We start from the raw sequence: 445,180 nt of genomic DNA on the forward strand, positions 1-445,180 counted from the left end.
ATATCGAAGGCGGCGACGACAGCGTCCGCTATGCCGAGCTGTCCGACAGCGTGATCACCCCCGAGATCAAAGACGACGCCGTCAAAACCAAGGGCTACTTCATCTACCCCAGCCAGCTCTTCGCCAGGGTGACCGCCGGCGCCGCGAGTCGTGAAAGCCTGAACACCGACCTGGCCGCCATCTTTGCCGCGATTGAAGCCTCAGCCCACGGCTACCCGTCTGAGCGCGACATCAAAGGCCTGTTTGCCGACTTCGATACCACCAGCAACCGCCTGGGTAACACGGTCAGAGATAAAAACGCCCGCCTGGCCGCTGTGCTCAGAGGCGTGGCCGATCTCAACTTTGGCGACTTTGAAGGCAACCAGATCGACCTGTTCGGCGACGCCTACGAGTTCCTCATCTCCAACTACGCCGCCAACGCGGGCAAGTCGGGTGGCGAGTTCTTCACGCCGCAGCATGTCTCCAAGCTGATTGCCCAGGTTGCCATGCACGGGCAGACCCGGGTCAACAAGATCTACGACCCGGCCTGCGGTTCCGGCTCGCTGCTGCTGCAAGCCAAGAAGCATTTCGACGCCCACATCATTGAAGAGGGATTCTTCGGCCAGGAACTCAACCACACCACCTACAACCTGGCGCGGATGAATATGTTCCTGCACAACGTCAACTACGACAAATTCAATATCCAACTGGGCGACACCCTCATCGAGCCGCACTTTGCCAACGACCGGCCTTTTGACGCCATCGTCTCCAACCCGCCCTATTCGGTGAAGTGGATCGGCAGCGACGACCCCACGCTGATCAACGATGATCGCTTTGCCCCGGCCGGCGTGCTCGCGCCCAAATCGAAGGCCGACTTTGCCTTTGTGTTGCACGCGCTGAGTTATCTCTCCGCACGAGGCCGCGCGGCGATCGTCTGCTTTCCCGGCATTTTCTACCGGGGCGGCGCCGAGCAGAAGATTCGCCAATACCTAGTGGACAACAACTATGTGGAAACGGTGATTTCGCTGGCGCCCAACCTGTTCTACGGCACCACCATCGCCGTGACGATTCTGGTGCTGTCCAAGCACAAGACCGACACCACGATTCAGTTCATCGATGCCAGCGGACTGTTCAAGAAAGAAACCAACAACAACGTTCTCACGGACAACGATGACGAGAACAATCCCGGCCACATCCAGCAAATCATGCAGGTGTTCGGCAGCAAGGCGAACATCGACCACTTCGCCCAGTCCGTCCCTTTTGAGACGGTGGCCGCCAATGATTACAACCTGTCGGTCAGCAGCTATATAGAGGCCAAGGACACCCGCGAAGTAGTGGATATTGCCCAGCTCAATGCCGAACTGAAAACTACCGCGTCGCGGATCGACCAGTTGCGTAAGGAGATTGACGCCATCGTGGCGAAGATTGAAGGCGAGGAGTTGGAGGCATGAGCAGTCTGGGCTTTATGGAGAAGCTGCTCGATGGGGTGGATGTCGAGTGGAAGCCCTTAGGGCAAGTGGCCGAAATTTACGGCGGACTTAGTGGAAAAACGAAATCTGATTTTGAGAGCGGAACCTCAAAATTTATCACGTATAAAAATATATTTGCCAACATAGATGTTGACTTTGATGCTCTCGAGTGCGTCAAAATTTCATCCAATGAAAAGCAAAATGAAGTCAAATACGGTGATGTGTTGTTCACCGGATCATCCGAGATTGCCGACGAGGCAGGCATGTCCTCCGCCGTCACTAAGAAGTTCGCAGAGCCAATCTATTTGAATAGCTTCTCATTCGGATTGAGGTTCAATGAAGGAACCCCCTTGACACCTGAATTTTCAAAATACCTATTTCGCTCAAAAATCCTGCGCGCCGATATCGCAAGGGCTGCGAGTGGGGTAACCAGGTTCAATATATCGAAAGAACGATTTAAGAAGATAAGAATCCCCATCCTTTGTCCAGGAAATCCGAAAAAATCGCTTGAAATTCAGACCGAAATCGTTCGTGTACTGGATACCTTTACCGAGCTTACAGCCGAGCTTACAGCCGAGCTTACAGCTCGCAAAGAACAATACAAGCACTATCGCGACCAGTTGTTGGGTTTTGAAGACGGGAATGTGGAGTGGTGCGCGCTGGGCGAGATCGGGGAATTTATCCGCGGCAAGCGCTTCACCAAGGCCGACTATGTTGAAGACGGAATCAGCGTCATTCATTACGGCGAGATATATACCCGGTATGGCGCATTTGCCTCTCACGCACATTCCCAGGTCAGAAAGGACTTGGCCGAATCGCTACGCTATGCAGAGCCAGGTGACGTCGTCATTGCGGGTGTTGGCGAGACGGTTGAGGATGTTGGCAAGGCCGTTGCCTGGATTGGAAGTGAACGGGTTGCCATCCATGACGACAGCTATGCTTTTCGGCATTCAATGAATCCAAAGTTTGTTTCCTACGTGATGCAAACGGCGGCATTCATTGATGAGAAGGCGAAACATGTATCGCGAGGGAAGGTCAATAGATTGCTGATCAATGGATTGGAGAAAGTCAGGATTCCTGTCCCGTTTCCGGATGATCCTGAAAAATCTCTCGCTGAGCAGGTGCGCATCGTCGCCATCCTTGACAAATTCGATGCCCTGACCAACTCCATCAGCGAAGGCTTGCCGCGTGAAATTGCGTTGCGTCAAAAGCAATACGAGCATTACCGCGATTTGCTGTTGAGCTTCCCGAAGACCTCGCAGCTAGAGGCCTGACATGGGCAAGACGCTAACGGAAATTGCGCAGCAACTCAGCACGCCCAAGACAGTCAGGAAAACTGTTGCTGAGAAAACCAAAGAGGTTGACGAAGCCAAACCAGTTCCAAAGGTGCAGTTGATCTACGCTTTCAATGGCACGGGCAAGACACGCCTGTCGCGGGAGTTCAAGGAACTGATCTCGCCCAAGGGCGAGGGCGAAGACGCATCGACGTCAGACCTGGCCAGCAAGAGAATCCTCTACTACAGCGCCTTCACCGAAGACCTGTTTTATTGGGATAACGATCTGGGTCAGGATGCCGAACCCAAGCTGAGAATCCAGCCCAACGCCTTCACAAGATGGGTGTTTGAAGAACAGGGCCAGGATCAGAGCATCACTGCCACTTTCCAGCGCTACACCAGCGACAAGCTGACGCCGCATTTCAGCGCGGACTATTCGGCCGTGAGCTTTTCCTTCGAGCGCGGCAACAATCAGCCAGAGCCGAACATCAAGATCTCCAAAGGTGAGGAAAGCAATTTCATCTGGAGTGTGTTCAACGCGCTGCTGGAGCAACTGATTGCCGAGCTGAACATCCCGGAGGTGGCAGATCGCTCCACCCCAGCGTTCAATAACTTGGGCTATGTGTTCATTGATGACCCGGTCAGTTCACTCGATGAAAACCACCTGATCGAGTTGGCGGTCAATTTGGCGAGTTTGATCAAATCCAGCCAATCCGACCTGAAGTTCATCATCACGACGCACAGCCCGCTGTTCTACAACGTGCTGTTCAATGAGCTCAAGAACAAGGTGTGCTACCTGCTGGAGCGTTTTGACGACGGCAGCTTTGCCCTCACTGAAAAGCAGGGCGACTCCAACAAGAGCTTTTCTTATCACCTGCATTTGAAGCAAACCATCGAGCAGGCGATTGCCGAGAACCGGGTTGAGCGCTACCACTTCACCTTGCTGCGCAATCTCTACGAGAAGACGGCCAGTTTTCTGGGCCACCGGGGCTGGTCGGAGCTCTTGCCGGATGACCAGCAGCTCTACCTGAGCCGGGTCCTCAATTTCACCAGCCACAGCACGTTGTCGAATGAAGCGGTGGCACAGCCGACGCCCGCCGAGCAGGCGATGGTCAAGTTGCTGCTGACGCATCTGACAAGCAAGCATGGCTTTTGGCAGGGGGAAGTAAACAATGCCCAGTAAGAGTCTGAGTCTGCGTGATCAAACCACGGAGTTTTTGCTTTACACCGCACCAAATGGCGCCATCAAGGTTGAGGTGCTGCTCAGTGCCGAGACGATTTGGCTGACGCAAAAACGCATGGCCGAGCTGTTTGGCGTGGGTGTGCCGGCCATTTCCAAGCATCTGAAGAATATTTTCGAGAGTGGCGAACTGGCGGAAGAAGTGGTTATTTCCATTTTGGAAACAACCACGGATCACGGGGCGGTGGCCGGCTTGACACAAACGCAACAGGTCAAGTACTACAACCTGGATGCGGTGATTTCGGTCGGTTACCGGGTGAACTCGGCGCAGGCCACGCAGTTCCGCATCTGGGCCACCCAGTTGATCAAGGAATACATCATCAAGGGCTTTGCCATCGATGACGAGCGCTTGAAAAACGGCCGCTACTTTGGCAAGGATTACTTCCGTGAATTGCTGGAGCGGGTGCGCTCCATTCGTGCGAGTGAGCGGCGAATCTATCAGCAGATCACGGATATCTTTGCCGAGTGCAGCATTGACTACGACCCAAAATCAGAAGCCACTCGCCTATTCTACGCGCATGTGCAGGACAAGTTTCATTATGCGATCACCGGCCATACTTCGGCGGAAATAATTGCGCTGAACGCCGATGCCAGCAAGCCCCTGATGGGCATGAGCACCTACAAGAATGCGCCGGAGGGCCGTGTCTTGAAGTCGGATGCGGTGATTGCGAAGAATTACCTGAGCGAGATCGATATCAAAAAGCTTGAGCGGGCCGTGTCCGCATTCTTCGATTACATCGAGGGGATTATCGAGCGGCGCAATACCTTCACGATGGAGAGCTTTGCTCAAAGCGTGGACAAGTTTCTCTCCTTCAATGAGTATCAGATTCTTGAAGGTTATGGCAGTACTACGCGCCAGCAAGCCGAGCGCAAAGCCTTCGCTGAATATGAAAAATTCAATAAGCAGCAGCGGATCGAATCGGACTTTGATCGCGAAGTCAAACGACTGATGCAGAACAAGGGTTCAGCCGAATGATTGACAACTACAAGACAATTGCCGAGTCCAATAACTTCATCGTTCTGGACAAGTACAGCAAGGAATGGCAGGTCACCGAGGGCTATCAAAGCGAAAGCGATCTGGAGCGGGAGTTCATTCAGGATCTGGTCCATCAAGGCTATGAGGCGCCGCTGGGCCTGAATACGCCCGAGGCCTTGATGGCCAATGTGCGTGTGGCTCTGCAAGAGCTCAACAATGTGCTGTTTTCAGACGCCGAGTGGCTGCGCTTTGTGGAGACCTGGCTGCACAAGCCCAGCGATGGCATCGTTGAAAAAACCCGCAAGATCCACGACAACCATGTGCACGACTTCGTGTTTGACGATGGGCGCATCCAGAACATCTACCTGCTGGACAAGAAGAACCTCGCCCGCAACAAGGTGCAGGTGATCAAGCAGTTTGAGCAAACGGGTGGCCACGCCAACCGCTACGACGTGAGCATCCTGGTCAACGGCCTGCCCCTGGTGCAGGTGGAGCTGAAAAGGCGTGGGGTGGCTATTCGCGAGGCCTTCAACCAGGTGCACCGCTACAGCAAGGAGAGCTTCAACGGCGCGCATTCCTTGTTCAAGTTTCTGCAGCTGTTTGTGATCAGCAATGGCACCGACAGCCGCTACTTTGCCAACACCACCCAGCGCAACAAGAACAGCTTCGACTTCACCATGCACTGGGCGAAGGCCGACAACAGCCTGATCAAAGACCTGAAGGACTTCACGGCCACGTTCTTCCAGAAAGACACGCTGCTGAAGGTGCTGCTGCGCTACTCGGTGTTCGACACCAGCAACACGCTGCTGGTGATGCGCCCCTACCAGATCGCGGCCACCGAGCGCATTCTGTGGAAGATCAACAGCGCCTACCAGGCCAAGAGCTGGAGCACGCCAGAGGGCGGCGGCTTCATCTGGCACACCACCGGCTCCGGCAAGACGCTGACCAGCTTCAAGGCGGCTCGCCTGGCCACCGAGCTGGAGTTCATCGACAAGGTGTTCTTTGTGGTGGACCGCAAGGATCTGGACTACCAGACCATGAAGGAGTACCAGCGCTTTTCACCGGACAGTGTGAATGGCTCGGACAGCACCGCTGGCCTGAAGCGCAATCTGGACAAGGATGACAACAAGATCATCGTCACCACCATTCAGAAGCTCAACAACCTGATGAAGAGCGAGGGCGATCTGCCCGTCTACGGCAAGCAGGTGGTCTTCATTTTTGACGAGTGCCATCGCAGCCAGTTCGGTGAAGCCCAGAAGAACCTGAAGAAGAAGTTCAAGAAGTTCTATCAGTTTGGCTTTACTGGCACGCCAATAATTGCCGGCCATAACGCTTTGGGTGCAGAAGACACTGCAAGTGTTTTTGGCCGCGAGCTGCATTCGTATGTGATCACCGATGCAATTCGTGATGAGAAGGTGCTGAAGTTCAAGGTTGACTACAACGATGTGCGCCCGCGGTTCAAAGCCATCGAAACTGAGCAAGACGAGAGAAAGCTTAGCGCGGCGGAGAACAGGCAAGCCTTGTTGCACCCCGACCGCATCCGCGAGATCACGCAGTACATCCTGAGCAACTTCCGACAGAAAACCCATCGCCTGCAAGCGGGCAACAAGGGCTTCAATGCCATGTTCGCGGTCAGCAGCGTGGACGCTGCCAAGCTGTATTACGAGTGCTTCAGGGAGCAGCAAAAGAGTAGCGGCAAGCCTTTAAAGGTGGCGACCATCTTCTCGTTTGCTGCCAACGAAGAGCAGGAAGCGGTGGGCGACATTCAGGACGAGAGCTTCGATGTGTCGGCCATGAACAGCAGCGCCAAGGAGTTCTTGAGCGCGGCCATCGCGGACTACAACGCGCTGTTCAAAGCTAACTTCAGCGTGGACAGCAACGGCTTTCAAAACTACTACCGCGATCTGGCCAAACGCGTAAAGGGCGCAGACGATAGCGGCAAGAGACTTCCCAGCGAAGAACAAGTGGATCTGCTGATCGTGGTGGGCATGTTCCTGACCGGCTTTGACGCCCCCACGCTGAACACCTTGTTCGTGGACAAAAACCTGCGCTTCCACGGCTTGATGCAAGCCTATTCGCGCACCAACCGCATCTTTGACGCCACCAAGACCTTTGGCAACATCGTCACCTTCCGCGATCTGGAGCAGGCGACCATAGCTGCCATCACTTTGTTCGGCGACAAGAACACCAAGAACGTGGTGCTGGAGAAGAGCTACAAGGAATACATGGAGGGCTTCACCGATGTCGTGACCGGCGAAGCGCGGCGTGGCTTTGTGGAGGTGGTGAAGGAGCTGGAACAGCGTTTTCCGGCCCCTGCCGCCATCGAAAAAGAGGCCGACAAGAAAGCCTTCGCCAAGCTGTTTGGCGAGTACTTGCGCGTTGAGAACGTACTGCAAAACTACGATGAATTTGCCAGCCTTAAGGCTTTGCAGAGCGTCGACATGCATGACCCGACTGCGGTGGAGGCGTTCAAGGCAAAGCACTATCTGAATGCCGAGGATCTGAGCGCGCTGCAAGCCATCACTATCCCCGCTGAGCGAAAGATTCAGGATTACCGTTCCACCTACAACGACGTGCGCGACTGGCTGCGCCGGCAAAAGGCCGGGGCTGAGAAGGACCAGTCCACCATTGATTGGGACGATGTGATCTTCGAGGTGGACCTGCTCAAGTCGCAAGAAATCAATCTGGACTACATCCTGGAGTTGATCTTTGAGCACAACAAAAAGATCAGGAGCAAATCGGAGTTGGTGGATGAGGTGCGCCGCGTGATTCGCGCGAGCCTGGGCAACCGTGCCAAAGAGAGTCTGGTGGTGGACTTCATCAACCAGACCGATCTGGACCGGATGGGAGACAAGGCCGGTGTGATTGACGCCTTCTTCACCTTTGCCCAAGCGGAGCAGCAGCGTGAGGTGCAAGAGCTGATCAGCGCCGAGAACCTGAATGAGGAGGCCGCAAGGCGCTATATAACCGCCTCACTCAAACGGGAGTTCGCCAGTGAGACGGGCACTGAACTCAATGCGGTTCTTCCCAAGATGAGCCCGCTGAATCCGCAGTACCTGTCCAAAAAGCAGGGCGTGTTTCAGAAAATCGCCGCGTTCGTGGATAAGTTCAAGGGCGTGGGTGGGCAGGTGTAGGGCCGTGGCGGAGCGGGGAACGGGCAGCCCCCCTACCGCGCCCCCCGCGTCATCGGCCACAACACCACCGCCCCTACCCCCAGCACCGCGACCCCCACCAGCGCCCCCGCCTTCACATACACCAGGCTCGCATAGAGCAGATAGGCGCAGCAGCCCACAAAGAGCAACGGCAGCAGCGGGTACAGCGGCACCTTGAACGGGCGCGGCGCATCCGGCTCGCGGCGGCGCAGCACGATGACGGCGGCGCCGCTGAGGCATAGAAAGAACCAGTAGACCGGCGACAGGTAGTCGACCATGGTCGAGAAGCCGCCCCGCGTGGCCGCGCCGAAGGCCACCAGGGCCAGCGCCACGCCGCTGGTGGCCAGCACGGCCGCCGTCGGCGTGCCGCGCTTGGCGTTCCATTTGCCGAGGTGGAGTTCGCGCGCCAGGTCCCGCGCCGCCGCATAGGTGGTGCGCGGCCCGGCGATCAGGATCGCGTTCATCACCGACAGCGCGGTCAAGGTGACGATGCCCACGATCAACAGCTCGCCGCCGCGCCCGAAGGCCGCGCGCATCAGGTCGGCGGCCGGGGCGGCGCTGGCGGCCAGGCCGGCCAGACCCAGACCCTGCAGATAGGCCCAGTTGGCCAGCAGGTAGAGGCCCATCACCAGGGCCAGGCCGAGTAGCAGCGCCTTGACGATGCCGTGCTTCGCGTCGCGCATCTCGGCCGACAGGGTGGCCGCGTCGCTCCAGCCACCATAGGCCAGGAAGACGAAGATCATCGCCGTGCCCCAGTCGGGCGTGGCGCCGGCCGTGCTGAGCGGTGTCTGCGGCGGCACGCCCAGCGACAGTCCGGCCCCGCCCAGCAGCGCCAGCCCGCCCAGCACCACGCTCATCAGGCCCAGCTGGGTGCCCAGGCCGACCCGCACGCCGGCCAGGTTCAGCGCGGTCAGCAGCGCGATCAGGCCGGCCGCCAGCACCGCATTGGCATAGGGCCCGAGCCAGGGGCTGAGATCGATCGCCTGGGCCAGATAGTCGCCGAACACAAAGGCCAGCAAGGCCATCGAGCCGGTGTGTATCACCGCGAAGCGCGACCAGGCGAACAGAAAGCCCAGGCGCTGGCCATAGGCGCGGCGCAGAAAGTGATAGTCGCCGCCGGCATCGGGAAAGGCCGCCGCCATCTCGGCAAAGCACAGCGCGCCGACCAGGGACAGCAGGCCGCCGAAGGCCCAGGCCAGATAGAGCTGCGCATCGCTGGCCAGCGCGCCGGCCACCATCGGCGAGGTCTTGAAGATGCCGGCGCCTATCACCATGCCGACGCAGACGGACACGGCATGGCGCACATCGAGGCGGCGCTCGGGCAGGGCGATGGAGGGTTCGGACATGGGGCGCGATGCTACGCCGACCGCCCTGCCCATCGACACGCCATCTGATGCGTCGGCGCGACTGCATGAGCATATTCCCAATGCGTTGTTGGCGCCGCGCCGTCGGCGCCTTAGCCTCGCCGGGGTCACTTCTTGCCTTATCCCCTTGCCGTCATGAAAAGAACGAAGAGCATCGCCCTGGCCAGTCTGCTGGCCCTGCTCCCCCAGAGCCCGGCCCTGGCCCAGCACAGCCTCGACGGCGTGCTGGTCACCGGCACGCGCGCCAAGGACCGCACGCTGCTGAACTCCAGCCTGCCCATCGATGTGCTGAGCCAGCAGGAGCTGCGCCGCGCGGTGGCCGGCGACGGCAATCTGGCCGCCGCGCTGCAGGCCCTGCTGCCCTCGTTCAACTTCCCGCGCCAGTCCAACTCGGGCGGCGGCGACCATGTGCGCGCGGCCCAGCTGCGCGGGCTCTCACCCGACCAGGTGCTGGTGCTGATCAACGGCAAGCGCCGCCACAACAGCGCCATCGTCAATCTGGAATCCAAGACCGGCAAGGGCACCAATCCGGTGGACTTCAACTCGATCCCGCTGTCGGCGATCCAGCGCATCGAGGTGCTGCGCGACGGGGCCGGCGCGCAGTACGGCTCGGACGCGATCGCCGGCGTCATCAACATCATCCTCGACGACGCCCGCAGCGGCGCTGGCGAGATCGAGGGCACGCTCGGCGCCCATCACACCGACTTCAAGCCCACCGGCCAACGCCTCACCGACGGCCAGAGCCGCGAGCTGCGCGCCACGCTGGGCCACCGGCTCGGCGACGCCGGCTTCCTGCGCTGGGGCGCCGAGGCGGCGCACCGCAACGCGACGAACCGCGCCGGCCCCGACCAGCTGCCGCCCTGGGAAGAGCCGACGCCGGCCAATCTGGCGACCGTGGGCCAGCGCAACTACGCGCCCGGCGAGCCCGAGACCGACAAGCTCAGCCTCTGGCTCAACAGCGGCCTGAGTCTGGCCGGCGGCGACGAGGCCTATGCCTTCGCCACCTGGGACCAGCGCGAGACGCTCGGCGCGGCCTACTTCCGCTATCCGGACAGTGGGGCCAATGTCAAAGCCCTCTACCCGAAGGGCTTTCGCCCGCAGACCACCGGCAAGAACCGCGATCTGCAGGCCGTGGCCGGGCTGCGCGGCGCGCTGGGCCCGGTCTGGAGCTATGACGCCAGCCTGAACCTGGGCCAGAACGATTTCGACTACGGCCTGCGCAACACCCTGAACACCTCGCTGGGCGCGGCCAGCCCGACACGCTTTCATCTCGGCCAGTTCGGCAGCCGCCAGCTCAGCGCCAGCGCCGACTTCACGCGCGAGCTGCTGGTGCCAGGTCTTGCCAGGCCGGCCACCTTGGCGCTGGGCGGCGAAGCGCGGCACGAGCGCTTCGAAACCCGGCCCGGCGACCCGGCCTCCTATGCGGTGGGCCCTTTCGACGGCCCGGCCGGCGCCCAGGCCGCGCCGGGACTGCAGCCGCGCGATGCGCTCAGGCTGTCGCGCCGCGTCACCGGGCTCTATGCCGACCTCAGCGCCGACCTGACGCGCGAACTCTTCGCCGACGCCGCGCTGCGCTGGGACCATTACTCCGACTTCGGCGCCGCCACCACCGCCAAGCTCTCGGCCCGCTATGCCTTCACGCCCGCGGTGGCGCTGCGCGGCGCGCTGTCGAGCAATTTCCGCGCGCCCTCGCTGGCCCAGACCGGCTTCAGCTTCACCGTCACCGACCGCGGCGACGGCGGCGCGCTGAGCCAGGTGCGCACCCTGCCTTCCAACGGCGCGATTGCCCGCGCGCTGGGGGCGCAGGACCTGCGGGCCGAGAAGGCCCGCAACGCCAGCCTGGGCCTGACCCTGAGGCCCAGCGCCAGCAGCAGCCTCTCGGCGGACGCCTACACGGTGCGGGTCAAGAACCGCATCACGCTGTCCGAGCGCCTGTCCAGCGAAGCCTTGACCGGCTTGATCCAAAGCCAGTTCGGCGAAAGCGGGGTCGACAGCGTCAACTTCTTCACCAATGCGGTCGACACCCACACCCGGGGCCTGGACCTGGTCGGCCAGTGGCGCCATGCGGCGCTGGGCGGCGAGCTGCGCTGGAGCCTGGCCTCGTCCTATAACAAGACGACGCTACGCAACATCCAGAACACGCCGGCCGCGCTGGTGGCGCTGGGTGTTGACCGGCCCCTGGTCGGCACCGAGGAGCGCAACACCTTGAGCGGTGCCGCGCCGCGGCTGCGCCATGTGATCGGCGCCAACTGGCAGGGCGGGGCCTGGAACTGGCAGGCCCGCGCGACCCGCCATGGCAGCAGCACGCGGGTGTTCGACTTCGGCGGCGGCTTCACGCCGACCCAGACCTATGCGGCCCGCTGGCAGCTCGATCTGGAGGCCGAAGTCAAGCTGAGCCCGGCCTTCAGTCTCAGCGTCGGCGGCGTCAATATCGGCGACCGCTACCCCAGCCGCTCGATCGCCGACATCGGCTATTTCGGCAACTTCCCCTACGACGTGCTGTCGCCGATCGGCTTCAACGGCGCCTACTACTACGCGAAGGCGCGCTACAGCTTCTGAAGAAGACCGGCGCTCAGTGCTTGTGCTCGCTATGGCCCTCGTGCTTGGCGGCCGCCGCGCCCAGCGCCCGCACCTGGGCCTTGACCTCGACGGTCTCGCGCTTGCCGGCCTTGTCCTCGAACACCAGGGTCAGCGGCAGCGTGTCGCCGACCTTCACCTGCTGCTTCAGGTCCATCAGCATCAGGTGATAGCCGCCGGGCTTGAGCTCGACGCTCTTGCCGGCCGGCAGCTCCAGCGCCGGGATCTGGCGCATCTTCATCACATGGTTGTCCATCGCCATCTCATGCAGCTCGACGATGGGTACGGCGCTGGAGCTGACCGAGACCAGGCGGCTGTCCTTGGCGGCGCTCAGCTGCATGAAGGCGCCGGTGGCTCTCTGCTGCGGCACGGTGGCGCGCACCCAGGCGTCCTTGACGGTGACCTGGGCCGAGGCCGTGGCCATCAGGGCGGCGCCCAGACCGAGGGCAATCAGCGAGGAGGTGATCAAACGCATGGCAGGAGATTCCGGGTTGGCGAGAAGGCAGGCGGGCGTGCCGGGGCATTCTAGTGTTCGTCCGGAGGCCGGGCCGGACGCGCAAAGCTGGCAGACTGCGCGGCAATGACATTGTTTTTGCGCTGCTCTTTCTACTTCTTGGCCGCGCTGTCGCTGACGGCCTTGCTGGCCCTGGCGCTGGCCCTGCAGACCGCGCCGGCCGTGCCCCAGCCGCCGGCGATCTCGGCCGCCGATGTGGCCAAGGCCCGCAACTTCCTGCGCCGCAACGACCCGCGCCTCGGGCCGCCGGGCGAGCTGCGCTCGGTCCAGGTGTCGGAGGCCGAGCTGGCCCTGCTGCTGAACTATCTGTCCAGCCGCCACCCGCAGCTGGCGGCCCGGCTGAGCCTGCAGGACGGCCATGCGCTGGCCCGCGCCAGCCTGGCGCTGGGCGGACCGTTCTGGCTCAATGCCAGCGCGCGCCTGGTGCAGAACGGCGGCCTGCCGCGCATCGTGGACCTGCGCCTGGGCCGGCTGCCGCTGCCCGACTGGCTGACCGCGCTGCTGCGCGAGCGGGCGCTGGCGCGCGTCGCGGCCTTCGAGGAAGCGCGGCTGCTGCGCCAGATGATCAAGCATGTGGCGCTGGAGCACGGTCGGGTGCAGCTGGCCTATGAATGGCATGCCGACAGCTACCGCCGCATGCTGGACTCGCTGCTGCCGGCCGCCGATCAGGCGCGGCTGCGCGCCTATTCGGACCGGCTGGTGCAGCTGGCCGCCAAGCAGCCGGGCCCGGTGTCGGTGGTCGCGCTGCTGACGCCGCTGTTCCAGCTGGCCGCCGAGCGCACGGCCGCCGGCCAGGACGCGGCGGCCGAGAACCGCGCCGCGCTGCTGAGCCTGGCCGCCTATGCCAGCGGCCAGGGCCTGGGCCGGCTGGTGCCGGCCGCGCGCGGCTGGCCCCAGCCCCGGCCGCTGGAGGTGCAGCTCTATGGCCGGCCTGATTTCCCGCTGCATCTGCTGATCTCGGCGGTGCTGGCGGCCGAGGGCGGCGGGCCGCTGGCCGACGCCGTGGGCCTCTACAAGGAGCAGGCCGATGTCCGCGGCGGCAGTGGCTTCAGCTTCAACGACATCGCCGCCGACCGCGCCGGCAGCCGGCTGGGGCTGCTGGCCGTGCAGCGCCCGCAGGCGCTGCAGCAGCGTCTGGCCGCCGGCCTCAGCGAGGCCGAGCTGCTGCCCGATGTCTCCGATCTGCCCGAGTTCCTCAGCGCCGCCGAGTTCCGGCAGCAGTACGGCGGCCCCGAGGCGCCGGCCTACCGCGCGATGATGGCCAGGATAGAGGCGCTTTTGGATGACAAGCCCTTGTTGCCCTAGGCAAGTCCCGTCCCCGATACTGCCCGGCAAACCAGCATAGAACCCAGGCCTAGCGAATGTCGTCTGCCGCGCGTCCCGACCCCGCCCCCGAGGCGCCCCATCCGCTGGGCGACGAGCGCGCCAGCTATGCCGCGCTGATCGACCACATTCCGCAAAGCGTCTTCATCAAGGATGCGCAAGGCATCTACCAGGCCGTCAACAAGCATTACGCGATGCGCTTCGGCCGCACGCCGGCCGAGATCATCGGCCGCGACGACTACGCGCTGCATCCACGCGAATGGGCCGACAAATACCGTGCCGACGATGCCCGGGTGATGGCGCGCGGCGAGGTCGAGGCCTTCGACGAGCAGGATGTGCACGAAGGCATGGACAGCACGGTCCACACGATCAAGACGCCCATCTTCGACGCCCAGGGCCGGGCGGTCGGGGTCTGCGGCATCTTCTGGGAGGTCGGCGAGCAGCGCGAGCTGGAGCGCCGGCTCAAGGACAGCGAGGCCACGCTGCGCGCCATCTACGACAAGGCGCAGGAGGGCATTCTGGTGGCCCGGGTGGCCGATGGCCGGCTGCTGATGGCCAACCCGGCCTGCTGCCGCATGCTGGGCTATACCGAGGCCGAGATGCTGGCGCTGACGCCGCCCGAGCTGCATCCGCCCAATGCGATACCGCGGATGCGCCAGGTGATGGCGCGCATCGAGCGGGGCGACTTCAGCCTGGCCCAGGAGCTGGCGTTCCGGCGCAAGAGCGGCGAGGTCTTCTACGCCGATGTCAGCCCGATGCTGGTGACCTTGCAGGACCAGCAATGCCTGCTGGCGGTGCTGCGCGATGTCACCGAGAAGCGGCTGGCGCGCGATCAGCTGGCGCGCAGCGAGGCCTTGCTGGCCGAGGCCCAGACCATGGCCCATCTGGGCAACTGGAACTACGACGTCATCAGCGGCCAGTCGACCTGGTCGGACGAGGAGTTCCGCCTGTTCGGCTTCACGCCCGGCCTGGTGCGGCCCAGCCTGGACCTGGCGCTGCAGGTCGTGCATCCGGACGACCGCGAGCGCCTGCGCAGCACCGTCGAGCGGCCGCTGCTGCCGGGCCAGACGCCGTCCTACCGCATCGAGTTTCGCGTGCTGCGCCCCGACGGCGAACGGGTGCTGGAGGAGATAGGCCGGGTTCAGCATGACGCGGCCGGCCAGGCGCTGCGCCTGTTCGGCACGACCATGGACGTGACCGAGCGGCGCCGCGCCGCCCAGGCCCTGGCCGACAGCGAGCAGCGCTTCCGCCTGCAGATCGAGCTGGCGCCCGAGGCCATCATGATGTTCGACGCCGATGCCGGCTGCTACTGCGAGGTCAACGAGAACGCGGTGCGCCTGTTCGGCCTGGCGCGCGATCAGCTGATGGGCTGCAGCCCGGGCCAGCTGAGCCCGCCGACCCAGCCCGACGGCCGGCCCAGCCTGGCGGCGTCCCAGGGCTGGATGCGCCAGGCCCTGGATGGCGGCAGCCCGGTGTTCGAATGGACGCACAGACACAGCAGCGGCCGCGACGTGGCCTGCGAGGTGCGGCTGGTGCGCATGCCGGCGGCCGGCCAGCGCCTGGTGCGCGGCAGCATCACCGACATCACCGCGCGCAAGCAGGCCGAGCGGGCGCTGCAGCAGCTCAATGAGGAGCTGGAGCAGCGCGTGCTGGACCGCACCGCCGAGCTGCTGCAGGCCAAGCAGGAGGCCGAGCGGGCCAATGCCGCGAAGAGCGATTTCCTCTCGCGCATGAGCCATGAGCTGCGCACGCCGCTGAACGCGATCCTGGGCTTCGGCCAGCTGCTGGAGCTGCAGCTGCGCGAGCCCGGGCAGACCGACTATCTGCGCGAGATCCTGAAGGCCGGCGAGCATCTGCTGGACCTGATCAACGAGGTGCTGGACCTGGCGCGCATCGAGTCCGGCAAGTTCGCGGTTGCGCCCGAGTCGGTGGCGCTGGCGCCGCTGCTGGCCGACTGCCTGTCGCTGCTGCGCCCGCAGGCCCATGCGCGCGCCATCCGCATGCAGGCCGAGCCCGGCGCCGAGGCGCTGCTGGTCTGGGCCGATCCGGTGCGACTCAAGCAGGTGCTGCTGAACCTGCTGTCCAACGCGATCAAATACAACCGGCGCGAGGGCTGGGTCACGATAGGCAGCCGGACGCTGGGCGGGCGCTTGCGGCTGACGGTGGCCGACAGCGGCGTCGGCCTCAGCGCGGAGCAGCGCGCGCGGCTGTTCGTGCCCTTCGAGCGGCTGGCGGCCGACCAGGCCGCGATCGAGGGCACGGGTATCGGCCTGGCCATTGCCAAGCGCCTGGTCGAGCTGATGGAGGGCCGCATCGGGGTCGAGAGCCGGCCCGGTGTGGGCAGCGAGTTCTGGATCGAGCTGCCGCTGGCGCAAGGCTCGCAGGCACTGCCCCTGCCCGCATCGGCACCGGCGCCGGCACTGCCGCCCGACAGCGCGCCGAGCTGGCGGCTCCTCTGCATCGAAGACAACGCGGCCAATCTGCATCTGGTCGAGAGCATCGTCGCGATGCGGCCCGGCATCGAGCTGCTGAAGGCGCTGGGCGCGCACGGCGGCCTGGCGCTGGCGGCCGAGCAGCGGCCGGCGCTGATATTGCTGGACATCAATCTGCCCGAGCTCGACGGCTATGCGGTGCTGCAGCGCCTGCGCGCCGACCCGGCCACCCGCGGCATCCCGGTGGTCGCGGTCAGCGCCAATGCCAAGCCCGAGGATCTGGCGCGCGGCCGGGCGGCGGGCTTCGACCACTATCTGACCAAGCCGCTGGATGTGGCGCGTTTCCTGAGCCTGCTCGACAGCCTCGGACCGGCCTGAGCGCCACGGCGACCATGACCCGCGCCCGCTGCACGCGCTGCCTGCGCCCGCAAAGCCATTGCATCTGCGCGCTGGCCGCGCCGGTGGACAACGCGCTGGAACTGCTGATCCTGCAGCACCCGCTGGAGGAGCGCCAGGCCAAGGGCACGGCCCGGCTGCTGCATCTGTGCCTGGCACGCAGCCGGCTGCTGGTCGGCGAGGTCTTCGAGCCTGACGAGCTGGCGCCGCTGCTGGACGGCGCGGTGCTGCTCTATCCGGAAGATCCGGCGCGGCCCGGGCCGCCGCTGCCGGCCGCGCCGAGCCGGCTGATCGTGCTGGACGGCACCTGGCGCAAGAGCCGCAAGATGCTGGCGCTGAACCCGCTGCTGCAGACCCTGCCGCGGCTGAGCTGGGAGCAGCCGCCGGCCTCGCGCTACGCGGTCCGCAAGGCCCAGCGCACGCATCAGCTCTCGACCCTGGAGGCGGCCGCCCTGGCCCTGGAGCAGCTCCAGGGGCGCGAGCAAGCGCCGCTGTGGCGGGCTTTCCAGGGCCTGGTGGACAGCTTGGGCCCGGCCATCAAGCAGGGGTAAGACCGACCCTTGAGATGAGGGGTGCGCGTGGTTTTCAGCGACGCAATCCATCAGAATCGGGTCACGTCCATCCCTAGTTTGTCAGGGCTTCATGAAACACTCGCGGCGCATCGGTGCCTTCGCCTCCGGGCTGGCCCTCTACAGCACGGCGGTGATGCTGGGCGGCACGCTGGCCGGTCTGCGCCTGCCCTCGGTGCTGAGTTCCTTGTGGGGGCATACGGAGAGCCTGCCGCAGCTGCTGGCCGAGGCCGCCGTCTATGCCCTGCCCATCTTTGTGCTGGCCCTGAGCTGGAGCTATGTGACGCTGCGCCCCTACCGGCGCGGCCGCTGGCCCGCCACCGCCTGGTGTCTGGGCGGCCTGGGTCTGGCCTGGCTGGCCTGGCTGATGTACGGCGTGGTGTGCGCGGCCGACACCACGTCTCTGGTCGCGGTGCCGCTGATCACCTTGCTGCTGTCGCCCCAGGTGCCGCCGCTGTGGGGCCTGCTCAATGGGCTGGCGGTGCTGGCCGGTGTGCTGGTCGCGGCCGCGCTGGCCCGGCGCCACGCCCTGCTGCAAGGCCTGACGCGCAGCCGCTGAGCGGGGCGCCGACGTACCGACCTGCGTCGCTGCTCGGCGAACGCCGCCTGCTGTCGCCGCCGCAGGCCTGAGCCGCGCACCGCTCGCTAGCGCAGCACCCAGGTGCAGCCGGCGATGCGCTCGGCCACATGGTCGAGAAAGCAGGCGATGCGGGCCGCCAGCTGGGTGTTGCGGTAGTAGACCGCGTTGATCGGCTGCAGCACCTCGACCGTGTCCTTGACCAGCACCTGGACCAGATCGCCGCGCTCGCGATCGGCCTGGGTCATGAAGTCGGCCAGGCAGACCAGGCCCTGGCCGGCCAGCGCCAGCTGGCGCAGGGTCTCGCCGCTGGAGGCCTGCAGGCTGGGCGTGATGCGCAGCGCATCGCCCTGCGGGTGGCGCAGCGGCCAGTCGTTCAGGCTCTCCGGTTGCGCAAAGCCCAGCAGGCTCAGGCCGGCCAGGTCGGCCACCGTCCGGGGCCGGCCCACCGCCTTCAGATAGGCCGGGCTGGCCAGCACGCGCAGCCGGCTGCTGCCCAGCGGCCGCGCGTGCAGCGTGGAGTCGCGCAGCGCGCCGATCCGAAAAGCCACGTCGGTGCGCTGCTCCAGTAGGTCGATGTTCAGCTCATCGCTGTTGAGCTCCAGCTCCAGCTCGGGATAGCGCGCGCGCAGCTCGCCCAGCAGCGGCACCAGCACATGCAGCATGAAGGGCGAGGCGGCATTGACACGCAGCCGCCCGGCCGGCTTCTGGCGGCGCTGGGCCAGCTGGTCTTCGGCCTCCTCGACCGAGTCGAGAATCTTGCGCGCCCGGCTCAGCAAGACCTGACCCTCCTCGGTCAGCGCGAGCCGGCGCGTCGTGCGGCTCAAGAGGCTGGTGTCCAGCTTCTCCTCCAGCCGCGCCAGCGAGCGGCTGACGGCCGAGACGGTCTGGCCCAGGCGCTCGGCGGCAGCCGTGATCGAGCCGCCGTCGACCACGGCGACCAGGGTCTGCAATTCATCGAGCGTGGTCTTCATTCTTGAAGTTTATTCAAGAATCTATCGCGGGATCTGGGGTTTATCTGCAAAGGCGGCGCGGCCACACTGCGGCCACTTTCTTTCAAGCATCCCGGAGTTCCTCATCATGCCTCTTGCCCTCTGGGCGCTGACCCTCAGCGCCTTTGCCATCGGGACGACCGAGTTCGTCATCGTCGGCCTGATCCCGACCCTGGCCGCCGACCTCGGCGTCAGCGTGCCCTCGGCGGGCCTCTTGGTCAGCCTCTACGCGATGGGCGTGGCCATCGGCGCTCCGGTGCTGACCGCGCTGACCGGCCGCGTGCCGCGCAAGGCCTTGCTGCTGGGTCTGATGGTCTTGTTCACCGCCGGCAATCTGCTGGCCTGGCAGGCGCCCGGCTATGAGAGCCTGATCACCGCCCGCATCGTCACCGGCCTGGCGCACGGCGTGTTCTTCTCTATCGGCTCGACCATCGCCACCGGCCTGGTGCCCAAGCACAAGGCCGCCAGCGCGATCGCGACCATGTTCACCGGCCTGACCGTGGCCCTGGTGACCGGCGTGCCGCTGGGCACCTTCATCGGCCAGCACTTCGGCTGGCGCGCGACCTTTCTGGCGGTCGCCGCGCTGGGCCTGATCGCCTTTGTCGGCAGCCTGGTCTTCGTGCCCAGGAACATCGCGCACAGCAAGCCGGCCTCGCTGCTGCAACAGGCGGCCGTGCTGCGCGAGCCACGCCTGCTGCTGGTCTATGCGATGACGGCGGTCGGCTATGGCGGCTCGTTTGTGGCCTTCACCTATCTGGCGCCCATTCTGCAGGACGTCGCCGGCTTCGATGCCAGTGCGGTCGGCCTGGTGATGCTGGCCTACGGGGTGTCGGTCGCTGTGGGCAATATCTGGGGCGGCAAGCTGGCCGACCAGCGCGGGCCTATCGGCGCGCTGAAGATCATCTTCGCGCTGCTGGCCGCGGTCTTGCTGCTGCTGGCCTTCACCGCCGGCTCCAAGCCGCTGGTGGTGCTGACCGTGCTGCTGTGGGGCGCGGTGGCCTTCGGCAATGTGGCCGGGCTGCAGGTCTATGTGGTGCAGCAGGCCGAGACCCACGCGCCGCGCGCCATCGATGTGGCCTCGGGCCTGAACATCGCGGCCTTCAATCTGGGCATCGCCGGCGGTGCGCTGCTGGGTGGCGAGATTGTCGCGCGCTGGGGCCTGCTGAACACGCCCTGGATCGGCGCCCTGGTGGTGCTGGGCGCGCTGGGCCTGACGGCCTGGAGCGGCGCCTTGGACAGGCGCAGCGGCTTCAGCCCGTCACGCGGCGGGGCGGCAGCGGTCGGCCATTGATTCACTGATTGCAAGGTCAAACCATGAACGACACCATCCCCGCCTTCGGCCTCGGCACCTTCCGCCTGAAGGACCAGATCGTCATCGACTCGGTCACCACCGCGCTGGAACTCGGCTACCGGGCCATCGACACGGCCCAGATCTATGGCAACGAGGCCGAGGTCGGCCAGGCGATGGCCGCGAGCGGCGTGCCGCGCGAGCAGCTGTTCCTGACGACCAAGGTCTGGACCGATCAGCTGGCCGGCGACCGGCTGATCCCAAGTCTCAAGGACAGCCTGGCCAAGCTGCGCACCGACTACCTCGACCTGAGCCTGATCCACTGGCCCTCGCCGGGCGGCGCGGTGCCGCTGGCCGAGACCCTGGCGGCGCTGATGGAGGCCAAGGCGCAGGGCCTGACACGCCAGATCGGCGTCTCGAACTTCACGGTCGATCTGCTGAAGCAGGCGATTGCCGCGGTCGGCGCCGAACACATCGCGACCAATCAGATCGAGCTGCATCCCTACTTGCAGAACCGCAAGATCGTCGAGTTCGCGCGCAGCCAGGGCGTGCCGATCACGTCCTATATGACCCTGGCCTATGGCGCGGTGCTGAAGGACGAGCGGATCACCGGCATCGCGGCGGCGCACCGCGCCACGCCGGCCCAGGTCGTGCTGGCCTGGGCCTTGCAGCTGGGCCATGCGGTGATCCCGTCTTCGACGAAGCGCGAGAACCTGGCCAGCAATCTGCTGGCGCAGCAGCTGGTGCTGAGCCCGGCCGAGATGGCGCAGATTGCGAGCCTGGAACGCGGCGGGCGCCTGGTCAATCCAGAGGGCCTGGCGCCGAGCTGGGACTGATCAGAACGATTCCCACTCGTCGGTGGTCGGCGCCGGGCTGGCCTTGGGCGCGGGAGCCGGCGCAGGACGGGCGACCGGCTTCGGCGGTGCCGGCTTCCTCGCCGCCACCGGCGCGGGACGCGGCGCGCTCTTGGTGATCGGCTTCGGCGACGGCGCCGTGATGGCGGCCCTGGCCTGGAACTGCTGGTCCACCTTAAACACCGACACCACCTCGGCCAGCCGTGCCGACTGCTCGCGCAGCGACTGCGCGGCGGCGGCCGATTCCTCCACCAGCGCGGCGTTCTGCTGGGTCATGTGATCGAGGTTGGTGACGGCCACATTGACCTGCGCGATGCCGTCACGCTGCTCGGTGGCGGCCGAGGCGATCTCGCCGATCAGGTCGGTGACGCGCTTGACGCTGCTGACGATGTCCTGCATCGCGGTGCCGGTCTGCTCGACCAGCTGCGCGCCCGACTCGACCCGCTCGACCGAGGCGCCGATCAGGGTCTTGATCTCCTTGGCGGCCTCGGCCGAGCGCTGGGCCAGCGAGCGCACCTCGGAGGCCACGACCGCGAAGCCCCGGCCCTGCTCGCCGGCGCGCGCCGCCTCGACGGCCGCGTTCAGCGCCAGGATATTGGTCTGAAAGGCGATGCCGTCGATGGTGCCGATGATGTCGCCGATCTTGCGCGAGCTCTCGGTGATCTGGGCCATATTGCTGACCACCTGCTCGACGACATGGCCGCCACGCACCGCAGCCTCCGCGGCCGAGCCGGCCAGCTGGTTGGCCTGGCGGGCGGTGTCGGCCGAGTGGCCGACCGTGGCCGTCAGCTCTTCCATCGAGCTGGCGGTTTCTTGCAGGCTGGAGGCGGTCTGCTCGGTGCGGGCACTCAGGTCATGGTTGCCGGTGGCGATCTCGCTGGAGGCGGTGGACACCGATTCGATGCCCTGGCGCACCTCGCCGACCACGCGGCGCAGCTGAGCCACCATGCGCTCCATCGAGCCCAGCAGCAGGCCGAACTCGTCGCGGCGGTCGACATGCACCGAGGTGGTCAGGTCACCGCCGGCGATCTGGTCGGCCGCCTTCATGGCCTGGGCCAGCGGCTGCTGGATCGAGCGCACCAGCCAGACCGCGCCGGCGATCAGGCCGATCACGACCAGCGTGATCAGCAGGCCGGCGATGCGCACCGTGCTCTTGCGCTGCTCGGCCAGCGCCGCCAGGATCTCGGTCTTGGCGCGGACCTGCTCCTCGGCAAATTCATTCAAGGCCTTCAGATAGACATCGACCGCCGGATTGAAGCGCGCGCTCAGCTCCTGGGCTGCGGCCGCCGGGTCGGTGGCCTTGATGCCGCGGATCTTGGCCAGCGAGTCCAGCACGGTCTTGCGCTCGGCCGCGACCTTGTCCATCAAGGCCTTGTCCTTGTCGCTCAGCTCCATGCCCTCGATGGCTTTCTGGACCTTGCTGATCTCGCCGATGGTGGAGCCGATCACTTCCTTGAACAAGGCATCGACGGCCGGGTCGGTGCTGGCGGCCGAGGCCTGCACCCGCACGACATTGGTGGTGGTCAGCCCGGCCCAGCGCCTGGCGGCATCGACCTTGGCGTCCATCGCGGCGGCCACGGCGGTGGTCTGCTCCTGCACCTTGGCGCTGCGCACGGCAGCGAAAGTGATCACCGCGATCAGCGCGACGATGACCGCGATCACCGAAGCCCAAAGGCGAAAAGCCACGCTGTGGCGACCCAGCGAACTCGCTGGCGATGGGGTCATGTCTTGCATGAAGGCTTCTCCGAAACGGGGTGGCGTGCTGACAAGCGAGCTAGCCTAGGGCATCGCCGCCCGCGGCAGCCGTCGAAAAAGCCGGCTTTCCGACGCCTTCAGCGCTCGGCCATGCTGGCCAGGTACTCGCACATGCGCTCACCGGCCGCCGACAAGCCGCCGGGCCTGAAGCACACGGCGAAGCGCCGCCGCGCCCAGGCGTCGCTGAGCGTGATCAGGCGCACGCCCCGCCCGAGATAGGCGCCGCCGACCTGGCGCGGCACGACCGCGATACCCAGATTGGCCGCGACAACACGAAAGGCCGCGTCGAAATTGGACACGATGACGCGGTAATGCAGGCTGCCGCCGGCCTGGGCGGCGGCGCGCCTGAGCATCATGTGCACCGCGGTGGCCGGCTGCAGGCCCACATGCTCGTGCGCCAGCGTGTCGGCGAAGGCGAGCTTTTTGTGGCGCGCCAGCGGGTGCTCCGCATGCACGGCCAGCGCCAGTTCGTCGCGTCGGTACGGCCGGGTGGCCAGGCCTTCGAAGGCGATGCTGTCCCAGCAGACACCCAGCGCCGCGCTGCCGTCGCGCACCACGCGCACCAGGTCGCGGGAGTAGCGTTCCTCGATATCGACCTTGATGAGCCGGTTTTCCGGCGCGCGCATGAAGGCCGCGACATCGTCCAGCAGGCGCTCGGCGATCGCCGAGGCGCTGGCGACCAGGCGCACATGGCCTTGCGTGCCGGCGCTGAAGGCGGCCATGTCCTGCTCGACCTGCTCCATCGTGAACAGCATGCTGCGCGCATGCTCCAGCAGGGCCTGGCCGGCCGGCGTCGGCAGCACGCCGCGCCGACCCCGCAGCAGCAGCGGCGTGCCCAGATCGGTCTCCAGCGCGGCAATGCGCTTGCTGATCGCCGAGGGCTCGATGTGCTCCTGCAGCGCGGCCTGCTTGATGTTCTGGTGTTCGCAGACGGCCACCAGCAGGCGCAGGGTCTTGAGGTCGAGGTCGCGCATGTCTGGAATTCCGATTCGGCACTTCAGGGCTGACAACATACCACTTGTGAAGCTGGTGGGAATCTCTAGAGTCCGGGCATCAAGGAGACAAGACCGATGACAGCCCAGACGGTTCAGATCCGCGAGGTCGGCCTGCGCGACGGCCTGCAAAGCATCCAGCGCGTGCTGCCCACCGCGCAGAAGCTCGAGTGGCTGCGCGCCGAATACGCGGCCGGCGTGCGCGAGATCGAGGTGGGTTCCTTCGTGCCGGCACGGCTGCTGCCGCAGCTGGCCGACACCGGCGAGCTGCTGAGCCACGCCAAGCGCGAGCTGCCCGGCCTGTTCGTCTCGGTGCTGGTGCCCAATCTGCGCGGCGCCGAGGCGGCCATCGCCGGCGCTGCCGACCTGATGATCCTGCCCTTGTCGGCCAGCGCGCTGCACAGCCAGGCCAATCTGCGCAAGAGCCCGGACGAAGTGGTCGCCGAGCTGGGCCGCATCCGCGCCGCCCGCGACGCGGCCGGCAGCCGGACCCTGATCGAGGGCGGCGTCGGCACGGCCTTCGGCTGCACCTTGCAGGGCCGGGTCGAGCCGGCCGAGGTGCTGCGCCTGATGCAGGCCCTGCTGGACGCCGGCGCCGACCGTGTCAGCCTGGCCGACACGGTGGGATTTGCCGACCCGCGCGCGGTGCGCGAGCTCTGCGAGGCCGCGCGCAAGATCGCCGGCGAGCGCTTTTGCTGCGGCCATTTCCACGACACCCGCGGCCTCGCGCTGGCCAATGTCTGTGCGGCGCTGCAGGCCGGCGTGACCCGCTTCGACGCCTCGCTGGCCGGCATCGGCGGCTGCCCCCATGCGCCCGGCGCCAGCGGCAATGCCGCGACCGAGGACCTGGCCTTCATGCTGGCCAGCATGGGCTGCCAGACCGGCGTCGACCTGAATGCCTTGCTGGCCCTGCGCCGGCGCGTCGCCGGCTGGCTGGAGGGCGAGCCGCTGCACGGCAGCCTCTGGCGCGCCGACCTGCCCAAGACCATGGATGTGAGAAGCGCATGACCGAAGATCAAGGACCACTGCCGCTGGCCGGTATCCGCGTGCTCGAGTTCACCCATATGGTGATGGGCCCGACCTGCGGCATGATCCTGGCCGATCTCGGCGCCGAGGTCATCAAGATCGAACCGCCCGGCGGCGACAAGACGCGGCGCCTGCCGGGTCTGGGCATCGGCTTCTTTCGCAGCTTCAACCGCAACAAGAAAAGTGTCGTGCTGGACATCCAGAGCGAGGCCGGCCGCGCCACCGCGAAGGAACTGATCGCCGCCAGCGATGTGGTGCTGGAGAACTTCCGCCCCGGGCTGATGAGCGGCCTGGGCCTGGACTACGAGAGCCTGTCCACCACCCAACCGGGCCTGATCTATGTCTCGCACAAGGGCTTTCTGCCCGGGCCCTACGAGCACCGCACCGCGCTCGACGAGGTGGTGCAGATGATGGGCGGGCTGTCCTATATGACCGGTCCGAAGGGAAGGCCGCTGCGGGCCGGCACCTCGGTCAACGACATCATGGGCGGCATGTTCGGCGCCATCGGCGTGCTGGCTGCGCTGCGCGAGCGCGAGGCCACCGGCCGTGGGCAGGAGGTGCAGAGCGCGCTGTTCGAGAACTGCGTGTTCCTGTCGGCCCAGCATATGCAGCAGTTCTCGATGACCGGCGAGCCGCCGCCGCCCATGCCCTCGCGGGTCTCGGCCTGGAGCGTCTACGACGTCTTCGGCCTGAAGGACGGCGAGCAGCTCTTCATCGGCGCGGTCAGCGACAAGCAATACCTGACCCTGTGCCGTCTGCTGGACCGCCCCGACCTGGCCGCCGATCCGGCGCTGCAGACCAATGCGCAGCGCGTCGCGCTGCGGCCGCAGCTGCTGGAACAACTCGGCGAGAGCCTGAAGACGCGCGAGATCGGCGAGCTCAGCGCCGCGCTGGAGGCCGTGGGCCTGCCCTACGCCCCCATCATGCGGCCCGAGCAGCTGCTGGACGATCCGCATCTGCGCGCCAGCGGCGGGCTGGCGCCGATGCAGACGGAAGATGGCGGCTCCACCGATGTCGTGCTGCTGCCGCTGCTGATGGGCGGGCGCCGGCCGGGGGTGCGCATGCCGCTGCCCGGCATCGGCCAGCACACCGACGAGATTCTTGCCCGCCTGAAAGCACCGATCACCTGACGCTCGCCCGACACAACAACAACCGGAGACAAAAAACCATGAGCTTGCTCAACCGCCGCGCCCTGGTGGCGCTCGCTGCCCTCCTCGCTGTCGGCGGTGCCCATGCCGACAGCGCCACCGACAAACCGCTGCGCCTGATCCTGCCGGTCGGTGCCGGCTCGGGCGTGGACACCATCATCCGCGCCGTCACGCCGGCGCTGTCCAAGGCGCTGGGCGGCCAGGCGGTGGTGATCGAGAACCTGCCGGGGGCCGGCGGCATCACCGGCACGGCGACCCTGGTCAAGGCCGCGCCCGATGGCCTGACCCTGGGCGTGGTCTCGAACAACCATGTGGTCAATCCCAGCGTCTACAAGAAGATGCCCTTCGATGCGCTGAACGACATCACGCCCATCATGGTGGTGGGCGCGACGCCCTTTGTGCTCGTCGTCAATCCATCCAAGCTGCCGGCCACCAACGTCAAGGAACTGGTGGCCTTGCTGAAGGCCAAGCCCGATGTCTACAACTACGCCTCCTCGGGCAACGGCACCATCCTGCATCTGGGCGCCGAGATGTTTGTCGACGAGGCCGGTGTCGTGATGCGCCATATTCCCTACAAGGGCGTCGGCCCCATGGTGGCCGACCTGATCGGCGGCCAGGTCGACCTGGGCGTGCTGTCCCTGCCCTCGATCCAGGGTCATCTGAAGAGCGGGGCCTTGCGCGCCATCGGCGTCGGCAGCGCTGCGCGGGTGCCGGCCGCGCCCGAGATTGCCACCGTGGCCGAGCAGGGCCTGCCGAACTATGCGATCGAGGGCTGGTTCGCGGTGGTCGGCCCGGCCAAGCTGCCAGCGGCCCAGCTCAGGCGCTTCCACGCGGCGTTCACGGCGGCCTTGGCCGCGCCCGAGGTCCGCGAGGCGATGGCCAGGCAGGGCAATGTGATCAACCCGACGACGCCGGAAGCGGCCGCCAGCTTCTTCCGCAGCGAGCAGGAGCGCTACGCCAAGCTGGTCAAGAAGGCCGGCATCAGCCTGGACTGAGTCGCCGGGCGCCGGCTCAGCTGCTGCTCGCCAGCGTGCAGCGCTGCGCGCTGTCGGTGGGGCAGGGGCCGACCCAGCGCAGCCGGGTGGTGCCGGCCGGCGGCAGCGGGGCGCGCAGGGTCTGCATCTGGGCACGTTCCGGCGTCAGGCCGGCCAGCGCGATCCAGGCGCCGGCGCTGTCCTGGTATTCCAGCGCGTAGGCGCTGCCCGGGCGCAGCGCGCGGGTGCTGATCAGGTACTGGCCGCCGTCTATCGTGAACGAGGGCGTGTCGGCAAAGGGCCGGGCCAGCGGCTCGCCGACGAACAGGCCCTGGCCCGGCCATTGCACCGACTTCCAGTAGGCCTCGATCAGGCTGGCGCCACGGTAGTAATGGTCGATCAGCACCGAGGCGCGCGAGAACTTCTGCGTGAAATTGCAGGGCTCCTCGACCGTGCCGTAGCTGGCCGTCGCACCGGCATCGAGCCAGGCGGTGACGGGCATCTGGCCCAGGCCGTCGGGCAGGTGGCCGCCGAAGGAGGTCAGATGGTCCGCCACCGCGCCGGGGCGGAAGCTGTTGCCCGCCAGACCCGGCACCCGGCTCAGGCCGGTGAAGTAGAACAGCACGTTGCTGCGGCCGCTGAGGCTGTCGCTGCCGCTGCCGGCCGCGTTGTCGAGATGCTCCAGCCGAAGGCGGCCGGCCCAGGCGGCGGGCAGTGCCAGATAGTCGGGGTAGCGCACGCTGCGCGCCGCATCGCTGCTGCGCAGCAGATAGCCGTCGCCGCCGGGCTGGCTGGCGTCGGCGGCCACGCCGCGGGCGATCAGGGCCTGGGCGGCCTCCAGCGTGCGGGCGCCCAGCATCATGGCCGGCCGGATGCGGTGGTCGCTCCAGGGCCGGCGCGACTCCGAGTCGTACAGCGGCGAGGCGGCGGTGGCGCTGCAGCGGTTCGAGCAGTAACGCTCGTCGAAACCCAGGGCCAGCGCGCTGGTGATGCTCATCGAGCAGCTGGGGCCGGCCACCCGCGACGGCGCGGTCCAGGTCAGCAGGCTCGCTTGCGCGGTGCCGGGCAGCCTGGCGTCGATCTCGGCCTTCAGCAGCGCGAAGTCGGCCGCCGAGATGACATCGGACCGGCTCGGCAGCCGCAGCCGTATCAGCTGGCTCGCCGCCAGGCCGCGTGCCGTCTGGTAGTGGCTGGCGATGGCCTCGGACAAGGTATCGCCCTCGGCGACCAGCACCGCCAGCTCGGCCGCGCTCAGCGCGGTGCCGGGCAGGCTCAGCGTTGGCGCAGGCGTCACAGGAGGAGGGGCGGCATCGCCGCCGGAGCTGCCACCGCCGCAGCCGGCCAGCAGCAGGATCAGGGCCGTTATGGATGAAAAGCGCATGCAGCGATCTTTCCATGCGCCGCAGCCGGCCAAGCCCGGAAAAAACCCATTCCGGCGACCGCGCTTGTCGGCATCCACACCACGCCGGGCGCCGCAAATTTGCGCGATCCCCGCCGGGATCGTCGCGATGGGTGCGTGTCAGAAAAATGACATCTTCATGCTTGAAGGCATTGATCGGAACAGTGAGCGCCTGCTCACGCACCAAAAAAGAGCTTTGTCACAAGTGAAAACCCCAAGTGCGTGCATGGCTTTGAATCCCTACATTCCATCTCACTCGATGCAGTCGTTGTGCGAACAGCGGTTGCTAGGCGGGGCTGAGGAGACAAACAAAGCAAGCAATTCAAAGCAATTCGAACGATTTCAGTGACACTGTCACCATTCGCGGGCACCTTGATGGTGCCCGTTTTATTGTTGCCGTCCGGAATCACGTCGCATGCTTGAGCTTGTCACCGTCGCCCTGGCCTCCCTGCTGGCCGGTTTTGTCGATGCCGTGGTCGGCGGTGGTGGGCTGGTGCTGGTGCCGGCGCTGTTCAGCGTCTTTCCGAGTGCCGCGCCGGCCACGCTGTTCGGCACCAACAAGGGCGGCGCGATCTGGGGCACGGCCTGGGCCACGGCGCAATTCGCGCGCCGCGTCACCCTGCCCTGGCATGCCCTGCTGCCGGCCGCCGGCGCCGCGCTGCTGGGCAGCTTCGCCGGCGCCTGGTCGGTCACGCTGGTCGACCCCAGCGGCTTGCGCAAGGCGTTGCCGCTGATCCTGCTGGCGGTGCTGATCTACACCCTGGCCAAGAAGGACCTGGGCCGCGAACATGCGCCGCGCCACAGCGGCGCCAGCGAGGCCTGGCTGGCCAGCGCCATCGGCCTGGTGATCGGTTTCTACGACGGCTTCTTCGGCCCCGGCACCGGCAGCTTCTTCGTCTTCCTGTTCGTGCGCTTCCTGGGCTTCGACTTCCTGCACGCCTCGGCCAGCGCCAAGCTGCTGAACACGGCCACCAATGCCGCGGCCCTGCTGCTGTTCGCGATGAAGGGCCATGTCTGGTGGCATATCGCGGCGGTGATGGCCGTCACCAATGTGCTGGGCAGCCTGCTGGGCACGCGCATGGCCTTGAAACATGGCGCGGGCTTTGTGCGCGGGATGTTTGTCGTCGTGGTCAGTGCGCTGATATTGAAGACGGGCTGGGATGCCTTCCTGCGCTGAGGGTTTGCATGGCGGCCCACCAGGCGTGTTCGGGCGCCGGCTTGTAGAGCAGGGCGTCCGGCGCCGGCCGTGCGCTGCAGCAGATCAGCCGCATGCCGGGATGGCGCCGGCGCAGCGCCGCCAGGCTTTGCAGATCGCCCTGGGGCAGGCTGGCCGGCTCGACGATCAAGAGCGCGGGTTCGACGCCAAAGGTATCGAGCGCCATGGCCTCGGCCAGTGACGCGGCCTGCAGGCAGTCGTAGCCGCTCAGGCTCAGGCGCTCGCTGAGGGCCTGCCGGGCGCTGTCGCAGGCGTCGAGCACCAGGGCCAGGCCCTGGTCCAGCAGCGGTGCGGCGCTCAGGCCCCGCAGTGCCGGCCAGTCGACCTGGGCCTCCTCGGCGCTCGGCGCGGGCATGCTGAGCTCGAAGCGGCAGCCCTCGCCGGGCCGGCTGTGCAGCTGGAGGCTGCCGCCCATCGCAAGCACCGTCTGGCGGGCAATGCTCAGGCCCAGACCCAGGCCGGGGATGCCGTTGCTGGAGGCCGGGCGCACAAAGGGCTCGAACAGCTGGGCCTGGTCGGCGGAGGCGATGCCGGGCCCGGTGTCGGCGACCGTCAGGCACAGCCGGCCCTCGCGATAGTCGGCGCCCAGCGTGATCTGGCCATCGCGGGTGAACTTGGCGGCATTGGAGAGCAGATTGAACAGGGCCTGGCGCAGCCGCTTGGCGTCGAGCTCGAGCACGCTGGGCAGCGCCGGCGCCAGCCGCAGGCGCAGCCGGTTGCCATTGCTGCGCGCCAGACCCTGGGCCTGCTGATGCAGCTCCAGCAGCAGGCCGTGCAGATAGCAGGGCGCCGTCAGCACCTCGGGGGCGGCGCTGGCCGTCGGGGCCCGGGCAAAGCGCTGCAGCTCGTCGATCATCTCCAGCAGCAGCTGGCTGCCATGCTCGATGGCGCGCCGGTCCTGCTCGAAGCCGGCATCGGGTTGCAGCCGCCGGGCCAGCTGCACCACCGAGGCCAGCGGCGCGCGCAGGTCATGGCCCAGATAGCCCAGCAGCCGGCCCTTGGCGGCATCGCTGGCCTGCGCGCGGGCGCTGGCGGCCAGCAGCTCGCGGGTGCGCAGCTGCACGGCGGTCTCCAGCGCCACCTCATGCTGCAGGCGCTGGCGCCGCACGCGCTGCAGCATGGCCAGCAGCACCACCAGGCAACCCAGCAGGCCGACAAAAGGCGGGGCGTAGTCGACCAGGCTGGAATGGGGCTGCCAGCCCAGCAGGCTGAACACCCGTGGCAGCAGCCCGATCAGATGCAGGGCCACCGCCGCCCCCCAGGCCCAGGCCAGCGGGCGGCGCTGCCGCACCGCACGCACGCAGGCCACCGCCATCAGCAGGCCCAGGCCGGCATTGAGCAGGCTGGCCATGGTGGTGCCCAGGCGGTAGTCGCCCCAGAAGCACAGGCCCAGGGCCAGCACGTCCAGCAGGGCCAGCGCCTGCATGCCGCGATGCCAGCGCGGCTGGAACCGGGCCGTGTCGAGCAGCCGGGTCAGCGCGGCCAGCTCGAACAGATGGGCCAGCACCCCGAAGCTGCCCAGCGCCCGCACGGCCCAGTCGGTGGCCTGCGGCCAGAACAGCATGAAGGCGGTGCCGCGCATGCCGCTCTCGTAGAACACGAAGGCGCCCAGATAGAGCGCCACATAGGCGTAAGCCCGCTCGCGCTGGGCCAGGCCCATCAGCAGGGTGGCCACCATCAGCAGCAGCGCGAAGCCGATCACCATGCCGTCCAGCCACAGCCGGGTCTGCTCGTGGCGCAGCAAGGTCTCGCGCGGCCACAGGCTCAGGTCCAGCGCGATCGCGCTGCGGCTGGCCACGCGCAGCCACAGGGTCTGGCGCTCGCCCGGGGCCAGCGTCAGCACGAAGGCGCTTTCGCGCAGCGGCAGCTCGCGCGCGGCAAAGGGCTGGTCGGTGCCGGCCCGGCGCAGGAGCAGGCCGTCCGATGCGGGACCGGCCTGGTACAGGCTGACGCTCTCCAGCCGCGCCGGGCGCAGCAGCAGCCAGCGCAGCTGGGGCTGGCTGCCGGGGTTGTGCAGCTGCAGCCGCAACCAGTAGGCTTCGGCGCTGTAGCCGGGGGTCAGGCGGCGCTCATCGACCGCCATCCAGGCCGATTCGGGCAGGGCCTGGATGGCCGCCGGCCCCTGGCTGGCGTCACGGTCGACATGCAGGCGCAGCGCCGAGTTCAGGGCCTGCGGCCCCGCGCCGGACTCGGCCAGCGCCAGCCAGGGCGCGGCGAAGGCCTGGCTGCACAGCAGCAGCCACAGCAAGGCCGCGCCGCAGCGCCAAGCCTGGAGCTTTCCGCGCATCAGGCGATCAGGCTGGGTTTGCGCAGCGATTCCCGGTAGTTCTGCGGGCTGCAGCCATGCCGTTCACGGAAGGCGGTGGCGAAATTGCCCGGGTTGCTGTAGCCGACGCTGAAGGCGATGTCCTGCACGCTCATCAAGGTGTCGGCCAGCAGGCGCTGGCCGACGCGCACCCGCTCGTCGCTGATGAAGCCCGAAACGGTCTGCCCGAGGTGGTTGCGGAACAGGGCCAGCAGCCGTTTCTCGCTCATGCCCACCTGCTGGGCCACCAGGCTGACGCTCTGCAGCTCGGCCAGATGGTCGCGGATATAGCGGATGGCGGTCTGCAGCAGCGGCTGTTCGGGATGGCGCGGTGCGCTGGTGTCGGCGGCATCGCCGCGACCCTGGCGGATCTGCGCGGCGAGCTGCAGATGGACGCAGACCCGCGCCAGCACCTCCTCCGGGTGGAAGGGCTTGCAGATGTAGTCGACGGCGCCCAGCCTCAGGCACTGGGTGCGGAAGTCCGGGGCGCTGTGTGCGCTCAGGAACAGCACCGGGATGGCGGCGGTCAGCGGGTCGGCCTTCAGCAGGCGGCACAGGGCCAGCCCGTCCATATCGGGCAGCGTGATGTCCAGCAGTATCAGATCGGGCCGCAGCGCCTGGGCGCGCTGCAGGCCGGCCTGGGCGCTGGGCGCGAGCGCCAGGCGGTAGTCCGCACGCAGCAGCTGGGTCAGCCAGCGCAGCTCCTCGGGCACGTCATCGATCAGCAGCAGCAGGGGCGGCTCGGCGCTGGCAGTTGCGGCGTCAGATACAAATTGAGACATAGTTCACGATTGTCGTTGAGCCGGCGTGACCGGCCTCAGCCCCCCGAGTGAGTGGCTGTGCCGCCTATCGCACGGCCGAAGCGCCGATAAACCCGCCGCCCGCCCCGCTTATCTGTTTCAGCAAAGAAGGCGGTGTTTTTGGCAAACCCCGCTCCGTTGCCGCCGCCCGATAAAGCCGCCATGTGTAACAGCGGAGGCTTTGATGGCGTCCAAGAAAAAGAAGTTCGGTCTGGCCGGCATGGCCCTGATCCCGATGGCCCTGGCGGCGGCGCCCGATGCCGGCCAGCTGCTCAATGAACAGCAGCGCCTGAACAGCGGCCCGGGCCGTCCGGCCCTGCAGCGCCCCGCGGAGGCGCCGGCCACGGCGCTGGACCGGAACGCCGGTTTCAAGGCCTTGATCAGCCGGGTGCGCTTCAGCGGCGCCGAGGGCCTGGCCGATGCGGCCGAGCTGCAGGCCTGGGTGGCCGGCGCGCTGGGCCAGCACCTCAGCCATGCCGAGCTGCAGGCGCTGGCCGGCCGGGTGACGAGCCGGCTGCAGGCCAAGGGCTTCATGTTGGCGCGGGCCTATCTGCCGCGCCAGGACCTCAGCGAGGGCGAGCTGGAGATCGCGGTGCTGGCCGGGCGTCTGGAGTCCGGGCCGCAGCGGGTGCAGCTGGGCAATCGCAGCCCTGTGGCCGATGCCCAGCTCAATGCCATCGCCCAGGCGGCCCTGCCGGCCGGCCCGGTGCGGGGCGAGGACCTGGAGCGCGCCCTGCTGCTGATCAACGACCTGGCCGGCGTCAGCGCCCGCTCCACCCTGGAGCGCGGCAGCGAGCCCGGCAGCAGCCGGCTGCTGCTCAAGGCCGAGCCGACCGCGGCGCTGCGCGGCAACGTCAGCCTCGACAACTTCAGCAACCGCTACACCGGCGCGGCCCGCGCCAGCGCGCTGCTGAGCCTGGCCAATCCGCTGCAGCGCGGTGACAGCCTGGGCCTGTCGCTGAGCGCCAGCACCGGCAACAAGGCGGCCAGCGCCAGCTATGTGCTGCCGCTGACGCCCCAGGGCCTGCGCCTGAGCCTGGGCGCCTCGCTGCTGGCCTACAAGATCGGCGCCGAGCTGAAGACGCTGGACCTGCATGGCCAGGCGCGCAGCGTCGGCGCCGGGCTGAGCTACCCGCTGCAGCGCAGCCGGGCCGGCAATGTCTGGGCCCAGCTCGACATCGAGGCCAAGCAGCTCAGCGACGACAGCGCCAGCGGCAATCTGCGCGAGCGGCGCCTGCAGCGCCTGCAGTTCGCGCTGTTCGGCAACCGCTGGGACGAGCTGGGCGCCGGCGGCTCGACCGAGTGGTCGCTGGGCGGCAGCGCCGGCAAGCTCAATCTGGCCGGCAATGCGCTGGACCAGACCGTCGACGGCCTGACGGCGCGCACCCAGGGCGGCTACAGCAAGGCCTCGCTGCGGCTGGCCCGCACGCAGGCGCTGGATGCGGCCGGCGACTGGGCGGTCTATGGCTCGCTGAGCGCGCAGCTGGCCGGCGGCAATCTGGACTCCTCGGAGAAGTTCGGCCTGGGCGGCCCCGGCGGTGTGCGGGCCTATGCGGTTGGCGAGGGCAGCGGCGACGCCGGCTGGCTGGGCAGCGTCGAGCTGCGGCGCGAGTTCCGTGCCGGCGAGCGGCTGCGCGGCCAGGCCCTGGCCTTTGTCGACGGCGGCCGCGTCAGCCTGCATGCCTCGCCCTGGGCTGGGGCCCTGGCGGCGGGCAAACCCAATGGCTATCAGCTCGGCGGTGTCGGTCTGGGCCTGAATCTCTATGCCGAGCGCTGGCAGATGCGCGCCGCCTGGGCCCGTGCCGTGGGCGGCAATGCCGGCCGCCAGGCCAATGGCCTGGACGCCGATGGCCGCAGCGCGCGCTCGCGCCTGTGGCTGCAGGCCAGCCTGAACTACTGAGCGCAACCCCAACAACACCAGGAATTCCCATGAACTCATCGCTGAATCACACCTATCGACTGATCTGGAACGAGCGGACCCAGGCCTATGTGGCCGTGGCCGAGACCACCACCGGCCGCGGCAAGCGCGCCTCGGGCGCGCTGCTGCTGGCCAGCCTGCTGGCCTGCGGCGGCGCGGCCGCCCAGAGCCCGGCGGCCGGGGCCCTGCCCAGCGGCGGCAGCGTGGTTGCCGGCCAGGCCCAGCTGAGCCAGACCGGAAAGCAGCTGCAGATCGATCAGTCCAGCCACAAGCTGGTGATGAACTGGAGCAGCTTCGACATCGGCAGCCAGGCCGAGGTGAAGTTTGTCCAGCCGGGCAGCGACAGCGTGGCGCTGAACCGCGTCACCGGCGGGGCCGCCAGCGCCATCTTCGGCAAGCTGCAGGCCAATGGCCAGGTCTGGCTGGTCAATCCCAACGGGGTGGTGTTCGGGCGCGGCGCCAGCGTCGATGTGGGTGGCCTGGTGGCCAGCTCGCTGGCGATCAGCGATGCAGACTTCCTGGCCGGCCGCAGCCGCTTCGAGGCCGGCGCGGTGGCGGGCGCGGTGCGCAACGAGGGCGGGCTGCGCGCGGCCGAGGGCGGCGTGGTGGCCCTGATCGCGCCCCAGGTGGAGAACAGCGGCAGCATCCAGGCCCCGGGCGGCAGCGCCCTGCTGGGCGCGGGCGCCGCGGTGAGCCTGGACTTCGCCGGCGACGGTCTGCTCAGCCTGACGGTGGAGCGGGCCGCGCTGGACGCCCATGTGGGCAATAGCGGCAGGCTCAGCGCCGGTCTGGTGCAGCTCAGCGCGGCGGCGGCCGGTGCGGTGCGAGCCAGCGTGGTGAACAACGAGGGGGTGATCGAGGCCCAGGGCCTGAGCCAGCAGGGCGGGCGCATCCTGCTCGACGGCGGCGCACAGGGCGAGGTCCATGTCGGCGGCCGGCTGGACGCCAGCGGTGGCGAGGGCGGCGGACGCATACGCGTGAGCGGCGAGCACATCCGGCTGGACGGCGGCGCAACGCTGGACGCCAGCGGCGCGGCCGGTGGAGGGCAGATCCATGTGGGCGGCGGCTGGCAGGGCAAGGATGCCAGCCAGCGCAATGCCACGACGGTGACGGCCGATGCCGGCGTGACGGCGCGTGCCAACGGAGGCCGGCAGGGCCAGGGCGGCGAGGTGGTGTTCTGGTCGGACGACGCGACCCGCTTCGCCGGCACGATAGAGGTGAAGGGCGGCAGCCAGGGCGGTGACGGCGGCCGCGCCGAGGTGTCGGGCAAGCAGACCCTGAACTACAGCGGCCGCACCGACGCCCGGGCCGCCAAGGGCCGCACCGGTGATTTGCTGCTGGATCCGGCCACCATCACGGTCAAGGGCGGTGGCAGCGGCTCGGGCGGCGTGGGCGGCAGCGAGGTGTTCGAGAAAGACCTGGAGGCGCAGTCGGCCAATGTGCTGCTGCAGGCCAGCGGCAACATCAATTTCGCTGACCTGAACCAGAACGGCGGCGACGGCAAGCTCAGCATGCAGAACAACGTCAGCCTGCGCGTCGAGACCGGCGGCGTGGGCGGCAACATTACATTCGCCAACAAGGACAACACGGTCGAGGTGTCCGGCAGCGGCAGCATCATGCTGGTGGCCGGCGGCAAGGACACCGGGCAGATCATCAACGCGCCCCAGATGATCGCCCATGGCAGCGGCAGCAATCCGGGCGGTCTGCCCGTCCACGATGTCACCCAGGTCGGCAGCGGCACGCCCGGCGCCGCCTCGATCACGCTGTTCGGCGCCGATGGCGTCACGGTGGGCGGTTCGCTGAGCACCAACGGCGGCTATGTGCGCATCTGGGCCGATTCCGATGCCATGACCGGTGGCAGTTTCACCCTCAATGCGCCCGTCAACACCCGGGGCGGCAATCTCTACATCGCCTCCGGCAACGAGGGCGTGGTGCTGAACTCCAGCATCACGCTGGGCGCCGGCCGGCTGTTCTTCGACAACGAGAACGCGGCCTATGGCGGCCATGGCCCGAACGGCCCCAAGACCCTGGCCGGCACCATCAGCGCCAGCGGCGACCTGGAGGTCAACACCGCCTTCACCTTCAAGGGCGGTGCCAACATCCACACCGATGGCCTGATCAGGTTCGGCAATGTGGGCGTGAACCTGGACACCGGCGCCGGCACGCTGACCCTGCGCGCCAGCGGCATCGACTGGGGCGGCGCCACGCTGAACAACCTCAGCACCGCCTCGCTGCGTCTGGAGCCCCATGACAAGGCCACCAATATGGTGCTGGGCGATGCCGGCGGCTTTGCCTCGGCGACGACGCTGGCCAAGCTGCCGGGCATCAAGAACCTGACCATAGGCCGTGAGGACGGCACCGGCACCATCAGCGTGGCCAGCGACTTCAGTTTCAATGCCAGCGGCCATTTCGAGATGGTCAACAAGACCGTGGACATCACGGCTGGCACCCTGACCAATACCGGCGGCGGTCTCACGCTGACCGGCGACACGGTCAATATCAGCAAGGCCGTGACGGCCAACGGCGGTGCCGGCAAGGTGACGATACGCCAGATGACGGCGGCCAACGAGCTGCACCTGGGCACCGGCCTGAACAATTCGGTGATCGGCCAGGTCAATGCCGCAACCTTGGCGATAGGCCGTGTCGACGGGGGCAATCTGGTGTTCGACAGCGACATCAGCACCACCGCCAGCTCGGTGCATCTGATGAGCGGCGCGCGGGTCGAGGGCATCAATGGCGGCGTGGCGGCCGCCAATCTGGCCATCACGGCCGGCGGCGGTGCCGAGATCAGCAACGCCAGCTTCGACTTCAACAAGCTGGCGCTCAAGGTCGGCGGCGACACCACGATTGCCCCGAACCGCATGGGCAGCTTCGGCCTGGGCACGGTGGACGGCCTGGCCGGCCTGGAGATCAAGGCCGGCAGCGCGCCGACCGTGAATCTGACGGCCCGGCAGACCATCGGCGTCAACGCACCGATCAAGTTCAACAACAGCGCCGCGACGCTGAACCTGCGCGGCGCTCAGCTGACCAGCGCCGACGCCAGCACCCAGCTGTCGGGCCATGGCGCGGCCACCATCACCTACGACACGCGTGATGGCAACGCGCTGATCTTCTTCGGCAACAGCTTCGGCGGCCTGGGCGAGACCTCGCTGGCCCGCTTCAATGGCGTCAAGAAGCTGGTGATCGGCAGTGACCGCAACACGCTGGAAGCGATGGGGGATCTGAACCTGGCCGTCGGTGAGCTGGAGATTCGCGGCCGCGAGCTGCGCACCGACCATGCCATCACCAACCAGGGCCATGTCCGTCTGCATGCCCAGAACAGCGCGCTGGCCTTGAACGGGGCCGTGACGGCCGCCGGCAGCACGCTGGCGTTGAGCACCGGCGGCGGCCAGGCCATCAGCGCGAGCGGCGTGCTGACGGCCGCCAAGCTGGCCCTGCGCACCAGCGGCGACGCCACGCTGAACACAAGCAGCCATCAGCTGGGCGAACTGGCCGCCGAGGCGGCCGATCTGAAGCTGACGAACGGCCGGGCGCTGACCGTCGGCACGGCGGACGGCCTGGCGGGCGTGACGGTGGCCAAGACCGTGGACATCCGCCTCAGCGGTGCCGGCGCCGATCTGGTGCTGGACCGGGCCGTCAGCGCCGGCAATGCCGGCAACGCGGCCAGGCCGCTGCTGCTGGCCGCCGGGGGTAATTTCCACAACCGTGTCGGCTCCGCCGCGCTGAGCGCCACCGGCGGTAGCTGGGAGGTCTACTCCAGCGACCCGACCCGCGACACCGTCGGTGGGCTGGCGCCGGCCTTCAAGCAGTACAAGGCCAGGGTCGGCGACACCGTGCTGGGCAGCGGCAATGGCCTGCTCTACAGCAGGACCGCCCAGGTGATCGTGGGTCTGTCCGGGGTCATCAGCAAGGTCTATGACGGCAACACCTCGCTGACGCTGCACGACAAGCAGATGACCGTCAGCGCCGGCATCGACGGCGACATCGTCAGCGTCAAGGACGGTACGGCCGCGTTCGCCGACAAGAACGTGGGCAACAAGGCGGTTCATGTGAAGACCGCCACGATCACTGCTCGCAATGGCGCGGTGCAGGTCTATGGCTACGAGATGGTCTCCGAGTCCTGGGCCGGCGACATCACCCGCAAGACCATCTCGGTCAGCGGTGGCGTGACGGCAGCGTCCAAGGTGTATGACGGCCAGCGCACGGCCAGCCTCAATGGCAGTGGCGTGCTGGCGGGCCTGGTCGATGGCGATGCTGTCGCCGCCAGCTTCAGTGGACAGTTCGCCGACAAGAACGTCGGCGTTGGCAAGACCGTGCTGGCCGATCTGGCGCTGACCGGGGCCGATGCCGGCAACTACCAGCTCGACACCCAGACGCTGAGCCTGAAGGCCGACATCACACCCCGGCAGATCATGGCCGGGGCCGTGACCGTGGCCGGCAAGGTCTATGACGGCAACCGCAGCGCGACGGTCAGCGGTGGAACCTTACAGGGCCTGCTGGCCGGCGACACCGTCAACGGCACGCTCAGCGGCGAGTTCGTCGACAAGAACGCCGGCTCGGCCAAGGATGTGGCCGTGACGCTGGCGCTGAGCGGCGCCGATGCCGGCAACTACCAGCTCGACAGCAGCAGCCAGATCGCCAAGGGCGACATCAGCCGCAAGAGCATCAGCGCCGGCGCGGTGACGGTGGCCGGCAAGGTCTATGACGGCAACACCGTCGCCAGCGTCGGCGGCGGCGCGCTCCAGGGCCTGATCGGGGGCGACGCGGTGGCGGCGGATCTGAGCGGCCAGTTCGCCGACAAGAACGTCGGGGTCGGCAAGGATGTGGCCGTGACCTTGGCGCTCAAGGGCGCCGATGCCGGCAACTACCAGCTCGACGCCGGCAGCCGCAGCGCCAAGGGCGACATCACGCAGCGCCTGCTCAGCGCCGAGCACATCGTCGTCGCCGGCAAGGTCTATGACGGCAATAGCGAGGCCGAGGTGCGCGAGATCCGCGTGGCCGGCGTTCTGCCCGGCGAGCAGGTGCTGGTGGCCGCACAGGGGCGCTTTGCCGACCCTTCCGCGGGCCGTGACAAGCCGGTTGCGATCAGCGCCGTGCAGCTCAGCGGTGCCGATGCCGCCAACTACCGCCTCGACAGCAAGGGACTCCACGCGCTGGCCAGCATCGATGCGCCGCCGGCCAGCGATGCCAGGACCTCGGTGCTGGTCAAGCCGCAGCATGGCAACGGTACCCAGGCCATATCAAGCGCCGGGATGGCTGTTACTGTTCTGAACGGCGCCGATATGGGCGTCGCGAGCGATCTCGTGAGCGGCGGCGCCAATGCCGGCTTCAACACCGAGCAGGCCCTGTACGGTGCGGGCCAGTACAGCATCGCCGTCGACGCTCCGGCGCTGGAGCAGCCGCTGCGTGCCGATGTGCCGGTGTTCTCGCAGCGCGCTGCGGCGCAGCCCGAGTCGCTGGGCCGCTATCTGCTGACCGACCTCGGCGACAGCCTGGCGGTGCTGCCGGGCTCGCAGGCGCCGACGCCGCTGCCGGAGCAGGCGGCCGGCCTGCGCTACAGCGGCGAGGCGATGCTGTTGCTGTCGGCCCGGCAGACCAGCGTGCTGCGCTTGAGCTTTGACGACGCCGGTGGTCTGCGGGTGGAGGTGCCGGCGGCGGTGGCGGCCCTGGGGCACGAGGTCCTGAGTGCCTACGCCCTCAGCGCGCTCAAGCGCGACGCCGGCATCGGGCTTGACCAGGTGCGCGCGGTGGTGCTGCACTACGGTTCGGTCTGAGGCCGCCCCGCCCCGTCCATCGCGAGCCGATGGACGGGGCCCACCCGATCAAGGCATGGTGTCCGTGGCGGCGCTGTGCCGCTAAGATGCGGACATACTTCTGGTGAAGCGAAAAAATGCCTGTCGATCCACAACTTCGTACCCTGGACATCGAGATCCCCACCCAGCCCGAGGTGTTGGTCAAGCTGTCGCTGCTGATGGCGGCGGAAGATGTGGACCTGCCGGCGATCTCGGGCCTGGTCGAGACCGATATGGCGCTGGCCGCCGCCGTGCTGAAGGCGGTCAATTCCTCGCTCTATGGCCTGCAGGGCCGGGTGCAGACCGTGCACCAGGCGCTGACCTATCTGGGCATGCGCGAGGTCGCGGCCATCACCTTCGAGATGGGGCTGCGCGCCGCGTTCCCGCCGGCCGCCGAGCTGGAGCCGGTCTGGACCCGTGCCTCGCAGCGCGGTCTGCTGATGGGCCGCATGGGCCAGATGCTGGGTGTGGACCCCTGGGCCTCGCATTCGGCGGGCCTGTTCGAGGAATGCGGCAAGGCGGTGCTCTACCGCCATGCCTCGGCCCATTACCCGGCCATGCTGCGCGCCGCGCAGACCGATGCCGAGCTGGTGCAGCTGGAGCACACGGCCTTCGGCGTCAGCCATGACGCGCTGGGCGCGGCCTTGTGCGAGAGCTGGGGTCTGGCGCCGGCGGCGGTCACCAGCGTGCGCCACCATGTGCAGATCCAGGACAACCTGCTGATCCCGGAGGCGGCCCAGCGCCGCAGCATCTGCGCGATCTCGGCGATCGCCTGGGTGCTGATGAACAAGCCGGCGGATCTGGAAGAGGTCGCCCACGCGATCGCGCCCCAGGCCCAGCTCGACGAGACCCTGGTGCTGCGCGCCGCACGCCGCGTCAGCGAGCAGCTCAACGAAGCGCAGTCCAGAGGACGGTAGACCCTCAAGCCGCGAGGCTGAGCCGGTCGCGGCCGGCGTGCTTGGCGATGTAGAGCGCCTCGTCGGCCGCCTGCAGCAGCGCCTGCGGGCTCAGATAGGGATGGCTGGTACTGTAGGCCGCCAGGCCGATGCTGACGGTCAGGATCTTGTCGGCCGCCGGGCTGGCCGGATGGGCCAGCGCCAGCGCACGCCAGTCCTCGCGCAGCTGCTCCATCAGGCCCTGGGCCATCTCCATATCGAAACCCGGCAGCAGCGCGACGAACTCCTCGCCGCCCAGGCGCGCGACCACATCGGTGTCGCGCTTGAAGCGCTCGCCCAGCAGCTTGGCAAAGGCCTGCAGCGCCGCGTCGCCGGCGGCCCGGCCCTGCTGCTCGTTGTAGGCCCGGAAGCTGTCGAGGTCCATCACCGCCAGCGCCAGCCGGCTGTGCTGGCGCTGGGCGCGCTTGAACTCGCGGCGCAAGGCGTCGTCGAACTCGCGGCGGTTGGCCAGGCCGGTCAAGGTGTCGGAGCGGCTCAGCGCCGCCAGCTCGCGCCGGGCGGCGTCCAGCGCCTGTTGCGTCTGCGCCAGCACGCGGCCGTGCTGCTCGACCTCGCTGCGCAGGCGCGCGGCCTCCGACTGTTCCTGCTGCAGCTGGGCCCCCAGGCTCTGATGCACCCGCTCGAAGGCCTTGTTGATCTGGTGCAGCTCGCGCGGCCCGCCCTGCGTGTCAGGCCATGACAGCGAGCTCGGCGGCAGGCTGGGATCGAAGCTGTGGGCGCGCTCGGCCAGGCGGCGCAACGGCCGCAGCAGCAGACGCTCCAGCATCAGCACGCTGGCCAGGCCCAGGGCCAGCACCAGCAACAGATCCTGCAGCGCCATGCCCAGCACATGCTCGGTGTCCAGCCTGGCCTCATGGCCGGCGCGCAGCCAGGCCGCCAGGGCCACGCCCAGCAGGCCGACCAGGGCCAGCACGGCCAGCGTGCGTGTCTTCACCGACCCGCTGCTGGCGGGGGCGAGGTGCTTGGCGGCGCTGAACGGGAGTTTCACGATGCCGGACTGCAAGGCAATGGCGGTGAGCCAAATTGTGCATGGGGGCGAGCCTCGTGCGGTGGCCGTAGCGCCCAGGGTATATCCCAGGCTTGATCGGGCTCAAGAGGTATAAATTAGTAATTGCTTATATATTGATGTGAAGCCATGAAACCCCAGACAGAGCCGCCGGCCGAGGCCGACCGGGTGTACGAGATCGCCGCCGAGCTCTTCGGCCTGATGGCCACGCCCTTGCGGCTGAAGATCATCAGCGCGCTGTGCAACGGCGAGAAAAGCGTGTCGGACCTGCTGCTCGAGATCGAGACCACGCAGCCGAATATGTCGCAGCACCTCGGCCATCTCTACCGCGCCGGCATCCTGGCGCGGCGTCGCGACGGGGTGCAGATGTTCTACCGCGTCAGCAACGAGCGCGCCGTCGCGCTGTGCCGCGCGGTCTGCACCCAGATCGCGATCGAGATGGACGACCCGCAGTCGGTCGAGCCCGCCGAGCGGCTGCTGATGGCCCGGGCCTGAAGGAGAGCAGACCATGAACGAGAAGACCGGCCGGCTGCGGCGGGCGCCCGAGGGATTCCTCAGCCGGCAAGACCTGGCCCTGATGCAGCAGCAGGCACCGGCCGAGCGGCGCAGTTTCCTGCGCGGCGCCTTCGCGGTGGCCAGTGCGGCGCTGGCCAGCGGCGCGGCGCGCGCGGTGCCGACCGAGGGCGGCGACCCCCAGATCCTGAACCTGCCGCCGCATGCGCTGAGCCTGGGCCAGCCGGTGGCGCTGGAGGGCTATGGCAAGCCGTCCAAGTACGAGAGCAATCTGCAGCGTCGCCAGAGCCCGGGCCTGACGCAGACCCGCCAGGCCTCGGTGTCCTTTGCGCCCTTGCAGGGCATGTTCGGCATCGTCACGCCCAGCGGCCTGCACTTCGAGCGCCATCACCAGGGCTGGTGGGACATCGACCCCAGCACGCACCGGCTGATGGTCAACGGCTCGGACGACAAGATGCTGAAGCGGGCGATGGTGTTCACGATGGACGAGCTGATGCGCCTGCCCAGCGTCTCGCGCTTTCATTTCATCGAATGCGGCGCCAATACCGGCATGGAGTGGGGCAATGTGGCCGTGCCCACCGTGCAGTACAGCCACGGCATGCTCAGCTGCAGCGAGTTCACCGGCGTGCGCCTGATCGATGTGCTGGAGATGTGCGGCGTCGACCTGAAGCGCGCCCGCTTCGTGCTGGCCGAGGGCGCCGACGGCTCGGCGATGACGCGCACCATCCCGATGGAGCTGGTCAGGAGCGGCCAGGTGCTGCTGGCCTATGGCCAGAACGGCGAGATGCTGCGGCCCGAGAACGGCTATCCGCTGCGCCTGGTGGTGCCCGGTGTGCAGGGCGTCAGCTGGGTCAAGTACCTGCGCCGCATCGAGGTCGGCGACCAGCCCTGGGCCAGCAAGGACGAGAACATCCACTACATCGACCTGATGCCCGACGGCCTGCACCGCCAGTACACCTCGATCCAGGAGGTCAAGAGCGTGATCACGACGCCCAGCGGAGGGCAGGTCTTGCTGGACAAGGGCTTCTACAACATCAGCGGCCTGGCCTGGTCGGGCCGCGGCAAGATCGCCAAGGTCGATGTCTCGGTCGACGGCGGCCGCAACTGGCGGCCGGCCCGGCTGGAGACCCCGGTGCTGGACCGCTGCCTGACGCGCTTCAACCTCGACTGGGTCTGGGCCGGCCAGGCGACCCTGGTGATGAGCCGGGCCACCGACGAGACCGGCCATGTGCAGCCCAACTACGCCCAGCTGCGTGCGGTGCGTGGCCGGCGCTCGATCTATCACAACAATGCGATCCAGACCTGGCTGGTGCAGGAGAGCGGGGAGGTCAAGAATGTCCAGCTCTCTTAAAGCGCTGAGCGTCGCGCTGGCGCTGGTGACAGGTCTTGCCTCGGTGCAGGCGTTCGAGGGCATAGGCCGCAGCGCCACCCAGCCCGAGATCAAGGCCTGGGACATCGATGTGCGGCCCGACTTCAAGGGTCTGCCGCCCGGGCGTGGCACGGTGGCCCAGGGCCAGGAGCTCTGGGAGGCCAAATGCGCCGGCTGCCACGGCGTGTTCGGCGAGTCCAACGAGGTGTTCAGCCCGCTGATCGGCGGCACCACCAAGGAGGACATCAAGAACGGCCGTGTCGCCAGCCTGCGCGACAACAGCTTCCCCGGCCGCACGACGATGATGAAGGTCTCCCAGCTCTCCAGCCTGTGGGACTACATCAACCGTGCGATGCCCTGGACCGCGCCCAAGTCCCTCAAGCCCGACGAGGTCTATGCGGTGACGGCCTATATGCTGTCGCTGGCCGATGTGCTGCCCGCAGACGGCGAGCTTTCGGACAAGAACATCGCCGAGGTACAGCAGCGCCTGCCCAACCGCAACGGCAAATCGACCCGCCATGCCTTGTGGCCCGGTGCCGAGTTCGCGGCCGGCGCCAAGCCCGATGTGCAGGGCTCGGCCTGTGTGAAGAACTGTGCGCCCGAGGCCAAGGTCGCGTCCTATCTGCCCGATTTCGCCCGCGACGCCCATGGCAATCTGGCCCAGCAGCAGCGCCTGGTCGGGCCGCAGCGCGGCGTCGACACCCAGCCCAAGGCGCCACCGGCACCGGCCGCCGCCGCCAAGCCGGTCAGCGCCTTGCTGCAGCAGCATGCCTGCATGGCCTGCCACCAGATCGACAGCAAGGTGGTCGGTCCCTCGTTCCGCGAGGTGGTGGCCAGGTACAAGGACCGCAGCGACGCGCGCGAGTACTACGCGGCCAAGCTCAAGAGCGGCAGCGCCGGCGTCTGGGGCGCGGTGCCGATGCCGCCGCAGGCCCTGCCGGAGGCCGATCTGGCGGCCATCGCCGCCTGGCTGGCGGCCGGCGCCAAGCCGTAGCTCGCACAAGCCTGCCCGGCAAACCCCCCGCCTACACCCGACAATACCGTCCACCCCCCGATAAGGAGACTCCATGCAAACCCGCCGAGACATGATGAAACACAGCGCCCTGGTGGCCGGCCTGCTGGCCGCCGCCCTGCCGCTGAGTGCGCAGGCGCAGGCCGCCGCCTTCAACCGCGCCGCCTTCGATGCCAAGTCCATGGACGAGATGCTCAAGGCTCTGGGCCTGGGCAAGCCGACCGAGAGCAAGGAGGTCACGCTGACCGGCCCCGATATCGCAGAGAACGGCGCCGTCGTGCCGCTGGGTGTGGCCAGCTCGGCCGCCGGCGTCAAGCGCCTGCTGCTGCTGGTCGAGAAGAATCCCAACATCCTGGCCGCCTCCTTCGACGTCAGCGATGCGGTCGAGGCCAGCATGAGCACGCGCGTCAAGATGGGCCAGACCTCCAATGTGTTCGCCGTGGCGATCACCGGCGACAACAAGGTGCTGTTCGCCCAGAAGGAAGTGAAAGTAACACTTGGCGGCTGCGGCGGCTGATCAGAATAGGAGACCAAGATGGCAGATCCGATGCGAATTCGCGCCCAGGCGCAAGGTGGCAACGCCGTGGTGCGTGTGCTGATGAGTCATGAGATGGAAACCGGCCAGCGCAAGGATGCCGCCGGCAAGACCATCCCGGCCTGGCACATCACCGAGGTGACGGCCGCGCTGAACGGCAAGACCGTGCTGACCGCGCAATGGGGCCCGGCGGTGTCGAAGAACCCGTTCCTGCAGTTCACCGTCAAGGGCGCCAAGGCCGGTGACAAGATCACCGTGAACTGGGTCGACAACAAGGGCGAGAAGCGCAGCGACGAAGCGACGGTGGCCTGATAGGCTGCGCCGGGTCCGAACAGCAAAAGGAGACAAGCATGATGACGATGCGCAAGTCGGCATGGGCCCTGGGCTGCGTGCTCGCGGCCAGCTGCGTCCAGGCCCAGACCTCGTCGGCCGACGCGATCGCGCAGTACCGCGCGATGCTGGCCGACGGCAACCCGGCCGAGTTGTTCGAGGCCAAGGGCGAGGAGCTCTGGAAACACAAGCGCGGCCCCAAGAATGCCTCGATGGAGCGCTGCGATCTGGGCAAGGGCCCGGGCGTCGTCAAGGGCGCTTTTGTCGAGCTGCCGCGCTATTTCGCCGACACCGGCCGGGTGCAGGATCTGGAGTCGCGGCTGCTCAGCTGTATGGAGTCGCTGCAGGGCCTGGATGCGAAGAAGATCGCCGCCACGCGTTTCGGCGCCGACGAGCAGAAGAATATCGAGGGCCTGGTGGCCTGGATCGCCGCCGAGTCGCGCGGCCTCAAGTTCAATCTGCCGGTGGCCCATGCGCAGGAGCAGAAGATGTACGAGGTCGGCAAGCGGCTGTTCTTCTTCCGCGGCGGCCCCTACGACTTTGCCTGCGCCTCCTGCCACAGCGAAACCGGCAAGCGCATCCGCCTGCAGGACCTGCCCGACCTGACCAAGAACCCCGGCGACGGCATCGGCTTCGCGGCCTGGCCGGCCTACCGCGTCTCCAGCGGCGAGCTGTGGGGCATGCAGCGGCGCCTGAACGACTGCTTCCGCCAGCAGCGCTTCCCCTTCCCCGGCTATGGCTCGGACGTGACGGTGGCGCTGGCCAGCTATATGGGCATCAACAGCAAGGGCGCGGTCTCGATCGCCCCGTCGATCAAGCGTTGAAGGAGCCGCTCATGATGAACAAGAAAAATGCAATTTTCTGGGGCGGCCTGGCCGCTGCGGGCCTGGTGCTGGTCGGCTGCGCCAGCCTGCCCAGCGCGGCCGAGCTGGACGCCGAGGCGCTGGCGATGGTGAAGAGCTCCTTCCGCGAGCAGGGCATCGCCAAGCTCGACCGCATCGAGCAAGACCTGGCACAGAAAGCCTGCTCCAGCGACAAGCAGCCCGACGAGGCGACGACCAAGCGCATCGAGGCCGAGGCGCTGGCCTCGATCAAGTGGCCGGCCAACGGCCAGTATCTGGGCGACTGGCGCGAGGGCGAGAAGCTGGCGCAGAACGGCCGCGGCATGACCTGGACCGATGCGGCCGGCGCGCCCAGCGGCGGCAACTGCTACAACTGCCACCAGATCAGCAAGGCCGAGATCTCGTTCGGCACCATAGGCCCCAGCCTCTACCAGTACGGCAAGCTGCGCGGCGTCAGCGACCCGGCGGCGCCGGAGACGGCCGCCATCGTGCAGTACACCTGGGGCAAGCTGTGGAACGCCAAGGCCTACAGCGCCTGCTCGGGCATGCCGCGCTTCGGCCATGCCGGCGTGCTGAACGAGGGCCAGATGCGCGACATCATGGCCCTGCTGCTTGATCCGAAGTCGCCGGTCAACACCCAGTAGGCCTTCTGAATCTACTCATCGGCCCTGCGGGGCCAGCGGAGCCGTGCCCATCATGAACCTCAGCAAACGCGATCTGCTCAATGTCCTGGGTGCGGCCTCGGTGGCCGGCTTCGGCTTCGCGCGCCAGGCCCAGGCGGCCACGCCCTACGATGCGCCGGCGCCCTTCAAAGGCCCCGGTGTGGTCTCGCTGCTGCACATGACCGACTGCCATGCCCAGCTGCTGCCCATCCATTTCCGCGAGCCCAGTGTCAACCTCGGCTTCGGGGCCTTGAAGGGGCGGCTGCCGCATCTGGTCGGCGAACACCTGCTGAAGGCCGCCGGCCTGCGGCCCGGCACGCGCGAGGCCCATGCCTTCAGCTATCTGGACTTCGAGCGCGCCGCGCGCCGCTATGGCAAGGTCGGCGGCTTCGCCCATCTGTCCACCCTGGTCAAGCGCCTGCGCGCCGGCCGGCCCGGCGCCCTGCTGCTGGACGGCGGCGACACCTGGCAGGGCTCGGCGACCTCGTTGTGGACCAATGCACAGGACATGGTCGACGCCTGCAAGCTCTTGGGCGTCGACGTGATGACCGGCCACTGGGAGTTCACCTATGGCCAGCAGCGCGTGCAGGAGATCGTCGAGAAGGACTTCAAGGGCAAGATCGACTTCGTCGCCCAGAACGTCAAGACCCAGGACTTCGGCGACGATGTGTTCGCACCCTACACCTTGAAGGAAATCAACGGCGTGCCGGTGGCCATCATCGGCCAGGCCTTTCCCTACACGCCGATCGCCAACCCGCGCTATATGGTGGCGGACTGGAGCTTCGGCATCCGCGACGAGGAGCTGCAGAAGCTCGTCGACACGGTGCGCGCCAAGGGCGCCCAGGTGGTCGTGCTCCTGAGCCACAACGGCATGGACGTGGACCTGAAGCTGGCCTCGCGCGTCAGCGGCCTGGACGCCATCCTCGGCGGCCACACCCACGACGGTGTGCCGGTACCGGTGGCGGTGAAGAACCGCGGCGGCCAGACCCTGGTGACCAATGCCGGCAGCAATGGCAAGTTCCTCGGCGTGCTGGACATCCGCGTCAAGGACGGCCGCGCCGCCGAGCTCAAGTACCAGCTGCTGCCGGTGTTTGCGAATCTGCTGCCGGCCGATGCCGAGATGGCGGCGCTGATCAAGAAGGTGCGCGCGCCCTTCGAGGCCCGCCTGGCCGAACCCTTGGCCATCACCGACGGCCTGCTGTACCGACGCGGCAATTTCAACGGCAGCTGGGACCAGCTGCTGTGCGATGCGCTGATGGAGGTGCAGGGGGCCGAGATCGCCTTCTCGCCGGGCTTCCGCTGGGGCACCAGCCTGCTGCCGGGCCAGACCATCACGCGCGAGTTCCTGATGGACCAGACCGCCATCACCTATCCGCACACCACGCTGACCGAGATGAGCGGCGCGATGATCAAGACGGTGCTGGAGGACGTGGCCGACAACCTCTTCAACCCCGACCCCTACTACCAGCAGGGCGGCGATATGGTGCGGGTCGGCGGCCTGAGCTACAGCTGCACGCCCGAGGCCGGCATGGGTGCACGCATCAGCGAGATGCGCCTGGGCGGCAAGGCGATAGAGGCCGACAAGACCTACAAGGTGGCCGGCTGGGCGCCGGTCGGCGAGGAGGCCGCCAAGGCCGGCAGCAAGCCGGTCTGGGATCTGGTCGAGCAGTGGTTCAGGAGCCAGGCCAAGGGCAGCGGTCCGGCCCATATCGCGGCGCGCAAGCTCAACAGCCCGACCCTGGTCGGCGCAGCCGGCAATCCCGGCATGGCCTGAGCGGGCGCCCGGTACGCAGGCGGCAGAATGCCGCATGGTCAAACCGAAGAATCCCGGCGCCGCGCCCGTCTTCACCACGCTGGGCGGCCGACCCGCGCTGAGCAAGGCCCAGATGCTGGACCAGGCGCGCGAGCTCAAGCGCAGCCTGACGCAGGGGCGCACGGCGCCGGCCGAGCCGCAGCCCCTGACGCCGGAGCAGCGCAGCCGCCTGGCCGAGGCCGAGCTGCAGGCGCTGGCGCTGGAGCGGGTGGACGAGCTGCTGGCCGGCGAAGCGATGCCGCCGCAGTTCGAGGCCGCCCGGCTGGCGCTGCGCGGCGCATGGCCGGCCGCCGCCGAGGCCTATGAACAGGCGCTGAAGACCCTGCGCCAGACCAGCGGGCTGCGCCGTGGCCTGCTCGATCCCGAGCAGGGCCGGCTTTATGTGCTGAGCCTGCTGGCCCAGGACCAGCCGCAGGCCTGGGAGACGGCGCGCAAGTTCTGCATCGCCGAGTCGGGCACGCGCAAGCCTAGCGCCCACGAGTGGTGGGGGCTGTGGGTCCATGTGATCGGTGCGCGCCTGGGCGATGACAGCCTGGACGAGAGCGCGCTGGCCTATCTGCCGGGGCTGGAGGCGCGCGAGCATGCGCTGGGGCTGGCGGCCAACCGCCTGCTGCTGGCCGCCTGGCTGGGCCGGCCGGCGCCGGGCTGGACGGCGGCCGCCGCCCAGGCCCTGTTGCAGCGGCTGCAGGCCTCGCGCCAGCTCTGGCTGGCGGCCCTGGTGGCCGACGCGCTGCGACGCCTGGAGCTGGGCGAACCCCAGCTCGATCTGACCGGCCTGCCGCAGCCGGCCAGCTTTCTGAGCGCGCCGCGCGAGCCCTGGCGCGATGCGCTGGCGGCCATCGTCGCACTGGACCGTAGCGCGGCGCTCCAGCCGGCGCCCGCACCGACCGAGCTGGCCTGGCAGCTGACGCTGGACGGCCTGGGCCGGGTGCAGAGCGTGCAGGCGCTGGAGCGCAGCCAGGGCGCGCGCGGCCAGCTCAAGCTCAAGGCCGTGGGCTGGGCCAAGCTGAAGAAGTCGGGCGGCCACGATGCCCGCGACAACGCGGTGCTGCGCCATCTGGAGCGGCCGGCTTACGGCAGCACGCACACCTACCAGATCGATGTCACGCAGGCGGCGATCGCGCTGGTCGGCCATCCGGCCGTGATGTTCGCCGACGCGCCGGGCCAATGGGTCGAGCTGGTCGAGGCCCAGCCCGAGCTGGAGGTGCTGCGCCGGCCCGCGCCCGGGGGCGGCGAGCAGTTCGAGTTCCGCATCCATCCGCCGCTGAGCGCCGCCGAGCCGCCACAGCTGATAGCCTGGCAGGGCACGACCCATGAGACCGAGATCGAGAAACGCAACAGCCTGCGCGTGCTGCGCGACGGCCCGCAGCGTGCGCGGCTGATACGCATAGGCGCGCCGCAGCGCCGTGTCGCCGAGCTGGTGGCCCAGGGCTGGAAGGTGCCGGCCAGCGCCGGCGCCGAGCTGGGCGCGGCCTTGCAGGTGCTCAGCGGGCATTTCCAGCTGCACAGCGATGCGGCGGCCGGCCAGCTGGTCGCCGGCGACAGCCGGCTGCGGGCCCAGCTGATGCCGCTGGGCGAGGGCTTGCAGCTGCAGCTGGTGGCCCAGCCTTTCGGCGCCTTCGGCCCGGCCGTGACGCCGGGCCTGGGCCGCTCGCGACTGATGTGCATGCATGAGGGCGTCAGCCTGGCCACCGAGCGCGATCTGGCGGCGGAAAGCGCGCACCGCGCTGCGGTGCTGGAGGCCCTGCCCTTTCTGGACGCCGAGCTGGGCCCCGAGTCGCCCTGGCTGCTCGATGATGCCGAGCTGGCGCTGCGCGCGGTCGAGCTGCTGCCGGGCCTGCCCGGCGTGGCCGCGCTGGACTGGCCCAAGGGCAAGCCGCTGCGCGTCAAACCGCTGGACAGCGCGGGCCTCGCCGTGCAGGTCAGCAGCGGGCGCGACTGGCTGGGCCTGGTCGGCGAGGCGCGGGTCGATGAGCAGCGCGTGCTGAGCCTGCAGCAGCTGATGGCGCTGACGCGGGCCTCGCGCAGCCGCTTCGTCAGCCTCGGCGAGGGGCAATACCTGGCCCTCAGCGAGCAACTGCGCCAGCAGCTGCGTGATCTCGATGCGCTGGCGCTCGTGAAGAAAGACCAGCTGCAGCTGCCCCGGGCCGGCGCCAGCTGGCTGGACGAAACGCTGGAGGGCATGGCGGTCGAGGGCGACAGGCCCTGGCGCGAGCGCATGGATGCGCTGGCCGAGGCCGCCGCGCTGCAGCCGGCCGCACCGCCGGGCCTGCGCGCCGAGCTGCGCGGCTATCAGCTGGAAGGCTATGCCTGGATGACGCGGCTGGCCCATGCGGGCCTGGGCGCCTGCCTGGCCGACGATATGGGCCTGGGCAAGACGGTGCAGACCCTGGCTCTGCTGATCGCCCGCGCCGAGCGAGGTCCGGCCCTGGTGCTGGCGCCGACCTCGGTCTGCGCCAACTGGCTGGCCGAGGCGGCCGTATTCGCGCCGGGTCTGCGCTCTAGGCTGTATGGCGAGGACGGCGAGCGCGCCGCCCAGATCGAGCAGGCCGGGCCGGGCGATATCGTGATCGCCTCCTACGCGCTGGCCCAGATCGATGCCGAGCGCTTTGCCGACAAGACCTGGGCCACGCTGGTGATGGACGAGGCCCAGGCGCTGAAGAATGCCGCGACCAAGCGGGCCAAATCGGTGGCCGAGTTCAAGGCCGGTTTCCGGTTGGCGCTGTCGGGCACGCCGGTCGAGAACCGGCTGGCCGATCTCTGGTCCATCATGAATCTGATCAACCCCGGACTCTTGGGGTCGGCGCCGCAGTTCCAGGATCGCTTTGCCGGGGCTATCGAGCGCCAGCAGGACGCCGCGGTGCGCGCCCGGTTGCGCCGCCTGGTCTCGCCCTTTCTGCTGCGCCGGACCAAGGCCCAGGTGCTGCAAGACCTGCCCCCGCGTACCGAGATCGTCCATCTGGTGCAGCCCGGCAGCGAGGAGCGCAGCTTTCTGGAGGCGCTGCGCCGCCAGGCTGAAGCGCAGGTCGAGCAGGGCGGCCAGCAGCCCATGCAGGTGCTCGCCGAGCTGATGCGGCTGCGCCGCGCCGCCTGCGACCCGCGCCTGGTGGCGCCCGAGACCGGCCTGGTCGGCGCCAAGATGGCCGAGTTCGAGCACATCGTGCAGGAGCTGGTGGCCGGCGGCCACAAGGCCCTGGTGTTCAGTCAGTTCACCGACTTCCTGAAGCTGCTGGCCGAGCGCCTGGACGGCATGGGCCTGGCCTACCAGTACCTGGACGGCAGCACGCCCGCCGCCGAGCGGGCCAGGCGCGTCGCGGCCTTCCAGAAGGGCGAGGGCGAGCTCTTTCTGATCAGCCTGAAGGCCGGCGGCTTCGGCCTGAACCTGACGATGGCCGACTATGTCTTGATCGTCGATCCCTGGTGGAATCCGGCCGCCGAGGATCAGGCCATGGGCCGCGCCCACCGCATGGGCCAGCAGCGCCCGGTGACGGTCTACCGCCTGGTGACGGCCGGCTCGGTGGAGGAGCGCATCATCGAGCTGCACCGCGACAAGCGCGGCCTGGCCGACGGCATCCTCGAAGGCCAGGACGAGGCGACGGTGCTGGACGCGAAGGCGCTGGCGGCGCTGCTCAGAGGCTGAGCGTGCGCGCGCTGCAAAAGGCGCGTGCCTGGCCGGTGATCGGGTCGACGAAAGCGATCTCGCGCGCCAGCAGCTGCAGCGGCTGCGTGTAGTCCGGCTCTGCCTGCTCGGGCAGCAGCCGCGGATAGATGCGATCACCGACGATGGGCAGGCCCAGTGCGCTCATCTGCGCGCGCAGCTGGTGCTTCTGACCGGTGCTGGGCCGCAGCTCGTAGCGCGCCAGCCCCTCGCCCAGGCGCTCCAGCAGCGCGATATGGGTCTCGGCATTGGGCTCACCGGCGACCTCCGCCATCTGCATGAAGGCATCGGCGCGTTCCTGCAGTCGGCTGCGGTAGCTCAGCGGCAGCGCCAAGTCTTGCCTGTAGCCAGCGATGGCCTCGTAGACCTTGTCGACCGCGCGCTCGCGGAACAGGCGCTGGTAGGCATCGCGGTCCTCGGGTCGCACGGCGAACAGGCACAGGCCGGCGGTCTCGCGGTCGATGCGGTGGATAGGCGTCAGGCTCGCGATGCCGCAGCGCTTCTTCAGCCGCGTCAGCAGGGTCTGCTGCACATAGCGGCCCTTGGGCGTGACCGGCAGGAAATGCGGCTTGTCGGCCACCAGCAGCTGCTCGTCCTGGAACAGCAGGGTCTCGGCAAAGGGAATGTCCGGCTCGGCCGCCAGCTGGCGGTAGTAGAAGACACGGCGCCCGGCGCGATAAGGCGTCGCGGGCGGCAAGGCCTGGCCCTGCTCGTCCAGCACCTGGCCGGCGGCCATGCGCGCGTGCCAGTCCTCACGCGATACCAGCGGCAGACGCTCGGCCAGGCAGTCCAGCAGCGAGGCCCAGGGGCCGGGCCCCAGGGCCAGCGCGCTGGCGCTGACGCCGTCGAGCAGAGGCAGCTCGGGCTTGGGCGGGCGACTCATTACTCGATCTGCGGGCCGGCGCCGGCACGCTCGTCCAGATAGCGCAGCAGGCGCCGGCGCTCGGCCTCGTCCAGCGCCGCGCCGCGCCACTCGCGCAGCCAGCGTTCGCGCTGCGGGTCCTCGGCCAGCGTGCGCACGGCCCGGTCTATCGCTTCGATCTGCTGCCGGCCCTCGGGCGTGCGGCTGCAGGCGGCGGTGGCCAGGGTGGTGCTGCGGCCCTCGGCCAGCGGCAGCTTGAGTAGCTCGGGCGGGCCGCCCAGGCCCTGCATGAACTCGTCGACCGCGGCCGGGTACTCCAGCGTGTAGTCCATGCGCTTGGCGCGCAGCATCGCCAGCAGCTGCATGCCGCGGCCGGTGGCGACGGTCTTGGGCGCGTTCGTGCCTTGGGCCTGCAGCAGCGCGTCGATGCGCGGGCCGTAGCTGCGGTCGCGCGGCAGCAGGCCGACCAGCTCGCGGCGCTGCAGCAGCTCGGCCAGCTGCAGGGTCTGGCCGCCCTGCTCGAAGCGGGCCTTGCTGTCGCGATGCACGATCACATGGATCTCGCGCGAGGCCAGGGCCGGATGCAGATGGGTGAAGTACAGCCAGTCCAGCCGCTCGGGCCGGCGCACATGCAGCACGCTGCACAGCGTTTCGCCCTGGCGCGCCAGGCTTTCAAAGCGCGCCGTGCCGGCCTCGACGAACTCATGGCGGTACTCGGGCAGGCGCGGAATCAGCAGGCGCAAGAAACCGTCGACCTCGCCGCGCCCCAGATCCTCGACGGTCTGCGGCACGCGGCCGCTGGCATAGCTGAAATGCGGCGGCATGTGCTGCACCACCCAGCGCAGCGTGGTCGGTGTCTGCGCCTGGACGCCGGCCGCCGCGCAGGCCAGTGCGGCAAGGCCGCGCGCGAGGAGGCGTCGCATGCGGTGCTGGTGGCCGGCCCGGCCTCAGTCGCCGTCCACCCATTCGATGCGGGCACCCAGGCGGCCGATGTTCTCGGCGAAATGCGGGTGGGCGCGGCGGATCGGCGTGGCGTTGCGGATGGTGGACTTGCCGGGGATGCTGGCCGCCACCATCAGCAGCGCGATCGCGACGCGGATGATGTAGGGGCTCTCGACCTCGGCGGCGGCCAGCGGCTTGCCGCCGAAGGTGACCATGCGGTGCGGGTCGGACAGGAAGGCGTGGGCGCCGAACTTGCTGAGCTCCGAGGTCCAGCCCATCGCGCCGTCATAGACCTTGTTCCAGAACATCACGCTGCCCTCGGCCTTGACACCCAGCGCGACGAAGATAGGCAGCAGGTCGACCGGCAGATAGGGCCAGGGCGCGGCCTCGACCTTCTGCAGGATGTTGCGGGTGAAGGGTTCCTTGACCTTGAGCTTGCCGTCCGGCGACAGCAACTGCGCGCGCGACCAGCCGCCCTCGTGGATGATCTGCACGCCGAACTTGGCAAACGTGCGGTCGATCAGCGGGAACTGCTCCGGCGTCGAGTTCTTGACCTGCACATCGCCGCCGGTGATCGCACCCAGGGCCAGGAAGGTGACGATCTCGTGGAAGTCCTCGGCGAAGGTGAACTCGCCGCCCTGCAGCGCGTCGACGCCGGTGATCGTCAGCTTGGAGGTGCCCAGGCCTTCGATCTTCGCGCCCAGCATCAGCATGAACTCGCAGAACTCCTGCACATGGGGCTCGGAGGCGGCGTTCATCAGGGTCGAACGGCCATCGGCCAGCGCGGCGCAGAGCACGAAGTTCTCGGTGGTGGTGACCGAGGCGTAGTCGGTCCAGTGATTGTTGGCGCGCAGCTTGCTCGTACCACTGTCGCCCGGATGCCCCACCTGCACCAGCAGGCCGTCGCTGTGGCGCTCGACCGCGGCGCCGAAGCGCTCGAACACCTCGACATGCGGGTCGATCTCGCGCGCGCCCAGCGTGCAGCCCTTGACATCGTCCTCGATGCGGGCGGCGCCGAAGCGCGCCATCAGGCCCGGCACCAGCATGATGGAGCTGCGCATCTCCTCGGGCAGGCGATCGACGGCCGGGTCGAAATGCGTGTCGCGGTGGTGCACATCGAGCACGCCGGTCGCGAAGTCCACCGCCACCGTGCTGCCCAGGCTGCGGAACACCTCGAGAATCTTCTTGACGTCGGTGATCTCGGGCACGCCCTTGAGCCGGATCGGCTGCTGGCTCAGCAGCGTGGCGCACAGAATCGGCAGCACCGCGTTCTTGTTGGCCGAGGGGGTGATGCGGCCCTTCAAGGGGGTGCCGCCGTGGACGATCAGATTGGACATGGGGCGCGGGGGCTTTCGACTGCGGGCAAGAGGGACGGAAACTGGTGTCGATTATCAACCGTCCGGGTCCAGGCGCTTGGCGCGCGCCAGCCGCCACGGCGGCTCCTCGGCATAGACCTGCTCGGCGCTGGTCGCGGTTTCCTGCAGCCGGGTGTCGAGCGCGATGCGCTTGTCGAACACAAAGCATTCGCCCTGCCAATCGGCTTCGGGCTCGGGCATCGATTGGAAGTAGTTCAGGATGCCGCCGTCGAGCTGATAGACCTGCAGGCCCTGGTCCTGCATCCAGGCGGCGGTCTTCTCGCAGCGGATGCCGCCGGTGCAATACATCGCGATGGTCTTGCCCTCGCGCTTCCAGTCGTCGGCATGCTCGTTCACATAGGCCGGGAAATCGCGGAAATGCGTGACCGCCGGATCGATGGCACCAGCGAAGCGGCCGAGCTTGAACTCAAAGCTGTTGCGGTTGTCGAGCACCAGCACATCGGGCCGAGCCAGCAGCTCGCGCCAGCGCGCCGGCGCCACATGGGTGTCGGGCCGCTCGGGCGCTGGCAGGCCGCTGACGCCCGGCACACCGAAGGCGACGATCTCCGGCTTCACATGCACCTTGATCAGCGTGAACGGCCGGGTCGCGCAGGCGCTGTGCTTGAACACCAGGCCGGCGAAGGCCCCCCCGAACAGTGGGTCGCTCTGCAGCGCCGCCTCGAAGGCTTGGAGCACGTCCGGCTCGCCGGCCACCGCGCCGCTGATGCCTTCGGCCGCGACCAGGATATTGCCGCCCAGCCCCACGGCCACCAGCTCACGCAGCCGCGCCGCCACGCCCTCCGGGTCGCTCAGCGCGACAAAGCGGTAGAAGGAACTGTGGATTTCGGTGCAGGGCATGGACGGGGTACAAGCAGGACGGAGGAAGCGCGTTGCCAATGGTAGCGGGACCGGCGCCATGCAGCGGCGCTGCCGGCGCGGCGCCTGAAGGCGCACGCCCCCCTACAATCCCGCACCTTCCGAACTGAGCTGGGGTATTTCCCGTGTCCGACCGTCTGGCCGTATTGCCGCAGTACCTGATGCCCAAGCAGGCGCTGACCCGTCTGGCGGGCCTGTTTGCCTCGGCGCGCCTGGGTGCGCTGACGACGGCCGTGATCCGGCGCTTTGTCGCACGCTACCGGGTCGATATGGCCGAGGCGGCCGATCCCGATATCGCCAGCTATGCCAGCTTCAACGACTTCTTCACTCGCGCGCTCAAGCCGGGTGCGCGGCCGCTGGCCGATGGCCCGCTGATCTGCCCGGTGGACGGCGGCATCAGCCAGTTCGGTGCGATCGCCGGCGACCAGGTCTTCCAGGCCAAGGGCCACAGCTTCTCGACCACCGCCCTGGTCGGCGGCGACGCGGCGCTGGCCGCGCAGTTCCGCGATGGCTTCTTCGCCAATCTCTACCTGAGCCCGCGCGACTACCACCGCATCCACATGCCTTGCGACGGCCGCCTGACGCGCATGATCCATGTGCCCGGCGCGCTGTTCTCGGTCAACCCGACCACGGCGCGTGGCGTGCCGGGCCTGTTTGCCCGCAACGAGCGGGTGGTCTGCGTCTTCGAGGGCGAGGCCGGACCTTTTGTGATGGTGCTGGTCGGCGCCACCATCGTCGGCTCGATGGCCACGGTCTGGCATGGCCAGGTCAATCCGCCGCGCCCCGGCCAGCTGCGCGAGTGGGCCTATCCCGAGGGTCAGGTCGTGCTCAAGCAAGGCGAGGAGATGGGCCGCTTCCTGCTTGGTTCCACCGTCGTGATGCTGTTCCCGCAGCGCCAGGGCCTGGACTTCAATCCCGGCTGGCAGCCGGGCGGCGCGATCCGGCTCGGCGAGCTGATGGCCCGCACTAGGAATTGAGCGGCGGATGGAGGTCGACAAAGCGCCGCAGCAGTTCGGTGGCGCGCTCGGCCGATAGCGGCCGGCTCAGGTAGTAGCCCTGCAGCTGGGTGCAGCCCAGCGCCTCGACGGCCATGGCCTGCTCCTCGGTCTCGACGCCCTCGGCGATGATCTCCAGCCCCAGCGAATGGCCCAGCGCGCAGGTCGCCTGCACCACCGCGCTGGCGTCCTGGCGCGGCAGCGGCTCGATCATGCTGCGGTCCAGCTTCATCGCATGGATGGGCAGCTGGCGCAGCATGGTCAGCGAGGACTGGCCGGTGCCGAAATCGTCCAGCGCGCACAGCACGCCGGCCGTGCGCAGCCGCTCCAGCTGCGGCAGCACCCGCTCGACATGGCCGATCGCCGCGCTCTCGGTGATCTCGATCTGCAGCGCCGCCGCCGGCAGGCGCTGGCGCTCCAGCGCGGCCAGCAGCTGCGGCACGAACTCCGGATCCTCGAACTGCAGCGGCGAGACATTGATGGCCACCGGCAGCAGCCGGCCGAAGCGGTCCAGCCACTGGCGCAGCTGGGCGGTTGCGATCGCGATGATCAACGTGCCCAGCGCGCGGATCTGGCCGGTGCGCTCGGCCGCTGGGATGAACTCGGCCGGGCTGACCGGGCCTATGCCCGGCCGCTGCCAGCGCACCAGCGCCTCGAAGCCGCAGAGCTCGCGCGAGACCGCCAGCATCTTGGGCTGGTAGTCGAGCCGGAACTGGCCCTCCTCCAGCGCCCGCGACAGCGCCTGCTCGGCCTCCATACGGGCCTGGGCGGCGCGGTTCATCGCCGCGTCGAAGAAGGCGTAGGTGGCGCCGGCGCGCGCTTTGGCACGGTGCATCGCCGAGTCGGCGGCGCGCAGCAGGCCGGGGCCGTCGGCCGCGTCCTGCGGAAACAGCGCCACACCCACCGACATATGGACGAACAGCTCGGCCCCGTCGACCGCGAAGGGCCGCTCCATCAGCGCCAGCAGCCGCTCGGCGAAGGCCAGCGCCTCGGCCCGCCCCGGCGCCCCCTCGACCAGCATCACGAACTGGTCCTCGCCCAGCCGCGCCACCGTCGCGTTGTGGGGCAGCTCGGCACACAGGCGCTGCGCGATGCCCTGCAGCAAGGCATCGCCGATCGCATGGCCCAACGACTCGTTGATCAGCTGGAAGCGGTCCATATCCGCCGACACCAGCGCGAACGGCGGCGCGCCCAGCCGCGTCAGCTGCTGCAGGCGCTCGACCGCGAAATTGCGGTTCGGCAGCGCGGTCAGCTCGTCGTGCAGGGCCTGGCGGCGCAAGGCTTCGAGAGCGGCCTGGCGCTCGCTGTCGTCGATCATCACCAGCAGCTCGGCCGGCTGGCCGTCCCAGTCCAGATGGCTGGACAGGCCGCGCACATGGAGCAGCCGGCCGTCGAAACCCAGCCGCGGCCCCTCCCATTCGATGCGAGCTTGCGGGTCGGCCAGCACTGCGCGATGGCGCTGCCGCGCGGCCTCACGCAGATCGGGCGAGACCAGCTCGGCCAGCACGGTCTCGCCGGGCCTGTCGCGCTCGGGGTCGTGGCCGAACATGCGGCGTGCCGCCGGGTTGGCGTAGACGACCCGGTAGTCCTGCAGCACCACCAGGCCCTGCAGCGAATGTTCGGCCAACCGGGTGAAGCGCTCGGCCTGGCGTCGCGCCTGGCCATGGGCACGGCTCACCGACAGCAGCATCAGGCCCAGGCCCAGCGCGGTCTGCACGATCAGGCCCAGGCTGTAGGTGATGACCGAGCGGCCCTGCGGGTCCAGCAGCGGGCCGGTCGCGTGCACCAGGGCCACCGCGACGAAGCCGGCGCTGACCCAGCGCTCCAGCCCCTGGCTGGCACGCCACAGAATCGCCGCGCTGGCCAGCGCGCCCAGGCCCAGCACCAGCGCGCCCATCAGCACCGCCTGGCTCATCTCGCGCGAGCCCAGCGCCGCCAGCACGCACATCAGCAGCACGAAGCCCGGCAGCCATTGCATCGGCCGCAGCCGCCGGCCGCGGTAATCCAGCGCGCCGGCCAGCTGCAGCAGCTGCGAGCCCATCACCGCCGCCGAGGCCGCGAAAGCCTGCAGATTGCGCGCCGCCCCCGGCGCGAACAGGTCCTGCAGCAGCGGGCCGCCGCCCAGGCCCAGGGCCAGCAGAATCCAGCTCCAGCCCCATTGCCGCACATAGCGCAGGCTGCGCTCCTGCCGCCACAGGAGCAGCAGCGCGCCGCCCAGCATGGCGAGCAGTGCGGCGCTGACCAGCAACAGAGGTGTCATCGAGGTGGATGGGTGTTTTGGCGAATCCTAAGCCGAGCGCGGCGCGCTTGCTGGGAGAATAGGCGGCAATCCGAGCGACTTTGTCTAATCCGGCCCACACCCGACCCCCGATCACCACCATGACCCTGCGCGTTCTGACCGGCATCACCACCACCGGTACCCTGCATCTCGGCAACTATGTCGGCGCGGTGCGCCGCGCCATCGCCGCCAGCCGCGAGGCCGGCGCCGAGAGCTTTTTCTTCATGGCGGACTACCACGCGCTGATCAAGTGCGACGAGCCCGGCCGCATCGAAGCCTCGCGCCTGCAGATCGCCGCCACCTGGCTGGCTGCGGGCCTGGACACCGAGCGCGTGACCTTCTACCGCCAGAGCGATATCCCCGAGATCCCCGAGCTGACCTGGCTGCTGACCTGCGTCACCTCCAAGGGCCAGATGAACCGTGCCCATGCCTACAAGGGCGCGGTGGATGCCAATCTGGCGGCCGGCGAGGACGCTGACGCCGGCATCACGATGGGCTTGTACAGCTACCCCATCCTGATGGCGGCCGACATCCTGATGTTCAACGCCCACCGCGTGCCGGTCGGCAAAGACCAGGCCCAGCACATCGAGATGGCCCGGGATGTGGCCCAGCGCTTCAACCATCTGTTCGGCGGCGGCCAGGACTTCTTTGTGCTGCCCGAGGCCAGCATCGACGAGGAGATGGAGCTGCTGCCGGGCCTGGACGGCCGCAAGATGAGCAAGAGCTACGACAACGTGATCCCGCTGTTCGAGGGCGGGGCCAAGGGTCTGCGCGAGGCCATCGCCCGCATCGTCACCGACTCGCGCCTGCCCGGCGAGCCCAAGGAGCCCGAGGGTTCGCACCTGGTGCAGATCTACGACGCTTTCGCGAGCCCCGCGCAGCGCCAGGCCTTCCGCGAGGCGCTGCGCGCCGGCCTGGCCTGGGGCGAGGCCAAGCAGCAGCTGTTCGAGCTGATCGACGCCGAGATCGGCCCGATGCGCACGCGCTACGAGGCCTTGATGGCCCACCCCGAGCAGATCGAGGCGGTGCTGATGGCCGGCGCCGCCAAGGCCCGTGCCCAGGCCGCGCCGCTGCTGCAGCGCCTGCGCGAGGCGGTGGGCCTGCGCCGCTTCCGGCCGCTGGCCGCGCCGGTGCAGGTGGCAGCCAAGGCGAAGTCGGCCCTGCCGGTGTTCAAGCAGTACCGCGAGGACGACGGCCAGTTCTACTTCAAGCTCAATGCCGCCGATGGCGAGCTGCTGCTGCAAAGCCGCGGCTTTGCCCAGGGGCGCGAGGCCGGCCAGTGGGTGGCGCGGCTCAAGCGCGAGGGCACGGCCGCGCTGGCCGAGGCGCCGGTGGAGCGCGCTGCCGGGCTCGCGGCCGGCGCGCTGGAACAGGCCCTGGATGCGCTGGCCGCTGCGGCCGCCGCCGAATAAGCAAGGCCTAGCCTGCGATGAGCCAGGGCGCGATCACCCAGCTGCTGGTGGATTGCTCGGGCGGTGATGCCCAGGCGCTGCAGCGGCTTTATGCAACGCTCTATCCCGAGATCAAGCGGGTGGCGCGGCAGCGGCTGGCGCAGTCGGGCCGGGTCGTCGGGCTCAACACCACGGCCCTGGTGCATGAGGGCTTTCTGCGCATTGCCGAGCAGGAGGGCCTGCAAGGCGCCTCGCGCGGCCAGTTCTTCGCCTATGTCGGCCGGGTGCTGCGCTCGGTGGTGATCGACCATGTGCGTGCCGAGGGGCGCGACAAGCGCGGCGGCGATGCGGTGATGCTGACCTTGTCGGCGGCCGAGCAGGTGGCGGCGGTCAGCAGCGAGATGGTGGACCTGATCGCGCTGGACCGCGCGCTGGCGCGCATGCAGGCGCTGGACCAGGGTCTGTATGAGCTGATCGAGATGCTCAGCTTTGCCGGCCTGACGATTGCCGAGGTGGCGCTGCTGCGCGGCACGTCCAGCCGCACCGTCAATCGCGAGCTGATCAAGGCGCGCGCCCTGCTGCAGGAGCTGCTGGGCGACGGCGCCCCCCCTGGCTGAGGCCGATGCTGGCGCGCGATCAATGGCGGCGCCTGTCGGCCGGCTTTGACGAGCTGGTCGAGCTGGGCGCGGCCGAGCGCGCTACCCGGCTCGCCGCGCTGCGGGCGCAGGAGCCGGAGCTGGCCGAGCGCCTGGCGCGCATGCTGGACTCGGCCGACCAGGCCGCTGAGAGCGCCGACCCATCCGAAGCAGCCGTACCGGCCCAGGGCTTTCAGCAGCGCCTGGCCAGGGCGCTGGCGGCCGAGCCCGGCAGCGGCGGCGCCGCGGCCGGCGAGCGGCTGGGTCCCTGGCGCCTGGTGTCCAAGCTGGGCGAGGGCGGCATGGGCGAGGTCTGGCTGGCCGAGCGCGCCGACGGGCTCTACCAGGCCCAGGTCGCGATCAAGCTGCTGCGCGACGATGTCTCGGCGCCGGGCCTGGCCGAGCGTTTCGCACGCGAGCGTGCGGTGCTGGCGCGGCTGACTCACCCGGGCATTGCGCGCTTGCTGGACGCCGGCGTCCAGGCCCAGCCCGGCGGCGGCCGCGCCTACCTGGTGCTGGAGCATGTGGCCGGCTTGACGCTCAGCGAGCATGTGCGCCAGGCGCGGCTGCCGGTGGCCGAGCGGGTGCGCCTGCTGCTGGGGGTGGCGCGGGCGGTCGAGCATGCCCATGCGCAGCTGATCGTGCACCGCGACCTCAAGCCCAGCAATGTGATGGTGACGGCCGAGGGCGCGCCGAAGCTGCTGGACTTCGGCATCGCCGGCCTGCTTGACGACGACGGCGCCAGCACCGACAGCCAGCTGACCCGCCAGGCCGGCCGCCGCCTGACGCCGGCCTATGCCGCGCCCGAGCAGATCACCGGCGCGGCCATCGGCGTCGCGGCCGATGTCTACTCGCTGGGCGTGATGCTGTACGAGCTGCTCAGCGGCGTGCTGCCCTTCGGCCAGGCGGGTGGTTCGCGCACCGCGCTCGAACATGCGGTGCTGCACACCGAGCCGGCGCGGCTGTCGAGCAGCATGCTGCCGCCCGAGGGCCAACGGCCGGGGCCGGGCCGACCGCCCGATTTCGAGCGCAGCCGGGGCGATCTGGAGGCGGTGGCGGCCAAGGCCATGCGCAAGCAGCCGAGCCAGCGCTATGGCAGCGTTGGCGCGCTGATCGATGATCTGCAGCGCTGGCTGGAGCACCGCCCGGTCAGCGCCCGCCGGGACGACTGGCGCCATCGCAGCCGGCTCTGGCTGCGCCGCCACGCCACGCTGGCCATCGCCGCGCTGCTGCTGGGTGCCAGCCTCAGCGCCGGCCTGGCGATCAGCCTGTGGCAGTGGCAGCGCGCCGAGGCCGCAGCGCGCCAGTCCGAGCAGGTGACCCGTTATCTGAGCGAGCTGCTGGCCTCGGCCAACCCCGACCGCCATGGCGGCCGCCCGCCGACGGTGCTGGAGCTGCTGGAGAAGAGCCGTGCCGAGCTGGGCGACAAGTTTGCCGACGACCCGGCGACGCGGGCGCGGCTGCTGGAGGTGCTGGTCGGCACCTACCGCGACCTGAACCGCTACGACATCGCGATCCCGCTGGCTCAGCAGCTGATCGAGCACGCGCAGCAGCACTTCGGTGTCGCCGACGAACGCACGCTGACCGCCCGCCTCGGGCTGGCACGCATCTATTCCTCGCAGGGATCGCCGACCAAGGTGCTGGCCTTGGTCGAGCCGCTGCGGCCCGATCTGGTGCGCCATCACGGCGAGGTCTCGCACCCGCACGCCACCTCGCTTTACCTGCTGGGCGTGGCCTATGCGCGCGTCGGCCGGCTCGATGAGGCCGAGCAGGTGCTGGCGCGGGCCCGGCCCATCGTCGACAAGCTCTACAAGCCCAGCGAGTTCGAGCACATGTTCTTCGACAACTATGTGCAGAATCTGCGCGTCGCCCAGGGCCGGCTGGCCGAGGCCGAGGCCCTGCTGCGCGCCACCGAGCCGCGCTGGGCCACGGCGCCGTCGCGCTATGCCCGCTTCGTGCTCGTGTTGCGGCGCAATCTGCTGGCCGTGCAGATCCGCCAGGCCAGGTATGCCGGCATCGAGGCGCGCGCGGGCGCGCTGCTGGCCGAGATGGAGGCGCTGCTGGGGCCGGGCAACGATATGGCCGCCGGCATGCGGGCCGAGCTGGCGCGCTACCACGCCGACCGTGGCGAGCATGGCCGTGCCTTGCAGCTGCAGGAGCAGGTCCAGGCCAGCCTGAGCGCCGCCGCCGTCGAGCACCCGACCCTGCGCCTGCCGCAGCAGGCCGCGCTGCTGCAGGCCCGGGCCATGGCCGGCCCGGTGGACGCGGCGCTGCGCACGCAGGCGGGCGCGCTGCTGGACGAGATCGGCGCGACCCCGGCCGTCAGCGGGCCGGCGCGGGTCGAGGCCGGCCTGGCCCTGCTGCGGGTCGGCCTGCTGGGGCAAGACCTGGCCCTGGCGACGCGCGCGCTGTCCCTGGTGCAGGCCGACCCGGTGCTGCAGACCAGCGCCGCGCTGCGCAGCCGTAGCGAGCAGCTGCGCGGCCAGCTGCTGCGCGCGCGCGGCGATCTGGCCGGCAGCCGGGTCGCGCTGGAGCGCCGCGTCGCCTATCTCGACGCCCTGCCCGAGCCCCAGCAGGTGCCGGCCTGGACCGCCCAGCTGGACCTGGCCGCCACCCTGGTGCTGCTGCGCGAGCCGGGCGCGGCGGCCGCGCTGGCGCGCGCCGACGCGCTGCGCCCCGCCGGCCTGCCCGAGGTCCATGAGCTGGATGCGCTGCGCCGCGCGCTGGGCGAGGGCCGGCTGGCGCCCGGCTTTCTAGAGCGGCGACTCTGAATCCAGCCCGAGCCCCGCGATAACCCGGTAGGCAGGGTGGCGCCCAGCCTATAGCCTCAGCGCCAAACCCCAAGAGGAGACATGCACATGCCTACCACCATTCCCGCCGACAGCCTGGCCCTGCAGCGCCTGTACCACTGGGAGCGCACCCGCCCGTCCAGCGTCACCTTGACCCAGCCGATGGGCAATGGCCAGGTGCAGGACTTCACCTGGGCCCAGGTCGCCGATGGCGCGCGCCGCATGGCCGCCCATCTGAAGAGCCAGGGCTGGGAGCCGGGGTCCAAGGTGGCCATCCTGTCGAAGAACTGCGCCTGGTGGCTGATGAGCGATCTGGCGATCTGGATGGCCGGCTATGTCTCGGTGCCGCTGTACCCGACCTTGGCGCCCGAGACCATCAAGCAGATCCTCAACCACAGCGAGGCCAAGGCCTGCTTCGTCGGCAAGCTCGACGGCTGGGCCGGCATGAAGCCGGGCCTGCCCGCAGGGCTGCCCTGCATCAGCTATCCGCTCTCGCCCGACGATGCGAAAGCCGCTTACGAGGGCTGGGACGCGATCTGCGCCCGCAACCAGCCGCTGCAGGGCGAGCCGCTGCGCCCGGCCGACGAGCTGGCCACCCTGATCTACACCTCGGGCACGACCGGCAACCCCAAGGGCGTGATGCACACTTTTGGCGCCTTCGCCTGGGCTTTGCAGGCCGGCCTGGGCCGCATCCCGCTGAATGCCGAGGACCGCATGCTGTCCTATCTGCCGCTGGCCCATGTGGTCGAGCGGGTGCTGGTCGAGCATGGCTGGCTGCGCACCGGCATGCGGCTGTTCTTCGCCGAGAGCCTGGACACCTTCACCGCCGATCTGCAGCGCGCCCGGCCGACCGTGTTCTTCTCGGTGCCGCGGTTGTGGGTCAAGTTCCAGCAGGGCATCCAGGCCAAGATGCCGCCGGCCAAGCTGGCCCGCCTGCTGTCGATTCCCCTGATCGGCGGCCTGGTGCGGCGCAAGATCCTGAAGGCCCTGGGCCTGGACCAGTGCCGCATCGCCGCCGGCGGCGCCGCGCCGATGCCGCTGGCCCTGCTGCAGTGGTACAGCAAGCTGGGTCTCAATATCAACGAGGGCTATGGCATGACGGAGAACCTGGCGGTCTCCCACATCACCGTGCCCGGCACCTTGCAGCAGGGCACGGTAGGCCCGGCCTATGACGGGGTCGACACCCGGCTCGACCCGAAGACCGGCGAGCTGCAGATGCGCAGCCCGGCGCTGATGCTGGGCTATTACAAGGAGCCCGAGCTGAGCCGCGAGGCCTTCACCGAGGACGGCTGGCTGCGCACCGGCGACAAGGCCCAACAGGACGCGAACGGCTGCCTGCGCATCACCGGCCGGGTCAAGGATTTGTTCAAGACCAGCAAGGGCAAGTATGTCGCGCCCTCGCCGATCGAGGACCGGCTCGGCGCCCATCCGGCGGTCGAGGCCTGTGTGGTCACCGGCGCCAATCTGGGCCAGCCGCTGGGCATCGTGATGCTGTCGCCCGACGCCGCCGAGCGCAGCGGCACCGAGGCCGATCGCCAGCAGCTGATGACCCAGCTCAACCAGCACCTGGACGATGTCAATGCCCGGCTCGACCCCCATGAGCAGCTCGACTGCCTGGTGGTCGTCAAGACGCCCTGGACCGTCGACAACGGCTTCATCACGCCGACCTTCAAGGTCAAGCGCAACCGCGTCGAGGAGGTCTACGGCCCGCACTTCGAGGAGTGGGTCGAGAAGCGCAAGAAGATCGTGTTCGGGGACTGATGGCAAGGCGCCGCGGGCTGCTCAAGCGCTGGGCCTGGGCGCTGAAGTCCCAGGTCCTGGCGGTGTATTTCGCGGCCCGCGATCCGGCCGCGCCTGCGGGCTTGCGCCTGCTGGCCCTGGTCGTTGCCGCCTATGCGCTGAGCCCGATCGATCTGATCCCGGACTTCATCCCGCTGCTCGGCTATCTCGACGACCTGCTGATCGTGCCGCTGGGGCTGTGGCTGGTGGTCCGCTACATGCCCGGGCCGGTGATGGCGCGGGCCCGGCTGCGGGCCGAGGCCTTGCTGAAGAAACCCCGGAGCTGGGCCGCCGCGGCCGTGGTCATCGCCCTCTGGCTGCTGCTGGCCGGGCTGCTGACGCTGTGGCTGGTGAGGACTTTTCCGCCCTGAATCTGGACCGGCTCACTGAGCGCGGCGCAGCCGCTCCAGCTCGGCCGCCATCATGCGCTCGCGCAGGCCGCCGCCGCTGATCAGCGCCAGCAGGGTCACCAGACCATGGACGGCCAGGCCCAGGCCCCAGCCCCACAGCGGGAACACATGCCAGCGCGGGCCGCCGGTCAGGCTGTTGAGCACAATGAGGCCCAGATTGACCGCGACGAAAACGGTCAGATGAACCAGAAAGCCCATCTTCATGTCGACGCGCTTCTTGGCTTGGTCCCGCAGTTCCTGCTCGGTGGGGGTGCTGATGGTCATGGTGCTGGCTTGGTTTGTGTTGATGGGTCTCATCTTCGGCACCGGCGCTTGGCCCCGCCAGCGGCGGGCGACGAATGGCGAGCCGGTGCCGTGAATCGACGTCGCGACGGCGCGAAGCGGAGCGCGAGCCCGGCTATGCTGGGCGCCGCTGCGAGACAGACCCCTGGGGAGGAAAACAATGCTGGCTTCGTTCCGAGTTCCTGCGTGCCGGCTCTTGCTGGCAACCCTGATAACCCTGCTGCCGGGCCTGGCCGGCGCCCAGTCCGAGGCGCCGGCTTTCACGCCCGCCGAGCTGCAGGCCGCCCAGGCCCTGCGCGCGGCGGCGGCCGATCATGGCCTGGCCTATGAGCTGGTCGATTCGCTGGTCACCGAGGTTGGCGCCCGACCGGCCGGCTCGCTGGCCGATGCCCGGGCGGTCGAGTGGGCGCTGGCGCGGCTGAAGGCGCTGGGCTTCTCGAATGTGCGGGCCGAGCCGGTGCCGCTGCGCGCCTGGAAGCGCGGCGAGGCCCACGCCCATATCACCGCGCCTTATCCACACCCGCTGGTGATGACGGCGCTGGGCAATAGCGTGGCCACGGCCAAGGAGGGCCTGCATGCCGAGATCGCCTACTACCCCGATCTGGAGGCGCTGAAGGCCGACGCCAGCGAGCGCGCCAAGGGCCGCATCGTCTTCATCGACCAGAAGACCGAACGAACGCGCGATGCGCGCGGCTACGGCCGGGCGGTGGCGGCGCGGGCCCAGGGCACGGTCGAGGCCGCCAAGCGCGGCGCGCTGGCCGTGGCGATACGCTCGATAGGCACCGATCGCGACCGCCTGGCCCATACCGGCGCGACCCGCTATGCCGAGGGCATCAGCAAGATCCCGGCGTTGGCCGTCTCGGTGCCCGATGCCGACCTGATCGCCCGGCTGCAGCGCTACGGCCAGCCGGTCAAGATGCATTTGGTGCTGCGGGCCGAGGCCGGCATCGCGGCGACCTCGCACAACGTCATCGCCGAGATTCCCGGCACCGAGCTGCCCGAGGAGGTGGTGCTGCTGGGCGCCCATCTGGACAGCTGGGACCTGGGCCCCGGCGCGCTCGACGACGGCGCCGGTGTCGGCATCGTCACTGCGGCGGCCAAGCTGATGCTGGAGCAGGGGCTGAAGCCGCGCCGCACCGTGCGCGTGGTGCTGTTCGCCAACGAGGAGAACGGTTTCGACGGCGCGCTGGCCTATGCCGAGCAGTACAAGGCCCAGGTGCACCAGTTCGTCGGCGAGAGCGATCTGGGGGCAGGTCTTGTCTACCGGCTGCAAAGCCGGGTGCGGCCCGAGGCCCTGGGCATCGTGGCCCAGATCGGCCAGCAGCTCGCGCCGCTGGGCATCGCCCTGGGCAGCAACGAGGCCACGCCCGGGCCCGATGCCGCGCTGCTGATGCGGCGCCTGAACTGGCCGGCGCTGGAGCTGAGCCAGGACGGCAGCGACTATTTCGACTGGCACCACACGCCCAACGACACGCTGGACAAGATCGACCCGGCCAAGCTGCGCCAGAACGTCGCCGCCTGGGCCGTGATGGCTTGGCTGGCGGCGCAGAGCCCCGTGCCCTTCGGGCCGATGCCGGCGGCGCCGGCGCCTGCCTCTAGGCCCTGAGGCGCGATGGCCAGTTTGCCCGAACTGCCGCTGGGTTTCAGCTGGCTGCTGCATGACAAGACTGGCGAGCTGCAGGTCCGCCGCGATGGCCGTGTCGTCACCCTGATGCGCGGCGACCAGGCGCGGCGCCTGCAGGTCGCGCTGGCGCGCTGCGGCACCGAAGCCGATGCCCAGCGGCTGCTGGCGCGGGCGACGGGGAATTACAAGCGGGGGAATGAGAGGCGATGACAAGCACCGATCCAATGACCGCCGCCACCGATCTGGCTCAGCGCGCCCAAGTGCGCGCCGAGCTGCTATCGATCCAGCCCTGGGACGCGCTGGAGCGGGAGCAGCTGGCGCAGATGCTGGACTGGGTGGACAGCGGCGCGCCGCTGTGCCGCATCGCCAAGCCGGCCACGCCGCCCCGCCATCTGGTGTCCTACTTCGCGCTGGTGGACGAGGGGCACATCCTGCTGGTCGACCACCGCAACGCCCGCCTGTGGCTGCCCAGCGGCGGCCATGTTGAACCGCTGGAGCCGCCGCGCCGCACGGTGGCGCGTGAGCTGGCCGAGGAGCTGGGCCTGGTGCTGGACGAGTCCGAGGTCGGTCCGCCGCGCTTCCTCACCTGCACCACCACGGTCGGCCTGACCGCCGGCCATGAGGACGTGTCGCTCTGGTACGTACTGCATGGCGACCGCCATGCGCCGCTGCCGCGTTTCGATGCGGGCGAGTTCGAGGCGGTGCGCTGGTTTGCGTTTGACGAGGTGCCGCTGCAGCGCAGTGATCCGCACATGGGGCGGTTTCTGGGCAAGCTGCGGAGCGGGAGGCAGCTCGCCCATTCCTGATGCGCCGCAGCTGGCTGTCACAGCGAGTTGAGGAAGGCCAGCAAGGCCTCGCGATCTGTCTTGGACAGGGCCTCGAAGCGCTGTCGGCTCGCCGTTGCCTCGCCGCCGTGCCAGAGGATGGCTTCGGTCAGCGTGCGGGCCCGGCCGTCATGCAGATAGCCTACCTTGCCGGCATTGCCGGCGACCCGCTCGGTGTAGCCGATACCCCAGAGCGCGGGCGTGCGCCACATGCTGCCGCTCGCCTGCCCTTCGACCAGGTTGTCGGCCAGATCTGCCCCCATATCGTGCAGCAGCAGGTCGGTGTAGGGCTTGATGATCTGGTTGCGCAGCTCGGAGAACTCGGAACCGTTGCCCGTCTTCATCTCGCTGACATGGCAGGCGGTGCAACGGTTGTTCTGGAAGATCTTGGCGCCTGCGGCCACCTGGGTCGGATTGACGTCCAGGTGGGGCAAAGGGGCCACGCCCTTCGGGAAGCCGCTGGCCACGCTGCGCTGTGCCGGCACGGCGAGCAGGCCCAGGTAGCGGGTGATCAAGGTCAACTCGTCTTCGGAGAGGCCTTTTTCCACTTTGGACGGCGTGCACTTGCCAGCCTGGCAATCGCGGTTCGGATACACCGGGCTGGTGACCGACATGTCGAGCAGGGCCGCGTTGGCGGCCTGATGACGCAGGCTGACCTTGGAGGCCTTCCAGCCAAAACGACCCAGCTTCACCACGCCGGTCTCCGGGTCGTAGGCGTAGTTGGCCTGGCCTTTGACGCCATCGGCGTCAGGCGTGCTGCGCACGCGCGAGAGGATCTCAGCGTCGGAGACGGCCTCCAGCAGGCCCATGCCGATCATCGGCTGGGCGCTGCGCAGCGAGAACACGCTTGGCGTCGGTCCGTCGAATGCGACCCTGGGCTTGCTCAGCGTCACCGCGGTGCCATCGGGCAGCGTCACGGTCTTCAGGTCGAAGCCCGCCACACGCACGCCGGTGCCCCAGTCCTGCGCGGCGCCGGTGGCCAGCGAGCGCGCATTCATCTGGACGGCCATGCCGTAGATCGGATGCGGCACCTGCTGCCCGCTGGCGTCGGTCGTCGCGGCGCGCACCGCCATCGTATCGAGCCGCTGGTTGATCGCGCTCGGCGCCAGGCTGCGGCCGTTGCCGATGTGGCAGGCGAAGCAGGTTGCCTGGTTGAAGCGTGGGCCTTGCAGACCCACGCCCGCCTGGTTCCGGTCGTTGCCGCTTTCGTTGTGATCGCCGGTCCACATATGGGTGTGGATCCAGCGGCGCCCTTCCATGAAGCGCTGCATGTTCTGCATACCGATCTGGTTGTTCGGCTGCTGGAAAATGAAGCTGGAGTTGTCGGCATAGTCGTAGGACACCGAGCCCAGGCCGCCCTGCAGGGTGTCCTCCGGCAGCGGCGCGTTCATCAGGCGCGGCTGCACGCCGTACCAGGGGCGCAGGCCGCTGCCCACCACATAGGTCACCTCGTTGGTGTAGTAGCGGAAGGCGCCGCTGTCGCCGATCGCGTCCATCGCCGCGCGGGTCGAGAAGAACGAGCCGGTGAACTCGATCGCGTCGCCCACCTTCAGCGCACGCGAGGCCACGCTGGCGCCGTTCGGCGCCATCACGCCGTTGGCGTTGGCGGCCAGCGCCCGGTGGCCGGGATAGTTGTCGAGCACGACGCTGCAGCCGTCGTTGGCGCCCTTGACGCCCTTGTAGCCGCCGTTCGGATTGAGCAGCGCGCCCTGCGGCGGCTTTGCGACGATGGCGCAGGCGGCCACATCGTTGAAGCCTGCCGTGTAGGTCGAGCGGTCCAGCAATTCTCCGGGTGACATCCAGCCATAGCCCGTCACACCGGGTTCGTCGAAGCGCCGGAAGAAAGAGTGGCCACCGCCCCGCTGTGCCTGCTGGTAATACTGGTTGACGACGATGGTCGGCTTGGTGACGCCGGCCACCCGGCTGTTGTCGATGAACTCCACGCCCCAGGTGCGGTTCTTGAAGTAGTTCGCGATGAAGTTCAGGTGGGCGCCCGGACCCTTGTCCTGCGGCTTGCCCGCTGCATCGACCGTCTCGTTGACGCCGTAGCCGATCTCGTTCCAGTCCTCGCCGCGCTCGCGCGCGTGGCGGGAACGACCCACCATGCCGAAGCGGGTGACCAGGGTGCCATCGGGCAGCGAGAACTGCACCGTCTCCAGCGGCGCCTGCACCGCTGGCGAGGGCGCGAGGGCCGCCCCATTGGCCGGGAACGGCAGGGCTGTGGTGGTGAGCACGGGCAGGGAGTTGTCGCTGCCCGGCGATTTGAAGGTCACCTCGAACAGCGAATAGCCATACTGTGTGGCCCGTGCGACGCCTTGCAGTCTCACGTAGCGCACATGGGCGTTGAGGTTGAAGAACTCCTCGGTACCGCCTTTGCTGCCCACCACGTAGCGGATCTGGTACCAGGTCTGCCCGTCGTCGGAGCCTTGCAGCGCATATTCCTTTCCGTGCGCGTTTTCCCAGGACAGCTGCAGATAGCCCAATTGGGTCTTGGCGCCAAAGTCGAACTGGATCCACGCGGCATCGTTCGCGGCGCTGGACCAGCGCGTGCTCATGCTGCCATCGACGGCCAGGGCTGCCATGTGGGCGCCCTCGATGGCCGACGAGGTCGCCGCAGCCACCTTCACCGCCACGCCCGGCTTGCTGAGGTCGATGCTGCCGACCGGCAATTGCTGCGCGGGCGGGAGTGTCGGCGTTGCCTCGGGCGTGGGCGTGGGCAAGACCACCGGCGTGGCCACCGGTGCAGGCTCCAGAACGGGCTCGGCCATGGGCGACGAGGCCGGTATGGCCGGGGGCACGGGCGCGGGCGACCCACCGACGGGCGGCGCGTCTGCGGGCGGCGAGGCCTCGCCGCCACCGCCACCGCCACATGCCGCAAGCGCGGTGGCAAGCGCGACGAGCAGGGCTGATGTGACCCACGGATGGCGAGGCGCGTGCCGTTGCGGGCCGGCGGCCACGGCGCTATTGGTCTTGCTGTTCATGTTCAATTCCCGCGGAGGTGCTGACAACGAGGGAAAGGCGACCGAAAGCCATCCCGCCGTTAGTTGTCGCTTTGTTTATTTCTTCTTTGTCGTCCGCCAGGCGACGACGGCCGGCCGACTGCGCGAGATGGTGTCAGTGCCCGTGTCTGGGCTGATGTCGACTTGTAAGTGGATATGAATGGCGAGGAACGCACAGTCTTCTGACTCGTGACATAGCACCGCATTCGGTGCTGTGCGGGTGTGCCGCCTGAGGCAAATGCCGGCTGCTCTGCCTGGCCCTTAAGTGTTGCCGGCAGTGGCGTTAGCGGGCTTTCCCCCTGCCCGATCAGCCCCCACCGGTCAGCCGCCATGTCCATCGGAGTTGTTGACGATCAGTTGCAGACGGTTGCAGTTCTGCCAAGCGTCGGGGCTTCTTGTCGCGGCGCTGCGACTTCCCGCATGCACAGGGTCGGGTGGTCATCAAGCCGACTTGGCAGCACTCGTTGCTCGGCGGCGGCCGCGCTGGCCGTCGGGGCAGCGAGGGAATAGGGTTGGTACAGATAGTTCGGGCAGGGCGTGCTCGGCTGCAGATTGCTCAAGGTGGCACATTGCTGCACCCGCTCGCAGGGATGGGGCTGGTTTTCGAGGGCGTGGATCGGCCGGAGACGGAAGTGCCCGGTGCAATCCGACGCCGAGGAATCACCCCTTGGGGCGAAGGCGCCCTCCGAGGCGGATGTCGTCCTACCCGTCCTGCCAGCAAGACGATCCTGGGCGGGGTCAGGTCTCGCCAACGGCAGCGCCGGGTACGGCTAGCTAGCGCAGATGGCGCGAGATATCCAGCGCATCGGCCTGAAACCAGCGCGCCGTCTTGCTGCGCCCGCACTGCAACACCAGGTGTTCGACGCGCTGGGCCGGCGCCAGCTGCGGCAGCACCTGTTGCCAGCGCAGGATGCGGGTGCGATAGCCGTCGGTGTCGCCCTCGATGTACTCATGCACCTGGGCGGGTGGGCCGTACAGGGTCTTGAGCCTGGCGCTGAGCCGGTCGCAACGCGGGTGGCGCGCCGGGCTCAGGACCTTGCCATCGGCGGACTGCACGGCCGGGCGCTCGAAACCCAGCCGCAGCCGCCCCTGGCCCGAGCCATCGGGACTGGCGATCTGGATGCTGTAGATGTGATCGTGCGAGCGCTCGGGCGGCAGCGTCATGTAGCTGCTGCCCGTCGCATCCTGCGGGTAGCGCTGGCGCAGCTGTGCCGCCGTGGTGTCCAGACTCAGCCCGGCAAAGCCATAGGGTGTTGGCGTCGGCTCGGCCCGCAGGCCGCTGCTTGCCAGCACCAAGACCGCTACGGTCCCGAGCCAGTCGCCCATGGTGCCGCGACTCATTGGGGGCCCAGCACCAGCGCCATCCTCCGCCGCACCCGCTCGGCCCCGGCCGCATCCCCCGCCGCCTCCGCCTGCCTGAGCTGCTGATGCAGCCAGGCCAGCAGCGGCCTGCGCCAGCCCTGCGCCGAGGCGGTGTCCACCGCCAGCGCCGCATCGACCGTTTCGCCGCGCCGCAGCCGCACGCCCATGGACACCAGCCGCGCCAGTGGGTCGGCGATGGCCGCCGGCTGGGCCTGGCGCTGCGCCTCGGGCAGCAGGGCCAGGTCTTGTTGTTCGTCGCTGCGGCCGGCCAGATAGGCGGCATAGGCGCGCTCGGCCGGGCCGGCATCGACGGCCAGCGGGGCGAAGCCGGGGCAGTCGTCGTCGAACTCCAGGCTGGCCACGCGCGCGGCGCATTCGGTCAGCAGGGCGCGGGCCAGCAAGTCGGCGCGGCCGGTGCGGGCCAGCTCGGCGCGGGCGCGCTCGAAGTCCAGCGCGGCGACCCGGCTGTTGCCGGCCAGATAGGCTGCGGTGGCGCGCTCCAGCGCGCTCTTGGCATTCATCTGCCAGTCGGGCGGCGGTGGGCCGCTGGCGCAGCCGGCCAGCGACGCGATCAGGCAAACCAGGCCGAGACGCTTCATGGCAGCTTGATCTCGGTGTCGCGCTTGAAGGGCCAGCGCCGGTTGACCTCGTTGAGCAGCTGCTCGACCTTGCGCAGGCTGGCCTCGACCTCGGCGCGCAGCTGGCCCAGGTCTTCGGTGGCGGCGCGGGTGTTGCCAGTGATGCCTTGCACGTCCTGCAGAATGACCTCGACCTTCCTCAGGCTGGCGCGGGCCTCGCCCAGCAGGCTATTGAGCTGGGCCACGGTGGCGCGGCTGTCGCGCAGCAGGCCCTGCTCGCCGAAGACCTGGCTGTCGGCCTTGGCGACCAGGCCGTCCAGGCGCGCCAGCAGCGTGTTGGTCCGGTCCAGGGTCTGGATGATCTTCTTCGCGTCCTGCTCACCGCCCATCAGCGCGCCGAGCGCGCCGCCCGGGCCGTTCAGGCGCGCGGTGGTGGTCTGGACATTGCGCAGCGTCTGGTTCAGCGGCGCATCGTCGGCGGTGATGGCGCTGAGATTGGCCAGCAGGTCGCGCACGCCGGCCATCAGGCGCGGGATCTCGGCGGCGGCGTCGCCGATCAGCACCTCGCGCTCGGCGCCGTCGGGCAGCGGCGGGTCGGCCAGGATGCCGCTGTAGGCGCGGATGCGCGGCGCGCCGACCAGGCCGCTCTCCATCGTGAACACGCTGCTGCTGCGCAGCCAGCGCGCGTCCTTGAGCGGCACGTCGATGACGATGCGGGCCTTGCCGGCGTCGGACAGCTCGATGCGCCGCACCCGGCCGATCGCGAAGCCGGCGAAGCTCAGGTCCATGCCGACGACCACGCCCTCGGCGTGGTCGGCCACCAGCACCAGGGTCTGGGCGCGCTCGAAGGCGCCGCGCGCATACAGCACATAGGCCACCGCCGCCGCCAGCAGCAAGGCCACGGCCAGCAGCAGCAGCCGGGCCTTCAGGTCCAGGTTGGCGACCGGTGGCGGGGCGTCGCTGGGGGGCAGGTCTTGCGAGTCCGTCATGGCTCAATAGTAGTTGCCCACCAGGGACAGCAGCTCGATCAGCAGCACCACGGCCAGCAGCCGCGCCAGCCGGGCGATGTCGGCGCGGCCGGCCAGGCTTTCCTCGCGGGCCAGCGGCACCATCGGGATGATGGCCACGGCCAGGCTCAGCAGCAGGGTCTTGAGGCCGAAGATCAGCACGATCACCGGACTGAACACCTGGCCGACGGTGCGGGTGAAGCCCTCGACACCCCAGCTGCTGAAGCCGTAGACGGCCAGATAGCTGAGCACCAGCGTGATGAAGCTGCTCAAGAGGGTCAGCGTGATCGCGGCGAACACGCCGGCCAGCGCGCGCGGCAGCACCTCGTCGCGCAGCGGGTCGAGGCCGCGCGCCAGCGCCGCCTTGTGCAGGCCCTGCAGGCGCTGGCGGCGCACCTGCTCGGCGGCCGGCAGCGTGTAGCGCACGGCGGTGAACAGCGCGGCCGACAGCGGGATCAGCTCCAGCACCAGGGTGCGCACCAGCACGTCCAGCGCATAGCGGCTCAGCCCATAGCTCAGCGCGGTGGCCAGCACGATGCGGATGACGATCTGCGCGGCGACCGCCGAGGCGATCGCAAAGCCCGGCAGCAGCGGCGCGGTGGCCAGGTACAGGCTGCGCAGTATCAGCCGGCGCTGCGAGCGGCGGTAGCTGGACGGCGCCAGCGCCAGCACCAGCAGGCGCGCGCCGAAATGCAGCAGCCGGCCCCAGCTGGCGAGCCAGGCCCAGAGGGTTTGCAGCGGCGCGATGCGTGCGGTGTCGAGCATGGTGTCCAGTCTATTGTGCGTGCTGGCCAGACCGGGCTGGGGTAAGCTGGCTCGCCATGAGCCGTATCACCTTGCGCCAGCTGGACAGTGCCATCGAGGGCCACCTCTTGCTGGGCCTGTTGCGGCAGCAGGGGCTGGAGGCCTGGCTGCTGGGCGAGCATCTGCTGGGCGGGGTCGGCGAGCTGCCGGCCTGCGGCCTGCTGCGCCTGGTGGTGGACGAGGCCGACCGGGCCGGCGCCGAGGCCGTGCTGCAGGACTGGGATGCAGCGACGCCGCTGCCCGACGAGTCGCAGCCCGATGTCAGCCATGGCCAGGGACTGCGGCCCGCATGAGCTTCGAGATACTGCCTCTGTACCAGCGCCCCGGGCTGATCGAGCCGGTGGCGCGGCTGATCTATGAGGAGTTCTGGCGCGAGGTCGAGGGGGGCTACAGCGTGGCCGATCTGGTTGCCCATCTGCGCGGCGCCACCAATCCCGACCGCATCCCGCTGAGCCTGATCGCCATCGAGGACGGCCAGTTGCTGGGCACCATCAATCTGATCGAGAACGACGACGCGAAGCGCGCCCATCTGCGGCCCTGGCTGGCGGCCATGGTGGTCAGCCAGGGCCGGCGCGGCGAGGGCATAGGCAGCGCGCTGGTGCGCGCCCTGCTTGCCGAGGCGCAGCGCCTGGGCCTGCCCCGGCTCTATTTCGGCACCGACGGGCCGGGCTTTTACGCCCGGCTGGGTGCGCAGCTGCACGAGCAGGTGCGGGACGACTTCTGCATCATGCGTTTCGAGCTGGGCGAGCGGCCATGACCATCGTCCGGCCTTGCCGCAGGGCTTACAGTCGCTCATCATGCTCGGCACCCAAGACCTGACCCTGTTCATCATTTCCGGCCTGCTGCTGAATATCGCACCCGGCCCGGACTCCATCCTGATCATGACGCGCAGCGCCACCCAGGGCTGGCGCGCCGGCTCGGCGGCGGCGCTGGGCATAGGCGCCGGCACCTGTGTCCATGTGCTGGCGGCGGCGCTGGGCCTGTCGGCGCTGCTGGCGGCGTCGAGCTGGGCCTTCACCGTGATCAAGTGGGTGGGTGCGGCCTATCTGGTCTGGATCGGGCTGCAGATGCTGCTGAGCCGCCAGCAGGCCGGCCCGGCCGCGCCAGCGCTCACCCCGCCTCTGCCCTATCGCAAGATCTTCGCCCAGGGATTCCTGACCAATGTGCTGAACCCCAAGGTGGCGCTGTTCTTCCTGGCCTTTGTGCCGCAGTTCATCGCACCGGAGGCGCCGCACAAGGCCCTGGCCTTCATCCTGCTGGGCGCGATCTTCAATCTCAACGGCATGCTGTGGTGCCACTTCCTGGCGGTCTCGACCGCGCTGGCCAGCCGGCGCCTGCGCCTCGGCGCCGGGCCGGCGCGCTGGCTGAACCGCGGCATTGGTGCGCTGTTCCTGTCTTTTGGCATCAAGCTGGCCCTGTCGGAAAGGTAGGTGGTTCGCGATGACGCTCGATGAAGAAATCGCCCGCAAGCTGCGCGAGGCCGCCGCCTCCGGCGAGCTGGCCGCGGCCGAGGGCTATGGCCGGCCGTTCGACGAGGATGAGGGCTGGCACGCGACGCCCGAGGCGCTGCGCATGCCCTTCAAGATCCTGAAGAACGCCGGTTATGCACCGCCCGAGGTCGAGCTCTTCCATGAGCGGGCGCGGCTGCGCGCCGCCGTCGAGCTGGCGACCGATGCGGACGAGCGTCAGCGTCTGCAGCAGGCACTCAGCGCGCTGGAGCAGTCGCTGGCGCTGCGGCTGGAATCGTTGCGCGTCAACGCCAGCCTGTGATGCGGCGCCGGCACCAGCTGAGCCTTGCGGCCGCCCTGCTGGCCGGCCTGTGCTTCTACGCCACGCCTTATCTGGCCCTGCACCAGATCCGCAGCGCGGCGGCGACGCAGGATGCCGCCAAGCTGGCCGGCTATGTCGATTTCCCGGCGCTGCGCCAGAGCCTGAAGACCGGCATGCAGGCACGCCTGATCGGCGCCGAGCGCAATGAGCGGGGTGAACCGACCCCGGCCAATGTGATGGGCGCGGCGGTGGCCGGCGCGCTGCTGGGCCCGATGGTGGACAGCCTGATCACGCCCGAAAGCCTGGCCCGTGTGCTGCAAGGCCAGCAGCCGGCGGCCGCCGTCACCGGCATCGGGTCCGAGCCGGCGCCGGCCGATGCGCTGCAGACCCGCATGGGCTACGAGAGCGCCGACCGCTTTGTCTTCAGCGTCAAGAAACAGGGCGAAAACGAGGATCCGGTCGACCTGGTGCTCCGGCGTGACGGCCTGCTGCGCTGGAAGCTGGCCGAGCTGCGCCTGCCTTGATGCCCGATTCACTGATGGAGAGACCGCGATGAACACCCGAAGAACCGCCCTGCTGGCCGGCCTGGCGCTGGCCATGTCCCTGCCTGTCATCGCCCAGACCGCCGCTGCGGGCGACAAGGTCGTCTATCACATCGACAACGCGGCCCTCCAGGCCACCAAGGGCCTGCGCAATATCCGCAACCATCTGGACGTGGCACCCGACACCCGCATCGTCGTCGTGACCCATGCCGAGGGCGTCGACTTCCTGCTGGAAGGCGCCAAGGACAAGAACAACCCGAATATCGACTACGCGCCCCTGGTCTCGGCCCTGGTGGCGCGCGGCGTCAAGTTCGAGGTCTGCGAGATCACCTTGAAGAACCGCAACCTCGACAAGAAGGCCTTCGTGATGGACGCCGAGTTCACGCCTTCCGGCGTGGTACGAGCGGCGCGGCTGCAGACGCGCGAGGGCTATGCCTATCTGAAGCCCTGAGAGATCGCCCGCCTGCGGGCCTTCAGACGAACAGGCTTTGCGGCGCCAGATAGCGCTGGCGATAGCTCTCGAAGTCCATCACGTCGGCGGCCTCGATGCGGCGCTGCTCGGCCACCGAGGCCTCGGCCATCGCGGCGAAGCGCTGCTGCAGCTCGGGGCCGAAGGGCAGGGCCAGCAGGGCCTGGCGGGTCTGCTCGGACTGGGCGCGGATGAAGGCCACATGGCTGTCGCCGAAGTCCTGCGCCATCGCGGCCAGCACCCGGGCCGAGGGGCTGCGCTCGGGCTGGGCCAGGGTCAGGCGGGCATCGGCCAGCGCGGCCTGGTAGGCCCCTCCGCCATGGGCTGCATCGAGGGCCGCCGCAAGCGGCGCGCAGCCGTCCAGCAGCTCGGCGCCCCAGTCGGCCAGCGTGATCTCGGCGCCGCCGCGGGCCAGGCGCAGGCCCGGCTCGCGGCCGCGGGCGGCGGTCAGGTGCTGGTTGTTGGCCAGCGCGGCGATCTCGTCGGGGCTGTCCGGCGGGCTGTCGGTCTGCAGGCAGTGCAGGAGGAAGATGTCGAGGAAACGCATGGTCTGGGCATTGATGCCCAGCGGCTCGAAGGGGTCGAGGTCCATGCAGCGCACCTCGACGTACTCGACGCCGCGCTCGCGCAGCGCGTGCAGCGGGCGTTCGCCGGAGCGGATCACGCGCTTGGGGCGTATCGTGCCGTAGAACTCGTTCTCGATCTGCAGCAGCGTGGGGCTGAGCTGGTTGTAGTCGCCGCCGACGCCGCGCACCCCCAGCTTTTCATAGGCTGGATAGGGGCGGGTCAGCGCCTCCTGCAGCGAAGCCGCATAGCTCTCCAGGCTGTTGTAGCTGACCGAGAGCGAGGCCTGAGCATCGCTCTGGTAGCCCAGCCGGCCCATGCGCAGCGAGGTGCCGTGGGGCATGTGATAGGTGTGCGTGCCGAGCGGATGCAGCTCGTGCGCGCGGCCTTCGACAAAGCTCGAACACAGGGCCGGCGAGGCGCCGAACAGATAGAGCAGCAGGAAGGAGTGGCGGCGGAAATTGCGGATCAGGCCGAAATACTGCTCGGTCGTGACGCCCGGCAGCGACCAGTTGTAGTGGATGCCCGAGATGGTCTGCATGCGCCGGCCGTAGCGCTGGCCCAGGCCCATGCGGTAGACGCTCTTGGCGCGGCCGACATTGGAATGGCCGTAGCGACCCAGCGGGATGGTCTCATCGGTCGGCAGGCCGCAGGGCATGGAGCCGACCCACAGCCGCTCCTGGCCCTCGGCCTGCAGCACCTGGTAGACCGACTGGTGGACCTCGCGCAGCTCGGTCAGCGCGGCCTCGACATCGGCATGCACGCCGGTGATGAGTTCCAGCTGCGATTCGCTGAAATCGGTGGTGATGTGGGGGTGGGTCAGGGCCGAACCCAGCGCCAGCGGGTGCGGGGTCAGGGCCAGGCGGCCATCGGGCAGCGCGCGCAGGCTTTCCTTTTCGATACCGCGTCGAATGCCTTGTAGTTGTGCGGCCGCAGGTGGCTGCGGCCTGTTTTTGGTCTCGCTCATGCGACGGTCCCCTTGTTCTAGCGAGCGCGGAAGTTAACAGAAGCGCGTGACCGGCGCTTTAGTCCTTCTCCTGCTCCATCAGCAGATAGGTGTTATAGGCGTTCATGCGGTTGGCCAGCTTGAACAGCGGCAAGGCCTCGTAGCGCGACCAGTCGGTGGCAGCATAGACCTCATCGAAAGGCGTCATCTCGCGCGCCGCCCGGCCCATGGTGGCGCGCAGATAGGCCAGGTAGTCGCGGGTCAGCAGCAGGTCCTGCAAGGCCTCGCCCGACTGGGTGGAGGCCGGGCCGTGGCCCGGCACGATGACGGCGGCCGGGCGGGTCAGCAGGCGATCCAGCGAGGCCACCCAGCGCCGGCTGTCGGCCTGGCCGACAAAGGGGATGCGGCCGCGGAACACCAGGTCACCGGCGAACAGCAGCTTGTCGGCCGGCAGCCAGACGCTCAGGTCTTCCGGCGTGTGGGCCGGTCCGACCGGGATCAGCTGGATCTCCAGCCCGCCCAGGCTCAGCCGGGTTTCGCGGTCCACCCACTGGTCGGCCGCCACCAGCGTGGTGCCGGGCTCGACCAGGCCCTCGGCGATGCTGGCCTGCAGGCGCTGGGCGGCGGTCTCGCTGTTCAGGTATTCGCGTGCTGCCTGGTGGGCGATGATGCGCGCCCCGGCCTTCTTGAACTCCTGCAGGCCGTAGATGTGGTCGGCGTGGTAGTGGGTCAGGATCACATGGCTCAGCGGCTTGGGGCTGAGCGTCTTGATGACCTGCAGCAGCTCGCGCGCCAGCGCCGGCGAGCCCAGCGCGTCGACCAGCACCAGGCTGTCGGCGGTCTCGATCAGGCCGGCGTTGGAGATGTTGTTGCGGTTCTCGCGGCTGCCGGCGGCCGACAGGCCCTCGAACATCCAGACATGGGGCGAGAGGCGCTGCGGCGGCGCGGCCTGGGCTGGCGCGGCGCCGATCAGCAGGGCCAGGGCCAGCAGCGGGGCAGCAAAAGAGTGCGGTGACATGGGCCTGGAGCGTAGCAGGCCCGGCCTCGCTACACTCGGACGCAGCACAATCGACGGCCCATGATGGAAGCGTTCTGGCGTCAGGCAAGACAAGCGGCGCTGCGCGTCTGGCGACAGGATGCGGCGGCGCTGCGCTGCGAGCCCAATGCGGCGGCGCTGCAATGGGCCCGGGGCCTGGACGCGTCCGACCCGGCCTGGCTGGCGCTGGCGCAGGCGGTGCTGCAAGCCCCCGACGACGCTGTGCGGCCCTGGCGGCTCGGCAGCGCGGACTTCGAGGGTCAGGCCTTGCTGGTCGAGGACGGCGCGCTGCTGTGGTGGCAGGCGGCGGCCCTCGATCCGGGACTGGCGCAGGCCGTGCAGCTGGCCGGGCTGTCGATCTGGCGGCTCGACCCGCAGACCCAGCGCATCAGCTACGACCCCTATGGCGCCGGCCCCACCGGCATGCCCTCGCCGCAGGAAGGTGTCGCGCTGGACCTGGTGCGCGAGCGCATCCATCCCGATGACCGGGAGGCGGTGCGGCGCGCGGCGGTGGCCGCGCTGGAGGGCCAGGCGCGCGTCGATACGCTGGCCCGCTACCGCCAGGATGATGGCCGCTGGTGCCCGGTGCTGACCCGCCGGGTCGCCCAGCGCGACGCCGCCGGCCGGGTGCTGGGCCTGCTGGGCGTCTCGCTCGATCTCAGCGTGCTGGTCGCGGAGCGCGAACGCATGGTCTCGGCGGCTGAGGCGGCGGGTCTGGGGCTGTGGAGCCTGCATGGCAATGACGGCCGGCCCGAGTGGAATCTGCCGATGTACCTCATCCACCACTGTGATCCGACGAAACCGCCGCCCAGCCAGGCCTTCTGGTGGGCCCACCATGTGCACCCGCTGGACCGCGAGCGCCTGAAGCGCGAGTATCGCGAGGCCGAGATCCAGGGCCAGATCAGCCATCAGAGCGAGTTCCGCGTGCTGACGCCCGAGGGCCGGGTGCGCTGGGTCCACAGCTGGACCCGGCACGAGCTGCGCGATGGCCGGCACACCGCCTATGGCCTGCATCTGGATGTGACCGACCGGCGCGGCGTCGAGTTCGAGCTGCAGCAGGAGCGCGAGCGCACGCTGTTCGCGCTCGGCGCGGCCGGCGTTGGCGTCTGGCACCGCGTCGACGCGCAGCACAGCTACTGGAGCGAGACCATGTACCGGCTGCGCGGCCTCGATCCCGCCGACCCGCGCCCTATCGATCAGCTGGCCGAGCTGTGCCTGCATCCGGAGGACCGCGCCGCCTGGGCCGAGATCTCGGGCCGCTACAAGCGCGGTGACAGCGAGGCGGTGCTGGAATGGGAGTTCCGCGTGGTCTGGCCCGATGGCTCGGTGCACTGGCTGGTCAGCCGTGGCCGTACCGTGCGCGATGAGCAGGGCCGGCCGAGCTACCGCACCGGCATCAATGTCGATGTGACCGGGCGGCACCAGGCCCAGGCCCTGCTGCTGGAGAGCCAGCGCCTGGAACAGCTCAAGCGCACCCAGTCCGAGTTCCTGGCCCGGGTCAGCCATGAGCTGCGCACGCCGCTGAACGCGGTGCTCGGCTTCGCCCAGCTGCTGGCCTATGACGCCAGCGAGCCGCTGAGCGAGCGTCAGAGCGAGCGCCTGGCCCGCATCGATGCGGCCGGCCGCCATCTGCTGGCCCTGATCGACGATGTGCTGGACCTGGCCCGCATCGATGTCGAGCAGCAGCCGCTGGCCGACGAGCCGGTGTCGCTGCAGGCGCTGGTCCAGCAGGCGCTGGAATGGGTGGCCGCGCCGGCCCAGGCCGCCGGCATCGCGCTGCGCCTGGCCGAGCCGCAGCTGCCCGGCCGGGTGCGGGCCGATCGCCGCCGGCTCGGCCAGGTGGCGATCAATCTGCTGACCAATGCGATCAAGTACAACCGCGCCCAGGGTTGGGTCGAGGTCGGCACGCTGGCGCGCGGCCGGTCCGAAGGCGGCGACGGGCCAGCGCAATGGGCGCTGGTGGTGCGCGACAGTGGGCGCGGCCTGGCACCGGACGTGCGCCAGCGCATCTTCGAGCCCTTCAACCGGCTGGGTGCCGAACTCGAGGGCATCGCCGGCACCGGCATCGGCCTGACCATCGTGCGCCAGCTGACCGAGCGCATGGGCGGCCAGATCGAGCTGCTCAGCGAGCCCGGGGTCGGCAGCGAGTTCCGCATCTGGCTGCCGGCCGACCAGGAGGGCACGCGCCCGGCGCCGCTGGACGAGCTGCCGCCGCTGATGGCGCCGCCGCCGACGCATGCCGTGGCGGGCGCACGCCTGAAGCTGCTGTGCATCGAGGACAACCCGACCAATCTGCAGCTGGTGCGCGAGCTGCTGGCGCTGCGTCCGGCGGTGGCGCTGAGCACGGCCGACACCGGCCGTGCCGGCATCGCGCTGGCCTTGCAGCTGCGCCCCGATGTGATCTTGCTGGACATGCAGCTGCCCGATCTGCACGGCAGCGAGGTCTTGCGCGCGCTGCGTCGCTCGCCGGCCCTGAGCGCCTGCCGGGTGATCGCGCTGTCGGCCAATGCGATGCCGGCCGATATCGAGGCCGCGCGCGCCCAGGGCTTCGACGACTACTGGACCAAGCCGATCGAGCTGGCGCGCTTTCTGCGCGGCATCGATGCCCTACTGGCCTGAGCCGAACAGCGCGTCATAGCGGCGCTGCATCTCCTGAGGCGTGACGTCCTCCAGATGATGGCCGATATTCCACAAATGGCCGAAGGGGTCGCGCACGGTGCCCGAGCGCTCGCCATAGAACTCGTCCTGGGCCGGCCTGATCAGCGTGGCGCCGGCCTCGATGGCGCGCGCGATCAGCGCATCGCAGTCGTCGACATGCAGATGGATCGAGAACGAGGTGCCACCTATCGTCTCGGGGCCGACACAGCCGATCTCCGGGTACTCGTCCGAGAACATGATCACATGGCCGCCGAAGTCCAGCTCCACATGGCCGACGCGGCCGCCGGGCTCGGTCAGGCGAAACAGCTCGGTGGCGCCGAAGGCGCGGCGGTAGAACGCGATGGCCTGCGCGGCATTGCGCACGCGCAGCTGGGCAAAGACTTCCTTGACGCTCATGAACTCGCTCCTCGGTTGATCTGAGGCGCCACCTTAACGCGCCGCTTCGTCGCCGGCTTGAAGGAATTTGACCTCAGGTCCGCAGGCTCGCCGGCGGCATCGGCACATGATTGATCTGCACCGGCGCGATGCGGCGGTAGGCGCTCGGCGTCAGTCCGGCAATGCCGCTGAATTCCCGGCTCATATGGGCCTGGTCGCTGTAGCCGGCGTCCAGCGCCAGCTCGGCCAGCGGCCGCGCGGGACCGGCCGCCATCGCCGTCAGCAGGGTCTGGAAGCGCTGCACCCGGCAGAAGGCCTTGGGCGTCAGCCCGACGGCGGCGCCGAACAGCGCATTGAAATGGCGGTGGCTGAAGCCGCTGGCCTGCACCACCGCGTCGACGCGCTGCCCTCGGGCAAAGGCCGCCAATGCAAAAGCGAGCGCAGCCGGCAGTGCCGGTCGCGGCGTCGCCAGCCGCGCCAGCAGCGCCGCCTCGAACAGATCCAACGCCCGCAGCGGCGCGGCCTCGGCCGCCAGCCGCTGGCGCAATGCCTCGGCCGTGCTGCCCCACAGCTGGTCCAGCGGCGTGTGGCGATGGGCCAGCGCCAGCGCCGGCACGCCCAAGAGCCACTGGCTGGCGCCCGGCCGCAGCTGGGCACCGACCGAGCGGCCGGGCGCGGCGCCGGCGCGCACATAAAGGCGCTCCCGGGCGCCACCGACGATGCACAAACCCAGCTCCTGGGCGGCGCTGTCGAACAGCCGCAGCGGCGGGCCGGACAGGCGCAGCACCAGGCTCATCGCGCCGGTGGGCAGGGTGTGCTCGCGCGCCACCGCCGGCGCGGCGCCGCCGTCGCTGACCCAGAGCTTCTCGACGACGGCGCGCAGCGGCGGCGTGATCGACAAGCCTTCACGAAGAATCATCGACATGGCGGATAGCCTCGGCTGTCCTTGCATTGAAGCCCCGATTCTCGGGGAGTTCGGCTATCGAGGCGAACCGACCGCATCCCCAGCCAACATCCCCTGATGATGGCTCAGGAACACCTGGCCGGCGAACCAGTCCTGCCAGCCGCTGCGGCGCAGCCGGTCGAGCACCGGGCCCTTGACCTCGCTGAGGTCGAGACGGATGCCCTGGCGGCGCAGGGCCTCGTGCAGCTCGCGCAGGGCTTCCAGGCCGCTGAAGTCGATGCCGTTGACCGGTGACATCTGCAGCACGACGCGGCCGGTCGGCTCGCCCTGCTGGGCCAGATAGCTCTGCACCACCTCGGTCAGGCTGCGCGCGTTGGTGAACAGCAGGCTTTCGTCGATGCGCAGGCCCAGCACACCGGGCAGGCATTCGACCGCATGGCGGTCGACATTGCGGTAGTGCTCGGTGCCGGGAACCCGGCCGATCAGGGCCACATGGGGGCGCGCGGTGCGCTGCAGTAGCAGCGCGATCGAGCCCAGCACGCCGATGCCCAGCGCCGCCGCGACGCTCCACAGCAGCACCAGCGCGCTGACGCTCAGCATCAGCAGCGCCTCGGGCCAGGCATAGCGCCAGGCCTCGCGGTAGGGCGAGAGCTTGAGCCCGGACAGCACCGCGACGATGATGGTCGCGGCCAGCACCGCCTTGGGCAGCTGGGCCAGCGGCTCGGCCAGCAGCAGCATGGCCAGCCCCATCACGCCGGCGATGAAGACCCCGGTCATGCGGCTGCGGCTGCCGGCGTCATACATCAGCACGCTGCGCGAGAAGCTGGCCGCCACCGGCATGCCGCCGCTCAGCGCGGCGGCGATGTTGGCGCCGGCCAGGCCGCGCAGCTCGCGCCGCGCATCGATGCGCTGGCCGGCGCGCCGGCCCAGCGACTCGGCCACCACCAGGCTGGACACATAGCCGACCAGGGCCACCAGCAAGGCGCCCGGCAGCATGGCCAGCCAGAGCGCGCCGTCCAGGCGCGGCAGGCTGAAGTGCAGGCGCAGCGGCGGCAGCTGGCCGACCAGCGGCACGCCGCGCGACAGCGCATCCGAGCCATGGGCCAGGGCCATCGCGGCCAGCAGTATCAGCAGCGGCGCGAGCCGGCCCGGCAGACCCTTGAGCCAGCGCCGCGCTGCCAGCAGCAGGGCCAGCGCGAGCAGGCCGTAGAGCGCGCTGAGGCCATGCCAGGCGAAGCCGCTGCGCCAGGCGCTCTGCAGCAGGGCCGGCAGTTCGAAACCCTTGGCCGGGCTGCCCAGCAGCACCGGCAGCTGGCTGGCCGCAATCGACAAGGTGGCGCCGGTCTCGAAGCCGTGCAACACCGGCACGCTCAGCAGCGCGGCCAGCGCATCGAGGCGCAGCGCGGCGGCCAGCGCCAGGATCAGCCCGACCTCGGCGGCCAGCACCAGGGCCGCCTCGCTGGGGCTGACGCCGGCCGGCGCCTGGCCCAGGGTCTGGGCAATCATCAGCGCCAGCACCGCCACCGGGCCGAGGCCCAGATGGGCGCTGGAGCCGAAGGCCGCATAGAGCAGCAGCGGCAGCAGGCTGGCATACAGCCCGACCTGGGGCGGCAGGCCGGCCAGCATCGCGTAGGCGATGCTTTGCGGGATCAGCAACACGCTGACGACCAGGGCCGCCAGCAGATCGTCGCGCAGGAGTTGCCGGCGGTAGTCCTGCCAGCGCTGCCACAGATGCATCAGTCGACCTTGGCGCCCGAGACCTTGACCACCTGGGCCCACTTCTTGGTCTCGCTCTGGATCAGCGCGGCGAACTCGCTGCTGGGCATGCCGCTGGCGATCGCGCCCTGGCTGGCCAGGCGCTCCTTGATGGCCGGGGAGGCCAGGGCCTTGGCGGTCTCGCGCTGCAGCAGCTGCACCTGGGCGGCGGGCATGCTGCTGGGCGCCAGCAGGCCGAACCAGGAGCTGGCCTCATAGCCCTTCAGCGCCGGGCCGCCGGCCTCCTCGATGGTGGGCAGCTCGGGCAGGGCCTCGCTGCGCTTGGCACTGGTGACGGCAATCGCCTTGAGCTTGCCGGCCTTGATCTGCGGCAGCGACGAGGGCAGGTTGTCGAACATCAGGTCGGTGTTGCCGCCCATCAGGTCCATCAGCGCCGGGCCCGAGCCGCGGTAGGGGAAGTGCAGCATGAAGCTGCCGGTCATGCTCTTGAACAGCTCGCCGGCCAGATGGATGGAGGTGCCGTTGCCGCTGGAGGCCATGTTCAGTTTGCCGGGATTGGCCTTGGCGACCTTGATCAGGTCCTGCACCGAGTTGATGCCCAGCGCCTGGGCCTTGGCCGGGTTCAGCACCAGCACATTGGGCACGGCCGCGACCAGGGTGATGGGCGCGAAGTCCTTCACCGGGTCATAAGGCAGCTTGGGATAGAGCGACTGGTTGATGCCGTGGGTGCCCACCGTGCCCATCAGGATGGTGTGGCCGTCGGTGGCGCGGGCCACTTCGGCCGCGCCGGTGTTGCCGCCGGCACCGGGCTTGTTTTCGATCAAGACCGGCTGACCCAGGGCCTTCTGCAGCTCGGGCGCCAGCGCGCGGGCCAGGATGTCGGTGGTGCCGCCAGCCGCGAAGGGCACGACGATGCGCAGCGGCTTGCTGGGCCAGGTGCCTTGGGTCGGGGCCTGGGCCTGGGACAGGGCGGGCAGCAGCAGGGCGACGGCCGCGACGAGCAGCGTGCGACGGGTCAGGTCTTGCGTCATGGGGTGTCTCCGTTGTTGTTCGAGGTCGGGGCCAAGTATGCGGCAAGCCCGCCGGGCCGCGAGCGATCAGCGCCCGGCCGGGCCGGTGGTGTGGCGCAGGCTGACCTTTTGCGCCGAGCAGGCGGCATCGAAGTCGGCCTCGATCTGCTGCAGCGCGCTCACGTCGGCGGCCTCGACGCCGGCGATGCCGACCGCGCGGTTGCGGCCCTGGGCCTTGGCGGTGTAGAGCGCCATATCGGCCCAGTTGACCGCCTGCTCCCAGTCCAGCGCCAGCCGGCCGGGCGGCAGCGGGAAGCGCGCATGGCCGATCGAGACCGTGACGCGCAGCGGCCCGGCCTCGGTGGCGACCGGCTCGGTGCCGACGCTGAACAGGATGCGCTCGGCCAGCAGCTGTAACTGGTCCTGCGCGACCTCGGGCGCATAGACCAGAAACTCCTCGCCGCCCCAGCGCACCACCAGGTCCTCGTGGCGCACCGCCTGCGAGATGCGCCGCGCGACCTCGCAGATCACGATGTCGCCGGCCGCATGGCCGTGGCGGTCATTGACATGCTTGAAGTGGTCGATATCGACCATCAGCAGCGCACCCTCGAACTGGTGCTGGGCGCGCTGCGCCATCACGGCCAGGAAATGGCGCCGGTTGGCCAGATCGGTCAGCGGGTCGCGCTCGCTTTGCGCGCGCAGCAGCAGCTGGTTGGCCTTGAGCCGCTTGTTGGCGGCCTGCACACGCTTGAGCATCACGCCGGCCAGCAGCAGCGACAGGGCCAGCAGCGTGCCAACCGCGAGGCCGACCCGCTGGGCCAGATCGCGGTTGGCGAGCTGCTGGTCCTTCAGGGTCTTGTCGCGCGTCAGCAGATCAAGATCGCGCTGGGCGCGGTCGCTGTCGTACTTGAGCCTGAGCTCCTGCAGCTGGGCCTCGCGGTTGCGGGCCTGGATCATCGCGCTGAGCGCACGCTCGGTGTGGAAGGCCGCGATGGCCTCGCGCGGCTGGCCGGCCGTTGCCCAGGCCTCGCCGATCTCGCGCAGCTGGGTGGCGCGGCGTGCCGGCTCGGTCTGGCCGTCGGTCAGGGCCTGGGCGCGCGCCAGCTCGCGCCGTGCCGCGTCGAACTGGCGCAGCAGAATCATCGACACCGCCATGTTGTGGCGCAAGGTGCGCTCGATGCGCAGGTCCTTGTGGCGCAGCAGCACCGGCAGGGCCTGGCGGGCCAGCGCCAGCGCCACCGCCGGCCGGCCGTTGTGCATGTGCAGATCGGTCAGATTGGTCTGGACCTGGGCCACCAGCCGCGGCGACTCGGCCTGCTGGGCGAAGGCCAGCGCCTCCTCGTAGGCGCGCAGCTGGCCGGGCTTGTCACCGCGCCGCACCGCGATGCGGGCCTCGGTGATCTTGGTGCGTGCCATCGCCAGCGCATCGTCGCCGGCGCGCTCCAGTGCCGCAGCCAGCCAGCGGCGGGCCTCGTCGCCCTGCTCCAGCTCCTGGCTCAGCAGCGCCAGCGCGCCCATGCTGATGGCGCTCAGATAGCTGTCGCCGCCGGCCTCGGCCAGCGCCAGCGCATAGCGCAAGGTGCCGGCGGCCTGGGCCAGCGCGCCTTGGGCCGCCTGGTCGCGTTCGATGATGCGCAGCGCCGCCCAGGCACTGCGGAAGTCGCAGCCGCGCGCGATGCTGGCGGCCTCGGCGCCGCGCTCGCAGCGCCGCTCCAGCCCGCGCAGAGCCTGCTGCGCCGTCTCGGTGGCCAGGCTGTTGAGGCCATCGCGCGCGGCCAGCTGGGCGCTCAGCACGGCGGCACGATCACGCGTCTTCTCCGCCGCGGCCAGGCGCTCGACGAGCTTGCGGGCGGCACCGGTGTCGCCGCCCTGCACCAGGATCTGGCCCTCGGCCATCGCCAGCTGGTCCTGGGCCAGCGCCTGATGCGGAGCCAGTTCGCGCAGCGAGCGCAGCGCGGCCTCGGGCCGGTCATAGGCCATCAGCACCAGACGGGCCAGCTGGGCATCGAGCGTGCGGTCGATCTCGGCCAGCGCCGGGGCCATGACCAGGCTCAGCAAGAAGGCAAGGGCGAGCCGTCTCATGAGACGCCCTGGCCCGACGGGCCCTGCAGCGCGACCAGGCCGACCCGGCCCTCCTGCCAGGCGGCTTCCATGCGGGTGGACAGCCGGCCCAGCTCGACCTCGTCCTGCGCGTCGATATGCAGCACGCCATAGGCCTTGTTGCGGCCATGGGCCTTGGCCAGATACATCACGGTGTCGACCAGATCGATGGCGCGTTCCCAGCTCAGCGCCAGGCCATGCGGCGCGACTGGGAAGCTGGCAAAGCCGATCGAGGCGCTGATGCCGATCTGCCGCTCGCCATGGGTCACCGGCGGCGCGCCGATCAGGTCCAGCAGGCGCTGGGCCAGCACCTGGGCGTCGACCGCGTCGCGCGGCGGCACGACGATCAGAAACTCCTCGCCGCCCCAGCGCACCACCAGATCATCTTCGCGCAGCGCAGCGCGCAGGCGCTGCGCGACCTCGATCAGCACGCTGTCGCCGGCGGCATGGCCCCATTGGTCGTTGATGCGCTTGAAGTGGTCGATGTCGATCAGATAGACGGTGCCGGCCAGCTTGCCGCTGTCGGCCAGGCGCTTGATGGCCGATTGGAAATGGCGCCGATTGGCCAGCCCGGTCAGCGGGTCGCGCTCGCTCTGGATCTTCAGATGCTCGTTGCTGCTGGCCAGCGCCAGATTGGTGCGGCGGATGCGCTGGTAGGCCAGGCCCAGCAGGGTGGCCGACAGCACCACGCAGCCGGCCAGCGCGGCCCACAGCTTGAGCTCCAGATCGCGGGCGCGGATCTGCTCGGCCTTCAGGCTGTTGTCACGGTTCAGCAGCTCGATGTCGCGGGCGCGCCGCTCGGCATCGAAGCGCTCTTGCTCCTCCAGCACGGTCTTGCGGGTGTCGTCGCGCAGCACCTGGTCGATGATGCGGCGGTACTGATGGTGGGCCTCGATGGCACCGGTCCAATCGGCCGCCTGTTCCAGATACTGGCCCAGCTCCTTCCAGCCGTCGGCGGCATAGGCCAGCGCGCCCTGCTGTTCGTCCAGCGTGATGGCCTGGCGCACATGGATCTGCCCCTCGGCGACCCGCTTCAGGCCGATCTTGGCGATGCCCAGATTGTGCAGCGCGACGATCTCGGCATTCAGGTTCTGCGCCCGCCGCGCCAGCGGCAGCGCCTGCTCGGCCAGCTCCAGCGCACGCGCGTAGTCGCCCAGGCGCAGATAGTGGTCGGCATAGTTGGCCAGACCCAGCGCCTGCATGCCCTCGGCCTTGGCCTCGCGTGCGTAGTTCAGCGCCTCGGTCCAGGCCTGGCGGGTCACGCTGCCATCGCGGTCTTCGGCATGCAGGATGCCCTTGACCGTCATCACGCTGCTCATCAGCACCGGGTCGGGGTCGAGCTGGGCCGCGCGCACGGCCTCGGCATGGATCTGCTTGGCGCGATCGACCTGCTGGGCGCGGTGGTAGGTGCGGGCCAGCTCGTTCAGGCCGGCCGCACGGCGCCAGTGAGCCCCCAGGCCTTCGGCCTGGCGCACCGCAGCCAGCGCAGCGGCCAGCGCCTCTTCCATCTGGCCGCGGTCGCTCTGCACCGTGGCCAGGGTCGCATAGGCGCGCAGCAGCACGCGCGGTGAGCGCGGTGCCTGGCCTTGCTGCTCCAGCGGGGCCAGGGCCTTCAGCGCCTCGCGCAGATCGCCCTTGTTCTGATGAAACTGGGCCAGCATCGCGGCCGCCGCCAGCTCGGCCGAGGGGCGGTCGGCCTCGACCGGCCAATGGCGCAGCTGGCTCAGCAGCTCATCGACGCGCGCGCGGTCGCGCATCTGGCCGGCCGTCAGCCCGCGCAGGCTGAGTACCTCCAGGCGCTCGGCGCTGCCCGGCGCGGTGCGGGCCTGCAGGGTCTGCAGGATTTGCTCCTGCTGCTGGGGCCGGCCCCGGCTGAGGCGTTCGCTCTGCTCGATCTCCTGCCACAGCGCCTCGTCACGCTGGCCGGTCGGCGCGCTGCGGCCCTCCTGCCCGCCCGGCTGGCAGCCAAGCAGCGGCGCGGCCAAGGCCAGGCACAGGGCCAGGACGCGGCCGCGCGGCATCCAGGACGCGGGGCAAACCATGCTCATTACCAGGCCTATCGGCGCATTCGCGGGCAGCTTGAGAACGGGCAGGACTCAGGCGGTCGCGCGGCCGCGTGCCTGGGGACGCGACCCGGCACGGCGGGTGCCACAAGGCCGGGCCTGAATCTGGTGCGGGCTCATCATGGTGGCGCGGAAGCTCTCTCTTGCTGCTTGTGGCGCCAGTGTAGGGATGCGGCCGGCCCGCCAGACCTGGGGCCGGCCCTAGGCCCGGGCGGAGTTGCGCAGTTTGCACGCTTAGCCCAGATGGGTACAGACCGCCGCCAGCGTCGCCGCGTCGGCCAGCAGGCGGCGGTGCCCCAGGCCGCTGCTGACCTGCAGCCGGGCCTGGGGCAGGGCCGCCGCCAGTGCCTGGGCTGCGGCCAGCGGTGCGGCGCGGTCCTCGCTGTCGTGCAGCAGCAAGGTCGGCTGTGTCAGCCGCGCGCCCAGCCAGGCCGGCTCGAAAATCTCCAGGCCCTGCCCGCCCGACAGCGCTTCCAGCCGTTGCCGCATCAGCGCCTGCACGGCGCGGCCCAGGCCGAAGCTGCCGCCGAACCAGCCCAGCACCTGGCGTGGTGGCGCCGAGGCCGCCAGCAGCACCAGGCGCTCGGCCGCCAGCCCGCCGGCCAGCGCCTGGCTGGCGGCCAGGGCACCCAGCGAATGGGCGACCACGCCGCGCAACGGGCCGAAGTGCTGGCCGGCCGCCCGCAGCGCACGCACAAACTCCGGCAGATGGCTTTGCCGACCGCTGCTGCGACCATGGGCCGGCAGGTCCAGCAGCAGCGGGTCCAGGCCGGCGCGCCATAGCGCCTCGCCCAGCGGCCGCATCTGCTGGGCATCGCCGGCCCAGCCGTGGACCAGCAGCACGCGCGGCCGCGCACTGCCCGGTGCCGCAGCGTCCCGGCGCTGCCAGGCGACCAGGCGCCGGTCCTCGAAAAGCCAGGGCAGCGGCTGCCATTCGGGCGGTACCGGCCGCCGCCGTGCCGCCTGCTTGGTGGGCATCGGCGTGATGAAGAACTGGTAGGCCAGGCCGGCCGCCAGGCGCGGGCTGAGCCGCTGCAGCAGCTCCAGTGCGCCGCGCAGCAGGCGCTGGCCGCCACCGGCGGCATAGAACAGCGCGGCCGGGTTGGGGGGCAGGGTCTTGTCGCTCATCGTGCTTACTCCGGAAAAATGAAGTCGCGGTTGTCGTTCGGTACGGCGCGCCAGAGCCGGCGCAGGCCCAGCCAGGCACGCCAGGCCAGCAGCGCCACCGGAATCAGCAAAAGCAGCTCAATCATCAAAGCCTCCTGGCGGGTGAATGCGCCGATGTTTTTCGCACGATCGTGCGAAATTGGCGCGTGGGGTGAAGCAGGACCATGGTCTGCAGGGCGGACTCAGGGCTTGTAGTGCTGGATCAGGCGCTGGTAGCTGGCCCAGCCGCGCTGGGCCGTCAGCGGCTCGCGCAGGAAGCGGGCCTCGCGCATCAGTGCGGTGAACAGGCCGTCGAGTTCGAACACCAGCTGCTCGGCGTCCAGGTCGGCGCGCAGATGGCCCATCTCGACGGCCTGCAGCACGCTGCGCTTGAGCGCGCCGCGCCAGCGCCGCACGCCGGCCAGCAGCAGCTCGCGCAGCGGGCCGTCGCGGTCGTCGAACTCGAAGCTGCCGGCCACATAGAGACAGCTGCCGCGCGGACCGGCCAGCGTGGTGCGCTGCAGCCAGGCCGCCATGATGGCGTCCAGCCGCGGCAGGCCGCGCGGCTCGCGCAGCGCCGGCACCAGGATGTCTTGCTGGAAGCGCCGGTCGAACTCCTCCAGCACCGCGCGCTGCAGGCCCTCGCGCGAGCCGATGCGGGAGAACACCCCGCTCTTGGACAGGTTCAGCCGCTTGGCCACCTCGCCGATGCTGAGGCTCTCCAGGCCGTCGAGCGCGGCCATTTCCAGCGCGACATCGACGATGGCACTCTGGGTCAGCTCGCTGCGCTCGGTCTTGGCTTCCATGAGTCTGAATTTAGCACGATCGTGCGAATATTTGTCAAGCTATCGACAAGACCCGCCGGCCGGTACTGACAAGCTTTGTCAGCAGGCCGGCCCGATCAGGCCGCGCGAATCCGGGTCCTCGGCCTATGATGGCGGGTTCTCCGTCAGCCACCTCGTCCCCCAGCTTCCATGTCCGACGACCATTCCAGCGCCCGCCGCCCTCCCGTCGCCGAAGCCGCGATGATCCGCGTGCGTGGCGCGCGCACCCACAATCTGAAGAACATCGATGTGGACCTGCCGCGCAACCAGCTGGTGGTGATCACGGGCCTGTCCGGCTCGGGCAAGTCCAGCCTGGCCTTCGACACGCTGTATGCCGAGGGCCAGCGCCGCTATGTCGAGAGCCTGTCGGCCTATGCCCGGCAGTTCCTGCAGCTGATGGACAAGCCCGATGTCGATGTGATCGAAGGCCTGTCGCCGGCGATCTCGATCGAGCAGAAGGCCACCAGCCACAACCCGCGCTCGACCGTCGGCACGGTCACCGAGATTCACGACTATCTGCGCCTGCTCTACGCCCGCGCCGGCACGCCCTTCTGCCCCGACCACCACCTGCCGCTGGAGGCGCAAAGCGTCAGCCAGATGGTCGACGCGGTGCTGTCCATGCCCGAGGAGAGCAAGCTGCTGCTGCTGGCGCCGGTGGCGCGCGACCGCAAGGGTGAGTTTCTCGATCTGTTCGAGGCCATGCAGGCCCAGGGCTATGTGCGCTTTCGCGTCGACGGCGCGACGGTCGAGGCCACCGAGCTGCCGGCGCTGAAAAAGGCCGAGAAACACGATATCGATGTGGTGGTCGACCGCGTCAAGCTGAAGGCCGACGGGGCCGACAGCCTGCGCCAGCGCCTGGCCGAGAGCTTCGAGGCCGCGCTGCGTCTGGCCGAGGGTCGGGCCCTGGTGCTGAATATGGACACCGGGGTCGAGACCATCTTCTCCAGCAAGTTCGCCTGCCCGATCTGCAGCTATTCGCTGCCCGAGCTGGAGCCGCGGCTGTTCTCGTTCAACTCGCCGGTCGGCGCCTGCCCCAGCTGCGAAGGCCTGGGCCAGGTCACCGCCTTTGACCCGGATCGCGTCGTCGCCTTCCCGACGCTGAGCCTGGCCAGCGGCGCGGTCAAGGGCTGGGACCGCCGCAATGCCTACACCTTCTCGATGCTGGAGAGCGTGGCCAAGCACTATGGCTTCGACATCGAGCTGCCCTTCGAGGAACTGCCCGAGACGGCGCGCCAGGTGCTGCTGCGTGGCTCCGGCACGGACGAGATCAGCTTCGTCTACGAGGCCGAGAGCGCCAATGGCAAGAAGCGTTCGGTCAAGCGCGCGCATGCCTTCGAGGGCATCCTGCCGAATCTGGAGCGGCGCTTCAAGGAGACCGACTCCAGCGCCGTGCGCGAGGACCTGGCCCGCTATATGGCGGCCAAGCCCTGCCCGCATTGCGAAGGCTCGCGCCTGCGGCGCGAGGCCCGGCATGTGGTGCTGCAGCCGGCCGATGCGCCCGAGGGCTTCAAGGGCAAGCCGATCTACGAGGTCGAGCATGCGACCTTGCGCGACTGCCTGCACTACTTCGAGGGCCTGAAGCTCAAGGGCGCCAAGGCCGATATCGGCGACAAGGTGGTGCGCGAGATCAGCTCGCGGCTGCGCTTTCTGAACGATGTGGGCCTGAACTATCTGAGCCTGGATCGCAGCGCCGATACCTTGTCCGGCGGCGAGGCCCAGCGCATCCGGCTGGCCTCGCAGATCGGCTCGGGTCTGACCGGCGTGATGTATGTGCTGGACGAGCCCAGCATCGGCCTGCACCAGCGCGACAACGATCGCCTGATCGCCACCTTGCGCCATCTGCGCGATCTCGGCAACTCGGTGCTGGTGGTCGAGCATGACGAGGACGCGATCCGCGCGGCCGACTATGTGCTGGACCTCGGCCCTGGCGCCGGCGTGCACGGCGGCCGCGTGATGGCTCAGGGCACGCCCGCCGAGGTGGCGGCGAACCCGGACTCGCTGACCGGCCGCTATCTGAGCGGGGCCGAGCGCATCGCGGTGCCGGCCAAGCGCCACACGCTGGCCGATCAGGCCGAGCCGCGTTCGCTGAAGATCGTCAACGCGCGCGGCAACAATCTGCAGGGCGTGACGGTGGAGATCCCGGTCGGTCTGCTGACCTGCGTGACCGGCGTCTCGGGCTCGGGCAAGTCAACCCTGGTCAATGACACGCTGTACGCGGCCGTGGCCAAGAAGCTCTACCAGAGCCATCAGGACCCGGCCCCGCACGACGAGATCGAGGGCCTGGATGCCTTCGACAAGGTCATCAATGTGGACCAATCACCGATCGGTCGCACGCCGCGCAGCAATCCGGCCACCTACACCGGCCTGTTCACGCCGATCCGCGAGCTGTTCGCCGAGATGAATACCGCTCGCGAGCGCGGCTACGGCCCCGGGCGTTTCAGCTTCAACGTGGCCGGCGGCCGCTGCGAGGCCTGCCAGGGCGACGGTGTGCTGAAGGTCGAGATGCACTTCCTGCCGGACGTTTACGTGCCCTGCGATGTCTGCCATGGCAAGCGCTACAATCGCGAGACGCTGGAGGTGCTCTACAAGGGCAAGAACATCACCCAGGTGCTGGGCATGACGATCGAGGACGCGCACCAGTTCTTCAGCGCGGTGCCGACGCTGGCGCGCAAGCTGCAGACCCTGCTGGATGTGGGCCTGGGCTATGTCAAGCTGGGCCAGAGCGCGACCACCTTGTCGGGCGGCGAGGCGCAGCGGGTCAAGCTGGCGCTGGAGCTCTCGAAGCGCGACACCGGGCGCACGCTTTACATCCTCGACGAGCCGACCACCGGCCTGCATTTCGCCGATATCGCGCTGCTGCTGAAGGTGCTGCACCAGTTGCGCGACGCCGGCAACACCATCGTCGTGATCGAGCACAACCTCGATGTGATCAAGACCGCCGACTGGCTGATCGATATGGGGCCCGAGGGCGGCTCGGGTGGGGGTCAGCTCTTGCTGGCCGGGACGCCGGAAGAGCTGGCCGCCCATCAGGGCAGCCATACCGGCCGCTATCTGAAGGCGCTGCTTCCCAAGAAGCGCTGAGCCGGAAGGCTCAGGCGCGGCGGCGGCGGGCCACCCAGCCGACCGTCGCCAGGCCGGCCAGCATCAGGGCCCAGGTCTCGGGCTCGGGCACTGGCGTGGTGACGCCGGGCGGCAGCGGCGGGATGCCGCCCAGACCGCCGCCGGGCGGCGGTGTCAGGCCGCCACCGGTGAAGCTCCCGGGCAGACTGGGGCCGGCGGCCACCGGCTGGCCGCTGGGCAAGGCGGCGACTTGAGAGAAGCTCGGTTCGCTGCCGGCCACGGTCGCAGGCGCGCCGCTGCCCGGCACACCGGCGCCGGTAGGTTCCATCTCCAGCAGGGCCTGCGGGTCTTCGCCTTCGCGGGTCGAGGACGCCACATTGGTGGCGGCGGCCGGCGCGGCTGCCTGCTTGGTGCGCTTGATGCGGCTGACATTGCGGCAGACCGTGGGCACCAGGATGCACTCGCCGTCCTCGCAATAGACCAGGCCGCGCTCCTGCATCTGGTCGGTCCAGCGGGCGCGTGTCACGCTGCCGCAGACGCTGCCCTGGCCGAAGTGCATCGCACTGATCTGCGGGCTGTACTCGGCCTGGCCGTTGATCGATTCGCGCGTGATCGTGACCATCTCGTCGTAGCTGCGCTTTTGCATGCGCGCCTTCAGCTTGGCGCGGGTGGCCGCCGGGATGTCCTGGTAGCGATCCACGGCCGCGACCACATCGCCCATGAAGGGGTTCACTCCCGGCCTATCCCAGGAGCATTGGGGCAAAGTTGCGCCCGACGCTGCAAGCGCCATGGTGACGAGTATGGACATGGACCTATTCCCTTATCAGCCCGTGGGGGCGGGCATCTTGTTGGCTTGGTCTGCCAGCGCGTCCGCTGGTCGCCAAGCGTTTGACGATGTAGGAATTTTAAGTGGGGGCTTGGGGTGCCCCTGCCGATGAGCCCCCCTCAGCCGGGGGAGCATGCCTGCGGCATAAGTCACGCTTCGCACAGCCCCATGCCCTGCACTAGACTGCGCGCAGCCCAGGAGATGCCATGCCCCGCACGATCGACTACTACTTCGCCCCGCAATCCCCGTGGACCTATCTGGGCCATGCGCGTTTCTGTGAGTTGCTGGCGCGCACCGGTGCCGAGGCGCGCGTGCTGCCGGTCGATCTGGGCGGGGTGTTTCCGGTCTCGGGCGGTCTGCCGCTGGCCAAGCGGGCGCCGCAGCGGCAGGCCTATCGCCTGGTCGAGCTGCAGCGCTTCAGCAACTGGCTGGGTCTGCCGCTGCATCTGCAGCCGCGCTTCTTTCCGGTTTCCGGCGATGCGGCCGCGCGCCTGATCATTGCGGTGGACCGGCATGATGGCAGCGCGGCGGCGCTGCGCCTGGCCGGTGCGGTGATGAGCGCCGTCTGGGCCCAGCAGCGCGATATCGCCGACACGGCCGTGCTGGCCGAACTGCTGGCCGAGCAAGGCCTGGCCGCCGAGCGTCTGGTGGAGGCCGGCGACGCTGCCGTGCAGGCCTGCTATGCCGCCCATACCCAGCAGGCCATAGCTGCCGGTGTGTTCGGCGCACCCAGCTATGTGCTCGATGGCGAGATTTTCTGGGGCCAGGACCGGCTCGATTTTCTGGAGCGCCGCCTCCAGACGCCGGCCTGACACGCCGATTCGCTGCTACCCTGCGCCGTCCCCGATCCGCCCGCGTCCCCATGCCAGAAACCGCGCTCACGCGCCATGTGCTCTACGTCGAAGACGACCGCATCAACATCGTGTTGATGGAAGAGGTGTTCCGGCGCCTGTCGGGCTGGAGCCTGGACTGTGTCGAGGACGGCGCCCAGGCCTTGCAGGCGTTGCGCGAGTGCAGGCCGGATCTGCTGCTCATCGACATGAATCTGCCCGATATGAACGGGCTGGAGCTGCTGGCGCGGCTGCGCGCCGAGACGCCGCATGCGGAGCTACCCTGCGTGGCGCTGTCGGCCGACGCCTTGCCGGAGCAGATCGCGGGCGCACTGGAGGCCGGCTTCATGGCCTACTGGCTCAAGCCCATCGATGTGATGCAGCTGGCCCAGGCCCTGCACGAGCTCGGCACGACCGGGCAGTAAAAAGGCCCGGGGATACCGGGCCTGATGCATGAGACGACGCCGCGAGGCGCCGAGGGCTCACTTCAGATGGCTGTTGATCAGCTTGGTCATCTCGAACATATCGGCCTTGGCCTTGCCGAAGATTTCCTTCAGCTTGGCATCGGCGACGATGATGCGTTTCTGCACAGCGTCCTGCAGATTGTTCTTCTTGATGTACTCCCAGACCTTCTTGGTCACATCGGTGCGCGGCAGCGGTGCTGCGCCGACGATGGCCGCCAGCGCAGCGCTGGGGGTCAGTGCCTTCATGAAGGCGGCGTTGGGAGTGCGCTTCTTTGCCGGCGCTGCAGCCTTCTTAACAGGAGCTGCTTTCTTTGCCGGGGCGGCGGCCTTCTTTGCTGGCGCCGCCGCCTTCTTGGCTGCCGGAGCAGCCTTCTTGGCCGGAGCCGCCTTTTTGGCGGGTGCCTTAGCGGGCGCGGCCTTCTTCGCAGTTGCCATTTCGATTCTCTCCATCAAGGGTTGGGTTGATGTGCCGGGTCAGGGTGAAGACCGCGTGAGCCTTCAATTCTCTCTAGCACCGAGCGAGGGCAATGGTACTGCGCCCCCAGAGCGTTGAGAAGGCTTTCATAGGGCAGGAATGCCCCAAGTCGCAAGGAATAGCGCGATGTTTGTCGCGGCCTCGCATCAGATGCCGCTCACGGACGTGTTTGCCAGAGCAAATGCGGCCCCGCCTCGCTGAGCTGCTTGCAGCCGCACAAGGCCATCGCGATCTCCAGCTCATCGCGCAGCAGGCGCAGCGCATGGGCCACGCCGAGCGCGCCGGCGGTGGCCAGCGCATGCACATACGGCCGGCCCAGCAGCACCGCGTCGGCCCCCAGCGCGATCGCCTTCAGCACGTCGGTGCCGCGGCGGATGCCGCCGTCGACCAGCAGCGGAAAGTCGTCGCCCATCGTGGCGCGCAGCATGGGCAGCAGCTCGGCCGTGGTCGGCAGCGCGTCCAAGGTGCGGCCGCCGTGGTTGGAGACGATCAGGCCGGCGACACCGCGACGCTGCGCCTCCAGCGCATCTTCTGGGTGGGCCACGCCCTTGAGCAGCAGCGGCAGACGGCTGTGCTGGCGCAGCCAGTCGATCTCGGCCCACTTCGCGGCGCGCGGCATCAGGCCATCGAACATCGCGCTCTGCCCCGGCGCCAGATCCAGCGGTTTCTTGAGCCCGCCGAGGTTGACCGCGCGGATATCGTCCGGCAGCTTGAAGCCGGCGCGTCGCTCGCGGTCGCGCGCGCCATGCACCGGCGCATCGACGGTCAGCACCAGGGCCTCGAAGCCGGCCGTCTCGATGCGCTGCAGCAAGTCCTGCATGAAGTCGCGGTCGTCGCGCCAGTAGAGCTGGAACCACAGCGGGCCGCGACCCGCCTCGCTCAGCATGGCTTGGGCCACACCCTGCATCGGCATGCTGGCCTGGGCGCTGAGTATCAAGCCGGCGCCCTGCGCGGCGGCGGCATAGGCGCTGGCCAGTTCGCCATCGGGGTGGGCAAGCCGCTGGTAGGCGATCGGCGCCAGCGCCACCGGCTGCGGCCATTCGCGGCCGAGCAGCGTGATGCGGGTGTGTCCGCCGCCGAGATCGCGCAGCACGCGCGGCCACAGCTTGATGGCGTCCCATGCCGTGCGATTGGCGCGCAGCACCTGCTCGTCGGCCGCAGCGCCATTCAGATAAGCGAAGGCCTGCTCGCTCATGCAGGCCCGCGCATGGGCCTCGAAGTCGGCCAGGTTGGCGACGTCGGCCGGGATCTGCTGCAGTGCACTGAGGCTCATGTGTCGGCCCACATGCGCAGCAGGTTGTGATACGTGCCGGTCAGTTGCACCGTGGCCTCGGACTCGCCATGCTCGCTGCGCAGCCGCATCAGGCTCATGTCCATCTCGTAGAGCAGGCGTCGCTGCTCGTCGCTGCGCACCATGCTCTCGATCCAGAAGAAGCTGGCCAGGCGCTGGCCACGCGTGACCGGCGCGACGTGGTGCACGCTGGTGCCGGGGTAGAGGATCATGTCGCCGGCGGCCAGCTTGACGTGCTGCTCGCCAAAGGTGTCCTGGATCACCAGCTCGCCGCCGTCGTAGTCCTCCGGGTCGGCGAGGAACAGCGTGCAGGAAATGTCGGTGCGCACGCGCTGCGAGCCACCGGGCAGATAGCGCACGGCCTGGTCGACGTGGGGGCCATAGCTATTGGCCGCACCACCATAGCGATTGAACAGCGGGGGCAGCACGCGCTTGGGCAGCGCGGCGGAGAAGAAGATCGGGTGCCGCTCCAGCGCCTGCAGCACCAATTGCTGCAAGGCCGCTGCTTCGCGGCTGGAGGCGCCCAGCTGCTCATTGTTCTTGACCTGTGCCGCCTGCGGTCCGGCGGTGCTGCGCCCATCCTCCCACCTGGCCTCGCGCAACAGCGCGCGCGCATGGGCCAGCACATCGGGGGTCAGAACCTGCTCGATCTTCAGCAACATGGCGAACGCGTTCCTATGAAAAAAGGCCCGGGGCAAGCCCGGGCCAACAAAGGCCTCTTTGAAGAGAAGTTTAGCGAGCCGGCCGGAGCCGGCTCTTGCGGAGCATCAGAACTTGTAGCTACCGGTCAGCGATGCAATACGGCCCGCGCCGGGCACGTAGTGACCCGGATACAGAGAGTCGGCATACAGCTTGTTGCTGATATTGCTGACGTTGAGCTTGAAGATCAGCTTGTCCTGGATCGCCTGGTACTCGGCCATCACGTCGCCGATGACGAACTTGGGCACGGCGAAGCCGGGGTTGCGCAGCGGTGTCTGCGAGCTGCGGGCGGTCAGGCCGCCACCGATGCGGATGCGCGGCGTCAGCTGATAGGTGGTCCACAAGGTGCCGGTATGTTTCGGGGTCAGCGAGGGGCGGCTGCCCTGGACCTCGCCGCCGGTGGCGCTGCTGATGTCGATGTTGGCGACCGGCATCCACATATAGCTGGCGAACACCTCCCACTGCGGGGTGATGCGGCCGTTGACATCCAGCTCGATGCCGGCCACATGACGCTTGCCGGACAGGGTCACGACATCGGTCAGCAGCGGATCGGTATTGCGCTCATGCAGCTTGGTCGAGCGGAACACCGCGACGCGGGTGCTCAGCCGGCCGTCGGCCGAGTCAATCTTGGCGCCGAGCTCGACGTTGATGGCCTGCTCGGGATCGATGTTGACATTGCTGGGGCTGAGCGAATAGGCATCGCCCGAGGTGTTGAACGAGGTCGCCGCCGAGGCATGGAAGGACATGCGCTCATTCGGCTGGAACAGCAGGCCCAGGCGCTTGCTCCACTCCGAGACCTTCATGCGGTAGCTGGACTTGGTGACCGGGCCGGGCGCAGCGTTGGGAATCGCGAAAGCGTCGTAGTCCCCGGTCAGTCGGTCGTAACGCAGGCCGGCCAGCAGCTTCCACTGCGGCGCCAATTCGATCGTGTCCTGCAGGTAGAGGCCCGTACCGCGCGCGGTGTATTCGTTGGCCGTGCGCATCACGCGGCTGTCTTCATTGACTGAGGCGCCGTCATCGGGGCGGCCGACCGTGGTGGTCGGCTTGGTGATGTTGACGCCGCCTTGGGCAGCGCTGCGGGCCGCGAAGACCTGCTTCTTTTCCTGTGCAAAGTCCACGCCCGCCAGCAGATCGTGCTTCATGCCAAGCGCTGCGAACTTGCCGCTGAAATCGCTCTGTCCGTACACGGTCTGCATGTCCTGGGTCTTGTTGTGGGTGCCGCGGGTGATCACGGTGTTCGGACCGAAGGTGGCCAGGCTCACCGCAACGCCACCGGGTTGCATCGCCGCACCAGCAAATCGCACGGTGCCGGAGCGCTGGTCGCGCGCATAGTCGGATACACGCAGACGGGTCACGAGTTCCATGTTCTGACCGAAACGATGCACATGGGTGCCGGTCAGGCTGCTGGCTTGACCTTCGTTCTTGTCGCTGGCCATGCCGTAATAGGCCTTGGGATCCAGCGGCAACAACGTCGTGCTTCCAACGGGGGCGGTCAAGGTCGGCCGGATGTACGGCATGCCGTAGTTGATGCCGTTGTTGTTGTCCAGGTGGTAGACACCCACCGAGAACTCGTCGCGTTCACCGATACCCCAGCGATAGACGCCGGCCAGGCCGATCTTGTCGGTGCGAGCACCGGTGCCGTCGTTGTCGGCGTTATCGAACATGGTACCGACGCGCAGTGCCGAGGACTCGCTCATCTTGGCATTGAAGTCGCCAACCACGCGCACGCCGTTGTGGCTGGACACCGTGGCATCGATCTGGTGCTCGTTGAGCAGGCGAGGTTGTTTGGTGACCTGGTTGACCGCGCCGCCGGTGGAGCCGCGACCGAAGGTCAGCGCGGCCGAGCCGCGCAGCACCTCGAGTCGGTCATAGAAGAAGGTGTCGCGCTCGTAGAAGGCCGGGTCACGCATGCCATCAATGAACACATCGCCAGAAGCTTGCAAGGGGAAGCCGCGCAGGCGGATGTCTTCCTCGCCACCCTCGGCTGCCAGGAAGGTAATGCCCGAGGTGTTCTTCAGCACTTCCCGCAGTGTGTCCAGATTGCGGTCATCGATCAGCTTCTCGGTCACCACCGTCACCGACTGCGGAATGTCGCGCAGCTCCTGCTTGCCCTTGCCGATGCGGGTCTCGGTGGCCTGGTAGTCGTCCTTGCCGGCGCGCTCGGCGCTGGCCTTGGCGCGCACCACGGGCAGGGCGCTCTCGGTCTTGACCGGATCGACCGGCGCAGTTTGTGCGATGGCGGCGGAGGCCAGGCCGAAGCCGGCGGCCAGTGCACCCAAGGGGAGCAAGGTGGCCTTGTGTTTGATGCGGGACATGAGGACTCTCCAGTTTGATGAGGGGTGGGCAAGGCGCTGCCCGTGGCGGCCTGGCGATGGCTTGGCCGCCTTGTTCTTGAAATCGGGACGGGGTGCTAGGGCCGCTCGGGCTCGCTGACGAAGCCGACCTTGCTCAGGCCGGCCTTGGACGCGTCGGCCAGGGTTTCGGCGACCAGGCGGTAGGCGACGTTCTGATCGGCGCGCAGATGCACTTCGGGCTGGACCGGCTTGGTGCCCTCGGCAGCGAAGCGCTGGGCCGCGTCCTCGCGCGAAACCGGTTCGCCGTTCCAGAAGCGCTGGCCGGCGGCGTCGATCGCGAACTCGATCTTGTCGGGCTGCAGCTCGTTGGCCGCCGAGCTGACCTTGGGCAGGTCGAGCTTGACCGCATGGGTCAGCAGCGGCGCGGTGACGATGAAGATCACCAGCAGCACCAGCATCACATCGATCAGCGGCACCATATTGATCTCGGCCATAGGCCCGCCGCCGCGCTTGTTGTCAAAGGAAGCGAATGCCATCGTGGGCTCCTCAGGACGCGGTGGCGGGCTTCAGCGGGCGCACATTGGCGGCCTGGCCTTGGGCGGCGGCGCCGGGCGCCTCACCCAGCGTCAGGAAGCTGTGCAGCTCGTAGGCGAAGGCATCCAGCCGGGCCGACAGCACGCGGTTGCTGCGGCTGAAGGCGTTGTAGGCCATCACCGCAGGGATCGCGACGGCCAGGCCGATGCCGGTCATGATCAGCGCCTCGCCGACCGGGCCGGCCACCTTGTCCAGCGTGCCCGAGCCGCTCATGCCGATCGCCAGCAGCGCGTGGTAGACGCCCCAGACCGTGCCGAACAGGCCGACGAAGGGGGCGGTCGCGCCGATCGTGGCCAGCGTGGTCAGGCCCGATTCCAGCCGCGTGGTCTCCTCGTCCAGCACCTTCTTGATGGTGCGGGTGATGAAGTCATTGGCCGTGCCGGCCTCGGCCAGCCGGGCCGAGCCGTGGCGGGCATGGTGGGCCTGGGCGTGCAGTGCATGGGCGCTGAGGTGCGAGAAGGGATCGCGTGCGCCGTGGGTGTTCAGCTCGGCCTGCACCGCGTCCAGCGAGCGGGCGTTCCAGAAGAAGTCCAGGAAGCCGGTGCTGCGCTTGTTGCGCAGATACTGGGTCAGGCCCTTGGCGATGATCAGCGCCCAGGAGGCGACCGACATCAGCACCAGCACCCCGAAGAGGAATTTGCCGACGAAATCGGCCTGGGTGATGAAGTGACCGAAGCCCATGGCCTGGGCGGAGTTGACGGTGGTGGCGGCGGTGGTGACGTCCATGATGGTCAGGGTTCTTGGTGTTCTGGTTCAGCGGTCCAGCTCGTAGGACAGCAGGGCGGTGGTTTCCCATTCGACCGGCTGGCCGTTGTCGAGATAGGGTGCGAAGCGGGCGGTGCGGATGTCTTGCAAGGCCTGCTGATCGATGCGGGCAAAGCCCGAGGACTTCTTCAGCGAGGCCTCCTTCAGCTGGCCGCGTGCGTCGACGACGATGCGCAGGTGCACCAGGCCCTGCTCGCCCAGGCGGCGCGACAGCAGCGGCACGGTCAGGCGCGGCTCGACCACATAGCGCACCGCGCTGGGCGGGATCTGCCGGGGCACGGCGGGCGCCACCTGGGCCGGCGGTGCCGGAGGGGCCGGTGGTGCCGGCGCGACCGCCACCACCGGGGCCGGTGCCGGCTCGGGGGCGGGCACGACGAAGGCGGGCGGTGCCGGGGCCGGGCTGGGCGCTGCCGCGATCACCGGCGCGGGAGCCGGTCGGGGTTTCTGGATCTGGGGCTTGGGCGGCGGCGGTGGCGCGGGCTTCGGCGGCTCGGGCGCATCGATCAGGCTGACCATGATGGGTGCGGCCTCGATTACCGCCTGCCGCACCGCATCGACCTGCAGCAAGGCCCAACCGCCCAGCACATGGGCGGCCAGCACGCCGCCGGTCAGCACACGGCGCGCGGTGGGGCCCAGCTCATCGACCGGTGCCGGCGCGGCGATCTGCGGCTTCGGCGGCGTCGGCAAAGCCGCCGCCGCGCGCGGTGCTTCCGGGACGCCGCCGGGTCGGGCGGCAAGAGTGGCTTGAGTCACAGCAAAGGCGCGAACGCAAGGATTGAGATCGGCCGGAATCGTAACATTAATGCGAACTATTCCTATTACTTATGGGCATTTCTACCAAGATCCTGGCCCGACCGTACCCAGAATGCGACAGCCCCCGGGGCGAACCGCCGGGGGCTGTGGGGTAGGGACGGCGCTCCTCGCCGTCGGGGGGGCGCCAGGCTCAGCGCTCGCCGGCCTGCTCAGTGCTCGTGATCTTCGGTGCGGTGCGCAGGCTCAGCACCATGGTCACGGCCAGGATCGCGATCACCACGCCCAGCGAGGCCAGCACCGGGATCTTGATCAGGTCGATCAGCATCATCTTCGTGCCGATGAAGGCCAGCACCACGGCCAGGCCATAGCTCAGCAGATGGAACTTGGCGGCCATCGCGGCGAGCAGGAAGTACATCGCCCGCAGACCCAGGATGGCGAAGATATTGGAGGTCAGCACGATGAAGGGATCGTTGGTGATCGCGAAGATCGCCGGGATCGAGTCGACCGCGAAGATCACATCGGTGATGCCCACCAGAGCGATCACCAGCAGCAGCGGCGTGGCCAGGCGCTTGCCGTTCTCCCTCGTGAAGAAACGCTCGCCGTCGAAGTGCTGGCTGACCGGCATCAGGCGGCGCAGCAGCTTGAGCGCCGGATTACTCTCCAGATCAGGCTCCTGGCCGGCTGCCCACCACATCTTGATGCCGGTGATCAGCAGGAAGGCGCCGAACAGATAGAGCACCCAGTGGAACTGCGCGATCAGCCAGCTGCCGACCAGAATCATCACGGTGCGCAGCACGATGGCGCCGATGATGCCGTACATCAGCACCCGCTTCTGGTAGGCCGGCGGCACCGAGAAGTAGGTGAAGATCATCAGGAAGACAAAGATGTTGTCCACCGCCAGCGACTTCTCGATCAGATAGCCGGTCAGGAATTCCAGCGATTTGGTCGTGGCCAGATCGGCGTCGCCGGTGCTGTCCTTGACGGCCCACCAGAACAGGCCGTTGAAGGCCAGGCTCAGGGCCACCCAGACCAGCGACCAGTTGATCGCCTCCTTAACGCTGACCTCGTGCGCGCCCTGCTTGCGCAGCACGACGAAGTCGACGAACAAGGCCACCAGCACCGAGCCGGCAAAGAAAATCCACAGCCACAGAGGCGCAATCGAGCTCATGCAGAGGCTCCCGCAAGATAGAGGTTGATGAAGGCAACAGGCCGAAAGGTCTTGCGGGGCAGGACGCGGATGTGGGGGACACATCCACCAGCTGCGGGGTCCGGATGCCAGCGGGCGCTGGCAACGTAATGACGGACGGCCGCCACGACAAGGCGTCGTGTAGCTACTCCCCTTTCGGTTGGCCGCGAGTATGCCAGGGTTTGCGCCAGATCAATCGGCAAGCCCCCAGGGGAAAGACCCGATTCGTGAAGTCCTGCCGCGTCATCGCCCGCTTGTATGCTAGATGGCATGAAAACCTTGACGCGATGGTTCTTGCTCGCGGGCGCCCTGCTGCTGGTGGCCGCCCTCTACCCCGGTGTGGTCGTCACCAGCTATGGCGCCGCGCTGATCGCGGCCCTGGTGCTGGGTCTGCTGAACACCTTGCTGCGGCCCATCCTGGTGCTGCTGACCCTGCCGGTCACGGTCATCACCTTGGGGCTGTTCCTCTTCATCATCAATGCGCTGATGTTCTGGGCCGCCGCCTCGGTGCTCGACGGCCTGAGAGTCACCGGCTTCTGGGCCGCGCTGATCGGCTCGCTGATCTACAGCCTGTGCGGCATGCTGATCGATGTGCTGATCGAGCGCCTGTTCCCGGGGCGCGACTGACCCCCCCAGAATCGATGGCGCCGGCCGCGGCGTAAAAACGTCTGATCCGAGGAGAAGGACGCAATGTCTGCGTTCGACCCGGAGATCGGCATGTTGCGCAAGTACCTGCTGGGCCTAGGCGCCCTCACCCTGAGCCTGGCGGCCGACGCCGCCGCCCTGGACTACCAGGGCCTATTCACCACCGACGACCAGCTCTTCGTCACCCAGTTCACGCTGGCTGCCGATGAGCCGGTGCAGGCCTTCAGCAGCTCCTGGCTGCAAGGCGGTTTCGCGCCGGTGCTGTCGCTGTTCGATCTGGCCAGCGGCGAGCTGCTGGCGCTGGCCAGCGGCAGCCAGAACAGCTGCGGCCCCGGCGAGGCCGGCGATCCGGTCAGCGGCTTTTGCTGGGACGCCCGCTTCGCGATCAGCCTGGCGGCCGGCAGCTACCGGCTGGTGCTGTCGCAGGACGGCAATACCCCGCTGGGCTCCAGCTGGGACGAGGGCTATCTGATGAGCGGCCAGCCCGACTACACCGGGCTGAGCTATCTGGGCAGCGAGCAACGCTTCATCAATGTCGACGGCAGCCCGCGCAGCGGCGCCTGGGCCTTCAGCTTGCACGCCAATGTCGTGCCCGAGCCCGGCACCTGGGCGCTGATGCTGGGCGGCCTGGGCTTGCTGGCCTGGCGCCGCCGCCTGGCCGGCGCCGCCTTGCTGGGTCTGGCCCTGCCGGCGGCCGCGCTGGACGCGCCGCTGGTGGCCGACACGCACATCAATGCCGGCCTGCCGGCGCAGAACTTCGGCGCCCTGCCGACGCTGAACGTCGGCGGCGGCGCCAGCGCCTTGCTGCGCTTCGATCTGGGCGGCCTGCCCGGTGGCATCACGGCGGCCAAGCTGGTCAAGGCCAATCTGCTGCTCTACGTCAACCGCGTCGGCACGCCCGGCACGCTGGAGCTGCTGAGTGTCTACGCGCCCTGGGACGAGGTCGGTGTCAGCCATGCGGCCGCCCCGGTCAATGGCGGTGCCGGCAGCGGCCAGAGCTTTGCGGTCGGCAAGGCCCAGCAGTTCATCAGCCTCGACATCAGCAAGATCGTCAAGGGCTGGATCAGCAACCCCGCCAGCAACCATGGCCTGCAGCTGCAGCCCGCGCTGAACAGCCCGGGCACCGTGGCCTTCTTCGACAGCAAGGAGAACACCGGCACCGCCCATGTGGCCCGGCTGGACCTGACCCTGGCCGATCAGGGGCCGCAAGGTCCGCAAGGGGCCCAGGGCATCCAGGGCCTGCAAGGGCCGCGCGGTTTCACCGGTCTGACCGGACCGGCCGGCCCGCAGGGGCCGCAAGGCAATCAGGGGCCGGCCGGACCGGTGCATCTGCACTACGTCAGCCACACCCACACGCTGGCCGGCAACACCTGGTCCGGCTACTCGGCGGTCTGCCCGGGCAATACCCGCCTGGTCGGCGGCGGCTGCGGCCACCGCGACAACAACAGCGCCCAGGACGAGATCAATGTGAACTATGCCGGCCCGCGGCCCGACTACTCGACCCAGGTCTACCAGTGCAATCTGCGCAACCATGGCGGCGACAACCGCGCGATCCGCATCTGGGCCATCTGCGCCGAAGCCAGCGGCGTGACCCAGCACTGAGTCCTCTGCGTCAGGGAGTTGCCAGCCGGGGCGTCAGCGGCCGTGCCTGCAGATTGGGCAGCTCGGCGCCCGGCGGCACATTGCCGCGGTACATCTCGCTGAGCAGCTGGCGGCGCTCGTAGAGCAGCTGGCGCAAGCGCGCATCGATGACGGCCGCCTCGATCTGGTCGGCGCTGCGGCTCCTCGACTGATTCAGGCCCGAGCGCAGCCGGTCGATCGCGCCATTGAGGTCGCCGGCCGCCGCGCGTGTCTCGCCCAGTGCGCGCACCGCACGCAGCGGCTGGTCGAGGCGCTGCCAGAGCTGGGCCAGCAGCGCCCAGGCCTGGGCATCATTGGGGTTCAGGCTGACATGGGTCTGCAAGGTGTCGGCCGCCTCGCGCGCTGATGCCAGGCGCGTGTCCACCAGGGCCAGCTGCGCGCGCTGGATCAGCAGCACGCGCGAACGGTCCTGCGCCAGCGGCGCCAGCGCGGCAAAGCCGGCCTCGCCCTGCTCGCGCGCCTGCGCCAGCTCGGCGCGCGCCAGGGTCAGCACACGGGCCGAGCGCGGGTCGCTGCCCATCATCTGCAGCAGCAGCTCGGCGCTGCGCAGCGCGCTGTCGGCGCGGCCGTAGTTGCGCATCTTGATCGAGGCCAGCGCGCTGGCATAGCGTGCCCCCAGCTGCTCGAAGCCATTGCCGGCCGTGCCCCCACGGCTGTCGCGCACGCCGGCGTCGAGCTCCTGCAGCTTGGCCCAGGTCTCGGCGCGCGGGTCCATCAGCACCCGCGAGCGTGCCGCCATCAGCGCATGCAGGGCCAGGCCATGCGGCCGCTCCATCGTGCCGGTGCCCAGGCGCGCGCGCGCCTCGCCGATACGTTCGCTGGTCAGCGGGTGGGAGCGCAGATAGGGGTAGTTGCCGGCGTCCATCAGATGGTAGGCCTGCTCCATGCGCTCGAACATGCTGGCCATGCCCGAGGGCGCATAGCCGGCCTGGGTCATGAAGTTGAAGCCGACGCGGTCGGCCTCGCGCTCCATATCGCGCGAGAAGCTCAGCGAGGCGGCGGCGGCGGCGGCCTGGCTGCCGACGATGGCGGCCTGGGCCGCATCGGGGCTGCCCGAGCGCGCGGCCACCAGCAGGCCGGCGATCAGGCCGGCAGTGGCCAGGAGGCTGTTGCGCGAGTCGCCGGCGATGCGGCGCGCGATATGGCGCTGGGTGATGTGGGCCAGCTCATGGCCCAGCACCGAGGCCAGCTCGTCGGGCGCGCTGGTGATCGCGATCAGGCCCAGATGGGTGCCGACGAAACCGCCCGGCAGCGCGAAGGCGTTGACGCTGCGGTCACGCACCAGAAAGATGTCCCAGGCGAAGCGCTGCTGCGTGTCGTCGCCGATCTGGCCCAGCTGCTTGGCCGAGTTCACCAAGGGGGTCCACAGCGACTGCACATATTCAAGCAGCAGCGGGTCGTCGAGATAGTCGGGGTCGATGCGGATCTGCCGCATGATCTGGTCGCCGATGCGGCGCTCGTCATTGACGTCCAGGTCCTGCGACACCGAGTCGCCCAGGGCCGGCAGATTGACCTGGGCCCTTGCGGGCAGGCCCGGCAGCAGCATCAGGGCGGCCGACAAGGCCACGGCCAGGCGGCGCGGGCGGGTCATCAAACTAGGCATTCGCGGCATTCTCCAGGCAGGTCAGGCGCCTATGATGGCAGATCGCAGGTTTCCAGATTGTTGCCGCTGCCATGACTTCCGCACTCACCCACTTCGACGCCCAGGGCCAGGCCCATATGGTCGATGTGTCGGCCAAGGCCGAAACCCATCGCATCGCCCGCGCCGCCGGCCGCATCCGCATGCTGCCGGCCACGCTGGCCCTGATCACCAGTGGCACGGCCAAGAAGGGCGACGTGCTGGGCATCGCCCGCATCGCCGCGATCCAGGCGGCCAAGCGCACCGCCGAGCTGATCCCGCTGTGCCATCCGCTGCCCATCACCCGCGTGGCGGTCGAGTTCGAGATCGATGAGGCTGGCGCCAGCGTGCAGTGCACGGCCCAGGTCGAGACGCTGGGCCGCACCGGTGTCGAGATGGAGGCCTTGACGGCGGTGCAGATCGGGCTGCTGACGATTTACGATATGTGCAAGGCCGCCGATCGCGGCATGGTGATGGGCGAGATCCGCGTGCTGGAGAAGCAGGGCGGCAAGAGCGGCGACTGGTCGGCCGCGCCGCTGCTCAGCGCATCTCCCTGAAATCGTAGTCGCGCGACGGCCCTTCGCACTGGAAGGGCGGCGGCTTCAGCGCCCTGACCTCGGGCTCCTCGCATTCGGCCAGCCAGTCCTCGGCCTGCTTGTTGCGGAACTCGCGCAGGCGTTGCACAACGTAGCGGGCGCGGTCGGTGTCGCCGCTGGCGTGCAGGGACTTGGCCCAGGCCATCATCAAGCGCGTGTCGATCAGCTGGTGGGCGGTGCGGCGGGTCGCCTCCAGCGCGGCCTCGCCGGCGGGCAGGCTGGTGGCGGCCGCGTAGTCGGCCTGCGCGCCGAAGAACAGGCTGTGCTGCCCGCGCGCGATGCGCTGCTCCAGCGGCGCGGCCTGCGCCGGCGGCATATAGATCTCGACCACGCGCAGATAGTCCCACAGCGCGAAGGCACTGCCGGCGATCATCAGCACACCGGCCGCGCGCAGCGCGCCGGCCGGCAGGGTCAGGCCTTGCCCGGCTTTGGTCGGCGCGGCGGCACCCAGGCACAGCCCCAGCGCGAACACCGCCGGCACCAGGAAGTAGACGTACCACAGCGGGTACTCCAGCAGGCTGTGCAGGCCGATCATCAGCACCATCATGAAGGCGCAGCGCAGCAGCGGCGCCTCGCCATCCGGCGCCCGCAGGCCCGAGAGGAAGGCGCGCCAGACCGAGTACAGCAGCAGCGCGATCACCAGCAGGCCCAGCGGCCAGCCCAGCTCCACCAGCAGCTGCATCGGCAGATTGTGGGTGTGGTCGAAGAAGGCCGTGGGCCGACCCGGGAAGGGCGTCATGGTCCAGGCCAGATTGAACTCGCCCCAGCCCACGCCGGTCAGCGGGTACTGCTGCAGCAGGCGCCAGGCATTGGCCAGGATGGCCAGGCGCGAGGGCGAACCCGCCCCCTCGGCCAGCCGCGACTCGGCGCCGAAGGCCTGGCCCGAGCTAGCGGCCCAGGCCGACATCAGCAGCCAGCTCAGGCCCAGCATCAGCGGCGTGGCCACCAGGGCCCAGCGCGAGAGCCGGGTCAGCTTGCGGTCCAGCAGACCCCACAGCGCCAGCAGGCCGATACCGACCATGCCGGTGCGCGAGGCGCTCAGCACCACGGCGAACACCAAGGCGAACAGCAGCGCCGGCAGCGCGGCCGCCCAAGCGCGGCCCCGGCGCGAGTTGGCCAGCCAGACCGCCGCGACACAGGCCCACATCAGCAGGCTGGCCAGATGATTGGGCTGGCGCATATTGCCGACCGCCCGGCCGACCACGCCGGAGCGCGCGATCACGCTGCCATCGGCCCAGCTCGGCGCGAACACCTGGACCAGGGCCACCGCCACGCTCAGCAGCCCGGCCACCAGCAGGGCCAGGCAGAACAGGTCCATCACCGGCTCGCGCGCCCGCGCGTCGCCACCGGCGCGCAGGCCGGCCAGCAGCACCAGCAGCGCTGCGGCCAGCGCGGCGGCGCTCGACAAGCCATTGGGTGCGACCAGCGCCGCCAGCAGCAGCAGGCCCAGCGCCAGCAGTGCGGCATTCGGGCGCAGACCCTGCCCTGTCCCTATCGGCGCCAGCAGGTACAGGCACAGGCCCCAGCCGGCCAGCGCGGCGAGCTGGTTGAACAGTGTCGCCATCGGCGTCAGGTTGTAGGCGATCAGCGGCGGCAGTGCACAGGCCGCCAGCAGGGCGGCCAGCAGCGCGGGTGAGGCATGAAGGGGGTGCGTCGGGCGATCCATGGGGCGGCATCATGGCACGGCGGCCGCCCCTTGGCCTCAGCGCAGTGCCATCGCCACGGTCAGGCGCAGGCCGCGCGGCTCGACCGGGTGGAAATGCCGGTCGGCCACCGGCGCCGCTTCGCCGGCCAGGCGCGACGCGTAGAAGTAGTCGATGTCGCTGGCGCGCCGGTCGAACAGATTGAAGACATCCAGGCTTACGGTGACGCGCGGTGTCGCGCGCCAGCTGGCCCGTGCATAGGCCAGGCTGGTGGCGCGCGAGCGCTGCGAACCGTCCTCGACCAGATCGCGCGGGCCGAAATGGCGCAGCTGCAGCTGGCCCGACCAGGGGGCGCCCGGCTCGGCCCAGCTCAGGCCCAGCGAGGCCACCTTGTCGACCGCGCCGGGCACGCGCCGGCCCTCGGGGGCCGGGTCGCGGTAGCGGGCGCGGGAGGCGGCCCAGTCCAGGTCCAGCTGCCAGTCGCGGCCGAGCCGCCAGTGGCTGTTCAGCTCCAGACCCTGGCGCCGGCTGGCCCGCGAGGCCTCGGTATCGCCAGCGTCGCCGACAAAGACCAGCTCCGAGTCCAGCGCCAGCCGCCACAGCGCCAGGCTGGTCTGCCAGCCCGGCAGCCACTCGCCGCGCAGGCCCAGCTCGGCGCCACGGCTGGCGGCAAGACCCGGCACGGCGTCGACCGTCGTGCCCTGCTTGGGCGAGAGCCGTGCCGTCGTGCCGCGCGCGTCATTGCTGTGGAAGCCGCGGCCGTAGTTGATGAAGAACTCGGTGCCGGCCCAGGGGCCGAGCACCAGGGCCAGCTTGGGGCTGAGCTGGCGGTCGCTGGCACGGCCGCTGTTGACCGCGATCGAGCTGTCGACGCGAAAGCGCGCCGTATCGGCACGCAGGCCGACGACGCTGCGCAGCCAGGGCGTCCAGCCGCTGGCCAGTTCGGCGTAGACGCCCAGGCTGCTCTCGCGCACCCGGCTTTCCTGCGTGGTGCTCAGGCGCCGGCGCTGCGCGCTGGCATACAGACCCACCGGGCTCAACCGGTCGTGGCGGGCCTGAGTGCCGAGGCTGATCTGCTGCTCGGCCCCGGCCCACTGGAACTGCCAGCGCCGGCTCAGCTCGCCACCGAGCACGCGGCGCGACTCGGCCTGCTCGAACTGGTCGCCGTTGACCGGGTCGTCCTGGAAAAAGCTGAAGTTGGAGAACAGGTTCAGACGCGAGTGGATCAGGTAGGCACTGGCCTGCCAGTCGCCGTCGACCATGTCGCGGCTGATCTGGCCGGAGAGCGAGTAGCGGGCGCTGCGTCCGCCGTCGCTGGCGTCCAGGCTGCCGAAGCGGCCGAGGTGGCCCTGATCGACCGCGCGCTGCGGGATCTGGTCGGTGGCGGTCCAGCGGTTGCGGTAGGCCATCAGGCTCAGCGAGGCCGAGCCCTCGGCCCTGCGTTCGCTGTAGCGCAGGAGGCCGTTGAACTTGCGCGCGCGCTGCGGTGTTTCCCATGGCCCGTCGTTGCCCTGCAGTTCCAGCGCACCCAGCCAGCGCCCGGCACCGGCGGCGCCACCGTCGGCCAGCAGCGCGCGGGCATGGCCGTGCCCGCCCAGCGTCAGGCTGGCAAGACCCGGCCCCATCTCGTCGCGCAGCCGCAGCCGCGCGCTGCCGGCCGAGGCGAAATCGCCGTCGCTGGCGAAGTAAGGGCCTTTGCGGTAGTCGATGCGCTGGACCAGCTCGGGGATCAGGAAGTTCAGATCGCTATAGCCCTGGCCATGGGCATGGCTGACCATATTCACCGGCATGCCGTCGACAAAGGTCGCGAAGTCGGTGCCGTGGTCGAGATTGAAGCCGCGCAGAAAATACTGGTTGGCCTTGCCGTCGCCGCTGTGCTGGGTGACGATCATGCCGGGCACGAACTCCAGCAGCTCCGCCGGCCGCAACACCGGCCGCGCCTCGATCAGGCTGGCCCGCACCGAGCCCTCGCTGGCGGCGCTGGCCTGGCCCAGACCCAGCTGGTAATGGCCCAGCAGTTCGACCTTGTCGAGTGTCTCGACCTGGGCCAGCGCGCCCCAGGGCGCCAGCAGGGCCAGCGCGGCAAACCGGTGTTTCATGACAACTCCAGCAGTTTGAGAGCTAGGGCCCGCTCCAGCAGCCAGACCAGGGCCAGCACCGCCGCCAGCAGCGAGCCGCCGCCCAGCAGCCAGCGGGCATAGAAGCGCTGTGTTCGCAGCAACCAGGCCAGTGGCACGAAGACCGCGACGATGAGCAGCTGCCCGGCCTCGACGCCGAGGTTGAACATCAGCAGCGGCCCGGCCAGCGCGCCCTGCCCCAGGCCCAGGTCCCTCAGCGCGCCGGCAAAGCCGAAGCCGTGGATCAGACCGAAGGCAAAGCTGAGCTTCCAGCGCGAGCGCTTGACCACCGGCCAGAGGTTGTTCAGCGCCGCCAGCAGCACGCTGGCCGCGATCAGCGACTCGACCCAGCGCGACGGCGGGTCCAGCACCCCGAGAACGGCCAGGCCCAGCGTGATCGAGTGAGCGACGGTGAAGGCGGTCACGACGCCGACCACCTCGACCAGGGCCGGTCGCAGCACCGGCGCCGGTGCCCAGCTGACCGACAGCCGCAGCAGCACCGCCGGCAACAGCAGCACCAGCAGGAACAACACGTGGTCGAGGCCGATCCAGATGTGGTGCACGCCTTCGAGGAAGAAGCCGCCGAGTCCCAGAGCGGCGGCGGCGTCGCCCAGCTGGAGCTGCTGTGGCCGGCCATCGGGTGCCAGCACTAGCAGCCGGGCCTCGTGCGTACCTTGCTCCAGCCGGGCGATGCCGCGGTGGGTCGGGTCGCTGGCGGCAAACAGCCGGTAGTTCAGGGTCAGGTCTTGCGGTGGGGCTTCGCAGTGCCAGCTGCGGCTCAGCACCGCATAGCGGCCATCGCTGTGCGCGGCGATCTGCAGCGCCCGGTAGACGCCGGGCCGGCAGGCCTGGCCTTTCGCATCGCGCAGATCGATGGCGAGGCCTTGCTCGGCCAGGGCCTGGATCGCCGGGGCGCGGCCGCGCAGCTCGCCCCAGATCAGCGCGCCATCGGCGTCGGCGTCCAGATCGAGCTCGCGGTCCAGATCGCGCAGCGCGATGTCGAGGCGCTGCTCCAGCGTCGCGCCCTGCAGGCTCAGGCGCAGATAGGCATCGCTGGGCTTGTGGGCCAGGGCTGGCAGCGCGAGCAGACACAGCAGGCCAGACAACAGGCATGTCAGCGCTCTCATCGTGCGGCCTGCCTCGCGCGGGCCAGCAGCAGCGCATCGGCCGGCTCGCGCTGCTGCGCCCAGTTGGCCTCGGCATGGGCCAGCGCGGCCTTGGCATCACCTTGCAGGTCCAGCGCGAAGCGGGCCAGCTCGCGCTCATGGCCGCCGTCGCCGCGCAGCCGCGCGGCCTCGAAGCGGGCCTGCAACTCGGCCATGGCCGGTTTGGCGCGGGCCGCATCGCCGCTGCGCTGCCAGGCAATCGCCAGGCGCAAGAGCAGCGCGTCGGCCGACTCTCCGCCCTGCAGCAGCCCGATGACCTCGGGCCAGCGCTGCCGCTCCAGCAGCCAGTCGGCATAGGCGGCGCGGGTGTAGACATCGTCGTTCAGCTCCAGTGCGCGGCGGTACAGCGTCTCGGCCGCCGGCTCGCCGCGTCGGTGTGCGAGCTCGGCGCGCAGCAGCGCGATCCAGCCGGCGGGTGCGCCGGGCTGGCGGGCCAGCCGCGCCAGCTCGCGCGATGCGGCATCGCCCCTGCCCTGCAAGCTGGCCAGCTCGGCCAGGCAGACCTGGCCATGCAGCGCGCCATGGCCATGTGAATCGGCCAGGCGCTGGCAGCCGGCCTGGGCCTCGGGCAGGCGGCCGCGCAGCTGCAGCAGGGCCGCGCGGCTCAGCTCGGCCTGGGCCTGGATGGCCGCTGGCGTGCCGGGCGCGGCCAGCAGCGTATCGAGATCGGCCAACGCGGCGTCGAAGCGGTGCTGGCTTTGCGCAATCGTCGCGCGCAGCAGCCGTACCGGGGCCGGCGGTGCCGGCTGGCTCCACCAGGGCGCCAGCGCGGCCTGGGCCAGGCCCAGCTCGCGAGGGTCGCCCTGCGCGCGCGCTCGGGCTATCGCCTCGCGTGCCAGCTGCAGCGCCAGCGGCAAGGTGGTGGGCGCCGCGACGAGCTGGGCCCGCAAACGGCGCTGCTCGGCACCGAGCCGGGTGGGCAGGCGCTCCACCAGCTCGGCCTCGCTGGCCGGGGTGTAGGGCTGGTCGGCAGCGGCCGGCAGGGCCAGGCAGCACAGCAAGAACAGTGTGATACGCATGACCCCGCTCCCGTACTCAGCCGAGCGAGACCGGCTCGTCGGTCTCGCTGCTGGGCGGTACCGACACCTTGTCGGCGCCCAGCGGCTCGGCGCTGTCGCTGCCGGTCTGGCTCTGCTCGATCGCGAACTGCGTGAAGCTGGCCGACGAGGCCAGCGCGCTGTCCGGCACCTCGGCCGGGCCGGCCGGCGGGCTCGCGACGACCGTGTCGTCATGATCGCTGCCACCGCAGGCGCTCAGCAGCGCGCCGGCGAGCAGGCCGAGCAGAAGCGTCTTGTTGAGGGTTCTCATGGCCTGCTCCTTACTTGGTGCCGCCGACCGGCGTGAACAGATAGGGGAAGCCGGCCAGCAGCGGCGCCGTGGCCTGGTCGACCGCGTCGTGCAGCTTCAGTGCGGTGGCGCCCAGCGGCACATTCGAGGGCTTGCAGTCGGTGCCGAAGCCCAGCGTGTTGCCATCGCCATTGGCCATGCACAGGCCGCCCATCACCGCGATCAGCGAGACATCGACGACATCGTCCTTGGGGCGGCGTCCGTTCGGGAAGCCGGCCATATCGTTGCCGCCGGCCAGGATGTTGCCGACCACGCCGAGCCGGTTCTGCTGCGCAAACGGCACCGGCGCAATCGCGGTGTTGAGCCGCAGCATCTCCGAGGCCACCGCATTGGCCGGCTGGTTGACGCCCTTGATGCCGGTCAGAAAAGTCGTGACCAGATCGGTGCGCGGCAGGTTCTTCGGCGCGGTGCCGGGCAGGGCCAGCGCGATCTCCAGCAGGGCCGGCAGGCTGGGGTGGGTCACATAACTGGCGAACTGGCCGTCGTCCTTGGGCTTGGCGCTGTTGAAGCGGTCCTTGTCCGGCAGGCCGATGACGACCTCGTTGACCAGGGGCATGCCCAGGCGCGATACCTGCACCCAGGCGCCACCGGCCTTCTCTGTGCTCTGGTGGCCGGGCTTGGGGCTCGGGTCGAGCACGCGGGCCTGGCGCAGGCTGGCCGTGGTCCAGCCTCCGATCACCGTCTCGGTGCCGGCGGTCAGGCAGCTCTTGTGCAGCTCCAGCGCCAGGGTCGTGACGTTCTTGTCGTCGATCGTGTTCTTGACCGCGCCGATCAGCGTCGGGTCGGTGATCACGCCGACCGGCGCATTGACCAGGTCGAAGATAGTCCCGAGATTGACCGCGAACGGGTCCTTGCGCTGGCCGACGAAGACCTTGCCCGGCATCGCGCAGCCGGGGATGTTGATGCTGTGCACATGCTTGCCGGCATAGGCAGCGTAGTCGGGGATGGTCTTGACGCCGATATTGTCGACCGGCTTGTCGAAGCTGGTGCCGCCGCTGGCATTGCTGACGGCCTGGCGGCCGCCGCTGCGGCGGTCGCCGCGCACGATGTCTATCGTGTAGCTCTCGTTCAGATTGAGCGTGGCGGCGCGCGGCTCGCTGACCGCACCTGCCTGTATCAGCGGGATCGCGATGCTCTTGTCGCCGATCGGCAGGCTCACGCTATTGAGCTTGTTCTTGAAGCGGAACTGGAAGCTGAGGTCTTCCCTGGCGTCGCCGTTGTTGTCGATATGGATCTCGTAGAGCGCGTTCGGATCGAGCGAGAAGTAGTTCGGTCCGCCATAGGCATCCTGCAAGGGCAGGTAGTTGGCGATCACGGTCACATAGTCGTTGCGGCCGGCCTCGTAGCTGGCGAACATATAGAAGTCGCTGGCATCGACCTTGGGCACGGTCGTGATGAAGGGCGCTTCGCGATGGCTGGAGGCGTGGGCGCCGCCGGCCAGCAGCAGGCCGGCGGCCAGCGCGATCAGGGTGGCGCGTGGGCGCACCTGGGAAGGGGTGTTGGATTGCATGAGGCGTCTCCGGATGGCGGTTGGCCCCGTGCCAACCTGCTGTCCTTACGCCCTGCATCCCGGATCGGATGCAGCCCCGCTCCGATTTGTTAGGGGTCAGCGTCGCTCGACCACCACCGGCTGCAGTGCCAGCGCCTGGCGCACGCGCTCGGCCGCCTGGCGCGCGTCCTCGCGCGTCGGGTAGGGGCCGGCCTGCAGGCGGTGCAGTGCGCGGTCCTTGAAGACGGCCAGCAGCGGCGCCATCCAGTCGGCTTCCTTCAGCAGCTGCTGCCGGAACGACTCGGCCCCGGCCAGCTGCGAGAACGCGCCGAGCTGCACCCAGAAGCCGGGCGCGGCCACCGTGCGTATCTGCGGCAGCGGAGCCTCGTTGGCCAACAGCAGGGCGGGGTCGGTGGCGGGCGCAGCGGACGTGGCTGCGGGCACGGCGGCCGTCGGCACTGCCGCGACGCTGGCCGTGGTGCTCAGCGCCGGCGCGCCGCTGGCCTCGCTGGCCACATAGACGGGCGGCGGCTCGACCGGGGCTGGCGCGGCCGGCTCGCTGCCGCGCATCCAGGCGCCGGTGCGGATGTCCTCATAGGTCAGCCGCTCCAGCTCGACCGCGCCGACCCCGCGCAGCAGATCCAGCTTCAGCGCGGCGGTGTAGCTGAGGTCGATGATGCGGCCGCGATGGAAGGGGCCGCGGTCATTGACCCTGACGATGATCTCGCGGCCGTTCTTAGGATTGCGCACCCGCGCATAGCTGGGGATGGGCATGGTCGGATGCGCGGCCGTCATCGCATACATGTTGTAGATCTCGCCGCTGGCGGTAGGCCGGCCGTGGAATTTCTTGCCATACCAGGAGGCCAGGCCGCGCTCGACCAGCGGCTCGTCGCCGGCCATCGGCTCGTAGCGCTGGCCCAGCACCTCGTAGGGCTTGTTGGGCCCGCCCTTGCGGATGTTCTCCAGCTTGGGCGCCGCATCGGGCACCTTGTGCAGATCCGGCGGGATCACCGCATCGGGGCCGTCCCGGGCCGGCCAGCCGCCGGGCGGCGGCGTTGGCCGCGAGGCCGGCACGCCCGGCGACGGCGCGCGAGTGGCGCAGCCGGCCAGCAGGGCCAGCAGCAGCAGGGCGGATAAGGGCTTCAACATCGGCATTGGGCGCGATGGTAGCCCGGATGCGCCACCGAGCGCCGGGGACGGCATGCCTGCGCATGCCGTCCCCGGTTCACAGCGCGATGGTCGAGATCGCCGGCACCGCCGCAATTACCGCGACGCCGACCAGCAGGGCCAGCAGATAGGGCCAGATGGCGCTCAGCACATCGTCGGGCTTGGCGCCGCCGATGCGGCAGGCGACGTAGAAGCCGAAACCGATCGGCGGCATCATCAGGCCCACATTCATTGCGCAGACGATGACCATCGCGTAATGCACCTCGTGGATGCCCAGCTTGCGCGCGATCGGGAACATGATGGGGGCCAGCAGCAGCACGGCCGGCAGGCCCTCCAGCAGGCAGCCCAGCACCAGGAAAACCAGCACGGTGACGGCCATGAAGGTGACCCAGCCGCCCGGCAGCGCGGTCATGAACTGCGACAGCTGCTGCACCACGCCGCTTTGCGTGATGGTCCAGGCCATCGCCGAGGCGGCGCCGAGGATCAGCAGGATGGCACCGCTCAGCGCGGCGGTCTCGACCAGCATCGCGTAGAGCTTGCCGCGCGTGATGCCGCCATACAGCACCTGGCCGATGACCAGGGCATAGAGCACGGCGATCGTCGAGACCTCGGTGGCCGTGGCGATACCGCCGCCGACCGCGCTGCGTATCAGGAAGGGCAGCAGCAGGGCCGGGCTGGCGATCAGCATGAAGCGGCCGATGACCTTCAGCGGTGGGCGGCGCACGTCCTCGACCACCTCGTGGCGCGCCTTCCAGCGCGCCAGGATCAGCAGCATGGCCAGCAGCACCATCGCCACGACGAAGCCGGCCTGGAACAGCCCGGCGATCGAGACGCCGGCCACCGAGCCCAGCACGATCAGCACGATGCTGGGCGGCACCGTGTCGGCCATCGCCGCGCCGGTGGCCAGCAGGGCCACCATGTCCTTGCGTTTGTTGCCGCGCCGTGACATCTCGGGAAACAGGGCCGGGGCCACGGTCGCCATGTCCGAGACCTTGGAGCCCGAGATGCCGGAGACGATGAAGAGCGAGCCCAGCAGCACATAGGACATGCCGGCCTTCACATGGCCCAGCAGCGAGGCCAGGAAGTCGACGATCGCCTTGCCCATGCCGGTAGCGTCGAGCACGCAGCCCAGCAGTACGAAGATCGGCACCGACACCAGGATCAGGCTGGACATGCCCTCGTCCATGCGGCCGACGACGATCAGCAGCGGCACCTGGGTCGTGAAGCTCAGATAGCTCAGCGCGCCCAGCCCGAAGCAGAAGGCGATCGGCACGCCGGCCGCCAGGCAGGCGCCCACCAGCATCACCAGAAAGATCAGGATGTTCAGATGGCCCAGATCGGCCAGCGCCGGCATCTGCCACCAAGCCAGTCCGCTGAGCCCGGCCACCAGCACGGCGGCCAGGCCCAGCACGCGCGGCCTGACCGTCTTGCAGGCGAAGGCCAGCACCACCACCAGCATGGCCAGCAGGCCGAAGGCGATCGCGGCGACGCGAAAGCTGTTCGGGATGTTCAGCGCCGGCGTCGTGATGGCCCATTCCTCCTGGGCGTAGATCGCGGCCGGCTGCAGCATCGCCAGCAGAAAGGCCATCACCGCCACCAGCGCCAGCGCGTTGACGAACTCGCGTGCGCCCGGGGCCAGGCGCTCCACCAGCAGGGTCAGGCGCAGATGCTCGTTGCGGTACATCGCGATCGCGCTGCCTATCATCGTCAGCCAGATGAAGGCGATCGACACCACCTCGTCCACCCAGATGATGGACTTGGTGAAGACATAGCGTGACAGCACGGCGCTCAGCAGCAGGCCGATGATCAGGGTCAGCAACGCGGCGGCCGTCACTTCGAGAGGCCGCATCACGCGTGCCATGACACCGCGGATGGCGACCGCGGCCGGCCCGTTGTCCACATGGTGGGGATCGCCAAAAGCGGGCGGCGTGGTGGTGGCGCTCATGGGGCTCCTCGTCGGATCGGGGCGGTCGGGGCTCAGCTCAGCTTGCCGCAGTAGCGCTCGAGAATCGCCCAGGCCTCGTCACCGAACTTGCCCTTCCATTCGCTGTAGAAGCCGGCCTGGCGCAGCTTGTTGCGAAAGCTCTCGGTCTTGGTGGTGTTGAAGACCATGCCCTTCTCGGTCAGGGTCTTCTGCAGGCTGCTGTTGAGGGCGGCCACATCGGCACGCTGCTTCATGCCGGCGGCATTGATATGGCGCGCGACGATGGCGCGCAGGTCCTCGGGCAGGCGCTCGAACGAGCGCTTGTTGGCCAGGAACCAGAAGCCGTCCCACATATGGTTGGTGACCGACACGTACTTCTGCACCTCGTAGAGCTTGGCGGTGTCGAGAATGGCCAGCGGGTTCTCCTGCCCGTCCACCACCTTGGTCTGCAGCGCCGAATAGACCTCGGCGAAGTTGATCGAGGCCGGCGCCGAATCGAAGGCCTTGAACATCGAGGTCCACATCGGCGAGACCGGCACGCGGATCTTGAAACCCTTGAGGTCCTCGGCCGAGTTGATCGGATGGGTAGAGGAGGTGATCTGGCGGAAGCCGTTGTCCCAGATGCGCTCCATCGCGATCAGATTGGCCTTGGCAATCTGCGCGCGCACATGGGCGCCGAGGTCGCCGTCCAGGGCCTTCCAGACGGTGTCGTAGTCGGCGAACGCGAAGCCCACGCCGGTGACGGCCGCACCCGGCACCAGGGTCGAGAGGATCAGGCCCGAGAGCGTGAAGAAGTCGATGCCGCCGGCGCGCAGCTGGCTCAGCATGTCGGTGTCCGAACCGAGCTGGCCCGAAGGGAAGACCTGCAGGTCGACGCGGCCCTTGGTCTCGGCCAGGATGGCCGCGGCCATCTCCTTGGCGCGCAAGTTCATCGGATGCGCGGCCGGCAGGTTGTTGGCGTACTTGAGCGTGAACTCGGCCTTCTGGGCCAGGGCCTGGCCCAGCGGCAGGCTCAGGGCCGAGGCGGCAGCGGCCGAGCGAAGCAGGGTGCGACGGGTGGTGTTCATCGTTGTCTCCGTTTTTTCTAGGGGTGGCGAAAGCGAGGGGCGAGCCGGACTAGTCTGCAGGAGCCATCTGCAGCTCGCCTCGATGGTAGAGCTGCTCGCGCACCTCTTTCTTCGTGATCTTCCCGTAGCCGGACTTGGGCAGGGCGTCCCAGAAGAAGAAGTGCCGGGGCCAGCGGTAGCGGGCGCAGCGGCCCTCGAGATGGGCCAGCAGGGTCTCGGCCGACAGCCCCGGGCGGCTGGCCACGATGACGGCCACGCCGACCTCGCCCCATTTGGGGTCGGGTACGCCCAGCACCGCCACCTCGGCCACGTCCGGATGCAGCAGCAGCACCTCCTCGACCTCGCGCGGGTAGACGTTGGAGCCGCCCGAGATATACATATCGGACTCGCGGCCGGTGATGTAGAGCAGGCCGCGCGCGTCCAGGCGGCCGAGATCGCCGGTGTGGAACCAGCCGCCGCGCAAGGCCTTGGCCGTGGCCTCGGGGTTGTCGAAATAGCCGGCGAACACCGCCGGGCCGCGGCAGCAGATCTCGCCGACCTCACCCACCGGCAGCGGCCGCAGCTGGGCATCGAGGATGGCCACTTCCATGCCGGTGCGCGGGCGGCCGCAGCTGCCGATGTTGGCGTTCGGATCGGCATCGTCGAGTCCATGCATGGACGCTGGCAGCACGGTGATGCAGCCCGTCACCTCGCCCAGGCCGAAATACTGCACCAGCACCGGGCCCAGCTTCTGCAGGGCCCGCCGCTGGTCGGCACGGTACATCGGCGCGCCGGCATAGATCAGATAGCGCAGGCTGCTGTGGTCGTAGCGGTCCACCGACGCGTCCTCCACCAGCATCTTGACGATGGTGGGCACGGTGAAGAGATTGCTGACCCGGTGCCGCTCGACCAGCCGCCAGACCTGCTCGGGCTCCAGCCGCTCCGAGGCCAGCAGCACGGTGGCGGCGCCGCGCGCGACATTGAGCAGCGCATGGATGCCCGCGCCGTGCGACAGCGGTGCCACGGCGATCGAGCAGTCGCTCTCGTCGGTGCCGGGGATCAGGTCGGCCAGATGGTTGGTCACGACGAAAGCCATCTGGCCATGGGTCAGCATCGCGGCCTTGGGCCGCCCGGTGGTGCCCGACGTATAGAAGTACCACAGCGGCGTGTCGGCCCGCACCTCGGCCATCTGGGTCGGCGCGCCCTGATGCGCGGCCAGCAGGGCTTCGTAGCCGATCTCGCCCGGGCGCGGCCGGCCTATCGTGATCAGGTGGCGCAGCCGCGGTGCTTCCGCCCTGACCGCATCGACATGGGCCGCGAAGTCCTCTTCCGCCAGCATGGCCACGGCCTGGCTGGAGCTGCCCAGATAGGCCAGCTCCGGCGGCGTCAGCCGGAAGTTGGTCGGCACCCAGACCAGGCCCATGCGGAAAGCCGCCCAGCAGCTCTCGAACAGGGCCACATTGTTGCGCGACTGCACCAGCAGCTTGTCGCCGGCCTGCAGGCCCAGCGCGCGCAAGCCCGCAACCAGGGCATCGACCCGCCCGTTCAGCTCGCGCCAGCTCCACTGCTGTTCGCCCTGGATCAGGCCGGTCCGGTCCGGGAACTGGGCGGCGGTCTGGGCCAGCAGCACGGAGAGATTGGCGGCCTGAGCCTCGTGGGTGACCGGCAGGCTCATGCGGCCTCCAGCACGCTCAGATAGTTGGCCACGGCGGCCCCGCCCATATTGAAGACGGCGCCCAGCCGCGGCTGGCCGACCTGCATCGCGCCGGCCGTGCCGCTGAGCTGCAGCGCGGCCATCACATGCTGGGACACGCCGGTGGCACCGATCGGGTGGCCGCGCGACTTCAGGCCGCCGGACAGATTGACCGGCAGCCGGCCGTCACGCCGGCTCGTGCCATCCAGGATCACGCGCGCGCCCTGGCCCTGCGGCGCCAGTCCCATGGCCTCGTACTCGAGCAGCTCGGCGATCGTGAAGCAGTCGTGGGTCTCGACAAAGCCCAGGTCGTCCAGCCCGGCCCCGGCGGCGGCCAGCCCGCGCTGCCAGGCCAGCGCCGCACCCTCGAAGCGGGTCGGGTCGCGGCGCGACAGCGGCAGGAAGTCATTGACCTGGGTGCGCGAGCGCCAGCGCACCGGGCTCACCGTCGCGTTGCCGCTGGGTGCGGCCGAGATGACGAGGGCGGCCGCGCCGTCCGACACCAGCGAGCAGTCCGAGCGCTTGAGCGGCCCGGCCACGATGGGGTTCTTGTCGGAGGGCTGGCGGCAGAAATCGAAACCCAGGTCGCGGCGCAGATGGGCATCGGGGTTGTGCAGGCCGTTGGCGTGGTTCTTGGCGGCGATATGGGCCAGCGCATCGCTCTGGTCGCCGAAGCGCTCGAAGTAGCGGCCGGCGATCTGGCCGAACACGCCGGCAAAGCCGCCCGGCGTGTCGCCCTCCTCCTTCACATAGGAGCAGCGCAGCAGGGTCTCGCCGACCTTGGCGGCGGGCACCGCATTCATGATCTCGAAGCCGACCACCAGGGCATGGCGCACGCGCCCAGCCTGCACCGCGTCCAGCGCGGCCCAGATCGCGGCCGAGCCGGTGGCGCAGGCGTTCTCGCAGCGCACCGCGGGTACATGGCGCAGCGCCGGCATGGCCACGCCCAGCAGCGCGGCGCTGAAGTCCTGCGGCATGAAGCCGCCGTTGAAGTGGCCGACGAAGATGCCGTCGATGGCCTCGGCCTCCAGCCCTGCGGTCTGCAGCGCCGGGGCCACCGCATCGCGCAGCAGCTGCTCGGGGTCGAGGGCGTCGAACTTGCCGAAGGGCGTGTGGCCCCAGCCGATGATGTAGGGGAGGGTCATGGGGGCTCCTGGTGAATGGGCTCAGGCCTGGGAGGCGGCGCTACCGTTCGCTTCGGCCGCGCGGCGGCGCAGTGTCGGCAGGCCGACGCCGGCGGCGTCGAAGCCGCCGTCGACCGCCAGCACCTGGCCGTTGATAAAGCTGGCCGCGTCGCTGCACAGAAAACCCACCGCCTCGGCCATCTCGCCGGTCGTGCCGTAGCGGCCCAGCGGGATGGTGTCGTAGTAGTCGCTGCGGATGGCCACGCTGTGCACCAGCTTGGCCATCTCGGTCTCGACCGGCCCGGGGCAGATCACATTGACCCGCACGCCGGCATTGCCCAGCTCGACCGCGTACTGCTTGGTCAGATGGATCAGCGCGGCCTTGCTGGTGCCATAGGCCACGCGCAGCGTGCTGGCACGCAGCCCGGAGATCGAGGCCACGTTGACAATGGCGCCGCGGCCCTGCGCTGCCATCAAGCCGCCAAAGGCCTGGCTGCACAGAAAGGCGCCGTCCAGATTGGTGGCCAGCACCTGGCGCCATTCGGCGAACGAGGTCTGCAGCACCGGCTTGAACACGGCCACGCCGGCGTTGTTGACCAGCGCGTCGACCCGGCCGAAGCGCGCCGTCACCTGGGCGGCCGCCCGCTCGACCTGGGCCGGGTCCGATACATCGCAGTGCAGGCCGAGCACGGCATCGGGCCGGGCCAGTGCGGTGACGGTGGCATCCAGCGTGCTGCCGTCGATGTCCAGCAGGGCGATGCGATGGCCGCGGGCCAGGAACCATTCGCCGATCACACGGCCGATGCCGCGCGCGCCTCCGGTGATGACGGCGACGGGGTGGGTGTTGTTGCTCATGATGTGGGGCAGTCCGTGGAGTTCAGGGTTCAGGATTCGACGGCGGCGGGCAGCCACTCCTCGAGCGTCAGTTCAAAGGTCACGCAGACCGGATTGGCGCCGGCCACGAAAGGGCCGCCATAGACCTGGCCCTCGGTGTCGACGACGACGCCGCTGAGCGCCGCCCGCAGCGAGCCGTCCGGCTGCGCGCGCACCTCGCCGGCCAGGCTGACGACTTCCACCGCCGGGCCGCGTATCAGCTGGCAACCGCCCTGCGGCCGGGCCAGGCAGGCGTCGACCAGGCTGCCCAGCGCGCCGCGTACAAAGGCATGGCGGAAGCCCTCGGCCAGGCAGAGTTTTTCGACGCTCTGCACCAGGTCTTCGTTGGGGGCGATGCGACCATAGGCGACGCGCCCCATGCGGCCGTGTTCAACCAGTCGGATCTCAGGCATCGGATACCTCGGTGTGGGGGCGCAGGAATGACATGCGGGTCTCGGTGTCGTAGCCGATGCGCAGCTCGATGCCGTCCAGTGACGTGGCCAGCGCGCTGATGCCGCCGGCACCGATGCGTGTCTGCTCGGTCAGCACATGGCCGCCGCGCACGCTGCCGTCGGCCAGGCGGAAGGCCGCATGGCAATGCAGCACCGGCAGGCCCGCCGCCGAGCGGCCCAGCGTGGCGTTGCCAAAGATCAGGCGGGCCGCCGTGGTCTCGCGCAGCTCGCCATAGGTGGCCACGACCCGGCCGCTGTGGTCGGGCTGGGCCAGGCAGTAGCTGAGCGTCTGCAGCTCGCCGCCCAGCAAGGTCATCGAGGCGTTGCGCACCGCGACGCCGGCCAGTGCGCCGACCAGGGCCTCATGCAGCGACAGCCCCGGCGGCAGGGCCAGGCGGAAGTGCCGGCCGATGGCCGCATGCCGGTGCTCGATGCGCAGATCGCTCACCGGCCCCGGGTGTCTGAGGGTTCGGGGCCTGGGCAGGCCCGGCAAATGTTCCGGCATGCGTGTTGTCTCCTGCAGCCCTGTTTTTTGTCTCGCCCTCCGGACCGGCCGGTCGCGGGCTGGGGTCGGGGGCATGAGAGGCAGTCTAGGATCGGGCTTCGATTTGTGGAAATTTGCAATACAGATCGATCTATTCAAGAAAGCTAACGATGGACATGCGTCATCTGCGTTGCCTGGTGGCCGTGGCCGAGGAACTGCACTTCGGCCGGGCGGCCAAACGCCTGCACCTGACCCAGCCGCCCGTGAGCCTGGCGATCAAGGAGCTGGAGGACGAGCTGGGCGTGACCCTGCTGGAGCGCACCTCGCGCCGCATCGCCATCACCCGCGCCGGCGAGGATGCGTTGCGCGATGCGCGCGCGGTGCTCGCCGCCGCCGATACCATGCGCCGCCGCGCGCAGGAGACCGCGCAGGGCCTGATGGGCACGCTGTCGATCGGCTTCATCAGCCTGCCCATCTACTCCTTCCTGCCGACCCTGGTGCGGCAGTTCAGCGCGGCGCACCAGCGCGTCAAGATCTCGCTGCACGAGGGCACGACCGACCACATCATCCACGACGTCGAGAGCGGCAGCCTGGACCTGGGCCTGGTGTTCCAGACCGCCGACCCGCCGGCGGCGCTGAGCGTCAAGCTGGTGCAGAAGGAGCCGCTGGTGCTGGCGCTGCCGGCCGGCCATGCCCTGGCCGGCAGCGCCCGGATCGCGCTGGGCCAGCTCGCGCAGGAGCGCTTTCTGGGCTTCGAGCGGCACCAGGGGCCGCTGATGTTCGACGCCATCGTCGCCACCTGCATGCGCCACGGCTTCAGCCCGAATCTCTTTGTGGCGCGCCAGATGCAGACCATCGTCAGCCTGGTCAGCGGCGGCATCGGCGTGGCCCTGGTGCCCGCCAGCGTGCAGGCGCTGGGGCGCGAGGGCGTGGTCTATCGCGAGCTCAAGGACAAGGCCACCGAGGTCGAGACCGTCGCCGTCTGGCGCGCGGCCGACCACTCGCCGCTGGTCCAGGCGGTGCTGGACTACCTGCCCAAGGTCTGCCACCGGATCGGCTAGCGCGGCGACCCTGCGGTCTGCCCTTATGCTTGGCGCCGCATCGCCCACTCCCGTTCAAGGTCTCGTCATGACTGACTCCTATGTCTTCCCGCCCGAGGTACAAGCCAGTGTCGCCGTGCGCGGCAGCCGCCAGCGCTATGCCGTCGCCCGCATCTTCTGCGTCGGCCGCAACTACGCCGCCCATGCCCGCGAGATGGGCAGCGATCCGGATCGCGAACCGCCCTTCTATTTCAGCAAGCCGGCCAATGCGCTGGTGCCCTCCGGCGCCAGCATCGCCTACCCGCCCGGCACCAGCAATTTCCACTATGAGATGGAGCTGGTGATCGCGCTCGGCGCGCCGGTCTTCAAGGTGGCGCCCGAGGCCGCCGAAGCGGCCATCTGGGGCTATGCCGCCGGCCTGGACATGACGCGCCGCGATCTGCAGAACGCGGCCAAGGCCAACGGCCGGCCCTGGGACATCGGCAAGGGCTTCGAGAACTCGGCCGTGATCACCGAGCTGGTGCCGGCCAGCGAGATCGGCCACCCGAAGGCCGGCGCGATCACCCTGGCGGTCAACGGTGTCGAGAAGCAGCGCGGCGATCTGGCCGACATGATCTGGAGCGTGCCCGAGATCGTTGCCAATCTGTCGCAGTACTACCACCTGGGCCCGGGCGATCTGATCTATACCGGCACGCCGGAAGGCGTCGGCGCGGTCAAGCCCGGCGATGTGATCACCGGGGTGATCGAGGGCCTGGATAATCTGAGCCTCACGATCAAAGACCCCGACTGAGCGATGTTCGATCACAACGAGAGCCTGGACCAAGCCCGCGAGCGCAATATCCGCGAGGCGCTGATGGAAGACATCGGGGTCTGCGACTGGACCGCCCGGCTGGTGCCGGCCGGTCGCCGCGTCAAGGCCCAGCTGCGGGTGCGCGAGGCCGCCGTGCTGTGCGGGCGCCCCTGGTTCGACGGGGTGTTTGCCGCGCTCGATGCGACGGCCCGCATCGAGTGGCTTTATGAGGAAGGTGCGCGTATGAGCGCCGACACCGTGGTCTGCGAGATCGAGGCCGACGGCCGGGCCCTGCTGTCGGCCGAGCGGCCGGCGATGAACTTCCTGCAGCTGCTGTCCGGCACGGCCACCCTGACCCGCGCCCATGTCGACGCGATCGCGGGCGCCAGCACCAATCCGCGCGGCTGCGCGGTGCTGGACACGCGCAAGACCCTGCCGGGCTTGCGTCTGGCGCAGAAGTACGCGGTGCGCATCGGCGGCGGCGCGAACCAGCGCCTGGCCCTCTATGCCGGCATCCTGATCAAGGAAAACCATATCGCGGCGGCCGGCGGCGTCGCAGCGGCGCTGCGTGCGGCCCAGGCGCTGAACGCGGGCGTGGACATCCAGGTCGAGGTCGAAAGCATCGCCGAGCTGCAGGAGGCGCTGGGCGCCGGTGCGGTCAGCGTGCTGCTGGACAATTTCAGCGAGGCGATGATGCGCGAGGCGGTGGCCGTGACGGCCGGCCGGGCCTTGCTGGAAGTCTCGGGCGGGGTCGAGCTCGCACAGCTGCGCTGGATCGCCGCCACCGGCGTCGACCGCATTTCCATCGGTCGGCTGACCAAGGATGTGAAGGCGGTCGACTACTCGATGCGGGTGCTGGGGCCGGTCTGAAACACGGCTGAAACACGGCTGAATCGGCGCTGAAACCCTTAGTGTTTTTTTAGCGCAGCGCTAGCAAAGCTTTAGCGGCGCCGGCGCGCACCGATTCCTAGACTGCCCTGCGTGTCCACTCGAAAGCGAGCGGGCCTCAACTCAGGAGCAGTTCGATCATGTCTTTGCAATCCCCGGCCGCCGGCATCACCGCTCAAGGCCCGCGTTTCGATATGTATGGCCCCATCCACAAGGCCTTGCGTCATTTCTTCTGTGACTGCCTGGTCCGCATGGGCCGGCTTGACTGGCAGGACCCGGCCGAGCTGGCCGAGGTGAGCTCGCAGCTCGACGGCCTGCTGACCCTGCTGCGCCAGCATCTGCAGCACGAGAACGACTTCATCCACACTTTTATGCAGTCGCGCCAGCCCGGCAGTGCCGCGCGGGCCGGCGGCGAGCACCACGACCATCTGGAAGCGCTGGCCGCGCTGGCCTTGGAAGTGAAGCTGCTGCGCAAGCTGCCCAGCGCCGCCCAGGCGGCCGGCGTCTATCGCCAACTGTCCTTGCTGATGGCCGAGAACCTGGTGCATATGGACATGGAAGAGAGCGAGCACCACCTGTGCCTGTGGCAGCAGGCGAGCGATGAGGAGCTGATGGGCCTGCATGACCGCCTGCTGGCCAGCATCCCGCCGGCCGAGATGTTCGAGATCCTGGCCTGGATGCTGCCGGCGCTGTCGCCGCAGCAGCGCGCAGGCATGTTGATGGGCATGCGCGAGGACGCGCCGCCGCCGGTGTTCCAGGCCGTACTGGCGCTGGCGCAAGAGAAGCTCGATGCGCGCGGCTGGGCCAAGCTGCAGGCCGCGCTGCACCAGCCGCTGGCCGCCTGACAGCTAGTCGAGCTGCTCCAGACGCAGCGGCCGCGCCAGGCTCAGACGCCAGCGTCCGCGGCCGCTTTTCTCGATGCGCAGCGGCGTCGCGCGCTCGGCCAGGCGGCGCTGCAGCAGCAGCAGCCTGGCCTCCAGGTTGTCCACCACATCGGGCAGCCTCAGGCGCGGGTCCAGGCGCAGCTCGCGGTTGCTGAACTCGGCCCGACCGTCCGCCAGCCAGTCCTGCACGAGCAGGGCCAGGATGGCACCGGCCACGCCCTTGATCAGATAGTCGCTGCCGAGGAAGACGCTGTCGTCGTGGGCGTAATGGCGCAGCAGCACAGGCTCGCCTTCGGGGGCAGCGGCCGGCGCCGCGCGTGGCGCGGCCGGCGCCTCCGCGGCGCTGCTCTGCAGCAGGCTCATGGCCAGGGCCAGCTGGTTGGCGATGACGCTCAGCGCGTCCTCGTCGTCATAGCTGAAGTGCTGGTCCTGCTCGCTCTCCAGCAGCAGCACGCCCAGCACCTGGCCCTGCAGCTTCAGCGGCACGGCCATCTGGCTGCGCGGCTCGGCCAGGCCAGGCATCGGAATCTCCTCGGCACCGCTGTCCAGACCCTGGTCCTCGGCACGCTGGCGGATCGCACGGGCATAGGTCTGCCACAGGGTCAGGTGGCCCACCCGCAGCGCCACGCCTTCGCGCGCCGCAATGCCGGCCACGCCCTGGCCCACGGCCATCTCCGCACCCAGACCCGAGTCGGCGTAGCCGTGGCTGGCCACCGCATACAGGCGCTGGCTGCGCTGGTCCAGCAGCAACAGCATCGCATGCTCGATCAGCAACTCCTGCTGCAGGCCGACCATGGCCTCGTCCAGCAACTGGTCCATCTCGCCACAGACGGCCAGGCGATCGCTCAGGCGGCGGGTGGCGGCGGGCAGATCGCAGCGCGGCTTGGGGGCAGCCAGCTCGCGCCGCCCGCCCAGGCGCTGCACGTCCAGCACGCGGTACACATCGGAGCCTCGAAGGTGGTAGACCTTGTCCATGCCGGAGTGCGAGGCGATGCCGGCGAGCTTGGCCTTCATGCGCTCGAACAGCGGGCCTTCGCTCTCGGTGCGCAGATACTCCAGTTGCAGGCGCACGCCGCCGGCGGTGTAGGGGTCGTCGACGGTGATGGCGGCGCGCCGCGTGGCCAGGATGTTCTGGCGGCTGCGGTTGAAGAACTGGAACGACAAGGCCACATGCTGCTCGTCCACATACTCGGCCTGCGACAGATAGCACAGATGCGGCACACCCTCGGCCGAGGCGCTGCACAGCACGGCCGGAATCACGCCCTCGAACATGCGGCGGATCTCGCCCAGGCGCACCTGGCTGTCGCTGGCGCGGCGACCGTGCGGGGCGTCGCTCATGCAAACAGTTCCATCGGCGCCCCGGCGCCGGGCCCGGGCGTCTGGTTCCAGGCCCCGGTGGGCAGGAAGCTGACGACCTGCAGGTCCTCGCCATGACCGTCGAACCAGGCGTCGGCAAACTCGGGGCCGAATCCGAACAGGCCGATCTCGCTCGTGAAGTCCTTGTGGTTGGCCGCCAGCTCCGGCCAGTCGGCCGTCCGCGCCGGCTCCACCCGCGCATCGCGTCCCTTGATCTGGATCGCCACATGGGTGCTGGGCTGGCAGAACACGCAAGCCACCTGGGCCGTCTGCGCCACCGCCGCGATCAAGGGCTGGCCGGGCAGGGCCGGGAGCAGCAGGGCCAGGCGCGCGTCCTGGCGCTGCTGCACGGCCAGCGCGCGGCTCAGCGTCGGCAGCCCGGCGGCGTCACAGGCGCCGACGTGGATGGACAGCCCCTGGCGCAGGAAATCGCGGAGTTGTGCATGCAGCTGGTACACGGGCCTTCTCACCTCCCGCGCAGATTCTAGAGGCCACCGGCTCGGCCTTGGCGTCGCTGGCTTTGATCAACGGGCCGGTGCCGTTGACCGCGGCGTCGGCGAATGAGCGGCTGGCCGAGTTGCCGAGATGTAAACGTCGGCAACAGTACGACAGCCTAGGGATTGCCCGGGTATTCTGCGAAGCCCGCCATTTCGGCATGGAGTTTGCAGCGAGGGCTTTGTGGACAGCAAAACGGCGCTTGACGGTGATACCGGCTTTACGCTGGACGCGAGCCTGCTCGCCCGGCGCAAGGCCGCGCGTGCGCGCCGGCTCTACACCCAGCAGGTGCCGGCGCTGCGCCTGCTGGGCTTCGCGATCCTGAGCGTGATCGCGCTGCTCAATGTGCCCGGCGGCTTGTCGTCCCGCCCCGAATTGATGCTGCTGCTGTTCTTCAACATGGCATATGCGCTGCTGGGCTGGCTGGCGCTGCGCCTGGGCTGGGGGCGCAGCGGGCGGGTCGATCTGAGCCTGGTCTTCTTCAATCTTGATGTGCTGGCCTGGCTGCCGACGCTCTATCTGCTGGAGCAGGGTCAGCTGTTCTTTGCCTACTTCATGCTGGTGCGGGTGGTCGACCAGATCGGCTTCGGCTTCAGGCGCGCCTTCTATTTCGTCCATGTGATCACGCTGGCCTATCTGGCCTACGGGCTGGGCATCGCCGCGCTGGATCCGGCCCGGGCCCTGTGGAACGAGCGCCTGGGCATTGCCGCCTCGATGTATCTGCTGGGCGTCTACCTGGCCGCCACCGGCCTGGTGATGGAGCGGCTGCGCCGGCGCGCCCGCGAGGCGGTGCGCACCGCTCATCAGCTGGTCGAACAGCTGGAACAGAAGGCCTATGCGCTGAAGCTGCAGACCGTCGAGCTGGACGCGGCGCGGCGCCAGGCCGAGCAGGCCAACCAGGCCAAGTCGCAGTTTCTGGCGGCCACCAGCCATGAGATCCGCACGCCGATGAACGGCATCCTCGGCGCGGCCGAGCTGCTGATGGGCACAACCCTGACCCCGATCCAGCAACGCTATGTGCAGACCGCCCACCACTCGGCCACCGCCTTGCTGGGCCTGATCGACGATGTGCTGGACCTGTCGCGCATCGAGGCCGGCAAGCTGGAGCTGCGGCCGGTGGTGCTGGACCTGCGGGCCCTGGTGGGTGAGGCACTGGAGATGGTGATGACGACGACGCGCGACAAGCCGGTCACGCTCAGCGCTCATGCCTCGGTCAAGCTGCCGCCCCGGGTGCTGGCCGACGCGACGCGCTTGCGCCAGCTGCTGGTGAATCTGCTGCACAACGCGGTCAAGTTCACCGACCGGGGCAGCGTGCGCCTGGAGGTGCTGGTGCTGGAGGCGCAGCCGCTGCGCGTGCGCTTCTCGGTGCGCGATACCGGCATCGGCATCCCGGCCTCGCAGCTGGAGACCATCTTCGACACCTTCACCCAGGTCGACAGCTCCAGCACCCGGCGCCACGGCGGCGGCGGCCTGGGGCTGGCCATCGTCAAGGAGCTGACCGAGCTGATGGGCGGCCAGGTCAATGTCGACAGCGATGTCGGCCAGGGCTCGCACTTCTGGATCGATCTGCCGCTGCAGATCGCCGGCGAGGAGGCCGTCACCGTGGCCGCGCCGCTGGCGGTGGCGGGCGATGCGGTGGCGGTCAATGTGCTGGTGGCCGAGGACGACCCGGTCAACCAGATGGTGGTCGAGGGCATGCTGAAGATGCTGGGTTGCCACGTCGATGTGGTCAACGACGGCCAGGCCGCGCAGGCGGTGGCCCGCAAGGGGCAGTACGACATCATCTTCATGGACTGCCATATGCCGCAGATGGACGGCTACGAGGCCACCCAGCGCATCCGCGCCACCGAGCAGGACGGCAGCCGGCGTACTCCCATCGTCGCGCTGACCGCCGACGCGCTGGCCAGCGACCGCGAGCGCTGCCTGCAGGCCGGCATGAACGACTTCATGACCAAGCCGGTCAACCGCGCCCAGCTGGCCGCGATGATCAAGCGCTGGACCGGGCTGGCCACCCTGCCGACCACGCAGTGGTGAGCCAGGGGCCGGCTTGAGGTCCAATATCGCCATGGACAAAGCCCAAGACACCGAGCAACGCCTGACCGATCTGGAGATCAAGGCCAGCTTCACCGAAGACCTGGTCGACCACCTGAACCAGACCGTGATCCGCCAGCAGCAGCAGATCGATGCGCTGCTGCACGAACTGGCCGCGCTGCGCGAGCGCGCCACGGCGCCGGCCGAGAGCGTGGGCTTTCGCAGCCTGCGCGACGAGCTGCCGCCGCACTACTGAATCACGGAATCATTGGGCCAGCGGCGTCAGCGTCACCTGCACCTGGGCCTGCATCGCCTCCCCGCCGCCGCCCAGGCGCATGCCGCGCACCGGGCAGGCGTCCAGATAGTCGGCGCCGATGGCCAGCTTCACATAGCGGCCGTCGGCCAGGCACTGGTTGCTGACGTCGAAGCCCAGCCAGCCCTCGGTCAGCCGCGCCTCGGCCCAGGCATGGCTGGCGACATGGTGCTCATCGGTGGCCAGATAGCCGGAGACATAGCGCACCGGCACGCCCAGCAGCCGTGCGCAGGTGGCAAACACCTGGGCATGGTCCTGGCAGACGCCCAGCCGGCGTTCGAAGGCCTCGGCCGCCGGCGTCGCGGCATCGGTGAAGCCGGGGGTGTAGGGCATCTGCACGCCCAGCGCCTGCATCAGCGCCAGCAGGCCGTCGCGGGTGTCGGCGGCGACGCCGCCCGCATGGGTCTGGGCAAAGCTGCGCAGCGCCGTGTCGGCGCGGGTCAGGGCCGAGTCGCGCAGGAACAGCTCGGGCGGGAAGGCGTCATGCGGGTCGGGTCGGGGCGGGCCATCGACGGTGTCGACCAGGCCCTCGGCGCGCAGCCGGATCTCGCTGTGCGGCCGGTCCATGCTCAGCACATGCATCACATTGCCATAGGCGTCCTTGCCGCGGCTGGCCCGGCCCGGCAGGCTCAGCACCCAGCGCAGCACACGCTGGCCGGCACCGTCGGTGGGGGTCAGGCGCAGATACTGGGTGCTGCGCTTGACCGGGTGGTCGTAGCGGTAGACCGTCTCATGGCTGATCGCGAGCCGCATCAGTTGGCTTCCAGATAGGCTTCGCGGATCGCGTTGGCGAGCTGGGCCGACTCTTCGAGGAACTGGGTCAGCCAGCGGTGCACGCCGGCGTCCAGGATCTCGTCGACCGCGCCGTACTCCAGCCGCAGCGCCAGCTGGCCGGCTAGGCGCTTGACCTCGCGGCCAGCATCCTGCGCGCCCGGTTTCGCCTCGATATGCGGCAGGATCGCGACGATCTCGTCGCAGCAGGCCCGCAGCGAGCGCGGGATGTCGGGCCGCAGTATCAGCAGCTCGGTGACGCGGCGGCCGTCCAGGCTTTCGCGGTAGACCGCGTGATAGGCCTCGAAGGCCGACAGCGAGCGCAGCAGCGCGCTCCAGGCATAGAAGTCGGGTGCACTCTCGACCGGCACGTCCACCGGCACCAGGCTCTCGACCGCCGGCTCGATCAGCTGCGACTTCACATCGAGCAGGCGGGCGGTGTTGTCGGCCCGCTCGATGAAGGTGCCCAGGCGGATGAAGTTGTAGGCATCGTTGCGCTGCAGGGTGCCGTAGGTGGCGCCGCGGAACAGGTGCGAGCGCTCCTTGACCCAGTCGAAGAAGCTCGAGACGCTGGGGATGCCGCGCTTGGGGAAGCTGCGCGCCTCCAGCCAGGTGCTGTTGATGGCCTCCCACATCTCGGCGGTGATCTGGCCGCGCACCGCATGGGCATTTTCGCGCGCGCCCTTCAGGCAGCTCAGCACCGAGGCCGGGTTGCTCAGGTCCAGGGCCATGAAGTTGAACAGATGCTCGGGGTCCAGCGAGGACTGGCTTTGCGTGAAGGACTCCAGCGTGCCGGTGACGGCCAGCGGCGCGGCCAGCTCGGTCATCGCGCCACGGCTTTGCGGCAGCAGCGACAGCGAGTGCGTCACATCGAGCATGCGCACCAGGTTCTCGGCGCGCTCCAGATAGCGGCTCATCCAGAAGAGTTGGGCGGCGGTACGGCTCAGCATCTCAGTTCTCCAGGATCCAGGTGTCTTTGGTGCCGCCACCTTGGGACGAATTCACCACCAGCGAGCCTTGCTTCAGGGCCACGCGCGTCAGCCCGCCGGCGACCATGCTGATCTCGCGGCCGCTCAGCACAAAAGGCCGCAGATCGATATGGCGCGGTGCGATGCCGGCCTCGACAAAGGTCGGGCAGCTCGACAGGCACAGCGTGGGCTGGGCGATGTAGTTGCTCGGGTTGGCCTTGACCCGCGCGCGGAAATCGTCGACCTCGGCGGCCGTCGAGGCCGGGCCCACCAGCATGCCGTAGCCGCCGGCACCATGCACTTCCTTGACCACCAGCTCGGCCATGTGCTTGAGCACATGGTCCAGATCGGCTGGCTTGCGGCATTGCCAGGTCGGCACGTTGTGCAGGATGGGCTCCTCCTTCAGATAGAAGCGGATCATGTCGGGCACATAGGGGTAGATGGACTTGTCGTCGGCCACGCCGGTGCCTATCGCATTGGCCAGGATCAGATGACCCTGCTTGTAGACCGAGAGCAGGCCCGGCACGCCCAGCATCGAGTCGGCGCGGAAGGCCAGCGGGTCGAGGAAGGCGTCGTCGATGCGGCGGTAGATCACGTCGACCCGCTTCGGGCCTACGGTGGTGCGCATATAGAGGTAGTCGTCCTTGACGAACAAGTCCTGACCCTCGACCAGTTCCACCCCCATCTGCTGGGCCAGGAAGGCGTGCTCGAAGTAGGCGCTGTTGAAGGGGCCGGGGGTCAGCACGACCACATTCGGGTTCTCGACCTCGGCCGCATGGCGCAGCGTGTCGAGCAGCAGGGTCGGGTAGTGCGCGACGGGGGCCACCGGGTAGCGGGAGAACAGCTCGGGGAACAGCCGCATCATCATCTTGCGGTTTTCCAGCATATAGCTGACGCCCGAGGGCACGCGCAGATTGTCTTCCAGCACGTAGTAGCCGCCGTCCGAGTGGCGTATCAGGTCGACCCCGGTGATGTGGGCGTAGATGCCGTGTGGCAGATCCAGCCCCTGCATTGCCGGCTGGTACTGGGCATTGGCGAAGACCTGCTCGGCCGGAATCAGGCCGGCCTTGATGATCTCGTGATCGTGGTAGATGTCCCACAGGAACTTGTTCAGCGCGGTGACGCGCTGGCGCAGCCCGGCCTCCAGCATCTGCCACTCGCTGGCCGGCACAATGCGCGGCACGGTGTCGAAAGGGATCAGGCGCTCGGCGCCGGCTTCGTCGCCATAGACGGCGAAGGTGATGCCCACCTTGTGGAACAGCAGGTCGGCCTCGGCCCGCTTCTTGGCCAGGGTCTCGGGCGTCTGGGCCTGCAGCCACTGGTCAAAGGCCTGGTAATGGGGGCGCGTGGCCCCGTCGGCGAGCAGCATCTCGTCATAGTGGCCCGGGGCGGGCAGGGTGAGCGCATGCATGGTGAGAAGGACTCCGTCGGCTTGAATCGCGATAGACGCAAGGGCTGTGCCCAGGCCTGCTTTGCTTGCCTGCAGTGCAGCTTGCCCGAGTTTGGTGCGTTCGGCCAGCGACCGATGAATCGGCCATGCGCTGACTTGGTGCGCGATGCCCGTCTCCCGACTTGCGGCGTGTCGACGACCGGGCTACAAAGCGGCCCATGACTGCCGCGACGCAAGACCTGACCCACCCCCGCAAGGACCGTCTGTCACTCGGCAGCTGGCTGACCGCTGCCGTGCTGACGGCGGTGCTGCTGGCCGTGCTGAGCTGTGCCTGGCTGATTGAGAATTTTGCGCGCGCCCATGCCGAGCGGCGCGCCACCGAGTCGCTGCGCCAGATCGCGCTGGACTTCCGTGACGCGCTGGACCGTGGCATGGCCCAGCAGTTCCAGGAGGTCAAGGTGCTGTCGCAGCTGGAGCTGTTTCAGCGCCACGACGATGTGCCGGCGATGCGCCGGGCGCTGGAGCAGATCCGGCTGGGCTTTGGTCATTTCGCCTGGCTGGGCGTGACCGATGCCGAGGGCCAGGTGCTGGCCGCCGGCGGCGGTCTGCTCGAAGGGGTCAATGTCGCTAAGCGGCCCTGGTGGCAGGGCGGCAAGGCCGGCCCCTTCGTCGGCGATGTGCATGCGGCGGTGCTGCTGGAGAAGCTGCTGCCCAAGCAGAGCGAGCCCTGGCGCTTTGTCGACTTTGCGCTGCCGCTGCGCGATGAGCGCGGCCGCTATCTGGGCGTGTTCGGCGTGCATCTGAGCTGGGCCTGGGCGCGCCAGATCAAGAACGAGCTGATCGACGCGGCGATGGAGTCGCATGCAGCCGAGGCCCTGGTGATAGGTCAGGACGGCACCGTGCTGCTGGGCCCCCCGGCTTTGGAAGGACGCAAGCTGGCGCTCGATACCGGAACGATAGGCACGGCTCGGCGCTACAGCGATGCCGGCGTCGACTATTTCGCGGTGACGGCCGCGACGCGCGGCCAGGGCAGCTACCCGGGCCTGGGCTGGACCATCCTGATGCGAACGCCGACCAGCGTGGCGCTGGCCGACTACCAGAAGCTGCGCGGCCAGATCGTGATGGTGGCGCTGGCGCTGGTGGCCCTGGCCGTGCCGCTGGCCTGGCTGCTGGCGCGCCGCCTGTCGGCGCCGCTGGAGCGGCTGGCCGCCGTGATCTCGGCCCGGCGCCATCTGGGCGAAGAGCCGCTGCCCCGGGTCGGGGGCTATCGCGAGGTGGCCCTGCTGTCAGGCGCGCTGGCCGATCTGTCGGCCCGCCAGGCCGGCCAGGACGCGACGCTGGCCGAGCTCAATGCCTCGCTGGAGCAGCGCGTCGAGCAGCGCACCGCCGAGCTGCAGCAGGCGCTGCGCCAGCTGCAGGCGGGCGAGCGGCGGCTGCGCACCATTGCCGACAACCTGCCGGTGCTGATCTCCTATATCGACCGCGAGCAGCGCCTGCAGTTCCTGAACGCGACCTTCAAGCCCTGGATGGATATCGACCCGACGCGGGCCCTGGGCCAGCGTCTGCCCGAGTTGATCGGCCCCGAGGCCTACGAGCCGCGCCGTCACGCGCTGCAGCAGGCCCTGGAAGGCGAGCGGGCCAGCTTCGAGACCGAGGCCGAGGCGGGCGGCGTGAAGCGCCTGCTGCGCGCCGACTACATCCCCGATCTGCTGGAGGACGGCTCGGTGGCTGGCGTCTACACGCTGGCCACCGACATCACGGCGGCCAAGCTGGTCGAGCAGCATCTGGATCGCCTGTCCCGCGTCGACGAACTGACCGGCCTGCCGAACCGACGCCAGTTCGACGAGCGACTGGACGAGGCGCTGGCCCGCAGCCGGCGCAACGCCCAGGGCCTGGCGCTGATCTTCCTGGACATCGACAAGTTCAAGCAGATCAACGACGGACTCGGCCACGCGGCCGGCGATCAGGTGCTGCAGGAGTTCGCCCGGCGCCTGAGCCGCTGCGTGCGCAGCACCGACATGGTCGCGCGGCTGGGCGGCGACGAGTTCGTGCTGATCCTGGAGGGCCTGCACCAGCCCGACGAGGCCGAACTGGTGGCCGGCAAGATCCAGCAGGCGATGCAGGCGCCGGTGCAACTGCCCACCGGCCCGCTACAGCTGGCGACCAGCATGGGGATTGCGGCGTATGGCGGCGGGCCAGACGACTTGCCGGCTGGGGCCGAGTTGCTGGCCCGTGCGGATGAGGCGCTGTATCGGGCCAAGGGAGCGGGGAGGGGGTGTTTCAGGTGGGCGGGGCGGAGCTAGCTATTGCGAAATAGCGCCGCTATTTGGACGCAATTCGGTTCCTCGCGGACGGCAACAAGGTTGATCGCGAAAACAGGCCCCTGTCTTATGGCGCGACGAGCGACAGAAGTCCATTGCGCATGGCTCCTGCTCGACTCACTCAGGAACAAGAAAACAAAGAAAGCGCCCGAAGGCGCTTTCTTTGGAGAGGGTTTCAGTTCAGACAGCAGTAAAAGCTGGCTGTATTTTGCCCTATGGTCACGTATGGAGTCGGCGACCCTTACACGTTGCCCTTGATCAAGTAATTCTTCACTGCATCAGTGGTGACGTTGGTAGCATTTACCGTCCAGACGATATTCGAATTGGTATCGTTGGCTGCAAAGTTCGGGCTGACGGTGAACGTCACGGCGCCGGTGGCACCGATACCGGCGGCCAACGTTGCGGTGATAACGCCATCCGCGACGGTTGCTTCAGTAATTTCCTTGCTGGGGGTATAGCCCGGAATGCCGGGTTGACCGGTGTCGCAATTGGTCAGTGCGCCTTGCTCTTGCGCACACAAACCGATCGCCGTCTTCAGGGAGTTCAAGCTGCCCAGCGCAGCGGCAGCCTTGGACTTGGCGGTGTAATCCTTGTACTGCGGAATCGCCACAGCAGCCAAGATACCAATAATCGCCACGACGATCATCAGTTCGATCAGGGTGAAACCTTGTTGGACGCGCTTCATGCTCATGATGGGGACTCCTGGGAAGAAAAGAAATGCATTGAGGGGTAGAGACACTCCCCCTGAATGCAGGGGCCGTGCCAGGCTTTTGATCGCCTTTGTTGTGACGGATCTCACGAAATTTCGGGGGATTGCGGGCTTGGAACGACCATTTTGGTCACCCGGGGCCGCGCGTTTTGTCCTGGCTTCGGGGATCTGACCATTTTTGTCAGTCGGCCCGGCGGCCGGCGGGGTTCAGAGGCTCAGGATGTCGCCGGCCCTCAGCGCGCTGATGCGATGCGGGCTGCTCAGAGCACCGATCTCGCTCATCACCGCGTCGATCTCGCCGGGCTTGATATGGGTGATATGAACCGCGACGCTGCCGCCCAGCTGGGCCAGCTCGCGGCCCAGTGCGGTGGGGCAGAGATGGCGGCTGATGCGGGCGAGTTGGCGCTCGTCGTCACCAAAAGCGGTTTCGATCACCAGATGGGCGACCTTGATCTCGGAGAGGCGCTGCCACAGCGCCGGGTTGGGGCCGGTGTCGCCGGTGTAGACCCAGTGGCCGGCGGCTGAGTCGACTGCGAAGCCGACCGCCGGCACCGTGTGCTCGGCATTCAGCACCTCGATTTCGCGGCCGCCCAGCTTCAGTCGCTGGCCGATCTCGAAGGCATGCAGGCTCAGCACCGGATGCTCGGCGCTGGGCAGGCGGGTGAAGTCGGGCCAGATCACACCGTTGAAGATGTGCTGGCGCAACGCGTCCAGCGTGGCCGCCAGCGCGTGGACCTGGATAGGCGGGCGCCCGGCCTGGGCACGCAGGCGCAGCACGGCGTCGGCCAGCAGGCCGATGGCCAGGATGTGGTCCAGATGCGAGTGGCTGACCAGGATGTGGTCGATGCGGGCCAGCGCGTCCAGGCCGAGGTCACCGACGCCGGTGCCGGCGTCGATCAGGATGTCGTCGTCGAGCAGGAAGGCGCTGGTCTTGTAGCCTGCAGCAATGGCGCCGGAGCAGCCCAGGACATGTATGTTCATGCGTCGGAGTCGGAGATGGCGCACGAGATTGTGGGCGCCGTCTCAATTTACGCGCCCCGGGCAGCCCTGCCTAGCTGCGTAGTTCGCGTTTCTCAGCCGATCAGGGGACGGCCGTGGCGATGTCGGGCGGTGGCGTGATTTGCTGCACGGCGGGCCCGGCCTGGGCTGCCGGTTTCAGCCGTCGGGTTCAGAGGCCGGCTTGGACGAACTGCATCTGGGTGCCGGCCAGCTCGATCACATCGCCGCTCTTCAGCGCGACCGATTCACCGACCAGGGGGATGCCGTTGACGCTGGGGCGGGCGCCGCCCTCGACATGGGCGAACACATAGCCGCTGGGGCGCTTGGTGATGGAGGCGACCTGCACGCCGGGCTTGCCGACCGTGGTGACCACCTTGGTCAGGCTGACCTCGCGGCCGGCGGCCGCGCCGGTCAGCACCTTGATGGTGGCCGGCAGCGCGGTGCTGGCGGGCGAACCCAGGGCGCCGAAGGACGAGGGCAGACCGAAACCGCTGGGCACGGCCGAGCCGGGCTTCAGGATCATGGTCTTCTCGTAGTCCACGCTGTCTTCCAGCAGGAACTTGATCTTGTACTTGCCGATCTCGACGACGTCGCTGTTGCTGAGCAACTGCTTCTTGATCGCCTTGCCGTTGATATAGGTGCCGTTGGTGGAGTTCAGGTCTTCGATGAAGACATCGGTGCCCACCATCTGCAGCACGGCATGCTCACCGCTGACCGCCAGGTTGTCGATCACGATGTCGTTGTAAGGCCGCCGCCCCAGGGTGGTCTTGTCCTTGGTGATCTGCACCTCCTTGATCACCACCCCATCGAGCGAAACCACCAGCTTGCCCATGCTTGACCTCAAGTCCTGTTGTCTGTTTTGCGTGCCGGCCGGCTGCTCCAAGCCGCCGATTCGGCCCCGACCTTATTTACGACCGAAGGGCCACCATGCCCGGCCAGCCGCCCGGGCGGGACCCTCGGCGCGGGCCAACACAATCGCAATATTATCCTTGCCGCCCATGTCATTGGCCGCATCAATCAAGGCTTGAGCCGCTTCCGACAGCGAAGGGTGGCTTAAGAGCAACTGAGCCAGGGCGTCGTCGTCCAGCATATCGGAGAGTCCGTCCGAGCACAGCAGGAACAGATCGCCTGGCTGAACCTCGTGCTGATGCAGCTCCAGCATCACCGTGTCCTCGACACCAACCGCGCGGGTCACCAGATTGCGGTTGCTGGAATAGGCGGCTTCTTCGGGGGTCAGCAGGCCGGCATCGAGCTGCTCCTGCAGCAGCGAATGGTCGCGGGTCAGCTGGCTCAGCTGGCCGGCGCGCAAACGGTAGGCGCGCGAATCGCCGACATGGCCCAGCAGCAGGCCCTCGTCGCGGAACACCGCCAGCACCAGGGTCGTGCCCATGCCGGCATAGCGCGGATTGGTGTTGGCCGCATTGAAGATGGCGCGGTTGGCGTTGTCGACACAGATGTCCATCGCCCGCTTCACGTCGGCGGCGGTGGCCTTGTTGCTGGTTTCCTTCAGCCAGCGGCCCAGCTCGGCCGTGATGAAGGAGGTCAGCATCTGGCTGGCGACCTCGCCGGCGTTATAGCCCCCCATGCCATCGGCCAGCACGGCCAGGCTCACGGCCGGGTCCAGCGCCACCGAGTCTTCGTTGTTGTCGCGGGCGCGGCCGACATCGGTAGCGCTGAAGATCTCCACGGTCATGGGCGGGCTGGGCTGTGTCGCTTGGGTCAAGGATTTTGCCCCGGTTCCTGGGGGTTCAGACGCAATGTTTGCGCGAACGGGTCGGCGGCCGTGAAATCCTCGCGGCCCGGCGGGCCTGCCAGATCGGCCGCCGGCAGCTGGGCCAGCACCGTCTCCAGGTCCTGAGCGAACAGCTCGCCGCTACGGTAGCGCAGCTCGGGGCGCTTCTCCAGCGCCAGCGCCAGCACCAGTGCCAGTGCTTCGGGCAGCTCGGGCCGGTGGTGGCGCACATCGGGCGGCGCCTGGTTGGCGATCTGGTACATCAGCTGGGCCATCGAGTCCGACTGATGCGGCAACTGGCCGGTCAGCAGCTGATAGAGCAGCGCGCCCAGCGAATAGAGGTCGCTGCGCCCGTCGACCTGCAGCCCCGCGAGCTGCTCGGGCGACATGAAGGAGGGGGTGCCCAGCACCAGGCCGGTGCGGGTGCGGCTGCCGTCAGCAATGCGGGCAATGCCGAAATCCATGATCTTCAGCGTGCCGCTGCTGCGGTCCAGCATCACATTGGAGGGCTTGATGTCGCGGTGCACCACGCCCTGGCTGTGTGCGAAGGCCAGCGCGCGGGCCAGCCGTATGGCCAGCGCCAGCACCTCGCGCACCGGCAGCAGCGCACCCGCACGGGTGAAATGGCTCAGATCCTGGCCCTGCACATACTCCATCGCAATCCAGGCGTCATGGCCGGTCGGGCCGGCGTCAAGCACCTGCAGGATGTCGGGGTGGGCCAGATGGCCGGCGGCGCGGGCTTCGCGCATGAAGCGCTGGCGCACATCGATCAGGTCCTCGGCCGCGAACTCCCGTTGCAACGCCAGCCGCTTGATGGCCACCTGACGGCCGCTGGCCCGCTCGGTGGCCAGATGCACGACGGCCATCGCACCGCGGCCCAGCTCGGGCCCGATCTCATAGCTGTCGAGGCTGGCGCCGCTGTCGGTCTGGAAATGCTGGGGTTGGGTGCTGGGCAGCGTGCTGGGCCCGCTGACGCTGTCACCCGGGCTGCCCGGCTCGGCCTTGCGGCCCAGCATGCGTTTCCAGAAGCCGGGTGCGGCCATCTCGTGCCCGTGCCTCAGGCGGCCTTGCTGCGCATGGCCATGGCCTTGCCGAACAGCAGGACCAGCAGCGCACCGGCTACGCCGCAGCCGTAGTACAGCGCCGGCAGCACCTCGGTCGAGCCGGGCTTGTCGCCGGCCTGGGTCGGCACCCAGCTGGCCAGCGCCGGATCGCCCACCATCATCGTGCCGGCAATCCAGCCCAGCAGCATCGCGCCCAAGGTGATGACCATCGGGAAGCGGTCCATCAGCTTGATCACCAGCTGGCTGCCCCAGACGATGATGGGGATCGAGACCAGCAGGCCGAAGATCACCAGCGGCATCTGATGGTCGCCACCCGCGCCTTCGGCAGCGCCGGCGATCGCGATCACATTGTCCAGGCTCATCACGAAGTCGGCCACGATGACGGTCTTGACCGCCGCCCACAGCTTGTCGCTCGCCTGGATATTGGCATGCTCATCATCATGCTCGGGCATCAGCAGCTTCATGCCGATCCACAGCAGCAGGATGCCGCCGACCAGCTTCAGGAAAGGCAGCTTCAACAGCGTCAGCGCGAAGAAGATCAGCACGACGCGCAGCACGATGGCGCCGGCCGTGCCCCACAGAATGCCTTTGCGACGCTGGGCGTCAGGCAGCTTGCGGCAGGCCAGCGCGATCACCACCGCGTTGTCGCCGCCAAGCAGGATGTCGATCATGATGATCTGGCCGACGGCGAGCCAGAACTCGGGACTGGAGAGCATGTCCATGGGTATTTGCTTTGTTGGGTGTTCTGCGGCCTGCACAGAAACAGTGAACGACTATAACGAGGCCGGCCGGATCGCAGCCGAAAAACGAAAAAGGGGCTGTCGCCCCTTTTTCTCAGTCCGGCCGCTCGGGCTGCTGACGAATTGTGCGATGCCACGCCCCCCTGGCTCGATGCGTGAAATTACGCATTTGCGAGGGCGGCCGTGGTGTCGACCTTACAGCAGGGCCTTCAGCAGCTTGGCCATTTCCGACGGGTTGCGCGTGATGGTGAAGCCCGACTCTTCCATGATGGCGAGCTTGGCATCGGCCGTGTCGGCGCCGCCGGAGATCAGCGCACCGGCGTGGCCCATGCGCTTGCCCGGAGGGGCGGTGACACCGGCGATGAAGCCGACGATGGGCTTCTTCATGTTCAGCTTGCACCAACGGGCGGCTTCCGCCTCGTCCGGGCCGCCGATCTCGCCGATCATGATGACGGCGTCAGTGTCCGGATCGTCGTTGAAGGCCTTCATCACGTCGATGTGCTTCAGGCCGTTGATCGGGTCGCCACCGATGCCGACGGCCGAGGATTGGCCCAGGCCGATCTCGGTCAGCTGTGCCACGGCTTCATAGGTCAGCGTGCCCGAGCGCGACACGACGCCGATGCGGCCCTTGCGGTGGATGTGACCGGGCATGATGCCGATCTTGATTTCTTCGGGCGTGATCAGGCCGGGGCAGTTGGGGCCCAGCAGCAGGGTGCGCTTGCCACCGGCGGCTTCCTTGGCCTTCATCTTGTTGCGCACTTCCAGCATGTCCTTGACGGGGATGCCTTCGGTGATGCAGATCGCCAGGTCCAGGTCGGCTTCGACGGCTTCCCAGATCGCGGCAGCGGCGCCGGCGGGCGGCACATAGATCACCGACACGGTGGCGCCGGTCTGGCCGGCGGCTTCCTTGACGGTGGCGTAGATTGGGATGTCCGAGAACTTCTCGCCGGCCTTCTTCGGGTTCACACCGGCGACGAAGGCGTTCTTGCCGTTGGCATAGGCTTGGCAGCCCAGGGTGTGGAACTGACCGGTCTTGCCCGTGATGCCCTGGGTGATGACCTTGGTGTCTTTGTTGATGTAGATCGACATGATTTCTTTCCTAAAGGGCTTTAAGCGACGGCGGCGACGATCTTCGTCGCGGCTTCGGCCATCGAATCGGCGGCGATGATGGGCAGGCCGGATTCGGCCAGCATCTTCTTGCCCAGCTCTTCATTGGTGCCCTTCATGCGCACGACCAGCGGCACGGACAGGTTCACGGCCTTGCAGGCGGTGATCACGCCTTCGGCGATGGTGTCGCACTTCATGATGCCGCCGAAGATGTTCACGAGGATGCCCTTCACCTCGGGGTTCTTCAGCATGATCTTGAAGGCTTCGGTGACCTTCTCGGCCGTGGCGCCACCGCCGACGTCGAGGAAGTTGGCCGGCTCGCCGCCGAACAGCTTGATGGTGTCCATCGTGGCCATGGCCAGGCCGGCGCCGTTCACCAGGCAGCCGATATTGCCGTCCAGCGAGATATAGGCCAGGTCGAACTTCGAGGCTTCGACTTCGGCCGGATCCTCTTCATCCAGATCGCGGTAGGCGACGATCTCGGGGTGGCGGAACAGCGCGTTGGCGTCGAAGTTGAACTTGGCGTCCAGCGCGATCAGATTGCCCTTGGAGTCGCAGTTCAGCGGGTTGATTTCAACCAGCGACGCGTCGGTGTCCATATAGCACTTGTAGAGCTTGGCGAAGATGTCGACGGCTTGGTCGATCGACGCACCGCTCAGGCCGATGGCGGCGGCGATCTTGCGCGACTGGGCTTCGGTCAGGCCGGTCAGCGGATCGATCATCTCGGTGATGATCTTCTCGGGCGTGGAGTGGGCCACTTCCTCGATGTCCATGCCGCCTTCGCTGGAGGCGATGAAGGCGACCTTCTGCGTGCCGCGGTCGGTGACCAGCGAGACATACAGCTCATTCTTGATGTCGGCGCCGTCTTCGATGTAGAGGCGGCGGACCTTCTGGCCTTCCGGGCCGGTCTGGTGCGTGATCAGCTGCATGCCGAGGATCTGCTCGGCCAGGCTCTTCACATCGTCCAGCGAGCGGCCCAGCTTGACGCCACCGCCCTTGCCACGGCCACCGGCGTGGATCTGCGCCTTCACGACCCAGACCGGGCCGCCCAGCTTCTGCGCGGCTTCCACCGCTTCTTGCACCGTGAAGGCCGGGATGCCACGCGGCACCGGCACACCGAACTGGCGCAGGATTTCCTTGCCCTGGTACTCGTGAATCTTCATAGGGGTCTCGCTTCTTGGAAAAGTCAGGATGAGGAAGCCGCAGGCAGCGTGGCGGCGCCGGCAGCAGAGGCTGCCTGGCCGTCGCGATACCAGCGAGGGTAATGGGTGCGCACGACCGCGCCGTCGCGGCGCAAGGCATGGCATTTGTCGAGCTGGAATGGCGGCTGACCCGAGCCATCGCCCTCGCGGGTGTCGATCACGAGGCCTGCAAAGGCCTGGATCACCGCGGTCGGCAGGATCTGGCACAGCTCGGTCAGATGGGTACAGCCCCGGGTGCCGGCCAGGCGTTCCTTGACGCCGAGCCGGAATCCTTTCAGCAGATTCAGGCCGACCAGCCGCGCATAGGCATCGTCATGCTGGTCGCAGGCGCCGGGATAGGGCATCCAGCGCGTCCGCGAGCCGGCCTCGTGGATCGTCAACTCGGTGTCGACGACCAGCTGCAGCAACATGTCGTGGATGGGTTCGCCGGCATGGCGGGTGCCGCCGGCCATGGGGATATCGCGTGTCTTGGTGTCGCTCAGCGTGGCCTCGACCTCGTAAAGCCCGTCGTCGCGCGCATAGACCTGCACATCGAGAGCTCGACGGTGCAGCAGACGGCGCGCAGTGGAGGGGTTGAGCAAGGACATGGGGCGCTGGACAAACACGGACGCACAAAAACGGGCCCGCAGGCCTCGATTGTGGCTGCGAGCAGGCTTTGCACAGTCCGGCAATGTAGCATGCTGCGCTGCCGCAAGCCTGTCGCGAAGCTGTCAGCCGGTCTGTGACGCACGCAAAACCCGCCGCACGACATCGGCCGAAAAGCCCCGCGCCAGCAGAAAACGGGTCTGCTTGGCACGGCCGTTGGCGTCCTCGGCCGGGCTGCCGAACTTGCGCTGCCAGATCGCCTGCGCGCGCTCGAACTCGCTGTCCTTGAGTCGTGCCTGGCTGTCGGCGCTCAGGCTCAGCCCATGCTGGGCCAGCTCCTGCTGGATGCGCAGATGGCCATAGCGCCGGGCGCGGGCATGGATGCGTGACTCGACGAAGCGTTCCTCGCTGAGATAGCCCTGGGCCTGCAGCCAGACCAGCAATTCATCGACCTCGGCCTCGATCTCTGCGGCCTCGACCGCCTCGGCGCCGGCTGCGTCGCGCTGCGCCCGCGCGATGCGCAGCAGCTTGCGGCGCAACTCGCTGCGGCTGTGCTCACGCTGCGCCAGCAGCGTGATGGCGCGCATCTTCAGGGACAAGGGCTTCATGGCAAGCCGGCGTCAGGCACCCGACCCGGCGCAGCCTGACAAGGCATCAGGCGGCCGGACCGTCCACCGTCAGCAGCGGCACGCCCAGCGACTCGCGCACCTTGTTCTCGATCTCGCGGCCGATATCGGGGTTCTCGCGCAGGAATTCGCGCGCATTGTCCTTGCCCTGGCCGATCTTCTCGCCGTTGTAGGCATACCAGGCGCCGGCCTTGTCGACCACCTTGGCGACCACGCCCATATCGATGATCTCGCCTTCGCGGCTGATACCCTCGCCATAGAGGATGTCGAACTCGGCGGTCTTGAACGGCGGTGCCACCTTGTTCTTGACGACCTTGACCTTGGTCTCGGAGCCGATCACTTCCTCACCCTTCTTGATCGAGCCGATGCGGCGGATGTCCAGGCGCACCGAGGCGTAGAACTTCAGCGCATTGCCGCCGGTGGTGGTCTCGGGGCTGCCGAACATCACGCCGATCTTCATGCGGATCTGGTTGATGAAGATGACCATGCAGTTGGTCTTCTTGATGGTCGCGGTCAGCTTGCGCAGCGCCTGACTCATCAGCCGGGCTTGCAGGCCGGGCAGCGAATCGCCCATCTCGCCCTCCAGCTCGGCCTTGGGCGTCAGCGCGGCGACCGAGTCGACCACGATCAGGTCCACCGAACCGGAGCGCACCAGCGCATCGACGATTTCCAGCGCCTGCTCGCCGGTGTCCGGCTGGCTGATCAGCAGTTCCTGCAGATTGACGCCCAGCTTCTGTGCGTACTGGATGTCCAGCGCGTGCTCGGCGTCGATGAAGGCGCAGACGCCGCTCAGCTTTTGCATCTCGGCGATGACCTGCAGGGTCAGCGTCGTCTTGCCCGAGGATTCCGGGCCGTAGATCTCGACCACCCGGCCGCGCGGCAGGCCGCCGACGCCCAGTGCGATGTCCAGGCCCAGCGAACCGGTCGACACCACCTGGATGTCCTCGATCACCTCGCCCTCGCCCAGGCGCATGATGGAGCCCTTGCCGAACTGCTTCTCGATCTGGGACAGGGCGGCTTGCAGGGCCTTGGCTTTTTCGGTGTTGATGGCTTTGACGGGGGCGTCCATGTTTTTCTCCTGTTGAGGCTGCGCGCATTATGGCGCAATCTGTATATTCGTACAGTAGTTTAGGGGCTACCTGCTGACATGCAATGTCAGCAGGCCGGGCGTCCCTAGAATGCTCGTAAAGACTGGGGACAAAGCATGCGCATCCTGATTGCGGAAGACGACCAAGTGCTGGCCGATGGTTTGCTGCGCTCCCTGCGCGCCTCGGGCTATGCGGTGGACCAGGTCGGTTCGGGCACCGAGGCCGATGCGGCGCTGGCTTCGCATGAGTTCGATCTGGTGATTCTGGATCTGGGCCTGCCCAAGCTGCACGGGCTGGAGGTGCTGCGCAAGCTGCGCGGACGCGGCGCGTCGATGCCGGTATTGATACTGACGGCGGCCGACAGCGTCGAGCAGCGCGTCAAGGGGCTGGACCTGGGCGCCGACGATTACATGGCCAAGCCCTTCTCCTTGCAGGAGCTGGAAGCCCGCGTGCGTGCGCTGACGCGGCGCGGCCTGGGCACCGCCTCCAGCGTGATCAAGCATGGCCCGCTGAGCTTCGATGCCACCGGCCGCGTGGCCTATATCAATGACCAGATGATCGAACTGTCGGCGCGCGAGCTGAGTCTGCTGGAGGTGCTGCTGCAGCGCGCCGGCCGTCTGGTCAGCAAGGATCAGCTGGTCGAGCGCCTGTGCGAATGGGGCGAAGAGGTCAGCAATAACGCGATCGAGGTCTATATCCACCGCCTGCGCAAGAAGATCGAGCAGGGGCCGATCCGCATCGCCACGGTGCGCGGCCTGGGCTACTGCCTGGAAAAAATCCCTGGCTGAAGCCAGGCACTTGAATGGCCGGAGATACCGAACAACGCTCGCTGTTCGGCGAGATCCTCGACTGGATGCTCGCCCCGCTGCTGGTGATCTGGCCCATCAGCGTGGCGCTGACCTGGTTGGTGGCGCAGGGCATTGCCAACCGGCCCTACGACCGCGAGCTCGGCGAGATGGCCCGCAATCTCGGCCTGCAGGTGGCCTCGGAGACGCCGCGCGCCGGCAGCAGCGCGCGCTCCCGCTATGCCTTGTCTCCCGAGGCTGCCGCGCTGCTGCGGGCCGACGAGGCCGACACGGTCTACTACCAGGTGCTGGGTCTGCGCGGCGAGTTCCTCAGCGGTGACCGCCAGCTGCCGGTGCCGCCGGCCGACGATCCCATCGTGCCCTGGGAGCTGCATTTCCGCGATGACGAGGTCGGCAGCGACTCGGTGCGGGTCGCCTATCTGTGGGTGGCGCCCGAGGGGCAGGCCGGCTCGACCCAGACCATGCTGGTCCAGGTGGCCGAGACCCCGGGCAAGCGTGCGCGCCTGACCAACGAGATCATCAAGGGCGTGATACTGCCGCAGTTCGTGATACTGCCGCTGGCGGTGCTGCTGGTGTGGCTGGCGCTGGCGCGTGGCATCGCGCCGCTGAACGATCTGCAGCGCCGCATCCGCTCGCGCGAGAGCTCGGACCTGAGCCCGATCGACGAGCGCCGCATCCCCGACGAGGTCGCACCGCTGGTGCGCGCGATCAATGATTTGCTGGGCCGGCTCGACCAGTCGATCGGCGCGCAGAAGCACTTCCTGGCCGATGCCGCCCATCAGCTGAAGACGCCGCTGGCCGGCCTGCGCACCCAGGCCGAGTTCGCGCAGCGCGAGATCGACGAGGGCCGCAGCGAGCCGGCCGAGCTGCGCCGCTCGCTGCAGCAGATTGCCCTGTCCAGCCAGCGCGCCGCCCATATGGTCAACCAGCTGCTCGCGATGGCCCGCGCCGAGGACAAGGAGCATGCGGCGCGACGCAGCGAGGTCAATCTGTCCGAGCTGGCGATGGAGACGGTGCGCGACTTCGTGCCGCGCGCGATGGACAAGCGCATCGACCTCGGCTTCGAGGGGCCGGACGACGAGCACAGCGCGCTGCGCATCAACGGCCATCCGTTGCTGATTCGCGAGCTGATCCGCAATCTGGTCGACAACGCCCTGCTCTACACGCCGCCGCATGGCACGGTGACGGTGCGCGTCGTCGAAGACCCGTTCGGCCAGGTCACGGTGCTGCAGGTCGAGGACTCGGGGCCGGGCATTCCGGCGTCGGAGCGCGAGCAGGTGTTCCAGCCCTTCTACCGGGCGCTGGGCACCAATGTCGACGGCTCGGGCCTGGGCCTGGCCATCGTGCGTGAGATCGTCCAGCAGCATGAGGCCGAGATCACGCTGGACGAGACCCGCGAGCTGCGGTCCGGCCAGGCGCAGGAGGATGGCCAGGGGCCTGGCGCACGCTTCACCGTGCGTTTCGCGGCCCATCCGGGCCGCGACGCGCTCAGCGCGACATGAAGCGCCGGCTCTTCGCGATCGACATCAGGATGCCCAGGCTCAGGCCCAGCATCACCATCGCCGTGCCGCCATAGCTGATGAAGGGCAGGGGCACGCCGACCACCGGCAGGATGCCGCTGACCATGCCCATATTGACGAACACATAGGTGAAGAAGCTCAGCGTGATGGCGCCGGCCAGCAGCCGGCCGAACGGGTTGGCCGCCTCGGCCGCGATCATCAGCCCGCGCACGATCAGCGCGGCAAATCCCAGCAGCAGGCCCAGGGCGCCGACCAGACCGAACTCCTCGCCGTAGGCGGCGAAGATGAAGTCGGTGGTGCGCTCCGGGATGAACTCCAGATGGGTTTGCGTGCCCTTCATGAAGCCTTTGCCGGTCAGCCCGCCCGAGCCGATCGCGATCTCACCCTGGATGATGTGGAAGCCCTTGCCGAGCGGGTCCTTGTGCGGATCGAGCAGGGTGCAGACGCGGTGCTTCTGATACTCGCGCAGCACCGGCCACTCGACATCGGGCTGGCAGATCTGGTCCTCGCTGAGCACCAGGGTCGTGATCGCGATCGCGCCGGCGGCGACGGCCGGCAGGATGATGCGCCAGCTGAAGCCGGCGAAGAACAGCACATAAAAACCCGCCGCGAACACCAGGATCGAGGTGCCCAGATCGGGCTGGCGCGCCACCAGGCCCACCGGCACGGCCAGCATCAGCAGCGCGATGACGAAGTCGGCCGTGCGCAGCTGGCCCTCGCGCCGCTGGAACCACCAGGCCAGCATCAGCGGCGTGGCGATCTTCAGCAGCTCCGAGGGCTGGATCACGATGCCGATATTGAGCCAGCGCGTCGCGCCCTTCTTGCTGATGCCGAACAGCGCCGTCGCCACCAGCAGCGCAATGCCCACCGTGTACAGCGGGATCGCCAGCGCCATCAGCCGCTGCGGCGGCACCTGGGCGACGACAAACATGATGGCCGCCGCCAGTGCCATATTGCGGGCGTGGTCGACGAAGCGCGTGCCATGGTCGAAGCCGGCCGAGTACATGCACATCAGGCCCAGGCCCGCCAGCCAGGCCAGGATCAGCAGCAGCGGTCCGTCAAAGCCGCTGACCCAGGGCCGCAGGCGGCTGAGCAGCGAGGGCTTGCTGAAGACATGACTCATCGGCGGACTCCCGAGGCGGCTGATGTGGCCGCTGATACGGCCGGCGCAGGTGCCGACGCGGCCGCCTGACCCGGCAGCGGCACGGCCGTGATGGGGCGCGGCGCACCGACCGGCGCCTTGGTCAGGCCTTGCTGTGTCAGTGCAATGTCTTCCTCGCTGGGGTAGACGCCTTGCAGCAGGAAGTCGAAGACGCGGCGCGCAATCGGCGCGGCGGCGGTCGAACCCCAGCCGGCGTTCTCGACAATCAGCGCCAGCGCGACGGTCGGGGCCTCGACCGGCGCGAAGGCGACATAGAGCGAATGGTCGCGCTTGCGCTCATCGGCCTTGATGCTGCTGTATTTTTCGCCGGCGCGCAGGCCCACGGCCTGGGCCGTGCCGGTCTTGCCGCCGCTGGTGTAGGGCGCTCCCATGAAGACGGCGCGCGAGGTGCCTTCCATCGTCACGCCATGCATCGCATTGCGTATCACCTCGGCATCGGCGGGCTTGAGCGGCAGCGGCTCCAGCGCGGCGCTGGCGACGCGGCGCTGCTCGTGCTTGACCACGTCCTCGATCTCGCGCACCAGGCGCGGCTTGTAGCGCTGGCCGCTGGTGGCCACGGTGGCATAGGCGGTGGCCAGCTGCAGTATCGTGAAGCTGTTGTAGCCCTGGCCGATGCCCAGCGAGATGGTTTCGCCGGGGAACCACTTCTGGTTGGCCGGGCTGCGGGCGAAATAGCGCTTCTTCCAGGCCTGCGAAGGCAGCACGCCCGTCACCTCGCCCTGCAGATCGATCTCGGTCTTGCGCCCCAGGCCGAAGGGTTCGAGCTCGTCGTGGATCAGGTCCACGCCCATCTCGTTGGCCAGGCTGTAGAAGTAGACATTGCTGGAGCCGACGATGGCCAGCCGCATGTCCTTGGGGCCGGGCCGGTCCGCCTCCGGGCTGCCGAAGGTGCGGCCGCCGAAGCTGTAGACCAGGTTGTCCATCACGATGGTGCCGGGCGCGCGCTTGCCGCTGGTCAGCGCCGCCATCGCCATCAGCGGCTTGAAGGTCGAGCCCGGCGGATAGGTGCCGCGCAGCGCACGGTTCAGCAGCGGCTTGTCGATGTTGTCGTTGAGCTCGCGCCAACTGTCGGCATCGATGCCGTCGACGAACAGATTCGGGTCGAAGGTCGGTTTGGACACGAAGGCCAGCACCTCGCCGTTGCGCGGGTCTATCGCCACCAGCGCGCCGCGCCTGTCCTTGTAGAGCTCCTCGACCAGGGCTTGCAGGCGGATGTCGATCGACAGCATCAGCGTGTTGCCCGGCGTCGGCGGCTTGTGGGCCAGGCGCCGCACCGCGCGGCCGCCGGCGCTGGTCTCGAGCTGCTCGAAGCCGGTGATGCCATGCAGCTCGCGTTCGTAGGCCTGCTCCAGGCCCAGCTTGCCGATGTACTCGGTGCCGCGGTAGTTGGCGATGTCTTCCTCGTCCCAGTCGTCCATGGCCTTTTTCTCGGCCTGGTTGATGCGGCCGATATAGCCGATCAGATGGCTGCCGACCTCGCCCATCGGATAGCTGCGGAACAGCCGGGCCTTGATCTCGACGCCCGGGAAACGGAAGCGCTGGGCGGTGAAGCGGGCGACCTCCTCATCGCTGAGCTTGGTGCGTATCGGCAGCGAGTCGAAGTGCTTGCTCTCCTCCAGCAAGCGCTTGAAGCGGCGGCGGTCGCGCGTCTGGATCTCGATCACCTCGGACAGGGCATCGATGGTCTTGTCCAGATCGCCGGCCTTGGACGGCATGATCTCCAGCGTGTAGGCCGAGTAGTTGCTGGCCAGCACGATGCCGTTGCGGTCCTTGATCAGGCCGCGGTTCGGCACGATGGGCACGATGGCGGTGCGGTTGCTCTCGGCCTGCTCGGCCAGCTCGTCATGCTGCAGCACCTGCAGCCAGACCAGGCGCGCCACCAGCAGGCCGAAGCAGAACAGCACGAAGGCCACCGCCGCCAGCACGCGCAGCCGGAACTGCGACTGCTCCTGCTCGGAATTCTTCAGCAGCATCATCACAGGGGCCGGTTGGCGTCTCGATCCGGGGCGCGGCGTTGCGGCGCCAGCAGCAGCACCGTGGCGATGGGCCACAGCAAGGCCTCGAACAGCGGCGCCAGCAGCAGCGGCCAGCCCGGCCACATGCCGCCGACCATCAGCCGCACCGCCAGCGACACCGCATGGGCTAGTACGAACAGCGGCAGGATGTGCAGCGCCTGCACGGGCAGGCTGAACCACAGCAGGCGCCGGTGCAGCGCGATCGCGCCAAAGCTCAGCACGCTATAGGACAGCGCATGCTGGCCCAGCAGCGCGCCGTGCTGGACATCGACCAGCAGACCGAACACAAAGGCCCAGCCGACGCCGACCCGGCGCGGCTGGTGCACATTCCAGAACACCAGCACCAGGGCCAGCACATCGGGCATCGCGCTCTGGCGCCCGACCGGCACCATGTCCACCACCAGGGCCAGCAGCAGGCTCAGCGCGATGAAGAGGGGGTTGGCCGGCAGCAGCAGCTGGCCGGAGCCGCGCGGCATGATCATGGGCGACCTCCGCTGGCCTTGCTGCCGGCGCGTGCCGGGGCCGACGCGGCGGCGGCCGAGGCCGCGACGGCCTCGCTGCGGGCATGCTCGAGTTCGGCCAGCGCGCCCAGCACCAGCACATGGCGGACATTGTCGAGCTGTGCCACCGGGCGCAGGCTGACGCGGGCAAAGCTGCTGTCGCCACGCCGCTCGATGGCGCTGATGCGGGCCACCGGCAGGCCGGGCGGATAGACGCCGTCCAGGCCCGAGGTGGTCAGCAGATCGTCCTGCTTGAGGTCGGCGTTGGTGGCCATGAAGCGCAGCTCCATGCCCAGGCCGTCGGTGCCGCCAAAGGCCGCGCCGCGCTGCTGGCTGCGGGTGTTGAGCACGGGGATGGCGGCGTCCTTGTCATTGAGCAGCGTGACCTCGGCCGACAGCAGATAGACCCGCGTCACCTGGCCCAGCACGCCGGCATCGTTGATGACCGGCGCGCCGGCGCGCACGCCCTGCTGGCTGCCGCGGTCGATCACCAGCTTGCGCGAATAGGGGTCGGCCGCCTCGTACAGGACCTCGGCGGCGATGGTCGGCACCTGCAGCGCCGGGCGCAGGGCCAGCAGCGCGCGCAGGCTCTGGTTCTCGGCCTGCAGCTGCTCGGCGCGTGACAGGCGCTCGGCCTGCTGCACCAACTGGCGCCGCGCCTGGTCCTCGGCGGCCATCGCGCGCTCGGTGCCGCGCAGATAGTCGCCCAGCTGTTCCCAGGCATCGACCGGCGCCAGCAGCGCCCGCTGCACCGGGTGCAGCACCAGGGCCAGTGCGGCGCGCGCCGGCGTCGCGAGCTTGAAGCGGGCATCGGCCACCATCAGGAAGATGGCCAGCGCCGCGCACAGCAGCAGCTTGGTCAGGGCCGAGGGGCCCTGGCGGAAAAACGGGGGTGGCGTGCGATCCAGGGTGCCCAGTGGCATGGCTCAGGCGGGGGGCGAGATGTGCAAAAGCCGGCCCCGCGTGAAGCGTGCCGGCTCGGAGCGCTTCATGGAGGCGCTTACTCCGAAGTGAAGATCGAGCCCAGGCGCTCCATGCGCTCCAGCGCCATGCCGCAACCGCGCACCACGCAGGTCAGCGGATCCTCGGCCACCAGCACAGGCAGGCCGGTCTCCTCGGCCAGCAATCGGTCCAGGTCGCGCAGCAGCGCGCCGCCGCCGGTCAGCATCATGCCGCGCTCGGCGATGTCGGCGCCCAGCTCGGGCGGGGTCTGCTCCAGCGCGTTCTTCACCGCGCTGACGATCTGATTCAACGGGTCGGTCAGCGCCTCCAGGATCTCGTTGGACGAGATCGTGAAGCTGCGCGGCACGCCCTCGCTGAGGTTGCGGCCCTTGACTTCCATCTCCTTGACCTCGGAGCCAGGGAAGGCCGAGCCGATGTTCTTCTTGATGGCCTCGGCAGTGGGCTCGCCGATCAGCATGCCGTAGTTGCGGCGGATGTAGTTGATGATGGCCTCGTCGAACTTGTCACCGCCGACGCGGACCGAGCCCTTGTAGACCATGCCGCCCAGCGAGATCACGCCGACCTCGGTGGTGCCGCCACCGATGTCGACCACCATCGAGCCAGAGGCTTCGGAGACCGGCAGGCCGGCACCGATAGCCGCGGCCATCGGCTCCTCGATCAAATAGACCTCGGAGGCGCCGGCGCCCAGCGCGGACTCACGGATGGCGCGGCGCTCGACCTGGGTCGAGCCGCAGGGCACGCAGATGATGATCCTCGGGCTCGGCTTGAGCATCTTCGAGTCGTGCACCATCTTGATGAACTGCTTGAGCATCTGCTCGGTGACGGTGAAGTCGGCGATCACGCCGTCCTTCATCGGGCGGATCGCCTCGATATTGCCGGGCACCTTGCCCAGCATGGCCTTGGCCTCGCGGCCGACGGCCTGGATGGTCTTCTTGCCGTTCGGGCCGCCTTCGTGGCGGATGGCCACCACCGAGGGCTCATCCAGCACGATGCCCTTGCCGCGCACGTAGATGAGGGTGTTGGCGGTGCCGAGGTCGATGGCGAGGTCGGTGGAGAAGTAGCGACGCAGGGAAGCGAACATGGTGTGTATGGAGCGCCAGTCAGGGCATCTGAGCCTGTGGGTGAGATCGACCTGGAGCTGGCTTGGGGCTGAGCGGTTCTGAAAACGGTGCAGCCGGATTGAGGGCTGCGCGGATTTGTTCGCACCATATGCAACGAGGCCGCTTGAACCTTGCGGCCATGCAGCCCCGTAACCATGGAGATAAGCGGAGATAATACCTGATCACCTCTGGGTTTCCTGCCCTGGCAGACCCGAGGAGACCTTAGTTTCTGACACTTACGGACCTGGTTTTTCCCGGCCCCAAACCGTTTACCCCATGGCCCTGACCCCACAAGACGTGAGCCGTATCGCCCATCTGGCGCGGCTGGAGCTGCAAGGCGGCGAAGCCGAGGCGCTGCTGAGCCAGCTCAATGGTTTCTTCTCCATCGTCGAGCAGATGAGCGCGGTCGACACCAGCGGCGTTGAGCCGCTGTACACGCCGCTGTCCGCCGTGCAGGAGGTCGCTTTGCGCCTGCGCGAGGACGCGGTCACCGAGAGCAATCAGCGCGAGCTCAATCAGCGCAGCGCACCAGCGGTCGAAGACGGTCTGTTCCTGGTTCCCAAGGTCATCGAATGAATATGCTGCACACCCTGGGCGTGGCCGAACTCGGCCGTGCCCTCGCCGACAAGACGGTTTCCAGCCTCGAAATCACGCAACACCTTCTTGCACGTGTTACCTCCGCCGAGGCGCTGGGCGCGTTTCTGCATGTCGATGCGGAAGTCGCGCTGAACAGCGCTCGCGCCGCCGATGCGCGCCGCGCCGCTGGCGAGGCCGGGTCTCTGCTGGGCGTGCCGCTGGCGCACAAGGACATCTTCGTCACCCGGGACATGCCCACGACCGCCGGCTCCAAGATGCTGGTCGGCTACCGCAGCCCTTTTGACGCCACCGTCGTCGCCAAGCTGAACGCGGCCGGCACGGTCTCGCTGGGCAAGCTCAACTGCGACGAGTTCGCGATGGGCTCGGCCAACGAGAACTCGGCCTTCAAGCCGGTGGCCAACCCCTGGGACGCGAGCCGGGTGCCGGGCGGCTCCTCGGGCGGCTCGGCCGCCGCGGTGGCGGCCCGCCTGGTGCCGGCCACCACCGGCACCGACACCGGCGGATCGATCCGCCAGCCTGCCAGCTTCACCGGCATCACCGGCATCAAGCCGACCTATGGCGTGTGCTCGCGCTACGGCATGATCGCCTTCGCCTCCAGTCTGGACCAGGCCGGCCCGATGGCGCGCTCGGCCGAAGACTGCGCCCTGCTGCTGTCGGCGATGAGCGGCTTCGACGCGCGCGATGCCACCAGCATCGAGCAGCCACCGCAGGACTTCCATGCGCAGATGCTGGCGGCCCGCGAGGGCGCCACGGCGGCCCAGCCGCTGAAGGGCCTGCGCATCGGCCTGCCGCGCGAGTTCTTCCCGGCCGCGCTGAGCGGCGATGTCGAGCGCGCGGTGCGCGCCGGCCTGGCCGAGCTGGAAAAGCTCGGCGCCACGCTGGTCGACGTCAGCCTGCCACGCACCGAGCTGGCGATCCCGGTCTACTACATCATCGCGCCGGCCGAGGCCAGCTCGAACCTCTCCCGCTTCGATGGCGTCAAGTTCGGCCACCGCGCCGCCAAGTACGACGATCTGCTGGACATGTACAAGAAGACCCGTGCCGAAGGCTTCGGCGCCGAGGTCAAGCGCCGCATCATGATCGGCTCCTATGTGCTGAGCCATGGCTATTACGACGCCTACTATCTGCAGGCGCAGAAGCTGCGTCGCATGATCGCCGACGACTTCCAGCGCTGCTTCACGCAGTGCGATCTGATCGCCGGCCCGGTGGCGCCGACCGTCGCCTGGAAGCATGGCGAAGGCTCGGACGATCCGGTCAAGGCCTATCTGGCCGACATCTTCACCCTGCCCGGCTCGCTGGCCGGTCTGCCCGGCATGAGCGTGCCGGTGGGCCTGGGCGAGGGCGGCATGCCGGTGGGCCTGCAGCTGCTGGGCAACTACTTCAAGGAGGGGCAGCTCTTGCATGCGGCCCATGCCTTGCAGCAGGCGACCGACTGGCACCAACAAGCCCCGGCAGGAATCTGACATGACGAGCAAACTCATCCGCGGCTACGAAGTCGTGATCGGGCTGGAGAACCACGTCCAGCTGTCCACCCAATCGAAGATCTTCAGCGGCTCCTCGACCGCCTTCGGCGCCGAGCCCAATACCCAGGCCTCGCCGGTGGACCTGGCCTTGCCCGGCACCCTGCCGGTCTTGAACCGCGGCGCGGTCGAGCGGGCGATCCGCCTGGGCCTGGCCGTGGGCGCGAAGATCGCGCCGCTGTCGATCTTTGCGCGCAAGAACTACTTCTACCCCGACCTGCCCAAGGGCTACCAGATCAGCCAGTACGAGATCCCGGTCGTGCAGGGCGGCAAGCTGGAATTCTTCGTCGGCGAGCAGAAGAAGGTCGTCAACCTGACCCGCGCCCACCTCGAAGAGGACGCGGGCAAGAGCCTGCACGAGGACTATCACGGCCAATCGGGCATAGACCTGAACCGCGCCGGCACGCCGCTGCTGGAGATCGTCTCCGAGCCCGATATGCGCTCCGGCGCCGAGGCCTGCGAGTACGCCAAGACCCTGCATGCGCTGGTGATGTGGCTGGGCATCTGCGACGGCAATATGCAGGAGGGCTCGTTCCGCTGCGACGTCAATGTCTCGGTGCGCAAGCCCGGCGAGCCCTATGGCACGCGCCGCGAGATCAAGAACCTGAACAGCTTCCGCAATCTGCTGCAGGCGGTCGACTATGAGGTCAACTGGCAGATCGACGAGATCGAGGACGGCCGCGAGATCCAGCAGGCGACCGTGCTGTTCAACCCCGACACCGGCGAGACCCGGGCGATGCGCAGCAAGGAAGACGCGGCCGACTACCGCTACTTCCCCGATCCCGACCTGCCGCCGCTGGTGATCGCGCCGGAATGGGTGGAGCGGGTGCGCGGCGAGCTGCCCGAGCTGCCGGCCGTGATGGCGGCGCGCTTTCAGGAGACCGATGGCCTGCCCCCTTATGACGCCAGCCTGATGACGGCCAGTCTCGCGACTGCGCGCTTCTACGAGGCCGCCCGCGACATCTGCAAGGCGCCCAAGCTGGTGGCCAACTGGCTGCAGGGCGAGATCGCGCGCCGCCTCAATGCCGAGGAGCGCGAGATCGACAGCAGCCCGGTGAGCGCCACGACCCTGGGTGCGCTGATCCTGCGCATCCAGGACGGCACGATCTCGAACAACTCGGCCAAGCAGGTGTTCGAGGAGCTGTGGTCCAGGGGTGGCGAGGTCGACGCCATCATCGCAGCCAAGGACCTCAAGCAGTCCAATGACACCGGCGAGCTGGAGCGCATCCTCGACGAGGTGCTGGCCGCCAATGCGAAGTCCGTGGAGGAGTTCCGCGCCGGCAAGGACAAGGCCTTCAACGCCCTGGTCGGCCAGGCCATGAAGGCCACCAAGGGCAAGGCCAATCCGACGGCGGTCAACGAGCTGCTGAAAAAGAAGCTGAGCTAGGACCGAGGCCGGTCCCTGCGGACCGGGCGACGCCTAGCGAAGGCCAAGGCATGTCCCGCATGCCTTGGCTCGGGGGCTGATCAGTCCAGGCTGCCGGGGGGCGCTCCGGCCCACAGCTTCTTCAGCCGTGCCAGCTCGGTGTCGAAGTTCTTGTTGATGCGCACCAGCTCGGCCTTCTGGTTCTCGATCAGCACGCGCTGCGCCTCGGCCGAGGCGTCGTTGGCATCGAGCTGCTGCTTGAGCTTGGCCGGCAGGGGCCGGCCCTTGTAGAACTCGGCCTCGTCCTGCAGCGGCTTGCGCTCGGTGGCCAGGTCCTTGATGCGGTTCTCGGACAGGCGCATGCCCTTGATGACATCGTCCAGCGCGGCCTCGCGCGCATGCTGGTGGGCCTCGGCGCTGCGGTAGCGCGTCATCAGGTTGCGGTCGCGCCGCACCGCGTCGGTCTGGGCCGCGCGTTCGGCCGCCAGCCGGCGTTCGCGCGCCTCATAGGCGGCCCGCTCCTCGGGCGACATCGCCGGCGGCACGATGGCGCGCAGCGAGCCGTCGGTGTTCAGGATGCGCTGCTCGCGATTGTTGCAGTCGGCGATCAGCCGGTCCGAGGTCAGGCGCCGGCCATCGGCCGTGGTGCAGCTGTAGATGGCCCCGATCGATGCCGGTTTAGTCTGCGCCCAGACCACACCGGCCTCGGCCAGCAGCAGAGACAGCAGCAGGGCGGCAGGGGCGGGGCTAGCAGCTCGCATCAGACTCCGTATCGGTCTCGGTAAGCCTGCACCGCCGCCGAGTGGCCGGCGGCCACCGCGTCGCTGGTGCTGCGCAGATACTGCAGCAAGTCCGCCAGCCCGGCAATCGAGATCACCGGCAGTTGCAATTGCTGCGACACATACTGGACGGCCGACCAGCTCATGTCGACGCCGTTCTCGGCGGCTTTCTCCTGGCGGTCCAGCGCGATCGTCACGCCGCAAGGCGTGGCGCCGGCGGCCTGTATCATCGAAATCGACTCGCGCACCGAGGTGCCGGCGGAGATCACGTCGTCGATGATCAAGACCCGACCCCGCACCGGCGCGCCCACCAGGGTGCCGCCCTCGCCATGGTCCTTGGCTTCCTTGCGGTTGTAGGCAAAAGGCTTGTTGTGGCCCAGCCGCGCCAGCTCCATCGACACGGCGGCCGCCAGGGTGATGCCCTTGTAGGCCGGGCCGAAGATCATGTCGAAGGCCAGGCCCGAGGCGACCAGGCGCTGGGCATAGAAGCCCGCCAGCCGGCCCAGCTTGGCGCCGTCGTCGAACAGGCCGGCGTTGAAGAAATAGGGGCTCAGTCGCCCGGCCTTGGTCTTGAACTCGCCGAAACGCAGCACGCCGGCCTCGACGGCAAAGGCAACGAAATCCTGGGCCAGGGCATCGGTGGGGGCGGCAGCGGTGGTCATGGTCGGGCTCTTGAAGAATTCGCCCGCATTGTAGGGGCGTAAAAAAGCCCGGCCGCCTTGCGGCGACCGGGCTCGATCAAGCAGCCCCTAGGCCTTAGAACAGGGCCTTGAACTGCACGCCGTAGGTGCGTGGGTCGTTGATGAAGCCGGTCAGGTTGTTGAAGTCGATGGCGCCGTTGACCACCACCTTGTCGGTGATGTTGCGCACAAAACCGGCCACCTCGTACTTGCCGTTGTCCCAGATGTAGCCGACACGCAGGCCGCCCTCGGTCAGCGGCTTGCCGGTGAACTCGACCGACTTGTAGAGGAAGAAGTTGACCTTGGAACGGTAGGCCCAGTCGGTGTAGACGTAGAACTCATTGCCGGCCGCGGTCGGCATGCTGTAGCGGGCAGTCAGGTTGGCGATCCACTTGGGTGCATTCGGCAGCGGGTTGTTATAGATGCTGTAGTTGCCGTTGGCATCCGGCGTGCCGATCATGGTCGCGCCGCTGCCGGCCTGGGGCATGGTCAGGCTGCGGTCCTTGATCTTGGTGTCGTTGTAGCTGGTGCTCAGCGTCAGCAACAGGTTGTCGGTGGGCAGCAACTCCAGGTTCAGCTCGAAGCCGCGACCTTCGCCCTTGCTGGCATTCAGCAGGGTGTTGGTGTTGTTGGTGCCGCCGACCGCGGTCAGCTGCTGGTCTTTGACCTCGTAGCTGAACAGCGTGGCCGACAGGCGGGCGTGGCGCTGCCAGAACTCGCTCTTGGCGCCCAGCTCGTACGAGGTCACGGTCTCCGGACGTGCCTTGCTCTGCGGGCCGAAACCGCTGGCCGGATAGATCGACGCGGCGCGGAAGCCGGTGGCGACGCGCGCATAGACATTGGTCTCGGGCGTCAGCGTGTAGGTGCCGGACAGATCCCAGTTGACCTTGCTGTCGTTGGTGCTGGCGCTGGTGCCGGCCGAGGCGTTGACCGTGCCGGTGGTGGCCAGGGTCTTCTTGTCCTTGGTGTAGCGCAGGCCGCCGCGCAGGTTCAGATCGGGGCTGACGCGGTAGTTGATCGAGCCGAACAAGGCCCAGGCCTTGTTGGTCTGGCGGGTGCTGACCAGCGCGTCGGCCGGCGCTGCCAGATAGTCGATGCTCTCCATCGTGTAGCGCTCGTCGAACAGATAGACACCGCCCTGCCAGCGCAGCGGGCCGCTGCCATTGGACTCGAGACGGAACTCCTGGCTCAGCTGGCGGTGGTCCTTCAGTGCGTCCGAGGTTTCCGAGCTCCAGAACACATTGCCCTCACCGTTGAACGGAGGCGGCTGGACGAAGTTGTTGATGTAGCCGGCGTCGACGTCGGCGCGGCTGAAGGGCTGGACCGCCTCGATACCTGTGATCGAGTGCAGCGTGAAACCATCCAGGGCCCACTTGATGCGGGCGCTGCCGCCGGTGGCGTGCAGGCGCTGCTCGTTCTTGCCGTCGAAATAGGCCTTGGCCGGATCGAAGCCGTCGGCCAGGTCGTTGGTGCCGGGCTTGATGACGCTGGAGCGGAACAGGCGCGGACTGCCGTCGAGCTCGCGGTTGTGCACATTGAACAAGGCGCTGAAACCCTGGTTGGGTTCGTACAGGGCCTGCAGGCGAACCGCGCGGTCGTCGTAGCCCTCGGTCTTCTTGGTGGCACCGGTGGCAACCTGGTTGCTCACCCAGTCGTCGCGGCGCTGCACCTGGGCCGACACCCGGGCCGACCAGTCGCCGCCCAGCTGCACATTGGCGGCGCCCTCGACGGTCGCGCTGCCATGGGTGCCGTAGGAGGCGCTGAAATAGCCGTCCTGTTTCTTGGACGGGCGCACCGAGTCGAACTTGACCACGCCGGCCGGCGTGTTGCGGCCGAACAGCGTGCCCTGCGGGCCGGCGATCACTTCGACCGCCTTCATGTCGAAGACCGGGAAGCCCTTCAGGATCGGGTTCTCCTGCACCACGTCGTCATAGATCAGCGAGACCGGCTGCGAGGCATTGAGACGGAAGTCGGTATTGCCATAGCCGCGCAGGTAAAAGCGCGGGAAGGCGCGGCCGAACGACGACTCGATGTTCAGGCTGGGCACGCGGCCCGACAGGAAGCGCACGTCCTGGCCGCCCGAGGCCAGCACATCGAGCTTCTCGCCGCTGACGCTGGAGACGGCGGTCGGCACGTCCTTGATGTTCTCGACCCGGCGCTCGGCCGTGATCGTGACGGTTTCGAGCTGGGTTTTTTCCTGGGCCAGGGCCTGGCTGGCGGGCCAGGCGGCCAGGGCCAGCGCGACCGCGAGGGCGGTCGGCGCGGGGCGGGCTTGTGCGGGATGGTGGGACATGGGGACAACTCCAAGGGGGAAAGGAATGCTGGCTGCAGGCGGCTGGCGCCCGGAGGGACCGAGCCGGGGAATCTAGCAAGTTGGATGCCAGGATTTACTGGAAAACCCTAGGCTGTGACGGTTTTGTTGCCAAAACACCGCAGAAAGCGCCTGCGCTACAGTGGCCGTCCCTTCCTCCTACCGACCACCATCCATGCGCCTGATCACCGCCAATCTCAACGGCATCCGCTCCGCCGCCACCAAGGGATTTTTCGACTGGTTGCCGCAGCAGAACGCCGATCTGCTGGGCGTGCAGGAGGTCAAGGCCCAGCACGAGCATGTGGATCAGGTCTTCTGCAGCTCGGGGGGGCTGAAGGGCCAGTTCCACTACGCGCAGAAGAAGGGCTATTCGGGCGTCGGCCTGTACAGCCGCATCGAGCCCAGCGACATCATCAAGGGCTTTGGCGTGCCGGAGTTCGATGACGAGGGCCGCTGGGTCGAGATGCGCTTCGACAAGCCCGGCCGCAAGCTCAGCATCATCAGCTGCTACTTCCCCAGCGGTTCCAGCGGCCCGGAGCGCCAGGAGGCGAAGTACCGCTTCCTCGCGGCGATGTACCCCTACCTGATGGCCTTGAAGGCCGAGCGCGAGTTCATCCTGGTGGCCGATGTGAACATCGCCCACAAGCCCGCCGATCTGAAGAACTGGAAGGGCAATCTGAAGAACAGCGGTTTCCTGCCCGAGGAGCGCGCCTGGCTGGACCAGCTCTTCGGCAGCGGGCCGGACCAGGGCGGCCTGATCGATGTCTATCGCCAGCTGCATCCCGACACTACCGACGAGTGCTACACATGGTGGAGCAACCGCGGCCAGGCCTATGCCAAGAATGTGGGCTGGCGCCTGGACTACCACTTCGCGACCCCGAAGCTGGCCGCGCTGGCAAGGCAGGCGGCCATCTACAAGGCCCAGAAGTTCAGCGACCATGCGCCGCTGACGATCGACTACGACTTCAGTCTCTGAATCAGTGGCCGCCGATCAGGCTGGCAATGCGCTCGTCGGACAAGCGCATCGGCATCGCCTGGGCTGACAGCAGGGCGACGACCGAATGCTCGTCGCGGGCGCTGTCGCGCGTGACCGGGCTCAGGCGCGGTTCGCCGGAGGCATTGGTCAGCGCGGCCACCATCGGGCGGTAGGCCTTGTCGCCGTTGCGCACGACGATGCCGATCTCGCCCGAGGCCAGCTTGACGACGCTGCCCGGCGGGAAGATGCCGAAGGCCTTGATCAGCGCGGCGGCAAGCGGGCTCTGGGCCGCCATCTGATGCAGCTCGCGGCCGGCCTGCTGGGCGCTCATCGCCGGCCGGTTGGCGCGGCTGGACAGGCGGGCCGTGTAGACATCGGCAAAGCGCAGCATCTCGGCCAGCTCGCTGATGTCGGTCGCGCCGTTCGGATAGCCGGAGCCGTCGGCCAGCTCATGGTGCTTGAGCACGGCCTCGATCCAGTCGGTGTCGGTGATGCCGGCCTCGCGGAGCATCTCGGCGCTGCGGGTCGGGTGCTCGTTGATGGCCTCGCGCTGCTTGGCCGTCAGCGGCGAGACCTGGGTCGACAGCCGGGCCTGCAGCTCGATCATCGCCACATTCATCGTCAGCGCGGCCTGGAAGGCGCGGCGCTGCTCGGCCACGGTCCAGCCCAGATAGCGTGCGGCCGCCTGGCAGGCGGTGGCGGCATGGATCGAGTGGCTGACGCCGTAGTGGCCGGCGCCGGCCTCGGGCTGGCGCACCACCTGGGACAGGGCCACATCGGGCGAGCATTCGATCAGCGACAGCAGCAGATCGGTGGTGCTGTGGATGGCGCCCGCCAGCTGTGCGATTGGCGCACCGAGCGCCTGCCGGACATCGCGGCTGCCGCGGTCCCAGTCGGTCGGCAGCCGCGCCAGCCGCTGCGCCGGGGTCTCGCGGCGCAGCGGCTGCACCGCCTCGGCCAGCTCCTGGACCTCGACCAGCGCGCCGCGCTCGAACAGCTCCTGCAGCTGCGCCTCGTTGCCTATCACCTGCCCGCGTGCCAGCAGCAGCATGCGGCTGGCATCGCGCACGCTGAACGGCAGCGGCTGGCCGAGCACGATGCGGTTCTTGACGGAAGAGAGCGAGCAGACGCGCATGGGGTGTGGACAAAGCAAGGCCCGCCGGGATGCGGGCCTGAATTGCTGGGTCACACTCTACATCGGCTCGGCCCCTCCAGAACTTGAGCACCGGGCGCTACAGCCTTACACCGCTCAATGCCAGCCAGTAGTCCGAAACCCAGTGGCTGTGCTCGGGCTTTGCAACGGGTGCACTCGCGGCCTGCTGACGCAGGGCTTGCAGCAGCCCTGCCTTGCTCAAACATCCTCTGTCGGCGAGCAGCCCGGCCAGCCGTCGCGCCACCACAGGCGCTGCCAGCGAGGTGCCACGGCGGGTCGGTGCGCCGGCCTCCGGGTCGGGCGCCATCGGGCGCGGTGAGAAGAAGCCGACCCGGCCCACACTCCGCTCGTTCGAGCCACGCTTGAACAAGGCGGGCCCGCAGAGATCGGGGCCGCGCCGCTGCCCGGCGCTGGCATCCGGTCGGCCAGCGGCGCTGTCTTCACATAGGCTGTAAATCCCGCTCTCCAAATCGTAGGCGTAGCCGCCCACCACCACCGCATGACGACTCCAGGCCAGGCTGCTCAAGGTCCGGTCCCGGCTGATCAGACCCGCCGATGTCTTTTCTGCGCGAAACGACAGGTGGCGACGCTGCTGGGTATTGCCGGTACCCACTCCATCATCGCGCGCGACCCAGGCGTCCACCGCGATCGGAACCGGTGCCTGGCTGATCACCGCGATGCGCCAGCGCCCGTAGGGATTGGCCGGCCAGCCATCGCCGGGGCCGGCCAGGCCCTGCGCCAGCCCGACCCAGGCCTGGATACCGCTGAGGCCATTGGGCCCGCCTCCGGGGGGCGAGACATAGAGCATCGCGATTGGCGCATTGGCGGGCTCGCGGCGCATCACGCGCACGGCGGTGCCGGCCAAGGATGCGGCCACGGACACAGAGTTTCCATTCACTGGACCAAGCTCGAAGCTCAGCAGCTCGGCATGGATGGAGTCGAACTGGGCCCAAAGCTCGACGAAGTTGGAGCTTTCGTCGGCCCGCTCCACATCGATGAACAACTCCTCCCGGCTCTGCCCGCCCGCAGGCGCCGCCGGCAGCACAAAGCTCGCGTGGGCGCCGACCTCTCGGCTATTGCCCGCTGCGACGACCACGGTCAGGCGTCCGGCCTCACGCTCGATCAGGTCGTCAATGGCCCGGTCCAGCATGGCACTGCTGTCGTGCGGACCGCTGTGGCCGCCAAGACTGACGGTGACAATGACCGGCGCTTGCGCAGGGGCCTCGTCGAGGATGTAGTGCAGCGCATCCAGCACATAGACGTTCAGCCAGTTGCCATGGGTGTTGTCGAAGGCGCTGCGCGGCACCTGGACAGCCACGATGGGGAACTCGCTGGCGGCATCCGGCGCCTGGGTCAGCGGGTCGAGACGGCCGGCCATCAGCGCCAGCACATGGGTGCCATGGGTCCAGTCCTCCCACGGCTGGTCCAGGGATTTGTAGACGCGCGCCTCGTTGCCATCGCGGGCCAGGTCCAGCAGGCAGCGGTCGATCGCGCTCTGGCTCAGGCGGCGCCCATAGCCCATGCGTGCGGGCCGTTCCCAATCGCCCACCGGCAATGTGTCAGATTGGTCCCAGAGGCTTTGGATGCGGCTGTAGCCCTGCGCATCACGAAACTGCTGATGCAGGAAACCGATACGGTCATCGATGATGGCCAGCACCGGCTGGCCGGTCTTGTCGCTGCTGTTCTTGCTCATTGCTAGAGCACCTCCAGCCCGCCGACCGTGCGTCCCGGCAGCCGCAGATTGCCCTGGGCCGCACCCGCAAGCCGTCGGGCCGTGAAGAAGACGGCTTCGCCCGCATAGACCTGCGGTACCTGCCAGGCCGCTGCCTCGGCCACAGCCGGCGTCAGCGTCGACCCCGCTTCACACAGCAGTTGCAAGGGGCTGGCAAGCGCCGGCTGCTGCAAGCGCCACAGCACCCAGGGATCCTCGCTCAGGCACTTCAGCGCCACCGGCATTTCCACCCATTCGTAGTTAGGCATCGCGCGCTCCCGGGCTCAATAGCCCCACTCGGCACGCGCGGCCTTCCACAGCCATTGCAACTGCAGGTTGACCGGAGGGCTCAGAGCTTCTCCCAAGGCGTGATAAAGCCCGGTCTGCGCACTGGCCGGCCCGGCGACTTCCATTACGGTGTTGTCGATGTCGCCCTGGCCATCAAAAGCACAGGGCTGCACACTCAGGGCTCCGGTACACAGCGCCACCATATGCGCGCCCAGCGTCTCGCCGAGAATCTGCCCGGCAATGCTGTCGATACGGTAGTGCACACCCGCGACCACTCGATTCGCCGCCACGCGCTGCGCCAGCATGCGCAGCGCGTGGCCGTAGTCGGTGGATTCATGGCCCGGCGTGTCCGACAGCAGATGGGCCAGCAGGGTCGACACCGTCGAACTCTCGGTCGCATGGCCGCTGGGCAGGCTGCCATGGGCGGGGGTCAGGATGGTCGGGTGGCAGAGGCTGTTCAACTCGTAGGGGCGCGGGCAGGCCAGCGCGTGCTTGACGCGCAGTACCACATTGCTGCCCAGTTCCAGCGCCAGCTGCACCAGTTCGAGGGTCTTGGGCGTGCGGTCCGGATGCAGCGGGATGATGGCGCTCCAGAACGAGAAGGCGGGGGTGATCTGGCTGAGCACCTCGTTGAGTCGCATCTTCACCGCATCGGTTTTGATCAGTTTTTCCCGCTCCTCAATCGTGCTTAGAGCCTGTTTTCGAAACTCGTCCAGCGAGGGCCGCACGATGCGCACCAGCGGCTGACCCTGCCAGCGCAGCTCGAAATATGGCCGACCGCTGGTCTCCCCGGCGGCAAAGCTCAGATCGCCGGTCACCTCCCAGCCCAGCACCTTATGGCGGATCTCCGGCTGCCAGCGTGCCAGTGAGGCAGGCTCATCCAGTGTGGCCGGCAGCAGCGGCCTGCCCGGGCCATAGGCGCCGATGGCCAACTCCTTCAGGCTGGTCTTGATGGCATCCCGGCTCAGATCCAGGCCGCAGCCCAGCACCGTATTCGCCAGCGTCCCGGCATAGCCCGGATAGCCGTTGACGACCGCCGGGATGGTGCCTGTTGTGCCCGTTGTCCCGGTGGTGCCGGTGGTTCCCGTCGTGCCCGTGGTTCCGGTCAGTGCGCTCATGTTTGCTCCCTTGAATTCAGAAAGGCTGCCTCGGTCAATGCGGAACACCCGCCATCGCCAGGGCCTCGGCCAGACGATCCACCTGCGCCTGCCGCTGGCCCGGATAACGGGCGCGGAAGGCGGTGATCGTCAGGCCCGGCTCGATGCGCAACAACTCCAGCGCATTGGCTCGCGCGGCCTCGACTTGTCCGTCCAGCGCCTGCGCCATCACCAGCGCGCGCAGGGTCGAGGCATGCTGGCGATTGCCGCGCAGCGAGCGCAAGCCATAGTCGATGGCCCCGGCATAGTCGCCGGCCAGCAGCTTGGTCAGCGAAATGAAGTGATCGAAGTAGTAGCGCATCGGATCGAGCGGCGACAGGCGCTGCGCATGCAGGGCCGACTCCACCGCCAGATCATGCTGTTCCCGGTAGCCCAGCATCGCCGAGCGATAAAGCCAGGCCAGGCTTTCATTCGGGTTGGCCTGCAGAGCCTGCTCGTAGCGCCGCTCGGCCGTCGCGAAGTCCTTGCGCACATAGCCGGTCACGAAGCCGTCGAGGGCCAGACTGGGGGCATGATCGGGCGCAAGGTCCAGCGCACTGGAGGTTTGCCAAAGCGCGCGCTGACCGTCCTCCTTGGGATCCGGTGACCAGCCCTGCCCGAGCCGCATCACATGCCATTTGCCCAACCAGGCTTTCGGCACCGGCGAGCGGGGGTGGCGCTCGCAGAGATGGTCGAGCATCTCGCGCGCACGATTGAAGTCATCCAGCGAGAGGCGATGCAGCAGACCGATCGCACCGAACAGCAGTGCGTAGCTTTCCAGCGTCGGGAGCACCGCAGTGCAGGCTCGCTCCGCCTCACGACCGACCAGCGCCCTGGAGATTTGCGCCGACAGCTTAGCAAAGACCGCCGCCTGCCCGCTGAGCACCGCCGCGATGTCGACGCTGGCGGACTCGGCCCAGACGATCCGCTGCGACGGCGCGTCCATTAGTTCGACATGCAGGCGGACCAGATCGCCACTGCGTGCGCAGCTGCCCTGCACCAAGAACCTGGCACCCAGCAGCTTGGCCAGCGACTGAATCGTCTGATTGCTGCGGCGACCCAGGCCCATGGTCGACAGCTTGGAAATCACGGACAGGTAGGGGACTTTCGAGAGGCAGGTCAGCAACTCTTCGGCCACCAATTCGCCGAGCAGCGCGTCGGTCCCGCCGGGGGCCAGGGATTTGAATGGCAGGACGGCGACACCCACCTCCAGGCCTTGAGTCGTTGTCGACGCCGGCGCGCTCGGTGTGATGGTGTTCGAGAGACGCCAGGTTCGGATCGGCTCGGGCAGGTTCTTTACCCAGCACTCGCCGATATCCTCCAGGTCGGCATCCAGTCCGTCACGCAGATGCTCTCTGACCGCCATGGATATGGCCGTGCCGCCGGGCTTGGCCAGCGAAGTCAGCCGGGCTGCAAGGTTGACTCCGCTGCCATAGATGTCGTCATGATCCCTGACCACCTCGCACAGATTCACCCCGATGCGCAGCTGCAGGCAGTCGGTCGCCACGCGGTCCAGGTTGAAGCCCTGCATCGAGCGATGCATGTCCTGGGCGGCGGCAACTCCGGCGAGCACCTCATCGAACTCCAGCAACATCCCGTCGCCAAGACTCTTCACCATGCGCCCCTGGTGGGCGGGCAAGACCTGACTCCGGACCTCATGCACGAACCGCCGCCAGCGGTCGATGACATCGGCCTCGTTGGCCTGCATCAAGCGCACTGATTCGACGACATCCACCACCACAATGGTTTTGGTGGCTCGAACCAGTTCGGGCCAACCCTCTCCCTGTGAGTCGGTGGTGCTCATCGTGACCGCACAATCTGTTACCTTCATCCCCATTCTGGGGGACGGGTGTTCGGGTCGGGCAGGGGTTTGCGAGAACCTAGTTCTAGGGAAGGGTCAGGTCTTCCCGGGGCCATGGCAGGCACAGGCCTCGCCATGGGCGGCCGCCACCAGCTCTTCCAGGATGCCGCAGCCATGGGCGTCGTGATCGGCGTCGCAGCGCGCCTTCAGCGCCACCAGCTGCTTCTCCAGCGCCTGCATGCTGGCCAGGCGCGCCCGCACCTTGGCCAGTTGCGCCTCGACCAGGCCGTCGACGCTGGCGAGCTGGGCCGGGTCCTGGCTGTGCACACTGGCCAGCAGCAGGGTCACATCGGCCAGCGACATGTCCAGCGCCCGGCAGTGGCGGATGAAGGCCAGGCGCTCCAGATGCGGCTGCGCATAGTCGCGATAGCCGTTGGCGCTGCGCGCCGGGCCGGGCAGCAGGCCGCTCTTCTCGTAGAAGCGGATGGTCTCGATATCGACCCCGGTGGCCTGGCTGAGTGCTCCGATGCGCATGGCGGCTGGTCCTTTCGCAGCCAGCATAGCGTGACTGTGGAGCCGCTACAGGCTTGCCGGCCAGTCCTTTTGGGGCCGGGTCGATAAAGACGGGGACAGGATTGGCGGAACAACGGGTGCCGGGTCGCGCCATCCGCCTCTAAACTCGGCCGCTGCATCGAGGGTCCGAGCATGAGTCTGTGCAACCGACATCGAACCGCGGCAACCGCCACACCACACACCCGGCCGGGCCGCAAGGCTCTGGGCTCATGAGCGGCCCTGCGGCCGGGCCGCCCCAGTCACTGCAGGCGCTGCAGGCGGCCATCGCGACGCTGGAGTCGCAGCGCGCCTTGCTGGGCGATGCCGTCGTTGATGTCGCGGTGGCCGGCCTGCAGGTTCAAGCACAGGCCTTGCAGGCTGCCGGCTCCGAGCCGACGCAGAGCCAGGCGCTGCGCCTGGTCAGCATCCTGTTCCTGGATGTGGTGGGCTCCACCGCGCTGGGCCAGCGACTCGACCCGGAAGAGATCCATGCGGTGATGGATGGTGCGATGGCACGCTTCACCGCCGTGGTGCAGGCCCATGGCGGCCGGGTCCTGCAGTACGCGGGCGACAACCTGCTGGCCGGCTTCGGCGCCGACGAGGTGCGGGAAGACGATGCCGAGCGTGCCCTGCGCTGCGGCCTGGCGCTGCTGACCGCCGGCCGCGGCGTGGCGCAGCAGGTGCTGGACGCGCACGGCCACCACGGCTTTGACGTGCGGGTCGGCATTCATTCCGGCCAGGTGCTGCTGGGCGGAGGCGTCGATGCCGAGGGCACGATACGCGGCAGCGCGGTCAATATTGCCGCGCGCATGGAGCAGTGCGCGCCGCCCGGGGGCCTGCTGATCAGTCTGGACACCTACCGGCTGGTGCAGGACCGCTTCGATGTGCAGCAGGGCCAGGCCTTGCACATCAAGGGTGTCGACGCGCCGATGCTCACCTTTCGGGTCGAGCGCGAGCGCCCGCGCAGCGCGCAGCAGCTGCGGCATGGCCTGGATGCCGTCAACGCCGGCCTGGTGGGGCGCGACGCCGATCTGGCAGAGATGCGGGCCGCGCTGGCCGCCGTGCAGACCGGGCGGACCCAGCGGCAAATCACCGTCATCGGCGATGCCGGTCTGGGCAAGACGCGCCTGCTGGCCGAGTTCGAGGCGGGCCTTTCGACCCAGGGCGGCCCCTTGCACGCCAGCGCCCATCCGCAGGGGCTGCATCAGCCCTACGGCGTGATCCGGGATCTGCTGTTCCGCTGTTTCGATGTGCAGGACAGCGACCCCTTGGCGCTGGCCCAGGCCAAGCTGGCTGACGGCCTGGCGCCGCTGTTCGGCGAGCGGGCCGATGAACAGACCGCGCTGCTGGGCCAGCTGATCGGGCTGGACTACCAGGCCAGCCCCTTCATCGCCGGCATCCTGCAGGACGGTCGGCAGCTGCGGGCGCGCGCCCTGCATGCCTGGATCGAGTTCCTGCGCCTGTCCTGCGCGCGGCTGCCGCCGCCTGCCGTGCTGGTGCTGATGCTGGACGATCTGCACTGGGCCGATGAGGGCTCGCTCGATGCCATCGAGCAGCTGTGCGCCGTCGGTGGCGAGCTGCCGCTGCTGCTGCTGTGCGCCGCACGGCCCGAGCTGCTGGAGCGGCGGCCCGACTGGGCTGAGACCTGGCCGGCGTGCACCCGCCTGGCGCTGGCACCGCTGGATCTGACGGACCGCCAGACGCTGGCGCGCTCCCTGCTGCGCCAACTGGGTGAGCCGGCGGGCGCCGCCGCACAGCAGCTGCAAACGCTGCTGATCGAGCGCACCGACGGCAACCCCTTCCATATGGAGGCGCTGCTGCAGATGCTGGTGGACCAGGGCGAGCTGGACATCTCCGCCACGCCTTGGCGGCTCGCCGCCGGAGGCCTGCAGCGCCTGCAGGTGCCCACCACGTTGGTGGGCGTGCTGCAGGCCCGGCTGGATGCGCTGCTGATGCCGCAGCGGCGCGCGTTGCAGCAGGCCAGCGTGATCGGCGCCGTGTTCTGGGACGAGGCCCTGGCCGCGCTCGACGGCCATGCACCGGCAGCGCTGGGCGCGCTGAGCCAGCGCGGGCTGGTGCTGCCTCAGGACGGTGGCGCCTTCGCCGATGCGATGGAGTTTGCCTTCCGGCACCATCTGCTGCATGACGTCACCTACGGCACCGTGCTCAAGCATGACCGGCGCGAGCAACACCGCTGCGCCGCGCTGTGGCTCGAGGCGCGCAGCGCGGGGCGCGGGGCGGAGTTCGCCGGCCTGATCGCCGAGCATTTCGAGCGCGCCGGCCTCCCTGACCGTGCCGCCGAACACTGGGCCCGGGCGGCCCAGCAAGCGGTGGCCCGCCATGCCGACAGCGCGGCGTTGGCTCATGCCTGCCGCGCGCTGGCGCTGGATGCCGGCGCTGACCCGCAGCGGCGCTTCGCGATGCTGCGCGTGTGCACCCATGCGTGGTCGCGCCGCGGCGATGAGGCCGAGTATGAGCAGGCCGTCGCGGCGCTGGAAGCCGAGGCGGACGCGCAGGATGACGCGGTGCTGCGCCTGATTGCCGCGCAGCATCGCATGCACCGCCTGTGCCAGAACGGCGACTACGAGCCGGCCCATGCCCTGGGCCTGAGCCGCCTGGCTGCGGCCGGTGAGCGGGCTCCGGCCGAGGCGGCCAAGGTGCACAGCACCTTGATCATGGCGCTGGGCCGCCAAGGTCGCCATCAGGAGGCGCGCCTGCATGCGCAGGCCGCGTTGACCCTCGCGCGTGCCTGCGAAGACAGCTATACCGAGGCGTCCGTGCTGAACAATCTGAGCGTCGGCTATGCGGCCGAACGCCTTTTTCAGCAGGCTTTCGCCAGTGGCGAGCAGGCGCTGGCCAAATACCGGAGCATCGGCAGCCGCTACGGCGAGGCCATCGCCTTGCTGAATCTGGCCTTCGCCGCTCAGCAGTGCGGCCTGGTGGAACAGTCCCGCGAGCAGCTTTGCCAGCTGCTGCAGCTCTGCGATGCCATTGATCACCGGCAGATCGGTGCGCAGGCGCGCTGCAATCTGGCCGGCGTGCTGGTCGAACTGGGGCAGGCGCCACAAGCGCTGGACCATGCGCTCGACGGCGTCCGCATGGCAGAGGGAATCGGCGACCGCTATATCCAATGCACCGGCCATGACGCCGCTTTTCAGGCTTGCTATCTGCTGGGTCGCTGGCGCGAGGCCGTCGAGCATGGCCGGCTGGCGCAGGCCGGCCTGGCGGCCAGTGGTGAGCCGGCGCAAGCGCTGGCCTGCGAAGCCGGCGTCGCCTGCGCCTTGCAGAAGGCCGGTGACGACAGCGGCGCACGGGCCGGCGTCGAGGCCGTGCTGGCCACTGTGGCCGGCCGCGGCGGCTGGCAGGACGACGAGGCGGACGCCGCCATCTGGTGCGCCCGCGTACTGGCGCTGCAGCAGGACCCGCGAGCCGCGGTGACCTTGGCTGCCGCCCGACGCGGGCTGATCGCGCAGGCGGCGATCTTCGAGGATCCGATCGAACGTGCGCAGTTCCTGCAAGCGACGGCCCTGCGCCGCGAGCTGCAGCTGACCTGACACGGCCGTTCACGCCACGATGCCGAGAGTAAGCCCGGCATAGGCCGGACTCTTTTCTGTGGCATCGTCCCGGCCTATGAGCGAGATCCGTGCCCTGCTGCTGACCGATGTGGTGGACAGCACCCACCTGTCCACCCTGCTGGGTGACCATGACATGGCCCAGCTGTGGGCCGCACACGACCGCGTGGCGCGCGATCTGCTGCCGCTGCATGGCGGCCGTGAGATCGACAAGACCGACGGCATGCTGCTGCTGTTCGAGCAGGCCGGCCAGGCGCTGGCCTATGCCCGCGCCTATCACGCGGCGCTGGCCGGCCTGCACATCCCGCTGAAGGCGCGTGCCGGCCTGCATGTGGGGCCGGTGATCCTGCGCGAGAACGCTCACGACGATGTGGCGCGCGGTGCCAAGCCGCTGGAGGTCGAGGGCCTGGCCAAGCCGACCGCAGCGCGCGTGATGGCGCTGGCCCAGGGCGGCCAGACCCTGCTGAGCGCCGAGGCGCGGCAGGCGCTGGGCGAGATCGTCGCCGGCCGCGTGCAGTCGCATGGCCACTGGCTGATGAAGGGCGTGGCCGAGCCGCTGGAGCTGTTCGAGGTCGCGGTGGCGGACGGGGCGCCGTTTGCCGCGCTGCCCGATGGCGACAAGAGCTACCGCGTTGCCCGGGTCGGTGAGCGCTGGCTGCCGATCCGGCAGATCCCGAACAACCTGCCGGAGCAGCTGAACTCCTTCATCGGCCGTGAGCGCGAGCTGGGCGAGATCAAGCAGCGCCTGCAGCAGACCCGCTTGCTGACCTTGCTGGGCATGGGCGGTCTGGGCAAGACGCGGCTGTCGCTGCAGGTCGCCGACGAGCTGCGCGCCGAGTTCCCCGATGGCGTCTGGTTCCTCGACTTGGCGCCGCTGCGCGATGGCGCCCTGGTGCTGGCCGAGGCGGCCCAGGTGCTGGGTGTGCGCGAGGAGCCGGGCCGGCCGCTGCTGCAGACGCTGAGCGCGCACCTGAAGACGCGCCGCGCGCTGATCGTGATGGACAACTGCGAGCACCTGCTGCCGGCCTGCGCCAGCCTGGCCCATGCGCTGCTGAAGACCGCGCCCGATGTGCGCCTGCTGGCCTCCAGCCGCGAGGCGCTGCATGTGCCGGGCGAGCAGGCTTATCCGGTCCAGCCCCTGCCGCTGCCGGGGCGTGCTGCCGGTATCGCGGAGCTGGCGGCCTCGACGGCGGTGCGCCTGTTCGTCGCGCGGGCCCAGGCCCACAAGTTCGGCTTCGAGCTGACGCCCGATCAGGCGCCGGCGATCGCCGAGCTGGTGACGCGGCTGGAGGGCATCCCGCTGGCGCTGGAGTTGGCGGCGGCGCGCGTGCGCCTGCTGAGCGTGGCCGACATCAACAAGCGCCTGGGCGACCGCTACAAGCTGCTGACCGGCGGCGACCGCGTGCTGCAGCAGCGCCAGCAGACGCTGCGCGCGCTGGTCGACTGGTCGCACGAGCTGCTGGGCGAGCCGGAGCAGCAGCTGTTCCGCCGCCTGGGCGTGTTTGCCGGCGGCTTCGACCTGGCCGCCGCCGAGCAGGTCTGCGCGCAGGCGCCGCTGGACAGCCTGGACGTGCTGGATCTGCTGGGTTCGCTGGTCGAGAAGTCGCTGGTGCTGATGGACACGGCGCCCGACGGCGCGCGCTATCGGCTGCTGGAGACTCTGCGCGAGTACGCGCGCGAGAAGCTGGTGCAGGCCGGCGAGGAGGCGCTGCTTGGCGCCGCGCATTGCCAGCACTTCTTCGGCGTGGCCAAGCAGATCCGCAACGGCATGCAGGGGCCGGAGCAGGGGCGCTGGGCTGGCTGCGGCGACAACGAACTGGACAACCTGCGTGCCGCTTTCCAGTTCGCACTGAACGCATCCGACGACACGGTATTTGTGGCGGTGAAGATCGCTGTCGCCTTGCAGAACTTCTGGATACTGCGCGGCCATGTCGGTGAGGCGAGGGCGCAACTGCATGTACTGCTGGCGGTGCCGGCGGTGCGAGACGCGGCCTTGTTCCATTCGCATGCGCTCTACGTTGCGGCCTGCCTGGCCGACGCGCAGAGCGACCATGATGAGGCGCTGCGGCTGCTCGCCATCAGTCTGGAACTGCGCCGTCAGCTCGGCAACCCGGTCGACATTGCCGCAACCTTGTCCACGATGGCGGTATCGCGGCTGCGATCCGGGGACGCGGTGAGCGCGCTGGATGCGGGCCTGGAAGCGCTGGCACTGTTTGCCACGAACGGCCACCGCATCGGCGAAGGCATCGCCTTGCTACAGCTGGGCCAGATCGAGGCTTTTCGCGGTGAGGAAGAGCAGGCGCGTCGGCATTTGCAGGCGGCCTTGGCCCTGGCTCGCGAGCTGGCGCACCCCGAGACCGAAGCCGATGTCGAGGCCTTGCTGGGCCAGCTGGCACTGGCTGCCAGTGGCACGGAGGTGGCGGGCCGGCATTTCGAGCGCGCGCTGCAGATCTGCCGGGCGGCCGCAGACTTGCGTGGCCAGGCCAATGCTCTGGGCTGGCAGGGCCGGCTGGATTTGCTGGGCGAACAGACCGGGTCGGCCGCTGCCAAGCTGGGTGAGGCCCTGGCCGCCTTTGCCGCCTTCGAGATGCGCGAGCATCTGCTGGCCTGCCTGGAGGACCATGTCGAGCTGGCCCGGCAGCTGGGATGCGGGGATGGGGCGTTGCGGCTGGCGGCGGCGGCTGAACAGCTGCGCGCCAATGCTCAGCTGAAACGCTCGGCCGTTGTCCAGCAGCGCTGGACGGCGTTGCTGCAGGATCTGCGCGGCAACGCAGGCCCGGCCTTCGACGCGCTGTGGCAGCAGGGTCAAACCTGGAGTACCGAGCAGGCCCTGCGCCAGGCGCAGGCGCTGACGGCCGCTCCCAACTGCCGATAGCCGAGGGCTCAGCGCCGGCTGCGGCGGCGCTGCCGCGAGGCCAACGCTGCGGCACCCAGGGCGAGGCCACTGAGCAGCAGCGTTGCCGGCTCGGGTACCTGGTTATTGGCATCGGTGCGCGTCAGGACGATCCCGCCGTTCTCGCGTGTGATGCGGTAGCCCACATCGCGGCCGCTGGCATCGACGCCGAGCTTGCTCTGGCCCAGGTCGTCGCTGTGGAAGACCGTGATCTCAATGCCCTCGGTGCCGGCAAAGCCCAGCAGATTGACACAGGGGGCACCGCAGCTCTCGCCCACGGCAATCGTGGGCATGTAGTAGTTGCCAATGCTCATCAGATCGAAATACTTGCCCGGCGCGACGGCGCCGCCGACGAAGTCGTTGAAATAGCCGGTACCGACGGTGTTCAGGCCGATGACGAAGCCATCCAGCACCCACAGGAAGTTGCTGCTCAAGGCCAGATTGACGGTCTCGAGATTGGCTGGGTTGGCGGTTTCGTAGATATTGAAGTCGAAGTTCACCGCCACCGGGCCGCCGCAACTCGCCACCGCGTTCACCAGCACCAGCCCCGCAGCATTGCCGGCACAGCTGTCGGCGACATTGAAGCTGAAGGCGCCGCTGTAGGACACGCCAGGCAGCACGGCGCCGAAGGCGGGATCGAGATTGCCGGTCACGTAGCCCGCTTGTGCGGCGCCGAGCGCGCCCAGCCCCAGGCCCAATGCCAAGGCTGCGCGTGCCAATCCCTTGCTGATCTTGTTTGTTCTCATGCTTCTTTCCCCTGGTGGCACGCGATGCAAGCGGCCGGATGCCGGTTGGCCCGGTGCCTGTGCCGAAATGGCAGCATGTCGGGCTGCTGTGCGTGGGGATACGTGCACGCAAGAGCAATGCCTGACCCCACGAGTACGCGCCGGAGGCCGGTGCGGCAGGGGTTTTGCTGCCAGAGGGTCAAGTCTTGCGTGACTGCGATGTCAACAAATCCGACATCGGGATTTCCCGCGGCCGACCGCGCTCAGAACAGCGCCGTCACCCTGACCGTGCCATCCATGTGCTCGGCCTTGACCTGGCTGGCGCCCTGCCTGGCCAGGCGGATCATGTGCTCGTTGCTCGGCAGGATTTCGGCGACGAAGCCCAGCACGCCGGCGGCCCGGGCATGGGCGGCCAGATGGTGCTGCAGCTGGGCGCCCAGGCCCGTGCCCTGCCAGTCGGGGTGGACGATGAAGGCGGTCTCGGCCAGATTGGTGCTTGGGTCCAGCACATAGAGCGCATGGGCGACGACCTGCGGGTCCTCGCGGGGGCCGGTGACGGCCACCAGGGCCACCTCGGTCTCCCAGTTCACATTGCACAGGCGCTGCACATCGGCGATCGACAGGCCGCGGATCCGGCGGAAGAAGCGGGTGTAGACATCGCGCTCGGGCATGCGGTGGAACAGCGCGCGCACCGCGTCGCCGTCGGCCGCACCGGCCGGGCGCAGCAAGACCTGGCGCCGGTCCTTCAGCGTGATCTGAGCCTCCTCCTCGACCGCATAGGCGCGCAGATTGCGCAGCTGCTGCTCGGCCGGCAGATAGCCCAGGGCCTTGGCCTGCTCCAGCAGCGCCGCGCGGTGCTCGGGATGGGCGATCTGTATCAGCGCCACGGCACGCTCGCGGATGCTCTTGCCGAACAGATAGGCGATGCCGTACTCGGTGATCACGTAGTGCACATCGCTGCGCGCGATCGCGACGCCCTCGCCGGCCTGCAGCATGCCGCGGATCCGGGACGTCTTGCCGTCCTCGTCGGTCGAGGCCAGGCAGATGATGGCCTTGCCGCCGACCGAGCGCGAGGCGCCCTGCAGGAACTCGGCCTGGGCCGCCAGGCCGCCGTAGAAATCACCGCCGAACTGGTCGGCGCAGACCTGGCCCGTCAGGTCCACCGCGAAGGCCTGGGTCACCGACACCATCTTGTGCTGCCTTGCGATGGTCCAGGCGTCGCAGACCGCATCGATCGGCTGGAAGCTGAACAGCGGGTTGCGGTCGATCAGCTCGTACAGGCGCTCAGAGCCCATCGCGAAGCTGCAGACGATCTTGCCGACCTGGTGGCTCTTCTTCTTGCCGGTCAGGATGCCGCGCTCCAGCAGCGGGATGATGGCGTCGGTGATGACGTCGGAGTGGATGCCCAGGTCCTGGCGATCGCTGAGGTACTTCAAGGCCTCGTTGCTGAAGCGGCCCAGGCCGATCTGCAGGGTCGAGCCGTCATCGATGATGCTGCCGATGTAGCGGGCGATGCTCTCGACCACGGCGCCCGGCTGGGCCGGATGCCGGTACTCGATCACCGGCGTGTCGACCGGCACCAGATGGTCGATCTCACCGATGTGCAGCATCGAGTCGCCCAGCGTGCGCGGCATCTGCGGATTGAGCTCGGCGATCACCAGGCGGGCGCGCGCCACGGCCGCCGGGATCACATCGACCGACAGGCCCAGGCTGACATAGCCGAACTCGTCGGGCAGCGAGACCTGGATCAGCGCCACATCGACCGGGATGCGGCCGATCGCCATCAGCTGGGGCACACGGGCCAGCGAGATCGGCACATAGTCGGCCAGGCCCTGGCGTACCGCGGCGCGCATGTCCTGGCCGACGAAGAAGCTGCGGTGCCGAAAGCGCGTCTGCGGCTGGCCGGCCGCATCGTGGGCGAGCGCATGGTCGGTCAGGAAGTGCAGCAGCTCGACATCGGCCGGCGTCGGCCGGTGCGCCTCCAGCGCCGCCACCAGGCTGCGCGGTGTCGCGCAGGCGGTGCCGACGAAGACGTGCTCGCCAGCGCGAATATGGGCCACCGCCTCGGCGGCGCTGCAGATCTTGTCGGCGCAGGCCTGCAGGCGTGGATCCAGCGCGGCGGGCGCGTCGGCGCCGGCCGGGCGGCGCTCGCTCCAGCGGGCGACCAGACGTTGCAGCAGGGTGCGTGCTTGGTTCATGGCGATCCTTGGGGTCAGGCCTTGCCGGCCGGCACGGGGGCGGTCCCATCGAGCACCTCGCAGGCATGGGCATAGCCCTGCGCGACGATGTGCTCGAAGCGTTTCCATTGCAGCATGCCGACCCGGTCCAGCGGCGGGTTCATATAGACATCGGTCAGCTTGCGGGCCTGGCGCTGGCGCGAGACGCTGTAGAGCACGGTGACGTTCATCAGAAAGGCCGCCAGCGAGGGCAGGCGGTAGCGGCGCTGGGCGCGCGGGCGCAGCCGGTCGCGCAGCAGCGCCCAGGTGCCCGGCACCTCCTCATGGGTGAGGCGGCGCGGCTTGCGGAAGCTCAGGTCCACGCCGATCACGCGGCCGACGCCGCGCATGCCGCGCATCACGTCGACGGGGAAGTTGTTGAAAGTGCCGCCGTCGCACATCAGATCGCCGTCGATGATCAGCGGCGGCAAGGCGCCGGGGATGGCGATGCTGGCAAGGATGGCGTTGCGCATCGGGCCGCGGCGCACGATGTGCTCGCTGGCCTTCGAGTAGTTGGTGGCGACGCAGAAGTACGTCTTCCAGACATCCTCGACCCTGACATGGTCCTGGCCCGTCAGCTCGCGCAGCGCGGTCTCGACCAGGCCGCTCAGGCGCCGGCCCTTGATCAGCGAGAGCAGGGGGATCAGGTTGAAGTCGCTGGTGGGCTTGGCCGAGAAGACCTTGCGTGCGTTGGCCAGCACCGTCTCGAAACCGCGGTCGGTGGCCACATAGCCGGCCATCACCGAGCCGATGCTGGTGCCGCCCACCACATCGATCTCGATGCCGCGCTCCTGCAGCGCCTGGTAGACGCCGAGGTGGGCGATGCCGCGCGCGCCGCCGCCGGCCAGCACCAGGCCCACCGCGGTGCGGCTGATCAGGCGCGCCAGCCGGGCCATATCGCGCGTCAGCGCGGGGCGGATGTGCAGATGATCGGTCAGCGGCCGGCGCTCCAGCCAGGCGGCGGTGCCGCTGGGCGAGCGCCGCTCGGCCGGGTGCAGCAGCACCAGGATCTCGGCCGCGTCGGTGCGTGGCGGGCGCCGCACCAGGCATTCCGCCTCGATCGGGTGGATCACCGGCGGCGCATCGGCGTCGGCCAGCAGATAGAGCTCGTCGCAATGGCGGCTGCAGCGATAGGTCCAGGAGGTCGGCGTGGCGTCGCCGAGCAGCAGCACGAAGTCGTGCTCGGCCTCGATCTCGTCGAGCCGCACCGCGATGCTGCGGTCGGCCTCGACATCGCCCTGCTCGCGGTGGGTGAGACCGGGCAGGCCCAGGTCGGCGTCCAGAAGATCGGCATCGACCACGGCCACCCGGCCGATGCTGCGCAACTGCTCGGCCAGCGCGCTCGCAAACGCGCCGAGATCGACCCCGGCGCTGACCGGCAGCAGGCCGATGGTCACCGGCCGGTCCATCGCGGAGCGCGCGCCCTCGGTCTGCAGCCGCTTGATGATCTGCCGGGTCAGCGCGATCGAGACCTGGCCGCTGAGCGCCAGCAACTGCCTGAACTCGGCCTTGCCCAGGCGCACCAGCACGGTGTCGCGGATCGCCACCAGGGTGGCCGAGCGGGGCTCGTCGGTGTAGAGGCTCATCTCGCCGACCATCTGGCCGCGGGTGATCTCGCGCACCATGCGCTGGCGGCCGTCTTCGTCGCTGATATAGGTGCGCAGCCGGCCGCTGACGGTCAGGTACATCGCGTCGCCGGGTTCGCCCTGGCTCATCAGGGTCTGGCCGCCGGCCAGTTCCACCCATTGCAGATGCTGCAGCAGCAAGGCCATTGCATCCGGCTCGATGTCGCCGAGAAAGCTGCGCAGATGGCGCATCAGCAGGTCGTCGAGGTACTGCGCGCGAACAAAAGCCTTGTTCATGGTGCCTAACGATTTTTCTATTGTTGATGCGGCTCAGCGTTGCAATGTAACCGAGGGTTGGCGGCCTCGCCGCCGCAGTTCTGCAGAATGGCGGCTTTGCACTTCGGTTCGAGCCCGCGCCTTCCATGAGCCTGCAATACCTGACCCTGCCCGTGACCGCCTTCCAGCAGAACTGCTCCCTCGTCTGGTGCGATGCCAGCCGTGAGGCGGCGGTGATCGATCCCGGCGGCGAGCTGCCGCGCCTGCTGGCGGCGGTGCGCGAGCATGACCTGACCCTGAAGGCGATCTGGTTGACCCATGCCCATATCGACCATGCCGGCGGCACCGGCGAGCTGGCGCGCAGCCAGGGCCTGCCCATCATCGGCCCGCACCCGGGCGACCAGTTCTGGATTGACGGCCTGCCGCAGCAGAGCCAGATGTTCGGCTTCCCGCCGGCCGAGTCCTTCACGCCGACGCGCTGGCTAGCCGATGGCGACACGGTCAGCATCGGCCAGGAGACCCTGCAGGTGCGGCATTGCCCGGGCCACACGCCGGGCCATGTGGTGTTTCACTCGGCGGCGGCCAAGCGCTGCTTTGTCGGCGATGTGCTGTTCGCCGGCAGCATCGGTCGCACCGATTTCCCCGGCGGCGACCACGCCACGCTGATTGCCTCGATCACGGGGCGGCTCTGGCCCATGGGCGATGACACCGTCTTCATCCCCGGCCACGGCCCGGAGAGCAGCTTCGGCCGCGAGCGCCGCAGCAACCCTTATGTTAGGGATGACAGGTGAATACTTCACAAACGCGGGCGCCAAGATTCACCGCCGCCGCACAAGACCTGGCCCTAAGCTTCTGATCACGCTGTCATCACTCGGTAGCGCTTCAGGGAGCTCAGCAATGAATGCAATCGACTTGGCCACCGTTTCCGCCGTTTCCGCCGTTTCCACCGTTTCCCGCGGCACGGCCGTCCCCGAGCGCCGCCGCGCCGCCTCGCTGAGCAGCCACTGGCTCGGCCTGGTGTTGGAGGAGCTGGACTACGGCGTACTGCTGCTGAACCAGCGCGGCGAGCTGCTGCACAGCAACCGCGCGGCCCGCCTGGCGATGGATGCGCAACATCCGCTGCAGCTGCTGGGCGGCCAGCTGCGGGCGCGCTGCGCCAAGGATGTCAAACCGCTGTTCGAGGCGCTGGCCCATGCCGAGCGCGAGGGCCGGCGCTGCCTGCTGCGCCTGGGCGAGGGGGCCGAGCAGGCCAATGTGGTGGTGGTGCCGCTGAACCGCGATGTCGAGCAGGCGGCGGTGTTGCTGGTGCTGGAGCGGCGCGAGCTCTGCGGTGCACTGGCGACGCAGTGGTTCGCGCTGCGTTACGGCCTGACCCCGGCCGAGACCGAGGTGCTGAAGGCGCTCAGCGATGGCGCCGAGCCCAGCAGCGTGGCCCAGGCGCAGGGCGTGGCGATCTCGACCGTGCGCACCCAGATCCAGAGCATCCGGGCCAAATCCGGTGCGCCCAGCATCCGCGAGCTCTTGCGCCAGCTGGCGGTGCTGCCGCCGCTGATGTCGGCGCTGTACAACTGACGCCCGGGCCTACATCCCGTAACATCTGGCGCAGGAGGCGTGGCTTGTTGCCACGTAAGCCGCGCCGCATGGATAGCAGCACCGTTCTCGCGCAGATCTTCGAGCCCGCGCTGGCCGATCTGCCGCCCGCGCTGGCGGCACTGGCCGCGCGCGGCGTGGTGCGCAGCTACCGTCGCGGCACCGTGCTGATCGAGGAAGGCACGCAGGGCGACAGCCTCTACCTGGTGCTGTCGGGCCGATTGCGGGCCTATGGCTGCGATGCCCGTGGCCGCGAGATCACCTACAGCGTCTACGGCGTCGGCGACTATGTCGGCGAGATGAGCCTGGACGGCGGGCCGCGCGCGGCCAGCGTCATCACCGAGGAGACCAGCCGCTGCGTGCTGCTGACGCGCGAGAGCATCCTGGCCCATATCGCCGCGCATCCCGAGTTCGCGCTGGAACTGCTGAGCAAGGTGATACGCCTGGCCCGCGCCGCGACGCTGTCGGCCAAGCAGATGGCGCTGCACGATGTCTATGGCCGGCTCAAGGCCCTGCTGGAGAGCGGGCCCCAGGAGCGGCTGACCCACCAGGCGATGGCGCAGCGCCTGGGCTGCTCGCGCGAGATGGTCTCCAAGCTGATGAAGGACCTGGAGCTGGGCGGCTACCTGGTGCGCAGCTCGGCCGGGCGCTACGAGCTGCGCAAGGCGCTGCCGGCGCGCTGGTGAGGCGCCGGCCGCGCGCTTCAGGAGCGCTTGCGCAGCGGCGGTGCCACCTCGAACTGCTTGGCCGGCTTCTCCGCCCGCGCATACAGGCCCTCGACCTTGGGAATATTGGCCTCGATATCGCGGATGCGGGTCGGCCCGGCCGGGTGGGTGGACAGCCATTGCGGCGGCGCGCCTTCGCTGGCCTTGCCCATCTTCTGCCACAGGCTGACGCCGGCCTCGGGCCGGTAGCCGGCGCGCGCGCCGAGCTCCAGGCCCACCAGATCGGCCTCGGTCTCGTCCTCGCGGCTGAATTTCAGGGTCAGCAGCTGGCCGCCCATATTCAGCAAGGTGTCGCCGACATTGCCCAGGCCCAGCAGGCTGGACAGCAGGCCGGCGCCGACCCGGGTGGCCGTGGTCTTGGCCATGCGCTCGCGCGCATGCTCGCGCAGCGCGTGGGCGATCTCATGGCCCATGATGGCCGCGACCTCGTCGTCATCGAGCTTGAGCTTTTCGAGGATGCCGTAATAGAAGGCGATCTTGCCGCCCGGCATGCAGAAGGCGTTGAGCTGCTCGCTGCCGAGCAGATTGACCTCCCAGCGCCACTGCCGCGCGCGCGGGTTCCAGCCATAGGACTGCGGCACGATGCGCTCGGCGATCGCGCGCAGGCGCAGCAGCTGCGGATGGTTGGCCGGCGCCAGCACGCCCTTTTGCTTGGCCTCGGCCATCATCTGCTGGTACTGCTGGGCGCCGGCGTTCTCGACCTGCTCGGCCGGCACCAGGCTGGTCAGCTTGCTCTGCTTGCCGACATTGACGCCCTCCTGGGCCCAGGCGGGCAGGCCGGCCAGCGTGGCGCCGCCGGCCAGCAGGCCGGTGAACAGCCGGCGCTTCGGCAGGGCCGGCGCCGCGTCCCCGCAGGCGCGGCAGTCGCAGCGGCCGAAGCCATAGCGCGGCGCGCTGGGCAGATGAGGATTCTCAAGAACCTGAAAGTGGGTGTGTTCAGCCATGGGGGCTATTTTGGGACAGATTCCGATTTGTCCAGCGCCGAGCCCGGTGATGCCTGCTGAAGGACAATCGCGCCATGTCCAGCACCCCCCCTTCCGTCGCCGGTTTCGACAGCCAGCAATTCCGCTCGGCCTTGGGCATGTTCGCCACCGGCGTCACCATCGTCACCGCGCGCGCCGATGACGGCAGCCTGGTGGGGCTGACCGCCAACTCCTTCAACTCGGTGTCGCTGGCGCCGCCGCTGGTGCTGTGGAGCCTGGCGATGAAGGCCGGCTCGATGCCGGTGTTCAGCCGCGGCTCGCATTACGCGATCAACATCCTGGCGGCCGACCAGAAGGCCCTGGCCCAGCGCTTCGCGACCCGCGACATCGACCGCTTTGCCGGCGTTCCCTGGCGCGAGGGCGCCGGTGGCGCCCCGGTGCTGGAGGGTGTCGCGGCGGTGTTCGAATGCGCCAACCGCAGCCAGTACCAGGAGGGCGACCATGTGATCTTCGTCGGCGAGGTCGAGAGCTGCCACTGGGCGCCGAATGCCCAGCCGCTGATCTTCCACGGCGGGCGCTACTACACCGAGCTGCCGATCTAGCAAGGCTTGGCGCCATCGATGAGATAATGCGAATCGTTCGCATTATCAAATCAGCCGATGAGCGCCCCGTCCACCCTCCTCGATCCCCTGGCCCAGCTCTACCGCCAGCACCATGGCTGGCTGCTGGGCTGGCTGCGCCGCCGGCTGGGCAGCCCGGAGACGGCGGCCGAGCTGGCGCAGGACACCTTCGAGCGCCTGCTGCGCCAGCCCGCGCTGCTGAGCCAGCTGCAGGCGCCGCGCGCCTTTCTCAGCACCGTGGCCCATGGCCTGCTGGTCAACCACTGCCAGCGCCGCGACCTGGAGCGGGCCTATCTCGAGGCCCTGGCCCTGCTGGCGCCGGACAGCCATCCCTCGCCCGAGCAGCAGGCCCAGACCCTGGAGCTGCTGTTGGCCGTGCAGCGCCTGCTGGCGGGCCTGGCCGAGCGGCCGCGCCGCGCCTTTCTGCTGGCCCGGCTGGAGGGCCTGGGCTATGCCGAGATCGCCGCCCGGCTGGGCGTGTCCGAGCGCATGGTCAAGAACTATATGGCCCAGGTGATGCTGCATTGCCTGCGGCTGCGCCAGCAGGGCGGTGGATTGTGAGCCCCCGCCCGGCCGCTCCGAAGGGGGCTTGCACCGCAGTGCGCAGCACGGAGGTTTCCCAATGAGCGGGCCCGACAGCCGGGTGCTGGCGCAGGCGGCCGACTGGTTCGCCCGCCTGCAGGACCCGGCCCTGAGCGAGCCGGAGCGCCGGCGCTGGCAGGCCTGGTGGCAGGCCTCGCCCCAGCACGCGGCGGCCTGGCGCGAGGTCGAAGCGGTCTGGGGAAGCCTGAGCCCCTTGCAGGGCCTGCCGCTGGCCCAGGAAACACTGGCGCGCGCCGGGCTGCAGCGCCGCCGTCTGCTCAAGCGCAGCGGCGCCGCGCTGCTGGGCCTGGGCGGTGTGGCCACGTTGGGCTGGCAGATCCAGGCCCAGCATCCGCTGGCCGATCTGCGCACGGCGGTCGGCCAGAGCGGCCACTGGACCCTGGCCGATGGCGCCGAGCTCTGGCTCAACAGCGCCAGCGCCGCCGATCTGCGCGAGGACGGCAGCCGACGCCGCGTGCAGCTGCGCCACGGCGAGCTGCTGCTGGACAGCCGCAGCGACCGCCCGGCCCTGCCCCGGGTGCTGCAGCTGGACACGCCGCTGGGCCAGCTGCGCCCGCTGGGCGTGCTGGGCGCGCGGATGGCGATGCTGCTGGAAGAGGGCGGCCGGCAGGGTCTCTTGAGCGTGTACAGCGGCGTGGTCGAGCTGCGGCACCGGCGCGGCCAGACCCGCCGCATCGAGGCCGGCCAGAGCCTGCGCCTGAGCGCTCAGTCGGCCGCCGCGCCGCTGCGGCCGGCGAGGGCGCTGCGCGAGGCCTGGACGCGCGGCCTGCTGGTGGCCGAGCAGCTGCGGCTGGACGAATTCCTGCGCGAGCTCGCGCGGCATCGCCACGGCCGGCTCGACTGCGCCGAGGCGCTGGCGGCGCGGCGCCTGGTCGGTGCCTACCCGCTGCGCGATACCGAGGCCAGCCTGGCCGCGGCGGTGGCCAGCCTGGGTCTGCGCACGCGCACCGTGCTGCCGGGCTGGACCCGCGTGGTCAGCGCCTGAAACTTTTTCCGGTGGCGACTTCCCTTTCGGAGCGCTCGTCTGGCATGGGATTCGAAAGCCTCCCAATTCCAGGCAGCCACGCACTCCTTTTGATGAGCTCCGATCCGATGACCCACTTTTCTTTCGTCCAAGCGCGGCTGCGCCCCAGCCTGCTGTCGCTGGCGCTGCAATCGGCCGCGCTGGCCACGCTGGGCCTGGGGGCTGCCGCCCAGGCCCAGCAGTCGACAACAGCCACCCAGCGCTACGAGCTGGCGGCCGGCCCGCTGGCCGAGCTGCTGCCGCGTTTTGCCAGCCAGTCCGGCCTGCTGATCTCGGCCGATGCGGGCCTGACCCAGGGGCGGCAGAGCCCCGGCCTGCGCGGCGACTACAGCCCGCGCGAAGGCCTGGCCGCGCTGCTGGCCGGCACCGGCCTGCTGGCCCAGCCCGGCGCCAAGGGCATCCTGACCCTGCAGCCGGCGCCCGCCGGCGCGCTGCAGCTGGGCAGCCTGCGCGTGCAGGGCGAGCAGGCGGCCCAGGCCGCCGGCCTGTCCCTGCACGCCTCCAGCGCCGAGGCCCAGGCCGCACCCTATCGCCAGGCCGGCTCCTCGGCCCACATCACGCGCGAAACGCTGGAACGTTTTCGCGGCACCTCGCCGGCCGAGATGCTGAAAGGCCAGGCCGGCGTGCAGATGGGCGACATCCGCAACGGCCACGCGCTGGACGTGAATATCCGCGGCATCCAGGGCCAGGGCCGGGTGCCGGTGGTGATCGACGGCAGCCAGCAGTCGCTGGAGGTCTATCGCGGCTATGCCGGCCAGCAGCAGCGCAGCTATCTGGACCCCGACCTGATCGGCAGCGTGACCATAGAGAAAGGCCCGAACCTGAGCCTGGACGGGGCCGGCGCGATCGGCGGCGTGGTCAGCATGCAGACCCTGGGTGCGCTCGACATCCTGGATGCCGAGCAGAGCCAGGGCTGGCGGCTGCGCGGCGGCGTGGCTGACAACAGCGTGAGCCCGCAGACCGGCTTCCAGGTGCTCAACCGCAGCGGGCGCGGCGAGCTGCTGTCGCCGAAAAGCCATGTCGCTTCGGCCGCCTGGGCCAGCCGCAGCGAGGGCCTGGACCTGGTGGCCGCCTATGTGCACCGCTCCCAGGGCAATTACTTCGCCGGCACCAAGGGCATCGAGCGCTACCGAGGCAACACCCGCAGTGGCGGTGGCACCGGCATGAACCCCGATCCGGTGTCCGAGTACTACCGGGCCGGCGAGGAGGTGCTGAACACCCACAGCGTCAACGACTCCCTGCTGCTCAAGAGCACCTGGCGCCCCAACCCCGACCAGGCGCTGGAGCTGGGCCTGCGCCATCTGAAGGCCGAGTACGGCGAGGTCATGCCCTCGGCCATCTCGCGCACGCCGGCCTCCAACGAATGGGTCAAGTACGCCGACCCCGAGAACACCATGCAGCAGTTCGAGCCCGGCCGCATGAAGCTGAGCGCGCTGACCGCCCAGCACCGCTGGCAGCCGGCCGGCCAGTCGCTGATCGACCTGAAGAGCCGGCTCTGGCTGACCCGCAGCGACAGCACGATGTTCAATGCGGTGATGGGTTCGGCCCCGGTCGGGCGCGACCTGCCCAGCAACCAGATGGGCGACCCGCAGGGCGCGAGCTATGCCCATGCGCTGCGCTCCAATGTGCGCGGCCAGCGCTGGGGCGGCCAGGTCGGCAACAGCTCGATCGTCTTCATCGGCGAGCAGCAGTCGCTGGAGGCGAAGTACGGCCTGTCCTACACCCATGAGAAGACCGGCCCCGGCAGCGCCACCCCGGTGGTCGAGGCCGATCTGCGCAACAACCGCTATGTGCGCTCGGCGGTGCGCAAGGAGGCCAGCCTCGTCGGCTCGCTGGAGTGGAAGCCCGTCGAGGCGCTGAGCCTGCTGGCCGGCGGCCGGCTGATCCAGTACGAGGTGCGCGACCTGAACCGCCGTGCCCACGTGACCGAGAAGATCAAGGTGCCGCGCCGCGCCGTCCATGTCTACAAGAACGGCAAGGCGCTGGAATACGTGACCTGGTACCCGGACGCCCAGGGCCGGTTCACCGAGGCCTCGCTGCGCGCCAGCCCGCACCGCCTGGGCACCCTGGCCGATCTGGGCTTCGACAGCTGGAAGGCCTTCGCGCCGAACAACGGCGCCTATATGGACCAGATCGCCAGCGCCTGGCGCTATGACGAGCCGCTGCGCCGCAAGGGCAGCAGGTTCGCGCCCAGCTTCAGCGCCAGCTACCGACCGGGCGAGGACAGCCTCATCTACGCCCGCTATGCCGAGGGCTTCAAGATGCCCAGCGTGTTCGAGGCCACGGTGGGCAACCACTTCATCACCCCCAACCCCGACCTGCGCCCCGAGCGCAACCGCAGCTGGGAGCTGGGCGCCAGCGCCAGCCTGCGCGGCGTCTGGGCCGCCCAGGACCGGCTGTCGCTGAAGCTGGCACGCTTTGACAACCGCATCCGCGACTACATCACCCGCAGCTACGACCCCAGCAGCTACAGCTTCACGATGAGCAATATGGCGCGCTTCGAGACCGCCGGCTGGGAGCTGCAGAGCGCCTACGACCGCGGCAGCTTCTTCGCCGATGTCTCGGCCAGCTATTACGACCGCGCCCGCACCTGCGACCCGGCCACCGGCGCCGCGCTGCGCAATGCCAGGTACGGCGTCAAGAACGCGCCCGACTGCGCCGACGGCGGCTTCGGCGGCAGCTATGCCAACACCCAGAACCCGCCCAAGTTCAGCCTCAACACCACGCTGGGTGCGCGCCTGCTGCAGCAAGACCTGACCCTCGGTACCCGCATCGTGCGCAATAGCGCGCCGCTGCACCGGCTCGATCAGCCCTGGAACACCAACGCCTACACCACCCTGCAGCAGTACTACCCCGCGACCCTGATCGTCGACCTGTTCGCCAGCTACCGGCTGCGCAAGAACACCCAGCTCAACGTCGCGGTCGACAACCTCGGCGACCGCTACTACCTGGACCCGCTGGCGCTGTCGCCGATGCCGGCGCCGGGCCGCAGCCTGCGCGTCGACCTGAGCCTGAAATTCTGAACGGAGGCCCCCGATGAGCGACACCCCGCCCACCCGCAGCCAGCGCCTGAAGGCCGCCAGCCATGACAGCCATGAACGCCTGGATGCGCGCATCATGCGCAGCCAGCCCTTTGCCAGCGTCGACCACTTCCGCCGTTTCGTGCAGGTGCAGCTGCGTTTTCACCACGATGTCGCGCCGCTGTACCGGCGCGCCGACCTGACCGCGCTGCTGCCCGATCTGGCCGAGCGCCAGCGCCTGGACCAGATCCGCCAGGACCTGATCGACCTGCAGGCCCCGGCCCGTGACGAAAGCGGTTTCGGCGCGCCGGCCCTGCCGATGGAGGCCGACCTGGCCACCGCGCTGGGCTGGTGCTATGTGGTCGAGGGCTCGAACCTGGGCGGGGCCGTGCTGTTCAAGCTGGCCGCCAAACTGGGCCTGGACGAGCACCATGGTGCCCGCCATCTGGCCGGCCATCCGGACGGCCGGCTGCGCCACTGGCGCGGCTTCACCGGCATGCTGGACGCGCTGAGCCTGGACGAGGCCGCCGAGCAGGGCCTGGTGGCCGGGGCCCGCGCCGCCTTCGAGCGCGTGCATGCCCATGTGGCGCGCGAGCTGGGCTGATCCGCCGATGCCGGCCCATCCGGCCTGTCGCCGGGCCTCTCGTCATGCCTATCTGCTGCTGGGCTGGCTGGCGCTGGCCTGCGCCCTCATCGGCGCACTGCTGCCGCTCTTGCCCACCACGGTCTTCCTGATCATCGCGGCGGCCTGTTTCGGCCGCGCCTCGCCGCGCCTGCAGGCTCGGCTGCTGGCCCATCCCCGCTTCGGCCCGCTGCTGCAGGACTGGCAGCGCGAGGCGGCGATCGGCGCGCGCGCCAAGCTGATGGCCGGCGCCGGCATGGCCCTGGGCCTGGGGCTGTTCTGCTGGCAGGCCCGGCCCGGGCCGTGGCTGGCCACCGGGGTCACGCTGGGGATGCTGACCTCGGCCGGCTATGTGCTGAGCCGGCCACGGCCGCTGGCCGAGCGGGGGCGGCCCACCGCCGGCGCGCAAACCTGGGGGCTGCTGGCGAGCCTGGTCCTGCATCTGCTGGCGCCGCTGGCGCTGTGGCTGGCCGGCTGGCTGCCCGAGGGCAGCGCGGCGCCGCTGCCCTCGGCGCCGGTGATCACGGCCAGCCTGCTGAGCCCGGCCGCGCCACCCCGGCCGCTGGAGCCGCGCCTCGCGCCCGAGGCCAGCCAGGCTCAGCCGCGCCGGCCGGCCGCACCGCCCCGCGCCACCCCGCTGCTCGCGGTGGCCGCGCCCGTCAGCGAGTCCGCCATGCCTGTGGTCGACAGCGCAGCGGCGGCCCAGCCAGCCCCGCCTGCCGAGGCCGCCGCGCCGCCGGCCCCGGCCCTGCCGCCGGCTGAGCGCATCAGCCTGGCCGGGCTGCAGAGCAACTGGCAGGGCCGGGTGCTGGAGCGGCTGGCCGAGTTCCGTCGCTACCCGGCCGGAGCCCGCTCGCGCCGCGAGCAGGGCGTCAGCCATGTGCGGCTGCGCGTCAACCGCGCCGGCCAGTTGCTGGCGCTGCGGCTGGAACGCGGCAGCGGCCATGCCGAGCTGGACCGCGAGGCGCTGGCCACGGTGCGGCGCGCGCTGCCGCTGCCGGCGATACCGCCCGAGCTGCCCGACGAGCTGGAGCTGCTGCTGCCAGTGGAGTTCTTCATCTCCTAGACATGCAGCAGCCGGCCACCGCCGAATGACCAGTTCTCCCAGCTGGTCTCGACAAAGCCGACCATCACCTGCTCGGTGTCGATGCCGGCCTCGGCCAGATCGGCCATCAGCTGCTGCAGCAGCTTTCTCTTGACCTTGACGCTGCGCCCGACCGACCAGAGGATTTCGATCAGCACGAAGTCGGCACCGCGATCGGCCTGCAGATCGGGGTAGCGCGGGTCGATGCGCAGGTTCTCGGCCGGCAGCTCCAGCACGCGCTGGAAGCGGTCGGTGGCCGGCACGCCGGAGGCGACCAGGGCCGCATGGACCGCGTCGAGCACGGTGTTCTTGAAGCTCGCCGGCTTGGGCTGGCGGACGGTGACGGTGACCAGAGGCATGGCGTGAACTTTCAGTAGTAGCGGGACAGGGCATGGCCGGATCGGACCCAGCGCGCCTCGGCCTTTTCGGCCCAGGCCAGGAACCAGCGGTCCAGCAGCGGACGGGCCGGGCCCGCTGGCAACGGGGGCCGGGTCGGGGGCGTGGTGCGTGGCCGCAGCGGCAAGATCATGCTCATCGGGTCCTCCTGGGACGGTCCCACACGGTTTGCGTGGAATGGTCTGGATGCTATGTTTGCGTTCGTGCACTAACAATGGCTGAATGTGCAGAGTGGACTTGCAAATTTGCACATGACAACCCCGTCGACCGAACATCCCGCCGAATCCCTGAACTGGGACGATCTGCGCTATGCGCTGGCGATTGCCGAGGCCGGCTCGCTGGCCGGCGCGGCCCGCGCCCTGGGCGTGCAACACACTACGGTGCTGCGCCGCCTCGATGCGCTGGAGCAGCGCCTCGGTGCCCGCCTGTTCGAGCGCCACCGCCAGGGCTACCGCCCCACCGAGGCCGGCGAGCTGATGGCGGCCCAGGCGCGCGAGATGGCGCCCGGCGTGGTCGAGCTGCAGCGCCGCATCCTCGGCCGCGACACCGCGCTGCAGGGCCAGCTGCGCCTGACGACCGCCTTCGTCGCGATGCTCTATCTGCTGCCGGGGCCGCTGGCGTCGTTCGCTCGTGCCCATCCGGGCATCGCGGTCGAGATCAGCGAGAGCTCGGCCCTGGTCGATCTGTCGCGCCGCGATGCCGATGTCGCGCTGCGCATCAGCGCCCAGGTGCCCGAGCACCTGGTCGGGCGCCGGCTTGGCGAGATGCGCATGCGCATCTATGCGGCGCGCGGCGCGACCGACCTGCCGCAGGTCGAGACGCCGGTGGCGCGGCTGTGCCAGGACTATCGGTGGATAGGCTACGAGCGCGACCGCAGCTCGCGTTTCTACGACCGCTGGCTGCGCCGCCATGTGGCGGACGAGCGCATCGTGATGCGGGCCGACCTGATGCAGTCGGCCGCCGCGATGGCACGCACCGGTCTGGGCCTGGCCCTGCTGCCGACGCTGGCCGAGGCTCATGAGCCCCAGCTGCTGCCGGTCTCCGAGGTGCTGCCCGATATGAGCATCCCGGTCTGGCTGCTGACCCATCCGGACCTGCGCGACACCGCCCGGGTGCGCGCCTTCATGCGGCAGCTGGGCGGGGATCTGGCCGAGCGGCTGGCGGCCGCGCCCTGAAGCCGGCGGCTCTCTTTACTGCAGCGCGGCCAGCTGCTGGCGCAGCGCGGCGTTCTCGGCCTCCAGCTCGGCAACCCGGGCCTGCAGACGTTCCAGCTCGCTGGCCGGTGCTGCCTCGACGGCCACGGTCTCTTCCGGCGCCGGTTTGGCTTTGCTGGGCTTGCTGGCCTCGCGCACCCGCTTGGCGGCCTGCTTCAGCTCGTCCTTGCCGCCGGCGGCGGCGGCCACCTGTTCCTCGACCGGCAGGCTGGCCACCGCGGCGGCCGCATTGATCGAGATCTCGCCGGCCTTGACCGCGGCGACCAGCTCCGGCGCGGCCTGCTTCTGGATCTTCTCGATCTGCACCACCTGGCTGCTGCTGATGCGGGCCGCCCGGGCGATCGCCTCGCGGCTGTTCAGCGCCTCGACCGGTGGCAGCGCCGTGCTGTCGGCGGGGGCCGGCACCGGCTCGCTGGCCAGGATCTGGGCGCGGCGCTGTGCCACCAGCTCTTTCTTGCGCAGCGCCAGCACGCCGCGCTGGAAGTCCGACACGCTGCGCCGACCCAGATGCTGGTCGATCATCCACAGATGCACGTCCTCGATGGACTTGAAGCGTGAATTCTGCACGGTCTGGAAGGGCAGGCCGTGCTTCTGGCAGATGCCGTAGCGGTTGTGGCCGTCCACCAGCACCTCGCCCCACAGCACCAGCGCGTCGCGGCAGCCCTCGGCCAGGATGCTGCGCTCCAGCGCCGCGTGCTCCTCGGGAGTCAGCGGGTCGATATAGGCGCGCAGGTCTTCGTTGACGGTGATGTTCATGGGCTGGTGTCGGTTCGCTGGGGGGCGGATTTTAGAGGCTGAGTGCGACGCAGGCTGTTACGCCTTGGGTCTTCTTGAAACCCCTGGCGCGGCCGCCGGCCTTCAAAATTCGGCCATGCCGCCGTTCGAGCGGGCGCTCCCCCAGTTTTCCGAGGTCCTCCACCATGCTGATCACCTGCTCCCATTGCCTGAGCAAGAACCGCGTTTACGAAGCGGGTGCCCGGTACAACCCGGCCTGTGACCACTGCACCCGGCCGCTGCTGGACGGTGGCTCGGTGGAGCTCGGCGAGGCGAACTTCGACGCCGTGGTCAGCGGCACCGAGCTGCCCATCGTGCTGGAGCTGACCGCCGCCTGGTGCGTGCCCAGCCGCATGATGGCGCCGCAGCTGGCGCTGGCGGCGCGCCAGCTGAAGGGCCAGCTGGTGTTTGCCCGGCTCGACACCGACAAGCACCCGCGCCTGGCCCAGCGCCTGGGCCTGCGCGGCCTGCCCGCGCTGCTGCTGCTGCGCGACGGCCAGGAGCGCCAGCGCATCAACGGCGCGCTGCAGGCGCCGCAGATCATCGAGTGGCTGGAGCGGGACTGGGTGGTGTAAGCCGCCCGCCTTGGGCGGCGCGTCGGCACGCGGGCTTGGTGCCCGCCACTCACCGTCAGCCGTAGTTGCTGACCCATTCAATGCCTTGGGCATGGGCCGCCGCTATCGCGATCTCGGCCGTCGGGTGGGCGCCGCGCGGGACCGCGATCGTGCGGGGGCGACTCGGCCATGCCTGCCTGGAGACGATCAGCACCGGCTCGAAGCGCCCGCTGTCATTGATACTGGCACTGCAGACCAGCGCATAGTCTTTGTGTTTGAAGGTTTGCGACGCCGCCATCATCATCTCCAAGGCAAGCCTGGAGTATGCGCGCCAACGGTGGTCCCTGCAGCGCGGCCATGCTGGGTGAGCCTCGGAAGAAGTGCCCATGCAGTTCGAAGACGGCAGCGATGGCCCGCACCGGATCTACGCCGGCACGCGAGCCCCGCCGCTACCGCACCAGCGCGACCGACTTGACCTGGGCCCAGACCGGCAGGCCGGGCCGTAGCTGCAGCTCGTCGGCGGCCTTGCGGGTGATGCGTGCCAGCAGCACCGCCGGCCCGCAGCGCAGCCGCAGCAGCAGCTGCGAGGGATGGGCGTGCTCGGCCATGTGCTCGATCAGGCAGGGCAGCTGATTCTGGATGCTGCTGTGGCGCGGCTGTTCGGTGGCGACGCTGACATCGCGCGCCAGCACGCGCAGCCGCGTCGGCTCGCCCAGGGCCAGGCCGCTGTCGCTGAGCCACAGGCTGCCGCCGTCGAAGGCGACCCGGCACAGATGCCAGCGCGGGTCGCGCTCGGCAATGCTGCCGTTCAGCAGCGCGCCCGCCTCATCGCCCAGGCGCAGCGGGTTGTCGATCGCGGCCAGCAGCTCGGCCACCGGGCCGGCGGCGCGGACCCGGCCCTGGTCCAGCAGCACCAGATGGTCGGCCAGCCGGGCCAGCTCGTCGACCGCGTGGGTGACGTAGAGCATCGGGATGTTGAGCTCGTCGCGCAGCCGCTCCAGCCAGGGCAGGATCTCCTGCTTGCGGGCCAGGTCGAGCGCGGCCAGCGGCTCGTCCAGCAGCAGCAGGCGCGGGCCGGTGGCCAGGGCGCGGGCGATCGCGACGCGCTGGCGCTCGCCGCCCGAGAGCTGCGTGGTCGAGCGCTTGAGCAGGCCGCCTATGCCCAGCAGCGCGATGGCCTGCTGCAGCGCCTGCGCGCCCTGCATCCCGCCTGCACGCTTCAGACCGTAGTGCAGATTGCCCTGCACATCGAGGTGCTCGAACAGGCTGACCTCCTGGAACACATAGCCCAGCGGACGCCGCCAGGTGGGCAGGCGCAGCCCGGCCGCATCGTCCTGCCAGCGCTCGCCGCCGATCTCCACCAGGCCGCGGGCGCCGCGCTCCAGTCCGGCCACGCTGCGCAGCAGGCTGGTCTTGCCGCAGCCGGAGGGGCCGAAGAGGGCGGTGATGCCGCGCGCCGGCAGCTCGATATCGACGGCCAGCTCGAAGGTCGCGCGCGGCAGGCGCAGGTGGATCTGGTGGGCCAGGTTCATAGCAGCGCGCGACGATTCTTCATCAGCGCCAGCACCAGCAGCACCGCAAAAGAGAACAGCAGCATGCCGCCGGCCAGCCAATGGGCCTGGGCATACTCCAGCGCCTCGACATGGCCGTAGATCAGGGTCGAGACCACACGCGTCTGGCCTGGGATATTGCCGCCCATCATCAGCACCACGCCGAACTCGCCGACCGTGTGGGCAAAGCTCAGGATGGCCGCCGTGATCAGGCCGGGCCGGGCCTGCGGCAGAGCCACCGTGAGGAAGGCATCGAGCGGCCGGGCGCGCAAGGTGGCGGCCACCTCCATCGCGCGCGGCCCCGTGGCCTCGAAAGCATGCTGGATAGGCTGTACCGCGAAGGGCAGCGAGAACAGGATGGAGCCGATCAGCAGGCCGCTGAAGGTGAAGGGCAGCGTGCCCCAGCCCAGTGCCAGCGTCAGCTGGCCCAGCGGGCCGCCCGGCCCCATCAGCACCAGCAGGTAGAAGCCCAGCACCGTCGGTGGCAGCACCAGGGGCAGGGTCACCAGCGCGGCGACCGGGGCGCGCCAGCGCGAGCGGGTCTGCGCCAGCCACCAGGCCAGCGGCGTGGCCAGCAATAGCAGCAGTACGGTGGTCAGGCCGGCCAGTTTCAGGGTCAGCACGATCGCCTGCCAGGCGGCGGGGTCCAGCGGCATCAGCAGGCTCCGGTCACAGCTCGTAGCCGTAGGCGCGGATGATGGCGCGGGCCTTGTCGCCGCGCAGGTACTGCAGCAGCGCCACAGCGGCCGGATTGCCGAGCCCGGCCTTGAGCAGCAGCGCGTCCTGGCGGATCGGCTCATGCAGCTCTGCCGGCACGAGCCAGGCCGAGCCCTGGGCGATGCGTCCGTCCACCTGCACCTGGCTCAGCGCGACAAAGCCCAGCACCGCGTTCTCGGTGGCGATGAACTGATAGGTCTGGGCGATGCTCTCGCCCTGCACGAATTTGGGCGTCAGCGCCTCCAGCAGGCCCAGCTTGCCCAGCGCCTGGACGGCGGCGGCACCATAGGGCGCCAGCTTGGGATCGGCCAGCGCGATGCGCTCGAAGCCGCCGGCGTTCCTCAGCACCGCGCCCTGGGCGTCCACCAGGCCGGGCTGCCTGCTCCACAGCACCAGCCGGCCGGTCGCGTAGCTGAAGCGGCTGTCGGCCAGCCCCAGGCCCTCGGCCACCAGCCGGGCCGGCGTCGTGTCGTCGGCGGCCAGCAGCAGCTGGAAGGGCGCGCCGTTCCGGATCTGGGCGTAGAACTTGCCGGTCGAGCCGAACGCCAGCCTGGCCTGGTGGCCGGTGTCCTGCTCGAAGGCTTGGGCGATCTTCTGCATCGGCGCGCTGAAGTTGGCGGCCACGGCCACCTGCACCTCGGCCGCATGAGTCCTGCCGAGCAGCACGATGAGCAGCAGCAAGACGGAGAAACGCAGCACGGCAACCTCGCTATTCCAAACAAGAATAGCGCCAGTATAGGCCGCTGGTTAGGATGCGCGCATGAAGAACGCCCACTCCGATCTGAGCGAGGTCCTGCGGCATCAGGCCGGCGACAAGCGCATCGCCATCCTGCGCCGCGTCGGCGCGGTCGGCTCGATCTCGCAGGCGGCCCGCGAGGCCGGCGTCAGCTACAAGGCGGCCTGGCAGGCCATCGAGACCCTGAGCAATCTGGCCGGCATGCCCCTGGTCGAGAAGCTGGTCGGCGGCGCCGGCGGCGGCGGCGCGCGGCTGACCGCCGAGGGTGAGCGGGTGCTGGCGGCCGAGGCAGCGCTGAGCCGTTCGCGCGCCGAGGTGCTGGCCCGGCTGGCCCCGGGCGGCACGGTGGCAACGACGGGCGTGCGCACCAGCATGCGCAACCAGTTCCCCTGCACGGTCGCGGCGCTGCGCGCGCAGCAAGGCTTGCAGAGGGTGGAGCTGGCCCTGCCCCAAGGCGGGCGGCTGTTCTCGCGCATCACGCGCGAAAGCGCCCAGTTGCTGGGCCTGGCGCGCGGCCTGCCGGTGCTGGCCTTGTGCAAGGCCACGGCGGTGCAGGTGGCGGCGCAGATCGAGGCCGGCCCGGCGCGCAATCTGCTGCCGGGCACGGTGCTGCGCCGCTCGCGCGCGGCCGGCGAGGTCGTGCTGCAGCTGGCCGGCGGCATCAGCCTGGTCGGCTTTGCGGCGGCCGGCCACGGGCTGGAGCCGGGCCGCGCCGCGCAGGCGGCGGTCGAGGAGTCCGGCGTCGTGATCGCGCTGCCCGGCTGAGGCCGGCGCTCAGGACCTGAGTCTTTCGAGAACTCGAGGAGAAGCCATGTTCGTGGTTTGCGGCGAAGCGCTTTTTGATGTGTTCGCGGCCGGCGAGACGCCCACCGGTCTGCTGCTGGATGCGCGTGTCGGCGGCTCGCCCTTCAATGTGGCGGTGGGGCTGGCACGGCTGGCCCAGCCGGTCTGCTTCTTGACCCAGGTCTCGCAGGGCTTTCTCGGCGAGCGCCTGATGCGCGCGCTGCAGGCCGAGGGTGTCGACACCCGCGCGGTGCAGCGCAGCAGCGCGCCGACCACGCTGAGCCTGGTCGGCGTCGACGCCCGGGGCGCGCCCTGCTACACCTTCTACGGCCAGGGCGGCGCCGACCGGCTGCTGAGCCCCGCCGCGCTGGACGCGCTGCCGGCCGCTGGCGTGCGCGCGATCCAGCTCGGCTCCTATGCCAGTGTCGTGGGCCCAGCCGCTGCGACGCTGCGCACCCTGGTCGAGCGTGCGCAGGGCCGCAGCCTGATCGCCTACGACCCGAATATCCGCCTGGCTGTCGAGCCGGACCTGGCGGTCTGGCGCGCGCAGATCGAGTGGATGCTGCCGCGTACCGACTTGCTCAAGCTCAGCGAGGAAGACCTGGCCCTGGTCTACCCGGGGCGGACGTCGGCCGACTTCGCGGCCGCTGCGCTGGCCTGCGGCGTGGGCTGCGTGGTGTTGACGCGGGGCGCGCTGGGTGCCGTGGCCTGGAGCGGGGCCGGCCAGGTCGAGGCCGCGCCGGTGGAGGCTGCGGTGATAGACACCGTGGGCGCCGGCGACACCTTCCAGGCCGCGCTGCTGACCTGGCTGGCCGAGCATCAGGCGCTGTCGGCCACCGCGCTGGCGGCGCTGCCACGGCCGGCGCTGGGCGAGGCCCTGGCCTTCGCTGCGCAGGCGGCCGCCATCACCTGCTCGCGCCGCGGCGCCGATCTGCCGCGCCGCGCCGAGCTGCCGGCCTAGCCGGCGCTCAGGCGCGCGCTCGCCGGAAGGTGTTGCGCCCGGCCGCCTTGGCCTCGTAGAGCGCGGCATCGGCGCGCGCCAGCAGCTCGGCCGGCGTGATGGCCTCGCCCTGGTGCTGGGCCAGGCCGATGCTGGTGGAGACCTGCAGGCGCTGGCCCTGCAGCTCGAAGGGCGGACCCATCGCCGCGACGATCTTGGCGGCGACGGTGGCCGGCTCGGCCTCGCTGCCCAGGCCCTCCAGGATGATGACGAACTCGTCGCCGGCCAGCCGCGCCACCGTGTCGGTGATGCGCACGCTGCGCTGCAGGCGCCGTGCAAACTCCTGCAGCACCGCGTCGCCCATCGCGTGGCCCAGGCCGTCGTTGATGGACTTGAACTTGTCGATGTCCAGAAACAGCAGCGCCAGCGCGCTGCCGCTGCGCTGGGCGCGGCGCAGCGCCTGGCCCAGCAGCTCGTCGAAGTGATGGCGATTCGGCAGGCCGGTCAGGCTGTCGTGCCGGGCCAGCAGCTGCAGCTCGCGCTGCACCGATTTGAGCGCCGAGACGTCCTGGCTCAGCGTGTAGAGGCCTTGCACGACGCCGGACGGAGCGATGTCCGGCAGGTACTCGTTCTTCAGCGAGCGGCTCACCCCCTGCGTGTCCGACTGCAGCTCGAAGCTGACCGCCTCGCCGGCCAGCGCGCGCTGCAGCCAGGGCGCGCGCTGCGCATACAGCGTCTCGCCGATCACCTCGCGCAGCGGCCGCCCCAGCGCCGCGCTGGGCGCTATGCCCAGCCAGTCCTTGAAGGTGGCGTTGACGAAGAGCAGGCGCTCCTGCGCGTCGAGATAGCCGATCAGTACCGGCAGGTGGTCGGTGATGTCGTGCAGGCGCTTCTCGGCCGCGCTCAAGGCCTCCTGCGTATCCAGCATGGCCTGCTCACGGCGGCGTTCGGCCGTCACGTCGCGGCTGGTGATGGCCACGCCGTCGCCGACCGGCACCACTTGGTGCTGCAGCACCAGGCCTGCGGCCGGCGGCGTCTCGATGACGAACTCGGCGCGCAGCGGCTGGCCGCTCTCCAGCACCTGGGCATACATCTCGAAAAAGCGCGGGTCGCGAGCGGTCTTGAAGACCTCGGCGCGGGTGCGCCAGAGGATTTGCTGCTTGGGCCGGCGCAGCAGCTCGGCGCCGCGGTCATTGCAGTGGGTGAAGCGGAAGTCGAGCAGGCGGCCGTCGGCCGCTCGCTCGGCGCGCAGGATCCAGAAGGCGTCCAGGCTGGCGTTCGAGGCCGCCTCGAACTGCGCCCGTGCCCGCTCGCGCGAGGCCTGGCTGCGCCGCAGCGTGACGGCCGCGAAGCTCAGGCCGCCGAAGGCCAGCAGCAGGGTCAGGCTGGCCATGCCGGTGGCGCGCAGCGCGGCGGCGCGGCGCGCCTGATAGGGCGCCAGCGCCTCGGGCAGGCTCAGGCCGGTGAAGACCACCATCTGGTAGTCCTCCAGCGTCTGGTAGGCCATGCGGCGGTGCACGCCGTCGAGCCGGCTGGTGGCCAGATAGGTGCCTTGCGGCCAGCGCGCCAGCTGATGGATCAGCGTGCGGGTGCCGGAAACCTCGCCGAACCAGACCCGCTCGCCCGAGCGCCGCGCCCGCAGCACCCAGTCCTGGCCCAGCAGGCCGACGACGCCCTGGTCGCCGAACTGGCTGGCACGGTAGAAGTCGGTGAAGTAGTAAGGGTCCATCACCACGCCGACGATGCCGGCGAAGCCGCCGTCCGCACGCTGCAGCCGCCGGGTCAGATGCAGGCGCCACGAGGGATCGCCGGCGATCTGCTCGGGCGTGCCGATATGCAGGCCGCGCCGCTGGCTCTCGCGGTGCACCAGGAAGTGCGGCTTGGCGGCGATCTCGCCCGGTTCGGCCGGCCGCGAGCTGCTCAGCGGCCGGCCCTGGGCATCGGCGATATAGAGCGATTTGACGCCCGGCAACGCATCCAGGCCCAGCCTCAGCAGCCGCGCCAGGCCGGCTTCGGCTGCGGCGCGCTCGCTGCTGCGGCCGCTCTCCAGATCGCTGGCGACAAAGGCGGTGATCTGGTCGATCTGCTGCAGGCTGCGCCGCGTGTGCTCCGAGAAGGCCTGGTTCAGCCCGCTGCCGCGCTGCTCGATCTCGCGTTCGACCAGCGCGCGCTCGCTGTCCAGCGTCTGCAGCACCATCCACCAGAGCGCTGCCATGATGGCCAGGCCCAGGGCCGGCAAGGCCCAGATCAGCAGGTCGAGCTTGCTGACGGACCGGGCCGGGGATGGCAAGCGCATGAGCGCTCCTGCTGCTGGCGTTGCATCCCTGGCGATGAAGGCTTGTCGAAAAGTACGAAAGCCTGGTTTTGTGCGCTCAGCATACGCCGGCGCCTGGGCGCCGGGAAGCTCGGGCCACAGCCTAGATGGGGGGGCGCCGCGCGGCGAAGTCGCAGAACCAGTCGACGCAGCCGGCATTGGCCATCGCATCGCGCTTGAAGACCGTCTCGGGCGCCGCGCCCAGCAGCAGCTTCTTGACCGGCAGCTCCATCTTCTTGCCCGACAGCGTGCGCGGGATCGCCGCCACCTGCAGGATCTCGCTGGGCAGATGGCGGGCCGACAGCGCAGTCCTGATGGCCTCGCGCAAGCGTCGCGTCAAAGCCTCGTCGAGGGTCAGGCCCTCGCGCAGCACCAGGAATAGCGGCATATAGCTGTCGCGCCCCAGGTATTCGAGGTCCACCACCAGGCTGTCCAGCACCTCGGGGAACTGCTCCACCGCGCGGTAGAGCTCGGCCGTGCCCATGCGGATGCCGTGGCGGTTGATGGTCGCGTCCGAGCGGCCGTAGATGATGGCGCCGCCCTCGGGCGTGATGCGCAGCCAGTCGCCATGGCGCCAGATGCCCTCGCCATGCGGGCCGCGGTACATCTCGAAATAGCTGTCCCGGTAGCGGCTGCCGTCGGCGTCGCCCCAGAAGCGCAGCGGCATCGACGGGATAGGACGGGTACAGACCAGCTCGCCGACCGCATCGCTCAAGGCCTGACCCCGGCCCATCGCATCGGGCTCGCCATAGGCATAGACCGCCGCGCCCAGGCAGCGGCACTGCATCTGGCCGCGCCGCAGCGGCAGTGTCGGCAGGCCGGCCAGGAAGGCACCGGCGAAGTCGGTGCCGCCGGAGATGCAGGCGATCCAGATCGGCCGCCCGCCGACCTCGGGCAGGCGCTGCCAGATCCAGTCATAGCTCTCGTCGGCCAGCGGGCTGCCGGTGGCGCCGACCGCGCGCAGCGCCGCCAGATCGCCGACCTGCTGCGGCCGCACATCGGCCTTCAGGCAGCTGGCGTAGAAGGCCGCGCCGGCGCCGAACCAGCTGACCCGGGCCAGCCCCGCGAAGCGCCACAGCGTGCCCCAGTCCGGCCGCTCCCGCGGGCCGCCGGGGCTGCCGTCGAACAGGCAGATGGTCGTGCCGCCCAGCAGCGCATTGACCTGGCAGTTCCACATGATCCAGCCGGTCGAGCTGTACCAGTGGAAGCGGTCCTCGGGCCGCAGATCGTTGTGCAGCACCCCGCCCTTCAGCGCCTCCAGCACGATGCCGCCATGGCCGTGCACGATGGGCTTGGGCAGGCCGGTGGTGCCGCTGGAGTAGACGATCCACAGCGGGTGGTCGAAGGGCAGCGGCTCGGGCGCCACCGGGGCCAGGTCCTCGCGCGCCAGCAGCGCGTTGAAGTCCAGCGCGCCCAGCGCCGCAGCGTCGGCCTGCGGGTCCAGCCAGGGCAGCAGCACCAGATGCTGCAGGCTGGGCAGCTGGTCGCGCAGCTCGCCCAGCAGCGGCCGGCGGTCCACCGCCTGGCCGCCGTAAACATAGCCGTCCACCGCGATCAGCACCCTCGGCTCGATCTGGCGGAAGCGGTCCAGCACCGCCATCGCGCCCATGTCCGGCGAGCAGACCGACCAGACCGCGCCGAGGCTGGCTGCGGCCAGGAAGGCGATGGCGGTCTGCGGGATATTGGGCATATAAGCGACCACCCGGTCGCCGCGTTGCACGCCCAGCGCGCGCAGCGCCGCCGCGAAGGCGCCGACCTGGCCGCGCAGCTCGGGCCAGCCGAGCTCGGCCAGTTCGCCGCGTGCCAGCATGGCCTCGGTGCTCCAGACGATGGCCGGCCGCGCGGTGCCGGTCTCGGCATGGCGCAGGGCCTGGGCCGCCAGGTTCAGCGTCGCCCCCTCGAACCAGCGCGCGCCGGGCATGCGGTCGTCGACCAGGGCGCGCTCGAACGGCGTCGCCGAGCGCAGCTCGAAGAACTCCCACAAGCTCAGCCAGAAGGCATCGAGCTCGGTGATCGACCATTGCCACAGGTCCTCGTAGCGCTCGAAGCTCAGGCCGCGCGTCTCGCGCAGAAAGCGCTCGTAGCGACGGATCTGGGGCTCGGGGCTGTCGGGCGTCTGCATAGTCCGATGATGCCTCGTGATTCGCGCTGCTGCTGTCATGCAGGTGCCAAGCCCTGCACGAAGCGCTGCGGCTGTCACGATGCCGTCACGCCGCCGCCACAAAGCCTCTCCAGCATGCAGCTCTCGCTGACCGCCCACCCATGTCCTCGTCCACCGCCGCAGTTCTCCGCAAGACCGATGCCGCCCGGCGCCTGCTGGCCGGGCCGCGCCAGGCCCTGCCGGCGGGCCTGCGCATGCTGCTGATCATGGTGGACGGGCGCCGCAGCCTGGCCGAGCTGCAGGCCCTGGCCCAGAGCCTGGGCCTGGCGCCGCAGCAGGCCGTCGAGCGGCTGCTGGCCGAGGGCCTGGTCAGCGGGCCGGTGTCGGAGCGGGCGCCGGCCGGCGACGAGGCCGCAGCCGCCCGGCTGATGCGCGCCAAGTTCTTCGCGCTGGACCTGGCCGCGCGCATGCTGGCCGGCCGCGACGCGGCGCTGCGCGAGGCGGCCCGCACGGTGGACTCCGAATCGCGCTTCGCCGCCTGGATGGACCACTGCGCCACCGAGATCGCCCGCGCCGCCGACGCCGAGCGCGCCGCGCTGTTCAGGGAGAGGGTGGGGGCGGTGGGGTGAGGGCTTTCCTCTTGTTGTCGTAGCCGTTCAAGGAGTAGGAGAGGCGGTACGCAGCTGTGGCATCCTTGTGTCTGGACAGCAAACTGGAGGCATGATGGCCACGCCCACCCACGATCTGGCAGCGGAAGTCCTTGAGCTCCCGGCCGAGGAGCGCGCACGAATTCTTGAGCTGCTGATCGCCAGCTTCGAGCCGAAGTCCCAGGCGCAGAAGGCTTGGATGAGCCTTGCCCAACGCCGGCGAGACGAAGTCCGAAGCGGCAAAGTCGCGATGGTTCCTGGTGATGAAGCGCTGACTCGCGTCAAGGCCAGGATTGCGTGAGCTACTTGATTCACCCCGCGGCTGAAGCTGAACTCGGCGACGCGGCTGTGTACTACGCAACGCACGCAAGTCCAATGATCGCTTTGGCGTTTCTCGCGGAGTACGAGCGTGTGCTGGATCTCCTCGTCGAGAACCAGAAGCGCGGGCCGTACGGTGACGAGGGTCTGCGCGTCTACCACTTTGATCGCTTCCCCTACTCTGTGGTGTACGAAGAGGATCAAGTCAACGGCCCGCAAATTTTCGCCATAGCGCACCAGAGTCGCGAGCCCGGATACTGGGGTGATCGAATCTGAATCGATCAATACAGCGCTAGGCGCATATGAACAATCTGGCTGCATTTGTCCGCCAAGTTCGCAGTCGATCGCGCGAGCATGCCCAAGCCATGGCACTGCTTAGCAATGCGGGCCTTGCGGGGCAGATGATTTCTGTCCTACGGCAGGAGATTGATTCCATGGTCAGGGTCGTCTATCTGCTCGCACAAAGCACTCATCGCCGTGATGAATTGATTGCAGCCGCAGTGTCCGGGACGAAGTGGTCGCAACCGGGTTCTCGCGCAGCAGTCACGGACCGGGAGATGGTTGAACTTGCGCAGAGTCTTCAGGGCTGGACTCAATCCGTCTACAAGTTCGGCTGCGCGTTCATTCATCTTTCCAATCTGCATGACTACAACGACAGGGATCCGCTAGAGCTGCTTCCTCACCAGGAGCGAATGGACATACTTGGCCATTGCCGTCATTACCACGGTGGCCCAGACTCAAGGGATGCAACTTTTGTCGACCTGATGCCGTACCTTCCTCGTGTGCTTGAGAAGATTGCTGCCAACCTTTCGTGCTACCTGGTAGATCTCGAAGGTCTGGTGGAACAAGATGGGAAACGTGTCTAGTGGACTGCTTTTCCACCCGGAGTGCCCGGGTTCAGCTCTACAGGTCCTGTGTCTGCAAGCGAGAGCATCGTTGGGTCTGCCTGCCCAGCGTCACGAAACCCTCCACCCAGACTACCCCCTATGAAACGGATCGCAATCCTCGCTGCTGTTTTCGCTGCCGGCGTTCTCGCCGGCGGGATCACGTTTTCGCGGAGCATTCCGCGATCGCTGCTTGCGGTCGCCTCATGCGATGGCAACTGCTTCAAACCATCCGACGCGGCCGGCCTGTTGATGTCGGTCGGGGTGAATCTTCCTGTCGGCCTGGTGCCTCATGCTGTGGCGGAATCGGAGAAGTGCATCGGCATTCAGCACTGGAAGCCTGAAGGGCGCTATCACGTCGCGTTCTTTCCGAAGCGGGACGTGCGAAACATCATGGAGCTTCAGCAAGAAGACATGCCCTACCTGCTCGATTGCCTGGCGCTTGCTCGCGAGCATGTCGGGGCTGCCGGGTTCAAGAACTATCGCTTCATCAGCAACGGGCCGGCATTGCAGCACCTCACATACTTCCACTTCCATGTGGTCGCCAAGTAGGGCCTGGCCATCCTTCGATTTCAAGCCTCGATGGCCGCCCGCGCTCAGCCCGCAAACCCCAGCCCCAGGTAGTGCCTGCCCAGCTCCGTCAGCTCCCCGCCCGCGCCCAGCAGGCTGGTGTGGTGCGGGTCGGGCTCCAGCGGCCGGTGAACCAGGCATAGCGGTGCACATCGGCGCGCTGCTCGCAGACGGTGACCATCTCGCTCATCTGCGCCTTCTGCTTGGCGACCGTATCGATCTGCGCGCCGTCGCTCTGCCCATGCCAGTTGGCGAACTCGGTGACCCAGAAGGGCTTGCCGTACTTGAGCAGGCGGTCGAGCTGGCCGGCCAGGCCGTAGTCGTACCAGTGGAAGGCCAGCGCATCGAGCTGCGGCTCGCGGCCGCTGTGGGCGGCGCGGTAGGCGGCCAGGAAGGCGTCCATCCAGGTGATCGGATCCTCGTAGCCGGCCAGCGTGCCCCAGGTGATTGCCGGGCCGACGAGCTGGACGCCGGTCTTGCGCGCGATGGCCTCGTAGCGCGGCCATAGCGCGGCGGCCTGGGCGGGCGTGAGATGGGCCTGGTCGCGCAGATTCGGCTCGTTCAGCACCAGCAGATGCCTGATGGCCGGGCTGGCCAGCAGGCGGGCCTCGACGGCCGCTGCGTCGAACTGCTCGTTCCACAGCATAGGCACGAAGTCCAGGCCGGGAGCAGCGGGCGCGGTCGCGGCCGGCCGATCGCTCCAGTTGTACCACCAGCTGACGCCCGGTCGCAGCGCGGCGAAGTCGCGCGCATCGGTGAGGTCGTAGGCGATGCCGCGCTTGGCGCTGCGCGTCGGGCCGGGTGCAGGCGTGGCGGGTGCAGGGCCGGGCGCCGGCGCGTCGCCATCGCTGCCTCCGCCGCCGCAAGCGGCCAGCAGCGGCGCCGTCACCAGGCTGGCCAGGCCCTGGCAGAGCAGCCGCCTTTTTCTACTCGTCATCATCACAGCGACCTCAGGAAATCGATCACCGCATCGCGCTCGGACTTGCTCAGCGCCTCGAAGCGGCCGCGGCTGTCGGTGGCCTCGCCGCCGTGCCTCAGGATGGCTTCCTGCAGCATGCGGGCGCGGCCGTCAGGCAGATCCCTGCCACCACCCACCCATGTCCAACTGCTACGCATGCTGCGCCCCTTGTATCGCCGATTCGGCTTGTCTTTGTAAGGGCGACAGGATTGCACCGGACTTGCATCCGGGATGTAACTTTTCGCGTCGCACGGCCGCGGTGCATGGCCGTGGGCACCGGGCCCCGGCCACCCGATGCCAGGTCTTGCCTCTCACCGATCGATACAGATGACGGCTATGTGACGGCGGCTCAGGCGATGTCCACGAAGCGCCACCAATCCCGCGCAAACGGATGCCGCCAGAACCCATGCACGCCGGGCTGGCTGACGTCGGTGCGCAGCGCATGCCAGTGCGGCAGATAGGGCACATAGGCCAGCAGCAGCCGGTTGGCCTCGCGCATCAGGGCCAGGCGCTCGGGGCCGTCGGGCAGCGCGCGCTGGGCCTCGTAGAGGCGGTCGTAGGCGGCCAGCTTGAAGCGCGCGTCATTGCTCTGGTCGGCATTGGGGCCGTAGGCCATGCCGAGAAAGAAGTCGGCGTCGGGGAAGGAAATGTTCCAGGAGAAGCCCCAGATCTGCAGCTGGCCGGCCAGCGACTTCTTGATCAGCTCGCCGAAGGTGCCGGTCTCGAACACCATGCGCAGGCCGACGGCGTCCATGCGCTTCTTCCACAGCTCGTCGAGCGCACGCTGGCGCGAGGTGTTGACGCCGGCCATGCGCAGCAGCAGCTTGGAGCCGTCGGGGTTCTCCAGATAGCCGTCGCCGTCGACATCCTTGTAGCCCCAGACATCGAGCAGCGCGCGGGCGCGCGGCAGATCGGGCGTGCTCATCTCGCTCTTCAGCTGCGGGTCGTGGCCATAGACGGCCGCCGGCAGCAGCGACTGGGCCGGCACGCCCTGGCCCTTGTAGACCTGCTGCAGCTCGACCTGGCTGTCATAGGCCAGCGCGATGGCGCGGCGCAGCGCCACCTTCTCCGGTGTGTAGCCACCGACCTGCGCATCGTTGAAGTTGAAGAAGGAAAAGCGCACATCGGCGCCCAGCGTGCTGCGCGCCGTCACGCCCTTGCGCTGCAGCGCCGGCGCCAGCCGGCCGCCCGGCAGGGCCAGCGGCGCGACGCCGGGCGGCATCTCGACGACGTCGAGCTCACCGCCCTCGAAGGCCAGCCAGCGCGGCTGCTCCTCCTCGATGATGCTGATCTGCACCTGGTCGACCAGCGGCAGGCGCTTGCCCTGCAGCCGGGCCGCCAGCGCCTGTGCGGCCGGGTCGTCGGCCGGCGCCTGGCTGTCGAAGAACTGCTCGCGGAACTGCGGGTTGCGCGCCAGCAGCACTTGCGAGCCGCGCCGCCAGTTCGCCAGCCGGAACGGGCCGGTGCCGACCGGGTGGGCCATGATGTCGGCGCCATAGGCCTCGACCACCTCGCGGGCGACGGCCGCGCTCAGCCCGGCATTGGCGAACACATAGATGAAGCGCGGATCGCTCTGCGCCAGCTTCACCTCTAAGCGGTAGCGGTCCAGCGCGCGCAGGCCCGCCACCGGCGTGTCGTAGTCCAGCCCGGTCTTGTTCTTGATGGCGCGCTGGCGCAGCTCGCTCAGGCCCAGGATCCTGGCGCCCTCGAACTGGTAGAGGTGCTCGGTCTTGATGCGGGGGTCGTAATAGCGCTTGATGCTGTAGACATAGTCCTCGGCCACCAGCTCGCGCGGCTTGCCCTTGAAGGCCGGGTCCTCGCTGAAGAAGAGGCCGGGCTTGAGCGTGAAGACGAAGCGGCGGTAGTCCTCGCTGATCTCGGGCAGCGCGACAGCCGTCTGCGGCCGCAGCTGCGCCGGCCGGGCCAGGCAGTCGAAGGTCAGCGGCGACTCGAAGATGTGCGCGTTGATGATGACCGAGGTCTGGTCCGAGACCTGCGGCGGGTCGAAGCCGACCTCGGCCGCGTTGAAGGCGGTGCGCAGGACTTTCTTCCTGCTCGCCGGCTGGGCCTGCAGCAGGGCCGGCGCGGCACCCAGCGCGGCGGCCGCGCCCAGCAGATCGCGGCGCTTCATGGTTTTGTGCGCGGCAACACGTCGATCAGATGCCAGAACTCGTTGCGGAACAAGGGCCGCCGGTAGCCGATCAGCCAGGGCTGGGCGATGTCGTTGACGATGCGGTGCACATGGGTCTTGGTGGGCATATAGGCGGTCTGCAGGCGTTTGGCCTGCAGAAACAAGGCCTCGCGCTCGGGGCCATCGGGCAGGGCCTGCATGCGCTCGTACAGCGCATCGAACTCGGCATTCTTGAAGCGCGACAGGTTCTGGTTGCCGGCCTGCGGGCCGTAGAAGCGCTGCAGGGCCTGCAGACCGTCGGGCGCGGTGGCGGTGGTGCCCATCATCCACAGCTGCAGCTTGCCGGCGCGCGCGGCCTTCAGCTGCTCGGGCCATTTGCCGGCGAAGAACTTGGTGCGGATGCCGACGCGCTTGAAGTTGATCGTCCACAGCTCGTCATACTGGCGCGACAGCGCATCGGGTTGGGTCGCGACCTCCAGCGCCAGCGGGCCGCCATCGGGGCGGTCGCGCCAGCCGTCGCCGTCCTGGTCGACATAGCCATACATATCGAGCAGGGCGTTGGCGCGGGCCGGGTCGAAGTCGCCGTTCTCGCTCTTGAACTCGGGGTCGTAGCCGCTGGTGTGGGGCAGCAGCGGCGACTGCGCGGGAATCGCCTGGCCGCGCCGCACCAGGCGGATCTCGCGCTCCACATCCAGCGCCAGCGACAGTGCGCGGCGCAGCGCCACCCGCTCGGGCGTGTAGCCGCCGATCAGCGGGTCTTCCATATTGAAGTAGGTGAAGGCGCTGTCGGCATTGACCAGGCGGCTCAGCTGCATGCCCTGCTTGGCGAGATTGGGCGCCAGCTTGCCGTGTGGCAGCGCCACCGCGACGAACTCGGGCGGCACGCGGTCGATCAGATCATGTTCGCCGCCCAGATAGGACAACCAGCGCGGCTGCGACTCCTCGATGATGCTGACCTCGACGCGGTCCACCATCGGGAGGCGCCGGCCCTTCAGCCGGGCCAGGATGGCCTGGCCCTCGGCGTCGTCGGCGCGTGGCTGGGCCTCGTAGACGCGCTCGCGGTAGCCGGGGTTGCGCTCCAGCACGATCAGCGAGCTGCGCCGCCAGTCCTTCAGCACAAAGGGGCCGGTGCCGACCGGGTGGGCGCTGATCTGCTCGCCATAGTGCTGCACCACCTCGCGGGCCACGGCGCCGAACAGGTCGTTGGTGGCCAATGCCTGCAGAAAGCGCGGACGCGGCGCCTTGAGCCGTATCTGCAGCGTGTGGCGATCCAACACGTGCAGGCCCTCGATGGGGTTGTCGTAGTCGAAGCCGCTCTTGTTCGTCAGCGTGGCCCGGCGCCGCTCGGCCAGGCCCAGGATGCCGTATTCCTCGACCGCGGCCCACATGGGGCTCTTGACCGCCGGGTCGGCAAAGCGCATCAGGCTGTAGACATAGTCCTGGGCCACCAGCTCGCGTCTCTTGCCTTTGAAGGCCGGATCGTCGGCGAAGAAGATGCCGGGCTTGAGCTTGATGGTCCAGCGGGTGAATTCGGCATTGACCTCGGGCAGGGCCGCCGCCGTCAGCGGCACGATCTTGACCGGCAGGGCCAGCGGGTCGTAGCCGTAGAGCGCCTCGAAGATATGGGGCGTGACGGTGCGCGAGTAGATATCGCTGACCTGGGCCGGATCGAAGCCGGTCTCGGCGATCGGGAAGGCGTAGCGGAAGGTCTTGGGTTCGGCGCCGGCCGCCACCTGGCACAGGGTGGCCAGCATGGCCAGGACGATGCGCTTGATCATGGGCGTTGGCTGGGGTCGATGTCCACCCACTGCCAGAACTGCTGGCTGAAGGGCGGCCGCTTGTAGCCGATCAGCCAGGGCTGGCTGAGGTCGCTGATGACGCGGTGCACCAGGAACTTGATCGGCATATAGGCCGTCGTCAGCTTCTGCGCCTCGCGCAGCAGGGCCAGGCGCTCGGGGCCGTCGGGCAGGGCCTGCAGCTGCTCGTAGATTGCATCGAAACGCGCCAGCTTGAAGCGGCTGAAGTTCTGGCCGCCGGCCGAGGGGCTGTAGAGCAGCTCCAGGCCGGGCTGCACATCGGGCGAGTTGGAACTGAAGCCCAGCTGCCACAGCATCAGCTGGCCGGCGCGTGCGGCCTTCAGCTGCTCGGGCCATTTGGCCACCTTGACCTCCAGGCGTATGCCCAGCGCGTCGAGGTCGCGCTTCCACATCTCCTCGAAGGAGCGTGAGCGTGCATCGGGCGAGCTGGCATAGCGGATCAGCAGCGGCTTGCCGTCCGGCAGATCGCGCCAGCCGTCGCCGTCGCGGTCGGTATAGCCGAACAGGTCCAGCAAGGCCTTGGCCCGGACGGGGTCGTGGTCGCTATTGGGGCTTTTGTAGTCGGCGTCGAAGCCGAAGGTGTAGGGCGCGACCACGCTCTGCGCCGGCACGGCCTGGCCGCGCCAGACATTGCTGACCTGGCGGCCCACATCGGTGCCCAGGCCGATGGCGCGGCGCAGCGCCACCTTGTCGGGCGTGTAGCCGCCGACCACCGGGTCCTTCATGTCCCAGTAGTACATGAAGCGGTCGGAGGCCAGCACCCGCTCCAGCTGCATGCCCCGGCGCGCCAGATTGGGCGCCAGCTTGCCGTGCGGGATGGCCTGGTTGGCGAAGGGTGCGGGCAGCACCCAGGAGAGCTCGAACTCGCCGTTCAGAAAGGACAGCCAGCGCGGCTGGTCTTCCTCGATGATGGCCACCTCGACCCGGTCCACCATGGGCAGGCGCCGGCCCTTGAAGCGGGCCAGCAGGGCCTGGCCGGCCGCATCGTCGGCGCTGGGTTCGGCATCGTAGAAGCGCTCGCGGTAGGCGGGGTTGCGCTCGAACACCATCAGCGAGCTGCGCCGCCACTGCTTCAGCAGGAAGGGGCCGGTGCCGACCGGATGGGCGCTGATCTTGTCGCCGTAGAACTCGACCACCTCGCGCGCCACCGCGCCGAACAGATCACCGCTGGCCAGCGTGAACAGCAGGCGCGGGCGCGGTGCGGCGAGCCTGAACTGCAGCGTGTAGCGGTCCAGCGCGCGCAGGCCCTCGACCGGGCGGTCGTAGTCAAAGGGTTTCTTGGTCTTCAGCACGTCCTGGCGCAGCTCGTCCACGCCCAGCATGCCGACGTCCTTGAGCGTCGAGTAGATCGGGCTCTTGCTCGCGGGGTCGAAGAAGCGCTTGAGGCTGTAGACGAAGTCCTCGGCCACCAGCTCGCGTCTGGCACCCTTGAAGGCCGGGTCGTCGGCAAAGAAGATGCCGGGGCGGATCTTGATGGTCCAGGTCCGGAAGTCGGCCGAATGCTCGGGCATGCCCTCGGCGACATTGGGGCGTATCTTGTAGGGCCGGGCCAGATAGTCGTACTCGTACAGCCCATCGAAGATGTGGCTGGTCATGATGCGCGAGTACAGGTCGTTGAGCTGGGCCGGGTCGAAGCCGGTCTCGGCCGCGTTCAACGCGTAGCGCAGCACCTTGGGCTCGGCGGCCTGCTGCGACTGCGCGGGCTGGGCCGCCATCAGCAGCAGGGCCAGGCCGGCCAGCAGCTGGCGGGCGATCATGGCTTGCTGGCCGGCTCGATGTCCACATAGCTCCACCAGTCCTGCTTGAACGGGTGGCGGCGATAGCCGATCAGCTGCGGTTGCGCCAGATCGGTGATGAAGCGGTGGGCCTTGTGCTTGTAAGGCATATAGGCCGTCATCAGGCGCTCGCTCTCGCGGAACAGGGCCGCGCGCTCGGGGCCGTCGGGCATGGGCGCGGTCCGCTCGAACAGGCGGTCGGCCGCCGGCAGGCGGATGCGTGCGAAGTTCTGGCTGCCGATATAGAGGGAGGAGAGACTGCTCAGGAAGTCTTGCGGATCGGGCATCGAGGCCGAGGTGGCCAGGCTCCAGATCTGGAACTTGCCGGCGCGCAGGGCCTTGTAGTTCTCGGGCCATTTGCCCGGCTTGAACGTGACCCGCAGGCCCACCTTGGCCAGCGATTTCTGCCACAGCTCATCGATCTGGCGCTGCGAGCCGTCCGGCGTGGTCAGGCTGTCGAGCAGCAACGGCTTGCCATCGGGCTGGTCGCGCCATCCATCCCCGTCGCGGTCGACATAGCCATACATATCGAGCAAGGCCTTGGCGCGGGCGGGGTCGTAGTCGCTCATCTCGCTCTTGAAAGCGGGGTCGTAGGCGCTGGTGCCGGGCGGATAGATAGACTGCGCGACGACGGCCTGGTTGCGCCGGGCCACGCGGATCTCCTGCTCCATATCGGAAGCCAGCGAGATCGCGCGGCGCAGCGCGATGCGCTCGGGCGTATAGCCGCCGATCACCGGGTCTTCCAGATTGAAGACCCAGAAACCCACATCCGGGCTCAGCACGCGGTAGCCGCGCATGGCTTTCTTGGCCAGATTCGGCGCCAGCTTGCCGTTGGGCATGGCCTGGCTGATGAATTCGTTGGGCACCCGCTCCAGCAGGTCGAACTCGCCGCCCAGGAAGGCCAGCCAGCGCGGTTGCCCCTCCTCGATGATGGAGACCTCGATCCGGTCGATCATCGGGATGCGCCGGCCCTTGAAGCGGGCCAGCAAGGCCTGACCCTCGGCATCGTCGGCGCCGGGCTCGGCCTCGTAGAAGCGCTCGCGGTAGCCGGGGTTCTTCTCCAGCACGATGCGTGAACTGCGGCGCCAGTCCTTCAGCACAAAGGGGCCGGTGCCGACCGGGTGTTCCATGGTCTTGCCCGGATAGGCCTCGACCACCTCGCGCGCCATCGCGCCATAGAGATCGGTCTGGGCCAGGGTCTGGGGCAGGCGCGGGCGCGGCTTGTCCAGGCGCAGCTGCAGGGTGTAGCGGTCCAGCGCGCGCAGGCCTGCGATGGGCCGGTCGTAGTCGAAGGACTTGCCGCCGGCACCACCCTGGCGGAGTTCGGCGCGGTACTCGGCCAGGCCGCTGATGCCCAGCGCCTCGACCTCGCTCCAGTGGCTGGAGGCCACCTCAGGGTCGGCCACCCGCTTGATCGCGTAGAGGTAATCCTCGGCCACCAGTTCACGCTTCTTGCCCTTGAAGGCGGGATCGTCGGCGAAGAAGATGCCGGGCTTGACTTTGAAGGTCCAGCTGCGGAAGTCCTCGCTGTGCTGCGGCATGCCGTCCGCCGTCAGCGGGATCAGCCGGGCCGGCCGCGCCAGATGGTCGTAGCTGTACAGGCCTTCGAAGATGTGGGCCGTGATGATGCGCGAATAGATATCACCGATCTTGGCCGGGTCGAAGCCGGTCTCGGCGACCTGGAAGGCGTAGCGCAGCACCTTGGGCTCGGCGGCGAGCGCCGGACCCGTCATCAACAAGGCGGCCAGGGCTGCCGTCCCCCATTGCTTCAGCTTCATGATGCGATCTTCTTCCTTGGGCTCATGTCGACGTCGACGTACTGCCAGAACACATTGCCGAAGATCGGCCGCTTGAAGCCGATCAGCCAGGGCTGGGTCAGGTCATTGATGATGCGGTGCACGACGTACTTCTGCGGCATATAGGCCAGGTTGATCTTCTGGGCTTCGCGCAGCAGGGCCAGGCGCTCGGGGCCGTTGGGCAGATCGCGCATCTGGCGGTAGATCTCGTCGAAGCGCTCATTCTTGAAGCGGCTGAGGTTCTGGCCGCCAGCCGAGGGACCATAGAGCAGGTCCAGGCCCGGCTGCACATCGGGCGCGGCATCGGAGAAGCCCAGCATCCAGATCGGCAGCTGGCCGGCCCGCGCGGCCTTCAGCTGCTCGGGCCACTGGGCCGCGCGAACCTCAATGCGCACGCCCAGCGCATCCATATTCTTCTTCCACATCTCGTCGAAGCTGCGCGACAGATCGTCGGGCTGGCTGGCATAGCCGATCAGCAGCGGCTTGCCGTCCGGGAAGTCGCGCCAGCCGTCGCCATCGGCGTCCTTGTAGCCGTAGATGTCCAGCAAGGCCTTGGCGCGCGGCAGGTCGAAGTCGCTGTTCTCGGTCTTCAGCTCGGGGTCATAGCCCCAGGTGCCGGGTGCCACAAAGGTCTGGGCCGGCACGGCCTGGCCGCGCCGCAAGGTGCGGATCTCGCGACCCACATCGGTGGCCAGCGAGATCGCGCGGCGCAGCGCCACCTTCTCCGGCGTGTAGCCGCCCACCACCGGATCTTCCATATTGAAATAGAACAGCGTGCGGTCGGTGTTGACGATGCGCTGCAGCTGGATGCCCTGCTTGGCCAGATTGGGCGCCAGCTCGCCCTGCGGCAAGGCGACCGCAGAGAACTCCAGCGGCACCGAGATCAGGTCGAACTCGCGGTTCAGAAAAGCCAGCCAGCGCGGCTGGCTGGTCTCGATGATGGAGATCTCGACGCGGTCGACCATGGGCAGGCGCCGACCCTTGAAGCGGGCCAGCAAGGCCTGACCTGCGGCATCCTCGGTATTGGGCTCGGCGTCGTAGAAGGCCTCGCGGTAGTTCGGGTTGCGCTCCAGCACCAGCTGCGAGCTGCGCCGCCAGCTTTTCAGCATGAAGGGGCCGGTGCCCACCGGGTGCTCCATGGTCTTGTCGCCGTAGTGCTCGATGACCTCGCGGGCCACGGCGCCGTACTGGTCGCCGCCGGTGATCCCTTCGATGAAGCGCGGGCGCGGCTCCTTGAGCTTGAACTGCAGCGTGTAGCGGTCCAGGGCCTTGAGCCCCTCGACCGGTGCGTTGTAGTCGAAGGGCTTCTTGTGCTTCAGCGCGTCCTGGCGCAGCTCGTTCAGGCCCAGGATGCCCTGGTCGTTGAAGCTGGAATAGGCCGGGCTCTTGGTGGCCGGGTCGAAGAAGCGCTTCAGCGAATAGACGTAGTCCTCGGCCACCAGCTCGCGCTTGCGGCCCTTGAACGCCGGGTCGTCGGAGAAGAACAGGCCCGGCTTGATGCGTATCGTGAAGCTACGAAAATTGTCCGCCACCTCCGGCAGCGCGGCCGCAGCATTGGGCTTGATCTTGTAGGGCCGGGCCAGGTAGTCGTATTTGTAGAGCCCGTCGAAGATATGACCGGTGACGATGCGCGAGTACAGATCGCTGATCTGTGCCGGGTCGAAGCCGGTCTCGCCGGCGACGAAGGCATAGCGCAGCACCTTCGGCTGGGGCGAGGGTGTCTGGGCCTGGGTCAGCCCAAGCTGCAGGACCATCAGGCCGGCCAGGCCGGCACGCGCGAGAGTGTTGATCATTGTTGCGGGCGTTTGCTGTTGTCGATGTCCACGAATTGCCACCAGTCCTGCCAGAACAGCGGGCGGCGGTAGCCGATCAGCCAGGGCTGGGCCAGGTCGGTCAGTAGGCGGTGGGCGTGGTTCTTGTAAGGCATATAGGCCACCGCGATGCGCTTGGCCTGCACGAACAAGGCCAGGCGTTCGGGGCCGTCTGGCATGGCCTGCATGCGCTCATAGAGGGCGTTGAACTCGGGGTCGTTGAAGCGTGACAGGTTCTGTCCGCCAGTGGCCGGGCCGTACAGGCGCTGCAACGCGTTCTGCCCGTCGGGCCGCGAGGCCGAGGAACCGACGCCCCAGATCATGAAGTTGCCGCCGCGCGCGCTCTTCAGGTTCTCCGGCCACTTGGCGGTCTTGAACTCGACCCTGAGACCGACGGCAGCCATATTCTTCTGCCACAGCTCATCGAGCTGGCGTGACTGGTTGTCGGGCTGGGTATTGCGCACCAGGGTCAGCGGCTGGCCGTCGGGCAACTCACGCCAGCCGTCACCATCGCGGTCCCGATAGCCATACATGTCCAGCAGCGCCATGGCGCGCGCCGGATCGTAGTCGCCCATCTCGGTCTTGAAATCGGCGCTGTAGCCGGTGGTGTGGGGCACGACGGGCGATTGGGCCGGGATCGCCTGACCGCGCCGTGCCAGCCGGATTTCGCGGTCTACATCGATAGCCAGCGAAATCGCGCGGCGCAGCGCCACCTTCTCGGGCGCCATGCCGCCGACGATGGGGTGGTCCATATTGAAGGTGGTCAGCGTCGCGTCGGAACCAACGACCCGCAGGCCTTGGATGCCGCGTTTGGCCAGGTTTGGTGCGACCCGGCCGTTGGGCAGGGCGCTGGCGATGAACTCGGGCGGCACGCGCTCCAGAAAGTCCTTCTCGGCATTGACGAAGCTCAGCCAGCGCGGCTGCACCTCCTCGATGATGGCAATCTCGACGCGATCGACCATCGGCAGGCGCCGGCCCTTGAGGCGCACCAGCAAGGCCTGACCCTCGGCGTCATCGGCGGCCGGCTCGGCCTCGTAGAAGCGCTCGCGGTAGTCCGGGTTCTTCTCCAGCACGATCTGCGAGCTGCGTCGCCAGCTCTTCAGCTGGAAGGGGCCGGTTCCGACCGGGTGGGCCATCAGCTTGTCGCCGTAGTGCTCGACCACCTCGCGCGCCAGGGCGCCGTAGAGGTCTGAGCCGGCCAGCACGGTCTCTAGCAGGCGCGGGCGGGGCTGCTCGGTGCGCAGCTGCAGCGTGTAGCGGTCCACCGCGCGCAGGCCTTCGAGCGGGGCGTCGTAGTCGAAGGGCTTCTTGCTTGCCAGTGCCCTGTCGCGCAGCGCCTTCAGGCCGATGAATCCGACGTCCTCGAAGGTGGCCCAGCCCGGGGCCTTCAGCGCCGGGTCGGCAAAGCGCTTGAAGCTGTAGACGAAGTCCTCGGCCACCAGCTCACGCCGGGCGCCCTTGAACGCGGCGTCGTCGGCGAAGTGGATGCCGGGCCGGATACGTATCGTGAAGGTCCGGAAGTCGGGCGAGACCTCGGGCAGGGCCACCGCGACCAGGGGCTTGAGCTTGACCGGGCGGGCCAGATGGTCATAGGCGTAGAGCGCCTCGAAGATGTGCGCGGTGACGGTGCGCGAGTAGATGTCGGAGAGCTGCGAGGGGTCGAAGCCGGTCTCGGCCACCAGGAAGGCGTACTTCAGGACCTTGGGCGGCAGGCCGGCGGCTGGCTGCGCCTGGGCCGCCACCGCCACAAGAGCCAGGCAGGCCCCAATCAAGTAGCGCCGCATCGGGGCCTCTTGCTTCAGGAACCCTGGCGCTGCTTGGCCAGGGCTTCGGTATCGATGTCCACGTAGCGCCAGAAATCACGCACGAAGACATTGCGGTCGAAGCCGATCACCCAGGGCTGGGCCAGATCGGTGAACAGGCGGTGCACATGCATCTTGTAGGGCATGTAGGCGATCATCAGCTTGGCGGCCTCCTGCATCACGGCCTGGCGCTCGGGGCCGTCGGGCAGCATCTTCTGCTTCTGGTACAGCGCGTTATAGGCCGGCAGGTCGAAGCGCGATTTGTTGGCCGAGCCTTTGGCGCGGCCATCGCCCAGCGCCAGGAAGGTGTCGCCGTCCGGCGCGGTGGCGACCCAGCTGACCGACCACATCTGCAGCTTGGCCGCATTGGCGCTCTTCAGGTTCTCGGGCCATTTGGCGGTCTTGAACTCGATGCGCAGCTTCAGCGCATCCATATTCTTCTGCCATTGCTCGATCAGCTGGCGGCTCTGGCTGTCGGGCTGGGTGGCGAGCTCCAGCAGCAGCGGCTTGCCGTCCGGCAGATCGCGCCAGCCATCGCCATCGCGGTCCACATAGCCATACAGATCCAGCAGTGCCTTGGCCTTGGGCAGGCTGAACTCGCTCATCTCGGACTTGAAGCCCGGCTGGTAGCCGAAGGTGCCGGGGCCGAAGGGGCTCTGGGCCGGCATGGCCTGGCCACGGCGCGCCAGCAGGATCTCCTTGTCCAGATCGACCGCCAGGCTGATCGCGCGGCGCAGCGCGACCTTCTCGGGCGTGTAGCCGCCCACCAGCGCGTCCTCCATATTGAAGTAGGTGAAGGCGATCTCGGGGTAGGGGAAACGCACCGCGCGCATGCCGCGCTTGGCCAGATTGGGGGCCAGCTTGCCATTGGGCGTGGCGATGCTGACGTACTCGGACGGCACCTCCTCCAGCACATCGGCCTCGCCGTTCATGAAGGACAGCCAGCGCGGCTGGTTCTCTTCGATGATGGCGATCTCGACCCGCTCGGTCAGCGGCAGGCGCCGGCCCTGCAGCTTGGCGGCCTGGGCCTTGAGCACCGGGTCGGCATCGGCAGGCGGCTGCTCGTCATAGAGCTCCTCGCGGTAGTTCGGATTCTTGCCGAGCACGATGCGCGAGCTGCGGCGCCATTCGGCCAGCCGGTAGGGGCCGGTGCCGACCGGGTGTTCCATGATCTTGTCGCCATAGAACTCGACCACCTCGCGCGCCACCGCGCCGAGGAAGGCCGAGTCGGCGAACTGGTTGATGAAGCGCGGATCGCCGACGCCCAGCTTGACGCGGAAGCTGTAGCGGTCCAGCAGCTGCAGGCCCTCGACCTCGCGGTCGTAGTCGAAGGGCTTCTTGGCCGCCATCAGCTCCTTGCGCAGCTCCGACAGCCCGAGGATCTGCACGTTCTCGAGCAGATAGAGATTGCGGCTGTTGAGCTTGGGGTCGTAGTGACGCTTGATCGAGTAGATGTAGTCGGCCGCCGTCAGCTCGCGCTTCTTGCCCTTGAAGGCCGGATCGTCGGAAAAGAAGATGCCCGGCTTGATCCGGAAAGTCAGGCTCTTGAAGTCGGGCGAGACCTCGGGCATGGCCGCTGCGGTCGAGGGCCGCAGCTGGTAGGGCCGGGCCAGAAAGGCAAAGTCCAGCGGGGCCTCGAAGATGCCGGCGGTGACGGCCTTGGAATAGCGATCGCTGATCTGGGCCGGGTCGAAGCCGGTCTCGGCCACGCGGAAGGAGTAGCGGATCACCTTGGCCTCGCCGGCCGCAGCGCCGGTCTGGGCCGGGCTGGCCAGGGAAACACAGGAGAACACGGCGGCGAGGGCCAGTCGTGCGAAGCCAGAACGCATCACGATCACAATCCTTGCAATGACAACGCGCCGCAGGCCTTGTGGGTGCGGCGCGTCAATGGCCCAGGCCGCCACCGGTTCCGGCGCGCTGGGCGAGGTGCGGAGTCTAGGGCCGTTGCCCCCGACAGGCCGCGCATTTTGGCCCAGAAAGGCCGCAAACCCCGTTGAATACGGGGGCTTCCTAGGGCAAACCCGAATCAGTCAAGGGCAAATGCCGGTGATTCCGGGCGCCGTCTCCATTAGACTCGCGCCTGCTTTCAATATGGAGACCCCCCTCACCACAAGTGGGCGGGGTTTCGCTTTTGTCTACTCAAGACGCTTGGCATGGAGATCCGACAGCGATGGCGGCATACCTGATAAGGCGCTTGTGGCAAATGATTCCCACCCTGTTGGGCGTCGTGCTGCTGGTGTTCTTCCTCTTCAAATACTTCGGCGGCGACCCTGCCGAAATCCTCGGCGGCCTGAACGCCAGCCCCGAACAGATCGACGCCATCCGCGAACAGCTGGGCCTGAACAAGCCGGTCTGGGAACAGCTGTGGATCTTCATCCAGCAGATCGTCACCTTCGACTGGGGCCGCAGCTGGGCCACCAACGAGTCGGTGGCCAGCCTGTTCACCACCCGCATGCCGGCGACGCTGACGGTGATGGTGCCCATCCTGGTGCTGGAAGTGCTGCTGGCGATTCCGTTCGCGATGGCGGTGGCCTATGTGCGCGGCAGCCTGACCGACCGCACGGTGATGATCGTGACGACGGTGGCGGTGTCGATCTCGCTGCTGGTCTATGTGATCGTGTTCCAGTATGTGTTCGCCTTCCGCCTGGGCTGGTTCCCGGTGCAGGGCTGGACCGACAGTTTCTGGACCAATCTGACCACCTATGCGCCGCTGCCCATCATCGTGGTGGTGGCGGTGGCGCTGGCGCCCTACACACGGCTGTACCGCACCTTCTTCCTGGACGAGATCGGCCATGACTATGTGCGCACCGCGCGCGCCAAGGGCATGACCGAGAAGACCATCCTGCTCAAGCATGTCTTGCGCAACGCGATGATCCCGATCCTGACGAATATCGCGGTGGCGCTGCCGGGCGTGTTCACCGGCGCCTTCCTGATCGAGGTGTTCTTCTCGATCCCGGGTCTGGGCCGCGAGATCCTGCTGGCGGTCAACCGCAGCGACTACCCGGTCATCCAGGCCTTCGCGATCTATATCGCGTTCCTGACCATGGTGATCAATCTTGTTACCGACCTGCTCTACAAGCTGGTCGACCCACGGGTGGTGCTGAAATGAGCGCGGTTCTGTCGAATACTCCGGCGGCCAAGGCCGGCGCCCAGCGCTCCGAAGGCGTCTGGGCCGCCTCCTGGCGCCGCATGCGTGCCGACAAGGTCGGCATGGTCTGCATGGCCATCGTGGCCGTGTTCCTGGTGCTGGTGGCCCTGTCGGGCGCCGGCGTGATCGCCTCGGGCTGGCAGAAGGAAGTGGGCGTGCCGAACGCGCCGCCGACCTTCCTGGGCCCGCGCGCGGCCGAGGCCACCGGCGCCATCGCGCAGCCCAAGGGTCCGAATGTCGACCTCAGCGACATCGATCCGCTGGCGCCGCGCTATGCCGAATGGGAAGAGCGCGCCAAGCAGTTCAAGACGGTGGACACGGTCAAGGCCGAGACCCTGACCTTCGGCGCCGACCGGCTGGGCCGCGACGTGCTGACCAAGGCCATCAAGGGCGCCGAGGTCTCCATCATGGTGGGCGTGCTGGCCGCCGTGCTGGCGACGCTGATCGGCACCGTGCTGGGCGCGCTGTCGGGCTTCTTCGGCGGCAAGATCGGCGACTTCCTGGAGTGGCTCTACAACGTCTTCACCGCCATCCCCGGCATCCTCCTGATCTTCGCGTTCGCGGTGATCTTCGGGCGCGGCGTGATGTCGGTGGCGCTGATCCTGGGCCTGGCCGGCTGGCCCGGCATCTACCGGCTTATACGCGCCGAGTTCATGAAGCATTCGGTGCGCGAGTATGTGCGCTCGGCCGAGGCCATCGGCGCCAGCAAGATGAGCCGCATGTTCAAGCACATCCTGCCCAATGTCTCGCACGTGGCGCTGGTGCAGCTGTCGCTGCATGTGGTGAGTTTCATCAAGAGCGAGGTCATCCTGTCCTATCTGGGCCTGGGTGTCGGCGTGGACCAGGTCTCCTGGGGCACCATGCTGGCCGAGAGCCAGAGCGAGCTGATCCTGGGCTACTGGTGGCAGCTGGTCGGCGTGACGGTGGTGATGGCCGTCTTCGTGACCGCGTTCGCGCTGTTCACCGACGCCTTGCGCGATGCGCTGGATCCGAAATTGAGAGGCCTGGAGTAAAGCCATGCTGTTGAGTATTCAAGACCTGAAGGTCGCCTTCCGCATGGGCAAGCAGGGCGGCCAGATGCAGCGCGCGCTGGCCGTCAAGGGCGTCAGCTTCGATGTGCCGGAGAACTCGACCGTGGCCCTGGTGGGCGAGTCGGGCTCGGGCAAGAGCGTCACCGCGATGTCCATCCTGAACCTGCTGCCGGACAACGCCGAGCGCGAGGGCAAGATCGAATTCCAGGGCCGCGACCTGCTGGGCTGCACCCTGCCCCAGCTGCAAGCCATCCGCGGCAAGGAAATCGCCTGCGTGTTCCAGGACCCGATGACTTCGCTGAACCCGGTGTTCACCGTGGCCGAGCAGATCATGGAGCCGCTGATCAAGCACATGGGCATGAGCCGCCGCCAGGCCCTGGTGCGCGCCGAGGAGCTGCTCAACGAGGTCGGCATCCCCGAGCCGAAGCGCCGCCTGAAGGCCTATCCGCACGAGATGTCGGGCGGCCAGCAGCAGCGCGTGATGATCGCGGTCGCGCTGGCTTGCAGCCCCAAGCTGCTGATCGCCGACGAGCCGACCACGGCGCTGGACGTGACCATCCAGCGCCAGGTGATGGAGCTGATGGCCAAGCTCAAGGACACGCACAAGATGAGCATGCTGTTCATCTCGCATGACCTGGGCGTGGTGGGGGAGATCTCCGACCATGTGGTGGTGATGCGCCATGGCCAGATCCGCGAGAAGGCCCCGGTGGCCGAGATCTTCAAGAATCCGCAGGACGGCTATACCAAGGCCTTGCTGGCCTGCCGCCCCAGCCTGACCGAGAACCCGGCGCGGCTGATGGTGATCGACGATCACATCGCCGGTCGCGAAGCGCAAGGCCTGGGCAAGGCCAAGGACCCGGACGCACCGGTGATCCTGGAGGCGCGCGGCCTGAAGAAGAGCTTCTTCTTCAAGGACGGGCTGTTCGGCAAGAAGGAGTTCAAGGCCGTCAAGGAAGTCAACTTCCAGCTGCGCAAGGGCTATACCCTGGGCGTGGTCGGCGAGTCCGGCTCCGGCAAGACGACCATGGGCCTGACTCTCCTGCGCCTGCACGAGCCCAGCGGCGGCGAGGTGCTGTTCGAGGGCAAGGACCTGCTGAAGATGAGCGGCAACGACTGGCAGAAGATGCGCCGCCGCATCCAGGTCGTGTTCCAGAACCCCTATGCCTCGCTGAACCCGCGCTTCACGATCGGCCAGACGCTCTTGGAGCCGATGGAGATCCACGGCATCGGCACCAGCACGGCCGACCGCCAGGCGCGCGCCAGCGCGCTGCTGCAGAAGGTCGGCCTGGATGATTCGGCGCTGAACAAGTACCCGCACGAGTTCTCCGGCGGCCAGCGCCAGCGCATCGCGATCGCGCGCTGCCTGACACTGAACCCCGAGGTGCTGGTGCTGGACGAAGCCGTCTCGGCGCTGGACGTGTCGGTGCAGGCCCAGGTGCTGAACCTGCTGAAGGATCTGCAGGACGAGTTCGGCCTCAGCTACATCTTCATCAGCCACGACCTCGCGGTCGTCAAGTTCATCTCCGACGAGGTGCTGGTGATGCAGAACGGCGATGTGGTCGAGCAAAGCGAGACCCAGGCCCTGCTGGCCGCCCCGAAGCAGGAGTACACCCGCCGCCTGCTCGGCGCGGTGCCGCGCGGCTATCAGGAAACGGCGGCTGTGGCTGCCTGAAGCGGCGGAGCGTCTGTCGACCAAGCGGTCTGCGGGCCGCTTTTTTGATGGGCGTCGCTGTGGCGGTCGCGTGCCGCCGCAGTCTGTGCCGGTCTTCCGTCGGTCCGTCACCGCAGCGCGGCGGGGGAGGGCTCTGCCGACTACAGTCCGCAGCATCCCCAACTGACTTGCAAAGGACGCTTCCGATGACCCGCCTCACTACCTTCGCCCTGGCCCTGGCCGCCGCACTCACGTCCACCGCCTGCGTGCTGGCGCCCGGTTCGTCGCGCAGCAGCGATCCTTCCGATGTGGCCCGCATGGGCGAGCAGGCCATCAAGACCTGCGGGGAGGGCCAGGTGAAGGAGGTCAACACGCGCAGCTTCAGCTGCAAGTGAGCGGGGAGCGTTAGCGCCGCAGCAGGGCCCAGATCGCCGGCAGCACCAGCCAGAAGCCGGATGCCGGCATCAGCAGCAGGCTCAGCAGGGTCAGGGCCAGCAGGCCCCAGCCGAGCCGGCGCAGCGCCTGGGTCTGGCCATCGCGCTCCAGCGCCGTGATGCTGATGGCCAGCAGGGCCAGCACCGCACCGAACAGCGTGAACCAGGTCACCGCGCCGCGCAGCGGATCGGCACCGACGCTGCCCAGCAATCCGCCCCGCGTCATCTGCAGCAGCACCGGCGCGAACGTCGCGCCCGCAAACACCGTGTGCAGGGCGGCCACGCCCGTCAGCCAATGGCCGATCCAGGGGCGCTGGCGGGGTGTCGGGGATGTCGTGGTGTTCATTGTCAGATCCAGTCTTGGTGGGTGGTGACCTGGGCCCGCAGCCGGCTCAGCAGATGGATGAGGCCCAGCAGGCTGCGGTCGAAGAAGGGCTGCTCGGCGGGCATGCTCTTGAGGTAGCGCATCGCGAGGCGATGCTGGGCGGCCGGCATGCGCGGCATGGCCGGGTGCTGGCCGAAGTCGTAGCGCGGTGTGCGCCAGGGCAGCAGCAGCCAGTCCAGCAAGGGCGCCAGCGCCGGCAGCAGCTGGCTGCGGAACTCGGCCAGGCCCAGCTCCGGCGCGACCAGGCCCAGGGCTATGTAAGCGTCGAGCAGGCCGGCATCGTCGCCGCGCAGCCGGGCGCGCCAGGTCCGGCGCAGGCTCTCGGCAAAGTCGGGGGCCAGCGTCCGCGTGCAGCCGAAATCCAGCAGCCCCAGGCGGCCGTCCGGCATGAACAGGTAGTTGCCCGGCTGCGGGTCGGCCTGCAGGCGCCGCAGCTCGAAGGCGCCGGCCATGAACAGGTTCAGCAAGACCTGACCCTGGCGGTCGCGCTCGGCCTGGCTCGGGCCGCCGGCCAGCCAGTCGGACAGATGCAGACCGTCGAGCCGCTCCATCGTCAGCACCCGCGCGCTGCTGAGCGCGGGCAGCGCTCGCGGCAGCACGAAGTCCTGCTCGGGCAGGCGAGCGGCAAACCAGGCCAGCTGCTCGGCCTCCAGCCGGTAGTCCAGTTCCTGGAGCAGGGCCTGCTCGATCTGGGCCAGCATGCGCGCCAGCAGCTCGGGATCGGGCAGTCCGCCCAGGCCGCCGAGCAGCGCCCGCAGCAGCACCATATCGCTGCGCACCGTCGCGGCCATGCCCGGGTACTGCAGCTTGACGGCCAGGCGGAGGCCGTCGGCGCCCAGTGCGCCATGCACCTGGCCCAGGCTGGCGGCGGCAAAGGCCTCGGGCTCGAAGGCGGCGAACAGCGTTTCCGGCCCCTGGCCGAACTCCTCGCGCAGCAGCTTGCGGACCAGGGCGCGGTTCAGCGGCGTGGCGCGGTACTGGGCCTGGGCCAGCTGCTCGCGCACGCCTTCCGGGAGCAGGCCGGCCTCCATGCTGAGCAGCTGCGCGGCCTTCAGGCCCACGCCCTTGAGCTGGTTCAGCGCGCCGAACAGGATGCGGCCCAGCCGGGCTTCCTGTTCGTTCTGGGCCTGCGGGCCGGCCAGACCCAGGCCTTGCGCGGCCTTGTGGCCCAGCTGGCTGAGCCCGGCCCGGGCCAGTGCGGCACCGGCCACCGCGCCGCGCGCGAGCCGCCCGGTCGGTGGGGCCGTGCTCACAGCCGGCTCCAGACCTGGGCCAGGCCCAGCGCATGGATGACACCGTAGCCGGCGCAGATCAGCGTGCTCCAGATCCAGAAGGGCTGGCGCAGCTCGGGCTGCACCAGCATGGCCAGCCAGGGCGCCAGGCCGCGCAGCAGATAGACCGCCGTGATGCCCAGCAGCACCCAGCGCAGCCCCGGCAGGCCGCGCAGCGCCGCGCTCCAGCCGCCGGCGCCCAGCGCATAGGCGGCGGCCACCAGCAGCACGGTGGCGATGCCCAAGGTCACGAGGGCCGGCCACCAATGGCCGGCCTGGGCCAGCCTGGCCATGCCCTCACCGGCACCGAAGCCGCGATACCAGGGGGCGCCGCCGACGATGATGGCCAGATGCAGCGCGGCGGCCAGCGCGCTCAAGAGCGCGCCGAGCAGCAGGGCGGGGTTGGCGGCGCCGCTCATCGTGCCCGCCCACCGAGGCCGCTCAAGCCACCCTTGGCTAGCTTGAGCAGATCCAGCAGGCCGCCGCCGTCCTGCAGCAAGCGCATCAGCTGGCTGCGCAGCACAAAGCCGCCCAGCTCCATCAGCTTGCCGATCACGCCGCTGGCCAGGCTCAGCACCAGCAGCGACAGACTCAGCTCCAGCAGCTGCGTGGTGTTGCCGAAGTCCTCGCTATCGTCCTTGAGCCAGTAGCTGATCACGCCATAGCTGTAGTCGGCCATCAGCGCGGACAGGCCGGTCCTGAGCAGGGGGCCGCAGGGAGCGATCTCGCCGCGGGCCTGGGCCTCGTCCAGCAGCTCCAGCAGGGCCTGTTGCAGCAGGTCGCGGCCGGGCAGCCCGCCGCCCAGCATCAGCAGCGGGGCCCGCTCGACCAGCTCGCGGGCCAGGGCCACGAACTCGCGGTCGGGCAGCAGGCGCTCCAGCAGGCAGTCCATCAGCAGCTGCAGCCGCTCCTGCAGGCTCCATTCGGCTTGGCCGGGCGCGGCGCGCCACTGGGCCAGCGCGTCCTCGAAGGCCTGCTCGAAGTAGGCCAGCACCAGCTTTTCCTTGCTGGGAAAGTATTTGTAGATGGTCGCGTCGCCAAGCCCGGCGGCCCGGGCGATCTGCTTCATCGTCGTCGCGTCGAAACCCTGCTGTGTCATCAGGTCCACCGCCGTCTGCAGGATCAGGCGCTTGTTGCTGGCCTGCTGGGTCTTGGAAATGCGCATATGTGTACTCACTTGCTTTTAATAATTGTTATTCTTAATTTATTGAATAGCAAGACTTCTTTTAACGAAGGATGAAGGCCGAGCCGATATCGCCCTTCTTGGGGCTTGCGCCCGGGCCGTGCTGACGGATACTTCCGGCCCATGAAACCCCGCCTTGTGATCCTGCTTCTCGGCCTGGCCTTGCTGGGCACGCTGTGGCTGGGTTCGGCCGGTTTTGACGCCGAGCCCATGGCTCAGACCGAGTCCCACGGCCCCAGCGGCCTGTCGGCCCTGGCCCGCATCATGCTGGGCAACGCCTCCTGAGCCGCGTCCGAACGTCCCCTCTTTGAGCTTTGCAGCCGGCCCGGCCCCGGGCAACAATGGCCCGACACAGGCGCCGGCCGGACCCGCTCCGGGGACCAGGCTCTCGCCACAGGGAGCGACGCAATGGACAGCTTGCGCAACAAGCGCCTGGAGCAGGCCCTGCATGCGGCCGAGGCTAATTTCCGTTACCTGGCCGAGAACCTGCCCGGTGTGATGTTTCAGTACGCGCTCTGGCCCGACGGGCAGGACGCAATCTATGAAATGAGCCCGCGCTGCCTGGAGCTGCTGGAGCTGGAGCCGCAGCTGTTGGAGCGCGATGTGGGCCTGCTGTGGCGTCTGGTCGAGCCGGCCGATCTGCCCAGCCTGCGCGAGTCGATCCGGCGCTCGGCCCGCGAGCTGTCGCCCTGGCATGCCGAGTTCCGCATCGCCACCCCCTCGGGCCGGCACCGCTGGCTGCAGGGCGCCGGCCGGCCGCAGCGCCGCCTGGACGGCACCGTGCTGTGGCATGCGCTGCTGCTCGACATCAGCGCGGCGCGCCAGGCCGAGCAGGCGCTGGCCGGCAGCGAGAGCCGTTTTCGCGCCTTGCTGGAGGGGGTCGAGAAGATCTCGGTGCAGGGCTATGACGCCGAGCGCCGGGTGATCTTCTGGAACGCCGCCAGCGAGCAGCTCTATGGCTACAGCCGCGAGGAAGCGCTGGGCCGGCCGCTGGAGGAGCTGATCATCCCGCCGCCGATGCGGCCGCTGGTGATCGAGGCCACGCGGCAGTGGCTGGCGGCCGGCGTGGTCTCGACGCCGGCCGAGGAGCTGGTGCTGCAGCACAAGAACGGCAGCCCGGTCCATGTGTTCTCCAGCCACACGATGCAGCGCAACAGCCGTGGCGAGGCCGAGCTCTACTGCGTCGACATCGACCTCAGCGAGCGGGTGCGGGCCGAAGCGCGCCGCAGCGAGCTGGAGGCCCAGCTGCGCGAGGCCCAGAAGCTCGAGGCCATGGGTACGCTGGCCGGCGGCATCGCGCACGACTTCAACAACATCCTCGGCGCCATCCTCGGCAATGTGGCGCTGGCGCTGGAACAGCTGCCCGCCGAGCATCCGGCCACCGCCCATCTGGGCCTGATACGCATCGGCGGCCAGCGGGCGCGCAGCCTGGTGCAGCAGATCCTGGCCTTCAGCCGGCGCCAGCCGCAGGAGCTGCGCGTCGTGCAGCTGCAGGCCCTGGTGCAGGAAAGCCTGGCCCTGCTGCGCACCGCGCTGCCGCCCGGCGTGCAGCTGGCGCTGAGCCTGGCGGAGCAGCCCCTGCATGTGCGCGCCGATGCCACGCAGATCCAGCAGGTGCTGATCAATCTGTGCACCAATGCCTGGCATGCGCTGGCCGGCGGCGTCGGGCGGGTCGAGGTGGGGCTGAGTGCCGAGCACCATGCCGGCAGCCCGGCGCGCGCCCATCTGTGGGTGCGCGACGAGGGCAGCGGCATCGACGCCGCCACGCGCAGCCGCCTGTTCGAGCCCTTCTTCACGACCAAGCCGCAGGGCCAGGGCACCGGCCTCGGCCTGGCGGTGGCCCATGGCATCGTGCTGGCCCATCAGGGCGAGATCCAGGTTGACAGCCAGCCGGGCGTCGGCAGCTGCTTCCACCTCTACCTGCCGCTGCTGCAGGGCGGCGAACTGCCGGCCGAGCCGGCGCCGGAGCCGGGCGTGAGGGCGGTCGGGCAGGGGCAGCACATCGTCTATGTGGACGACGACGATGTCATGCGCCTGACCGTGCAAAGCCTGCTGCAGCGCCAGGGCTGGCGCGTCAGCCTGTGCGCCGAGCCCGACCAGGCGCTGGGCCTGGCCCAGGCCGGCGGCGTCGACCTGCTGGTGAGCGACTACAACATGCCGGCCTGCACCGGCCTCGAGCTGGTCCGCCGCCTCGCCCTGATCGCGCCGGCGCTGCCGGTGCTGATCAGCTCGGGCCATGTCACCGAAGCCTTGCTGGCCGAGGCGCGCAGCCTCGGTGTGCGCGGCCTGATCCACAAGGAGCAGACCCTGGAGGAGCTGGCGCCGCTGGTGCGGCAGGTGCTGAGCGGCGGCACCATCTCCTGAGGCCTGCTGGCACATCCGTCGGCGCCTGCGACGCCCCATCCGGCGTGGCTTGCAGTTCATCACAAGGCGCTGGAGAGCGCCGGGATCGGCTCCGATACTGACTCCATCGACACAGCATGTCGACCAAACAGTCAAACCCAAGGAGCACATCATGCAAGTCCGTCTGATCCAAGTTGCCGCCGCCCTCGTTCTCGCTGCCATCGGCAGCGCCCAGGCCGCCCCGCAGAAGATTGAGCAGCTGCCGCGTGTCGTCATCACCGGCAAGTCGGTCCAGGCCAGCCAGCAGATCGTGCAGCTGCCGCGCGTGGTCATCGAAGGCCGCAGCCTGGCTTCCCAGCCCGCCGTGCAGCTGGCCGCCACCAAGCCGGCACGCCGCAGCTGATGCGAGCCCGCCATTGAACGGAGCAGAGCCACGGCCGCATCGCGCGTGCTGCGGTGACTCTGCTCCGACAAGCGCTCCGGCTCATCGCCGCTGCCGGCATTTCACGCAGCCCGCGCCGCCATTCGTCGCCAAGCGCTGGCGACGCCGGCCGGCCTTGCCGACACTGCAAGCCTCCACCCACGCCTCCATCGCCCCGCCGGAGCCCGTCATGCACAGCAGCGCCAAGACCCTTCTGACCGCCCTCATCGCCGTCGCCGGCGCGGCCACGATGGCGCTGGTGCTGGCCGAGCAAAGTGCGCCGCAGAACCTGCACACCGTGGCGCAGCCGGCCGCGCCGCAGGCCGCGGCTTCGGCCGTGCGCCTCAGCCAGCTCGATTGCGCCAGCCTGTCGAGCTGCTGATCGTTCCGCCCGGTCGCTCCTAGGGTCGGTTCAGACAGCGTTTTTGCCAGCCTGTCGCCTCGGCCTCGCCAGCCGGGCGGACGCCGCCGACACTGCATTCACCGGCCCACAGCAGGCGGGTGCATCAAGGAGTTCAGCATGATGTTCGAGCACAGCCTCACCGAGAAGTCCGTCGCCAGCCTGGTGGCCCTCGGCGTCACGAGCGCGCTGCTGGCGCTGATCGATGTCGGCACCACGGCCGAGCAGCCGCTGATGCGGCTGGAGCGGGTGCTGATCATCGGCCAGAGTTCGGAACAGACCCAGCTGCTGACGCAACGAGTCGAGCGCTTGCCGCGTGTGCTGGTGCTGGGTCAGCGTGCGGACGGCGGCGACCAGCGCCTGGCCCAGCTGTCCTGCGCGCCAGAGGCGCTGTGCTGAGAGCGTGGCCAGACCTCGGAGCAGGTGCCTGGCCTCAGTCCTCGCCGCCCAGCACCCGCAAGATCTCGCGCCCATAGGCTTCCAGCTTCTTCGCGCCGACGCCGCTGATGCCGGCCAGCTCGTCCTGGCTTTGCGGGTGCAGCCGGGCCATCTCGGCCAGCGTGACGTTCTGGAAGATCACATAGGCCGGCAGGCCGTGCTCCTTGGCCACCTCGGCACGCCAGGCCTTCAGGGCCTCGAAGCGCTGCTGGGCCTCGAAGTCCAGATCGATGGGCGCGGCCTTGCCGCCACTGCTCTTGCCCGGCGCGCCGCGCGTGGCCTTGCCGCGCTTGGGCGCGACGCTGGGCACGCGCAGCAGCAGCTGGACCTCGCCCTTGAGCACCGCGCGGGCGCTGTCGGCCAGCGCCAGCGTGTGGTATTCGCCTTCGCTGACGACATGGCCCAGCGCGATCAGCTGGCGCAGCACGGCGCGCCATTGCTGCTCGGGCAGGCTGGCGCCGACGCCCCAGGTCGACAGGCTCTGGTGCCCGTACTGTGTGACCTTGTCGGTGACCTTGCCGCGCAAGACATCGATCAGATGGCCGGCGCCGAAGCGCTGGCCGCCGTTCTGGTGGAAGCGGTAGATGCAGCTGAGCAGCTTGCGTGCGGCCTCGGTGCCGTCCCAGGTGGCCGGTGGGCTCAGGCAGTTGTCGCAGTTGCCGCAGGCGCTGCTGGCCTCGCCGAAATAGCCCAGCAGGCGCACGCGCCGGCAGTCGGTGGCCTCGGCCAGGGCCAGCAGCGCGTCCAGCTTGCCGCGCTGGCCCTGCTTGAATTCTTCCTCGGCCGGACTCTCGTCGATCATGCGGCGCTGGTTGACCACATCGGCCAGGCCGTAAGCCATCCAGGCATTGGCCGGCGCACCGTCGCGGCCGGCACGGCCGGTCTCCTGGTAGTAGCTCTCGATGTTCTTGGGCAGGTCCAGGTGGGCGACGAAGCGCACATCGGGTTTGTCTATGCCCATGCCGAAGGCGATGGTGGCCACCATCACGATGCCGTCCTCGCGTAGAAAGCGGTCCTGGTGCCTCTGGCGCACGGCGGCGTCCAGGCCGGCGTGATAGGGCAGGGCCTTCATGCCCTCGGCCTCCAGCCAGGCGGCGGTCTCCTCGACCTTTTTGCGGCTCTGGCAGTAGACGACCCCGGCCTCGTCCTCGTGCTCGTCGCGGATGAAGCGCAGCAACTGTTCGCGCGGCTTGTCCTTCTCGACGATGGCGTAGCGGATATTGGGCCGGTCGAAGCTGCTGATGAAGACACGCGAGTCCTCCAGCTTGAGGCGTTCGATGATGTCGGCCCGGGTCAGGTCGTCGGCGGTGGCGGTCAGCGCGATGCGCGGCACGTCCGGATAGCGCTCGTGCAGCAGACTCAGGCTCAGGTACTCGCTGCGGAAGTCATGGCCCCACTGGCTGACGCAGTGCGCCTCGTCGATCGCGAACAGGCTCAGCAGGCCGCGCTCGTTGAGCGAGTCGAGCTGGGCCAGAAAGCGCGGGTTGGTGATGCGCTCGGGGGCCGCATACAGCATCACCAGGCGCCCGCTCATCATTTCGCGCTCGACATGGGTGGCCTGCTCCGAGCTTAGCGTCGAGTTCAGGAAGGCGGCGTGCACGCCGGCTTCTTCGAGCGCGCCGACCTGGTCGTGCATCAGCGCGATCAGCGGGCTGACCACCACCGCCACGCCCCGGCCCTGGCGGTGCCGCGCGATCGCCGGCACCTGGTAGCACAGGCTTTTGCCGCCGCCGGTGGGCATCAGCACCAGCGCGTCGCCGCCGCTCACCATATGGTCGACGATATCGGCCTGCGCGCCTCGGAAGGCGCCGTAGCCGAAGACTTCTTGCAGGATCTGGAGGGGGGCGTGATGGGGCATGGAGCCCGCTATTGTCCAGGAGAAGCCCGGTGACAGCCGCAGCCCTGTGCCGCCGGCCGTGCTCGGGCAGTGTTGAGCGCGCTGGCTACGGGGCCGGCGAGCCCGGGGCCGAAGGCGGTTTCTCGCCCCGGTAGCTGACGGAAGCCATGCCCGAGCTGCGTTGCCGGGCCTCGGCCGGGCCCCAGTAGTCCACCGAGCCGATGCCGGAAACACTGATGCTGGCCGCCTCGGTGGCCCAGAAGCTGGCATGGCCGACGCCGCTGATCGCGACCGAGGCCGTGCCGGCGCGCAGGCGCTCCGCCTGCAGCGCGCCCTTGCCCGAGATCGCGGCCTGCAGCGATGTGACCTGGCCCGCCAGGTGCCCCTCGCCGGCACCGGAGATCACGAAGCGCAGGCTGTCGGCCGCCAGCGCGTCGAAGCGGGCCTGGCCGGCGCCGGCGATGGTGACGTCCAGCTGACTCGTCTTCAGCGGCCCGGGCGCATGCAGGTCGCTGGCGCCGGAGAGCACCAGCTGGCGCACATCGCGCATCAGCACCTCGATCTGCAGCCGCGAGCCATCCCAGAACTTCCAGCTGCCGGTCGGCCGTATCACCAGCCGGTCGCCGCGCAAGTCCAGCTGCACGTTTTTCTGTGTCTGCGCATTGCCGACGATGAAGACCTGGTCGCGCTCGCCCTGGGCCAGACGCACCTGGGCCGAGCCGCTGACCTCCAGGCGCTCGAAGGCGCCCGGTGTGTAGAGCTGGCCGGTCTGGGCCGAGGCCGGCTGCGCACCGGCCGCCAGCAGCAGCGCGAGCAGGGCTCTCATATCGACTGCTCCCGCAGCTTCTTCGAGACCTCGCGGCTGGCGGTGAAGCGCGTGCCGTCGCGCATCTGCACCACCAGCTGCGAGCTCTCGTCGGGCGTCATCGCCTCCACGCAATCGAGGTTGACGATGCAGCTGCGCTGCAGCTTCAGAAAGCGCTGCGGGTCCAGGCGCTGCTCGAAGCTGCTGATCGGCAGGCGCACCAGGAACTGGCGACCGCGGCTGGCGATGGCGGTGTACTTGGCGTCGGAGCGCAGGTATTCGATCGCGTCGACATGCAGCGGGAAGATCTTGCCCTGGTCGCGCACCAGGATGCGGGTCAGCGGCGCCTCGGGGGCTTGTTCCAGCGCCTCCAGTGCCGGGTTGAGTGTCGGGTTTGACGCCACGTCATCGACCCGCTCCAGCCCTTGCAGCGCATGCTCGACCGCCTCGACAAAGCGATCGTGCGAGAAGGGCTTGAGCAGGTAGTCCACCGCATGCAGCTCGAAGGCGGTCAGCGCATGCTCGTCATAGGCGGTCGTGAAGATCACCGCCGGGCCGCTGGTGTTGGGCTGCTGCGCCAGCGCACGCAGCACCTGCAGGCCGGTCATGCCCGGCATCTGGATGTCCATCAGCACCAGGGCCGGCTGCAGCGCGCGGATCTGGGCCAGCGCACTGGCGCCATCGTGGCAGACCGCCACCAGCTCCAGCTGCGGCAGCTGCCCCACCCACTCGGCCAGGCTCTCGGCGGCCAGCGGCTCGTCCTCGGCGATCAGGGTGCGTATGCGGGGGCTGTGGTCGTGGTTCATGGTCATCGTCATGCTTGCGGTATCCAGAGGTCGACGCGGAAGCCCGCGCCGGGGGCGGTGTGGATCTTGAAGCGGGCACGGCCCTCGAAGTCCAGCGCGAAGCGCCGGCGCAGCGCCGACAGGCCGATGCCGCGCCGTGCGCCGCCGTCAGCCTCGGCGCCGGCTTCGAGCCGCGCCGGGTCGCAGCCGGGGCCATCGTCCTGTACGGTCAGGGCCAGGCCGGCGTTGAGCGCATCGCGGCGTGCGCTGATGCTGATGCAGCCGCCCCCGGTGCGCGGCGCGATGCCGTGCAGGATGCTGTTCTCGACCAGGGGCTGCAAGGTCAGGGCCGGCAGCTCGTCGTCCAGCGTGGCCGGGTCCAGCTGCCAGGCAATGTGCAGGCGCGGGCCCAGGCGCAGCGACTCCAGTGCCAGATAGTCGCGCACGAAATCGACCTCGTCCTGCAGGCTGACGCGGTCGCTGGCGCTGCGTTTGCTGTCCAGCACATAGCGCAGCATGCCGGCAAAGCGCAGCAGCGCGTCCTCGGCGGCCTTGGGGTCCTTGCGGGTCAGCGCGATCAGGGTGTTGAGCGTGTTGAACAGGAAATGCGGATTCAGCTTGCCGCTGATCGCGGCCAGCTCGGCGCGCGCCAGCGCCGACTCGGCCTGGGCCGCCGCCACCGCGCTGGCGCGGGCGCGGCGCGCGTTCAGCACGGCCGCGAAGCCGGCCACCAGCGCGATATAGACGAACACGCCCCAGATCGCCCGCCACAGCACCAGCTGCTGCAAGGTGGCCTCGGCATGGTCGGCGCCGAACAGCCACCAGGCGGTCAGGAACTCCAGCCCCTGCCACAGCGCGGCGAACAGCAGGGCCGCCAGCGCATGCAGGCTCAGGCTGGCCGGCGTGCCCAGGCCGCTGCGCTGCAGCCAGCCCACCCAGGGCAGCACGGCCACACCCAGCAGCATCGGTGGCCACAGGCTCAGCGTGGCCTGGTAGACCGCGCCCCAGAGCTGCCAGATGCCGCGCTGCAGCTCGGTGCCGGCCATCGCATAAAGCATCCAGCTCAGCAGGCACAGGCCGGCATAGGCAAGCCAGAGCTTGTGATTGCTGTCGGCGGGGCGTGGGCTCGATCGGGGCATGGCGTCATCTTAGGATGCCCCCGCCCGATGGCGGCGGCGGCGGGGATCAAGTGCCGGATCGCGGGCACGAGGCGCCAGTTGGGGGGCGGCGGGCGACAGCGGCATAATCCAGCCCTTACTCACGAACAAACGCCAGCGGAGCGCATCATGGCCTCGGTCAACAAAGTCATTCTCATCGGCAACCTCGGTCGCGACCCCGAGCTGCGCTACAACCCCAGCGGCGTGGCCTTCTGCACCATCAGCCTGGCGACCACCCGCAACTGGAAGAACCGCGAGTCCGGCGAGAAGCAGGAAGAGACCGAATGGCACCGTGTCGTGTTCAACGACAAGCTGGCCGAGATCGTCGGCCAGTACTGCAAGAAGGGCCGCCCGCTCTATGTCGAAGGCCGCCTGCGCACCCGCAAATGGCAGGACAAGGAAGGCCGCGATACCTACACCACCGAAATCATCGCCGACCAGATGCAGCTGCTGGGCGGCCGTGACGGCGGTGACGAGGGCGGCGGTGGTGGCAGCAGCTACGGCGGCGGCCGCAGCGCGGGCGGCCGTGGCGCCGACCGTGGCGATGATTTCGATGCCCCGGCGCCGGCCCCCCGTGCCGCCGCACCGCGCCCTCCGGCCCCACGCCCGGCACCGGCCCCGAAGTCCTCGACCGGCTTCGATGATATGGATGACGATATTCCGTTCTGAGATCGACCGACTCAGACCCTGAACAGAAGGCCCGTGGCGCTTTGCGCGACGGGCCTTCTTGCTTATGGGGGGGTTGTTGCGCAGGGCACCTCAGTGCTCGGCCGCCTCCTCCCGCAGCCACCGGCAGAAGGCCTCGACGGCCGGCTTGCTGCGGCCTTGCAGCCCGGTGACGATCCAGAAGGCGTAGGCGTTGGGCAGCTCCGGGCCGAAGGGCTTGATCAGGCGACCACGCTGCAGGTCTTGCGCGACCAGCGGCGCCAGGCCCAGTGCGACGCCGTGGCCGGCGACCGCTGCCTCCTGGGCCAGGTAGATGCTGGAAAAGACCGGGCCCCGGCTCGCATCCACGTCGGGGACGCCAGCGGCTTGCAGCCAGGCCGACCAATCGGGCACGCCGGGACGGCCGGCTGCGCTGTCGTCATGCAGCAGGGTGTGCTGCGCCAGGTCCGCGGGCCCGAGCAGCGGCCGGCAGGCCTGGCCCAGCAGTGCGGGCGCGCAGACCGGGAACACCGGAGCCTCCATCAGCCGCTCGGCCCGCACGCCGGCGTAGCCGCCGGGGCCGTAGCGGATCGCGACATCGACCCCGCTGCGGGCGAAATCGGCCGGCTCGTCGCCAGTCACGAGGCGGACCTTGAGATCGGGGTGCTCGCGGTGGAAGTGATGCAGCCGAGGCGCCAGCCATTTCGCGGCGAAGGATTCCATCGTGCTGACGCAGAGCTGCGCTGCCGAGGGGGCGGTGGCGCGGTCCAGCGCCAGTTCAAGCTGACCGAACAGCTCGCTCAGCGAGGCGGCCAGCGCCTGGCCTTCGGCGCTCAGTGTGATCGAGCGATGGCCGCGATGAAACAGCGGCAGGCCCAGATAGGCCTCCAGATGCTTGACCTGGTGGCTGACCGCCGCCGGCGTGACGAAGAGCTGCGCCGCTGCGGCCTGGAAACTGAGGCAGCGCGCGACCGCCTCGAAGGCGCGCAAGGCATTCAGCGGGACGGGATGGCGGGGCTTCACGCGGGCCTCGGGCTGGCAGGGGTCGCGCATCCTATCAATTGCCTTAGTTTTTCTCAGGCGAAGGGGAAAACATCTCGTTTGTCGCCGGTACCGGTGTTTGCCAGGATGACGCGATCACAACGATTGGAGATGGTCTTGATACAGCTGAGTTGCCATGGCCAGCGGCGCCGGGGTTTTCTTTCGTCCGCCGCCGCCCTGCTGCTGGCGGGCCGACCCATGTTGGCGGCCGGCGGTGCGGACGGCCTGCGCATTCAGCGCCTGGCCTGGGCGGGCATACGTCTGCAGCTGCCGCAGGCCAGCCTGTTCATCGACCCGCTGGTCAGCCCGGCCGTCTGGGGGGCCGCGCTGAAGGACGCGCTGATCCCGGTCAGCGACGCCATCGGCGACAGCCAGGTGCTGATCACCCACACCCACGCCGACCACTTCGACGCGCGCGCCGTGGCCGAGGCGCTGGGGCGGGGCGGCGTGCTGATCCATCCGGCCGGCACCAACCCGCTGCCGGTGCCGCCGGGCGCACGGGCCCGGCCGGCCCCGCTGTGGGAGCCGCAACTGCTCGGCGACTTCACCGCCACCCCCGTGCCCGCCTCGGACGGCTTCGGCGACCCGCAGGTCTCCTGGGTGGTGTCGGCCGGCGGGCGGCGCATCTTTCATGGCGGCGACACGCTCTGGCATGGCCATTGGTGGCGGATCGGCCGCCAGCTCGGGCCCTTCGATGCCGCCTTCCTGCCTATCAATGGCGCACGCTTCGGCTGGCGCCAGCCGGTCAGTGGCCAACCCGGCGTGCTGACGCCCGAGCAGGCGGTGGCCGCCGCGACCGTCCTGGGCGCGCGCTGCCTGATTCCCATCCACTACGGCGTCTCGGGCATGGCCGAGTACGTCGAGATCGAGGACCCGCTGGCCCGCCTGCGTGCGGCGGCTCGCGAAAAGCCCGTTGCCGTCCAGGTGCTGCAACCCGGTGACTGGGTCGACTGGCAGGCGTGAAGCGCCTGCGCCTCACAGCCCCGCCAGCGCATGCCGCAGCAGCAAGGCCGACAGCACCCACATCGTCAGGCCGATCAGGCTGTCCAGCACCTGCCAGGCCCGTGGCCGCGCGAACCAGGGTGCCAGCCAGCGGGCGCCGAAGCCCAGCAGCCCGAACCAGACGGCGCTGGCGAGCGCGGCGCCGGCGATGAAGAAGGCGCGCAGCTCGGCCGGCTGCTGGGCGCCTATGCTGCCCACCAGCAGCACGGTGTCCAGATAGACATGGGGGTTCAGCAGCGTGAAGGCCGCTGCCTGGGCCAGCGCCGCCGTGCGGCCCAGGCCTTCGCCGCCGGCCGCCGCCCGCAGCTGCCCCGACTGCCGGGCGCGGCGCAGCGCCAGCGCGCCGTAGACCGCCAGGAACAGCGCGCCGGCCAGGGCCAGCGCGCGCGCCAGGCCGGGGCGCTCGCCCAGCGCCTGGGCCATGCCCAGCACACCGGCCATGATCAGCAGCGCATCGGCGGCGGCGCAGAACAGCACCACCGGGCCGACATGCTCGCGGCGCAGGCCCTGGCGCAGCACGAAGGCGTTCTGGGCGCCGATGGCGACGATCAGGCCCAGGCTCAGCGCCAGGCCCTGCAGCAGTGCGGCCGGTGCTGCGGCCAGGTTTGAAATCATCATGGGCTCAGCTTGCCAGTCCTTGGCAATGAAGCCAAACTAACTAATCTAAATCGAGTTTAGGAAAACTAATCAGATGCTGGACTACGCCGCGCTCTATGCCCTGGCCGCCGTGATGCGGGAGGGAAGTTTTGAGCGCGCGGCGCGCGCGCTCCATGTGACTCCCTCGGCGATTTCCCAGCGCATCCGCCTGCTGGAGGAGCGGGTCGGCTGCGCGCTGGTGATACGCGAGCAGCCCTGCCGCGCAACCGAGACGGGGCGCCGGCTGTGCCAGCATGTGGATCAGGTGCGTCTGCTGGAGCAGGACCTGCATACCGCGCTGCCGGCCCTGTCGGCGGACGCGCCGGCGCGCGTCCCGCTGCCGATCGCCGTCAATGCCGACAGCCTCGCGACCTGGGCGGCCCCCGCGCTCGCCAGCTTCGCGGCGGACAGCCCGGTGCTGCTGGAAGTGCTGGTGGACGACCAGGACCACACCAGTGAGCGCCTGCGCAGCGGCGCGGTGCTCGCCGCCGTGACGGCCGCCGCGCGGCCCGCCGCCGGCTGCAACAGCCGGCCGCTGGGCGCGATGCGCTACCGCGCCGCTGCGAGCCCCGCCTTCATGCGTCGCTACTTCGCCGACGGCGTCGGCGCCGGCACGCTGGCCCGGGCGCCCAGCCTGGTCTTCAACACCAAGGACGAGCTGCAGGCCAGCTGGGCACGGCGCCTGTGCCACCGGCATGTGGAGCTACCACGGCATACCCTGCCGTCCTCCCATGCCTTTGTGAGCGCCGCAGCGGCGGGCATGGGCTGGGGCCTGCATCCGGAATCGATGATCGCCCGCCAGCTGAGCGAGGGCAGCCTGGTCGAGCTGGTGCCCGACACGCCGCTGGATGTGGCCCTCTACTGGCAGCACGCCCGCGCGGCCTCCGGGCTGCTGGACCGCCTGACCGGCGCCGTGCTGTCAGCGGCCCGCGAGGCCTTGCTGGCGCCCTGAAAGACGGGGCTTGGCTCAGGCGCCCAGCACGCGGCGGATATGGCCGGCGATGGCGTCGTCCTGGCAATTCGTGAAGAACAGCTCCTGGAACTTCTCGCCGGACACGGTGGCCTTCAGCAGGTCCTGGTCGACCGTCTTCAGCACGCTCAGCATGTCCTTGCACGAGGCGGCCTTCAGGTCCTTCAGGATGCCGCGGTTCTTGGCCATGATGGCGGCGCGCTCCTTCGGGTAGCCGACGCCGCGCTCGTGCTCGAACAGCTTGCGGTAGCAGTCCTGCAGATTCAGCTCGGCCGCCCAGCCGAAGCCCTTGGCGTAAGGCATGGACAGGCAGTTGCCGTCATTGATCTGGCCGAACAGAAAGGCATCGGTCGGGTCGATCACCAGGCCGCAGAACACGCCGGGCATGGCATTGCAGGCCAGCATCGAGCCCATGCCGGTGCCGCAGCCGGTGACGACGAAGTCGGCCGCCTTGGAGTTCAGCAGGATGCCGGCCAGCAGGCCGTTCATCACATAGGTCAGCGAGGCCTTGTCCTCGGGGGTGTACATGCCGTAGTGGTGCACGGCATGTCCGAGCGGCTCGGTGACGGTCTTCAGCGCATTGAAGACGGTGTCGGACTTGGCGGCCTGGCTGTTTTCGATGATGAGCGCGATTTTCATGAGAGGTGACTTTCTGAGTCGAACGAAGGGGAGCAGGCGAGCATCGCCTGGTGCATGGGCCGCTACGCCACAGGCCAGAGGGCCTGGGCGCGGGCCGTCATGCCAGGTGCAATCCCAGGGAAGGGCAAGACTGCATGGTCAGAAAGTTCCACCTGGCTAACCGCGCACCTCGGCCAAAGGCGAGGCGCTGGCGCTGGGGGCCATTGTGCCGTTCTTGTGACGCTCTTGCTGCGGCCGGTGCTCGGGCCATTTGTCATTTTTGGTCGTTACATTGCGGAGTCTCACCGCGAACACGGGGAGCGCAAGCCCTGATTGCGAGCCTCCGCTTGGCGTGGAATAGTCGCCGGCTCAGTTTTCAATTTGTCATGTCACGATCCCCTGTCTTCAATTTGTCACACAGCCCTGCAAGCCGGGCCGCTGGCTTCACGCTGCTGGAACTGCTGGTGGTGATGGTCATCATCGGCCTGCTGGCCGGCTATGTGGGCCCGAAGTTCTTTGGCCAGATCGGCAAGTCCGAGGTCAAGGCGGCGCGTGCGCAGATCGATGGCCTGTCCAAGGCGCTGGACCAGTACCGCATCGAGGTCGGCCGCTACCCGAGCACCGAGCAGGGCCTGGCCGCCCTGGTCAGCAAACCCGGCGAGGAGCCGCGCTGGGGCGGGCCTTATCTGAGCAAGGCCGTGCCCAAGGACCCCTGGCGCAATGATTACCAGTACCGCTCGCCGGGTGAGCATGGCGACTACGATCTGTTCTCGCTGGGCCGCGACGGTCGCCCCGGCGGCGAAGGCGAGGATGCCGATCTGACCAATTGGTGAGATCGCTCGCGCCCTCCATGCCGCAGTACCAGATCCGTATCTTCCATCCCCAGCTGGGGGTGCAGTCGCGGCGCATCGAGGCGCCGGACCGGCAGTCGCTGGCCGGCCTGGCCGGCGTCGCGCCCCAGCATCTGCTGGAGGTGGAGGAGCTGTCAGGGGGCGCCGAGCGCCCCAAGCGCGGCGGCCGCGGCAAGCGCTTTCCGCTGCAGCTCTTCAGCCAGGAGCTGGCCGTGCTGCTGGATGCCGGCATCGCGCTGCTGGAGGCGCTGACCACGCTGCGCGAGAAGGAGGCCAACCCGGCCGTGCGCTCGGCGCTGGACGGTGTGATCGAGGCGGTCCAGCAGGGCCGGCCCTTGTCGGCCGCGATGCAGGCCCAGCCCCAGGCCTTCGATGAGCTGGTCTGCGCCATCGTCGCGGCCAATGAGCGCACCGGCCAGCTCAGCGCCGCGCTGGCCCAGCACGCCCGCTACCTGGCCTGGGTCGAGAGCCTGCGTTCGCGCCTGATCGCGGCCTGTGTCTATCCGGCGATGCTGCTGCTGGTCGGCGGCGCGGTGATCCTGTTCCTGCTGCTCTTTGTGCTGCCGCGCTTTGCCGGCATCCTGGACGGTCTGGGCAATGAGCTGCCCTGGGCCTCGCGCGCGCTGATCAGCTTCGGCCAGACGGCCGGCAGCCAGCCGCTGCTGGTGCTGGGTGGCCTCGCGCTGATCCTGGGGTCGGGTCTTGCGCTGTGGCGCCATGCCGGCCTGAGGCAGCGCCTGCAGGCCTCGCTGTGGACCCTGCCGGGTCTCGGCCCGAGATTGCGCGTGCTGGCGCTGGCGCGGCTGTACCGCAGCATGGGCATGCTGCTGGGCTCGGGCGTGCCGGTGCTGGCGGCGCTGCGCATCGTCGAGGGCGTCGTGGCCCTGCCCTGGCGCGCGGCGGTGGCCGCAGCGGCCGAGCAGGTGGCCCAGGGCGGACGTTTTTCGGATGCGCTGGAGGACCAGGGCCTGGCGACGCCGGTGGCGCGCCGCATGGTGCGGGTCGGCGAGCGCAGCGGCGAGCTGCCGGCGATGCTGGAGCGCGCGGCGGCCTTTCATGACGAGGAGGCGGTGCGCCTGACCGAGCTGCTGACCCGCGCCATCAACCCGGCGCTGATGCTGGTGATGGGCGTGCTGATCGGCGGGATCATCGTGCTGATGTATCTGCCGATCTTTCAATTGGTGGAGCAAGTCCAGTGAGTGCCGTCGTTCATTCCCTTTCGGACTTCTTGCCCGCCGAGCATGGCCCCTGGCATCTGGACTTCGAGCGCTGGCCGCAGGCCCAGGCGCAGCGCTGGCGTGCGGTGCTGGCGGTCGGTGCGGGCGGCCGCGCGATGCTGCTGGCCGAGCGCGACCCCGATGCGCTGCTGCTGCAAAGCATAGAGACGAGGTTGCAGCAGCCGGTGCGCTGGCTGCGCTGCGAGGCGGCCGCGGTCGAGCATTGGCTGGGCGCGGGCGAAGCGGACTTCCGCGCACTCTCCGATGTCGAGGAGGCGGTGGCCACCGGCGAGGCCGGCGCCGGCACCGAGGAGCTGTCGGCGCTGCGCATGTCCGAGCAGGCCTCGCCCGTTGTGCGCCTGCTCAACGCCACCCTGTACGACGCGCTGCAGGACGGCGCCAGCGATGTGCATATCGAGTGCACGGTGCGCGGCGCGGTGATACGTTTCCGTGTCGACGGCGTGATGGCCATGGTGCGCACCGTCGAGGGCGCGGCGGTGGCCGAGCAGCTGGTGTCGCGGCTGAAGGTGATGTCCGAACTCGACATCGGCGAGCGCCGCCTGCCGCAGGACGGCCGCTTCAAGCTCAAGGTGCAGGGCCGCGAGGTCGACTTCCGCCTCTCCATCATGCCCAGCGTGTTCGGCGAGGATGCGGTCGTGCGGGTGCTGGACCGCGCCCGCATCGAGCAGGCCGGCGGCCAGCTGACACTGGACGCGCTGGGCTTCGATGCCGACGAACGCGCCGCGATCCGCGCCCAGGCGCGCCAGCCGCACGGCATGCTGCTGGTGACCGGCCCGACCGGCAGTGGCAAGACCACCACCTTGTATGCCACGCTGGCCGAGATCCACACCGGCACCGACAAGATCATCACGATCGAGGACCCGGTCGAGTACCAGCTGGCCGGTGTCGTGCAGATCCCGGTCAACGAGAAGAAGGGTCTGACTTTCTCGCGCGGCCTGCGCTCCATCCTGCGCCACGACCCCGACCGCGTGATGGTGGGCGAGATCCGCGATGCCGAGACCGCCCAGATCGCGGTGCAGGCGGCGCTGACCGGCCACCTGGTGTTCTCGACGGTCCATGCCAACAACGCCTTCGATGTGATCGGCCGCTTCATGCATATGGGGCTGGACCTCTACAACGTGGTCTCGGCACTCAACGCGGTGCTGGCCCAGCGTCTGGTGCGGCTGAATTGCAGCCATTGCGCCCGGCCCTACGAACCGGAGGCCGCGACCCTGGCCCGTCATGGCCTCAAGTTCGACGCCGGCCATCGCTTCATGCGCGGCGAGGGCTGCGGCCATTGCCGCGGCAGCGGCTATCGCGGCCGGCGTGCGGTGGCCGAGCTGCTGAAGCTCGACGACGGCCTGCGCGACCTGATCGCGGCGCGCGCGCCGATGTCGCAGATCAAGGAAGCCGCGCGTGCGCGCGGCATGAAGCCGCTGCGCGCGATGGCGCTCGAGGCGGTCTGCCGCGGCGTCACCACTTTCGAGGAACTCGAGCGTGTCACCCTCGATGAATAGCGCCCCGGGGATCAAGGCTCACGGGCTCAAGGGTCAGGTCTTGCGCTGGCGCCGGGGTCTGGGTGCCCGCGTCGCCAAGCCCGGCCTGTTGTGGCTGACGGCCGAAGGCCTGGACCCTGCCGCCCATGCGGGCCGGGCGCTGGAGCTGGTGGCCTCCGAGCATCTGCTCCAGCATCTGATCTGCGAGCCGGGTCTGCCGCTGGCCGACGAGGCCGCGCTGCAGGCCTATGCGCGCCAGCTTTTCGGCCATTACTTCGGCGCGGCCGCGCAGCGCTGGGCGCTGGCCGGTTGGCGGATGGAGGGCGCGGCGGGCGTCAGCGCCCTGCACGGGCTGGATCTCCAGGCCCTGCGCCAGGGCCTGGACGCGCACCAGGTCAGCCTGCGCGGCCTGCGCCCGGCCTGGGCGGCGGTGCTGCAGACCGTGTCGGCCGAGCAGCCCGACTGGCTGCGCGCGCCGCAGGCGGCGCTGGCCTGGGTCGAGGGCGGCCTGCTGAGCTGGCTGGCGCTGCGTGCCGGCGTGGTCCATGAGCTGCGCCACCAGCGCCTGGCCGCGCCCACCGTGCTGGCCCTGCATGAGGCGCTGGCCGAGATCAAGGGCGAGGCCAGCAACGCGGCGACGCAGGTGCTGCTGCAGGGCTACGGGCTCGATGCCGCCCAGATGCCGGCGCTGCCGGGTGTGCGCCAGCTCGCGCCGCTGGATGCGGCCGCGCCCAAGCCGGCCTGGTTCGAGCCGCCGGCACAGCCGCGTGCCGCGCTGCCGCGCCCCGACTTCGCCGCCGACGGCGCGCCGCGCTCGCGGCTGGGCTGGCCGCTGGCGCTGTGCGGCGCGCTGGTGCTGGCCACCGCCTTGTGGAGCGCCTGGGACAGCCGCGAGCAGCTGGGCGCCGCGCAGCAGCGGGTGGCCGCGCTGTCGGCCCAGCTGCAGCGCCAGCCGGCCCCGCCGCGACTCGATCCGGCCGCACAGCGCGGTGCCGCGCGGGCCCAGGCCACGCTGGACCAGGAGCGGCTGCGCGCTGCCACCGAGGTGCAGGCGCTGCTGCAAACGCCCTGGGGGCCGCTGCTGAGCCATGTGGAGCAGGCCGGCATGGGCGAGCCGCCGGAGCAGGGCATCAGCTGGCTGGGTCTGGACTACACGGCGCTGCGCCGCGAGCTGCGCCTGGACGGGCTGGCCGGCGATCGGGCCCTGGCCTTGCAGCTGGTCGAGCGCCTGAGCGCCGCGCCGGGCTGGACCGATGTGGTGCTGAGCCGCTTCCAGACCGCCGGCGAGGGCCTGGTGGGCCAGCGCTTCGATCTGGGCGCCAAGCTGCGGCCCGAGCTGCTGCGCGACGATCTGCCGCGCGTCTCGCGCTCCAAACCGGTGGCCCAGCCATGAAGATGATGACCATCGCCTCGATGCAGCAATCGCTGCGTGCGCTGCGCTGGCCCGGCCTGCTGGGGCTGGCCGCGCTGGCGCTGGCGGCGCTGCTGGAGCTGGGTCTGACCCAGCGCTGGCAGGCCCAGAGCGAGGAGCTGCAGGCCGCGGCCGAGCGCCTGCAGCGCCAGCTGCGCCTGCAGCGCGCCAGCGGTGCCGGCCCCGAAGCCACGCTGCAGAGCTGGCAGCTGGCCCTGCCCGATGCCGACCAGCGCCAGCAGCGCCTGGCCGATCTGCTGGAGCAGGGCCTGCGTGCCGGCCTGCTCAGCAGCCGCACCGAACACCGGCTCAGCATCGATGCGACGGCCGGGCTGGAGCGGCTGCGCGTCAGCATGCCGGTGCAGGGCGGCTATGCCCAGCTGCGCGGCTTTATCGAAGCGGCGCTGCGCCAGGACCCGGCGCTGAGCCTGGACAGCCTGAAGCTGCGCCGCGCCAGCCCGGCCGCCGCGCAGATCGATGCCGAGCTGGTGTGGTCGCTGCATGCGCGGCATCACGGTGTGGACGGGAGCAAACCATGAGTGGCCCCAGCCAATCGGTGACACCGCGCCAGGTGCTGCTGGCGGCCGCGCTGGCGGCGGCCCTGGCCGCGACCATGTGGGCGGCCCAGATCGAAGAGTCGGCCGACGAGCCGGTGGCACTGGCGCGCCCGAAAGCGCCGGCAGCAGCGCCCGCCAGCGCGGCGCCGGCGCCGGCGCCGTCCCGTGCACCTTGGGCCCAGGTCGAGCGCGCGCCCTGGCCCGAGGTCCCGCAGGCCCAGCTGGCCGCCTGGGGCCCGCCACCGCCGCCGCCCGCGCCGCCGCCGGCCCCGGCGCCGCCCCCGGAGGCTGCGCCCGCACCGGTGGCCCCGGCTTTTCCTTACCAGCTGATCGGTCGACTGGAGGAGGGCGGCGTCAGCCAGGCCCTGCTGTCGGCCGGCAACCGCAGCCTCAATGCCAAGGCCGGCGATGTGATCGACGGCCAGTGGCGGGTCGAGCGCGTCGGCCCCAACGGACTCGGTCTGCTCTGGCTGCCCGGCCAGCAGCCTCAAACCATCACCTTCCGCCCCTCATGATGTCCACCCTGCGATCCCACCGACTTGCCTGGCTGCTGATCATGGCCCTGGCCGGCTGTGCCAACCCGGTGCTGCGCGAGGCCGAGGAGCTGACCCGTACCAACCAGCTGCCCCAGGCCCATGCGGTGCTGGAGAAAGCCCTGAGTAAGACGCCCACCGACGCCGCGCTGCGCGCCGCCGAGATGCGCACCCGCGAGCAGCTCAATGCGCGGCTGCTGATGCAGATCGAGGGCCTGCGGGCTTCCGGCCGCTGGGACGAGGCCCGCGAGGCGGTGCAGCGCCTGCGCGAGCTCGACCCGCGCCATCCGCGCCTGACCTGGTTCGAGGCCGAGATCGCCCGTGGTCAGAGCCAGGAAGGCAAGCTGGCCGAGGCCCGCCGGCACTTGCGCGAGAACCGGCTGACGCGCGCCGAGGCGCTGGCCCATGAGATCGTGGCGGAGACGCCCAGCCATCCGGGCGCCCGCCTGCTGCTGGCGCAGATCGCCCAGGCACGGCCGCTGGAGACGCTGACCGGCGAGCTCGGCGCGGCCTTCCAGAAGCCGGTGACGCTGGAGTTCCGCGAGGCGCCGCTGCGCCAGGTCTTCGAGGCGCTGGCGCGCAGCAGCAATGTCAACTTCGTGTTCGACAAGGATGTGCGCGCCGATGCGAAGGTGACGGTGTTTCTGCGCAATGTCTCGATGGACGAGGCGATGCGCGTGATCCTGTCGACCCAGCAGCTGGACCGCAAGCTGCTCAACGACAGCTCGGTGCTGATCTTCCCCAACACCCAGGGCAAGCAGCGCGAGCACCAGGAGCTGATCACCCGCACGCTGTACCTGACCAATGCCGACGTCAAGCAGGTGCAGGCCATGGTGCGCACGATTGCCAAGGTGCGCGACATCCATATCGACGAGCGCCTGAACCTGATGGTGGTGCGCGACACGCCCGAGGTGATGCGCCTGGTCGAGAAGCTGATCGCCTCGGTGGACCTGCCCGAGCCCGAGGTGATGCTGGAGGTGGAGGTGCTGGAACTGGCGACCGACCGTGTCGACGCGCTGGGCCTGCAATGGCCCAGCGAGGTGCAGTACGGCCTGCCCGGCGTGACCGGCCAGGTGGCGCTGGGTCAACGCGACAACTTCCGCGCCAGCGTCGCCAACCCGGCCCTGGTCGCCACCGTTCGCGGCACCTCGGGCAATGTCAATCTGCTCGCCAACCCGAAGCTGCGGGTGCGCAACCGCGAGAAGGCCAAGGTCCATATCGGCGAGAAGCTGCCGGTGTTCACGACCACCTCGGCGGTCAATGTCGGCGTCTCGGCCTCGGTGACCTATCTGGACGTGGGCCTGAAGCTCGATGTCGAGCCGACGATACAGCTGGACAACGAGGTCATCATCAAGGTCGGCCTGGAGGTCAGCAATCTGATCCGCCAGGTGTCCGGCCCGGCCGGCTCGGTGGCCTACCAGATCGGCACCCGGCTGACCTCGACCTCGCTGCGCCTGAACGATGGCGAGACCCAGATCCTGGCCGGCCTGATCAATGACGAGGACCGCCGCACCGCCAACGGTGTGCCGGGCCTGTCGACGCTGCCGGTGCTGGGTCGCCTGTTCGGCGTGCAGACCGACACGCGCAACAAGACCGAGGTGGTGATGCTGATCACGCCGCGCATCGTGCGCAATCTGGCCCTGCCCGACTCCGGCCTGACCCGCCTGCCCGGCGGCACCGATGCGATGCCCGGCGCCTACAGCAGCCGCATGCGCAACGAGGCGCGCGCCGGTGTCGGCCTGTCGGGCGGCGCCCAGGCAAGAGCTGGCAGCGTCAGCACGGCACCAAGTGCCACGCCGGTGGCCCCGGCAGCGGCCGAGGCCGAGGTGGCGCTGAAACTGGACGTGACGCCGCAGGTGGCGGCCGGCGGCGTTGTCAGCGTGACGCTCAAGCATGACAGCGCCTTCTCGGTGAAGGGCGAGATCGAGTTCGACCCGAGCAAGCTGCAGCCAGCCCAGGCCAGCGCCGGCGCGGCCACCACCGGTCGCCTGCCCTTCGAGCTGACGCCGCGCGGCGAGCGGGTGCTGGTGCTGCGCGTGCTGCCGGCGGCAGCCGGCCAGGTCGTCAATGTCGGCGTCGGCGCGCTCAGCGCTGCCGGCCTGAATGGCGAAACACCACCGGTGCGCTTGGATGGCACGGGCATGGTCGCGGTCGAAGCTGCGCGCTGATACCGCCATGCGCGTTCGCGGCTTCACGCTCATCGAGATGCTGGTGGTGCTGGCCATGCTGGCCGTGCTGGCCGGTGCGGCGCGGCCGCTCTTGCAGGTCTCGGTGCAGCGCAGCCAGGAGTTCCAGCTGCGCGAGGCGCTGCGCCAGATCCGCGGCGGGCTCGATGCCTACAAGCGCGCGGCCGAGGCCGGGCAGATCCAGCAGAGCCCCGAGGACAGCGGCTACCCGCACGAGCTGATGGACCTGGTGCGCGGCGTGCCCGATGCGAAATCGCCCGAGGGCCGCAAGCTCTATTTCCTGCGCCGCCTGCCGCGCGACCCCTTTGCCGAGGCGACGCTGGAGCCGGCGCAGACCTGGGGCCTGCGCGCCGCCGACAGCCCGCCCGACGAACCGCGCCCGGGGCGCGATGTCTTCGATGTCTATTCGCAGTCCGAGCGCCGCGGGCTCGACGGCAGCCGCTACAGGGATTGGTGAGGCGATGAAGCGCAACCGTGGGTTTACGCTGATCGAGCTGATTGTCGTGATGGCCATCGTCGCCTTGCTGGCCTCGATCGCCGCGCCGCGCTATTTCCTGAGCCTGGAGAAGTCCAAGGAGACGGCGCTGCGCAGCTCGCTGACGGTGATGCGCGACGCGATCGATCAGTTCGCCGCCGACAAGGGGCGCTACCCTGACACGCTGGAGGAGCTGGCCAGCGCGCGCTATCTGCGCGAGATTCCCGAGGACCCGGTGGCCGGTGCGCGCGATGCCTGGGTCGAGCTGGGGCCGCCACCCGACGCACAGATCAAGGGCCAGCTCTACGATGTGCGCAGCGGCGCGGCCGGCCGCGCCAGCGATGGGCGGCTCTATGCGGACTGGTAGCCGGCGGCCGCAGGGCTTTACCTATCTGGGCATGCTGTTCTTCGTGGCGATCACGGCCGCCGCGATGGCGGCGCTGGGCCAGAGCTGGAGCACCGCGGCGCAGCGCGAGCGCGAGCGCGAGCTGGAATTCCGCGGCCAGGAGATCGCGCGCGCGATCGCCAGCTATCTGAAAGCGGGTGGGCCGGCGGCGCCCGGCCAGGATGCCGCAGCGGGCGCGGCGGCCGGCGCGGTCGGCAGCCATCCGCGCAGCTTCGAGGACCTGCTGGTCGACCGGCGTGGCGTCAAGCCGCGCCACCATCTGCGCCGCGCCTATGTCGATCCGATGACCGGCAAGCCGGACTGGGTGCTGGTGCCGGCGCCGACCGATCCTCAGGGTTTCCACGCGGTTCACAGTCGCGCCGAACAGACACTGCTGCGTCGCATCAACCCCGATGGCGAGCAAGCCTCGCGCGCCAGCGACTGGCTGTTCAGCGCCGCTGCGGCCGAGGGCGCGGCAAAACCTGACCCCGCCGCCTCGGCCGCCAGCGCACCGCTATAACCGATCCGTCCCGCCCGGGACTTGATGACGGCCCCGTGAAAACCCGCCTCCCCCTAGCCTACGGGGGTGGGCAAGTGGGGATTTCAAGTGAATTTGTCACGGCCAGAATCCATCGCTCAACACGGAGCGGGGTGGATTGCCGCACTCGGTGTTGAACGGCAAAGCGATCACGATCGACCGCGCGAGCCCTGGTACCGCCGGGGCCTCGCCGCATGCCACACCGCGGTGCGAAACAACACCATCATCATTGGTCACAGGAGTGAGGTTTTCGATGCAGAAGAAATTTGTCAGCAAGGCGCTGGTCTCGGCGGTGTTCGCCGCCTGCGCCGCCATGTCGTCCGCGCAGGCTGCGGTGATCGACTTCGACGGCCCGGAGATCGACAACCTGGTCTCGTCCATCTTTGCAGGTGACGAGTCCTTCAGCCACCATGGCTTCACGCTGACGGCGCTGGATCCTTTCGACCTGAAGGGTTCAGCTGGCGCGATCGGACTTCCCGACAGCTGCATGGTCGTGGACTGCCCGGTGGGCGCCGCCGGCAACTACTACCTCGGCCTCAATGATGGCGCGCTGGCCATCAGCCATGGCGCCGGCCTGGCCTTCAAGCTGAGCAGCTTTGATGCCTCCTTCGTCGCGCCCGTGGTGGCTGCCACCGGTGACGTCGAGTTCGCCCGCATCGTGCTGAGCGGTGTGTCCGGCGGCCAGACCTATCAGACCAGCTTTGCGCTGCCCGGCCAGGGCGAGGACAACCGCTATCACTTCTCGAGCTTCGCCTCGCTGGGTGCCTTCGCGACGCTGAACTTCACCGAGCTGCGCATCTCGACCTGCTTGATGGATGTCGGCGGTGATTGCGTCGCCGACGGCAGCCGCCAGGCCCAGTTCGCGCTGGACAACCTGAACGTCACGGCGGTGCCCGAGCCCGCCACCTGGGGCCTGATGGCTCTCGGCCTCGTGGGCATCGGCGCGATCCGCCGTCGCCAGGCCGCCCGCTGAACAAACCCTGGTCGCTATCCGCGTCACCAAGAAGGAACACCATCCCATGAAGATTCGCTCGAACCCGCGGCTGACCCGCCTGGCCGCTGCCGTGCTGCTGACCGGCCTGACCGCTGCCGCCGTCGCTCAAGAGGCACGCCGCCCCTATATCGTGCAACTGGCCGCCGCACCGGCCGCGTCCTATACCGGCGGCGTCACCGGTCTGGCCGCGACCAAGCCGGCTCAGGGCACGCGCCTGGATGCTTCGGCCGCCAACGTGCAGGCCTATATCAGCTATCTGGACCAGCAGCAGAACAAGGTCACGGCCACGCTGCCGGCCATGCAAAAGCTGTATGACTACAAGCTGGCTTTCAACGGCTTTGCCGCGATGCTGACCGACGCCGAGGCGCGCCAGTTGCTGAGCAATGCCGCCGTCTCCGCGGTCACGCTGGACGAGATGCGCCAGCTCGACACCAACTACACGCCCGGCTTCATCGGCCTGAGCCAGCCCGGCGGCCTGTGGTCGCAGCTCGGCGGCCCCTCCGGCACCGTGAGCCAGGCCGGTGCCGGCGAGAACATCATCGTTGGCGTGATCGACGGCGGCATCTGGCCGGAAAGTCCGTCCTTCTCCGACCGTGTCGATGCCAACGGCATCCCCACTCTCGACGCGGCCGGTACCCAGGTCTATGGCCCGCCGCCGGCGCATTGGCAGGGCGTTTGCGAGACCGGCGAAGGCTTTGGCCCCGCCAACTGCAATAACAAGCTGATCGGCGCGCGTGCCTTCCGTGCCTCGGTCAGCGATGCGAACGGCAACCCGACCTTCCCGGTGCATCCGGCCGAGTTCCTGTCGCCGCGCGACAACGGCGGCCACGGCACCCATGTGGCCAGCACTGCGGCCGGCAACGCCAATGTGCGGGGCTATCTGGACGGCGGCTTCGCGGCCGGCACCGGCATGGTCGACGGCATCTCGGGCATTGCCCCGCGCGCCCGCGTCGCCAGCTACAAGGTCTGCTGGACCCGTGTCGATCCCGCCACCGACCGGCCCGATCCGCGCTGGCCCGACTACCGCAACGGCTGCTCCGGCATCGACTCGATCGCCGCGATCAACCGCGCGATCGCCGACGGCGTGCATGTGCTGAACTACTCGATCAGCGGCTCGGCCACCAATATCGCCGACCCGGTCGACGTGGCCTTCAAGGGCGCGACCGATGCGGGCATCTTTGTCGCCGCCTCGGCCGGCAACAGCGGCCCGGCCAACCAGGTCAATCACCTGGGCCCGTGGATCACCACGGTGGGCAACTCCACCCATGACCGGCTGTTCGCCGGCACCGTCACGCTGGGCAATGGCGCCAGCTATGTCGGCGCCTCGAGCAACCCGGCCACGCCCAGCAGCGATCTGATCCTGGCCGAGAACGCCGGCATCGACGGCCTGTCGGTCAGCGACCAGGCGCGCCTGAAGGAATGCTTCGGCATGTCCGATGCCAGCGCCACCGTGGGCGGCGCCCCCTGGGTCAAGAAGAGCCTGCTGGACCCGGCCAAGGTGGCCGGCAAGCTGCTGGTCTGCAACCGCGGCAACAATGTGCTGGTCAACAAGAGCGCCAGCGGCAAGGACGCCGGCGCGGCCGGCGTGATCATCGCCAACGTGGCCGGTGGCAACAACACCATCATCAACCAGGGCCACCCGATCTCCACCGTCCATGTGACCCGGGTCGATGGCGATGCGATCAAGGCCTATATGGCGGCCAATGTCGGCGCGGCCACCGGCGGCCTGGGCAATCTGCAGGCCATCAAGGACCTCAGCGTGGCCGCCCCGGCGATGGCCGATGGCTCCTCGCGCGGCCCCAACCAGGGCAATCTGAATGTGCTGAAGCCCGATGTCGCGGCGCCCGGCACCTCCATCCTGGCCGCCTACACGCCGGCCTACTCGATCGCCGACCGTGACGGCATCGAGGCCGGCACGACCCAGGGCATCCCCGACTGGTCGCTGCTGTCGGGCACCTCGATGGCCAGCCCGCACATTGCCGGCATGGCCGCGCTGCTCAAGCACAAGCACCCGAGCTGGTCGCCGGCGGCCATCCGCTCGGCCCTGATGACCACCGGCGTCGATGTGGTCAACACGCTGACCGGCCTGCAGCAGGGCCGCCTGCCCTGGGGCCAGGGCGCAGGTTTTGCCCAGCCCACCAAGGCGGCCGATCCCGGCCTGGTCTATGACATCGCACCGGCGGACTACAACAAGTTCCTGTGCGGCGTCGGCGTCACGCCGCCGGGCGGCGTGGCTTGCGGCACCATCGGCAGCATCCAGCCCTACAACCTGAACCTGCCCTCGCTGACTGCGGCCAATGTGTTCGGCGGCGTCACGCTGACCCGCACGGTGACCAATGTCTCGGGCCAGGCCTCGACTTACAACGCCAGCATCGCGGTGCCGGGCTTCGACGCCGTGGTCACGCCCTCGACCCTGAGCCTGGCCGCCGGCGAGAGCAAGAGCTTCACGGTCAAGCTGACCCGCACGACCGCAGCGCAGAACGCCTGGAACTACGGCACGCTGACCTGGAGCGACGGCGTTCACAGCGTGCGCAGCCCGGTGACGGCGCGTGCCCAGCTGATCGTGGCCCCGGCCACGGTCTCGGCCAAGACCGTCAGCGGCAACCGCGTGATGACCATAGGCACGGGCTTCTCCGGCGCCTCGACCACGGTCAAGGGCGGCCTGAAGCCGGCCACCCGCAGCCCGCAGTCGGTGGCTGGCACCAACACGGGCAACGCGGCAGCGGTGGCGGCGGTCTGCGCGGCCGGCGGTGGCGACGGCGTCAAGGTGCATGATGTGGTCATCCCGGCCGGCACCATGGCGGCGCGCTTCTCGCTGTACAACCAGGACACCTCCGGCTTCCAAGCCGGCGGCCTGGACGATCTGGACATGGTGGTCGTCAATGCGGCCGGCACCCAGGTCGGCTACAGCGGCAATGGCGGCTCCAACGAGGTGGTCACCCTGACCGCACCGGCCGCCGGCAGCTACAAGGCCTGCGTGGTCAGCTATGAGCCCGCCAACGGGGCGGCCAGCGTCGACTACACGCTGTCGTCCTGGGTGGTCGGCAGCAGCGACACCGGTGGCAATTTCCGCGTGCTGATGCCCAGCAACGCGGTGCTCGGCGGCACGGCCTCGGCGACGATGAGCTGGTCCGGCCTGGCCACGGGTACGCGCCATCTGGGCGCCGTGTACTACGTGATCGGCGGCAGTGCGGTGGCCTCCACCCTGGTGTCGGTCGACACCGACGCGCCGGCTCCGGCCAGCGCCGAGCTGAGCCCGAACAAGGGCAATGGCGGCAACCAGCACTGACAGGCAGCCGGCTTACCCGCCCGCAGGGGCAGGTCTTGCCAAGGCCGCGAGTCGAAAGGCTCGCGGCCTTTTTCTTTGCTTACTTGGCGCTGCTGCCGCCGCCGCTGCCCGTGCCCAGCACGCAGCGCCCGGCGCGGCAGACCGCGCCCGGGTCGGTGACCATGCGGCAGTCCGAGATCATGCCGTCGCGCTGGCTCTCGGCCTGGCTGGCCGCCGCCTGGCGCTGCACCAGATCCTTCAGCTGGGCCTCGTCGACATTCTTGGTCGACCAGGCCAGATAGCCGCCCGGCCCGCCGCAGGCCTTGAAGCCGACCGCGATCGTGCGGCACTGCGAGGCGTCGTCGCAGGGCGCGTCGCCGATCAGGGTCTTGATCTCGGCGTACAGCTGGGCGCTGGTCTGGGCGGGCTGGTTCATGGGCTTGCTCATGGCTTTGGGCGGCGGTTCGGTGGCGCAGGCCAGCAGGCTGCTCAGGCCCAGCAGCAGGGCGGTGCTCCAGCCACGGGTCGGGTGGGCGATGGTTTTCATGGCCCGATACTGGCCGATGCGCCAGCGCCGCGCAAGCCGCGGACTTCGAGCCAGACACGGGTCGCCCTGGCCGGTACAGGGATGCGGTGCTTTCGAGCTATTCTTGCCAGGACCCGGCGCGCCAACGAGCAGGCCTGCAATGCACCTTGAACCGGAACTTCGATGGCAAATTGGCATGGACAAACGCTGGCAGGCTGGGTGCTCTGCCTGCTGGCCTGCGACATGACGGCCGCTCAGTCCCTGCCGGCGGACCGCGCCGAGAACGCCATCCCCTTGGGCATCCGTGCCGGACGGGTGAAGCCTGGGCCGGACGGGGGTGTCATGCGGGCGGCTGTCGAGGCCGCCGTTCGCGCCGACGCGGCGCTCGCCTGGCAGCTTGACGCCCTCGACGTATTGGCAGTCGGCATCGAGGATGTCAACTGGGCCGATGGCTCGCTGGGTTGCGCGCTGCCCGGCAGCGCCTACACGCAGGCGCTGGTGCCGGGGTGGCGTCTGGTCGTGCGCTACCGGCACCGCGAGGCCGTGTACCACGCCAGTCGGCGCGGTCAATGGTTGTTATGCCCGGGCGTCCCGGCCCCGCTGCCGCCGGCGCGCGAGGCGACACGCTAGGGCCTCAGCAGGGACCCGGGCCGGTGCCGAGCGGGCAAGCAAAAGGCCGCATCTTGCGGCCTTTGTCTGTTCGTGCGCGATGCGGCGCAGCTTTCAGGAATTCCGGCGGCGCGTGGTCAGGCCCACGCCCAGCAGGGCCAGGGCGGCCAGACCAAACGTGGCGGGCTCCGGGACAAAGTTGACCGTCAAGCTGCCTCGATCCCAGCCTCCATCGGCACCTGCGGCATCGTCGAAGGTCTCGAAGAATTCGAAGTTCAGCCGTCCGCTTGCGCCGAGGAAGAAGTCGACACCCAGTCCGATCAGGTCGGCCGTTCCGCTGAAGCTGGCTGAGCCCGGGGAGCTCTCGCCAAATCCGGGCGTCAGCGAGAATCCGGCGCCAGCGCCGTCGCTCAGGTCGACGCCGATTTCGGACAGCCAGCTCGTTCCCACGGTAGTCAGATAGACATTCCACGAGATGCTGGTGATACGGACGCCCGCCAAGATGTCGATGAAGCGCGTCTCGTTCGATGCATTGCCGAGATCGGCATTGCTCGAGATGCCGGTCACATCGAGCGTGACCACGCCCGCGTGGGCCGCCGATCCGCCCATCATGGCTGCTGCAAGCAATGCCGCGCTGATCGCGCCGCGCTTGAATTGATTCATTTGCATTCGTTCTCCAGACTCGTTGAATCCCGGCCGGCCAGTTCCGGGCGTGAACACGAAGAGGCGCAAATTTGCCATCCCATGCTCTTGGCGACAAGTGACAAGCCGTGATCGGCCAGCTGCTTCCCCCGTGATTCAGCGGCAGGACTTACCCGCACTCGTCCGTACCGGCGCGCGGCGGCAATCGCAAGGCGCTGGCGAGCGCGGCGGGGCACACCCTCATTCGCGGGGTTGGTGAACGCTGCTGTTCATGGGGGAGGCATTGCTTGTCCTGCACGGCCATCGGGAAAGCACCGATCCAAACGCCGCCGTAAGTGGTGAGCATCCACACTTTCGCAAATCGGAGAGCCGCATGCCTAACTGGAATCTAAGCCGCAAACCCATTGCGTTGGCCATTGCCGCGCTTTCGACCGCCACGATGGCGATGGCGCAATCGGTACCGGCATCGGCCGCCGAGGGCTCACGCCTATGGTTCGTCGAGTTTGCCGGCAAGCCGGTGGCCGATGGCGCCAACCCGGCCGATGTGCAAGCCGAGCAGGCCGCGTTCCGTGCCGCCGCGGCCACTGCCAAGGTCAGCTATCACGAGCGTCGCTCCTTCAACTCGCTGTTCAATGGCCTGGCGGTTTCCGTTGGTGCCACCGAGCGTGCCAAGCTGGCCCGCATCAAGGGCGTGAAGGCACTCCACCCGATCGAGATCATCCAGGCCCCGACGCCCGAGCAGGCCGCCGGCTCGGCGATCGAACTCAGCCGGGCGCTCGCGCTGTCCCGTGCCGACATTGCACAGAACTCGCTGGGCCTGACCGGTGCGGGCGTCAAGGTCGGTGTCATCGACACCGGCGTCGACATCGACCACCCGGCCTTTGGCGGTTCGGGAGTCAACGGCACGACGCCGTTCCCGAATGCCCGGGTGATCGCGGGTTGGGACTTTGTCGGCGATGCCTACAACGCGGACTCGAGCAGCGCGTCATACAACCCGGTCCCGTCGCCCGACAGCAACCCGGATGACTGCGGCGGCCATGGCTCGCATGTGGCCGGCATCGTCGGCGGCAATGGTGGTGGCTTCAAGGGCGTGGCCCCGGGCGTCAGCCTCGGCGCCTATCGCGTGTTTGGTTGCAACGGCAGCACCGAGGCGGACATCATGCTCGCGGCGATGGAGCGCGCGCTGGCCGACGGCATGCAGGTGATCAACCAGAGCATCGGCTCCGGTCGCCAATGGCCGCAGTATCCGACCGCGCAGGCGGCCTCGCGACTGGCGAAGAAGGGCGTCGTGATGGTGGCGTCTATCGGCAACAACGGGCCGGGCGGCAGTTCACCGGATGCGCTGTATGCGGCCGGCGCACCTGGCGTGGGCGAGAGCGTGATCGGCGTCGCGTCGTTTGACAACGCGCAGACCTCGTTCACGGTCAATGGCACGCCCTACGGCTACAACCCGGCCACCGGTGCTCCGCTGCCGCCGACCACCGGAAGTCTGCTGATGTCCAAGACGGGAGTGGCCGGCCAGCCGACGCTGCCGACGACGACGCCGGACGCCTGTTCTCCGCTGCCGGCCGGTAGCCTCGCCGGCACGGCGGCGCTGATTCGGCGTGGCTCCTGCTCCTTCTACATCAAGGCGGCGAATGCCCAAGCGGCAGGCGCCGCTGCGGCGGTTCTCTACAACAATGCCGCAGGCGCTCTTGGGGCCACGGTGGCCCCCACCGGCAGCGACCCGGCCATCACGATTCCGGTCGTGGGCATCACGGCGGCGCAGGGCGCCACGCTGGATGCCGCCATCGTTGCAGGCCCGACAACCCTGAACTGGACCGCCAACGGCGTCGGTTTCCCGTTCGGCACCGGCGGTTTGATCTCGGGCTTCAGCTCCTTCGGCTTGGCCGCCGACCTGAGCTTCAAGCCCGATCTTGGCGCACCCGGCGGCGGCATCTTCTCGGCCTACCCGCTGGAGTTGGGCGGGGGCGCGACGCTGAGCGGCACCTCGATGTCGGCGCCGCACGTGGCCGGCGCAGCCGCGCTGATCCTGCAGGCCCTGCCCAATGCGGCGCTGGGCCGCGAGAGCGCGATCGTCGGCCGCAACGCGCCGCCGATGATCAATATGCTGACGCGTCTGCAGAACACCGCCAAGCCGAAGGCGTGGTCGGGCAATGCGACGCTCGGCGTGCTGGATCATGCCTTCCGCCAGGGGGCCGGCATGGTCGACGTCGTTGCCGCGGTGCAGGTCCAGCAGTTTGTGGTGCCCAGCAAGATCTCCACGGGTGAAAGCGCTGCCGGGTCGACGGTGCAGAAGCTGACCATCCGCAATGACGCGCAGGTACCGGTGACCTATGCGCTCGGCCATAGCGCAGGTGTGGCGGCCGGCCCGAATACGCAAGCCGGTGCCAGCTACAACATCACGGGGGTCTTTGATGCCCCGGCCACGGTCACCTTCAGCAGCCCAAGCGTTCTGGTGCCGGCGAAGGGCGTGGCTACGGTGAACGTGACCATCACGGCCAATGCAGCCTTGCCGAACCGCTCGCTCTATGGCGGCTACATCACCTTCACGCCGCAGGGCAACGGTGCGCCGATCCAGACGGCCTACGCCGGTTTCAAGGGCGACTACCAGTCGACCCAGGTGCTGACTCCGACGGCCAACGGCTTCCCGTGGCTGGCCAAGCTCAACGGCGCGAGCTATAGCAATCAGCCGGCCGGCGCCAGCTTCACGATGGTGGGCAACGACATTCCGTTCGTGTTGCTGCACCTCGACCATCAGTCGCGTACCCTGAAGCGAGAGGTGCTTGACGCTGCCACCCTTGCGCCTCGTGGCGTCATCAGCGAGGAGCATTACGTCGGACGCAGCTCGACGCCGGCCGGCTTCTTCGCCAACGGATGGGATGGCAGCACCACCATGGGCGTCTTGCCGAACGGCAGCTACATCATCAAGGTGTCGGCACTGAAGGCCCTGGGCGATGCCGCCAACCCGGCTCACTGGGAAACCTGGAGTTCGTCGACGGTAACGATCGCGCGCCCCTGACGTGCCACTGGCATTCGCAAGAATGCCGGCACAAGCAGGCCCCGTGGGGCCTGCTTGTGCCGACTGGAGCCATTGCCGGCCAGCGCCTCAGCGCAGCCCCAGTGCCTTCGCCACCTCGCGCCAGCCCAGCAGCTTGAAGTTCTGCGTCCCCTGCGGCAGGCGCTTGCGGCCGTCCTGCACGACCAGCAGGCCCCCGGCGTAAGCACCACCGCCCAGATTGGCAGCGCTGACATCCAGGCCATCGGTCTCGGACACGCCGTCGATGGCCCGATCGGTGTTGATGCCGATGCGGAAGGCGCCGCGCGGCGCATGCGGCGCGTCGGCGTCGAACACCGCATAGCTGTCATTGCCCTGCGAGGACACGATCAGATAGCGCCGACCGGGCCCGCCCTGGTAGATGGCCAGGCCCTCGACATCGGCCTGCAGCGTGGCACCTACCGATATCACCAGCTCGGGCTGGCTGTCGGCGCGGTCCAGCGCCAGACGCCAGACGCCGCGTTTCTCCTCGCCGACAAACAGCTGCTGCGTCGCCTCGTCGACCACGCAGCCCTCGGGCTGGCTGGCCAGCCGGATCTCGCGCACGAGCTGACCCCGCCAGGCGTCCCTGCCCTGATGCCGCTCACGCTGCAGGCGGATCTGCTGCACACGGCCATCCTTGTCGTTGGCGAACACGTCGAGGCCGCCGCTGGCGTTGCGGCCGCTGCAGACGCCGTAGATGTCGGACAGGCCGGTCGGCAGCCGCGCCAGCTCGCGCACCCGGCCGCCGCTGCCGATCTCGAACAGCACCAGGCCGGCCTCGTCGCGCTGGGTCGCGACGGCCAGGTCCAGCGGCTTGCCCGGGCCATAGCGCAGGCCCTGGCGCAGATCGACATTGTTGATGCGGCCGACCGGCAGGAACTGGATCTCGCGGCCCTGCAGATCGTAGACCGCGAGGCCACGCTTCTTGTCGGTGGCCAGGATGCGGCTGTCGGCGGGGCGGCGCGCATGCACCCAGATGGCCGGGTCGTCGGCCGCGTCGCCGGGGCTGGCCACAGGCGTGGTCTGGGCCTGGGCGCGGACGATGGGCAGGGCAGCGCGCGGCTGCTCGGCATGGGTGGCCAGCCAGTCGCTCAAGGCACGAGTTGCCTGGTCCTCGTCGGCCTCGGGCAGGTGTTGCAGCAGTTGCCGGCCCTCGCTCTCGGCATCGGCACCGTAGGCCCACAGGCCGACACCGGGCTCGGCGATGTAGAGACGGGCCTCGGCATCGCGCACCCGGCAGGCGGCCGGCTCCAGCGGCGTGGCCAGGCGGCGCAGCGGCAGGGCCCGGCCCTCGTGCAGCAGCCATTGCTCGCTCAGGCCGCGCTCGCCGAGCAGAAAGACCTGCAGCAGGCCCTGCTGCGCATCGCGGTACAGGCACAGCTGCTCGACCGCGAAGCCCGGCCCGGGCCAGCGGGCCTCGACCGTCAGCCGGCCCTGGCGCGCGCGCACCAGCAGCAGCTCGGCGCTGTCGGCGTCCTGCAGCAGGGCCAGGCGGCCGCCGTCGGGCAGGGCGCGCTGATCCCAGCGCTTGGCGCGCAGGCTCAGGTCTTGCAGGGGCCGGCCCTGGGCGTCCAGCAGCCGCAGGCCCTTGCTGTCGAGCTGCAGGCTCTGGGCCGGGCTGAGTGTGGCGGTGGCGATCAGGGCCAGCGCCAGCAAGGTTCTTTTCATCGTCATCGGTGTCATCAGTCCAGCGCCAGTTTCACACCCAGCTTGATGCTGCGGCCATATTGTTCGTACTGCGCGTTGCGGGCCTTGTTGTCGGCCTGGTAGACGTAGTAGCGCTCGTTCGTCAGGTTCAGGGCTTCGAGGCTGAGCTGCCAGCGGCGGGCTATCTGGTAGCGCAGCGAGAAGTCGAGCTGGTTCTGGCGATTCACCTTCAGGTCCTTGCCGGCATCGAACACATCGCCGACTTCGAGCAGATAGGGGCTCTTGTGATTCAGCGCCAGCCGGGTGGACCAGCCCTGGCCTTCCCAGCCCAGGCTCAGGTTCAGCGTGCGGTCGCTCTGGCTGGGCAGCTTGATCTGGCGCTGCTGCCACTGCCCGTCCTTGAACCCGCCAATCGCGGCCTTCGAGTCGACGAAGGTCGCGTTGACGCCGACCACCAGGCCGTTCCACGGCGCCGGCAGCTGGCGTAGCGCCTGGCTGTAGGCCAGTTCGACGCCGCGCACGCTGGCCTTGCCGCCGTTGGCGTAGCTGATCACCTCGTCGAAATCCTCCCAGCCGGGGCTGCCGGCCAGATCGGTCTGGAACACGAAGTCGCGGATGCTCTTGTGGAAGACATAGGCCGACAGCGCGCCGTCGCGGCCCAGCGCGCGTTCGATGCCCAGATCCAGATTGCGCGAGCGCAGCGGCTTCAGCAGCGGGTTGCCGAGCTCGGCCTCGTCGTCGGCTATCACCAGGCCCGGCGAGAGCTGGCCGAAGCTCGGGCGCAGCACCGAGTTCGTCAGGGCCGCGCGCAGCTGCAGCTCCTTGGACAGGCCCTGCTTCAGCAGCAGCGAGGGCAGCCAGTGGCGGCTGCGCGTGCGGGCCTGGCTGGCGCGCAGCGCCTCGTCCACCGAGGCCGTGCCATCGGCGCGGAAGGCGAGGCGCTCGTGGCGCAGGCCGCCCAGCAGCTCGGTCGCGCCCTGCTTGTAGCCCAGCTGCAGATAGCCGGCGTTCACGTCCTCGTGCATCTCGAAGTCGTTGACGCTGGAATCAATCTCGTCGCGATAGTCGCTGCGGTCCAGGCCCACCAGCAGCCGGCGCAGCTTGGGGTCCGAGATGCCCTGGCCGAAGCTGCCCCAGGCATAGGGCAGGTCGCGGCCGGTCGTCAGCGCGGCCAGCGTGGGATCGCCCAGATCTCCGCCGCCGAATTTGTAGGTCTCCTGGGCGCCGCTCTTGTGGCGGCGCGTGGCCTTCAGACCGCCCTTGATCGTCAGCTCGGCACCGCCGGCCAGATCGAATTCGCGCTGCAGGTCCAGCTTGGCATGGCGCACGCGGTCGCGCGCGCTGCTGTGCTCCAGCTCGATCTCGTCGAGCTCGTAGGCCTGGCTGCTCTGGCGAACTGCGGCCGGGCCTTGCAAGGCCGGGAGCTTGCCGCCGACGAAGCCGACCCCGTCGAACTCGGCAGCGAAACCGGCGCCGGCGATCGCGTCGGGGGTCTGCTCGCTGGCACGGCCCAGGCCCGTCTCGGCCCAGAGGCGCCAGGCCTCGTTCAGCTGCAGCTCGGTGCCCAGGCTCAGCGCCAGGGTCTTGGCGGTCTCGGTGCGCGACTTCAGGCTGCGCACGGCCTCGGCCGCACCGCTGGCGCCGCTGGCCTGGGCGTCCTCGAACGCGATGCCCAGCGACTCGCGCTGCTCCCGGTCGCTGAAGCGGCTGGCGAAGCCGCGCAGGTAGAACTGCTGGCCGGCCGCGGGACGGTAGTCCAGATTCAGCGCCGCGCCGACGCGCTCGCGCGTGATCTCGTAGCGACGCAGCTCGAATTCCTCCAGCTTGTCGCCGTCCCAGGCGCCGCCGGTCTCGACGTTGTCGCTGGCGAAACGGCGCTGGTCGGCCGACAGCGCCAGCGCCACGCCCAGGCGCTGGCCGGCGAAGCGGTCGGCGAAGGTCAGCGAGCCGCGGGGCCGGGTCTTGCCGGCGTTGGCATCATGGTTGGCGCCCAGCTCGACGCTGAACAGCCGACCGGCCAGGTCGAAGGCCGACAGCGTGTTGACCGAGACGCTGCCGCCGATCGAGTTGGCGTCCTGCTCGGGCGTCAGGGTCTTGCTGACCTCGAGCGAGCGGATCAGCCCGGCCGGCACCACGTCCAGACCCGGCGCGCGGCGGTCGGCCTCGGACGCGGGCATGGTGGCGCCGTTGATCGTGACGGCGTTGTAGTCCGGTCCCAGGCCGCGCACCCGGACGAAGCGGCCCTCGCCCTGGTCGCGCTCGACCGAGACGCCGGGCAGGCGCGCCAGCGCCTCGGCGGCATTGTTGTCGGGCAGCTGGCCGATCGCGTCGGCATGGACGATGTTGACGATGCCTTGCGCGGCCTGCTGCTTGGCCAGCGCGCTGCGCAGATTGGCGGCCTGGCCTGTGACGAGCACGCGGTCCAGGGTTTCGGCCGGTTTGCTGTCCTGGGCCTGGACGGGGCTGAAGGCGCCGAGCAGGCACAGGGCCAGCAGGCTGAGTCGGGGTGTCGTTTTCATGAGGAGGGTGCGGCTGCAAAGGGATGGGGCGCACCTTAGGCAGGCCGCATGGCAGTCCCGTGACAAGCGCCCGGCCGGCCGGGACGCCGGCTCAAGCAGCGCAGATCGGGGCCGGCGCCGAGCTGAAATGACTCCTCCCGGCCACAGATGACGGTCTGTCACAAAGCCTCACTAGCATCGCGAGGCCATGTCGATTGCTTCTTCCCTCGCCTCGCTGCTGCCGCGCCGGCTGCGTTCGCTGCCCCAGGCCCCGGTGCTGGGCCTGCACGCCTTCGGCCACAGCCTGCTGCTGCTGATGGCGGCGCTGCTCTGGCTCTATGCGCAGCAGGGCCAGGCGCGACCCTTGGCGCAATGGGTCTGGCTGGACATTGTCGGCGAGGGCGGCATGGCGCTGATGGTGGGCGTCTGGCTGGTCTATGTGCGCGCCAGCCGGCCGGCCGGCCCGGTCACCAGCCTCTTGTGCCTGGGCCTGGCGGGCATGCTGCTGGGCGGCTTTGTCGACACGCTGGACGAGTTCTGGGTGCTGCCGAAATCGGTGTTGTGGGACAACGCGCTGGAATCGACGCTGACCCCGCTGGGCATGGTCTTGCTGACCTGCGGCCTGCACCAGTGGCGCCGCGAGCAGCTGGTGCTGAACGCCCAGCTGCACCAGCGCGAGCGCCTGTTCCGCGACCATCGCCGCGTCGATGGCCTGACCCAGCTGGGTGATGCCGGCTATATGGCGCAGCAGCTGCTGCTGGAGCGCGCCGAGGGCCGCGAGGGCAGCCTGCTGATGCTGGGCTGGCAGGGCTTCGAGGCGGTGGCGCGCCGCCACGGCCTGGCCGAGGCCGACCGGCTCTTGCAGGCCGCCGCCCAGCTGCTGCTGCTGCACTTGCGTGGCGATGCGCTGCTGTGCCGCTATGCCGGCGACCGCTTCATCGTGCTCTTGCCGGGTCTGGCGCAGAGCCATGGCGATAGCGAGGGCCAGGTCTTGCGCGAGGCGCTGGCCGGCTTTGCCTACCCCTTGCCCGGCGGCGAGCGGCTGCGGCTGCCGGTGCTGATGGCCCGCGTCGGCACGTCCGGCCCGACCGATCCGCAAGAGCTGCTGGCCCAGCTGGCCGGCCGGCTGGCTTGATGACGATGCTGGCCCAGCAGATTGCCGCGCTGCGGCCCTTGGGCTTGGTGGCCGAGCCCGGCCCGCCGTCGACAGTGCCCTATCAGCTCGACAGCGCCTGCATCGCCTGGGCCGACCACGGTGCCTTGCTGGCCGAGCTGGCGCGCAGCCGCGGGCTGGACCTGCCGGCCTGGCTGGCGACGGCCCAGGTGAAGCAGGGTCAGGCCTTGCTGAGCCCGCGCCAGCTGCTGGCCCTGCTGGCGCCCTTGCAGACCTGTGGTGCCGACAGCGCCTTCGTGATCGGCCGGCTGAGCCTGCCGGGCCATTACGGCCTGGCCAGCCAGGCGCTGCAGCAATCGGCCTGCCTGCTCGATGCGCTGCGGCTGCTGGTGCGCCATGCCGGCCGGCTGAGCCCGCTGCTGACGCCGCGCCTGTTGTGCAGCGGCTCCGAGCTGTTGCTCTACTGGACCGAGGCCTGCGGTGCCCCGCCGGCCCAGCGCGCTTTCCTGGTGGACCAGCAGATGAGCGCGGTCAGCGCAATGTGCGAGCAGCTGGCCGGACAGCGCCTGCCCTGGCGCTACAGCTTCAACCGTACGCGGCCGCGCGACCCGGCCCAGCATGTGGTCTATCTGGGCGGCGCGCTGCGCTTTGACTGCCAGGTCGACGCGATGCGCATCGATCTCGCGCTGGCGCAGCAACCCTGGCCCACGATGAACGGCAGTTCGCTGGCCGGCAGCGCCCTGGCCGCCGGTGCGCTGGCCCAGGGTGCCGACCCGGCCAGCGCGCGGCGCGGCCTGCTGGCGGCGCTGTACGACCAGTTATTGAGCGATCTGACCCGCTCGCCCAGCCTGGACACGGCGGCCGCCGCCTTCGGCATCAGCGCCGCCACCTTGAAGCGCCATCTGGCCCAGCATGGCACCCATTTCCAGGCCGAGCTCGATCAGGTGCGCAGCCATGTGGCCCTGTATCTGCTGGGCCTGCAAGGCCAGGCCAGCGAGGCCGTGGCCCAGCAGCTGGGCTTTTACGATGCCGCCAATTTCCGCCGCGCCTTCAGGCGCTGGACCGGCATCAATCCCGGTGCGCTTGCGCTGGCCTGAGCTTTGATCAGGACGGTGGGGCACTCTGCGCCGTTCATGTCCCCCGGCCTTCGGCCTCCTCCTTTACTTCACCGCGCAGAGCGCCCCACCATCCTGATCAAGCCTCGCGCAGGCAGTCGACGATCTTCAGCCTGGCGGCCCGCCAGGCCGGGATGAAGCCGCCGACAACACCCATCAGCAGCGCGAACAGCAGGGTCTGCCAGACGATAGTGGTGGTCATCTTGAACTGGAAGGCCAGCTCGGCAAAGGTCTGGAAATTGGTGGTCGAGACATCGACGGCCTGCATCAGCGCCGCCGCGCCCAGGCCGATCACACCGCCCACCAGGGCCAGCAGCATCGCTTCGCCGAGAAAGGCGACCAGCACCGCGCCGCGCCGAAAGCCCAGCGCGCGCAAGGTACCGATCTCGCCGGTGCGCTGGGCCACGGCGGCGAACATCGTGATCATCGCGCCGACGATGGCGCCGATCGAGAAGATGATGGACAGCGCCGTGCCGAGGATGGAGATGAAGGTGGCCAGGGCCTCGCTCTGCTCGGCATAGAACTGGATCTCGCGCTTGGCCTCCAGCTGCAGCCGCGGGTCGGCCTCAATGGCGCTCTTCAGCGCGTCGAACTGGGCGCTGTCCTGCAGGCGCAGCACCAGGCTGGAAAAGCCGGCGCGCCGGAAGGCCTGCAGCATCTGCTCGGCGTCGCCCCAGATCTCCGAGTCGAAGCCGCTGCGGCCGGCATCGAACACGCCGACCACCCGCCAGTCGCGGCCGGCAAAGCGCAGCGTCTCGCCCAGGCCGGCACCCTGGAAGCCGCCGGCCACCGCGCGGCCGGTGATGATCTCCGAGCTGCCCGGCCGGAACATGCGGCCCTCGACCAGCTGCACCTTGGGCCGCAGCTGCAGGGCCAGCGCCGAGGTGCCTCGCACCGTGACATTGCTGGGCTTGCCGCTGCCGCGCTTGGGCAGATTGTTCAGCACTACCGGCTCCTTGCTCAGCAGCAGGCCGCCGCCGGCCGCGCTGGCGATGCCCGGCAGGCTCTCGACGATGGCGGCCTGGCCGCGGCTGATGCCGCTATTGATCTCGGCGCCGGCGCCCTTGCGCAGCACGATCACGTTATCGGCCTGGCCGGTGGCCACCAGGGTGCTGCGTATGCCCTCGCTCATCATCAGCACGGTGGCGAACACATAGATCACCAGCGCCATGCCCCCGGCGGTCAGCAGGGTCGTGACGCGCCGAACCCAGAGGTTGCGCGCGATATAGGACAAGGGAATGGCTTTCATGCCACGTGCCTGAGCCCGTTGACGATATCGATCCGGCTCATCTTCCAGGCCGGCCAGGCGGCCGCGACGCAGCCGATCACCAGCGCGGCCAGCAGCTGCAGCGCCATCGTCAGCGCCGAGACCCGGAAGATCGGGAACAGGGTGCCGGCGGCGCTGGCAAAGGCGGCCGCCAGCGGCAGGGTCACAGCCAGGCCCAGCAGGCCGCCCAGCAGCGCCAGCAGCAGGCTCTCGCCGAACAGCAGCCGGGCGACAAAGGCGGGCGCGAAGCCCAGTGCCTTCAGCGTCGCGTACTCGGCCAGGCGCTCGCGGGCCGTCATCGTCATCGTGTTGGCCATCACCGCCATGATGATGACGACGATGATCAGGCTGACCGCCTGCACCGCCACCAGGATGGCCTCGCTCATCGAGACAAAGCTGAGCTGGAAGGCCGATTCCGTCTCGGTCAGGGTCTCGGCCAGCGAGTTGCGGAACTGCTCGTCGATGCGCTGCGAGATCAGCGCGGCGTTCTGCGGCTCGCTGATGCCGACGATGTAGACGCCCACCGCATCGGCCCGATTGCCCAGCTGCTTGCGCAGGCTCTCGTTGATCAGGCCCCAGTGGAACAGCATCTGGCTCTCGTCGGTCTTGGCCTCGGCGCCGTCCCAGATGCCGCGCAGGGTGAAGGTCCAGGTGCCGGGATAGATGGTGCCGCGCAGCGGGATCTGGTCGCCGAGCTTCCAGCCGAATTTGTCGGCCAGCTTGCGGCCCACCACCGCACCCTGGCGGTCGCGGATGAAGGCCAGGCGCTGCTCGTCGCTGAGCCGGTACTCGGGATAGAGGGCCAGATAGCTGGCCGGCTCGACCGCGAACTGCGGGAAGAAATTGCGCTCGGTGATGTAGATGCCGCCGAACCAGTTGGCCCAGGACACGCTGGCCACGCCGTCCACGCTCTTGAGCCGCTGCGCATAGCTCAGCGGCAGCGGGAAGGTCAGCGAGATCGCGCTGCGCGAGACCAGCCGCGTGCTGCTGCTGGCCTCGACGCCGGCATACCAGGCGTCGACGATGGTGCGCAGCAGGCCGAAGGCCGAGATCGCCACCACCAGGCCCACCAGGGTCAGCGCGCTGCGCAGCTTGTGGCGCAGGAACACGTTCCGCAGCAGCAGCTTCAGGATGAACATGGCCGCGCGTTCAGGCCGTGGCCGCCTCGTCCGGCACCAGCACGCCTTTTTCCAGATGGATCAGGCGGCGCGCCCGCGCGGCGGCCTTGGGGTCGTGGGTCACCATCACGATGGTCTTGCCGAGCTCGCGGTTGAGCTGCTCCAGCAGGTCCAGCACCTCGGCGCCGGTCGTGCGGTCCAGATCGCCGGTGGGCTCGTCGGCGACGATCAGGCTGGGGTCGCTGACCAGGGCCCGCGCGATCGCGACGCGCTGCTGCTGGCCGCCCGACAGCTCGTTGGGGTAGTGGTCCAGGCGGTCCTGCAGCCTGACCATCGCCAGCGCCGCCTCGGCATGGGCGCGACGCTGGCGCGCCGACAGCCCGGTCAGCAGCAGCGGCAGCTCGACGTTCTCCAGCGCCGTCAGCACCGGCATCAGGTTGTAGAACTGGAAGATGAAGCCCACATGGGCGGCCCGCCAGTCGGCCAGCTGGCCCTCGCTGAGCGTCGCGATGTCGACGCCGCCGATGACGATGCGCCCGCTCGTGGGTTGGTCGATGCCGGCGATCAGGTTCAGCAAGGTGCTCTTGCCCGAGCCGCTGGGGCCCATCAACGCGACGAAGTCGCCGGCCTGCACCTGCAGCGCGATGTCCAGCAGCACCGGGATCTGCTGGGCACCGCGCCGATAGGCCTTGGACAGGCCCTCGATGCTGATCAGTATCTGCGCGTCGCTCATGGCTTGGCGGCGAGCGTGACGGCGCCGCCGCTCTCCAGCTTGGCCGGCGGCTCCAGCACCAGGCGATCGCCGGACTTCAGGCTGCTGCCGCCCACTTCGACCAGGTCCCCCAGCGTGCGCCCGCGCCGAACCTCAATAGCCTCGACGACCTCCTTGTCGCCCTCGCGCTTGACCCTGAAGAGCCAGGTCTTGCCATCGCGCTCGCTCAGCGTCTTCGGATTGACCGCCAGCACCGGCTGCAACTCGGCGGCCGTGGGCTTTTGCGACAGGAACACCACCTTGGCGCTCATCTCCGGCAGGATGCGCGCGTCCAGCTGCTCGAAGCGCACCTTGCTCATCACGGTGGCCTTGGCCCGGTCGACCGTCGGCACGATGCCGGCCACCTGGCCCGCGAAGCGCTGGCCGGGCAGGGCGTCCAGCGTGATCTCGACCGGCTGGCCGGCGCTGACCTTGGCCAGGCTGGCTTCGGACACATCGGCCTCCACCTCCAGCGTGCTCAGATCGGCCATGGTCACGACCGCGCCCTGCGAGCCGGCGGCGTTGGAGAATGGCGTGATGATGTCGCCGACATTGGCGTTCTTGACCAGCACCACGCCGTCGAAGGGCGCGCGGATCTCGGTGAAGTCGCGGTTGACCTGCTGCAGATGGAGCTGGGCCTGGGCCTGCTGCACACCGGCCTGGGCCGAGCCCGCACCCGCCTGGGCCGAGGCCAGGCCGGCACGGGCAGCGTCGAGCCGGCGCTTGAGGGCCTCCAGCGCCTGGGTCGAGACAAAGCCCTGGGCCTGCAGATCCTGGCTGCGCCGGTACTCGGCCTCGGCATTGGCCTGCTCGACCCGGGCCTGCTGCACCGCGCTCTCGGCCTGGCGCGCGCCGGCCTCGGCCAGGCGCACGCCGGCGGCCGCCGCCGCGATCGAGGCCTGCACATCGCTGGCGTCGATGCGCGCGATCAGCTCGCCTTTCTTCAGCAGGCTGCCCTCGCGCACCGTCAGCTCGATCAGCCGGCCGCTGGCCTTGGAAGCGACCGCAGCGCGGCGCTGCGCGACCACATAGCCCGAGGCGGTCAGCTGCGCATATTGCTGCGATGGCGTGGTCTGCTGCACCGAGGCCAGCTGCACCTCGGGAGGCCGGGGCGCCAGCAGCGCCGCGCCGACCGCCAGCAGCAGCAGGCCGGCGATGAGCCAGCGCCAGGGCAGGCGGCGCCGGCGACCGGTGGCCATGGCGCCTGGGCGTTCGATCCTGAGGCTGGCGAGCGGGGCGTTCGAGTGTTCGGCCATGGGCTTTGTCGTCGATGTGAGGGAAGCCTGCGGCATTGTGCGCAGATTTCCGCGCCCGGCCACGTCGGCGGGGTCAATAATCTCGCTCCGCATGAAGAGGTCTTAATGCCGAGCTTGAGGATGCCTGCGCTGCTGCTGCCGGCGCTGCTGTTGATGGGCTCCGCCTGGGGTCAGGACTTGCCCTGCCCGGATGATCTGGAGGTAGCCTCGGTGCTGGCCCGGCTCAACGCGCTGCGCGAGCAGCCGCGCGCCTGCGGTGCGGCGCCGATGTCGGCCGCGCCGGCGCTGCGCTGGCAGGCCCTGCTGGCCGCCTCGGCCGACGAGCATGCCCGCGAACTGGCGCAGCGCGATACCCTCAGCCACCAGGGCCTGAAGACCCGCAGCCTGCGCGAGCGCCTGCACCGCGTCGGCTACCGGATGAGGCTGAGCGGCGAAAACCTGGCGGCCGGCCCGGCCAGCCTGGAGGAGGCGCTGGCGCTGTGGCTGGCCAGCCCCGGGCATTGCGAGAACCTGATGCTGGCCGAGTTCCGCGATGCCGGCCTGGCCTGCGCCGCCGCACCGGGGCGGCACGAGCGCTTCTGGGTCTTGCATCTGGGGCGTGGGGCGGCGGAGTGAGGTGGCGCGCGCCTCAGATCCAACCCAGATCGATCGCCCTGAGCACCGCCTGCGTGCGGTCGCGCACGCCCATCTTCGAGAACACCGCCGAGCAGTGGTTCTTGATCACACCCTCGCTATTGCCCAGCAGCGCGGCGATCTCGGTGTTGCTGCGGCCGCTGGCGACCAGGCGCAGCACCTGCAGCTCCTTGGGCGAGAGCGGGTCGGGCTCGGGCGTGGCCTCGAAGCCGCGCTCCAGCTTGGCCGCGACCCGGCCCATGCGCTCGGTCAGGCCCGGGCGCAGCGCGGTGCCGCCGGCCGCGACATCGCGCAGCGCCTGCACCAGGGTCTCGGGGCTGATGGCTTTCAGCAGAAAGCCGCGCGCGCCGGCGCGCACCGCCTCGTCGAAGGCGGCCGCGTCGTCGAAGGTGGTCAGCAGCAGCACCGGGATGTTCAGCGCCCGCGCCGCCAGTGCGCGTATCAGGCCCAGGCCGTCCAGTCGCGGCATGCGCATGTCCGACAGCAGGACATCGGGCAGCTGCGCCTGGGGCTGCGAGAGCAGCTCCAGCGCCTCGGCGCCATCGGCAGCCTCGCCGACGAGCTGGATCTCCGGGCTGAGCGCCAGCAGGCCTTTCAGGCCTTCGCGCACCAGCTGCTGGTCCTCGACCAGCAGCACCTTGATCGGGTTGTTCATCATCAGGCCTCTCTCGGGCAATGCAGTTCAATCATGAAGCCGGGGCTTTGGCGCCGCACCGCCATCCGTCCGCCCAGCTCCTTCATCCGCTCGGCCATGCCTGTCAGGCCGTTGCCGGCCACCAGACGCGCCGCGCCGCCGCCATCGTCATCGACCGTCACCGTCACCGACTCGCTGTCGGCGCTCAGCACCACCCGCACCCGGCTGGCGCCGGCATGGCGCACGCTGTTGGTGACGGCCTCCTGCACGCAGCGCAGCAGCGCATGGGCCAGGCGCGGACTCAGGTCGCGCGCGGCCTCGGCAATATCGAGCTCGATCCGGGTGCTGGCAATCCCCTGGGCCAGGGTCAGCAAGGCCTCGCTGAGGTCGATGCGCTGCGAGGCGCGTTCGGCCGTGACGGCCTCGCGCACATCGGCCAGCAGCCGCTCGGCGCTGCCGCGCGCCTTCTCGACGGCCAGCGCCGCACCCTCGGCATCGGCGCGCTGCAGCAGCGCGCCGCCCAGCTGCAGCTGCAGATTCAGCGCGGTCAGATGGTGGCCCACGACATCGTGCAGCTCGCGGGCCATCAGCGCGCGCTCGGCATAGCGCAGCTGCTCGGCCTGCAGCCGCTCGGCGCTGAGCTTCTCGGCCAGCATGGCCTGCAGCCAGCGGCGCTTCTCGGCCTCGGCGGCGGCCATGCGGCCCAGGCCGAAGGCCATGCCATGCAGGGCCACCATGGCCATCAGCTGGCTCAGGCCGTCCAGCCACAGCGACTGATTCGAGCGCAGCTGTTCGAGCTGCTGGCTCTCGCTGGGCAGCAGCAGATAGAGCGCCAGGTTGACGACCACCTGGGCCAGCGCGAAGCCGAAGGCCGGCCGCAGCCGCAACATCACGGCGGCCAGCGCGGTGACCAGAAAGGGCAGGCCCGGCGTGACGGCCAGCGCCAGCAGGTCCAGCACGAGGATGGCGGCCAGCGCCCGCGGCGGCGTGCGGTCGAGGCTGGCCTGACGCGCCAGCCACCAGAAGCCGGCGGCAAACAGCAGCACCAGCGCGAAACTGGCCAGCATCAGGCCGGTGTCGCCGGTCTGGCCGCCGCGCAGCAGGTGCAGCGAAGCCAGCGCGCCGTCATAAGGGTCGGTCTGGGGCCGCCCGCGCAGCGCTGCGACGATGGACCACAGCTCCAGCACGCAGACCGCCAGCGCCGCGACGCGCAGCACGAAGCCGGGCTGGGCAATGCGGGCGAGCAGGCGGTCCAGGGCGTTGTTCAAGAGGAAACCGGCAAAGCCGCGAGGCTGCCACAGCCTGCGGGTCTGCAGGCAGTGACTAAGGTCATGCCATCGCCTCGGCGATCACGCCGCCGCCCAGGCAGACCTCGCCGTCGTAGAGCACCGCGCTCTGGCCCGGCGTCACCGCCCACTGCGCCTGGGCGAAGTCCAGCCGGATGCCGCCCGGCTGCGGCGTCAGCGCGCAGGCCGCATCGGCCTGGCGGTAGCGGGTCTTGGCGCCGTAGCCGCCCGGCATGGTCGATTCAGCGGGCATGCTGTCGGCGGTCCAGCTCAGATCGTCGGCCAGCAGCGAGCGGCTTTGCAGCAGCGGGTGCTGATGGCCTTGCACGACCACCAGGGTGTTGCTGTCCAGGTCCTTGCGGGCAACGAACCAGGGTTCGTGCTCGCCACCGCCGCGCGGCGCGCCCTTCTCCTTCACGCCGCCTATGCCCAGGCCCTGGCGCTGACCCAAGGTGTAGAAGGACAGGCCGACATGCTCGCCGAGCTTGCGGCCACGCTCGTCCTTGATAGGCCCAGGCTGCTGCGACAGATAGCGGTTCAGGAACTCGCGGAAGGGGCGCTCGCCGATGAAGCAGATGCCGGTCGAGTCCTTCTTCTTCGCGTTTGGCAGGCCGATGGCTTCGGCGATGCGGCGCACCTCGGTCTTGGCCAGCTCGCCGACCGGGAACAGGGTCTTGGCCAGCTGGGCCTGGTTCAGCCGGTGCAGGAAATAGCTCTGGTCTTTCAGCGGGTCCAGACCCTTGAGCAACTGGAAGGCGCCACCGACCTCCCTGACGCGCGCGTAGTGGCCGGTCGCGATCTTGTCGGCGCCCAGACGCATCGCATGGTCCAGAAAGGCCTTGAACTTGATCTCGGCATTGCACAGCACATCGGGGTTGGGCGTGCGGCCGGCCTGGTACTCGCGCAGGAACTCGGCGAACACCCGGTCCTTGTAGTCGGCCGCGAAATTGACATGCTCGATCTCGATGCCGATCACATCGGCCACCGCGGCCGCGTCGACGAAGTCGATGTTCGACGAGCAGAACTCGCTGTCGTCATCGTCTTCCCAGTTCTTCATGAAGATGCCCACCACCTCATGGCCGGCTTGTTTCAGCAGGTGGGCGGTGACGGCGGAATCGACGCCGCCGGACAGGCCGACGACGATGCGGTGCTTGATGGGACTCATGGGCAGGATTGTCCCGCAGGCGCAGTCCGCGCTATCGGCGTGCGGACTTCCCGACCGAAGCTTGCGTTCAACAAGGCTTTATTGGTACGTAAATTGGCACAAGTTATGGAAGAGGAAAACAGGCGAACAGCTTGGGATTTCTTACTTCATGGGGTTTGTTGGTATGGGCTGCCGTCACGAGTCGTGAATAAATTGGTACTTTAAAGGTATAGATTTATCGCGACCAAGCCGGGCTTGGTCGAACGCCAGCCCAACCAAGGAGACAAGCCGGTATGAAGAAGCTGTTGATCGTCGCGGCCGCGCTGTGCGCGCTGGCCGCAAGCCATGCCCAGACGGCGCCAAAGCGGGAGATGCGTGGCGTCTGGATCAGCACGCACCTGAGCCTGGACTGGCCCAACCGCACCCAGACCCCGGCCCAGCAACGCACCGCCCTGACGACTCTGCTCGATCACAACAAGGCCACCGGCGTGAACTCGGTGTTCTTCCAGGTGCGCAGCCAGGGCGACGCGATGTACCAGAGCAGTGTCGAGCCCTGGTCCTACTACCTGACCGGCACCCAGGGCAGGGCGCCCGACCCGCTGTGGGACCCACTGCAGTTCGCGATCGATGAGTCGCGCAAGCGCGGCCTGGAGGCCCATGCCTGGATCAACCCCTACCGGGCGGTGTCCGATGCCTCGGCCGCCAGCGACACGCTCAAGTACGCCGCCAACCATGTGTCCAGGCTGCACCCCGAATGGCTGCTGACCCTAGGCAACGTCAAAATCCTCAATCCGGGGCTGCCCGAGGTGCGCGACTATGTGCACGGCGTGGTGATGGATGTCGTGCAGCGCTACGACATCGACGGCCTGCATTTCGACGACTACTTCTATCAGAGTGGCGTCATCGCCGACGACGCGGCCTATGCCGCCGACCCGCGCGGTTTCCCCAGCACCCCGGCCGGCCGGGCCGACTGGCGCCGGGACAATGTCGCCTTGCTGATCGAGCGCATCGGCAGCAGCATCCGGGCCGCCAAGCCCTGGGTGAAATTCGGTATCTCGCCCTCCGGCATCTACCGCAGCGACCCGAACTACCCGGGCGGCACGCCCGATCCCTCGCTCGGATCCTGGACCAGCGCGGGCGCCTTCCAGCACTACGCCAGCAGCTTCGCGGACACCCGCCTGTGGCTGCAGTCGGGCTGGATCGACTACCTGGCGCCGCAGGTCTATTGGTTCATCGGCCAGACCGGCTCCGACTATCAGATGTTGCTGCCCTGGTGGAGCCAGAACACGCAGGGCCGGCATGTCTACATCGGCCTGGCCGACTACAAGCTCAACACCAGCGGTTGGACCGCGCCCAGCCCGGACAACCAGATCGCCCGGCAGATCGCACTGAACCGGGGCACCCCCCATATCGGCGGCCAGATCCACTTCCGTCAGGCCTTTCTGGTGTCCAACCTGCTCGGCTACCGCACCGAGCTGATGAACAAGAGCTACAAGAAGCCCGCGCTGCTGCCGACCATGCCCTGGAAGCGCAGCGGGGTGCCGAGCATGCCGCTGTCGCTGAGCGCGACACGCAACGCGAACGACTCCGTGAGCCTGGCTTGGTCACGCCCGATCGATGTCAGCGACGAGTTCGAGAAAGTGCGTCGCTACGCGGTGTATCGCTCCGAGCAGGTGCCGATCGACCTGGAGGACCCGGCCCATCTGCTGGGCCTGACCAACGCCGACGAGACGGTCTTCACCGACGCCAGCGCAGCCGCCGGGGCTTACTACCACTACGTCGTGACCGGCCTCAACCGCCTGCACGATGAGAGCCCGGCGAGTGCTTCGGCCAGCAACGACACGACGCCGCCCGAGGTCAGGACGCAGGCCCTCACGCGCACCCTGGCCGGTGGTGAGGTCGAGATCAGCGCCGCCGATGTGGATGCGGGCAGCACCGACAACTGGGGCATTGCCTCGCTGAGCCTGAGCAAGCAGGTCTTCAGCTGCGCCGATGCCGGTGTCAACCAGGTTCTGCTGCAAGCCACCGACAAGGCGGGGCTGACAAGCGCCGCCACCGCCCAGGTGACGGTGCTGGGCGGCGCTTCCCCGCCGGCCATCGCGATCAGCCACAGCAGCCCGGTCGTCACGGGTTTCCCGGCCAACACGGTCACGCTGGGTGTGGGCACGCAAACCCTGACCCTGACGGCGACCGACCCGGCGCCCGGCGCGGCCAGCCGCTTTGCCTGGACGCCGGCGCCCGGTCTGACCGGCATCAACGGCGCCAGCGCGCAGTTCGCACCGACCGCGGCAGGCCGCTACACCTACCAGGTTCGCGCGACCAGCCCGCAGGGCTGCAGTGCCGACGCGACGGTGACCGTCGTGGCGGTCGACAAGCGGCGCGGTCGCTGAACCGCACGGCACTCTCTGCTTCCCTGACACCATTGACCCTGGAGTTCTTCAGTCATGACTGCTTGCATCGCGATTGCCCGTTCCCTTCAATCCCTGCTGGTCGGCAGTGCCCTGCTGCTGGGCGCCGCGTCGGCGCAGGCCGGACTGGTCACCAACGGTGGCTTCGAGATCGGCCAGGGCGAAGGCTGGACCCTGTCCGGCAATACCGCCTTCTCGTTCTTTGACGAGGTGGCACCCCACTCTGGCGTGATCGGGGCGGCCTTTGGCGCTCCGCCGGCCGACCCGGCCCTGCTGTCGCAGACGCTGGCGACCCAGGCCGGCGGCCTCTACCGCGTCAGCTTCTGGCTGCAGAACAGCGCGGCCGCCACGGCCGAGCAGCCCAACTCGTTCTCCTTGAACTGGGACGGCGGCGCGCCCGAGGTCACGCAGCTCAATGCCGACGCCTTCCAGTACACCCAGTTCAGCTACACCTTCCAGGCAGTGTCGTCCGCGACCGATCTGACCTTCAGCTTCGGCAATTTCGCCGGCTACTGGGAATTCGACGACGTCTCGGTCAGCGCAGTCCCCGAGCCCTCCAGCGCTGCGCTGCTGGCCCTCGGCCTGCTGGTCTGCGGCCTTGTGACGAACCGCCGGCACCGCTGAGCCTCATCAGAGTCCTCGGGCGGGGGGGCGCGCTGGCCTGTCGTTGCCTCCCGCAAGGGAGCGTTTGGCTGGCCGCCCGGGGTCTTCAGTCGCTACTCATCTCCTCTTCATGCGCGGCCGCGGCCGGGCCGATAGATTTCGCCTGCGGTGCAGTCGGGCCGCGGCAGTCGGGCCAACAGTCCCGCTGCCTGGGTGCATGGAGGGAGATAAGCAATGACGGAAACAAGCAGCGCGCTGCGCGAGATCCTGGCCGAGGCCATGGGCATCAATACCAGCGGATTCGAGGGTCACACGCTCCTGCTGGGGGCCGTGCCCGAGCTGGACTCGATGTCGGTGATGGAGGTGGTGATGGCGCTGGAGCAGCGCTTCGAGATCGATCTGGCCGACGATGAACTCGACGCCTCGGTGTTTGCCAGCTTCGGCAGCCTGGAGCGGCATCTGCGGCGCCGGCTGGCGATGGGCAGCACGGCAGCGCTGGCCTGAGATGGGCGCCGGCCTGATCAATCGCGCCATCGCGCTGCTGATGGGGCTGCTGGGCCGGCTGTCGGCGCGCCAGCGCCAGCGCTTCGCCGGCATCGTGGCGCCGCTGATACTGCGCTGCGCCAGGCGCACCGATGCCAGGCTGGCGGCCAATCTGGCGCTCGCGCTGCCCCAGCTCGACGCGGCGCAGCGCCGCACGCTGGCGCTGCGCTCCTACCGCAATATCTGCCTGGGCGTGCTCGACACCTTCTGGCTCGACAAGCTGCAGCTGGACATCGAGTTCAACGACAGTACCTCGCGCCGCATCATCGAGGGTGGCGGCGGGGCCAGCATCGTGACCCTGCATATGGGCTGCTACGAGGTGGTGGCGCTGGCGGTACAGCGGCTGACGGGGCGCTCCAGCACCATGTCCAACATCCCGCCGCATCTGCAGTGCGTGAGCCGGCTCTATCAGGCGGCCGGCATAGCCTGCATCCACAAGAGCAAACCCGGTGGCTTCTTCGATCTGATACGCGCGGCCAAGCGCGGCGGCTATGTCACGCTGCATGGCGATCACTACGGCAGCGATATGCCGGTCAGCTTCTTCGGCCAGGCCACCCAGGCGCCGGGCGGCGCGGTGATGCTGGCCGCGCTGGCCAGCAAGCCGCTGCTGCTGGGCTATGCGGTGCTCAGCGAGGCCGGCCGCTACCGCGTGGTCTTCGAGACCCTGGTCGAGCACCCGCTGCCGCGCCAGCCGGCCGAGCTGGCATGGGCGATGGGGCGGGTCTACCGGCGCTTCGAGCAGGTGATACGCCAGCACCCCGAGCACTGGTACTGGTCCTACAAGCGCTGGCGCACGCCCGCTACTTGATCTCCGGCCTGAACAGGCTGTCGTCGGCCTGTATCAGGTCCAGCGGCAGGCGCCGCCCGGCCCGGTGGTCCTGCAGGCATTGCCAGACCAGCGGGCTGCGCAAGCGGCCGGCCGCGCGCGCGGCCGCGATCTCGTCCGGGCTCAGCCACAGCCAGCGCACGATGCCCTCGTCCAGCGCCAGCCCGGGCACCGGGCCCTCGCCCTCGATGCCGCCGCAGTAGGCGATGCGCAGATAGGTCACATCCTCGGCCGTGTGGGGACGCTGGAAGCGCGACATATACAGGCCCAGCAAGGCCTCGGGCCGGAAGCGGTGGGCCGTTTCCTCCAGTGCCTCGCGCAGCACGCCCTGCAGCGGCGTCTCACCCTGCTCCAGATGGCCGGCCGGGTTGTTGAGCTTGAGCCCCTCGGGCGTGTGCTCCTCGACCAGCAGATACAGGCCCTCGCGCTCGATGATGGCGGCGACGGTGACCGAGGGTTTGAAGCGCTGCACGACTGGCATCGCGCCATTGTGCCGTGTGGCCGCTAGGTAAAACCCTGTCGCAGCGGCAACACGGATCGCCAAAAACCCCATGTAAGCTCGGCGCAAGCTAGTCCGTCGGTAACAAGCCCCGTTCGGGGCCGCAGCCGGCAACAGGAGGAACTCCCGATGCTGATAGGTGTTCCGCGCGAGAGCGCGGCCGGAGAAACCCGTGTGGCCCTGACCCCGGAGACGGCCAAGAAGCTGAAGGCGCAGGGTCATGTCTTGCGTGTCGAGACGGGGGCGGGTCTTGCCGCCAGCGTCACCGACGAGGCTTATGCCGCCGCCGGCGCCGAGATCGTCGATCGCGCCGCCGCCTTCGCCGCCGAGCTGCTGCTGAAGGTGCGCAGCCCCAGCGCCGAGGAGCTCGGCCTGATCAAGCCGGGCACGGTGCTGGTGGGCATGCTCAACCCCTTTGACCGCGCCGGGCTGGAGGCGCTGGCCGCGGCCGGGCTGACCGGCTTCGCGCTGGAGGCCGCGCCGCGCACGACGCGGGCGCAGAGCATGGATGTGCTGAGCTCGCAGGCCAATATCGCCGGCTACAAGGCGGTGATGATCGCGGCCGACCGCTACCAGCGCTTCTTCCCGATGCTGATGACGGCGGCCGGCACGGTGAAGGCGGCGCGGGTCGTGGTGCTGGGCGTCGGCGTCGCGGGCCTGCAGGCGATCGCGACGGCCAAGCGCCTGGGCGCGGTGATCGAGGCCTCGGATGTGCGGCCGGCGGTCAAGGAGCAGGTCGAGAGCCTGGGCGCCAAGTTCATCGATGTGGCCTACGAGACCGATGAGGAGAAGGAAGCGGCGGTCGGTGTCGGCGGCTATGCGCGGCCGATGCCGCAGAGCTGGTTGGACCGGCAGAAGGCCGAGGTCGCCAAGCGCGTGGCCCAGGCCGATGTCGTGATCACCACCGCGCTGATCCCCGGCCGCGCCGCGCCGGTGCTGGTCAGCGAGGCGATGGTCAAGAGCATGAAGCCGGGCTCGGTGATCGTCGATATCGCGGCCGGCAAGGGCCCTGACGGGGTGGGCGGCAACTGCCCGCTGACCGAGGCGGGCCGCACCGTGCTCAAGCACGGCGTGACCCTGGTCGGCGAGACCAACTTGGCCGCGCTGGTGGCGGCCGATGCCTCGGCCCTGTATGCGCGCAATGTGCTGGACTTCCTCAAGCTCGTGTTCACGAAGGAGGGGGCGTTCCAGCTGGCTATGGACGACGACATCGTGGCGGCCTGCCTGGTGAGTCGCGACGGTCAAGTCACACGGAGCTGAATCCCATGGATATCGTCAACCCCACCATCACCAATCTGATCATCTTCGTGCTGGCCATCTATGTCGGCTACCACGTGGTCTGGACCGTCACCCCGGCCCTGCACACGCCGCTGATGGCCGTCACCAACGCGATCTCGGCCATCGTCATCGTCGGCGCCATGTTGGCCGCCGCGCTGACCGAGACCAACGCCGGCAAGGTCATGGGCACGCTGGCCGTCGCGCTGGCCGCAGTCAACGTGTTCGGCGGCTTTCTGGTGACGCGCCGGATGCTGGAGATGTTTAAAAAGAAGGACAAACCCGCGGCCAAGAAGGAGGGCAAGTGATGAGCCTCGATGTCGTCACCCTGCTCTATCTGGTCGCCAGCGTCTGCTTCATCCAGGCGCTGAAGGGCCTGTCGCACCCGACCACCTCGATCCGCGGCAATCTCTTCGGCATGGTGGGCATGACCATCGCCGTGCTGACCACGGCGGCGCTGATCGTCAAGCTGGCCGATGGCCGCGCCCTGGGCATGAGCTATGTGCTGGCCGGCCTGGTGATCGGCGGCGGCATCGGTGCCTATATGGCCAACAAGGTCGAGATGACCAAGATGCCCGAGCTGGTGGCTTTCATGCACAGCATGATCGGCCTGGCGGCGGTCTTCATCGCGGCCACCGCCGTGGTCGAGCCCTGGGCCTTCGGCATCACGGCCAAGGGAGGCGCGATCCCCGGCGGCAACCGCATCGAGCTGGCCTTGGGTGCCTTCATCGGCGCCATCACCTTCAGCGGCTCGGTGATCGCCTTCGGCAAGCTGTCGGGCAAGTACAAGTTCAGACTGTTCCAGGGCGCGCCGGTCAGCTTTGCCGGCCAGCACAAGCTCAATCTGGCCCTGGGCCTGGCGGCGGCTTTCTTCTGCTTCGGCTACTGGCACTCCGAGAGCTGGATGGACTTCGGCATCATCATCGCGCTGGGCCTGGTGCTGGGCGTGCTCTTGATCATCCCGATCGGCGGCGCCGACATGCCGGTGGTGGTGTCGATGCTGAACAGCTATTCGGGCTGGGCGGCCGCTGGCATCGGCTTCTCGCTGAACAACAGCATGCTGATCATTGCCGGCTCGCTGGTGGGTTCCTCGGGTGCGATCCTGAGCTACATCATGTGCAAGGCGATGAACCGCTCCTTCTTCAACGTGATTCTGGGCGGCTTCGGTGGCGACGCCACCACGGCGGCGGCCGGCGGCGGCGCGCAGCGCAGCGTCAAGAGCGGCAGCGCCGACGATGCTGCCTTCATCATGGGCAATGCCGAGAGCGTCATCATCGTGCCGGGCTATGGCCTGGCCGTGGCGCGCGCCCAGCACGCGGTCAAGGAACTGGCCGCCAAGCTCACCGAAAAGGGCGTGACGGTCAAGTACGCGATCCATCCGGTGGCCGGCCGCATGCCGGGCCATATGAACGTCTTGCTGGCCGAGGCCGAGGTGCCCTACGACCAGGTGTTCGAGATGGAGGACATCAATGCCGAGTTCGGCCAGGCCGATGTGGCCATCATCCTGGGCGCCAACGATGTCGTGAACCCCGCCGCCCACACCAAGGGCAGCGCGATCTACGGCATGCCCATCCTCGAGGCCTACAAGGCCAAGACCATCATCGTCAACAAGCGCTCGATGGCGGCCGGCTATGCGGGCCTGGACAACGAGCTCTTCTACATGGACAAGACCATGATGGTGTTCGGCGACGCGAAAAAGGTCGTCGAGGACATGCTCAAGGCGGTCGAGTAAACAAGCAGCGGGCGCAAGCCCCATAACAGTGCCCGACGACACCAGATCGGGCACCCCGCGCACCGCTATCGAATCCCCTGATGCTGGCGCCAGCCGGCATCGGAGAGAATCGCGGGCGCGACATGGAGACATTGATGGAGAAGATTTGGCTCAAGAACTACCCGGCCGGCGTGCCGGCGGACATCAATGCGGACCTGTATCCGTCCTTGGTGGACCTGATGGAGGGGGCGTTCAAGAAGTACCCGCAACAGCCGGCCTACAAGATGCTGGGCCGCGCCATCAGCTTTGGCGAGATCGATGAAGCCTCGCGCGCGCTGGCTGCCTACTTCCAGAGCCTGGGCCTGGAGAAGGGCGATCGCGTCGCGCTGATGATGCCCAATGTGATGCAGTACCCGGTGGCCGTGGCCGCCGTGCTGCGCGCCGGCCTGGTGGTGGTCAACGTCAACCCGCTGTACACGCCGCGCGAGCTCGAGCATCAGCTGAAGGACTCCGGCGCCAAGGCCATCGTGATCCTGGAGAACTTTGCCGCCACCCTGCAGCAATGCCTCAATGCCGTGCCGACCAAGCACATCCTGCTGGCCTCGATGGGCGAGATGCTGGGCTTCCCCAAGGGGCTGATCGTCAACTACGTCGTGCGCAAGGTGAAGAAGCTGGTGCCGCCCTATGAGCTGCCCGGCGCGGTGCGCTTCAACGACGCGGTGGCCAAGGGGCGCGGCCTGAGCTACAAGGCGCCCAAGGTGGCCGGTGGCGATATCGCGGTGCTGCAGTACACCGGCGGCACGACCGGCGTGTCCAAGGGCGCGGTGCTGCTGCATCGCAATCTGGTGGCCAATACCTTGCAGGCCGAGGCCTGGTATCTGCCGGCACTGGGGAAGATCCCGCAGGGCGAGCAGCTGGTGAGCGTCTGCGCGCTGCCGCTGTATCACATCTTCGGCTTCACGACGAACATGATGCTGTCCATGCATGTGGGCGGCTGCAACATCCTGATCCCGAATCCGCGCGATCTGCCGGCTGTGTTCAAGGAGCTGTCCAAGCACCGCTTCCACAGCCTGCCGGCGGTCAACACCCTGTTCCTGGCGATGGCCAACCATGCCGAGTTCAACACGGTGGACTGGAGCGGCCTGGTGATCTCGGTCGGCGGCGGCATGGCCGTGCAGCAGGCCACGGCCAAGCTGTGGCTGGAGAAGACCGGCTGCCCCATCGTCGAGGGCTATGGCCTGTCCGAGACCTCGCCGGTGGCCAGCTGCAACCCGACCGACAGCACCACCTACACCGGCTCGATCGGCCTGCCCCTGCCCAGCACCGAGCTGTGCCTGCTCGACGACGAGGGCAAGGAGGTCGCACCGGGCGCCAGCGGCGAGATCGCGATCCGCGGCCCGCAGGTGATGGCTGGCTACTGGCAGCGCCCGGACGAGACCGCCAAGGTGATGACGCCCGATGGCTTCTTCCGCACCGGCGATATCGGCACGGTGGACGAGCGCGGCTTCTTCCGCATCGTCGATCGCAAGAAGGACATGATTCTGGTCAGCGGCTTCAATGTCTATCCGAACGAGATCGAGGACGTGATCACGCAGATGGACGGGGTGCTGGAGGCGGCGGCGGTCGGCGTGCCCGATGCGAAAGCCGGCGAGGCGGTCAAGGTGGTCATCGTCAAGAAGAACCCGGCGCTCAGCGAGGCCGATGTGCGCGCCTATTGCGAGGCCAATCTGACCGGCTACAAGCGGCCCAAGGTGGTGGAGTTCCGCACCGAGCTGCCCAAGACGCCGGTCGGCAAGATACTCCGGCGTGAATTACGCGACAAGAAGTGAGTCCGCGCGCAGGCCGCCCCTGGCCCGGGCGGCCGTCGCCGCGCTAAGGTCGCGGCGGAGGTAGACACCGATGCTGGACCAGAGCTATATCAAGACCGAGGCGGGCCGTGCCGAGATCAAGGCGCGCGCGCTGCCGCTGTCGCGCAGCACCCGCAATCTCTTGCTGGTGCTCGATGGCAGCCGCAACGCTAGGCAATGGTTAAGCATGGTCCAGGGCGTCGGCGAGGCCGACATCGCCTACCTGATCGAGCAGGGGCTGATTGCCCCGGGAGCAGCCGCTGCTGCCAAGCCGGTCGCCGCGCCGCAGCCCGCGCCGACGCCGACGCCGACGCCGACGCCGACGCCGACGCCGACGCCGACGCCGACGCCGACGCCGACGCCGACGCCGACGAGTGTCGAAGTTCGGCTCGACTATCAGCAGCTCTACGCCTACCTCAGCAGCCAGGCCACCAAGCAGCTGGGCCTGATGAAGGGCTATGTGTTCGCGCTCGAGGTCGAGCAGTGCCAGGACCTGGCCGAGCTGCAGAAGCTGGCGCAAAGCCTGGTCGAGCGGGTGCAGCAGAGCAAGGGCGAGGCCGCCGCCGCCGAGTTGCGCCAGACGCTGGGCCTGCCGGCCTGACGGAGGCCCGATGAAGGCGTGACTGCTGGCACACTGGCGGCCCAGGAGTTGTTGCCATGCCCCCGCGTTTCTTTGTCGATCAAGCGCTCGCCACCCCCGGTGAGCTGAATCTTCCCCCGGCCTGCGCCCGCCACGTGCAGGTGCTGCGCCTGCAGCCCGGTGCGCTCATCACGCTGTTCGATGGCAGTGGTGACGAATGGCAGGCCGAGGTGCTGGCGATGGGCCGCAGCGAGGTGCGGGTGCAGCTGCTGAGCCGCCAGCCGGCGCAGCGCGAGCTCGCGCAAGACGTGACCCTGGCCGTCGTGATGCCGGCCAATGACCGCATGGACGGCCTGGTCGAGAAGGCCACCGAGCTGGGCGTGGCAGGCATACAGCCGCTGATGAGCGAGCGCTCGGTGCTGCGCCTGAATGCCGAGCGGGCCGAGAAAAAGGTCGCGCACTGGAGCGGCGTGGCGATTGCCGCCTGCGAGCAGAGCGGCCGCAGCCGGCCGCCGCGCATCGCGCCGGTGCGCACGCTGGCGGCCTGGCTGCAAGACCTGAGCCCGGCCGATCCGCTGCAGGAACGCCGCTGGCTGCTGAGCCCCGGCTCGGCGCAGCCGCTGGCCGCGCAGGCCGCCGCCCCGCGTACCCTGGTGCTGAGCGGGCCGGAAGGCGGCCTCAGCGCGGCCGAGGAGGACGCGGCGCGCGCGCGCGGTTTCGTCGCGATGAATCTGGGCCCGCGCATCCTGCGGGCCGACACCGCGCCGCTGGCGGTGCTGGCCTGGCTGGCGCTTCAGTCGGCCTGAGCGCCGGCGTCTGTCGGTTTGCCCTTGCGCGCCGAGCCGGCCACCAGCTCGAACTTGAACATCCGGCATTCGATCGGGCCGTTCCACATCGGGATCTTGCGCGACTCCTTCAGCCGCATCTTGCTGGGCAGCTTCATATCGGGGCACAGCAGCCAGGCGGTCCAGCCGGCCGGGTTCTGCGTGTAGGCGCGCTTCCAGTGCGCGGCCAGGCGCGGGAAGAAGTCGTCACCCGCGTCGCGGGCCTCGGAGCCGCCGGCATCGCGGCTCATCTGGAAATTGCCGGCCTTGCCGCGCACCTCGATGCGTTCGCCATAGGGCGGGTTCAGCATCACGGTGCCGGGCATGCCCTCGGGCAACTCGGGCGCGGGACGCTCCAACGCGTCACCGCCGTTGAACTGGATGTACTGGGCAACGCCGGCGCGCTCGGCATTGCGGCGTGCGAAGTCGACCATGCGGAAGGCCACATCGCTGCAGAAGATCGGCACGGCCGGCGCGTGCTCGCGGTCCTTGGCGGCCTGCTTGATGGCCTGGAAGCGGCCGCGCAGCGGCACAAAGGGCAGCTGGCGCTCGAAGGCGAAGCGGCGCTGCATGCCGGCGGCCATGCTGCAGGCGATCTGCGCGGCCTCGACGGCGATGGTGCCCGAGCCGCAGCAGGGGTCCAGCAGCGCGCCACCGGTCTCGGGCGTGCCCTTCCAGCCGGCGGCTGCCAGCATCGCGGCGGCCAGGGTTTCCTTCAGCGGCGCATCGCCCTTGTCCTCGCGCCAGCCGCGCTTGAACAGCGGCTCCCCCGAGCTGTCCACATAGATCGTCGCGAACTCCGGGCCGACGTGCATGATGATGGGCAGGTCGGGGTGGCGGGTGTCGACGCTGGGGCGCTCGCCGGTGGCCTCGCGCATCACATCGCAGATCGCGTCCTTGATGCGCAGGGTGGTGAAGTTCAGGCTTTGCAGCGGCGAGCGCTGCGCAACGATGTCGACCCGTATCGTGTGGGCCGGCGTGATCCACTGGGTCCAGTCGATCTTGCGCGCCAGCGTGTAGAGATCGTCCTCATGGCGGTAGGGGCCGTCGATCAGCTCGATCAGCACGCGCTGCGCCAGCCGGCTCTCCAGATTGAGCTTCATCACCCCCTCGGCATTGCTCTTGACCGCGACGCCGCCGCGCAAGGCCTCGGTATGGGTCTTGGGCAGGATGGCGCGCACCTCCTGTTCCAGCCAGGACTCGACGCCGCTGGCGCAGGACAGGAAGAGATGCAGGGTTTCGTTCTGGGACATGGCTCAAGATGCGAGGAAGCAGGGCCGTATTGTCCGCTTTCTGTCTAGGCGGCCTCGCCCACCGCGTTCCAGCCCCCGGCCAGCGCCTCGAACGCGGCCGCCGGCAGCGGCCGGCTGAACAGATAGCCCTGGAAGGCATGGCAGCCCAGCTCGGCCAGCAGCGCGCGCTGGGCCTCGGTCTCGACCCCCTCGGCGATCACCTGCAGGCCCAGGCTGTCGCCCAGCTGGATCACGGTGCGGGCGATCGCGCGGGCGTTCGGCTCGTCGATCAGGTCGCGCACAAAGCTCTGGTCTATCTTCAGCTGGTTCAGGGGCAAGCGCTTCAGATAGGCCAGCGAGGAATAGCCGGTGCCGAAATCGTCCAGCGAGACCGCCAGGCCGAGCCGGCGCAGCTCGTTCATCAGCACGATCACGGCCTCGACATCGTTGACCAGGGCGCTCTCGGTCAGCTCGATCTTGAGCCGCTCGGTCGGCGCGCCGCTGCGCGCCAGCAGCTGCTGCATCAGGCCCAGAAAGCCTTTCTGGCGGAACTGGTGGGCGCTGACATTGACGGCCAGGCTGAGCCCGGCCAGGGCCGGCTGCGCGGCCCAGGCGGCGAGCCGGGCGCAGGCCTGCTGCATCACCCACTCGCCCAGCGGGCCGATCAGGCCGGTCTGCTCGGCCAGCGGGATGAAGACGGCCGGCGAGACATGGCCACGCACCGGATGGCGCCAGCGCAGCAGGGTCTCGGCGCCCAGCAGAGCGCCGTCGCGGCCGACCTGGGCCTGGTAGTGCAGCTCCAGCTGTTCCAGCGGCAAGGCCTCGCGCAGATCGGCCTCCAGCGCGGCGCGCTCGGCCAGCGCCGCCTGGGTCAGCGGGTCGAAGAAGCACAGCTGGTTGCGCCCGGCCGCCTTGGCCTGGTACATCGCATGGTCGGCATGCTTGAGCAGGTCCTCGCTGCTGGCGTCGCCGGCGCCCCAGATCACGATGCCTATGCTGGGCGTGCTGTGGTGCAGATGCTCGTCCAGCTGGTAGGGCTGGCCCAGCACGCGCAGCAGCTTCTCGGCGGCCGCCTCGGCATGCAGGGCGGCGATGCCGGCGTCCGCGCCGAGGTCCTGCAGCAGCACGACGAACTCGTCGCCGCCCCAGCGTGCCACCGAATCCTGCGCGCGCAGCGCGGCCTGCAGGCGCTGGGCGATGCTTGTCAGCAGGCGGTCGCCCATGCCGTGGCCCAGGGTGTCGTTGAGCGACTTGAAGTTGTCGATGTCGATGAAGAGCACTGCGCCATGCCGGCCGCTGCGCTGGCTGGCGGCCAGGCTCTGCGCCAGCCGGTCCAGCAGCAGGCGGCGATTCGGCAGGGCGGTCAGCGGGTCGTAGAAGGCCAGCCGTTCGATCGCGGCCTCGGCGCGCCTGCGCTCGGAGATGTCGCGGGCCAGGCCGATGAACAGGGTCTGGCCGCGACGCTCGATGCGCGAGACGGCCAGGCTCATCGGGAACACCTCGCCGCTCTTGCGGCGGCCATCGACATCGCGGCCCTGGCCGATCACGCGCGCCGGACCGCCGGCCAGATAGCGCTGCAGATAGTCGTCGTGCCGGCCGCTGTCGGGCGCGGGCATCAGCAGGCTGATATTGCGGCCAATGGCCTCCGCCGCCGGATAGCCGAAGATGCGCTCCGCCGCCGGGTTGAAGGAGGCGATCTGCCCGGCGCTGTCTATCGTGATCACCGCGTCCACCATATGGTCGAGGATGGCCTGGGTGTGCTGGGCCTGCTCCTGCAGCTTGAAGGCGGCCTGCTGAGCCGTCGCGAAGATCAGGCGCTGGCGGCGCTGCCACAGCAGCAGCGCCGCCGCCATGCCCAGCGACAGCAGGCCGCCGATCAGCAGCACCGCATGGAGCTGGCGCCGCCAGGGCGCCTCGATGCCTTGCAGAGCCCGCCCGACGGCCACCAGCAGGCCGGCATCGGTGCGCAAGCCGGCCGGGCTGACATGGCGGGCGGCGGCCAGGCGCTCGTCCTGGCTGATCTGGGCGCGCATGCGGTGCAGGCTGGCGTTCTGGCCGCTGGCCAGATGGCGGGCCAGGATGGAGTCCGGCATGGCCAGCAGATTGCGGCCGATCCAGCGCTCATCGGGCGGTGTCATGCTGAACAGCAGGCCGCCGGTATGGGCCAGCGCGCTCCAGGTGTCGGGCGAGGGCTGGGCGGTCTCCAGCACCAGGCGGAAGTAGTCCGGGTCCAGGCTGGCGGTGACCACGCCCTCGAAGCGGCCCTGGGCATCGAACAGGGCCCGCGCCAGGGTCAGCGTGTGCACGCCCATGACGCTGCGAAACGGCGGCGAGACATAGAGCAGCCCGGGGTCGGGCCGCTGTTGCGGCACGCTGAAGTAGTCGCGCGAGCGCACATCCAGGCCCAGCAGCTGCGGCACCGAGCTGGCTCGCACCCGGCCCTGGGCATCGACCAGCATCAGCACGCGCACGCCGGGCATGGCGCGTGCCAGGGTCTGCAGCAGCGCGGCGCTGTCCTGCGGCAGCCGCTCGGCGCGCCAGCCCCGGCGCTGCACGGCCACGGTGTCCAGCGCCGCCTTGATCGCCAGCATCTGCTGCGAGACGATGCCGTCCAGCGTCTGCACCAGCACCTGCAGCTTCTCGCCCTCATGCCGGTGCAGGGCGCTGCGCTCGGCCTGCAGCCACCAGGCTGCCGCGATCCAGGCCAGGCTGGCGGCGGCGAGCAGGGCCAGCCATTGGCGCAGGAAATGTCTCTCCGGGCGATGGGGGCTGAGATGGGCGTTGTGCATGAGCTGGAGGGCAGGAACGGCACGATAGCCGCTGACCCTCTTGGCGCTCTTGATATGTATCAACAGGCGCAGCGCCTGTGTCGCCTCACATGGCCTTGCGCAGATTCGCCGGCGCGATCTTCAGGGCTTCGCGGTACTTGGCGACGGTGCGGCGGGCGACCTGGATGCCTTGCTCTTCGAGCATGTTCGACAGCGCGCTGTCGGACAGCGGCTTGGCCGCGTCCTCGGCCGCGACGAACTGCTTGATCAGCGCGCGCACCGCCGTGCTGGAGGCATTGCCGCCGGCCTCGGTGTTCAGGCCGGAGCCGAAGAAGTACTTGAGCTCGAAGGTGCCGAAGCGGGTCGCCATGTACTTGGCATTCGTCACCCGGGAGATGGTCGACTCGTGCAGGCCCAGCTCGTCGGCTATTTCTCGGAGCACCAGCGGCTTCATCGCCAGCTCGCCATGGGTGAAGAAACCCTTCTGCCGCTCGACGATGGCTTGCGAGACGCGAAGGATGGTGTCGAAGCGCTGCTGGATGTTCTTGATGAACCAGCGCGCTTCCTGCAGTTGGGCGCCCAGCGGCGAGTTGCTGACGCCGCCGCGGGTGGCACGCAGCGCCTGGGCATAGAGCTCGTTGATGCGCAGCTTGGGTGCGACCTCGGGGTTCAGCATCACGCGGAACTCGCGGCCGACCTTGTGAACGATCACGTCCGGGATCACTGCCTGGGCCTGGCCGCGCGCGAACTGGCGGCCCGGCTTGGGCTCGAGGCTGGTGATCAGGGCCTGGGCTTCACGCAGCAAGGCCTCGTCGGCGCCGGTCAGCGCCATCAGCTTCTTCAGATCGCGCCTGGCCAGCAGCTCCAGATGCTGCTTGCACACCAGGATGGCCACCACCTGGGCCTCGCTGCGCGGCCGTGCGCGCAGCTGCAGGATCAGGCATTCGGGCAGGTCGCGGGCACCGACGCCCAGCGGCTCGAGGCTTTGCAACCACTTGAGCGCGCAGCGCAGCCGGTCCAGCAACTCGTCGCGCGCCTCGGCATCCGAATCGCCGGCGAGGGATTCGACCAGCTCTTCGAGGCTGTCCTCCAGATAGCCGTCCTCGTTGAGCGACTCGATCAGCACATAGAGCGCGGCGCGGTCCTCGGGGCTCAGCATCATGCCCGCGAGCTGCTGGTTCAGGTGCTCCTGCAGGCTCAGGCCCGGCGAGTCCTGCTCGGGGCGCTCGCCGTCTTCGTCGCCGCTGCCGGAGCCGCTGTTGCTCGGCAGCTCGCGGATGCCGTCGAAGTCATCGCGCTCGGTGCCGTTCTCCCAGTCCTCGCGCTCGGTGGCGCCGAAGTCCTCGGCCTGGATCTCGGGCGTGGTCTCGGGCTCGCCGGCGCCGCTGTCGGCACCGATCTCGTCCTGGGCCTTGCGGATTTCGGGCAGCTCGGCCGCGGCCGGTGCGTCGGGGGATTCCTCTTCGGTTTCGAGCAGCGGATTCTGGGCCAGCATCTGCTCGACTTCCTGGTTCAGCTCCAGCGTCGACAGCTGCAGCAGGCGGATCGATTGCTGCAGCTGGGGGGTGAGCGCCAGATGCTGGCTGAGGCGGACCTGTAAGCTTTGCTTCATGGGCTTACATTCGGAAATGTTCGCCCAGATAGACCTTGCGCACGTCGGCGTTGTCGACGATCTCGTGCGGTGTGCCCTCGGCCAGCACCGTGCCCTCGCTGATGATGTAGGCGCGATCGCAGATGCCCAGGGTCTCGCGCACATTGTGGTCGGTGATCAGCACACCGATGCCGCGGCTCTTCAGGAAGCGGATGATGCGCTGGATCTCCAGCACCGCGATCGGGTCGACGCCGGCGAAGGGTTCGTCCAGCAGGATGAAGCGCGGCTGGGTGGCCAGCGCACGGGCGATCTCGACACGGCGGCGCTCGCCGCCGGAGAGCGCCGGCGCCGGGCTGTCGCGCAGCTTCTCGATGCTCAGCTCGTCCAGCAACTTTTCGAGCGCCTCGTTGATGCGGGCGCTCGACCAGGCGCGGCCGTTCTCGTCCTGCTGCAACTCCAGCACCGCGCGGATGTTTTCCTCGACCGTCAGCTTGCGGAAGATCGAGGCTTCCTGCGGCAGATAGGACAGGCCCAGGCGCGAGCGCTGGTGGATGGGCAGGCGCTGCACGGCCTGGCCGTCGATGCGGATCTCGCCGGCATCGGCGCGCACCAGGCCGACGATCATGTAGAAGCTGGTGGTCTTGCCGGCGCCGTTGGGGCCCAGCAGGCCAACCACCTCGCCGCTGTGCACATCGAGATGGACGTTCTTGACCACCTTGCGCACGCCATAGCTTTTCTGCAGGCCCTCGGCCTCCAGGCGGCTGACGGCGGCGCTGGGTTCCGGGGCGGCGGCCGTCATGAAGGCTTGCGCGGCTGTTGCAAGCCCGGGCTGGTCTGCAGCGGCAGGGCCGGCTCGGAAGCGGCCGGCTCGGAAGCCGCCGCGCGCGGCATCAGCACCATGCGACCACGGCCGGCCGGGTGGGGCGAGGCCTGGCCGCCCTCGATGCTGAAGACCTCGGAACGGTTGTCGTAATGGATCACCGCGCCGACCACCTCGTCGGCCACGGTGGCGCCGCGCATGCGCCGCACCACGGCATTGCCGACGAAGCGCACGGTGTCGGAGCGGCTGTCGTACTCGACCTGGTCGGCCGAGCCCTCGACTGCCTCGCCCGGCACATCGCGGGCCTGGCGGAAGGTCACCGGCTTGCCGGTCTCGCCGCTGGCATAGGCCTGCTGGTAGCCGTCGCTGGTCTCGCGTACATCCATGCGGGCCGCGCGCATCACCATGCTGCCCTTGCTGAGCACGACATTGCCGCTGAACTCGGTGCGCTGCTTGACGAAGTCGACCCCGCCGCGGTCGTAGTCGATATTGATCGGCTTGTTGCGGTCGGCCTTTTCGGCCTGCGCGGAGCCCGCCCAGCCGCCGGCGGCCAGCGCCAGGGCAAGCAGCATCGATCGGAGGGGGGCAGGTCTGTTGTTCATGGCGGCACAGTTCTTGCAGACCATTCTAGCCCCGGATTGGGGCCCGGGCGGGGTCAGGCCTTGCCGCTGCGCAGACGCTGGACCAGGAAGTCGACCGTGGCCAGCGCGCGCTGGCCCGATTCGATCTCGCTGACACGCTGGCCGGCAGAGGCCAGCGCCGGCGAGGTCCAGAAGCGGCCGCCGACGCCCAGGGCCGGCACGCCGTCGATGCGGTAGGCCTCGCTGAGCTTCTCGGCCTGGGTGCATTTGGTTTGCACGCCGAAGGAGTTGTAGGCCTGGGTGAACTTGTCCGCCTCGATGCCCAGCGGCGTCAGGAACTCGGTCATGGCCTTGACGCTGTCAAGGGCCTTGCCCTCGCGGTGCATCGCGGCAAAGACGCGGGCGCGCACGTCTTTTTCCTTGCCCAGCGCTTCGAGTGCATAGAACAGGCGCTGGTGCAGCTTCACATTGGCACGGAAAGCCACATGCACATGGCGGAAGCTGACGTCGGCGGGCAGTTGCTTGACCCAGTCGGCCACCACCGGCTCGAAGGCATTGCAGTGCGGGCAGCCGTACCAGAAGAATTCCACCACCTCGATCTTGCCCGGCGTGCCCGGCAGCGGCTGCGCCAGGCGCTGGTAATGCTTGCCCTCTTGCGGGCCGCCCTGGGCCAGACTCAGGCCCGGCACAGCCAGGGCCAGACCGGACAAGCCCAGCTGGGCAGAAAAATCACGACGCTTCATCCTGAAATCCTTTGCGAGGCAGCAGTAACAGATAACGCCTGCATCCTAAGCGAGTTGACTGCTCAGCGCTGGACGCGCACCAGATTCGCCTCGATGCCGGCGGCCTCGACCTTGCGCTGCAGGCCCTCGGCCTCGTCGCGGCCGTCCATCGGTCCGATGCGCACGCGGAACACCACGCGGCCCGACTGCTCGCGCTCATAGACCTTGGCGCTGAAGCCCTGCATCGCCAGCTTGGCGCGCTGCTGCTCGGCATCGTCGGAGCGCGTGTAGGCCCCGGCCTGGACGAAGTAGAGATAGGCATCGGCAGCGGCGGCACTCGCCGCCTTGGCGGGCGCCGTGGCTGGAGTGGTGGCCGGCGCGGTCGCGACGGGCTTGGTGCTGGCGGCCGGCGCGGCGGCCGCGACCGGCGCGGGGCTGGCGGGCGCGGGTGCAGGCGTCGCGACAGCCGGCGCCGGCACCGGGGCGGGGCTCAGCACGCCGCTGGCCGCCTTGGCGCCCGGACGGGGGCTCAGCGCGGCATTGGGATCCCAGTTGCGGTTGCGCTCGGCTTCCTGCGCGTCATGGTCGGCCGTGCGTTGCGGCACCTTGTTGATGAAGGGAATCGGCACCTTGGTGATGTAGAGCGCCACGCCGAGCGCGACGCCCAGCCCCAGCAAGAGCCCGACGATCAATCCCAGCACAAATCCACCCCGCTGCTGACGCTGCGCTTGAGCTCGGCTCATGAATTCTCCAGAGTTTCACGTGACATCACTTCCGGCGCGCTGACGCCCAGCACGGCCAGCGCATTGCGCAGCACCTGGCGGGTGGCGGCCAGCAATGCGGCGCGGGCGCGGGTCAGCTCGGGCGCCTGGTCCAGCACCCGTTCGGCCGCGTAGTAGCTGTGGAAGGCGCCGGCCAGATCACGCAGATAGAAGGCCACATCGTGCGGCGCCAGGCCCTCGGCCGCGCCGCTGAGCATGCGCGGATAGTCGGCCAGCTTGAGCATCAGCGCGGCCTCGGTCGGGGCCGTCAGCAGGCTCAGATCGGCAGTGCCGAGCAGGCTCTCGTCGCCGCCGGCGGCCACCCAGTTGCGGATGATGGAGCAGATGCGGGCGTGGGCGTACTGCACATAGAACACCGGGTTCTCGTCGTTCTGCTTCAGCGCCAGATCGATGTCGAAGGTGAACTCGGTGTCGGCCTTGCGGCTGGTCAGGAAGAAGCGCACCGCGTCGCGGCTGGTCCAGTCGATCAGGTCGCGCATGGTCACATAGGAGCCCGCGCGCTTGGACAGCTTGACTTCCTCGCCGCCGCGCATCACCAGCACCATCTTGTGCAGCACATAGTCGGGGAAGCCCTGCGGAATGCCGACATCGGCGGCCTGCAGGCCGCCACGCACTCGGGCGATCGTGCCGTGGTGGTCGGTGCCCTGCACATTGATGCACTTGGTGTAGCCGCGCTGGAACTTGTCGATGTGATAGGCCACATCGGGCAGGAAGTAGGTATAGCTGCCGTCGGACTTGCGCATCACGCGGTCCTTGTCGTCACCGTAGTCGGTCGTGCGCAGCCACAGCGCGCCGCCGTCCTCGAAGGTCTTGCCGGAGGCCAGCAGCTTGGCCACCGTGGACTCGACCGCGCCGGTTTGATAGAGGCTGGACTCGAGGAAGTAGTTGTCGAACTTCAGGCCGAAGGCCTGCAGGTCCAGGTCCTGCTCGTGGCGCAGATAGGCGACGGCGAACTGGCGGATGCTGTCCAGGTCTTCGATGTCGCCGGAGGCGGTGAATTCGCGGTCATCGGCCTTGACGGTCTTCCTGGCCAGGAAGTCGTCGGCGATGTCCTGGATGTACTCACCGTTGTAGGCCGACTCGGGCCAGCCCGCAGCGCCGGGCTTCAGGCCCTTGAGGCGGCACTGGGTCGAGTTGGCCAGGGTCGCGATCTGCACGCCGGCGTCGTTGTAATAGAACTCGCGGGTGACGTCCCAGCCCTGGGTCGCGAACAGGCTGCAGATCGAATCGCCCAGCGCGGCCTGGCGCGCATGGCCCAGGTGCAAGGGGCCGGTCGGGTTGGCCGAGACGAACTCGACCATCACATGCTGGCCATTGGCCGGCTGCGCACCGAAACCGGCGCCGGTGCCGAGCACCTCGGCGACGACGGCCTGCTTGGCGGCGGCCTTCAGGCGGATATTGATGAAGCCGGGCCCGGCAATCTCCAGTGCGTCCACCCATTGCTGGAAGGCCGGGCGGCGCTGCAGCGCCTCGATCAGGGCTTGCGCCAGCTCACGCGGATTCTTCTTCAGCGGGCGCGCCAGCTGCATCGCGGCGGTGCAAGCCAGGTCGCCATGGCTGGCCTGCTTGGGGGACTCGAAAGCGGCGGCCAGTTCGGCGCCGGGGCTCAGTTCTTGGATGGCCTCGCCGAGGGCGGCGAGCAAATCCTGCTTGGCTTGAATCATGGGCGCAATTCTACGGGGCGCGCATATGATGCCCGCCATGGTCACGGACTCCGGCCCCGCCTCTTCCATTCCCGCCGCCCATGCCGACTTGCCGGCCTATATCGGCAAGTACCGTGTGCTGCGCCGCCTCGGCGAGGGGGCCACCAGCGATGTCTTCCTGGGCTTGGACGAATTCAAGGCCAAGGAGGTCGCGATCAAGCGGGTGCGTGCCTGGGCGCTGACCAGCCGCGGCGGCCCCGACACGCAGGCCAACCGCTTCTATGCCGCCGAGGCCGCGCTGGCCGGCCGGCTGCAGCATCCCAATGTCGTGCAGATCCTGGATGCGGTGCCCGAGCAGGACGCGCCCTATCTGGTGATGGAATATGTGCCGGGCCTGACCCTGAAGAGCTTTTGCCGCAGCGACCGGCTGCTGCCGCTGGATCAGATCGTCGAACTCGGGTTCAAGTGCGCGATGGCGCTGGACTATGTGTTCCGCCAGGGCGTGATACACCGCGATGTCAAGCCGGCCAATCTGCTGGCGGTGCTGGACGCGCAGGGCCAGGTCACCGATGTCAAGGTCAGCGATTTCGGCAGCGCGCTGAACCTGCGCTCCGACGCAACCCAGGTCCACCGGGTCGGCTCGCTGGCCTATATGCCGCCCGAGCAGATCGAGGGCGGCGATGTCGATTGCCGCGCCGACATCTACGCGCTCGGTGCCGTGCTGTATCACCTGGCGGCTGGGCGCGCACCCTTCGACGCGCCCAGCCAGATGGCCTTGATGCACCAGATCTATCACCAGGCGCCGCCCTCGCTGGTGGGGCTGCGCGGCGGCGTCACCGCCGAGCTGGATGCAGTGATCCTGCGCGCGCTGGCCAAGCAGCCGGCCGATCGTTACCCGGACTGGGACAGCTTTGGCCGCGCGCTCTCGGATCTGGTGGCGCGCCAGCTGGTGCCGCTGGCGCGGCTCTACGAGGTCAAGGACTCCGAGCGTTTCAATCTTTTACGCGAGCTGGAGTTCTTTGCCGACTTCGGCGATGTCGAGCTGTGGGAGGTGGTGCACCGGGCGCGCTGGCGGCGCTATCCGCTCGAGCATGCGCTCTACAAGCGCGGCCAGGAGGGCAATACCTTCCACATCATTGCGCAGGGCGAGGTCGAGGTGTTCCGCGATGGCGCCAAGGTGGCCACCTTGGGCTCCGGCACCTCGGTCGGCGAGATGGCTTATCTGGCGCCCAACCCCGATCTGCGCCGCCACAGCACCGACATCAAGGTCAGCGAGATCTGCACGACGATCTCGTTCACGCCCGAGTCGCTGGGCCTGCTGAGTCCCGAATGCCAGCACCGCTTCGACCGCGCCTTCATCCAGGTGCTGGTGCGCCGCCTGCATGCGGCTCACGAGGCCATTGCGCACCCGCGCCGCATTCTGTGATGGCCCGGTAAACCGGTGTTGAGTCGCTGGCGTTGCTGTGTTGGAATCCGCCAGGGTCCCCGCCGGATCCGCAACCCATACCCCACAGGGAAGGAACAGCTCATGAAGCCCATCACCATCATGCTCGGCCTGGCGCTCGCCGCCTTCGGTGCCCACGCCGAAGAGAAGGCGGTCACGCCGCAGCAGCAGAAGATGAAGACCTGCAATGCCGATGCCAAGGGCAAGACCGGCGACGAGCGCAAGGCCTTCATGAAGGAATGCCTGTCGGCCAAGCCGGCCGCTGCGGCCGCCAACGGCACGCCTCAGCAGGAGAAAATGAAGACCTGCAATGCCGACGCCAAGGGCAAGAGCGGCGACGAGCGCAAGACCTTCATGAAGGAGTGCCTCAGCGCCAAATAAGGGGCGGAGCGCTCAGCGCTCCCGACCGGCGGCCCGAGCCCAGTAGCCCGGGTCGCCGTAATTGAGCTTCAGAAAGTCTATCCACAGCCGCACGCGCAGCGGCAGATGCTTGCGCTGCGGCACCACCGCGAAGATGCCGTTGGGCGGCGCGGCGAAGTCTTCCAGCACCGCCTGCAGCCGCCCGGCCTTGATGTCGGCCTCGACCTCCCAGATGCTGCGCCAGGCCAGGCCCAGGCCGGCCAGGCACCAGTCATGCAGCACCTGGCCGTCGCTGCAATCGAGCCGGCCGCTGGGCCGCCAGTGCAGCAGCTCCCCGTCCACCATGAAAGCCCAGCCGCGCGTCTGGCTGGCGTCCGAGCTCAGGCCCAGGCATTGCTGGCGCGCCAGCTCGGACGGGTGCTGCGGCACGCCGGCGCGCTTCAGATAGCCGGGCGTGGCCACGCACAGGCGCCGGTTGTCGGCCAGCCGCATGCTGACCAGGCTGGAGTCGACCAGATCGCCGACCCGCACCGCGCAGTCGAAGCCCTCGCCGGCAATATCCACCACCCGGTCGCTGAGGTTCAGCGAAATGCTCAGCTCCTGATGGCCGGCCAGGAACTCGGGCACCAGCGGCGCCACGTGGCGGCGCCCAAAGCCGGCCGGCGCGGTGATGCGCAGATGGCCACTGGCCTTGAGCCCGCCGGCGCTGACACTGGCCTCGGCATCGGCGAACTCGACCAGCAGGCGCTGGCAGTCCTCCAGAAAAGCGCTGCCCTCGTGCGTCAGCGTGATGCGCCGGGTCGTGCGCACCAGGAGCTTGACCCCCAGCCGCTCTTCCAGCGCATCGATGCGCCGCCCCATCACTGCCGGTGCCACGCCCTCGGTCTGGGCGGCGGCCGTCAGGCTGCCCTTGGTGGCCACCAGGGCGAAGGATTCGATCTGCTTGAGGCGGTCCATGCGGCGATTGTGCGCAGCGGGGCGGTGAAAGCAATCAATTAAGTCATTGATTTGTGCAAAAACATCAGGGATTCAATGCATTGGACGCCGTGAATCGGAGGGGCGGCCTGGCATAAATTCCTGGCATCACGCCTTGTCTCTTTTTTTATCCCGAGGGTTTTGCCATGACCGCACGCACCGCCTGCCACCGCCTCCAGGTCTCCACCGCTATCTACCGCTTCATCGAAGACCGGGTGCTGCCCGGCACCGGCATCGCGAGCCGTGACTTCTGGGCCGGCTTCGATGCCATCGCCCATGAACTGGCATCCAAGAATGCCGCGCTGCTGGCCGAGCGCGATCGCCTGCAGTCCGAGCTCGATGGCTGGCACCGCGCCCATCCGGGGCCGATCACCGACATGCCGGCCTACCGCGCGTTTCTGGAACGCATCGGCTATCTGGTGCCGGCCCCCGGCGCGGTCAGTGCCAGCACCGCGAATGTCGATGCAGAACTGGCCCTGCAGGCCGGCCCGCAGCTGGTGGTGCCGATCTTGAATGCTCGTTACGCGCTGAACGCGGCCAATGCGCGCTGGGGCTCGCTGTATGACGCGCTGTACGGCACGGATGCGATCTCTGAGGCCGATGGTGCCGAGCGCGCCGGTGCCTACAACCCGGTGCGCGGCGCCAAGGTGATCGCCTTTGCCCGCCAGGTGCTGGACCAGGCGGCGCCGCTGGCCGGTGCCTCGCACAGGGATGCGGCCGGCTACCGGGTCGAGGGCGGCCGCTTGGTGGTGGCCTTGCTCGGTGGCTCGACCACGGGTCTGACGGATGCGGCCCAGTTCGTCGGCTACCAGGGCGACGCGGCCGCACCCTCGTCGGTGCTCTTGGTCCACAACGGCCTGCATCTGGACCTCAAAATCGACCGCAGCACCCCGATCGGCGCCAGTGATGCGGCTGGCATCAGCGATCTGGTGCTGGAAGCGGCGCTGTCCACCATCCTGGACCTGGAAGACTCGATTGCGGCGGTCGATGCCGAGGACAAGCTGCTGGCCTACAGCAACTGGCTGGGCATCCAGCAGGGCACGCTGACCGAGGCGCTGAGCAAGGGTGGCAAGACCTTCACGCGCCGTCTGAACCCGGATCGCCGCTACACCGGCCCGAATGGCGGCGAGGTCGTGCTGCATGGCCGCTCGTTGATGTTCGTCCGCAATGTCGGCCATCTGATGACGAACCCGGCCATCCTGCTGGACGGCGGCGCCGAGATTCCCGAGGGCATCATGGACGCGGTCATCACGGTAACGATCGCGCTGCACGATCTGAAGCGGCGCGGCAACTCGCGCGCCGGCTCGATCTATATCGTCAAGCCCAAGATGCACGGCCCGGCCGAAGTGGCGTTCGCGGCCGAGCTGTTCGGCCGCGTCGAACAGTTGCTGGGCCTGCCGGACAGCACGGTCAAGCTGGGCATCATGGACGAGGAGCGCCGCACCAGCGTCAATCTGAAGGCCTGCATCGCGGCAGCCTCCAGCCGCGTGGCCTTCATCAACACCGGCTTCCTGGACCGCACCGGCGACGAGATGCACACGGCCATGCTGGCCGGGCCGATGCTGCGCAAGGGCGATATGAAGAGCAGCGCCTGGATCCAGGCCTATGAGCGCAGCAATGTGCTGACCGGCCTGTCCTGCGGCCTGCGCGGCCGGGCTCAGATCGGCAAGGGCATGTGGGCCATGCCGGATCTGATGGCGGCGATGCTGGAACAGAAGATCGCCCACCCCAAGGCCGGCGCCAACACCGCCTGGGTGCCGTCGCCAACCGCAGCGACCCTGCACGCGCTGCACTACCACCAGGTCAGCGTCGCGGCCGTGCAGCTGGAGCTGGAGAAGATCGATGCCGACGGCGAACGCGACGAGATTCTGAACAAGCTGCTGAGCATTCCCGTCGTGGCCGAGGCCGGCTGGAGCGCCGCCGAGCGCCAGCAGGAACTGGACAACAACGTCCAGGGCATCCTGGGCTATGTGGTGCGCTGGATCGACCAGGGTGTCGGCTGCTCCAAGGTGCCTGATATCCACAATATCGGCCTGATGGAAGACCGGGCAACCCTGCGCATCTCCAGCCAGCACATCGCCAACTGGCTGCACCACGGCGTGGTCAGCGAAGCCCAGGTGCGCGAGACCTTCGCGCGCATGGCGGCTGTGGTGGATGGCCAGAACGCTGGCGACGCCGCCTACAAGAGCCTGGTTGCCCACCCGCAAGGCGCGGCCTTCCAGGCGGCGCTGGATCTGGTGTTCAAGGGCAAGGAGCAGCCGAGCGGGTATACCGAGCCGCTGTTGCATGCGTGGCGACTGAAGGTGAAGACGGGAATTGCGTCCTGAGTGAGGGCGGACCGCACGGGTCCGCCGTTCACGGCCGAGATGGCAATGTTTGCCGGCCTGTGAATTGGGTGAAAACCCGCAAACGTATCGTGGACCCCACAGGCGCTTTCAGCATCTATGCAAAGCCGCAAATGCACTGCCTGCTGAGGTTGGCAATCGCGGCTGCATCAAGTGCTGTTGGCATCGATGCGCAGAAGGCTTCCCTCAATGCTGAAGTGTTGTAATTTCGGCACGCCAGCAGAGGCTGTGATGAGACTGTTTTCTCGCATTGGCCGATGCTGCGGCGCGGTATGCGAGAGATGACTTTTCGCACGGATCTCTCTGTAAACATAGGTTTCTGAACATCGAAAGAGGCTGCATGCCTGCGCAGACTCGCGAGCAATTGCGAGCTCATTTCCGAACGTCCTAGGTAGAAGTCCTGCATCGCCTGCGAGATGCGCGATCCGCACAATCGGCTCCTCATTCATCCTGCCGTCTGGCTCACAAAGCGCGGGTGGTGTCCTGGGTCAAGACCCAACGTCTACAAGGAGTGCAAATGTTTAGAAAATCGAAAATCAGTGCAGCGGCGCTTTTGGCCCTGAGCGGTGGTGTCGCGCTGACCAGCGCGCCCGCATTCGCGCAGGAAAAGCTGGAACGTATCGAGATCACGGGCAGCCGCCTGAAGAAGGTCGACCTGGAAGCCAGCAGCCCGACGGTGACCGTCACCGCCGCCGAGATCCAGGCCAACCAGGACGTCACGCTCGAGACCTTCCTGAACACGCTGCCGCAGATCAACCCCGCCGGCACCACCAGCTCGAACAATCCGGGCAACGGCGGTCAAGCCAATATCGACTTGCGTGGTTTGGGTGCTAACCGCAACCTGATCCTGATCGATGGTCGTCGCCCGATGGTGTCGGCATCCGACCAGACGGTGGATGTGAACACCATCCCGATGGCGATGATCGACAGCATCGAGATCATTTCCGGCGGCGCGGCCGCTGTGTATGGCGCCGATGCCGTGGCCGGTGTCGTGAACATCAAGCTCAAAAAGCGCTTCCAGGGCTTTGACCTGCGCGCGGGCACCTCCAAGACCACCAAGCAAGGCGACGCTCTCGAGCGCAATATCCAGGGCCTGATCGGCGGCAATTTTGCCGACAACAAGGGCAATGCGGTGCTGGGCTTCGAGTACGCACAGCGCGATGCGCTCTACAAAAAGCAGCGTCCGTTCTCCTCGCTGGCAACCAGCACCACGACCTCGTGGCCTGAAGGCCGTTTCGCTCCCAATTCCGCAAACCTGCCTTCGCAGGCCGCAGTGGACGCGATCTATCGGAGCTATGGCTACACGGGCCCTCAGATTTCCCGCGGTTCGGCGCATTCGTTCAACACCGATGGATCCCTGATCTACCCGGGCTTGTTCAACTCGCCTCTGGATGTCGTGAACTGGAAGTATCCGGTTGACGCAGGTGTGAACACGCGCTTCTTCCCCGATTTCTACAGCTACAACTTCGATCCGGAAAATCTGCTGGTCTTGCCGCTGAATCGCCGCTCTGTCACGGCCAAAGCGGACTACCAGTTGAACAACGGCGTTGAGGTGTTCGGGCGCTTCTCTAACACCCGCTACGACGCGACGACCGCACTGGCTCCGACACCCGTGGCCGGTGGCGCTTGGCGTGCCCCGGGCCAGGCGACTGCTTCGACCCAGATTGTCAGCCGCTTCATCGTGCCCGGACGGACCGGTAGCACCTTGCTGGTGGCACCCGACAACAAGTTCATCCCTGCTGATCTGCGCGCCTTGCTGAACAGTCGCGCCGGAGATGATCCGTCTTTGGTGGGCGCGGGGGCCAATGAGCCCTTCGCCATGGGCTGGCGTACTGTGGCCGCCGGCCTGCGTTCGTCGACCTACGAGAACGAAGTGACCCAGTACATGGCAGGTGCCAAGGGTGACATCTTCAACACCGGTTGGACCTGGGAAGGCTCGCTGTCTGAAGGCCGTACCAAGATCGATCAGCTGCAGTTGGGCAATATCAATGCGCAAAAGTTGGCTGATGCCTTCGGCGCTGCCGATGGCGGCGAGAGCCTGTGCGCTGGCGGTGTGAATCCTTTCGGTCGTCAAGCGCTGTCGGCAGAGTGCGCCGCCTGGCTGCAGCTGCCTACCTCGCTGAAGCAGGAGTACAAGCAGACCATTGCTCAGTTCTTCGTCTCGGGTGATGTGGTCAAGGTGCCGGCCGGCATGGTCAGTGCCGTCATCGGCTACGAGTCCCGCCGCTTCAAGTATGAGCTGGACCCGGGTGCCGCTTCCAGCCCGGTCTATGGTTTCAATTCGCAGAGCCCGGCAAAGGCCAAGAACAGTTTTGACGACTTCTTCGCGGAGTTGTCGGTGCCCCTGGCCAAGAACCTGCCGATGATCCAGTCGGCCAATCTGTCGCTGGCTTATCGCAACTCGGCCAGCCAGGCGGCCGATGTGCTTGATGGTATCGAGACACCCAAGAAGCGCTCTAACGCCTTTGCAGCGAACCTGGACTGGCAGCCGACCCGCGAAATGCGGGCTCGCGCCTCGGTGCAGCGTTCGGTCCGTGCGCCCAACTTCGGTGAGCTGTTCGATGGCGGCGGCAGCTTCCCGAGCTTCTTCGATCCTTGCTCGGTCAACAGCGTCGGCCGCACGACTGGCGCCAATGCTGCCCAGCTGGGTGCGCTCTGCGCCGCCACCGGCGTGGCGAACACCAGCTTCGTCGCCACACCCGGCGCGCAGGCAGAAACCAACACAACCGGCAATATCAACCTGAAGCCCGAAACGTCCACCTCGGCGACCCTGGGCCTGGTGTGGACGCCGAGCTCGGAGGGCCTCTTCAAAGGCTTCCGCGGATCGGTGGACTACTATCGCATCAAGGTCAAGGATGCGATCACGACGCCTGATGTGAATGAGTTCATCGCGGATTGCTACAACTACAACGGCCGCAACCCGACCTACGACGCATCGCAATTCAGCTGCTCCACCATCTTCCGCTCGGGCAGCTCGATCTTCGGTGCTTACGATCCGGTTGATCCGGATGGTGCGTTCGCCGGCAGCAATGGCGGTCGCATCCAGACCTCGGGCATCGACTTCTCGCTGGGCTGGGGTGGCAGGGTCGGCCCGGGTCGCCTGGATGTGCAGGGCTTCTGGACCCATCTGCTGGAGTACAAGTCCAGGACCACCACGCTGCTGCCCACGATGGACTATGCAGGTACGGTGGCCTACTTCGGTGCTGGCCTGGGTCAGACCTTCCCGAAGAACAAGGTGACGGTCGCGAGCAACTACAAGTGGGGTGATGTCGGCATCGATCTGCGCATGCGCTATATCGGCGGGATGAGCAACCGTATGGCCAAGCTGTTCCCGGGTGAGGTTCTGACCGGCGTGCCGGCTACCGTCTACTGGGATCTGGGTGGCAGCTACGACTTCACCAAGAGCATCTCGGTGCGTGCAGGTATCAACAACCTGCTGGACCAGAAGCCCCGCCAGTACTCGCCGAACGTGCAGTCCGGTACCGACCCATCCACCTATGACGTGGTCGGACGTCGCTACTTCGTGACGGCGAACTTCAGCTTCAAGTGATGTTGTAGAAGTAATTGCCTAAGACAACGGCCGCAGCAATGCGGCCGTTTTTCTTGGCACGGCTAAAGTGCAGTGACCCCGACCCGATCGAGCCGGGCAAAAAGAGGAGCCACCCGGACGCAGACCAGGTCGTTTCGTTACCCGTCAATTCACCCTGTTCACCCTGATGCTGCAGCTTTCCGCACTCCAGTCTGAAGACTTCGTCCATCGTTTTGAGTCGGTCGGCCGTGCGCAGGCGACTGAGATTTTTGCGCCGCCAACTGCCGAGCGCCTGGCCGAGGCGGCCGAGAAGGCCCCGTTCAAGCTGTCCGTGAACAGCGGGCCGAAGTCCATGGATCTTGATCTCGCTGAACTGGCCAGCCTGACGCCATTGCAGCAGGAGCAAATGCAGTCCCTGATCTATTCAGGCGCACGCTCGGGTTTTCAGTACTGCTTCGACAGCTATCGCTTGTCGGACGAGGTCGACAGCGGTGCCTTGAAGCAGGGCCCGCTGTTCGATTTTCATCAAGCGATCAATTCAGAAGCTGCATTGGAGGCGTTTCGTCGCCTGGCTGGCGATGAACGCATCAGCTTTTGCGATGCCCAGGTTACGCGCTATCGACCGGGACACTTTCTCTCTACCCACGACGATGATGTGGCTGCCAAGAACCGGGTCATGGCCTATGTGGTCAATCTGACCCGGCACTGGCGACCCGATTGGGGTGGGCTGCTGCTGTTTCATGGGCAGGGCGGGCTTGTCGAGGGCGGTTTCTCACCGCTTTTCAATGTCATGAACCTGTTCAAGGTGCCGCAACAGCATTCGGTCAGCCAGGCGGCTCCGTTTGCGGGAAGTGACCGGCTCTCGATCACAGGCTGGGTTCGCCGCGCCTAGATGGCAATTCGAAACGTTGTTTTGATGCAAATTTTGCGCGTTTTCATTTAGGTATTTACCCTTTCAATTCCTGCTTTGGTGCAATTGCCGCACAAACGGATGCCCAAATCGTCATCTGCGGCCTTGCTCGAAAATGAAGTGCTGCAGACTCCTGCGTACGAAGCCCCGGCGAACTGTCCGGGGCTTTTCTTTTGGCGCCGGCCCTACCGAGCCGGCGATCCTCAGTACCCAAGGAGTTCCCATGTTCAAACTCAATGCGGTCAGCCTGGCTGTTGCCGCCGCACTGTCCGCCGCAGCCCTGCCGGCAGTTTCTCAGCAGAACGACACCAAGCTGGAACGCGTCGTGGTGACGGGCTCGGCCATCAAGCGCATCGATGGCGAAGCCCCCGCACCGGTCGAAGTCGTGAGCCGTGAAGACATCCGCCGCACCGGCGCGACCACGGTCAATGAGCTGATCCGCACCCTGTCGACGGTCGATGTCTTCGACCAGGGTGAGCTGAGCTCCAATTCGCCCGGCGGCTCGGGCACCGGCTCGGTCGGCATGCGTGGCCTGGGCGACACCCAGACCTTGGTGCTGGTCAATGGCCGTCGCGTCCCGGTCAACCCGCTGGCCGACGCCAGCGGCGCCGGCGCCGCGTTCGACATCAATCAGCTGCCGCTCGGTGCGATCGAGCGTGTGGAAATCCTGAAGGACGGCGGTTCGGCCATCTATGGCTCGGATGCCGTGGCTGGTGTCGTCAACTTCATCCTGCGCAAGGACTTCCAGGGCGTCGAGCTCAAGACGGGCTGGGGCCAGTCCAGCCGTGGCGACGCGACCGAGAAGCAGGCCGGCGTGGCCGCTGGTTTTGGCGATCTGTTCAAGGACCGCTTCAATGTGCTGGTCGCGCTGGATGTGTTGAAGCGCGACCCGATCTATCGCAAGGATCGCGACATCTCCAAGTCCATGGACTTCCGTCGTTTCGGTCCGATCGGAAGCCTGAATCTGGACGGCCGCAGTTCGTTCTCGCCCTATGGCAATATCCTGAACGATGATTTCGCCCCAACCGGCGAAACCGTCAAGCCCTGCCCGACCGAGCTGGTCAACGGCACCTGCCGTTATGACCCCAACGCCAGCCTGTTGACCGCTTACAACGGCGCTGATCGTGTGTCCGGCCTGATTGCCGGTACGGTGCAGCTGACCGACGATATCCAGGCCTATGCCCGCTATATGGGCTCGCGCAGCGAGGATCATTTCGAGGCCCACCCGGTGCCCGACTACTTCCTGCTGCCGGATGGTCGCTACTACATGGGCCGCTTCATGCAAGGCGGTCCGCGCATCACCGACCGCAAGAACACCTTCAACAATATCGACCTGGGTGTCGAGGGCACCACCGCGAAGCTGGACTGGAAGCTGGGCCTGTCGCACGGCGTGGCCAAGACCACCAACCGCGACAGCGGCTACTACGACCGTGCCAAGTGGGACGATGCCACCGGCAGCGGCAAGCTGGACGCCACCAGCAACCAGAATGACCAGGCCCTGGTCGACAGCCTGAAGGTCACGCCGGTGCGAAAGGGCACGGCCGAGCTGACGGCGCTTGATGCTCAAGTCGGTGGGGACTGGTTCAAGCTGCCTGGCGGCATTGTTCGTTATGCCGCCGGTTTCTCCGCTTGGCAGGAAAAGTTGGTCGACGCCCCGGATGCGCAGCAACTGGCCGGCACCGTGGTCGGCAGCATCCAGCAGTCGGGCATCAACCGCAGCCGTGATGCGCATGCCGTGTTTGGCGAACTGCAGCTGCCGATCACCAAGACGCTGGAGGCGCAGGCCGCCCTGCGCTACGACGATTACGGCAGCGCCTCGCGCTCCAGCCCGAAGTTTGGTGTCCGCTGGCAGCTGCTGCCCCAGGTGCTGATCCGCAGCTCTTACTCGCAGTCCTTCAAGATGCCGACGCTCAAGCAGCTGCACGGCAATCCGGGCGAGGGCGCGGCCAACCTGACCGCAGAGCAATGCGTGAAGGTGGGCATGACCGCCCCCTGTGCTCTCGCGCCTTACAAGAGCGTGACCGGCGGCAATGCCGACCTGAAGCCCGAAACCGCCAAGAGCTACAACTTCGGCGCGGTGTTCGAGCAAGGGGCGCTGTCGACCAGCGTCGACTACTGGCGCATCGACAAGGACCAGAACATCGAGGAACTGGATTTGAACCAGGCGATTGATCGCGGCCTGTTCCAGCGTGACGGCAAGGGTGAGCTGCGCATCTTCCAGAACCTGCAGAACTACGCGCAGTCGAACTACAGCGGTGTGGATGTCGATGCGCGCTACAAGCTGTCGACCGCCATGTTCGGCAAGCTGAGTGCCAAAGCCTCGGCCACCTACTACCTGCATCAGCGCCGGCGCGAGAAGGCCGGTGACGCCTGGGAGGAGTCCAACGGCACCTACGCGACCCCGCGCTGGCGCACCGCGTTCTCGCTGACGAGCGAGCTGGGCCCCTGGACCACCACCGCCATGGTGCGCACGACCTCGGGCTTCTGGGACACCGACAGGCACTACGATGAGTTCAAGCAGCTCGCGGTCCTGCGCAAGGTGTCCTCGCACACCGAGGCCGATCTGAGCCTGTCCTACGCCGGCGTCAAGAACCTGACCCTGGGCTTCGCGATCAAGAATCTGTTCGACAAGATGCCCCCGTTCAGCGTGACCAACGCGACCGACAACACCAACTCTCAGCAAGGCTTCGCCGAGCTCTACACAAGCCGCGGCCGGTACTTCCAGCTGACGGCCCAGTACAGCTTCCGCTGAACGCCCTAGGGCTTATGCCCATCAGCCCGGCGCCTTCCCGCGCCGGGCTTTTTTTGCCTCCGTCCGGGCCTCCCTAGAATGGCAAGCCGTATCCAAGGAGGATTTCATGTCGGAGCCTGCTGTCCCTGTCGTTGGTCTGCCCTCTGTCTGCGAGGTGCTGATCATCGGCGCCGGCCCGGCCGGCTCGGCTGCCGCACGCCGACTGGCCCAGCAAGGTCTCGATGTGCTGCTGGTCGACCAGCACAAGCCCGGCCGCGACAAGATCTGCGGCGATGGCCTGATCCCGGATGCCCATGCCGCGCTGTCGCGGCTCGGCGTGCTGGACGCGGTGATGGCCAAGGCGCAGCGCATCGCGCATGTGGGCTGCATAGGCCCGCGCGGCGGCCGCATCGATGTGCCGGGGAATCTGGCGGTGCTGCCGCGGCGCGAGCTGGATCTGCTGCTGCTGGAGGCGGCGCAGGCGGCCGGCGCGCGTGTGCTGACGCCTTGGCGCTTCGAGGCGCCGCTGGAGGATGCGCAGGGCCGCGTCGTCGGCGCCCGGCTCAGGCAGGACGAGCAGCTGATCGAGATCCGGGCCCGCTGGCTGCTGCTGGCCACCGGCGCGACGCCGATGGCCCTGAGCGCCGCCGGCATGTGCGAGCGCCACACGCCCAGCGGCGTGGCCTTGCGTGGCTATGTGCGGGCGCCCACGATGGTGGGCCGCATCAAGGCGATGGACGTGGTCTGGAGCCGGGCGCTGCGGCCGGGCTACGGCTGGATCTTTCCGGCGCCCGATGACTGCTTCAATATCGGTGTCGGCGTGACCGGCAGCCACAGCTCCGCCGCCGGCAAGGGGGCCAAGAAGGCGCTGAATCTGCGCGCCATCTTCGATGCCTTCACCACGCATTACGAGCCCGCCGCGCAGCTGATGCGCGAGGGCGAACTGGTCGGCGAGTTGAAGGGCGCGCCGCTGCGCTTCAGTCTGGAGGGCGCGCGCTGGAGCCGGCCCGGCCTGATGGTCACCGGCGAGGCGGCGGGCTCCACCTACTCCTTCACCGGCGAGGGCATAGGCAAGGCGCTGGAGACCGGCATGCTGGCCGCCGAGGCGGTGCTGGCCCATCGCGAGGACGATGCCGCGGCGCGCGCCCTCTACGAGCAGGGCCTGCGCGGACTCAAGCCCAAATTCGATCTCTATGCCCGCGCCGACCGCATCAACGGCACGCCCTGGCTGGTCGATCTGCTGATCTGGCGCGCGCAGAAAAGCCCGCGCATCCTGCGGCGCATGAGCGGCGTGCTCAACGAGACCGCCAACCCCGGCAGCCTGATCACTGTCAAGGGGCTGACCCGCCTGTTTCTGGAGTAGCCCTGATGTGCCAACTGCTGGGCATGAATGCCAACACGCCGACCGATGTGATGTTCAGCTTCACCGGCCTGGCTACCCGGGCCGACGAGCACAAGGACGGCTTCGGCATCGCCTTCTTCGAGGGCCGCGGCCTGCGCCATTTCGTCGACCACCACAGCGCCCGTGCCTCGCCGCTGGCCGAGCTGGTCAAGCACTACCCGATCAAGAGCGATAACGTCATCGCCCATATCCGCAAGGCCACCCAGGGCCAGGTGGCGCTGGAGAATACCCACCCCTTCCAGCGCGAGCTGTGGGGGCGCTACTGGGTGTTTGCGCACAACGGCAATCTGGTCGACTTCCATCCGCGCCTGCATGCCGCCTTCAAGCCGGTCGGCCAGACCGACAGCGAGCGCGCCTTCTGCTGGCTGATGCAGGAGCTGGCCAAGGCGCACTGCGATGTGCCGAGCATCGCCGAGCTCAGCGCCACGCTGGCCGAGCTGATGCCGCAGCTGGCGCGCCACGGCACCTTCAACATGCTCTTGTCCAACGGCCAGGCACTGTGGGCCCATGGCTCCACCCACCTGCACTATCTGCTGCGGGCCCATCCCTTCGGCCCGGTCCAGCTCAGCGACGAGGACCTCAGCGTCGATTTCGCCCATCACACCACGGCCCAGGACCGCGTCGCGGTGATCGCCACCGAGCCGCTGACCCGTGACGAACCCTGGGTCGCGTTCGCGCCCGGCGAGCTGAAGGTGTTTGTCGACGGCGCTCTGCTGGCGCGCTGAAGCCACCGCCCAACCGCCGAATCCGCCATTCGCCGCAGCGCCAGCGAGCGGCGCCCGGCGCCTGCCTAGACTGTCACTCATGAGCGAATCCACCCGCAAGCCCGCCGCGCTGGACTGGACCCAGTGGCTGTGCCCCGGGCCGCGCCGGGTCTTCGCCGCCGAGGAACTGGCGCGTGCCGGCACCCAGGCCTGGCCGCGCGGCATCGACCACTATGTCTACGGCAACACCCTGGTGATGCTGCTGATCTTCAGTGCCGAGCTGCCCGAGGGCTGGGGCCTGCCGGTGCTGCTGCTGACCCTGGCTGCTGCGGCCGCCGCGCTGGCCGTCGCGCGCTGGCTGTGGCGGCGGCCGAGCCGGCTGCGCCTGAATATTGCCAGCTGGCTGCTGACCCTGCTGTTCCTGCTGGGCCTGCTGCTGTACCAGGGCCGGGGCCACCCGACGCCGGTCCTGCCGCTGCTGGTGGTGACCGGCGCGCTGGTGACGGCGCTGAGCGCCTGGTGGTTTCTGACGCTGTACCGTGTCCAGCAGATCGAGGCCCGGCTGGCCGAGCTGGACGAGCAGGCCCGCAGCCTGAGCCTGGCGCGCCGCCTCGCCACGGCCCAGATCCAGCCGCATTTCCTGTTCAACACCCTGGCCTCGCTGCAGCACTGGGTCGACACGCAGGACGGCCGCGCCGGCCCCACGCTGCGCTCCTTCACCCGCTATCTGCGCGCCACCCTGCCGATGTTCGAGCGCGATGCGCTGAGCCTGGCCGACGAGCTGGCCATCGTGCGCAGCTATCTGGAGGTGATGCAGGCCCGGCTGGGCGAGCGGCTGCGCTGGGCGCTGCGGGCCGAGCCGGGACTCGATGCGCTGCAGCTGCCGCCCGGAGCCCTGCTGACCCTGGTCGAGAACGCGATTGCCCATGGCATCGAGCCCAGCCTGCGCGGCGGCCGCATCGAGGTGCAGGTGCGCGCCGAAGCGGGCCGGGTGCAGCTGGAAGTCAGCGATGATGGCGCCGGCCTGGCGGCAGCGCCCTGCGATGGCGTCGGCCTCGCCAACACCCGCGCCCGCCTGGCCCAGCTGCATGGCGAGCGCGCCCGGCTTGAAGTCCTGCCGCAGCAGCCCGGCTGCCTGGCCCGCATCACGATTGACCCGCATCCATGAGCGATATCAAAGCCCTGATTGCCGATGACGAAGAAGGCCCGCGCGAGCAGCTGCGCGCCGCGCTGGTCCGGCTATGGCCCGAGCTGCAGATCGTGGCCGCCAGCGCCAACGGGGTCGACGCCTGGGACGACTATCTGGCCGACGAGCCGCAGATCTGCTTTCTCGACATCCGCATGCCCGGCCTGAGCGGCATCGAGGTGGCGCGCCGCATGGCCGCCACCGCCACGCCGCCGCAGGTCGTCTTCGTCACCGCCTTCGATGACCACGCCATCTCGGCCTTCGACGCCGGTGCGGTCGACTATCTGATGAAGCCGGTGGACGAGGCCCGCCTGAGCCAGGCCATCACGCGCCTGCAGGGCCGAGCGCAGCGCCGGCAGCCGGTCCCCGATCTGCAGGCACTGCTGCAGCAGCTGCTGCCGCAGGCGGCCGCGGCCCGCCTGCAGCGCCCGATCCAGGCCTCGCTGGGCCGCGAGGTCAAGCTGATCGCGCCGGAGGAGGTGATCTTCTTCGAGAGCGACAACCGCTACACCCGGGTCGTGCACCTGGGCGGCGAGGCCTTGATACGCACGCCGCTGAAGGAGCTGCTGGCCAGCCTGGACGCCGAGCAGTTCTGGCAGGTGCACCGCTCGGTGCTGGTCAACAGCCGCCAGATCGCCAGCGCCCTGCGCATCGACGAGAACACCATGGTGCTGACCTTGAAGGGCCGCGAGGAGAAGCTGCCGGTGTCGCGCCAGTTCCAGGGCCTGTTCAAGGGCCAGTGACGCGCTGCGCACCCAAGCGGGTCAACCCGGCTGCGGCAAGACCGGGCTTTGGGCACAATCGGCCGCACTGCCAATACCGCTCCCGCCATGTCAGCCCTGCCCAGCCCGCGATTCGACGAGTTCTACCGCTACGAGGAGCTGACCCAGCTCCTGTTCGCCTACGCCGAGGCGCGGCCCAATCTGGTCTCGGTGCGCAGCATCGGCAAGAGCTACGAGGGCCGCGACATCTGGGTGCTGGTGCTGACCAATACCGCCACCGGCGCCGATATCGACAAGCCGGCCTTCTGGCTGGACGGCAATATCCACGCCGCCGAGCTGACCGCCTCGACCACCTGCCTGTACTACCTGCACGACCTGCTGCTCAAGTACGGCACCCCGGATGAGCAAGGCCGGCAGGTGACCCAGCTGCTGGACAGCCGCGTCATCTATATGGTGCCGCGCCTGAACCCCGACGGCGCCGAGTTGGCCCTGGCCGAGCGGCCGCGCCACATCCGCTCCTCGACCCGCCGCTACCCCTATGACGAGGAGCCGGTCGACGGCCTGAGCATCGAGGACGTCGACGGCGACGGCCGCATCCTGACGATGCGCGTGCCCGACCCGCATGGCGGCTACAAAAAGCATGAGCAGGACCCGCGCCTGATGGTGGCGCGCGAGCCCGGCGAATTCGGCGGCGAGTACTACCGGCTGATCCCCGAGGGTTTCGTCAAGAACCACGACGGCCTGACAGTGACGGTCAACCGCGACCGCGAGGGGCTGGACCTGAATCGCAACTTCCCCAGCGAGTGGCGCCAGGAGTACAAGCAGGTCGGCGCCGGCCCTTATCCGACCAGCGAGCCCGAGGTGCGGGCCATGGTGGACTTCATCACCGGCCACCCCAATATCGGCGCGGCCATCAGCTATCACACCCACAGCGGCGTGATCCTGCGCCCCATGGGCGGCCACAGCGACGAGGACATGATTCCCGAGGATCTGTGGGCCTACAAGCGCTTCTCGGAGCTGGGCGTCAAGCACAGCGGCTACCCGGCCATCAGCATCTGGCACGACTTCAAATACCACCCCAAGGAAGTCATCTCCGGCACGCAGGACTGGGTCTACGAGCATCTGGGCGCCTTGTTCTGGGTGGTCGAGATCTGGTCGCCCAACAAGGAGGCCGGCATCGAGGGCTATAAGTGGATCGACTGGTACCGCGACCATCCGGTCGAGGACGACCTGAAGCTGCTGAAGTGGAGCGACGAGCAGTGCGAGGGCCGGGCCCATGTGGACTGGCGGCCCTTCCAGCACCCGCAGCTCGGCGCGGTCGAGATCGGCGGCTGGGACAAGATGAACTACTGGCGCAACCCGCCGCCGCATCTGCGCGAGCGCGAGGCCGCGCGCTTCCCGGGCTGGATGAACCAGATCGCGCTGTCCCTGCCCAAGCTGGAGCTCTTGCGCACCGAGGTGCGGGCGCTCGGCCCCGACACCTGGCGGGTGCGCCTGGCGGTGGCCAATAGCGGCTATCTGCCGGCCTACATCACCAAGCGGGCTCTGGAGCGCAAGGTGGTGCGCGGCGTGATGTTCGAGATCCACCTGCCGCCCGGCAATCCCGAGATCAGCCTGCTCGGCGGCAAGGAGCGCATCGAAGGCCCGCAGCTTGAAGGCCATGCCCCCAAGCAGAGCCAGCAGGCCTTCCTGCCCAGCCGCGAGGTCACGGCCGACCGGGCCGTTGGCGAGTGGGTGGTGCGCGCGCCCAAGGGCACGCGGCTGGCGCTGACCGCCAGTGCCGAGCGGGCCGGCACGGTGCGTACCGAGGTGGTGCTGGACTGAGCGCCGTCAATCGGCCGCGCAGTGCTCCCGCTGCAAGCTCGCCAGCAGCGGTGGGCCTAGCGATTTCAGCAGCTGCACCGACAGCGCGCTGGTGAAGTGGTAGCGCGCCGCGTCGGGCTCGTGCACATAGCTGGTGACGGTGCCGAAATAGCGCTCGCCCAGGGTGAAGACCAGGGTGCCGGAGCGCTCGACGACGCGCTCCGAGATCAGGCGGCCGTTCTTGTCGACCAGGGTCTGGCGATGATCGCCGGTGCCGGTCTTGCCGCCCACCGGCAAGGCCTGACCCTGGGCATCGAGAAACACGCCGCGCAGCCGCCGTGCCGTGCCGTCCTCGACCACCGCGACCAGGGCGCGCCAGGCGGCCTCGGCCACCGCCGGCGCCAGCACCTGCTGCACCGCTGCGCCGCGCGCCTCCAGCCGGGTGTCGAAGGGCGTGCCGGCCGCGAAATGCAGGGCCTCGATCGGCTGCTGGGGCCGACGCGCGCCCTGGTTGACGATGATGCCCATCAGCTCGGCCAGTGCCGCCGGGCGGTCGCCGGAGGCGCCGATCGCGCTGGCATAGGAGGGCGTCAGCCGGTCGAAGGGATAGCCCAGCCGGCGCCATGACTGCAGCAGGCCGTCGAAGGCCTCGCGCTCCAGCATCTGGCGCAGGCGCTGGTCCTGGGCGGCGCGCTGGCGGGTCTTGAACAGCCAGGCATAGGCCTGCTGACGGGCCTCGGCGCTGGCCGCCAGCAGCTCCTCGGGGCCGGCGTCCGGCGTCTGCTGCAAGTGCCCCACCAGCCACAGCTCCAGCGGGTGGCGGCCCGCCAGATAGGCCCGGTCGGCCAGCGACAGCGCCTGGTAGCGGCGGTGCATGGCGGCATCGACCCTCGCCTGGGGCAAATGCTCGGCCAGCCAGGCGCGCAGCCGCGCTTCGTCGGCCGCCGGCTCCAGCAGATAGAGCAGGCCGGCGCGGGCCGGCAGCGTTGGCCGCGTGTCGGCCAGCAGCCGCTCGCGCGCCTGTGCGGCCGACAGGCCCTGGTATTTGCGCAGAAAGCCGGCCAGATAGTGGCCGCCCTCGGCCGCGGCGAAGCGCTGCAGCAGGGCCTGGCGGCGCGGATGCCCGGGCTCGGCCAGCAGCGCGGCAGCGTCGCCGCCGTGGATGCGATGCTGGATGATGTCGCGCATCAGCCGGATGAAGACCAGATTGACCGAGTGCTTGAAGGCCTCGCTGACCGAAAACTGCTGGTGTTGGTGTTCGGGCGCGAAATTCTCGAAGCGGTGCAGGCCGCCGCCGGTCAAGAAGGCCTCGCCCGGATGGGCCGAGTAGCGGCGCTGCAGCGCGGCGTCCAGCATCGCCGGCAGCTCGCGCGGCGGCTGGGTTTGCAGCAGGTAGTCGCGCGCCCACAGCGACAGCGCATCGCGGCCGGACGGCGCCAGCGCGCGCAGCGCCTCGGGCCTCAGGCCGGCCCAGCGCTGATGCAGCTCGGCGATGACTTCCAGATAGGAGATCAGCGTGCGCAGCTTGGCGGTCGAGCCCAGGTCCAGCTTGGCGCCCAGATTGACGTCGAAGGGCTGGGCCAGGCTGTCGGCCTGCACGCGCAGCCGGTTGCTGTGCGCGCCGCGCTCGTAAATCGTCAGGCTGAACACCAGCGGGCGCAGGTCGGCGCCGGCCTCCAGCAGATGGGGGCCGTAAAGCCCGGCGGCGCGCGCCGCTTCGGGCTTGTGCAGCCCCGCCAGCGTGCGCGTGGCCAGGGCCTGGGCGCGGCCGTCCAGGCTGGTCTGCACCGCCAGATCGAGCCGGTCCAGCTCGTAGCTGCGCGGCATGTCCAGCAGCGCGGCCAGCTTGACCCGCAGCGCGCCGCTGGCCTTGCGTTGCACGAAATCGGGCCGCTGCGGCTGCGGCCCCGGCTCGGCCCGTGTCAGCGCCAGCGGCAGCGCCGCATCGCGCAGCGCCACCGGGATCGCGCCGGCCTCGGCCAGCAGGCGCAGGTAGCTGTCGGTCAGGCGCCGTAGCGCCTGGCCGTCGCCGCGCAGAAACTGGCTCGGGCGGCGCTGCGCGATCAGCAGCGACAGCGCCTGCTTGTAGGCCAGGGCCTGGGCCGGGCTCGCGTCGGTCTGCTGCAGCAGGAGACGGCTGACGCTGTCGGCATCGCGCCCATACCAGGCCCAGAGTCCGTCGCCGATGCCGTGCACCTCGCCGATGCCGGGCCGCGCGGCCAGCGGCACGGTGTTCAGATAGTCGCGCAGGATCTCGCGCCGGCGCCCCAGGGTCTGCTCGCCGTCCAGATAGGCGCGCTGCGAGGCCGAGGCCATCTGGCGCAGCTTCTCGCCGACCGAGCCGGTGCGGCCCTGCGGCGAATGGCGGTACTTCTCGATCTGGGTGGCCAGGGTCGAACCGCCGGACGCCGGTCGGCTGGCATCGATGCGCTGCTGCAACTGCTGCAGCGCGGCCTTGCCGAAGCGCTCGGGGTCCAGCGCCGGATTGCGGCGCGGCGCGTCCTCGTCGAGCAGATGGCGGTCCTCGATGAACAGCAGGGTCTGCACCAGCAGCGGCGGGATGTCCTCGAAGCGCGCGTACTGGCGCTGCGGCTGGCGCAGCGCCAGCAAGGCCTCGCCACGGCAGTCGCGCAGCAGCAGGCCGGCCTGGCTTTTTTCGCGGTAGGGGATGAACAGGCCCTGCTCGGCCATGGCCAGCAGCTGCGGCGACTGGCGGGCCTGGCTGGCGATGACGAAGCCCTGCTGTTGCAGGCGCTCGAGGTGCTGCGGCAGCGCGCTATAGCCCATGCGCTCGTCGTAGGGGCCGTCGCCCGGGAAGCTGATGCGGGGGCTGGGGCCGGCCTCGACGCGGTAGCTGGCCTCGCGCGCCGCCGATGACCACAACGTGGCCTGCAGCCGCGAGCTGCGCAGCTCGGTGAAGCCCGCCAGCGCCGCCGTGGCCGCCAGTCCGCCACCCAGCCAGATCAGTCCGACCGCCCTTGCCATGACCGCCTCGCATCACGCTTGACCGGTCTTCAGTCTGTGCTTTCGCGCCGGCCGGAGCAAGCGACGATCCCGCATATGAGCGGCCGATGAGCGGCCCGGATCGCCCGCTTATCGGCGCATCGCGGCGCCGCCCTCAGCTGGGCTTGCGATCCTGCTCGGCGGCCGCCAGCACGGCCTCGCGCCACAGCCGGGCCGGCACAAAGGTGCGCAGCTGCTCCATCGCCTTGGCGATCAGCTCGGGGTGCAGCTCGTGGCCGATGCCGGGCTTGACGTCGGCGGTGACATCGGCGCCCAGCTGCACCAGGATCTGGGCCGCCTGCACGATGTCGCGGTAGGGCATGCGCTCGTCGGCCATGCCGTGCAGCAGGTGCAGGCTGACCTCCTCGGGGGCGTGCTGGGGCAGGCTGGCATAGCGGCCGCCGAAGGCCAGCACGCGGCCGGCCAGCCGGGGCTCGGCCTGCACCGCCTCCAGCGCCATGATGGCGCCCTGCGAGAAGCCGCCCAGGGCGACGCGCTCCCAGGGCAGCTCGAAGTGATCCGCCCAGTGCCGCACCAGCGCGATGAAGCCGGGCAGCGCGGCCGCGACCCGTTCGATGCGACTGCTGTCGTCGATCCGCTGCAGCGAAAACCATTGGTAACCTGCGGCCGCAGTCGTTGCCCCGTCGAAGGCATCGGGCGCATCGATACTCAGCACCGCGGCCTGCGGGTACTGGGCGCGCAGGGCCTGGGCCAGCGGCGCCATCTGCGAGCCATCGCTGCCCAGGCCGTGGAACAGCAGGAACAACAGCTGCGGCGCCTGGCCATCGGGCAGCAGCATCAGGGTGGGCGTGGGGAGGTCGGGCTTGCTCATGGCGCTATTGTGAATCGCGGAACGCCGGGCGGCGTCGCAGGCGGAGAGAGGGCAGGGATGGAACTGAAGGTCAACGGGCAGATCCATGCGCTGCCCGCGCATGCGGACGATGCCGCCATGCCGCTGCTGTGGGTGCTGCGCGACGGGCTGAACCTGACCGGCACCAAGTTCGGCTGCGGCGTCGCGGCCTGCGGTGCCTGCACCGTGCATATCGATGGCCAGGCCGCGCGTGCCTGCGTGACGCCGCTGGCCAGCGTGCAGGGCAAGGCCGTCACGACCATCGAGGGCCTGGCAGCCGGCGCGCTGCAGCAGGCCTGGATAGCCCACCAGGTGCCGCAGTGCGGCTATTGCCAGAGCGGCATGCTGATGGCCGCCGCCGCGCTGCTGGCCAGCAAGCGCAGGCCCAGCGATGCCGATATCGACGCGGCGATGACCAATCTGTGCCGCTGCGGCACTTATCCGCGCGTGCGCGCGGCGATCAAGGATGTGGCCGCCCAAATGAGCAGCGCGCCCAAGCCGGCGGGCAAGCGCGAATGAAGCGCCGCACGCTGCTGCTGTCCGGTCTTGGTGCGGCCGGCGCCCTGCTGGTGGGCTTTGCCGCGCTGCCGCCACGCAGCCGGCTGGGCCATGCGAAGACGCAGGCCGTGGTCGACGGCGAGATCGGCCTGAACGGCTGGATCAAGATCGCCGCCGACGGCAGCGTGCTGCTGGCGATGAACCGCAGCGAGATGGGCCAGGGCGTGCATACCGCGCTGGCCCAGCTGGTGGCCGAGGAACTGGCCGTGCCGCTGGCGCGGCTGCGGCTGATCGCGGCCGGCCACGAGTCGCTCTACGGCAATGTCGCGATGTTCGTCGGCCAGCTGCCGCTCCCGCCGCGCAGCCTGGAGCCGGGCCAGGAAAGCCCGGCCGCGAGACTGGGGGCCTGGACCGTGGCCAAGCTGGCGCGTGAGCTGGGTATCAATGCCACCGGTGGCAGCTCCAGCGTCGCGGATGCCTGGGAGCCGCTGCGCTGGGCCGCCGCCACCGCCCGCCAGCAGCTGCTGGGCGCGGCCTCGCTGCGCTGGAAGCTGCCGCTGGCCGAGCTGCGCATCACCGCCGGCGTGATCAGCCATGTGGCCTCGGGCGATAGCGCCCATTACGGCGAGTTCGCTCAGGCGGCGGCCGCCACGCCGCCCGGCGAGGTGGGGCTGAAGCCGAGAGGGCAATGGATCCTGATCGGGCAGTCCGCGCCGCGCCTGGACCTGGCCGCCAAGATCGATGGTTCGGCGCGCTTTGGCATCGATGCGCGGCCGCCCGGCCTGCTGTATGCGGCGATCCGCCATGCGCCGGCGCTGGGCGGCGCGCCCGGCGCGCTGCCGGTCGACGCGGCGCTGCGCCAGCCCGGGGTCGAGCGGGTCGTATCGCTGGGGCCTTATGCCGGCGGCCAGGCGGCGGTGGCCATCGTCGCGCGCAACAGCTGGCATGCGTTGCGTGCCGCGGCGGCGCTGGAGATCGAGTGGCAGGGCCGGCCGGCCGGGGCGCTGGACAGCGCGCACATCGCCGCCGCGCTGGCCGAGGCGGCGCGGCGCGCCGCCGCCGACGGGCTGGCCTTCGCCAGTGAGGGCGATGCCGACCGTGCACTGGCCGGCCTGGGCCGCAAGATCGAGGCGCTCTACGAAGCCCCCTATCTGGCCCACGCGGCGATGGAACCGATGAACTGCACGGCCCGGGTGCGCGACGGCCGGGTCGAGCTCTGGGTACCGACCCAGGTCCCGGGTCTGGCCCGCGAGCTGGCCGCGCGCGTGGCCGGCGTCGCGCCCGAGGCGGTCACCGTGCATGTCAGCTATCTGGGCGGCGGCTTCGGCCGGCGCCTGGAGATCGATTTCGTCGGCCAGGCCGTGCGGGTGGCGCTGGAGACCGGCGGTCGGCCGGTGCAACTGCTGTGGTCGCGCGAGGAGGACATGAGGCACGACTTCTACCGCCCGGCCGGCGCGGCCTTTTGCGAAGCGCTGCTGGGCGAGGACGGCAAGCCCTTGGCCTTGCGCATCGGCAGCGCCGGCGATGCGATCTCGCCGCGCTGGATGGAGCGGGTGCTGCCGGCGCTGGCCGGGCCGGTGGACCTGCCGGACAAGACCGCGGCCGAGGGTTTGTTCGACCAGCCCTATGCCGTGCCGCATCAGCGCATCGCCCACCTGGCCACGCACAGCGGCGTGCCGGTCGGCTTCTGGCGCTCGGTCGGTCATTCGCACCATGCCTTCTTCATCGAAAGCTTTGTCGACGAGCTGGCCCACGCGGCCGGGGCCGATCCGCTGGACTACCGCCTGAGCCTGCTGGACGGGCTGCCGCGCCACGCGGCGGTGCTGCGACTGGCGGCCGAGAAGGCCGGCTGGGGTCAGGCCTTGCCGACGGGGCAAGCCCGCGGCCTGGCCCTGCACGAGAGCTTCGGCAGCATCGTCGCCCAGGTCGTGGAACTGGCGCAGGACCCGGGCGGGCGGCCCCAGGTGCTGCGCGTGGTCTGCGCGCTGGATTGCGGCACCGTGGTCAACCCGGCCATCGTCGAGCGCCAGATGGAGGGGGCCATCATCTTCGGGCTGACGGCGGCGCTGTTCGGCCGCATCGACATCCGGGACGGCGTCGTGCAGCAGCGCAACTTTCCCGACTATCCGCTGCTGAGCCTGGCGCAGACGCCGCGCATCGAGACCCATCTGGTCGCCAGCGGCCATGCGCCCAGCGGCGTCGGCGAGCCCGGCACCCCGCCGGTGGCGCCGGCCGTGGCCAATGCCTGGTTTGCGCTCACCGGCGAGCGGCGTCGGCGCCTGCCGCTGCTGTCCTAGCGCCGGCGTCGCTGCGGCGCAGCCACAGGCCGAACAAGGTGCCGACGACATACATGCTGACCGAGTAGGCCGCCGCCGGCAGCGCCATCTGGAAGTTCTGCAGCACGCTCAGCGAGATAAACAACGCCAGCGTCGAGTTGTGGATGCCGATCTCGAAGCTGATCGCGGTGGCCATCGGTTTGGCCAGGCCCAGCGCGCGGCTCAGGTAGTAGCCCGACAGCAGGCTCAGCAGATTGAACGCCAGCACGATGGCGCCGATGCTGGCGGCCGAGTCGGCCAGCGCGCGCCACTCCTTGGCGATCGCGCCCAGCGCCAGCAGGGCCAGCACGACGGCGCTGAAGATCTTGAAGGGCTTCTCCAGCCGCGCCGCCAGCGCCGGGCGCCAGCGCGCCACGCTCATGCCGACGACCACCGGCAGCAGCACGACGGCCATCACCTCGGCGACCTTGGCGGTCTGCAGCGGCACGACGCCTTCGCCGATGAAATGCTGCAACGCGAGGTTGGCGATCAGCGGCATGGTGAGCACCGACAGCAAGGTGTTGATCGCGGTCAGCGAGATGTTCAGCGCCACATGGCCGCCGAACAGATGCGAGAACAGATTGGCCGAGACCCCGCCCGGCGAGGCCGCCAGCAGCATCAGGCCCACCGCCATCACCGGCGGCAGGCCGACCAGCTTGATCATCGCGAAGCAGGCCAGCGGCAGCAGCAGCATCTGCAGCAGCAGCGCGATGGCCACCGCCTTCGGGTGGCGGCGCAGCCGCGCGAAGTCATCCAGGCTCAGCGACAGGCCGACGCCCAGCATCACCAGGGCCAGCGAGATCAGCAAGAGGGTGGGCAGCAGGGCGGTCATCGGGCGTGGCTGGAGGGGTTGCTGAGGCGCCGATCTTGGCCGTGCGAGCTCCGGCCCACCAGCGGGATTTCGAGGCCCCGGGTATGCCCGAGGCTGGCGAGGCTAGTGGGTCGCCAGCGCCCGCAACTGCCGGTCGTGCCAGCGCGCCAGCAGCAAGCTGGCGACCAGCGCGCCCAGCAGGGCCAGGAACATGTCCGACTGGGTGTCCCAGGGGTCGCCCTGGGTGCCGAGAAACTCGTCGGCGCCCTGGCCCAGCGCCAGCGCCGCCCACCATTCGATCAGCTCGTAGACCGCGCTGACCGCCAGCGCGACGCAGACCGCCAGAAAGCCGGCCATGCCTCGCCCGGCCACATGGCCGCCGCGCAGCAGGATCTCGCGGGCCAGCAGGGCCGGGATCAGGCCTTGGGCGAAATGGCCGATCTTGTCGTAAGGGTTGCGCGAGAGCCCCATCAGCTCCTGCATCCAGAAGCCCAGCGGCACCCGCGCATAGCTGTAGGCGCCGCCGAGTATCAGGATCAGGCAGTGCGCAAAGATCAGCCCGTACATCAGCGGGCTGAGGGGGAAGCGCGCGCGCGTGGCGGCCAGCAGCGGCACGGCGATCATGACCGGCGCCACCTCCATCAGCCAGGTGGCGCGGTCATAGGGCTGCCAGCCGGACAGCACGAGGGCGGCGAGCAGCAGCAGGCCCATCAGGACGAGAGAGGGGGTGCGTGTCATCGACAGCCTCGGTGTGGGGATCAGCGCAGGCCGCCGATGCGGGCGTCCTTGGGATAGCCGATCAGATAGTCGGCCGTGAGGCGCTGGCTCTGGCCGGGCGCCAGCTCGAACTGCCAGGCGACGATGCCCGGCTGCTGGCGCCAGCTGGCCAGGGCGGGCTTGGGGTCGAAGCGGGTCTGCACCTTGATGTCCTCGTGGCGACCGACCGGCGCGGCCTCGAGAATCTGCACGCTGAGGTGGCGCTGCTGCAGGTTCTCGATGCGGTAGGCGCGGCCGATCTGCTGCTCGGCACGGCTGCCGATCAGGCCGCGGTCGCCGGCATTGCGCTGCTCGGGCTCTACCGTCACACGCAGCCGTTCATCACGGCCGAAGAACAGGTCCAGCCGCTCCTGGTTGGCCACGCGCAGCTGGCTCTGGCCGACGAAGTCGCCGTCGCGGAACAGCTGCAGCGGCCCGGCCGGCCAGACGCCGGCGGGGCGCGCGCTCTCGGCCACCAGATAGGCCTGGGCCTCGGTGCTCGGGTTGGCGCGAGCCATCAGCTGCGCATCCAGCATCTGATGGCCGAGGGCCAGACCGATGCGCTGGCCATCGGCCGCGACCGAGACCCGGCCCGGCACCTCGAACTCGGTGGCGAATTCGCCGTGGAACACCGCCACATTGAAGTTCAGCTCGGGGCCGTCGGCCTGGCGTGGTGCCGGCGCTGCGGCGGCGGCTGCATAGGCCGGCGCCGGCCGTGCGAGCTCGGCGCTGGGCGGCGGCAGCAGGTCCAGGGTCCAGGATCTGGGTGGCGGCATGCCGGTGGCCTGGCGCGGCTGGGTGGTCGACAGGCGCAACCTGACCTGGCTCCAGTCCTCGCCGCTGTGCTGTGCGACCTGGGCATGGCGCTCCAGCCGCACCTGGCCGGAGCGGCTGTCGAGATAGGCGCGGTAGACCGGCTCCCAGCCGGCCTGGCTGAGCCGGTAGGACAGGCGCAGCTCGGCATCGCGCGGCGCGGCCAGCCGCACCAGCACGGTCCGCAGCTGCGGATTGGCCTGCAACAGGCGGTCGCGCTCGGCCGTCAACGGTGCCAGCTGGCGTTCCAGCGCCTGCTTGCGGCGCTGCAGGGCCTGCTGGCGCTGCAAGGTGTCGAGCCCGCTGCGGCGCAGGGTCTCGGCGGTCGCCGCTATCGACGCCGGCTGGCCGCTCGGTGCCGTGTAGCTCTTCAGATAGCCCAGCGCCAGCTCATGGGCCTCGGCCTCGGCGGCCAGCGCGGCCTGCTGCTCCTGCAGCTCGCGGATGCGCGTGTCCAGCGGCGAGTCGGCGCATTCGGGCAGGGCCGCGCGCGCGACGGTCTGCACCGTGATCTCGCCGATCGCCAGGCCGCTGCCCTCGGGCGCGCGCAGCTGCAGCGAGTCGGCATCGAAGCGGGCCGGCAGGCAGGCGATCTTCAGCTGCTGCTGGCCGGCCTTGACCGCCAGCACCCGCTCGACACTGGCGCCGCCCGGATAGACCAGCACCTGCTCGATGCGGCCGGCCTGGGCCTGGGCCAGCGCGGGTCCCAGCGCCGCCCAGAGCAGAATATGAAACTTTGTTTCCATTGCCGTCCTCCTCACTGTGCGGCGAGGAACATAACATGCGGGCTTCGTCCCGCCGCTACGACCATGACCACCCCGCCCCAAGCCAACCAATCCCGCAAAGCCCTGGTGCTGTTCTCCGGCGGCCAGGACTCCACCGCCTGCCTGGCCTGGGCATTGCAACGCTATGCCGAGGTCGAGACGCTCGGCTTCGACTACGGCCAGCGCCATCGCGTCGAGCTCGCATGCCGGCTGACCGTGCGCAGCGAGCTGGCCCGCCAGTTTCCCGAATGGGGCGCCAAGCTGGGCGAGGATCATCTGCTGGACCTGAGCCTTTTGGGCCAGATCTCCGACACCGCGCTGACCGAGGACCGCGCCATCGCGATGCAGGCCAATGGACTGCCCAACACCTTTGTGCCAGGCCGCAACCTGCTGTTCCTGAGCTTTGCCGCGACCCTGGCCTACCGGCGCGGCGCCTCGGTGCTGGTGGGCGGCATGTGCGAGACCGATTTCTCGGGCTACCCCGACTGCCGCGACAACACCTTGAAGGCCTTGCAGGTGGCGCTGAGCCTGGGCCTGGATGCGCCCATGACGATAGAGACGCCGCTGATGTTCATCACCAAGGCCCAGACCTGGGCGCTGACCGAGAGCCTGGGCGGCGCGGCGCTGAACGACCTGGTCATCGAACACACCCACACCTGCTATCTGGGCGAGCGCAAGACCCGGCACGCCTGGGGCTATGGCTGCGGCAGCTGCCCGGCCTGCGAGCTGCGCGCGCGCGGCCATGCGGAGTACATCGCGACATGAGCTGGTCGACCTTGGGGTGGATCGTCGCGGCGCTGCTGCTGTTCTGGGGCATCGGTGCCTACAACCGCCTGATGCGGCTGCGCAATGCGATCGGCGAGGCTTTTGTGCAGCTGGACCAGCAGTTCGGCGCGCGCGCCGAGGTCAGCGCCCGGCTGCTGACCCTGGCGCGGCCGGCGCTGGAGAGCGAGCAGGCCGCCTTCGACGCGCTGGACAGTGCCCAGGCCGAGGTGCAGGCCGCCGTGCTGGCGGCCCGGAGCAAGCCTTATGCGGGCGACCCGGTGGCCAGCCTGGCGGTGGCCACGGCCGTCCATGCGGCGGCGCTGACCCGGCTGGTGTCCCTGGTCGAGCACCATGGGGAGCTCGGTCGGGACGCCGAGATCCAGGCTCAGCTGGCCGAGCTGAAACTGATCGAACGCCAGCGCGCCTTCTCGCGCCAGGTCTTCAACCAGGCGGTCAGCCAGTACAACGAGGCGGCGAGGCAGTTCCCGACCCGGGTGCTGGCCAGCCTCTACGGCTTTGCCGAGGCGCGTTCGCTGTAGAAGCTTATTGCGATTGTTTTGTTGGCAAGTCGGGGGGCGCTGCATAAACTGCGCCGACTACACAACAAGGAGACTCCGATGAGCTTGCGAGCGATTCTGTTGGGCGCCGCGCTGGCCGCCAGCGCCGGTGCCGCCGCGGCCCAGGATGCCAAGGCCCTGCATCTGAAGGCCCTGGCCGCCACCTGCGCCAACTGCCACGGCACGGCGGGGCGTGCCGTCGAGGGTTCGGCGGTGCCAGGTCTTGCCGGCATGCCGGCCGCCTATTTCAGCGAGCAGATGAAGGCCTTCAAGAGTGGCGCCCGTCAGGCCACCGTGATGCACCAGCTGGCCAAGGGCTATAGCGAAGCCCAGATCGAACAGCTGGCCGGCTATTTCGCCGCCCTGCCGCGCAACTGACGGAGACGAGACACCATGATGCAAAGACGCAATCTCCTGCAGGGCGCGGCCGCCCTGTCCGTGCTGGGCCTGGCCGGCTGTGCCACCACCTCGGTGCCGAGCAAGGCCCGGGTGCTGGTGGTCGGCGGCGGCTATGGCGGCGCCACGGCGGCCAAATACATCCGGCTGCTGTCCGACTACAAGATCGAGGTCGTGCTGGTCGAGCCCAGCGAGGCCTTTGTCTCCTGCCCGATCTCCAATCTGGTGCTGGGCGGCTCGCGCCAGATCGGCGAGATCACCACGCCCTATGGCGCGCTGCAATCCAAGCATGGCATCACCGTGGTGCGCGACTGGGTGGCCAGCATCGACGCGGCCAAGAAGACCGCGACCCTGGCCTCGGGCCCGGTGATCGCCTACGACAAGCTGGTGCTGAGCCCCGGCATCGACCTGATCTGGGACTCGGTGGCCGGGCTCAAGGACGCCAATGCCGCCGGCCAGATCCTGCAGGCCTGGAAGGCCGGTCCCGAGACGGTGGCGCTGCGCCGCCAGCTGGAGGCGATGCCGGACGGCGGCGTCTACGCGATCACGATTCCCGAGGCGCCGTACCGCTGCCCGCCCGGGCCCTACGAGCGGGCCAGCGTGATCGCCGGCTACTTCAAGCAGGCCAAGCCGCGCTCCAAGGTGCTGATCCTGGACGCCAACCAGGACGTCACTTCCAAGGGGCCGCTGTTCAAGAAGGTCTGGGCCGAGCAGTACAAGGGCATCATCGAGTACCGGCCGCAGCACAAGGCGGTGGCGGTCGACGCCAAGAGCAAGACCGTCAAGTTCGAGATCCAGGACGACGTCAAGGCCGATGTGCTGAATGTGCTGCCCAGCATGCGGGCCGGCGCCGTCGCGGTGCAGGCCGGCCTGGCCAACAGCAATGCGCGCTGGGTCAATGTCAACTATCTGAGCTTCGAGGCCACCGCCGCCAAGGACATCCATGTGCTGGGTGACGCTATCCAGATCGCACCGGGCATGCCCAAGAGCGGCCATATGGCCAATAGCCACGGCAAGGTCGCAGCGGCCGCCATCGTCGCCCAGCTCAATGGCTGGGAGATCAACCCGGCGCCTATGCTGACCAATACCTGCTACAGCTTCGTCGACGCGAAGAACGTCATCCACGTCGCCAGCGTGCACGAGTACGTCGCGGCCGAGAAGACCTTCAAGACCGTGGCCGGCTCGGGCGGTGTGTCGGCCGGCCCGACCGAGCTGGAAGGCACTTACGCCTGGAACTGGGCGCGCACGATCTGGGCCGATTCGCTGGCTTGACTAGTTGCAGACAATGGCGCCGGTATTGACCAACTCGTCGAACAGCGCCTTCAGTGCCTGCCCCGACATCGCGTAGGGGTTCAGCTTGGTGGTCTCGCAATACTTCAGCACCAGGGCCGGGTTCAGCCTCGACAGGTTGACCTGGCCCATGCTCCAGCCGGCGAAGTGGCGCTCGGCCACCTCCTCGTAGCTGAGCAGGATCACATCGCGGTGGCGGGTATCGCCGATGATGGACTTGTAGCGCGCATTGACCGCGTCGCGCCCGCCCTCCAGCACCTGCATGAAGATGCCGTCGCTGTAGCACAGCAGGCCGGTCAGGCCTTCGGCCGGGTTGTGGGCGCGCGAGGACTTGAGGATGGCCGCGAGCTCGGCCTCGCTCATCGGGCTGGCGGCGCGGCTTGCATAGAGCAGACGGACTAGCATCTGGGTTTCCTCACTTCTTTGACAGCAGGGACAGGAACTCGCGGCGCAGATTGGCGTCCTTCAGGAAGGCGCCGCGCATCACGCTATTGGTCATCATCGAGTCGATGTCCTTGACGCCGCGCCAGTGCATGCAGAAATGGTCGGCCTCCATCACGATGGCCAGGCCATCGGGCTGGACCCGCTCCTGCAGCTCGTTGGCCAGCATGGTCACCGCCTCCTCCTGGATCTGCGGCCGGCTCATGATCCAGTCGCACAGCCGCGCGTACTTGGACAGGCCGATCAGATTGGAGTGCTCGTTGGGCAGCAGGCCGATCCAGACCCGGCCCATGATGGGGCACAGATGGTGGGAGCAGGCGCTGCGCACCGTGATCGGGCCGACGATCATCAGCTCGTTGAGCCGGGTCACATTGGGGAACTCGGTGACCGGCGGCGCCACGGCATAGCGGCCCTTGAAGATTTCGCGCACATACATCTTGGCGACGCGCTTGGCGGTCTCCTGGGTGTTGTGGTCGCTGTCGGTGTCGATCACCAGCGCGCGCAGCACCTCCTGCAGCTTGGCCTGCACCTCGGCCTGCAGCTCGTCAAGCTCGCCCTCTTCGATGAAGGCGGCGATATTGTCATTGGCATGGTGGCGGCAGCCGGCACCGCGCAACCGGTAGCGGATGCGTTCGGAGGCGGGCAGGGCGGCCAGCTCGGCCTCGCTGCGGAAGATGGTGTCAGGCTTGTCCCCGGTCATGGGCGTCTCGGTAGTCTTTGTCCGGTCACCATTGTGTCCGGATTGCAAATTCCCTGCCGCCCCGGGGCGGCAGCGGGCTGCCCCTACACTGGGCGCGTGTCCTCTTCTTCCGCTTCCACCTCCCTGGCCCCGCCGCTGCAGCGCCTGCTGTTGCAGACAGCCGACGCCGTGCAGGCCGTGCGCGAGGGTCAGTCCTTGACCGCCGTGCTGGCGCGCTGCCCCCAGGAGCTGCGCCCCGGCACCCAGGCCCTGAGCTTCCATGTGCTGCGCCTGCTGGGCGCCGCCCAGTCGGCGCGTGCCAAGCTGGCCCCGAAGACGCCGCCGCCCAAGGTCGACAGCCTGCTGACCGTCGCGCTGGCCCTGCTGTGGCCCGCGGCCGCGCCGCCCTATGCCGATCACACGGTGGTGGACCAGGCCGTCAGCGCCGCGCGCAAGCGCGCCCCGGCCAGCGCCGGCTTCGTCAACGCGGTGCTGCGCCGCTTTCTGCGCGAGCGCGAGGCGGTGGTGCAGGCCGCGCAGCGCGAGCCGCAGGGCGAGTTCAACCACCCGCCCTGGTGGATAGAGCGGCTGCGCCAGGACTGGCCCGAGCACTGGCAGGCCGTGCTCAGAGCGAACAACGAACATCCGCCGATGAGCTTGCGGGTCAATGCCCGGCATGGCGACGCGGCCGCCTATCTGCAAAGGCTGGCCGCCGCCGGCATCGCCGCGCGCGCGCTCGGGGCGCTGGCGCCCCAGGCCGTGGTGCTGGAGCGGGCCGTCCCGGTGACGGCGCTGCCTGGCTTTGCCGAAGGCGAGGTCTCGGTGCAGGACGCGGCGGCCCAGCTGGCCGCGCCGCTGGTGGTCCAGGCCTGGCAAGACCTGGCCCCCCTGGCAGCGGGCGCCCGGGTGCTGGACGCCTGCTCGGCCCCGGGCGGCAAGACCGCCCATCTGCTGGAATTGGCCGATCTGGAGCTGCTGGCCCTGGACACCGACCCGCAGCGCCTGGTCCGCGTCCAGGACAACCTGGACCGCCTGCATCAGCGCGCCAGTCTGAAGGCCGCGGACGCGCGCGATACCGCCGCCTGGTGGGACGGCCGGCCTTTCGACGCCATCCTGCTCGATGCGCCCTGCAGCGCCTCCGGCATCGTGCGGCGCCATCCCGATGTGCGCTGGCTGCGCCGGCCCGGTGATATCGCCCAGCTGGCCACCATCCAGGCCGAGCTGCTGGAGGCGCTGTGGCCGACGCTGAAACCCGGCGGGCGGCTGGTCTATGCCACCTGTTCGATTTTCAAGGCCGAGGGCCAGGACCAGGTCGATGCATTTTTGCAACGCCATAGCGATGCGAGCCCGGTCCAGGTGCAGGGCTTCACGGGGCATCTGCTGCCCCTGGCCGACAATGGCTCGCAAGCGGGTGCGGGGGTCTCGGTGGTCGATGGCTTCTTCTACGCCTTGCTGATAAAGAACTGATTAGCCCCTTGCTCTTGCGCCTGCCGTTCTCCGCCGCCCCGTTGTCCGCCGCCCTGGCGCGAGCGGTGCTGCTGCGTCTGCTGCTGGCCCTGATGCTGCTGGCCGGGCTGGCGCCGGCCAGGGCCGACGGGGTGGAACTGGTGCAGCTGAGCACCGAGCGGGCCGAGGACGGCCTTCTGATGAGTTTCAGCACCCGCTTCGAGCTGCCGCGGCCGGTCGAGGACGCCTTGCTGAAGGGCGTGCCCATCTATTTCACCGCCGAGGCCTCGGTGCTGCGTTCGCGCTGGTACTGGCGCGATGAGCGCATCTCGCGGGTCTCGCGCAGCTGGCGCCTGGCCTGGCAGCCGCTGACCCGCCAGTACCGCGTCAGCAACGGCGGCCTGCACCAGAGCTATGTCACCCTGCCCGAAGCCCTGGCCTCGCTGCGCGGCATTGCCGGCTGGCGGCTGGCCGAGGGCAAGGATCTGGAAGAGGGCAGCCGCTACTACCTGGAGTTCAGCTACCGGCTCGACACCAGCCAGCTGCCGCGGCCGATGCAGATCGGCCTGGGCTCGCCGCAGGGCTGGGCCCTGAGCGTCGAGCGCAGCCTGGCGCTGAATCCCGATCTGACCAGCAACAAGCCATGACCCGCGCCGCGCGTTGGGCCTGGCTGGTCTCGCTGGTGGCCGTGACCGGCGCCAGCGGGGTGCTGGCCTTTTTGCTGTCGATCGGCGGCACCGCGCAGCGCGGCTTTTTCGAGCGCCACTATATCTGGCTGTTCTGGCTCAATGCGGCGGTGGCGGCGGTGCTGGTGCTGGTCATCAGCGTGGCGGCGGTGCGCCTGGTGCTGCGGGTGCGGGCCGCCAAGTTCGGCAGCCGGCTGCTGCTGAAGCTGGCCGGCATCTTTGCGCTGGTGGGCGTGGTGCCGGGGCTGCTGATCTACACCGTGTCCTACCAGTTCGTGAACCGCAGCATCGAGAGCTGGTTCGATGTGCGGCTGGCCAGCGCGCTGGACGCCGGCCTGAACCTCGGGCGCGGCACGCTGGACGGCCTGGTCAACGAGCTGTCGAACAAGACCCGCGATGCCGCCGACCGCCTGACCGACACGCAAAGCCTGCAGCCGCTGGCGCTGGAGCGCATCCGCGAGCAGCTCTCGGCCCGCACCGTGGCCCTGGTGGGCAGCGGCGGGCAGATCCTGATGTCGGTGGGCGGCGACACCAGCGCGCTGGCGCCGGAGCGGCCCGGCGCGGTGCTGCTGAGGCAGGCACGCGCCGCCGGTGTGATGAGCCAGCTCGAAGGCCTGGAGGACGAGGCCCAGGCCCTGCAGGGCAATGCCCGCTTGCGCGCGCTGGCCCTGCTGCCCAGCACCGAGATGAGCCTGGGCAGCGCCGACCGCTATCTGATGGTGGTGCAGCGCCTGCCCAGCCAGGTTCTGTCCAATGCGCTGGCGGTGCAGACCGCCAACAGCGAGTACCAGCAGCGCGCGCTGGAGCGCGACGGCCTGCGCCGCATGTATCTGGGCACCTTGACCCTGGTGCTGATACTGGCGGTGTTCGCGGCCCTGCTGTTGGCCGTGACCCTGGGCAACCAGCTGGCCCGGCCGCTGCTGCTGCTGGCCGACGGCATGCGGCAGGTCGCGCATGGCGATCTGTCGGCCAAACCGGTGCTGTCCTCGCGCGACGAGCTGGGCGGCCTGACCCGCTCCTTTGCCGACATGACCGACCAGCTGGCCGACGCCCGCGCGCTGGTCGAGCGCAGCGTGGCCGACCTGGAGAGCGCGCGCACCAATCTGCAGACGATTCTGGACAATCTGACCGCCGGTGTGATCGTGTTCGACGCCCGGCAGCAGATCGACACCGTCAACCCCGGCGCCACCCGCATCCTGCGCCTGCCGCTGTCGGCCTATCGCGGCCGGCGGCTCGAAGAGGTGCCGCAGCTGGAGGCTTTTGCCCAGTCGGTCTGGCAGCGCTTCGAGCAGCTCAGCGATGCGCCCGAGGCCGGCGAGCGTGGCCATTGGCAGGACGCCTTCGAGCTGCAGCTGCAGTCCGGCCAGGACACGCTGACCCTGCTGGTGCGCGGCGCGCAGCTGCCGCTGGACGGCCGGCTGATGGTGTTCGACGACATCTCCGAGGTGGTCTCGGCCCAGCGTTCGGCGGCCTGGAGCGAGGTGGCGCGGCGCCTGGCCCACGAGATCAAGAACCCGCTGACGCCGATCCAGCTCTCGGCCGAGCGCCTGCAGCACAAGCTCGAAGCCAAGCTGGAAGGGGCCGACCAGGCCATGCTGGTGCGTTCGGTCGCCACCATCGTCAACCAGGTGCAGGCGATGAAGCAGCTGGTCAACGAATTCCGCGACTATGCCCGCCTGCCCTCGGCCAAGCTCAGCGCGCTGGACCTGAATGCGCTGGTGTCCGAGGTGCTGATGCTGTACGCCCCGGCCCAGGAGGCCGGCCGGCTGCAGGCCGAGCTGGCCCTGGAGCCGCCGCTGATCGAGGGCGACGCGACCCAGCTGCGCCAGGTCATCCACAATCTGGTGCAGAACGCGCTGGACGCCGTCAGCGACAAGCCCGACGGCCATGTGCTGGTGCGCACGCAGAAGGCCTTCAACGAGGCCGGCGAGCTGCGCGCGCTGCGCCTGCAGGTGACCGACAACGGCCCCGGCTTTGCCGAGAAGGTGCTCAAGCGCGCTTTCGAGCCTTATGTCACGACCAAGACCAAGGGCACCGGCCTGGGCCTGGCCGTGGTGAAGAAAATCGCCGACGAGCATGGCGCGCGCATCCGCCTGGCCAACCTTCATTTGCAGGGCGACCAGGCTCAGGCGCTGATCGGCGCTCAAGTTTCGTTATCATTTTCAAAACTCGCGACTGCACCCAGCCCGGCCGAACCCGGCGATGCGCACAGGGCCGCGTGAACAGTAGGCATACATGGCAACCATTCTTGTAGTTGACGACGAACTGGGCATACGAGCCCTGCTGTCCGAAATCCTGACCGACGAAGGTCACACGATCGAGCTCGCCGAGAACGCCGCGCAGGCCCGCGCCGTGCGCGAACGGATGCGGCCCGATCTGGTGCTGCTGGACATCTGGATGCCCGATGTCGACGGCATCACCCTGCTCAAGGAGTGGGGCAGTGCCGGTCAGCTGTCGATGCCGGTGATCATGATGAGCGGCCACGGCACGATAGACACGGCGGTCGAAGCCACCAAGGTCGGCGCGATCGCCTTCCTCGAAAAACCCATCACCTTGCAGAAGCTGCTGCGCGCCGTCGAGCAGGCCCTGGTCAAGACCGCGCCGCGCGCCGCGCCGGCGGTCGGCGTGCCCAGCAGCTATGCCCGCAGCGAGCTGCTGAGCCCGAGCGTCCACACGGCACCCACTCTCAGCGCCCCGCCGATGGCCAGCCTGCCGACCAATGGCCTGGCCTCCGAGCAGGTGTTCGAGCTGGACCGCCCGCTGCGCGAGGCCCGCGACGCCTTCGAGAAAAGCTATTTCGAGTTCCATCTCGCCAAGGAAAGCGGTTCGATGACCCGCGTCGCCGAGAAGACCGGCCTGGAGCGCACCCATCTCTACCGCAAGCTCAAGCAGCTCGGTGTGGATCTGACGCGCAACAAGCGCGGTGGCGGTCTGTAATTTCTATGCTATAGTCGCGGTCTTCGCTGATTCGGCAGACCTGTCGATGAAGCGAGAAACAAGACAAATGGCCTGGTAGCTCAGTTGGTAGAGCAGCGGATTGAAAATCCGCGTGTCGGTGGTTCGATTCCGCCCCAGGCCACCAAGACGTCGTGCAAGAGCACAGCAAGAGCCCATCCCCAGTGATGGGCTTTTGTTTGTTCGGCGCCTGTTCCGGGCGCATCGGACATCGCACTGCGGGATTAGCTCAGTTGGTAGAGCGATACCTTGCCAAGGTATAGGTCGAGAGTTCGAGTCTCTTATCCCGCTCCAGATTTGCCCATGTGGCTCAGTGGTAGAGCACTCCCTTGGTAAGGGAGAGGTCACGCGTTCGATCCGCGTCATGGGCACCAGGACCTCGGCGGTCTTGCTGCACGGTTGGCGATGTGGTCCCTTGGTCCGCCCATGGATCGTCGGCCCGACCAAACTCTCGTGGGCTTTCTTTCTGAGCAGGGAACCGACGATGAATACCCAGACAAGCGCCATGCGTGCATCGCAGGCCGAGTTGCTGAGCCGGCTGATCGCCGGTCTGTGCACCCGCACGCTGAAGCAGTTTGCCGAAGAGTCCCGGCTGGACGGTGAAAGCCTCAGGGATGTGGTCGAGCGCTATGAGGTCGACTATGCCTGGCAGGTGTTGAGCTCGGCGCGCCTGCGCGACGACACCGTGGCCCGGGTGGCGGAACGGCTCAAGCAGCCGCCGAGCGAGCCGCTGCAGGCCTGGATTGCCGATCTCCTGGGCGCGGCCGCTGCGGCTCAGCCGTCCGAGCTGCTGATGAGCTTTGACAACGATGTGCCTGAGCAACTGGCCACCCTGCTGTTCACCGGCTTCCATCCCGAGCTCGACCTGGCGGCCGCTGCGCTGAGCTGAGCGGACGGCCAGTCGCCGTCCCGGCCCCTCCCTTCATAATCCGGCCCGAACAATGCCTGGGAGGGCCTGCTTGATGAGTGACCCCGACAAACTCGACCGGCTCGCCGCGTCGCATGGCGCGCCGCCGCCCGATACGCTGCGTGCCCGCCTCGAAGCCTTGCTGGCGCGCGGCCGCGACGATGCGCTGCTGCGCTTCGGTCTTGGCAAGGCCTGTCTCGATGGGGGCGATGCGGCGGCGGCGGCCGAGCACCTGCAGAAGGCGACCGAGCACAAGCCGGACTACACGGCCGCCTGGAAGCTGCTGGGCAAGGCGCTGCTGGCGCAAGGGCGGGCGCAGGAGGCCGGGTCGGCCTGGCAACAGGGTCTGGCGCTGGCGCAGCGCCAGGGTGATCACCAGGCCGGGCGCGAGATGGGCGTCTTTCTCAAGCGCCTGTCAGCGCCGCCGCCCGGCTGAAGCGTCGCGGCCCGCTCAGCTGCGGTGCTGATCGTTGTCCTTGTGGCCGATCAGGCGCACCAGGGTCGCACGCAGCCGTGGCGCGTCGATCGGCTTGGTCAGGAAGTCGTTCATGCCGGCCGCCAGGGCCTCGTCGCGCTCCGAGATCAGGGCTGCGGCGGTCAGCGCGACGATGGGCAGCTCGGTGGCCGGGAAGCGCCGCCGCACCTGGCGCGTCGCCTCGTGGCCGCTCATCACCGGCATCTGCACATCCATCAGCACCGCGTCGAAGGGCTTGCCCATGCTGGCCTGGGCATTGATGGCCTCGACCGCCTGGCTGCCGTCGCTGGCCTGCGAGACCTCCAGCCCCCACTGCTCCAGCAAGGCCACCGCAATCATCATATTGACCGGGTTGTCCTCCACCATCAGCACGCGCAGGCCTTGCAGGTCCTGGTTGTCGCGCGCCTCGCGCAAGGTGGTGCTGATCGGCGTCGGCGCGCCGGGCAGCGGCAGCTCGGCCCAGAAGGTCGAGCCCTGGCCCGGCGTACTGTCCACACCCACCGTGCCGCCCATCAGCTCGGCCAGCTCGCGGCAGATCGACAGGCCCAGCCCCGTTCCGCCGTAGCGCCGCGTGGTCGATTCGTCGGCCTGGGTGAAGGGCTGGAAGAGGCGCTCGTGCAGGGCCGGCTCGATGCCGGGCCCGGTGTCGGTCACCTCGATGCGCAGCCGCTCCTCGTCCTGCCGACGCACCCGCACGGCCACCGCGCCGGCCTGCGTGAATTTCAGGGCATTGCTCAGATAGTTGCTGAGGATCTGGCGCGTGCGCATCGGGTCGCCGACCACCCAGGCCGGCACATCCTCGTCGACATCGATGCGGAACGACAGGCCGCGCGCCTGCGCCAGGGTCAGATAGGCCAGGCGCATCGTGCCCAGCATGTCGCGCAGCGCGAAGGGCAGCGACTCCAGCGTCAGGCGGCCGGCCTCGATCTTGGACAGATCGAGGATGTCGGAGATCAGGCCCGACAGGCTTTCGGCGCTGTCCAGCATCTGGTCCAGATACTGGCGCCGGGTGGCCTCGTCCAGATCGGGCTGCTGCACCATGCGTGCCAGGCCCAGCAGGCCGTTCAGTGGGGTGCGGATCTCATGGCTGGTGTTGGCCAGGAAGGCGCTCTTGGCGCGGTTGGCGGCCTGGGCCTCGTCCTTGGCCTGGGCCAGCGCGGCCTCGACGCGGCGCTTCTCGGTCACGTCCTCCATGATCCAGATCGTGCCGCCGCGGCTCGGGTGGTTGGGGTCCACCGCCTTGGCCAGCAGCCGGCACAGAAAGGTCGAGCCGTCGCGGCGGCGCATCGGCCGTTCGATCTCGACCTGCTCGCCGGCGGCAAGGCGTGAGCCCAGTTCCTCGCCCACCGCCGCATAGGCCTCGACACCGGGCCAGACCACGCTGCCATGCTGGCCCAGCAGGCCGCCGGGCGGCCAGCCGAACATCTCCTCGATCAGCGGATTGACCTGGACGAAATGCTGGTCGCGCGTCAGCGTGATGCCGATCGAGGCGTTCTGCAGGATCGCCGCATGCACGAGCCGGGTGCGCTCGCTCTCGGTTACATCGCGCGCGTTGACGACCAGATAGGCCTGGCCGTCCATATTGAAGGGCGCGGCCGACAGCACCATCGCGATCGGCTCGCCCGACTTGGTGATGAAGTTGACCGGCACCTCGCTGACCTTGCCGTGCTGGCGCACGCCGTCGATCACGCGGGCGCGTTCCTCGACGTCCTGCCAGATGCCGATCTCGTCCGAGGTGCGGCCCAGCACCTCCTCGGCGCTGTAGCCGGAGAGCCGCTCGAAGGTCTTGTTGACCATCGCGTAGCGGCCCGAGTTCATCTCGGTCAGCGTGATCACATCGGGGCTGGTGGCGACCAGATGCGAGAGCAGACCCTCGCTGCGGCGCAAGGCGTCCTGGGCGCGCGAGGCCTCGGTCTGGTCGATGAAGAAGGAGAGGGTGGCCGGGCCGCTGGTGGCATCGACCCGCACGCTGGTGGCCTGCACCAGGCGGCGCCGGCGCGACAGGGTGCGCAGCTTGAACTCGGCCATCGGCAGCATCGCGCCGACCGCCATCGCCTCGATCTTGGCGGCGCGCTGGCGGGCGCGTTCGTCGTCGCCCGGCTCGTAATGCGAGAACAGATCCTGGCCAATCATGCTGGAGCGCTGGGTGTAGCCGAACATCGCCATCGCCGCCGGGTTGGCGTCCAGCACCCGGCCCCAGCGGTGCAGCACCAGCGGGCTGGGCGAGCGGCGGAACAGCTCGCGGTAGCGCGTCTCGGTGGCGGCCACGGCCTGCTCGGCCTGCACCTCGTTGGTCACATCGCGGCCCACGCCCCAGTAGCCGCGGAAGCTGCCCTGGGCGTCGAAGCGCGGCTCGCCGCTGATCGAGACAAAGCGCACCGCGCCGTCCGGCCCGCGCCGGCGCGCGACGACGCCGTGGAAGGCGCGGTGCGATTCGAGGTCGGCGCGGTGCGCGTCCAGATCCTCGTCCGACAGGCCCAGATGCTCGACATCCCAGGGGGCCTTGCCCAGGCGTGCCGCCAGGTCCAGGCCGGAGGAGCCGGGCTTGTCCTCGGCCAGATGGGTGAAGCGGAACTCGCGGTCCATCTCCCAGTACCAGTCGGCCGCCATGCTCAGCAGATGGCGGAAGCGGGCATTGCGCTCGCCGGCAGCCTGGATCGAGCGGCGCAGCATGCGCATGCAGCCCAGGCCGATCACCAGGCCCGATCCCAGCAGTATCAGATGGGTGCCCAGGCGGGCGGGCAGGCTGGCAGGCGCGGTCGTGCCCGGGCCCCAACCCTCCAGCTCCGCGGCTGTCAGGCCGGCCACGGCCAGCAGGCTGATGCCGAAGATGAAGAGGCCGGCACGCACGCCTTGCAGCGCGGTGGCCAGCACCACCATCAGGCTCATGATGCCCAGCGAGATCGAGGCCAGACCCAGCTGGCGCGACAGCGCCAGCGCGACGGCCGAGGCGATCACCAGGCTCATCACCAGCAGCGCGAAGGCTTTGGCCTGGCGTTGCGGCGGCTGCCAGACGGTCAGCGCCGCCAGCGCCGCCGTGCCCCAGGTCAGCAGCGGCGGGATCACTCCGTTGAACGGCTCGCCACCGAGGCGGCCAAACCATTGCAGACTGCCGGCCAGGCCGCAGATCAGCGCGCAGGCGGCCAGGAACAAGCGCATCGAATGGCGCCGCACGCTGCGCTCCAGCGCGGCAGCGGCGTCGCCGGGGCCGACATCATGCCCGACCAGGCTGCTCAAATCGTCCAGGGTTTCCTTGCTCACAACGCCATTCGCTCCGCTCGCGCCGAAGCCGGTCTTCGACGAAGAGCGCAGTCTCCGCCAGAACCCGGCGGCCTGAATACCCGGTCAGCCCCCGAATGCGTGGGCTTATCGCAGCAGTTCGGGGTAAACGCGAACTAATGCTCAGGCGGGGCGGGCCTGGTTCAGCTGCTCGCGGGTCTGCTGCGCGGCGCGGCGGGCCGCTGCGGCAAAGTCGTCGCCGCCGCTGGCGTAGAGCACGGCACGCGAGGAGTTGACGATGATCAGGCCGTCGCTGCGCAGGCCGGCCCGCACGGTCGCGTCGGCATCGCCGCCCTGGGCACCGACGCCGGGAATCAGCAGCGGCAGGGTCGGCGCGAGCTCGCGCACCCGGGCGATCTCCTCCGGATAGGTGGCGCCCACCACCAGGCCCAGCTGGCCGTTCTTGTTCCATGCGGTCTGCGCCAGCGCGGCCAGATGCTCGAACAGGCGCGGCTGGCCCGGCACATCGGCCAGGCGCTGCATCTGCCAGTCATTGCCGCCGGTGTTCGAGGTGCGGCACAGCAGGATGGCGCCCTTGTCGGGGTAGCGCAGATAGGGCTCGATCGAGTCCAGGCCCATGAAGGGCGACAGGGTCACCGCATCGGCCTGGTAGCGCTCGAAAGCCTCTTTCGCGTACTGCTCGGCGGTCGAGCCGATATCGCCGCGCTTGGCGTCCAGGATCACCGGCACATGGGGCGCGACCCGCTTGATGTGCGCCATCAGCCGCTCCAGCTGATCCTCGGCGCGATGGGCGGCGAAGTAGGCGATCTGCGGCTTGAAGGCGATCACCAGGTCCTTGGTGGCGTCGACGATGGCCGAGCAGAAGTCGTAGATGCGGCCGGCATCGCCCTTCCAGGCGCCGGGGAAGCGGGCCGGGTCCGGGTCCAGGCCCACGCAAAGCAGCGAGTGGTTCAGTTGTTCGGCTTTGTGGAGTTGCTGGATGAAATTCATGGGCGGCCTGGCGACGGTTTGAGGTGGCGTATTGTCCCGGTTTTGCATCGGGAGCAGGAAGATGACGGTGTTGGAGACCGGGCGGCTGCGGCTGCGCCATTTCGGGCCGGCGGATGCGGCCTTCATCCTGGAGCTGCTCAACGAGCCCTCCTGGATCGCCCATATCGGCCCGCGCGATGTGCACGATCTGGCCGCCGCCGAGGCCTGGATCGAGGCGAAGCTGGTGGCCAGCTATGCCCGCCTGGGTTTCGGCTTCTGGGCCGTCGAGCGGCGCGAGGATGGCGCGCTGCTGGGCATGTGCGGCCTGATCAAGCGCGACAGCCTGCCCGAGGTGGACCTGGGCTATGCCTTCGTGCCGCGCGCCTGGGGTGCCGGCTATGCCCGCGAGGCCGCCGCGGCCTGCCTGCGCCATGGCGCCGAGGTGCTGGGCATGCAGACCATCCTGGCCATCACCGGGCCCGACAATCAGGCCTCGCAGCGGGTGCTGACAGATATCGGCATGCGCTTCGTCGAGACCCGGGTGCTGGACGGAGAGACGCGGCAGACCCAGGTGTTCGCGTGGCGGGCGCAACAGCCCTAGCGCGCGCCGATCCGCTCCAGCTCGCGCTTGGCCATCGCGTATTCGTTGAACTCGACCACCCCCGTGTCCAGGCTCTTGCGCAGATAGCTGCGCGCCTTGTCCAGGTCTTGGTCTGCCAGCGCCTTCTGTGCGGCGTAGAAGTACAGCTCGCATTCGCGGCCGGGGCGGGACTTGGCGTCTTCGCGCGCAAAGGCCAGTGCCGCTTCCAGATCCAGTTTGCCCTGCATCAGCTGCAGCACCGCGAAAGGCCAGGCGGGCTGACTGTCGGCGGGCGAGGGAACGGTCCTGGCGCCGGCCTCGTCACCCAGGCGCCGCGAGACCAGGTAGAGCCAGATGCTGCCGTAGCTGCGTTCCACCTCGGTGCCGGCCTGGAGGATGTCCTTCAGCTCATCGCGGGCCGGCACCAACTCGCCGGCAAAGTAGTTGGCCCAGGCCCGGGTGTAGCGCGGGCCGACGCTGTTGGGGGCCAGTTGCAGGGCCCGGTCGGCATGGCTGCGGGCCTGGACATCCTGGCGGCGCAGCAGCGCATTGACGGCCAGGGCCTCATGCGTCTCGGCCTGATCGGCATCGAGCTGCAGAGCCTGTTCCAGCGCCAGCCGGGCCGCGTCGGCCATGCCCAGATGGTCGAGCTGGGCGCCGCGCTCCAGCAGCAGCTGGGCCCGCAGCTTGGGCTGCAGGCGGTCGGCGGCCAGCAGGCGGTCGGCCACCAGCAGACGCGAGCGCGCCGCCGCCTGGTCCTGGGTGAGCACCTTGACCGAGCCCTTGCGCACGCTCTCGCCGAGCTCGGCCAAGGCCTTGCGCAGCGCCAGCACATCGCTGGGCGACAGGGCCGGCAGGTTCAGTGTCGTGCCCAGCCGCGGCCATACCTTGGCCAACTGGTCGCGATACGGGGTCCAGGCGCCGGCCGCAATCGTGTCGGCCAGCAGGCGCAGCTCGCCGTCGACCTGCTGAAAGCGCGTGTCCCCCTGGTAGCGCAACTGCAGGGTGAAGTGCTCATTGCGCTCCTCGAAGCGGCTGCTGCTGGGTTGCTGGAACACATCCTCGCCGAACTCGAAGCGCAGCTTGTGAAGATAGCGGCCGGGCAGATCGATCAGCATCGGCCCAGTGCGCGGCGTCTGGTTGGGCAGGCGCAGCGCGGTGATCAGGGGCAGCAGGGCGAACTCTCCCGTGAGCGTGCGTTTGTCCGGGATGCGCCAGTACTGGCCGGTGCGAAAGCGCAGGCTGATCTTCAGCGCATTGCTGCCCTCGACCTCTTCGATCAGGGGCTGACCCTGCATGGCGAAGCTGGGGTAGGCGCGCATGATGTCGCCCACCAGCATCTTGCGCAGCTCGTCCTCGGGCACGGCGGCACGGACGCTGCGCAGCCATTCGGCCATGTCACCGTGGTAGACCGTGACCGACTCGAACTGGCCTTCCTCCGCGAGCCTGGGGAACCTGAAGGTGTCGGTGGTTTCGCTGCGCAGCGCCTCGCGCGCTGGCGGCATCGGGCTCAGCTCGCTGATACCGGCGCGGACGATGAGGCCGCGGCCCAGGCCCACCGATTGCCGCGTGGCCGGTGCGCCGCGCTGCTGCGAGCGGGTGGCGTCGAGCCACAAGCTGGTCTGTGGATCCAGCTTGATGGCCGCAATGGCATGGTCGAAGGCCAGGGGGCTGGGCAGGCGCGTCTTGACGTGATCGCGCGCATGGGTCGAGACCAGCACCGGCGCGGCCTCAATGTCCAGCCGGGCCAGCAGGTTCACCAGCAGCGCGGTCTTGTCCTTGCAATCGCCGAAGCGCTGACGCAGCACCTGGTCGGCCGGGGCCGGCTGATGGGAGTTGACGCCCATCTCGGTGCCGAAATAGCGGATGTCCTGCTGCACGAAATCCAGCGCCAGGCGCAAGCGCTCCTCGGGTGTGGCAGCCTTGGTCCGGATGGCCTCGAGTTCGGGCGCCAGTGCATCCAGACCCTTGGCCGCCTTGGCGAAGAGCTGGTCGGCCCAGCGCGCCACCTCGGCCCAATCGGCGAACTCACTGAACTCGATCTGGTCCGCCAGATACTGGGCCGGCGGCGTCAGTGGATCATGGTGAAACTGGGGCACGGCCCGGCGACGGAACAGCGTCTCGCGCCAACCCTTGCTCTCGGTCTCGTTGATCTCTATGCCCAGGTCGGTGGCGGCGCGGTGGCGAATGCTGCGCTCGGCCGGCGCCAGCAGCCGCACTTGCACCAGGCCCACCGGGCCCTTGCTGGAGCTGGTCCATTCCTGGTCGACATGCTTGCCCGCGAAGACCGGGTTGTCGCCGATCAGGGAGCTGGCCCATTCCACCCGGTCGCCCACGCGCAAGTCGTCCAGCACGATGGAGGCGGTCATGCGGCCGTCGACCATCTGCCGCTCCAGCTGGGTTTCGCGGTGCAGCAGCTTGACCAGTTTGCGATCCAGCTTGTCGATGCGCTTGCCCTCACGCCAGATTTCCAGGCGGTGCAGCTGCAGCTTCTGATAGCTGGGATCGAATTCGATCTCGATCTGCGCGCCGGCCTGCAGCCCGGCGGTGTCGTTGATCTTGCGCACCGCATGCTGGTAGCGCCAGGTGGCGCCGCCCTGACGCTCGACCCGGGTCTGGCGGTCGATCAGCAGCACCTGCAGCGGCGCCATCGGCAAGGCCGGGGCCGGGTCCGCCGCGAGCGGCGTCACCCAGGCCGGAATCTGCGCGATCGTGAAGCCCGCAGCGGCCTTGTCGGCAGGGGCGGCCGCCACCTTGGCCACTGGTCCGGTCCGGGCCGACGCCACGGTACTGCCGGCACCCCAGGCTGCCGGGCCGACCAGGCCCAGCAACAACAGGCAGGCCGCCCACCCGGCAGCCCCATTGATCCGCTTCGTCATCTTGTCACTCCCCCTTGAGTCGGCGGAGTTTAGCGAAGCGGCAACGGCCGGTCGGCCGGTCCGCAGGGTCAGATCTTGCGGGCCAGTTCCCCGGCCTTGCCGGTATAGCTGCCCGGCGTCATCGCCAGCAGCCGGGTCTTCTCGGCCTCGGGCAGTTCCAGCGTGTGGATGAACTCGCGGATCGATTCGCGGGTGATGGCCTTGCCGCGGGTCAGCTCCTTCAGGCGCTCGTAGGGGTTGGGCAGGGCGTAGCGGCGCATCACGGTCTGGATCGGCTCGGCCAGCACTTCCCAGGCGCTGTCCAGGTCCTCGGCCAGCGCGGCCTCGTTGACCTCCAGCTTGTCCAGGCCCTTCAGCAGCGACTCATAGCCCAGCACCGCATAGCCCAGCGCGACGCCCATATTGCGCAGCACGGTGGAGTCGGTCAGGTCGCGCTGCCAGCGGCTGATCGGCAGCTTCTGGCTCAGATGGCTCAGCAGCGCATTGGCCAGGCCGAAATTGCCCTCGGCGTTCTCGAAGTCGATCGGGTTGACCTTGTGCGGCATCGTCGAGCTGCCGATCTCGCCGGCCACCGTGCGCTGCTTGAAATAGCCCAGCGACACATAGCCCCAGACATCGCGCGACCAGTCGATCAGGATGGTGTTGGTGCGCGTCACCGCATCGAACAGCTCGGCCATATAGTCGTGCGGCTCGATCTGGATGGTGTAGGGGTTGAACGTCAGCTCCAGCTGCTGCTCGATGACGCGCTGGCTGAAGGCCTCCCAGTCGAACTCGGGCCAGGCCGACAGGTGGGCGTTGTAGTTGCCGACCGCGCCGTTCATCTTGGCCAGCAGCTTGACGTCGGCGATGCGCGCGCGGGCGTTGCGCAGGCGGGCGACGACGTTGGCGATCTCCTTGCCCACCGTGGTCGGGCTGGCGGTCTGGCCGTGGGTGCGGCTGAGCATCGGCGTGGCGGCCAGCGTGTGGGCCATGGTGCCGAGCTTGGCGATGATGCGGTCGACGGTGGGCAGCAGCACCTCGGCGCGCGCGGCCTTCAGCATCAGGCCGTGGCTGGTGTTGTTGATGTCCTCGCTGGTGCAGGCGAAGTGCACGAACTCGCCGGCGGCCTTCAGCTCGGGCGAATTCTCGAAGCGCGACTTCAGCCAGTACTCGACCGCCTTGACATCATGGTTGGTGGTCTTCTCGATGTCCTTGATGGCCTGGGCATCGGCCTCGGAGAAGCGCGTCACCAGCGAGCGCAACAGCCCGCGCGCGGCCTCGGACAGGGGTTTGAACTCGTCGAAGCCGGCGTCGGACAGCGCGATGAACCACTCCACCTCCACCTGCACGCGCCGGTGCATCAGCCCGAATTCGGACAGCAGCGGGCGCAGAGCGGCCACGCGCGAGGCATAGCGGCCATCCAGGGGCGAGAGGGCGCTGATACTGGAGAAGGCGGAGAGCGTGGTCATGGCGTGTGCGCGGGCTGGCCGCGAGAGCTGAGGGCAAACCCGGAGATTTTATCCGGCCGGCCCGAGCTGGCCGAAATCCTTCTGGCAAACCATGCTTGGCAGGCCGGCACGCCTCTTGCCTAATGCCAGCGAGTCCTTCGCCCCCGTCGACCTCAACATCAAGGAAACACGCCATGAGATCTGCCCCGAGCTCCGCCCTGCGCCGCCTCACTCTCGGTCTGGCCGCCGCCAGCCTCGCCGCCCTGGCCCTGCCGGCCGCGGCGCAGGCCAAGCTCAAGGTCGCCGGCATCTACACCGTGCCGGTCGAGCAGCAATGGGTCAGCCGCATCAACAAGGCGCTGAAGGCGGCCGAGGCGCGCGGCGAGATCGAGTACGCCTTCTCCGAGAACGTCAGCAACGCCGACTACGAGCGCGTGCTGCGCCAGTACGCCGAGAAGGGTTACGGCCTGGTGGTCGGCGAGGCCTTCGCGGTCGAGGCGGCGGCGCGCAAGGTCGCCAAGGACTATCCCAAGACCGCCTTCCTGCTGGGCTCCAGCGGCAAGCCGGCCGCGCCCAACTTTGCGGTGTTCGACAACTACATCCAGGAGCCGGCCTATCTCAGCGGCATGATCGCCGGCGGCGTCAGCAAGAGCGGCAAGATCGGCCTGGTCGGCGGCTTTCCCATCCCCGAGGTCAACCGCCTGATGCATGCCTTCATGGCCGGGGCCAAGGAGATCAACCCCAAGGCCGAATTCACCGTCAGCTTCATCAACAGCTGGTTCGACCCGCCCAAGGCCAAGGAGGCCGCTTTCGCGATGATAGACAAGGGCGCGGACGTGATGTACGCGGAGCGCTTCGGCGTCAGCGACGCGGCCAAGGAGCGCAAGGTGCTGGCGATCGGCAATGTGATCGACACCCAGGCCCAGTATCCCGACACCGTGGTCGCCTCGGCGCTCTGGCATATGGAGCCCAGCATCGACCGCGCGATCAAGGCGGTCAAGGCCAATGCCTTCAAGGCCGAGGACTACGGCCCCTACTCGATGATGAAGCACAAGGGCAGCGAGCTCAGCGCCTTGGGCACCTTCGAGAAAAAGGTGCCGGCCGATGTGGTCGCCAAGGTCAGGGCCAAGGAAAAGGCCATCCTGGACGGCAGCTTCGTCGTCAAGGTCGACGACAGCCAGCCGAAATCGACCAGCAAGTGACGCTCCCGGCGCTGCAGCTGCGCGGCATCAGCAAGCGCTTCGGCGCGCTGCTGGCCAATGACGGCATCTCGCTGACGCTGGAGCAGGGCCAGGTCCTGGCCCTGCTGGGCGAGAACGGGGCCGGCAAGAGCACGCTGGTGTCCATCCTGTTCGGCCATTACGTCGCCGACGCCGGCGAGATCACGGTGTTCGGCCGGCCGCTGCCGCCGGGCCAGCCCAAGATGGCGCTGGCCGCCGGCATTGGCATGGTGCACCAGCACTTCACCTTGGCCGAGCGCCTGACGGTGCTGGACAACGTGATGCTGGGTCTGGAGCCGCTGTGGCTGCCCTTCGCGCGGCGCCAACTGCAGCGCCAGCGCCTGCTCGATACCGCGCAGCGCTTCGGCCTGCAGGTTGATCCCGACGCGCTGATCGCCGATCTCTCGGTCGGCGAGCGCCAGCGCGTCGAGATCCTGAAGGCCCTGGTGCGCGGCGCCCGCATCCTGATCCTGGACGAACCCACGGCGGTGCTGACCCCGCAGGAAAGCCAGTCGCTGTTCGCCTCGCTGAAGGCGCTGGTGGCCGAAGGCATGGCCATCATCTTCATCAGCCACAAGCTCGACGAAGTGCTGGCGGTCTCGGACCGCATCGCGGTGCTGCGCGGCGGCAAGCTGATCGCCGAGCTGGACGCGGCCGGCGCGTCCAAGGCCGATCTGGCCGAGGCCATGGTGGGCCGCGCGGTGCCAGGCCCCAAGCGCGCGGCGACGCAGCCCGGCGACATCGTCTGCCGCCTGCGCGGCGCCACGCTCGCGGCCAAGCCGGGGCTGCGCGGCGTCGATCTGGAACTGCGCGCCGGCGAGGTGCTGGCGGTGGCCGGTGTGGCCGGCAATGGCCAGCACGCGCTGGCCGATCTGCTGCATGGGCTGCTGGGCCTGGATGCCGGCGAGCTGCGGGTGCTGGGGCAAGACCTGGCCCCACGACCCGGGGCCTGGCTGGCCGCCGGCGTGGCCCGCATCCCGGAGGACCGCCATGCGGCGGGCGTGGTCGGCGACCTGCCGCTGTGGGAGAACGCGCTGCTGGAGCAGTACCGCGCCCCGACTTTCTCGAGCTGGGGGCTGTTGAAACGCAAGCGCGCGCGCGCCCATGCGCAGGACATCGTGCAGCGCTTCGATGTGCGCGGCCTCGAAGACCGCGGCCTGGACACGCTGACCCGCAGCCTGTCGGGCGGCAATATGCAGAAACTCATCCTCGGCCGCGCGCTGACCGGCGATCCCGAGGCCGGCAAGGCTGGCAATCGGCCTCGGCTGATCGTCGCCAACCAGCCGACCTGGGGCCTGGATGTCGGCGCGGTCGCCTATGTGCACCAGCAGCTGCTGGACGCCTGCGCGGCCGGCGCGGCGGTGCTCCTGATCTCCGAAGACCTGGACGAGATCTTTGCCATCGCCGACCGCATCGCGGTGATGCACGAGGGACGGCTCGGCGTTGCGAAGCCGCGTGCCGACTGGACCCTGGCCCGCATAGGCCTGGAGATGGCCGGCAGCCCAGCGGGAGAGGCCACTGCCCATGCGGCTTGAGAAACGTTCGCTCCCCTCGCAGGCCTGGCGCCTGGCCGCGCCGCTGCTGGCGCTGGCGATCACGCTGGCCGTCAGCTCGCTGCTGGTGGCCTGGGCCGGCGCGCCGGTCGGCCAGGCCTATGCGCTGCTGCTGGAAGGCGGCTTCGGCTCGCGCTTTGCCTGGAGCGAGACGCTGACCCGCGCGACGCCGCTGATACTCACCGGGCTGGCCGCCGCCGTGGCCTTCAAGGCGCGGCTCTACAACATCGGCGCCGAGGGCCAGCTCTATATGGGTGCGCTGGCGGCGGTGCTGGTCGGTGGCCTGCATGGCGGGTCAGGTCTTGAGTGGCCGAGCTGGCTGCTGTTCCCGCTGATGATGGCGGCCGCCGCGCTGGCCGGCGCCTTGCTGCTGCTGGGCCCGGCGCTGCTGAAGAGCCGGCTGGGCGTCGACGAGGTGGTCACCACGCTGCTCCTGAACTTCATCGTGCTGCTGTTTGTTTCGTGGATGCTGGACGGGGCCATGAAGGACCCGCTGGCGATGGGCTGGCCGCAGAGCGTGGGCCTGCAGGAGTCGCTCTCCTTGAGCAAGCTGGTCGAGCGCAGCCGCGTCCACACCGGCCTGCTGTGGGCCATCGCGGCGGCGCTGCTGCTGTGGGCCCTGTTCAAGTACAGCCGCACCGGCTTCGAGATCCGCGCGGTCGGCGCCAACGCCCAGGCGGCCGCCTTCGCCGGCATGCCGGTGGCCTGGGTCAGCCTGAAGGTGGCCTTGCTGTCGGGCGCGCTGGCGGGCCTGGCCGGCGCGATCGAGGTGGCCGGCCGCACCGGCTATGTCACGCTGGACATGAGCCCCGGCTATGGCTACAGCGGCATCGTGATCGCGATGCTGGCGGGCCTGAATCCGCTGGGTGCGCTGCTGTCGGCCGTGTTTGTCGCCGGCCTGCTGGTCGGCGCCGACAGCATGAGCCGCGCGGTCGGCGTGCCGACCTATATCGCCGATGTGATCGTCGCGACCGCGCTGATCGCGATGCTGGTCAGCAGCCTCTTGGTCAATTACCGCCTCCGTCTGAGGAGCCGCGATGGGCGCTGAGATCCTCGAGCTGCTGCCCGGCAGCGCCTTCTGGATCGCGGTGCTGCGCATCGCGACGCCGCTGATACTCGGCACGCTGGGCGTGCTGCTGTGCGAGCGCGCCGGCGTGCTGAACCTGGGCATCGAGGGCATCATGGTGGCCGGCGCCTTTGCCGGCTGGCTGACGGTCTACCAGGGCGGCGGGCTGTGGCTGGGCGTGGGCGTCGCGGCCGGGGTCGGCGCGCTGCTGGGCCTGCTGCACGGCTGGTTGACCGTGAGCCTGTCGCTGTCGCAGCATGTCTCGGGGCTGGGCATCACGCTGCTGGCGACCAGCCTGGCCAGCTATGCCTACCGCGTCAGTTTTCCCAAGGTCGAGAACCCGCCGACGATCCAGCCCTTCGCCACGATGGAGGCCTGGCTGCCGATCCCGGTGCTGAATGCGCAGACGCCGCTGACCCTGCTGGCCCTGCTGCTGGTGCCGCTGCTGGCCTACGGCCTGAACCGCACGCCGCTGGGCCTGGCGGTGCGCATGGTCGGCGAGAGCCCGGCTGCGGCCGAGGGTCAGGGCCTGTCGGTGGTGCGCCTGCGCATTGGCGCCATCATGGCCGGCTCGGCGCTGATGGGCGTGGCCGGCGCCTTCCTGACCCTGGCCGCCTTCAACGCTTTTTACTTCAACATGGTCAACGGCCGCGGCTGGGTCTGCGTGGCCCTGGTCGTGTTCGCCTCGTGGCGGCCCGGCAAGGCGCTGCTGGGCGCGCTGCTCTTCGCCTTCTTCGATGCGCTGCAGCTGCGCCTGCAGCAAAGCAGCGGCGGCGCCGTGCTGCCCTACCAGCTCTATCTGATGCTGCCCTATCTGCTGTCCATCGTCGCCCTGGTGCTGGTGGCCCGCAAGGCGGCCTATCCGCAGGCGCTGATGAAGCCTTATCGCAAGGGGGAGCGGTGAGGCTGGAACGTGGCTGCAAGCACTTGGTGGGATGAGTGCGTCCGCTGGGCGCACGCATGGCGACTGCGGCCCAGAACATGGCCTCGGATCGCCAGATTCACTGGGCAAATCCTGTCCGCAATCAGCTTGCGGAAGCGGTCTCCGAAATCAACGATTTATTCAGCGTAGCCCTGAGCAAAAGACTACAACCGAGTGCGGCTCATTGAAACGCGGGGCTTGCTGAAGGCCGGCTCGGCGGCCGTTGCTTGAGGCGAGCCCCGACTCCGAACGCCCGGAGTTCCCTGCTACGCAATGGAAGGCGACGCATGCGAGTAGCGCTTCGCAACGACCCGAAGCCTTTCACCAAAGCGCTTGGCCGTCTCGATATCGCCTTCCAACACTTCGTCAACCCCCGCATCGACCGGGGTTGTGGCCATCGCGCCGGAGGAAGAACCCACATAGTTCAGGTCGTTGCGCAGGGCGGCCTTGGTATTGGAGGGCATCATGCCGGTGCCAACCCATAGGCCGCTGTGTTGCATGGCAAATGTCATGAAGAACTGCAAAGTGGACAGCTTGTCGCCGCTCATGCTTCCGCTGTTGGTGAACCCCGCGAAGAGTTTGTCTTTCCATTTCTGAGCCATCCAGGCCGCGGAAGAGTCATCGGCAAATCTCTTGAACTGCCAACTCGCGCTGCCCATGTAAGTGGGTGAGCCCAGCACAATCAAATCCGCGGCAGCCAGCTCGATCCAGGCGGACTCAGGCAGAGTGCCTTGCGCGTCAATCTCCAGCAATGCGGCCTCAGCGCCTTGGGCGACGGCCTGCGCCAATCGACGGGTATGGCCGTAACCGGAATGGTAGACAACCACAATGGATGGCATGGTTTGTTTCGCCTTCATTGGGCAGTCTTCCAGCGCCCAGCCGTTTCTAGCGCGTAGTCGCGGTAGCTCCGCAACGAGGTGCCCAGTTCTTGCTGCATGCGCTCGACTGCGCCAGCGGAACCCAGCTCGCCATCCATTTGCATGCGTGCCATCATGAGCCGCATGTCATACGCCATCCAGGCGGGTGCAAAGCTCCGGAACCGCGCTTCAAAAGGCCCGATATCGTCACCTGCGTACTCGACGGTCTTGCCCAGCACATCACTCCACACAGCGGCGGCGGTTTCACCCGACAGCGCCGTTGGCCCCACGACATCCAAAACCTCCGTTGGCAAGGGTTCGCTTGCGGCGTCTCGGCGCTGCAGATGTCGTGCGGCAACCTGCGCCACGTCACGCGCGTCCACCATGGAAATGCCTGCGCTGCCGATAGGCATGGGATACACACCCCGCTCCAGAACATCGGACCGAATCAAGGCATCGTCGTTCTGCATGAAGTAAGCGGGACGCAGAATGGTCGCGTGCATTCCAAGCTGTTCGATCATGCGTTCAACCGTGTGCTTCCCAGTGAAATGCGGAACCTCGGTGAAACGGTCGCTGTGCATGACAGACAGGTAAACGATGCGCTCGATACCTGCTTCGCGCGCTAGGTTGAGTGCAATCAGAGCCTGGGTGACTTCGTCTGCGGCAACCGTGTTGAGCAAGAAAAGCGTTCTTGCGCAACCCATGGCAGCGCGCATCGAATCAACATCCTGAAAGTCCCCCTTGACCGCCTTGACGCCCGGTGGGAACCGTCGCTGTTCTGGTGTTCTGGTGAGGGCGTGAACGTCTGCGCCTTGCGCGGCTAGAAGCGCCGCAACTTGTGAGCCGATAAGCCCCGTGCTGCCCGTAACGAGTATGGTCATTTGAGTTGCTTGAAAGTGTGTAATGGCTTGTTGAATCAGGTCTGCGGCCAGGCAAGGAAGCGATCCATGTGTCCTCGCTCGACCCGACAACAAGCTGAATTGTTTATGGTTTAACCTTGCGCACATAGACTCGTTCTGTAGACATCGGCGTACACAAATATGAACAATGAGAACTACTCGATCGACGATCTCCAGTGGTTCATCAAGATCGCGGAGGCAGGGAGCCTCTCACGAGCTTCTCGCCAACTGGATGTTCCAAAATCAACCTTGTCGCGCCGCCTGGCGCGCATGGAGACGGCAGCAGGGGTCAGCCTCGTCAAGCGCAATACCCGAGCCTTCGCATTGACCGACGCTGGCCAACGCCTGCTGGACGGAACAAGTCCACTGATCCATAAACTGAACGCCGTCACCCATGATCTTTTTTCTCAGGATCAACCGCCAAGTGGTCGCGTTCGTCTGGCTGCGTCAGCGACGTTTGGCAAAGGCGTGCTGCTTCCGCTGGTGACTGAGTACCTGTTCAAACACGAACATCTGGAACTGGATGTCAAGCTCAGCAACCGCCACGTCAACATCATCGAAGAAGGCATTGATTTGGCGGTGCGCATTGGCGAACTTGTCGATTCCAGCCTGAAGGCCCGTGCCATCGGCACCGTACGCCCAGCCCTGTTTGCAAGCCCCGCCTATGCAAGCCAATTCGGGTTGCCGCAGCATCCATGTGAACTCAGCGCGTACGCTGGCCTTCTGCAGTCGAGGGAAGCCGCAGAAATCAAACTGCATTCGCGAACTAGAACCGCAAAAGGAATTTTGCGTTCACGTTTAATCATCGGACCTTCCGACGCTTTGATTGCCCCCGCCTTGGACGGACTGGGAATCGCCGTACTGCCCGAGTTCCAGGCTGCGCCGCTGGTCGCATCGGGTCAATTGGTCAGGGTGCTGGAAGGCTGGCAAATGGCCCCGCTGAAAGTCCATCTGATCTACCCCATGCAGCGCCATCAATCGCCAACAGTTCGGGCACTGATGGCATTTCTTGTGGAGCAGATCCCCAAAAGGTTGAAGACACTGTCGATCTGAATTGCCTCGGGTTAACTAGACACTTCTGAGCTGTCGGGACTAGGGCTTTGGGAGCTCTGCCTGCCTCAAAGCAGCCATTCTTCAAGGTCAGCAGATCGCTACTGGCAAGGCCAGGGTATTCCTGCCACGCGTTCGCATGTGGACAGTCCCGGGGGCGCCGGCAGATCCTCTATCTGCTGCAACGGACAGCACTGGCGCAAAGTGACGACCCGTTGCCCGCCAAGTACGCGCTCGAGTGTTCCTGTTTCGATGTCCGTTGGTCGCGAGCTTCCGCTTCGGGCACGAAGCAGCCATCAACACGGAGCGCAGCAGCGCCCCCATGGGTTGTGAGTCGCCACTTGTTGCCGCAGACCTCAGTGTTCGCCGCTCCATGCCTATAGCCATCAGCATGCTGTGAGCATTGCCTGACACGAACAGCCGCCCTTGTCCGACTCCAACCCCACGGTGTTCCCGGCACGATGCAGCAGGAGAAGCCCACCGGAGTCCGTCATGTCCTTCATCTACCCGACCTCGCCCCCCGATACCCTGCATGCGCACCGACCGCCGATCAAGGCGCCTGGTGATGATGAGGAGCCCCAGCCCATGCCTGTCGACCCTGATGAGGGACCGATAGACCCGGCGCCGGAGGATGACCAGACACCGGGGCGCGGCGTCGATCGCGGGCGCTGAGCGCAGCCGCGATGGCGATGAATCGATCGCGTGCCCTCGTTGACCCGCGCGCCGCCCAGCTGCTGCGCCACCCCGGCGCCTTCCTGCTCGGTGCGCTGAAGGCCTTTCGCGCCAACCAGGGCCTGCTGCTGGCCGGTGCGGTGGCTTACTACGCGCTGCTGTCCATCGTGCCGCTGCTGATACTGGCGGTGATCGCGCTCTCGCATGTGGTCGACCAGGCGGCGCTGCTGCAGACCCTGGGCCGCTATCTGGAATGGCTGCTGCCGGGGCATTCGCGCGCCATCGTGACCGAGCTGGCGCAGTTCCTGGCCTTCCGCTCGGTGGTGGGCTGGGTGCTGCTGGTGACGATGCTGTTCTTCAGCTCGCTGGCCTTCACGGTGCTGGAGAACGCGATGTCGGTGATCTTCCACCACCGCGTGCTGATACGGCGGCGCCACTTCCTGGTCTCGGCACTGATCCCCTATGGCTACATCCTGTGCCTGGGCTTCGGCCTGCTGGTCGTCACGCTGGTGGCCGGCGCGTTGCAGGCCATGGGCCAGAGCGAGCTGCAGTTCCTGTGGCGCAGCTGGTCGCTGGTCGGGGTGTCCGGCCTGCTGTTCTATCTGCTGGGTTTTGCCGGCGAGGTCTTTGTGCTGACCTCGATCTATCTGGTGATGCCGGTGGGGCGCCCCTCGCTGCGGCTGGCGCTGTTCGGCGCGATCGCTGCGGCCCTGCTGTGGGAGCTGTCGCGCCATGCCCTGGTCTGGTACTTCGGCACCTTGTCGCAGATCAGCACGGTGTACGGCTCCTTGACCACCTCGATCGCGGTGCTGCTGAGTCTGGAGCTGGGGGCGACCCTGATGCTGTTCGGCGCGCAGCTGATCTCCGAGTACGAACGCCTGGAGGTCGGCGACCCGCCGCCCCAGGCCTTCAGCACCGTGCCCGGCTAGGCGGCGCGCCGCGCCACCCAGTAGACCGCGCCGTCGGCGCCGTAGCGCTCGGCGTGCCGCTCGCCGGCCGCCAGCTCGAAGCCGTCGCCGACCCGCAGATGCCGGGTCTGGCCTGCCACCGTCAGCCACATCTCGCCCTCGGCCATGACGGCCTTGGCGACAAAGGGATGGCTGTGCTCGTCGACCACGGTCAAGGGCGCCCAGCGCCGCTCCAGCACCTCGTCGAATCCGGCAGCCAGGGCCTGCTGCCGGTAGTGCTCGAAACTGGTGATGTCCATGGCCGTTCTCCTGGCGGTCTGCCGGCCTGCTGGCGGCCCCTCCAATGGTAGGCTCGCGGCCATGCTGATACGCAATATCTGCCTTCCCGATGGCCGCCACGGCCAGGACCTGCTGGTGCAGGACGGCCGCATCGCCGCCATCGCGCCGGCCCTGCCGGCGCCGGAGGGCGTCGAGATCATCGACGGCCAGGGCCAGCTGCTGAGCCCGCCTTTTGTCGATGCCCATTTCCATATGGACGCCACGCTCAGCTACGGCCTGCCCCGGGTCAACCAGAGCGGCACGCTGCTGGAAGGCATCGCGCTCTGGGGCGAGCTCAAGCCGCTGCTGACCCAGGACGCCCTGGTCGAGCGGGCGTTGGCCTATTGCGACTGGGCGGTGGCCAAGGGCCTGCTGGCGATACGCTCGCATGTTGATGTCTGCGACCCGCGCCTGCTGGCCGTCGAGGCCCTGCTGCATGTGCGCGAGCGGGTGAAGCCCTATCTCGATCTGCAGCTGGTGGCCTTCCCGCAGGACGGCGTGCTGCGCGCGCCGGGGGCGTTGGCGAACCTGAAGCGGGCGCTGGACATGGGTGTCGACGTGGTCGGCGGCATCCCGCATTTCGAACGCACCATGGCCGATGGTGCGGCCAGCGTGAAGCTCTTGTGCGAGCTGGCCGCCGAGCGCGGCCTGCGGGTGGACATGCATTGCGACGAGAGCGACGACCCGCTGTCGCGCCATGTCGAGACCCTGGCCTTCGAGACCCAGCGCCTCGGTTTACAGGGCCGGGTCACCGGCTCGCACCTGACGTCCATGCATTCGATGGACAACTACTACGTCTCCAAGCTGATCCCGCTGATGGCCGAGGCCGGCCTGCATGCGGTGGCCAATCCGCTGATCAACGTCACGCTGCAAGGCCGCCACGACACGTATCCGAAGCGCCGCGGCATGACCCGGGTGCCCGAACTGATGGCGGCCGGCGTCAATGTCGGTTTCGGCCACGACTGCGTGATGGACCCCTGGTACAGCTTGGGCAGCGGCGACATGCTGGAGGTCGCCAGCATGGGCCTGCATGTGGCGCAGATGACCTCGCAGGCCGGCATGCGCGCCTGCTTCGATGCGGTGACCGTCAACAACGCCCGCATCCTGGGCCTCGACGATTACGGCCTCGAGGTCGGTCGCAGCGCCGACTTCGTGCTGCTGCAGGCCGGCGATGCGGTCGAGGCGCTGCGGCTGCGGGCGACCCGGCTGCTGGTCGTGCGCCGGGGCCAGGTCTTGAGCCGGACGACGCCGGCCACCGCCCGCCTGAGCCTGCCGGGCCGGCCGGCGGCCGAGCTCGACTGGCGCCTAGGGCGGCGCTGAGCGTTGCGCGCATCGCACAGACTGCGGGTGCGCGACCGGGAATAGAGGCGCAGCTCTAGCCTGGCCGGCCGGCCCGGCGGCGCCTGCCGTCCAGGCTTTGTGCCACGCCTGCGGCCTCCTGGTCACCGGACCTCGGCGCCTGAAAACCCTAGCTAGGCGCGTGCCTGCCTATGGCATGCTGCGGCGCTAGATACAAAACAGGCTCGCGCCATGAGCGAGCCTCATGAGCAGGAGACACATCCCATGAATATCCGTTTGGCGCTTGGCGCCGTGAGCCTGGCCGTGCTGACCGCCTGCGGTGGTGGCGAGAGCTCGCCCCCTGCCCCCAGCAGCAACGAGACCACCCGCATCGTCGCCTTCGGCGACAGCCTGACCGATGGCGGCACCTATACCAAGTTCGCCCAGGCGGCCGTGGCCCAGGCCACCGGCGGCGCGATCACGGCGGCCCCGGTCGGCAAGTTCACCAACAGTGCCGGCGCCGTATGGGTCGAGGTGCTGGCCGGCAAGCTCGGCACGACCATCGTCAACGAGCGCTTCGAATACGGCAGCAGCTTCCCGGTGTCGGCCCAGATCAGCAGCGCCGCCAACGCCACCAACTACGCCCAGGGCGGCTCGCGTGTGGCCAAGCAGCCCGGCATCGGCTGCAGCCCGAACGCCGCCGGCGCCTGCACCGGCGCCACCGCCGTGCCGGTGGTCCAGCAGGTCGACCGCGCGCTCGCCAAGGGCAGCTTCACGGCCACCGACCTGGTGGTCTTCTGGGGCGGCAACAACGATGTCTTCCACAACCTCGCGCTGGCCGGGCCCGAGATCACGGCGGCGGTGACCGCCGCCACGCTGGCTGGTCAGTCGGCCGCCCAGATCGCCGCGCTGCAGCAGGCGATCGCCGGCAAGTATGTGATCGAGATGGAGCAGGCCGCGCTGGCCCTGCTGGAGCAGACCAGGCGCGCCCGGGCAGCCGGCGCGCAGCGCATCGTCGTCCTGACCCTGCCGGACTCGGCCAAGTCGCCGATGGGCCAGAGCGCCCAGGTCGGCGCCTCGGGCCGCACCTTGATGTCGACCTTTGTGAAGGCCTTCAACGACCAGCTGAAGAAGGAGTTGGCACTGATGGACACCGGCGTGATGCTGTTCGACGCCGCCGCGCTGTCGGCCCAGTACTACGACAACCCGGCCGCCAACGGCTTCACCAATATCGCGGTGCCGGTCTGCGACCCGGCCAAGACCAACAACACCTCGCTGGTCTGCTTCGAGATCCCGGGCGTGTTCAGCACCTACTTCCCGGCGGCGGTGGCGCCGGCCGCGACCTCGCTGTTCGCCGACGGCGTGCACCCGACGGTGACCTCGCATGCCAAGTTCGGCAATGCCGTGTATGAGGCGCTGAAGACCAAGGGCTGGGTGCGCTGAGACCGCACCGACAAGGAGAACCCCAATGACACAGAACAACAAAGCCATCCTGGCCCTGGCCGCTTCCCTGTTGTGCGGCGGCGCTGCCGCGCAGACAAGCGCCGAGAGCAGCGTGCAGCTCTACGGCATCATCGATGTGGGCGTGACCGCGATCGACGGCTACGGCGACAAGACCCGCCGCTTCGTCTCCAGCGGCACCCAGCTGGGCTCGCGCCTGGGCCTGCGTGGCAACGAGGACCTGGGCGGCGGCTGGCGCGCCATGTTCACCCTGGAGCACCAGCTCTACGCCGACACCGGCTCGCAGAACCAGCAGACCCCGATCTCGGGCTTCGCGATCCCGGCGCGCGCGCTGGTGGGCGTGCCCAACACCATACGCTCGCAGCTGGAGCCCGCGCTGGGCGCCTCGCTGGCGGCCTCGCTGAACAACCGCTTCTGGCATCGCCAGGCCTGGGCCGGCATCGTCACCCCGGTCGGCGCGGTGCTGGCGGGCCGCCAGTACAGCCCGGCGTTCGCCACCTACGGCCGTTTCGATCCGCACCAGGCCGGCAATATCGGCAATGCCCTCGCGACCCTGTCCGTGCCCACCGGCCTGGAAGTGCGCATCGACAACTCGCTGCAGTATGTGGCCGAGATGAACGGCTTCCGCTTCAACGCGATGCTGGGCGCCGGCGAGGGCGAGGTCGGCCCGGGGCGCTTCTGGGGCCTCAGCGCCGGCTATGCCAGCGGTGGCTTTGACATCGGCGTGGGCCATCAGCGCCGCAAGACCTCCGAGGGCCTGGACTCGCTGGAGAACACCATCATCGGCGCCAGCTATTCGACCGGCCCCTGGAAAGTCACCGGCCTCGTGGTCAGCGCCAAGGACAAGCACCCGATCCTCGGTGCCCAGCTGCGCGCGCAGCTCAATGCCAACACCGCGATCCCGGCGGCGCTGAAGCCGGCCTTCCTGGCCTACGGCACGCAGATCGCCAGCAATCTGGGCTTCGACGGCCATCTGGCCTATGGCGGCGTGCATTACCTGGTCAACGAGCGCAACCGCGTGGTCGTCAGCTACGGCGCCTACAGCGACTCGGTGGCGGCGCGCGAGGCGGCCATCGGCGGCGTGGCGCTGGAGCATATGTTCTCCAAGCGCACCTCGGTCTGGCTCTCGGCCAGCTATGTGGACAACAAGAGCGGCCAGCAGGTGCTGCCTTACTCGCAAGGCCTGCTCTACGGTTTCACCGACAAGCCGGGCAAGGACGCCAGCGCCTACTCGCTCAATCTGGTGCACCGCTTCTGAGCGGCAGATCGCTCCGACACAACCCGGCCTCGGCCGGGTTTTTTCATGGCGCGGCGCCGAAGAAGCGCTTGCGCTCCTCGTGGGCCGGATGGCTGGCCAGCGCGATCGGCAGGGCCGACGCGCTATGGTCCTTCTTGTAGCTCTCGATGCGCTCGAAGAACACCAGCATCGCCGTCGGCGAGCGTGCGCCGGCGCGCAGCAGCTCGCGCGCGTAGGCATCGGCCTCGCGCTCGAACTCGCGTGAGTAGGCCTGCTGGCCCAGCACCGTCGGGATGCCCACCAGCACGGCCGAGAAGTCGCCCACCACCAGGCCGGCCATGCTGGCCAGCAGCCCGGCCTGCACCACCATGCGCAGGCCGTGGCGCTGCTGCACATGGCCCAGCTCATGGGCCAGCACGCCGGCCAGCGCGTCAGGCTGGTCGGCCAGCAAATCGGCCAGCGCATCCGTCAGCACGATGTGGCCGCCGGGCAGGGCCAGCGCATTGGGCCCCAGCTCCTTGCCGGCGCTGCGGAAATGCAGCTGATAGGCCGGGGTCGGCCGTCCGCCGGCGCTCAGCAACGCGGCGAAGTCGGCCGCGATGGCCTGCTGGCGCGACGGCGCCAGCGTGCTGGGCTTGAACCAGCGCGTGTCGAAGCTCTGCATGGCCTGGCTGCCGATCTGCTGCTCGGCCTCGGCCGGCAGCAGGGCGACGACGGCGCCGGCGCTCCACGGTATGCCCCAGCGCCAGCCGGTCGCCAGGCTCAGCACCAGCAGCAGCATCGCCGCCGTGACCAGACGCCAGCTCTGCATCCAGCGCACCGTCATGGAGTCGCCAATGCCGCTGGCGCGCGCCCAGTCATCCCAGGCGCGGGCATCGGCGGCGCTGAGCACGCCGCCGTCGGGCAGCTGGGCCTGGCGCTGGCCGTGGCGCTGGCGCTCGGGCCAGCGCACCCGGCGCAGCGGGTAGCTCAAGACCTGACCCTCGCCGTGCTCACCATGGACAGTGCGCAGGCGCAGCGTACCGGCCTCGACCCAGGCCTGCACCGGCTGGGGGCGGGCGCTGCGGCCGTCGAACAGCTCGAGCGGCAGGATGGCGGGCTGATCCACGGGCTCAGAACCCCATGTCGATGCCGAAGAAATCACCGGCGGCGTCGCCGCTGGCATCCTGGTGTTCGGCGCTCTTGCGAGCCACCCAGGCATCGATATCGCCGTTGACGCGCAGGCTGACGGCCTGCAGGCGCATCCGGTTGGCGTGCACCACCGCGAACGGCCGGTACAGGCCCAGGGTCAGCGCAGTCAGCAGCCAGTTCTTCAGGTTCAGCCAGGCAAAGGCGCGCAGCCGCAGCTGGCTGTCGAAGCGCAGGCCGGCGCTGCTGGTGCCGCGCCAAACCATGTTCTGCAGGGCCACCGTGAAGAAGGGGCCGACCAGGGCGAACAGGCCCAGATAGGCCAGCAGGGCCAGCGGCGCCATCAGCAGCGGCGCCTGCAGCAGGAAGTAGACGCCGGCCAGCACCGCGCCGGCCAGCAGGGCGTAGCCGATCAGGAACAGCACGAACTTCAGCATCAGCAGGTAGAAGGCGCCGGTGCCCACGCCGAAGCGCGAATGCTGGCCGGCCAGCGCGTAGTGGCTTTGCTGGTAGCGCTTGCTCAGGCTCAGGCTCCAGGGCGACAGCAGCATGATCAGCAGGGTGGCCGCACCGATCAGGCCCTGGGCCGGCGTGAAGCTCTTGCTCTCCAGCGCCTCGCTATTGAGCAGCGAGACCGCGACGATCACTGCCGCCGGCAGATAAGCCGGCAGCATCGCCAGATAGGCCTGGCGCAGATCGCCGGTGAACGCAAAGCGCAGGCCGCGCCAGCTGGTGTTGGCCAGGCGGAACTGCAGACCCGCCCGCCACAGCGCCGGCCAGACCGCCGCCAGTATCAGGAAGGCGGCCACGCCGGCCGTCGGCGAGATCTGGCCCGAGACGCCGTAGACCAGCATCAGCACGGCCAGCAGCACGAAGCCGCGGAACATCTTCCAGGGGTTGCCGTGGAAGGCCAGGGCCTGGCCGTCGACCAGGGTGTTGCTATAGAAATAGCTGAGCCGGCGCGCCTTGGCGAAGGGCAGATACAGCCCCAGCGTGACGATGATCAGCAGGAGGTTGACGATCCAGATGCGGAAATACTCGCTGCCCGAGGCGCTGAATTCGATGCGCAGCTCGCGCGGGCCGGCGGCCGATCCCTGCGGCTCGGCGGCGGAAAAGTGTTCGTTCATCGGTCCTCCCTGGTTGACTTGTGCCGCTGCGGCGGTCTGAGCCGCCTGTCGGGCCCGTAGTCTGAGGCCGGGCCGCCGGGCTGACAAGGGGACCTTCGGGGGATGTCTGCATGCACCAGTTCCGGGGCTTTGTACAGCCTGGCGCACAACAAGTGCTTCGCTAGAATCTTTTCGAAATGGACAGTCCGTCCGACACAAGCCAGACATGAAACTCATCGGATCCCTCGCCAGCCCCTACGTCCGCAAAGTCCGCGTCGTGATGGCGGAAAAAAAGCTCGACTACCAGCTGGTGCTGGAAGACGTCTGGTCCAGCGACGCCATCATGAAGATGAACCCGCTGGGCAAGGTGCCCTGCCTGGTGATGGAAGGCCAGGACGCGATCACCGGGGCGGTGTTCGACTCGCGCGTGATCGTCGAATATGTGGACACCTTGTCGCCGGTCGGCAAGCTGATCCCCGAGCGCGGCCGCGAGCGCACCGAGGTCCGCACCTGGGAGGCGCTGGCCGATGGCCTGATGGATGCGTCCATCCTGGCGCGCCTGGAGCAGACCTGGGTCGGCCGCACGGCCGAGCAGCGCAGCGCCGTCTGGGTCGAGCGCCAGATGAGCAAGGTGATGGCGGCCCTGCAGGCCATGGGCCAGGGCCTGGGCGAGAAGAACTGGTGCTCGGGCAATCACTTCACGCTGGCCGATATCGCGGTCGGCTGTGCGCTGGGCTATCTGGACTTCCGCTTCCCCGGCATCGACTGGCGCGGCCCGCATCCCAATCTGGCGCGCCTGTTCGACAAGCTGTCGGCCCGCGCCAGCTTCATCGATACGGCGCCGCCGACGACCTGATGAAGCCCTGCGGGGCGACCTGCTGCTGGCGCTGCAGCGCCGCATAGATATAGGCCAGGCGCTGGCCGATATCGGCCGGGCTGGTCTGCCAGCGCTGCGCGATCTCGCCTTCCAGCAGGCCCTGGGCCAGCATGCTCAGCAGATGCTGCTCGGCCTTGCTGAGCAGGCAGCCCGGCGCGGCCGGGGCCAGGTCATGCGCCGAGCTGACGCAGTGCGCCAGCTTCAGGTCGCTGCGCAGCAGGCCGAAGCTCGCCAGCGTCTGGCGGGCCAGCGCCGGCGACATCGTGGCGCGGCGCTGCTGGAATTCCTGCAGCGCCCGCCCCAGCCCCTTGGCCCCGCCGGCGTCCAGCCAGTAGCCCTGGGCGCCGCCACACAAGGACTCGAACAGCAAGGTGTCGTCGGCCAGCGTCGTCAGCAGCATCAGCCGTGGCCGCGCCCGCTCCAGGCGGCGCAGCAGCGCGATCGCATGGCCGTTGATCAGGTGCAGATCGCAGACGACGATATCGGGCCGCAAGCGCTCGACCTGCGGCAAGGCCTCATGCATCTGGGTGCTGACGCCGACGCAATGCCAGCTCGGCAGCTCATCAAACAGGGCGGCTCTGGCCTGGCGCAGCGCTTGGGGGGTACGGCGTAGGAGGTAGACGGAAGGCATGCGCTGGGCGGGGTGAGAGGCGGGCCGATTGTCCCGGCTTCAGGGGACGCAGCAACCCCGTGACCCGGGGACCCCCCGGATGAGGGGCCGATGCCGGCAGCCGTCCCTGTGCGATTGCCGCCCTGCGGGCCCGGCCGGACGCCGGTCATCGTGATCACTTAGACTGGGCCGCGCCCACTACCTGCAGAGGCCCAGCCTCAGCCTCCCATGGACCAGCTCCGAGCCTTGCGTGTTTTCGTCCGCGTCATCGACGAGGGCAGTTTTGCCGCCGCCGCGCGCGCCCTGGACCTGGCGCCGGCCGTCGTGACCCGGCTGGTGGCCGAGCTGGAGGAGCATCTGGGCGCCCGCCTGATCAACCGCACCACCCGCCGCCTGGCGCTGACCGATATCGGCGAGGCCTATCTGGAGCGGGCCCGCCGCATCCTGGTCGAGGTCGACGAGGCCGAGGCCCTGGCGACCACCGCGACGACCGAGCCGCGCGGCCATCTGCGTGTGCTGGTGCCGCCGGCGATCGCGGTGCATCAGCTGGCCAAGCACCTGCCCAAATTCCACAAGCTCTATCCGCAGGTCTCGGTGGAGCTGAGCTCGCCCGGCGGCATCGAGACGGTGGACGAGGCTTTCGACCTGACGATTCTGCACACCCGCCATCCGCTGGACGGTGAGTTCGTGGCCCGGCGGCTGGCACGCACCGAGGTGATTCTGTGCGCCTCGCCCGAGTACCTGAGCAAGCGCGGCCGGCCCCAGCATCCGAATGATTTGCGCGACCATGACTCGCTGCTGCCGCCGGTCTCCGAGCTGCAGCGCGGCATCGTGTTCCAGCGCGGCGTCTGGGGCGATGACGAGCCGGGTGGCGAAAGCCTGACCCTGATCCCCAAGCGGCCGGTGCTGACCACCGCGCATATGGACACCAATTACGCCGCCGCGCTGCACGGGCTGGGCGTGGCCGGCCTGCCGTCCTTTCTGATCGAGGACGCGCTGATGGAGCATGCGCTGGAGCGCGTGCTGCCCGAGTGGCGGCTGTTCAGCTTCACGATCTGGGCCGCGATGCCGACGCGCAAATATGTGCCGGCGCGCACCCGCGCCTTCCTCGACTTCCTGGTCGAGGTCTTCGGCGGCGAGGACCGTGACCCCTGGCTGGCAGCCGCCGGCTGCGAGACCAACCCGGGCGTCTGCGGCGAGTCGGTTAGCGCAGGCTGAAGCCGGTCTGCACCAGATTGCCGCGCAGGCCCTCCAGCAGATGGGTCAGCGGCGAGAGCTGGACATAGCGGGTCGAGACCTTGATCGCATAGGCGAAGAAGCGCGGCAGGTCCTCGGCATAGGCGGGCTTGCCGTCGCGCTGCTTGAGGCGGCAGAACAGGCCCAGGATCTTCAGATGGCGCTGCAGGCCGGTCCATTCCAGCTGGCGCCAGAACTCGCCGAAGTCCGCGTCCACCGGCAGGCCGGCCTTGCGCGCCTGCTCCCAGTAGCGGATCGCCCAGTCCAGCTCGCGCTCCTCGTCCCAGGAGATGAAGGTGTCGCGCAGCAGCGATGCCAGGTCATAGCTGATCGGGCCGCGCACCGCATCCTGGAAGTCCAGCACACCGGGCCCGCCCTCGATCACCATCAGATTGCGCGGCATGAAGTCGCGGTGCATCGCCAGCTGGGGCTGGCTCAGGATGTTGTCCACCAGGACCTGGCAGCTGTGTGCCCACCAGCCCTGCTGGGTCGCGTTCCACTGCTGGCCGAACTCGCGCTCGACGCACCAGTCGCTGAAGATCTGCAGCTCGCGGCGCACAAAGCTCTCGTCGAAGGCCGGCAGCCGCTGCGCATCGCCCTTGAGCTGCCACTGCAGCAGCGTGGCAATGGCGGCACGCATCAGCGCGTCGGCCTCCCGGTCATCGGCCTGTTGCAGCGCCTGCAGATAGGGCCGGTCGCCGAAATCGCTGAGCAGCAGAAAGCCCAGGCCTTCATCGGCCGCCAGCACCGTCGGCACGCGCAGCCCGCAGTCGGCCATATGGGCGGCGATCTCTATGAAGGCGCGCTGGCTGCCATGCTGGGGCGGTGCATCCATCACGATCAGCGAGCCGCCCGCTGCGGTCTGCAGGCGCAGATAGCGCCGCGTGCTGGCATCTTCCTTGGCCAGCTGCAGTGTCTCGGGCCGCAGGCCATGGGGGGCGGCAAGCGGCGCCAGCCAGGCCAGCAACTGTTGTTCACGGGCCGGGTCGGGCCAGACGATAGCGTTCATGGGGGAGCTTGGACGGCCGCAGCGGCGCGGCATTGGGTGCGAGGCGGGTGCCTCATGGATAATCAATTCTACAAACCGTCGGCACCGCGCCGAAGCCCTCGCTCAACATCGTCCGAAGAAGACGCCCGCCGACGCCGTGCTGCGCCCACCGCTTCCCTCCTCACCGCCGCCGACCGCGCTGACCCCGCTGCTGTCAGCCCTGCTGCTGGGCCTGTGCGGGCAAGCCCTCGCTGCGCCGGCCGACGAGCCGCTGCGCCTGCGCCCCTCGCGCCTGCTGGCGGCGCCGGCCAGCAGCGAGACCAGCAAGCCGGCCCTGGTGCTGAGCGCCCAGCGCTTGCAGACCCAGATCGACCAGCGTTCGCTGGCCGAGGGCGAGGCCGAGCTGCGCTATGGCGATCTGCTGCTGCGCGCCGACAGCCTGAGCTACGAGCAGGCCAGCGATCTGGCGCGCGCCACCGGCAGCGTCGAGATCAGCCGGGCCGGCAATACCGTGCGCGGCCCCAGCCTGGAGCTGTATCTGCAGCGTTTCGAAGGCGAGTTCCTGCAGCCCAGCTATTTCTTTTCGGAAACCGGCGGCGGCGGCACGGCCCGCTCGCTGCGCTTTCTCGACAGCAAGCGCCTGCGCGCCGAGGCCGCGACTTACAGCAGCTGTCCGGCGGTCGAAGGCGAGGGCACCCAGGCCTGGCAGCTGACGGCCGAGACCCTGAAGATGGACTTCGAGGCCAACGAAGGCCTGGCCAGCAAGGCCGTGCTGCGCTTTTACGGCGTGCCCATCCTGGCCGCGCCGGCGCTGAGCTTCCCGCTGGGCGGTGAGCGCAAATCGGGCTGGCTGCCGCCCAATGTCGGTGTCGACAACCGCAGCGGTGTCGAACTGGGCCTGCCCTACTACTGGAATATCGCGCCGCAGCGCGACGCCACCTTGACGCCCTTTGTGATGACACGCCGCGGGGTCGGCCTGGACAGCGAGTTCCGCTATCTGGAGCCTCATCATCGCGGCGAGCTGAATCTGGCCTGGTTGCCGAATGACCGCGTCGCCGATCGCAAGCGCTGGGCGCTGAACCTCAGCCATGACGGCGAGCTGGGCCTGGCCTGGCGCTACCGCCTGCGCTCCGAGCGGGTCTCGGACGACGACTACTGGAAAGACCTGCCCAAGCGCATCGACAGCGACACCCAGCGCCTGCTGGGCAGCGATCTGCAGCTGCAGCGCGGCTACAGCTTCCGCTGGGGCGAGGCGCAGACCTATGCGCGCATCCAGCAATGGCAGCTGCTGCAGGGCACGGATCTGCAGACCCGCTTCGAGTCGCCCTACCAGCGCACGCCGCAGATCGGCGTGCGCCTGTCCAGCCTGGCCGACGAGGGCGTGCTGGCCGGCTTCACCCCTTGGGGTCGCAAGGCCCGGCTGGAGGGCGGGCTGGAGCTGGAATACAACCGCTTCGACCTGCCCACCGACGCGCTCAGCAGCCAGACCCAGACCGGCTCGCGCGTGCATCTGCTGGGCCATGTCAGCCTGCCGATGAGCGGCGCGGCCTGGTGGTTGATCCCCAAGCTGTCGCTGAATGCGGCCAGCTATTCGTTGGACCAGGCCCTGGCCGATGGCCGGCGCTCGGCCAGCCGTTCGGTGCCGAGCTTCAGCCTCGACCATGGCTGGATCTTCGAGCGCGAGACCCGGCTGTTCGGGCGCGGGCTGACGCAGACGCTGGAGCCCCGCCTGCTCTATGTCAAGACGCCGTATCGCGACCAGCTGGACCTGCCCAATTTCGACTCGGCGGCCAAGGACTTCAACTTCGACTCGATCTACACCGAGAACCAGTTCTCCGGTGTCGACCGGGTGTCCGACGCCCATCAGCTGACGGTGGGCGCGACCTCGCGCTGGATCGACGCCAATGGCGGCGCCGAGCTGCTGCGCCTGGGCCTGGTGCAGCGCTTTCTGTTCAATGACCAGCGCATCACGCCGGACGGCCAGACGCAGACGCGCAAGGTCTCCGACCTGCTGCTGCTCGGTTCGGCCCATGTCAGCGAGCGCTGGTGGATGGATGGTTCGCTGCAATTCAATGCCGACTCGGGCCGCAGCGTGCGCTCGACCCTGCGCGCGCGCTATTCACCCGGCCCCTTCCGCACCGTCAATGCTGCCTACCGGCTGGCGCGCGGGCAGAGCGAGCAGCTGGAGCTGGGCTGGCAATGGCCGCTGTTCGGCGCGGTGGCCCAGTCCGACGGGCCGCGCGCGCGGCGCAGCGTTGGCAGCGGCGGCGGCAGCTGCAGCGGCGCCTGGTACAGCGCCGGCCGCCTGCAGTACAGCCTGCGCGACCGCCGTTTCACCGATTCGGTGCTGGGCGTCGAATATGACGCCGGCTGCTGGATCCTGCGGGTCGGGGCCGAGCGGCTGTCGACCGGCCGGGCCGAAACCAATACCCGTTTGCTGCTGCAGCTGGAGCTGGTGGGCCTGTCCCAGCTGGGCTCCAATGCGCTCGGAGTCCTGAGAGACAATATCCCCGGTTACCGTCAGCTGAGCTCCGACCGCTCGCCCATCCAATCCTATGACTGATCTGCAGCTCTTTCGTTTCCTGCCTCTGGCCTGCGTGCTGAGCGCGACCCTGGTCTGCTCAGTGGCCCAGGCGCAGAGCACCGGCGCCAATCTGCGGCCGGGCGACCATATCGCCGCCGTCGTCAATCAGGATGTGGTGGCGGCCAGCGAGGTGGCGCTGCGCACCGAGCGCCTGCGCGAGGAGGCCCGCCGCCGCGGCGAGACGCCCGATATCGAGGCGCTGCGCAAGCAGGCGCTCGAAGCGATGATCGAGGACCGCGTCATCGTCACCCATGCGCGCGAGAGCGGCACCCGGGTCGATGAGCCCGAGCTGGACCGGGTGGTCGCCAATGTCGCGACGCAGAACAAGCTGACGATGGAGCAGCTGCGCGAGCGCCTGCGTGCCGAGGGTCTGGACTACCGGCGCTTCCGCGAGAACCTGCGCGACCAGATGATGACCGAGCGGGTGCGCGAGCGCGAGGTGCAGGGCCGCATCAGCATCACCGACGGCGAGATCGACAAATTCCTGGAGCAGCGCCGCCAGCAGGCCGGCGGTGCGGACCAGCTCAATATCGCGCAGATCCTGGTCGCGGTGCCCGAGGGCGCGGCCGAGGCGCTGGTGGCCGAGCGCCGCGCCAAGGCCGAGGCGGCGCTGGCCCGCGTCAAGGGTGGCGAGGACTTTGCCAAGGTGGCGCGCGAAGTCTCCGAGGACGGCAACAAGCAGCGCGGCGGCGAGATCGGGCTGCGCGCGGCCGACCGGTTGCCGGATCTGTTCGTCGACGCGGTGCGTGATCTGCAGTCCGGTGCGGTGCGCGCCGAGCTGCTGCGCTCGGGGGCCGGTTTTCATGTGCTGAAGCTGGTGCAGCGCCGCACGGCGGCCGATGCCGTCAATATGGTCACGCAGACCCGGGCCCGCCATGTGCTGCTGCGGCCTTCCGAGCAGCTGAGCGCCGAGGTGGCGGCGCGCCGCCTGGCCGAGTTCAAACGTCTGATCGAGAGCGGCCAGACCAGCTTCGAGAAGGTGGCGATCGACAACTCCGAGGACGGCAGCGCCGCCGGCGGCGGCGATCTGGGCTGGGTCTCGCCGGGCGGCTTCGTGCCCGAGTTCGAGGAGGCGATGAATGCGCTGCCGATCAACGGCATCTCGGCACCGGTGCCCTCGCGTTTCGGCGTCCACCTGATCCAGGTGCTGGAGCGGCGTGACACCGAGGTCGATCCCAAGCAGCTGCGCGAGCAGGCCCGCAATGCCTTGCGCGAGCAGAAGTACGAGGACGCCTACCGCGAATGGGTCACCGAGCTGCGCGCCCGCGCCTTTGTGGAGCTGCGCGAATGGCAGTGAGCATCTGATGGCTCACATTGCCCGCAAGCGCTTTGGCCAGCATTTCCTGACCGATGGCGGCATCATCGATGCCATCGTTAGCGCGATCGAGCCGGCCGAGGACCAGGCCCTGGTCGAGATCGGCCCCGGCCTCGGCGCGCTGACCCTGCCGCTGCTGCAAAGCCTGCCCGCGAGCAGCCGGCCGCTGACCGTGATCGAGCTGGACCGCGACCTGGCCGCCAAGCTGCGCCGCCGCGACGATCTGGAGGTGATCGAGTCCGATGTGCTGAAGGTCGACTTCGCGGCGCTGGCCGCCGCCAAGGGCCGGCGCCTGCGCGTGGTCGGCAATCTGCCCTACAACATCTCGACGCCCATCCTGTTCCATCTGCTGGGCTTTGTGGACCAGGTGGTCGACCAGCACTTCATGCTGCAAAAAGAGGTGGTCGACCGCATGGCCGCTACGCCGGGCAACAAGGACTTCGGCCGTCTCTCGGTGATGCTGCAGTGGCGCTATCACGTCGAGGCGGTGCTGGATGTGCCGCCCGAGGCCTTTGATCCGCCGCCACGGGTGGACTCGGCCATCGTCCGCATGCTGCCCTATGCCCAGGCGCCGGCGCTGGACCCGCTGCTGCTGGGCGAGATGGTGCAGGTGGCCTTCTCGCAGCGCCGCAAGCTGCTGCGTCACAGCCTGGGTGTCTGGCTGGCCGCGCGTGGCTTCGAGGGTGAGTTCGATCTGAAGCGCCGCGCCGAGGAGGTGCCGGTGGCCGATTACATCGCGCTGGCCCAGGCGCTCTGAAAACAAAAAGGGACTCCAGCGGAGTCCCTTTCTTCTTGCGGCGAGCGCTATGACTTCAGGCGGCGCTATGCCGCATTCAGCCACATCGAGGTATCGAACGCACTGCTCATCATCGGCATATTCATGCCAAAGTTTGCATTTGCCGCTGCCTTGCTGCTTTTCGCAGCCGGCTTCTCAGCAACCGGGGCCACCTCAGCAGCCCGCTCCCATGACCCGTTTTCTTGGGAGCGGGCTACTGAAAAGAATAGAAACAGCGGAACTGGACCTTGCGGTCGGCCCAGTAATCGGCCGCTTCGCGGAACACGTCCAGCAGTTGCTCGCGGGCTTCGCGGTCGAAGCGCAGGTTGTCGGGCAGCTGCTCCAGCACCACCACAAAGCCGGGCTGGGCGCCCGACTTGTGGACCAGATCGGTCATGCAGTCATGCAAGGCGTCCAGGTTCTTGCCGAAGTGCGCCGGGAACAGAAAGGACTGGGCGATGCCCTCCAGTACTTCCTGCTTGGACTGAGCTTCGCTCAGATTGGCATACAGGAAATGCTGGCCGGCATCCTGGGCTGCCTGGGCCAAGTCCTCTACGCGATAGGCCCGTATGGCCTGCACGATATTGGGACGGACGGTCTGCAAAAGCATGGTCGCGATCCTCCTATATAGTCACAAGAACTTTTGGCCGCCGGTCACTACGGGCTCAGGGCGCGATGCGCTTGAAGCTGGCGTAATGGTCGTCGGTATAAAAACAAGCATCGGGGTTGGTCGGAGGTTTGCCGCCGCATACCAGCCGCCGGGCTCCGCGGTTGCGGGCGCCTGGCGTCTTGACGGTATATTCGCGGTAGTAGCCCCTGGCCTTGGATGGCAGCAGCCGCTCGCGATTGCCGAACACGCTGCCGTCCTTGTCGTAAGGGAAGGGCCCTCCGGCAAGCACGAGACGATGTGTGTTCTGGGCTTCGCGCGGCAACGCCGCCAAGGCCACCGTGTCTTGCTGCAGGGTTACCGACGGCTTGGCGTGCACCTCCGTGCCCAGCGCCGCCAGCATGGCGACGGCAAGACCGAACTTGCGCCAAGACGGCCACATCGGTGACCTATCGAGCAAAAACACGGGTTTACCCTGAATATCGAAAGCAAGATGGTACCGAATGAGGCCGAAAACCTCAAGCCGCCGCACCCTTGTTGCGGGGCTATTGCTGCTTAGTTAGTGTGCGCACGCATTCGTTTATCGATAGACAGCGGCGGCACTCTCGAAGTTGAAACTGCTGTGGTGAGCTCTTACAAACTTTTGTAAAACGAAGCCTGTCACGGCCTCGTCACGCACCCGGATGGGGCGTAAAAACGCCCCGCGAGCGGGGCGTTTCGAGGGGCCGGGTGCGTTTTCAGCGCGCGGCGTTGGCGTCGGCCACGGTCAGCGCCGTCATATTGACGATGCGGCGCACGGTCGCCGAGGGCGTCAGCACATGCACCGGTTTGGCCGCGCCGAGCAGTACCGGGCCGATCGCGATGCCACCGCCGGCGGCGGTCTTCAGCAGGTTGTAGCTGATGTTGGCGGCGTCGATATTGGGCAGCACCAGCAGATTGGCCTCGCCGCTCAGCGTGCTGTTGGGCATCAGCTGGGCGCGGTAATTGGCGTCCAGCGCGGTGTCGCCGTGCATCTCGCCATCAACCTCCAGCCAGGGCGCGCTGGCCTGGATCAGGCCCAGGGCCTCGCGCATCTTCAGTGCCGAGGGGCAGTTGCTGGAGCCGAAATTGCTGTGCGAGAGCAGGGCGGCCTTGGGCCGGATCCCGAAGCGCATCAGCTCCTCGGCCGCCATCACGGTGATCTCGGCCAGTTGCTCGGCGCTCGGGTCGTAGTTGACATGGGTGTCGACCAGGAAGACCTGGCGGCCCGGCAGCATCAGGCCGTTCATGCAGGCATAGGTCTTGACCCCGGGGCGCTTGCCGATCACCTGGTCGATGTACTGCAGGTGCATCGCGGTGTTGCTCCAGGTGCCGCACAGCATGCCGTCGACCTCGCCCTTGTGCAGCATCATGCAGCCGATCAGGGTCAGGCGGCGGCGCATCTCGATCTTGGCGAGTTGCTGGGTCACGCCCTTGCGCTCGGTCAGGCGGTGGTAGGTCTGCCAGTAGTCGCGGTAGCGCTCGTCATGCTCGACGTTCACCGTGTCGTAGTCGCGGCCTTCCTGCAGGCGCAGGCCGAAACGCTCGCAGCGCTGGGCAATGATCTCCGGGCGGCCGATCAGCGTGGGCCGGGCCAGGCCCTCGTCGACCACCACCTGGACCGCGCGCAGCACGCGCTCCTCTTCGCCCTCGGCATAGGCGACGCGCTTGTTGGCGGCGCGCTTGGCGACGTTGAAGATCGGCTTCATCGTCGTGCCCGAGGCGTAGACAAAGCTCTGCAGCTTCTCGCGGTAGGCGTCCATATCGGTGATCGGCCGCGCCGCCACGCCCGAGGCCTGTGCCGCCAGCGCCACGGCCGGCGCGATCTTCATCATCAGGCGCGGGTCGAAGGGCTTGGGGATCAGGTACTCGGGGCCGAAGCTCAGGTTCGCGCCGGCATAGGCCGCCGCCACCACCTCGCTCTGCTCGGCCTGGGCCAGCTCGGCGATCGCGTAGACCGCCGCGATCTCCATCTCGTCATTGATGGTCGTGGCGCCGCAGTCCAGCGCGCCGCGGAAGATATAGGGGAAGCACAGGACGTTGTTGACCTGGTTCGGATAGTCGGTGCGGCCAGTGGCCATCACCGCATCGCTGCGCACCGCGGCCACCGCCTCGGGCAGGATTTCCGGCGTCGGGTTGGCCAGCGCGAAGATCAGCGGCCGCTCGGCCATCTTGGCCACCATCTCAGGCTTGAGCACGCCGCCGGCCGACAGGCCCAGGAACACATCCGCGCCCTCGATCACCTGGCCCAGGCTGCGCAACTCGGTCTTCTGCGCAAACACGGCCTTGTCCGGGTCCATCAGCTCGGTGCGGCCTTCGTAGACGACGCCGGCCAGATCGGTCACCCAGATGTTCTCGCGCGGCAGGCCCAGCTTCATCAGCAGGCCCAGGCAGGCCAGCGCCGCCGCACCGGCGCCCGAGGTCACCAGCTTGACGCTCTTGATGTCCTTGCCCAGCACCTTCAGGCCATTCAGGAAGGCCGCGCCGACGACGATGGCCGTGCCGTGCTGGTCATCATGGAAGACCGGGATCTTCATGCGCTCGCGCAGCTTGCGCTCGACATAGAAGCAGTCGGGCGCCTTGATGTCTTCCAGATTGATGCCGCCAAAGGTCGGCTCCAGCGCGGCGATCACGTCGACCAGCTTGTCGAGATCGTTCTCCTGGATCTCCAGGTCGAACACATCGATGCCGGCGAACTTCTTGAACAGCACGCCCTTGCCCTCCATCACCGGCTTGGAGGCCAGCGGGCCGATATTGCCCAGACCCAGCACGGCGGTGCCGTTGGTGACGACGGCGACCAGATTGCCGCGCGAGGTGTAGCGGAAGGCGTTTGCCGGGTCGGCGACGATTTCCTCGCAGGCAAAGGCCACGCCCGGCGAGTAGGCCAGCGCCAGATCGCGCTGGTTGACCAGCTGCTTGGTGGCCGCGATGGCGATCTTGCCGGGCGTCGGAAACTCGTGGTACTCCAGTGCGGCTTGACGGAGCTGGGCGCTTTTTTGTTCGGACGTTGACATAGGCAATTCGAGGCGTTTGGGCTGGCGTGCCCCATGGCTGAGCCATGAGTGGCCGGCGATTGTAGGGATCAGGCCCGAGTGTGGACCGAGATCGGCGCGAATTGATACGCGAAACTGCGCATCTGATTCACCGCCGCAGACAGGATACTGCGGCCTGCATGGACACGACCGAGCGCTCCGCCACCCCCTCGCCCGCGCTGCCGCTGTGGCGGCGCTGGCGCCGTGCGCTGCTGTGGGGCGCGCTGGTGTCCCTGCTGCTGATCGCCCAGACCCTGCTGGTGGCGCTGACCCTGAGCTACGAGGCCTCGCGGGCCCAGGAGCAGGCCGACCAGGCGGCCGCCGAGGTGGCGGCGCGCGCCAAGCAGATGGCCGGGCGCGAGCTGCAGGGCCTGCAGGCCCTGCTCTGGCAAAGCCTCAATGACAGCCGCTGGCGCGACGATGCCGGCGAGATGCTGCGCCGCACCCGGCCGCTGCTGCGGCTGGAGCACCGCGATGTGCGGCGCGAGGTGGTCGAGGCGGTCGACTCGCCCTATGCCGCGCCGCTGTTCACGCAGATCCGGCGTGAGCAGCTGCAGCTGGAGACCGAGCTGGCCTGCTCGGCCGCCGTGCGCCATGGCTCCCAGCTCTACTCGCGCAGCTACTTCGTGCCGCTGCCCGGCGGCGAGGGGCTGGAGGTGGTCGATCTGTGCCTGCCGCAGCTGCGTGCCGGTGAGGTGACGGCCTTTCTGGTCGCCACCGTGGGGCTGCGCCAGCTGCTGGAGGAGGCGGTCACGCCGGAGCTGGCGCGGGTGCATGAGATGTCTTTTGTCGAGGGCGACGGCACCCGGCTGGCGCGCACCGGGCTGACCCGCGGCGCCGGTGTCTATCTGGCCGAGCGCGTCGTCGACCTGCCGGGCCTGACCCTGCAGCTGCGTGTCGACAGCGCCGCCGGCGAGCCGCAGCTGATTCCCAATCTGGCTACCGCGCTGGTGATGGGGCTGTCGCTGGCGCTGTTCGCCGTCGTGCTGCTGCTGGCCCGTGACGGGCGCCGGCGTGCGCTGGCCGAGGCGGCGCTGGCCGAGTCGCTGAGCTTTCGCCAGGCGATGGAGAACTCGCTGATCACCGGCCTGCGCGCCCGCGACATCAACGGCAATATCACCTATGTCAACCCGGCCTTCTGCGCCATCGTCGGCTTCGAGGCCGCCGAGCTGCTGGGCCAGGCCACGCCGCCCTACTGGCCGCCCGAGTTCATCGAGGTCTACCGCGACCGCCACCGCGACCGCAGTGCCCGCTGGGAGGCCGGCCAGGAGCAGCGCCAGGGTTTCGAGACCGTCTTCATGCGCCGCAACGGCGAGCGCTTCCCGGTGCTGATCTTCGAGGCGCCGCTGAAGAACGCGCTCGGCAAGCAGACCGGCTGGATGAGCGCGGTGCTCGACGTCTCGGCCCAGCGCCGCATCGAGGAGCTGTCGCGCCAGCAGCAGGAGCGGCTGCAGGCGACGGCCCGGCTGGCCACCGTCGGCGAGATGGCCTCGCTCTTGAGCCATGAGCTGAACCAGCCGCTGGCCGCGATCGCCAGCTACGCCACCGCCTCGCTGAACCTCTTGACCCGCGAGGCCGACGATCCGCAGACCCCGGCGATGGTGCGCCAGGCCGTGACCCGCATCGCCGAGCAGGCCGAGCGCGCCGGCCGCGTGATCAAGAGCGTGCACGACTTCGTGCGCCGGCGCGAGCAGGCGCGCGAGCCGATCTCGGTCGACCAGCTGATCGATGCGGTGCTGCCGCTGGTGCGCCTGCAGGCCCGCAAGAGCGGCACCCGCATCGACATCGACCTGCCCACGCCCGCGCCGCGCGTGCGCTGCGACCGCACCATGGTCGAGCAGGTGCTGCTGAACCTGACCCGCAACGCCGTCCAGGCGATGGACGGCGCCACGCCGCTGGGCGAGCGGGTGCTGACCCTGAGGGTCATGCAGACCCAGCCGCGCTGGGTCACCTTCTCCATCATCGATCGCGGCCCGGGCATCGATCCCGGCGTTGCCCAGCAGCTGTTCACGCCCTTCTTCACGACCCGCAGCGAGGGCATGGGCCTGGGCCTGAGCCTGTGCCGCACCGTGGTCGAGCAGCATGGTGGCGCGATGGACTACGAGAGCCACACGGTGGCCTCCGCGACACGGCCCAGCGGCACCGAGTTCCGCTTCACCTTGCCGGCCGATACCATGGCGTCCGAGGAGAGGACGAAACCCGATGCAACAGACGCCCACCAAGCTGCCGATGGTTTACCTGGTCGATGACGAAGAGGTGGTGCGCGACGCGCTGGCCTGGCTGCTGCGCTCGCGCCGCCTGCTCTCCGAGGGCTTCGGCAGCGCCGAGGCCTTCGAGGCCATGCTGGACGCCCGGCCCGGCCACGGCGCCGGCTGGCCCGACGCGCCGTCCTGCCTGCTGCTCGATGTGCGCATGCCCGGCACCAGCGGCCTGGCCCTGTTCGAGCGCCTGATCGAGCGCGGCATGGCCGCCGCGCTGCCGGTGATCTTCCTGACCGGCCATGGCGATGTGCCGACCGCGGTGGCTGCGGTCAAGCGCGGCGCCTTCGACTTCGTCGAGAAGCCCTTTTCCGACAACGCCCTGGTCGACCGTGTCGAGGAGGCGCTGGCCGCCAGCGCCGCCGCGATTGCGGCCCGCCGGAGCCAGGGCCAGCTGGCCCTGCGCATGGGCGAGCTGACCGAGCGCGAGCGCGAGGTGATGGCCCTGGTGGTGCAGGGCCTGCCCAACAAGCTGATCGCCGATCAGCTCTTCATCAGCGTGCGCACGGTCGAGGTGCACCGCGCCCGGGTGTTCGAGAAGATGAACGTCAAGTCGGCGGTCGAGCTGTCGAATCTGCTGCGCGACGGCTGAGCCGGTCCAGCCGGGCGCTGGTCTGGTCCAGCCCGGGCCGGCGCGCGCCGCCCAGCGCATAGAGGCTGCCATCCAGGCTGACAACGCCCAGGCCATGGCGCGGCTCGGGCATCGTCGTCACGACGCGCCAGCTGCCTTGCCCGGGGTCCAGGCATTGCACCTCGGCCAGCACGCCGCCGCCGTGCTCGGCGAACTCGCCGCCCAGGGCGCAGAGCCAGCCACCCAGCTGACCCAGTCCATGGGCGGCCTGGGCCAGGGCCAGTGGCGCCTGGGCCTGCCAGCGGCCCGTGGCCGGGTCCAGGCGCTGCACGCTGCGCAGATTGGCGCCGTTGTAGCGCCGCCCGCCGACCAGGTAGGGACTGCCCTGAAAGACCGCGGCGGCGGCGCTGCTCTTGCGCTCCGGGCCGGCGGCCAGCCGGCGCCAGCTGCCGCCTGCCGGGTTGAAGACCCAGTGCGCGTCGACATCCTCGTGGTCGCCCCATTGCGCATTGGCCTGGCCGCGCGGGCTGCGGCCGCTGGCCAGGTGCAGCTCCCCGCCCAGCACAAAGGCGCCGGTCTCGGTCAGCGCCTCGGGCAGCTCGGCCAGCCGCTGCCACTGCGTGGCGCCGTCCTTCAGCGCCAGCAGCTCGCGGCTGGCGCACCAGTCGCCCCCGGCGCAGCGCACAAAGCCGCCGATCAGATAGAGCGTGTCGCCCAGGCTCAGCAGCTGGGCGTGGTGGCGGCCCTCGGGCAACGGCGGCCCCAGCGACCAGCGGTCCTCGCGCGGCTCGTAGATCTGCAGCGCCTTGCTGAGATGCCCGGCCGCCGCCGGCAGCTCGCTGCTGAGCCCGCCGGCCACGACGATGCGGCCCCGGTGCAGCACCGGGTAGATCTCCTGCACGCCGATGGGCATAGGCGCCAGGGTCTGCCACTGCAGCCCGTCATCGGCCTGCGCCGCCCCCAGCCAGGCCGCGCACAGCCCCCATCCCACCCTCAACCAGCTCATCCCTCGCCTCCCTGTTGCTCTCTGCTGTGTCCGCCCGATCGGCAGCCCGATGGCGGCGGAAGCTTAGCGGCAGGCGCCTTCAGGGCGGATTAAGAGGTGCTGGAGAGGCGCTGCGCCCGTTCGCGCACCTTGGCCGGCACGCTGCCGGCCAGCGCGATGGCAGCCGGGCGCTGCCGGTCCAGCAGGCTCGCAAACACCGCGCCGACCTCGGCGGCCGTGACCGCCTGCAGCCGGTCCAGCCAGTGCTGCGTGTCGCGCAGCCGGCCCAGCGTGAACAGCTCCTGCGCGGCCGCTTCGAGCCGCCGCGAGGGTTGCTCCAGCCCGCGCAGCGAGCGCACGCTGAGCTGCTTGCGCGCGCGCGCCAGCCCGACCGGGTCGAGGCCCTGGGTCTGCTGAAGCAGCAGGGCCTCGACCGCGCCCAGGAACTCCTCGGCCTGGGCCGGCGCGGTCGAGCCCTCGATCACGAACTGACCGGCCAGCGGCCCGATATCGGCCGCGCAGGCCGTGTGATAGGCCAGGCCGCGGCGTTCGCGGATCTCGTCGAGCAGCGGCGAGCTCATGCCCTCGCCCAGCAGCGCGGCGGCCAGCACATAGACCAGATGGGCGTCCTCGGTCAGCGCCGGCGCGGCAAAGCCCAGCACCGCCTGGCATTGCCCGCTGCCGGCCAGGCGGCGCGTCTTCAGCCCGCCCAGCCAGACGGGGGCCTCCACCCGATTCGGCGCGCCGGTGGGCATCGCGCCGAAGGCCTGCTCGGTGACGCGCGCCAAGGCCTCGAAGTCCACCGGCCCGGCGGCGGCCACGACCACATTGCTGGCCGTGTACTGGCGTTTCGCATAGTCCAGCAGATCGCTGCGGGCGAAGCGGCGGATATTCGCCCGTGTGCCGATGATGGGCCGGCCGGCCGGGTGCGTGGGGCCGTAGCAGGCGCGATCAAACAGCTGGAAGGCCACGCTGGCCGGGTCCTCGTCGAACTCGCTGAACTCCTGCTCGATGACGCGGCGCTCGCGCTCCAGCTCGTCCTCGGGGAAGCTGCTGTTGAGCACGATGTCGGCCAGCAGCGCGACAAAGGCCGGCAGGTCTTCCGGCAGCCCCTCGATATGGAAGGCCGTGTGGTCCTTGTCGGTGTGCGCGTTGACCTCGGCGCCCAGGCGCTCGGCGTCCAGATTGATGCGCTGGCAGTCGCGCGTGGCCGTGCCCTTGAAGGCCATGTGCTCGACCACATGGCTGATGCCATTGAGGCGGGCGCTCTCGTGCAGGCTGCCGGTGCGGATGAAGATGCTCAGCGAGACCGTCGCGCGCCAGGGCATGTCGATGGCGACGACGCGCAGGCCGTTGGCGAGGGTGGCGAGGCGGGGAGTGCTGCGGGTGTCCAAGAGGCGTGGGTCCGAGAGGCTGGCGTGGGTCGCTAGTGTCGCGCAAGCCTCTTGGCCTTGCGCCGGGCGGGGACGGCCGGGATCGGGGTGGTAACGATGCGCTGCTTACAATTTCGCCCATGCCATCCCCCCTCCGCAGCCTGTGCTGCCTGCTGCTGCTTTTGCTGACCCTTGTGGCGGGCGTGCAGGCGGGCCCCGGCGGCGAGGCGCTGGAGGTGCAGTTCCGGGCCGTGGCCGTGCCGCAGAACACCGTGCCCGCGCTGGCGCAGGACCGCGATGGCTTCATCTGGGTGGCGACCAGCAAGGGCCTGACCCGCTATGACGGCTACCGGCTGCGGCCCATCGAGCGGGACGGCCCGACCAGCGCGCGGCGCAATCTCGGCTGGGTGCGTGCGCTGGGCGCCGGCCGCGACGGCCGCATGTGGATAGGCACCGAGTTCATGGGCCTGATGGTCTTCGATCCCGCGCAGGACCGGGTCGAGTCCTTGGGCAGTGTGCGGGGCGCGGCCGGGCCGCATGCACCGATCCGGGCGCTGGCCGAGGACGGCCAGGGCACCGTCTGGGTCGGCACGCTGGGCCAGGGCCTGCTGCGCTACACGCCGGCCACGCGGCGCTTTGAAGCCCAGGACCTGCGCTGGCAGGGCGAGCCCGAGGCGCGCGTGCTGGCCTTGCGCGTGGGCCGCGACGGCACGGTCTGGGCCGGCCACTGGCGCGGCCTGTCGCGGCTGCGCGACGGCGTCTGGGAAGCGCTGCCGGGCGCCAGCGCGCCGGTGCTGGCGCTGGCCGAGGACAGTGACGGTCGCTTGTGGCTGGGCACCCAGGACGGCCGCCTGGGCGTGGTCGAACAGGGGCGCGTGCGCTGGGTCCAGCAGCTGCAGACGCCGGTGCAGGCCCTGGCCGAGGACAGCGCCGGCCGGCTCTGGGTGGGCAGCAAGGTGGGCCTGCTGTGGCTGAACCGGGGCAGCGGCGTGATCGAGGCCCGGCTGCGCCATGACCCGCGCCGCTTGAGCGGCCTGGCCGGCAATGACATCAGCGGCCTGCTGCGCGACGCCAGCGGCGCGATGTGGATCAGCGGCTATGGCCTGGGCCTGCAACGCCATCAGCAGCACCCGGCGCTGGCCGTGCGCGGCCCGGACCCTGCGGCGGACGGCGGGCCGCCGGCCGTGCTGGCCGAGGCCGATGTGCGCGCGCTGCTGAGCCTGAGGAACGGCGAGGTGCTGGCGCCCACGCAGAGCGGCCGCGTCGTGCGCCTCGATGGCCGGCCCGGCCGGGGCCTGGCGAGCCTGGGCGTCTGGCCGCGCGAGCGCGCCAGCGTTGTCGAGTCGCTGGCCGAGGCGCCGGACGGCAGCCTGTGGATGGCGGCGGCCGGCCGGCTGGAGCATCGCAGCGCCCAGGGCCGGCTCTTGCGCGACTGGCCGCTGGACGGCGGGCGGGCGCAACGCCTGCTGCTGCGCGCCAATGGCGAGGTCTGGCTGGGCATGCAGGAAGGCCTGTACCGGCTCCCCGGCGCCTCGGCGCCGGCCTTGCAGCGGGTGGCGCTGGCCGGCGGCGCGCCGCTGCATGGCGGCATTCATGCGCTGATCGAAGAAAAGGCCGGGTCCGGTCGGCTCTGGGTCGGCGGCCAGCAAGGCCTGTTCCGGGAGCAGGGCGCCGGGCTCGCGGCCGTGCCACAGGCGCCGGGCGAGACCCTGGCCAGCCCGGTCGTGATGGGCCTGCTGCTGGCGCGCGACGGCACGCTGTGGGTGGACACGCCGGTCGCCGGCCTGCACCGGCTGCGCGGCTGGGACGCCGAGGGCCGGGCCCGCTTCGACCGCATCGGCGAGCGCCATGGCAGCGAGGGCGTGTTCGGCGGCAATCTGCACGAGGACGCGCGCGGCCGCATCTGGAGCCAGCTGCAGGTCTACGACCCCAAGGCCGACCGGATCGACAGCTTCGGGGCCGCCGAGGGCGCGGCCTTCGGCAGCTTCTGGTTCTTCGCCAGCGCCGAGCTGCCCGGCGGGGCCTTGCTGTTCGGCGGCAGCCGGGGCCTGCTGCGCGTTCTGCCCGAGGCTTTCGAGCCGGATCCGGGCGTGCTGCCGCTGGTGATCAGCGCGCTGCGCGTCAACGGCCAGCCCCATGCGCCCGAGCGCCTGGATGGGCAGGGCCTGCGCCTGCCGGCCGGCACGCGCAGCTTCAGCGTCGAGTTCGCCGGGCTGGACTATGCCGACCCCGGCCGGCTGCGCTATCGGTACCGCCTGCAGGGCCTGGACAGCGACTGGACCAGCGTCGACCCCGGCGCGCGCAGCCCCAGCTTCGGCCCGCTGTGGCCCGGCCGCTATGTGCTGCAGATGCGGGTGACGGCGCACCCGACGCTGTGGGGCCCGGCCCGGCTGGAGCTGCCCATCGAGCTGCTGCCCGCCTGGTGGCAGACGCTGTGGGCGCAGCTGGCGGCGGTGGCCCTGTTGCTGCTGGCGATCTGGGCCTATGTGCGCTGGCGCACCCGCCTGCTGCGCCGGCGCGAGGCCGTGCTGCAGGCCCTGGTGGACGAGCGCACCGCCGAGCTGCGCGAGGCCAGCCTGACCGACGCGCTGACCGGCCTGCGCAACCGCCGTTATCTGGAGCTGCGCCTGCAGGACGATTTGCGCCTGTGCCTGCGCCGCTTCGAGGCCAGCGAGCCGGGCCTGCCCGGCCCCGACAGCGATCTGGTGCTGATGCTGCTGGACCTCGACCATTTCAAGCGTGTCAACGATGCCCATGGCCACGCCGCCGGCGACGCCGTGCTGGTGACCCTGGCCGAGCGCCTGCGCCAGGTGTTTCGCGGCACCGACTCGCTGGTGCGCTGGGGCGGCGAGGAGCTGCTGGTGCTGGTGCGCGAGACCAGCCGCGCCGACGCCGCCGAGCTGGCCGCGCGCGTCTGCGCCACCGTGCGCGATCAGCCCTTCGGCATCGGCCTCGGCCAGACGGTCGCTGTCACCGTCTCGATCGGTTTCGCCGCCTTCCCGCTCGACCCGCGCCGACCCCGCGCCTGGGACTGGCCCGCCACCCTGGCCCTGGCCGACTCGGCGCTGTACGCCGCCAAGGCCCGGGGGCGGGACGGCTATTTCGGGGTCATCGAGGCGATGGACCTGGCGCCCGCCGAGGTGCCGCGCGATCTGAGCGGCTGGGCGGGGGATGGGCGGGTGGTGGTGCGGGCGAGTGGGGCATAGGGCGGGACCACCGCGCTGCCCAATGGCACTGTGCCGCCGAGCTGCCGCTCCAGTCAGCGCGTTCGGCGCGGTTCGCTCTTGCCTCGCAGTTGAGCGCCCGCGCTGGCGCTGCCGCGCGTTGCAGGCTTGTCGAGCGCGGGTTTCGCGGGCTTGAGCAGACCGCTCGCCGGATTGACCGCCACGGTCTGGTACTCGGCCGCGTAGTGCTCGCGCATTCGCACGATCTCTTTCGCGTACTGGCGCGCCAGCTGCTGCTTCTTTGTCTCTGACAGCAGGCGCCCGGCGAGCTGGAAGAATTTCGACTCCTCCTCCTTCAGATGGTGGCGCACCTTGAAGCTCAGCTGCTTGGCGGTCGCGATCCAGGCCTCCTGCTTTTTGTTCCGCACGGACAAGTCGTCCAGCAACTCGTCAACTTCGTGATGCTCATGCAGCGCGTGGCGCGACGCGTCGAGACCGCCGTCCTCCATCAGCAGGTGCACGTACAGGTGTCGTTCTTCTGCCGCTGCATGCGCCATCAGCTCGACTTTGAGCTGCAGGAAGAGCAGCTCACGAGCGGCCATGTCCCCGCGTGACGCCGTCAGCTTGCGGCACAGATCGCGTTGCAGGTCGTGACTTTCACGTATGGCGTCGAAAATCATCATGCTGAGTTCTCCGGCTTGCATGGTTCAAAGAGATGGGATCTCACTGTCGCGCTGTGCGGCAACGCGCCACGCCAGCAAATAGCCTGATTCGATGTAGGACGAGGGAGCGAACGCGACTACTCCGCAGTTGCCAACAAGGGGCGAGAGCCTGAGGCCAATGAGTTCGATCTGGCGGGTGGCATCGATTGGGCCGCTCTGGCAACTGGAGGTGGCCAGGAGCGGGCGTTCGTGGAGGACTGGTGACTGGCTGCTACCGGCTTTGCCATCTTTGATGGCCTCCTGCGCAGCATGCGAGCGTCGTACCAGCGTCAGGTCGAGCACTGATCAGCTCAGGCCATATCGCATGTTCAAATGGTGGGCAGAAAGAGTTGACGATCCGCATACAACACATTAAGGGTTCACAGGAGAGTTCGTTTGGTAGAAACGCTTATCAAAGCCATCACAGATTGGCCAGTTCTTGTGCAAGGAGCTGTTGGTTCTGCCCTGTTCTGGCTAGTACTTCTCGTTGGTCAAAAGGGCGTATCTGCGGCGACAACTAAGTACTCGTCAAAGTCGAAAGCAAAGCGTAGGGCGTACTTGATCGAGCAGCGCCTAAAGTACGGATACAAGCTTGCGAAAGAGAATGACTTTAGGGCTGCAATCTTTGCAGGGCTTCTCTATCGAGCCAGCCGGAACGCTCTGCGCGCTTGCATCTGGCTTACTTTGGGGCTCGCTGTCTCGGCAGTCGTTCCAGTTTTCGGCGTTGTCGGCTTCATGGGCGCGCTCTACTACTTCCTTGAGGCGCTGAACACTGTCACTGCCGTACCAGAGACAGAGGATGTCGCAGCCAAGATCAAGGCAATCACGGAAGAGCTCAAGTCGCTCGGTGAGGCCTGAACCCTCGAGGGGACAGCCAACGGCGAGCAAAGCTTGTGCTAGTTGCCAAGCTTTGTGCAGTCGCTGCTTGCCTTCATGTCAAACTCTGGGCGCCCCGAACCCAATGTATTCCAAGCATCGAGCGGAACTTCTTCAAGCGCTTGAGCCGGCACACGCAAGGTTTTACGCTTCTGCGGTCTTTGGCGGCCCAAGCCTCCACTTTCATCTTCGCGCGTTGAGTGCTGCCGAAAGCAACGACATAAACTTGTTCGCGGAGGCGTCGTACGCGATGCTTGCCGCATGGGGAATGCACCGCATGGGGCAAGGCGGTGCCAAGATGACGGAATTCGCGCCGTACGAAGCTTCACTACGGCGGATCTGGCCACTCCTGATGGAACTCCGGGCGATGAGCTCGGAAAATATGCAACCGGAACATTGGTGCCGTCTGGAGCACGCTTTCATGTCAATCAAGGCGATGCGAAGTTCGTTTTCGCTGGTGGCGAACTCCAAAGTACTCGCTCATGTCCTGCCTAACTTGGTTCCACCCGTGGATAGACAGTACACCATACGCTTTCTCATTCGCAGCAGCGTACTGCCCAAGAATATCGGCGGTGAGTGGCTCCTGCTTCGCGGCTTTCTTGAAGGCTTCTTCTACCCAATTCTTGCCGAAAAGTCATTGTCCGTAGCTGCGGCGCGGTGGGCCGCCGAGGCATCTCGCTACCCTTGGAATACGTCTCTTCTCAAGACAGTAGACAACCTTCTTGTTGGCCATGTGCGCAGAGACGTCTAACTACTTCCATGCACCGGACCGCTCCCGGCAGCCGGTGATTTCGAACGTTCCTTTGATCTATTGCTGCAGCCTTCGGCGCGATCAAACGGACGATGTGGTCCGAAGCCTGGAACAGGCGTGCCCAGTGGTGGGTACCCGAGTAGGCCTCTATGCCGATGGTGCAAGGCGGCAGCGCCGCGATCAGTTCGTGCAGTTTGTCGCGCGGCACCGCCGGACGTACCCGCTCAGCTTTGCCTGCCTCGTTCACCCTATGCAGGGCAAACAAGTTATTGGCGAAATCAATATCCAGCGTCAGAATGACCATGACTTCCCCTTCGGAATGAGTTGATGAGAAACCGCACTTCCTATCGTGGCACTCGGTTGCTGTTTGCCGCTATGCGGCCAATTCGGGACGGGGAAGTTCCTTTCATTCGTTGGGTCTAGCAAAATGGCAGAAGATTCCCAAGCGAATGTGTCAATAGCCGAACAGAACGTGCTGTTCTTTGGTGCCGTGGCGTTGCCTCTTGCACGGATGATCTACCTGGGTGAAGTCGATCCAGAAACCGTTGCTCGGGATGTGGTGGCGAGCAAGCTACATGCATTGGGACACACACATGAAGACGCGTTCGAAATTCACCTGACGCATGTGGAAGAAGATATGCGGTTGGTTTCGCACTGTATCTCTGAGAACAATCCAAAGTCTGGCATAGTACTTTTGTTTACGCTGATTGAGGCTGAAATAAATTCGCTTATCCGAATCCTCATGCGAATACGGGACTTTTCTGCCTCAGTAATTACTGATACGTTGAAAGGTACTGGTTTCGATACAAAAATAAATGTAGTGCTGCCACTCTTGAATGCCAACATTCCAGATCGCTTACGCAATGCAGCTATTCAATGCCGGTCTATTCGGAACGTCGTAGTGCACAACAAGGCGACGCCAGCACTTATGGCCGATTCGGGTAGGAAGGATAGTGACAGTGAAATTGCGAACCAGAAGTCCGCTGCATTCTTTGCAGAAAACCCGATTGAGCGTCTCCAGGCTGACCTTAAGGACTTTGTTGATGCCAGCATTAGTGAAGATCCCGCGATGCAGTGGAGCGCGTACCTCTTCGACAAATACTTCAAAATCCCGGGCTAGAAAAGCGAGGCCCAACCGGGCTACAAGGACTCCCTACCGTTTCAAGCTCCAATAGCAAGACATGACCCTCCGGGGTCACTTCTCATTCAAGACCTGTGTTCTGAGCCGAGGCAAGGCGACGAGGAAAAGACTGAACATCTACAAACGGGCTTGATGCGGACGTGGCCTCGTCCCTAGATACGAACCGTTCAGCAGGACTCCAGTCGTTCGTCATCGTCAGCTAGTCGAACCGACGTTCCCCGGCAAGCCTCGGTTCGCGGCTCAGCTTCATTCGTTAGGCCGCGCAGGGATACGCAATGCAACAGATCAAGTTCCTCGAGGCAAGGCCGCACGACGTCGATTACCTGACACAGCTGCGTTTGCGCACAATCCATCAGCACATCCGCAACGCGGGCACGGATCTTTCGTATGAAGAACACGAACTGCGCGCACGAACGAGGCTCGAGTGCTGCTCGATCCTGAGTCTGGGGGATCGCACTGTCGGCATGATCAAGGTCGTCCGAGCGGCAGGCTCGTGGACCATCGAACAACTGCAGATTGAGCCGGAGTTTCAGGGGAGGGGCATTGGCACAGCTGTCGTCCGCCAAATGCAGCGAGAGGCACGGGCCAGTGGCGTGAAGCTGCTGCTCGGCGTGCTCAAAGCCAATCCAGCGCTACGGCTCTACAAGCGGCTTGGATTTGAGGTCCTTGTGGAGGCTAACGGAATCGTGGAGATGCAGAGCGCGGCCTAGCCATTCCTTCGCTTGCCTCTCATCTCAAACAGTAGGCCTCGCCGGAGTCACATCGAATGAAGCACGCAGGAGCAGCAACGCTGGGTTTGTTGGAAACACTGCTGACGAAGCTGCGAGGCCTGCCTGCGTTGAAAGAGAAGAAGCCGGGCATCTTCTATGTCAAATCCAAGCCCTATCTGCACTTCCATGAAGACCCAGCCGGCATCTTTGCTGACGTAAGACTGGGCGGAGAAGAGTTCGAGAGGTTCCCGGTCAATACGGAGCGTGAGCAACATTCGTTGTTGCGGCTGGTGGCAAAGGATCAAGCCGCATAGTCTCAAGCTTCAGGCTGCGCTCTACACGCTCGGTAGAAGGAGAGTTCAGTGCAGGTCAGCCGAGTTCGATCTGATCAAGTGCTTGCTTCTCACGCACGAGTGCCATCTGCAAACGGCCACCTGACCCCAGCCCGTCAGCCCCGACCTCCAGCGCCGATGCCAACACCGTCAAACGCCTCGTCAACAAAGCGTTCCAGCTCCGCCTCCTCCAGCAGCTCGATCGAGAAGTTCCCGAACTGCTTGGGCAGCCAGAGAATTCTGGCGCCGCTGGGGGTTTGCAGGCGGTCGCGGGCGAGGGGCTTGCCGTTTTCGTCTTCCGGCTGCACGCCGCGAGCCAGCAGTTCGTCGTAGGCCGCCTCGATATCGGGCGTGCTGTAACAATGGCGGTAGATGGTGCCCGGGCCCTGGGTGTCCATCAACTCCTTCAGATTGCCCGTGATCGGCTGCACCAGCATGAAGCGCTCTTGCGCCATGCGCACGATGGCATAGCGGACATGCAGCCCGTCGCGCTGCCAGACCAGGGTCTTGGAGAGCTGCGCATTCAAGACTCTTTGGTAATAGGCGCAGGCCTCTTCCAGGTCCTTGACCAGGACATCGATATGGCTGAACTTCAAATGCATGGTGAACGCTGTGCGTGTGGCCGGTAATCATTCATTCTCTCCGCGCCTGGTCCGCGTCCTTTGCTGGTGGCCGGGCTGACACAATCCCCCCCATGGGTGAATTCGATCTGATCAAGCGCTTCTTCACGCGCGAGACCGAGGCGCAGCCGGGCGTGCCGGTGGGCATCGGCGACGACTGCGCGGTCATCGCGGCCACGCCGGGCATGCAGTGGCTGGTGTCGACCGATATGCTGGTCGAGGGCCGGCATTTCCTGTCGACGGTGGCGCCCGAGCGCCTGGGGCACAAGGCGCTGGCGGTGAATCTGTCGGACCTGGCGGCTTGCGGTGCGAGGCCGCGCGCCTTCACCTTGGCGCTGGCGATGCCGCGGGTGGACGAGCAGTTTCTGGCGGGCTTTGCGCGCGGCTTGTTCGCGCTGGCCGATGCGCACGGCATCGCGCTGGTGGGCGGCGACACGACGGCCGGGCCGCTGAACATCTGCATCACGGTGATGGGCGAGGCGCCGGCCGGCACGGCGCTGCTGCGCAGCGGCGGCCGGGCCGGCGATGACCTCTACGTCTCGGGCACGCTGGGCGATGCGCGGCTGGCGCTGGAGGTGTTTCGCGGCACGGCGGCGCTGGCCTCGGGCGAGGACTTCGAGCTGGCGCGCCGCGCGATGGAATGCCCGACGCCGCGCGTCGCGCTGGGCCAGGCGCTGCGCGGCATCGCCCACAGCGCCATCGATGTCTCGGACGGCCTGCTCGGCGATCTGGGCCATGTGCTGAAGCGCTCGAATCTCGGCGCCACGCTGCGGGCCGACACGCTGCCGCGCAGCGCGCTGCTGGCCCGCCAGCCGCTGGCGCTGCAGCGCCTGTGCACGCTGGCCGGCGGCGACGACTACGAGCTGGTGTTCAGCGCGCCGGCCACGGCTCGCGCGGCCGTGCAGGCCGCCGCTGCCGCCTCCGGCACGCCGGTGACCCTGATCGGCCGGCTGGAGGCTGAGCCGGGTCTGCGCGTGCTCGACGGCCAGGGTCAGGTCTTGCCGCAGACGCCGGCGGCTTTTGATCATTTCAAGTCATGAGGCCGGACGACGAGGCATCGCGCGCCGCGCCGCGCCGCGCCACCGCCCGCTTCATGTGGGGCCATCCGGCGCGCTGGATCGCTTTGGGCTTTGGCAGCGGGCTGTCGCCGAAGGCGCCGGGCACGGTGGGCACCTTGTGGGCCTGGGTTGCCTTCCTGGCGCTGGATCCCTGGCTGGGCGATCTGCAATGGGGGCTGACGATCGCGCTCGGCACCGTGATCGGCTGGTGGGCCTGCACGCTGACCGCGCGGCATCTGAACACGCCCGACCCCGGCGCCATCGTCTGGGACGAGGTGCTGGCCTTCTGGCTGGTGCTGTGGCTGGCGATGCCGATGGGCTTGTGGGGCCAGGCCTTGGCCTTCGGCCTGTTCCGATTTTTCGACGCGGCCAAGCCCGGCCCGGTGGGCTGGGCCGACCGGCTGTTCAAGGGCGAGCGCGGCAATCCGGTCGGTTGGGCCCAGGGCTTTGGCATCCTGTTCGACGATTTCGTCGCGGCCGGCTGTACGCTGCTGGTGATCGCGCTGTGGCGCGCCCTTGTGGGGTGAAGATCATGTTGTTGTTTCCCGAAGAACATGAATTGATAGACCGCATCGCGCTGGCGCTGATCCAGCGCCGTGAGCGCATGGGCACGGCCGAGAGCTGTACCGGCGGCCTGATCGCCGCCGCCTGCACCAGCTTGTCGGGCTCCAGCCAGTGGTTCGAGCGCGGCGTGGTCAGCTATAGCAACGAGGCCAAGACCGAGCTGCTGGGCGTGCCGGCCGCGCTGATCGCGCGGCATGGCGCGGTCAGCGCCGAGGTGGCGCAGCAGATGGCCCAGGGCCTGCTGGCCCATGCGCCGCTGGACTGGGCGCTGGCGGTCACCGGCGTGGCCGGGCCCACCGGCGGCAGCGCCGACAAGCCGGTCGGCACGGTCTGGCTGGCCCTGGCCCGCGCCGGCGCGCCGCCCCGGGTCTGGCGCGAACTCTTTCCCGGCGACCGCCATGCGGTGCGCGCGGCCACGCTGCGCTCGGGCCTGCTGGCCTTGTGCGAGGCGCTCGAAGACAGGGATTCTTGATGAGTGTGTTGTTGATCGGCAGCTGGGACGAGGCGGAGCGCGCGCAGTGGCTGGCCTTGCTGCAAGAGGCCTTGCCGGACGAGGCCTGGCGCCTGGTGCCTCACGAGGATGTCGAGATCGCCATCGTCGCGAACCCGCCGCCCGGCAGCCTGCAGGGCCTGCCGCAGCTGGGCCTGATCCAGTCGCTGTGGGCGGGGGTCGACCGGCTGATGCAAGACCCGACCCTGCCCGAGGGCGTGCCGCTGGCCCGCATGGTGGACCCGGCGATGAACGAGGCGATGGCGCAGACGGCGCTCTGGGCCGTGCTGGGCCTGCACCGGCGTTTCTTCGAGGTCCAGGCGCAGCAGCGCGAGGGCCTGTGGCGCCAGCCCGAGCAGCGCCGTGCGGCCGAGTGGCGGGTGCTGGTGCTGGGCCTGGGCGAGCTGGGCGGGCGCGTCGCGCGCAGCCTGCAGGCCCTGGGCTATGCGGTGGCCGGCTACAGCACGCGGCCGGTCGAGCTGCCGGGCATCGAGTGCGTGCATGGCGAGGCCGCGCTGGCGGCCGAGCTGGGCCGCGCCGACACGGTGATCAATCTGCTGCCGCTGACGCCGGCCACGCGCGGCTTCTTCGACGCGGCGCGGCTGGCCCGGTTCAAGCCCGGGGCCAGCCTGGTCAATCTGGCGCGCGGTGCCCATGTGGTCGAGGCCGATCTGCTGGCCGCGCTGGACGGCGGCCGGCTGCGCCATGCGGTACTCGATGTGTTCCAGGTCGAGCCGCTGCCGGCCGGCCATGCCTTCTGGCGCCATCCGCGCGTCACGGTGCTGCCGCATACGGCGGCGCAGACCGATGCGCGCAGCGCGGTGGCCGTGGTGGCGGCGAATCTGCGAGCCTGGCGGGCCGGCGCGCCGCTGGCGCACCGGGTCGAGCGCCGGCGCGGCTACTGATTCGGGGGGCAGCGCGGGCGGCGCGCCTGGGTTAGCCTAGGCGCATGGGTGAGCACCGGCTGGACACGATCGCGATGTTTGCGCTCGATGAGCAGGTGCAGCGCTGTGAAGCGCTGCTGCAGGCCATGCCCGACGATGCCGAGCTGCGGCTGTGGCTGGCCTGGGCGCTGCGCCAGCGCGACAGCACGCGGGCGCTGGCGCTGGTCCGGGGCCTGCGCGAGGCCTGGCCCGAGGACGCACCGGCGCAGGCGCGGCGCCTGCTGGTGGAGGCCGAATGCCTGCTGTTGGAGGGCCGGCTCGACGAGTCCGAAGCCCTGCTGAGCGAGGCCCTGCGCCGCTTCGAGGCCCGCGCCGACGCGTGGGGCTGTGCCGATGCCCACTGGCTGGCCTATTACCTGGCGGCCGACCGGGGCGACGGGCCGGCGCTGCAGGCCAGCCTGCAGCGGGCCATCGAGCAGGCCCGCGCCAGCGGCGACGCGCTGCGCCTGCTGATGATGGAGGCCAGCCTGGCGCGCGCCGAGGTGATGCGCGACGCGGCGGCGGCCGAGCGCGACTGGGGCCGGCGCCTGCCGGCGGCGTCGCCGGAGCCGGCCTGCGGCGCGGCGCTGGCCGATTTCCGCGGCCTGCTGGCGGCCATGCAGGCCGACTACCTGCCCGCCATCGAGGCCTTCTCGACCGCCTTCGGCCTGGCGATGCGCTGCGGCCAGCTGCGCCGGGCCATCGCGCTGGCCACCAATCTGGGCTTCACCTACACCCGGATGAGCGATTTCGAGAGCGCGATGGACTGGCTCAAGCGCGCGCTGGACCTGGCGCGCGGCGCCCGCTGGCCCGGCATGACCGGGCTGTGCCTGGCCCATACCGGCGAGGCCTTGCGGCGCCTGGGCCAGCTCGACAACGCCCGCGAGCTGCTGCGCGAATGCCTGCAGCTCAGCGCCGGTCAGCCGCAGGCGCGCACCGCCGCGCTGGCCTGCCGCTTCCTGGCCCAGACCGAGATGGACAGCGGCGACTTTGCCGCCGGCCTGGAGGCCTTTGAGCAACTGGCGCGGGGCGCGGCGACGGCCGGCTCGCTGGACCTGCAGCTCGATGCGCAACAGGGCCGGGCACGCGCGCTGCTGGGGCTGGGCCGGGCCGAGGCCGCCCGCGCGGCCGCCGAGCAGGCGCTGGCCATGGCCGAGGCCCAGCAGGAGCGCAGCACGGCGCTGGAGCTGCGCGCGCTGCTGGGCGATATCGCGCGGACCCAGGGCCGTGTCGACGTGGCCCTGGTGCTGTATGAGCAGGCCCTGGCGGCCGCCGAGGCGCTGGCCGGCTACGCCACGCCGCCCGAGCTGCTGGACGGTGCCTCCCAGGCCTTCGCGGCGGCCGGCCGCTTCGAGGCGGCCTTTGGCTGCGCGCACCGCGCCAGCCAGGCCCGGCTGCGCCGTTATGGCGAGGAGGCCGGCCAGCGCTCGCGCGCGATGCATGCGCACCACCAGATCGAGCGGGCCCGCGCCGAGAGCGAGCATCTGCGCCGCCTGGCCGCCTCGGAGGCGGCGCGCTTTGCCGACCTGCAGAGCGCGCATCAGGTGCTGCAGCATCTGGGCGAGATCGGCCAGGAGATCACCGCCGAGCTGCAGACCGAGCGCGTCATCGAGGTGCTGGAGCGGCGCGTCCATGCCCTGCTCGATGCGCCCAGCCTGGCCGTCTACCTGCTCGACGAGGCCGGCGAGCAGCTGCAATGTGCCTATGGCCGCGAGGACGGCGAGCGCTTTGCCGACGCGCCGATCCCGCTGGCCGACCCGCAGTCCTTCTGCGCGCTGTGCGTGCGCGAGGGCCGCGAGCTGCTGCTCGACGGGGCCGAGGCGGCGCCGGCCCAGATCGAGGGCACCAGCCAGATGCAAAGCCTGCTGTTCGTGCCGCTGCGGGTGGCCGAGCGCATCACCGGCGTGATCACCGTGCAGTCGCCGCGCCGCCAGGCCTATGGCGAGCGTGAGCAGCTGGTGCTGCGCAGCCTCAGCGCCTATGCGGCGATCGCGCTGGACAATGCGCGCGCCTATCTGCGCCTGTCCGAGCTGCAGCGCCAGGTGATGGCGCAGGAGAAGCTGGCCGCGCTGGGCGCGCTGGTGGCCGGCGTCGCCCATGAGCTGAACACGCCGATAGGCAACAGCCTGCTGACCGCCTCGACCCTGCTGGAGCACACCGAGACCCTGGCGCAGCGCCTGCAGCAGGGCCAGCTGCGGCGCAGCGAGCTCGAGAGCTACACCCGCAGCTCGCAGGAGGGGCTGCAGGTGATCGAGCGCAGCATGCAGGGGGCGGCCCAGTTGGTCGACAACTTCAAGCAGGTGGCCCAGGACCGCGACACCCAGCAGCGCCGCCGCTTCGCGCTGGCCCTGTTGTGCGAGCAGGCCCTGCATGCGCTGGCGCCGCAGATCGAACGGGCCGGCCATCGGCTGCTGCTGCAGATCGACGCCGGCCTGCAGCTCGACAGCTATCCCGGCCCGCTGGGCCAGGCGCTGGAGGTGCTGGTCGGCAATGCCTGGCTGCATGGGCTGCAGCCCGAGCAGCCGGGCGAGATCTGGCTGCGGGCCGAGGCGCTGAGCGGCGGCCGCTGCCGCATCGAGGTGGCCGACAACGGCCGCGGCATGAGCGAGGCGGTGCTGCTGCGCGTCTTCGAGCCGTTTTTCTCGACCCGCTTCGGCCAGGGCGGCAGCGGCCTGGGCCTGAGCATCTGCCACCACATCGTGCATGGCCTGCTGGGCGGGCGGCTCAGCGTGGTCAGCGCGCCGGGGCTGGGCAGCCGCTTCATCATCGAGCTGCCGCTGGTGGCCCCTAGTTGAGCCCGGCCATCACCGTGTCGAGCGACTCGTTGCTGAGGTCCGGAGGCTGCCAGCTCGGCAGCCAGTCCATGAACTGCTGGGCCGGCACCGGGCGGCCGATGAAGTAGCCCTGGCCCTCGTCGCAGCCCAGCTCGGCCAGCAGCTTCCAGGCCTTGCCGGTCTCGACGCCCTCGGCCACCACGCTCAGGCCCAGGTTGTGGGCCAGCTCGATGGTGGAGCGCACGATCTTGGCGTCGTCGAGGTCGCGCTCCATCGCCATCACGAAGCTGCTGTCTATCTTCAGCTCGTTGACCGGCAGGCGCTTCAGATAGGCCAGCGAGGAGTAGCCGGTGCCGAAGTCGTCGATCGAGAGCTTGAAGCCCAGCTCGGCCAGGCGCTCCAGCGTGTGCAGCGCGCGCTGCGGGTCGTCCATGATCGCGCTTTCGGTGATCTCCAGGCACAGATCGGCCGGCGCCGCACCGTGGCGTGCCAGCAGGGCCATGATCTTGGCCGGCAGCTCCTGGTCCATCAGGTCGCGGGTCGACAGGTTGACGCTGATGCGCACCGCCATGCCGCGCCGGCGCGCCTCCTGGGTCAGGCGGGCGGACTCCTCGATGACCCAGGCGGTCAGCGCGCGGATGAAGCCGGTCTGCTCGGCAAAGGGGATGAACAGCATCGGCGGCACCAGGCCGCGCACCGGATGCTGCCAGCGCACCAGGGCCTCGGCGCTGACGATGGTGCCGTCGCGCAGATCGACCTTGGGCTGCAGATACAGGCGCAGCTCCTGGCCCTCGATGGCGCGGCGCAGCTCGCCCAGCAGCGAGAGCGATTCCTGGCTGCCGGCGTCCAGCGCCGCCTCGTAGACCATGCTGCCGCTCTGGCGCCGCTTGGCCGCATACATGGCCAGCTCGGCACGCGCCAGCAGCTGGCTGACCTCGCGGCCGTGCTCGGGCGCCAGCGCAATGCCGATGCCGGCACCGAGGTCGACGGTCTGGTCGTCGATATGCAGCGGCGCCTCGAAATCGGCCTGGATGCGGGCCGCGGCGGCATGCGCGGCGGCCTGGTCGGCACTCTCCATTAGCAGCACGAACTCGTCGCCGCCCAGGCGCGCCAGCAGCGCGCCGCTGTCCCGGTGCAGGGCCTGCAGCCGCTGTGCGACGCTGCACAGCAGGCGGTCGCCGAAGGCATGGCCCAGCACGTCGTTGACATGCTTGAAGCGGTCCAGGTCCAGCATCAGCACGGCGCAGGGGCTGTTGTCGCGGGCCAGGCGTGCGGCCAGCTGCTGGCTGAACTGCTCGCGGTTGGGCAGGCCGGTCAGCGGATCCCAGAAGGCCAGCCGGTGCACCTGCTCCTCGCGGCTGCGGATGCCCTGGCGCATCGCCTCGAAGGCATCGGCCAGGTCGCCGACCTCGTCGCTGGAGTGGCGCCGCACCGGTGTCTCGTAATCGCCCCGGCCCAGGCGCTCGGCCGAGTCCGACAGGGTCTTGATCGGCCCGCTGATGCGCCGCGCCGTCAGCACCGCACCGAGCGCGAACACGCCGACGCCGATCAGGGTCAGCGCCAGCAGGGTCAGCTGCAGCTGCCGGTAGGGGGCGATGGCTTCATCGAAGGAGCGCAGCAGCACGACGGCCAGGGGCTGCTGCGGCTCCAGCAGCGGGGCGAAGCGGCCGCGCCACTGCTCCTCGTCGACCTCGGCCGCGAACAGGCCACCGGCCGCCGGGATCTGCCCGGCCAGGCTGCGGGCCGCCCCGGTGTCGAAATTGCTGACCAGCGGTTGCCAGGCGGCGCCGGTCTTGATGACGACCACCGCCCGCAGGTCGGACAGGCTTTTGAGGTCCTGCAGCGCAGCGGCGTCGAGCGCGAAGCCCATCAGCACCCAGCCCACCGGCGCCGGCGTGCGCACCTGGGCCACCACCACCTGATAGGCCTGGCCCTCCAGCAGGGCCAGCTGCATATCGCCGCCCGGCCCGGGCTTGTTGACCCGGGCCTGCAGCAGGCCGAGAAAGCGACCGGCGTCCTCGCGGGTGGCGGCCACCAGCTTCAGCTCGCTGTCGGCATAGACGACCACGCTGGCGCCGATGCGCTCGCCCTGGTTGCTGAGCGCGTCGCGGATGGTCTCGACCGTGCCGGCCTCGGCCAGCGGCAGGCCGATGGCCTCCTTGAAGCCATAGTCCTTGGCCAGCAGCTCGGCCGCATCGCCGCGCCGCGCCGCCTCCTGGGCCAGCAGCCGGCGCAGCACCCGCTCGCCGGTCTTCAGTTCGGCGGCGATGGCGCCATTGGCATTGCGCTCGATGCTGCTGCGTATCACCGCGAAGCTGGCCAGCTGCACCACCAGCAGCAGGGCCAGGAAGAGCGCGACGATGCGGCCCTCGAGCCGGCGCAGGTTCAGGAAAGCCGGCAGCGTGCTCATTCGAGGCTCAGGCTGACCTGGCTCTGGCCGCCGGGGGGCGTCACGCTGATGCGCTGGCCCAGCAGCACCGGCCTGCCGACGCGCGGATGCCAGACCTTCAGATTGTGTTCACCGGCCGGCAGGTCCAGCTTCAGCAGGCCCTGGGCATCGGTCTTGGCGAACATCGGCGTGTCGACGACGACGATGTGGGCGCTCATCTTGTCGTGGATATTGCAGCCCAGCGTCGCGATGCCGGGCTTGTCGAACAGCACCGGCTCGGCCGGCGTGCCCGAGTAGAGCTTGATGTCAAAGGTCTTGACCGGCGAGAAGGAGTAGACATGGTGGCGCACCGTGTCGAAATTCGGGAAGTTCACCGCCGTGCCGGTCTGCACCACCAGCACATGGGGCTGGAACTGGCGCTCGCGCTGGGCCATCTCGGCCTTGGCGCCGGGTGCGGCGCGGCTGGTCTGGGCGCGCAGCTCGACCGCCACCACCGCATCGGCCAGCGGCTCGCCGGCCGTGCTCTTGACGAGCACGGTCCAGGGCAGGGCATGGGCAGGGCCGACGATCAGGGCGGCCAACAGGGCAGCGAGGGGGGCGGCGGGGAGCAGTGTGTTCATGGCGGTGCAAACAGCTGGCCACACTCTAGCCGCTCCGGCCCGCTCCCGTGATGCCGGAGATGCCCAAACCGTGTATTTGCCGCTGGGGCTCAGGGCAGCAGCGCCAGCTTGGGCGCGCGCGGCGCGGCCGCCACCTCGACCAGCATCAGCGCCAGGCGCTGCAGTGCGGCCCAGGGGTCCAGCGGCCAGCCGGGGTGGCGCAGGCCCTTGACGATGCCGTCGCAGATCTGCGCGGCCTCGACCAGGGGGGCCAGGCTGTGCGGCTTGATGCCCGGCACGATGCGCTCGAACAGGCGCTCCTTCGGCCCCCAGACCCGGGCCTCGCGCAGCGCCATCGGCAGCGGCTTGCCGGCGTCGACCGCTTCGCGCACGCGCTTCAGCGCGCGGATGTCCTCGGCCAGCGACCAGTGCACCAGCACGGCCGCCTCGCCCTCGGCCTGCAGCCCGTCCAGCATGCGCAGCACCCGGCCCAGCTGGCCGCCCAGCACGGCCTCGCTGAGCTTGAAGACGTCGTAGCGGGCCACGTTCAGCACGGCCGCCTCGATCTGCGCCAAGCTCAGCTCGCCCCTGGGATGCAGCAGCGCGAGCTTTTGCAGCTCCTGGTGGGCGGCCAGCAGATTGCCTTCGACGCGGTCGGCAAAGAAGGACAGCGTGCGCTGACCCTCCTCGCCGTCCTGCACCGGCTGGCCCTGGGCGGCCAGGCGCTGCGCGATCCACTGCGGCAGCGCGCGGCGCTCGACCGGGTCGACCCGCACCGTGATGCCGGCGCCGTCCAGCGCGCCGAACCAGGCGCCGTTCATCTGGGTCTTGTCCAGCCGCGGCAGGCTGACCAGGGTCACGACATCCTCGGGCAGGCGCTCGCAATAGCGCTGCAAGGCCTCGGAGCCGTCCTTGCCGGGCTTGCCCGAGGGGATGCGGATCTCGATGAACTGGCGCTCGGCAAACAGGCTCAGCGCCTGGGCCGCGCCCAGCACCGGCCCCCAGTCGAAATAGGCGCCGGCCACGGTGAAGACCTTGCGCTCGCCATAGCCCTGGGCGCGCGCGGCGGCGCGGATCGCGTCGCAGGCCTCCTGGGCCAGCAACGGCTCGTCGCCGAACACGGTGTAGATGGGTCTCAGGCCCTTGGCGAGCTGCGGGGCGAGGGCGTCGGCGCGGATCTGCATGTCGCTGTGATTCAGCCGGGCAGGCGGATGGCAGCCAGCCGGCGCATCACCTGGGCCACCGCATCGGACTGCATCGAGCGGTACAGCCAGGCCTCTTCCTGCTCCTTGGCCAGCGCGGCGGTCTCGGTGTAGTTCATCTCGCGGCTCAGGCGCATCTCGGTCAGCGGCTGCAGGATCTCGCCGGCCGGCGTGCGCAGCACATAGTCGAGCTGCAGCTGCAGCTGCCACTCGCGCACCTGGCCGGCGCTGGTCGAGACGACGACCGTGCGGTCGCGCGTATCGCGCTGCGCTTCCAGCACCACCTCCGCGCGGTTGAAGTCGGCCAGCAGCGTGACCTTGGTACGGCCCAGCTGGCGCCGCAGCTCGGCGGCCAGGGCCGAGTCGGGCGCGAAGCCCTTCAGGCCCAGGGTGCGGAACTGCAGCTCGGGTTCGCGGCGCGGCGCGAAGCCGCAGCCGACCACCGAGACGGAGATCAAACCGAGGAGGGCGGTGCGGCGCAACATGGTCTTCAGACCACCACGTTGACGAGGCGGCCGGGCACGATGATGACCTTCTTGGCCGGCTTGCCTTCGCTGAACTTGATGCACTCCTCGTTGGCCAGCGCGGCCGCCTCGATCGCGGCCTTGTCGGCGCCGGCCGCCACCTTGACGCTGCCGCGCAGCTTGCCGTTGACCTGCAGCATCAGCTCGATCTCGTCCTGCACCAGGGCGGCCTCGTCGACCACCGGCCAGGCCGTGTCGAGCAGATCACCCAGCTCGGCGGCAAAGCCGAGATCGACCCACAGCGCATGCGCGATATGCGGGCAGGCCGGGTAGAGCACGCGCAAGAGCACCGAGAAGCCCTCGCGCAGGGCCGCATCCTGGCCCTGGGACTTGAAGCCTTCCAGCGCGTTCAGCAGCTTCATCGCGCCGGAGACGACGGTGTTGTACTGCATGCGCTCGTAGTCGTACGAGACCTGCTTGAGCGCCAGATGCACCTCGCGGCGCAGCGCCTTGCCATCGCCGTTCAGTGCCGCGAAGTCGCGGCCGCCGGCCTGGATGGCCTCGGCATTCTTGGCGCCGAAGCCCCAGACCCGCTTCAGGAAGCGGTGCGCGCCCTCGACGCCGGCATCGTTCCACTCCAGCGTCTGCTCGGGCGGCGAGGCGAACATCACGAACAGCCGGGCCGTGTCGGCGCCGTACTGGTCGATCAGCTGCTGCGGGTCGACGCCGTTGTTCTTGGACTTCGACATGGTCGTCATCTCGTAGTCCAGCTTCGTGCCGTCGGCCTTCAGCGTGCCGCCGACGATCTGGCCATGCTCGTTGGTCTGCACGTCGACCTCGTGCTCCCAGTAGTAGTTCTTGCCGGCATCGGCGGGCTTGTGCGAGAACGCGCCCTTCAAGACCATGCCCTGGGTCAGCAGCTTGGTGAAGGGCTCGTCGATCTTGACCAGGCCCAGATCGCGCATCACCTTGGTCCAGAAGCGCGCGTACAGCAGGTGCAGGATCGCATGCTCGATGCCGCCGATGTACTGATCCATCGGCATCCAGTAGTCGCTGCCCTGGCCGACCATGGCTTCGCTGTTCTGCGCATCGCAATAGCGCATGAAGTACCAGGACGAATCGACGAAGGTGTCCATCGTGTCCGTCTCGCGCTGCGCCGGCTTGCCGCACTTGGGGCAGGCACAGTTCAGGAAGTCGGCGCGCTTGTTCAGCGGGTTGCCGCTGCCGTCCGGGATGCAGTCCTCGGGCAGCACGACCGGCAGATCCTTGGCGGGGACGGGCACCGCGCCGCAGTCCTCGCAGTGGATGATGGGGATGGGCGTGCCCCAGTAGCGCTGGCGGCTGATGCCCCAGTCGCGCAGGCGCCAGGTGGTCTTCTTCTCGCCCAGGCCCTGGGCGCCGAGCAGCTCGGCCACCTTGCCGACGGCGGCCTTGTGGCCCAGGCCATCGAGCACACCCGAGTTGATGCAGGCGCCGCGCTGCTTGTCGCCGTACCACTCGGCCCAGACCTTGTCGTTGTAGCTCTCGCCCTCGACCGCCACGACCTGCTTGATCGCCAGACCGTATTTGTTGGCGAACTCGAAATCGCGCTCGTCATGCGCCGGCACGCCCATCACGGCGCCGTCGCCATAGCTCATCAGCACATAGTTGCCGATCCAGACCTCGACCTGGGCGCCGGTCAGCGGATGCGTGACGAACAGGCCGGTGGGCTTGCCCTTCTTTTCCTGCGTGGCGAGTTCGGCCTCGGTGCTGCCGCCGCTCTTGCATTCATTGATGAAGGCGGCCAGCTCGGCATTGCCGGCGGCCGCATGGGTGGCCAGTGGGTGCTCGGGCGCGACCGCACAAAACGTGACCCCCATGATGGTGTCGGCGCGGGTCGTGAACACATAGAGCTTGCCGTCCTGGATCAGTGCGCCGTCGGCGCCCTTGATCTGGTGCGGGAAGGCGAAACGCACGCCCTCGCTCTTGCCGATCCAGTTTTCCTGCATCAGGCGCACCCGCTCGGGCCAGCCGTGCAGATAGCTCTTGTCCTCGGGATTCGCGACCGCCGACAGCAGCTCGTCGGCGTACTTGACGATGTTCAGGTAGTAGCCGGGGATCTCGCGCTTCTCGACCACCGCGCCGCTGCGCCAGCCCTTGCCGTCGACCACCTGCTCGTTGGCCAGCACGGTCTGGTCGACCGGGTCCCAGTTGACGACCTGGGTGCGGCGCTCGGCGATGCCGGCCTCCAGCATCTTCAGGAACAGCCACTGGTTCCACTGGTAGTAATCGGGCTTGCAGGTGGCGATCTCGCGCGACCAGTCGATCGCCAGACCCATGGCCTGCATCTGGGACTTCATGTAGGCGATGTTGTCGTAGGTCCACTTCGCGGGCGGCACCTTGTTCTTCATCGCGGCGTTCTCGGCCGGCAGGCCGAAGGCGTCCCAGCCCATGGGCATCAGCACGTTGTAGCCCTTCATGCGCAGCGAACGGGTCAACATATCGTTGATCGTGTAGTTGCGCACATGGCCCATATGCAGCTTGCCGCTGGGGTAGGGCAGCATCGAGCAGGCGTAGAACTTGGGGCGGCTGTTGTCTTCGACGACGCGATAGGCGTCGCGGGCCTGCCAATGGCTGCGGGCGGCCTGTTCGACCTCGGACGGGGTGTACTTTTCGTTCATGATGGCAATCGGGCGCGGAAGCCGCGATTGTAGGAGGGCCGCCGGCCCGGCCGCTCGCTACTCGGTCTGCGTGACGAAGGCGATGCGGTTCAGCCCTGCCGCCTGGCACCAGCCGATCAGCTCGGCCACCGTGCCATAGGGCGCGGTCTTGTCGGCGCGCAGCTGCACTTCCATCCCGGGGCTGTCCTTGGCCAGGGCCGCGATGCGTTGCTGGAACTGGGCCGGCGCCAGCTTCTCGTCGCCGAGATAAAGGCTGCCATCGGCCTGCAGCGCGACGCTGAGGAAGGCCGGCGCATCGCCCGGCGTGGCGGCCTCGCTCTGCGGCAGGTCCAGGCGCAGCGAGGAGGTCATCAGTGGCGCGCTGATCATGAAGATGATCAGCAGCACCAGCATCACATCGATCAGCGGCGTCATATTGATCTCGCCCATCGGCTTGGGCATGTCGCGGCGTTCCAGGCGTCCGAAAGCCATGAGGGTCTGCCTCAGTCGGCCGGCTGGTCGAGCAGCTCGCGCAGATCGTGGGCAAAGCCTTCGAGCTCGGCCTCGCAATCACCGACGAACTTGCCGTAGATGTTGTAGGCCAGCACCGCCGGAATCGCGACCGCCAGGCCGGCGGCCGTCATGATCAGCGCCTCGCCGACCGGGCCGGAGACCTTGTCGATCGACAGATTGCCGGCCGCCGAGATGCTCAGCAGCGCGTGGTAGATGCCCCAGACCGTGCCGAACAGGCCGACAAAGGGTGCGGTGGCACCGATCGAGGCCAGCAGCACCTGGCCGAACTGCAGCCGGGCCAGCACCTGGTGCAGCGCGTCGCGCAGGCGCCGCGTCAGCTGCGACTCGCGCCGGCCGGCGGCCTCCAGCGTGCCGCCGTGGCTGCCGGCCATCGCGGCGTCGAGCAGGGGCAGCAGCACCTGCTCGCGGTCAAAGTTCTGCAGGGCGAGCCGGCCTTCGTCCAGACGGGCGGCGGCCCAGAAGGCTGGCACGGCGCGCGCCATGTCGCGGCGCGTGCGCCGCAGCAGCCAGCCCTTCCAGAGGATCACGATCCAGGCGCTGATCGACATCAGCAAGAGCAGCAGGGCCACGCTGCGCGAGACGCCGTCGGCCAGTTCCCAGAAATGCGCGAAACCGCCCATGGCCGCGGATGATCAGTGTTTCAGGCCCAGCACATCGTCCATGCCGTACAGACCCGGCCCGTTGGCGGCCAGGAAGCGCGCCGCGCGCAGGCTGCCCTGGGCATAGGTGACGCGGCTGCTGGACTTGTGCGTGACCTCGATGCGCTCGCCGATGCCGGCGAACAGCACCGTGTGGTCGCCGACGATGTCGCCGCCGCGCACGGTGGCGAAACCGATGGTGGAGGGATCGCGCTCGCCGGTCACGCCCTCGCGGCCATAGACGGCGCAGTCCTTCAGGTCGCGGCCGAGCGCGGCGGCCACCACCTCGCCCATCGCCAGCGCCGTGCCGCTGGGGGCATCGACCTTGTGGCGGTGGTGGGCCTCGATGATCTCGATGTCATAGCCCTCGTTGAGCGAGCGCGCGGCCAGGTCCAGCAGCTTCAGCACCACGTTGACGCCGACGCTCATATTCGGCGCCATCATGATGCCGATATGGCGGGCGTGCTCGCCGATCGCGGCCTTCTGCTCGGGGCTGAAGCCGGTGGTGCCGATCACGGCCTTGACGCCCAGCTCGCGGCACAGGGCCAGATGGGCCATCGTGCCCTCGGGGCGGGTGAAGTCGATCAGCACATCGGCGCCGGCCAGGCCCTGGCGCAGGTCGGCGGTGATCAAGGTACCGCTGGCCTGGCCCAGCCAGGCGCTGGCGTCCTGGCCCAGGGCAGGGCTGTCGGCGCGGTCCAGCGCGCCGCTGAGCTGGCAATCGGGGGCGTTGACGACGGCCTCGATCAGCATGCGGCCCATGCGCCCGGAGGCGCCGGCGATCGCGATCTTCAGGCTCACGAGCGCGGCTCCAGCGGCGGGTAGCTGCGCACCGGGCCGACCGGCTCGATCGCGGTGGCCTCGGGCTTGGGCGGGATCGGCAGCGCCTTGCGCTCGTCCTCGGTCAGCGCCAGCTTGGGCACGGCCCGGCCGGGCTTGAAGGTATTGATCGAGGCGATGAACTCGTTCTCGCCCGGCAGGTCCTCGGGCACGTCCAGCGACTTCAGGCGGTCGCCGTCGAACCAGGCCACCAGATGGCGGGCCTGATGCGGCGCGCCCTGGCGGCGGATCGAGAAGGCGTAGTCCCAGCGGTTGTCGTGGAAGACGTCGGTCAGCAGCGGCGAGCCCAGCAGATCGCGCACCTGGGCCCGGCTCATGCCCGGCTTGACCCGCGCCACCTGCTCCTTTGTCAGCACATTGCCCTGCACCACCTCGACGCGGTAGGGCGTCACCAGGCCCAGCACCTTGTCACCGGCCACCGAGGGGAACACGTCCAGCGAGGGCAGGGACGGCAGCTGGGCACAACCTGCCAGCAGGCTCAGCAGGGCGAGCGGAATGGCGTGACGAGAGATTGCTTGCATATCTTTAAGGCCTGGGGGCGCTGGTCGCCCGGAGCTGGCTATGATTGGCGCATTCTAGCGGCAGGCCCATGGCGGGCTGGCCCACACCGAAGCGATGAACCGCACCGACGAGATCAAGAACAGCGGCCTGAAGGCGACGCTGCCCCGTATCAAGATTCTGGAGATCTTCCAGAAGACGGCGCAGCGCCATATGACGGCCGAGGATGTCTACAAGGCCTTGCTGACCGAAGGCGCCGATATCGGCCTGGCCACGGTCTACCGGGTGCTGACCCAGTTCGAGCAGGCCGGCCTGCTGTCGCGCAATCACTTCGAGTCCGGCAAAGCGGTGTTCGAGCTCAACGAAGGCCATCATCACGACCATCTGGTCTGCCTGACTTGCGGCCGTGTCGAGGAGTTCTTCGATGCCCAGATCGAGGAGCGCCAGCACGCGATCGCCAAGGACCGGGGCTTCGAGCTGCAAGAGCATTCGCTGGCGCTTTACGCGTCCTGCATCAAGAAGAACTGCCCGCACCACCGCAGCTGAGGCTGCCGCCGCTCAGTCTTCGCTCTGCCCGCCCTCGATGGCGCGCTGGTGGCGCTCGACGAACTCGCGGTAGGTGTCGATGCCGCGCAGCTGCAAGATCGTGTTGCGCACCGCCGCCTCGACCAGCACGGCCAGATTGCGGCCGGCGTCCACCGCGATCACCACCTTGCGCACCGGCATGCCCAGCACCTCCTCGTACAGGGGCTCGTAGGGCAGGCGCTCGAAATCGCGCTCCATCGTTTCCTTGCGGACCAGGTGCACGATCAGCTTGAGCCGCATCTTGCGGCGCACCGCGGTCTCGCCAAAGATGGCCTTGATGTCCAAGAGGCCGATGCCGCGCACCTCCAGCAGATTCATCAGCAGCTCGGGGCAGCGGCCCTCGATCGCGGTCTGCGCGATGCGGAAGAAGTCCACCGCATCGTCGGCCACCAGGCCGTGGCCGCGCGAGATCAGTTCCAGCCCCAGCTCGCTCTTGCCCAGGCCCGATTCGCCGGTCAGGAGCACGCCCAGGCCGAGGATGTCCATGAAGACGCCGTGGCGGGTCGTGCGGTTGGCACAGACATGGGCCAGATAGGCGCGCACCAGATCGATCACATGGCCGGCCGATTCGGTGGTCACGAACAGCGGGATCTCGGCGCGGTCGCACATGGCCACCAGTCGGTCCGGCGGCGGCTGGTCGTCGGCCACGATGATGACCGGCGGCTCCAGCGTCACGATGCGGGCGATGCGGCGGTCCAGCACCTCGCCCGAGGCCTGGCTCAGATAGGCCACCTCACGGCGGCCGACGATCTGCACCCGGTAGGGATGGATGTAGTTCAGATAGCCGACCAGGTCGGCGGCGGACTGCGCGTCGCGCAGCGCGGCCTCGTCGAAGCGGCGTTCCGGATGGGCGTGGCCGGCGATCCATTCCCAGCGCAGGGCCTCGCGGTGCTCTTCAAAGAGCCGGTCTGCGCTGATCGAGGTGGCTTTCACTAAATCGGCGAATCGTCAGGCCACGGACTTCAGCGGTTCCCATTCCGAGATCAGGCGATGCACCGCGCTGGCCTCGGTCTCGGTCTTCAGGCGTTCGCGCAACTCGCGGTCGGACAGCATCTCGGCGATCTCGGACAGGATTTCCAGATGCCGCTGCGTCGCCGCCTCGGGCACCAGCAAAAAGATCAAGAGGCTGACCGGTTCATCGTCCGGGGCGTCGAAGCCGATGGCCTGCTGCACGCGCAGCACGGCGGCCAGCGGATTCTTCAGGCCCTTGATGCGGCCATGCGGGATGGCCACGCCATGGCCCAGACCGGTCGAGCCCAGGCGCTCGCGGGCGAACAGGTTGTCGGTGACCGAAGCTCGGGAGATCGCGTGATTGTTTTCAAACAGCAGGCCTGCCTGCTCAAAAACGCGCTTTTTGCTGGATGCGTCCACATTCACCAGCACATTGCTGGCCGGCAGGATAGCGGCGAGACGGTTCATCGTGTCACAGCGCCGATTACGGCTGATAGGCCTTGGGCGAGACGCTTGTTCGGTAGCTAGGGAGGGGATTATAGGAAGGCGCACAAGTCCTGTGGGCCCCGCAGTTCGGGGCGGGGTGCAGTATTGCGCGATTTTGCGGCGGCGCAGCAACAGCCTTGTGCGCATACCGAATTGGGTCTGCTGCGCCCACAAAAAAGCGGCCCGCAGGCCGCTTTCGTCGAGGGCGCTAGGCCCTGTGGCGCTTCAGGGTGCGCCGATTTCAAGCCGCTTGGCCGAGGCGTGGTGGTGATCCTGCACCCGGTCCTTGTGACGGCATACCTGACGATCCAGCTTGTCCATCAATTGGTCAATCGCGGCATAAAGATCCTCATGAGACTGCTCAACGAAAATATCGCGTCCCTTCACATGGACGGTCACTTCGGCCTTCTGCCTGCGTTCCTTCTCCTTTTGCTTTTCCACCATCAGCAAGACGTTGATGTCGACGACTTGATCGAAATGGCGGGTCACCCGGTCTAGCTTGGTGAGTACGTACTCACGAAGGGCCGGCGTGACTTCAAGATGATGGCCGCTGATAGTCAGGTTCATAGAGCCTCCTTTCACAGGGTGGACAGGGAACACGGAGTCGGGGAATAGACAGGGATGTCAGGGATCAGGGTTCGGGAGATGGGGGGTGGGGAGGGGTAGCAGAGGTGGGGTTGAGAAACTGCAGAGGGCGAAATCAGTGTGCGCCCGATGCGCTTGTGTGACAAGCGTTTGACATGAATGCCCGAGGCTTTCGCAGTGCCGAGCCCCGGCGGGACCAAAGCTGTGCTTCAATGCGCTGTTGGCTTGCTGCGGCCAATGTCGCGATGTGATAATCACAGCACCCAATCTCTGGAGTTTTCCTTGGACAGCGATCACCCTCGGTGACCGTCCCTCCAGTGCCTGCAGCCCGCCGCGTCCTGCTCTTGCAGACGCAGCCGCCAGTCCGGAGTGAGACGGGACCCCTTATCCCTATCCGGATGGCGACCATGCCGTCCCCCGCTATGACGGCGCAGCGGCGCTGGAGATCTGTTGCATGCTCAATGTGTTCACCTTGGACAATGGCCGCCTGAAGGGCGGGCTGTTTCAGGAAGAAATCGAAAGTCCCGAGGCCCTGGCCCAATCGCGTCCGGTATGGGTCGATCTGGAAAGCCCCAGCGTCGAGGAAAAGGGCTGGATACGCGACCGTTTCGGCCTGGTGATCCCGGAGAACATCGTCGATGACGATCTGGAGGAGTCGGCGCGTTTCTACGAGGAAGACAACGGCGAGTTGCATATCCGCTCGGACTTCCTGATCGATGACGACGAGACACCGCGCAATGTGCGGGTCGCCTTCATCCTGTTCAACAACGTGCTGTTCTCGGTCCATAACGAGGACCTGCCGGTGTTCCGGCTGCTGCGCCTGCGCGCACGCCGCATCCCGGCGCTGATCGAGGATGCCAAGGATGTGCTGCTCAAGCTCTACGACGCCGACGCCGAGTACTCGGCCGATGCGCTGGAAGGCATCTACGACAGCCTGGAGAAGGTCAGCGCGCGGGTCTTGAAGAAGGACGTCAACGATGCCGAGGCCGGCGAGGTGCTGGCCGCGATCGCGCGCGAGGAAGACCTGAACGGCCGCATCCGCCGCAATGTGATGGACACGCGCCGCGCGGTCAGCTTCATGATGCGCAGCCGCATGCTCAATGCCGAGCAGTTCGAGGAGTCGCGCCAGATCCTGCGCGACATCGACTCGCTGGACTCGCACACCGCCTTCCTGTTCGACAAGATCAACTTCCTGATGGATGCCACCGTCGGCTTCATCAACATCAACCAAAACAAGATCATCAAGATCTTCTCGGTGGCCAGCGTGGCCCTGCTGCCGCCCACGCTGATTGCCAGCATCTACGGCATGAATTTCAAGTACATGCCCGAGCTCGACCAGGCCTGGGGCTACCCCTTCGCGCTCGGGCTGATGCTGGCCTCGGTGGCCGCACCCTTCATCTACTTCCGCCGCAAGGGCTGGCTCAGGTAGTCGCCGCGCCCAGCAGCGCGTCGCTGACTTCGCCAAGCCGCTGCACCTCGGGCCAGGGACCGCGGCGCAGGTCCTCGTGCTTGGGCGCGATCGTGAAGCCGGCATCGGCGCCGGCCAGCATCGGCACATCGTTCAGGTTGTCGCCGACGGCGGCGATGAACAAGTTGCCGGGCCGCGCCTGGTCGCGCAGATGGCGCAGCACATTGGCCTTGCTGACAAGCTCGGGGCTCGGTGAGTCGCCGTGCCGGAAGGCCGGATTGATGCGCACGGTGCCGGTGCTGATCTCGTTGCCGAAGCTCATGAAGTGGGCGATCGCGAAATCGGCGAAGACGCGCCGGCGCACGATGTCGGCGGCGATGAAATAGCTGTCGCTGACCACGCCCACCAGCCAGCCCTCGCGGCGCAGGCGCTTGATCGCCTCGACCGCATCCTCGCGCAAGGGCAGCGCCCGCGCCACTCTCAGGAAGTCGCGCTGGTGCACGAACTTGAAGACCTGGGCGATCGAGTCGCTGCGGGTCGAGGCGTCGATGTCATGGCGGTCCAGCCAGTGCGCGAGCTCGGCCTCGCGCCCGCTGTGCTTGGCCATCGCCTCGACGAAGCGGCCCTCGATCAGCGTGCCGTCCATATCGAACAGCGCGACCTTGTCGGCGCTGGCCAGGCGTCGGGCGACATGCTCGAAGGTGCCGCGCGACTGGCGCTCGACCTCCTCCAGCTCCAGGAACTGTTCGAAGGAGAAGCGGTTGCTGGCCTTGGCGCGGTGCATGATGGCGCGGCTGACCTGCTGGGCCATCAGCGAGAGCCGGTCCAGCGGCTGGCTGTCATTGACGATCTCGCCGATCTCGACCTCGACCACGCGCGCGCCCTTCAGATGCGCATCGATCAGGATGCCGACATCGACGCCGTAGTCGTCGTCCAGCGTCAAGGTGCGCAGCAAGGCCGTCGTGCCGGCGATGATGCCGCCCAACGGCTGAACGAAATGCGCGAGTTCGGGGAAGAACACCCGCAGCAGCGGCTTGGCCGTCAGCTCGGTGACGCGGCCGCCGCTGCGCGAAAAGCGGGCCTTGACCAGATCGGCCGCGCCGTCGGCCAGCGGCGCGGTCATGCGCTCGACCAGGTCGTCGCGCAGGCCGCTCAGATCCGCATCCAGGAACAGCACCCAGGGGGTATCGATCAGCGCCAGTCCATCCACCATCGACGCACCCTTGCCCAGCAGGCTGCTGGTCACGACGCGGGCGCCGGCGGCCTGGGCCCGCTCGACGGTCGCATCGATCGAGCCATCGTCGATGACGAGCACCTCGACATCGGGAGCCTGCCGACGCACCACGGCGATGACCTCGGCGATATGGCGCTCTTCGTTGAGGGCCGGGATCACGACGCTGAGCTTGCGGTTTTTCTCCATGGTCCGAGTTTGACATGGTCGCTGTCTGGGGATGCCGACCCTATCATCGTCACATGCCGTCAACCGCGTGGAGTCACAAATGGACACAAGGATCCGGTCAATGGTGGTTCATGTCTCCGACAGCCCGCGCATGCCGCAGGTGCTGGCGCTGGCCCGCAGGCTGGCCGAGCTGCATGGCGCACGGCTGAGCGCGATCCATGCGGTGGCGCCCAGCGCCTCGGGCGCCTATATCTCGCCCGAGGCCTCGAGCCTGGCGGTGCAGCTGCGTGGCGATACCGACAAGGCCCGCCAGCAGCGCGCGGCCGATCTGGTGGCGGCGGCCGGCGGCGAGATCGCCTTCGCCAGCGTGATGAGCGATGCGGCCACCGAGATGGTGCAGGCGGCGCGCAGCAGCGATCTGCTGGTGATGGGCCAGCAGGAGCCCGGGCAGCAGCACGGCCTGCCCGAGGGCCTGGTCGGCCGCCTGCTGGTCTCCGGCGCCTGCCCTATCCTGTTCGTGCCCTATGTGCACGAGACGCCGCGCTGCGGCGAGCGGGTGCTGGTGGCCTGGCGTGACTCGCGCGAGAGCGCGCGGGCGCTGCGCGATGCGCTGCCCTTGCTGCGGCGCGCCCAGCGGGTCGAGCTGGTGCGTTTTGCCGAGAGCGAGCTGGCCGGACCCGAGCCGCTGCTGCGCGCCCAGGCCTATCTGCGCCTGCATGGTGTCGAGGCCGAGCTCAAGGTCTTGCAGCGCAGCGAGCCCTCGCTGGGCGAGCGCCTGATCTCGCCGTGGACGCCGGATGCCTCGGTGGCCGAGGCCTTGCTGTCACAGGCGGCGGACAGCGACGCCGATCTGATCGTGATGGGCGGCTTCGGCCACACCCGGCTGTGGGAGCTGGTGCTGGGCGGCGTCACGCGCACGATGCTGGAGTCGATGACGGTGCCGGTGCTGATGTCGCACTGAAGCGCTACGAGGCGCGCAGTCGGCGCTTGATCAGGCGCAGCAGGGCGCCGACCAGCGGCAGCTTCTCGTACAGCTCCTCGGCGGCGTCCCAGTAGTCGCGGTGGTAGACGACCCGGCCGTCGCTGCCGAAGCGCAGGTGGCTGCTGCCGTGGATGCGCTGGGCGCGGCCGCGCAGGGCGAACTCGAAGTCCCAGCTGAGAAAGCACTGATCGGCCTCCACCAGCGTCTCCAGCACCTTGAAGCGAGGCCTCTCGAGCGCTTCGAACATATGGCTGAAGATCGCCTGGATCGCGCGCAGGCCGTGCACCTCGTTGAAGGGGTCGCGGAAATAGGCGGCCTCGTCGTAGTGCCGGCCCAGCCGCGCGATGTCGGTGGGCTGCAGCTGTTCGAACAGCGTGACGATGGCTTGGGCGCGTGGGTCCATTCAGAGTCCGGTGGCGCGGCGCACCGCGCGAAAGTAAAGACTGTAGGGCAGCAGGCGCAGCAGCTTGAGCCACAGCGTGAAGCGCTTCGGGAAATGGATCTCGAAGCGCCCGTCGGCCCAGCCGTCCAGCATGGCCTGCGCGGCCTGCTCGGGGCTCAGCAGCGCCGGCATGTGGAAGTCGTTGCCGGCGGTCAACGGGGTCGCGACAAAGCCGGGATGCACGACCGAGACGCCCAGGCCTTCGGGGGACAGGTCTTGATAGAGCGCCTCGGCCAGATGGGTCAGCGCCGCCTTGGCCGGACCATAGGCCATGGACTTGGGCAGCGCGCGGTAGCCGGCCACGCTGGAGACCAGGCTCAGATGCCCGCCCCGGCCGGCCCGGGCCTGGCGCAGCAGCTGGGGCAGCAGCGCATCGAGCAGGTTCAGCGCGCCGACATAGTTGATCTGCAGATGGCGCACGGCCTCGTCGAGCCCGAACTGCTGGGCCCGCATTGCCTGGTAGTGGCCGGCGCAGAAGATGCAGGCATCGATCTGCCCATGGCTGGCCTGCAGCTGGGCCACGGCCGCACGCAGGGCCGCTGCGTCCTGCACGTCCAGCGGCAGCGCGGTGCTGCCGGGGTGGGTCTGGACGAACTCCAGCAGCAGCGCTGCCTGGCGCGCCGAGACCACCACGCGCGCGCCGGCGCCGTGCAGGACCTCGGCCAGCGCCCGGCCGATGCCGCTGGAGGCGCCGACGATCCAGGCGGTCCTGCCCTGCCAGTGCTGCAGCTTGGGATTGAGCGACATGGCTCAGCGCTTCTGGAAGGACAAGGTCACCTCGCCCAAGCGCACACCGAACTTGCTCATCTGCGCCTTGTTCAGCATGACCTTGTCATCGATCAGATACATCCAGTCGTCGAAATCGACCTCGTAGACCGTGCCGTCGACCGGCAGCCGCAGCGTGTAGCTCCAGCGCAGCGCATTGCCGGCCGCCTCGCCGCGCGCCTCGCCCACCACATCGTCGGCCCGCCCGCTGTAGCGGCCGCCGCCCAGATGGCGCAGCCGCCAGACGCGGCGCTCGGTCTTGCCGTCGCTGTACCTGAAGTCCTCTTCCAGCAGGCCCTCGTCGCCCTGCCAGCTGCCTTTCAGATCGACGGTGAAGCGGCGCTGCACCTTGCCGGCGCGGTCGGTGAACACGCCATGCGCCAGCAGCGGGCCGTTGAAGTACTGCCGCAGGTCCAGCGTCGGCGTCTGGCCGGCGTAGTCGGCCGGCGTCGGGGCCGAGGCGCAGCCGGCCAGCAGCAGGGCGCCGGCAAGGACGAGAAGATGACGGCGATTCAGTTCGGGGCGCATGAAACAGCCTCCTGCTCGGGTTTGATGATCAGTACGTAAAGCGCGCCAGCGGCGGCCAGCTTCAGCGCGCAGGGCAGCAGGCAGTAGGCCCAGCTCAGGGCCTGCAAGGCGGCGGGGTCGCGCTGGCCCGGCGCATAGCCCAGCCATTGCAGCAGCGGCAGGGCCAGGCCGGCGGCCAGCGCCAGATTGAGCTTGTTGGCGAAATTCCACCAGCCGAAGAACACGCCCTCGGCCCGGCCGGTCAGGCCGGCGCCTTGCACCACGCCGGCCAGCAGCGCGCCGGGGATGGCCAGATCGGCGCCCAGCGCCGCACCGCTGGCCAGGCAGACCAGCACAAAGCCCAGCTGATCGCCGGTGGCGAGGCTGCTTGCCCAGGCAAAGCTCAGTACCGCCAGCAGCATGGCCGCCAGCCAGGCGCGCGCCCGGCCCAGCCGGGCCACCACGCGCAGCCACAGCGGCATCGACAGCGCGGCGGCCACGAAATAGCTGGCCAGATACAGCCCCTCGGCCGCCGGCGTCTGCAGGCGGTCGCGCACAAAGAACAGCAGCAGCGTCGCCGGTATCGCGGCGGCAATGCCGTTGAGCAGGAAGACCAGCAGCAGCCGGCGAAAGCCCGGCGTGCGCCAGGCCAGCGCCAGCCCCTGCTCGGCCGCGCTGTGCTCGCTGGCGCGTGCGCGCGGTGCCCGCAGCAGCAAGGCCAGGCCCAGCAGCAGGCCCAGCGCCAGCGCCGCGCTGGTCCAGGCCATGCCGAGCAGCGAGGGCAGCAGGCTGGCGCTGATCACGCCGGCCAGCGCCAGGCCTTCGCGCCAGGCCACGACGCGGGTCTGCTGCAGGCCGTCGCCGCCCAGCCGCGCGCCCCAGGCCTGGTGCATCACGGCCAGCACGCTGTAGCCCAGATAGCTCAGCACCAGCGTCGCCGCACACCAGCCCAGATAGCCGGCCTGGCTCAGTGCCGGCGGAAAGAACAGCAGCACGAAACCCAGGGCCAGCAGCAGGGCCGCCACCGCCATCGGCGCCAGCGGGCTGCGCCGGTTCAGCCAGCGGTCGGCCAGCCGGCCTATCCAGGGGTCGACCAGGGCATCGAACAGCCGGGCGCCCAGCAGCACCGCGCCCAGCGCGGCCAGCGCCACGCCGTACTGCTGCGCATAGTGGGCCGGCAGGGTCACGTAGAGCGGCAGCGCGACAAAGGCCAGCGGGAAGCCTAGCGCCCCGTAGCGCAGGCCGTCGAGCGGCTTCATGAGCCGGGGCCCAGCAGCCGGCTGCGCAGCGCCGGCTCCGAGGTCTGCGGCGCCAGCCAGATGCCGAAGAACAGGCGGCTGAACAGCGGGTCGGCGATGCGGCGCGACAGCGTGCCGTTGACGAAGAAGTCGGCCCCGACCTCGGGCTCGTGCCGGCCGCTGATGCGGTCGCCGGCCTTGACATCGGGGAAGGCGGCTTCCATCTCGGCCAGCCAGCGATTGGCCGTGGCCTCGTCAATCGTCTGCTGGCGGCGCATCTCGAGCAGCGAGCGTTTGGCGATCTCGGCGCCCTTCAGGCTGCGCGCGTACTCCAGCTCCAGCGCCAGCGGCGCGGTCCACCACTGCGGCCCCGGCCGGCTCGTGGCCCAGAGCCGGATGTCATAGACCAGCAGGCCGAAGAAGCGCATCTGGCCCTGGCCCTGCAGCTTCCAGCCGGGCAGCTCGGCGGGCTGGGCCTGGGCGGCCAGCGGCAGCGCGATCAAGGCCAGTGAGGCGAGGCGGCGGTCCATCTCAGTCCCTGAGCAGGGTGAACTGCATCACATCGGTGCTGCCGGTCGCAAAAGCCGCCTCGCAGTAGGCGAGGTAGAACTCCCACAAGCGCATGAAGCGGGTGTCGAAGCCCTGCTTGCGCACCTCGGCATCGCGCTGCATGAAGTCTTCGCGCCAGCGCCGCAGCGTCTCGGCATAGTCGGCGCCGAAGGCCAGCTCCTTGACGACGCGCAGCCCCGCCTTGGCTGCCTGGGCGCGGAACTGGCTCGGGCTGGGCAGCATGCCGCCGGGGAAGATGTATTGCTGGATGAAGTCGCTGGAGCGGGTGTAGCGCTCGAACAGGTCGTCGCGGATCGTGATGCTCTGGATGCAGGCGCGGCCGCCGGGCTTGAGCTTGTCGTGCACGCATCTGAAGTAGCCCTCCCAGTACTCGCGACCGACCGCCTCGAACATCTCGATCGAGACGATGGCATCGAAGGCCGGATCGGCGATGTCGCGATAGTCCTGGAAGCGCAGCTCGGCGGCCAGGCCGGCGCGCTGCAGCCGGTCCTGCCCCCAGGCCAGCTGCTCGCTGGACAGCGTGACGCCGGTCAGCTTCGCGCCGAAGTCACGCGCCGCGCATTCGGCCAGCGCGCCCCAGCCGCAGCCGATCTCCAGCACGCGCTGGCCTGGCAAGACCTGGCACTCGCTGAGCGCGCGGCGCATCTTGGCCTGCTGCGCCTCGGGCAGCGCCCGGCGCCGGTCGCCCTCGAACCAGGCGCTCGAGTAGTTCATCGTCGGGTCCAGCCAGAGCCGGTAGAAATCATTGCCGAGGTCGTAATGGGCGTGGATGTTCTTGCGGCTGCCGGCGCGGTTGTTGCGGTTGAGCCAGTGCTTGAGCCGGTAAGCCAGCGCGCCCCACCAGCGGCCGTAGACCACGGCCTCCAGCGCCTCGCGGTTGCGGATGAAGAGTGCCATCAGCGCGCACAGATCGGGCGTGCTCCAGTGGCCGGCCACATAGCTCTCGGCGAAGCCGATGTCGCCGCTTCTCAGCGCGGCGCCGCAGACGGCCCAGTTGCGGATGCGCAGCGCGGCGCGCGGGCCTTCGGCGCCGCCGAAGTGCGCCGAGCTGCCGTCGGGCAGTTGCACATCCAGGCTGCCGTGCTGCAGCCGGGCCAGCAGCTTGAACACGGTGCGTGCGGCTGCGGGCGCGCTGTCCGGCAGGCTGATCGAGGAGGTGAGCGTGGAGGAGTTCATGGACGGGCTGCTTAGCGGGTCAGAAACTGGGTCGGTGCGGCGGGTTTGCCGAAGAAGGGGATGCGCTTGAGCCACAGGCGCAAGGCCTGCCAGTGGATGCGGGCCATCAGCATCAGGCTGAAGGCCGGTTGGGCGAAGAAGGCCGCGCGCGCGCTGCAGCGGGTCAGCGGCTGCAGCTGGCCGGAGATGCTGGTCGTCAGCAGCGGCCCCTGCTCATCCTCATGCGCGATGCGTGCGACCGTGCGCATGCCGGCGTGCAGGAAGCGGAAGCGGTAGCGGCCCGCGACCCGGCAAAAGGGCGAGACATGGAAGACCTTGGCGGCGCTCAGCTCGCGGCCATAGGCCAGCTCGGGCCCGGCCAGCAGATAGCAGTGGCGCTCGCCGAAGGTGTTGTTGACCTCGACGACGATGGCGACCAGGCTCTCGTCCGCACGGTGGCAGTACCAGAAGCTGACCGGCTTGAAGGCATAGCCCAGCACGCGCGGGAAGCAATGCAGCCAGACCTCGCCATCGGCATCCGTGATGCCCTCGCTGGCCAGCAGCCCATCGAGCCAGGCCAGCGCGTCGGGGCCAGCGTCGCCATGGTCGGCATCGTGAAAGCTCAGCCAGCCCCAGCTGTTGCGGTTCAACGCCGTGCAGGCCTGCGCGCGCAGCGCGCGCATCGGCAGCATCAGGAAGTAGCTGGCATAGCTGAAGCGATGCGGCCGCGGGCGCAGCCGGCCGTGGTGCACCGGGCCGCGTGCAATCAGGGCCTGGGTCGGCCAGGTCTTCATGCGCCTGCCCTGGGTGTGTCGGCCCAGCTGGCCATCAGGCGCTGCGCCACGGTCAGGCCCGAGAGCAGGCCGTCCTCGTGGAAGCCGTAGCGCGTCCAGGCGCCGCAGAACCACAGTCCGCCCTGGCCCTGGATCTCGCCCAGGCGTTGCTGGGCCCGGGTGGCGGCATGGTCGAAGACCGGGTGCGCATAGTCGTACTCGCCCAGCACCTGCTCGGTCCGCGGCTCGCGCACCGGATTCAGCGAGACGATGACCGGCTGGCGCCAGGGCAGGGGCTGCAGCCGGTTGATCAGATAGTGCAGGCAGACGGCCCGCTGTTCCTGCCGGCCGCCGCCATGCTCGTAGTTCCAGGCCGCCCAGGCCCGGCGGCGGCGCGGCAGCAGCGCGCTGTCGGTATGCAGCACGGCGCGGTTGCGGTGATAGCCGATCGCGCCGAGGATCTGGCGCTCGGCCTGGGTGGCCTCGCTGAGCAGGCGCAGCGACTGGTCGCTGTGCGTGGCCAGCACCACCGCGTCGAAGCGCTCGCTGCCATGCGCGGTGGCCAGCTGCACACCGCCGTCGGGCAGGCGGCGCAGCGCGCCGACGGGCGTGTTGAGGCGGCGGTCGGCAATGCGCGGCAGCAGCCGGTCGACATAGTGGCGGGCGCCGCCGCGCACCGTGAACCATTGCGGCCGTTTCGTCACCTGCAGCAGGCCGTGGTTGTGGCAGAAGCGTATCAGCGTGCTGATCGGAAAGCTCAGCATCTGCGCGGTCGGGCAGGACCAGATGCAGGCGACCATGGGCAGCAGATACCAGTCGCGGAACTCGGGGCCGAAACGCTGTTCGTCGAGGAAGGCGGCGATCGGCTGGGCCAGCGCGGCCTCGCTGCCTTGCTCGGCGAGCGCTGTCGTCAGCTGGTTGAAGCGCAGCAGGTCCTTGAGCATGCGCCAGAAGCCCGGCCGCGCCAGATTGCGGCGCTGCGCGAACACGGTGTTCAGATTGCTGCCGCTCCACTCGAGATCCTGGTCCGGCAGCTGCACCGAGAAGGACATCTCGCTGGCCACCGTCTGCACGTCCAGCTGCGCGAACAGCTGGATCAGCAGCGGATAGGTGCGCTCGTTGAAGACCAGAAAGCCGGTGTCGACCGCGCAGTGCTGCCGCTCCAGCTCGACGTCGACGCTGTGGGTGTGGCCGCCGAAGTAGTCACCGGCCTCGAACAGGCTCACCTGGGCCTGGCTGCTCAGCGCCCAGGCGGCCGACAGCCCGCTGATGCCCGAGCCGACCACCGCGATGCGCCGCTGCGAGCCGGCCGGCGCGGCGCCGGGCTGGCTCAGGCCGGCGAGAAAGGGGGCCAGTGTCTCGGCGTGGGCGGCCGCGCCCAGCCGCTGGCGCCGCAAATGAAGAGGGCTTCCGCCTGCGACGGAAGCCCCGGACATAAAAGAGGTTGCAAGACGCCCCGAAGCCAACGAGGGAGGGAGGGAGGAGGAGGAGAAGGGCTCCGGGATTTCGACCTCTTCGCAGAGGCGATCTTGCGACCTAAATTCTGGTTTGACTTTAGCGCTTTGACGCGCGGCTGAGAACAGTTGTTTTGCAGACTCCTCCAAGACCTGCGGCCACAACGGTTGTGCCAAGCTTTTGTAACCGCTGAACGAGGGCTTGGCGGCGAGTTCCGCTGCACTGTCCCCGGTAGTGGGTACAAGCGCTGCGGGCGATACAACAGTCATGGACATGGGGCGGGTTCCGGCCATTTCAAGGCTTGGCGAGCAGGCGTTCGAGTTCGAGCGTGAAGGGTCGGCTCAGCGGATCGGTGGCCGAGGCATAGCTCAGCACCTCGGCGCCATCGCGGGCCACCAGGTATTTGTGGAAGTTCCACTTCGGCGCCTGGCCGCTGCGCTTGGCGAGGTCGAGGATCAGGCCGTTGCTGTCGGGCTTGCCGGCGCTCAGGCTGGTCTTGCTGAACATCGGGAACTTGACGTTGAAGGTGTTCTCGCAGAACTCGGCGATCTCCTTGTTGCTGCCACCCTCCTGATTGAAGTCATTGGACGGAAAGCCCAGCACCACCAGGCCGCGCGGGCCATAGCGTTGCGACAAGGTCTCCAGCGCCTTGTACTGGCCGGTGAAGCCGCAGAAGCTGGCGGTGTTGACCACCAGCAGCACCTTGCCGGCGTACTGGCATAGCGGCTGCGGCTTCTCGTCCTGCAGGCGCGGCATCTCGCGCTGCAGCAGGGCCGGGCAGTTCTGGCCCCAGGCGCTGCCCAGGCCCAGCAGCAGACCGGTGGCGGTGGACAATGCGAGTCGTCTGTTCATTGTTTGTCCTAGTCAAATCGACTTGTTACGGCCATACTAAGCCAATATTTTGGTTTTGTCTCATGTTTGTCCAAGACAAATTAGTCAATCGAAAGCCAATCCACGGGATCACGCATGGCTGAGTCGCCGGTCTTGCTGGGCATCACCGCCGTCGAGCGGGATACCGGCATCAGCAAGGACAGCCTGCGCATCTGGGAGCGTCGCTACCAGTTCCCGCAGCCGCTGCGCGATGCGCTGGGCGAGCGCGCCTATCCGCCCGAGCAGGTGGCGAAGCTGCGCCTGATCAAGCGCTTGCTGGACCTGGGCCACCGCGCCGGGCGCCTGGTGCCGGCCGATGTCGGCAGCCTGCAATCCCTGCTGGACCAGGCGCAGCAGCAGGCCCGGCTGGCCGGCCCGGCGGCGGCCGAGCTGCAGCCCTTTGTCGATGCGCTGCGCGCTCATGACGTCGACGGCCTGCGCCGCATGCTGGCGCAGGCGCTGCTGCGCTCGGGGCTGGGGGAGGGGGTGGTGTCACTCATCGCCCCCTTGACTACGCAGGTGGGCGAGCTTTGGATGCGCGGCGAGCTGCAGGTCTTCGAGGAGCATATCTACAGCGAGTCGGTGCAGCTGGTGCTGCGCCAGGCCATCCAGGCGGTGCCGCAACTGGCGCGGGCCGAGCGGCCGCGGGTGCTCTTGACCACCTTGCCGGGCGAGCAGCACGGCCTGGGCCTGCTGATGGCCGAGGCCCTGCTGGCGCTGGAGGGCTGCCAATGCCTGTCGCTGGGCGTGCAGACGCCGCTGAGCGACATCGTGCTGGCGGCGGCCGCCCACCGCTCCGATATCGTGGCCCTGAGCTTCAGCGGCTATCTGGCGGCCGGCCAGGTTGCCGAGGCGCTGGCCGAGCTGCGCGGGCGCCTGCCGGCCGCACTGGAGCTCTGGGCCGGCGGCAACAGCGCCGCGCTGCAAAAGCGCAGCCCCCATGCCGGGCTGCTGCATATCGCCGATCTCGCGGCCATCGGTCCGCAGGTGCAGCGCTGGCGGGCGGGGCGGGCATAAAATCGGCCCCGACCAACCGAGGACGGATCATGCTTTATCCCGAACTTTTCAAGCAGTTGGAAGCGGTGCGCTGGAATATGGACACGGACATCCCCTGGGACAAGTTCGACACCGAGCGGCTCAGCGACGATCAGGCGCGCACCATCAAGATGAACGCGATCACCGAGTGGGCGGCGCTGCCGGCCACCGAGATGTTTCTGCGCGACAACCGCGATGACAGCGACTTCTCGGCCTTCATGAGCGTCTGGTTCTTCGAGGAGCAGAAGCACTCGCTGGTGCTGATGGAGTATCTGCGGCGCTTCCGTCCCGATATGGTGCCCACCGAGGCCGAGCTGCACGAGGTGCGCTTCGACTTCGACCCGGCGCCGGCGCTGGAGACGCTGATGCTGCATTTCTGCGGCGAGATCCGGCTGAACCACTGGTACCGGCGCGCGGCCGAGTGGCATACCGAGCCGGTCATCAAGGCCATCTACGAAACCCTGGCGCGCGACGAGGCCCGCCATGGCGGCGCCTATCTGCGCTATATGAAGCGGGCGATGAGCAAGTTCGGCGACGAGGCCCGGGCTGCTTTTGCCAAGGTGGGGGTGTTGATGGCCAGCGCGCGTCGCACCGCCCAGGCCCTGCACCCCACCAATCTGCATGTCAACGCCGCGCTGTTCCCGCGCGACACCGTGCAGAGCCGCGTGCCCGACCCCGAGTGGCTGGAGCATTGGCTGGACAAGCAGATCCAGTTCGACGCGGTCTGGGAGAACAAGGTGGTGGAGCGCATCCTCCACAATATGAGCCTGCTGATGGAGCGCAGCTTCGCCAGCGTGCAGGAGCTCAACCGCTTCCGCAAGGAGATGGCGGCCAAGGTGGCCGCCGCAGCGGCCGGGCCGCAGACGGCCTGAGCTGAAAAAGCCCGCTGCAGCGGGCTTTTTCGTGACTGGCGCCTGATCAGGGCCGGCTGCGGCGCAGCACCAGCAGCCCGAAGCAGGCGGCCGCCACCAGCAGGCCGCCCAGCAGATGGGGCGAGGCCAGGTTCTGCAGCGCCGCCAGCGAGTCCTGCAGCGCCCAGCGGGCCACGCCGCCGCCGAACTCGGCCACGCCGCCGCTTGAGTGACGCAGCGCGTCGAGCTCGCCCTCGTGGTTGGTGAAGGCCTTGCCCGCACCCTCGGCCTGCGCGCCCAGCAGCTTCCAGACGATAGGGTTGGAGTAGACCTTGTCCAGCACATTGCCGCCGATCACGACCGTGGCGATCACCGCCGGCACCCCCCAGCGCTTGAGCCAGGCCGAGGCCGCCATCAGGATCATGAACAGCGGGGCGAGCCACAAGCTCATCAGCACCAGGCCCAGGGCCAGGCGCGCCAGGCCGGCCAGGCCGGCCGCCAGCAGGGCCGTCCAGGACACCTCGGCCAGCGCCGCGAGGCCGCCCAGCTTGACGACGACGCCGGCCGCAATCACCAGGCCCAGGGTGCTGCCCACCAGCAGGGCCAGCAGCGGCACCAGCAGCACATGCATCAGCAGGGTCGCGCCTATGCTCTCGCCATGGCCGGCCGGCAGCGAGAGCCAGAACTCGATCGAGCGGTCCTGTCGGTCGCGTCGCGCCAGACCGGGCAGCTGCAGCATCACCGCTCCCCAGCTGAGGCCGGTGACGGCCACGGCACACAAGGCCGTGGCCACGGCGGCCAGGGCCAGCGGCGACAGCTCGGCCATCTCGACCTCGACCTGGCCGAAGGGCAGCAGGGCCAGAAAGATCGCCGGCGGCAGCAGCATCACCAGCAGCCAGCCCTTGTGGTGCTGCATCCATTCGCGCAGCATCAGGGTTTGAAAGCGTGTCCACATGATTCTTGCTCCTCAGGCTTGGCTGCTGGATGACTGCATTTCGGGCTTGCGCGTCAGCGCCATGAACAGGTCGACCAGGCTGGGCCGAAAGCGCTGGCCCATCGCTTCGAGCTGAGGGGGCGGCGCGCCGTCGAACAGCGCCGCCGGCCGGCCCTGCTGGCGGTAGCGCAGCAGCGGATGGGCGGCGGCCACCGCATCGGCGGCGGCCGGGTCATGGCTCAGCGCGACAAAGCGCGAGTCCATCTCCTCCAGGCTGATGTTCAGCACCAGCCGGCCCATGTCCAGCATCATCACGTCGCTCAGCAGGGTCTCGATCTCCTCGACCTGGTGGGTCGAGATCAGCACGCTGCGCTCGCCGTCGCACCATTCGTCGATCAGCATCTCGTAAAAGCTCTTGCGCGACATCACGTCCAGGCCCAGCGTCGGCTCGTCGAGGATCATCAGCTTGGTGTCTATCGCCGCGATCAGCGCCAGATGAGCCTGGGTCACCATGCCCTTGGACAGGCTCTTGATCTTGTCGTTCAGGCCCACGCTGGTGCGCTTGAGCAGGGCGCGGGCGCGCTCGGCCGAGAAGCGCGGCTGCAGCCCGCTCATCAGGGTGATCAGCTCGGACACCTTGGCCCAGCGCGGCAGCACGGCCACGTCGGGGATGTAGCTCATGTTCTGCAGCAGGGTTTCGCGCTGCCGGCCCGGGTTCAGGCCCAGCACCGTCAGCTCACCTTGCGCCGGCAGCAGGCCCACCAGGGCCTTCATCAGCGAGGTCTTGCCGGCGCCGTTATGGCCCAGCAGGCCGACGACGCGCCCCTTGGGGATCGTGAAACTGATGTCGTCGACGGCGGTCTTGCTGCCATAGCGCAGGCTCAGTCCGCGCGCCTCGACGAGGTTGTTGGTGTTGTGCTCGCTCATTGCTGTTCTTCCCAGTTCAGATCCTTGGCGCTCAGGCCCAGGCGGCGCAGTTTGGCACGCAGAGCCGGCCATTCCTGCTGCAGAAACTGCTCGCGCTCGCTTTTCAGCAGGCGTGAGCGGGCCCCGGGCTGCACATACATGCCCAGGCCGCGGCGCGGCTCGACCAGGCCGTTGTCCACCAGGGCCTGCAAGGCCCGGCTGACGGTCAGCGGATTGATCAGGTACTGGCTGGCCAGCGCCCTCACCGAGGGCAGGGCCTCACCCTCGGGCGGACTGCCGTCGAGCAGCTGCACGGCCAGGCGGTCGGCAAGCTGTTGGTAAATCGGGCTTGAATCGTTCCAGCGCTGCATGGCGTGGGCCTTGTGTGTTGCTGATGTAGCACACCATAACAAGAGCCCCCCTGTCGCCCTAGTGCTGGGTGACAGACTGCAGCAGCGGCAGGATGAACTGCAGAGCCCGGCGACCTCCCGGCGCCGGGCCCTGTGGCTGTGTCAGCCGTGTCAGCCGCGACGGCGGCGTGTGACGAAGCCGATCGCGCCCAGGCCGGCCAGCAGCAGCGCATAGCTGCTCGGTTCAGGCACCGGGGCCAGGGTGGCGTTCAGGCTGAAGTTATCGACGGCCAGGCCGTCGTCGGCGCCGCTGGCGTTGAAATCGGTCCAGCGCAGCCACACGGTGGCGCCCTGGGCCAGGCTCAGGCCGCTCAGGCTGCCGGAGACGGCGGCGCTATTGCTGTTGCCGTTCAGTGCGCGGGCGCTGCCAGTGGTGACGATGGAGCCGAAGTCCAGCGCGCTGACGCTGGTCCAGCTGCCGGTGTTCAGCGAGCTGGCGTCGGTGCTGTACTGGAACTGCAGGCGGTCGGCGCGGTTGGCAGCGCCCAGGCGCCATTGCTCACCGGTGTAGCTGATCGCCAGGCTGTCGATCGCGCGGCTGGCCTGGTTGGTGAAGGAGGCGCCGAACACCGGGGTCACCGAGCCCGACAGCAGGCCACCCAGCGCGCGCTCGCTGCTGCCGGCGCTGCCGAAGCTGTAGACATTGCCGGCGTTGTCGCTGCCGGTGCCGGCGGCATAGCTTGCGTTGGCATTGGTCCCGGTTTCCAGAAACGCCCAGCCGGTGGGCAGCGCGCTGCTCGTGCCGGAGGTGGCCAGGCTGTCGAAGCTTTGCTGGTAGCTCAGGTTCGCATCGCCGAGCTGAATGGCAGCGTTGGCGGACAGGCTGGCGGCAGCCAGCGCGCCGAGGGCGAGATAACGCAAGGTGGACATGATGAGTTTTTCCCTGTGGACAGTGGTTCGAGTGGCTTGAGAGACATGCCGCTGCAATGCTGCATTGCAGCGTGAGCCCATCCTCTAGGGAAAGCGTGAACATCCCGTGTCATTGCGGAACGGTCCGGCCGCACCCCCCGCAAAGCAGGGGGTAGGTTTTTGCTGATTCGGGTGCGCAAAGGTTTGTTTGCGCAAATTGACGGCTGTTTGCGGCGTTTTTGAGCTCGTTCAGGCCTTGGCGAAGCGATCCTGGTCGGCCTTGCGGTCGGCCGCCACCTTCTGCGCGCTGGGGCGCTCGCCGATCAGCTTGACATAGGGCTTCCAGTCGATGCCGCCGGCCGCCAGCAGGTCCTCGCCCAGCACCGCCTTGGAGGCCATCGCGACCAGGGGCAGGCTGACCCAGGCGGCGCAGTCGGCCTGGGTGAAGCTGTCGCCGGCGAGATAGGGCGAGAACTTCGCCAGGCGCTTGAAGCCGGCGATGTTCTTTTCCAGCAGCTTGCGGGCGCGGGCCTGCGTGCCCTCGCTGACCGTGCCGCCGAAGAAGGCTTGCGGATAGAGCTCGCGCGCCACCAGTTCTAGGTGCAGCTCGACAAAGGTCACCAGCTCGCGCACCTTGGCCGCCTCGAAGGGGTCGGCCGGCAGCAGGGCAGGCGTCGGCTGGAGGGTCTCCAGATAATCCATGATGACCTGGCTCTCGCACAGCGGGCCCTGCGGCGTGCGGATGAAGGGCACCTTGCCCAGCGGCGTGCAGCTCAGCACCGCCTCATCGGCCGATTTGGTCATCACCAGCTCTTCCTCGAAGGGGATGCCCTTCTCCAGCAGGGCCAGCTTGACCTTGTTGTAGTAGTTGGACAGCGAGAAGCCGCACAGCGTGATCGTCATGGTTTGTCTCCGGCAGGTCTGGGGGTGGCGGCAGTCTAAGCGGGCCGCCGGGCAGCGGCTGCCGCGCTGGAGACAGACGACTATTTCCTGTTGACCAGGGCCACGCCTGCCGTCAGCGCCACCAAGGCCACGCCCAGGCGCAGGCTGATGCTCTCGCCCAGCAGCAGCGCGCCGGCCAGCAGACCGAACAGCGGCGTCGACAGCGTGAAGCTGGCAAGCCGAGTGGCCGGATAGTGGCGCACCAGCCAGAACCACATCAGATAGCTGGCAAAGCTGACGACCACGGTCTGGAACAGCATCAGGCCCGAGAGCCGCATCGACCATTGCAGCGGCAGCGTCTCGCCGATCAGTGCCGCCGCCGCGACCAGGCCCAGGCCCGAGACGCCCAGTTGGTAGAACAAGGTCTTCTCGGCGCTGGCCGCCGAGAGCTTGGTCGCCCGTATCGCCAGGGTCGTGCCGCCCCAGAGCAAGGCGGCCAGCAGGCCCAGCGCATCACCCAGCCATTGGCGACCGGAGTCGCTGGTCTGGCCGAAGCCTTCCGCAAAAGCCCAGGCCACTGCCGCGAAGGCCAAGAGCAGGCCGGCGCTCTGGCGCAGGCTCAGCCGCTCCGACTTGGCGATGAAGGGCATGCCCAGCGCGACGACAAAGGGGCTCAGATAGATGAAGACCACCATGCGCGAGGCGCTGGTGTATTGCAGGCCGGCGAAGATGCAGGCGAACTCCAGGCCGAACAGCCCGCCGGCCAGCAGGCCGCCGGCCAGCGTGCCGTCGCACTCGAACAGCTTGATGCCGCGCGTTGTCGCCCAGGCCCACACCAGCAGGGCCGCGCCCAGCGAGCGCAGCCCCGCCTGCCACAGCGGCGAGATCTCGCTCAGCGCCGCCTTCACCGCCACCTGGTTCAGCCCCCACAGCAGGCAGCAGACCAGCAGGCTGCCGACGGCCAGGGTGTCGAGATGGGTTTTGCGCTGTGTGGGGCTCATGTCTTCATCATGCCGCCGGACGGGCGCGGCGCGGCGATGCAAGCGCGCTGATCGCACGACTGACGGCACCAGTGATCGCACCACAGACCGCCCCGCTCAGATGCGCGACCGGCGCGATCAGGATGTCCCAGCCGGGCAGGGCGCGCAGTGCCGGCCCGAGTGGCTGCTCCAGGCTCAGCTTGACGATCAGGCCCAGCGCGATGGCCAGCGCGATCAGGCGCTCGCGCCCGGGCCGGCGCAGCAACTCCAGTACCGCGACCGCGACGCCGGCATGCAGCACGCCGGACAGGCCGCCGTAGTGCAGCAGATCGGGCCGCAGCAGCAGGCCGGCCTGGGTCAGCGGCCAGGCCAGGGCCCAGGCCAGCGCGGCCCGCGCCGGCAGCCGCGCCGCCCAGCCCAGCAGGAGCAGCACCGCGCAGCCGGCCAGATTGGCCAGCAGGTGCTGGGCGCTCCAGTGCACAAAGGCGGCGCTCCAGAAGCGCCAGGGCTCGGCCCAGGCCAGCGCCGGCTGCCAGTCGAGCCCGGCCGTCGGCAGGGCTTGGGCCAGCAGGGCCCCGAGCGCGAGCAGGGCGGCCAGCGCCGTCCAGGCGCTCAGCCGAACACCGCTTGCCACAGGGCCAGCACGGCGTCGCGCTGCTTGTCCAGGCCCAGCTCGGCCAGGCTGGCGGCGTCGACGGCGGTGGGCTGCTCGTCGAGCCGGGCCCGGTGCTGGATGCGGCGCAGCTCGCGGTAGGCATCGCCGGCCGCCTGGCCGATGCCCGGCGGCAGCAGGCCCACGCCCTCGGCGCGCTGCAGCAGCGCGATGGTGCCGGCGTTGTCCAGCAGCGTCGGGTGCTGGCCGGAGAACATCAGCACCAGGTACTGCAGCGCGAACTCGGCGTCCATCATGCCGCCGGGGCTGTGCTTGACGTCGAACTGCCCGGCCCGCACCGGCTTAGCCTGGCGCACCTTCTCGCGCATCGCCAGCACCTCCTGGCGCAGCGCGGCGGGGTCGCGCGGCGCGGTCAGCACCGCGCGGCGCACGCCCTCGAAGCGCTGGCCCAGCGCCGCGTCGCCGGCGCAGAAGCGCGCCCGCGTGATGGCCTGGTGCTCCCAGGTCCAGGCGGTGTTGCTGCCGCGACCGGTCTGGTAGTTCTCGAAGGACTGGATGCTGGTCACCAGCAGGCCCGAGTTGCCGTTGGGGCGCAGCGCGGTGTCGATGTCGAACAGCTCGCCGGCCGCGGTGCGCAGGGTCAGCCAGGTGATCAGCTTGCGCACGAAGGCGCCGTAGATCTCTCCGGCATTCTCGTCCGCGTCGTCGAACAGGAAGACCACGTCAAGATCGCCGCCGTAGCCCAGCTCCTTGCCACCGAGCTTGCCGTAGGCGATCACCGCGAAGCCCGGCGCCGCGCGATGCGCCTGCTTGAGCCGGGCCCAGGCCCACTCGATCACGCATTGCAGCGTGGCATCGGCCAGCGCCGAGAGCTCGTCGGCCACCTGCTCCACCGTGATCTTGGCCTCGACATCGCGCACCAGGGTGCGGAACACCTCGGCGTGGTGGGCGCGCCGCAAGGTGTCCAGCAGTGCCTCCTCGTCGGCCTCGCCGGAGCGGGCCCAGGCGGCATGGCGGTCCTGCAGATCGCCGATGAACTCGCTGCCGCTGAAGCGTTCGCCCAGCAGCCGGTTGTCGGCCAGCTCGTCGATCACGCCCGGATGCAGCATCAGATAGCGCATCGGCCAACGTGCCAGGCCCAAGAGGCGCAGCAGCCGGGTCTGCACCGAGGGCCGCTCCACCAGCAGGGCCAGATAGCTCTCGCGCCGCAGCAGCGGCTCGATCCAGTCGACAAAGCGCAGCGCCGCGTCGAGGCTGCATTCGCCGTCGCGCACGCCCAGCGCCGCCCGGCCCACCAGCTTGGCCAGGCGCAGCCGCGACTCCTCGCGCAGCGCCTGCACCCGCGGCTGCTGGGCCCAGCGGCGCACCGAGCTGGCCAGCGCGGGCGGCAGTTTCTCCAGAAACTCCTCGGCATCGACCGGCAGCGCCGGCCCGCCGCAGCCGCCGCTCTTGCAGCCGCCGGGCTTGGGCGCCTGGCCGTCGTGCAAGAGCGCGTCGAACTCGGTGGCCACCAGCTCGCGCACCTCGCAGAGCTTGTCGAACAGCTCGCAGGTGTCGCTGCGGCAGATCAGGCCGAGGCTGCGGGCGATCCAGCCCAGGTCCTCGTCGGCGCCGGGCAGGCAGTGGGTCTGCTGATCGTCGAGGAACTGGATGCGGTGCTCGACCCGGCGCAGGAAGACATAGGCCTCGATCAGCTTGTCGGCGGTGGCCGGCTTCATCAGCCCGCGCGCCGCCACCCGCGACAGCGCCTTGACGGTGGAGCGGGTGCGGATCTCGGGGAACTGGCCGCCGCGCACCACCTGCAGCAGCTGCACGATGAACTCGATTTCGCGGATGCCACCGCGCGACAGCTTCACATCATTGGCCCGCTCGGGCCGGCCGGCCGCGCGCTTTTGCGCCTCGTCGCGGATCTTGCGGTGCAGGGTGCGCAGGCCCTCGAACACGCCGTAATCCAGATAGCGGCGGTAGACGAAGGGCGTGACCAGGGAACGCAGCGCCAGCGCCCGGCCATTGCTGCGGCTGGCCAGCGGCGCGACAACCCGGCTCTTCAGCCAGGCAAAGCGCTCCCACTCGCGGCCCTGCACCAGGAAGTATTCCTCCAGCATCGCCAGGCTGACCACCGGCGGGCCCGAGTTGCCATTGGGCCGCAGCGCCAGGTCGACGCGGAAGACCTGGCCGTCGTCCCCGACCTCGCCGATCAGCGTGTACAGGCGCTTGGCGACCAGGCTGAAGTACTCATGGGCGCTGATGGACAGGGCGCCATCGGTGGCGCCCTCGTCCTCGTAGACATAGATCAGGTCGATATCGGAGGAGACATTGAGCTCGCGCGCGCCGAGCTTGCCCATGCCGATGACCCAGAACTCGATCACCTGGCCCTCGGCATTGCGCGGCGCGCCGTGGATCGCGTCCTGGGCGCTGCGCGCCTCGGCCAGCGCCAGGTCCAGCGTGGTTTCGGCCAGCAGTGTCATCACCAGCGTGATGTCCTCCATCGCCGCGCCGGTCTCGATGTCCAGCACCGCCAGGCGCTCCAGCACCAGATGGCGGGCCACCCGCAGCGCGCTGGGCAGCGCCCGGCCGCCGGCTTGCAAGGTGGCCACCAGGGCCTCGATCATCGCGCGGTCCGGCAGGCCGGGCGGCAGCAGCGCCAGCTCGGCCTCGTAACGGCGCCGGATGCGCTGCACAAAGCGGCTGTGCGCGGCGCTGACTGTTTCAGACTGCAAAGAATGCCCGGACGGCGTCATGGCAGGCGGTCCGCTGTGCTAGATTCGGCGCCAACCTGGGAGCGCCGGGCTGCGTCGCTGACATGGGCATGCAGCACCCAAGGAGATGCAAGCACGGTCATATTGTTTTCTGCTCCATCGCGAGCTTCTCCCTCGTACATGTCGTTCATCGCAAGCTTTTCAGCCGCCGCAAGACGTGTTGCGCAGCGACCCACCCGCTGGCTGCTGCGGGGGACCCGCTGGGCTCTCGGCCTGGTGTTGCTCGCCTGGGGCTTGCTCCTGTCGGGCTGGCTGGTCTTGCACTGGGCAATTCTGCCCCACATCAATGATTGGCGCCCCGACCTGGAGCGCATGGCCTCGCAAAGCCTGGGGCTGACGCTGCGCATCGGCCAGATCGAGGTGCGCTCGGGCGGCTGGATCCCGGCGCTGGAGCTGCGCGATGTGCGTTTGCTGGACCCCGCCGGCCGCGAGGCGCTGCGCCTGCCGCGGGTCTCGGCGGCTCTGTCGGCGCGCTCGCTGCTGGCCTTGGAGCTGCGCTTTTCGCAGCTGCTGATCGACGGCCCCGAGCTGGAGGTGCGCCGCGATGCCCGGGGCCGGCTGTTTGTCGCCGGCCTGAGCCTGGACGAGGGCGCGACGGCGGCCGGCGCCGGCGATGAGATGGCCGACTGGTTCTTCTCCCAGCCCGAGTTCGTGATCCGCCAGGGCCGGCTGCGCTGGGTCGACGAGGGGCGCGCCGCGCCGCCGCTGGAGCTCAGCGCGGTCGATCTGGTGCTGCGCAACGGCCTGCGCCGCCACGATCTGCGCCTGGACGCCACGCCGCCGGCGGCCTGGGGCCAGCGCTTCAGCCTGCGCGGCCGCTTCACCCAGTCGCTGCTGAAGCGGCCCGCCGAGCTGCAGCACTGGAGCGGCCAGCTCTATGCCGACCTGCCGCATGCCGATCTGCGCCAGCTCAAGCGCCATCTGGACCTGCCTTTCGAGCTGGAGGAGGGGGACGGCGCGCTGCGCGCCTGGGCCGAGTTCAAGGACGGCCAGCCACACAGCGTCAGCGCCGATGTGGGCTTGCGCGCCGTGCGTCTGCGCCTGGGGGCCGAGATGGAACCGCTGGACCTGACCCGCATCCAGGGTCGGGTCGCGGTGCAGCGGCGCGCCGACGGCTATTCGCTGAGCGCCACCCAGCTCGGTTTCGAGGGCGCGGACGGCCTGGCCTGGCCGCGCTCGGACTGGTCGCTCTCGCTCAAACGGGCCGTCGCCAAGCCCGGCCAGCCGCTGCCGCCGATCAGCGGCGGCGAGCTGCAGGCCCAGCGCCTGGATCTGGCCCTGATGAGCCAGATCGCGACCCGCCTGCCGCTGGGCCAGGCCCAGCGCGACTGGCTGGACGAACTGGCGCCGCAGGGCGTGATCAGCGCGTTGACGGCGCGCTGGGACGGTCCGCTGGATGCGCCCGCGAGCTACCGCGTCAAGGCCAGGGTCGATGGTCTGCAGCTGGCGGCCCAGTCGGCCGAGCAGGGCGTGGGCCGGCCGGGCGTGGCCGGCGCCAGCCTGCAGCTCGACGCTCATGAGGGTGGCGGCCAGGCCCGGCTGAGCCTGCAGGACGGGCTGCTGGACCTGCCCGGCGTGTTCGAGGAGCCGCTGCTGCCGCTGCAGCGCTTCAACGCGCTGCTGAACTGGCGCATCCAGCCCCGTGCCGGCAAGCCGCCGGCGCTGGAGCTGCGGCTCAGCGAGGCCAAGCTGGCCAATGACGATCTGCGCGGCGAGCTGGAGCTGCTGTGGCGCACCGGCGAGGGCGGCCCGGCGGGGCAGTCGGTCAAGGGTCGCGGCGGCCGCTTCCCCGGCCAGCTGGAGCTCACCGGCCGGCTCGACCAGGCCAAGGCGGCGCGGGTGGCGCGCTATCTGCCGCTGGGCGTCGGCGCCCAGGCGCGCGACTATGTGCGGCGCGCGGTGCGCGGCGGCGAGGGCCGCCAGGTGCAGTTCCGGGTGCGCGGTGATCTGTGGGATTTCCCTTTCGACAGCAGCCCGGCCGGCCAGTTCCGTATCGCGGTCCAGGCCCACGATGTCGACCTGGCCTATGTGCCCGATTCCAGCTGGCCGGCGATGGAGCAGGTCAACGGCGAGCTGGTGTTCGAGCGCGGCAGCATGCGTATCCGCAATGCCCGGGCCAAGGTGCTGGGCTATGAGCTCAGCGCGGTCAACGGCGGCATCAAGGACCTGGTGCAGCACCCGGTGCTGGCGCTGGAGGGCAGCGGGCGTGGGCCTATGGCCGAGCTGCTGCGCTTCATCAAGCTCTCGCCGGTGGGTGAGTGGATAGGCAAGGGGCTGCAGGACGCCACGGCCGGCGGTGCCGCCACGCTGAAGCTGGCGCTGCAGATCCCGCTCGACGATGTCGAGCGCAGCACGGTCAAGGGCAGCGTGACACTGGGTGGCAACGATGTGCGGCTGGGGCCGCAGCTGCCGCTGCTGGCCAATGCCCGGGCGCGCATCGAGTTCGACCGCCGCAGCGTCACGGTGCAGGGCGGCGCGGCCCGGGTGCTGGGCGGCGACGCCACCTTCGAGGGCGGCAGCCAGCGCGACGGCAGCCTGCGCTTTGCCGGCCAGGGCCTGGTCACGGCCGAAGGCCTGCGGCGCGCCGGCGAGCTGGGCCTGGCGGCGCGGCTGGCCCAGCAGATGGGCGGCCAGACCGCCTACCGCCTGCAGCTGGGCATCAAGGAGGGCCAGACCGAGTTCACGCTGACGAGCAGCCTGCAAGGCCTGTCGCTGGACCTGCCGGCGCCACTGCGCAAGGAGGCGGACGCGGCGCTGCCGCTGCGCCTGCAGAGCACGCTGCTGGCCGGCAAGCGCGACGAGCTGCGGCTGGAGCTGGGCAGCCTGGTGCTGGCCCAGTACCAGCGCGACATCAGCGTCGACCCGCCCCGGGTGCTGGCCGGCGCGCTGGCGCTGCAGGACAAGCTGCCGGCGTTGCCGGCCCAGGGCGTGACCCTGCAGGCGACGCTGGATCGGGTCGATCTCGACGCCTGGCAGGCGCGCTCGCAAAGCCTGCTGGGCGGCACGGCTGCCGTGTCGTCAGCCCTGGGCGGGACTGCAGAAATGGGTAGCTATGTGCCGACCCAGATCGCGCTGCGCGCCCGCGAGCTGCAGCTGGGCGGGCGCACGCTGACCCGGCTGGTGGCCGGCATCACCCATGCGCCCGAGCAGCACAGCTGGCGGATCAATCTGGATGCCGAGCAGCTCAACGGCTATCTGGAGCTGCGCAGCGCCCATGACAAGCTGCCCGGCCGCGTCTACGCGCGGCTGGCGCGGCTGTCGCTGCCCAAGAGCGAGGCCGACGAGGTCAGCACCCTGCTGGAGAAACCCAGCGACAGCGTGCCGACGCTGGACATCGTGATCGAGGACTTCGAGCTGCGCGGCAAGCGCCTGGGCCGGGTCGAGGTCGAGGCCTCGCTGCACGGGGCGCAGCGCGAGTGGCGGCTGAACAAGCTGCAGCTCCGGCATCCCGACGCGCTGCTCAATGCCAGCGGCCGCTGGCTCGCCGATGGCGCAGGCCGGCGGCGCACGGTGCTGGACTGGAAGCTCGATGTGGTCGACGCCGGCAATCTGCTGGAGCGCCTCGGCCAGGGCCGGGTCTTGCGCGGCGGCAAGGGCGAGCTGGTCGGCCAGCTCGGCTGGCTAGGCTCGCCGCTGAGCCCGGACTATCCCAGCATGACGGGCCAGCTGAAGGTGGCGCTGGATGCCGGCCAGTTCCTGCAGGCCGAGCCGGGCGTGGGTCGGCTGCTGGGCATCCTGAGCCTGCAGTCGCTGCCGCGCCGGCTGACCCTGGACTTCCGCGATGTGTTCAGCGAGGGCTTTGCCTTCGACGGCTTCGGCGGCGACATCAGAATAGAGCGCGGCGTGGCCAGCAGCGAGAACCTGCGCATGAGCGGGGTGCAGGCGGTGGTCGTGATGGAGGGCCATGCCGACCTGGCGCGCGAGACCCAGGACCTGCGTGTCGTCGTCGTGCCCGAGATCAATGCCGGCGGCGCCTCGCTGGCCTATGCGGCCATCAATCCGGCCGTCGGCCTGGGCACCTTCCTGGCCCAGCTGGTGCTGCGCAAGCCGATGATGGCGGCCAATACCCGCGAGTTCCATGTCACCGGCAGCTGGGATGATCCCAAGGTCGAGAAGGTGGACCGCAAGGCCGGCGCCGAGGCGGCGGCGTCGGCGCCCTGAACGGAGATTTGATGATGAAGATTGCAGCGATCCAGATGGTGTCCGGGCCCGATGTGGCCGTGAACCTGGCGCGGGCGCGCCACTGGCTGGCCGAGGCGGCCGCGCAGGGCGCGCGGCTGGCGGCGCTGCCCGAGTATTTCTGCCTGATCGGGCTGAAGGACGAGGACAAGCTGGCGATTGCCGAAACCCCGGGGCAGGGCCCTATCCAGCAGGCCCTGGCCGACGCCGCGCGCGAGCTGGGCTTGTGGATCATCGGCGGCACGCTGCCGCTGCGCACGGCCGATCCGGCGCGGGTGCGCAACAGCTGCCTGGTCTGGGCGCCCGACGGAAGCCAGGCCGCGCGCTACGACAAGATGCATCTGTTTTGCTACGACAACGGCCGCGAGCGCTATGACGAGGGCCGGGTGCTGCAGGCCGGCGAGGCGCCGGTGGCGGCCCAGGTCGAGGGCCTGCGCGTTGGTCTGTCGGTCTGCTACGACCTGCGCTTTCCCGAGCTCTACCGCGGCCTCGGGCCGCTGGACCTGATCAGCGTGCCCGCCGCCTTCACCCACACCACCGGCCAGGCCCATTGGGAGCTGCTGCTGCGCGCGCGAGCGGTCGAAAACCTCGCCTATCTCATCGCACCGGCCCAGGGCGGCACGCATCAGAATGGACGCCGGACCTGGGGCCACACGATGATCGTCGACCCCTGGGGCGAGGTGCTGGCATGCCTGCCCGAGGGCGAGGGCGTGGTGCTGGCGGAGATCGACACGGCACGGCTGGCCCAGCTGCGGCAGCAGCTGCCGGCCCTGCAACACAGGCGTTTGTGATGGTGACGAGCAGGCGGAATTTGCTGATCGCGACCGGATGTCTGGCCGGGCTGGCCGCCTGCGGCACAGCCTCGCAGTCGCACAAGATGGCGCTGGCGCCGGCCGATGCGCTGCAGCTGCGCGGCTTCATGCCCGAGGGCCTGCGCGGCCAGGTGGCGCTGGCCGATGTCAGCGGCGGCGCCGAGACCGGCCGTTGGTGGGGCTCCAAGGTCAGCAGCCTGGCGCTGGAGCATGCGCTGGAAGAGTCCTTGCGGGCCGTCGGCCTGTGGGCATCGAGCCCGCCGGCGGCGCGCTACCGGCTCAAGGCCCAGTTGCTGGCGCTGTCGCAGCCGCTGGTGTCGCTGGACACCGAGGTCGCCAGCGCGGTGCATTTCAGCCTGGTCGAGCAGAGCAGCGCTGCCCTGGTCTATCAGCGCAGCGTGCGCACGGTGCACAAGGCCGAGTTCACCGAGGCCATGCTGTCCCAGCCCGAGCGTCTGCGCCTGGCCAATGAGGGCGCGGTTCGCCAGGCCATCGAACTGATGCTGCGCGATCTGGCCAATCAGCGCTTTTGAGCCCCCCGCGCGGCGGCTGAATTTGCTTATTGCGATTCCGTTCTTGGAAATCTAGGGTTTTCCACTAGCATCGCGGACTGCGAATTTGACGGGGCCAGGCCCCGCCGCCCCGGTGATAGAACTCGACGACATCCACAAATCCTTCCGCCTTGGCGAGCGCCAGGTGCCGGCACTGCGGGGCCTGAGCCTGCGGGTCGAGCCCGGCGAGGTGTTCGGCATCATCGGCGCCTCGGGCGCCGGCAAGAGCACCCTGCTGCGCGTGATCAATCTGCTGGAGCGGCCCGACAGCGGCGCCGTGCGGGTGGCCGGTGCCGAGCTGCTGGGCCTGGATGAGGCGGGGCTGCGCGCCGCGCGCCAGCGCATCGGCATGATCTTCCAGCACTTCAATCTGCTGTCCAGCAAGACCGTGGCCCAGAACGTGGCCTGGCCGCTGCTGATCGCCGGCCGGCCGGCCGCCGAGATCGGCCCGCGCGTGGTCGAGCTGCTGGCCCGCGTCGGCCTGAGCGCCCATGCCGACAAATACCCGGCCCAGCTGTCCGGCGGGCAGAAGCAGCGCGTCGGCATCGCGCGAGCGCTGGCGACGAAGCCGCAGCTGCTGCTGTGCGACGAGGCCACCAGCGCGCTGGACCCCGAGACCACCCGCGATGTGCTGGACCTGCTGGCCGAGATCAACCAGGAGCTGGGCCTGACCATCGTGCTGATCACCCATGAGATGGAGGTGGTGCGGCGGGTCTGCGACCGGGTCGCGGTGCTGGAGGCGGGCCGCATCGTCGAGCAGGGCGAGGTGGCGCGGGTCTTTCTGCATCCGCGCGAGGCGGTGACGCGGCGCTTTGTGCTGGAGGCCGAGCATGTCGACGAGCAGGCGCAGCTGGACGATTACGCCCATGTGCCGGGCCGGCTGCTGCGCCTGACCTTCCGGGGCGAGCGCACCTATGAGCCACTGCTGGGCGAGGTGGCGCGGCGCGCCGGCATCGACTTCGGCATCCTGTCGGGCCGCATCGACCGCATCAAGACCGTGCCCTATGGCCAGCTGACGATCTCGGTGACCGGCGGCGATCTGGCCGCCGCCGAGGCGCTGCTGAGCGAGCGCGGTGTCACGGTGGAGGTGCTGCGCTGATGTTGGATATCTTCATTGCGATGGACTGGGCCGAGATCGGCCTGGCCGGGGTCGACACCCTCTTGATGCTGGGCGGCGCGCTGCTGTTCACCTTGCTGCTGGGCCTGCCGCTGGGCGTGCTGCTGTTCCTGCTCGACCGGGGCCAGCTGCTGGCCGCGCCGCGCGCTTATGCGCTGTTGTCGCTGGTCGTCAATGTGCTGCGCTCGCTGCCTTTTGTGATCCTGCTGATCGTGCTGATCCCCTTCACCTTGCTGGTGGCCGGCACTTCGCTGGGCGTGGCCGGCGCGATCCCGCCGCTGGTGGTCGGGGCCGTGCCCTTCTTTGCCCGCCTGGTCGAGGGCGCGCTGCGCGGCGTCGATCGCGGCATCGTCGAGGCCGGCCAGGCCATGGGGGCCAAGACCTGGCAGATCGTCTGGCAGGCCCTGTTGCCCGAGGCCCGGCCGGCCATCGTCTCGGCCGCCACCGTGACCGCGATCACCCTGGTCGGCTACACGGCCATGTCCGGCGTGATCGGCGGCGGCGGCCTGGGTGATCTGGCGATCCGCTTTGGCTACCAGCGCTTCCAGACCGAGGTGATGGTGGTGACGGTGGTGTTGCTGCTGCTGCTGGTGCAGCTGCTGCAGATGCTGGGCGATTGGCTGGTGCATCGCTTCACCCGTCGTTGAATTTTTCTGTTGTACCTAGAGGAGTAGACCCATGAAGAAGATTGCAATTGCCCTGGCCGCCTTGGCCCTCAGCGGTTTCGCCGCCGCAGAGAAGCTCAGCGTGGCCGCCACCGCGGTGCCGCACGCCGAGATCCTGGAGTTCGTCAAGCCGGGCCTGGCCAAGCAGGGCGTGGAGCTGGAGATCAAGGTCTTCACCGACTATGTGCAGCCCAATGTGCAAGTGGCCGAGAAGCGCCTGGACGCCAATTTCTTCCAGCACAAGCCCTATCTGGGCGAGTTCAACAAGGGCAAGGGCGCGAACCTGCAGGCCGTTGTGGCCGTCCATGTCGAGCCCTTCGGCGCCTACTCGGCCAAGCACAAGGCGCTGGCCGATCTGCCTGTTGCTGCCACGGTCGCGATCCCGAATGACCCCAGCAATGCCGGCCGCGCGCTGCTGCTGCTGGACCGCGCCGGCCTCATCAAGCTCAAGAGCACCGACAACATCCTGGCCACGCCGCGCGACATCGCCGACAACCCGAAGCAGCTGAAGTTCCGCGAGATCGAGGCCGCGACCCTGCCGCGCATCCTGCCCCAGGTCGACCTGGCGCTGATCAACACCAACTACGCGCTCGAAGCCAAGCTGAACCCGGTCAAGAACGCGCTGGCCATCGAGGATGCCCGCTCGCCCTATGCCAACTGGCTGGTCGCCCGCGCCGACAACAAGGACGCACCGGCGCTGAAGAAGCTGGCCGCCGCGCTGAACAGCGCCGAGGTCAAGCAGTTCATCGCCAGCAAGTACAGCGGCGCCGTCGTGCCGGCGTTCTGAGGCTGAGCAGCGCCTGTCTGGCAGCTGGTCTGGCTCAACCAGGCTGAAGCCGGGCTGATTCATGGCCTGGCGAAAGGCCACCAGGGCGGCCTTGCCGGCGGGGGCTGCTCAGGGCGGCACCAGCCCCCAGTGCTTGCGCGCAGCTTCCTGCAGGAAGGCCGTCACCGCCCGCACGCGCGAAGCGTTGCGCCGGCTCGGCAAGGAAACGGCGTACATCGTGTACGCCGCCCGTGAAGCGAAGGGCGCCAGGACTTCGACCAGCTTGCCATCCGCCGCATCCGCTGCAGCCAAGGGCTGTGACAGCACCCCGATGCCGGCGCCGGCCACCAGCGCGCGGTGAAGCAGGGCCGAGCTGCTGGCCGCCAGCTGTGATCTGACGGTGATCTCCAGCTTGCGCCCGGCATGGCGGAAACCCCATGTGACGGCCGGTCCCTGCGCGGTATGGGTCACCGTCTGGTGTTGGTGCAGGTCCGCCGGCTCGGTCGGTGCTCCGTGCCGGCGCAGGTAGTCCGGCGATGCGTACAGGCGCCGCTCGAACGAACCCAATTCGCGGGCGACGACCGCATCGCTGCTGCCCAGCGTCGTGCGCAGTGCCACGTCGATGCCGTCGGTCACCAGGTCCATCACACGGTCGTCCGCCACCAGTTCGATGCGCAGTGCCGGGTGTCGTTCACGCAGTGCGGCCAGCTGCGGCACGATCAGTTGCTCGCAGATTTCCTGGCTCGACGCCAGCCGCACGGCGCCGGCCACGCGGTGGCGTTGCTGGTCGAACGACGCCGCCATGTCTTCGAGCCGGCCCAGGAGTTCACGCGCTTCCTGCACCAGCTCGGCGCCCTCGGGCGTTGCCGACAAGCCGTGCGTGGAGCGACGCAGCAGCGTGATGCCAAAGCCGCTTTCGAGGCGATCGACACCACGCGAGACGACGGATACCGCCACATCCATCTCCCGAGCCGCGGCCGAGAACGATCGCAGGTCGAGCGAGCGCACCAGCCAGCGCAGGTCCGCAGGGTCGGGCAGGAAAGGTCGCATCGGAAGGTCTTCTGCTCTTGGGCGTTGCGCGTCTGCTTTTGCTTGGCGAGCAAAACCGATTATGCCGCGCGACGGTTTCCGGCAGGGGCCGGGTTGCCTACATTCACTGCACCAACCACCCCGCAAGCGAAGGAGACAGCCATGCCCATCCTCAACGTCAAGGTCAGCGCGCCGCGCACGACTGAGCTTTCCGAACGCATCAACGAGATGCTGCTCGAGCTGACCAGCCGCGTGCTCGGCAAGCGGCGCGACCTGACCGCCGTGGTGATCGACTACGTCGACCCGCGCGACTGGTTTGTCGCCGGCAAGTCTTTGGCCGAACAGAAGCTGGCCAGCTTCTACTTCGACGTCAAGGTGGTCGACGAAACCAATACCAAGGCCGAGAAGGCGCGCTACGTGGCCGAAGCGTTCGAGGCCTTTGCTGCCCTGCTGGGCCCGCTGCACCACGAAAGCTATGTACATGTGCACGACGTGCGGGCCAGCGCCTATGGCTTTGGCGGCAAGACCCAGGAATACCGCCACCAGCACCCAAGCCTTTGAGGAGACAGCCATGGAATTCGCCAAGCTCGTTGTCGCCGCGGCCCTGCGCCGTGCGGGACTGGATGACTGGATACCCGAAGGTGACGGCAAGTGGTCGCTGCCGCTGCAGTTCCTGCCCGATGGTGCGGGCTGGGTCGAGTTGATGCGGCTCGACCCCGGCGTGCGCGTGGGCTTGCACCGGCACACCGGCGAAGTCCATGCGCTGAACCTCGCCGGCGAACGCCGCCTCAACGATGGGCGGGTGCTGCGAACCGGTGATTATGTGTATGAACCCGCCGGCAATGTCGACTGGTGGGAAGCGAGGGGCAGTGAGCAATTGCTCGTGCATGTGGTCGTCAAAGGCAGCGTCGAATATCTCGGCGCGCACCACAGCGTGCTGCAGCGGATCGACACGGCCGATCGCATCGCCGACTACCGCCGGCACTGTGCGGCGATCGGCAGCCGACCGCGCGAGCTGGTTTGATTCGAGCTTGCCCTGATGAGCGCCGGCACGCGCTCTAAAGCGGTGGCGGCGCAGTGTGCCCACTTGGGCCCCAGAAGTCTTGACTGCGGATGTCTGGGTCGAAAGCCGCCCTCCCATCACCCCCGGTTATCGCGTCCCCCTCAAGCTGGCATGGCGCTTGATCGCGCAGCCGGAATAATGGGCGCCTTTCTTGGCCAACCCTGAACGTCGCGCGCATGGTGCTCAACTACATCTGGATCGCCTTCTTCCTGATCGGCTTCGCCGTGGCGCTGGCGCGGCTGCTGCAGGGCGATCTGCTGATCTTTTCGCAGATCCTGACCGGCATCTTCGATACCGCCAAGACCGGTTTCGACATCTCGCTGGGCCTGGTCGGGGTGATGTCGCTGTGGCTGGGCATCATGAAGATCGGCGAGCATGCCGGCGTGATCCAGCTGTTCGCGCGCGGCATGGCGCCGTTCTTCAAGCGCCTGTTCCCCGAGATCCCCAAGAGCCACCCGGCCGGCGGCTCCATCGTGATGAACTTCAGCGCCAATATGCTGGGCCTGGACAATGCCGCGACGCCGCTGGGCCTGAAGGCGATGAAGGAGTTGCAGGAGATCAACCCGCAGAAGGACACGGCCAGCAACGCGATGATCATGTTCCTGGTGCTCAACACGGCGGGCATCACCCTGATCCCGACCTCGGTGATCGCGATCCGCCAGGCGCTGGCGGTGGACCAGGGCCTGGTCGGCTTCAACGCCGCCGACATCTTCCTGCCGACGCTGATCGGTACCTTCATCTCCTTCTCGGCCGGCCTGGTCGCGGTGGCCGCCTATCAGCGCATCAATCTGCTCAGCGCGCCGGTGCTGGCCTTCTTCGGCGGCTTCATCGCCATCATGGCGGCGCTGTTCGGCTGGCTGCACCGCTACCCGCCCGAGCTGATGGCCAAGTACATCGGCCTGCTCGGCAGCCTGGTGATACTGTCGGTCATCGTGATGTTCATCGCGGTGGGGGCCTGGCGGCGCATCAATGTCTACGAGGCCTTTGTCGAGGGCGCGAAGGAAGGCTTCGGCGTCGCCATCACCATCATTCCCTACCTGATCGCGATCCTGGTGGCGATCTCGGTGTTCCGTACCACCGGCTGCATGGACTATGTGGTGGGTGGCATCGCCTGGGCCGTGGCGGCGGTGGGCCTGCCGACCGACTTCGTGCCGGCCCTGCCGGTGGGCTTGATGAAGACGCTGTCGGGCAGCGGTGCGCGCGGGCTGATGGTGGACGTGATGAAGACCTACGGGGTCGACAGCTTCGAGGGCAAGCTGGCCGCCATCATCCAGGGCTCGACCGAGACCACCTTCTATGTGCTGGCGGTCTACTTCGGCAGCGTCAACATCAAGAAGACCCGTTACGCGCTGACCTGCGGCCTGATCGCCGATGTGGTGGGCGTGGTGGCGGCCATCCTGGTGGGCTACTGGTTCTTCAAGTAAGACGGCTACCATCGGGCACCGTCCACTCCAGGAGTTCACCATGGCCGCTATCCATATTGCCGTGCTGGTCGGCAGCTTGCGCCGCGACTCGCTGAACCGCCAGCTCGCCCGCGCGCTGGCCAAGCTGGCCCCGCCGGAGCTGAGCTTCGGCGAGGTCGCCATTGGCGAGCTGCCGCTCTACAACCAGGATGACGACGCCAGCCCGGCCGAGCCGGTGCGGCGCTTCAAGGCCCAGATCAGTGCGGCCCAGGGCCTGCTGTTCGTCACGCCCGAGTACAACCGCTCGATCCCCGGCGTGCTGAAGAACGCGCTGGACCATGGCTCGCGGCCCTATGGCCAGAGCGTCTGGGCCGGCAAGCCGGCCGGGGTGCTGGGTGCCTCGGTGGGCGCGATCGGCACCGCGCTGGCGCAGCAGCATCTGCGCAATATCCTGGCCTATCTCGATGTGCCCACGCTGGGCCAGCCCGAGGCCTTCATCCATGCCGGCAAGGGCTTCTTCGATGCCGATGGTGGCATCAACGAGGGCAGCCGCGCCTTTGTGCAGGCCTGGGTCGATCGTTATGCGGCCTTCGTCAAGGCACGGGTCTGATCGGGCGGGCACGGCGATGGCGTCGGACGGCTTCGAGCCCGAAGACCTCGATGCGCTGCTGAATGATTTCAGCGCGCGCCTGCGCGAGCGCGACAAGCCGATCGACCTGACGATCTCGCTGGCCCGGCTGGAGGCCTCGCCAGGCCCCGCGCCGGCCAGCGCCCCGCGTCGACCCGCTGCCGGCCGCTGGAATATGGACGACGTCAGCGACGTCGAAGACCTCAGCGAGCGCCGCCGTGCGCTCCAAGCCCGGGCCGAGCAGCAAGCGGCTGAACGCGCTGCGGCTGAACGCGCTGCGGCTGAACGCGCTGCGGCTGAACGCGCTGCGGCTGAACGCGCTGCGGCTATCGAAGCCCGCCGGCGTGCTGCCGAGTCGGCGGTGCGGGACCCGCCACGCATCGTGCTGACGCGCGCGCCCGAACCCGCCACGCTGGACCTGGCCAGCATCCGGCTGCCCGCAGCGGCGCCGCAGGCCGCGCTGGATCTGTCGTCCTTGGGCCGGATGCTGGGACGGGTGGCGCATCAGGCGGCCGAGCATGCCGCGCAAAGCCGGGCCGGGGCAGAGACGGACACCGGCTCCTCGCCGGCTCCGCTACTCAAGACCTGACCCCTCCGAATTTATCGTCTATTTGTCGCGCTTCTTGGCGCCGCTGGCCCGGCTCTTGCCCGCGCCCACTGCCGGTTTCGCCGGCTGATCGCCGATCACGCTTTTCAGCGGGCAGACCGGGAAGGCCGGGCATTTCTTGCAGCCCACGGCAAGGGCAATCGGGCACAGCGTCATGATCGGCGGTCTCCGGCCGGCTGGCTGCCCCGGGGCTCGGGGTCATGGCGGGCTGGCGCTTGTGCAATGTACTCCCGCGCACCGTCAAGCGGCGGGCCGGTCGGCCATATGGGGCGATCCCAGGCCGAGGCCGATCTGGCCAACGCCGGCCTGCTGGCCGTCTTCGGCCAGGAGATAGCCATCGTCAAGGCCCATCAGCTGCGCCGAGCTCGGTCATGACGCGAGCCGCGCTGCCGCGTGCAGTCCTGCACGCGGCGCGGCGCGACGGCCGCATCCAGCGACTTACACTGCCCCGGTAGCAGCCGCCATCGAGCGGTGGCGCCGCGTCACGGCGCTCTTTGGTTTTTGCGACGGGATGGATGGCAGCAGATGGGCAGCGACATCAGCAGGGGCGGTTCAGGGGCAGGCAGTGCGTCGGCCGACCCGCTGGCGCTGCTGCGCGCCGTCGCACAGGCCCTGGACGGTCTGGACATCGGTGCCTGCCTGTTCGACGAGGCCGACCGCACCCTGCTGTGGAACCGCAGCTTCCTGACGCTGTTTCCCGAGCATGCGGCGCACATCCAGGTCGGTGAGCCCTACAGCACCAATCTAAGGCGCTTCTACGAGGGCCGGCTGAATGCCTTCGAGATGCCCCTGATCGAGCGCTATATCGAGAAAGGCGTGGCCCGCCACCGGCTGCAGAACCGGCCGTTCGCCTTCGAGCATGGCGGCCGCTGGCTGACGGCGGCCTCGCTGCCGTTGCCGGGCGTGGGCCGCATCCGCCTCTGGCGGGCGGGCGAGCATGCGGTGCCGCAAGGTGGCCCTATTGCCGTGCCGGAAGGACTTTTCAGCGACGGCGTGGCGCTGTTCGACCATGTGGCCGACGGCGTGATGGTGACCGATGCCGATGGCCAGATCGCCTGGGTCAACCACCCCTTTGTGCTGATGTACGGGCTGCGCGATCGCGCCGTCGCCGCCGGCACCAGCTTCGAGTCGGTCTACCGCCGAGCCTGGCAGGGCCGCGAGGGCAGCGATGGCGAGGGGTTCCGGCGCGGCTTGTCGACGCTGGCCGAAAGCCTGAGGTTCACCGGCGCGCCCTTCGAGCTGCCGCTGCCCGAAGGCCGCTGGGCCCGCGTGATTGAGCAGCGCGGCCCCGATGGCAAGGGTTTCTCCGCCCATGTCGACATCACCGCGCTCAAGCATCAGCAGCAGGCCCTGGAGCAGGCCGAGGCCCGTGCGCGCGCCAGCGAGGCGCGGCTGAAGGAGAAATCGACCCTGCTCGAAGCCACGCTGGCGCGCATGGAGCAGGGCATCATGATGGTCAACGCCGAGCGTGTGGTCGAGGTGTGCAACCGCCGCGCGATCGAGCTGCTGGGCCTGCCCGAGGACCTGATGGCCAGCAAGCCCAGCTTCGAGGCGGTGCTGGCGCACCAGTGGGCCAGTGACGAATTCAGCCGCACACCGCAGGACATCCAGGATTTCGTGCGCTCCGGCGGCATCTTGGATCGCGCGCATTGCTACGACCGCCAGCGCCCCGATGGCCGGGTGATCGAGGTGCGCAGCGTGCCCATCGAGGGCGGCGGTGTGCTGCGTACCTACACGGACGTGACCGAGCGCACGCGCAGCGAGGAGCGGGTGCGCCATGCGGCCCGTCATGACGGCCTGACCTCGCTGGTCAATCGCGAGACTTTTCTGGAATGCCTGGCCGCGGCGGTGCGCGACAGTGGCTGCGGCGCGCCCGGCTTCGCGATCCACTACATCGATCTGGACGGCTTCAAGCCGATCAACGACCGCTACGGCCATGCGGTGGGCGACAAGATGCTGGCGCTGGCCGCCGAGCGCATGCGCCAGATCGCCCGCGACGGCGATGTCGTCGCCCGCATGGGCGGCGACGAGTTCGCGATCCTGCAATACGGTGTCGATGCTGCCGACCGCGGCCTGGGCCTGGCGCGCCGGATTCTCGAGGGCGTCGCCCAGCCGGCCGACATCGAAACCCTGCAGCTGCAAGTCGGCGCCTCGGTAGGCATCGCCCTCTACCCCGGCGCCGGCGCCGACCCCGATACGCTGCTGCGCAATGCCGACAGCGCGATGTATGGGGCGAAGGCGCAGGGTGGCCAGCGCGTGCGGGTGTTCGGCGAGGGCTGAGGGGCGCGGTGTGGCCGGCTACGGCTTGATCTGGGTCAAACAGTGACCGCGCGAAGCGGCGGCGGTGCGGCCATGGGCTGTCACACTGTGCCGGTGTTGAGCTGGGAATTCAGGGAGTGATGCTGACGATGGACCAGGATGTACAGGCGATCCCCGACGAGCTGGACCTGGCCCGTGGACAGGTCAATCCGCATTTCCTGAATCATATGGTCGAGACCGCCGCCAGCCGGGAGGTGCAGGCCAGCGAGGACATCGTCAGCGGCAGCGGCATCAAGCTGCTGGCCAAGGGCGCCCGCATCAGCGCCCAGGCGCGCGAGCGCCTGCTGCAGCACAAGCTGGCCAAGCCGCTGGAGGACTGCGTGCAGGTGGTCGACGGCGTGATGCCGCAAAGCCTCGCGCCGCTGGCCGAGCGCCTGCTGGAGCAGCACCCGCTGCTGGCCCAGCTGTGCGAGCATCCGCGCGCGCTGCCGGTGCCGCAGTCGTTGGCGGGTCTGAGCCTGTCGGTGCCGGTGCAATCGCTGCTGACCCTGTATGCCGACTACCAGGGCGACCGGCTGTCGCACAGCGTCGGCGTTGCGATGCTGAGCCTGGCGCTGGCGCGCCGCCTGCTGCCCGGCGACATCGAACGCCACCGGCAGCTGGCGCTGGCCGGGCTGCTGCATGACGTCGGCGAGCTCTATATCGACCCCGAGCATCTGCGCACCGACCGGCCGCTGCAGCCCGAGCAATGGCGCCATATCGCCAGTCATCCGGTGATCGGCTGGCGCGTGCTGCGCGAGATGAACGGCGCCGGCAAGCAGGTGGCCGAAGCGGTGCTGAACCACCACGAGCGGCTCGATGGCTTCGGTTATCCGCGTGGCATCGCTGACGAGGAGTTCCCGCTGGAGGGCCAGATCCTGGCCACGTCGGAGTGGCTGATGGCCTTGATCGAGGCCGGCATCGCGCCGCTGGCGCGCGCCAGCGTGGCCAGCAAGCTGATGCCGGGCGAGTTCGGCAAGCCGCTGCAGCAGGTGCTGAGCCAGCTCGGCGGCGTCGACACCGATATGGCCGACTGGCTGCAGGCCCAGCAGCCCCTGTCCGAGATGCTGCCCGAGATCCGCCGCGTGATGGCGACGCTGCGACGCTTCCGTGCGCTGCGCGACGAGATCGACCAGCAGATCGAGCAGGCCGGCCCGCGCTTGCGCAAGGTCCTGCAGCAAAGCCTGAACCGCATGCTGCGCATCCAGTCCGCGTTCTCCAGCAGCGGCCTCGATGCGGACGCCGATCCCGAACGCATGCTGGCCGAACTGGCCGCGCAGGGCGACCCGAAAGTGCAGCAGGAGGTCCAGGCCCTGGCGCGCGAATTCAGCTGGCGCATGCGCGAG

The 445,180-nt window shown here is 68.7% G+C and carries 390 protein-coding genes, 3 tRNA genes and 1 pseudogene (2 of these 394 only partly in view); 197 read left to right on the forward strand and 197 right to left on the reverse strand.

From position 1 onward, the window contains the following. The 5 genes in view from ABGI63_RS04250 to ABGI63_RS04270 are tightly spaced (at most 1 nt apart) and all read left to right on the forward strand, a layout consistent with a single transcriptional unit that may run on beyond the window. Positions 1 to 1,430: the 3' portion of a type I restriction-modification system subunit M gene (locus ABGI63_RS04250; protein ID WP_349741206.1), read on the forward strand. The gene continues 148 nt to the left of window position 1, outside the view; 1,430 of the gene's 1,578 nt are visible here — the last part of the coding sequence; its start codon lies beyond the left edge, outside the window; the stop codon is at positions 1,428 to 1,430. Continuing rightward, positions 1,427 to 2,722: a restriction endonuclease subunit S gene (locus ABGI63_RS04255; protein ID WP_349741207.1), complete on the forward strand. Its 1,296-nt coding sequence runs from the start codon at positions 1,427 to 1,429 to the stop codon at positions 2,720 to 2,722. The genes ABGI63_RS04250 and ABGI63_RS04255 overlap by 4 nt, the downstream gene beginning before the upstream one ends. Position 2,723: 1 nt before the next feature. Continuing rightward, positions 2,724 to 3,905, forward strand: a complete 1,182-nt coding sequence (locus tag ABGI63_RS04260) for an anticodon nuclease (protein ID WP_349741208.1) — start codon at positions 2,724 to 2,726, stop codon at positions 3,903 to 3,905. Then, positions 3,895 to 4,938, forward strand: coding sequence for a virulence RhuM family protein (locus tag ABGI63_RS04265; protein ID WP_349741209.1), 1,044 nt, complete (start codon positions 3,895 to 3,897; stop codon positions 4,936 to 4,938). Before ABGI63_RS04260 ends, ABGI63_RS04265 begins: the two co-directional genes overlap by 11 nt. Then, positions 4,935 to 8,072 carry a type I restriction endonuclease subunit R gene (locus ABGI63_RS04270; RefSeq protein WP_349741210.1) on the forward strand — a complete coding sequence of 1,046 codons (3,138 nt, stop codon included), beginning with the start codon at positions 4,935 to 4,937 and terminating at the stop codon, positions 8,070 to 8,072. Before ABGI63_RS04265 ends, ABGI63_RS04270 begins: the two co-directional genes overlap by 4 nt. A gap of 32 nt (positions 8,073 to 8,104) precedes the next feature. On the opposite strand, the gene ABGI63_RS04275 is transcribed toward ABGI63_RS04270, so the two are convergent. Further along, positions 8,105 to 9,436 carry an APC family permease gene (locus tag ABGI63_RS04275; protein ID WP_349741211.1) on the reverse strand — a complete coding sequence of 444 codons (1,332 nt, stop codon included), beginning with the start codon at positions 9,434 to 9,436 and terminating at the stop codon, positions 8,105 to 8,107. Positions 9,437 to 9,589: 153 nt separating this feature from the next. On the opposite strand from ABGI63_RS04275, the gene ABGI63_RS04280 reads away from it, so the two are divergent. Continuing rightward, on the forward strand, positions 9,590 to 12,013 hold the full coding sequence (locus ABGI63_RS04280; RefSeq protein WP_349741212.1) for a TonB-dependent receptor plug domain-containing protein: 2,424 nt from the start codon (positions 9,590 to 9,592) through the stop codon (positions 12,011 to 12,013). 13 nt (positions 12,014 to 12,026) lie between these two features. Here ABGI63_RS04280 and ABGI63_RS04285 read toward each other — a convergent pair whose 3' ends face one another. Then, a complete protein-coding gene (locus tag ABGI63_RS04285; RefSeq protein WP_349741213.1) occupies positions 12,027 to 12,506 on the reverse strand; it encodes a copper chaperone PCu(A)C in 480 nt (159 codons plus the stop codon). Between the two features lie 105 nt (positions 12,507 to 12,611). On the opposite strand from ABGI63_RS04285, the gene ABGI63_RS04290 reads away from it, so the two are divergent. From ABGI63_RS04290 to ABGI63_RS04305, 4 genes are all read left to right on the forward strand, one after another. Beyond that, positions 12,612 to 13,850 (forward strand): hypothetical protein, encoded by a 1,239-nt coding sequence (locus ABGI63_RS04290; RefSeq protein ID WP_349741214.1) that lies wholly within the window; start codon positions 12,612 to 12,614, stop codon positions 13,848 to 13,850. Positions 13,851 to 13,906: 56 nt separating this feature from the next. Further along, positions 13,907 to 16,678, forward strand: a complete 2,772-nt coding sequence (locus tag ABGI63_RS04295; RefSeq protein WP_349741215.1) for a PAS domain S-box protein — start codon at positions 13,907 to 13,909, stop codon at positions 16,676 to 16,678. Between the two features lie 14 nt (positions 16,679 to 16,692). Next, on the forward strand, positions 16,693 to 17,247 hold the full coding sequence (locus ABGI63_RS04300; RefSeq protein ID WP_349741216.1) for a tRNA-uridine aminocarboxypropyltransferase: 555 nt from the start codon (positions 16,693 to 16,695) through the stop codon (positions 17,245 to 17,247). 91 nt (positions 17,248 to 17,338) lie between these two features. Beyond that, positions 17,339 to 17,824: a hypothetical protein gene (locus tag ABGI63_RS04305; protein WP_349741217.1), complete on the forward strand. Its 486-nt coding sequence runs from the start codon at positions 17,339 to 17,341 to the stop codon at positions 17,822 to 17,824. Between the two features lie 86 nt (positions 17,825 to 17,910). Here the strand turns inward: ABGI63_RS04305 and ABGI63_RS04310 are convergent, their stop codons facing one another. Continuing rightward, a complete protein-coding gene (locus tag ABGI63_RS04310; protein ID WP_349741218.1) occupies positions 17,911 to 18,816 on the reverse strand; it encodes a LysR substrate-binding domain-containing protein in 906 nt (301 codons plus the stop codon). A 106-nt stretch (positions 18,817 to 18,922) separates the two neighbouring features. Here ABGI63_RS04310 and ABGI63_RS04315 point away from each other — a divergent pair, with 106 nt between their 5' ends. Beyond that, entirely contained in the window at positions 18,923 to 20,125 is a 1,203-nt protein-coding gene (locus ABGI63_RS04315; protein ID WP_349741219.1) for an MFS transporter, read from the forward strand. Positions 20,126 to 20,148: 23 nt separating this feature from the next. Then, positions 20,149 to 20,958 (forward strand): 2,5-didehydrogluconate reductase DkgB, encoded by an 810-nt coding sequence (gene dkgB, locus ABGI63_RS04320; protein WP_349741220.1) that lies wholly within the window; start codon positions 20,149 to 20,151, stop codon positions 20,956 to 20,958. On the opposite strand, the gene ABGI63_RS04325 is transcribed toward dkgB, so the two are convergent. Continuing rightward, positions 20,959 to 22,710, reverse strand: a complete 1,752-nt coding sequence (locus tag ABGI63_RS04325; protein WP_349741221.1) for a methyl-accepting chemotaxis protein — start codon at positions 22,708 to 22,710, stop codon at positions 20,959 to 20,961. A 98-nt stretch (positions 22,711 to 22,808) separates the two neighbouring features. After that, positions 22,809 to 23,705 carry a LysR family transcriptional regulator gene (locus ABGI63_RS04330; protein WP_349741222.1) on the reverse strand — a complete coding sequence of 299 codons (897 nt, stop codon included), beginning with the start codon at positions 23,703 to 23,705 and terminating at the stop codon, positions 22,809 to 22,811. Positions 23,706 to 23,801: 96 nt separating this feature from the next. Between ABGI63_RS04330 and ABGI63_RS04335 the strand changes: the two genes are divergently transcribed. From ABGI63_RS04335 to ABGI63_RS04345, 3 genes are read left to right on the forward strand one after another with little or no spacing between them, the layout of a single operon-like run. Beyond that, the gene (locus ABGI63_RS04335) at positions 23,802 to 24,731 is read left to right on the forward strand and encodes a hydroxymethylglutaryl-CoA lyase (protein ID WP_349741223.1); all 930 of its coding nucleotides are present in this window, start codon (positions 23,802 to 23,804) and stop codon (positions 24,729 to 24,731) included. Then, a complete protein-coding gene (locus ABGI63_RS04340) occupies positions 24,728 to 25,879 on the forward strand; it encodes a CaiB/BaiF CoA transferase family protein (RefSeq protein WP_349741224.1) in 1,152 nt (383 codons plus the stop codon). The genes ABGI63_RS04335 and ABGI63_RS04340 overlap by 4 nt, the downstream gene beginning before the upstream one ends. 38 nt (positions 25,880 to 25,917) lie before the next feature. Beyond that, the gene (locus ABGI63_RS04345) at positions 25,918 to 26,892 is read left to right on the forward strand and encodes a tripartite tricarboxylate transporter substrate binding protein (protein WP_349741225.1); all 975 of its coding nucleotides are present in this window, start codon (positions 25,918 to 25,920) and stop codon (positions 26,890 to 26,892) included. Positions 26,893 to 26,908: 16 nt separating this feature from the next. Here the strand turns inward: ABGI63_RS04345 and ABGI63_RS04350 are convergent, their stop codons facing one another. Continuing rightward, positions 26,909 to 28,252, reverse strand: coding sequence for a TIGR03790 family protein (locus tag ABGI63_RS04350; protein WP_349741226.1), 1,344 nt, complete (start codon positions 28,250 to 28,252; stop codon positions 26,909 to 26,911). Between ABGI63_RS04350 and ABGI63_RS04355 the strand changes: the two genes are divergently transcribed. Continuing rightward, positions 28,236 to 28,619: a hypothetical protein gene (locus tag ABGI63_RS04355; RefSeq protein WP_349741227.1), complete on the forward strand. Its 384-nt coding sequence runs from the start codon at positions 28,236 to 28,238 to the stop codon at positions 28,617 to 28,619. The two genes, ABGI63_RS04350 and ABGI63_RS04355, sit on opposite strands and share 17 nt — an antisense overlap. Before the next feature lie 66 nt (positions 28,620 to 28,685). Then, positions 28,686 to 29,447: a sulfite exporter TauE/SafE family protein gene (locus ABGI63_RS04360; protein WP_137945528.1), complete on the forward strand. Its 762-nt coding sequence runs from the start codon at positions 28,686 to 28,688 to the stop codon at positions 29,445 to 29,447. On the opposite strand, the gene ABGI63_RS04365 is transcribed toward ABGI63_RS04360, so the two are convergent. Together ABGI63_RS04365 and ABGI63_RS04370 are read right to left on the reverse strand one after the other, a co-directional pair. Continuing rightward, positions 29,401 to 31,773: a sensor histidine kinase gene (locus ABGI63_RS04365; RefSeq protein ID WP_349741228.1), complete on the reverse strand. Its 2,373-nt coding sequence runs from the start codon at positions 31,771 to 31,773 to the stop codon at positions 29,401 to 29,403. The two genes, ABGI63_RS04360 and ABGI63_RS04365, sit on opposite strands and share 47 nt — an antisense overlap. After that, the gene (locus ABGI63_RS04370) at positions 31,773 to 32,573 is read right to left on the reverse strand and encodes a response regulator (RefSeq protein ID WP_349741229.1); all 801 of its coding nucleotides are present in this window, start codon (positions 32,571 to 32,573) and stop codon (positions 31,773 to 31,775) included. Before ABGI63_RS04370 ends, ABGI63_RS04365 begins: the two co-directional genes overlap by 1 nt. Positions 32,574 to 32,775: 202 nt before the next feature. Between ABGI63_RS04370 and ABGI63_RS04375 the strand changes: the two genes are divergently transcribed. The 3 genes from ABGI63_RS04375 (at position 32,776) to ABGI63_RS04385 (ending at position 41,218) form a co-directional block, all read left to right on the forward strand. Next, on the forward strand, positions 32,776 to 34,491 hold the full coding sequence (locus ABGI63_RS04375) for a ShlB/FhaC/HecB family hemolysin secretion/activation protein (RefSeq protein ID WP_349741230.1): 1,716 nt from the start codon (positions 32,776 to 32,778) through the stop codon (positions 34,489 to 34,491). A 29-nt stretch (positions 34,492 to 34,520) separates the two neighbouring features. Further along, positions 34,521 to 40,283 (forward strand): YDG domain-containing protein, encoded by a 5,763-nt coding sequence (locus tag ABGI63_RS04380; protein ID WP_349741231.1) that lies wholly within the window; start codon positions 34,521 to 34,523, stop codon positions 40,281 to 40,283. Between the two features lie 116 nt (positions 40,284 to 40,399). Further along, positions 40,400 to 41,218, forward strand: coding sequence for an HDOD domain-containing protein (locus ABGI63_RS04385; protein WP_349741232.1), 819 nt, complete (start codon positions 40,400 to 40,402; stop codon positions 41,216 to 41,218). A gap of 4 nt (positions 41,219 to 41,222) precedes the next feature. On the opposite strand, the gene ABGI63_RS04390 is transcribed toward ABGI63_RS04385, so the two are convergent. Then, positions 41,223 to 42,245 (reverse strand): GGDEF domain-containing protein, encoded by a 1,023-nt coding sequence (locus ABGI63_RS04390; protein ID WP_349741233.1) that lies wholly within the window; start codon positions 42,243 to 42,245, stop codon positions 41,223 to 41,225. A gap of 147 nt (positions 42,246 to 42,392) precedes the next feature. On the opposite strand from ABGI63_RS04390, the gene ABGI63_RS04395 reads away from it, so the two are divergent. From ABGI63_RS04395 to ABGI63_RS04435, 9 genes are all read left to right on the forward strand, one after another. Further along, complete coding sequence (locus tag ABGI63_RS04395) at positions 42,393 to 42,758, forward strand: ArsR/SmtB family transcription factor (RefSeq protein WP_349741234.1); 366 nt, start codon at positions 42,393 to 42,395, stop codon at positions 42,756 to 42,758. 13 nt (positions 42,759 to 42,771) lie between these two features. Further along, on the forward strand, positions 42,772 to 44,127 hold the full coding sequence (gene soxC / locus ABGI63_RS04400; RefSeq protein ID WP_349741235.1) for a sulfite dehydrogenase: 1,356 nt from the start codon (positions 42,772 to 42,774) through the stop codon (positions 44,125 to 44,127). Further along, positions 44,111 to 45,139 carry a c-type cytochrome gene (locus ABGI63_RS04405; protein WP_349741236.1) on the forward strand — a complete coding sequence of 343 codons (1,029 nt, stop codon included), beginning with the start codon at positions 44,111 to 44,113 and terminating at the stop codon, positions 45,137 to 45,139. The genes soxC and ABGI63_RS04405 overlap by 17 nt, the downstream gene beginning before the upstream one ends. 73 nt (positions 45,140 to 45,212) lie before the next feature. Further along, positions 45,213 to 45,674: a thiosulfate oxidation carrier protein SoxY gene (soxY, locus tag ABGI63_RS04410; RefSeq protein WP_349741237.1), complete on the forward strand. Its 462-nt coding sequence runs from the start codon at positions 45,213 to 45,215 to the stop codon at positions 45,672 to 45,674. Between the two features lie 18 nt (positions 45,675 to 45,692). Next, positions 45,693 to 46,004, forward strand: a complete 312-nt coding sequence (gene soxZ / locus ABGI63_RS04415; RefSeq protein ID WP_266005304.1) for a thiosulfate oxidation carrier complex protein SoxZ — start codon at positions 45,693 to 45,695, stop codon at positions 46,002 to 46,004. Positions 46,005 to 46,045: 41 nt separating this feature from the next. Continuing rightward, positions 46,046 to 46,846, forward strand: a complete 801-nt coding sequence (soxA, locus tag ABGI63_RS04420; RefSeq protein ID WP_432767384.1) for a sulfur oxidation c-type cytochrome SoxA — start codon at positions 46,046 to 46,048, stop codon at positions 46,844 to 46,846. Positions 46,847 to 46,860: 14 nt separating this feature from the next. Further along, the gene (soxX, locus tag ABGI63_RS04425) at positions 46,861 to 47,508 is read left to right on the forward strand and encodes a sulfur oxidation c-type cytochrome SoxX (protein WP_349741707.1); all 648 of its coding nucleotides are present in this window, start codon (positions 46,861 to 46,863) and stop codon (positions 47,506 to 47,508) included. A gap of 52 nt (positions 47,509 to 47,560) precedes the next feature. Then, positions 47,561 to 49,300, forward strand: a complete 1,740-nt coding sequence (gene soxB / locus ABGI63_RS04430) for a thiosulfohydrolase SoxB (RefSeq protein WP_349741238.1) — start codon at positions 47,561 to 47,563, stop codon at positions 49,298 to 49,300. A gap of 34 nt (positions 49,301 to 49,334) precedes the next feature. Then, positions 49,335 to 52,979, forward strand: a complete 3,645-nt coding sequence (locus ABGI63_RS04435) for a DEAD/DEAH box helicase (RefSeq protein WP_349741239.1) — start codon at positions 49,335 to 49,337, stop codon at positions 52,977 to 52,979. Here ABGI63_RS04435 and ABGI63_RS04440 read toward each other — a convergent pair. From ABGI63_RS04440 to trhO, 4 genes are read right to left on the reverse strand one after another with little or no spacing between them, the layout of a single operon-like run. Further along, on the reverse strand, positions 52,969 to 53,880 hold the full coding sequence (locus ABGI63_RS04440; RefSeq protein WP_349741240.1) for a pseudouridine synthase: 912 nt from the start codon (positions 53,878 to 53,880) through the stop codon (positions 52,969 to 52,971). The genes ABGI63_RS04435 and ABGI63_RS04440 overlap by 11 nt on opposite strands. Next, on the reverse strand, positions 53,880 to 54,782 hold the full coding sequence (locus ABGI63_RS04445; RefSeq protein ID WP_349741241.1) for a hypothetical protein: 903 nt from the start codon (positions 54,780 to 54,782) through the stop codon (positions 53,880 to 53,882). Before ABGI63_RS04445 ends, ABGI63_RS04440 begins: the two co-directional genes overlap by 1 nt. Before the next feature lie 24 nt (positions 54,783 to 54,806). Then, positions 54,807 to 56,138 carry a UDP-N-acetylglucosamine 1-carboxyvinyltransferase gene (locus tag ABGI63_RS04450; RefSeq protein WP_349741242.1) on the reverse strand — a complete coding sequence of 444 codons (1,332 nt, stop codon included), beginning with the start codon at positions 56,136 to 56,138 and terminating at the stop codon, positions 54,807 to 54,809. A 54-nt stretch (positions 56,139 to 56,192) separates the two neighbouring features. After that, positions 56,193 to 57,014 carry an oxygen-dependent tRNA uridine(34) hydroxylase TrhO gene (gene trhO / locus ABGI63_RS04455; protein ID WP_349741243.1) on the reverse strand — a complete coding sequence of 274 codons (822 nt, stop codon included), beginning with the start codon at positions 57,012 to 57,014 and terminating at the stop codon, positions 56,193 to 56,195. Between the two features lie 143 nt (positions 57,015 to 57,157). On the opposite strand from trhO, the gene asd reads away from it, so the two are divergent. Beyond that, on the forward strand, positions 57,158 to 58,009 hold the full coding sequence (gene asd, locus ABGI63_RS04460) for an archaetidylserine decarboxylase (protein ID WP_349741244.1): 852 nt from the start codon (positions 57,158 to 57,160) through the stop codon (positions 58,007 to 58,009). Here asd and ABGI63_RS04465 read toward each other — a convergent pair. Continuing rightward, positions 57,999 to 60,287 (reverse strand): putative bifunctional diguanylate cyclase/phosphodiesterase, encoded by a 2,289-nt coding sequence (locus ABGI63_RS04465; protein WP_349741245.1) that lies wholly within the window; start codon positions 60,285 to 60,287, stop codon positions 57,999 to 58,001. The two genes, asd and ABGI63_RS04465, sit on opposite strands and share 11 nt — an antisense overlap. Positions 60,288 to 60,406: 119 nt before the next feature. On the opposite strand from ABGI63_RS04465, the gene ABGI63_RS04470 reads away from it, so the two are divergent. The 5 genes from ABGI63_RS04470 to ABGI63_RS04490 all read left to right on the forward strand — a co-directional run bounded on the left by ABGI63_RS04470 (position 60,407) and on the right by ABGI63_RS04490 (position 67,270). Next, complete coding sequence (locus ABGI63_RS04470; RefSeq protein WP_349741246.1) at positions 60,407 to 61,717, forward strand: tryptophan--tRNA ligase; 1,311 nt, start codon at positions 60,407 to 60,409, stop codon at positions 61,715 to 61,717. A 17-nt stretch (positions 61,718 to 61,734) separates the two neighbouring features. Continuing rightward, positions 61,735 to 62,313, forward strand: a complete 579-nt coding sequence (locus ABGI63_RS04475) for an ECF-type sigma factor (protein WP_137945504.1) — start codon at positions 61,735 to 61,737, stop codon at positions 62,311 to 62,313. A 5-nt stretch (positions 62,314 to 62,318) separates the two neighbouring features. Beyond that, entirely contained in the window at positions 62,319 to 65,102 is a 2,784-nt protein-coding gene (locus tag ABGI63_RS04480) for a serine/threonine-protein kinase (RefSeq protein ID WP_349741247.1), read from the forward strand. Between the two features lie 87 nt (positions 65,103 to 65,189). Next, the gene (locus ABGI63_RS04485) at positions 65,190 to 66,881 is read left to right on the forward strand and encodes an AMP-binding protein (protein ID WP_349741248.1); all 1,692 of its coding nucleotides are present in this window, start codon (positions 65,190 to 65,192) and stop codon (positions 66,879 to 66,881) included. Continuing rightward, a complete protein-coding gene (locus ABGI63_RS04490; protein ID WP_349741249.1) occupies positions 66,881 to 67,270 on the forward strand; it encodes a YkvA family protein in 390 nt (129 codons plus the stop codon). Before ABGI63_RS04485 ends, ABGI63_RS04490 begins: the two co-directional genes overlap by 1 nt. A gap of 12 nt (positions 67,271 to 67,282) precedes the next feature. Here the strand turns inward: ABGI63_RS04490 and ABGI63_RS04495 are convergent, their stop codons facing one another. Next, the gene (locus tag ABGI63_RS04495) at positions 67,283 to 67,573 is read right to left on the reverse strand and encodes a 2TM domain-containing protein (RefSeq protein ID WP_349741250.1); all 291 of its coding nucleotides are present in this window, start codon (positions 67,571 to 67,573) and stop codon (positions 67,283 to 67,285) included. Positions 67,574 to 67,787: 214 nt separating this feature from the next. Here ABGI63_RS04495 and ABGI63_RS04500 point away from each other — a divergent pair, with 214 nt between their 5' ends. The 3 genes from ABGI63_RS04500 to ABGI63_RS04510 are packed head-to-tail and all read left to right on the forward strand — an operon-like array spanning position 67,788 to position 70,021. Next, entirely contained in the window at positions 67,788 to 69,197 is a 1,410-nt protein-coding gene (locus ABGI63_RS04500; protein WP_349741251.1) for a M20/M25/M40 family metallo-hydrolase, read from the forward strand. Positions 69,198 to 69,203: 6 nt separating this feature from the next. Continuing rightward, positions 69,204 to 69,425 carry a hypothetical protein gene (locus ABGI63_RS04505; protein WP_349741252.1) on the forward strand — a complete coding sequence of 74 codons (222 nt, stop codon included), beginning with the start codon at positions 69,204 to 69,206 and terminating at the stop codon, positions 69,423 to 69,425. Between the two features lie 14 nt (positions 69,426 to 69,439). Then, a complete protein-coding gene (locus ABGI63_RS04510; protein WP_349741253.1) occupies positions 69,440 to 70,021 on the forward strand; it encodes an NUDIX domain-containing protein in 582 nt (193 codons plus the stop codon). Positions 70,022 to 70,038: 17 nt separating this feature from the next. Here ABGI63_RS04510 and ABGI63_RS04515 read toward each other — a convergent pair whose 3' ends face one another. The 5 genes from ABGI63_RS04515 to ABGI63_RS04535 form a co-directional block, all read right to left on the reverse strand. After that, the gene (locus tag ABGI63_RS04515) at positions 70,039 to 73,020 is read right to left on the reverse strand and encodes a di-heme oxidoredictase family protein (protein ID WP_349741254.1); all 2,982 of its coding nucleotides are present in this window, start codon (positions 73,018 to 73,020) and stop codon (positions 70,039 to 70,041) included. A 792-nt stretch (positions 73,021 to 73,812) separates the two neighbouring features. Then, a complete protein-coding gene (locus tag ABGI63_RS04520; RefSeq protein ID WP_349741255.1) occupies positions 73,813 to 74,379 on the reverse strand; it encodes a hypothetical protein in 567 nt (188 codons plus the stop codon). Then, positions 74,376 to 74,999, reverse strand: coding sequence for a hypothetical protein (locus tag ABGI63_RS04525; RefSeq protein ID WP_349741256.1), 624 nt, complete (start codon positions 74,997 to 74,999; stop codon positions 74,376 to 74,378). The genes ABGI63_RS04520 and ABGI63_RS04525 overlap by 4 nt, the downstream gene beginning before the upstream one ends. Beyond that, positions 74,996 to 75,967 (reverse strand): MlaD family protein, encoded by a 972-nt coding sequence (locus ABGI63_RS04530; RefSeq protein WP_349741257.1) that lies wholly within the window; start codon positions 75,965 to 75,967, stop codon positions 74,996 to 74,998. The genes ABGI63_RS04525 and ABGI63_RS04530 overlap by 4 nt, the downstream gene beginning before the upstream one ends. A gap of 3 nt (positions 75,968 to 75,970) precedes the next feature. Next, entirely contained in the window at positions 75,971 to 76,750 is a 780-nt protein-coding gene (locus ABGI63_RS04535; RefSeq protein WP_349741258.1) for an MlaE family ABC transporter permease, read from the reverse strand. A 56-nt stretch (positions 76,751 to 76,806) separates the two neighbouring features. On the opposite strand from ABGI63_RS04535, the gene ABGI63_RS04540 reads away from it, so the two are divergent. Genes ABGI63_RS04540 through ABGI63_RS04565 form a run of 6 tightly spaced genes read left to right on the forward strand, consistent with a single transcriptional unit; the run spans position 76,807 to position 79,552 of the window. After that, a complete protein-coding gene (locus ABGI63_RS04540) occupies positions 76,807 to 77,082 on the forward strand; it encodes a putative signal transducing protein (RefSeq protein ID WP_349741259.1) in 276 nt (91 codons plus the stop codon). Beyond that, positions 77,079 to 77,546, forward strand: coding sequence for a GNAT family N-acetyltransferase (locus ABGI63_RS04545; RefSeq protein ID WP_349741260.1), 468 nt, complete (start codon positions 77,079 to 77,081; stop codon positions 77,544 to 77,546). Before ABGI63_RS04540 ends, ABGI63_RS04545 begins: the two co-directional genes overlap by 4 nt. 40 nt (positions 77,547 to 77,586) lie before the next feature. Beyond that, positions 77,587 to 78,219, forward strand: coding sequence for a LysE family translocator (locus tag ABGI63_RS04550; RefSeq protein WP_349741261.1), 633 nt, complete (start codon positions 77,587 to 77,589; stop codon positions 78,217 to 78,219). Between the two features lie 10 nt (positions 78,220 to 78,229). Further along, positions 78,230 to 78,559 (forward strand): DnaJ family domain-containing protein, encoded by a 330-nt coding sequence (locus tag ABGI63_RS04555; RefSeq protein WP_349741262.1) that lies wholly within the window; start codon positions 78,230 to 78,232, stop codon positions 78,557 to 78,559. Further along, positions 78,559 to 79,083: a DUF2939 domain-containing protein gene (locus tag ABGI63_RS04560; protein ID WP_349741263.1), complete on the forward strand. Its 525-nt coding sequence runs from the start codon at positions 78,559 to 78,561 to the stop codon at positions 79,081 to 79,083. The genes ABGI63_RS04555 and ABGI63_RS04560 overlap by 1 nt, the downstream gene beginning before the upstream one ends. A 28-nt stretch (positions 79,084 to 79,111) precedes the next feature. After that, positions 79,112 to 79,552 (forward strand): DsrE family protein, encoded by a 441-nt coding sequence (locus ABGI63_RS04565; protein WP_432767373.1) that lies wholly within the window; start codon positions 79,112 to 79,114, stop codon positions 79,550 to 79,552. 22 nt (positions 79,553 to 79,574) lie between these two features. Here ABGI63_RS04565 and gshA read toward each other — a convergent pair whose 3' ends face one another. Both gshA and ABGI63_RS04575 read right to left on the reverse strand, forming a co-directional pair. Continuing rightward, entirely contained in the window at positions 79,575 to 81,101 is a 1,527-nt protein-coding gene (gene gshA / locus ABGI63_RS04570) for a glutamate--cysteine ligase (RefSeq protein WP_349741264.1), read from the reverse strand. Between the two features lie 58 nt (positions 81,102 to 81,159). Then, positions 81,160 to 82,098 (reverse strand): MBL fold metallo-hydrolase, encoded by a 939-nt coding sequence (locus tag ABGI63_RS04575; RefSeq protein WP_349741265.1) that lies wholly within the window; start codon positions 82,096 to 82,098, stop codon positions 81,160 to 81,162. Between the two features lie 60 nt (positions 82,099 to 82,158). Between ABGI63_RS04575 and ABGI63_RS04580 the strand changes: the two genes are divergently transcribed. Continuing rightward, positions 82,159 to 84,735, forward strand: a complete 2,577-nt coding sequence (locus ABGI63_RS04580; RefSeq protein ID WP_349741266.1) for a hybrid sensor histidine kinase/response regulator — start codon at positions 82,159 to 82,161, stop codon at positions 84,733 to 84,735. Here the strand turns inward: ABGI63_RS04580 and ABGI63_RS04585 are convergent. From ABGI63_RS04585 to ABGI63_RS04620, 8 genes are all read right to left on the reverse strand, one after another. Continuing rightward, complete coding sequence (locus ABGI63_RS04585) at positions 84,724 to 85,170, reverse strand: VOC family protein (protein ID WP_349741267.1); 447 nt, start codon at positions 85,168 to 85,170, stop codon at positions 84,724 to 84,726. The genes ABGI63_RS04580 and ABGI63_RS04585 overlap by 12 nt on opposite strands. 73 nt (positions 85,171 to 85,243) lie before the next feature. Then, on the reverse strand, positions 85,244 to 86,074 hold the full coding sequence (locus ABGI63_RS04590) for a helix-turn-helix domain-containing protein (RefSeq protein ID WP_349741268.1): 831 nt from the start codon (positions 86,072 to 86,074) through the stop codon (positions 85,244 to 85,246). A gap of 54 nt (positions 86,075 to 86,128) precedes the next feature. After that, positions 86,129 to 87,790 carry a SulP family inorganic anion transporter gene (locus tag ABGI63_RS04595; RefSeq protein ID WP_349741269.1) on the reverse strand — a complete coding sequence of 554 codons (1,662 nt, stop codon included), beginning with the start codon at positions 87,788 to 87,790 and terminating at the stop codon, positions 86,129 to 86,131. Next, a complete protein-coding gene (locus tag ABGI63_RS04600) occupies positions 87,790 to 88,800 on the reverse strand; it encodes a Bug family tripartite tricarboxylate transporter substrate binding protein (protein ID WP_349741270.1) in 1,011 nt (336 codons plus the stop codon). Before ABGI63_RS04600 ends, ABGI63_RS04595 begins: the two co-directional genes overlap by 1 nt. A 66-nt stretch (positions 88,801 to 88,866) precedes the next feature. After that, the gene (locus ABGI63_RS04605) at positions 88,867 to 90,861 is read right to left on the reverse strand and encodes a diguanylate cyclase domain-containing protein (protein ID WP_349741271.1); all 1,995 of its coding nucleotides are present in this window, start codon (positions 90,859 to 90,861) and stop codon (positions 88,867 to 88,869) included. Beyond that, positions 90,858 to 92,927: a diguanylate cyclase gene (locus ABGI63_RS04610; RefSeq protein WP_349741272.1), complete on the reverse strand. Its 2,070-nt coding sequence runs from the start codon at positions 92,925 to 92,927 to the stop codon at positions 90,858 to 90,860. Before ABGI63_RS04610 ends, ABGI63_RS04605 begins: the two co-directional genes overlap by 4 nt. A 249-nt stretch (positions 92,928 to 93,176) precedes the next feature. Then, entirely contained in the window at positions 93,177 to 94,070 is an 894-nt protein-coding gene (locus tag ABGI63_RS04615; RefSeq protein WP_349741273.1) for an alpha/beta hydrolase, read from the reverse strand. Positions 94,071 to 94,291: 221 nt separating this feature from the next. Next, positions 94,292 to 94,894, reverse strand: coding sequence for a TetR/AcrR family transcriptional regulator (locus ABGI63_RS04620; RefSeq protein ID WP_269839404.1), 603 nt, complete (start codon positions 94,892 to 94,894; stop codon positions 94,292 to 94,294). Between the two features lie 168 nt (positions 94,895 to 95,062). Here ABGI63_RS04620 and uvrA point away from each other — a divergent pair, with 168 nt between their 5' ends. Beyond that, entirely contained in the window at positions 95,063 to 97,993 is a 2,931-nt protein-coding gene (gene uvrA / locus ABGI63_RS04625) for an excinuclease ABC subunit UvrA (protein ID WP_349741274.1), read from the forward strand. A gap of 10 nt (positions 97,994 to 98,003) precedes the next feature. On the opposite strand, the gene ABGI63_RS04630 is transcribed toward uvrA, so the two are convergent. Then, positions 98,004 to 98,780: an MHFG family PEP-CTERM protein gene (locus ABGI63_RS04630; RefSeq protein ID WP_349741275.1), complete on the reverse strand. Its 777-nt coding sequence runs from the start codon at positions 98,778 to 98,780 to the stop codon at positions 98,004 to 98,006. 224 nt (positions 98,781 to 99,004) lie between these two features. Between ABGI63_RS04630 and ABGI63_RS04635 the strand changes: the two genes are divergently transcribed. Continuing rightward, positions 99,005 to 99,610 carry a 2-hydroxychromene-2-carboxylate isomerase gene (locus ABGI63_RS04635; protein WP_349741276.1) on the forward strand — a complete coding sequence of 202 codons (606 nt, stop codon included), beginning with the start codon at positions 99,005 to 99,007 and terminating at the stop codon, positions 99,608 to 99,610. A 50-nt stretch (positions 99,611 to 99,660) separates the two neighbouring features. After that, on the forward strand, positions 99,661 to 100,053 hold the full coding sequence (locus ABGI63_RS04640) for a response regulator (RefSeq protein WP_349741277.1): 393 nt from the start codon (positions 99,661 to 99,663) through the stop codon (positions 100,051 to 100,053). Between the two features lie 57 nt (positions 100,054 to 100,110). On the opposite strand, the gene ABGI63_RS04645 is transcribed toward ABGI63_RS04640, so the two are convergent. From ABGI63_RS04645 to ABGI63_RS04680, 8 genes are all read right to left on the reverse strand, one after another. Continuing rightward, a complete protein-coding gene (locus ABGI63_RS04645; protein ID WP_137945468.1) occupies positions 100,111 to 100,527 on the reverse strand; it encodes an SWIB/MDM2 domain-containing protein in 417 nt (138 codons plus the stop codon). 197 nt (positions 100,528 to 100,724) lie between these two features. Next, positions 100,725 to 101,840 carry an alpha-hydroxy acid oxidase gene (locus tag ABGI63_RS04650; protein WP_349741278.1) on the reverse strand — a complete coding sequence of 372 codons (1,116 nt, stop codon included), beginning with the start codon at positions 101,838 to 101,840 and terminating at the stop codon, positions 100,725 to 100,727. Next, positions 101,837 to 102,520, reverse strand: a complete 684-nt coding sequence (locus ABGI63_RS04655) for a Fe2+-dependent dioxygenase (RefSeq protein WP_349741279.1) — start codon at positions 102,518 to 102,520, stop codon at positions 101,837 to 101,839. The genes ABGI63_RS04650 and ABGI63_RS04655 overlap by 4 nt, the downstream gene beginning before the upstream one ends. A gap of 105 nt (positions 102,521 to 102,625) precedes the next feature. Continuing rightward, positions 102,626 to 104,872, reverse strand: coding sequence for a TonB-dependent receptor (locus tag ABGI63_RS04660; RefSeq protein ID WP_349741280.1), 2,247 nt, complete (start codon positions 104,870 to 104,872; stop codon positions 102,626 to 102,628). 95 nt (positions 104,873 to 104,967) lie between these two features. Next, positions 104,968 to 105,387 carry an ExbD/TolR family protein gene (locus ABGI63_RS04665; RefSeq protein WP_137945464.1) on the reverse strand — a complete coding sequence of 140 codons (420 nt, stop codon included), beginning with the start codon at positions 105,385 to 105,387 and terminating at the stop codon, positions 104,968 to 104,970. A 10-nt stretch (positions 105,388 to 105,397) separates the two neighbouring features. Next, complete coding sequence (locus ABGI63_RS04670) at positions 105,398 to 106,171, reverse strand: MotA/TolQ/ExbB proton channel family protein (protein ID WP_349741281.1); 774 nt, start codon at positions 106,169 to 106,171, stop codon at positions 105,398 to 105,400. Between the two features lie 27 nt (positions 106,172 to 106,198). Next, the gene (locus tag ABGI63_RS04675) at positions 106,199 to 106,897 is read right to left on the reverse strand and encodes an energy transducer TonB (protein WP_349741282.1); all 699 of its coding nucleotides are present in this window, start codon (positions 106,895 to 106,897) and stop codon (positions 106,199 to 106,201) included. A gap of 256 nt (positions 106,898 to 107,153) precedes the next feature. Further along, entirely contained in the window at positions 107,154 to 108,131 is a 978-nt protein-coding gene (locus ABGI63_RS04680; protein ID WP_349741283.1) for a TerC family protein, read from the reverse strand. A gap of 288 nt (positions 108,132 to 108,419) precedes the next feature. Between ABGI63_RS04680 and ABGI63_RS04685 the strand changes: the two genes are divergently transcribed. Both ABGI63_RS04685 and ABGI63_RS04690 read left to right on the forward strand, forming a co-directional pair. After that, a complete protein-coding gene (locus ABGI63_RS04685; RefSeq protein ID WP_266005227.1) occupies positions 108,420 to 108,776 on the forward strand; it encodes a phage holin family protein in 357 nt (118 codons plus the stop codon). A 63-nt stretch (positions 108,777 to 108,839) separates the two neighbouring features. Continuing rightward, the gene (locus tag ABGI63_RS04690) at positions 108,840 to 110,396 is read left to right on the forward strand and encodes a DVUA0089 family protein (RefSeq protein ID WP_349741284.1); all 1,557 of its coding nucleotides are present in this window, start codon (positions 108,840 to 108,842) and stop codon (positions 110,394 to 110,396) included. 10 nt (positions 110,397 to 110,406) lie between these two features. Here ABGI63_RS04690 and ABGI63_RS04695 read toward each other — a convergent pair whose 3' ends face one another. Next, positions 110,407 to 112,038, reverse strand: coding sequence for a M48 family metalloprotease (locus tag ABGI63_RS04695; protein WP_349741285.1), 1,632 nt, complete (start codon positions 112,036 to 112,038; stop codon positions 110,407 to 110,409). Between the two features lie 71 nt (positions 112,039 to 112,109). Between ABGI63_RS04695 and moaC the strand changes: the two genes are divergently transcribed. Continuing rightward, positions 112,110 to 112,610 (forward strand): cyclic pyranopterin monophosphate synthase MoaC, encoded by a 501-nt coding sequence (gene moaC / locus ABGI63_RS04700; RefSeq protein WP_349741286.1) that lies wholly within the window; start codon positions 112,110 to 112,112, stop codon positions 112,608 to 112,610. On the opposite strand, the gene ABGI63_RS04705 is transcribed toward moaC, so the two are convergent. The 14 genes from ABGI63_RS04705 to ABGI63_RS04770 all read right to left on the reverse strand — a co-directional run bounded on the left by ABGI63_RS04705 (position 112,594) and on the right by ABGI63_RS04770 (position 129,195). Then, positions 112,594 to 114,315, reverse strand: coding sequence for a PglL family O-oligosaccharyltransferase (locus tag ABGI63_RS04705; protein ID WP_349741287.1), 1,722 nt, complete (start codon positions 114,313 to 114,315; stop codon positions 112,594 to 112,596). The two genes, moaC and ABGI63_RS04705, sit on opposite strands and share 17 nt — an antisense overlap. A gap of 36 nt (positions 114,316 to 114,351) precedes the next feature. Then, a complete protein-coding gene (locus ABGI63_RS04710; protein ID WP_349741288.1) occupies positions 114,352 to 116,391 on the reverse strand; it encodes a TonB-dependent receptor in 2,040 nt (679 codons plus the stop codon). Further along, positions 116,388 to 117,536 carry a HupE/UreJ family protein gene (locus ABGI63_RS04715; RefSeq protein WP_349741289.1) on the reverse strand — a complete coding sequence of 383 codons (1,149 nt, stop codon included), beginning with the start codon at positions 117,534 to 117,536 and terminating at the stop codon, positions 116,388 to 116,390. Before ABGI63_RS04715 ends, ABGI63_RS04710 begins: the two co-directional genes overlap by 4 nt. Then, complete coding sequence (locus ABGI63_RS04720; protein ID WP_349741290.1) at positions 117,533 to 118,594, reverse strand: hypothetical protein; 1,062 nt, start codon at positions 118,592 to 118,594, stop codon at positions 117,533 to 117,535. Before ABGI63_RS04720 ends, ABGI63_RS04715 begins: the two co-directional genes overlap by 4 nt. A 16-nt stretch (positions 118,595 to 118,610) precedes the next feature. Next, positions 118,611 to 118,883: a hypothetical protein gene (locus ABGI63_RS04725; protein WP_349741291.1), complete on the reverse strand. Its 273-nt coding sequence runs from the start codon at positions 118,881 to 118,883 to the stop codon at positions 118,611 to 118,613. Between the two features lie 10 nt (positions 118,884 to 118,893). Then, entirely contained in the window at positions 118,894 to 120,432 is a 1,539-nt protein-coding gene (locus ABGI63_RS04730) for a DUF4331 domain-containing protein (protein ID WP_349741292.1), read from the reverse strand. A 96-nt stretch (positions 120,433 to 120,528) separates the two neighbouring features. After that, a complete protein-coding gene (locus ABGI63_RS04735) occupies positions 120,529 to 121,560 on the reverse strand; it encodes a septal ring lytic transglycosylase RlpA family protein (protein WP_349741293.1) in 1,032 nt (343 codons plus the stop codon). A 76-nt stretch (positions 121,561 to 121,636) separates the two neighbouring features. Continuing rightward, a complete protein-coding gene (locus tag ABGI63_RS04740) occupies positions 121,637 to 123,523 on the reverse strand; it encodes a TRAP transporter large permease (RefSeq protein ID WP_349741294.1) in 1,887 nt (628 codons plus the stop codon). Positions 123,524 to 123,555: 32 nt separating this feature from the next. Next, the gene (locus ABGI63_RS04745; RefSeq protein WP_349741295.1) at positions 123,556 to 124,569 is read right to left on the reverse strand and encodes a TRAP transporter substrate-binding protein; all 1,014 of its coding nucleotides are present in this window, start codon (positions 124,567 to 124,569) and stop codon (positions 123,556 to 123,558) included. Positions 124,570 to 124,618: 49 nt separating this feature from the next. After that, positions 124,619 to 126,223 (reverse strand): acyl-CoA synthetase, encoded by a 1,605-nt coding sequence (locus tag ABGI63_RS04750; protein ID WP_349741296.1) that lies wholly within the window; start codon positions 126,221 to 126,223, stop codon positions 124,619 to 124,621. Further along, positions 126,220 to 127,386, reverse strand: a complete 1,167-nt coding sequence (locus tag ABGI63_RS04755) for an acetyl-CoA acetyltransferase (protein WP_349741297.1) — start codon at positions 127,384 to 127,386, stop codon at positions 126,220 to 126,222. The genes ABGI63_RS04750 and ABGI63_RS04755 overlap by 4 nt, the downstream gene beginning before the upstream one ends. A gap of 21 nt (positions 127,387 to 127,407) precedes the next feature. Continuing rightward, positions 127,408 to 128,220, reverse strand: coding sequence for an SDR family NAD(P)-dependent oxidoreductase (locus ABGI63_RS04760; protein WP_349741298.1), 813 nt, complete (start codon positions 128,218 to 128,220; stop codon positions 127,408 to 127,410). 29 nt (positions 128,221 to 128,249) lie between these two features. Next, a complete protein-coding gene (locus ABGI63_RS04765) occupies positions 128,250 to 128,651 on the reverse strand; it encodes a PPC domain-containing DNA-binding protein (RefSeq protein WP_349741299.1) in 402 nt (133 codons plus the stop codon). Beyond that, positions 128,644 to 129,195, reverse strand: coding sequence for a PCC domain-containing protein (locus tag ABGI63_RS04770; protein WP_349741300.1), 552 nt, complete (start codon positions 129,193 to 129,195; stop codon positions 128,644 to 128,646). The genes ABGI63_RS04765 and ABGI63_RS04770 overlap by 8 nt, the downstream gene beginning before the upstream one ends. A gap of 149 nt (positions 129,196 to 129,344) precedes the next feature. On the opposite strand from ABGI63_RS04770, the gene ABGI63_RS04775 reads away from it, so the two are divergent. The 4 genes from ABGI63_RS04775 to ABGI63_RS04790 all read left to right on the forward strand — a co-directional run bounded on the left by ABGI63_RS04775 (position 129,345) and on the right by ABGI63_RS04790 (position 132,737). Continuing rightward, on the forward strand, positions 129,345 to 130,235 hold the full coding sequence (locus ABGI63_RS04775; RefSeq protein ID WP_349741301.1) for a LysR family transcriptional regulator: 891 nt from the start codon (positions 129,345 to 129,347) through the stop codon (positions 130,233 to 130,235). Positions 130,236 to 130,302: 67 nt separating this feature from the next. Continuing rightward, positions 130,303 to 131,004 carry a fumarylacetoacetate hydrolase family protein gene (locus ABGI63_RS04780; protein ID WP_349741302.1) on the forward strand — a complete coding sequence of 234 codons (702 nt, stop codon included), beginning with the start codon at positions 130,303 to 130,305 and terminating at the stop codon, positions 131,002 to 131,004. A 3-nt stretch (positions 131,005 to 131,007) separates the two neighbouring features. Further along, positions 131,008 to 131,874: a carboxylating nicotinate-nucleotide diphosphorylase gene (gene nadC, locus ABGI63_RS04785; RefSeq protein WP_349741303.1), complete on the forward strand. Its 867-nt coding sequence runs from the start codon at positions 131,008 to 131,010 to the stop codon at positions 131,872 to 131,874. Between the two features lie 158 nt (positions 131,875 to 132,032). Further along, positions 132,033 to 132,737 (forward strand): hemerythrin domain-containing protein, encoded by a 705-nt coding sequence (locus ABGI63_RS04790; protein ID WP_349741304.1) that lies wholly within the window; start codon positions 132,033 to 132,035, stop codon positions 132,735 to 132,737. 3 nt (positions 132,738 to 132,740) lie between these two features. Here ABGI63_RS04790 and ABGI63_RS04795 read toward each other — a convergent pair whose 3' ends face one another. Both ABGI63_RS04795 and ABGI63_RS04800 read right to left on the reverse strand, forming a co-directional pair. Beyond that, positions 132,741 to 134,114, reverse strand: a complete 1,374-nt coding sequence (locus ABGI63_RS04795; RefSeq protein WP_349741305.1) for a GAF domain-containing protein — start codon at positions 134,112 to 134,114, stop codon at positions 132,741 to 132,743. Beyond that, the gene (locus ABGI63_RS04800; RefSeq protein WP_349741306.1) at positions 134,111 to 134,590 is read right to left on the reverse strand and encodes a hypothetical protein; all 480 of its coding nucleotides are present in this window, start codon (positions 134,588 to 134,590) and stop codon (positions 134,111 to 134,113) included. Before ABGI63_RS04800 ends, ABGI63_RS04795 begins: the two co-directional genes overlap by 4 nt. 220 nt (positions 134,591 to 134,810) lie before the next feature. On the opposite strand from ABGI63_RS04800, the gene ABGI63_RS04805 reads away from it, so the two are divergent. Both ABGI63_RS04805 and ABGI63_RS04810 read left to right on the forward strand, forming a co-directional pair. After that, a complete protein-coding gene (locus ABGI63_RS04805; protein ID WP_349741307.1) occupies positions 134,811 to 136,661 on the forward strand; it encodes an ATP-binding protein in 1,851 nt (616 codons plus the stop codon). Positions 136,662 to 136,692: 31 nt separating this feature from the next. After that, positions 136,693 to 136,914 carry a SlyX family protein gene (locus tag ABGI63_RS04810; protein ID WP_137945447.1) on the forward strand — a complete coding sequence of 74 codons (222 nt, stop codon included), beginning with the start codon at positions 136,693 to 136,695 and terminating at the stop codon, positions 136,912 to 136,914. A gap of 9 nt (positions 136,915 to 136,923) precedes the next feature. On the opposite strand, the gene ABGI63_RS04815 is transcribed toward ABGI63_RS04810, so the two are convergent. From ABGI63_RS04815 to ABGI63_RS04825, 3 genes are read right to left on the reverse strand one after another with little or no spacing between them, the layout of a single operon-like run. Next, a complete protein-coding gene (locus ABGI63_RS04815; protein ID WP_349741308.1) occupies positions 136,924 to 137,724 on the reverse strand; it encodes a transglutaminase family protein in 801 nt (266 codons plus the stop codon). After that, entirely contained in the window at positions 137,724 to 138,692 is a 969-nt protein-coding gene (locus ABGI63_RS04820) for an alpha-E domain-containing protein (RefSeq protein WP_262968748.1), read from the reverse strand. The genes ABGI63_RS04815 and ABGI63_RS04820 overlap by 1 nt, the downstream gene beginning before the upstream one ends. Before the next feature lies 1 nt (position 138,693). Next, positions 138,694 to 140,121 (reverse strand): circularly permuted type 2 ATP-grasp protein, encoded by a 1,428-nt coding sequence (locus ABGI63_RS04825; protein ID WP_349741309.1) that lies wholly within the window; start codon positions 140,119 to 140,121, stop codon positions 138,694 to 138,696. A gap of 197 nt (positions 140,122 to 140,318) precedes the next feature. On the opposite strand from ABGI63_RS04825, the gene ABGI63_RS04830 reads away from it, so the two are divergent. Continuing rightward, the gene (locus ABGI63_RS04830; RefSeq protein WP_349741310.1) at positions 140,319 to 142,403 is read left to right on the forward strand and encodes a diguanylate cyclase domain-containing protein; all 2,085 of its coding nucleotides are present in this window, start codon (positions 140,319 to 140,321) and stop codon (positions 142,401 to 142,403) included. A gap of 259 nt (positions 142,404 to 142,662) precedes the next feature. On the opposite strand, the gene ABGI63_RS04835 is transcribed toward ABGI63_RS04830, so the two are convergent. The 11 genes from ABGI63_RS04835 to recA form a co-directional block, all read right to left on the reverse strand. After that, on the reverse strand, positions 142,663 to 143,112 hold the full coding sequence (locus ABGI63_RS04835) for a pilin (protein WP_349741311.1): 450 nt from the start codon (positions 143,110 to 143,112) through the stop codon (positions 142,663 to 142,665). 225 nt (positions 143,113 to 143,337) lie between these two features. Then, complete coding sequence (locus tag ABGI63_RS04840; RefSeq protein WP_349741312.1) at positions 143,338 to 144,111, reverse strand: MBL fold metallo-hydrolase; 774 nt, start codon at positions 144,109 to 144,111, stop codon at positions 143,338 to 143,340. A 187-nt stretch (positions 144,112 to 144,298) separates the two neighbouring features. After that, positions 144,299 to 144,961, reverse strand: a complete 663-nt coding sequence (locus ABGI63_RS04845) for an FHA domain-containing protein (protein WP_349741313.1) — start codon at positions 144,959 to 144,961, stop codon at positions 144,299 to 144,301. A gap of 72 nt (positions 144,962 to 145,033) precedes the next feature. Continuing rightward, positions 145,034 to 145,822 carry a Stp1/IreP family PP2C-type Ser/Thr phosphatase gene (locus tag ABGI63_RS04850; RefSeq protein ID WP_349741314.1) on the reverse strand — a complete coding sequence of 263 codons (789 nt, stop codon included), beginning with the start codon at positions 145,820 to 145,822 and terminating at the stop codon, positions 145,034 to 145,036. A 26-nt stretch (positions 145,823 to 145,848) separates the two neighbouring features. Then, positions 145,849 to 146,904: a serine/threonine-protein kinase gene (locus tag ABGI63_RS04855; protein WP_349741315.1), complete on the reverse strand. Its 1,056-nt coding sequence runs from the start codon at positions 146,902 to 146,904 to the stop codon at positions 145,849 to 145,851. Between the two features lie 14 nt (positions 146,905 to 146,918). Continuing rightward, complete coding sequence (locus ABGI63_RS04860; protein ID WP_137945438.1) at positions 146,919 to 147,647, reverse strand: TerC family protein; 729 nt, start codon at positions 147,645 to 147,647, stop codon at positions 146,919 to 146,921. 213 nt (positions 147,648 to 147,860) lie between these two features. Continuing rightward, positions 147,861 to 148,754, reverse strand: a complete 894-nt coding sequence (gene sucD / locus ABGI63_RS04865; protein ID WP_266005261.1) for a succinate--CoA ligase subunit alpha — start codon at positions 148,752 to 148,754, stop codon at positions 147,861 to 147,863. A gap of 20 nt (positions 148,755 to 148,774) precedes the next feature. After that, positions 148,775 to 149,935, reverse strand: a complete 1,161-nt coding sequence (gene sucC, locus ABGI63_RS04870; RefSeq protein ID WP_349741316.1) for an ADP-forming succinate--CoA ligase subunit beta — start codon at positions 149,933 to 149,935, stop codon at positions 148,775 to 148,777. 23 nt (positions 149,936 to 149,958) lie between these two features. Beyond that, positions 149,959 to 150,561, reverse strand: a complete 603-nt coding sequence (locus tag ABGI63_RS04875; protein ID WP_349741317.1) for a DUF2889 domain-containing protein — start codon at positions 150,559 to 150,561, stop codon at positions 149,959 to 149,961. A 123-nt stretch (positions 150,562 to 150,684) separates the two neighbouring features. Further along, positions 150,685 to 151,167, reverse strand: a complete 483-nt coding sequence (gene recX, locus ABGI63_RS04880; protein ID WP_349741318.1) for a recombination regulator RecX — start codon at positions 151,165 to 151,167, stop codon at positions 150,685 to 150,687. Between the two features lie 46 nt (positions 151,168 to 151,213). Then, positions 151,214 to 152,254, reverse strand: coding sequence for a recombinase RecA (gene recA / locus ABGI63_RS04885; RefSeq protein WP_266005265.1), 1,041 nt, complete (start codon positions 152,252 to 152,254; stop codon positions 151,214 to 151,216). A 135-nt stretch (positions 152,255 to 152,389) separates the two neighbouring features. Here recA and ABGI63_RS04890 point away from each other — a divergent pair, with 135 nt between their 5' ends. Together ABGI63_RS04890 and ABGI63_RS04895 are read left to right on the forward strand one after the other, a co-directional pair. After that, the gene (locus ABGI63_RS04890) at positions 152,390 to 153,061 is read left to right on the forward strand and encodes a response regulator (RefSeq protein ID WP_349741319.1); all 672 of its coding nucleotides are present in this window, start codon (positions 152,390 to 152,392) and stop codon (positions 153,059 to 153,061) included. A 14-nt stretch (positions 153,062 to 153,075) separates the two neighbouring features. After that, positions 153,076 to 154,581: a sensor histidine kinase gene (locus ABGI63_RS04895; protein WP_349741320.1), complete on the forward strand. Its 1,506-nt coding sequence runs from the start codon at positions 153,076 to 153,078 to the stop codon at positions 154,579 to 154,581. On the opposite strand, the gene rodA is transcribed toward ABGI63_RS04895, so the two are convergent. The 5 genes from rodA to ABGI63_RS04920 form a co-directional block, all read right to left on the reverse strand. Beyond that, the gene (rodA, locus tag ABGI63_RS04900) at positions 154,568 to 155,722 is read right to left on the reverse strand and encodes a rod shape-determining protein RodA (RefSeq protein WP_349741321.1); all 1,155 of its coding nucleotides are present in this window, start codon (positions 155,720 to 155,722) and stop codon (positions 154,568 to 154,570) included. The genes ABGI63_RS04895 and rodA overlap by 14 nt on opposite strands. Next, the gene (gene mrdA, locus ABGI63_RS04905; protein ID WP_349741322.1) at positions 155,719 to 157,737 is read right to left on the reverse strand and encodes a penicillin-binding protein 2; all 2,019 of its coding nucleotides are present in this window, start codon (positions 157,735 to 157,737) and stop codon (positions 155,719 to 155,721) included. The genes rodA and mrdA overlap by 4 nt, the downstream gene beginning before the upstream one ends. Continuing rightward, positions 157,737 to 158,258 (reverse strand): rod shape-determining protein MreD, encoded by a 522-nt coding sequence (mreD, locus tag ABGI63_RS04910; RefSeq protein WP_137945428.1) that lies wholly within the window; start codon positions 158,256 to 158,258, stop codon positions 157,737 to 157,739. Before mreD ends, mrdA begins: the two co-directional genes overlap by 1 nt. Then, positions 158,255 to 159,199 (reverse strand): rod shape-determining protein MreC, encoded by a 945-nt coding sequence (mreC, locus tag ABGI63_RS04915; RefSeq protein WP_349741323.1) that lies wholly within the window; start codon positions 159,197 to 159,199, stop codon positions 158,255 to 158,257. The genes mreD and mreC overlap by 4 nt, the downstream gene beginning before the upstream one ends. 77 nt (positions 159,200 to 159,276) lie before the next feature. Next, positions 159,277 to 160,320: a rod shape-determining protein gene (locus tag ABGI63_RS04920; protein WP_137945426.1), complete on the reverse strand. Its 1,044-nt coding sequence runs from the start codon at positions 160,318 to 160,320 to the stop codon at positions 159,277 to 159,279. Positions 160,321 to 160,615: 295 nt separating this feature from the next. Between ABGI63_RS04920 and gatC the strand changes: the two genes are divergently transcribed. From gatC to gatB, 3 genes are read left to right on the forward strand one after another with little or no spacing between them, the layout of a single operon-like run. After that, positions 160,616 to 160,915 (forward strand): Asp-tRNA(Asn)/Glu-tRNA(Gln) amidotransferase subunit GatC, encoded by a 300-nt coding sequence (gatC, locus tag ABGI63_RS04925; RefSeq protein ID WP_349741324.1) that lies wholly within the window; start codon positions 160,616 to 160,618, stop codon positions 160,913 to 160,915. Next, entirely contained in the window at positions 160,912 to 162,399 is a 1,488-nt protein-coding gene (gene gatA / locus ABGI63_RS04930; RefSeq protein ID WP_349741325.1) for an Asp-tRNA(Asn)/Glu-tRNA(Gln) amidotransferase subunit GatA, read from the forward strand. The genes gatC and gatA overlap by 4 nt, the downstream gene beginning before the upstream one ends. A gap of 1 nt (position 162,400) precedes the next feature. Next, complete coding sequence (gene gatB / locus ABGI63_RS04935; RefSeq protein ID WP_349741326.1) at positions 162,401 to 163,843, forward strand: Asp-tRNA(Asn)/Glu-tRNA(Gln) amidotransferase subunit GatB; 1,443 nt, start codon at positions 162,401 to 162,403, stop codon at positions 163,841 to 163,843. Between the two features lie 80 nt (positions 163,844 to 163,923). On the opposite strand, the gene ABGI63_RS04940 is transcribed toward gatB, so the two are convergent. The 3 genes from ABGI63_RS04940 to ABGI63_RS04950 form a co-directional block, all read right to left on the reverse strand. Further along, positions 163,924 to 164,583 carry a hypothetical protein gene (locus ABGI63_RS04940; protein ID WP_349741327.1) on the reverse strand — a complete coding sequence of 220 codons (660 nt, stop codon included), beginning with the start codon at positions 164,581 to 164,583 and terminating at the stop codon, positions 163,924 to 163,926. After that, positions 164,583 to 165,263: an orotate phosphoribosyltransferase gene (gene pyrE / locus ABGI63_RS04945; RefSeq protein WP_349741328.1), complete on the reverse strand. Its 681-nt coding sequence runs from the start codon at positions 165,261 to 165,263 to the stop codon at positions 164,583 to 164,585. The genes ABGI63_RS04940 and pyrE overlap by 1 nt, the downstream gene beginning before the upstream one ends. Positions 165,264 to 165,357: 94 nt before the next feature. Beyond that, positions 165,358 to 167,574 (reverse strand): TonB-dependent receptor, encoded by a 2,217-nt coding sequence (locus tag ABGI63_RS04950; RefSeq protein ID WP_349741329.1) that lies wholly within the window; start codon positions 167,572 to 167,574, stop codon positions 165,358 to 165,360. A gap of 193 nt (positions 167,575 to 167,767) precedes the next feature. Here ABGI63_RS04950 and ABGI63_RS04955 point away from each other — a divergent pair, with 193 nt between their 5' ends. Continuing rightward, entirely contained in the window at positions 167,768 to 168,568 is an 801-nt protein-coding gene (locus ABGI63_RS04955; protein WP_349741330.1) for an exodeoxyribonuclease III, read from the forward strand. A 1-nt stretch (position 168,569) separates the two neighbouring features. On the opposite strand, the gene ABGI63_RS04960 is transcribed toward ABGI63_RS04955, so the two are convergent. The 6 genes from ABGI63_RS04960 to ABGI63_RS04985 form a co-directional block, all read right to left on the reverse strand. Then, positions 168,570 to 169,703 (reverse strand): HD-GYP domain-containing protein, encoded by a 1,134-nt coding sequence (locus ABGI63_RS04960; protein WP_349741331.1) that lies wholly within the window; start codon positions 169,701 to 169,703, stop codon positions 168,570 to 168,572. A 97-nt stretch (positions 169,704 to 169,800) separates the two neighbouring features. Next, complete coding sequence (locus ABGI63_RS04965; RefSeq protein WP_349741332.1) at positions 169,801 to 171,414, reverse strand: S8 family serine peptidase; 1,614 nt, start codon at positions 171,412 to 171,414, stop codon at positions 169,801 to 169,803. Between the two features lie 2 nt (positions 171,415 to 171,416). Continuing rightward, positions 171,417 to 171,701: a hypothetical protein gene (locus ABGI63_RS04970; protein WP_349741333.1), complete on the reverse strand. Its 285-nt coding sequence runs from the start codon at positions 171,699 to 171,701 to the stop codon at positions 171,417 to 171,419. A gap of 15 nt (positions 171,702 to 171,716) precedes the next feature. Beyond that, complete coding sequence (locus ABGI63_RS04975; protein ID WP_349741334.1) at positions 171,717 to 172,838, reverse strand: phosphatase PAP2 family protein; 1,122 nt, start codon at positions 172,836 to 172,838, stop codon at positions 171,717 to 171,719. Positions 172,839 to 172,872: 34 nt separating this feature from the next. Beyond that, complete coding sequence (locus ABGI63_RS04980; protein WP_349741335.1) at positions 172,873 to 174,660, reverse strand: adenylate/guanylate cyclase domain-containing protein; 1,788 nt, start codon at positions 174,658 to 174,660, stop codon at positions 172,873 to 172,875. 93 nt (positions 174,661 to 174,753) lie between these two features. Next, complete coding sequence (locus ABGI63_RS04985; protein ID WP_349741336.1) at positions 174,754 to 175,191, reverse strand: Cd(II)/Pb(II)-responsive transcriptional regulator; 438 nt, start codon at positions 175,189 to 175,191, stop codon at positions 174,754 to 174,756. Positions 175,192 to 175,439: 248 nt separating this feature from the next. On the opposite strand from ABGI63_RS04985, the gene ABGI63_RS04990 reads away from it, so the two are divergent. After that, complete coding sequence (locus tag ABGI63_RS04990; protein WP_349741337.1) at positions 175,440 to 178,763, forward strand: ATP-binding protein; 3,324 nt, start codon at positions 175,440 to 175,442, stop codon at positions 178,761 to 178,763. A gap of 76 nt (positions 178,764 to 178,839) precedes the next feature. Then, positions 178,840 to 181,656, forward strand: a complete 2,817-nt coding sequence (locus ABGI63_RS04995) for a winged helix-turn-helix domain-containing protein (RefSeq protein WP_349741338.1) — start codon at positions 178,840 to 178,842, stop codon at positions 181,654 to 181,656. An 8-nt stretch (positions 181,657 to 181,664) separates the two neighbouring features. On the opposite strand, the gene ABGI63_RS05000 is transcribed toward ABGI63_RS04995, so the two are convergent. The 3 genes from ABGI63_RS05000 to ABGI63_RS05010 form a co-directional block, all read right to left on the reverse strand. Next, complete coding sequence (locus tag ABGI63_RS05000; RefSeq protein WP_349741339.1) at positions 181,665 to 182,420, reverse strand: PEP-CTERM sorting domain-containing protein; 756 nt, start codon at positions 182,418 to 182,420, stop codon at positions 181,665 to 181,667. A gap of 242 nt (positions 182,421 to 182,662) precedes the next feature. Further along, on the reverse strand, positions 182,663 to 184,597 hold the full coding sequence (locus tag ABGI63_RS05005) for a GNAT family N-acetyltransferase (protein WP_349741340.1): 1,935 nt from the start codon (positions 184,595 to 184,597) through the stop codon (positions 182,663 to 182,665). Positions 184,598 to 184,611: 14 nt separating this feature from the next. Continuing rightward, complete coding sequence (locus tag ABGI63_RS05010) at positions 184,612 to 186,477, reverse strand: patatin-like phospholipase family protein (RefSeq protein ID WP_349741341.1); 1,866 nt, start codon at positions 186,475 to 186,477, stop codon at positions 184,612 to 184,614. A 125-nt stretch (positions 186,478 to 186,602) separates the two neighbouring features. Here ABGI63_RS05010 and ABGI63_RS05015 point away from each other — a divergent pair, with 125 nt between their 5' ends. From ABGI63_RS05015 to ABGI63_RS05025, 3 genes are all read left to right on the forward strand, one after another. Further along, positions 186,603 to 187,247, forward strand: a complete 645-nt coding sequence (locus tag ABGI63_RS05015; protein WP_349741342.1) for an MBL fold metallo-hydrolase — start codon at positions 186,603 to 186,605, stop codon at positions 187,245 to 187,247. A gap of 106 nt (positions 187,248 to 187,353) precedes the next feature. Beyond that, on the forward strand, positions 187,354 to 188,028 hold the full coding sequence (locus tag ABGI63_RS05020) for a helix-turn-helix transcriptional regulator (protein WP_349741343.1): 675 nt from the start codon (positions 187,354 to 187,356) through the stop codon (positions 188,026 to 188,028). Between the two features lie 68 nt (positions 188,029 to 188,096). Then, complete coding sequence (locus ABGI63_RS05025; protein WP_137942480.1) at positions 188,097 to 188,732, forward strand: Crp/Fnr family transcriptional regulator; 636 nt, start codon at positions 188,097 to 188,099, stop codon at positions 188,730 to 188,732. Positions 188,733 to 188,749: 17 nt separating this feature from the next. On the opposite strand, the gene ABGI63_RS05030 is transcribed toward ABGI63_RS05025, so the two are convergent. Beyond that, positions 188,750 to 189,715 carry a M48 family metallopeptidase gene (locus tag ABGI63_RS05030; protein WP_349741344.1) on the reverse strand — a complete coding sequence of 322 codons (966 nt, stop codon included), beginning with the start codon at positions 189,713 to 189,715 and terminating at the stop codon, positions 188,750 to 188,752. Between the two features lie 74 nt (positions 189,716 to 189,789). Between ABGI63_RS05030 and ABGI63_RS05035 the strand changes: the two genes are divergently transcribed. From ABGI63_RS05035 to ABGI63_RS05060, 6 genes are all read left to right on the forward strand, one after another. Next, the gene (locus ABGI63_RS05035) at positions 189,790 to 190,296 is read left to right on the forward strand and encodes a flavin reductase family protein (RefSeq protein ID WP_349741345.1); all 507 of its coding nucleotides are present in this window, start codon (positions 189,790 to 189,792) and stop codon (positions 190,294 to 190,296) included. Between the two features lie 57 nt (positions 190,297 to 190,353). Continuing rightward, positions 190,354 to 190,875, forward strand: a complete 522-nt coding sequence (locus ABGI63_RS05040) for a sigma-70 family RNA polymerase sigma factor (protein WP_349741346.1) — start codon at positions 190,354 to 190,356, stop codon at positions 190,873 to 190,875. 61 nt (positions 190,876 to 190,936) lie between these two features. After that, positions 190,937 to 191,902, forward strand: a complete 966-nt coding sequence (locus ABGI63_RS05045; RefSeq protein ID WP_349741347.1) for a DUF4880 domain-containing protein — start codon at positions 190,937 to 190,939, stop codon at positions 191,900 to 191,902. Between the two features lie 107 nt (positions 191,903 to 192,009). After that, positions 192,010 to 194,964, forward strand: a complete 2,955-nt coding sequence (locus tag ABGI63_RS05050; RefSeq protein ID WP_349741348.1) for a TonB-dependent receptor — start codon at positions 192,010 to 192,012, stop codon at positions 194,962 to 194,964. 13 nt (positions 194,965 to 194,977) lie between these two features. Next, positions 194,978 to 195,565, forward strand: coding sequence for a biliverdin-producing heme oxygenase (locus tag ABGI63_RS05055; RefSeq protein WP_349741349.1), 588 nt, complete (start codon positions 194,978 to 194,980; stop codon positions 195,563 to 195,565). Continuing rightward, entirely contained in the window at positions 195,537 to 196,649 is a 1,113-nt protein-coding gene (locus tag ABGI63_RS05060) for a TonB family protein (RefSeq protein ID WP_349741350.1), read from the forward strand. The genes ABGI63_RS05055 and ABGI63_RS05060 overlap by 29 nt, the downstream gene beginning before the upstream one ends. Here ABGI63_RS05060 and ABGI63_RS05065 read toward each other — a convergent pair. Both ABGI63_RS05065 and ABGI63_RS05070 read right to left on the reverse strand, forming a co-directional pair. After that, a complete protein-coding gene (locus ABGI63_RS05065; RefSeq protein WP_349741351.1) occupies positions 196,646 to 197,026 on the reverse strand; it encodes a tautomerase family protein in 381 nt (126 codons plus the stop codon). The two genes, ABGI63_RS05060 and ABGI63_RS05065, sit on opposite strands and share 4 nt — an antisense overlap. An 11-nt stretch (positions 197,027 to 197,037) precedes the next feature. After that, the gene (locus ABGI63_RS05070) at positions 197,038 to 197,202 is read right to left on the reverse strand and encodes a hypothetical protein (RefSeq protein WP_349741352.1); all 165 of its coding nucleotides are present in this window, start codon (positions 197,200 to 197,202) and stop codon (positions 197,038 to 197,040) included. A 112-nt stretch (positions 197,203 to 197,314) separates the two neighbouring features. Here ABGI63_RS05070 and ABGI63_RS05075 point away from each other — a divergent pair, with 112 nt between their 5' ends. After that, entirely contained in the window at positions 197,315 to 198,238 is a 924-nt protein-coding gene (locus ABGI63_RS05075; RefSeq protein WP_349741353.1) for a LysR family transcriptional regulator, read from the forward strand. Positions 198,239 to 198,253: 15 nt separating this feature from the next. On the opposite strand, the gene ABGI63_RS05080 is transcribed toward ABGI63_RS05075, so the two are convergent. After that, complete coding sequence (locus ABGI63_RS05080; protein ID WP_349741354.1) at positions 198,254 to 199,033, reverse strand: ParB N-terminal domain-containing protein; 780 nt, start codon at positions 199,031 to 199,033, stop codon at positions 198,254 to 198,256. A gap of 164 nt (positions 199,034 to 199,197) precedes the next feature. Between ABGI63_RS05080 and ABGI63_RS05085 the strand changes: the two genes are divergently transcribed. Beyond that, positions 199,198 to 199,626 (forward strand): thioredoxin family protein, encoded by a 429-nt coding sequence (locus ABGI63_RS05085; RefSeq protein WP_349741355.1) that lies wholly within the window; start codon positions 199,198 to 199,200, stop codon positions 199,624 to 199,626. A gap of 55 nt (positions 199,627 to 199,681) precedes the next feature. Here the strand turns inward: ABGI63_RS05085 and ABGI63_RS05090 are convergent, their stop codons facing one another. From ABGI63_RS05090 to modA, 4 genes are all read right to left on the reverse strand, one after another. Beyond that, complete coding sequence (locus ABGI63_RS05090) at positions 199,682 to 199,915, reverse strand: hypothetical protein (RefSeq protein ID WP_349741356.1); 234 nt, start codon at positions 199,913 to 199,915, stop codon at positions 199,682 to 199,684. A 139-nt stretch (positions 199,916 to 200,054) separates the two neighbouring features. Further along, positions 200,055 to 201,137: a molybdenum ABC transporter ATP-binding protein gene (modC, locus tag ABGI63_RS05095; RefSeq protein WP_349741357.1), complete on the reverse strand. Its 1,083-nt coding sequence runs from the start codon at positions 201,135 to 201,137 to the stop codon at positions 200,055 to 200,057. Further along, the gene (gene modB, locus ABGI63_RS05100; protein WP_349741358.1) at positions 201,134 to 201,811 is read right to left on the reverse strand and encodes a molybdate ABC transporter permease subunit; all 678 of its coding nucleotides are present in this window, start codon (positions 201,809 to 201,811) and stop codon (positions 201,134 to 201,136) included. Before modB ends, modC begins: the two co-directional genes overlap by 4 nt. A gap of 13 nt (positions 201,812 to 201,824) precedes the next feature. Then, positions 201,825 to 202,571, reverse strand: a complete 747-nt coding sequence (gene modA / locus ABGI63_RS05105) for a molybdate ABC transporter substrate-binding protein (protein WP_349741359.1) — start codon at positions 202,569 to 202,571, stop codon at positions 201,825 to 201,827. Positions 202,572 to 202,632: 61 nt separating this feature from the next. On the opposite strand from modA, the gene ABGI63_RS05110 reads away from it, so the two are divergent. Next, on the forward strand, positions 202,633 to 203,373 hold the full coding sequence (locus ABGI63_RS05110; RefSeq protein WP_349741360.1) for a TOBE domain-containing protein: 741 nt from the start codon (positions 202,633 to 202,635) through the stop codon (positions 203,371 to 203,373). A 46-nt stretch (positions 203,374 to 203,419) separates the two neighbouring features. Continuing rightward, positions 203,420 to 204,352, forward strand: a complete 933-nt coding sequence (locus tag ABGI63_RS05115; protein WP_349741361.1) for a carbohydrate kinase family protein — start codon at positions 203,420 to 203,422, stop codon at positions 204,350 to 204,352. 7 nt (positions 204,353 to 204,359) lie between these two features. On the opposite strand, the gene ABGI63_RS05120 is transcribed toward ABGI63_RS05115, so the two are convergent. Next, positions 204,360 to 206,627: a bifunctional diguanylate cyclase/phosphodiesterase gene (locus tag ABGI63_RS05120; RefSeq protein ID WP_349741362.1), complete on the reverse strand. Its 2,268-nt coding sequence runs from the start codon at positions 206,625 to 206,627 to the stop codon at positions 204,360 to 204,362. 121 nt (positions 206,628 to 206,748) lie between these two features. Continuing rightward, positions 206,749 to 208,767 (reverse strand): acetoacetate--CoA ligase, encoded by a 2,019-nt coding sequence (locus tag ABGI63_RS05125; protein WP_349741363.1) that lies wholly within the window; start codon positions 208,765 to 208,767, stop codon positions 206,749 to 206,751. Positions 208,768 to 208,907: 140 nt separating this feature from the next. Here ABGI63_RS05125 and ABGI63_RS05130 point away from each other — a divergent pair, with 140 nt between their 5' ends. The 5 genes from ABGI63_RS05130 (at position 208,908) to ABGI63_RS05150 (ending at position 211,147) form a co-directional block, all read left to right on the forward strand. Then, complete coding sequence (locus tag ABGI63_RS05130) at positions 208,908 to 209,375, forward strand: hypothetical protein (protein ID WP_349741364.1); 468 nt, start codon at positions 208,908 to 208,910, stop codon at positions 209,373 to 209,375. Between the two features lie 94 nt (positions 209,376 to 209,469). Continuing rightward, a complete protein-coding gene (locus ABGI63_RS05135) occupies positions 209,470 to 209,694 on the forward strand; it encodes an addiction module protein (RefSeq protein ID WP_349741365.1) in 225 nt (74 codons plus the stop codon). Then, positions 209,691 to 209,987, forward strand: coding sequence for a type II toxin-antitoxin system RelE/ParE family toxin (locus tag ABGI63_RS05140; protein WP_349741366.1), 297 nt, complete (start codon positions 209,691 to 209,693; stop codon positions 209,985 to 209,987). The genes ABGI63_RS05135 and ABGI63_RS05140 overlap by 4 nt, the downstream gene beginning before the upstream one ends. Before the next feature lie 26 nt (positions 209,988 to 210,013). Next, a complete protein-coding gene (locus ABGI63_RS05145) occupies positions 210,014 to 210,577 on the forward strand; it encodes a hypothetical protein (RefSeq protein ID WP_349741367.1) in 564 nt (187 codons plus the stop codon). Between the two features lie 120 nt (positions 210,578 to 210,697). Continuing rightward, positions 210,698 to 211,147, forward strand: a complete 450-nt coding sequence (locus ABGI63_RS05150; protein WP_349741368.1) for an HIT domain-containing protein — start codon at positions 210,698 to 210,700, stop codon at positions 211,145 to 211,147. An 88-nt stretch (positions 211,148 to 211,235) separates the two neighbouring features. On the opposite strand, the gene ABGI63_RS05155 is transcribed toward ABGI63_RS05150, so the two are convergent. The 9 genes from ABGI63_RS05155 to ABGI63_RS05195 all read right to left on the reverse strand — a co-directional run bounded on the left by ABGI63_RS05155 (position 211,236) and on the right by ABGI63_RS05195 (position 225,084). Then, positions 211,236 to 212,102 carry a glycosyl hydrolase gene (locus ABGI63_RS05155; protein WP_349741369.1) on the reverse strand — a complete coding sequence of 289 codons (867 nt, stop codon included), beginning with the start codon at positions 212,100 to 212,102 and terminating at the stop codon, positions 211,236 to 211,238. A gap of 2 nt (positions 212,103 to 212,104) precedes the next feature. After that, positions 212,105 to 212,281 (reverse strand): di-heme oxidoredictase family protein, encoded by a 177-nt coding sequence (locus tag ABGI63_RS05160; protein WP_349741370.1) that lies wholly within the window; start codon positions 212,279 to 212,281, stop codon positions 212,105 to 212,107. A 191-nt stretch (positions 212,282 to 212,472) separates the two neighbouring features. Continuing rightward, positions 212,473 to 214,254 carry an ABC transporter substrate-binding protein gene (locus ABGI63_RS05165; RefSeq protein ID WP_349741371.1) on the reverse strand — a complete coding sequence of 594 codons (1,782 nt, stop codon included), beginning with the start codon at positions 214,252 to 214,254 and terminating at the stop codon, positions 212,473 to 212,475. After that, the gene (locus ABGI63_RS05170; protein WP_349741372.1) at positions 214,251 to 216,032 is read right to left on the reverse strand and encodes an ABC transporter substrate-binding protein; all 1,782 of its coding nucleotides are present in this window, start codon (positions 216,030 to 216,032) and stop codon (positions 214,251 to 214,253) included. The genes ABGI63_RS05165 and ABGI63_RS05170 overlap by 4 nt, the downstream gene beginning before the upstream one ends. After that, entirely contained in the window at positions 216,029 to 217,828 is a 1,800-nt protein-coding gene (locus ABGI63_RS05175; protein ID WP_349741373.1) for an ABC transporter substrate-binding protein, read from the reverse strand. Before ABGI63_RS05175 ends, ABGI63_RS05170 begins: the two co-directional genes overlap by 4 nt. Continuing rightward, positions 217,825 to 219,624: an ABC transporter substrate-binding protein gene (locus ABGI63_RS05180; RefSeq protein ID WP_349741374.1), complete on the reverse strand. Its 1,800-nt coding sequence runs from the start codon at positions 219,622 to 219,624 to the stop codon at positions 217,825 to 217,827. Before ABGI63_RS05180 ends, ABGI63_RS05175 begins: the two co-directional genes overlap by 4 nt. Beyond that, positions 219,621 to 221,435, reverse strand: a complete 1,815-nt coding sequence (locus ABGI63_RS05185) for an ABC transporter substrate-binding protein (RefSeq protein ID WP_349741375.1) — start codon at positions 221,433 to 221,435, stop codon at positions 219,621 to 219,623. Before ABGI63_RS05185 ends, ABGI63_RS05180 begins: the two co-directional genes overlap by 4 nt. Further along, positions 221,432 to 223,237, reverse strand: a complete 1,806-nt coding sequence (locus ABGI63_RS05190; RefSeq protein WP_349741376.1) for an ABC transporter substrate-binding protein — start codon at positions 223,235 to 223,237, stop codon at positions 221,432 to 221,434. The genes ABGI63_RS05185 and ABGI63_RS05190 overlap by 4 nt, the downstream gene beginning before the upstream one ends. Positions 223,238 to 223,251: 14 nt before the next feature. After that, entirely contained in the window at positions 223,252 to 225,084 is a 1,833-nt protein-coding gene (locus ABGI63_RS05195; protein WP_349741377.1) for an ABC transporter substrate-binding protein, read from the reverse strand. A 341-nt stretch (positions 225,085 to 225,425) separates the two neighbouring features. Between ABGI63_RS05195 and ABGI63_RS05200 the strand changes: the two genes are divergently transcribed. From ABGI63_RS05200 to ABGI63_RS05215, 4 genes are all read left to right on the forward strand, one after another. After that, complete coding sequence (locus tag ABGI63_RS05200) at positions 225,426 to 226,364, forward strand: ABC transporter permease (protein ID WP_137942516.1); 939 nt, start codon at positions 225,426 to 225,428, stop codon at positions 226,362 to 226,364. Continuing rightward, positions 226,361 to 227,416: an ABC transporter permease gene (locus ABGI63_RS05205; protein WP_137942517.1), complete on the forward strand. Its 1,056-nt coding sequence runs from the start codon at positions 226,361 to 226,363 to the stop codon at positions 227,414 to 227,416. Before ABGI63_RS05200 ends, ABGI63_RS05205 begins: the two co-directional genes overlap by 4 nt. Positions 227,417 to 227,420: 4 nt before the next feature. After that, positions 227,421 to 229,106 carry an ABC transporter ATP-binding protein gene (locus ABGI63_RS05210; protein WP_349741378.1) on the forward strand — a complete coding sequence of 562 codons (1,686 nt, stop codon included), beginning with the start codon at positions 227,421 to 227,423 and terminating at the stop codon, positions 229,104 to 229,106. A gap of 185 nt (positions 229,107 to 229,291) precedes the next feature. Next, positions 229,292 to 229,480, forward strand: a complete 189-nt coding sequence (locus ABGI63_RS05215) for a hypothetical protein (RefSeq protein ID WP_349741380.1) — start codon at positions 229,292 to 229,294, stop codon at positions 229,478 to 229,480. A 10-nt stretch (positions 229,481 to 229,490) separates the two neighbouring features. Here ABGI63_RS05215 and ABGI63_RS05220 read toward each other — a convergent pair whose 3' ends face one another. From ABGI63_RS05220 to ABGI63_RS05235, 4 genes are read right to left on the reverse strand one after another with little or no spacing between them, the layout of a single operon-like run. Next, a complete protein-coding gene (locus tag ABGI63_RS05220) occupies positions 229,491 to 229,865 on the reverse strand; it encodes a DUF6463 family protein (RefSeq protein ID WP_349741381.1) in 375 nt (124 codons plus the stop codon). A gap of 2 nt (positions 229,866 to 229,867) precedes the next feature. Then, positions 229,868 to 231,157, reverse strand: a complete 1,290-nt coding sequence (locus ABGI63_RS05225) for an ABC1 kinase family protein (protein ID WP_349741382.1) — start codon at positions 231,155 to 231,157, stop codon at positions 229,868 to 229,870. Continuing rightward, the gene (locus ABGI63_RS05230; RefSeq protein ID WP_349741383.1) at positions 231,154 to 231,594 is read right to left on the reverse strand and encodes a hypothetical protein; all 441 of its coding nucleotides are present in this window, start codon (positions 231,592 to 231,594) and stop codon (positions 231,154 to 231,156) included. The genes ABGI63_RS05225 and ABGI63_RS05230 overlap by 4 nt, the downstream gene beginning before the upstream one ends. Then, entirely contained in the window at positions 231,591 to 232,340 is a 750-nt protein-coding gene (locus tag ABGI63_RS05235; RefSeq protein WP_349741384.1) for a TetR/AcrR family transcriptional regulator, read from the reverse strand. Before ABGI63_RS05235 ends, ABGI63_RS05230 begins: the two co-directional genes overlap by 4 nt. Before the next feature lie 141 nt (positions 232,341 to 232,481). Between ABGI63_RS05235 and ABGI63_RS05240 the strand changes: the two genes are divergently transcribed. The 5 genes from ABGI63_RS05240 to ABGI63_RS05260 all read left to right on the forward strand — a co-directional run bounded on the left by ABGI63_RS05240 (position 232,482) and on the right by ABGI63_RS05260 (position 235,921). Continuing rightward, positions 232,482 to 232,643 carry a hypothetical protein gene (locus ABGI63_RS05240; protein ID WP_349741385.1) on the forward strand — a complete coding sequence of 54 codons (162 nt, stop codon included), beginning with the start codon at positions 232,482 to 232,484 and terminating at the stop codon, positions 232,641 to 232,643. A 123-nt stretch (positions 232,644 to 232,766) separates the two neighbouring features. Continuing rightward, positions 232,767 to 234,722 (forward strand): hybrid sensor histidine kinase/response regulator, encoded by a 1,956-nt coding sequence (locus tag ABGI63_RS05245; RefSeq protein WP_349741386.1) that lies wholly within the window; start codon positions 232,767 to 232,769, stop codon positions 234,720 to 234,722. A gap of 151 nt (positions 234,723 to 234,873) precedes the next feature. After that, positions 234,874 to 235,104: a hypothetical protein gene (locus ABGI63_RS05250; protein ID WP_349741387.1), complete on the forward strand. Its 231-nt coding sequence runs from the start codon at positions 234,874 to 234,876 to the stop codon at positions 235,102 to 235,104. 208 nt (positions 235,105 to 235,312) lie between these two features. After that, positions 235,313 to 235,504, forward strand: a complete 192-nt coding sequence (locus ABGI63_RS05255; RefSeq protein WP_349741388.1) for a hypothetical protein — start codon at positions 235,313 to 235,315, stop codon at positions 235,502 to 235,504. A gap of 138 nt (positions 235,505 to 235,642) precedes the next feature. Next, on the forward strand, positions 235,643 to 235,921 hold the full coding sequence (locus ABGI63_RS05260; RefSeq protein ID WP_349741389.1) for a hypothetical protein: 279 nt from the start codon (positions 235,643 to 235,645) through the stop codon (positions 235,919 to 235,921). Positions 235,922 to 235,955: 34 nt separating this feature from the next. On the opposite strand, the gene recQ is transcribed toward ABGI63_RS05260, so the two are convergent. The 4 genes from recQ to ABGI63_RS05280 all read right to left on the reverse strand — a co-directional run bounded on the left by recQ (position 235,956) and on the right by ABGI63_RS05280 (position 240,526). Then, on the reverse strand, positions 235,956 to 237,818 hold the full coding sequence (recQ, locus tag ABGI63_RS05265; protein WP_349741390.1) for a DNA helicase RecQ: 1,863 nt from the start codon (positions 237,816 to 237,818) through the stop codon (positions 235,956 to 235,958). A gap of 85 nt (positions 237,819 to 237,903) precedes the next feature. Further along, the gene (locus ABGI63_RS05270; protein ID WP_349741391.1) at positions 237,904 to 238,623 is read right to left on the reverse strand and encodes a head GIN domain-containing protein; all 720 of its coding nucleotides are present in this window, start codon (positions 238,621 to 238,623) and stop codon (positions 237,904 to 237,906) included. Continuing rightward, positions 238,620 to 239,420, reverse strand: coding sequence for a LytR/AlgR family response regulator transcription factor (locus ABGI63_RS05275; RefSeq protein WP_349741392.1), 801 nt, complete (start codon positions 239,418 to 239,420; stop codon positions 238,620 to 238,622). Before ABGI63_RS05275 ends, ABGI63_RS05270 begins: the two co-directional genes overlap by 4 nt. Then, entirely contained in the window at positions 239,417 to 240,526 is a 1,110-nt protein-coding gene (locus ABGI63_RS05280) for a sensor histidine kinase (RefSeq protein ID WP_349741393.1), read from the reverse strand. Before ABGI63_RS05280 ends, ABGI63_RS05275 begins: the two co-directional genes overlap by 4 nt. A 147-nt stretch (positions 240,527 to 240,673) precedes the next feature. On the opposite strand from ABGI63_RS05280, the gene ssb reads away from it, so the two are divergent. Beyond that, complete coding sequence (ssb, locus tag ABGI63_RS05285; protein WP_349741394.1) at positions 240,674 to 241,213, forward strand: single-stranded DNA-binding protein; 540 nt, start codon at positions 240,674 to 240,676, stop codon at positions 241,211 to 241,213. Between the two features lie 90 nt (positions 241,214 to 241,303). Here the strand turns inward: ssb and gcvA are convergent, their stop codons facing one another. Next, positions 241,304 to 242,212: a transcriptional regulator GcvA gene (gene gcvA, locus ABGI63_RS05290; RefSeq protein ID WP_349741395.1), complete on the reverse strand. Its 909-nt coding sequence runs from the start codon at positions 242,210 to 242,212 to the stop codon at positions 241,304 to 241,306. A 135-nt stretch (positions 242,213 to 242,347) separates the two neighbouring features. On the opposite strand from gcvA, the gene ABGI63_RS05295 reads away from it, so the two are divergent. Continuing rightward, the gene (locus ABGI63_RS05295; RefSeq protein ID WP_349741396.1) at positions 242,348 to 243,193 is read left to right on the forward strand and encodes an MBL fold metallo-hydrolase; all 846 of its coding nucleotides are present in this window, start codon (positions 242,348 to 242,350) and stop codon (positions 243,191 to 243,193) included. 12 nt (positions 243,194 to 243,205) lie between these two features. Here ABGI63_RS05295 and ABGI63_RS05300 read toward each other — a convergent pair whose 3' ends face one another. Further along, on the reverse strand, positions 243,206 to 243,847 hold the full coding sequence (locus ABGI63_RS05300) for a LysE/ArgO family amino acid transporter (RefSeq protein ID WP_262969156.1): 642 nt from the start codon (positions 243,845 to 243,847) through the stop codon (positions 243,206 to 243,208). A gap of 76 nt (positions 243,848 to 243,923) precedes the next feature. On the opposite strand from ABGI63_RS05300, the gene ABGI63_RS05305 reads away from it, so the two are divergent. Beyond that, complete coding sequence (locus ABGI63_RS05305) at positions 243,924 to 244,820, forward strand: LysR family transcriptional regulator ArgP (RefSeq protein ID WP_349741397.1); 897 nt, start codon at positions 243,924 to 243,926, stop codon at positions 244,818 to 244,820. Positions 244,821 to 244,835: 15 nt separating this feature from the next. Here ABGI63_RS05305 and ABGI63_RS05310 read toward each other — a convergent pair whose 3' ends face one another. After that, on the reverse strand, positions 244,836 to 245,477 hold the full coding sequence (locus tag ABGI63_RS05310; protein WP_272647693.1) for an RpiB/LacA/LacB family sugar-phosphate isomerase: 642 nt from the start codon (positions 245,475 to 245,477) through the stop codon (positions 244,836 to 244,838). A gap of 365 nt (positions 245,478 to 245,842) precedes the next feature. On the opposite strand from ABGI63_RS05310, the gene gspG reads away from it, so the two are divergent. The 12 genes from gspG (at position 245,843) to ABGI63_RS05370 (ending at position 259,388) form a co-directional block, all read left to right on the forward strand. After that, on the forward strand, positions 245,843 to 246,289 hold the full coding sequence (gspG, locus tag ABGI63_RS05315; RefSeq protein WP_349741398.1) for a type II secretion system major pseudopilin GspG: 447 nt from the start codon (positions 245,843 to 245,845) through the stop codon (positions 246,287 to 246,289). After that, positions 246,286 to 247,506 (forward strand): type II secretion system F family protein, encoded by a 1,221-nt coding sequence (locus ABGI63_RS05320; protein WP_262968845.1) that lies wholly within the window; start codon positions 246,286 to 246,288, stop codon positions 247,504 to 247,506. Before gspG ends, ABGI63_RS05320 begins: the two co-directional genes overlap by 4 nt. After that, positions 247,503 to 249,041, forward strand: a complete 1,539-nt coding sequence (locus tag ABGI63_RS05325; protein ID WP_349741399.1) for a GspE/PulE family protein — start codon at positions 247,503 to 247,505, stop codon at positions 249,039 to 249,041. The genes ABGI63_RS05320 and ABGI63_RS05325 overlap by 4 nt, the downstream gene beginning before the upstream one ends. Beyond that, a complete protein-coding gene (locus ABGI63_RS05330; protein WP_349741400.1) occupies positions 249,034 to 250,413 on the forward strand; it encodes a hypothetical protein in 1,380 nt (459 codons plus the stop codon). The genes ABGI63_RS05325 and ABGI63_RS05330 overlap by 8 nt, the downstream gene beginning before the upstream one ends. Next, positions 250,410 to 250,970, forward strand: coding sequence for a GspMb/PilO family protein (locus ABGI63_RS05335; protein ID WP_349741401.1), 561 nt, complete (start codon positions 250,410 to 250,412; stop codon positions 250,968 to 250,970). The genes ABGI63_RS05330 and ABGI63_RS05335 overlap by 4 nt, the downstream gene beginning before the upstream one ends. Beyond that, complete coding sequence (locus ABGI63_RS05340; protein WP_349741402.1) at positions 250,967 to 251,503, forward strand: hypothetical protein; 537 nt, start codon at positions 250,967 to 250,969, stop codon at positions 251,501 to 251,503. Before ABGI63_RS05335 ends, ABGI63_RS05340 begins: the two co-directional genes overlap by 4 nt. Then, positions 251,500 to 253,689, forward strand: a complete 2,190-nt coding sequence (locus ABGI63_RS05345; protein ID WP_349741403.1) for a secretin GspD/PilQ domain-containing protein — start codon at positions 251,500 to 251,502, stop codon at positions 253,687 to 253,689. Before ABGI63_RS05340 ends, ABGI63_RS05345 begins: the two co-directional genes overlap by 4 nt. Positions 253,690 to 253,696: 7 nt before the next feature. After that, on the forward strand, positions 253,697 to 254,164 hold the full coding sequence (locus ABGI63_RS05350; RefSeq protein ID WP_349741404.1) for a prepilin-type N-terminal cleavage/methylation domain-containing protein: 468 nt from the start codon (positions 253,697 to 253,699) through the stop codon (positions 254,162 to 254,164). Positions 254,165 to 254,168: 4 nt separating this feature from the next. After that, positions 254,169 to 254,549: a type II secretion system protein gene (locus ABGI63_RS05355; RefSeq protein ID WP_349741405.1), complete on the forward strand. Its 381-nt coding sequence runs from the start codon at positions 254,169 to 254,171 to the stop codon at positions 254,547 to 254,549. Next, on the forward strand, positions 254,536 to 255,087 hold the full coding sequence (locus ABGI63_RS05360; RefSeq protein ID WP_349741406.1) for a hypothetical protein: 552 nt from the start codon (positions 254,536 to 254,538) through the stop codon (positions 255,085 to 255,087). Before ABGI63_RS05355 ends, ABGI63_RS05360 begins: the two co-directional genes overlap by 14 nt. A 271-nt stretch (positions 255,088 to 255,358) precedes the next feature. After that, positions 255,359 to 256,078 (forward strand): NF038120 family PEP-CTERM protein, encoded by a 720-nt coding sequence (locus ABGI63_RS05365; RefSeq protein WP_349741407.1) that lies wholly within the window; start codon positions 255,359 to 255,361, stop codon positions 256,076 to 256,078. A gap of 46 nt (positions 256,079 to 256,124) precedes the next feature. Next, positions 256,125 to 259,388, forward strand: coding sequence for a S8 family peptidase (locus tag ABGI63_RS05370; protein ID WP_349741408.1), 3,264 nt, complete (start codon positions 256,125 to 256,127; stop codon positions 259,386 to 259,388). Positions 259,389 to 259,467: 79 nt separating this feature from the next. Here the strand turns inward: ABGI63_RS05370 and ABGI63_RS05375 are convergent, their stop codons facing one another. Continuing rightward, a complete protein-coding gene (locus tag ABGI63_RS05375) occupies positions 259,468 to 259,914 on the reverse strand; it encodes a hypothetical protein (RefSeq protein WP_349741409.1) in 447 nt (148 codons plus the stop codon). 162 nt (positions 259,915 to 260,076) lie between these two features. On the opposite strand from ABGI63_RS05375, the gene ABGI63_RS05380 reads away from it, so the two are divergent. Beyond that, complete coding sequence (locus ABGI63_RS05380; RefSeq protein ID WP_349741410.1) at positions 260,077 to 260,523, forward strand: DUF8738 domain-containing protein; 447 nt, start codon at positions 260,077 to 260,079, stop codon at positions 260,521 to 260,523. A gap of 93 nt (positions 260,524 to 260,616) precedes the next feature. Here the strand turns inward: ABGI63_RS05380 and ABGI63_RS05385 are convergent, their stop codons facing one another. After that, positions 260,617 to 261,171 (reverse strand): PEP-CTERM sorting domain-containing protein, encoded by a 555-nt coding sequence (locus ABGI63_RS05385; RefSeq protein ID WP_349741411.1) that lies wholly within the window; start codon positions 261,169 to 261,171, stop codon positions 260,617 to 260,619. 346 nt (positions 261,172 to 261,517) lie between these two features. On the opposite strand from ABGI63_RS05385, the gene ABGI63_RS05390 reads away from it, so the two are divergent. Continuing rightward, the gene (locus tag ABGI63_RS05390; RefSeq protein WP_349741412.1) at positions 261,518 to 264,166 is read left to right on the forward strand and encodes a S8 family serine peptidase; all 2,649 of its coding nucleotides are present in this window, start codon (positions 261,518 to 261,520) and stop codon (positions 264,164 to 264,166) included. Positions 264,167 to 264,253: 87 nt separating this feature from the next. Here ABGI63_RS05390 and ABGI63_RS05395 read toward each other — a convergent pair whose 3' ends face one another. After that, positions 264,254 to 265,858 (reverse strand): phytase, encoded by a 1,605-nt coding sequence (locus tag ABGI63_RS05395; RefSeq protein ID WP_349741413.1) that lies wholly within the window; start codon positions 265,856 to 265,858, stop codon positions 264,254 to 264,256. An 8-nt stretch (positions 265,859 to 265,866) separates the two neighbouring features. Further along, positions 265,867 to 268,350, reverse strand: coding sequence for a TonB-dependent receptor (locus ABGI63_RS05400; RefSeq protein WP_349741414.1), 2,484 nt, complete (start codon positions 268,348 to 268,350; stop codon positions 265,867 to 265,869). Between the two features lie 187 nt (positions 268,351 to 268,537). Here ABGI63_RS05400 and ABGI63_RS05405 point away from each other — a divergent pair, with 187 nt between their 5' ends. Together ABGI63_RS05405 and ABGI63_RS05410 are read left to right on the forward strand one after the other, a co-directional pair. After that, entirely contained in the window at positions 268,538 to 269,464 is a 927-nt protein-coding gene (locus tag ABGI63_RS05405) for a GGDEF domain-containing protein (protein ID WP_349741415.1), read from the forward strand. Further along, the gene (locus ABGI63_RS05410; protein ID WP_349741416.1) at positions 269,464 to 270,540 is read left to right on the forward strand and encodes an AraC family transcriptional regulator; all 1,077 of its coding nucleotides are present in this window, start codon (positions 269,464 to 269,466) and stop codon (positions 270,538 to 270,540) included. Before ABGI63_RS05405 ends, ABGI63_RS05410 begins: the two co-directional genes overlap by 1 nt. A gap of 97 nt (positions 270,541 to 270,637) precedes the next feature. On the opposite strand, the gene ABGI63_RS05415 is transcribed toward ABGI63_RS05410, so the two are convergent. The 4 genes from ABGI63_RS05415 to ABGI63_RS05430 are packed head-to-tail and all read right to left on the reverse strand — an operon-like array spanning position 270,638 to position 274,893. Further along, a complete protein-coding gene (locus ABGI63_RS05415) occupies positions 270,638 to 271,807 on the reverse strand; it encodes an ABC transporter permease (RefSeq protein WP_349741417.1) in 1,170 nt (389 codons plus the stop codon). Beyond that, positions 271,804 to 272,964, reverse strand: a complete 1,161-nt coding sequence (locus ABGI63_RS05420; RefSeq protein ID WP_349741418.1) for an ABC transporter permease — start codon at positions 272,962 to 272,964, stop codon at positions 271,804 to 271,806. Before ABGI63_RS05420 ends, ABGI63_RS05415 begins: the two co-directional genes overlap by 4 nt. 10 nt (positions 272,965 to 272,974) lie before the next feature. Beyond that, positions 272,975 to 273,676 (reverse strand): ABC transporter ATP-binding protein, encoded by a 702-nt coding sequence (locus tag ABGI63_RS05425; RefSeq protein WP_349741419.1) that lies wholly within the window; start codon positions 273,674 to 273,676, stop codon positions 272,975 to 272,977. After that, entirely contained in the window at positions 273,673 to 274,893 is a 1,221-nt protein-coding gene (locus ABGI63_RS05430; protein ID WP_349741420.1) for an efflux RND transporter periplasmic adaptor subunit, read from the reverse strand. The genes ABGI63_RS05425 and ABGI63_RS05430 overlap by 4 nt, the downstream gene beginning before the upstream one ends. Before the next feature lie 177 nt (positions 274,894 to 275,070). Between ABGI63_RS05430 and ABGI63_RS05435 the strand changes: the two genes are divergently transcribed. Beyond that, positions 275,071 to 275,565, forward strand: a complete 495-nt coding sequence (locus ABGI63_RS05435) for a CAP domain-containing protein (protein ID WP_349741421.1) — start codon at positions 275,071 to 275,073, stop codon at positions 275,563 to 275,565. 13 nt (positions 275,566 to 275,578) lie between these two features. On the opposite strand, the gene ABGI63_RS05440 is transcribed toward ABGI63_RS05435, so the two are convergent. The 3 genes from ABGI63_RS05440 to mnmA all read right to left on the reverse strand — a co-directional run bounded on the left by ABGI63_RS05440 (position 275,579) and on the right by mnmA (position 278,668). After that, positions 275,579 to 276,238 (reverse strand): response regulator, encoded by a 660-nt coding sequence (locus ABGI63_RS05440; protein ID WP_349741422.1) that lies wholly within the window; start codon positions 276,236 to 276,238, stop codon positions 275,579 to 275,581. A gap of 2 nt (positions 276,239 to 276,240) precedes the next feature. Next, a complete protein-coding gene (locus ABGI63_RS05445; protein ID WP_349741423.1) occupies positions 276,241 to 277,485 on the reverse strand; it encodes a sensor histidine kinase in 1,245 nt (414 codons plus the stop codon). A 61-nt stretch (positions 277,486 to 277,546) separates the two neighbouring features. Further along, a complete protein-coding gene (gene mnmA, locus ABGI63_RS05450; protein WP_349741424.1) occupies positions 277,547 to 278,668 on the reverse strand; it encodes a tRNA 2-thiouridine(34) synthase MnmA in 1,122 nt (373 codons plus the stop codon). A gap of 272 nt (positions 278,669 to 278,940) precedes the next feature. Between mnmA and ABGI63_RS05455 the strand changes: the two genes are divergently transcribed. The 4 genes from ABGI63_RS05455 (at position 278,941) to ABGI63_RS05470 (ending at position 283,009) form a co-directional block, all read left to right on the forward strand. After that, complete coding sequence (locus tag ABGI63_RS05455; protein ID WP_349741425.1) at positions 278,941 to 281,037, forward strand: family 10 glycosylhydrolase; 2,097 nt, start codon at positions 278,941 to 278,943, stop codon at positions 281,035 to 281,037. A 54-nt stretch (positions 281,038 to 281,091) separates the two neighbouring features. Continuing rightward, positions 281,092 to 281,679, forward strand: coding sequence for a PEP-CTERM sorting domain-containing protein (locus ABGI63_RS05460; protein ID WP_349741426.1), 588 nt, complete (start codon positions 281,092 to 281,094; stop codon positions 281,677 to 281,679). Between the two features lie 213 nt (positions 281,680 to 281,892). After that, complete coding sequence (locus ABGI63_RS05465) at positions 281,893 to 282,162, forward strand: acyl carrier protein (RefSeq protein WP_349741427.1); 270 nt, start codon at positions 281,893 to 281,895, stop codon at positions 282,160 to 282,162. A gap of 1 nt (position 282,163) precedes the next feature. Beyond that, on the forward strand, positions 282,164 to 283,009 hold the full coding sequence (locus tag ABGI63_RS05470; protein WP_349741428.1) for a lysophospholipid acyltransferase family protein: 846 nt from the start codon (positions 282,164 to 282,166) through the stop codon (positions 283,007 to 283,009). Here the strand turns inward: ABGI63_RS05470 and ABGI63_RS05475 are convergent. Continuing rightward, complete coding sequence (locus tag ABGI63_RS05475; protein ID WP_349741429.1) at positions 283,002 to 283,508, reverse strand: NUDIX domain-containing protein; 507 nt, start codon at positions 283,506 to 283,508, stop codon at positions 283,002 to 283,004. The two genes, ABGI63_RS05470 and ABGI63_RS05475, sit on opposite strands and share 8 nt — an antisense overlap. Before the next feature lie 147 nt (positions 283,509 to 283,655). Here ABGI63_RS05475 and ABGI63_RS05480 point away from each other — a divergent pair, with 147 nt between their 5' ends. From ABGI63_RS05480 to ABGI63_RS05505, 6 genes are all read left to right on the forward strand, one after another. Next, positions 283,656 to 284,786 (forward strand): Re/Si-specific NAD(P)(+) transhydrogenase subunit alpha, encoded by a 1,131-nt coding sequence (locus ABGI63_RS05480; protein ID WP_349741430.1) that lies wholly within the window; start codon positions 283,656 to 283,658, stop codon positions 284,784 to 284,786. 5 nt (positions 284,787 to 284,791) lie between these two features. Further along, positions 284,792 to 285,109, forward strand: coding sequence for an NAD(P) transhydrogenase subunit alpha part 2 (locus tag ABGI63_RS05485; protein WP_349741431.1), 318 nt, complete (start codon positions 284,792 to 284,794; stop codon positions 285,107 to 285,109). Then, entirely contained in the window at positions 285,109 to 286,533 is a 1,425-nt protein-coding gene (locus tag ABGI63_RS05490; RefSeq protein WP_137942578.1) for an NAD(P)(+) transhydrogenase (Re/Si-specific) subunit beta, read from the forward strand. Before ABGI63_RS05485 ends, ABGI63_RS05490 begins: the two co-directional genes overlap by 1 nt. A gap of 134 nt (positions 286,534 to 286,667) precedes the next feature. Then, positions 286,668 to 288,341 carry a long-chain-fatty-acid--CoA ligase gene (locus ABGI63_RS05495; RefSeq protein WP_349741432.1) on the forward strand — a complete coding sequence of 558 codons (1,674 nt, stop codon included), beginning with the start codon at positions 286,668 to 286,670 and terminating at the stop codon, positions 288,339 to 288,341. 70 nt (positions 288,342 to 288,411) lie between these two features. Beyond that, entirely contained in the window at positions 288,412 to 288,960 is a 549-nt protein-coding gene (locus ABGI63_RS05500; protein ID WP_349741433.1) for a hypothetical protein, read from the forward strand. 56 nt (positions 288,961 to 289,016) lie between these two features. After that, the gene (locus tag ABGI63_RS05505) at positions 289,017 to 289,745 is read left to right on the forward strand and encodes a 16S rRNA (uracil(1498)-N(3))-methyltransferase (protein ID WP_349741434.1); all 729 of its coding nucleotides are present in this window, start codon (positions 289,017 to 289,019) and stop codon (positions 289,743 to 289,745) included. Here ABGI63_RS05505 and ABGI63_RS05510 read toward each other — a convergent pair. The 8 genes from ABGI63_RS05510 to argS form a co-directional block, all read right to left on the reverse strand. Then, positions 289,733 to 291,016, reverse strand: coding sequence for a THUMP domain-containing class I SAM-dependent RNA methyltransferase (locus ABGI63_RS05510; RefSeq protein WP_349741435.1), 1,284 nt, complete (start codon positions 291,014 to 291,016; stop codon positions 289,733 to 289,735). The two genes, ABGI63_RS05505 and ABGI63_RS05510, sit on opposite strands and share 13 nt — an antisense overlap. Before the next feature lie 44 nt (positions 291,017 to 291,060). Next, the gene (locus ABGI63_RS05515) at positions 291,061 to 293,784 is read right to left on the reverse strand and encodes a bifunctional diguanylate cyclase/phosphodiesterase (RefSeq protein ID WP_349741436.1); all 2,724 of its coding nucleotides are present in this window, start codon (positions 293,782 to 293,784) and stop codon (positions 291,061 to 291,063) included. A gap of 85 nt (positions 293,785 to 293,869) precedes the next feature. Next, positions 293,870 to 295,375, reverse strand: a complete 1,506-nt coding sequence (locus tag ABGI63_RS05520) for an RNA polymerase factor sigma-54 (RefSeq protein ID WP_349741437.1) — start codon at positions 295,373 to 295,375, stop codon at positions 293,870 to 293,872. Between the two features lie 4 nt (positions 295,376 to 295,379). Next, entirely contained in the window at positions 295,380 to 296,153 is a 774-nt protein-coding gene (gene lptB, locus ABGI63_RS05525) for an LPS export ABC transporter ATP-binding protein (RefSeq protein WP_349741438.1), read from the reverse strand. After that, the gene (lptA, locus tag ABGI63_RS05530) at positions 296,150 to 296,746 is read right to left on the reverse strand and encodes a lipopolysaccharide transport periplasmic protein LptA (protein WP_349741439.1); all 597 of its coding nucleotides are present in this window, start codon (positions 296,744 to 296,746) and stop codon (positions 296,150 to 296,152) included. Before lptA ends, lptB begins: the two co-directional genes overlap by 4 nt. Positions 296,747 to 296,829: 83 nt before the next feature. Beyond that, positions 296,830 to 297,498, reverse strand: a complete 669-nt coding sequence (locus ABGI63_RS05535; RefSeq protein WP_349741440.1) for a thiol:disulfide interchange protein DsbA/DsbL — start codon at positions 297,496 to 297,498, stop codon at positions 296,830 to 296,832. Between the two features lie 62 nt (positions 297,499 to 297,560). Further along, positions 297,561 to 298,220: an SPOR domain-containing protein gene (locus tag ABGI63_RS05540; protein WP_349741441.1), complete on the reverse strand. Its 660-nt coding sequence runs from the start codon at positions 298,218 to 298,220 to the stop codon at positions 297,561 to 297,563. Next, positions 298,217 to 299,923, reverse strand: a complete 1,707-nt coding sequence (gene argS, locus ABGI63_RS05545) for an arginine--tRNA ligase (RefSeq protein WP_349741442.1) — start codon at positions 299,921 to 299,923, stop codon at positions 298,217 to 298,219. The genes ABGI63_RS05540 and argS overlap by 4 nt, the downstream gene beginning before the upstream one ends. A gap of 37 nt (positions 299,924 to 299,960) precedes the next feature. On the opposite strand from argS, the gene ABGI63_RS05550 reads away from it, so the two are divergent. Both ABGI63_RS05550 and ABGI63_RS05555 read left to right on the forward strand, forming a co-directional pair. Continuing rightward, positions 299,961 to 301,328, forward strand: a complete 1,368-nt coding sequence (locus ABGI63_RS05550; RefSeq protein WP_349741443.1) for a serine/threonine-protein kinase — start codon at positions 299,961 to 299,963, stop codon at positions 301,326 to 301,328. 120 nt (positions 301,329 to 301,448) lie between these two features. Further along, positions 301,449 to 301,727, forward strand: coding sequence for a PsiF family protein (locus tag ABGI63_RS05555; protein WP_349741711.1), 279 nt, complete (start codon positions 301,449 to 301,451; stop codon positions 301,725 to 301,727). Between the two features lie 12 nt (positions 301,728 to 301,739). Here ABGI63_RS05555 and ABGI63_RS05560 read toward each other — a convergent pair whose 3' ends face one another. Further along, entirely contained in the window at positions 301,740 to 302,663 is a 924-nt protein-coding gene (locus ABGI63_RS05560; RefSeq protein WP_349741444.1) for a LysR family transcriptional regulator, read from the reverse strand. 164 nt (positions 302,664 to 302,827) lie between these two features. Between ABGI63_RS05560 and ABGI63_RS05565 the strand changes: the two genes are divergently transcribed. The 9 genes from ABGI63_RS05565 to ABGI63_RS05605 all read left to right on the forward strand — a co-directional run bounded on the left by ABGI63_RS05565 (position 302,828) and on the right by ABGI63_RS05605 (position 318,034). Beyond that, entirely contained in the window at positions 302,828 to 305,008 is a 2,181-nt protein-coding gene (locus ABGI63_RS05565; protein WP_349741445.1) for a malate synthase G, read from the forward strand. A 535-nt stretch (positions 305,009 to 305,543) separates the two neighbouring features. After that, positions 305,544 to 308,576, forward strand: a complete 3,033-nt coding sequence (locus ABGI63_RS05570; protein WP_349741446.1) for a TonB-dependent receptor domain-containing protein — start codon at positions 305,544 to 305,546, stop codon at positions 308,574 to 308,576. Positions 308,577 to 308,742: 166 nt separating this feature from the next. After that, the gene (locus ABGI63_RS05575) at positions 308,743 to 309,447 is read left to right on the forward strand and encodes a 2OG-Fe(II) oxygenase (protein ID WP_349741447.1); all 705 of its coding nucleotides are present in this window, start codon (positions 308,743 to 308,745) and stop codon (positions 309,445 to 309,447) included. Positions 309,448 to 309,688: 241 nt separating this feature from the next. Further along, a complete protein-coding gene (locus tag ABGI63_RS05580; protein ID WP_349741448.1) occupies positions 309,689 to 312,217 on the forward strand; it encodes a TonB-dependent receptor in 2,529 nt (842 codons plus the stop codon). Positions 312,218 to 312,323: 106 nt separating this feature from the next. Further along, a complete protein-coding gene (locus ABGI63_RS05585; RefSeq protein ID WP_349741449.1) occupies positions 312,324 to 313,559 on the forward strand; it encodes an NAD(P)/FAD-dependent oxidoreductase in 1,236 nt (411 codons plus the stop codon). A gap of 5 nt (positions 313,560 to 313,564) precedes the next feature. Next, positions 313,565 to 314,323, forward strand: a complete 759-nt coding sequence (locus tag ABGI63_RS05590; RefSeq protein WP_349741450.1) for a class II glutamine amidotransferase — start codon at positions 313,565 to 313,567, stop codon at positions 314,321 to 314,323. Between the two features lie 79 nt (positions 314,324 to 314,402). Then, positions 314,403 to 315,470 carry a sensor histidine kinase gene (locus tag ABGI63_RS05595; protein ID WP_349741451.1) on the forward strand — a complete coding sequence of 356 codons (1,068 nt, stop codon included), beginning with the start codon at positions 314,403 to 314,405 and terminating at the stop codon, positions 315,468 to 315,470. After that, positions 315,467 to 316,231 carry a LytR/AlgR family response regulator transcription factor gene (locus tag ABGI63_RS05600; RefSeq protein WP_349741452.1) on the forward strand — a complete coding sequence of 255 codons (765 nt, stop codon included), beginning with the start codon at positions 315,467 to 315,469 and terminating at the stop codon, positions 316,229 to 316,231. The genes ABGI63_RS05595 and ABGI63_RS05600 overlap by 4 nt, the downstream gene beginning before the upstream one ends. A gap of 87 nt (positions 316,232 to 316,318) precedes the next feature. Continuing rightward, positions 316,319 to 318,034, forward strand: a complete 1,716-nt coding sequence (locus ABGI63_RS05605) for a M14 family metallopeptidase (protein ID WP_349741453.1) — start codon at positions 316,319 to 316,321, stop codon at positions 318,032 to 318,034. A gap of 6 nt (positions 318,035 to 318,040) precedes the next feature. Here ABGI63_RS05605 and ABGI63_RS05610 read toward each other — a convergent pair whose 3' ends face one another. Both ABGI63_RS05610 and ypfH read right to left on the reverse strand, forming a co-directional pair. Beyond that, the gene (locus ABGI63_RS05610; RefSeq protein WP_349741455.1) at positions 318,041 to 320,998 is read right to left on the reverse strand and encodes a transglycosylase domain-containing protein; all 2,958 of its coding nucleotides are present in this window, start codon (positions 320,996 to 320,998) and stop codon (positions 318,041 to 318,043) included. A gap of 133 nt (positions 320,999 to 321,131) precedes the next feature. Continuing rightward, the gene (ypfH, locus tag ABGI63_RS05615) at positions 321,132 to 321,848 is read right to left on the reverse strand and encodes an esterase (protein WP_349741456.1); all 717 of its coding nucleotides are present in this window, start codon (positions 321,846 to 321,848) and stop codon (positions 321,132 to 321,134) included. A 57-nt stretch (positions 321,849 to 321,905) separates the two neighbouring features. On the opposite strand from ypfH, the gene ABGI63_RS05620 reads away from it, so the two are divergent. Together ABGI63_RS05620 and ABGI63_RS05625 are read left to right on the forward strand one after the other, a co-directional pair. Beyond that, positions 321,906 to 322,385, forward strand: a complete 480-nt coding sequence (locus tag ABGI63_RS05620; protein ID WP_349741457.1) for a (2Fe-2S)-binding protein — start codon at positions 321,906 to 321,908, stop codon at positions 322,383 to 322,385. Further along, positions 322,382 to 324,661, forward strand: a complete 2,280-nt coding sequence (locus ABGI63_RS05625; protein ID WP_349741458.1) for a xanthine dehydrogenase family protein molybdopterin-binding subunit — start codon at positions 322,382 to 322,384, stop codon at positions 324,659 to 324,661. The genes ABGI63_RS05620 and ABGI63_RS05625 overlap by 4 nt, the downstream gene beginning before the upstream one ends. Here the strand turns inward: ABGI63_RS05625 and ABGI63_RS05630 are convergent. The 3 genes from ABGI63_RS05630 to ABGI63_RS05640 form a co-directional block, all read right to left on the reverse strand. Beyond that, on the reverse strand, positions 324,621 to 325,511 hold the full coding sequence (locus tag ABGI63_RS05630; RefSeq protein WP_349741459.1) for a bile acid:sodium symporter family protein: 891 nt from the start codon (positions 325,509 to 325,511) through the stop codon (positions 324,621 to 324,623). The two genes, ABGI63_RS05625 and ABGI63_RS05630, sit on opposite strands and share 41 nt — an antisense overlap. A 102-nt stretch (positions 325,512 to 325,613) precedes the next feature. After that, positions 325,614 to 326,228, reverse strand: a complete 615-nt coding sequence (locus ABGI63_RS05635; RefSeq protein ID WP_349741460.1) for a DUF2238 domain-containing protein — start codon at positions 326,226 to 326,228, stop codon at positions 325,614 to 325,616. Between the two features lie 20 nt (positions 326,229 to 326,248). Further along, a complete protein-coding gene (locus ABGI63_RS05640) occupies positions 326,249 to 327,805 on the reverse strand; it encodes a DUF4139 domain-containing protein (RefSeq protein ID WP_349741461.1) in 1,557 nt (518 codons plus the stop codon). A 63-nt stretch (positions 327,806 to 327,868) separates the two neighbouring features. Here ABGI63_RS05640 and queC point away from each other — a divergent pair, with 63 nt between their 5' ends. The 4 genes from queC to ABGI63_RS05660 all read left to right on the forward strand — a co-directional run bounded on the left by queC (position 327,869) and on the right by ABGI63_RS05660 (position 330,813). Beyond that, positions 327,869 to 328,588 (forward strand): 7-cyano-7-deazaguanine synthase QueC, encoded by a 720-nt coding sequence (gene queC, locus ABGI63_RS05645; protein ID WP_349741462.1) that lies wholly within the window; start codon positions 327,869 to 327,871, stop codon positions 328,586 to 328,588. Next, positions 328,585 to 329,127, forward strand: coding sequence for a LemA family protein (locus ABGI63_RS05650; protein WP_349741463.1), 543 nt, complete (start codon positions 328,585 to 328,587; stop codon positions 329,125 to 329,127). The genes queC and ABGI63_RS05650 overlap by 4 nt, the downstream gene beginning before the upstream one ends. A 78-nt stretch (positions 329,128 to 329,205) precedes the next feature. After that, positions 329,206 to 329,523 carry a c-type cytochrome gene (locus ABGI63_RS05655; protein ID WP_349741464.1) on the forward strand — a complete coding sequence of 106 codons (318 nt, stop codon included), beginning with the start codon at positions 329,206 to 329,208 and terminating at the stop codon, positions 329,521 to 329,523. 18 nt (positions 329,524 to 329,541) lie between these two features. Beyond that, on the forward strand, positions 329,542 to 330,813 hold the full coding sequence (locus tag ABGI63_RS05660; protein WP_349741713.1) for an NAD(P)/FAD-dependent oxidoreductase: 1,272 nt from the start codon (positions 329,542 to 329,544) through the stop codon (positions 330,811 to 330,813). On the opposite strand, the gene ABGI63_RS05665 is transcribed toward ABGI63_RS05660, so the two are convergent. Continuing rightward, positions 330,814 to 331,236 (reverse strand): BLUF domain-containing protein, encoded by a 423-nt coding sequence (locus tag ABGI63_RS05665; protein ID WP_137942619.1) that lies wholly within the window; start codon positions 331,234 to 331,236, stop codon positions 330,814 to 330,816. Positions 331,237 to 331,246: 10 nt separating this feature from the next. Further along, complete coding sequence (gene folE, locus ABGI63_RS05670) at positions 331,247 to 331,972, reverse strand: GTP cyclohydrolase I (protein WP_349741465.1); 726 nt, start codon at positions 331,970 to 331,972, stop codon at positions 331,247 to 331,249. Between the two features lie 96 nt (positions 331,973 to 332,068). Here folE and rsmB point away from each other — a divergent pair, with 96 nt between their 5' ends. The 9 genes from rsmB to ABGI63_RS05715 all read left to right on the forward strand — a co-directional run bounded on the left by rsmB (position 332,069) and on the right by ABGI63_RS05715 (position 338,381). After that, on the forward strand, positions 332,069 to 333,418 hold the full coding sequence (gene rsmB, locus ABGI63_RS05675; RefSeq protein ID WP_349741466.1) for a 16S rRNA (cytosine(967)-C(5))-methyltransferase RsmB: 1,350 nt from the start codon (positions 332,069 to 332,071) through the stop codon (positions 333,416 to 333,418). A gap of 41 nt (positions 333,419 to 333,459) precedes the next feature. After that, entirely contained in the window at positions 333,460 to 334,044 is a 585-nt protein-coding gene (locus ABGI63_RS05680; RefSeq protein ID WP_349741467.1) for a DUF4390 domain-containing protein, read from the forward strand. Continuing rightward, complete coding sequence (locus ABGI63_RS05685) at positions 334,041 to 336,305, forward strand: sensor histidine kinase (protein WP_349741468.1); 2,265 nt, start codon at positions 334,041 to 334,043, stop codon at positions 336,303 to 336,305. The genes ABGI63_RS05680 and ABGI63_RS05685 overlap by 4 nt, the downstream gene beginning before the upstream one ends. Before the next feature lie 13 nt (positions 336,306 to 336,318). After that, complete coding sequence (locus tag ABGI63_RS05690) at positions 336,319 to 337,020, forward strand: response regulator (protein ID WP_349741469.1); 702 nt, start codon at positions 336,319 to 336,321, stop codon at positions 337,018 to 337,020. A gap of 69 nt (positions 337,021 to 337,089) precedes the next feature. Then, a tRNA-Phe gene (locus ABGI63_RS05695) sits at positions 337,090 to 337,165 on the forward strand. Between the two features lie 91 nt (positions 337,166 to 337,256). Continuing rightward, positions 337,257 to 337,332: transfer RNA gene (locus ABGI63_RS05700), tRNA-Gly, on the forward strand. A 5-nt stretch (positions 337,333 to 337,337) separates the two neighbouring features. Then, a tRNA-Thr gene (locus ABGI63_RS05705) sits at positions 337,338 to 337,412 on the forward strand. Between the two features lie 110 nt (positions 337,413 to 337,522). Then, positions 337,523 to 337,927 carry a hypothetical protein gene (locus ABGI63_RS05710; protein WP_349741470.1) on the forward strand — a complete coding sequence of 135 codons (405 nt, stop codon included), beginning with the start codon at positions 337,523 to 337,525 and terminating at the stop codon, positions 337,925 to 337,927. A 73-nt stretch (positions 337,928 to 338,000) separates the two neighbouring features. After that, complete coding sequence (locus ABGI63_RS05715) at positions 338,001 to 338,381, forward strand: tetratricopeptide repeat protein (protein WP_432767374.1); 381 nt, start codon at positions 338,001 to 338,003, stop codon at positions 338,379 to 338,381. A gap of 15 nt (positions 338,382 to 338,396) precedes the next feature. On the opposite strand, the gene ABGI63_RS05720 is transcribed toward ABGI63_RS05715, so the two are convergent. Together ABGI63_RS05720 and pyrF are read right to left on the reverse strand one after the other, a co-directional pair. Continuing rightward, positions 338,397 to 341,681, reverse strand: a complete 3,285-nt coding sequence (locus tag ABGI63_RS05720) for a PAS domain S-box protein (RefSeq protein WP_349741471.1) — start codon at positions 341,679 to 341,681, stop codon at positions 338,397 to 338,399. Between the two features lie 141 nt (positions 341,682 to 341,822). Next, the gene (gene pyrF, locus ABGI63_RS05725) at positions 341,823 to 342,650 is read right to left on the reverse strand and encodes an orotidine-5'-phosphate decarboxylase (RefSeq protein WP_349741472.1); all 828 of its coding nucleotides are present in this window, start codon (positions 342,648 to 342,650) and stop codon (positions 341,823 to 341,825) included. Positions 342,651 to 342,711: 61 nt separating this feature from the next. On the opposite strand from pyrF, the gene ABGI63_RS05730 reads away from it, so the two are divergent. Further along, a complete protein-coding gene (locus ABGI63_RS05730) occupies positions 342,712 to 343,230 on the forward strand; it encodes a GNAT family N-acetyltransferase (RefSeq protein ID WP_349741473.1) in 519 nt (172 codons plus the stop codon). Here ABGI63_RS05730 and ABGI63_RS05735 read toward each other — a convergent pair. Beyond that, positions 343,227 to 346,088 carry a DUF3857 domain-containing protein gene (locus ABGI63_RS05735; protein ID WP_349741474.1) on the reverse strand — a complete coding sequence of 954 codons (2,862 nt, stop codon included), beginning with the start codon at positions 346,086 to 346,088 and terminating at the stop codon, positions 343,227 to 343,229. The genes ABGI63_RS05730 and ABGI63_RS05735 overlap by 4 nt on opposite strands. A gap of 68 nt (positions 346,089 to 346,156) precedes the next feature. Beyond that, positions 346,157 to 347,536, reverse strand: a complete 1,380-nt coding sequence (gene purB, locus ABGI63_RS05740) for an adenylosuccinate lyase (protein ID WP_349741475.1) — start codon at positions 347,534 to 347,536, stop codon at positions 346,157 to 346,159. A gap of 173 nt (positions 347,537 to 347,709) precedes the next feature. On the opposite strand from purB, the gene ABGI63_RS05745 reads away from it, so the two are divergent. Genes ABGI63_RS05745 through ABGI63_RS05760 form a run of 4 tightly spaced genes read left to right on the forward strand, consistent with a single transcriptional unit; the run spans position 347,710 to position 352,258 of the window. Further along, positions 347,710 to 348,717, forward strand: coding sequence for a BMP family protein (locus tag ABGI63_RS05745; protein WP_349741476.1), 1,008 nt, complete (start codon positions 347,710 to 347,712; stop codon positions 348,715 to 348,717). Then, entirely contained in the window at positions 348,714 to 350,270 is a 1,557-nt protein-coding gene (locus ABGI63_RS05750; RefSeq protein ID WP_349741477.1) for an ABC transporter ATP-binding protein, read from the forward strand. Before ABGI63_RS05745 ends, ABGI63_RS05750 begins: the two co-directional genes overlap by 4 nt. Continuing rightward, entirely contained in the window at positions 350,260 to 351,336 is a 1,077-nt protein-coding gene (locus tag ABGI63_RS05755; RefSeq protein ID WP_262968963.1) for an ABC transporter permease, read from the forward strand. The genes ABGI63_RS05750 and ABGI63_RS05755 overlap by 11 nt, the downstream gene beginning before the upstream one ends. Beyond that, entirely contained in the window at positions 351,326 to 352,258 is a 933-nt protein-coding gene (locus tag ABGI63_RS05760) for an ABC transporter permease (protein WP_349741478.1), read from the forward strand. Before ABGI63_RS05755 ends, ABGI63_RS05760 begins: the two co-directional genes overlap by 11 nt. Before the next feature lie 284 nt (positions 352,259 to 352,542). Here ABGI63_RS05760 and ABGI63_RS05765 read toward each other — a convergent pair whose 3' ends face one another. Together ABGI63_RS05765 and ABGI63_RS05770 are read right to left on the reverse strand one after the other, a co-directional pair. Continuing rightward, complete coding sequence (locus ABGI63_RS05765) at positions 352,543 to 353,115, reverse strand: flavodoxin family protein (RefSeq protein ID WP_349741717.1); 573 nt, start codon at positions 353,113 to 353,115, stop codon at positions 352,543 to 352,545. 14 nt (positions 353,116 to 353,129) lie between these two features. Beyond that, positions 353,130 to 354,014 (reverse strand): NmrA family NAD(P)-binding protein, encoded by an 885-nt coding sequence (locus ABGI63_RS05770; RefSeq protein ID WP_349741479.1) that lies wholly within the window; start codon positions 354,012 to 354,014, stop codon positions 353,130 to 353,132. 159 nt (positions 354,015 to 354,173) lie between these two features. On the opposite strand from ABGI63_RS05770, the gene ABGI63_RS05775 reads away from it, so the two are divergent. The 3 genes from ABGI63_RS05775 to ABGI63_RS05785 all read left to right on the forward strand — a co-directional run bounded on the left by ABGI63_RS05775 (position 354,174) and on the right by ABGI63_RS05785 (position 356,683). Beyond that, positions 354,174 to 355,085 (forward strand): LysR family transcriptional regulator, encoded by a 912-nt coding sequence (locus ABGI63_RS05775; protein ID WP_349741480.1) that lies wholly within the window; start codon positions 354,174 to 354,176, stop codon positions 355,083 to 355,085. A gap of 489 nt (positions 355,086 to 355,574) precedes the next feature. Continuing rightward, positions 355,575 to 355,754: a hypothetical protein gene (locus ABGI63_RS05780; RefSeq protein ID WP_349741481.1), complete on the forward strand. Its 180-nt coding sequence runs from the start codon at positions 355,575 to 355,577 to the stop codon at positions 355,752 to 355,754. 17 nt (positions 355,755 to 355,771) lie between these two features. Beyond that, positions 355,772 to 356,683, forward strand: a complete 912-nt coding sequence (locus tag ABGI63_RS05785; RefSeq protein WP_349741482.1) for a YihY/virulence factor BrkB family protein — start codon at positions 355,772 to 355,774, stop codon at positions 356,681 to 356,683. Here ABGI63_RS05785 and ABGI63_RS05790 read toward each other — a convergent pair. Next, positions 356,680 to 356,961 carry a cupin domain-containing protein gene (locus ABGI63_RS05790; RefSeq protein WP_349741483.1) on the reverse strand — a complete coding sequence of 94 codons (282 nt, stop codon included), beginning with the start codon at positions 356,959 to 356,961 and terminating at the stop codon, positions 356,680 to 356,682. The two genes, ABGI63_RS05785 and ABGI63_RS05790, sit on opposite strands and share 4 nt — an antisense overlap. 61 nt (positions 356,962 to 357,022) lie before the next feature. Between ABGI63_RS05790 and ABGI63_RS05795 the strand changes: the two genes are divergently transcribed. The 3 genes from ABGI63_RS05795 (at position 357,023) to ABGI63_RS05805 (ending at position 360,977) form a co-directional block, all read left to right on the forward strand. Then, on the forward strand, positions 357,023 to 358,300 hold the full coding sequence (locus ABGI63_RS05795) for an amidohydrolase family protein (protein ID WP_349741484.1): 1,278 nt from the start codon (positions 357,023 to 357,025) through the stop codon (positions 358,298 to 358,300). A gap of 243 nt (positions 358,301 to 358,543) precedes the next feature. After that, a complete protein-coding gene (locus tag ABGI63_RS05800; protein ID WP_349741485.1) occupies positions 358,544 to 359,701 on the forward strand; it encodes an SGNH/GDSL hydrolase family protein in 1,158 nt (385 codons plus the stop codon). A gap of 25 nt (positions 359,702 to 359,726) precedes the next feature. Beyond that, on the forward strand, positions 359,727 to 360,977 hold the full coding sequence (locus tag ABGI63_RS05805) for a porin (protein WP_349741486.1): 1,251 nt from the start codon (positions 359,727 to 359,729) through the stop codon (positions 360,975 to 360,977). A 43-nt stretch (positions 360,978 to 361,020) separates the two neighbouring features. Here ABGI63_RS05805 and ABGI63_RS05810 read toward each other — a convergent pair whose 3' ends face one another. After that, complete coding sequence (locus ABGI63_RS05810) at positions 361,021 to 362,064, reverse strand: M48 family metallopeptidase (RefSeq protein WP_349741487.1); 1,044 nt, start codon at positions 362,062 to 362,064, stop codon at positions 361,021 to 361,023. Positions 362,065 to 362,068: 4 nt separating this feature from the next. Beyond that, positions 362,069 to 363,211 (reverse strand): YjgN family protein, encoded by a 1,143-nt coding sequence (locus ABGI63_RS05815; protein WP_349741488.1) that lies wholly within the window; start codon positions 363,209 to 363,211, stop codon positions 362,069 to 362,071. Positions 363,212 to 363,416: 205 nt separating this feature from the next. Here ABGI63_RS05815 and ABGI63_RS05820 point away from each other — a divergent pair, with 205 nt between their 5' ends. Further along, on the forward strand, positions 363,417 to 364,046 hold the full coding sequence (locus ABGI63_RS05820; RefSeq protein ID WP_137942646.1) for a glutathione S-transferase family protein: 630 nt from the start codon (positions 363,417 to 363,419) through the stop codon (positions 364,044 to 364,046). On the opposite strand, the gene ABGI63_RS05825 is transcribed toward ABGI63_RS05820, so the two are convergent. Beyond that, entirely contained in the window at positions 364,018 to 364,698 is a 681-nt protein-coding gene (locus tag ABGI63_RS05825; RefSeq protein WP_349741489.1) for a response regulator, read from the reverse strand. The genes ABGI63_RS05820 and ABGI63_RS05825 overlap by 29 nt on opposite strands. Positions 364,699 to 364,905: 207 nt before the next feature. Here ABGI63_RS05825 and ABGI63_RS05830 point away from each other — a divergent pair, with 207 nt between their 5' ends. Next, complete coding sequence (locus tag ABGI63_RS05830) at positions 364,906 to 365,895, forward strand: LysR family transcriptional regulator (RefSeq protein WP_349741490.1); 990 nt, start codon at positions 364,906 to 364,908, stop codon at positions 365,893 to 365,895. Here the strand turns inward: ABGI63_RS05830 and ABGI63_RS05835 are convergent. Next, on the reverse strand, positions 365,882 to 366,922 hold the full coding sequence (locus ABGI63_RS05835; protein WP_349741491.1) for an aminoglycoside phosphotransferase family protein: 1,041 nt from the start codon (positions 366,920 to 366,922) through the stop codon (positions 365,882 to 365,884). The two genes, ABGI63_RS05830 and ABGI63_RS05835, sit on opposite strands and share 14 nt — an antisense overlap. Positions 366,923 to 367,058: 136 nt before the next feature. On the opposite strand from ABGI63_RS05835, the gene ABGI63_RS05840 reads away from it, so the two are divergent. The 3 genes from ABGI63_RS05840 to rsmA are packed head-to-tail and all read left to right on the forward strand — an operon-like array spanning position 367,059 to position 371,557. Beyond that, the gene (locus tag ABGI63_RS05840; RefSeq protein WP_349741492.1) at positions 367,059 to 369,464 is read left to right on the forward strand and encodes an LPS-assembly protein LptD; all 2,406 of its coding nucleotides are present in this window, start codon (positions 367,059 to 367,061) and stop codon (positions 369,462 to 369,464) included. Further along, entirely contained in the window at positions 369,457 to 370,782 is a 1,326-nt protein-coding gene (locus tag ABGI63_RS05845) for a peptidylprolyl isomerase (protein ID WP_349741493.1), read from the forward strand. The genes ABGI63_RS05840 and ABGI63_RS05845 overlap by 8 nt, the downstream gene beginning before the upstream one ends. Before the next feature lie 7 nt (positions 370,783 to 370,789). After that, a complete protein-coding gene (gene rsmA, locus ABGI63_RS05850; protein ID WP_349741494.1) occupies positions 370,790 to 371,557 on the forward strand; it encodes a 16S rRNA (adenine(1518)-N(6)/adenine(1519)-N(6))-dimethyltransferase RsmA in 768 nt (255 codons plus the stop codon). Between the two features lie 232 nt (positions 371,558 to 371,789). Here the strand turns inward: rsmA and ABGI63_RS05855 are convergent, their stop codons facing one another. The 3 genes from ABGI63_RS05855 to ABGI63_RS05865 form a co-directional block, all read right to left on the reverse strand. Continuing rightward, on the reverse strand, positions 371,790 to 372,185 hold the full coding sequence (locus ABGI63_RS05855) for a barstar family protein (RefSeq protein WP_137942652.1): 396 nt from the start codon (positions 372,183 to 372,185) through the stop codon (positions 371,790 to 371,792). A gap of 55 nt (positions 372,186 to 372,240) precedes the next feature. Further along, positions 372,241 to 372,585 carry a guanyl-specific ribonuclease gene (locus tag ABGI63_RS05860; RefSeq protein WP_266007349.1) on the reverse strand — a complete coding sequence of 115 codons (345 nt, stop codon included), beginning with the start codon at positions 372,583 to 372,585 and terminating at the stop codon, positions 372,241 to 372,243. Positions 372,586 to 372,919: 334 nt separating this feature from the next. After that, complete coding sequence (locus ABGI63_RS05865; protein ID WP_349741495.1) at positions 372,920 to 375,214, reverse strand: NADP-dependent malic enzyme; 2,295 nt, start codon at positions 375,212 to 375,214, stop codon at positions 372,920 to 372,922. A 158-nt stretch (positions 375,215 to 375,372) separates the two neighbouring features. Between ABGI63_RS05865 and ABGI63_RS05870 the strand changes: the two genes are divergently transcribed. Next, positions 375,373 to 377,481: a sensor histidine kinase gene (locus tag ABGI63_RS05870; RefSeq protein ID WP_349741496.1), complete on the forward strand. Its 2,109-nt coding sequence runs from the start codon at positions 375,373 to 375,375 to the stop codon at positions 377,479 to 377,481. Beyond that, entirely contained in the window at positions 377,435 to 378,082 is a 648-nt protein-coding gene (locus ABGI63_RS05875; RefSeq protein WP_349741497.1) for a response regulator transcription factor, read from the forward strand. Before ABGI63_RS05870 ends, ABGI63_RS05875 begins: the two co-directional genes overlap by 47 nt. Here the strand turns inward: ABGI63_RS05875 and ABGI63_RS05880 are convergent. Together ABGI63_RS05880 and ABGI63_RS05885 are read right to left on the reverse strand one after the other, a co-directional pair. Beyond that, on the reverse strand, positions 378,039 to 379,067 hold the full coding sequence (locus ABGI63_RS05880) for a Kelch repeat-containing protein (protein ID WP_349741498.1): 1,029 nt from the start codon (positions 379,065 to 379,067) through the stop codon (positions 378,039 to 378,041). The genes ABGI63_RS05875 and ABGI63_RS05880 overlap by 44 nt on opposite strands. Positions 379,068 to 379,156: 89 nt before the next feature. Beyond that, positions 379,157 to 380,440, reverse strand: coding sequence for a M16 family metallopeptidase (locus ABGI63_RS05885; protein ID WP_349741499.1), 1,284 nt, complete (start codon positions 380,438 to 380,440; stop codon positions 379,157 to 379,159). 119 nt (positions 380,441 to 380,559) lie between these two features. Between ABGI63_RS05885 and ABGI63_RS05890 the strand changes: the two genes are divergently transcribed. Further along, on the forward strand, positions 380,560 to 383,625 hold the full coding sequence (locus ABGI63_RS05890) for a two-component regulator propeller domain-containing protein (protein ID WP_349741500.1): 3,066 nt from the start codon (positions 380,560 to 380,562) through the stop codon (positions 383,623 to 383,625). A gap of 53 nt (positions 383,626 to 383,678) precedes the next feature. Here ABGI63_RS05890 and ABGI63_RS05895 read toward each other — a convergent pair whose 3' ends face one another. Further along, entirely contained in the window at positions 383,679 to 384,266 is a 588-nt protein-coding gene (locus ABGI63_RS05895; RefSeq protein WP_432767375.1) for a hemerythrin domain-containing protein, read from the reverse strand. A gap of 24 nt (positions 384,267 to 384,290) precedes the next feature. After that, positions 384,291 to 384,587 carry a hypothetical protein gene (locus ABGI63_RS05900; RefSeq protein WP_349741501.1) on the reverse strand — a complete coding sequence of 99 codons (297 nt, stop codon included), beginning with the start codon at positions 384,585 to 384,587 and terminating at the stop codon, positions 384,291 to 384,293. Positions 384,588 to 384,680: 93 nt separating this feature from the next. Here ABGI63_RS05900 and ABGI63_RS05905 point away from each other — a divergent pair, with 93 nt between their 5' ends. Then, positions 384,681 to 385,142: a hypothetical protein gene (locus ABGI63_RS05905; RefSeq protein WP_349741502.1), complete on the forward strand. Its 462-nt coding sequence runs from the start codon at positions 384,681 to 384,683 to the stop codon at positions 385,140 to 385,142. A 103-nt stretch (positions 385,143 to 385,245) separates the two neighbouring features. Then, positions 385,246 to 385,911: a hypothetical protein gene (locus ABGI63_RS05910; protein ID WP_349741503.1), complete on the forward strand. Its 666-nt coding sequence runs from the start codon at positions 385,246 to 385,248 to the stop codon at positions 385,909 to 385,911. Here the strand turns inward: ABGI63_RS05910 and ABGI63_RS05915 are convergent. Then, positions 385,877 to 386,215 (reverse strand): annotated as a pseudogene (locus ABGI63_RS05915) (IS110 family transposase); the annotation flags it as partial. The gene ABGI63_RS05910 and the pseudogene ABGI63_RS05915 overlap by 35 nt on opposite strands. 123 nt (positions 386,216 to 386,338) lie before the next feature. Here ABGI63_RS05915 and ABGI63_RS05920 point away from each other — a divergent pair. The 3 genes from ABGI63_RS05920 (at position 386,339) to ABGI63_RS05930 (ending at position 388,076) form a co-directional block, all read left to right on the forward strand. Then, a complete protein-coding gene (locus ABGI63_RS05920) occupies positions 386,339 to 387,031 on the forward strand; it encodes a hypothetical protein (protein ID WP_349741504.1) in 693 nt (230 codons plus the stop codon). 296 nt (positions 387,032 to 387,327) lie between these two features. After that, a complete protein-coding gene (locus ABGI63_RS05925) occupies positions 387,328 to 387,762 on the forward strand; it encodes a GNAT family N-acetyltransferase (protein ID WP_349741505.1) in 435 nt (144 codons plus the stop codon). Positions 387,763 to 387,818: 56 nt separating this feature from the next. Then, positions 387,819 to 388,076, forward strand: a complete 258-nt coding sequence (locus tag ABGI63_RS05930) for a hypothetical protein (protein ID WP_272648597.1) — start codon at positions 387,819 to 387,821, stop codon at positions 388,074 to 388,076. Between the two features lie 134 nt (positions 388,077 to 388,210). Here ABGI63_RS05930 and ABGI63_RS05935 read toward each other — a convergent pair whose 3' ends face one another. Then, positions 388,211 to 388,696, reverse strand: a complete 486-nt coding sequence (locus tag ABGI63_RS05935) for a VOC family protein (RefSeq protein WP_349741506.1) — start codon at positions 388,694 to 388,696, stop codon at positions 388,211 to 388,213. 92 nt (positions 388,697 to 388,788) lie between these two features. Between ABGI63_RS05935 and thiL the strand changes: the two genes are divergently transcribed. The 5 genes from thiL to ABGI63_RS05960 are packed head-to-tail and all read left to right on the forward strand — an operon-like array spanning position 388,789 to position 394,544. Beyond that, positions 388,789 to 389,754: a thiamine-phosphate kinase gene (gene thiL / locus ABGI63_RS05940; RefSeq protein WP_349741507.1), complete on the forward strand. Its 966-nt coding sequence runs from the start codon at positions 388,789 to 388,791 to the stop codon at positions 389,752 to 389,754. Next, the gene (locus ABGI63_RS05945) at positions 389,751 to 390,299 is read left to right on the forward strand and encodes a phosphatidylglycerophosphatase A family protein (RefSeq protein ID WP_349741508.1); all 549 of its coding nucleotides are present in this window, start codon (positions 389,751 to 389,753) and stop codon (positions 390,297 to 390,299) included. The genes thiL and ABGI63_RS05945 overlap by 4 nt, the downstream gene beginning before the upstream one ends. A gap of 5 nt (positions 390,300 to 390,304) precedes the next feature. Beyond that, positions 390,305 to 390,808 (forward strand): CinA family protein, encoded by a 504-nt coding sequence (locus tag ABGI63_RS05950; protein ID WP_349741509.1) that lies wholly within the window; start codon positions 390,305 to 390,307, stop codon positions 390,806 to 390,808. Beyond that, positions 390,808 to 391,731 (forward strand): 2-hydroxyacid dehydrogenase, encoded by a 924-nt coding sequence (locus ABGI63_RS05955; RefSeq protein WP_349741510.1) that lies wholly within the window; start codon positions 390,808 to 390,810, stop codon positions 391,729 to 391,731. The genes ABGI63_RS05950 and ABGI63_RS05955 overlap by 1 nt, the downstream gene beginning before the upstream one ends. Before the next feature lie 44 nt (positions 391,732 to 391,775). After that, complete coding sequence (locus tag ABGI63_RS05960; RefSeq protein WP_349741511.1) at positions 391,776 to 394,544, forward strand: ATP-binding protein; 2,769 nt, start codon at positions 391,776 to 391,778, stop codon at positions 394,542 to 394,544. Here the strand turns inward: ABGI63_RS05960 and ABGI63_RS05965 are convergent. The 9 genes from ABGI63_RS05965 to ABGI63_RS06005 all read right to left on the reverse strand — a co-directional run bounded on the left by ABGI63_RS05965 (position 394,537) and on the right by ABGI63_RS06005 (position 404,349). Further along, a complete protein-coding gene (locus ABGI63_RS05965) occupies positions 394,537 to 396,933 on the reverse strand; it encodes a putative bifunctional diguanylate cyclase/phosphodiesterase (RefSeq protein WP_349741512.1) in 2,397 nt (798 codons plus the stop codon). The two genes, ABGI63_RS05960 and ABGI63_RS05965, sit on opposite strands and share 8 nt — an antisense overlap. Beyond that, the gene (locus ABGI63_RS05970) at positions 396,930 to 397,532 is read right to left on the reverse strand and encodes a methylamine utilization protein (protein ID WP_349741513.1); all 603 of its coding nucleotides are present in this window, start codon (positions 397,530 to 397,532) and stop codon (positions 396,930 to 396,932) included. The genes ABGI63_RS05965 and ABGI63_RS05970 overlap by 4 nt, the downstream gene beginning before the upstream one ends. Before the next feature lie 89 nt (positions 397,533 to 397,621). Beyond that, complete coding sequence (holA, locus tag ABGI63_RS05975; RefSeq protein WP_349741514.1) at positions 397,622 to 398,695, reverse strand: DNA polymerase III subunit delta; 1,074 nt, start codon at positions 398,693 to 398,695, stop codon at positions 397,622 to 397,624. An 11-nt stretch (positions 398,696 to 398,706) separates the two neighbouring features. Then, positions 398,707 to 399,198 carry an LPS-assembly lipoprotein LptE gene (locus ABGI63_RS05980; RefSeq protein WP_349741515.1) on the reverse strand — a complete coding sequence of 164 codons (492 nt, stop codon included), beginning with the start codon at positions 399,196 to 399,198 and terminating at the stop codon, positions 398,707 to 398,709. A gap of 5 nt (positions 399,199 to 399,203) precedes the next feature. Continuing rightward, positions 399,204 to 401,837 (reverse strand): leucine--tRNA ligase, encoded by a 2,634-nt coding sequence (gene leuS, locus ABGI63_RS05985; protein WP_349741516.1) that lies wholly within the window; start codon positions 401,835 to 401,837, stop codon positions 399,204 to 399,206. A 57-nt stretch (positions 401,838 to 401,894) separates the two neighbouring features. Then, entirely contained in the window at positions 401,895 to 402,308 is a 414-nt protein-coding gene (locus ABGI63_RS05990) for an ExbD/TolR family protein (protein WP_137942674.1), read from the reverse strand. Positions 402,309 to 402,319: 11 nt separating this feature from the next. Further along, positions 402,320 to 402,970: a MotA/TolQ/ExbB proton channel family protein gene (locus tag ABGI63_RS05995; RefSeq protein ID WP_349741517.1), complete on the reverse strand. Its 651-nt coding sequence runs from the start codon at positions 402,968 to 402,970 to the stop codon at positions 402,320 to 402,322. Between the two features lie 12 nt (positions 402,971 to 402,982). Continuing rightward, the gene (dapB, locus tag ABGI63_RS06000) at positions 402,983 to 403,789 is read right to left on the reverse strand and encodes a 4-hydroxy-tetrahydrodipicolinate reductase (RefSeq protein WP_349741518.1); all 807 of its coding nucleotides are present in this window, start codon (positions 403,787 to 403,789) and stop codon (positions 402,983 to 402,985) included. After that, positions 403,786 to 404,349, reverse strand: a complete 564-nt coding sequence (locus tag ABGI63_RS06005; RefSeq protein WP_349741519.1) for an outer membrane protein assembly factor BamE — start codon at positions 404,347 to 404,349, stop codon at positions 403,786 to 403,788. The genes dapB and ABGI63_RS06005 overlap by 4 nt, the downstream gene beginning before the upstream one ends. A gap of 94 nt (positions 404,350 to 404,443) precedes the next feature. Between ABGI63_RS06005 and fur the strand changes: the two genes are divergently transcribed. After that, complete coding sequence (gene fur / locus ABGI63_RS06010; protein WP_349741520.1) at positions 404,444 to 404,872, forward strand: ferric iron uptake transcriptional regulator; 429 nt, start codon at positions 404,444 to 404,446, stop codon at positions 404,870 to 404,872. A 12-nt stretch (positions 404,873 to 404,884) separates the two neighbouring features. On the opposite strand, the gene hprK is transcribed toward fur, so the two are convergent. The 3 genes from hprK to hpf all read right to left on the reverse strand — a co-directional run bounded on the left by hprK (position 404,885) and on the right by hpf (position 406,915). Then, positions 404,885 to 405,844 carry an HPr(Ser) kinase/phosphatase gene (hprK, locus tag ABGI63_RS06015; RefSeq protein WP_137942679.1) on the reverse strand — a complete coding sequence of 320 codons (960 nt, stop codon included), beginning with the start codon at positions 405,842 to 405,844 and terminating at the stop codon, positions 404,885 to 404,887. A 15-nt stretch (positions 405,845 to 405,859) separates the two neighbouring features. Further along, positions 405,860 to 406,330, reverse strand: a complete 471-nt coding sequence (locus tag ABGI63_RS06020) for a PTS sugar transporter subunit IIA (protein ID WP_137942680.1) — start codon at positions 406,328 to 406,330, stop codon at positions 405,860 to 405,862. Positions 406,331 to 406,573: 243 nt separating this feature from the next. After that, positions 406,574 to 406,915, reverse strand: coding sequence for a ribosome hibernation-promoting factor, HPF/YfiA family (gene hpf / locus ABGI63_RS06025; protein WP_137942681.1), 342 nt, complete (start codon positions 406,913 to 406,915; stop codon positions 406,574 to 406,576). A gap of 472 nt (positions 406,916 to 407,387) precedes the next feature. Between hpf and corA the strand changes: the two genes are divergently transcribed. Beyond that, entirely contained in the window at positions 407,388 to 408,362 is a 975-nt protein-coding gene (corA, locus tag ABGI63_RS06030) for a magnesium/cobalt transporter CorA (protein WP_266007215.1), read from the forward strand. Here corA and ABGI63_RS06035 read toward each other — a convergent pair. After that, positions 408,355 to 409,761 carry an HAD-IB family phosphatase gene (locus ABGI63_RS06035; protein WP_349741521.1) on the reverse strand — a complete coding sequence of 469 codons (1,407 nt, stop codon included), beginning with the start codon at positions 409,759 to 409,761 and terminating at the stop codon, positions 408,355 to 408,357. The genes corA and ABGI63_RS06035 overlap by 8 nt on opposite strands. A gap of 100 nt (positions 409,762 to 409,861) precedes the next feature. On the opposite strand from ABGI63_RS06035, the gene ABGI63_RS06040 reads away from it, so the two are divergent. Further along, a complete protein-coding gene (locus ABGI63_RS06040) occupies positions 409,862 to 410,701 on the forward strand; it encodes a universal stress protein (protein ID WP_349741522.1) in 840 nt (279 codons plus the stop codon). 4 nt (positions 410,702 to 410,705) lie between these two features. On the opposite strand, the gene ABGI63_RS06045 is transcribed toward ABGI63_RS06040, so the two are convergent. From ABGI63_RS06045 to ABGI63_RS06085, 9 genes are all read right to left on the reverse strand, one after another. Continuing rightward, positions 410,706 to 411,125, reverse strand: a complete 420-nt coding sequence (locus ABGI63_RS06045; protein ID WP_349741523.1) for a nuclear transport factor 2 family protein — start codon at positions 411,123 to 411,125, stop codon at positions 410,706 to 410,708. Next, entirely contained in the window at positions 411,126 to 411,911 is a 786-nt protein-coding gene (locus ABGI63_RS06050; RefSeq protein WP_349741524.1) for an SDR family NAD(P)-dependent oxidoreductase, read from the reverse strand. It abuts the gene before it with no gap. 3 nt (positions 411,912 to 411,914) lie between these two features. Then, on the reverse strand, positions 411,915 to 412,457 hold the full coding sequence (locus ABGI63_RS06055; RefSeq protein WP_349741525.1) for a DUF3833 domain-containing protein: 543 nt from the start codon (positions 412,455 to 412,457) through the stop codon (positions 411,915 to 411,917). Continuing rightward, positions 412,442 to 413,695 carry an MFS transporter gene (locus tag ABGI63_RS06060; RefSeq protein ID WP_349741526.1) on the reverse strand — a complete coding sequence of 418 codons (1,254 nt, stop codon included), beginning with the start codon at positions 413,693 to 413,695 and terminating at the stop codon, positions 412,442 to 412,444. The genes ABGI63_RS06055 and ABGI63_RS06060 overlap by 16 nt, the downstream gene beginning before the upstream one ends. Further along, positions 413,692 to 414,204: a chalcone isomerase family protein gene (locus tag ABGI63_RS06065; protein WP_349741527.1), complete on the reverse strand. Its 513-nt coding sequence runs from the start codon at positions 414,202 to 414,204 to the stop codon at positions 413,692 to 413,694. Before ABGI63_RS06065 ends, ABGI63_RS06060 begins: the two co-directional genes overlap by 4 nt. 1 nt (position 414,205) lies before the next feature. After that, positions 414,206 to 415,420, reverse strand: a complete 1,215-nt coding sequence (locus ABGI63_RS06070; RefSeq protein WP_349741528.1) for a class I SAM-dependent methyltransferase — start codon at positions 415,418 to 415,420, stop codon at positions 414,206 to 414,208. Between the two features lie 11 nt (positions 415,421 to 415,431). After that, positions 415,432 to 416,193, reverse strand: a complete 762-nt coding sequence (locus ABGI63_RS06075; RefSeq protein ID WP_349741529.1) for a DUF1365 domain-containing protein — start codon at positions 416,191 to 416,193, stop codon at positions 415,432 to 415,434. Next, positions 416,190 to 417,506, reverse strand: coding sequence for an NAD(P)/FAD-dependent oxidoreductase (locus tag ABGI63_RS06080; RefSeq protein ID WP_349741719.1), 1,317 nt, complete (start codon positions 417,504 to 417,506; stop codon positions 416,190 to 416,192). Before ABGI63_RS06080 ends, ABGI63_RS06075 begins: the two co-directional genes overlap by 4 nt. 415 nt (positions 417,507 to 417,921) lie before the next feature. After that, positions 417,922 to 418,479 (reverse strand): glutathione peroxidase, encoded by a 558-nt coding sequence (locus ABGI63_RS06085; protein WP_432767376.1) that lies wholly within the window; start codon positions 418,477 to 418,479, stop codon positions 417,922 to 417,924. Between the two features lie 114 nt (positions 418,480 to 418,593). Between ABGI63_RS06085 and ABGI63_RS06090 the strand changes: the two genes are divergently transcribed. Further along, the gene (locus ABGI63_RS06090; protein ID WP_349741530.1) at positions 418,594 to 419,514 is read left to right on the forward strand and encodes a MerR family transcriptional regulator; all 921 of its coding nucleotides are present in this window, start codon (positions 418,594 to 418,596) and stop codon (positions 419,512 to 419,514) included. A gap of 29 nt (positions 419,515 to 419,543) precedes the next feature. After that, a complete protein-coding gene (locus tag ABGI63_RS06095) occupies positions 419,544 to 420,404 on the forward strand; it encodes a ferritin family protein (RefSeq protein ID WP_349741532.1) in 861 nt (286 codons plus the stop codon). Positions 420,405 to 420,450: 46 nt separating this feature from the next. Here the strand turns inward: ABGI63_RS06095 and ABGI63_RS06100 are convergent, their stop codons facing one another. The 8 genes from ABGI63_RS06100 to glnE form a co-directional block, all read right to left on the reverse strand. Further along, a complete protein-coding gene (locus tag ABGI63_RS06100; protein WP_349741533.1) occupies positions 420,451 to 421,338 on the reverse strand; it encodes a hypothetical protein in 888 nt (295 codons plus the stop codon). A gap of 12 nt (positions 421,339 to 421,350) precedes the next feature. After that, positions 421,351 to 422,244 (reverse strand): ABC transporter ATP-binding protein, encoded by an 894-nt coding sequence (locus ABGI63_RS06105; protein WP_349741534.1) that lies wholly within the window; start codon positions 422,242 to 422,244, stop codon positions 421,351 to 421,353. After that, positions 422,241 to 422,594 (reverse strand): GntR family transcriptional regulator, encoded by a 354-nt coding sequence (locus ABGI63_RS06110; protein ID WP_272645356.1) that lies wholly within the window; start codon positions 422,592 to 422,594, stop codon positions 422,241 to 422,243. Before ABGI63_RS06110 ends, ABGI63_RS06105 begins: the two co-directional genes overlap by 4 nt. A 150-nt stretch (positions 422,595 to 422,744) precedes the next feature. Further along, complete coding sequence (locus ABGI63_RS06115; RefSeq protein ID WP_349741535.1) at positions 422,745 to 423,503, reverse strand: PEP-CTERM sorting domain-containing protein; 759 nt, start codon at positions 423,501 to 423,503, stop codon at positions 422,745 to 422,747. A 228-nt stretch (positions 423,504 to 423,731) separates the two neighbouring features. After that, a complete protein-coding gene (locus ABGI63_RS06120) occupies positions 423,732 to 424,385 on the reverse strand; it encodes a glutathione S-transferase (protein WP_262969030.1) in 654 nt (217 codons plus the stop codon). Positions 424,386 to 424,465: 80 nt separating this feature from the next. Continuing rightward, on the reverse strand, positions 424,466 to 425,365 hold the full coding sequence (locus ABGI63_RS06125; RefSeq protein ID WP_349741536.1) for a DMT family transporter: 900 nt from the start codon (positions 425,363 to 425,365) through the stop codon (positions 424,466 to 424,468). 7 nt (positions 425,366 to 425,372) lie between these two features. Continuing rightward, positions 425,373 to 425,978 (reverse strand): rhombosortase, encoded by a 606-nt coding sequence (gene rrtA / locus ABGI63_RS06130; RefSeq protein ID WP_349741537.1) that lies wholly within the window; start codon positions 425,976 to 425,978, stop codon positions 425,373 to 425,375. Next, the gene (gene glnE / locus ABGI63_RS06135) at positions 425,957 to 428,698 is read right to left on the reverse strand and encodes a bifunctional [glutamate--ammonia ligase]-adenylyl-L-tyrosine phosphorylase/[glutamate--ammonia-ligase] adenylyltransferase (protein ID WP_349741538.1); all 2,742 of its coding nucleotides are present in this window, start codon (positions 428,696 to 428,698) and stop codon (positions 425,957 to 425,959) included. The genes rrtA and glnE overlap by 22 nt, the downstream gene beginning before the upstream one ends. Before the next feature lie 138 nt (positions 428,699 to 428,836). On the opposite strand from glnE, the gene ABGI63_RS06140 reads away from it, so the two are divergent. From ABGI63_RS06140 to ABGI63_RS06165, 6 genes are all read left to right on the forward strand, one after another. Further along, on the forward strand, positions 428,837 to 432,877 hold the full coding sequence (locus tag ABGI63_RS06140) for a YhdP family protein (protein WP_349741539.1): 4,041 nt from the start codon (positions 428,837 to 428,839) through the stop codon (positions 432,875 to 432,877). A gap of 14 nt (positions 432,878 to 432,891) precedes the next feature. Next, on the forward strand, positions 432,892 to 433,686 hold the full coding sequence (locus tag ABGI63_RS06145) for a carbon-nitrogen hydrolase family protein (protein WP_349741721.1): 795 nt from the start codon (positions 432,892 to 432,894) through the stop codon (positions 433,684 to 433,686). Positions 433,687 to 433,706: 20 nt separating this feature from the next. After that, positions 433,707 to 434,240, forward strand: a complete 534-nt coding sequence (locus ABGI63_RS06150; protein ID WP_349741540.1) for a hypothetical protein — start codon at positions 433,707 to 433,709, stop codon at positions 434,238 to 434,240. A 112-nt stretch (positions 434,241 to 434,352) separates the two neighbouring features. Further along, the gene (locus ABGI63_RS06155) at positions 434,353 to 435,357 is read left to right on the forward strand and encodes a methionine ABC transporter ATP-binding protein (RefSeq protein ID WP_137945656.1); all 1,005 of its coding nucleotides are present in this window, start codon (positions 434,353 to 434,355) and stop codon (positions 435,355 to 435,357) included. Then, positions 435,357 to 436,022, forward strand: coding sequence for a methionine ABC transporter permease (locus tag ABGI63_RS06160; RefSeq protein WP_262969037.1), 666 nt, complete (start codon positions 435,357 to 435,359; stop codon positions 436,020 to 436,022). The genes ABGI63_RS06155 and ABGI63_RS06160 overlap by 1 nt, the downstream gene beginning before the upstream one ends. Before the next feature lie 31 nt (positions 436,023 to 436,053). Continuing rightward, the gene (locus tag ABGI63_RS06165; protein ID WP_349741541.1) at positions 436,054 to 436,827 is read left to right on the forward strand and encodes a MetQ/NlpA family ABC transporter substrate-binding protein; all 774 of its coding nucleotides are present in this window, start codon (positions 436,054 to 436,056) and stop codon (positions 436,825 to 436,827) included. A 108-nt stretch (positions 436,828 to 436,935) separates the two neighbouring features. Here the strand turns inward: ABGI63_RS06165 and ABGI63_RS06170 are convergent, their stop codons facing one another. Further along, complete coding sequence (locus ABGI63_RS06170; protein WP_349741542.1) at positions 436,936 to 437,856, reverse strand: LysR family transcriptional regulator; 921 nt, start codon at positions 437,854 to 437,856, stop codon at positions 436,936 to 436,938. A gap of 141 nt (positions 437,857 to 437,997) precedes the next feature. Between ABGI63_RS06170 and ABGI63_RS06175 the strand changes: the two genes are divergently transcribed. The 5 genes from ABGI63_RS06175 to ABGI63_RS06195 all read left to right on the forward strand — a co-directional run bounded on the left by ABGI63_RS06175 (position 437,998) and on the right by ABGI63_RS06195 (position 441,518). Then, entirely contained in the window at positions 437,998 to 438,396 is a 399-nt protein-coding gene (locus ABGI63_RS06175; protein ID WP_262969039.1) for a tautomerase family protein, read from the forward strand. A 10-nt stretch (positions 438,397 to 438,406) separates the two neighbouring features. Then, complete coding sequence (locus ABGI63_RS06180; protein WP_349741543.1) at positions 438,407 to 438,859, forward strand: cupin domain-containing protein; 453 nt, start codon at positions 438,407 to 438,409, stop codon at positions 438,857 to 438,859. Between the two features lie 215 nt (positions 438,860 to 439,074). Continuing rightward, entirely contained in the window at positions 439,075 to 440,322 is a 1,248-nt protein-coding gene (locus ABGI63_RS06185) for a nucleoside recognition domain-containing protein (RefSeq protein ID WP_262969041.1), read from the forward strand. A gap of 40 nt (positions 440,323 to 440,362) precedes the next feature. Beyond that, positions 440,363 to 440,911 (forward strand): NADPH-dependent FMN reductase, encoded by a 549-nt coding sequence (locus ABGI63_RS06190; RefSeq protein WP_349741544.1) that lies wholly within the window; start codon positions 440,363 to 440,365, stop codon positions 440,909 to 440,911. A 16-nt stretch (positions 440,912 to 440,927) separates the two neighbouring features. After that, on the forward strand, positions 440,928 to 441,518 hold the full coding sequence (locus tag ABGI63_RS06195) for a hypothetical protein (protein ID WP_349741545.1): 591 nt from the start codon (positions 440,928 to 440,930) through the stop codon (positions 441,516 to 441,518). An 18-nt stretch (positions 441,519 to 441,536) separates the two neighbouring features. Here the strand turns inward: ABGI63_RS06195 and ABGI63_RS06200 are convergent, their stop codons facing one another. Next, entirely contained in the window at positions 441,537 to 441,692 is a 156-nt protein-coding gene (locus ABGI63_RS06200; RefSeq protein WP_349741546.1) for a hypothetical protein, read from the reverse strand. Positions 441,693 to 441,758: 66 nt separating this feature from the next. Between ABGI63_RS06200 and ABGI63_RS06205 the strand changes: the two genes are divergently transcribed. The 3 genes from ABGI63_RS06205 to ABGI63_RS06215 form a co-directional block, all read left to right on the forward strand. After that, a complete protein-coding gene (locus ABGI63_RS06205; RefSeq protein ID WP_349741547.1) occupies positions 441,759 to 441,911 on the forward strand; it encodes a hypothetical protein in 153 nt (50 codons plus the stop codon). A 150-nt stretch (positions 441,912 to 442,061) separates the two neighbouring features. Next, a complete protein-coding gene (locus ABGI63_RS06210; protein ID WP_349741548.1) occupies positions 442,062 to 443,816 on the forward strand; it encodes a PAS-domain containing protein in 1,755 nt (584 codons plus the stop codon). A 128-nt stretch (positions 443,817 to 443,944) separates the two neighbouring features. After that, positions 443,945 to 445,180, forward strand: partial view of an HD-GYP domain-containing protein gene (locus ABGI63_RS06215; protein WP_349741549.1) — the 5' portion only. It continues 132 nt past the right edge of the window; the window shows 1,236 of its 1,368 coding nt (coding positions 1–1,236); its start codon is at positions 443,945 to 443,947; the stop codon falls past the right edge of the window.

The organism is Roseateles cavernae, from assembly GCF_040187885.1.
Lineage (GTDB): Bacteria > Pseudomonadota > Gammaproteobacteria > Burkholderiales > Burkholderiaceae_C > Roseateles_E > Roseateles_E cavernae.

Excerpts from the sequence above, each read along its gene's own strand:
- ABGI63_RS04635 (WP_349741276.1), top strand. The coding sequence starts at position 99,005 with ATGCCCCGCACGATCGACTACTACTTCGCCCCGCAATCCCCGTGGACC.
- ABGI63_RS05870 (WP_349741496.1), top strand. The coding sequence starts at position 375,373 with ATGGACACGACCGAGCGCTCCGCCACCCCCTCGCCCGCGCTGCCGCTG.
- ABGI63_RS05465 (WP_349741427.1), top strand. The coding sequence starts at position 281,893 with ATGACGGAAACAAGCAGCGCGCTGCGCGAGATCCTGGCCGAGGCCATG.
- ABGI63_RS05145 (WP_349741367.1), top strand. The coding sequence starts at position 210,014 with ATGAACAATCTGGCTGCATTTGTCCGCCAAGTTCGCAGTCGATCGCGC.
- ABGI63_RS05045 (WP_349741347.1), top strand. The coding sequence starts at position 190,937 with ATGAGCGGGCCCGACAGCCGGGTGCTGGCGCAGGCGGCCGACTGGTTC.
- ABGI63_RS05025 (WP_137942480.1), top strand. The coding sequence starts at position 188,097 with ATGGATAGCAGCACCGTTCTCGCGCAGATCTTCGAGCCCGCGCTGGCC.
- ABGI63_RS04560 (WP_349741263.1), top strand. The coding sequence starts at position 78,559 with ATGCGGCGCCGGCACCAGCTGAGCCTTGCGGCCGCCCTGCTGGCCGGC.
- folE (WP_349741465.1), bottom strand. The coding sequence starts at position 331,972 with ATGACCGGGGACAAGCCTGACACCATCTTCCGCAGCGAGGCCGAGCTG.
- ABGI63_RS05745 (WP_349741476.1), top strand. The coding sequence starts at position 347,710 with ATGAGATCTGCCCCGAGCTCCGCCCTGCGCCGCCTCACTCTCGGTCTG.
- ABGI63_RS05365 (WP_349741407.1), top strand. The coding sequence starts at position 255,359 with ATGCAGAAGAAATTTGTCAGCAAGGCGCTGGTCTCGGCGGTGTTCGCC.
- ABGI63_RS06105 (WP_349741534.1), bottom strand. The coding sequence starts at position 422,244 with ATGAGCGAGCACAACACCAACAACCTCGTCGAGGCGCGCGGACTGAGC.
- ABGI63_RS05510 (WP_349741435.1), bottom strand. The coding sequence starts at position 291,016 with ATGTCCCAGAACGAAACCCTGCATCTCTTCCTGTCCTGCGCCAGCGGC.
- soxB (WP_349741238.1), top strand. The coding sequence starts at position 47,561 with ATGAACCTCAGCAAACGCGATCTGCTCAATGTCCTGGGTGCGGCCTCG.
- glnE (WP_349741538.1), bottom strand. The coding sequence starts at position 428,698 with ATGACGCCGTCCGGGCATTCTTTGCAGTCTGAAACAGTCAGCGCCGCG.
- ABGI63_RS05590 (WP_349741450.1), top strand. The coding sequence starts at position 313,565 with ATGTGCCAACTGCTGGGCATGAATGCCAACACGCCGACCGATGTGATG.
- ABGI63_RS04750 (WP_349741296.1), bottom strand. The coding sequence starts at position 126,223 with ATGAGCCTGCCGGTCACCCACGAGGCTCAGGCCGCCAATCTCTCCGTG.
- ABGI63_RS05110 (WP_349741360.1), top strand. The coding sequence starts at position 202,633 with ATGAAGAACGCCCACTCCGATCTGAGCGAGGTCCTGCGGCATCAGGCC.
- ABGI63_RS05835 (WP_349741491.1), bottom strand. The coding sequence starts at position 366,922 with ATGAACGCTATCGTCTGGCCCGACCCGGCCCGTGAACAACAGTTGCTG.
- ABGI63_RS05440 (WP_349741422.1), bottom strand. The coding sequence starts at position 276,238 with ATGAACAACCCGATCAAGGTGCTGCTGGTCGAGGACCAGCAGCTGGTG.
- ABGI63_RS05635 (WP_349741460.1), bottom strand. The coding sequence starts at position 326,228 with ATGACACGCACCCCCTCTCTCGTCCTGATGGGCCTGCTGCTGCTCGCC.
- ABGI63_RS05415 (WP_349741417.1), bottom strand. The coding sequence starts at position 271,807 with ATGAAAGCCATTCCCTTGTCCTATATCGCGCGCAACCTCTGGGTTCGG.
- mnmA (WP_349741424.1), bottom strand. The coding sequence starts at position 278,668 with ATGAGTCCCATCAAGCACCGCATCGTCGTCGGCCTGTCCGGCGGCGTC.
- ABGI63_RS05960 (WP_349741511.1), top strand. The coding sequence starts at position 391,776 with ATGGGTGAGCACCGGCTGGACACGATCGCGATGTTTGCGCTCGATGAG.
- ABGI63_RS05115 (WP_349741361.1), top strand. The coding sequence starts at position 203,420 with ATGTTCGTGGTTTGCGGCGAAGCGCTTTTTGATGTGTTCGCGGCCGGC.
- ABGI63_RS05790 (WP_349741483.1), bottom strand. The coding sequence starts at position 356,961 with ATGGACATCACCAGTTTCGAGCACTACCGGCAGCAGGCCCTGGCTGCC.
- ABGI63_RS05080 (WP_349741354.1), bottom strand. The coding sequence starts at position 199,033 with ATGAACATCACCGTCAACGAAGACCTGCGCGCCTATATCGACCCGCTG.
- ABGI63_RS06140 (WP_349741539.1), top strand. The coding sequence starts at position 428,837 with ATGTCGTTCATCGCAAGCTTTTCAGCCGCCGCAAGACGTGTTGCGCAG.
- ABGI63_RS04630 (WP_349741275.1), bottom strand. The coding sequence starts at position 98,780 with ATGTCCATACTCGTCACCATGGCGCTTGCAGCGTCGGGCGCAACTTTG.
- ABGI63_RS05480 (WP_349741430.1), top strand. The coding sequence starts at position 283,656 with ATGCTGATAGGTGTTCCGCGCGAGAGCGCGGCCGGAGAAACCCGTGTG.
- ABGI63_RS04340 (WP_349741224.1), top strand. The coding sequence starts at position 24,728 with ATGACCGAAGATCAAGGACCACTGCCGCTGGCCGGTATCCGCGTGCTC.
- ABGI63_RS05605 (WP_349741453.1), top strand. The coding sequence starts at position 316,319 with ATGTCAGCCCTGCCCAGCCCGCGATTCGACGAGTTCTACCGCTACGAG.
- ABGI63_RS05380 (WP_349741410.1), top strand. The coding sequence starts at position 260,077 with ATGGCAAATTGGCATGGACAAACGCTGGCAGGCTGGGTGCTCTGCCTG.
- ABGI63_RS04980 (WP_349741335.1), bottom strand. The coding sequence starts at position 174,660 with ATGAGCACCACCGACTCACAGGGAGAGGGTTGGCCCGAACTGGTTCGA.
- ABGI63_RS04295 (WP_349741215.1), top strand. The coding sequence starts at position 13,907 with ATGTCGTCTGCCGCGCGTCCCGACCCCGCCCCCGAGGCGCCCCATCCG.
- ABGI63_RS05845 (WP_349741493.1), top strand. The coding sequence starts at position 369,457 with ATGACTGATCTGCAGCTCTTTCGTTTCCTGCCTCTGGCCTGCGTGCTG.
- ABGI63_RS05410 (WP_349741416.1), top strand. The coding sequence starts at position 269,464 with ATGACGATGCTGGCCCAGCAGATTGCCGCGCTGCGGCCCTTGGGCTTG.
- ABGI63_RS06110 (WP_272645356.1), bottom strand. The coding sequence starts at position 422,594 with ATGCAGCGCTGGAACGATTCAAGCCCGATTTACCAACAGCTTGCCGAC.
- ABGI63_RS05175 (WP_349741373.1), bottom strand. The coding sequence starts at position 217,828 with ATGATCGCCCGCCAGCTGCTGGCCGGCCTGGCCCTGCTGCTGATGGCG.
- ABGI63_RS04840 (WP_349741312.1), bottom strand. The coding sequence starts at position 144,111 with ATGAACATACATGTCCTGGGCTGCTCCGGCGCCATTGCTGCAGGCTAC.
- ABGI63_RS05630 (WP_349741459.1), bottom strand. The coding sequence starts at position 325,511 with ATGACCGCCCTGCTGCCCACCCTCTTGCTGATCTCGCTGGCCCTGGTG.
- ABGI63_RS04850 (WP_349741314.1), bottom strand. The coding sequence starts at position 145,822 with ATGACCGTGGAGATCTTCAGCGCTACCGATGTCGGCCGCGCCCGCGAC.
- ABGI63_RS04495 (WP_349741250.1), bottom strand. The coding sequence starts at position 67,573 with ATGACCATCAGCACCCCCACCGAGCAGGAACTGCGGGACCAAGCCAAG.
- ABGI63_RS06055 (WP_349741525.1), bottom strand. The coding sequence starts at position 412,457 with ATGCGCCCCGAACTGAATCGCCGTCATCTTCTCGTCCTTGCCGGCGCC.
- ABGI63_RS05820 (WP_137942646.1), top strand. The coding sequence starts at position 363,417 with ATGAAACTCATCGGATCCCTCGCCAGCCCCTACGTCCGCAAAGTCCGC.
- holA (WP_349741514.1), bottom strand. The coding sequence starts at position 398,695 with ATGCAGATCCGCGCCGACGCCCTCGCCCCGCAGCTCGCCAAGGGCCTG.
- ABGI63_RS06005 (WP_349741519.1), bottom strand. The coding sequence starts at position 404,349 with ATGCAAGCAATCTCTCGTCACGCCATTCCGCTCGCCCTGCTGAGCCTG.
- recQ (WP_349741390.1), bottom strand. The coding sequence starts at position 237,818 with ATGCCCCATCACGCCCCCCTCCAGATCCTGCAAGAAGTCTTCGGCTAC.
- ABGI63_RS05555 (WP_349741711.1), top strand. The coding sequence starts at position 301,449 with ATGCTCGGCCTGGCGCTCGCCGCCTTCGGTGCCCACGCCGAAGAGAAG.
- ABGI63_RS04260 (WP_349741208.1), top strand. The coding sequence starts at position 2,724 with ATGGGCAAGACGCTAACGGAAATTGCGCAGCAACTCAGCACGCCCAAG.
- ABGI63_RS04485 (WP_349741248.1), top strand. The coding sequence starts at position 65,190 with ATGCCTACCACCATTCCCGCCGACAGCCTGGCCCTGCAGCGCCTGTAC.
- ABGI63_RS04720 (WP_349741290.1), bottom strand. The coding sequence starts at position 118,594 with ATGCGTATCACACTGTTCTTGCTGTGCTGCCTGGCCCTGCCGGCCGCT.
- ABGI63_RS04690 (WP_349741284.1), top strand. The coding sequence starts at position 108,840 with ATGTCTGCGTTCGACCCGGAGATCGGCATGTTGCGCAAGTACCTGCTG.
- ABGI63_RS04780 (WP_349741302.1), top strand. The coding sequence starts at position 130,303 with ATGACTGACTCCTATGTCTTCCCGCCCGAGGTACAAGCCAGTGTCGCC.
- ABGI63_RS04535 (WP_349741258.1), bottom strand. The coding sequence starts at position 76,750 with ATGCTCGACACCGCACGCATCGCGCCGCTGCAAACCCTCTGGGCCTGG.
- sucC (WP_349741316.1), bottom strand. The coding sequence starts at position 149,935 with ATGAAGATTCACGAGTACCAGGGCAAGGAAATCCTGCGCCAGTTCGGT.
- ABGI63_RS04890 (WP_349741319.1), top strand. The coding sequence starts at position 152,390 with ATGCGCATCCTGATTGCGGAAGACGACCAAGTGCTGGCCGATGGTTTG.
- ABGI63_RS04355 (WP_349741227.1), top strand. The coding sequence starts at position 28,236 with ATGGATGAAAAGCGCATGCAGCGATCTTTCCATGCGCCGCAGCCGGCC.
- ABGI63_RS04940 (WP_349741327.1), bottom strand. The coding sequence starts at position 164,583 with ATGCGAGCTGCTAGCCCCGCCCCTGCCGCCCTGCTGCTGTCTCTGCTG.
- ABGI63_RS05310 (WP_272647693.1), bottom strand. The coding sequence starts at position 245,477 with ATGAAAATCGCGCTCATCATCGAAAACAGCCAGGCCGCCAAGTCCGAC.
- ABGI63_RS05795 (WP_349741484.1), top strand. The coding sequence starts at position 357,023 with ATGCTGATACGCAATATCTGCCTTCCCGATGGCCGCCACGGCCAGGAC.
- ABGI63_RS05170 (WP_349741372.1), bottom strand. The coding sequence starts at position 216,032 with ATGATCAAGCGCATCGTCCTGGCCATGCTGGCCACCCTGTGCCAGGTG.
- ABGI63_RS04725 (WP_349741291.1), bottom strand. The coding sequence starts at position 118,883 with ATGAGAACCCTCAACAAGACGCTTCTGCTCGGCCTGCTCGCCGGCGCG.
- ABGI63_RS04960 (WP_349741331.1), bottom strand. The coding sequence starts at position 169,703 with ATGCGCGTCTGCTCGCTCTCTTCCGTCAAGAACCGCATCGTGCTCGGC.
- ABGI63_RS05260 (WP_349741389.1), top strand. The coding sequence starts at position 235,643 with ATGATGTTCGAGCACAGCCTCACCGAGAAGTCCGTCGCCAGCCTGGTG.
- ABGI63_RS05240 (WP_349741385.1), top strand. The coding sequence starts at position 232,482 with ATGAAACCCCGCCTTGTGATCCTGCTTCTCGGCCTGGCCTTGCTGGGC.
- ABGI63_RS05210 (WP_349741378.1), top strand. The coding sequence starts at position 227,421 with ATGCTGTTGAGTATTCAAGACCTGAAGGTCGCCTTCCGCATGGGCAAG.
- sucD (WP_266005261.1), bottom strand. The coding sequence starts at position 148,754 with ATGTCGATCTACATCAACAAAGACACCAAGGTCATCACCCAGGGCATC.
- ABGI63_RS05650 (WP_349741463.1), top strand. The coding sequence starts at position 328,585 with ATGAGCTGGTCGACCTTGGGGTGGATCGTCGCGGCGCTGCTGCTGTTC.
- ABGI63_RS04855 (WP_349741315.1), bottom strand. The coding sequence starts at position 146,904 with ATGGCCGCACCCGGCTTCTGGAAACGCATGCTGGGCCGCAAGGCCGAG.
- ABGI63_RS05865 (WP_349741495.1), bottom strand. The coding sequence starts at position 375,214 with ATGTCAACGTCCGAACAAAAAAGCGCCCAGCTCCGTCAAGCCGCACTG.
- ABGI63_RS05735 (WP_349741474.1), bottom strand. The coding sequence starts at position 346,088 with ATGACGAAGCGGATCAATGGGGCTGCCGGGTGGGCGGCCTGCCTGTTG.
- ABGI63_RS05280 (WP_349741393.1), bottom strand. The coding sequence starts at position 240,526 with ATGCCCCGATCGAGCCCACGCCCCGCCGACAGCAATCACAAGCTCTGG.
- mreD (WP_137945428.1), bottom strand. The coding sequence starts at position 158,258 with ATGATCATGCCGCGCGGCTCCGGCCAGCTGCTGCTGCCGGCCAACCCC.
- mreC (WP_349741323.1), bottom strand. The coding sequence starts at position 159,199 with ATGCCACTGGGCACCCTGGATCGCACGCCACCCCCGTTTTTCCGCCAG.
- ABGI63_RS04895 (WP_349741320.1), top strand. The coding sequence starts at position 153,076 with ATGGCCGGAGATACCGAACAACGCTCGCTGTTCGGCGAGATCCTCGAC.
- ABGI63_RS05665 (WP_137942619.1), bottom strand. The coding sequence starts at position 331,236 with ATGCTAGTCCGTCTGCTCTATGCAAGCCGCGCCGCCAGCCCGATGAGC.
- ABGI63_RS04445 (WP_349741241.1), bottom strand. The coding sequence starts at position 54,782 with ATGCGACGCCTCCTCGCGCGCGGCCTTGCCGCACTGGCCTGCGCGGCG.
- ABGI63_RS04705 (WP_349741287.1), bottom strand. The coding sequence starts at position 114,315 with ATGGATCGCCCGACGCACCCCCTTCATGCCTCACCCGCGCTGCTGGCC.
- ABGI63_RS04730 (WP_349741292.1), bottom strand. The coding sequence starts at position 120,432 with ATGCAATCCAACACCCCTTCCCAGGTGCGCCCACGCGCCACCCTGATC.
- ABGI63_RS04435 (WP_349741239.1), top strand. The coding sequence starts at position 49,335 with ATGGTCAAACCGAAGAATCCCGGCGCCGCGCCCGTCTTCACCACGCTG.
- ABGI63_RS05860 (WP_266007349.1), bottom strand. The coding sequence starts at position 372,585 with ATGCTGGCGGCGCTGGGCACGGAGGTGCACGCCAAGCCGTCGGTAACC.
- ABGI63_RS04645 (WP_137945468.1), bottom strand. The coding sequence starts at position 100,527 with ATGGCAACTGCGAAGAAGGCCGCGCCCGCTAAGGCACCCGCCAAAAAG.
- soxA (WP_432767384.1), top strand. The coding sequence starts at position 46,046 with ATGACGATGCGCAAGTCGGCATGGGCCCTGGGCTGCGTGCTCGCGGCC.
- ABGI63_RS04665 (WP_137945464.1), bottom strand. The coding sequence starts at position 105,387 with ATGGCATTCGCTTCCTTTGACAACAAGCGCGGCGGCGGGCCTATGGCC.
- ABGI63_RS05125 (WP_349741363.1), bottom strand. The coding sequence starts at position 208,767 with ATGCAGACGCCCGACAGCCCCGAGCCCCAGATCCGTCGCTACGAGCGC.
- pyrF (WP_349741472.1), bottom strand. The coding sequence starts at position 342,650 with ATGAATTTCATCCAGCAACTCCACAAAGCCGAACAACTGAACCACTCG.
- ABGI63_RS04440 (WP_349741240.1), bottom strand. The coding sequence starts at position 53,880 with ATGAGTCGCCCGCCCAAGCCCGAGCTGCCTCTGCTCGACGGCGTCAGC.
- ABGI63_RS04325 (WP_349741221.1), bottom strand. The coding sequence starts at position 22,710 with ATGCAAGACATGACCCCATCGCCAGCGAGTTCGCTGGGTCGCCACAGC.
- ABGI63_RS04565 (WP_432767373.1), top strand. The coding sequence starts at position 79,112 with ATGAACACCCGAAGAACCGCCCTGCTGGCCGGCCTGGCGCTGGCCATG.
- ABGI63_RS05500 (WP_349741433.1), top strand. The coding sequence starts at position 288,412 with ATGCTGGACCAGAGCTATATCAAGACCGAGGCGGGCCGTGCCGAGATC.
- ABGI63_RS05120 (WP_349741362.1), bottom strand. The coding sequence starts at position 206,627 with ATGCGCTTGCCATCCCCGGCCCGGTCCGTCAGCAAGCTCGACCTGCTG.
- ABGI63_RS05215 (WP_349741380.1), top strand. The coding sequence starts at position 229,292 with ATGACCCGCCTCACTACCTTCGCCCTGGCCCTGGCCGCCGCACTCACG.
- trhO (WP_349741243.1), bottom strand. The coding sequence starts at position 57,014 with ATGCCCTGCACCGAAATCCACAGTTCCTTCTACCGCTTTGTCGCGCTG.
- ABGI63_RS05065 (WP_349741351.1), bottom strand. The coding sequence starts at position 197,026 with ATGCCTCTGGTCACCGTCACCGTCCGCCAGCCCAAGCCGGCGAGCTTC.
- ABGI63_RS05035 (WP_349741345.1), top strand. The coding sequence starts at position 189,790 with ATGTCCAGCACCCCCCCTTCCGTCGCCGGTTTCGACAGCCAGCAATTC.
- soxC (WP_349741235.1), top strand. The coding sequence starts at position 42,772 with ATGAACGAGAAGACCGGCCGGCTGCGGCGGGCGCCCGAGGGATTCCTC.
- ABGI63_RS05995 (WP_349741517.1), bottom strand. The coding sequence starts at position 402,970 with ATGGGCGGTTTCGCGCATTTCTGGGAACTGGCCGACGGCGTCTCGCGC.
- ABGI63_RS05255 (WP_349741388.1), top strand. The coding sequence starts at position 235,313 with ATGCACAGCAGCGCCAAGACCCTTCTGACCGCCCTCATCGCCGTCGCC.
- ABGI63_RS05895 (WP_432767375.1), bottom strand. The coding sequence starts at position 384,266 with ATGATGATTTTCGACGCCATACGTGAAAGTCACGACCTGCAACGCGAT.
- ABGI63_RS04270 (WP_349741210.1), top strand. The coding sequence starts at position 4,935 with ATGATTGACAACTACAAGACAATTGCCGAGTCCAATAACTTCATCGTT.
- ABGI63_RS04545 (WP_349741260.1), top strand. The coding sequence starts at position 77,079 with ATGAGCTTCGAGATACTGCCTCTGTACCAGCGCCCCGGGCTGATCGAG.
- ABGI63_RS04510 (WP_349741253.1), top strand. The coding sequence starts at position 69,440 with ATGACCGCCGCCACCGATCTGGCTCAGCGCGCCCAAGTGCGCGCCGAG.
- ABGI63_RS04365 (WP_349741228.1), bottom strand. The coding sequence starts at position 31,773 with ATGCGCGGAAAGCTCCAGGCTTGGCGCTGCGGCGCGGCCTTGCTGTGG.
- modC (WP_349741357.1), bottom strand. The coding sequence starts at position 201,137 with ATGAACCTGGCCCACCAGATCCACCTGCGCCTGCCGCGCGCGACCTTC.
- argS (WP_349741442.1), bottom strand. The coding sequence starts at position 299,923 with ATGATTCAAGCCAAGCAGGATTTGCTCGCCGCCCTCGGCGAGGCCATC.
- ABGI63_RS04335 (WP_349741223.1), top strand. The coding sequence starts at position 23,802 with ATGACAGCCCAGACGGTTCAGATCCGCGAGGTCGGCCTGCGCGACGGC.
- ABGI63_RS04280 (WP_349741212.1), top strand. The coding sequence starts at position 9,590 with ATGAAAAGAACGAAGAGCATCGCCCTGGCCAGTCTGCTGGCCCTGCTC.
- modB (WP_349741358.1), bottom strand. The coding sequence starts at position 201,811 with ATGCCGCTGGACCCCGCCGCCTGGCAGGCGATCGTGCTGACCCTGAAA.
- ABGI63_RS05060 (WP_349741350.1), top strand. The coding sequence starts at position 195,537 with ATGCCCATGTGGCGCGCGAGCTGGGCTGATCCGCCGATGCCGGCCCAT.
- ABGI63_RS05270 (WP_349741391.1), bottom strand. The coding sequence starts at position 238,623 with ATGAGAGCCCTGCTCGCGCTGCTGCTGGCGGCCGGTGCGCAGCCGGCC.
- gatC (WP_349741324.1), top strand. The coding sequence starts at position 160,616 with ATGGCCCTGACCCCACAAGACGTGAGCCGTATCGCCCATCTGGCGCGG.
- ABGI63_RS05355 (WP_349741405.1), top strand. The coding sequence starts at position 254,169 with ATGAAGCGCAACCGTGGGTTTACGCTGATCGAGCTGATTGTCGTGATG.
- ABGI63_RS04640 (WP_349741277.1), top strand. The coding sequence starts at position 99,661 with ATGCCAGAAACCGCGCTCACGCGCCATGTGCTCTACGTCGAAGACGAC.
- ABGI63_RS06040 (WP_349741522.1), top strand. The coding sequence starts at position 409,862 with ATGGTGGTTCATGTCTCCGACAGCCCGCGCATGCCGCAGGTGCTGGCG.
- ABGI63_RS04995 (WP_349741338.1), top strand. The coding sequence starts at position 178,840 with ATGAGCGAGATCCGTGCCCTGCTGCTGACCGATGTGGTGGACAGCACC.
- ABGI63_RS05965 (WP_349741512.1), bottom strand. The coding sequence starts at position 396,933 with ATGAGCACGCTGCCGGCTTTCCTGAACCTGCGCCGGCTCGAGGGCCGC.
- ABGI63_RS04685 (WP_266005227.1), top strand. The coding sequence starts at position 108,420 with ATGAAAACCTTGACGCGATGGTTCTTGCTCGCGGGCGCCCTGCTGCTG.
- ABGI63_RS04470 (WP_349741246.1), top strand. The coding sequence starts at position 60,407 with ATGACCCTGCGCGTTCTGACCGGCATCACCACCACCGGTACCCTGCAT.
- ABGI63_RS05010 (WP_349741341.1), bottom strand. The coding sequence starts at position 186,477 with ATGAACAAGGCTTTTGTTCGCGCGCAGTACCTCGACGACCTGCTGATG.
- ABGI63_RS04490 (WP_349741249.1), top strand. The coding sequence starts at position 66,881 with ATGGCAAGGCGCCGCGGGCTGCTCAAGCGCTGGGCCTGGGCGCTGAAG.
- uvrA (WP_349741274.1), top strand. The coding sequence starts at position 95,063 with ATGTCCGACGACCATTCCAGCGCCCGCCGCCCTCCCGTCGCCGAAGCC.
- lptA (WP_349741439.1), bottom strand. The coding sequence starts at position 296,746 with ATGCTGCTTGCCCTGGCGCTGGCCGCCGGCGGCTGGGCGGGCTCCGCG.
- ABGI63_RS05580 (WP_349741448.1), top strand. The coding sequence starts at position 309,689 with ATGTTCAAACTCAATGCGGTCAGCCTGGCTGTTGCCGCCGCACTGTCC.
- queC (WP_349741462.1), top strand. The coding sequence starts at position 327,869 with ATGACCACCCCGCCCCAAGCCAACCAATCCCGCAAAGCCCTGGTGCTG.
- ABGI63_RS05660 (WP_349741713.1), top strand. The coding sequence starts at position 329,542 with ATGCAAAGACGCAATCTCCTGCAGGGCGCGGCCGCCCTGTCCGTGCTG.
- ABGI63_RS04760 (WP_349741298.1), bottom strand. The coding sequence starts at position 128,220 with ATGAGCAACAACACCCACCCCGTCGCCGTCATCACCGGAGGCGCGCGC.
- ABGI63_RS05020 (WP_349741343.1), top strand. The coding sequence starts at position 187,354 with ATGAATGCAATCGACTTGGCCACCGTTTCCGCCGTTTCCGCCGTTTCC.
- gshA (WP_349741264.1), bottom strand. The coding sequence starts at position 81,101 with ATGAGCGAGACCAAAAACAGGCCGCAGCCACCTGCGGCCGCACAACTA.
- ABGI63_RS04965 (WP_349741332.1), bottom strand. The coding sequence starts at position 171,414 with ATGAGCAAGAACAGCAGCGACAAGACCGGCCAGCCGGTGCTGGCCATC.
- ABGI63_RS04575 (WP_349741265.1), bottom strand. The coding sequence starts at position 82,098 with ATGTCACCGCACTCTTTTGCTGCCCCGCTGCTGGCCCTGGCCCTGCTG.
- ABGI63_RS06200 (WP_349741546.1), bottom strand. The coding sequence starts at position 441,692 with ATGACGCTGTGCCCGATTGCCCTTGCCGTGGGCTGCAAGAAATGCCCG.
- ABGI63_RS04735 (WP_349741293.1), bottom strand. The coding sequence starts at position 121,560 with ATGTTGAAGCCCTTATCCGCCCTGCTGCTGCTGGCCCTGCTGGCCGGC.
- ABGI63_RS05570 (WP_349741446.1), top strand. The coding sequence starts at position 305,544 with ATGTTTAGAAAATCGAAAATCAGTGCAGCGGCGCTTTTGGCCCTGAGC.
- ABGI63_RS06065 (WP_349741527.1), bottom strand. The coding sequence starts at position 414,204 with ATGGACCGCCGCCTCGCCTCACTGGCCTTGATCGCGCTGCCGCTGGCC.
- ABGI63_RS05710 (WP_349741470.1), top strand. The coding sequence starts at position 337,523 with ATGAATACCCAGACAAGCGCCATGCGTGCATCGCAGGCCGAGTTGCTG.
- ABGI63_RS06165 (WP_349741541.1), top strand. The coding sequence starts at position 436,054 with ATGAAGAAGATTGCAATTGCCCTGGCCGCCTTGGCCCTCAGCGGTTTC.
- ABGI63_RS05785 (WP_349741482.1), top strand. The coding sequence starts at position 355,772 with ATGAATCGATCGCGTGCCCTCGTTGACCCGCGCGCCGCCCAGCTGCTG.
- ABGI63_RS04830 (WP_349741310.1), top strand. The coding sequence starts at position 140,319 with ATGACTGCCGCGACGCAAGACCTGACCCACCCCCGCAAGGACCGTCTG.
- ABGI63_RS05230 (WP_349741383.1), bottom strand. The coding sequence starts at position 231,594 with ATGAGCGGCGCCGCCAACCCCGCCCTGCTGCTCGGCGCGCTCTTGAGC.
- ABGI63_RS04825 (WP_349741309.1), bottom strand. The coding sequence starts at position 140,121 with ATGCATGCGCTCACCCTGCCCGCCCCGGGCCACTATGACGAGATGCTG.
- ABGI63_RS05015 (WP_349741342.1), top strand. The coding sequence starts at position 186,603 with ATGAGCCTGCAATACCTGACCCTGCCCGTGACCGCCTTCCAGCAGAAC.
- ABGI63_RS05030 (WP_349741344.1), bottom strand. The coding sequence starts at position 189,715 with ATGGCTGAACACACCCACTTTCAGGTTCTTGAGAATCCTCATCTGCCC.
- ABGI63_RS06180 (WP_349741543.1), top strand. The coding sequence starts at position 438,407 with ATGGAATTCGCCAAGCTCGTTGTCGCCGCGGCCCTGCGCCGTGCGGGA.
- ABGI63_RS05955 (WP_349741510.1), top strand. The coding sequence starts at position 390,808 with ATGAGTGTGTTGTTGATCGGCAGCTGGGACGAGGCGGAGCGCGCGCAG.
- ABGI63_RS05000 (WP_349741339.1), bottom strand. The coding sequence starts at position 182,420 with ATGAGAACAAACAAGATCAGCAAGGGATTGGCACGCGCAGCCTTGGCA.
- ABGI63_RS05385 (WP_349741411.1), bottom strand. The coding sequence starts at position 261,171 with ATGCAAATGAATCAATTCAAGCGCGGCGCGATCAGCGCGGCATTGCTT.
- ABGI63_RS04610 (WP_349741272.1), bottom strand. The coding sequence starts at position 92,927 with ATGAGCATGGTTTGCCCCGCGTCCTGGATGCCGCGCGGCCGCGTCCTG.
- ABGI63_RS05395 (WP_349741413.1), bottom strand. The coding sequence starts at position 265,858 with ATGACGATGAAAAGAACCTTGCTGGCGCTGGCCCTGATCGCCACCGCC.
- ABGI63_RS04300 (WP_349741216.1), top strand. The coding sequence starts at position 16,693 with ATGACCCGCGCCCGCTGCACGCGCTGCCTGCGCCCGCAAAGCCATTGC.
- ABGI63_RS04775 (WP_349741301.1), top strand. The coding sequence starts at position 129,345 with ATGGACATGCGTCATCTGCGTTGCCTGGTGGCCGTGGCCGAGGAACTG.
- ABGI63_RS05775 (WP_349741480.1), top strand. The coding sequence starts at position 354,174 with ATGAACAATGAGAACTACTCGATCGACGATCTCCAGTGGTTCATCAAG.
- ABGI63_RS05300 (WP_262969156.1), bottom strand. The coding sequence starts at position 243,847 with ATGATTTCAAACCTGGCCGCAGCACCGGCCGCACTGCTGCAGGGCCTG.
- ABGI63_RS05585 (WP_349741449.1), top strand. The coding sequence starts at position 312,324 with ATGTCGGAGCCTGCTGTCCCTGTCGTTGGTCTGCCCTCTGTCTGCGAG.
- corA (WP_266007215.1), top strand. The coding sequence starts at position 407,388 with ATGCTCAATGTGTTCACCTTGGACAATGGCCGCCTGAAGGGCGGGCTG.
- ABGI63_RS05685 (WP_349741468.1), top strand. The coding sequence starts at position 334,041 with ATGACCCGCGCCGCGCGTTGGGCCTGGCTGGTCTCGCTGGTGGCCGTG.
- ABGI63_RS05405 (WP_349741415.1), top strand. The coding sequence starts at position 268,538 with ATGTCGATTGCTTCTTCCCTCGCCTCGCTGCTGCCGCGCCGGCTGCGT.
- ABGI63_RS04310 (WP_349741218.1), bottom strand. The coding sequence starts at position 18,816 with ATGAAGACCACGCTCGATGAATTGCAGACCCTGGTCGCCGTGGTCGAC.
- ABGI63_RS05600 (WP_349741452.1), top strand. The coding sequence starts at position 315,467 with ATGAGCGATATCAAAGCCCTGATTGCCGATGACGAAGAAGGCCCGCGC.
- soxX (WP_349741707.1), top strand. The coding sequence starts at position 46,861 with ATGAACAAGAAAAATGCAATTTTCTGGGGCGGCCTGGCCGCTGCGGGC.
- gatB (WP_349741326.1), top strand. The coding sequence starts at position 162,401 with ATGACGAGCAAACTCATCCGCGGCTACGAAGTCGTGATCGGGCTGGAG.
- ABGI63_RS04860 (WP_137945438.1), bottom strand. The coding sequence starts at position 147,647 with ATGGACATGCTCTCCAGTCCCGAGTTCTGGCTCGCCGTCGGCCAGATC.
- ABGI63_RS05805 (WP_349741486.1), top strand. The coding sequence starts at position 359,727 with ATGACACAGAACAACAAAGCCATCCTGGCCCTGGCCGCTTCCCTGTTG.
- ABGI63_RS04305 (WP_349741217.1), top strand. The coding sequence starts at position 17,339 with ATGAAACACTCGCGGCGCATCGGTGCCTTCGCCTCCGGGCTGGCCCTC.
- ABGI63_RS05875 (WP_349741497.1), top strand. The coding sequence starts at position 377,435 with ATGCAACAGACGCCCACCAAGCTGCCGATGGTTTACCTGGTCGATGAC.
- ABGI63_RS05505 (WP_349741434.1), top strand. The coding sequence starts at position 289,017 with ATGCCCCCGCGTTTCTTTGTCGATCAAGCGCTCGCCACCCCCGGTGAG.
- ABGI63_RS05945 (WP_349741508.1), top strand. The coding sequence starts at position 389,751 with ATGAGGCCGGACGACGAGGCATCGCGCGCCGCGCCGCGCCGCGCCACC.
- ABGI63_RS04370 (WP_349741229.1), bottom strand. The coding sequence starts at position 32,573 with ATGTCTCAATTTGTATCTGACGCCGCAACTGCCAGCGCCGAGCCGCCC.
- ABGI63_RS05550 (WP_349741443.1), top strand. The coding sequence starts at position 299,961 with ATGGTCACGGACTCCGGCCCCGCCTCTTCCATTCCCGCCGCCCATGCC.
- ABGI63_RS05305 (WP_349741397.1), top strand. The coding sequence starts at position 243,924 with ATGCTGGACTACGCCGCGCTCTATGCCCTGGCCGCCGTGATGCGGGAG.
- ABGI63_RS04275 (WP_349741211.1), bottom strand. The coding sequence starts at position 9,436 with ATGTCCGAACCCTCCATCGCCCTGCCCGAGCGCCGCCTCGATGTGCGC.
- ABGI63_RS04810 (WP_137945447.1), top strand. The coding sequence starts at position 136,693 with ATGGACAAAGCCCAAGACACCGAGCAACGCCTGACCGATCTGGAGATC.
- ABGI63_RS04820 (WP_262968748.1), bottom strand. The coding sequence starts at position 138,692 with ATGCTGAGCCGTACCGCCGCCCAACTCTTCTGGATGAGCCGCTATCTG.
- moaC (WP_349741286.1), top strand. The coding sequence starts at position 112,110 with ATGACTTCCGCACTCACCCACTTCGACGCCCAGGGCCAGGCCCATATG.
- ABGI63_RS04815 (WP_349741308.1), bottom strand. The coding sequence starts at position 137,724 with ATGCGGCTCGCGATCAGCCATGAGACGGTCTACCGCTACGACCACCCG.
- ABGI63_RS05005 (WP_349741340.1), bottom strand. The coding sequence starts at position 184,597 with ATGAACCAAGCACGCACCCTGCTGCAACGTCTGGTCGCCCGCTGGAGC.
- ABGI63_RS04655 (WP_349741279.1), bottom strand. The coding sequence starts at position 102,520 with ATGTTGCTGAAGATCGAGCAGGTTCTGACCCCCGATGTGCTGGCCCAT.
- leuS (WP_349741516.1), bottom strand. The coding sequence starts at position 401,837 with ATGAACGAAAAGTACACCCCGTCCGAGGTCGAACAGGCCGCCCGCAGC.
- lptB (WP_349741438.1), bottom strand. The coding sequence starts at position 296,153 with ATGACGGCCGCCGCCCCGGAACCCAGCGCCGCCGTCAGCCGCCTGGAG.
- gatA (WP_349741325.1), top strand. The coding sequence starts at position 160,912 with ATGAATATGCTGCACACCCTGGGCGTGGCCGAACTCGGCCGTGCCCTC.
- ABGI63_RS05190 (WP_349741376.1), bottom strand. The coding sequence starts at position 223,237 with ATGCGGCGCTACTTGATTGGGGCCTGCCTGGCTCTTGTGGCGGTGGCG.
- soxZ (WP_266005304.1), top strand. The coding sequence starts at position 45,693 with ATGGCAGATCCGATGCGAATTCGCGCCCAGGCGCAAGGTGGCAACGCC.
- ABGI63_RS05925 (WP_349741505.1), top strand. The coding sequence starts at position 387,328 with ATGCAACAGATCAAGTTCCTCGAGGCAAGGCCGCACGACGTCGATTAC.
- ABGI63_RS05345 (WP_349741403.1), top strand. The coding sequence starts at position 251,500 with ATGATGTCCACCCTGCGATCCCACCGACTTGCCTGGCTGCTGATCATG.
- ABGI63_RS04770 (WP_349741300.1), bottom strand. The coding sequence starts at position 129,195 with ATGCCGGAACATTTGCCGGGCCTGCCCAGGCCCCGAACCCTCAGACAC.
- ABGI63_RS04555 (WP_349741262.1), top strand. The coding sequence starts at position 78,230 with ATGACGCTCGATGAAGAAATCGCCCGCAAGCTGCGCGAGGCCGCCGCC.
- ABGI63_RS04585 (WP_349741267.1), bottom strand. The coding sequence starts at position 85,170 with ATGAGCGTCAAGGAAGTCTTTGCCCAGCTGCGCGTGCGCAATGCCGCG.
- ABGI63_RS05780 (WP_349741481.1), top strand. The coding sequence starts at position 355,575 with ATGTCCTTCATCTACCCGACCTCGCCCCCCGATACCCTGCATGCGCAC.
- ABGI63_RS05800 (WP_349741485.1), top strand. The coding sequence starts at position 358,544 with ATGAATATCCGTTTGGCGCTTGGCGCCGTGAGCCTGGCCGTGCTGACC.
- ABGI63_RS05620 (WP_349741457.1), top strand. The coding sequence starts at position 321,906 with ATGGAACTGAAGGTCAACGGGCAGATCCATGCGCTGCCCGCGCATGCG.
- ABGI63_RS05275 (WP_349741392.1), bottom strand. The coding sequence starts at position 239,420 with ATGACGATGACCATGAACCACGACCACAGCCCCCGCATACGCACCCTG.
- ABGI63_RS05130 (WP_349741364.1), top strand. The coding sequence starts at position 208,908 with ATGTCCTCGTCCACCGCCGCAGTTCTCCGCAAGACCGATGCCGCCCGG.
- ABGI63_RS04525 (WP_349741256.1), bottom strand. The coding sequence starts at position 74,999 with ATGAAGCGTCTCGGCCTGGTTTGCCTGATCGCGTCGCTGGCCGGCTGC.
- ABGI63_RS05075 (WP_349741353.1), top strand. The coding sequence starts at position 197,315 with ATGACAACCCCGTCGACCGAACATCCCGCCGAATCCCTGAACTGGGAC.
- ABGI63_RS05330 (WP_349741400.1), top strand. The coding sequence starts at position 249,034 with ATGAATAGCGCCCCGGGGATCAAGGCTCACGGGCTCAAGGGTCAGGTC.
- ABGI63_RS05815 (WP_349741488.1), bottom strand. The coding sequence starts at position 363,211 with ATGAACGAACACTTTTCCGCCGCCGAGCCGCAGGGATCGGCCGCCGGC.
- ABGI63_RS06085 (WP_432767376.1), bottom strand. The coding sequence starts at position 418,479 with ATGAACAGACGACTCGCATTGTCCACCGCCACCGGTCTGCTGCTGGGC.
- ABGI63_RS05880 (WP_349741498.1), bottom strand. The coding sequence starts at position 379,067 with ATGAGCTGGTTGAGGGTGGGATGGGGGCTGTGCGCGGCCTGGCTGGGG.
- ABGI63_RS05980 (WP_349741515.1), bottom strand. The coding sequence starts at position 399,198 with ATGTTGCGCCGCACCGCCCTCCTCGGTTTGATCTCCGTCTCGGTGGTC.
- ABGI63_RS05935 (WP_349741506.1), bottom strand. The coding sequence starts at position 388,696 with ATGCATTTGAAGTTCAGCCATATCGATGTCCTGGTCAAGGACCTGGAA.
- ABGI63_RS05135 (WP_349741365.1), top strand. The coding sequence starts at position 209,470 with ATGGCCACGCCCACCCACGATCTGGCAGCGGAAGTCCTTGAGCTCCCG.
- ABGI63_RS05535 (WP_349741440.1), bottom strand. The coding sequence starts at position 297,498 with ATGAAGCGTCGTGATTTTTCTGCCCAGCTGGGCTTGTCCGGTCTGGCC.
- ABGI63_RS04465 (WP_349741245.1), bottom strand. The coding sequence starts at position 60,287 with ATGACACCTCTGTTGCTGGTCAGCGCCGCACTGCTCGCCATGCTGGGC.
- ABGI63_RS05460 (WP_349741426.1), top strand. The coding sequence starts at position 281,092 with ATGACTGCTTGCATCGCGATTGCCCGTTCCCTTCAATCCCTGCTGGTC.
- ABGI63_RS04345 (WP_349741225.1), top strand. The coding sequence starts at position 25,918 with ATGAGCTTGCTCAACCGCCGCGCCCTGGTGGCGCTCGCTGCCCTCCTC.
- ABGI63_RS04600 (WP_349741270.1), bottom strand. The coding sequence starts at position 88,800 with ATGACGCAAGACCTGACCCGTCGCACGCTGCTCGTCGCGGCCGTCGCC.
- ABGI63_RS04520 (WP_349741255.1), bottom strand. The coding sequence starts at position 74,379 with ATGAGTCGCGGCACCATGGGCGACTGGCTCGGGACCGTAGCGGTCTTG.
- ABGI63_RS04835 (WP_349741311.1), bottom strand. The coding sequence starts at position 143,112 with ATGAGCATGAAGCGCGTCCAACAAGGTTTCACCCTGATCGAACTGATG.
- ABGI63_RS06075 (WP_349741529.1), bottom strand. The coding sequence starts at position 416,193 with ATGAAGACCTGGCCGACCCAGGCCCTGATTGCACGCGGCCCGGTGCAC.
- ABGI63_RS05770 (WP_349741479.1), bottom strand. The coding sequence starts at position 354,014 with ATGACCATACTCGTTACGGGCAGCACGGGGCTTATCGGCTCACAAGTT.
- ABGI63_RS04765 (WP_349741299.1), bottom strand. The coding sequence starts at position 128,651 with ATGCCTGAGATCCGACTGGTTGAACACGGCCGCATGGGGCGCGTCGCC.
- ABGI63_RS06145 (WP_349741721.1), top strand. The coding sequence starts at position 432,892 with ATGAAGATTGCAGCGATCCAGATGGTGTCCGGGCCCGATGTGGCCGTG.
- ABGI63_RS05430 (WP_349741420.1), bottom strand. The coding sequence starts at position 274,893 with ATGGCCACCGGTCGCCGGCGCCGCCTGCCCTGGCGCTGGCTCATCGCC.
- ABGI63_RS05350 (WP_349741404.1), top strand. The coding sequence starts at position 253,697 with ATGCGCGTTCGCGGCTTCACGCTCATCGAGATGCTGGTGGTGCTGGCC.
- ABGI63_RS04515 (WP_349741254.1), bottom strand. The coding sequence starts at position 73,020 with ATGAACAGCAAGACCAATAGCGCCGTGGCCGCCGGCCCGCAACGGCAC.
- ABGI63_RS05055 (WP_349741349.1), top strand. The coding sequence starts at position 194,978 with ATGAGCGACACCCCGCCCACCCGCAGCCAGCGCCTGAAGGCCGCCAGC.
- ABGI63_RS04875 (WP_349741317.1), bottom strand. The coding sequence starts at position 150,561 with ATGTCCTTGCTCAACCCCTCCACTGCGCGCCGTCTGCTGCACCGTCGA.
- ABGI63_RS04360 (WP_137945528.1), top strand. The coding sequence starts at position 28,686 with ATGCTTGAGCTTGTCACCGTCGCCCTGGCCTCCCTGCTGGCCGGTTTT.
- ABGI63_RS05610 (WP_349741455.1), bottom strand. The coding sequence starts at position 320,998 with ATGGCAAGGGCGGTCGGACTGATCTGGCTGGGTGGCGGACTGGCGGCC.
- ABGI63_RS05495 (WP_349741432.1), top strand. The coding sequence starts at position 286,668 with ATGGAGAAGATTTGGCTCAAGAACTACCCGGCCGGCGTGCCGGCGGAC.
- ABGI63_RS04680 (WP_349741283.1), bottom strand. The coding sequence starts at position 108,131 with ATGAGCTCGATTGCGCCTCTGTGGCTGTGGATTTTCTTTGCCGGCTCG.
- ypfH (WP_349741456.1), bottom strand. The coding sequence starts at position 321,848 with ATGAGCAAGCCCGACCTCCCCACGCCCACCCTGATGCTGCTGCCCGAT.
- ABGI63_RS06205 (WP_349741547.1), top strand. The coding sequence starts at position 441,759 with ATGTACTCCCGCGCACCGTCAAGCGGCGGGCCGGTCGGCCATATGGGG.
- ABGI63_RS04745 (WP_349741295.1), bottom strand. The coding sequence starts at position 124,569 with ATGAACACCACCCGTCGCACCCTGCTTCGCTCGGCCGCTGCCGCCTCG.
- ABGI63_RS05565 (WP_349741445.1), top strand. The coding sequence starts at position 302,828 with ATGACCGCACGCACCGCCTGCCACCGCCTCCAGGTCTCCACCGCTATC.
- ABGI63_RS05890 (WP_349741500.1), top strand. The coding sequence starts at position 380,560 with ATGCCATCCCCCCTCCGCAGCCTGTGCTGCCTGCTGCTGCTTTTGCTG.
- ABGI63_RS04255 (WP_349741207.1), top strand. The coding sequence starts at position 1,427 with ATGAGCAGTCTGGGCTTTATGGAGAAGCTGCTCGATGGGGTGGATGTC.
- ABGI63_RS05245 (WP_349741386.1), top strand. The coding sequence starts at position 232,767 with ATGGACAGCTTGCGCAACAAGCGCCTGGAGCAGGCCCTGCATGCGGCC.
- ABGI63_RS05155 (WP_349741369.1), bottom strand. The coding sequence starts at position 212,102 with ATGACGAGTAGAAAAAGGCGGCTGCTCTGCCAGGGCCTGGCCAGCCTG.
- ABGI63_RS04605 (WP_349741271.1), bottom strand. The coding sequence starts at position 90,861 with ATGAGACGGCTCGCCCTTGCCTTCTTGCTGAGCCTGGTCATGGCCCCG.
- ABGI63_RS05220 (WP_349741381.1), bottom strand. The coding sequence starts at position 229,865 with ATGAACACCACGACATCCCCGACACCCCGCCAGCGCCCCTGGATCGGC.
- ABGI63_RS04795 (WP_349741305.1), bottom strand. The coding sequence starts at position 134,114 with ATGAGCGACGCCCCGCACGGTCGCCGCGCCAGCGACAGCCAGGTGCGC.
- purB (WP_349741475.1), bottom strand. The coding sequence starts at position 347,536 with ATGACCACGCTCTCCGCCTTCTCCAGTATCAGCGCCCTCTCGCCCCTG.
- ABGI63_RS06100 (WP_349741533.1), bottom strand. The coding sequence starts at position 421,338 with ATGTGGACACGCTTTCAAACCCTGATGCTGCGCGAATGGATGCAGCAC.
- ABGI63_RS04660 (WP_349741280.1), bottom strand. The coding sequence starts at position 104,872 with ATGTCCCGCATCAAACACAAGGCCACCTTGCTCCCCTTGGGTGCACTG.
- ABGI63_RS06160 (WP_262969037.1), top strand. The coding sequence starts at position 435,357 with ATGTTGGATATCTTCATTGCGATGGACTGGGCCGAGATCGGCCTGGCC.
- ABGI63_RS04285 (WP_349741213.1), bottom strand. The coding sequence starts at position 12,506 with ATGCGTTTGATCACCTCCTCGCTGATTGCCCTCGGTCTGGGCGCCGCC.
- ABGI63_RS05205 (WP_137942517.1), top strand. The coding sequence starts at position 226,361 with ATGAGCGCGGTTCTGTCGAATACTCCGGCGGCCAAGGCCGGCGCCCAG.
- pyrE (WP_349741328.1), bottom strand. The coding sequence starts at position 165,263 with ATGACCACCGCTGCCGCCCCCACCGATGCCCTGGCCCAGGATTTCGTT.
- ABGI63_RS04350 (WP_349741226.1), bottom strand. The coding sequence starts at position 28,252 with ATGCGCTTTTCATCCATAACGGCCCTGATCCTGCTGCTGGCCGGCTGC.
- ABGI63_RS05470 (WP_349741428.1), top strand. The coding sequence starts at position 282,164 with ATGGGCGCCGGCCTGATCAATCGCGCCATCGCGCTGCTGATGGGGCTG.
- ABGI63_RS04920 (WP_137945426.1), bottom strand. The coding sequence starts at position 160,320 with ATGTTCGCTTCCCTGCGTCGCTACTTCTCCACCGACCTCGCCATCGAC.
- ABGI63_RS04475 (WP_137945504.1), top strand. The coding sequence starts at position 61,735 with ATGAGCCAGGGCGCGATCACCCAGCTGCTGGTGGATTGCTCGGGCGGT.
- ABGI63_RS05990 (WP_137942674.1), bottom strand. The coding sequence starts at position 402,308 with ATGGCTTTCGGACGCCTGGAACGCCGCGACATGCCCAAGCCGATGGGC.
- ABGI63_RS04975 (WP_349741334.1), bottom strand. The coding sequence starts at position 172,838 with ATGAGCGCACTGACCGGAACCACGGGCACGACGGGAACCACCGGCACC.
- ABGI63_RS04620 (WP_269839404.1), bottom strand. The coding sequence starts at position 94,894 with ATGGAAGCCAAGACCGAGCGCAGCGAGCTGACCCAGAGTGCCATCGTC.
- ABGI63_RS05420 (WP_349741418.1), bottom strand. The coding sequence starts at position 272,964 with ATGTTCATCCTGAAGCTGCTGCTGCGGAACGTGTTCCTGCGCCACAAG.
- ABGI63_RS05730 (WP_349741473.1), top strand. The coding sequence starts at position 342,712 with ATGACGGTGTTGGAGACCGGGCGGCTGCGGCTGCGCCATTTCGGGCCG.
- ABGI63_RS05085 (WP_349741355.1), top strand. The coding sequence starts at position 199,198 with ATGCTGATCACCTGCTCCCATTGCCTGAGCAAGAACCGCGTTTACGAA.
- ABGI63_RS05250 (WP_349741387.1), top strand. The coding sequence starts at position 234,874 with ATGCAAGTCCGTCTGATCCAAGTTGCCGCCGCCCTCGTTCTCGCTGCC.
- ABGI63_RS04580 (WP_349741266.1), top strand. The coding sequence starts at position 82,159 with ATGATGGAAGCGTTCTGGCGTCAGGCAAGACAAGCGGCGCTGCGCGTC.
- ABGI63_RS05390 (WP_349741412.1), top strand. The coding sequence starts at position 261,518 with ATGCCTAACTGGAATCTAAGCCGCAAACCCATTGCGTTGGCCATTGCC.
- ABGI63_RS06175 (WP_262969039.1), top strand. The coding sequence starts at position 437,998 with ATGCCCATCCTCAACGTCAAGGTCAGCGCGCCGCGCACGACTGAGCTT.
- ABGI63_RS04395 (WP_349741234.1), top strand. The coding sequence starts at position 42,393 with ATGAAACCCCAGACAGAGCCGCCGGCCGAGGCCGACCGGGTGTACGAG.
- ABGI63_RS06020 (WP_137942680.1), bottom strand. The coding sequence starts at position 406,330 with ATGAACCGTCTCGCCGCTATCCTGCCGGCCAGCAATGTGCTGGTGAAT.
- thiL (WP_349741507.1), top strand. The coding sequence starts at position 388,789 with ATGGGTGAATTCGATCTGATCAAGCGCTTCTTCACGCGCGAGACCGAG.
- rsmA (WP_349741494.1), top strand. The coding sequence starts at position 370,790 with ATGGCTCACATTGCCCGCAAGCGCTTTGGCCAGCATTTCCTGACCGAT.
- ABGI63_RS05360 (WP_349741406.1), top strand. The coding sequence starts at position 254,536 with ATGCGGACTGGTAGCCGGCGGCCGCAGGGCTTTACCTATCTGGGCATG.
- ABGI63_RS04985 (WP_349741336.1), bottom strand. The coding sequence starts at position 175,191 with ATGCGCATCGGAGCACTCAGCCAGGCCACCGGGGTCGATATCGAGACC.
- ABGI63_RS04955 (WP_349741330.1), top strand. The coding sequence starts at position 167,768 with ATGCGCCTGATCACCGCCAATCTCAACGGCATCCGCTCCGCCGCCACC.
- ABGI63_RS05910 (WP_349741503.1), top strand. The coding sequence starts at position 385,246 with ATGTATTCCAAGCATCGAGCGGAACTTCTTCAAGCGCTTGAGCCGGCA.
- ABGI63_RS06115 (WP_349741535.1), bottom strand. The coding sequence starts at position 423,503 with ATGTCCACCTTGCGTTATCTCGCCCTCGGCGCGCTGGCTGCCGCCAGC.
- ABGI63_RS05540 (WP_349741441.1), bottom strand. The coding sequence starts at position 298,220 with ATGAGCCGAGCTCAAGCGCAGCGTCAGCAGCGGGGTGGATTTGTGCTG.
- ABGI63_RS05070 (WP_349741352.1), bottom strand. The coding sequence starts at position 197,202 with ATGAGCATGATCTTGCCGCTGCGGCCACGCACCACGCCCCCGACCCGG.
- mrdA (WP_349741322.1), bottom strand. The coding sequence starts at position 157,737 with ATGATGCTGCTGAAGAATTCCGAGCAGGAGCAGTCGCAGTTCCGGCTG.
- ssb (WP_349741394.1), top strand. The coding sequence starts at position 240,674 with ATGGCCTCGGTCAACAAAGTCATTCTCATCGGCAACCTCGGTCGCGAC.
- ABGI63_RS04740 (WP_349741294.1), bottom strand. The coding sequence starts at position 123,523 with ATGAGCGCCACCACCACGCCGCCCGCTTTTGGCGATCCCCACCATGTG.
- ABGI63_RS04595 (WP_349741269.1), bottom strand. The coding sequence starts at position 87,790 with ATGCATCTGTGGCAGCGCTGGCAGGACTACCGCCGGCAACTCCTGCGC.
- ABGI63_RS06060 (WP_349741526.1), bottom strand. The coding sequence starts at position 413,695 with ATGAAGCCGCTCGACGGCCTGCGCTACGGGGCGCTAGGCTTCCCGCTG.
- ABGI63_RS05690 (WP_349741469.1), top strand. The coding sequence starts at position 336,319 with ATGGCAACCATTCTTGTAGTTGACGACGAACTGGGCATACGAGCCCTG.
- ABGI63_RS06195 (WP_349741545.1), top strand. The coding sequence starts at position 440,928 with ATGGCGTCGGACGGCTTCGAGCCCGAAGACCTCGATGCGCTGCTGAAT.
- hpf (WP_137942681.1), bottom strand. The coding sequence starts at position 406,915 with ATGAACCTGACTATCAGCGGCCATCATCTTGAAGTCACGCCGGCCCTT.
- ABGI63_RS06190 (WP_349741544.1), top strand. The coding sequence starts at position 440,363 with ATGGCCGCTATCCATATTGCCGTGCTGGTCGGCAGCTTGCGCCGCGAC.
- ABGI63_RS06210 (WP_349741548.1), top strand. The coding sequence starts at position 442,062 with ATGGGCAGCGACATCAGCAGGGGCGGTTCAGGGGCAGGCAGTGCGTCG.
- ABGI63_RS05655 (WP_349741464.1), top strand. The coding sequence starts at position 329,206 with ATGAGCTTGCGAGCGATTCTGTTGGGCGCCGCGCTGGCCGCCAGCGCC.
- ABGI63_RS04265 (WP_349741209.1), top strand. The coding sequence starts at position 3,895 with ATGCCCAGTAAGAGTCTGAGTCTGCGTGATCAAACCACGGAGTTTTTG.
- ABGI63_RS04970 (WP_349741333.1), bottom strand. The coding sequence starts at position 171,701 with ATGCCTAACTACGAATGGGTGGAAATGCCGGTGGCGCTGAAGTGCCTG.
- soxY (WP_349741237.1), top strand. The coding sequence starts at position 45,213 with ATGCAAACCCGCCGAGACATGATGAAACACAGCGCCCTGGTGGCCGGC.
- ABGI63_RS05825 (WP_349741489.1), bottom strand. The coding sequence starts at position 364,698 with ATGCCTTCCGTCTACCTCCTACGCCGTACCCCCCAAGCGCTGCGCCAG.
- nadC (WP_349741303.1), top strand. The coding sequence starts at position 131,008 with ATGTTCGATCACAACGAGAGCCTGGACCAAGCCCGCGAGCGCAATATC.
- ABGI63_RS05970 (WP_349741513.1), bottom strand. The coding sequence starts at position 397,532 with ATGAACACACTGCTCCCCGCCGCCCCCCTCGCTGCCCTGTTGGCCGCC.
- ABGI63_RS05235 (WP_349741384.1), bottom strand. The coding sequence starts at position 232,340 with ATGCGCATTTCCAAGACCCAGCAGGCCAGCAACAAGCGCCTGATCCTG.
- ABGI63_RS04375 (WP_349741230.1), top strand. The coding sequence starts at position 32,776 with ATGGCGTCCAAGAAAAAGAAGTTCGGTCTGGCCGGCATGGCCCTGATC.
- ABGI63_RS04790 (WP_349741304.1), top strand. The coding sequence starts at position 132,033 with ATGTCTTTGCAATCCCCGGCCGCCGGCATCACCGCTCAAGGCCCGCGT.
- ABGI63_RS05180 (WP_349741374.1), bottom strand. The coding sequence starts at position 219,624 with ATGAAGCTGAAGCAATGGGGGACGGCAGCCCTGGCCGCCTTGTTGATG.
- ABGI63_RS06095 (WP_349741532.1), top strand. The coding sequence starts at position 419,544 with ATGCTTTATCCCGAACTTTTCAAGCAGTTGGAAGCGGTGCGCTGGAAT.
- ABGI63_RS04450 (WP_349741242.1), bottom strand. The coding sequence starts at position 56,138 with ATGTCCAATCTGATCGTCCACGGCGGCACCCCCTTGAAGGGCCGCATC.
- ABGI63_RS04405 (WP_349741236.1), top strand. The coding sequence starts at position 44,111 with ATGTCCAGCTCTCTTAAAGCGCTGAGCGTCGCGCTGGCGCTGGTGACA.
- recA (WP_266005265.1), bottom strand. The coding sequence starts at position 152,254 with ATGGACGCCCCCGTCAAAGCCATCAACACCGAAAAAGCCAAGGCCCTG.
- ABGI63_RS04615 (WP_349741273.1), bottom strand. The coding sequence starts at position 94,070 with ATGAGCGACAAGACCCTGCCCCCCAACCCGGCCGCGCTGTTCTATGCC.
- ABGI63_RS05515 (WP_349741436.1), bottom strand. The coding sequence starts at position 293,784 with ATGCACAACGCCCATCTCAGCCCCCATCGCCCGGAGAGACATTTCCTG.
- ABGI63_RS05765 (WP_349741717.1), bottom strand. The coding sequence starts at position 353,115 with ATGCCATCCATTGTGGTTGTCTACCATTCCGGTTACGGCCATACCCGT.
- ABGI63_RS04385 (WP_349741232.1), top strand. The coding sequence starts at position 40,400 with ATGCCTGTCGATCCACAACTTCGTACCCTGGACATCGAGATCCCCACC.
- gspG (WP_349741398.1), top strand. The coding sequence starts at position 245,843 with ATGTCACGATCCCCTGTCTTCAATTTGTCACACAGCCCTGCAAGCCGG.
- ABGI63_RS04755 (WP_349741297.1), bottom strand. The coding sequence starts at position 127,386 with ATGACCCTCCCCTACATCATCGGCTGGGGCCACACGCCCTTCGGCAAG.
- ABGI63_RS04715 (WP_349741289.1), bottom strand. The coding sequence starts at position 117,536 with ATGAGAGCGCTGACATGCCTGTTGTCTGGCCTGCTGTGTCTGCTCGCG.
- ABGI63_RS04670 (WP_349741281.1), bottom strand. The coding sequence starts at position 106,171 with ATGGACGTCACCACCGCCGCCACCACCGTCAACTCCGCCCAGGCCATG.
- ABGI63_RS04505 (WP_349741252.1), top strand. The coding sequence starts at position 69,204 with ATGGCCAGTTTGCCCGAACTGCCGCTGGGTTTCAGCTGGCTGCTGCAT.
- ABGI63_RS04330 (WP_349741222.1), bottom strand. The coding sequence starts at position 23,705 with ATGCGCGACCTCGACCTCAAGACCCTGCGCCTGCTGGTGGCCGTCTGC.
- ABGI63_RS05040 (WP_349741346.1), top strand. The coding sequence starts at position 190,354 with ATGAGCGCCCCGTCCACCCTCCTCGATCCCCTGGCCCAGCTCTACCGC.
- ABGI63_RS05455 (WP_349741425.1), top strand. The coding sequence starts at position 278,941 with ATGAAGAAGCTGTTGATCGTCGCGGCCGCGCTGTGCGCGCTGGCCGCA.
- ABGI63_RS05575 (WP_349741447.1), top strand. The coding sequence starts at position 308,743 with ATGCTGCAGCTTTCCGCACTCCAGTCTGAAGACTTCGTCCATCGTTTT.
- ABGI63_RS05520 (WP_349741437.1), bottom strand. The coding sequence starts at position 295,375 with ATGAAGCAAAGCTTACAGGTCCGCCTCAGCCAGCATCTGGCGCTCACC.
- ABGI63_RS05760 (WP_349741478.1), top strand. The coding sequence starts at position 351,326 with ATGGGCGCTGAGATCCTCGAGCTGCTGCCCGGCAGCGCCTTCTGGATC.
- ABGI63_RS04380 (WP_349741231.1), top strand. The coding sequence starts at position 34,521 with ATGAACTCATCGCTGAATCACACCTATCGACTGATCTGGAACGAGCGG.
- ABGI63_RS06125 (WP_349741536.1), bottom strand. The coding sequence starts at position 425,365 with ATGAGCCCCACACAGCGCAAAACCCATCTCGACACCCTGGCCGTCGGC.
- ABGI63_RS05150 (WP_349741368.1), top strand. The coding sequence starts at position 210,698 with ATGAAACGGATCGCAATCCTCGCTGCTGTTTTCGCTGCCGGCGTTCTC.
- ABGI63_RS05375 (WP_349741409.1), bottom strand. The coding sequence starts at position 259,914 with ATGAAAACCATCGCCCACCCGACCCGTGGCTGGAGCACCGCCCTGCTG.
- ABGI63_RS05370 (WP_349741408.1), top strand. The coding sequence starts at position 256,125 with ATGAAGATTCGCTCGAACCCGCGGCTGACCCGCCTGGCCGCTGCCGTG.
- ABGI63_RS05855 (WP_137942652.1), bottom strand. The coding sequence starts at position 372,185 with ATGCTTTTGCAGACCGTCCGTCCCAATATCGTGCAGGCCATACGGGCC.
- ABGI63_RS04290 (WP_349741214.1), top strand. The coding sequence starts at position 12,612 with ATGACATTGTTTTTGCGCTGCTCTTTCTACTTCTTGGCCGCGCTGTCG.
- ABGI63_RS04710 (WP_349741288.1), bottom strand. The coding sequence starts at position 116,391 with ATGAAACACCGGTTTGCCGCGCTGGCCCTGCTGGCGCCCTGGGGCGCG.
- fur (WP_349741520.1), top strand. The coding sequence starts at position 404,444 with ATGAACCGCACCGACGAGATCAAGAACAGCGGCCTGAAGGCGACGCTG.
- ABGI63_RS04590 (WP_349741268.1), bottom strand. The coding sequence starts at position 86,074 with ATGTCGATGATTCTTCGTGAAGGCTTGTCGATCACGCCGCCGCTGCGC.
- ABGI63_RS05625 (WP_349741458.1), top strand. The coding sequence starts at position 322,382 with ATGAAGCGCCGCACGCTGCTGCTGTCCGGTCTTGGTGCGGCCGGCGCC.
- ABGI63_RS04950 (WP_349741329.1), bottom strand. The coding sequence starts at position 167,574 with ATGTCCCACCATCCCGCACAAGCCCGCCCCGCGCCGACCGCCCTCGCG.
- ABGI63_RS05920 (WP_349741504.1), top strand. The coding sequence starts at position 386,339 with ATGGCAGAAGATTCCCAAGCGAATGTGTCAATAGCCGAACAGAACGTG.
- rodA (WP_349741321.1), bottom strand. The coding sequence starts at position 155,722 with ATGAGTCATGTCTTCAGCAAGCCCTCGCTGCTCAGCCGCCTGCGGCCC.
- ABGI63_RS05160 (WP_349741370.1), bottom strand. The coding sequence starts at position 212,281 with ATGCGTAGCAGTTGGACATGGGTGGGTGGTGGCAGGGATCTGCCTGAC.
- ABGI63_RS05595 (WP_349741451.1), top strand. The coding sequence starts at position 314,403 with ATGAGCGAATCCACCCGCAAGCCCGCCGCGCTGGACTGGACCCAGTGG.
- ABGI63_RS04540 (WP_349741259.1), top strand. The coding sequence starts at position 76,807 with ATGAGCCGTATCACCTTGCGCCAGCTGGACAGTGCCATCGAGGGCCAC.
- ABGI63_RS06050 (WP_349741524.1), bottom strand. The coding sequence starts at position 411,911 with ATGTCGCTCAATCCCAAGCTGCAGCACTGGCAGGGCAGGACCGCCTGG.
- ABGI63_RS05165 (WP_349741371.1), bottom strand. The coding sequence starts at position 214,254 with ATGAAGCGCCGCGATCTGCTGGGCGCGGCCGCCGCGCTGGGTGCCGCG.
- ABGI63_RS04990 (WP_349741337.1), top strand. The coding sequence starts at position 175,440 with ATGAGCGGCCCTGCGGCCGGGCCGCCCCAGTCACTGCAGGCGCTGCAG.
- ABGI63_RS04530 (WP_349741257.1), bottom strand. The coding sequence starts at position 75,967 with ATGACGGACTCGCAAGACCTGCCCCCCAGCGACGCCCCGCCACCGGTC.
- dkgB (WP_349741220.1), top strand. The coding sequence starts at position 20,149 with ATGAACGACACCATCCCCGCCTTCGGCCTCGGCACCTTCCGCCTGAAG.
- ABGI63_RS05950 (WP_349741509.1), top strand. The coding sequence starts at position 390,305 with ATGTTGTTGTTTCCCGAAGAACATGAATTGATAGACCGCATCGCGCTG.
- ABGI63_RS05485 (WP_349741431.1), top strand. The coding sequence starts at position 284,792 with ATGGATATCGTCAACCCCACCATCACCAATCTGATCATCTTCGTGCTG.
- ABGI63_RS06045 (WP_349741523.1), bottom strand. The coding sequence starts at position 411,125 with ATGGACCCACGCGCCCAAGCCATCGTCACGCTGTTCGAACAGCTGCAG.
- recX (WP_349741318.1), bottom strand. The coding sequence starts at position 151,167 with ATGAAGCCCTTGTCCCTGAAGATGCGCGCCATCACGCTGCTGGCGCAG.
- ABGI63_RS04550 (WP_349741261.1), top strand. The coding sequence starts at position 77,587 with ATGCTCGGCACCCAAGACCTGACCCTGTTCATCATTTCCGGCCTGCTG.
- ABGI63_RS05490 (WP_137942578.1), top strand. The coding sequence starts at position 285,109 with ATGAGCCTCGATGTCGTCACCCTGCTCTATCTGGTCGCCAGCGTCTGC.
- ABGI63_RS05340 (WP_349741402.1), top strand. The coding sequence starts at position 250,967 with ATGAGTGGCCCCAGCCAATCGGTGACACCGCGCCAGGTGCTGCTGGCG.
- ABGI63_RS04650 (WP_349741278.1), bottom strand. The coding sequence starts at position 101,840 with ATGAGCCTCAGTGCACTGCAGCAGATCCCGGCCGACGTCGCCAACCTG.
- ABGI63_RS05425 (WP_349741419.1), bottom strand. The coding sequence starts at position 273,676 with ATGAGCGACGCGCAGATACTGATCAGCATCGAGGGCCTGTCCAAGGCC.
- ABGI63_RS05435 (WP_349741421.1), top strand. The coding sequence starts at position 275,071 with ATGCCTGCGCTGCTGCTGCCGGCGCTGCTGTTGATGGGCTCCGCCTGG.
- ABGI63_RS05560 (WP_349741444.1), bottom strand. The coding sequence starts at position 302,663 with ATGGACCGCCTCAAGCAGATCGAATCCTTCGCCCTGGTGGCCACCAAG.
- ABGI63_RS06170 (WP_349741542.1), bottom strand. The coding sequence starts at position 437,856 with ATGCGACCTTTCCTGCCCGACCCTGCGGACCTGCGCTGGCTGGTGCGC.
- ABGI63_RS06035 (WP_349741521.1), bottom strand. The coding sequence starts at position 409,761 with ATGGAGAAAAACCGCAAGCTCAGCGTCGTGATCCCGGCCCTCAACGAA.
- ABGI63_RS04845 (WP_349741313.1), bottom strand. The coding sequence starts at position 144,961 with ATGGGCAAGCTGGTGGTTTCGCTCGATGGGGTGGTGATCAAGGAGGTG.
- ABGI63_RS05755 (WP_262968963.1), top strand. The coding sequence starts at position 350,260 with ATGCGGCTTGAGAAACGTTCGCTCCCCTCGCAGGCCTGGCGCCTGGCC.
- ABGI63_RS05050 (WP_349741348.1), top strand. The coding sequence starts at position 192,010 with ATGACCCACTTTTCTTTCGTCCAAGCGCGGCTGCGCCCCAGCCTGCTG.
- ABGI63_RS05185 (WP_349741375.1), bottom strand. The coding sequence starts at position 221,435 with ATGATCAACACTCTCGCGCGTGCCGGCCTGGCCGGCCTGATGGTCCTG.
- ABGI63_RS06090 (WP_349741530.1), top strand. The coding sequence starts at position 418,594 with ATGGCTGAGTCGCCGGTCTTGCTGGGCATCACCGCCGTCGAGCGGGAT.
- ABGI63_RS04695 (WP_349741285.1), bottom strand. The coding sequence starts at position 112,038 with ATGCCTAGTTTGATGACCCGCCCGCGCCGCCTGGCCGTGGCCTTGTCG.
- ABGI63_RS05640 (WP_349741461.1), bottom strand. The coding sequence starts at position 327,805 with ATGGAAACAAAGTTTCATATTCTGCTCTGGGCGGCGCTGGGACCCGCG.
- ABGI63_RS05200 (WP_137942516.1), top strand. The coding sequence starts at position 225,426 with ATGGCGGCATACCTGATAAGGCGCTTGTGGCAAATGATTCCCACCCTG.
- ABGI63_RS06185 (WP_262969041.1), top strand. The coding sequence starts at position 439,075 with ATGGTGCTCAACTACATCTGGATCGCCTTCTTCCTGATCGGCTTCGCC.
- ABGI63_RS06070 (WP_349741528.1), bottom strand. The coding sequence starts at position 415,420 with ATGAACTCCTCCACGCTCACCTCCTCGATCAGCCTGCCGGACAGCGCG.
- ABGI63_RS05400 (WP_349741414.1), bottom strand. The coding sequence starts at position 268,350 with ATGAAAACGACACCCCGACTCAGCCTGCTGGCCCTGTGCCTGCTCGGC.
- ABGI63_RS05930 (WP_272648597.1), top strand. The coding sequence starts at position 387,819 with ATGAAGCACGCAGGAGCAGCAACGCTGGGTTTGTTGGAAACACTGCTG.
- ABGI63_RS05195 (WP_349741377.1), bottom strand. The coding sequence starts at position 225,084 with ATGCGTTCTGGCTTCGCACGACTGGCCCTCGCCGCCGTGTTCTCCTGT.
- ABGI63_RS05335 (WP_349741401.1), top strand. The coding sequence starts at position 250,410 with ATGAAGATGATGACCATCGCCTCGATGCAGCAATCGCTGCGTGCGCTG.
- ABGI63_RS04315 (WP_349741219.1), top strand. The coding sequence starts at position 18,923 with ATGCCTCTTGCCCTCTGGGCGCTGACCCTCAGCGCCTTTGCCATCGGG.
- ABGI63_RS05475 (WP_349741429.1), bottom strand. The coding sequence starts at position 283,508 with ATGCCAGTCGTGCAGCGCTTCAAACCCTCGGTCACCGTCGCCGCCATC.
- ABGI63_RS05715 (WP_432767374.1), top strand. The coding sequence starts at position 338,001 with ATGAGTGACCCCGACAAACTCGACCGGCTCGCCGCGTCGCATGGCGCG.
- ABGI63_RS06120 (WP_262969030.1), bottom strand. The coding sequence starts at position 424,385 with ATGACGATCACGCTGTGCGGCTTCTCGCTGTCCAACTACTACAACAAG.
- ABGI63_RS05830 (WP_349741490.1), top strand. The coding sequence starts at position 364,906 with ATGGACCAGCTCCGAGCCTTGCGTGTTTTCGTCCGCGTCATCGACGAG.
- ABGI63_RS04480 (WP_349741247.1), top strand. The coding sequence starts at position 62,319 with ATGCTGGCGCGCGATCAATGGCGGCGCCTGTCGGCCGGCTTTGACGAG.